At 61.1% G+C, this 375,831-nt stretch carries 323 protein-coding genes, 5 tRNA genes, 6 rRNA genes and 3 pseudogenes (1 of these 337 running past the window's edge); 217 read left to right on the top strand and 120 right to left on the bottom strand.

Features of this window, described 5'->3' with window-relative positions; all coding sequences use genetic code 11:
• The first annotated feature begins 513 nt into the window (after positions 1-513).
• The 6 genes from rpmH to U0004_RS28495 all read left to right on the top strand — a co-directional run bounded on the left by rpmH (position 514) and on the right by U0004_RS28495 (position 4,982).
• Positions 514-648, top strand: a complete 135-nt coding sequence (gene rpmH / locus U0004_RS28520) for a 50S ribosomal protein L34 (RefSeq protein WP_010401996.1) — start codon at positions 514-516, stop codon at positions 646-648.
• A gap of 23 nt (positions 649-671) precedes the next feature.
• Positions 672-1,109, top strand: coding sequence for a ribonuclease P protein component (rnpA, locus tag U0004_RS28515; RefSeq protein ID WP_071653349.1), 438 nt, complete (start codon positions 672-674; stop codon positions 1,107-1,109).
• Positions 1,106-1,366, top strand: coding sequence for a membrane protein insertion efficiency factor YidD (yidD, locus tag U0004_RS28510; protein ID WP_034754335.1), 261 nt, complete (start codon positions 1,106-1,108; stop codon positions 1,364-1,366). The genes rnpA and yidD overlap by 4 nt, the downstream gene beginning before the upstream one ends.
• Before the next feature lie 11 nt (positions 1,367-1,377).
• Positions 1,378-3,108: a membrane protein insertase YidC gene (gene yidC / locus U0004_RS28505; RefSeq protein WP_070258727.1), complete on the top strand. Its 1,731-nt coding sequence runs from the start codon at positions 1,378-1,380 to the stop codon at positions 3,106-3,108.
• 185 nt (positions 3,109-3,293) lie between these two features.
• Entirely contained in the window at positions 3,294-4,673 is a 1,380-nt protein-coding gene (gene mnmE, locus U0004_RS28500) for a tRNA uridine-5-carboxymethylaminomethyl(34) synthesis GTPase MnmE (protein ID WP_070258729.1), read from the top strand.
• A 9-nt stretch (positions 4,674-4,682) separates the two neighbouring features.
• Positions 4,683-4,982, top strand: coding sequence for a hypothetical protein (locus U0004_RS28495; protein WP_070258731.1), 300 nt, complete (start codon positions 4,683-4,685; stop codon positions 4,980-4,982).
• A 23-nt stretch (positions 4,983-5,005) separates the two neighbouring features.
• On the opposite strand, the gene U0004_RS28490 is transcribed toward U0004_RS28495, so the two are convergent.
• Entirely contained in the window at positions 5,006-6,703 is a 1,698-nt protein-coding gene (locus U0004_RS28490; RefSeq protein WP_070258733.1) for a M1 family metallopeptidase, read from the bottom strand.
• A gap of 179 nt (positions 6,704-6,882) precedes the next feature.
• On the opposite strand from U0004_RS28490, the gene U0004_RS28485 reads away from it, so the two are divergent.
• Complete coding sequence (locus tag U0004_RS28485; protein ID WP_034781317.1) at positions 6,883-7,080, top strand: hypothetical protein; 198 nt, start codon at positions 6,883-6,885, stop codon at positions 7,078-7,080.
• Positions 7,081-7,089: 9 nt separating this feature from the next.
• On the opposite strand, the gene U0004_RS28480 is transcribed toward U0004_RS28485, so the two are convergent.
• Together U0004_RS28480 and U0004_RS28475 are read right to left on the bottom strand one after the other, a co-directional pair.
• Positions 7,090-7,725, bottom strand: a complete 636-nt coding sequence (locus tag U0004_RS28480; RefSeq protein ID WP_034781319.1) for an Hpt domain-containing protein — start codon at positions 7,723-7,725, stop codon at positions 7,090-7,092.
• Positions 7,726-7,830: 105 nt separating this feature from the next.
• Positions 7,831-8,781: a CAP domain-containing protein gene (locus U0004_RS28475; protein WP_269462324.1), complete on the bottom strand. Its 951-nt coding sequence runs from the start codon at positions 8,779-8,781 to the stop codon at positions 7,831-7,833.
• A 214-nt stretch (positions 8,782-8,995) separates the two neighbouring features.
• Here U0004_RS28475 and pssA point away from each other — a divergent pair, with 214 nt between their 5' ends.
• The gene (gene pssA / locus U0004_RS28470) at positions 8,996-9,790 is read left to right on the top strand and encodes a CDP-diacylglycerol--serine O-phosphatidyltransferase (RefSeq protein ID WP_230523234.1); all 795 of its coding nucleotides are present in this window, start codon (positions 8,996-8,998) and stop codon (positions 9,788-9,790) included.
• Between the two features lie 137 nt (positions 9,791-9,927).
• Here the strand turns inward: pssA and U0004_RS28465 are convergent, their stop codons facing one another.
• Both U0004_RS28465 and U0004_RS28460 read right to left on the bottom strand, forming a co-directional pair.
• The gene (locus U0004_RS28465; RefSeq protein WP_070258735.1) at positions 9,928-10,854 is read right to left on the bottom strand and encodes an aldo/keto reductase; all 927 of its coding nucleotides are present in this window, start codon (positions 10,852-10,854) and stop codon (positions 9,928-9,930) included.
• A gap of 53 nt (positions 10,855-10,907) precedes the next feature.
• On the bottom strand, positions 10,908-11,471 hold the full coding sequence (locus U0004_RS28460; RefSeq protein ID WP_070258737.1) for a TetR/AcrR family transcriptional regulator: 564 nt from the start codon (positions 11,469-11,471) through the stop codon (positions 10,908-10,910).
• A gap of 230 nt (positions 11,472-11,701) precedes the next feature.
• Here U0004_RS28460 and U0004_RS28455 point away from each other — a divergent pair, with 230 nt between their 5' ends.
• The 3 genes from U0004_RS28455 to U0004_RS28445 are packed head-to-tail and all read left to right on the top strand — an operon-like array spanning position 11,702 to position 15,626.
• Positions 11,702-12,394, top strand: coding sequence for a gluconate 2-dehydrogenase subunit 3 family protein (locus tag U0004_RS28455; RefSeq protein WP_070258739.1), 693 nt, complete (start codon positions 11,702-11,704; stop codon positions 12,392-12,394).
• A gap of 38 nt (positions 12,395-12,432) precedes the next feature.
• The gene (locus U0004_RS28450) at positions 12,433-14,220 is read left to right on the top strand and encodes a GMC family oxidoreductase (RefSeq protein ID WP_052140055.1); all 1,788 of its coding nucleotides are present in this window, start codon (positions 12,433-12,435) and stop codon (positions 14,218-14,220) included.
• A 14-nt stretch (positions 14,221-14,234) separates the two neighbouring features.
• A complete protein-coding gene (locus U0004_RS28445; RefSeq protein WP_070258741.1) occupies positions 14,235-15,626 on the top strand; it encodes a cytochrome c in 1,392 nt (463 codons plus the stop codon).
• Positions 15,627-15,690: 64 nt separating this feature from the next.
• Here U0004_RS28445 and U0004_RS28440 read toward each other — a convergent pair whose 3' ends face one another.
• The 9 genes from U0004_RS28440 to U0004_RS28400 form a co-directional block, all read right to left on the bottom strand.
• Entirely contained in the window at positions 15,691-16,836 is a 1,146-nt protein-coding gene (locus tag U0004_RS28440) for a D-alanyl-D-alanine carboxypeptidase family protein (RefSeq protein WP_034754313.1), read from the bottom strand.
• A gap of 114 nt (positions 16,837-16,950) precedes the next feature.
• Complete coding sequence (locus U0004_RS28435) at positions 16,951-17,604, bottom strand: alpha/beta hydrolase (protein WP_070258761.1); 654 nt, start codon at positions 17,602-17,604, stop codon at positions 16,951-16,953.
• A gap of 35 nt (positions 17,605-17,639) precedes the next feature.
• Positions 17,640-17,957 (bottom strand): (2Fe-2S) ferredoxin domain-containing protein, encoded by a 318-nt coding sequence (locus U0004_RS28430; RefSeq protein WP_034781335.1) that lies wholly within the window; start codon positions 17,955-17,957, stop codon positions 17,640-17,642.
• A gap of 40 nt (positions 17,958-17,997) precedes the next feature.
• Complete coding sequence (locus U0004_RS28425) at positions 17,998-19,185, bottom strand: VanZ family protein (protein ID WP_034781338.1); 1,188 nt, start codon at positions 19,183-19,185, stop codon at positions 17,998-18,000.
• Entirely contained in the window at positions 19,182-19,796 is a 615-nt protein-coding gene (locus U0004_RS28420; protein ID WP_115057597.1) for an ABC-type transport auxiliary lipoprotein family protein, read from the bottom strand. Before U0004_RS28420 ends, U0004_RS28425 begins: the two co-directional genes overlap by 4 nt.
• A 12-nt stretch (positions 19,797-19,808) precedes the next feature.
• Positions 19,809-20,768: an MlaD family protein gene (locus tag U0004_RS28415; RefSeq protein ID WP_070253862.1), complete on the bottom strand. Its 960-nt coding sequence runs from the start codon at positions 20,766-20,768 to the stop codon at positions 19,809-19,811.
• Complete coding sequence (locus U0004_RS28410; RefSeq protein ID WP_070253863.1) at positions 20,768-21,667, bottom strand: ABC transporter ATP-binding protein; 900 nt, start codon at positions 21,665-21,667, stop codon at positions 20,768-20,770. The genes U0004_RS28415 and U0004_RS28410 overlap by 1 nt, the downstream gene beginning before the upstream one ends.
• Positions 21,667-22,800: an MlaE family ABC transporter permease gene (locus U0004_RS28405; protein WP_034781349.1), complete on the bottom strand. Its 1,134-nt coding sequence runs from the start codon at positions 22,798-22,800 to the stop codon at positions 21,667-21,669. Before U0004_RS28405 ends, U0004_RS28410 begins: the two co-directional genes overlap by 1 nt.
• Before the next feature lie 57 nt (positions 22,801-22,857).
• Positions 22,858-24,378 carry a B12-binding domain-containing radical SAM protein gene (locus U0004_RS28400; RefSeq protein ID WP_070253864.1) on the bottom strand — a complete coding sequence of 507 codons (1,521 nt, stop codon included), beginning with the start codon at positions 24,376-24,378 and terminating at the stop codon, positions 22,858-22,860.
• A gap of 164 nt (positions 24,379-24,542) precedes the next feature.
• Here U0004_RS28400 and U0004_RS28395 point away from each other — a divergent pair, with 164 nt between their 5' ends.
• From U0004_RS28395 to rrf (U0004_RS28350), 10 genes are all read left to right on the top strand, one after another.
• A complete protein-coding gene (locus tag U0004_RS28395) occupies positions 24,543-26,144 on the top strand; it encodes a DUF2138 family protein (RefSeq protein ID WP_167468703.1) in 1,602 nt (533 codons plus the stop codon).
• Complete coding sequence (locus U0004_RS28390) at positions 26,123-26,812, top strand: DUF1175 family protein (protein WP_370452833.1); 690 nt, start codon at positions 26,123-26,125, stop codon at positions 26,810-26,812. Before U0004_RS28395 ends, U0004_RS28390 begins: the two co-directional genes overlap by 22 nt.
• Complete coding sequence (locus tag U0004_RS28385; protein WP_081345434.1) at positions 26,809-31,365, top strand: alpha-2-macroglobulin family protein; 4,557 nt, start codon at positions 26,809-26,811, stop codon at positions 31,363-31,365. The genes U0004_RS28390 and U0004_RS28385 overlap by 4 nt, the downstream gene beginning before the upstream one ends.
• Complete coding sequence (locus tag U0004_RS28380; protein WP_081345435.1) at positions 31,365-33,047, top strand: DUF2300 domain-containing protein; 1,683 nt, start codon at positions 31,365-31,367, stop codon at positions 33,045-33,047. The genes U0004_RS28385 and U0004_RS28380 overlap by 1 nt, the downstream gene beginning before the upstream one ends.
• Positions 33,048-33,076: 29 nt before the next feature.
• Positions 33,077-33,805 carry a YfaP family protein gene (locus U0004_RS28375; RefSeq protein WP_070253868.1) on the top strand — a complete coding sequence of 243 codons (729 nt, stop codon included), beginning with the start codon at positions 33,077-33,079 and terminating at the stop codon, positions 33,803-33,805.
• Between the two features lie 421 nt (positions 33,806-34,226).
• A 16S ribosomal RNA gene (locus U0004_RS28370) occupies positions 34,227-35,757 on the top strand.
• 79 nt (positions 35,758-35,836) lie between these two features.
• Positions 35,837-35,913 (top strand) — tRNA-Ile (locus U0004_RS28365).
• 71 nt (positions 35,914-35,984) lie between these two features.
• Positions 35,985-36,060, top strand: a tRNA-Ala gene (locus tag U0004_RS28360).
• 241 nt (positions 36,061-36,301) lie between these two features.
• Positions 36,302-39,175: ribosomal RNA gene (locus U0004_RS28355) — 23S ribosomal RNA — on the top strand.
• A gap of 139 nt (positions 39,176-39,314) precedes the next feature.
• Positions 39,315-39,427 (top strand): 5S ribosomal RNA (gene rrf / locus U0004_RS28350).
• The 16S, 23S and 5S rRNA genes sit together here with 2 tRNA genes alongside, the layout of an rRNA operon.
• 175 nt (positions 39,428-39,602) lie before the next feature.
• Here the strand turns inward: rrf (U0004_RS28350) and rtcR are convergent.
• Positions 39,603-41,210 (bottom strand): RNA repair transcriptional activator RtcR, encoded by a 1,608-nt coding sequence (gene rtcR, locus U0004_RS28345; RefSeq protein WP_070253921.1) that lies wholly within the window; start codon positions 41,208-41,210, stop codon positions 39,603-39,605.
• Positions 41,211-41,416: 206 nt separating this feature from the next.
• Between rtcR and U0004_RS28340 the strand changes: the two genes are divergently transcribed.
• The 5 genes from U0004_RS28340 to U0004_RS28320 all read left to right on the top strand — a co-directional run bounded on the left by U0004_RS28340 (position 41,417) and on the right by U0004_RS28320 (position 46,936).
• A complete protein-coding gene (locus U0004_RS28340; RefSeq protein WP_070253920.1) occupies positions 41,417-42,988 on the top strand; it encodes a vWA domain-containing protein in 1,572 nt (523 codons plus the stop codon).
• Between the two features lie 200 nt (positions 42,989-43,188).
• Positions 43,189-44,424 (top strand): RtcB family protein, encoded by a 1,236-nt coding sequence (locus U0004_RS28335; RefSeq protein WP_034784658.1) that lies wholly within the window; start codon positions 43,189-43,191, stop codon positions 44,422-44,424.
• A gap of 16 nt (positions 44,425-44,440) precedes the next feature.
• Positions 44,441-45,460: an RNA 3'-terminal phosphate cyclase gene (gene rtcA, locus U0004_RS28330; protein WP_070253919.1), complete on the top strand. Its 1,020-nt coding sequence runs from the start codon at positions 44,441-44,443 to the stop codon at positions 45,458-45,460.
• 131 nt (positions 45,461-45,591) lie between these two features.
• Entirely contained in the window at positions 45,592-46,077 is a 486-nt protein-coding gene (gene pedF, locus U0004_RS28325) for a cytochrome c-550 PedF (protein ID WP_035824926.1), read from the top strand.
• 25 nt (positions 46,078-46,102) lie between these two features.
• A complete protein-coding gene (locus U0004_RS28320; RefSeq protein ID WP_070253918.1) occupies positions 46,103-46,936 on the top strand; it encodes a substrate-binding periplasmic protein in 834 nt (277 codons plus the stop codon).
• Between the two features lie 57 nt (positions 46,937-46,993).
• Here the strand turns inward: U0004_RS28320 and U0004_RS28315 are convergent, their stop codons facing one another.
• The gene (locus tag U0004_RS28315; protein ID WP_070253916.1) at positions 46,994-49,147 is read right to left on the bottom strand and encodes a TonB-dependent receptor family protein; all 2,154 of its coding nucleotides are present in this window, start codon (positions 49,145-49,147) and stop codon (positions 46,994-46,996) included.
• Positions 49,148-49,351: 204 nt separating this feature from the next.
• On the opposite strand from U0004_RS28315, the gene U0004_RS28310 reads away from it, so the two are divergent.
• The 7 genes from U0004_RS28310 to U0004_RS28280 all read left to right on the top strand — a co-directional run bounded on the left by U0004_RS28310 (position 49,352) and on the right by U0004_RS28280 (position 59,010).
• Positions 49,352-50,308 (top strand): beta-propeller fold lactonase family protein, encoded by a 957-nt coding sequence (locus tag U0004_RS28310; protein ID WP_081345438.1) that lies wholly within the window; start codon positions 49,352-49,354, stop codon positions 50,306-50,308.
• Positions 50,309-50,652: 344 nt separating this feature from the next.
• Positions 50,653-52,173: an aldehyde dehydrogenase gene (gene adh / locus U0004_RS28305; RefSeq protein ID WP_070253912.1), complete on the top strand. Its 1,521-nt coding sequence runs from the start codon at positions 50,653-50,655 to the stop codon at positions 52,171-52,173.
• Positions 52,174-52,227: 54 nt separating this feature from the next.
• A complete protein-coding gene (locus U0004_RS28300) occupies positions 52,228-52,617 on the top strand; it encodes a DUF779 domain-containing protein (protein WP_034756816.1) in 390 nt (129 codons plus the stop codon).
• 49 nt (positions 52,618-52,666) lie between these two features.
• Positions 52,667-54,403, top strand: coding sequence for a PQQ-dependent methanol/ethanol family dehydrogenase (locus U0004_RS28295; RefSeq protein WP_081345437.1), 1,737 nt, complete (start codon positions 52,667-52,669; stop codon positions 54,401-54,403).
• Positions 54,404-54,690: 287 nt separating this feature from the next.
• Positions 54,691-55,851: a porin gene (locus U0004_RS28290; RefSeq protein WP_231958653.1), complete on the top strand. Its 1,161-nt coding sequence runs from the start codon at positions 54,691-54,693 to the stop codon at positions 55,849-55,851.
• Positions 55,852-55,907: 56 nt separating this feature from the next.
• Positions 55,908-58,010, top strand: a complete 2,103-nt coding sequence (locus U0004_RS28285) for a 4Fe-4S binding protein (protein ID WP_231958651.1) — start codon at positions 55,908-55,910, stop codon at positions 58,008-58,010.
• On the top strand, positions 58,000-59,010 hold the full coding sequence (locus tag U0004_RS28280) for an FAD:protein FMN transferase (RefSeq protein WP_070253904.1): 1,011 nt from the start codon (positions 58,000-58,002) through the stop codon (positions 59,008-59,010). The genes U0004_RS28285 and U0004_RS28280 overlap by 11 nt, the downstream gene beginning before the upstream one ends.
• A 1-nt stretch (position 59,011) precedes the next feature.
• Here the strand turns inward: U0004_RS28280 and U0004_RS28275 are convergent, their stop codons facing one another.
• Entirely contained in the window at positions 59,012-61,000 is a 1,989-nt protein-coding gene (locus tag U0004_RS28275; RefSeq protein WP_231958649.1) for a sigma-54-dependent Fis family transcriptional regulator, read from the bottom strand.
• A 636-nt stretch (positions 61,001-61,636) separates the two neighbouring features.
• Here U0004_RS28275 and U0004_RS28270 point away from each other — a divergent pair.
• From U0004_RS28270 to rrf (U0004_RS28250), 5 genes are all read left to right on the top strand, one after another.
• Positions 61,637-63,167: ribosomal RNA gene (locus tag U0004_RS28270) — 16S ribosomal RNA — on the top strand.
• 79 nt (positions 63,168-63,246) lie between these two features.
• Positions 63,247-63,323 (top strand) — tRNA-Ile (locus U0004_RS28265).
• 71 nt (positions 63,324-63,394) lie between these two features.
• A tRNA-Ala gene (locus U0004_RS28260) sits at positions 63,395-63,470 on the top strand.
• 243 nt (positions 63,471-63,713) lie between these two features.
• Positions 63,714-66,603, top strand: a 23S ribosomal RNA gene (locus tag U0004_RS28255).
• Positions 66,604-66,741: 138 nt separating this feature from the next.
• A 5S ribosomal RNA gene (rrf, locus tag U0004_RS28250) occupies positions 66,742-66,854 on the top strand.
• A 223-nt stretch (positions 66,855-67,077) separates the two neighbouring features.
• Here the strand turns inward: rrf (U0004_RS28250) and U0004_RS28245 are convergent.
• Complete coding sequence (locus U0004_RS28245) at positions 67,078-67,650, bottom strand: acyloxyacyl hydrolase (protein WP_230520355.1); 573 nt, start codon at positions 67,648-67,650, stop codon at positions 67,078-67,080.
• 93 nt (positions 67,651-67,743) lie between these two features.
• On the opposite strand from U0004_RS28245, the gene U0004_RS28240 reads away from it, so the two are divergent.
• Entirely contained in the window at positions 67,744-68,646 is a 903-nt protein-coding gene (locus U0004_RS28240; protein ID WP_269462347.1) for an NAD(P)-dependent oxidoreductase, read from the top strand.
• Between the two features lies 1 nt (position 68,647).
• On the opposite strand, the gene U0004_RS28235 is transcribed toward U0004_RS28240, so the two are convergent.
• A complete protein-coding gene (locus U0004_RS28235; protein WP_070254820.1) occupies positions 68,648-69,841 on the bottom strand; it encodes a M20 aminoacylase family protein in 1,194 nt (397 codons plus the stop codon).
• A 206-nt stretch (positions 69,842-70,047) separates the two neighbouring features.
• Between U0004_RS28235 and U0004_RS28230 the strand changes: the two genes are divergently transcribed.
• The 4 genes from U0004_RS28230 (at position 70,048) to U0004_RS28215 (ending at position 76,872) form a co-directional block, all read left to right on the top strand.
• A complete protein-coding gene (locus U0004_RS28230) occupies positions 70,048-72,123 on the top strand; it encodes a molybdopterin-containing oxidoreductase family protein (RefSeq protein WP_070254818.1) in 2,076 nt (691 codons plus the stop codon).
• Positions 72,124-72,125: 2 nt separating this feature from the next.
• The gene (locus U0004_RS28225) at positions 72,126-73,175 is read left to right on the top strand and encodes an aminopeptidase (RefSeq protein WP_070254816.1); all 1,050 of its coding nucleotides are present in this window, start codon (positions 72,126-72,128) and stop codon (positions 73,173-73,175) included.
• A gap of 276 nt (positions 73,176-73,451) precedes the next feature.
• A complete protein-coding gene (locus tag U0004_RS28220; protein WP_070254814.1) occupies positions 73,452-75,134 on the top strand; it encodes a long-chain fatty acid--CoA ligase in 1,683 nt (560 codons plus the stop codon).
• A 55-nt stretch (positions 75,135-75,189) separates the two neighbouring features.
• The gene (locus U0004_RS28215) at positions 75,190-76,872 is read left to right on the top strand and encodes a long-chain-fatty-acid--CoA ligase (protein ID WP_070254812.1); all 1,683 of its coding nucleotides are present in this window, start codon (positions 75,190-75,192) and stop codon (positions 76,870-76,872) included.
• A gap of 3 nt (positions 76,873-76,875) precedes the next feature.
• On the opposite strand, the gene U0004_RS28210 is transcribed toward U0004_RS28215, so the two are convergent.
• A complete protein-coding gene (locus U0004_RS28210) occupies positions 76,876-78,465 on the bottom strand; it encodes an alkaline phosphatase D family protein (protein WP_070254810.1) in 1,590 nt (529 codons plus the stop codon).
• Between the two features lie 42 nt (positions 78,466-78,507).
• Positions 78,508-78,948, bottom strand: coding sequence for an acyl-CoA thioesterase (locus U0004_RS28205; RefSeq protein ID WP_052139932.1), 441 nt, complete (start codon positions 78,946-78,948; stop codon positions 78,508-78,510).
• A 61-nt stretch (positions 78,949-79,009) separates the two neighbouring features.
• Here U0004_RS28205 and U0004_RS28200 point away from each other — a divergent pair, with 61 nt between their 5' ends.
• From U0004_RS28200 to U0004_RS28145, 12 genes are all read left to right on the top strand, one after another.
• Positions 79,010-80,860 (top strand): ABCB family ABC transporter ATP-binding protein/permease, encoded by a 1,851-nt coding sequence (locus tag U0004_RS28200; RefSeq protein ID WP_070254899.1) that lies wholly within the window; start codon positions 79,010-79,012, stop codon positions 80,858-80,860.
• A gap of 195 nt (positions 80,861-81,055) precedes the next feature.
• Positions 81,056-82,012, top strand: coding sequence for an amino acid ABC transporter substrate-binding protein (locus U0004_RS28195; protein ID WP_070254808.1), 957 nt, complete (start codon positions 81,056-81,058; stop codon positions 82,010-82,012).
• 100 nt (positions 82,013-82,112) lie between these two features.
• Positions 82,113-82,862: an amino acid ABC transporter permease gene (locus U0004_RS28190; RefSeq protein WP_034779060.1), complete on the top strand. Its 750-nt coding sequence runs from the start codon at positions 82,113-82,115 to the stop codon at positions 82,860-82,862.
• 1 nt (position 82,863) lies between these two features.
• Positions 82,864-83,556 carry an amino acid ABC transporter permease gene (locus U0004_RS28185; protein WP_034778970.1) on the top strand — a complete coding sequence of 231 codons (693 nt, stop codon included), beginning with the start codon at positions 82,864-82,866 and terminating at the stop codon, positions 83,554-83,556.
• Between the two features lie 19 nt (positions 83,557-83,575).
• On the top strand, positions 83,576-84,301 hold the full coding sequence (locus tag U0004_RS28180) for an amino acid ABC transporter ATP-binding protein (RefSeq protein WP_070254805.1): 726 nt from the start codon (positions 83,576-83,578) through the stop codon (positions 84,299-84,301).
• A 37-nt stretch (positions 84,302-84,338) separates the two neighbouring features.
• Positions 84,339-85,787 carry an amidohydrolase family protein gene (locus tag U0004_RS28175; RefSeq protein ID WP_231958623.1) on the top strand — a complete coding sequence of 483 codons (1,449 nt, stop codon included), beginning with the start codon at positions 84,339-84,341 and terminating at the stop codon, positions 85,785-85,787.
• A gap of 149 nt (positions 85,788-85,936) precedes the next feature.
• Positions 85,937-87,001 carry a dihydroorotase gene (pyrC, locus tag U0004_RS28170; RefSeq protein WP_034778959.1) on the top strand — a complete coding sequence of 355 codons (1,065 nt, stop codon included), beginning with the start codon at positions 85,937-85,939 and terminating at the stop codon, positions 86,999-87,001.
• A 7-nt stretch (positions 87,002-87,008) separates the two neighbouring features.
• Entirely contained in the window at positions 87,009-87,827 is an 819-nt protein-coding gene (locus U0004_RS28165; protein ID WP_070254801.1) for a DUF3025 domain-containing protein, read from the top strand.
• A gap of 1 nt (position 87,828) precedes the next feature.
• Complete coding sequence (locus U0004_RS28160; protein ID WP_070254799.1) at positions 87,829-88,833, top strand: Gfo/Idh/MocA family protein; 1,005 nt, start codon at positions 87,829-87,831, stop codon at positions 88,831-88,833.
• Entirely contained in the window at positions 88,830-90,044 is a 1,215-nt protein-coding gene (locus U0004_RS28155; RefSeq protein ID WP_081345541.1) for an MFS transporter, read from the top strand. The genes U0004_RS28160 and U0004_RS28155 overlap by 4 nt, the downstream gene beginning before the upstream one ends.
• On the top strand, positions 90,044-90,169 hold the full coding sequence (locus tag U0004_RS28150; RefSeq protein ID WP_256608852.1) for a hypothetical protein: 126 nt from the start codon (positions 90,044-90,046) through the stop codon (positions 90,167-90,169). The genes U0004_RS28155 and U0004_RS28150 overlap by 1 nt, the downstream gene beginning before the upstream one ends.
• A 205-nt stretch (positions 90,170-90,374) precedes the next feature.
• On the top strand, positions 90,375-90,866 hold the full coding sequence (locus tag U0004_RS28145; RefSeq protein ID WP_070254797.1) for an REP-associated tyrosine transposase: 492 nt from the start codon (positions 90,375-90,377) through the stop codon (positions 90,864-90,866).
• 86 nt (positions 90,867-90,952) lie between these two features.
• Here the strand turns inward: U0004_RS28145 and recG are convergent, their stop codons facing one another.
• Positions 90,953-93,055 (bottom strand): ATP-dependent DNA helicase RecG, encoded by a 2,103-nt coding sequence (recG, locus tag U0004_RS28140; protein ID WP_115057596.1) that lies wholly within the window; start codon positions 93,053-93,055, stop codon positions 90,953-90,955.
• A 178-nt stretch (positions 93,056-93,233) separates the two neighbouring features.
• Here recG and queA point away from each other — a divergent pair, with 178 nt between their 5' ends.
• From queA to U0004_RS28095, 9 genes are all read left to right on the top strand, one after another.
• Complete coding sequence (queA, locus tag U0004_RS28135) at positions 93,234-94,289, top strand: tRNA preQ1(34) S-adenosylmethionine ribosyltransferase-isomerase QueA (protein WP_070254793.1); 1,056 nt, start codon at positions 93,234-93,236, stop codon at positions 94,287-94,289.
• Position 94,290: 1 nt separating this feature from the next.
• Positions 94,291-95,430, top strand: a complete 1,140-nt coding sequence (gene tgt / locus U0004_RS28130; RefSeq protein WP_034745502.1) for a tRNA guanosine(34) transglycosylase Tgt — start codon at positions 94,291-94,293, stop codon at positions 95,428-95,430.
• Between the two features lie 196 nt (positions 95,431-95,626).
• Positions 95,627-95,959: a preprotein translocase subunit YajC gene (yajC, locus tag U0004_RS28125; RefSeq protein ID WP_034778948.1), complete on the top strand. Its 333-nt coding sequence runs from the start codon at positions 95,627-95,629 to the stop codon at positions 95,957-95,959.
• A gap of 97 nt (positions 95,960-96,056) precedes the next feature.
• Positions 96,057-97,922, top strand: coding sequence for a protein translocase subunit SecD (gene secD / locus U0004_RS28120; protein WP_070254791.1), 1,866 nt, complete (start codon positions 96,057-96,059; stop codon positions 97,920-97,922).
• A gap of 90 nt (positions 97,923-98,012) precedes the next feature.
• Positions 98,013-99,035 (top strand): protein translocase subunit SecF, encoded by a 1,023-nt coding sequence (secF, locus tag U0004_RS28115; RefSeq protein ID WP_034778943.1) that lies wholly within the window; start codon positions 98,013-98,015, stop codon positions 99,033-99,035.
• A gap of 74 nt (positions 99,036-99,109) precedes the next feature.
• The gene (locus U0004_RS28110) at positions 99,110-99,859 is read left to right on the top strand and encodes a hypothetical protein (RefSeq protein WP_139144114.1); all 750 of its coding nucleotides are present in this window, start codon (positions 99,110-99,112) and stop codon (positions 99,857-99,859) included.
• Positions 99,856-100,557 (top strand): helix-turn-helix transcriptional regulator, encoded by a 702-nt coding sequence (locus U0004_RS28105; protein WP_070254786.1) that lies wholly within the window; start codon positions 99,856-99,858, stop codon positions 100,555-100,557. The genes U0004_RS28110 and U0004_RS28105 overlap by 4 nt, the downstream gene beginning before the upstream one ends.
• Before the next feature lie 74 nt (positions 100,558-100,631).
• Positions 100,632-101,258 carry a glutathione S-transferase family protein gene (locus U0004_RS28100; protein WP_070254784.1) on the top strand — a complete coding sequence of 209 codons (627 nt, stop codon included), beginning with the start codon at positions 100,632-100,634 and terminating at the stop codon, positions 101,256-101,258.
• A 196-nt stretch (positions 101,259-101,454) separates the two neighbouring features.
• A complete protein-coding gene (locus U0004_RS28095) occupies positions 101,455-101,622 on the top strand; it encodes a hypothetical protein (protein WP_162835749.1) in 168 nt (55 codons plus the stop codon).
• 4 nt (positions 101,623-101,626) lie between these two features.
• On the opposite strand, the gene U0004_RS28090 is transcribed toward U0004_RS28095, so the two are convergent.
• The 3 genes from U0004_RS28090 to U0004_RS28080 form a co-directional block, all read right to left on the bottom strand.
• Entirely contained in the window at positions 101,627-102,475 is an 849-nt protein-coding gene (locus tag U0004_RS28090) for an HDOD domain-containing protein (RefSeq protein ID WP_070254782.1), read from the bottom strand.
• Positions 102,476-102,765: 290 nt separating this feature from the next.
• Positions 102,766-103,050: a hypothetical protein gene (locus U0004_RS28085; protein ID WP_034778933.1), complete on the bottom strand. Its 285-nt coding sequence runs from the start codon at positions 103,048-103,050 to the stop codon at positions 102,766-102,768.
• A gap of 45 nt (positions 103,051-103,095) precedes the next feature.
• Positions 103,096-103,530 carry a MarR family transcriptional regulator gene (locus tag U0004_RS28080; RefSeq protein WP_070254780.1) on the bottom strand — a complete coding sequence of 145 codons (435 nt, stop codon included), beginning with the start codon at positions 103,528-103,530 and terminating at the stop codon, positions 103,096-103,098.
• 131 nt (positions 103,531-103,661) lie between these two features.
• On the opposite strand from U0004_RS28080, the gene U0004_RS28075 reads away from it, so the two are divergent.
• The 10 genes from U0004_RS28075 to U0004_RS28030 all read left to right on the top strand — a co-directional run bounded on the left by U0004_RS28075 (position 103,662) and on the right by U0004_RS28030 (position 118,640).
• Positions 103,662-104,606, top strand: a complete 945-nt coding sequence (locus tag U0004_RS28075; protein ID WP_070254778.1) for a GlxA family transcriptional regulator — start codon at positions 103,662-103,664, stop codon at positions 104,604-104,606.
• Positions 104,607-104,746: 140 nt separating this feature from the next.
• Entirely contained in the window at positions 104,747-105,988 is a 1,242-nt protein-coding gene (gene astC / locus U0004_RS28070; protein WP_034778927.1) for an acetylornithine/succinylornithine family transaminase, read from the top strand.
• A 94-nt stretch (positions 105,989-106,082) separates the two neighbouring features.
• Entirely contained in the window at positions 106,083-107,114 is a 1,032-nt protein-coding gene (locus U0004_RS28065; RefSeq protein ID WP_034778925.1) for an arginine N-succinyltransferase, read from the top strand.
• A 13-nt stretch (positions 107,115-107,127) separates the two neighbouring features.
• A complete protein-coding gene (gene astA, locus U0004_RS28060; RefSeq protein ID WP_070254776.1) occupies positions 107,128-108,180 on the top strand; it encodes an arginine N-succinyltransferase in 1,053 nt (350 codons plus the stop codon).
• Positions 108,173-109,669, top strand: a complete 1,497-nt coding sequence (gene astD, locus U0004_RS28055; protein WP_070254774.1) for a succinylglutamate-semialdehyde dehydrogenase — start codon at positions 108,173-108,175, stop codon at positions 109,667-109,669. Before astA ends, astD begins: the two co-directional genes overlap by 8 nt.
• A 20-nt stretch (positions 109,670-109,689) precedes the next feature.
• On the top strand, positions 109,690-111,030 hold the full coding sequence (astB, locus tag U0004_RS28050) for an N-succinylarginine dihydrolase (RefSeq protein WP_034778921.1): 1,341 nt from the start codon (positions 109,690-109,692) through the stop codon (positions 111,028-111,030).
• Positions 111,031-111,178: 148 nt separating this feature from the next.
• Positions 111,179-115,906, top strand: coding sequence for an NAD-glutamate dehydrogenase domain-containing protein (locus tag U0004_RS28045; protein ID WP_070254772.1), 4,728 nt, complete (start codon positions 111,179-111,181; stop codon positions 115,904-115,906).
• Entirely contained in the window at positions 115,906-116,919 is a 1,014-nt protein-coding gene (locus U0004_RS28040; RefSeq protein ID WP_070254770.1) for a succinylglutamate desuccinylase, read from the top strand. Before U0004_RS28045 ends, U0004_RS28040 begins: the two co-directional genes overlap by 1 nt.
• A 149-nt stretch (positions 116,920-117,068) precedes the next feature.
• Positions 117,069-118,031, top strand: a complete 963-nt coding sequence (locus tag U0004_RS28035) for a DUF2167 domain-containing protein (RefSeq protein ID WP_115057594.1) — start codon at positions 117,069-117,071, stop codon at positions 118,029-118,031.
• 99 nt (positions 118,032-118,130) lie between these two features.
• Positions 118,131-118,640 (top strand): DUF1993 domain-containing protein, encoded by a 510-nt coding sequence (locus U0004_RS28030; protein WP_070254768.1) that lies wholly within the window; start codon positions 118,131-118,133, stop codon positions 118,638-118,640.
• 109 nt (positions 118,641-118,749) lie between these two features.
• On the opposite strand, the gene U0004_RS28025 is transcribed toward U0004_RS28030, so the two are convergent.
• A complete protein-coding gene (locus U0004_RS28025; RefSeq protein WP_070254766.1) occupies positions 118,750-119,310 on the bottom strand; it encodes a glycine zipper 2TM domain-containing protein in 561 nt (186 codons plus the stop codon).
• 161 nt (positions 119,311-119,471) lie between these two features.
• Between U0004_RS28025 and U0004_RS28020 the strand changes: the two genes are divergently transcribed.
• The 6 genes from U0004_RS28020 (at position 119,472) to U0004_RS27995 (ending at position 128,512) form a co-directional block, all read left to right on the top strand.
• Positions 119,472-120,584 (top strand): NADH:flavin oxidoreductase/NADH oxidase, encoded by a 1,113-nt coding sequence (locus U0004_RS28020; RefSeq protein ID WP_070254764.1) that lies wholly within the window; start codon positions 119,472-119,474, stop codon positions 120,582-120,584.
• Positions 120,585-120,745: 161 nt separating this feature from the next.
• Positions 120,746-122,329 carry an ABC-F family ATP-binding cassette domain-containing protein gene (locus U0004_RS28015; RefSeq protein ID WP_070254762.1) on the top strand — a complete coding sequence of 528 codons (1,584 nt, stop codon included), beginning with the start codon at positions 120,746-120,748 and terminating at the stop codon, positions 122,327-122,329.
• Positions 122,330-122,583: 254 nt separating this feature from the next.
• On the top strand, positions 122,584-123,042 hold the full coding sequence (locus tag U0004_RS28010) for a RidA family protein (protein ID WP_070254760.1): 459 nt from the start codon (positions 122,584-122,586) through the stop codon (positions 123,040-123,042).
• A gap of 116 nt (positions 123,043-123,158) precedes the next feature.
• A complete protein-coding gene (locus U0004_RS28005; RefSeq protein ID WP_034778907.1) occupies positions 123,159-124,589 on the top strand; it encodes an amino acid permease in 1,431 nt (476 codons plus the stop codon).
• Between the two features lie 433 nt (positions 124,590-125,022).
• Positions 125,023-126,495, top strand: coding sequence for an amino acid permease (locus tag U0004_RS28000; RefSeq protein ID WP_080753216.1), 1,473 nt, complete (start codon positions 125,023-125,025; stop codon positions 126,493-126,495).
• 67 nt (positions 126,496-126,562) lie between these two features.
• A complete protein-coding gene (locus tag U0004_RS27995) occupies positions 126,563-128,512 on the top strand; it encodes a S9 family peptidase (protein WP_231958624.1) in 1,950 nt (649 codons plus the stop codon).
• Positions 128,513-128,523: 11 nt separating this feature from the next.
• Here the strand turns inward: U0004_RS27995 and U0004_RS27990 are convergent, their stop codons facing one another.
• Together U0004_RS27990 and U0004_RS27985 are read right to left on the bottom strand one after the other, a co-directional pair.
• Positions 128,524-130,674 (bottom strand): FUSC family protein, encoded by a 2,151-nt coding sequence (locus U0004_RS27990; protein ID WP_070254758.1) that lies wholly within the window; start codon positions 130,672-130,674, stop codon positions 128,524-128,526.
• Positions 130,675-130,764: 90 nt separating this feature from the next.
• Positions 130,765-132,453: a M14 family zinc carboxypeptidase gene (locus U0004_RS27985; RefSeq protein ID WP_070254756.1), complete on the bottom strand. Its 1,689-nt coding sequence runs from the start codon at positions 132,451-132,453 to the stop codon at positions 130,765-130,767.
• A gap of 150 nt (positions 132,454-132,603) precedes the next feature.
• Here U0004_RS27985 and U0004_RS27980 point away from each other — a divergent pair, with 150 nt between their 5' ends.
• Positions 132,604-133,176, top strand: coding sequence for a hypothetical protein (locus U0004_RS27980; protein WP_070254754.1), 573 nt, complete (start codon positions 132,604-132,606; stop codon positions 133,174-133,176).
• Positions 133,177-133,244: 68 nt separating this feature from the next.
• On the opposite strand, the gene U0004_RS27975 is transcribed toward U0004_RS27980, so the two are convergent.
• The 6 genes from U0004_RS27975 to purB form a co-directional block, all read right to left on the bottom strand.
• Positions 133,245-135,398: a S46 family peptidase gene (locus U0004_RS27975; protein ID WP_070254752.1), complete on the bottom strand. Its 2,154-nt coding sequence runs from the start codon at positions 135,396-135,398 to the stop codon at positions 133,245-133,247.
• A gap of 307 nt (positions 135,399-135,705) precedes the next feature.
• Positions 135,706-135,975, bottom strand: a complete 270-nt coding sequence (locus U0004_RS27970; RefSeq protein WP_034778894.1) for a GlsB/YeaQ/YmgE family stress response membrane protein — start codon at positions 135,973-135,975, stop codon at positions 135,706-135,708.
• Between the two features lie 166 nt (positions 135,976-136,141).
• Entirely contained in the window at positions 136,142-136,717 is a 576-nt protein-coding gene (locus U0004_RS27965; protein WP_070254750.1) for a YceI family protein, read from the bottom strand.
• Between the two features lie 150 nt (positions 136,718-136,867).
• On the bottom strand, positions 136,868-137,422 hold the full coding sequence (locus U0004_RS27960) for a YceI family protein (RefSeq protein WP_034778891.1): 555 nt from the start codon (positions 137,420-137,422) through the stop codon (positions 136,868-136,870).
• A gap of 43 nt (positions 137,423-137,465) precedes the next feature.
• Positions 137,466-137,990 carry a cytochrome b gene (locus U0004_RS27955; protein ID WP_070254748.1) on the bottom strand — a complete coding sequence of 175 codons (525 nt, stop codon included), beginning with the start codon at positions 137,988-137,990 and terminating at the stop codon, positions 137,466-137,468.
• 185 nt (positions 137,991-138,175) lie between these two features.
• Positions 138,176-139,555 (bottom strand): adenylosuccinate lyase, encoded by a 1,380-nt coding sequence (purB, locus tag U0004_RS27950; RefSeq protein ID WP_070254746.1) that lies wholly within the window; start codon positions 139,553-139,555, stop codon positions 138,176-138,178.
• Positions 139,556-139,832: 277 nt separating this feature from the next.
• Between purB and U0004_RS27945 the strand changes: the two genes are divergently transcribed.
• From U0004_RS27945 to U0004_RS27925, 5 genes are all read left to right on the top strand, one after another.
• Positions 139,833-140,447, top strand: a complete 615-nt coding sequence (locus U0004_RS27945; RefSeq protein ID WP_034778885.1) for a glutathione S-transferase N-terminal domain-containing protein — start codon at positions 139,833-139,835, stop codon at positions 140,445-140,447.
• 7 nt (positions 140,448-140,454) lie between these two features.
• The gene (locus tag U0004_RS27940) at positions 140,455-141,483 is read left to right on the top strand and encodes a LacI family DNA-binding transcriptional regulator (protein ID WP_070254744.1); all 1,029 of its coding nucleotides are present in this window, start codon (positions 140,455-140,457) and stop codon (positions 141,481-141,483) included.
• A 300-nt stretch (positions 141,484-141,783) separates the two neighbouring features.
• On the top strand, positions 141,784-144,078 hold the full coding sequence (locus U0004_RS27935; RefSeq protein WP_070254742.1) for a TonB-dependent receptor: 2,295 nt from the start codon (positions 141,784-141,786) through the stop codon (positions 144,076-144,078).
• Between the two features lie 15 nt (positions 144,079-144,093).
• Positions 144,094-145,956 (top strand): alpha-amylase family glycosyl hydrolase, encoded by a 1,863-nt coding sequence (locus U0004_RS27930; RefSeq protein WP_231958625.1) that lies wholly within the window; start codon positions 144,094-144,096, stop codon positions 145,954-145,956.
• Positions 145,953-147,281: an MFS transporter gene (locus tag U0004_RS27925; RefSeq protein ID WP_070254740.1), complete on the top strand. Its 1,329-nt coding sequence runs from the start codon at positions 145,953-145,955 to the stop codon at positions 147,279-147,281. The genes U0004_RS27930 and U0004_RS27925 overlap by 4 nt, the downstream gene beginning before the upstream one ends.
• Positions 147,282-147,462: 181 nt before the next feature.
• On the opposite strand, the gene bfr is transcribed toward U0004_RS27925, so the two are convergent.
• On the bottom strand, positions 147,463-147,939 hold the full coding sequence (bfr, locus tag U0004_RS27920; protein WP_034778875.1) for a bacterioferritin: 477 nt from the start codon (positions 147,937-147,939) through the stop codon (positions 147,463-147,465).
• Positions 147,940-148,360: 421 nt separating this feature from the next.
• Here bfr and U0004_RS27915 point away from each other — a divergent pair, with 421 nt between their 5' ends.
• Positions 148,361-149,041 (top strand): Fe2+-dependent dioxygenase, encoded by a 681-nt coding sequence (locus tag U0004_RS27915; RefSeq protein WP_070254737.1) that lies wholly within the window; start codon positions 148,361-148,363, stop codon positions 149,039-149,041.
• Positions 149,042-149,254: 213 nt separating this feature from the next.
• On the opposite strand, the gene U0004_RS27910 is transcribed toward U0004_RS27915, so the two are convergent.
• Both U0004_RS27910 and U0004_RS27905 read right to left on the bottom strand, forming a co-directional pair.
• Complete coding sequence (locus tag U0004_RS27910; protein ID WP_070254736.1) at positions 149,255-149,956, bottom strand: energy transducer TonB; 702 nt, start codon at positions 149,954-149,956, stop codon at positions 149,255-149,257.
• A gap of 17 nt (positions 149,957-149,973) precedes the next feature.
• Entirely contained in the window at positions 149,974-150,189 is a 216-nt protein-coding gene (locus U0004_RS27905) for a (2Fe-2S)-binding protein (RefSeq protein ID WP_034745611.1), read from the bottom strand.
• 412 nt (positions 150,190-150,601) lie between these two features.
• Between U0004_RS27905 and U0004_RS27900 the strand changes: the two genes are divergently transcribed.
• The 4 genes from U0004_RS27900 to U0004_RS27885 all read left to right on the top strand — a co-directional run bounded on the left by U0004_RS27900 (position 150,602) and on the right by U0004_RS27885 (position 153,309).
• Positions 150,602-150,886, top strand: a complete 285-nt coding sequence (locus U0004_RS27900) for a FeoA family protein (protein WP_034778868.1) — start codon at positions 150,602-150,604, stop codon at positions 150,884-150,886.
• Between the two features lie 2 nt (positions 150,887-150,888).
• Positions 150,889-152,790, top strand: a complete 1,902-nt coding sequence (feoB, locus tag U0004_RS27895; RefSeq protein ID WP_070254889.1) for a ferrous iron transporter B — start codon at positions 150,889-150,891, stop codon at positions 152,788-152,790.
• A 9-nt stretch (positions 152,791-152,799) separates the two neighbouring features.
• Positions 152,800-153,075, top strand: coding sequence for a hypothetical protein (locus U0004_RS27890; RefSeq protein WP_070254735.1), 276 nt, complete (start codon positions 152,800-152,802; stop codon positions 153,073-153,075).
• Positions 153,076-153,147: 72 nt separating this feature from the next.
• Positions 153,148-153,309, top strand: coding sequence for a hypothetical protein (locus U0004_RS27885; RefSeq protein WP_161784184.1), 162 nt, complete (start codon positions 153,148-153,150; stop codon positions 153,307-153,309).
• Between the two features lie 35 nt (positions 153,310-153,344).
• On the opposite strand, the gene U0004_RS27880 is transcribed toward U0004_RS27885, so the two are convergent.
• A complete protein-coding gene (locus tag U0004_RS27880) occupies positions 153,345-154,265 on the bottom strand; it encodes an AraC family transcriptional regulator (protein ID WP_070254734.1) in 921 nt (306 codons plus the stop codon).
• 128 nt (positions 154,266-154,393) lie between these two features.
• On the opposite strand from U0004_RS27880, the gene U0004_RS27875 reads away from it, so the two are divergent.
• Positions 154,394-155,383, top strand: a complete 990-nt coding sequence (locus U0004_RS27875; protein ID WP_070254733.1) for an oxidoreductase — start codon at positions 154,394-154,396, stop codon at positions 155,381-155,383.
• Between the two features lie 45 nt (positions 155,384-155,428).
• Here U0004_RS27875 and nagZ read toward each other — a convergent pair whose 3' ends face one another.
• From nagZ to U0004_RS27855, 4 genes are all read right to left on the bottom strand, one after another.
• Complete coding sequence (nagZ, locus tag U0004_RS27870; protein ID WP_070254732.1) at positions 155,429-156,970, bottom strand: beta-N-acetylhexosaminidase; 1,542 nt, start codon at positions 156,968-156,970, stop codon at positions 155,429-155,431.
• A gap of 181 nt (positions 156,971-157,151) precedes the next feature.
• The gene (locus U0004_RS27865) at positions 157,152-158,762 is read right to left on the bottom strand and encodes an FMN-binding glutamate synthase family protein (protein ID WP_070254731.1); all 1,611 of its coding nucleotides are present in this window, start codon (positions 158,760-158,762) and stop codon (positions 157,152-157,154) included.
• Between the two features lie 223 nt (positions 158,763-158,985).
• Positions 158,986-159,999, bottom strand: a complete 1,014-nt coding sequence (locus tag U0004_RS27860; protein WP_070254730.1) for a M48 family metallopeptidase — start codon at positions 159,997-159,999, stop codon at positions 158,986-158,988.
• Position 160,000: 1 nt separating this feature from the next.
• Positions 160,001-161,053 carry a YjgN family protein gene (locus U0004_RS27855; protein WP_034778854.1) on the bottom strand — a complete coding sequence of 351 codons (1,053 nt, stop codon included), beginning with the start codon at positions 161,051-161,053 and terminating at the stop codon, positions 160,001-160,003.
• A gap of 163 nt (positions 161,054-161,216) precedes the next feature.
• Here U0004_RS27855 and U0004_RS27850 point away from each other — a divergent pair, with 163 nt between their 5' ends.
• The 3 genes from U0004_RS27850 to U0004_RS27840 all read left to right on the top strand — a co-directional run bounded on the left by U0004_RS27850 (position 161,217) and on the right by U0004_RS27840 (position 163,194).
• On the top strand, positions 161,217-161,888 hold the full coding sequence (locus U0004_RS27850) for a glutathione S-transferase (RefSeq protein WP_070254729.1): 672 nt from the start codon (positions 161,217-161,219) through the stop codon (positions 161,886-161,888).
• 71 nt (positions 161,889-161,959) lie between these two features.
• Positions 161,960-162,733: a 5'-3' exonuclease gene (locus U0004_RS27845; protein WP_034778849.1), complete on the top strand. Its 774-nt coding sequence runs from the start codon at positions 161,960-161,962 to the stop codon at positions 162,731-162,733.
• 50 nt (positions 162,734-162,783) lie between these two features.
• Positions 162,784-163,194, top strand: coding sequence for a response regulator (locus tag U0004_RS27840; RefSeq protein ID WP_070254887.1), 411 nt, complete (start codon positions 162,784-162,786; stop codon positions 163,192-163,194).
• On the opposite strand, the gene mnmA is transcribed toward U0004_RS27840, so the two are convergent.
• Together mnmA and U0004_RS27830 are read right to left on the bottom strand one after the other, a co-directional pair.
• Positions 163,191-164,312: a tRNA 2-thiouridine(34) synthase MnmA gene (gene mnmA, locus U0004_RS27835; RefSeq protein ID WP_034778847.1), complete on the bottom strand. Its 1,122-nt coding sequence runs from the start codon at positions 164,310-164,312 to the stop codon at positions 163,191-163,193. The two genes, U0004_RS27840 and mnmA, sit on opposite strands and share 4 nt — an antisense overlap.
• Positions 164,313-164,341: 29 nt before the next feature.
• Positions 164,342-164,821: an NUDIX hydrolase gene (locus U0004_RS27830; protein ID WP_010401817.1), complete on the bottom strand. Its 480-nt coding sequence runs from the start codon at positions 164,819-164,821 to the stop codon at positions 164,342-164,344.
• A gap of 412 nt (positions 164,822-165,233) precedes the next feature.
• On the opposite strand from U0004_RS27830, the gene U0004_RS27825 reads away from it, so the two are divergent.
• The 3 genes from U0004_RS27825 to U0004_RS27815 are packed head-to-tail and all read left to right on the top strand — an operon-like array spanning position 165,234 to position 168,148.
• A complete protein-coding gene (locus U0004_RS27825; RefSeq protein WP_034778843.1) occupies positions 165,234-166,346 on the top strand; it encodes a Re/Si-specific NAD(P)(+) transhydrogenase subunit alpha in 1,113 nt (370 codons plus the stop codon).
• Between the two features lie 24 nt (positions 166,347-166,370).
• Complete coding sequence (locus U0004_RS27820) at positions 166,371-166,685, top strand: NAD(P) transhydrogenase subunit alpha part 2 (RefSeq protein WP_034778841.1); 315 nt, start codon at positions 166,371-166,373, stop codon at positions 166,683-166,685.
• An 8-nt stretch (positions 166,686-166,693) separates the two neighbouring features.
• Positions 166,694-168,148 (top strand): NAD(P)(+) transhydrogenase (Re/Si-specific) subunit beta, encoded by a 1,455-nt coding sequence (locus tag U0004_RS27815; protein WP_070254728.1) that lies wholly within the window; start codon positions 166,694-166,696, stop codon positions 168,146-168,148.
• Positions 168,149-168,193: 45 nt separating this feature from the next.
• Here U0004_RS27815 and U0004_RS27810 read toward each other — a convergent pair whose 3' ends face one another.
• The 7 genes from U0004_RS27810 to U0004_RS27780 form a co-directional block, all read right to left on the bottom strand.
• Positions 168,194-169,147: a GGDEF domain-containing protein gene (locus U0004_RS27810; protein ID WP_034778836.1), complete on the bottom strand. Its 954-nt coding sequence runs from the start codon at positions 169,145-169,147 to the stop codon at positions 168,194-168,196.
• A gap of 115 nt (positions 169,148-169,262) precedes the next feature.
• Positions 169,263-170,405 carry an FAD-dependent monooxygenase gene (locus U0004_RS27805; protein WP_070254727.1) on the bottom strand — a complete coding sequence of 381 codons (1,143 nt, stop codon included), beginning with the start codon at positions 170,403-170,405 and terminating at the stop codon, positions 169,263-169,265.
• Positions 170,406-170,414: 9 nt separating this feature from the next.
• Positions 170,415-171,737, bottom strand: a complete 1,323-nt coding sequence (locus U0004_RS27800; protein WP_070254885.1) for an aminopeptidase P N-terminal domain-containing protein — start codon at positions 171,735-171,737, stop codon at positions 170,415-170,417.
• On the bottom strand, positions 171,737-172,456 hold the full coding sequence (gene murU / locus U0004_RS27795; RefSeq protein WP_070254726.1) for an N-acetylmuramate alpha-1-phosphate uridylyltransferase MurU: 720 nt from the start codon (positions 172,454-172,456) through the stop codon (positions 171,737-171,739). The genes U0004_RS27800 and murU overlap by 1 nt, the downstream gene beginning before the upstream one ends.
• A 62-nt stretch (positions 172,457-172,518) precedes the next feature.
• Positions 172,519-173,586: an aminoglycoside phosphotransferase family protein gene (locus tag U0004_RS27790; protein ID WP_034778830.1), complete on the bottom strand. Its 1,068-nt coding sequence runs from the start codon at positions 173,584-173,586 to the stop codon at positions 172,519-172,521.
• 124 nt (positions 173,587-173,710) lie between these two features.
• The gene (gene ltrA, locus U0004_RS27785) at positions 173,711-175,414 is read right to left on the bottom strand and encodes a group II intron reverse transcriptase/maturase (RefSeq protein ID WP_070254882.1); all 1,704 of its coding nucleotides are present in this window, start codon (positions 175,412-175,414) and stop codon (positions 173,711-173,713) included.
• 1,099 nt (positions 175,415-176,513) lie between these two features.
• Positions 176,514-176,846 (bottom strand): hypothetical protein, encoded by a 333-nt coding sequence (locus tag U0004_RS27780; protein WP_231958483.1) that lies wholly within the window; start codon positions 176,844-176,846, stop codon positions 176,514-176,516.
• Between the two features lie 6 nt (positions 176,847-176,852).
• On the opposite strand from U0004_RS27780, the gene U0004_RS27775 reads away from it, so the two are divergent.
• The 4 genes from U0004_RS27775 (at position 176,853) to rsmA (ending at position 182,207) form a co-directional block, all read left to right on the top strand.
• A complete protein-coding gene (locus tag U0004_RS27775) occupies positions 176,853-178,814 on the top strand; it encodes an LPS-assembly protein LptD (protein ID WP_231958484.1) in 1,962 nt (653 codons plus the stop codon).
• 103 nt (positions 178,815-178,917) lie between these two features.
• Entirely contained in the window at positions 178,918-180,306 is a 1,389-nt protein-coding gene (locus tag U0004_RS27770; RefSeq protein WP_231958485.1) for a peptidylprolyl isomerase, read from the top strand.
• Positions 180,307-180,325: 19 nt separating this feature from the next.
• A complete protein-coding gene (pdxA, locus tag U0004_RS27765; protein ID WP_034778825.1) occupies positions 180,326-181,375 on the top strand; it encodes a 4-hydroxythreonine-4-phosphate dehydrogenase PdxA in 1,050 nt (349 codons plus the stop codon).
• A 52-nt stretch (positions 181,376-181,427) separates the two neighbouring features.
• The gene (gene rsmA / locus U0004_RS27760; protein WP_034778823.1) at positions 181,428-182,207 is read left to right on the top strand and encodes a 16S rRNA (adenine(1518)-N(6)/adenine(1519)-N(6))-dimethyltransferase RsmA; all 780 of its coding nucleotides are present in this window, start codon (positions 181,428-181,430) and stop codon (positions 182,205-182,207) included.
• Between the two features lie 8 nt (positions 182,208-182,215).
• On the opposite strand, the gene U0004_RS27755 is transcribed toward rsmA, so the two are convergent.
• Positions 182,216-183,133: a LysR family transcriptional regulator gene (locus U0004_RS27755; protein WP_070254723.1), complete on the bottom strand. Its 918-nt coding sequence runs from the start codon at positions 183,131-183,133 to the stop codon at positions 182,216-182,218.
• Positions 183,134-183,357: 224 nt separating this feature from the next.
• Here U0004_RS27755 and U0004_RS27750 point away from each other — a divergent pair, with 224 nt between their 5' ends.
• The 7 genes from U0004_RS27750 to U0004_RS27720 are packed head-to-tail and all read left to right on the top strand — an operon-like array spanning position 183,358 to position 190,285.
• On the top strand, positions 183,358-184,473 hold the full coding sequence (locus U0004_RS27750) for a porin (protein WP_231958486.1): 1,116 nt from the start codon (positions 183,358-183,360) through the stop codon (positions 184,471-184,473).
• Between the two features lie 57 nt (positions 184,474-184,530).
• Positions 184,531-185,553, top strand: a complete 1,023-nt coding sequence (locus U0004_RS27745; RefSeq protein WP_034778817.1) for an ABC transporter substrate-binding protein — start codon at positions 184,531-184,533, stop codon at positions 185,551-185,553.
• A 21-nt stretch (positions 185,554-185,574) separates the two neighbouring features.
• The gene (locus tag U0004_RS27740) at positions 185,575-186,414 is read left to right on the top strand and encodes an ABC transporter permease (RefSeq protein WP_070254722.1); all 840 of its coding nucleotides are present in this window, start codon (positions 185,575-185,577) and stop codon (positions 186,412-186,414) included.
• Positions 186,411-187,190, top strand: a complete 780-nt coding sequence (locus tag U0004_RS27735; RefSeq protein ID WP_034778814.1) for an ABC transporter permease — start codon at positions 186,411-186,413, stop codon at positions 187,188-187,190. Before U0004_RS27740 ends, U0004_RS27735 begins: the two co-directional genes overlap by 4 nt.
• A gap of 13 nt (positions 187,191-187,203) precedes the next feature.
• A complete protein-coding gene (locus tag U0004_RS27730; protein ID WP_034778812.1) occupies positions 187,204-188,235 on the top strand; it encodes an ABC transporter ATP-binding protein in 1,032 nt (343 codons plus the stop codon).
• A 19-nt stretch (positions 188,236-188,254) separates the two neighbouring features.
• Positions 188,255-189,199, top strand: a complete 945-nt coding sequence (locus tag U0004_RS27725; RefSeq protein ID WP_231958487.1) for a nucleoside hydrolase — start codon at positions 188,255-188,257, stop codon at positions 189,197-189,199.
• A 24-nt stretch (positions 189,200-189,223) separates the two neighbouring features.
• The gene (locus U0004_RS27720) at positions 189,224-190,285 is read left to right on the top strand and encodes an adenosine deaminase family protein (protein ID WP_070254721.1); all 1,062 of its coding nucleotides are present in this window, start codon (positions 189,224-189,226) and stop codon (positions 190,283-190,285) included.
• On the opposite strand, the gene U0004_RS27715 is transcribed toward U0004_RS27720, so the two are convergent.
• A complete protein-coding gene (locus U0004_RS27715) occupies positions 190,282-191,667 on the bottom strand; it encodes a short-chain fatty acyl-CoA regulator family protein (protein ID WP_070254720.1) in 1,386 nt (461 codons plus the stop codon). The genes U0004_RS27720 and U0004_RS27715 overlap by 4 nt on opposite strands.
• 163 nt (positions 191,668-191,830) lie before the next feature.
• Between U0004_RS27715 and U0004_RS27710 the strand changes: the two genes are divergently transcribed.
• From U0004_RS27710 to mmsB, 5 genes are read left to right on the top strand one after another with little or no spacing between them, the layout of a single operon-like run.
• Positions 191,831-193,333 carry a CoA-acylating methylmalonate-semialdehyde dehydrogenase gene (locus U0004_RS27710; protein WP_070254719.1) on the top strand — a complete coding sequence of 501 codons (1,503 nt, stop codon included), beginning with the start codon at positions 191,831-191,833 and terminating at the stop codon, positions 193,331-193,333.
• Positions 193,334-193,342: 9 nt separating this feature from the next.
• On the top strand, positions 193,343-194,503 hold the full coding sequence (locus tag U0004_RS27705; RefSeq protein WP_070254718.1) for an acyl-CoA dehydrogenase family protein: 1,161 nt from the start codon (positions 193,343-193,345) through the stop codon (positions 194,501-194,503).
• Positions 194,500-195,285, top strand: a complete 786-nt coding sequence (locus U0004_RS27700; RefSeq protein WP_070254717.1) for an enoyl-CoA hydratase — start codon at positions 194,500-194,502, stop codon at positions 195,283-195,285. Before U0004_RS27705 ends, U0004_RS27700 begins: the two co-directional genes overlap by 4 nt.
• The gene (locus tag U0004_RS27695; RefSeq protein ID WP_081345538.1) at positions 195,278-196,420 is read left to right on the top strand and encodes an enoyl-CoA hydratase/isomerase family protein; all 1,143 of its coding nucleotides are present in this window, start codon (positions 195,278-195,280) and stop codon (positions 196,418-196,420) included. The genes U0004_RS27700 and U0004_RS27695 overlap by 8 nt, the downstream gene beginning before the upstream one ends.
• Before the next feature lie 27 nt (positions 196,421-196,447).
• Positions 196,448-197,350: a 3-hydroxyisobutyrate dehydrogenase gene (gene mmsB / locus U0004_RS27690; protein ID WP_034778800.1), complete on the top strand. Its 903-nt coding sequence runs from the start codon at positions 196,448-196,450 to the stop codon at positions 197,348-197,350.
• Positions 197,351-197,536: 186 nt separating this feature from the next.
• Here the strand turns inward: mmsB and U0004_RS27685 are convergent, their stop codons facing one another.
• Positions 197,537-198,118: a DUF4369 domain-containing protein gene (locus U0004_RS27685; RefSeq protein ID WP_070281775.1), complete on the bottom strand. Its 582-nt coding sequence runs from the start codon at positions 198,116-198,118 to the stop codon at positions 197,537-197,539.
• 36 nt (positions 198,119-198,154) lie between these two features.
• Complete coding sequence (locus U0004_RS27680; protein WP_070254715.1) at positions 198,155-198,754, bottom strand: hypothetical protein; 600 nt, start codon at positions 198,752-198,754, stop codon at positions 198,155-198,157.
• Positions 198,755-198,998: 244 nt separating this feature from the next.
• Here U0004_RS27680 and U0004_RS27675 point away from each other — a divergent pair, with 244 nt between their 5' ends.
• Positions 198,999-199,724 (top strand): HAD family hydrolase, encoded by a 726-nt coding sequence (locus tag U0004_RS27675; RefSeq protein ID WP_070254876.1) that lies wholly within the window; start codon positions 198,999-199,001, stop codon positions 199,722-199,724.
• A gap of 102 nt (positions 199,725-199,826) precedes the next feature.
• Positions 199,827-200,843: a heat-inducible transcriptional repressor HrcA gene (gene hrcA / locus U0004_RS27670; protein ID WP_034778783.1), complete on the top strand. Its 1,017-nt coding sequence runs from the start codon at positions 199,827-199,829 to the stop codon at positions 200,841-200,843.
• A 48-nt stretch (positions 200,844-200,891) separates the two neighbouring features.
• On the opposite strand, the gene fur is transcribed toward hrcA, so the two are convergent.
• Positions 200,892-201,323: a ferric iron uptake transcriptional regulator gene (gene fur, locus U0004_RS27665; RefSeq protein ID WP_034778781.1), complete on the bottom strand. Its 432-nt coding sequence runs from the start codon at positions 201,321-201,323 to the stop codon at positions 200,892-200,894.
• Positions 201,324-201,518: 195 nt separating this feature from the next.
• Here fur and U0004_RS27660 point away from each other — a divergent pair, with 195 nt between their 5' ends.
• From U0004_RS27660 to U0004_RS27650, 3 genes are read left to right on the top strand one after another with little or no spacing between them, the layout of a single operon-like run.
• Positions 201,519-202,154, top strand: a complete 636-nt coding sequence (locus U0004_RS27660; protein WP_070254714.1) for an outer membrane protein assembly factor BamE — start codon at positions 201,519-201,521, stop codon at positions 202,152-202,154.
• A gap of 19 nt (positions 202,155-202,173) precedes the next feature.
• On the top strand, positions 202,174-202,983 hold the full coding sequence (dapB, locus tag U0004_RS27655) for a 4-hydroxy-tetrahydrodipicolinate reductase (RefSeq protein ID WP_070254713.1): 810 nt from the start codon (positions 202,174-202,176) through the stop codon (positions 202,981-202,983).
• Positions 202,984-202,991: 8 nt separating this feature from the next.
• The gene (locus U0004_RS27650; RefSeq protein ID WP_034778777.1) at positions 202,992-203,318 is read left to right on the top strand and encodes a barstar family protein; all 327 of its coding nucleotides are present in this window, start codon (positions 202,992-202,994) and stop codon (positions 203,316-203,318) included.
• 42 nt (positions 203,319-203,360) lie between these two features.
• Here the strand turns inward: U0004_RS27650 and U0004_RS27645 are convergent, their stop codons facing one another.
• Both U0004_RS27645 and U0004_RS27640 read right to left on the bottom strand, forming a co-directional pair.
• Positions 203,361-204,608 (bottom strand): CaiB/BaiF CoA transferase family protein, encoded by a 1,248-nt coding sequence (locus tag U0004_RS27645; protein WP_070254712.1) that lies wholly within the window; start codon positions 204,606-204,608, stop codon positions 203,361-203,363.
• On the bottom strand, positions 204,608-205,786 hold the full coding sequence (locus U0004_RS27640) for an acyl-CoA dehydrogenase (protein ID WP_034778773.1): 1,179 nt from the start codon (positions 205,784-205,786) through the stop codon (positions 204,608-204,610). The genes U0004_RS27645 and U0004_RS27640 overlap by 1 nt, the downstream gene beginning before the upstream one ends.
• Before the next feature lie 160 nt (positions 205,787-205,946).
• On the opposite strand from U0004_RS27640, the gene U0004_RS27635 reads away from it, so the two are divergent.
• Complete coding sequence (locus U0004_RS27635) at positions 205,947-206,852, top strand: LysR substrate-binding domain-containing protein (RefSeq protein ID WP_070254711.1); 906 nt, start codon at positions 205,947-205,949, stop codon at positions 206,850-206,852.
• Here the strand turns inward: U0004_RS27635 and U0004_RS27630 are convergent.
• On the bottom strand, positions 206,849-207,250 hold the full coding sequence (locus U0004_RS27630; RefSeq protein ID WP_231958488.1) for a VOC family protein: 402 nt from the start codon (positions 207,248-207,250) through the stop codon (positions 206,849-206,851). The genes U0004_RS27635 and U0004_RS27630 overlap by 4 nt on opposite strands.
• A 40-nt stretch (positions 207,251-207,290) precedes the next feature.
• A complete protein-coding gene (locus U0004_RS27625; RefSeq protein ID WP_231958489.1) occupies positions 207,291-208,055 on the bottom strand; it encodes an AraC family transcriptional regulator in 765 nt (254 codons plus the stop codon).
• Between the two features lie 169 nt (positions 208,056-208,224).
• Here U0004_RS27625 and leuS point away from each other — a divergent pair, with 169 nt between their 5' ends.
• The 25 genes from leuS (at position 208,225) to hldE (ending at position 242,317) form a co-directional block, all read left to right on the top strand.
• A complete protein-coding gene (gene leuS, locus U0004_RS27620) occupies positions 208,225-210,864 on the top strand; it encodes a leucine--tRNA ligase (protein WP_070254710.1) in 2,640 nt (879 codons plus the stop codon).
• A 2-nt stretch (positions 210,865-210,866) separates the two neighbouring features.
• Positions 210,867-211,457 carry an LPS-assembly lipoprotein LptE gene (locus U0004_RS27615; protein WP_070254709.1) on the top strand — a complete coding sequence of 197 codons (591 nt, stop codon included), beginning with the start codon at positions 210,867-210,869 and terminating at the stop codon, positions 211,455-211,457.
• Between the two features lie 10 nt (positions 211,458-211,467).
• The gene (gene holA, locus U0004_RS27610) at positions 211,468-212,484 is read left to right on the top strand and encodes a DNA polymerase III subunit delta (protein ID WP_034778765.1); all 1,017 of its coding nucleotides are present in this window, start codon (positions 211,468-211,470) and stop codon (positions 212,482-212,484) included.
• Between the two features lie 23 nt (positions 212,485-212,507).
• Positions 212,508-213,779 (top strand): glutamate-5-semialdehyde dehydrogenase, encoded by a 1,272-nt coding sequence (locus tag U0004_RS27605; RefSeq protein ID WP_070254869.1) that lies wholly within the window; start codon positions 212,508-212,510, stop codon positions 213,777-213,779.
• 70 nt (positions 213,780-213,849) lie between these two features.
• Positions 213,850-214,287: a CopD family protein gene (locus U0004_RS27600; protein WP_034745744.1), complete on the top strand. Its 438-nt coding sequence runs from the start codon at positions 213,850-213,852 to the stop codon at positions 214,285-214,287.
• A gap of 10 nt (positions 214,288-214,297) precedes the next feature.
• On the top strand, positions 214,298-214,915 hold the full coding sequence (locus U0004_RS27595; RefSeq protein WP_034778761.1) for a 2-hydroxychromene-2-carboxylate isomerase: 618 nt from the start codon (positions 214,298-214,300) through the stop codon (positions 214,913-214,915).
• 83 nt (positions 214,916-214,998) lie between these two features.
• Positions 214,999-216,204: a THUMP domain-containing class I SAM-dependent RNA methyltransferase gene (locus U0004_RS27590; RefSeq protein WP_371933489.1), complete on the top strand. Its 1,206-nt coding sequence runs from the start codon at positions 214,999-215,001 to the stop codon at positions 216,202-216,204.
• Positions 216,205-216,278: 74 nt separating this feature from the next.
• Positions 216,279-217,559 (top strand): multidrug effflux MFS transporter, encoded by a 1,281-nt coding sequence (locus U0004_RS27585; RefSeq protein WP_205412502.1) that lies wholly within the window; start codon positions 216,279-216,281, stop codon positions 217,557-217,559.
• A gap of 203 nt (positions 217,560-217,762) precedes the next feature.
• On the top strand, positions 217,763-219,925 hold the full coding sequence (locus tag U0004_RS27580; RefSeq protein WP_070254708.1) for an HDOD domain-containing protein: 2,163 nt from the start codon (positions 217,763-217,765) through the stop codon (positions 219,923-219,925).
• Between the two features lie 5 nt (positions 219,926-219,930).
• Positions 219,931-222,135, top strand: a complete 2,205-nt coding sequence (locus tag U0004_RS27575; protein ID WP_034778753.1) for an EAL domain-containing response regulator — start codon at positions 219,931-219,933, stop codon at positions 222,133-222,135.
• 2 nt (positions 222,136-222,137) lie between these two features.
• Positions 222,138-223,712 carry an SEL1-like repeat protein gene (locus tag U0004_RS27570; RefSeq protein ID WP_070254867.1) on the top strand — a complete coding sequence of 525 codons (1,575 nt, stop codon included), beginning with the start codon at positions 222,138-222,140 and terminating at the stop codon, positions 223,710-223,712.
• Positions 223,713-223,887: 175 nt separating this feature from the next.
• Positions 223,888-224,592 carry a DUF4197 domain-containing protein gene (locus U0004_RS27565; protein ID WP_034778751.1) on the top strand — a complete coding sequence of 235 codons (705 nt, stop codon included), beginning with the start codon at positions 223,888-223,890 and terminating at the stop codon, positions 224,590-224,592.
• Between the two features lie 380 nt (positions 224,593-224,972).
• Positions 224,973-227,918 (top strand): YjbH domain-containing protein, encoded by a 2,946-nt coding sequence (locus tag U0004_RS27560; protein ID WP_071653654.1) that lies wholly within the window; start codon positions 224,973-224,975, stop codon positions 227,916-227,918.
• A gap of 56 nt (positions 227,919-227,974) precedes the next feature.
• Positions 227,975-229,885 (top strand): SLBB domain-containing protein, encoded by a 1,911-nt coding sequence (locus U0004_RS27555; RefSeq protein ID WP_081345534.1) that lies wholly within the window; start codon positions 227,975-227,977, stop codon positions 229,883-229,885.
• Between the two features lie 52 nt (positions 229,886-229,937).
• On the top strand, positions 229,938-231,152 hold the full coding sequence (locus U0004_RS27550) for a GumC family protein (protein ID WP_070254705.1): 1,215 nt from the start codon (positions 229,938-229,940) through the stop codon (positions 231,150-231,152).
• A gap of 79 nt (positions 231,153-231,231) precedes the next feature.
• On the top strand, positions 231,232-232,614 hold the full coding sequence (locus tag U0004_RS27545; protein WP_115057593.1) for an MATE family efflux transporter: 1,383 nt from the start codon (positions 231,232-231,234) through the stop codon (positions 232,612-232,614).
• A gap of 11 nt (positions 232,615-232,625) precedes the next feature.
• Positions 232,626-233,195 carry an acyltransferase gene (locus tag U0004_RS27540; protein WP_081345533.1) on the top strand — a complete coding sequence of 190 codons (570 nt, stop codon included), beginning with the start codon at positions 232,626-232,628 and terminating at the stop codon, positions 233,193-233,195.
• 223 nt (positions 233,196-233,418) lie between these two features.
• On the top strand, positions 233,419-234,552 hold the full coding sequence (locus tag U0004_RS27535) for an NAD-dependent epimerase/dehydratase family protein (RefSeq protein WP_070254703.1): 1,134 nt from the start codon (positions 233,419-233,421) through the stop codon (positions 234,550-234,552).
• A complete protein-coding gene (locus tag U0004_RS27530) occupies positions 234,549-235,430 on the top strand; it encodes a glycosyltransferase family 2 protein (protein ID WP_070254702.1) in 882 nt (293 codons plus the stop codon). The genes U0004_RS27535 and U0004_RS27530 overlap by 4 nt, the downstream gene beginning before the upstream one ends.
• A gap of 54 nt (positions 235,431-235,484) precedes the next feature.
• Complete coding sequence (locus U0004_RS27525; RefSeq protein WP_139144113.1) at positions 235,485-236,810, top strand: hypothetical protein; 1,326 nt, start codon at positions 235,485-235,487, stop codon at positions 236,808-236,810.
• A 73-nt stretch (positions 236,811-236,883) separates the two neighbouring features.
• Complete coding sequence (locus U0004_RS27520; protein WP_071653650.1) at positions 236,884-237,945, top strand: acyltransferase family protein; 1,062 nt, start codon at positions 236,884-236,886, stop codon at positions 237,943-237,945.
• Positions 237,926-238,939: a hypothetical protein gene (locus U0004_RS27515; RefSeq protein ID WP_139144112.1), complete on the top strand. Its 1,014-nt coding sequence runs from the start codon at positions 237,926-237,928 to the stop codon at positions 238,937-238,939. Before U0004_RS27520 ends, U0004_RS27515 begins: the two co-directional genes overlap by 20 nt.
• A 56-nt stretch (positions 238,940-238,995) precedes the next feature.
• A complete protein-coding gene (locus U0004_RS27510) occupies positions 238,996-240,015 on the top strand; it encodes a glycosyltransferase family 9 protein (protein WP_139144111.1) in 1,020 nt (339 codons plus the stop codon).
• Between the two features lie 262 nt (positions 240,016-240,277).
• Positions 240,278-240,859, top strand: coding sequence for an SIS domain-containing protein (locus tag U0004_RS27505; RefSeq protein WP_070254701.1), 582 nt, complete (start codon positions 240,278-240,280; stop codon positions 240,857-240,859).
• 15 nt (positions 240,860-240,874) lie between these two features.
• Positions 240,875-242,317, top strand: coding sequence for a bifunctional D-glycero-beta-D-manno-heptose-7-phosphate kinase/D-glycero-beta-D-manno-heptose 1-phosphate adenylyltransferase HldE (gene hldE, locus U0004_RS27500; RefSeq protein WP_070254700.1), 1,443 nt, complete (start codon positions 240,875-240,877; stop codon positions 242,315-242,317).
• Between the two features lie 100 nt (positions 242,318-242,417).
• Here the strand turns inward: hldE and rfbD are convergent, their stop codons facing one another.
• From rfbD to U0004_RS27455, 9 genes and pseudogenes are all read right to left on the bottom strand, one after another.
• Complete coding sequence (gene rfbD / locus U0004_RS27495) at positions 242,418-243,290, bottom strand: dTDP-4-dehydrorhamnose reductase (protein WP_070254699.1); 873 nt, start codon at positions 243,288-243,290, stop codon at positions 242,418-242,420.
• A gap of 41 nt (positions 243,291-243,331) precedes the next feature.
• A complete protein-coding gene (rfbC, locus tag U0004_RS27490; protein ID WP_034745785.1) occupies positions 243,332-243,877 on the bottom strand; it encodes a dTDP-4-dehydrorhamnose 3,5-epimerase in 546 nt (181 codons plus the stop codon).
• Positions 243,878-243,901: 24 nt separating this feature from the next.
• Entirely contained in the window at positions 243,902-244,795 is an 894-nt protein-coding gene (gene rfbA, locus U0004_RS27485; protein ID WP_070254698.1) for a glucose-1-phosphate thymidylyltransferase RfbA, read from the bottom strand.
• Positions 244,795-245,874, bottom strand: coding sequence for a dTDP-glucose 4,6-dehydratase (rfbB, locus tag U0004_RS27480; RefSeq protein WP_070254865.1), 1,080 nt, complete (start codon positions 245,872-245,874; stop codon positions 244,795-244,797). Before rfbB ends, rfbA begins: the two co-directional genes overlap by 1 nt.
• A 108-nt stretch (positions 245,875-245,982) precedes the next feature.
• The gene (gene wbaP, locus U0004_RS27475) at positions 245,983-247,446 is read right to left on the bottom strand and encodes an undecaprenyl-phosphate galactose phosphotransferase WbaP (protein WP_081345531.1); all 1,464 of its coding nucleotides are present in this window, start codon (positions 247,444-247,446) and stop codon (positions 245,983-245,985) included.
• A 77-nt stretch (positions 247,447-247,523) separates the two neighbouring features.
• Positions 247,524-247,732: pseudogene (locus tag U0004_RS27470) on the bottom strand (cupin domain-containing protein); the annotation flags it as partial.
• 55 nt (positions 247,733-247,787) lie between these two features.
• Positions 247,788-247,871: pseudogene (locus tag U0004_RS27465) on the bottom strand (sugar phosphate nucleotidyltransferase); the annotation flags it as partial.
• Positions 247,872-248,116: 245 nt separating this feature from the next.
• Positions 248,117-248,473 (bottom strand): diacylglycerol kinase, encoded by a 357-nt coding sequence (locus U0004_RS27460; RefSeq protein ID WP_070254697.1) that lies wholly within the window; start codon positions 248,471-248,473, stop codon positions 248,117-248,119.
• 301 nt (positions 248,474-248,774) lie between these two features.
• Positions 248,775-249,074: a hypothetical protein gene (locus U0004_RS27455; RefSeq protein ID WP_167468701.1), complete on the bottom strand. Its 300-nt coding sequence runs from the start codon at positions 249,072-249,074 to the stop codon at positions 248,775-248,777.
• An 879-nt stretch (positions 249,075-249,953) separates the two neighbouring features.
• Between U0004_RS27455 and U0004_RS27450 the strand changes: the two genes are divergently transcribed.
• From U0004_RS27450 to galE, 6 genes are all read left to right on the top strand, one after another.
• Entirely contained in the window at positions 249,954-250,730 is a 777-nt protein-coding gene (locus U0004_RS27450) for a sialate O-acetylesterase (RefSeq protein ID WP_167468700.1), read from the top strand.
• A 15-nt stretch (positions 250,731-250,745) separates the two neighbouring features.
• Entirely contained in the window at positions 250,746-251,759 is a 1,014-nt protein-coding gene (locus tag U0004_RS27445; protein ID WP_081345529.1) for an acyltransferase family protein, read from the top strand.
• Positions 251,743-252,495 carry a hypothetical protein gene (locus tag U0004_RS27440; protein ID WP_139144109.1) on the top strand — a complete coding sequence of 251 codons (753 nt, stop codon included), beginning with the start codon at positions 251,743-251,745 and terminating at the stop codon, positions 252,493-252,495. The genes U0004_RS27445 and U0004_RS27440 overlap by 17 nt, the downstream gene beginning before the upstream one ends.
• Positions 252,496-252,687: 192 nt before the next feature.
• Positions 252,688-252,761, top strand: a tRNA-Gly gene (locus tag U0004_RS27435).
• 92 nt (positions 252,762-252,853) lie between these two features.
• Positions 252,854-253,534 (top strand): tRNA (guanosine(46)-N7)-methyltransferase TrmB, encoded by a 681-nt coding sequence (gene trmB / locus U0004_RS27430; protein ID WP_070254694.1) that lies wholly within the window; start codon positions 252,854-252,856, stop codon positions 253,532-253,534.
• Between the two features lie 149 nt (positions 253,535-253,683).
• On the top strand, positions 253,684-254,703 hold the full coding sequence (gene galE, locus U0004_RS27425; RefSeq protein WP_070254693.1) for a UDP-glucose 4-epimerase GalE: 1,020 nt from the start codon (positions 253,684-253,686) through the stop codon (positions 254,701-254,703).
• Between the two features lie 141 nt (positions 254,704-254,844).
• Here galE and U0004_RS27420 read toward each other — a convergent pair whose 3' ends face one another.
• The 7 genes from U0004_RS27420 to U0004_RS27390 form a co-directional block, all read right to left on the bottom strand.
• Positions 254,845-256,131 carry a Glu/Leu/Phe/Val family dehydrogenase gene (locus U0004_RS27420; RefSeq protein WP_034785857.1) on the bottom strand — a complete coding sequence of 429 codons (1,287 nt, stop codon included), beginning with the start codon at positions 256,129-256,131 and terminating at the stop codon, positions 254,845-254,847.
• 162 nt (positions 256,132-256,293) lie between these two features.
• Positions 256,294-257,271 carry a LysR family transcriptional regulator gene (locus U0004_RS27415; protein ID WP_070254692.1) on the bottom strand — a complete coding sequence of 326 codons (978 nt, stop codon included), beginning with the start codon at positions 257,269-257,271 and terminating at the stop codon, positions 256,294-256,296.
• A gap of 44 nt (positions 257,272-257,315) precedes the next feature.
• Positions 257,316-257,810: a hypothetical protein gene (locus U0004_RS27410; protein ID WP_070254691.1), complete on the bottom strand. Its 495-nt coding sequence runs from the start codon at positions 257,808-257,810 to the stop codon at positions 257,316-257,318.
• Positions 257,810-259,633, bottom strand: a complete 1,824-nt coding sequence (gene recQ / locus U0004_RS27405; protein WP_070254690.1) for a DNA helicase RecQ — start codon at positions 259,631-259,633, stop codon at positions 257,810-257,812. Before recQ ends, U0004_RS27410 begins: the two co-directional genes overlap by 1 nt.
• Before the next feature lie 6 nt (positions 259,634-259,639).
• Positions 259,640-260,485: an undecaprenyl-diphosphate phosphatase gene (locus tag U0004_RS27400; RefSeq protein ID WP_070254689.1), complete on the bottom strand. Its 846-nt coding sequence runs from the start codon at positions 260,483-260,485 to the stop codon at positions 259,640-259,642.
• A gap of 156 nt (positions 260,486-260,641) precedes the next feature.
• Positions 260,642-261,790, bottom strand: a complete 1,149-nt coding sequence (locus U0004_RS27395; protein ID WP_070254688.1) for an MFS transporter — start codon at positions 261,788-261,790, stop codon at positions 260,642-260,644.
• Positions 261,791-261,823: 33 nt separating this feature from the next.
• Positions 261,824-262,594, bottom strand: coding sequence for a DeoR/GlpR family DNA-binding transcription regulator (locus U0004_RS27390; protein WP_070254687.1), 771 nt, complete (start codon positions 262,592-262,594; stop codon positions 261,824-261,826).
• A 229-nt stretch (positions 262,595-262,823) separates the two neighbouring features.
• Here U0004_RS27390 and U0004_RS27385 point away from each other — a divergent pair, with 229 nt between their 5' ends.
• Positions 262,824-263,807: a DUF5655 domain-containing protein gene (locus U0004_RS27385; RefSeq protein ID WP_070254861.1), complete on the top strand. Its 984-nt coding sequence runs from the start codon at positions 262,824-262,826 to the stop codon at positions 263,805-263,807.
• Positions 263,808-263,826: 19 nt separating this feature from the next.
• Here U0004_RS27385 and U0004_RS27380 read toward each other — a convergent pair whose 3' ends face one another.
• Positions 263,827-264,108, bottom strand: a complete 282-nt coding sequence (locus U0004_RS27380) for a YkgJ family cysteine cluster protein (RefSeq protein ID WP_070254686.1) — start codon at positions 264,106-264,108, stop codon at positions 263,827-263,829.
• A gap of 71 nt (positions 264,109-264,179) precedes the next feature.
• A complete protein-coding gene (locus U0004_RS27375; protein ID WP_070254685.1) occupies positions 264,180-265,049 on the bottom strand; it encodes a head GIN domain-containing protein in 870 nt (289 codons plus the stop codon).
• Between the two features lie 338 nt (positions 265,050-265,387).
• On the opposite strand from U0004_RS27375, the gene U0004_RS27370 reads away from it, so the two are divergent.
• The 4 genes from U0004_RS27370 (at position 265,388) to U0004_RS27355 (ending at position 268,677) form a co-directional block, all read left to right on the top strand.
• A complete protein-coding gene (locus tag U0004_RS27370; RefSeq protein WP_034788763.1) occupies positions 265,388-266,038 on the top strand; it encodes a TetR/AcrR family transcriptional regulator in 651 nt (216 codons plus the stop codon).
• A 169-nt stretch (positions 266,039-266,207) separates the two neighbouring features.
• Positions 266,208-266,858, top strand: a complete 651-nt coding sequence (locus U0004_RS27365) for a protein-L-isoaspartate O-methyltransferase family protein (protein WP_034788761.1) — start codon at positions 266,208-266,210, stop codon at positions 266,856-266,858.
• A 13-nt stretch (positions 266,859-266,871) separates the two neighbouring features.
• On the top strand, positions 266,872-267,195 hold the full coding sequence (locus tag U0004_RS27360) for a rhodanese-like domain-containing protein (protein ID WP_034788759.1): 324 nt from the start codon (positions 266,872-266,874) through the stop codon (positions 267,193-267,195).
• A 141-nt stretch (positions 267,196-267,336) separates the two neighbouring features.
• Entirely contained in the window at positions 267,337-268,677 is a 1,341-nt protein-coding gene (locus U0004_RS27355; RefSeq protein WP_070254684.1) for a TolC family outer membrane protein, read from the top strand.
• A gap of 75 nt (positions 268,678-268,752) precedes the next feature.
• Here the strand turns inward: U0004_RS27355 and U0004_RS27350 are convergent, their stop codons facing one another.
• On the bottom strand, positions 268,753-269,253 hold the full coding sequence (locus U0004_RS27350; protein ID WP_231958490.1) for a DMT family transporter: 501 nt from the start codon (positions 269,251-269,253) through the stop codon (positions 268,753-268,755).
• Positions 269,254-269,311: 58 nt separating this feature from the next.
• On the opposite strand from U0004_RS27350, the gene U0004_RS27345 reads away from it, so the two are divergent.
• A complete protein-coding gene (locus U0004_RS27345; protein ID WP_070254682.1) occupies positions 269,312-270,217 on the top strand; it encodes a LysR substrate-binding domain-containing protein in 906 nt (301 codons plus the stop codon).
• 4 nt (positions 270,218-270,221) lie between these two features.
• Here the strand turns inward: U0004_RS27345 and gloA are convergent, their stop codons facing one another.
• From gloA to U0004_RS27330, 3 genes are all read right to left on the bottom strand, one after another.
• On the bottom strand, positions 270,222-270,629 hold the full coding sequence (gene gloA, locus U0004_RS27340) for a lactoylglutathione lyase (protein ID WP_071653647.1): 408 nt from the start codon (positions 270,627-270,629) through the stop codon (positions 270,222-270,224).
• Between the two features lie 112 nt (positions 270,630-270,741).
• The gene (locus tag U0004_RS27335; RefSeq protein ID WP_070254681.1) at positions 270,742-271,164 is read right to left on the bottom strand and encodes an OsmC family protein; all 423 of its coding nucleotides are present in this window, start codon (positions 271,162-271,164) and stop codon (positions 270,742-270,744) included.
• Positions 271,165-271,270: 106 nt separating this feature from the next.
• A complete protein-coding gene (locus U0004_RS27330; protein ID WP_034788743.1) occupies positions 271,271-271,537 on the bottom strand; it encodes a hypothetical protein in 267 nt (88 codons plus the stop codon).
• A 256-nt stretch (positions 271,538-271,793) separates the two neighbouring features.
• On the opposite strand from U0004_RS27330, the gene U0004_RS27325 reads away from it, so the two are divergent.
• The 7 genes from U0004_RS27325 (at position 271,794) to can (ending at position 280,871) form a co-directional block, all read left to right on the top strand.
• Positions 271,794-272,753, top strand: a complete 960-nt coding sequence (locus U0004_RS27325; protein ID WP_231958491.1) for an NAD kinase — start codon at positions 271,794-271,796, stop codon at positions 272,751-272,753.
• A gap of 49 nt (positions 272,754-272,802) precedes the next feature.
• Positions 272,803-274,470 (top strand): DNA repair protein RecN, encoded by a 1,668-nt coding sequence (gene recN, locus U0004_RS27320; RefSeq protein WP_070254680.1) that lies wholly within the window; start codon positions 272,803-272,805, stop codon positions 274,468-274,470.
• Positions 274,471-274,742: 272 nt separating this feature from the next.
• Positions 274,743-275,852 carry a ferrochelatase gene (gene hemH, locus U0004_RS27315; protein WP_070254679.1) on the top strand — a complete coding sequence of 370 codons (1,110 nt, stop codon included), beginning with the start codon at positions 274,743-274,745 and terminating at the stop codon, positions 275,850-275,852.
• 344 nt (positions 275,853-276,196) lie between these two features.
• The gene (grpE, locus tag U0004_RS27310) at positions 276,197-276,733 is read left to right on the top strand and encodes a nucleotide exchange factor GrpE (protein ID WP_034788734.1); all 537 of its coding nucleotides are present in this window, start codon (positions 276,197-276,199) and stop codon (positions 276,731-276,733) included.
• Positions 276,734-276,824: 91 nt separating this feature from the next.
• Positions 276,825-278,768: a molecular chaperone DnaK gene (gene dnaK / locus U0004_RS27305; RefSeq protein ID WP_034745982.1), complete on the top strand. Its 1,944-nt coding sequence runs from the start codon at positions 276,825-276,827 to the stop codon at positions 278,766-278,768.
• Positions 278,769-278,929: 161 nt separating this feature from the next.
• Positions 278,930-280,063, top strand: a complete 1,134-nt coding sequence (gene dnaJ, locus U0004_RS27300) for a molecular chaperone DnaJ (protein ID WP_034745985.1) — start codon at positions 278,930-278,932, stop codon at positions 280,061-280,063.
• 136 nt (positions 280,064-280,199) lie between these two features.
• Entirely contained in the window at positions 280,200-280,871 is a 672-nt protein-coding gene (gene can / locus U0004_RS27295; RefSeq protein WP_034788731.1) for a carbonate dehydratase, read from the top strand.
• A 15-nt stretch (positions 280,872-280,886) separates the two neighbouring features.
• Here can and U0004_RS27290 read toward each other — a convergent pair whose 3' ends face one another.
• Complete coding sequence (locus U0004_RS27290) at positions 280,887-281,372, bottom strand: tetratricopeptide repeat protein (RefSeq protein ID WP_081345528.1); 486 nt, start codon at positions 281,370-281,372, stop codon at positions 280,887-280,889.
• A 211-nt stretch (positions 281,373-281,583) separates the two neighbouring features.
• Here U0004_RS27290 and U0004_RS27285 point away from each other — a divergent pair, with 211 nt between their 5' ends.
• Genes U0004_RS27285 through U0004_RS27270 form a run of 4 tightly spaced genes read left to right on the top strand, consistent with a single transcriptional unit; the run spans position 281,584 to position 285,228 of the window.
• Positions 281,584-282,468, top strand: a complete 885-nt coding sequence (locus U0004_RS27285; RefSeq protein WP_070254678.1) for a TauD/TfdA dioxygenase family protein — start codon at positions 281,584-281,586, stop codon at positions 282,466-282,468.
• 30 nt (positions 282,469-282,498) lie between these two features.
• Complete coding sequence (locus U0004_RS27280; protein WP_034788721.1) at positions 282,499-283,512, top strand: ABC transporter substrate-binding protein; 1,014 nt, start codon at positions 282,499-282,501, stop codon at positions 283,510-283,512.
• A 1-nt stretch (position 283,513) separates the two neighbouring features.
• Positions 283,514-284,359: an ABC transporter ATP-binding protein gene (locus U0004_RS27275; RefSeq protein ID WP_070254677.1), complete on the top strand. Its 846-nt coding sequence runs from the start codon at positions 283,514-283,516 to the stop codon at positions 284,357-284,359.
• Positions 284,356-285,228, top strand: coding sequence for an ABC transporter permease (locus U0004_RS27270; RefSeq protein WP_070254676.1), 873 nt, complete (start codon positions 284,356-284,358; stop codon positions 285,226-285,228). The genes U0004_RS27275 and U0004_RS27270 overlap by 4 nt, the downstream gene beginning before the upstream one ends.
• On the opposite strand, the gene U0004_RS27265 is transcribed toward U0004_RS27270, so the two are convergent.
• Complete coding sequence (locus U0004_RS27265) at positions 285,229-286,122, bottom strand: HTH-type transcriptional regulator ArgP (protein ID WP_208672440.1); 894 nt, start codon at positions 286,120-286,122, stop codon at positions 285,229-285,231.
• Between the two features lie 138 nt (positions 286,123-286,260).
• Here U0004_RS27265 and U0004_RS27260 point away from each other — a divergent pair, with 138 nt between their 5' ends.
• The 5 genes from U0004_RS27260 (at position 286,261) to U0004_RS27240 (ending at position 292,730) form a co-directional block, all read left to right on the top strand.
• Positions 286,261-288,690, top strand: a complete 2,430-nt coding sequence (locus tag U0004_RS27260; RefSeq protein ID WP_070254675.1) for a penicillin-binding protein 1A — start codon at positions 286,261-286,263, stop codon at positions 288,688-288,690.
• 4 nt (positions 288,691-288,694) lie between these two features.
• On the top strand, positions 288,695-289,318 hold the full coding sequence (locus U0004_RS27255; RefSeq protein WP_070254674.1) for a trimeric intracellular cation channel family protein: 624 nt from the start codon (positions 288,695-288,697) through the stop codon (positions 289,316-289,318).
• Between the two features lie 94 nt (positions 289,319-289,412).
• Complete coding sequence (locus U0004_RS27250) at positions 289,413-291,302, top strand: beta-propeller domain-containing protein (protein ID WP_070254673.1); 1,890 nt, start codon at positions 289,413-289,415, stop codon at positions 291,300-291,302.
• 49 nt (positions 291,303-291,351) lie between these two features.
• Complete coding sequence (locus U0004_RS27245; RefSeq protein WP_070254672.1) at positions 291,352-291,918, top strand: sigma-70 family RNA polymerase sigma factor; 567 nt, start codon at positions 291,352-291,354, stop codon at positions 291,916-291,918.
• A complete protein-coding gene (locus tag U0004_RS27240; RefSeq protein WP_070254671.1) occupies positions 291,915-292,730 on the top strand; it encodes a hypothetical protein in 816 nt (271 codons plus the stop codon). The genes U0004_RS27245 and U0004_RS27240 overlap by 4 nt, the downstream gene beginning before the upstream one ends.
• Before the next feature lie 6 nt (positions 292,731-292,736).
• Here the strand turns inward: U0004_RS27240 and U0004_RS27235 are convergent, their stop codons facing one another.
• Positions 292,737-294,125 (bottom strand): MFS transporter, encoded by a 1,389-nt coding sequence (locus tag U0004_RS27235; protein ID WP_412101865.1) that lies wholly within the window; start codon positions 294,123-294,125, stop codon positions 292,737-292,739.
• 39 nt (positions 294,126-294,164) lie between these two features.
• Here U0004_RS27235 and U0004_RS27230 point away from each other — a divergent pair, with 39 nt between their 5' ends.
• The 7 genes from U0004_RS27230 (at position 294,165) to U0004_RS27200 (ending at position 302,431) form a co-directional block, all read left to right on the top strand.
• The gene (locus tag U0004_RS27230) at positions 294,165-294,932 is read left to right on the top strand and encodes a gamma-glutamyl-gamma-aminobutyrate hydrolase family protein (RefSeq protein ID WP_070254669.1); all 768 of its coding nucleotides are present in this window, start codon (positions 294,165-294,167) and stop codon (positions 294,930-294,932) included.
• Positions 294,933-294,986: 54 nt separating this feature from the next.
• Positions 294,987-296,357, top strand: a complete 1,371-nt coding sequence (locus U0004_RS27225) for a glutamine synthetase family protein (RefSeq protein WP_034788700.1) — start codon at positions 294,987-294,989, stop codon at positions 296,355-296,357.
• A gap of 12 nt (positions 296,358-296,369) precedes the next feature.
• A complete protein-coding gene (locus tag U0004_RS27220) occupies positions 296,370-297,830 on the top strand; it encodes an aspartate aminotransferase family protein (protein WP_070254668.1) in 1,461 nt (486 codons plus the stop codon).
• A gap of 137 nt (positions 297,831-297,967) precedes the next feature.
• The gene (locus tag U0004_RS27215; protein WP_070254667.1) at positions 297,968-299,116 is read left to right on the top strand and encodes an ABC transporter ATP-binding protein; all 1,149 of its coding nucleotides are present in this window, start codon (positions 297,968-297,970) and stop codon (positions 299,114-299,116) included.
• 7 nt (positions 299,117-299,123) lie between these two features.
• Positions 299,124-300,065 (top strand): ABC transporter permease subunit, encoded by a 942-nt coding sequence (locus U0004_RS27210; protein WP_327076248.1) that lies wholly within the window; start codon positions 299,124-299,126, stop codon positions 300,063-300,065.
• Positions 300,062-300,907: an ABC transporter permease gene (locus U0004_RS27205; RefSeq protein WP_034788693.1), complete on the top strand. Its 846-nt coding sequence runs from the start codon at positions 300,062-300,064 to the stop codon at positions 300,905-300,907. The genes U0004_RS27210 and U0004_RS27205 overlap by 4 nt, the downstream gene beginning before the upstream one ends.
• A gap of 36 nt (positions 300,908-300,943) precedes the next feature.
• Entirely contained in the window at positions 300,944-302,431 is a 1,488-nt protein-coding gene (locus U0004_RS27200) for an aldehyde dehydrogenase (RefSeq protein WP_070254665.1), read from the top strand.
• A gap of 141 nt (positions 302,432-302,572) precedes the next feature.
• Here U0004_RS27200 and panB read toward each other — a convergent pair whose 3' ends face one another.
• From panB to U0004_RS27170, 6 genes are all read right to left on the bottom strand, one after another.
• Positions 302,573-303,448, bottom strand: a complete 876-nt coding sequence (gene panB / locus U0004_RS27195; protein ID WP_170846355.1) for a 3-methyl-2-oxobutanoate hydroxymethyltransferase — start codon at positions 303,446-303,448, stop codon at positions 302,573-302,575.
• Between the two features lie 110 nt (positions 303,449-303,558).
• Positions 303,559-304,047, bottom strand: a complete 489-nt coding sequence (folK, locus tag U0004_RS27190; protein ID WP_070254853.1) for a 2-amino-4-hydroxy-6-hydroxymethyldihydropteridine diphosphokinase — start codon at positions 304,045-304,047, stop codon at positions 303,559-303,561.
• Positions 304,047-305,417, bottom strand: a complete 1,371-nt coding sequence (pcnB, locus tag U0004_RS27185; protein WP_070254664.1) for a polynucleotide adenylyltransferase PcnB — start codon at positions 305,415-305,417, stop codon at positions 304,047-304,049. The genes folK and pcnB overlap by 1 nt, the downstream gene beginning before the upstream one ends.
• On the bottom strand, positions 305,410-306,081 hold the full coding sequence (locus U0004_RS27180) for a histidinol-phosphatase (RefSeq protein WP_070254851.1): 672 nt from the start codon (positions 306,079-306,081) through the stop codon (positions 305,410-305,412). The genes pcnB and U0004_RS27180 overlap by 8 nt, the downstream gene beginning before the upstream one ends.
• The gene (gene hda, locus U0004_RS27175) at positions 306,081-306,749 is read right to left on the bottom strand and encodes a DnaA regulatory inactivator Hda (protein WP_058048421.1); all 669 of its coding nucleotides are present in this window, start codon (positions 306,747-306,749) and stop codon (positions 306,081-306,083) included. Before hda ends, U0004_RS27180 begins: the two co-directional genes overlap by 1 nt.
• A 216-nt stretch (positions 306,750-306,965) precedes the next feature.
• Complete coding sequence (locus U0004_RS27170) at positions 306,966-308,048, bottom strand: AI-2E family transporter (RefSeq protein WP_034788685.1); 1,083 nt, start codon at positions 308,046-308,048, stop codon at positions 306,966-306,968.
• Between the two features lie 188 nt (positions 308,049-308,236).
• Between U0004_RS27170 and purM the strand changes: the two genes are divergently transcribed.
• Positions 308,237-309,280 carry a phosphoribosylformylglycinamidine cyclo-ligase gene (gene purM, locus U0004_RS27165; RefSeq protein ID WP_034788683.1) on the top strand — a complete coding sequence of 348 codons (1,044 nt, stop codon included), beginning with the start codon at positions 308,237-308,239 and terminating at the stop codon, positions 309,278-309,280.
• A gap of 64 nt (positions 309,281-309,344) precedes the next feature.
• Here the strand turns inward: purM and U0004_RS27160 are convergent, their stop codons facing one another.
• A complete protein-coding gene (locus U0004_RS27160) occupies positions 309,345-310,676 on the bottom strand; it encodes an MFS transporter (RefSeq protein ID WP_070254663.1) in 1,332 nt (443 codons plus the stop codon).
• Positions 310,677-310,806: 130 nt separating this feature from the next.
• Positions 310,807-312,423: a GMC family oxidoreductase gene (locus U0004_RS27155; RefSeq protein WP_070254662.1), complete on the bottom strand. Its 1,617-nt coding sequence runs from the start codon at positions 312,421-312,423 to the stop codon at positions 310,807-310,809.
• A gap of 163 nt (positions 312,424-312,586) precedes the next feature.
• Between U0004_RS27155 and U0004_RS27150 the strand changes: the two genes are divergently transcribed.
• Positions 312,587-313,435, top strand: a complete 849-nt coding sequence (locus tag U0004_RS27150; RefSeq protein ID WP_081345527.1) for an IclR family transcriptional regulator — start codon at positions 312,587-312,589, stop codon at positions 313,433-313,435.
• Here the strand turns inward: U0004_RS27150 and U0004_RS27145 are convergent.
• The 5 genes from U0004_RS27145 to U0004_RS27125 all read right to left on the bottom strand — a co-directional run bounded on the left by U0004_RS27145 (position 313,432) and on the right by U0004_RS27125 (position 319,388).
• Complete coding sequence (locus U0004_RS27145) at positions 313,432-314,658, bottom strand: 6-phosphofructokinase (protein ID WP_070254661.1); 1,227 nt, start codon at positions 314,656-314,658, stop codon at positions 313,432-313,434. The two genes, U0004_RS27150 and U0004_RS27145, sit on opposite strands and share 4 nt — an antisense overlap.
• A gap of 117 nt (positions 314,659-314,775) precedes the next feature.
• Complete coding sequence (locus U0004_RS27140; protein WP_070254660.1) at positions 314,776-316,824, bottom strand: sodium:solute symporter family protein; 2,049 nt, start codon at positions 316,822-316,824, stop codon at positions 314,776-314,778.
• Positions 316,821-317,126 carry a DUF4212 domain-containing protein gene (locus tag U0004_RS27135; protein ID WP_070254659.1) on the bottom strand — a complete coding sequence of 102 codons (306 nt, stop codon included), beginning with the start codon at positions 317,124-317,126 and terminating at the stop codon, positions 316,821-316,823. Before U0004_RS27135 ends, U0004_RS27140 begins: the two co-directional genes overlap by 4 nt.
• Positions 317,119-318,651: a sensor histidine kinase gene (locus tag U0004_RS27130; protein ID WP_070254847.1), complete on the bottom strand. Its 1,533-nt coding sequence runs from the start codon at positions 318,649-318,651 to the stop codon at positions 317,119-317,121. The genes U0004_RS27135 and U0004_RS27130 overlap by 8 nt, the downstream gene beginning before the upstream one ends.
• A 2-nt stretch (positions 318,652-318,653) precedes the next feature.
• Positions 318,654-319,388, bottom strand: coding sequence for a response regulator (locus U0004_RS27125; protein ID WP_034746066.1), 735 nt, complete (start codon positions 319,386-319,388; stop codon positions 318,654-318,656).
• A 241-nt stretch (positions 319,389-319,629) separates the two neighbouring features.
• On the opposite strand from U0004_RS27125, the gene recA reads away from it, so the two are divergent.
• The gene (gene recA / locus U0004_RS27120; RefSeq protein WP_034788660.1) at positions 319,630-320,733 is read left to right on the top strand and encodes a recombinase RecA; all 1,104 of its coding nucleotides are present in this window, start codon (positions 319,630-319,632) and stop codon (positions 320,731-320,733) included.
• A 227-nt stretch (positions 320,734-320,960) separates the two neighbouring features.
• Positions 320,961-321,416: a recombination regulator RecX gene (gene recX, locus U0004_RS27115; protein ID WP_070254658.1), complete on the top strand. Its 456-nt coding sequence runs from the start codon at positions 320,961-320,963 to the stop codon at positions 321,414-321,416.
• An 83-nt stretch (positions 321,417-321,499) separates the two neighbouring features.
• On the opposite strand, the gene U0004_RS27110 is transcribed toward recX, so the two are convergent.
• A complete protein-coding gene (locus U0004_RS27110; protein ID WP_115057591.1) occupies positions 321,500-321,709 on the bottom strand; it encodes a hypothetical protein in 210 nt (69 codons plus the stop codon).
• Between the two features lie 198 nt (positions 321,710-321,907).
• Here U0004_RS27110 and U0004_RS27105 point away from each other — a divergent pair, with 198 nt between their 5' ends.
• The 4 genes from U0004_RS27105 to U0004_RS27090 all read left to right on the top strand — a co-directional run bounded on the left by U0004_RS27105 (position 321,908) and on the right by U0004_RS27090 (position 325,283).
• Complete coding sequence (locus U0004_RS27105; protein WP_070254657.1) at positions 321,908-322,468, top strand: DUF2889 domain-containing protein; 561 nt, start codon at positions 321,908-321,910, stop codon at positions 322,466-322,468.
• 72 nt (positions 322,469-322,540) lie between these two features.
• Positions 322,541-323,710, top strand: a complete 1,170-nt coding sequence (gene sucC / locus U0004_RS27100; RefSeq protein WP_034788653.1) for an ADP-forming succinate--CoA ligase subunit beta — start codon at positions 322,541-322,543, stop codon at positions 323,708-323,710.
• 13 nt (positions 323,711-323,723) lie between these two features.
• Positions 323,724-324,605: a succinate--CoA ligase subunit alpha gene (gene sucD / locus U0004_RS27095; protein WP_034746085.1), complete on the top strand. Its 882-nt coding sequence runs from the start codon at positions 323,724-323,726 to the stop codon at positions 324,603-324,605.
• A gap of 213 nt (positions 324,606-324,818) precedes the next feature.
• Positions 324,819-325,283, top strand: coding sequence for a pilin (locus U0004_RS27090; protein WP_081345545.1), 465 nt, complete (start codon positions 324,819-324,821; stop codon positions 325,281-325,283).
• A gap of 21 nt (positions 325,284-325,304) precedes the next feature.
• On the opposite strand, the gene U0004_RS27085 is transcribed toward U0004_RS27090, so the two are convergent.
• Positions 325,305-326,027, bottom strand: coding sequence for a flagellar brake protein (locus U0004_RS27085; RefSeq protein WP_070254655.1), 723 nt, complete (start codon positions 326,025-326,027; stop codon positions 325,305-325,307).
• A gap of 163 nt (positions 326,028-326,190) precedes the next feature.
• On the opposite strand from U0004_RS27085, the gene U0004_RS27080 reads away from it, so the two are divergent.
• Positions 326,191-326,571, top strand: coding sequence for a DUF6713 family protein (locus tag U0004_RS27080; protein WP_070254654.1), 381 nt, complete (start codon positions 326,191-326,193; stop codon positions 326,569-326,571).
• On the opposite strand, the pseudogene U0004_RS27075 reads toward U0004_RS27080, so the two are convergent.
• A pseudogene (locus U0004_RS27075) lies at positions 326,572-326,769 on the bottom strand (cyclic pyranopterin monophosphate synthase MoaC); the annotation flags it as partial.
• A 501-nt stretch (positions 326,770-327,270) separates the two neighbouring features.
• Between U0004_RS27075 and U0004_RS27070 the strand changes: the two are divergent.
• Positions 327,271-328,191 carry a sialate O-acetylesterase gene (locus U0004_RS27070; protein WP_167468699.1) on the top strand — a complete coding sequence of 307 codons (921 nt, stop codon included), beginning with the start codon at positions 327,271-327,273 and terminating at the stop codon, positions 328,189-328,191.
• A gap of 171 nt (positions 328,192-328,362) precedes the next feature.
• Here the strand turns inward: U0004_RS27070 and moaC are convergent, their stop codons facing one another.
• Positions 328,363-328,869: a cyclic pyranopterin monophosphate synthase MoaC gene (moaC, locus tag U0004_RS27065; protein WP_034780632.1), complete on the bottom strand. Its 507-nt coding sequence runs from the start codon at positions 328,867-328,869 to the stop codon at positions 328,363-328,365.
• 196 nt (positions 328,870-329,065) lie between these two features.
• Here moaC and U0004_RS27060 point away from each other — a divergent pair, with 196 nt between their 5' ends.
• Positions 329,066-330,655, top strand: coding sequence for a beta-barrel assembly-enhancing protease (locus U0004_RS27060; RefSeq protein ID WP_070254652.1), 1,590 nt, complete (start codon positions 329,066-329,068; stop codon positions 330,653-330,655).
• Positions 330,656-330,658: 3 nt separating this feature from the next.
• Here U0004_RS27060 and U0004_RS27055 read toward each other — a convergent pair whose 3' ends face one another.
• The 4 genes from U0004_RS27055 to U0004_RS27040 all read right to left on the bottom strand — a co-directional run bounded on the left by U0004_RS27055 (position 330,659) and on the right by U0004_RS27040 (position 332,973).
• Positions 330,659-331,249, bottom strand: a complete 591-nt coding sequence (locus U0004_RS27055) for a DUF2946 family protein (protein WP_070254651.1) — start codon at positions 331,247-331,249, stop codon at positions 330,659-330,661.
• Entirely contained in the window at positions 331,242-332,279 is a 1,038-nt protein-coding gene (locus U0004_RS27050; protein ID WP_070254650.1) for a YheT family hydrolase, read from the bottom strand. The genes U0004_RS27055 and U0004_RS27050 overlap by 8 nt, the downstream gene beginning before the upstream one ends.
• The gene (locus U0004_RS27045) at positions 332,279-332,704 is read right to left on the bottom strand and encodes a YybH family protein (RefSeq protein ID WP_034746103.1); all 426 of its coding nucleotides are present in this window, start codon (positions 332,702-332,704) and stop codon (positions 332,279-332,281) included. The genes U0004_RS27050 and U0004_RS27045 overlap by 1 nt, the downstream gene beginning before the upstream one ends.
• A 74-nt stretch (positions 332,705-332,778) precedes the next feature.
• Positions 332,779-332,973, bottom strand: coding sequence for a zinc-finger domain-containing protein (locus U0004_RS27040; protein ID WP_034780619.1), 195 nt, complete (start codon positions 332,971-332,973; stop codon positions 332,779-332,781).
• A 258-nt stretch (positions 332,974-333,231) separates the two neighbouring features.
• Between U0004_RS27040 and U0004_RS27035 the strand changes: the two genes are divergently transcribed.
• The 11 genes from U0004_RS27035 to U0004_RS26985 all read left to right on the top strand — a co-directional run bounded on the left by U0004_RS27035 (position 333,232) and on the right by U0004_RS26985 (position 344,451).
• Positions 333,232-333,966, top strand: a complete 735-nt coding sequence (locus U0004_RS27035) for an AzlC family ABC transporter permease (protein WP_070254649.1) — start codon at positions 333,232-333,234, stop codon at positions 333,964-333,966.
• Positions 333,959-334,309 (top strand): AzlD domain-containing protein, encoded by a 351-nt coding sequence (locus U0004_RS27030; RefSeq protein WP_034780613.1) that lies wholly within the window; start codon positions 333,959-333,961, stop codon positions 334,307-334,309. Before U0004_RS27035 ends, U0004_RS27030 begins: the two co-directional genes overlap by 8 nt.
• A 77-nt stretch (positions 334,310-334,386) precedes the next feature.
• Positions 334,387-335,598, top strand: coding sequence for a phosphoglycerate kinase (locus U0004_RS27025; RefSeq protein ID WP_070254648.1), 1,212 nt, complete (start codon positions 334,387-334,389; stop codon positions 335,596-335,598).
• 112 nt (positions 335,599-335,710) lie between these two features.
• A complete protein-coding gene (gene pyk, locus U0004_RS27020; protein ID WP_046684386.1) occupies positions 335,711-337,159 on the top strand; it encodes a pyruvate kinase in 1,449 nt (482 codons plus the stop codon).
• Between the two features lie 82 nt (positions 337,160-337,241).
• Positions 337,242-338,306, top strand: a complete 1,065-nt coding sequence (fba, locus tag U0004_RS27015) for a class II fructose-bisphosphate aldolase (RefSeq protein ID WP_010401625.1) — start codon at positions 337,242-337,244, stop codon at positions 338,304-338,306.
• A gap of 104 nt (positions 338,307-338,410) precedes the next feature.
• Entirely contained in the window at positions 338,411-339,304 is an 894-nt protein-coding gene (locus U0004_RS27010; RefSeq protein WP_070254647.1) for a phosphoribosylaminoimidazolesuccinocarboxamide synthase, read from the top strand.
• A gap of 1 nt (position 339,305) precedes the next feature.
• Positions 339,306-339,803, top strand: a complete 498-nt coding sequence (gene purE / locus U0004_RS27005) for a 5-(carboxyamino)imidazole ribonucleotide mutase (protein ID WP_070254646.1) — start codon at positions 339,306-339,308, stop codon at positions 339,801-339,803.
• Positions 339,804-339,818: 15 nt separating this feature from the next.
• Complete coding sequence (locus tag U0004_RS27000) at positions 339,819-341,015, top strand: 5-(carboxyamino)imidazole ribonucleotide synthase (protein ID WP_070254645.1); 1,197 nt, start codon at positions 339,819-339,821, stop codon at positions 341,013-341,015.
• Entirely contained in the window at positions 341,012-342,034 is a 1,023-nt protein-coding gene (locus U0004_RS26995; RefSeq protein ID WP_070254644.1) for an L-threonylcarbamoyladenylate synthase, read from the top strand. The genes U0004_RS27000 and U0004_RS26995 overlap by 4 nt, the downstream gene beginning before the upstream one ends.
• A 239-nt stretch (positions 342,035-342,273) precedes the next feature.
• Complete coding sequence (locus U0004_RS26990; RefSeq protein WP_070254643.1) at positions 342,274-343,665, top strand: SGNH/GDSL hydrolase family protein; 1,392 nt, start codon at positions 342,274-342,276, stop codon at positions 343,663-343,665.
• Positions 343,666-343,764: 99 nt separating this feature from the next.
• The gene (locus U0004_RS26985) at positions 343,765-344,451 is read left to right on the top strand and encodes an OmpW/AlkL family protein (protein ID WP_070254642.1); all 687 of its coding nucleotides are present in this window, start codon (positions 343,765-343,767) and stop codon (positions 344,449-344,451) included.
• 39 nt (positions 344,452-344,490) lie between these two features.
• On the opposite strand, the gene U0004_RS26980 is transcribed toward U0004_RS26985, so the two are convergent.
• A complete protein-coding gene (locus U0004_RS26980) occupies positions 344,491-344,997 on the bottom strand; it encodes a flavin reductase family protein (protein WP_034780584.1) in 507 nt (168 codons plus the stop codon).
• Between the two features lie 176 nt (positions 344,998-345,173).
• Between U0004_RS26980 and msrA the strand changes: the two genes are divergently transcribed.
• A complete protein-coding gene (gene msrA, locus U0004_RS26975) occupies positions 345,174-345,707 on the top strand; it encodes a peptide-methionine (S)-S-oxide reductase MsrA (protein WP_070254846.1) in 534 nt (177 codons plus the stop codon).
• Positions 345,708-345,722: 15 nt separating this feature from the next.
• Here msrA and U0004_RS26970 read toward each other — a convergent pair whose 3' ends face one another.
• Both U0004_RS26970 and pdxH read right to left on the bottom strand, forming a co-directional pair.
• Complete coding sequence (locus tag U0004_RS26970) at positions 345,723-346,958, bottom strand: SAM-dependent methyltransferase (RefSeq protein ID WP_070254844.1); 1,236 nt, start codon at positions 346,956-346,958, stop codon at positions 345,723-345,725.
• Between the two features lie 127 nt (positions 346,959-347,085).
• Positions 347,086-348,291 carry a pyridoxamine 5'-phosphate oxidase gene (gene pdxH / locus U0004_RS26965; protein ID WP_071653644.1) on the bottom strand — a complete coding sequence of 402 codons (1,206 nt, stop codon included), beginning with the start codon at positions 348,289-348,291 and terminating at the stop codon, positions 347,086-347,088.
• Positions 348,292-348,403: 112 nt separating this feature from the next.
• On the opposite strand from pdxH, the gene U0004_RS26960 reads away from it, so the two are divergent.
• The gene (locus U0004_RS26960; RefSeq protein ID WP_070254641.1) at positions 348,404-349,264 is read left to right on the top strand and encodes a tRNA threonylcarbamoyladenosine dehydratase; all 861 of its coding nucleotides are present in this window, start codon (positions 348,404-348,406) and stop codon (positions 349,262-349,264) included.
• Here the strand turns inward: U0004_RS26960 and thpR are convergent.
• Complete coding sequence (gene thpR / locus U0004_RS26955) at positions 349,261-349,779, bottom strand: RNA 2',3'-cyclic phosphodiesterase (protein WP_070254640.1); 519 nt, start codon at positions 349,777-349,779, stop codon at positions 349,261-349,263. The genes U0004_RS26960 and thpR overlap by 4 nt on opposite strands.
• Before the next feature lie 96 nt (positions 349,780-349,875).
• Here thpR and U0004_RS26950 point away from each other — a divergent pair, with 96 nt between their 5' ends.
• Positions 349,876-350,340 (top strand): FKBP-type peptidyl-prolyl cis-trans isomerase, encoded by a 465-nt coding sequence (locus tag U0004_RS26950; protein ID WP_034780576.1) that lies wholly within the window; start codon positions 349,876-349,878, stop codon positions 350,338-350,340.
• Positions 350,341-350,424: 84 nt separating this feature from the next.
• A complete protein-coding gene (cysK, locus tag U0004_RS26945; RefSeq protein WP_034780574.1) occupies positions 350,425-351,357 on the top strand; it encodes a cysteine synthase A in 933 nt (310 codons plus the stop codon).
• On the opposite strand, the gene U0004_RS26940 is transcribed toward cysK, so the two are convergent.
• A complete protein-coding gene (locus U0004_RS26940; protein WP_231958493.1) occupies positions 351,318-352,610 on the bottom strand; it encodes an SGNH/GDSL hydrolase family protein in 1,293 nt (430 codons plus the stop codon). The two genes, cysK and U0004_RS26940, sit on opposite strands and share 40 nt — an antisense overlap.
• Positions 352,611-352,709: 99 nt before the next feature.
• On the opposite strand from U0004_RS26940, the gene U0004_RS26935 reads away from it, so the two are divergent.
• Complete coding sequence (locus U0004_RS26935; protein WP_070254638.1) at positions 352,710-353,615, top strand: LysR family transcriptional regulator; 906 nt, start codon at positions 352,710-352,712, stop codon at positions 353,613-353,615.
• 100 nt (positions 353,616-353,715) lie between these two features.
• A complete protein-coding gene (locus U0004_RS26930; protein ID WP_052140015.1) occupies positions 353,716-354,117 on the top strand; it encodes a ribosomal maturation YjgA family protein in 402 nt (133 codons plus the stop codon).
• A gap of 2 nt (positions 354,118-354,119) precedes the next feature.
• On the opposite strand, the gene U0004_RS26925 is transcribed toward U0004_RS26930, so the two are convergent.
• From U0004_RS26925 to U0004_RS26915, 3 genes are all read right to left on the bottom strand, one after another.
• Positions 354,120-356,945: a M16 family metallopeptidase gene (locus tag U0004_RS26925; RefSeq protein WP_070254637.1), complete on the bottom strand. Its 2,826-nt coding sequence runs from the start codon at positions 356,943-356,945 to the stop codon at positions 354,120-354,122.
• Between the two features lie 90 nt (positions 356,946-357,035).
• On the bottom strand, positions 357,036-357,389 hold the full coding sequence (locus U0004_RS26920) for a hypothetical protein (protein ID WP_070254636.1): 354 nt from the start codon (positions 357,387-357,389) through the stop codon (positions 357,036-357,038).
• Positions 357,390-358,118, bottom strand: coding sequence for a P-loop NTPase family protein (locus tag U0004_RS26915; RefSeq protein WP_034780566.1), 729 nt, complete (start codon positions 358,116-358,118; stop codon positions 357,390-357,392).
• Positions 358,119-358,330: 212 nt separating this feature from the next.
• Between U0004_RS26915 and U0004_RS26910 the strand changes: the two genes are divergently transcribed.
• Complete coding sequence (locus U0004_RS26910) at positions 358,331-360,103, top strand: GGDEF domain-containing protein (RefSeq protein WP_034780832.1); 1,773 nt, start codon at positions 358,331-358,333, stop codon at positions 360,101-360,103.
• Here the strand turns inward: U0004_RS26910 and U0004_RS26905 are convergent.
• On the bottom strand, positions 360,093-360,575 hold the full coding sequence (locus U0004_RS26905) for a CinA family protein (RefSeq protein ID WP_070254635.1): 483 nt from the start codon (positions 360,573-360,575) through the stop codon (positions 360,093-360,095). The two genes, U0004_RS26910 and U0004_RS26905, sit on opposite strands and share 11 nt — an antisense overlap.
• Positions 360,576-360,895: 320 nt before the next feature.
• Here U0004_RS26905 and U0004_RS26900 point away from each other — a divergent pair, with 320 nt between their 5' ends.
• Genes U0004_RS26900 through U0004_RS26890 form a run of 3 tightly spaced genes read left to right on the top strand, consistent with a single transcriptional unit; the run spans position 360,896 to position 366,021 of the window.
• A complete protein-coding gene (locus tag U0004_RS26900; RefSeq protein ID WP_034780562.1) occupies positions 360,896-361,417 on the top strand; it encodes a YfiR family protein in 522 nt (173 codons plus the stop codon).
• Entirely contained in the window at positions 361,418-363,448 is a 2,031-nt protein-coding gene (locus U0004_RS26895; protein ID WP_034780560.1) for an ATP-binding protein, read from the top strand.
• Positions 363,445-366,021 carry an EAL domain-containing protein gene (locus U0004_RS26890; protein ID WP_034780557.1) on the top strand — a complete coding sequence of 859 codons (2,577 nt, stop codon included), beginning with the start codon at positions 363,445-363,447 and terminating at the stop codon, positions 366,019-366,021. The genes U0004_RS26895 and U0004_RS26890 overlap by 4 nt, the downstream gene beginning before the upstream one ends.
• Positions 366,022-366,040: 19 nt before the next feature.
• Here the strand turns inward: U0004_RS26890 and thiL are convergent, their stop codons facing one another.
• A complete protein-coding gene (gene thiL, locus U0004_RS26885; RefSeq protein ID WP_070254634.1) occupies positions 366,041-367,021 on the bottom strand; it encodes a thiamine-phosphate kinase in 981 nt (326 codons plus the stop codon).
• Positions 367,022-367,110: 89 nt separating this feature from the next.
• Between thiL and U0004_RS26880 the strand changes: the two genes are divergently transcribed.
• Positions 367,111-367,704 carry a hypothetical protein gene (locus tag U0004_RS26880; protein WP_070254633.1) on the top strand — a complete coding sequence of 198 codons (594 nt, stop codon included), beginning with the start codon at positions 367,111-367,113 and terminating at the stop codon, positions 367,702-367,704.
• Positions 367,705-367,706: 2 nt separating this feature from the next.
• On the opposite strand, the gene U0004_RS26875 is transcribed toward U0004_RS26880, so the two are convergent.
• Positions 367,707-368,228, bottom strand: a complete 522-nt coding sequence (locus U0004_RS26875; RefSeq protein ID WP_070254632.1) for a MarR family winged helix-turn-helix transcriptional regulator — start codon at positions 368,226-368,228, stop codon at positions 367,707-367,709.
• Between the two features lie 136 nt (positions 368,229-368,364).
• On the opposite strand from U0004_RS26875, the gene U0004_RS26870 reads away from it, so the two are divergent.
• The 4 genes from U0004_RS26870 (at position 368,365) to U0004_RS26855 (ending at position 373,074) form a co-directional block, all read left to right on the top strand.
• On the top strand, positions 368,365-369,573 hold the full coding sequence (locus U0004_RS26870) for an MFS transporter (RefSeq protein WP_115057589.1): 1,209 nt from the start codon (positions 368,365-368,367) through the stop codon (positions 369,571-369,573).
• A 44-nt stretch (positions 369,574-369,617) separates the two neighbouring features.
• Positions 369,618-370,211 carry an SMI1/KNR4 family protein gene (locus U0004_RS26865; RefSeq protein ID WP_070254630.1) on the top strand — a complete coding sequence of 198 codons (594 nt, stop codon included), beginning with the start codon at positions 369,618-369,620 and terminating at the stop codon, positions 370,209-370,211.
• Positions 370,204-370,581 (top strand): hypothetical protein, encoded by a 378-nt coding sequence (locus U0004_RS26860; RefSeq protein WP_217495229.1) that lies wholly within the window; start codon positions 370,204-370,206, stop codon positions 370,579-370,581. The genes U0004_RS26865 and U0004_RS26860 overlap by 8 nt, the downstream gene beginning before the upstream one ends.
• A 174-nt stretch (positions 370,582-370,755) precedes the next feature.
• Positions 370,756-373,074 carry an NADP-dependent malic enzyme gene (locus tag U0004_RS26855; protein ID WP_034780543.1) on the top strand — a complete coding sequence of 773 codons (2,319 nt, stop codon included), beginning with the start codon at positions 370,756-370,758 and terminating at the stop codon, positions 373,072-373,074.
• A gap of 53 nt (positions 373,075-373,127) precedes the next feature.
• Here U0004_RS26855 and U0004_RS26850 read toward each other — a convergent pair whose 3' ends face one another.
• The 3 genes from U0004_RS26850 to U0004_RS26840 all read right to left on the bottom strand — a co-directional run.
• On the bottom strand, positions 373,128-373,997 hold the full coding sequence (locus U0004_RS26850) for a hypothetical protein (protein WP_139144108.1): 870 nt from the start codon (positions 373,995-373,997) through the stop codon (positions 373,128-373,130).
• A 69-nt stretch (positions 373,998-374,066) separates the two neighbouring features.
• Entirely contained in the window at positions 374,067-374,903 is an 837-nt protein-coding gene (locus U0004_RS26845; RefSeq protein WP_070254628.1) for a universal stress protein, read from the bottom strand.
• Positions 374,904-375,216: 313 nt separating this feature from the next.
• Positions 375,217-375,831, bottom strand: partial view of a response regulator gene (locus U0004_RS26840; protein WP_070254626.1) — the 3' portion only. 399 nt of this gene lie beyond the right edge of the window; 615 of the gene's 1,014 nt are visible here — the last part of the coding sequence; the start codon falls outside the window, past its right edge; the stop codon is at positions 375,217-375,219.

The following is a 375,831-nucleotide window of genomic DNA, read 5'->3' as shown; positions in this document are numbered from 1 at the left end:
GTATGTCTATGTGAAAAGGTGTGGGAGTGCGTATCGATTCTGCCCTGCGTTCACCGTGTTGCAAGGCCGGCGTCGCGCGAGGGCTCGCCACACGTAACGCGCTATTCTACTCCCGACTGCGAAAGTTATCCACAGGCACGGCTGTTATTTTTGTGTGGCGGGGTGGGGCGCCGTGTGCATAAGAGGCGACTTATCCCCCGGTTATCCCGTGACAGGCAGTGCTGGCGCGGCCTGTGGCGGGGCCTTGCCGGCAGATGGGGGGCGGCGCGCAAATTTCCAGGCGATCACGGCAATCCTTGACAAGAGGGGGGCATATGCTGAATAATTCAGGGTTCCCCGCCCGTATTCCGTGTTTATTCATTTGGAACGACAATATGGACTAAGCGTGGATTAAGCGGGCGATGAGATTGGCCAGCTTGTGCCTTGGCATAAGTGCGCGATTGTCATTGGCACCAAAAACTGACGGGACGTCAGACCCGATTTTGCATTTTTTTTGTTTTTAGCGAGACCAACATGAAACGTACTTACCAACCTTCCGTCGTTCGCCGCAAGCGTACGCACGGCTTCCGCGCTCGTATGGCTACCCGTGGTGGCCGTGATGTGCTCAACGCACGTCGCGCAAAGGGCCGCAAACGTCTGGCCGTCTAGGCTTGTCGTTGACAGCTGATCGCGTGGCTAGCTGTACTCCAGTCGGCAATCAACGCGAAGGTTCACACGACTTCGCGCGCGTTCGGCGTATCGTTAAAACGGATGAATTTTCATCCGTTTTTCGTTTGCGCCCTTCGCAAAAAACAGCGCATTTTGTGCTGTACACCCGACACAATCAATTGCCGCATGCGCGGCTGGGCGTCGTTGTGGCCAAGCGTTTCGCGCCGCGCGCGGCGACCCGCAACACGATCAAGCGCGTCACGCGCGAGCTGTTTCGCAACAGCGCGATGCCGCCGGTCGACTGCGTGGTGCGTTTGTCGCGCGCCGTCAACAGCAAGGATGGCCCGGCCACCACGACCCGGCTCAAAGCCGAGCTGCGTGAGGAATTGAGCCGCCTGTTCGCGGCGCAAATCGCCGCCCAGGCCCGTTCTGTTGCTGCGCCACCACCATCCGCGCCATGAAAACCCTGCTGCTGTTCCTGCTGCGCGCTTATCAGTTGCTGATCAGCCCCATGCTGGGACAGAATTGCCGTTTCTATCCGAGCTGTTCGCATTACGCGATGGAAGCGCTGCGCGTGCACGGTACGGCCAAGGGCAGCCTGCTGGCTGCCAAGCGCCTGTGCCGTTGCCACCCCTGGAATGAAGGGGGCGTCGACCCGGTGCCGCCGGCCGATGGCAAACAATCTTCAACGACCGCTTGCGGTTGCAACCACTCCTGACAAATACCCTAATGGATATCAATAAACGTACCATCCTGTGGATCGTGTTTTCCGTCTCGCTGGTAATTCTCTGGAACGAATGGATGATCTCGAACGGCAAGCCGTCGATGTTCTCCGCGAACACGGAACAAACCGCCAAGGCGCCTGCGACCCCTGCCAAGACGGCTGCCCTGCCAGCTGCGGCAGGCGTGCCTGCCCTGCCGGGCGAGGCTGTCGATCCCGCCGCGTTCAAGCGCGAAGTGATTACCATCACCACCGACGTCATCAAGGTCGATATCGACACCCTGGGCGGCCAGGTCAAGCGTCTGGAATTGCTGAAATTCAAGGGCGCGGGCAATCCGGGCTGGTTCGGCGGTTGCTTCGGCCTGTTCAAATGGTGCCAGCCGGACGATGGCAAGCAAAACGAAGTGCTGTTCGACGAAGGCGCGAACCACACTTACCTGGCGCAATCGGGCCTGGTCGGCGGTCCATTCCCTACCCACGCGAGCGGCTTCACCGTGCAGCCTGGCGTACGTACCCTGGCCGATGGCAAGCAGATCCAACTGGTGATGGAAGCGGTTGAAGGCGGCGTCAAGCTGACCAAGACGTTTACCTTCAAGCGCGGCGACTACGTCATCGACGTGCGCCACGACGTGTCCAACGTGGGCGCGGCGCCTGTCACGCCGCAGCTGTATCTGCAACTGACGCATGACGGCAACAAGCCGGTCGGCGACTCGTTCTTCAACAGCAGCTTTACCGGTCCTACCCTGTACACGCCACAGGACAAGTACCAGAAGCTGACGTTCGAGAAAATCGAAAAAGCGGCCGCAGAAGACGAGAAGAAGGGCAACGACAATGCCATGAAGGGCTTGCACCCGGCGACGGCGAATGGCGGCTGGTTTGCGATTTCGCAACACTTCTTCGTGTCCGCTTTCGTTCCGCCTGAGAACGCCAAGCGCGACATCTTCACGAAGAAGGTCGGCCCCAACCTGTACGCCATCGGCAACGTGCTGCCCCTGCCTACCCTGGCACCAGGCGCCTCGGCCAGCATGGACAGCAAGCTGTACTCGGGTCCGCAAATCGCACACCTGCTGGAAAACGTCTCGCCTGGTCTGGAACTGGTCAAGGATTATGGCTGGCTGACCATCATCGCCAAGCCGATGTTCTGGGTCATGGAACAGATCCACAGCGTGCTGGGCAACTGGGGCTGGACCATCATCGCCTTCACGATCCTGATCAAGCTGCTGTTCTTCCCGCTGTCGGCCGCCGGCTACCGCAGCATGGCCAAGATGAAACTGGTCACGCCGAAGATGCAAGCCATCCGCGAACGCTTCAAGGGCGATCCGCAAAAGATGAACCAGGCCACGATGGAGCTGTACAAGACGGAAAAGATCAATCCGCTGGGCGGCTGCCTGCCGATTTTGATCCAGATGCCCGTCTTTATCGCCCTGTACTGGGTCTTGAACGCGTCCGTGGAAATCCGCGGCGCGCCATGGATCGGCTGGATCACCGACCTGGCCCAGCATGACCCATGGTGCATCCTGCCCGTGCTGTACGCGATCTCGATGTTCATCACGACCAAGCTGAACCCGGCCCCGGCCGATCCGATGCAAGCGAAGATGATGCTGTTCATGCCACTGGCATTCTCGGTGATGTTCTTCTTCTTCCCGTCGGGCTTGGTACTCTACTGGGTCGTCAATAACGTCCTGTCGATCGGCCAGCAATGGGTGATCACCAAGAAATACGCGCCTGCCGTCAAGTAAGTCCGGCCAGCGACCAGAAAGCCCGCCTAGTGCGGGCTTTTTAATTCTTGTAGGTCGGATTAGCGTGGCAAGGCCACGCGTAATCCGACACTATCGCCAGCGTGTGCTGCGTCGGCTTACGCGCTGCGCGCTAAGCCGACCTACGTTGCTGCACCTTCCCTTGCCGTACCTATTACAATATCCCCATGAAACTCGACTCTTCCCCTATCGCCGCCATCGCCACCGCTCCCGGACGCGGCGGCATCGGCGTGGTACGCGCCTCCGGCAAAAATCTCGCCCCTTTGATGGCCGCCCTGTTCGGCGCGCAGCAACTGAAACCGCGCCACGCCACCTATCTGCCATTCACGGAAAGCGACGGCGCCATCATCGACCAGGGCATCGCCATCCACTTCAAGGGTCCGCATTCGTACACGGGCGAAGACGTGCTGGAATTGCAGGGCCATGGCGGTCCCGTGGTGCTGCAGCTGCTGCTGGCGCGCGTGCTGGAAGCGGGCCGTGACAGCGGCTTGCGCCTGGCCGAACCGGGCGAATTCACGCGCCGCGCGTTTTTGAATGACAAGCTTGATCTGGCGCAAGCCGAAGCCGTGGCCGACCTGATCGATGCCTCCACGGAGGCGGCGGCCAAGTCCGCTTCGCAATCGCTGTCGGGCGCGTTTTCCAACACCATCCACGCGCTGGTGGAGCAGGTGACGGGACTGCGCATGCTGGTTGAAGCGACCCTGGACTTCCCGGAAGAAGAAATCGATTTCCTGGAAAAATCGAATGCGCGCGGTCAATTGAAGGCCGTCATCGAAGCATTGCATAAAGTGTTTGCGCAGGCGGCGCAGGGCGCGCTGCTGCGCGAAGGCCTCAATGTCGTGCTGGCGGGCCAGCCCAATGTCGGCAAATCGTCGCTGCTGAACGCGCTGGCGGGCGCCGACGTGGCGATCGTTACGCCGATCGCCGGCACCACGCGCGACAAGGTCAGCGAAACCATCCAGATCGAGGGCATTCCGCTCAACATCATCGACACGGCCGGCATCCGCAGCGCGGGCGACACCATCGACGCCGTCGAGCGCATCGGCATCGAACGCACGTGGGGAGAGATCGGCAAGGCCGACGTGATCCTGCACCTGTTGGATGCCGACCATGGCCCCACCCTGGCCGATGAAACCATTGTCGCCGCCTTCCCCGAAGGCGTGCCCGTGGTGCGCGTGTGGAACAAGATCGACCTGTCGGGCCACAAGCCCAGCGTCGACAGCCTGCCCGATGCCACGCACGTGTATCTGTCGGCGCACGAGCACATCGGCATTGACCTCTTGCGCGCCGAGCTCTTGCGCATCGCCGGCTGGCAGCAGACGGGCGAATCGCTGTACCTGGCGCGCGAACGCCATCTGATCGCCTTGAAATCGGCCGGCAAGCACCTGGACATCGCCGCCGAGCACGCGGCGCAGGACGACCAGTCGCTGGACCTCTTCGCCGAAGAACTGCGCCTGGCGCAGGTGCAGCTGTCGAGCATCACGGGAGAATTTTCGCCTGACGATCTGCTGGGCGTGATCTTCAGCCGTTTCTGCATCGGCAAGTAAGGGGAAGCGATGAAAATGTTGATCGCTGCCGCACTGTGCTGTCTGCCCTTGCTGGCTCAAGCAGAGGAAAAGCTGCCGCGCGACGTGGCGCAGTTCATTGAGCATGCGCAAATGTGCGAGCATTTTGCCGGCGAATGGGATGACAACGACAAGGCGCGCCAGCGTGAGATCACGCAAGCCGTCGCCAGCTCATGCGGCCAGGCGCAGCGGCAGTGGAAACGGCTGTCCGCCAAGTATGCAGGGCAGCCGACGCTGCAAAAAATCATTGCCGATAATGCCAATGACGCGGTGCGCAGTTTCCGGAAATAGCGGCTGCCCTGACTTGCGGCAGCTCAGCTCTTCTTGTGCTTGGCCTGCTCTTCCCTGAATTTCTGGAACGTTTCGATATGCTCTGCGCGGCGCAGCACGCGCGAGTGCGGGTCGAGCGTGTACGTGGAGCCAGCCGGCAGGGGCAGTTCGCCAAAGCCCAGCGACATGGAAACGGTATGGATTTCCTTGCCGATACGTACTTCCACCGGCATCGGGAAGGCGATGTCGGCAGGCGTCTTCCATAGCAGGCGCAGGGTGTCGCCGTCACGCACGGCGGACAGTTCCGGCAGCGCGGCCTGGTACAGATAGGCCTGGAAGAACCAGTCGTAATTGCTGCCCGTGACTTTGTTGACGATGGCCATGAACTCCGTCGTGCTGCCATAGCGCGGCTGGAACTGGCCCGGCTGCGGCTGTTCCGTGCCGTAGACGAGCAGGCGCACGGCGCGGAAGAACGCGTCGTCGCCGATCAGGCCGCGCAAGGTGTGCAGCACCAGCGCCCCTTTCACATAAATGTCGCCGCCCGGCCCGCCCTTTTTCAGGTCGTAGACTTCTTCCTCGCTTTTCGGCTTGCCGGAGACCATGGGGGCCTTGTTAACGATGCCGGCGCGCATTTGCTGCAACGAAGCAAAATACTCCTGTTCTCCCCGCAGATACTGCATGTACAGCGGTTGCATATACGTGCCGAAGCCTTCGTGCAGCCACATGTCGTCCCAGTTGCTGTTGGTGAGCTGGTTGCCGAACCATTCATGGGCGAATTCATGTTGCAGCAGCTCATCGTAGCCATAGCTGGTCTTGGCGAATTTGTTGCCATAGGCATTGATGGTCTGGTGTTCCATACCCTTGTGCGGCGTTTCGGCGATACCGACTTTTTCATCGCCAAATGGGTAGGGGCCGATGACGCTTTCAAAAAAATCTAGCATGGGCGGCAATTCCGCGAACAGGGCGCCTGCCTTGGCTTCGCTTTCCGGCAAGTACCAGAACTGCAGGGGGATGCGGTTGCCGTAGCGGCTAGCATATTCGCCCTGCAGGCTGCGGTAGGGCGCCACATTGAGGGCGATGCCATACGTGCTCGGGTGTTTGGCGCGCCAGTGCCAGGTGCGCCAGCCGTTGGCCTCATCCATGCCGAGCGCGATGCCGTTGCCGGCCGCCACCAGCGGCGCCGGTACCTGGATATGCTGGTCGATCAGCTGGGCCTTGCCCATCGGATGGTCGATGCAGGGCCAGAACAGGTCGCAGCCCTCGCCCTGCACGGCGCTGGCGATCCACGGCGCGCCATCGGCCGTGCTCGACCACACCATGCCGCCATCCCACGGCGCTTTCACGGCGACGTGCGGCACGCCGTGGTAGACGATGCGGATGGTGGTGCGCGCGCCTGCCGCGAGGGTGGCCGGCAAGGTCATGCTCAGGCGCCCGTCCGGGTTGGCATAGTCTTGCGGCCGCAGCGCCTTGCCGTCGATTTCGATGGCATCGACCGGCAGGTTGCGGTCCAGGTCCAGCGCGAAACGCGAGATCGGCTGCGTGGCCAGGAAGGTCAGGCGCGCGTCGCCGGCGATGCTGCGGCTGGCCGGATCGATGCGCAAGGTCAGGTCGGCGTGTTCGAACACCACCGCCAATTGCTCCGGCGTGCGTTCGGCGCCCGAATTGAGGGTGTAGGCAGTGGGCGCGCGCGTGGCGCAGGCGCTGAGCAGCAAGCAGGAGAGCAGCAGAGGGATGTGTTTCATGGCGAGCGCGCAAGTGAACGGAACACTGATTGTAGTGTGAAGTGACAACGTTGTCGTTTGGAAATTTCAAAGTGCCGATGGGGCAAGCGTGGCCGCCGTTGAGAAATGTCATGGGCTTCAAACTGTGCTGACGTAATCTTGCTGAGCGGCCTTGAAGTGCCGCTAGGAAAGGAAGCGCCATGGACAGCAAACAGCCGGACGTCGTGGAACGCGAGGGAGAGGTGCTGGCGGCATTGCCCGCCATGCCGGAATTGATCGCTACCTTGCCGCCAAAAGGCGCGTGCTGGTACTGCGACAAGCCGCTCGACGCCGTGCGCCGCTTTTGCGGCAAGAGTTGCGGCATGGCTTACGCGGAAGAGGCGCAATACCACCGTTGAGCGTGGAGACTAGCGGCGCCGCAGCAGTGCCGCCAGCGCGCCGTCGAAATCGAACTCGTGCGCGGCGGCTGCCACTTCCTGGTAGACGTTGACGCCCAGGCTGGCCGCCAGCAGGCTGGCCGAGTTTTCCAGGATGTCGATGGCCGCCCCGTCGCCTTCGCGCAGATGGCTGGCCAGGCGCGCCAGCAGCAGCTGGATGGCGGGCGCGGCCGGATCGGGCGCCACGTCCTGCGCCGCCGTGTGGGTTGCCTCCGGCGTGCCCAGCATGCTGCTGACCGCGCCCAGCAATTGATCCTGCGCCAGTTCCAGCTGCAGCATTTGCCGGGCCAGGTCGGGCGCTTGCGCACGCAGTGCCGACTCCAGCGTTTCGGCCAGGCCATGCACGTGGCGCGCACCGATCATGCCGGCGGCGCCCTTCAAGGTATGCGCCTTCAGGCGCGCGGAGGCATAGTTGCCCGTGTCGAATTCGGCGCGGATCTGGCACGGCGTGGTGCCGTGGTCATGCAGGAAGCGGCGCAGGATTTTCAGGTACAGGATGCGGTCGCCCATGATGCGGCCCAGTCCGTTCTCGACATCGAGAATGCGGACCATGTCGGATGCCGCAACGGCGGCATCATCATCGCAAGTGGCGTGTGGTTTCAGCATGCTGTGCAGAGCGCCCGAAAACTTGTCAATTGCCGTAAAGCAGGAACAGCTATTCTACATCCAGTCGTCCCCGACGCTGCGCCCGCTTGGCAGTCGGCAAAATCGCTAGCGTGTCGTGAATGACCAGCTCTGCGTGACGTCCGTACCATTGACTTTGCCGATGAAACTCACGTCATAGGCCGTGTTCGCCAGCAGCGGCGCCAGCGGGATGATGGACGCGGCCGAGACTGGCGTATGTGCATCATTGCCGCTGGTGAGCAGGCGCACCGTCAAGTCCGCGGCGGCACCGCGCTGGCGCACGCTGAACGCCGTCACGCTGACGGTCGTGCCGTAGTTGGCATGCACGCTGATCGGGTAGCCGACCACGTCCTGGTTCGGCACGGGATCGGGGGCTTCGTTATCGCTGGAAAAACTGACGGCTACCTTTTGCTGGCCGCCGAATGGGTAGGTGACGATTTTCCCTGCCGCCAGCCCGGAGCCATAGCTGCGGTTACCGGCCAGGTCGGTGGTGAAATACGCATAGCCGGCGCCACTGACGGCCGCGCCCGCGCCCCCTTCCTTGAAGAGGGGCTCGAAAATGACGAAGCGGTGATAAATGGCCGTGACCAGTTCCTCGGCCAGGTAAAAGCCGGACGTGTTGCTGGCGCCGGCGATGACTTCCCCCTGCAGCGACGTGACGACGTAGCCGGCCTTGGCCAGGCGGTCGCCCAGTTTGACGCCGGTAAAGCCGGGCTTGCCCTGCACTTGCTCGTGCGCCACTGTATTGTTGAGATTCAAGTAGTTGGAATGGCCCAGGGCCGCGCTGTCGATCAAGCCATTGCGCACCATTGGCGACAGGCCGATCTGGCTGCGCCGGTAGTTGAACCAGTTGAAACCATCGGTGGCAATATTGTTGCTGAGGACGGGAGCACCGGGCTCCTGTGTCAGCTGCCCTGCCGGGGTCGAGGTGCTCAGCGACGTCTTGTCGCCGCTATCGCCGCCGCCACAGGCGCTCAGCAGGGCTGCGCTCAGCAGGGCGGGTATCCAGTATTTCCAACGCAGTGACGAGACAATCAAGTTGACTCCTGTATAGGTAGGCGGACAGCGGTAAGCCAACGTGCTGCCCTGTAAAACGATTCTAAGGCATTTTTATATGCCGTAGAGCATCCATGACAAGATATGTCGCGCGCTCGTGCGCGGACGGTGCCGCAGCTGCGCAGGGTAGAATGAGCATAGTGCAGCGTTTGCCGCTGCGTAGCCTCATTACCGATTTCTTTGATTGCCCACAAATTTGAACACATCGCCCAAGTCGCGCCTGCAGCGCGCCAAGTACGCCTTGCCCAGCATGGTGACTTTGCTTTCGATAGCCTGCGGTTTTGCCAGCATCGTCATTTCCGTCGATAACGCGACTGTCGGCGACGCGGATGCCTACCGCCTGGCCGCCGCCTTGCTGGTGCTGGCCGGCGTGTTCGATGCGCTCGACGGCTATGTCGCGCGCCTGACGAACACCAGTTCGCAGTTTGGCGTGCAGCTCGATTCCATCGCCGACGTGATGAATTTCGGCTGCGCCCCGGCCGTCCTGTTGTACTGCTACGGTTTTGTGCAGATGGGCGTGCACGATCCGCTGCTGCTGCGCTTTGGCGGCATGGCCAGCTTCTTCTTTGTCGCGTGCGGCGCCATGCGCCTGGCGCGTTTCAATGTGAACGTGGGGCGTACCGATCCCCTGTATTTCGTCGGCATGCCGATCACGGCCGGGGCCGCTTGCGTGGCGGCCGTGGTGGTGGCGTGGCCGGCGCCCATCGATTCCATGCTGCACAGCTATCTGCTGATGCTGCTGCTGGTGGGCGTGGGCAGCCTGATGGTGTCGACCTTGCGCTTCCCCAGCTCCAAGCAAAAGAAAAGCCTGGCCGCGCTGCTGGTGCTGATCGTCGCCATCGCCCTGCTGGTGTGGCTGAAGACCAGCTTCTTCGCGCTGTTCTTCGCCGTCTACATCGCCGCCACCCTGCTGCTCAACCTGGCGTGGTACCTGGGCTGGCGCGGTATTGCGTTGCCGCAGGTATTCAACGACCCTGACGAGATCGACTAGAACGCCTAACAACCTACTGCGCGTCGCGATTTGCGGCCTGCGATGCTCACTGACTCGGCGTCCCCGTGTATTCGCACAGCTGCGCTTCTCTGCCACAACTCACTGCCGCTCGCTACGGTTGTTAGACCTTCTAAGTATTAAGCCACCTCGTGCCCGCGCGCGGCACGCAGGATGGCGAACCAGTCGCTGCGGCTGAGCGTGAACTGCGTGCCTTCCACGGCCACGCCCACGGCTTCGATGCGGCCCGTGCCCGTCAGCGGCAGGGGACGGCATGGCAATTGCATGATCCAGGCAAACACCACGCTGGCAAACGGACGCTGCAGCTGGTCGGCGATCTGCTTGATGACATTGCGCAAATTCTCCACATTCGCGTCGCCGCCCTGGAACAGGCGGCCGCCCGCCAGCGGCGACCAGATCATCGGCGCCACTCCCACATCCTGCAAGCCGTCGAAGGTTTCATCGAACAGCGGCGCCACGTGCAGCGGCGAAAATTCCACCTGGTTCGTCACCAGCGGGAAGCGCCGGTGCAGGCACTCGAACTGGTGGCGGCTGAAATTCGACACGCCAAAGTGCAAGACCTTGCCCGCCTGCTGCAGCTGGGTGAAGGCGCCTGCGATCTCGTCAAAATCCATCAGGGGGTCGGGACGGTGGATCAGCAGCAAGTCCAGGCGGTCCGTGTGCAACTGGCGCAAGGTGTGTTCCACGGAACTGGTGATGTGTGCCGCGCTCGTGTCGTAATGCTGGATGGCGTGGCCGGGCCGGTGCGGCGACAGCAGCTTGATGCCGCATTTGCTGACCAGTTCCATCTTGTCGCGCAAGCCCGGCTGCAGGGCCAGCGCTTCGCCGAACAGGCCTTCGGCGCTGTAATCGCCATAGATATCGGCATGGTCGAAACTGGTCACGCCCAGCGCCAGGCATTGCTCGATGAAGGCCAGGCGCTGCTGCGCCGACATATTCCACTCGCCGATGCGCCACATGCCGGCGACGATGCGCGACAGTTCGGGACCGTTGCTGCTTAAACGGCTGCGCGGCGCTTGCAGGCTGGCGGGAAATACATGGCTCATGGGCTGGCTTTCTGATGGTGGCGAAGAAGGTGATGCCCCGATTATATCCAGTGCTACAGCATGCTGCGGATAAAGCGGCAGCAACGTTCCTGCAGGGCAGCGTCGAGCTGGCCGCCCAGTTGCATCTGGTACACCAGCGCCGATTGCAGCATGAAGGCAAACAGGCGCAGGTCGAGGTCGGCGCGCACGCCGATGTTGACCAGGCGCTGCACCACCAGGGTGATCCACGGTGCGACGATCTGCTCGCGAAAGCGCAGCTGCGCCGCCGCATCATTGTGGATCAGCACCAGGAGATCGCAGGTGAAGCGGCCGTCGGCGTTCAGGTTGTCGAAGATGCGTGCGCAGATCGCCTCGATTTCCTGGCCGTCCGGCATGTCGAGCGCGCGCTGCAGCTTTTCCGCCGTGCGCTTGACGAGCGCGTCAAGCAGCATGTCTTCGCGGCGCGGCCAGCGCCGGTAGATCGTCTGACGCCCCACGCCGGCCACGTCGGCCACCATCTGTATCGTCACGGCGTCGAGCCCATGCTGGCGCACCAGCATGACGATCGCTTCCAGTACCGCATCTTCCACGCCCGCCTTGCGCGGGCGGCCACGCACCGCTGCCTCTTTTTTAATCACGTCGAACCTGTCTCTGAATGTTTCTTTTAATTATGGTACGATGCGCACCGTAAATGCAAAGCAACTGCTTGTCAATCATGTTGGTCAATTAACCGGCAGGTTGATGCAGCGCGCCGCGATACTCCAGTCATCTCTACGTGAAATCTGCAATCTCAGCGGCGCGTGCCCGCATTTTCTTTCTGATTCCCACATCCATCACTGTGGCGGCTCGTGCCGCCTGAGGAAAACCTATGAAAATCATCGGGATTTCGCCCCACCGGCGTAACTTCCTGCGCAAGGCCGTCGGCGCCGCGCCTGCCGTGGCCTTGCTGGCCGGCGCCGGCGGCGGCCTGGCCATGGCCGTCTCCAAGGACCAGCCTGCCTACAAACCGCGCTTTTTCGACGCCACCGAATGGGCCACATTGTGCGCACTGGTCGACCGGCTGATCCCGGCCGATGGCGAAGGGCCGGGCGCGCTGGAATCGGGTGCGCATGAATTCATCGACTTGCAGATGAACACGCCGTACGCGTATGGCGCGCTGTGGTACATGCAGGGGCCGTTCGTGCCCTCGATCGAACAGTTCGGCTACCAGTTCCACATGGCGCCGCGCGAGCTGTACAAGAGCGCCCTAGCCGGCGTCAATGCAGCCGTCAATAAACAGTCCGGCAAGCCTTTCGTGCAGCTGAACGCGGCCGAGCGCGATGCCGTCATCACGCAATTGCAAAAGGGAAGCCTGGACATCGGCGCAGTGCCGGCCAAGGTCTTCTTCAACCAGTTGCTGCAGAACACGCGCGAAGGCTACTTTTGCGACCCCGTCCACGGTGGCAACAAGGACATGCTGGCCTGGAAGATGGTGGGATTCCCCGGCGCGCGCGCCGATTACATGGATTGGGTGGAGCAATACGGCAAGAAATACCCGCTGCCGCCTGTTTCTATCGCATAAGACTTTTTGTAGCAGATCAAAGAAAAAGAAAAACCATCATGAGTGATATCAAACCAGATGTAAAAATGAAGCCTGTCGATGCCGTGATTGTCGGCTTTGGCTGGACCGGCGCCATCATGGCCAAGGAAATGACGGAAGCGGGCCTGAACGTGGTCGCGCTGGAACGCGGCGAGTACCGCGACACCTATCCCGACGGCGCCTATCCGAAGACCCTCGACGAGCTGACCTACATCCAGCGCAGCAAGCTGTTCCAGGATATGTCGAAGAGCACGTTCACCTTCCGCCACAGTATCACGGGCGTGGCCGTGCCGTACCGCCAGATCGGCGCCTTCAAGCCCGGCACGGGCGTGGGCGGCGCAGGTCTGCACTGGTCGGGCATGCACTGGCGCGTCTTGCCGGAAGAGCTGCAAATCCGCAGCCACTACGAACGCCGCTACGGCAAGAAATTCATCCCCGAAGGCATGACGATCCAGGACTTCGGCGTGACCTACGCCGAGCTGGAGCCGCACTTCGATTTCGTGGAAAAAGTCTTCGGCACCTCGGGCCAGGCGTATAAGGTCAACGGCATCGTCGTCGGCGACGGCAATGTGTTCGAGGGCGACCGCTCCGACAATTACGCGCTGGCGCCGCAAAAAGTGCCGTACACGGCCGAACTGTTCCGCCGCGCGGCCAAGGCCGTCGGTTATCACCCGTTCGTCAACGCGTCGTCGAACGCGTCCGGCCCGTACACGAACCCGTATGGTTGCCAGATGGGACCGTGCAATTTCTGCGGTTTCTGCTCCGGTTACGCCTGCTACAACTATTCCAAGGCGTCGCCCAACGTCAACATCATGCCGGCCCTGCGCATGGTCTCCAATTTTGAATTGCGCGCCAATTGCAACGTCGTGCGCATCAATCTCGACGGCAGCAAGAAACGCGCTACCGGCGTGACCTACATCAATGCGGACGGCAAGGCCGTCGAGCAGCCGGCCGACCTGGTCATCGCCAGCGCCTTTGCCTACAACAACGCACATCTGTTTTTGCTCTCGGGCATCGGCAAGCCGTACGACCCCGTCAGCAATGAAGGCGTGGTGGGGCGCAATATCGCCTACCAGATGATGTCCACCATCCAGACCTTCTTCAAGGAAGACACGAACACCAACCCCTTCATCGGCGCCGGCGGCACGGGCGTCGCCCTCGATGACTGGAATGGCGACAATTTCGACCATGGCCCGCTGGGCTTTGTCGGCGGCTCGCCCGCCTGGTGCAACCCGGCCGGCTCCAAGCCCATCTCGGGCATCGCCACGCCGGACGGCACGCCCGCTTGGGGTTCGGCCTGGAAAAAGGCCGTCAAGAAGAGCTATCTGAACACGGTCTCCTTCGACTGCCACGGCGCCAACATGACGTATCGGGACTGCTATGTCGACCTCGACCCCACCTACACGGACAAGTATGGCCAGCAATTGTTGCGCTTTACCTTCGACTGGAAGGAAAACGATATCAAGATGAGCCGTTTCGTCACCGACAAGATGATGAAGGTGGCCGAGGCCATGAATCCGGAAGCGATCAAGGTGTCCGTCAAGAGCGTGGGCGACCACCTCGACTTGCGCAACTACCAGACTACCCACTGGGCGGGCGGCACGGCCATGGGCGCGGACCGCAAGACCAGCGTCGTCAACCGCTACCTGCAGAGCTGGGACGTGCACAACGTGTTTGCCGTCGGTTCCAGCGTGTTCCCGGTCGGTATCGGCTACAACCCGACGGGCCTCGCTTGCGCGCTGACCTACTGGTCGGCCAAGGCCATCCGCGAGCAATACCTGAAAGATCCCCGTCCCCTGGTCGCCTGATAAAGAACAAGAAGATGAACAACACATTCACCCATACCGTGGGCGCGCTGCTGCTGGCGCTTGCCTCCAGTACCCCCAGCATCGCCTGGTCTGCCACCACCCCGAACGCCCAGCTGATACGCCAGGGCGAATACCTGGCTCGCGCCGGCGACTGCATCGCCTGCCATACGGCCGGCACGAAAGGCCAGCCGTTCGCGGGCGGCCTGGGCATGGAAACGCCGATCGGCAAGGTGTATTCCACGAATATCACGCCGGATAAAAAGGCCGGCATCGGCGACTGGAGCTTTGCCGATTTCGACAAACTGATGCGCACTGGCGTGACGAAACATGGCTATACCGTGTATCCGGCCATGCCCTACCCCTCATATTCGCGCCTGAGCGAGGCGGACATGCAGGCCCTGTACGCCTACTTCATGCATGGCGTGAAGGCGGACCCGACGCCGAACAAGGCGGCCGATATTCCATGGCCGCTGTCGATGCGTTTCCCCTTGACCATCTGGCGCTGGGCCTTCGCGCCCACGCCGCAGCCCTACAAGGCGCCAGCCACGGGCGACGCGCAATTGCTGCGCGGCGCCTACCTGGTGCAGGGCCTGGGCCACTGCGGCGCCTGCCACACGGCGCGCGGCGTGGGCATGCAGGAAAAATCGCTGACGGACGAAGGCAACACGACGTTCCTGGCCGGCGGCGGCGTCATCGACGGCTGGTCCGTGCCCTCGCTGCGCAATGAGCATGGCGGCGGCCTGGCGCGCTGGAGCGCGGCGGAGATCGCCGAATTCCTCAAAACGGGCCGCAACAGCCATACGGCATCGTTCGGCGCCATGAACGATGTGGTGGCCCATTCCATGCAGCACATGACGGATGGCGACCTGGCGGCGATGGCGAAATACCTGAAGTCGCTGCCGCCGTCGAATCCGGCCACGCCGGCCTTCGTGGCCGATGACAAGCTGGGCAAGCAATTGTTCAGCGGTATCGTCAATTCCAAGGGCGCGCAGCTGTACCTGGACCGCTGCGCCGGCTGCCACCGCTCCGACGGCAAGGGCTACGACAAGGCCTTCCCTGCGCTGGCCGGCAATGCCGTGCTGCAGACGAACGATCCCACGTCGGCCATCAACATCGTGCTGTCGGGTGGCGCCGTGCCGGCCACGCGCACGGCGCCGTCGGCGCTGACGATGGCGCCGTATGCCGACATTTTTAATGATGAGCAGACTGCCCAGGTGGTGACCTTCATCCAGACCAGCTGGGGCAACCGCGGCACACCGGTGACGGCGGCGCAGGTGGCCAAGGTGCGCAAGGTATCTGTGCCGGTGGCAGCGTCGCAGACGGAGGCGACGTTTGCGGCAGGCCGCCACGGCACCTTTCCGCCTGTGGCGCGCAAGCCGCATCTGAAGGATGCGCCGGCGAAGTAAAGTCTACGGACGAAAAAAATGCCCGCAGCATCTGCGGGCATTTTTTATTTGGGGGGCTAACTGCTTATTTCATCCACAGGCGCATCGAATCCCAGGCGCGGCCGAAGATCGTGGCCTGGTTGATGGTTTCCAGCGCCACGACAGGCAGTTCCAGCAGGACCTTGTCGTCGACCATCATTTTCAGTTTGCCGACAGGGGCGTTTTCAGCCAATGGCGCGACCAGCGGGTCCTTGCGTTCCAGCACCGGTTTCATCTTGGCAGCCGTGCCTTTTGGTACGGTGACGAGCACATCGCGGGCGAAACCGATTTTCACGGTGCCTTTCGAGCCCTTCCACACTTCCGGCGTGGCCACGGCCTGGCCCTTCGAGTACAGCTTGACCGTATCGAAGTTCTGGAAGCCCCAGTTCAGCAGCTTCTGGCTTTCCTGCGTGCGGGCCTGGTCCGACGAGGTGCCCAGCACCACGGAGATCAGGCGGCGCTCGCCCGTGCCGCCTGGACGGCGGGCCGACGCGATCATGCAATAGCCGGCCGCTTCCGTGTGGCCCGTCTTCATGCCATCGACGGTTGGGTCCAGCCACAGCAGGCGGTTGCGGTTAGGCTGGGTAATCTTGTTGTACGTAAAACTTTTGATGGAATCGATTTTGTAGAATTCCGGGTAGTCGGCGATCACGCGCTTGGCCAGCACGGACAGGTCTTGCGCCGTGGAATAGTTATCGGGGCTAGGCAAGCCATGCGGATTGGCAAAACGCGTGTTTTTCAAGCCCATGCGTTGTGCTTCGCGGTTCATCAGCACGACGAACGTGCCTTCATCGCCAGCAACGGCTTCAGCCAGCGCCACGGCGGCGTCGTTACCCGATTGAATCATCAGGCCGTGCAGCAAGTCGTCGATCGAGACGGGGGTAGCCGGGTCGATGAACATCTTCGAGCTGCTCGAATCGACTTTCCAGGCGCGCACGGACACGTTCACTTTTTGGTCCAGTGCCAGTTTCTTTTCGCGGATGGCGGCAAACGTCAGGTAAGCCGTCATGATCTTGGTCAACGATGCCGGCTCGATGCGCGCGTCCGGATCTTGCGAAGCAATGATCTGGCCACTGGTGGCGTCAAGCAACAGCCAGGACTTGGCGGCGATGGTCGGGGCTGGAACGCTCTGGGCGTAGGCGGCGGAAAAGAAAAATACACTGGAGGCCAGTGCCGCTAAAAGTTTTTTCATGGGGCTGGTCTGCGAGAAAAAGATGAAGGCTGAGGGCCATGCTGTTGCTACCTGCATGGCCGCGTGGAAAAAACGGATCAATTATAGCCGTGGAGGCGCTAGTAAGCCCACACTTCAATGATCATCTGCTGCGATTGCGGGTTTGTCACCATGCCACAGGGCAATCACGAGGTTCTTGATGTGGTTGAGCTTGCGGTGGAAAAAGTGGTCGGCGCCGGGGATCACGATCACGGGAATGTCTTGTGGACGGGCCCAGTCGAAGACGGCGGACAGGGGAATCGTGTCGTCCAGTTCGCCGTGGATCAAGATGGTGTCGGCGGGAATATCAGCCATGGCCCACTTGCCGGCCGCGCTGCCGATCAGCGCCAGGCGCTCGGCGGGTGTGCCGGCGGCAGCCAGGCGCTCCTGCAGTTTCGATTGCACGAAGGTGCCGAACGAGAAACCGGACAAGGCCACGGGCAAGCCCGGGTACAGGCCGCGCATGTGTTCATACAGCAATTGCATGTCGTCCGTCTCGCCCGCGCCATGGTCATGCACGCCTTCGGAAGCGCCCACGCCGCGGAAGTTGATGCGCGCCACCACATAACCGAGCGTGACAAACGCGCGCGCCAGGGTTTGCGTGACCTTGTTATCCATCGTGCCGCCGTACAAAGGGTGCGGATGGGCAACGAGAGCGATGCCGCGCGGAGTGTCTGCCGGGAAATCGAGCAAGCCTTCCATGCTGCCTGCATGGCCGGCGAGGGTAAATTTTTCCGAGTTTCTGTTCATGATGCTCATACTGGTGGGTATCTCTTAAATTGGCATTAAATCTTGAGGCGTTCGACAATTTTGCCGCCCACCAGGTGCGTATCGATGATTTCATCGATATCGCTGGTGTCGACATAGGTGTACCAGGTCGCTTCCGGGTAGATCACCAGCAGCGGGCCTTCTTCGCAGCGGTCCATGCAGCCGGCCTGGTTGATGCGGATCTTGCCCGCGCCATTCATGTCGAGTTCCTTGATGCGGCGCTTGCAATGCTTTTGCGCCGCTTCCGCGCCATGGTCGCCGCAGCTGTTGCGGCCGTCTTCACGTTTATTCATGCAGAAAAAAACGTGGCGTTCAAAATACGGTGCGTCGCTCATACTATTCTCCTGCTGATTCATCAATGCGCCATGATAACGCTTATGGGTGGTCTTCGCGACGCTGGCGCTGCACGTCCTCCTGCCGGTTCAGGCGGTGCGAGGGCAGGCACAGGAACCACAGGGCCATGAAGGGCCACAGCAAGGCGAGGAATTGCGCCGCGCCATTGAAGTTCAGGAACTTACCTTGCACCCAGCCTTGCAAGGTTGACATGAAGTACGGGTTGATCGGCGTCGTATTCACCATCACCAGGCTCAGCAGCAAGGTGGCGGCCGCGATGCGGCGCTGCGCCACGTGCGGGGCGAACGCCAGGCCGCCCAGCATGATCAGGCCGATCAGGAAACCGCCCTGGGCGCCTGGCGTGATCCAGACGAAGGCGTTTTCGGGCGAAAACAGCAGCGCGCTGGCCATCGAGCGCACGGTCAGGGCGGCGGCGATGAGGATCAGCATCAGCACGGTGCGGGGCGCGGCGCGGCGCAGCAGGCACAGCAAGGTAAGCACGGCGCCCGTCATGCCGCACGCCGTGATGATGGTTTCCGAAAGCCAATATTGCTCGACGGTTAAGATCACGTCGGGACGCAGGTAGGTGGCCAGGTCGATCTCCATGCCCGCCAGGCGCGACAGCCAGTCCGACAGGATGGGCAGCAGCTGGCCCAGGCCGAACAGATAGCCTTGCGGATAGATCTGCGCCAGCGGCCACAGGGCCACCAGCACCAGGCCCTGGCTGGCATGTTGGGCAAACCAGCGCTGGCGCAAGCGGTACAAATGGCTATGGTCGAGCAGCTTGCGCGCCGTCAGGGCGCCGATGATGGAACCGATGCAGCAGCCGGCCGAATTCGTATAAAAGTCCAGATTCGACGATACGCGGCTGGGCAAATAGGTTTGCACGGCTTCCATGCTGCCGGAAATCAACATGCCGCACAGGCTGGCGACGATGACGGCAAAGAAACCCGTGATGCGTGGAAACAGTGAATACACGATCAAGGCGCCCAGCGGGATGTAGCCGACGACATTGATGCCCACGTCAAAGCCCGTCCAGTAGCGGGGCATGCGCGTGTTTTCCAGGAACGTCAGCGGCGACAGGCCATTGCTGTGCCAACCCGTGAACGGAAACCAGCTGGCGTACACGATCAGGAAGACGTAGGCGAGCAGGGTCGCGCGCGACACGGGCGAGGAGCGGACGGGCGGCAGTGGCGCCGCCGGACTGGCGGGGGAAGCTGGCGCCGTCATTCTTTCGGGATGGTCAGCGTGCCCAGCCAGGTCAGCAGGTCGGCGGCGATGGCGTCCGAGGCCGCCGCCAGCGCCTGCGCGCCCCCTTGCGCGTCGGCGCTGCTTGCCGGGCCGCTGCGGCTGAAGGTTTTCTGGTCGATCAGGCGGTGGCCGCGGAACAGCGAGGCGCGCAGCGAGACATGGCCGCTGCTCTGCGTTTGCGTATCGAAAGCTTGCGAAAAATCATCGACGTCGATGCGCAGCAGGGGCATGCCGGCGGCCGCGTCCGTGGTCGACAGCACTTTCACGCCGCTTTGCGCCACGCGGGTTTTCAGGCGCTGGCTCAGCAGTTGCAGCGGCGGCGTGTTCCAGCGGTTGTAGGCGTACGGGCGCGATTGCTGCGCATCGGCGTACAGCAAGCGGTAATACATGCGCTGGCTGTCCAGCCAGGATGGACCGTTGGCGTCGGCGATCACCAGCACGGGCACGGCTGGCGCCGCCGGCTGCGCGGCGGCCAGCGGCGCGGCCGGGCCGAAATCATAAAACGTGGGGACGGGGCCGCGGCTGGCGCAACCGCCCAGCAGGAATGCGGTGGCCAGGACGAGTGCGCTGAGATTGCGTGGGATAGGCATGCGGTGTTCTCCTTATTTGCCCGGCGCCGAAAAACCGGGCTCGCCCGGGCCGGGTGGGATGTCTGGGGCGCCGAACAAGATGCTCTGCGGCTGTTCATTGAGCGTGCTCATGGTGGTTTTCAGGGCGCGCATCGAGGAGCGCGCCTCGCCGCTCAGCTCTATTACCTGTGGCAAGACTTCCAGCGATACGCCATTGGCCACCGTTTCCACCGAGTTGCCGACCCGGTCGACCGTGCCATTGACCTTGTCGAGCACGCCGCCGGGCGCCTGGATATCGTTGCCCAGCTTTTTCCACGTGGCCGTCAAGTCCGACACGTTCTTGCCGGCCGTGCTGACGGCCGTCAAGGTTTGCCGCGTCTGTTCCGTCAGTTGCGGCAATTGCGTCAGGGTCGGCTCGAGCTGCTGCGGAATGGCGCCAAAGGCCTTGGCCGCCTTGCCCACTTCATTGAAGGCGCCCAGCATGGCCGCCTGGTTCTCGGGGCTGAGCAGGTTGTTGACCTTGTTGGTGATCTGTTCGGCCTGGTCGAGGATGCGTTTGCCGCGCTTTTCCAGCTGGTCGAGCAAGCCCGCGCGCAGGGGAATCAGCGACGGCTTGTCCTTGCTGGTGCCCAGCAGTTTCGAGCCCACCTGTTCATCGTCGAGCTGGATGTAGGCGATACCCGTCACGCCCTGGTAGCCGAGGGTGGCAAAGGTGGTGCTGGTGACGGGGGTATCGGGCGCCACGCTGATGTGCACGAGGATTTGCCCCGCCTTTTGCGTGTCGAAGTCGATGGCGTCGACCTTGCCCACTTCCAGGCCCCGGTAGCGCACGGTCGCCTGCGGGTTCAGGCCCGGCACGGACAGGGTGGTGGCGAGCAGGTACGGCACCCGTTCCACGCGGTCGCGGTTGAACCAGACGCCGAACAGAATGGCGGCCACCAGCAGGGTGAGCGTAAAAAATCCCGTCATCAGGGCATGTGATCTGTTTTCCATTACTTCTCCGCTTTCTTGTCTGTGCCGGCGTCGTCGCCTGGCTGCGCCGCATTGCCCGCCGCCGCCTGTTTCTCATCGAGGACGGCCAGCGCGCGCTTGCCGCGGTCGCCGAGGAAAAATTGCTTGATGAACGGGTGGTCGACTTCGATCACCTCGCGCGTGGGGCCGATGGCGATCACGTGTTTTTCCGCCAGCACGGCGATGCGCGTGGACAGGGCGAACAAAGTGTCTAGGTCATGCGTGACCATCACCACTGTCAAGCCCAATTCGCGGTGCAGCGACTGGATCAGGGCGACAAAACTTTCCGACAGGTCCGGGTCCAGGCCCGCCGTGGGTTCGTCGAGGAATAATAATTTCGGTTCCAGCGCCAGGGCGCGGGCCAGCGCCACGCGCTTGATCATGCCGCCCGACAAGTCCGAGGGCATTTTCAGCGCATGTTCCGGGCCCAGGCCCACCATGTTCATCTTTAATAGTACCGCGTCGTGCACCAGGGCTTCGGGCAGCACGCGCAATTCGCGCATCGGCTGGGCCACATTGTCGAACACGGTCAGGGCCGAATACAGGGCGCCTTGCTGGAACAGCATGCCCCAGTGGTTGCGTAACTGTTGCAGCTGGTCGGAACTTGCCTGGTTGATATCTTCGCCAAAAACTTTGACGCATCCCCGCGCCGGATGTTCCAGGCCCAGCATCTGGCGCAGCAGCACCGTCTTGCCCGTGCCGGAGCCGCCCACGATGGACAGGATTTCACCCCGTTCGATTTCCAGGTTCAAGTCCTGGTGCACGACGGTGCGGCCGAATTTGGTCCACAGATTGGTGATGTCCACCACGGGCGCGTCGCCGTGCAGGTTGAACTGGCCTTCCTTGCCGGTGCCGCAAGCGATATTGGTGTCGTCCGCCATCAGTAGCCCACTCCATTGAAGACGATGGCGAACACGGCGTCGGCCAGGATCACGACCGTGATGGCCGTGACGACGGCGGTGGTGGTGCCGCGCCCCAGGCTTTCCGTGTTGGCCTTGATGCGCAGGCCGAAGTGGCACGAGACCAGCGCGATCAGCATGCCGAAGATGACGCCTTTGCCCAGGCCGATCATGTAGTTGGCCAGCGGCACGGCGTCGGGCAGCTTCTGGATGAAGTAGCGCGCTGACAGGTTCAGTTCCACCTTGGCCGCCACCATGCCGCCGATCAGCGCGGCCGTATCCGTCCAGATGACGAGCAGGGGCATGGAAATGGCCAGGGCCAGCACTTTCGGCATGATCAGGCGGAATCCGTGCGAAATGCCCATCACCAGCATGGCGTCGAGCTCTTCCGTGACGCGCATGACGCCCAGCTGGGCCGTGATGGACGAGCCCGAGCGCCCGGCGACGAGGATGGCGGCGAGCAGCGGTCCCAGTTCGCGGATGACGCTCATGCCCAGCAGGTTGACCAGGTAGATGTCGCCGCCAAAGGCGCGCAGCTGCTGCGCTGACAGATAGGACAGCACCACGCCGATCAGAAAGCCGACGAGGGCCGTGATGCCCAGCGCCTGGAAGCCCGCATGGAAGATATTGGCGGAAATTTCACGCCATGGCCCGCGCATCGGATGGCGCGCGAAGCGGCCGATATCCTGCGTCACCTGGCCCACGAGGGCAATAAAACCCTTCAAATGTTCGAAAAACAGCAGGATGGCCATGCCCAGTTTCATCACGGGCGTGAGGCGGTTGGCGCGCGAGGGCGGCGTTTCCAACGGCCCCGTTTCTTCGATGCGCCTGAAAAACTCTTCCTGCGACGGCGCCAGGGTCAGCTGCGCCGGACGCTGCTTGCCCCAGGCATTCCAGAACAGCTGGGCGCCGATATGGTCCATGCTGTCGATGGCCGACAGGTCCCATTGCGCCTTGGTATCGCCCTGCAAGGGCTTGAGCTGGGCATCGATGGCCTTGATGGCATTGTCATGCGCCAGCGCGTGCACCTGCCAGGTGCCGCTGGCAGTGACAAGGGCTCCCTGTTGGGAGCTGGTCTGGGAGAGGGTCAGTTTCGGCGATTGTACAGTCGGCATCGTGCCAGTTTAAGGGAGAATGGCGCAGACCGCCACCGCTGTTCAATCGCCAGCCTGTCAGGAAGCCAGATGGCGTGCCTGCCGCTGCGGCAGGGCCACGTCCGGGCGCACCTTGGCGCCGCTAGTACTCACTTCGCTTGGCTTGCCATGCGCGGCCGCCTGCGCGCCGCCCGCATAGTCGCTGGCCAGCAGGGCATTGGCCTCGACCGCGCTCATGCCGCGCGTCTGCAGCCATTGCGCCACCAGCTTGGCCAGGCGTTCCATGGCGATGCGGTGGGTGGCATCCGTGTGGGCGTACAGCCAGTTCGAAAAATCCATGAAGTTTTCAAAAGGCGCATCACCGAGCATCCATTGCACCGTATTGGCGAAGCGGCCCGAGTTGGCCACCAGGTCCCAATAGCGGGCGAAGCGCACGAGGCGCTGCATGCTCATGAAATCGAGCTGTTTATTCGCCAGGATGGTATAGGGCGGGTGCGGATCGAACACCATGCCATAGTTTTCCGTATGGCGGATGATGGGCGTGCCGCGCAGCCGCTTTAATATGCCGAACTGGATTTCATGCGGTTTCAAGGCCACCAGCTTGTTGAAGCCGGCCGCGAAACTCGCTTCATCCTCACCCGGCAAGCCGGCGATCAAGTCCACGTGCAGGTGGGCGTTCGATTCTTCGCACAGCCAGCGGATGTTGTCGGCCGCCTTTTGATTGTCCTGCTTGCGGCTGACCAGCGATTGCACGTCCGGATTGAAGCTCTGGATGCCGATCTCGAACTGCAGCGCGCCGGGCGGGAACTTGCTGATGCCTGCTTTCAAGGCATCGGGCAAGTGGTCGGGCACCAGTTCGAAGTGGGCATAGATGGGATCGTCCGGGTTCGCCTCGATCTTGTCCAGAAAGAACTGCATGATCTTCAAGCTGGTCTTGATGTTCAGGTTGAAGGTGCGGTCGACGAACTTGAACAGGCGGGCGCCGCGCGCATGCAGGGATTCCATCTCGGCCAGGAAATTTTCCAGGGCGAAGGGCCAGGCCGTCTTGTCCAGTGCGGACAGGCAGAATTCGCACTTGAACGGGCAGCCGCGCGATGCTTCCACGTAAATCGTGCGGTGGCGGATATCGTCGTCTGTATACAAGGAGTAGGGCAGTTGCAGTTCCGCCAGCGGGGCTTGCACGCCGGCATGGATCTTCATCAGCGGCTTCGGCCCGTTGAGGATCTCGCCGCACAGCTTGGGGAAGGTGACGTCGCCCCAGCCCGTGATCAGGTAGTCGGCCAGTTTGACGATCTCTTGCTCGCCCGCCTCATGCGACACTTCCGGCCCGCCCAGCACGATGATGACCTCGGGCGCCACGCGCTTGAGCATGGCCACCAGCTTCGTTGTTTCCTCGACGTTCCATATATACACGCCAAAACCGATGATGCGCGGCTTGTTGACGAGGATGCGCTCGACCAGTTCCGTGGTTTTCGTGCCGATGACGAATTCCTGCAGCCGCGTCTGCGCCTGCAACGGCCCCATATTGGCCAGCAAATAGCGCAATCCCAGCGAGGCGTGGGTGTAGCGGGCATTCAGGGTGGAGAGCAGGATGGTCATGGGAGGCGATGGAAACGGCGAAACCGCTATTTTACGCTGTCGCGTCACCGGTGCGCTGCGGCCAGAAATGCCATGTTACCATTTGTCAATAATTACTAACTTGTCAATGCTACGGCAGGGTAAAGGAATACACGGTGCTGGCGAAAAAAGTACAAGATAAAAAAGTGCTTAATAAAAAAGTCCTGGTCGGGGCACTTGCCGGGGTGGCGCTGGTGGCGGCCGCGCTGGTCGGCTACCGCGTCTTCGGCTGGGGCGCGATGGAGCCGGTCAACAGCCTGAAGCTGGATTTATCCCGGCCCGACGCGCTGGTCCGGACGAAAAGCCTGTCGACCTTGCCGCGCGACCTGCTGACGGTGCCGCTGGCGCGCGACGTGCTGCGCGAGGATTTCCTCTTCTATTACGAGCAGAGCGAAGACCGGCTGGGCCTGAAGGGCAGCTTGCGCCGCATCGCCTACGAACATGAGCTGGGATGGGGCGACCAGCTGCTGCGCATGGTGCTGGACCAGCCTGCGGAAGTGGCCCTGTGGCGCGACGCCGACGGCTCGCTCAAGCACTTCGCCATCGCCGTGTCGCGTGGCCAGTTGACGCGCCTGCTCGAGGAAGCGGGCAAGATCGCCTTGAAGGATACGCAAATGCGCGTGGCCGGCAGCTTGCGCGTCGATGGCGGCCAAGTGCCAGTGTACGCGCTCAATTACGCCTACCAGCGCACCTTGCTGTTTGCCGCGCACGGCCAGCGCCTCGTCATCCTGTCCCATCCCGGCATGCTGTATGGCGGCATCGATGGCAAGAATGGCGATGGCACGGCCGAGAAAACCGTGGCCAGCCTGCTGGCGCCGGAGCCGGCCAAACAGAATGTCTTTCATCCGCAGTTCCATCTCGACAGCGCCGCGCCCGAGGGCCACAGCATCGCCGTCAAGGCGGACTTCCTGTCATTCGGTTACCAGCCCTTCTTTGGCGCGCTTGAAGCGCTGCGCTTCGATTTCAGCAAGGGCGCCTGGCAGTCCAAGGTGCTGCTCAATGCCGATAAATTGAACAAGAGCGGCAAGGGCGGCTACGACAGCAGCGCCTTGTGGCCCGTGCTGCCGCACAACCCGAGCGCCTGTTTCAGCGTGCCGGTCGACTGGACCGCGCTGCAGCCAGTGCTCAAGCGCCTGGGCGACAAGACATCGGCGCCGGTGGTGCCGCTGGCCGGACACTTGCAAGGCCCTGCCGCCGCGTGCTGGTACGGTACTTCGCGCCTGCATACGCCCGTGTTCGTGGCCACCCGCAGTGCGCAAGCCGGTGATGACGCTGTATATGGCAGCCTGTTCGAGGCGGCCATTGGCGGCAAGGACCCCGTGCGCAAGACCACTGGCAAGGATGGCGCCGTTCGTTGGGAGCGCAGCGTCGCCACGGCCCTGGGCCAGGCCACGCCGGCGCTGGCCGTGGCCGGTAATACGGTGGTCTTCTCGGCCGACGGCAAGCTGGTGGACCAGGTGCTGGCCGTGCGCCGCAAGCAGGCGCCGGCCGCCAGCGACCTGCTGCCCGATGCTTCCCGCACGATCGGCCTGATCGCGCCGGCATCGCTGGCCCGGCTGATCCAGCTGGAAGCCTTCGATACCCTGCCGGCGAACAACGAACCGGTACTGCGCGCGGCCGCCAATGAACACCTGGTGCCGCGCCTGAACGCCTTGAAAAAATACCCGCCGCTGCGCATGGTGCTCAAGCGGCAGCCAGCCAGCGGCACGTCATGGGAAACGCTGGAATGGCAGGAGACCGCGCGATGACGGTGCGGCATGCGCGCCGTGCCGCCTTGCGATTGCTGGCGGCCTGCGCCGCCACCGTGGCAATGCCCGCGTGGGCCCTGCGCGCGGCCGCCGAACCGCAAGTGCAGCTGTCGCAGGCCCAGAGCCGCGCCTTCCAGGCCTGGATGCTGCGTATCGTCAATGCGCAGATCGAACGCGGGCCGTCACCGCGCTGGACGCACCGCGATTGCGCCGGCCTGGTGCGCTTTGCCGTCAACGAAGCCTTGACTGTGCATGACGCGAAGTGGCTGCATGCGAACGGCATCGCCAGCGACCGGCGCCTGCCGCCCGAGCTGGAACTGGACGCGAAGCAGGCAGCTTTGCGCAACCGCTGGGTGCAGACGGGCGGTAGTGTCGGCCACTTCGTCACGGCGCTGGCGCTGGTGCAGCACAACAGCCGTTTCATCGCCCGCGAAATCAGCCAGGCGCTGCCCGGCGACCTGCTGTTTTTCGACCAGGGCGACGAACAGCACCTGATGGTCTGGATGGGGGCGCGCATCGCCTACCACACCGGCACCGTCACCCCCGACGACAATGGTCTGCGGACCGTCGATATCAAAGAACTTACGAGCTGGAAGGACACGCGGTGGCAACCTGTGGTCAACAATCCGAATTTCGCCGGCGTGTTCCGGCTGGCGTTCTTATCATGAAGCCGATTTTTTTCATGAAGCTGCTATTTGCCGGCCTGCTGGCGCTGGTGCTCATAGGCGGTGCCTCCGCGCAGCAGCGCGAACCGAGCAACTACAGCACCCTCAAGGGCGAGCCCTTCTTCCTGCTGTCGGACGCCAGCTACGGCAGTCTTGATGAAGCACGCGTGCGGCTGGAAGTGCCGGGCCGCGATATGGGACGCATGAACCTGGAAGCGTATTCGGGCGCCGACATCGTCGTCTACCGCGTGCCCGAGCCGATGGAATTCCTGAAAAAGCAGCGCAATCTGCACCGCATCCAGGTTGAAGGCAATTACCAGGGCGAGGGACTGGCCAATACGCTGAGCTTTCTGTGGGATAGCTGGTGGAAGCAGTCGCGCCTGGCCTGGCGCAAGCTGTTTTCCGGCGACGCGCGCCGCGCGGTCACGAAAGAGCAGCCGCAACTGGCGACGAATGACGCGATCCGCAAACCGACCGTGTTTGCCAACCATCCGCAATACAAGCCGATCAAGGGTATGGAGCTGGTCGACAGCTTCCGCTATCCGATCTGGCAAGCCAAGGCCATCGCGCCGCCGAAAGGCGTCAAGCTCGATGGCTCCAGCAGCGACTTCATCGTCGCCGGCGCCGGCAACGTGATGATACCGCTGGGTAAACGCAAGCCGGGCTTGTACCTGATCGAAGCGATCATCGGCGAGCACCGCGCCACCACCCTGGTGTTCGTGTCGGACACGGTGGCCGTCACCAAGGTATCGTCCGGCCAGATGCTGGTGTGGACGGCACGGCGCGACAACAGCGCCGCCGTGGCTGGCGCCAGCGTGGCGTGGACCGACGGCACCGGCGTGCTGCAGTCGGCCACCACGGGCGCCGATGGCGTCGCCTCGCTCGAGCGCGGCAGCCCGGAACATACGTATGTACTGGGCCAGGACCGCGACGGCGGCGTGTTCGTGTCCGAGAATTTTTACTATGACAGCGAAATCTATAACACCAAGATTTATGCGGTAACCGACCGGCCCCTGTACCGGCCCGGCGACGAAATCAACGTCAAGTTTTTGGGACGAGAATTCACTTCGGCGCGCGCATCGCAGGCGGCCGCTGCTGCGCCGCTGAGCCTGACCGTGCTCAATCCGAACGGCACGCCGCTGCTGACGCAAACGCTGCAGCTGTCCGGCGACACGGGCGCCGACACGCGCTTCCGCCTGCCCGCGGAAGCCACCGCCGGCGGCTATGAGCTGCGCTTCAATTACAAGGATGGCGCATATGGCGCGGCCTTCCGCGTGGCCGAATACGTCAAGCCGCACTTTGAAATCAACGTCCAGCCATCGAAACCGGAATTCAAGACGGGCGAGGCGGTCAAGGGCAGCATCGCGCTGCGTTACCCCGATGGCAAGCCGGTGAAAAACGCGAAGATGACCTTGTCGCTGCGCAGCCAGCAAAACACCATGGTCGAGGGCGAACTGCGTTACAGCGGCCTGTTCCCCGTGGCCTTGAAAACCGAGGAAGTGACGAGCGATGGCAGCGGCAATGTGGACTTCACCTTGCCGCCCGCCGCCGATCCGTCGCGCTACATCCTGACCGTGCTGGCCACCGATGGCGCAGCCTACCGCGTCAAGACGACGCGCGAGCTGATGATAGAGCGTTCGAGCAGCAGCTACCAGCTGAAGGCCGTGCGCCAGTTTTCCGATCCGGGACAAAACGTGCATTTCGACCTGGTGGCCGATGGCCAAAGCGCGGCCAAGCCCGTGCGCTGGGAGATGGTGCAGCTGGAAAAACAGGGCAAGACCGAGGGCGAATTTGATCCGGCCGCCAAGGGCTGGGATGTGACATTCCCCGCATCGGGCTCGTATCAGCTGGCGCTGCGCGACGAACGGGGCAACTTGCTGGCCGCCGCCAGCCACTGGGTGTCGGGTGACGGCGTGCAGGCGACGCCGGGCAGCATCGAGATCGTGCTGGACCGCGCCCGCTATCGTCCGGGCGACACCGCCGAAGCCTTGATCACTTTCTCCGACAAGGTCGACCAGGCGCTGTTCACGCTCGAGCGCGACAAGGTGGAGCACCATGGCTTGATGGCCGGCGCCGCTGATTGGTACCAGGCGAAGCGCGTGGCGCCGCGGCAGTGGCGCGTGCGCATTCCCGTCAAGGAGGAGCATGGGCCGAACATGACGTTCTCGGTAGCCTATACCCGCAATGGCGATTTCGTCTTCGAGAATGCCGGCCTGCAAGTGATCGAGCCGCGCATCGCGCTGCAGTTCAAGAGCGACAAGGAGGTTTACCAGCCGGGCGAGAAGGTCACCCTGGACGTCAAGGCGACCCTGGACGGCAAGCCCCTGAGCACCCTGGTGGCGCTGGGCGTGGTCGATGAAATGATCTATGTGCTGCAGCCGGAAATCGCGCCGGACATCGGCGACTTCTTCTATCATCCGCGCCGCAACAATGTGCGCACCACGGCCAGCCTGTCTTTCATCAGCTACGACATGGCGCAGGGGCGCACAGCGGGCGCACCGGCGCGCCACAACTACAACGAGCGGGGCGTCAAGGTACTCGAACGTCCGCGCCGCGACAATATCGATACCGCGTACTGGGCGCCATCGCTGAAGACCGATGCCAATGGCAATGCGCGCGTGAGCTTCATCATGCCCGATGCGCTGACCCGCTGGAGGATCACGGGCCGCGCTATGGATGAGCAGGGACGGGTCGGCCAGCGTACCGCCTATCTGCGTTCGGACAAGAATTACTATGCCAAGTGGACCGCGCCTGACTGGATGCGCGCCGGCGATGCGCCGCGCGCTTCGGTGGCCGTGTTCAACCAGACGGGCAAGGAGCAGGCGCTTGACGTGGTGCTTTCCGGCGGTGCAGGCGGCACGCAAGCGAAGACGGAAAAACTGACCGCCAAGCCGGGCGTCAATTACGTCGAATTTCCGCTCGCTGCTGGCGCTGCGGGGCCGCTGCGGCTGGAACTGAAACAGAACGGCAAGCTGGTCGATGCGCTCGACACCACCATGCAGACGCTGCCCGCCGCCTGGAGCAGCCCGCGCACGCTGGTGCTGCCGCTCGATGGCGCCGCTGGTGAGATTCCCCTCAAGCTGCCGGCGGATGCGCGCAATATCCGCCTCTCGTTCGCGCAAGGAGCCGCCAGCCACTTCGCGCGCATTGCCGACGATCTGATCGACTATCCATATGGCTGCGTGGAGCAGACGGCGAGCCGCCTGATTCCGCTGGCGCTGGCCACGCAAAGCCTGGGAGCGGATGCCGGCGCCCTGCAAACGCTGCTGACTGCGCAGCGCCTGCGCCTGGTCTCCATGGCCGGTCCGAATGCCGTCTTCGGCTGGTGGGGCAATGCCACGGCCGGCAATGCCTTGATGACGGCTTACGCCTATTACGCCGACTGGTACGCGGCGCGCGCGCTGCGCATCGAGCTGCCGCCCGAACACTGGAACAAGCTGCTGGCCGTCTACAGCGAACATGGCTTGAAAGATGCGATGGGCGACCGCGCGCTGGTGCTGTGGATGGCGCGCGAGATGGGCCTGCCCACGCAGACGTTGGCGGCGGGCCTGGTGGACGACAGCGCTATCGCCGTCCTGGGCGGCAAGCCGCGCCAGACGGGCGACAGCGGCAGCCTGCTGCTGGGCGGTGCTTCTGACCGCGAAGCGCAAGCGATGTCGCTGGGCCTGGTGGCGCTGGTCGCCGCCCAGAACGGCATCGCCCTGCCGCATTCGCTGCAGCTGCAAGTGGCCAGCGCGTGGCAGGTGCTGCACGAATCGAAAGCGCCGGTGGCGCAGGCCCTGCTGATGCTGGCTGGCGAAGTGCCGGCTACCCAGGCCGAGGCGGTGCTGGCCAGCGTGCGCGCCGAGATGCCGACCCTGGACCGTGCGATGACCTTGTTGTGGGTGCAAAAAAAGCTGGGCGGCGCATTGTTTGGCAAGGGGCCGGCCGTCGCGCCGGACGGCGCATGGCAAAAGCGCGACAGCCGCGGCGGGCAGCCGCTCTGGCGTTGGAGCGATGCCAAGGGCCTGCCTGACAAACTGCGTCTCGCTGCATCGACCCCGGCGCCGGTCGGCACGGTGGCCGTGCTGCAGTACGACAGCCACGCTGCCGAAACGCAGACCTTGCCGGTCACCGTCGAACGGCGCATCCTGCGCATGAAGGCGGGCAAGGGCGGCTACACGACGGAGCTGGTCAAGCCGGGCGAGGCGCTCAGCACGGACGCGCTGTACCTCGATGAAATCACCTTGAAAGCGGCGCCGGGTGCGAAGCACCGTTTTGGTCTGCTGGAAGTGGCGCTGCCGCCGGGCGCCATGGTCGAATCGACCACCTGGGGCATGGTCATGGCGGGTGACAAGCCGGCCGCGCTGGAACGCGCGCGTCATGCCGAGCGCCGCGACGGCTATGCGGTGCCGATCGAGCCTTTGGCCGGCGACGTGACCGTACGCCATTTGATCCGCTTTGCACAGAAGGGCAGTTATGTGCTGCCGCCAGCGCGCTTTTATCGCATGTACCAGCCGGAGCAGAAAGCCATCGAGGGTGGCGGCAAGGCCACGCGCGCGTTGAAGGTCGAGTGATGCGTGTGGTACTTCCTGCGTTGATGGCGACCCTGCTGCTGGCCGCTCCTGCCCGGTCTGCATCGCTGGATGTCGCCTGGTGGCGCGACGGCAAGACGGAAGTGCGGCAGTTGCGCCAGGGCGGCACGGCGCCGCCGCCGTTTGACGGCGCGCGGCAGGTGCCGCTGGCCAGCCTGTGGAAGCTGTTCGTATATGTGTACGCGAGCGATAGCAAGGTGGCGATGCCGGACTACCGCTGCGGCGGCCGCGATCCGGAAGAAGTGTATTGCTGCGATGCGGGCCAGAGCATCGGCCACGACGCGGCGCTGGCGCAGTCCTGCGGCCTGTTTTTCTCGCCCAGGCGTCTGATGATCGCGCCGGCTTCATGGCGCCAGTACTGGACGGGCCGCCTGGGTAGCGCACCGACAGGCGATTTTGCCTGGCTGTCCGACCCCGCGCAGCTGGCGCCGGCGCGCATGGTGCGCCTGGACAGCCTGCTGCGCGCGCTGGGCAGCATCCCGGCTGCCAGCCGCGCGGATGCCGAAGCGGCGCTGCTGCGCGTGGTGCTCGATGGGCGCGGCTTTGGTGCGGCGCGCTGGTTCGGCAGCCAGCTGCGCGTGAAGACGTATTCCTGGCACGAGCAGCGCTGGGCAGAAGAGCGTATCGGCGGCGCGGCCGGCTGGCTGGCCGACGGCACGCCGATCTGGTTTGGCGGCGCGGGTGGCAGCAGCAATGTCTTTGCGCAGTGGGCGCCCAGACTGGCCGCCAGTTTGCCGCCAGTGGGCGCGGCCGACGATGGCGGCTGCGTGGTGGTCGATTACTTCAAGCGCTATCCGATCCGTGCCGTGCGCGGCGAGCGTGGCGTGGCTGCACCTGGCCCGCTCAATGGCCGCTACCATGTGCAATTCGAAAATGGCCAGAACCTGGCCCTGCGCAGCACCGGCGAGTTGATGCTGCTGCAGGAGAAGGGCGGCCGCCCGCAATTGCGAGGCCGCTTCGGCGTCAATGAATATGTGGCGCGCGTGCTCGACCGCGAAGCGAATGCCGGCGAGCCGGAAGCGGCCAAGGCGCTGGCGATTGCCGCGCGCACGTATCTGCAGCAGAACGCCGTGACCGTGGCAGGCTGCCAGCAGATCGCCGACAGCAGTGCGACCCAGCGCGTCAGTCCCAGCCCCGCCACGCCGGCGGCGCTGGCGATTGCGCGCTGGACCGACCAGTTGATCGTCGATGGTGTCACCGTGCGCTATCACACGAACTTGCCGTCCGAGGGCACCATGGCATGGAGCGAGGCGGTGCGCCAGGCCAAACAGGGCAAGCACTATGATGAATTGCTGGCGGCAGCTTATCCCGGCGGCGCGTTGAGTACCTTCGGCAATACCGGCGCGCGTTGCCAGCGCCTAGCGCAGAACGAGGATTGGCTGGCGCGGTCCGTGCCGCGCTGGCAGCGCGTGCTGCTGCGCGAGGCCGGCTACGAGGCGCCACCACAAGCGCCGCTGGTCTGTGCCTTGCAGAGTGGTGCGCCGTATTCGGAGCAGTCGCGCAACCGTATCTTCATGCGGCCGCTGGCCACGCGCGAAGACCGCATCACCCTGGCCCATGAATACCTGCATCTTGGCCTGCGCCGTCATCCGCGCGGCCAGGACGAAGAATATGTCGAGCGGCTGGCCCGCCGGCTCGTCGACCTTAACCTGGAGGCCCTGTGAGTTTTTATATCCGTTGCTCGATTCCCCTGATGCTATTGCCACTCTGGGCGCAGGCCCAGGTCACCATCGATGCACCGAAGGGCGGCTGGCGCAATTCGGCCGGCGCGCGCGAGGACTATACGCAAGCGGTGAATTACCCCGCCGCGTCCGTCAACCTGCAGCCAGGCCAGGCCGAGACGGCGCAGATAAGGGGACGCATCGCAGGCGCCGTCAAGGGCAAGCCCGCTACTTTGGTGGTCAATGGCGTGGCGATGCCGATGGAAGTGGGCGAGGATGGCAGCTACGGACGCCCGTATGGATTCGGCAGCGGCTCGAACAGCGTGGAAGTGCGCTCGCCGGATGGCAGGAGCCGCGCGCGCACCCAGTTTGTCGACAGCTACCAGGGCAAGACGCAGGCGCGCCTGCGTATCGTGCTGTCGTGGGACAGCGCCGGCACGGACCTCGATATGCACGTGGTCACGCCGGACGGTGGCCACGCCTGGTACGGCAATCGCGTCTTGAAAGATGGCGGCGCGCTGGATGTGGACGTGACCACCGGCTATGGCCCGGAGATTTTTTCCAGCGCGGCACCCCTGAAGGGCAATTATCACGTCTATGTCAATTACTACGGCAGCGGCGAGAACACCGCCATGCTGACTGTCGCCCGCATATCGGTCATCACCAACGAAGGCACGCCGCGTGAAAAGCTGCAGAGCTTCCAGGTACCGATGCGGGCTGCTGGCGAGCTGACCTTGGTGAAATCGTTTGTCTTGCCATAAATGGCTCTTGCGGACACGCTGTTGCTTGGCTATAATTCGCCCCCTCGCTGAACGACGCATGCAAATGCAGCGTAAAGTGAGAAAAAAGAAGGAGTTGACGGACGTAGCAAAATGCTTCATACTCTTCCTTCTTCGCAGCTGACAAACACAACGCTTTGTCGATAGCGCGAAAGCAGTAACCGAATACAGTTCTTTAACAATTAACAGTCGATAAGTGTGGGCATTTGATGTAAGTGCAGCAGTGATCTTCAGATCGCTGTAAAACTTAAAATATCAAATGTTCACAAGAAATAATGAAATAGGATACTTCTTCGGAAGTAGCCTGTCAGTTTTTTGAGTGAGCAAACACCTCGCAATGCGAGGGGTTTGAACTAGTTAAATAGTTCGACCATGCCTGTAAAAGGGCAAAGTAACAGAGATTAAACTGAAGAGTTTGATCCTGGCTCAGATTGAACGCTGGCGGCATGCCTTACACATGCAAGTCGAACGGCAGCACGGAGCTTGCTCTGGTGGCGAGTGGCGAACGGGTGAGTAATATATCGGAACGTACCCTAGAGTGGGGGATAACGTAGCGAAAGTTACGCTAATACCGCATACGATCTAAGGATGAAAGTGGGGGATCGCAAGACCTCATGCTCGTGGAGCGGCCGATATCTGATTAGCTAGTTGGTAGGGTAAAAGCCTACCAAGGCATCGATCAGTAGCTGGTCTGAGAGGACGACCAGCCACACTGGAACTGAGACACGGTCCAGACTCCTACGGGAGGCAGCAGTGGGGAATTTTGGACAATGGGCGAAAGCCTGATCCAGCAATGCCGCGTGAGTGAAGAAGGCCTTCGGGTTGTAAAGCTCTTTTGTCAGGGAAGAAACGGTGAGAGCTAATATCTTTTGCTAATGACGGTACCTGAAGAATAAGCACCGGCTAACTACGTGCCAGCAGCCGCGGTAATACGTAGGGTGCAAGCGTTAATCGGAATTACTGGGCGTAAAGCGTGCGCAGGCGGTTTTGTAAGTCTGATGTGAAATCCCCGGGCTCAACCTGGGAATTGCATTGGAGACTGCAAGGCTAGAATCTGGCAGAGGGGGGTAGAATTCCACGTGTAGCAGTGAAATGCGTAGATATGTGGAGGAACACCGATGGCGAAGGCAGCCCCCTGGGTCAAGATTGACGCTCATGCACGAAAGCGTGGGGAGCAAACAGGATTAGATACCCTGGTAGTCCACGCCCTAAACGATGTCTACTAGTTGTCGGGTCTTAATTGACTTGGTAACGCAGCTAACGCGTGAAGTAGACCGCCTGGGGAGTACGGTCGCAAGATTAAAACTCAAAGGAATTGACGGGGACCCGCACAAGCGGTGGATGATGTGGATTAATTCGATGCAACGCGAAAAACCTTACCTACCCTTGACATGGCTGGAATCCTCGAGAGATTGAGGAGTGCTCGAAAGAGAACCAGTACACAGGTGCTGCATGGCTGTCGTCAGCTCGTGTCGTGAGATGTTGGGTTAAGTCCCGCAACGAGCGCAACCCTTGTCATTAGTTGCTACGAAAGGGCACTCTAATGAGACTGCCGGTGACAAACCGGAGGAAGGTGGGGATGACGTCAAGTCCTCATGGCCCTTATGGGTAGGGCTTCACACGTCATACAATGGTACATACAGAGCGCCGCCAACCCGCGAGGGGGAGCTAATCGCAGAAAGTGTATCGTAGTCCGGATTGTAGTCTGCAACTCGACTGCATGAAGTTGGAATCGCTAGTAATCGCGGATCAGCATGTCGCGGTGAATACGTTCCCGGGTCTTGTACACACCGCCCGTCACACCATGGGAGCGGGTTTTACCAGAAGTAGGTAGCTTAACCGTAAGGAGGGCGCTTACCACGGTAGGATTCGTGACTGGGGTGAAGTCGTAACAAGGTAGCCGTATCGGAAGGTGCGGCTGGATCACCTCCTTTCTAGAGTTTGCACGAATCAGTAATGATTCACGCATCAAATGTTCACACTTATCGGCTGTTAATATAAAGAACAGCATTTGGGGCTGTAGCTCAGCTGGTTAGAGCACCGTGTTGATAACGCGGGGGTCGTTGGTTCGAGTCCAACCAGCCCTACCAGAAAAAACTGGGGGTAAGGTGGACGCTAGTCCAAGCAGCCCTACCAGTTTCTGTAGTCTGGAAATACCCTAGGGGGATTAGCTCAGCTGGGAGAGCACCTGCTTTGCAAGCAGGGGGTCGTCGGTTCGATCCCGTCATCCTCCACCAAAAGTTCAAACGTAAATCAGTGCTGATAATGCACCGGGATTTAGGTTTGGTCTTTTCGAGATCAAGTGCTGTATGTTCTTTAACAATCTGGAAGAAGTAAAGATTATTTATTGATCGGTTTGCCGTAAAAGGTAGATCGATGGGTAATGATTGTATGTATCAACAAACAAGCAACAACGTTGTACTTTCTTATCCCTGTAGCGCTCTTTGATTACCTAGTAATCAGAGGCTAACGTTATAGGGACAAGCGAATAAGTGCACATGGTGGATGCCTTGGCGATTACAGGCGATGAAGGACGTAGTAGCTTGCGATAAGCTGCGGGGAGTGAGCAAACACACTTTGATCCGCAGATTTCCGAATGGGGCAACCCACCCTTTTAGGGTATTGCATACTGAATACATAGGTATGCAAGGCGAACGCGGCGAACTGAAACATCTAAGTAGCTGCAGGAAAAGAAATCAACCGAGATTCCCAAAGTAGCGGCGAGCGAAATGGGAAGAGCCTGTACGTGATAGTCGGACCGATAACAGAATCCTCTGGAAATAGGAGCCATAGTGGGTGATAGCCCCGTATGTGAAATCGGACCGGTGGTACTAAGCGTACGACAAGTAGGGCGGGACACGTGACATCCTGTCTGAATATGGGGGGACCATCCTCCAAGGCTAAATACTCGTAATCGACCGATAGTGAACCAGTACCGTGAGGGAAAGGCGAAAAGAACCCCGGAAGGGGAGTGAAATAGATCCTGAAACCGTGTGCATACAAACAGTAGGAGCGGACTTGTTCCGTGACTGCGTACCTTTTGTATAATGGGTCAGCGACTTACATTCAGTGGCAAGGTTAACCATATAGGGAAGCCGTAGAGAAATCGAGTCCGAATAGGGCGATCAGTCGCTGGGTGTAGACCCGAAACCAAGTGATCTACTCATGGCCAGGATGAAGGTGCGGTAACACGCCCTGGAGGTCCGAACCCACTAATGTTGAAAAATTAGGGGATGAGCTGTGGGTAGGGGTGAAAGGCTAAACAAACTTGGAAATAGCTGGTTCTCTCCGAAAACTATTTAGGTAGTGCCTCAAGTATCACCATCGGGGGTAGAGCACTGTTATGGCTAGGGGGTCATTGCGACTTACCAAACCATTGCAAACTCCGAATACCGATGAGTGCGAGCTTGGGAGACAGACGTCGGGTGCTAACGTCCGGCGTCAAGAGGGAAACAACCCAGACCGCCAGCTAAGGTCCCAAAGATTGGCTAAGTGGAAAACGAAGTGGGAAGGCTAAAACAGTCAGGATGTTGGCTTAGAAGCAGCCATCATTTAAAGAAAGCGTAATAGCTCACTGATCGAGTCGTCCTGCGCGGAAGATGTAACGGGGCTAAGCCAGTCACCGAAGCTGCGGATATGCGTAAGCATATGGTAGGAGAGCGTTCTGTAAGCCTGCGAAGGTGTCTTGTAAAGGATGCTGGAGGTATCAGAAGTGCGAATGCTGACATGAGTAGCGATAATGGGGGTGAAAAGCCTCCACGCCGTAAGCCCAAGGTTTCCTGTTCAACGTTCATCGGAGCAGGGTGAGTCGGCCCCTAAGGCGAGGCAGAGATGCGTAGCTGATGGGAAGCAGGTTAATATTCCTGCACCGTCGTATGATGCGATGGGGGGACGGATCGCGGAAGGTTGTCCAACTGTTGGAATAGTTGGTTTTTGGCTCATAGAAGGCACTTAGGCAAATCCGGGTGCGCAATTCAAGGGGTTGAGACGAGTGAACTTGTTCACGAAGCAATCGGAAGTGGTTCCAAGAAAAGCCTCTAAGCTTCAGTCATACGAGACCGTACCGCAAACCGACACAGGTGGGCGAGATGAGTATTCTAAGGCGCTTGAGAGAACTCGGGAGAAGGAACTCGGCAAATTGGTACCGTAACTTCGGGAAAAGGTACGCCCCGGTAGCTTGATTGGTTTACTCCATGAGGGTGAAAGGGTTGCAATAAACTGGTGGCTGCGACTGTTTAATAAAAACACAGCACTCTGCAAACACGAAAGTGGACGTATAGGGTGTGACGCCTGCCCGGTGCTGGAAGATTAAATGATGGGGTGCAAGCTCTTGATTGAAGTCCCAGTAAACGGCGGCCGTAACTATAACGGTCCTAAGGTAGCGAAATTCCTTGTCGGGTAAGTTCCGACCTGCACGAATGGCGTAACGATGGCCACACTGTCTCCTCCCGAGACTCAGCGAAGTTGAAATGTTTGTGATGATGCAATCTACCCGCGGCTAGACGGAAAGACCCCATGAACCTTTACTGTAGCTTTGCATTGGACTTTGAACCAATCTGTGTAGGATAGGTGGGAGGCTTTGAAGCGGGGACGCTAGTTCTCGTGGAGCCAACCTTGAAATACCACCCTGGTTTGTTTGAGGTTCTAACCTTGGTCCGTTATCCGGATCGGGGACAGTGCATGGTAGGCAGTTTGACTGGGGCGGTCTCCTCCTAAAGTGTAACGGAGGAGTTCGAAGGTACGCTAGATACGGTCGGACATCGTGTTGATAGTGCAATGGCATAAGCGTGCTTAACTGCGAGACTGACAAGTCGAGCAGGTACGAAAGTAGGACATAGTGATCCGGTGGTTCTGTATGGAAGGGCCATCGCTCAACGGATAAAAGGTACTCTGGGGATAACAGGCTGATTCCTCCCAAGAGTTCATATCGACGGGGGAGTTTGGCACCTCGATGTCGGCTCATCACATCCTGGGGCTGTAGCCGGTCCCAAGGGTATGGCTGTTCGCCATTTAAAGTGGTACGTGAGCTGGGTTTAAAACGTCGTGAGACAGTTTGGTCCCTATCTGCCGTGGGCGTTGGAAATTTGAAGGGGGCTGCTCCTAGTACGAGAGGACCGGAGTGGACGAACCTCTGGTGTACCGGTTGTCACGCCAGTGGCATTGCCGGGTAGCTAAGTTCGGAAGAGATAACCGCTGAAAGCATCTAAGCGGGAAACTTGCCTTGAGATGAGATTTCCCAGAGCCTTGAGCTCTTTGAAGGGTCGTTCGAGACCAGGACGTTGATAGGCTGGGTGTGGAAGTGCAGTAATGCATTAAGCTAACCAGTACTAATTGCCCGTACGGCTTGTCCCTATAACCTTAGCAGGTACAGAGGATAAGACGGTACAACGTTGCGTGTGTGTTGATACAACTATTCATTACCCTAATCTTTGCTTCTTCCAGATTCATGGCCTTGTCGTCCCACAGGAGACAAACGCCAGTACAAGTTATGCCTGATGACCATAGCAAGTTGGTCCCACCCCTTCCCATCCCGAACAGGACCGTGAAACAACTTTGCGCCGATGATAGTGCTGCAACCAGTGTGAAAGTAGGTTATCGTCAGGCTTGTTATTCGCAGTAAGAGAAAAACCCGATCAGAAATGGTCGGGTTTTTTTTCGTCTGGCGGTTTGTGATGGCGAACCCCAAACGAAGGCTGGGGTCAGACCCCCTCGCGCGTTGGCGTCGAATCTGGCGTTGGCGGTGTGGAGGGTCTGACCCCGGGTGTTCGGGTGCGGCGTTTTATCGACTCACTTCTTCCCAGCTCAAGCCGAACTTCGTCAGATACTTTTTCAACCTGTCAGCGTCATTTGGTTTGGCCTTCGCATCACGCGATACGGCATACAGCTTGCGACCCGCATCGGACAAGCTGTTCGATTGCTGGCATACCTGAATTACCGACCTCAGCTGCAGGACATCAAACAGGTCGAGCTGCGCGGCTGCCTCGCTTCCCATGATATCGGCCAGGTCGATTTCCGTGCTGGCGGCGGGCTTGTCATGCTGCTGCCACATGCGCTTCAAGCGCCGGATTTCCTCGTCGACGACGCCATCCGTGATGCGTCCCGCTTCCGACAGGGTGGCCAGGCGCGTGATAGCGGCGGACAGATCGCGGAAATTACCCTTCCATGCCGAGGTGGGAAGGGTGGCGAAACGCATGAAACGCTCGTGTGCCTCCTTGTTGAAGCGCACGCGTTCGCCCGTCTCCGCGCTGTATTGCGTCAGCAGGTATTCCAGGTTCGGCTCGATATCTTCCGGGCGCTGCGCCAGGCCCGGCAATTCGTATGTCCACAGATTGATGCGCGCATACAAGTCTTCGCGGAAGCGGCCGGCCGCCACCTCCTTGCCCAGATCGCGGTTGGTGCCAGCGATCAGCTGGAAGTCGCTCTGCACCTCCGTATCGGCACCGACGGGGAAAAAACGCTTTTCTTCGATGGCTTTCAGCAGCATCGCCTGTTCGTCGAGCCCCAGTTCACCGATTTCATCGAGAAACAGCAAGCCCTTGTGCGCGCTGCGCAGCAAGCCGGGTCGATCCGAGCCCGCCCCCGTGAAGGAACCCTTGATATGGCCGAACAAGGTAGAGGCTGCGCCATCGCCATGCAGGGTGGCGCAATTGAGGTCGATGAACTTGCCATCGATCTGGTGGCGCGATTTTTTCAGTTCATACACGCGGCGCGCGAGGAAGGATTTGCCGGCACCGGTCGGCCCCATCAGCAGCATGGGGGCTTTTGACTTGATGGCGACGCGCTCGATTTCATCGATCATGCCGTTGAACTTGGCATTGCGCGTGGCGATGCCGGACTTCAGGAAGGCCACGCCTTCGGCCTGTTCGCGCGTAAAACGCTGGGCGATCTGGTCGTAGCGCGACAGATCGAGGTCGATCAGCGCGTAGCTGCCGGGGTTGCCGGCGCCCTGGCGCTTTGGCGGCGACGTTTGCACGAGGCGGCCGGGGAAATAGCGCGCTTCCGTCATCAGGAACATGCAGATCTGCACCACGTGGCTGCCGGTGGTGATGTGGATCCAATAGTCTTCCTTGTCCGGATCGAAGGGGTAGCTGTTGGCAAAATCATAGAGCGCGCCATACACATTCTCGAAGTCCCAGGCATCGCTGATGGGCAGTTCGTGGGCGATCAGCCTGGTTTCAGGCGAGACGCTGGCGATATCCTGCGACACCTGGCGTACCAGATTGTCAAATTGGCTGCCCGCGTACAGCAGCTCGAAGCGGTCGATGATCTTGTCCTCGTGCTGAGTCAGGGCTATGCTGGGACGCCATTTTTCCCAGCGTGCCGCTCCCCTGCCGTTGTCGAGTTGCGTGCCGAGAAAACCGATAACGACGGTGCGTTTTGCTTGCATATGTGAGATAAAAATTTATCTTAAAAGATAATTGTATTCCAAATCGCCATGACAGGGATATTTTCAGTGCACAGCTTGCGTGGAAATATTACTTAATGAAATCAATTGGTTATGAAAATTTTTGAGGAATTATTGAAAGCTGGCACAGCGCTTGCAATAGGGGAGATACCAACAAGATAAACGTAGAGAGCAGAGAGGGACGAAAAATGGCCAACGCCCAGTTATTCCAGAGCGCGCAACAGACAGGAACCTTGCCAGCGGCCTTGGCGCGCAATGCGGAAGGCGCGCCAGCCTATGCGCTGACGCCCCGGCATCAGCTGGCGCAATACGCGGCCACCGGCTGCCTGAACACGACGTTTTATGCCAGCGCCGAAGCGCAGCTGGCAACAGTACTCGAGCTGTGCCAGGCGGTCGACCCCGCCTTCATTGCGCAGACGGCCGTGTACTGCCGCGAACGGGGCTACATGAAAGACATGCCGGCCTTGCTGGTGGCCGTGCTGGCGGGGCAGGGCGCTGCGCAATTCGCACCGGTATTCCGGCGTGCCATCAACAACGGCAAGATGCTGCGCAACTTTGTGCAGATCATGCGCTCCGGCGCCGTGGGACGCAAGTCGCTGGGATCGCGTCCGAAAAAGCTCGTGCAGGCATGGCTGAACACCGCTTCGGAACAGGCCTTGCTGGCCGCCGCCGTGGGCAATGCGCCTTCGCTGGCCGACGTGGTGAAGATGGTGCATCCGAAACCGCAGGAAGCGTGGCGGGAGGCATTCTTTGCCTGGCTGATCGGCAAGCCCTACGATGCCAAGGCGCTGCCGCCGGCGCTGGCCGCGTTCGAGGCCTACAAGGCAGATCCTTCGCAAGCGATACCGGACGTACCGTTCCAGATGCTGACGGCGCTGTCCTTGAGCGCGCAGGATTGGGCGCAGATCGCCCGCCAGGGCAGCTGGCAAATGGTGCGCATGAATCTGAACACCTTTGGGCGTCACGGCGTGTATGCGATAGCCGGCATGCCGGAACTGATCGCTGCCAAGCTGCGCGATCCCGAGGCGATTAGCCAGGTACGGGTGTTTCCGTACCAGCTGCTGTCCGCGTACCTGGCGGCCGGTGAGAGCGTGCCGGCCATCGTGCGCGATGCGCTGGAAGCGGCGCTGGAAATAGCGCTGGCGAACGTGCCGCGGATCGCTGGCAGGGTGGTGGTGTGCCCCGACGTCTCCGGCTCGATGTCGTCGCCCGTCAGCGGTTTTCGCGGCAGCGCCACGTCGAGCGTGCGCTGCATCGATGTGGTGGCGCTGGTGGCGGCGGCCATGCTGCGCAAGAACCCGGATGCGATGTTGCTGCCGTTCGAGCACAGCGTCGTGACGTGCGGGCTGGCTGCGGATGACAGCGTGATGAGCAACGCGGCCAGGCTGGCGGCCATCGGTGGCGGCGGCACCAATTGCAGCGCACCGCTGATGCGCATGAACAGCAAGAAGGAGCTGGCCGACCTGGTGATTTATGTGTCCGATAACGAATCGTGGATCGACGCCAGACGCAGCGGCGCCACGGCGACGATGGGACAATGGAAGGTGTTCAAGCAGCGCAATCCGCAGGCGAAACTGGTGTGCATCGATATTGCGCCGCATGCCACGACGCAGGCGATGGAATGCGAGGATATCCTGAATATCGGCGGTTTTTCCGATGACGTCTTCAAGATCATCGCCGCCTTTGCCGCCGGCCAGCTGGACCCCGCCCACTGGGTGGGAGAAATCGCCGCCATCGATATCGCGGCAACCGGTTGTTGAAGTAAAGCGCATGAATGCGGACAAGACTACATAAGAGACGTCCTGTCCAGACTTGTCATGCGCCGCAGTGCCCCGAATGCAGACAGGATTACATCGATCAGCCGCGTCAAACCGGCCTGGCGCGCGCAGTACGCCGCCAGAAAATCCTGCCCCTCCTTGTCGGGTTGTCGTACTGATTACAATAGAAAATGAGAGAAGCGATGAAAAAAGAAGAATACGAAGTCCTGCATACCGAAGGCAGCCGTCCCGTCAAAATGTGGACACGTGGCGTGCCCGTCGAAGAAGCGGCCAAAAAGCAATTGCGCAACACGGCGACCCTGCCGTTTATTTACAAGCACATCGCCGTCATGCCGGACGTCCACCTGGGTAAAGGGTCGACCATCGGCAGCGTGATTCCCACCTTGGGCGCCGTGATTCCTGCGGCGGTGGGCGTGGATATCGGTTGCGGCATGATGGCGGCGAAAACCACGCTGACGGCGAATGATTTGCCCGATAATCTGGGGCCGCTGCGCAGCGCCATCGAACGCGCCATTCCACACGGGATGTCGCCAAAGACGCGCGGACACCGCGGCCGCGACGAGGGTTCCTGGCATACGCCGCCCTCGGTGGTCGATGCCGCGTGGCTGCAACTGAAAGACGAATTCGATGCGATCTGCCTGAAAACGCCGAAGCTGAAAAATACGAACAATTATCGCCACCTGGGGACTTTGGGCAGCGGTAACCACTTCGTCGAGGTCTGTCTCGATGAACAGGGTTCCGTATGGTTCATGCTGCATTCCGGTTCGCGCGGCGTGGGTAATGCCATCGGCAGCCATTTCATCGAACTGGCCAAGCAGGATATGCGCACCCACTTCATCAACCTGCCCGACCAGGATCTGGCTTACCTGGCCGAAGGAACGCAGCATTACGACGATTACGTGGAGGCGGTGGGCTGGGCGCAGCGTTTCGCCCGCAACAACCGCGAAGTGATGATGCAGAACCTGATCGCCGCCGTGCGCACGGTCATCCATAAACCGTTCCAGACGCACGTGGAAGCCGTCAACTGCCACCATAACTATGTGCAGAAGGAGCACCACTTCGGCAAGGATGTATTGATCACGCGCAAAGGTGCCGTGTCGGCCCGCGCGGGCGAACTGGGGATCATTCCCGGCTCCATGGGCGCGAAGAGCTTTATCGTGCGCGGCAAGGGCAATGCGGAGAGTTTCCATAGCTGCAGCCACGGCGCGGGACGCACGATGAGCCGCACGGAAGCGAAGCGGCGCTTCAACCTGGATGACCAGATCCGCGCCACGCAAGGCGTGGAATGCCGCAAGGATGAAAACGTGATCGATGAAATTCCGATGGCTTACAAGGATATCGATGCGGTGATGCTGGCGCAGCGCGAGCTGGTCGATGTCGTGCATATCTTGAAGCAGGTCGTCTGCGTCAAAGGATAATAGAGAGAAAACAGAGATGATAGAAATAGATGGAGCGCAAGGCGAAGGCGGCGGACAGATTTTACGTTCGGCGCTGAGCTTGTCGATGATCACGGGGCAACCGTTTCGGCTGATTAACATTCGCGCGGGGCGGGAAAAGCCCGGCTTGCTGCGCCAGCATCTGCTGGCTGTGCAGGCGGCAACCGCCATTTGCGGGGCGCGCACGACGCCGGTGGCGCTGCGCGCGTCGAGCCTGGAATTCGTGCCTGGTCCCCTGCGTGGCGGCGATTACCGCTTTGCCATCGGCAGCGCGGGCAGTTGCACTCTGGTATTGCAAACCCTGTTGCCGGCCCTGCTGCATGCGGATGGGCCGTCCACCGTGCGCATCAGTGGCGGCACGCACAATGCCATGGCACCGCCCGTGCATTTCCTGCAGCGCGCATATGGCCGTGTCCTGGAACAGATGGGGGCCGAGGTGGATATTACGCTGCAACGCTATGGCTTTCATCCCGCAGGCGGCGGCGAGGTGATGGCCACCGTGCAACCGTGCCAGCGCTTGCGGCCCATCGCATTGCTGCAGCGCGGCGAACGGAAGGCGGGGTATGCGGAAAGCGTGGTGGCGGGCGTGCATGTGCAGGTGGCCGCGCGCGAGCTCGAGCGTGTCGCCGGGGGCATGGGCTGGAGCGGCAAGCAGTTGCGCCTCGTCGGCTTGCCGGCGGAGCAGGGACCGGGCAATGTCCTGTTGCTGACGCTCGAGCATGAGCATGTCACGGAGGTGTTTACTTCGTTCGGTGAAAAGTCCTTGCTGGCCGAATCGGTGGCCAAGCGCCTGTTGAACGAGGTGCGCGCCTATCTCAAGACGGACGCGGCCGTCGGCGAGCACCTGGCCGACCAGCTCTTGCTGCCCATGGCGCTGGCGGGCGGCGGTACCTTCAGCTGCAACAAGGTATCGCAACATGCGCTGACGAATGCCGAGGTGATTGCCCGGTTTTTACCCGTGCGTATCACTTTCGCGCAGCAGGAGCGGAGCAGCATCTGCACGGTGGCCGCCGCCTGACGGGCGCGCTGACACAACTGGCTGTTGCAGCTGTTCCAAATTGATACATGGTCGGCCGGATGTGGGGCATAGACGCATGGCATGGCATTTGCTCTTCTTTGGTATTGACTAAAAAAACCAAGGAGACCAGCATGACCTATTCTATTCGTACCCTGCTCGGCGTGGCGGCGGCCGGCGCCGTTGCCCTCACTTCCCTGCTGACCTTGCCGCATGCCTATGCGCACGGCAATGTCACGCCGCAAGGCGTCGATACCACGGGCTTGCCCAAGGTGGGCGACAAGTGGCTCGAACAAAATCCGTATCGGGGCAACAAGCTGGCCTTGACGGTGGGCACCTCGGCCTACAACCAGAATTGCGCCCGCTGCCACGGCATCGAAGCCATCTCGGGCGGCATCGCGCCGGACTTGCGCCAGCTGGACCGCGATTGCTTCGGTATCAAGAATGAGACAAAGAAACAGGCGTGCTACAAGGAGACGGACAATTACTACCTGACCACCATACGCCACGGTAAGGTGCGCAATGGCGCTGTGTACATGCCGCCGTTCGAAGGCGTGTTCAACCAGGAAGCCATGTGGGCCATCAAGACCTATCTGGAAACTCGCCGCGAGTCGAATTAAGTCGAACTGATCACAAAGGAGTCCCATGCGTTCATTTCAATTCCGGGGCGCGCGCGCGATGATCTCGCTCGCCTGCCTGGCGCTGTGCGCAGCCGCGCCGGCGCGCGCCGACTGGCAAAAAGTGCAGCAGTCGGGCAGCCTGAAAGTGGCTGTGTATAACGAGTTCGCGCCGTTTTCCGACAAGGGGGCGGGCATCGATATCGACATCGCCGAAGCGCTGGCGAAAAAGCTGGGTTTGAAACTGAGCTTGCTGCCATTTCCCGCTGGCGAAAATCTCAACGACGATTTGCGCAATATGGTGTGGAAGGGGCATTACCTTGGTTATGGTCCCGCCGATGTGATGCTGCATGTGCCGGTCGACAAGAAGTTGATGGCGGATAACGACAAGGTCCAGATCTTCGCGCCGTATTACGTGGAAACCGTGCGTCTGGCGCGCAGCGCGCAAGCCGTGCCGCAATTCGATGGCGTCGCTTCGCTGGCCGGCAAGCGCATCGGCGTGGAAAAAGTATCGATCGCGGCCATGCTGATGCTGGGCGAAGACAATGGCAAGTACCGCGACGATGTGCGCATCTTCGACACAGCGGCCGAAGCCTTGCAGCAATTGCAAGCGGGCAAGCTCGATGCCGTGCTGGCCAACCGTTCGGAAATCGAGTCGGTGCTGAAAAGCGATCCGGCTTTCCCCTTGAGCGAAGTGGCGTTCGCCCGCTTGCCGCGTGCCGGCTGGGCCGTGGGCCTGGCCGTCAGCCGCCAGCAGCTCGACGTGGCAAAGTTGCTGCAGGCGGCCATGAACGAGATGGCGGCCAGCGGTGAATTGAAAGCCATCTTTGAAAAATATGGCGTGAAGGAAGCACGGCCCTGAAGTAGCGTGCTTGAGTTTAAAAGCCCGCGCATCGATCGATGCGCGGGCTTTTTAGTTTTAGAAACTATATTGGGCGCTGACGCCCAGCAACCAGTTGCGTCCCGGTGCCGCTTCATAGTAGCGCTTGTTGCTGTCGCCGACGATGACGGAGCCCACGTAGGTCTTGTCGAAAAGATTGTTCAGGCGGGCAAATTCCTTGAAGCGCCAATTGCCCACGTTTTGTTTGGCGTTGACGCGCGCATTGAACACCGTATAGCCGGGCGCCGGCTTTTCGCTGTTGCTGTCTTCCGCGTAGACCTGGTTGCTGGCCACGCTTTCCAGCGCCGCGCCAAAACGGTCCAGCGTGTCTTTCCAGGCCAGTTCCGCAAACAGGTTGACGCTGGGCACGCCCGGCAAGCGGCTGCCTTCGCGCACGCTGCCAAACGCCTGGTCATACACGGCGTGCAGGCTGGTCAGTGCCACTTTTGTCGTGAAGCCATACGGCAGGTTCGAGTCCAGCGACACTTCCATACCCTGGCGCAAGGTCTTGCCCGCATTGCGGTAGCTGGTGCGTCCGCCGCTGGACTTGTCGACCACCAGTTCGTCGCTGGTCTTGATCTGGAACACGGCCGCGTTGACGTGCGTATTGTTATTGATCCTGGCTTTGATACCGGCTTCCAGGTTGGTGCTGGTCGCTGGTTTCAAGTTGAAATTGAAGCCGCCGCCCGTGCCCGAGTAAAACAGTTCGTTCAAGGTAGGCGCTTCGAAACCGCGCGCGGCGCTGGCATACACGTTGACGTTCGGCGTCAGCTTGTACAGCAGGCCTAGCACCGGTGTCGTGTGGCTGAACTCCAGGCTGCCGCTATCGTTGCCGTTGCCGAGGAAATGGTCGTCGACCGCCACTTTCATCTTGCTGTAGCGCACACCTGCGCTGAGCAGCCACGGACCGCTTTGCCATTCCGCCTGGATATACGGATCGAGGCTGGAGACGACATTCTGTTCGTCGCGGCGCAGCTTGCCCTTCAATCCGTACACTTCGCCGATATAGTTCTCATAGCCGGTGCGGTCATCGCTGGAGCGGCCATAGTCGATGCCGATGGTGGTGCTCAGCTTGCCGCCGGCCAACTGGTTCACGTGCAGCCAGTTGGTGTCGATGCCATAGAACTGGCGCTGGAAGTCGACCACGCCGCCCGAATGCTTAAGTAGACCGTCCACTTTGGTATTTTGGAATGCTTTATTAAACGCCTGGTACTGGATCACGTCGCGGTTGCCGCCATACACCATCACGTGCAGGCGGTCATCGCCGAACGACTGTTCATAGGTGGCGCCGATTTGCTGGTGGTCGATGCTCTTGCGGGTGTTGTAGCGTTCGGCCAGTGTGCGTTTCGGGTTTTGCGTATCCGTCGCGTCGACCTCACCGGCGCGCGGGTTGGCGGCAAACGTGGCCCAGGTGGCGCCCAGCGGATCTTGCGTATTGCCTTGATGCAGGCTGTTGGCGACGATGGTCAGCTTGCTGTCCGCCGTGGGCTTGACGGTGATCTTGCCGAACGCCTGTTCGCGCGTGGCGGCGCTATGGTCGCGGAAGCCGTCCGTGCGGAAGCGCGAACCGTCGAGCACGTAGCCGATGTCGCCTGCCTGGCCTTGCGCCGAGAGATCGACCTTGCTGGTGCCGTAGCTGCCGCCCGTCACATTCAGTTCGACGGACGGGGGATTTTGTCCATCCCTGGAAAACAGCTGGATCACGCCGCCCGAATGGTTGCCGTAGATGGCAGAAAACGGTCCGCGCAGCACTTCGATGCGCTCGGCTGTATCGAGGTTGAAGGTGGCGGCCTGGCCCTGGCCGTCGGGCATGCTGGCGGGAATGCCATCGCTGATCAGTTTGACGCCGCGCACACCGAAGGCCGAGCGTGCGCCGAAGCCGCGCGACGAGATCTGCAAGTCTTGCGCATAGTTCTGGCGGTTTTGCACGACCAGGCCCGGCACGGCGGCCAGCGCTTCCGACGCGTTGACGCGGATTTGGCCATCCTGGATGCGCGCGCTGTCGACCACGTCGATCGAGGCCGGCACTTCCTGGCTGGGATGGGCGATGCGGCTGCCGCTGATGACCACCGTATCCATCAGTTGTCCGGCGGCCAGGCTAGCTGCCTCGGCGGCAAAGACGTGGGGGGCGAGGGTGGCGCTGCCGGCGACAAACAGGCTGGCGATGGTGTTCAGGCGGAAACGATGCTGCATGCGGATTCTCCAATGTGAATAAAAGCCTGCTTGATCGCGTGCGCGGTACAGGTCTGCATAGTCTTATCAAGCAATATGCCTGCCATGTCTCCATTGGTGGGCTGAAATTATACGCGTGTCAGTGGCACGGCGTTTGCATACAGCAATGGGCAGATGCGCCGCTACCGCGCGCTTTTCCTGTGTTTTGCCATTGAAAAGGTGATTATGCCCAACTTCTTCTCGTGCTTGCGCCAGGTTTGCTGGCTATTGCCGGCGCTCGCCAGCACCGCCCTCCAGGCAGCTCCCTTTGCCTATGTCCCCAATGAAAAATCGGGCACCTTGAGCGTGATCGACACGGCTACCGACCAGGTAGTGCGCCAGATCGCCGCAGGCAAGCGGCCGCGCGGCATTGCCGCCGACCCCACCGGACGGCAATTGTTTGTCACGGATGCCGCCAGCAGTGCCTTGCTGCTGATCGATAACGCGGGCGGCGCGCCCGTGCGCCCGGTGGCGCTGGGCAAGTCGCCCGAAGGCGTCAGCGCTTCCCGGGACGGTCATTACGTGGCCGTCGCCGTCGAGGAAAACAATAGCGTGGCCTTGCTCGACGGCCAGACAGGTACCTTGCTCGCCGATATCAAGGTGCAGGGACGTAATCCGGAACATGCCGTCTTCAGCCCGGATGGACGCTGGCTGCTGGTCAGCGCGGAAGAGGCGGAGCAAGTCGACGTCATTGATGTGGCGCAACGCCGCCAGGTGGCCTCCATCGCCGTGGGACTGCGTCCGCGCGGCATCGGTTTCAGCCCGGACTCGGGCCGCGCCTATGTGGCGTGCGAACTGGTCAATGCCGTGTATGTGATCGACATGGCCGCGCGCAAGGCGATTGCCACCATTCCAGCGGGCAAGAATGCGAATGGCATCGTGGTCCATCCCAACGGCAAGCAGGTGTATGTCTCGAATGGCACGGACGGCACGGTGATGGTGATCGACACGGCCAGCAATCAAGTGACGGCCACGATTGCCGTCGGCAAGCGCCCGTGGAACATGGCCATCACGCCCGACGGCGCCAAGCTGTACGTGGCCAATGGCCGTTCGAACAGTGTATCCGTCATCGACACGGCCAGCGCGCGCAAGGTGGCCGACATTGCTGTAGGCGAATTGCCCTGGGGCGTGGTGATTCGTTGATTCCTTGGTGGCACAGGCGCAGGTGTTCCAGTCTGGTACACCTGTTCCATTGTGCAGCGGCGCAGGGGAGATGCCGCAGGGCTGGCCCGGATTGGAACAGGACGTCTTCACCTTGTTCAAAATGCAAACAGGCCCACGTCCCCACCCAAGCAGGTGGCCTGCGCTGAAAAACGTGCCGGGTTTGATGCCGTGCCCTTGTAACAGGGATAAAACCGGCTAAGTTTGTAGTGGGATGGCGAGCTGGCACGGCATTTGCGGAAGACTCCGTGTACTCACCCCATCTGTACCAGGACGTTTGATTTTAATTAAGTAATTCCATTCTAATTAACCCGATAGAGGACGACATGAATCTCGCAGACATCAGCAAACTGGGCGTAGCCAATCCCTTCAAACAACGCTATGACAATTACATCGGCGGCAAATTCGTTGCACCAGTAAAAGGTGAATACTTTCCTAACATCACGCCCATCACAGGATTGCCGTTTTGCGAAATCGCCCGTTCCACGACGGAAGACGTCGAGCTGGCGCTGGATGCCGCGCACGCCGCCAAGGAGGCCTGGGGCAAGACTTCGCCAGCCGAGCGCGCCAATATCCTGAACCGCATCGCCGACCGCATCGAACAGAACCTGAGCCTGATCGCCACGGCGGAAACCATCGACAACGGCAAGCCGATCCGCGAAACGATGAATGCCGACATTCCACTGGCCATCGACCATTTCCGTTACTTCGCCGGTTGCATCCGCGCGCAGGAAGGTTCCGTCGCGCAAATCGATGCGGAAACCTATGCCTACCACTACCACGAGCCGTTGGGTGTCGTGGGGCAGATCATTCCGTGGAATTTTCCGATTCTGATGGCCGTGTGGAAACTGGCGCCAGCTCTGGCCGCCGGCAATTGCGTCGTCTTGAAACCGGCCGAGCAGACCCCGGCATCCATCATGGTGTTGATCGAGCTGATCGGCGACTTGCTGCCGCCGGGCGTGCTGAACATCATCAATGGTTTCGGCCTGGAAGCGGGTAAACCGCTGGCCTCGAGCAAGCGCATCGCCAAGATCGCCTTTACGGGCGAAACGGGCACGGGCCGTCTGATCATGGGTTATGCGGCGCAAAACCTGATTCCCGTCACCCTGGAGCTGGGCGGCAAGTCGCCGAACATCTTCTTTGAAGACGTGATGGATGCCGATGATGAGTATTTCGACAAGTGCCTGGAAGGTTTTGCGATGTTTGCGCTGAATCAAGGTGAGGTATGCACTTGCCCATCGCGCGTGCTGATCCAGGAATCGATCTACGAGAAATTCATCGAACGGGCTCTCAAACGCGTGGCCGCCATCAAGCAGGGCAATCCGCTCGACTCATCCACCATGATCGGCGCCCAGGCGTCGCAGGAACAGCTGGAAAAAATCCTGTCCTACCTCGACATCGGCCGCCAGGAAGGCGCGGAAGTGCTGGCTGGCGGCGAACGCAATACGCAGGCGGGCGACCTGGAAGGCGGCTACTACGTGCGTCCGACCGTGTTCAAGGGCCATAACAAGATGCGCATCTTCCAGGAAGAGATTTTCGGGCCCGTGGTGTCCGTGACCACTTTCAAGGATGAGGCCGACGCGCTGGCGATTGCCAACGATACCTTGTATGGCCTGGGCGCCGGCCTGTGGACGCGTGATGGTTCGCGCGCCTTCCGCATGGGACGCGCCATCCAGGCGGGCCGCGTGTGGACCAATTGCTACCACCTGTATCCGGCCCACGCCGCGTTCGGCGGCTACAAGCAATCGGGTATCGGCCGCGAAAACCACAAGATGATGCTCGATCACTACCAGCAAACGAAGAACTTGCTGGTGAGCTATAGCCCGAAAGCGCTGGGCTTCTTCTAAACCGGCAACAGGCGCCGCGCCCTTAGCCAGGCGTGGCGCGCAGAAAGGGATGCCATGAGTGCAGCAATTGCCCGGGTGGTCGCCACCGATGCGGCGCTGGAAATGATGGACAAATTGCGCCAGCGTCACGGCCCGCTGATGTTTTTCCAGTCGGGTGGATGCTGCGACGGCAGCGCGCCCATGTGCTACGCGCTGGGCGAGTTCGATGTCAGCGACACCGATATCTATCTCGGCAATTTGAATGGCACACCGTTCTACATGGGACTCGAGCAATTCGAGTACTGGGAGCATACCCAGTTGATTATCGATGTGGTCGACGGCAATGGCGGCATGTTTTCACTCGACAACGGCACCGGCAAGCGCTTCCTGACGCGCTCGCGCCTGTTCACCGATGAAGAGTGCGCGCTGTTGCATGCCCAGCCGCATGAGCACCGCAAGACTTGATACACACATACTAATAAAACAGAGGGAGATGATTGTGCAGAAAAAAATCATGGGGATACTCATCGGTTTGAGTTTGGCATCGCTGGCCCAGGCGGCCGACGTGGGCAATGTCACCAATGCCATGCTCGACAGCACGGCGAAGAATCCGGCCAGCGTCCTGTCGTTTGGCATGGGTACGCAGGGGCAGCGCTATTCGCCGCTGACGCAGATCAATGACAAGACCGTGGCCAAGCTGGTGCCGGCCTGGTCGTTCTCGTTTGGCGGCGAAAAACAGCGGGGCCAGGAATCGCAGCCGTTGATTCACAATGGCAAGATGTTCGTCACTGCATCGTATTCGCGCATCTTTGCCGTCGACTTGAAAACGGGCGCCAAGCTGTGGAAGTATGAGCATCGCTTGCCTGACGGCATCATGCCCTGTTGCGACGTGGTCAACCGCGGTGCCGCCCTGTACGGCAACCTGGTGATTTTCGGCACGCTCGACGCCTACCTGGTGGCGCTGGACCAGAATACGGGCAAGATCGTCTGGAAGGAGAAAGTGGATGACTACGCGGCCGGCTACTCGATGACGGCCGCGCCGCTAATCGCCGAAGGCTTGCTGCTGACGGGCGTGTCGGGCGGGGAATTCGGCATCGTGGGCCGGGTGGAAGCGCGCAATCCGATGACGGGTGACCTCGTGTGGAGCCGTCCGACGGTAGAGGGCCATATGGGCCACCGCTACGACAAGGATGGCAAGGCCATCGACAACGGCGTGTCCGGCACGGCGAACAAGACGTGGCCGGGCGACCTGTGGAAAACGGGCGGCGCCTCGACGTGGATGGGCGGCACCTACGATCCGCAAACCAAGCTCGCCTACTTTGGCACGGGTAATCCGGCGCCGTGGAACAGCCACTTGCGTCCCGGCGACAATCTGTACTCATCATCCACCGTGGCGCTGGACGTGAAAACGGGGCAGATCAAGTGGGCGTATCAAAACACGCCGAATGACGCCTGGGATTTCGATGGCGCCAACGAGTTCGTTACCTTTGACATGGACGGCAAGCGCTACGGCGGCAAGGCCGACCGCAACGGCTTCTTCTATGTCATCGATGCGGCCAATGGCAAGCTGCAGAACGCTTTTCCATTTGTGAAGAAAATCACCTGGGCCAGCAGCATCGACCTGAAGACGGGCCGGCCAAATTTCATTGCCGCCGGCCGCCCTGGCGACCCCACCAAGGGAGAGGAAGGCAAGAAGGGCACGACCGTGTTTGCCGCGCCCGCTTTCCTCGGTGCCAAAAACCAGATGCCGATGGCGTACTCGCCGCAAACCAGGCTGTTCTACGTGCCGGCGAACGAATGGGGCATGGATATCTGGAACGAGCCGATCAGCTACAAGAAGGGCGGCGCCTTCCTCGGTGCCGGTTTTACCATCAAGCCCCTGTTTGACGACTACATCGGCGCCATGCGCGCCATCGATCCGAAGACGGGCAAGATCGTGTGGGAAATCAAGAACAACGCGCCGCTGTGGGGCGGCGTGATGAGTACGGCGGGCAACCTGGTGTTCTACGGCACGCCGGAAGGCTTCCTGAAAGCCGTCGATGCGAAGACGGGCAAGGAGCTGTGGAAATTCCAGACGGGCTCCGGCGTCGTGGCGCCGCCCGTCACCTGGCAGGATGGCGACACGCAATATGTCGCCGTCGTCTCCGGCTGGGGGGGCGCGGTGCCGCTGTGGGGCGGCGAAGTGGCGAAGAAGGTCAACTTCCTGGAGCAGGGCGGTTCCGTGTGGGTCTTCAAGCTGGCGTCGAAGTAACGGGGTGAAACATCCGGGCCACACGGATGGGTGTCTCCCTGTCCGCCGGATGTTTTCTTTTTGCTGACGGCCCAGGCCGTCAGTTTTTTGTTTACCTGGATGCCCGATACGCCTGCTTGCGGTCAAAAAATGAACACTGTCAGTGGCGATTGATCCGCTGCTGCACATGTTAACTACGCCTTTTCTCTTTCTCCCTCTGAGCCGCGCTGGGCACGCTTATTGCCAAAGCTTGAGGTACATCAATCATTGGTGTGCACACTAAAAACAGAGAAGAAAGAGGAGAACAAATGAACACATTGAGCAAGCTGGGGAGCCTGGGTGTCATGACAATCGCAGCGGTGGGACAGGCACACGCCGTCGATATCAAGGCTGGCGACTGGACCGTGTCGGTGGGCGGCATCGTCAACGCCTATTACACGCAAGTGTCGTGTTCGGGTGATGCGGTGGGCGGGCTGGCGCTGGGCGGGCAGGCGCTCGGTTGCGGCGGAGAAAAGGACCGCACCACCATCGGCAACGGCTTGCTGCCGAATGGCTTGATCACCTCGGCAAGCTCGCGGCTGGGCGAGTACGACGTGAAAGCCTTGATCGGCATCTACAACTCGACGGCCACGGACAGCGCCATCAGCCAGAACAGCGTGGTCGATGTGCGCCAGGCCTTCTTCACGTTTGGCAATGAACACATGGGTACCTTCAAGCTGGGCCGCGACTACGGCATCTTCGGCGCGAATGCGATCCTCTCCGACATGACCTTGTTGGGCTCGGGCGCGCCCGTGCAGGCGACGCAGCGGGGCAGGGTGACCTTGGGTCATATCGGCGCTGGCTACACCTATCTGGGCAACTATGGCCAGATCATGTACAGCACGCCGAAGTCGGGCGGCTTTGGCGTCGACGTGGCGCTGGTCAGCCCCGTCTCCGATACGCCCATAGTGGCAGGCTCGACGTATTCTTCGAAGTCGAGTCCGCAGGTGCAGGCGCAGCTGACGTATGCGCAGGAAGGCGTGAAAGCCTGGCTGGGCGTGAAGTCGCAAAAATTCACCTCGAAAACGCCGGGTATCGATGACCTGACCATGCGCGGCGTGGAAGTGGGCGGCTCGTACCAGATGGGGCCGGCTGGCGTGCTGCTCAACTTCCAGGGCGGCAAGGGATTGGGCATTCTCTCCGATGCGGATCAGGGCGATACCAAGTCGAAGAACTTGTTGCTGCAAGGCACGTACAAGACAACGGACAAACTGAAACTGGGCTTGTCCTACGGCATCAGCAGGAACAACGACCACACGGCCGGCACGGGCGGCTTGAAGTCGAACGCCAACCTGACCCTGGGTGCGTATTACTCGCTCAACAGTGCGATCACCCTGGTGGGCGAGCTGGGCCAGACGCGCTCGAAAGGCTTTACGGGTGGCGAAGCGAAGATGAATGGCGTGTCCCTGGGCGGCATTATTTTCTTCTAATTAATGAACACGGCCCTTGCGACAAGGCGCCGCACGGAGCGTAGTGCATGAGGACAATGCGGTTGTTCATAGCATGCTGGCTATTCCTGTTTATCCTGGGACAGGCGTGGGCGGGTGTGCTCACCAGGGTCGAGCTGGCAAGGCGCTTTCCTGTTCCCATCGTCGTGGGCGACAAGGAGACCGACTTGCCCGTCTGGCCATTGTTCCGGCAAAACGCCACGGCCACCGAGCTGATCGGCTACGTGTTTGAATCCGTGGACCTGGCGCCGATTCCCGGCTTTTCCGGCGTGCCCGTCAATCTGTTGATCGCCATCAATCCTCTAGGCGGTTTCCTGGACGTCGCCGTGCTGTCGCAGCATGAACCCGTGTTTCTCGATGGCCTCGGCGAAGCGCCGCTGTTTCAGTTCGTCAAGCAATACCAGGGCTTGTCGCTGAAGCAGAATATCGCTATTGATGCCAAGAAGAAACGCGCCACGGATGCCACGCATGCCGATATCGATGGCGTGTCGAAGGCCACGGCTTCCGTGCGCATCATCAACCAAAGCGTGCTGGCGTCGGCCTTGAAAGTGTCGCGCAAAAAACTGGGATTTGGGCAAGGCCGTGACCCGGACCAGATCGCCCGCATCCGCATGGAGGTATTCGAGAAACTCAGCGTGGAGCAGATGCTCGAGCGGGGCTTGATCCAGCACGTACGCTTGAGCAATAAGGATGTGGAAACCTTGTTTGCAGGCAGTCCCGGCGCGGGACTCGATGCGGAAGCGACGCGTGCGCCCGATGGCTTGTTCATCGACCTGTACCTGGCGTACGTGTCCGTGCCCACGGCGGGGCGCAATCTGTTGACGGAACGCAGCTGGAACAAGCTGCGCAACCGGCTGGACGAAGGCGACCACGCCATCCTCGTCATGTCGCGCGGGCGCTACAGCGTGCTGGGCGACGATTTCGTGCGCGGCACGGTCCCGGACCGGCTATTGCTGAAACAGGATGGCTTGCCCATCGACATGCGCGACCTGGACCTGGAATTGCAATTGGCGGATACGACGCTGTTGCCGACGGAAAATGTCACCGTCTTGCGCGTCATCAGCCAGGCGGGGCTTGATGCGGCCAGCCCGCTGGCTTTTACCATGCCGATCACGCGCAGCAAGGGCATTGTGTATCCGGAACGCATCGCGCGCAACGTGGATGTCAATTACCGCCTGCCGGCTGATTTTTATACGGCGCCGCAAGGCGACGATGCCACGTGGCGCGGCACGTGGAAAGGGCGCAAGACTGAGTTGCTGCTGTTGCTCGCCGGGCTGGCGCTGCTGGCCGGTGCATTGGCCTGGCAGAAACGCCTGGTGCGCGATGGCAGGCAATTTGTGTGGTTTCGCCGCCTGTTCCTGTTGTTTACGATTGGCTTCATCGGCTATTACGCGCAGGGGCAGTTATCGATCGTCAATATCACGGGCGTCATCCAGGCGCTGCTGGCGGGGCGCAGCCTGGGCTTTTTCCTGTTCGATCCGATGACGGTGATCCTGTGGGCGTTCGTGCTGCTCAGCCTGCTGGTCTGGGGGCGGGGCACGTTTTGCGGCTGGCTGTGTCCGTTTGGCGCCCTGCAGGAATTCACGGGCAAGCTGGGCCAGTGGCTGCGCTTGCCGCAATGGAAAATCAAGCCGCGCCTGGATGGGCGCTTGAAATGGATCAAGTATGGCCTGCTGGTGGCCATTCTCGGCAGCAGCATGTTTTCCAGCCAGATCACGGACAAACTGGTCGAGCTGGAACCATTTAAAACGGCCATCACCCTGAACTTCGTGCGGGCCTGGCCCTTCGTCGCGTATGCCGTAGGCTTGCTGTTGCTTGGTAGTGTTTCTTATAAATTCTTTTGCCGCTACCTGTGTCCGTTTGGGGCGGCACTGGCGCTGCTGGGGCGGTTTCGCCTGTTCAACTGGATTCCCCGTCGCAAGGAGTGCGGCACACCGTGCCAGACTTGCCGCCACCGTTGCGAGCATCACGCCATCGCGGCTAGCGGGAAAGTTGATTACGGCGAATGTTTCCAGTGCATGGATTGCGTCGTGATTTATGCCAGCGATGAAAAATGCGCGCCCTTGATGCTGGAAATCAAGCGTGCCCGCACCATCCCCATAGTCCGGGTCACGGCAGAGGAGAGCAGCAATGCAGCGTAGAACGTTTATTTCCGCAGCGATAGGCAGCGTGTCCGGCATGGCGGGCTTGTCTTTTCCTGGCAGCATGGCGCGCGGCACGGCCACGGCGTCCGGCGTGCGGCCTTATCAAGGCGCCGCACTGGCGTTTGGCACGACGATTACCGTCACCGTGTTGCACCACGATCAGCGCCAGGCCGAGCTGGCCATCGAGGACGCCTTGCATGCAGCGAGGAATATCGACCGCCTGATGAGCATTTACAGTCCCGCCAGCCAAGTCTTTCAGCTGAACCGTGACGGCCGTCTGGCCCGGCCGGACGCCCATCTGCTGGCCGTGCTGGCGCAGGCGCAAGCCTTGTCGCAATGGAGCGATGGGGCCTTTGATATCACCGTGCAACCCTTATGGCAGCTGTTTCGCGCGGCAGCAGACCAGGCCGGCTTACCTGCGGAAGCATTGCGGCGCGCAGCGCAGGCGCGGATAGGCTGGCGGCAACTGGCATGGAATAGCCGGGAAGTGCGTTTTCTCCAGCCAGGCATGGCGCTGACCTTGAATGGCCTGGCGCAAGGCTACGCGGCGGACATGGCGCTGGCGGTCGTGCAGGCGCGCGGCATACGGCACGCGCTGCTCGATACGGGCGAATTCGTTGCGCGGGGACAGCGGTCCCTGCGCCGCCCGTGGACCTTGGGCATCCAGGATCCGCGCGATGCAGAAATCCTCGCGGCCACCTTGAAAGTGGAGGGGCGCAGCGTGGCCACGTCGGGCGATTACGAATGCACGTTCACGCCCGACTTCGTGCATCACCACATCTTCGATCCTGCGAACGGCGATTCGCCGGGCGAACTGGCCAGCGTGACGGTGCTGGCGCCCACGGGCTTGCTGGCCGATGGTTTGTCGACAACGTTCATGGTGACGGGCGCGGCGCGCGCGCATGCAATGGCCGCGCAAATGGAAGGCGTCGACCTGATGACCATCGACAAGCGGGGCCGGCGCGCGATGTCGCCCGGCTTTTCCCGTCTACTCTAGCTTATTTCAGATGCGGCACCTTGCGATAGATCGTGTTGCGCGATATGCCCAGGGCCCGCGCCGTGGCCGAGACGTTGCCGCCGTGGGCATCGAGCGATTTGAGAATGACGCTTTGCTCCATTTCTTCCAGGTTGGCGCCGGCCGCGATCATGCGGTCCGTGCTGGCGCTGGCGGCAGTCGCTTGCGTCATCTCAATATCGTCGAGGAAATCATCGGGCATGTGGCGCAAACAGATTTCATGTTCGTCGCCCGCCATGACGATGGCCGTGCGCAACAGATTGGTCAGCTGGCGGAAGTTGCCTGGCCATTTATGCTGGTGAAACATGCGCAGGATGTCCGGCGCCACCGTGTAGCGCATGTCGGGCGCTTCCGTTGCCAGGATTTTTTTCACGACCGTGTCCAGGTCCGTGCGCTCGCGCAGCGGCGGCAGTTTGACCACCAGGCCATTCAGGCGGTAATACAAGTCTTCGCGAAACAGGCCCTTGGCCATGCGTTCGCGCAAGTTATGATTCGTGGCGCAAATCAGTTCCACGTTGACGGTGATCGACTTGCTGCTGCCCAAGGGCGTGACCATGCGTTCCTGCAACACGCGCAACAGCCGCGCCTGCAAGCCAAACGGCATGTCGCCGATTTCATCGAGGAACAGGGTGCCGCCATTGGCTTGCAAGATCTTGCCAATGGCACCCTTCTTGCGCGCGCCCGTAAATGCCCCGTCTTCATAGCCGAACAGTTCGGACTCGATCAGGGTTTCCGGAATCGATGCGCAATTGACGGCGATAAACGGTCCCATGGCCCGTGGCGAATCGTTGTGGATGGCTTGCGCCAGCAATTCCTTGCCGGTGCCCGTTTCGCCCATGACGAGGATGGGGATGTCGCGCCCCAGCACCTTGTTGACCTTTTCGATAACCAGTTCCAGTTGCGGATCGCCCGTGCGCAGGTAGCGCAAGCCGGACAGGCGCCGTGCCGCGTTGGCCGCATGGCTGGCGGACGCGGGAACCTGGGCCGGCACGGCGTTGATATCGCTATGGTCGGTGCTGGCAGTAAAGCCGTGCTGGAAGACGCTATTGGACAGGCGCAACTGCGCGCGACCATACACGCGCACGCCGCTATGCATGCACAGGTTCAGCAAACCGGGGGCAGCCGTGCGGTAATGGTCGTACAGGGCGGAAACGGGCAAGCCGAACAGGGAGCTGAACGTGTGCGATTGCAGCGCGGCAAATGAGAGGCCCAGCTGGAACAAGCCATTCTTGTTAGCCGATAAAAATCGTCCACCGGGCGTGAACGAGGCGATGCCTTCCATCAAGGTGCCGATGAATTCGGGGCGCGCGTGGAAATGCACGGTGATGGCATCTTCGAAGGTGGCGGAAAACAGTTGATTTTCGATCATCAGCGCCGACATGCGCACGAGGGCCATCGTATGCTTGTGAAAACTGCGCTGGTCGCTCGAGACGTCCAGCACGCCGATGACATTGCCCCGGTGGTCGGTGATCGGTGCCGCGGAGCAAGTGAGAAAATGATTGGCCGCCAGGTAATGCTGGTCCGCATGGACCAAGGTCGGTACTTTTTCCGTGATGGCCGTGCCGATGGCATTCGTACCGCGGCTTTGTTCCGACCATGCCACGCCCGGCTGCAGGGCGACGCGGTTGGCTTTCTCCAGGAAATCATCGTCGCCCAGCGAATGCACGATGACGCCGTTGGCATCCGTCAAGATCACCATATTGTGGGTATTGACGATTTGCTGGTACAGGGTTTCCATGGCGGGCAGCGCGTGCGTGTGCAGCAGGCGGTTTTGCTCGATCAGCAAGGACAGCTCGGATTTGCCCGCCGGCGTAAAGTCGGGCGTGGCTGTGGGCGACAGGCCAAAGGCGACTGAACGCTGATGGGAAGTTTCGATGATGACGGGGACGTTGTCCTGTCCTGCCGGCAAAATGTTCGCGTCCGCGATGGACGAAAACGGTGCGCTACGGTAAGTAGCTGACGGTTGATACATGATCTCGTTGCCTCCGTTGGGCCCTGTACTGCGGCGCTCTTTTGAATATCGAGAGTGTTCCATAATGTAGCACCTGTCACAGATGGGAGCAAAGCAAAGCGAACCGGGCTATCCCCAGTGTTGCTGCCGGGCCCAGAGTTGCTCCCCTCGGTGGTCGATGCATGTGTTCATATAAGCAATTGCGGTGCCAGGCTTATTGCCTTTGAGCTGACGCAAAAATAGCGCTTGCGGGGTGCGCAGGGCACGGCTATAATTCGCCCCCTCGCTGAACGACGCATGCAAATGCTGAGTGCGGTGAGAAAAAAGAAGGAGTTGACGGACGTAGCGAAATGCTTCATACTCTTCCTTCTTCGCAGCTGACAAACACAACGCTTTGTCGATAGCGCGAAAGTAGTACCGAATACAGTTCTTTAACAATTAACAGTCGATAAGTGTGGACATTTGATGTAAGTGCAGCGTCAATCTTCGGATTGGCGTCAAACTTAAAATATCAAATGTTCACAAGAAATAATGAAATAGGATACTTCTTCGGAAGTAGCCTGTCAGTTTTTTGAGTGAGCAAATCTTTTGCAATGCAAAAGATTTGGATGGTAGTGATACTGTCCGACCTGTCAGAAATGACATTAAACAGAGATTAAACTGAAGAGTTTGATCCTGGCTCAGATTGAACGCTGGCGGCATGCCTTACACATGCAAGTCGAACGGCAGCACGGAGCTTGCTCTGGTGGCGAGTGGCGAACGGGTGAGTAATATATCGGAACGTACCCTGGAGTGGGGGATAACGTAGCGAAAGTTACGCTAATACCGCATACGATCTAAGGATGAAAGTGGGGGATCGCAAGACCTCATGCTCGTGGAGCGGCCGATATCTGATTAGCTAGTTGGTAGGGTAAAAGCCTACCAAGGCATCGATCAGTAGCTGGTCTGAGAGGACGACCAGCCACACTGGAACTGAGACACGGTCCAGACTCCTACGGGAGGCAGCAGTGGGGAATTTTGGACAATGGGCGAAAGCCTGATCCAGCAATGCCGCGTGAGTGAAGAAGGCCTTCGGGTTGTAAAGCTCTTTTGTCAGGGAAGAAACGGTGAGAGCTAATATCTCTTGCTAATGACGGTACCTGAAGAATAAGCACCGGCTAACTACGTGCCAGCAGCCGCGGTAATACGTAGGGTGCAAGCGTTAATCGGAATTACTGGGCGTAAAGCGTGCGCAGGCGGTTTTGTAAGTCTGATGTGAAATCCCCGGGCTCAACCTGGGAATTGCATTGGAGACTGCAAGGCTAGAATCTGGCAGAGGGGGGTAGAATTCCACGTGTAGCAGTGAAATGCGTAGATATGTGGAGGAACACCGATGGCGAAGGCAGCCCCCTGGGTCAAGATTGACGCTCATGCACGAAAGCGTGGGGAGCAAACAGGATTAGATACCCTGGTAGTCCACGCCCTAAACGATGTCTACTAGTTGTCGGGTCTTAATTGACTTGGTAACGCAGCTAACGCGTGAAGTAGACCGCCTGGGGAGTACGGTCGCAAGATTAAAACTCAAAGGAATTGACGGGGACCCGCACAAGCGGTGGATGATGTGGATTAATTCGATGCAACGCGAAAAACCTTACCTACCCTTGACATGGCTGGAATCCCCGAGAGATTGGGGAGTGCTCGAAAGAGAACCAGTACACAGGTGCTGCATGGCTGTCGTCAGCTCGTGTCGTGAGATGTTGGGTTAAGTCCCGCAACGAGCGCAACCCTTGTCATTAGTTGCTACGAAAGGGCACTCTAATGAGACTGCCGGTGACAAACCGGAGGAAGGTGGGGATGACGTCAAGTCCTCATGGCCCTTATGGGTAGGGCTTCACACGTCATACAATGGTACATACAGAGCGCCGCCAACCCGCGAGGGGGAGCTAATCGCAGAAAGTGTATCGTAGTCCGGATTGTAGTCTGCAACTCGACTGCATGAAGTTGGAATCGCTAGTAATCGCGGATCAGCATGTCGCGGTGAATACGTTCCCGGGTCTTGTACACACCGCCCGTCACACCATGGGAGCGGGTTTTACCAGAAGTAGGTAGCTTAACCGTAAGGAGGGCGCTTACCACGGTAGGATTCGTGACTGGGGTGAAGTCGTAACAAGGTAGCCGTATCGGAAGGTGCGGCTGGATCACCTCCTTTCTAGAGTTTGCACGAATCAGTAATGATTCACGCATCAAATGTTCACACTTATCGGCTGTTAATATAAAGAACAGCATTTGGGGCTGTAGCTCAGCTGGTTAGAGCACCGTGTTGATAACGCGGGGGTCGTTGGTTCGAGTCCAACCAGCCCTACCAGAAAAAACTGGGGGTAAGGTGGACGCTAGTCCAAGCAGCCCTACCAGTTTGTGTAGTCTGGAAATACCCTAGGGGGATTAGCTCAGCTGGGAGAGCACCTGCTTTGCAAGCAGGGGGTCGTCGGTTCGATCCCGTCATCCTCCACCAAAAGTTCAAACGTAAATCAGTGTTGAATTCAACGCCGGGATTTAGGTTTGGTCTTTTCGAGATCAAGTGCTGTATGTTCTTTAACAATCTGGAAGAAGTAAAGATTATTTATTGATCGGTTTGCCGTAAAAGGTAAATCGATGGGTAATGATTGTATGTATCAACAAACAAGCAACAACGTTGTACTTTCTTATCCCTGTAGCGCTCTTTAGTCATGCAAATGATTAGAGGCTAACGTTATAGGGACAAGCGAATAAGTGCACATGGTGGATGCCTTGGCGATTACAGGCGATGAAGGACGTAGTAGCTTGCGATAAGCTGCGGGGAGTGAGCAAACACACTTTGATCCGCAGATTTCCGAATGGGGCAACCCACCCTTTTAGGGTATTGCATACTGAATACATAGGTATGCAAGGCGAACGCGGCGAACTGAAACATCTAAGTAGCTGCAGGAAAAGAAATCAACCGAGATTCCCAAAGTAGCGGCGAGCGAAATGGGAAGAGCCTGTACGTGATAGTCGGACCGATAACAGAATCCTCTGGAAATAGGAGCCATAGCGGGTGATAGCCCCGTATGTGAAATCGGACCGGTGGTACTAAGCGTACGACAAGTAGGGCGGGACACGTGACATCCTGTCTGAATATGGGGGGACCATCCTCCAAGGCTAAATACTCGTAATCGACCGATAGTGAACCAGTACCGTGAGGGAAAGGCGAAAAGAACCCCGGAAGGGGAGTGAAATAGATCCTGAAACCGTGTGCATACAAACAGTAGGAGCGGACTTGTTCCGTGACTGCGTACCTTTTGTATAATGGGTCAGCGACTTACATTCAGTGGCAAGGTTAACCGAATAGGGAAGCCGTAGAGAAATCGAGTCCGAATAGGGCGATCAGTCGCTGGGTGTAGACCCGAAACCAAGTGATCTACTCATGGCCAGGATGAAGGTGCGGTAACACGCCCTGGAGGTCCGAACCCACTAATGTTGAAAAATTAGGGGATGAGCTGTGGGTAGGGGTGAAAGGCTAAACAAACTTGGAAATAGCTGGTTCTCTCCGAAAACTATTTAGGTAGTGCCTCAAGTATCACCATCGGGGGTAGAGCACTGTTATGGCTAGGGGGTCATTGCGACTTACCAAACCATTGCAAACTCCGAATACCGATGAGTGCGAGCTTGGGAGACAGACGTCGGGTGCTAACGTCCGGCGTCAAGAGGGAAACAACCCAGACCGCCAGCTAAGGTCCCAAAGATTGGCTAAGTGGAAAACGAAGTGGGAAGGCTAAAACAGTCAGGATGTTGGCTTAGAAGCAGCCATCATTTAAAGAAAGCGTAATAGCTCACTGATCGAGTCGTCCTGCGCGGAAGATGTAACGGGGCTAAGCCAGTCACCGAAGCTGCGGATATTGTTCTGTGATTTATCACAGATATATATGGTAGGAGAGCGTTCTGTAAGCCTGCGAAGGTGTCTTGTAAAGGATGCTGGAGGTATCAGAAGTGCGAATGCTGACATGAGTAGCGATAATGGGGGTGAAAAGCCTCCACGCCGTAAGCCCAAGGTTTCCTGTTCAACGTTCATCGGAGCAGGGTGAGTCGGCCCCTAAGGCGAGGCAGAGATGCGTAGCTGATGGGAAGCAGGTTAATATTCCTGCACCGTCGTATGATGCGATGGGGGGACGGATCGCGGAAGGTTGTCCAACTGTTGGAATAGTTGGTTTTTGGCTCATAGAAGGCACTTAGGCAAATCCGGGTGCGCAATTCAAGGGGTTGAGACGAGTGAACTTGTTCACGAAGCAATCGGAAGTGGTTCCAAGAAAAGCCTCTAAGCTTCAGTCATACGAGACCGTACCGCAAACCGACACAGGTGGGCGAGATGAGTATTCTAAGGCGCTTGAGAGAACTCGGGAGAAGGAACTCGGCAAATTGGTACCGTAACTTCGGGAAAAGGTACGCCCCGGTAGCTTGATTGGTTTACTCCATGAGGGTGAAAGGGTTGCAATAAACTGGTGGCTGCGACTGTTTAATAAAAACACAGCACTCTGCAAACACGAAAGTGGACGTATAGGGTGTGACGCCTGCCCGGTGCTGGAAGATTAAATGATGGGGTGCAAGCTCTTGATTGAAGTCCCAGTAAACGGCGGCCGTAACTATAACGGTCCTAAGGTAGCGAAATTCCTTGTCGGGTAAGTTCCGACCTGCACGAATGGCGTAACGATGGCCACACTGTCTCCTCCCGAGACTCAGCGAAGTTGAAATGTTTGTGATGATGCAATCTACCCGCGGCTAGACGGAAAGACCCCATGAACCTTTACTGTAGCTTTGCATTGGACTTTGAACCAATCTGTGTAGGATAGGTGGGAGGCTTTGAAGCGGGGACGCTAGTTCTCGTGGAGCCAACCTTGAAATACCACCCTGGTTTGTTTGAGGTTCTAACCTTGGTCCGTTATCCGGATCGGGGACAGTGCATGGTAGGCAGTTTGACTGGGGCGGTCTCCTCCTAAAGTGTAACGGAGGAGTTCGAAGGTACGCTAGATACGGTCGGACATCGTGTTGATAGTGCAATGGCATAAGCGTGCTTAACTGCGAGACTGACAAGTCGAGCAGGTACGAAAGTAGGACATAGTGATCCGGTGGTTCTGTATGGAAGGGCCATCGCTCAACGGATAAAAGGTACTCTGGGGATAACAGGCTGATTCCTCCCAAGAGTTCATATCGACGGGGGAGTTTGGCACCTCGATGTCGGCTCATCACATCCTGGGGCTGTAGCCGGTCCCAAGGGTATGGCTGTTCGCCATTTAAAGTGGTACGTGAGCTGGGTTTAAAACGTCGTGAGACAGTTTGGTCCCTATCTGCCGTGGGCGTTGGAAATTTGAAGGGGGCTGCTCCTAGTACGAGAGGACCGGAGTGGACGAACCTCTGGTGTACCGGTTGTCACGCCAGTGGCATTGCCGGGTAGCTAAGTTCGGAAGAGATAACCGCTGAAAGCATCTAAGCGGGAAACTTGCCTTGAGATGAGATTTCCCAGAGCCTTGAGCTCTTTGAAGGGTCGTTCGAGACCAGGACGTTGATAGGCTGGGTGTGGAAGTGCAGTAATGCATTAAGCTAACCAGTACTAATTGCCCGTACGGCTTGTCCCTATAACCTTAGCAGGTACAGAGGATAAGACGGTACAACGTTGCGTGTGTGTTGATACTACCAGTCATTACCCCAATCTTTGCTTCTTCCAGATTCATGGCTTTGTCGTCCTACAGGAGACAAACGCCAGACAAGTTATGCCTGATGACCATAGCAAGTTGGTCCCACCCCTTCCCATCCCGAACAGGACCGTGAAACAACTTTGCGCCGATGATAGTGCTGCAACCAGTGTGAAAGTAGGTTATCGTCAGGCTTGTTATTCGCAGTAAGAGAAAAACCCCGCCAGCAATGGTGGGGTTTTTTTTCGTCTGGCGGTTTGTGATGGCGAACCCCAAACGAAGGCTGGGGTCAGCCCCCCTCCCGCGTTGGCGTCGAATCTGGCGTTGGCGGTGTGGAGGGTCTGACCCCGGTGGTTCGGTTCAGCAGGCGTAAAAAAAGGCAGCGCTACGCGCTGCCTTTGTCATGTATCACAACCATTAAAAATGGTAAGCGACTTTGACGTTCATGTAATTGACGCCGCTATTCGGTTTCTTGTAGCCGCCGTTCGAGAAATGCTGGATCTTCGCAGCGACTTCCCATTTGTTATTGAAGACATAGCCGACGCCAATATGGTCGCCGAACTGGAAGTGGGTCGACAGGCGGTCATCATCGTTGTTGTACAGTTTCGACAGCATGTGCACGCCGATGCCGGCTTCCGCATAAAAACCCAGCTTATTCGTATTTTCAAAACGGAAAACGGGGGTAAAGCCCAGGTCCCACAGTTTTTGATGCTGGCCAGGGACATTCTGATAGCTCTTGGCATCCCAGCCGCCAATGCTGGCATCCCAGTAACCGCTCAGCTGCGTGCCATTCGATACGAACCAGGCCTTATCCCAGTTCGAGGTCACGCCGGCGCGTACCATTTGTACCTTCACGCCCTTGGCATATTCGCCGTAGACGGAGTCGATCAGTTTGCCGTCGGCGGCAAAGCCGGCATTGGCCGCCATCAGCGCGGTCACGGCGGCGATGGATTTGAGGAGATTCTTCTTGAAGAACATAGAGGCTTTCATCGTAAAATTGGCCGATAGGCTGTTGTCTTGTTTGCGCAGGCGCAAGCTTGCTTTGCCTGCCGCTTTCGCCACTTGTTGATCTCAGGGGTTCAATTGACATTCTCTACAAAAATCGCATTTCTCGGTATCGGTCTGATGGGGGATCCGATGGTCCGGCGCCTGCTGCACACTGGATATTTTGTCACAATTTGGAATCGCACGCACAGCAAGGCCCAAGTCCTGCGTGCGGCAGGCGCGCAGCCCGCCGTTTCCGTGGCTGAAGCGGTCAAGGGCGCGGACGTGGTCATCTCGATGCTGGAAGCCGGTCCCATCGTGGCGCAGGTACTGCAGGACGCGTTGCCGGCCCTGGCAACTGGGGCGCTATGGATAGACATGAGTTCCACCAAGCAATCAGAAGCCCAGCAATTTCATGCCATCTTGCACGCGGCAGGCCATGCCTTCATCGATGCGCCCGTGTCGGGCGGCGTCGGTGGGGCCCAGGCAGGCAACCTGGCCATCATGGCTGGCGCCAGCACCGGCGATTATGCGCGCGTGGAGCATATCTTGACGGCCATGGGGCGCCCGACCCTGGTGGGACCGGCCGGCAGTGGCCAGGTCGCCAAGTTGTGCAATCAGCTGATCGTCGGCGCCACCCTGAATATCGTGGCCGAGGCGCTGTTGCTGGCACAGGCGGCCGGCGCCGATGCGAGCGCTGTACGGGCAGCGATCCGTGGCGGTTTTGCCGAAAGCAAGATTTTAGAGGTGCATGGCCAGCGCATGCTGGAGCGCAATTTTGTTGCTGGCGGCCAAGTGAAGAGCCAGGTCAAGGATATGCACAATATCCTCGCGGCGGCCGAGGCTGCACACGTCACCTTGCCGGTGACGCAACTGGTGACGCAGCGCTATGAAAGCATCGCCGCCACCTACCCGACGGCGGACCATGCGGCAGCCTTGCTGGCCCTGGAAGCGTTGAATCCGGGGCAGCGCCTGGGCACCGGTCCGGATAAGCTGGGATAAATCAAGCGACGGGCAGGCTCGCTTCGGCCAGCTTGACCCAGAAACTGGCACCGATGGGCAGCAGCTTGTCGTTGAAGTCGTAGCTGCCATTGTGCAAGACGCACGGACCCAGGCCATGGCCACCATCGCGGTGCTCGCCATCGCCATTGCCGATGAAGATGTAGCAGCCGGCCTTTTCTTGCAGGAAGAAAGCAAAATCTTCCGCGCCCATGGTCGGCTCGACATTCGCGTTGACCTTGTCCGCGCCCACCACGCTTTGCATGACTTCGACGGCAAACGCCGTTTCTTTCGCGTGGTTGACCAGCGGCGGATAGTTGCGCTTGAAGTGAAAGTCGACCTCCGCGCCAAAGGCGGCGGCCGTGTGCACGGCGATGTCGCGCATGCGCTCTTCGATCAAGTCCAGCACGGGCGTGGTGAAGGTACGCACGGTGCCGACCAGGCTGGCGTCATCGGGAATCACATTGGTGGCGCTGCCCGCATGGATTTGCGTGATCGACAGCACGGCCGTGTCGAGCGGGCTCTTGTTGCGCGTGATGACGGTTTGCCAGCTTTGCGCGATTTGCACGGCCACCATGACGGGGTCGATGCCCTTGTGGGGCTGGGCCGCGTGCGCGCCCTTGCCTTTGACGGTGACGTGGAATTCATTGCTGGACGCCATCATTGGCCCTTCCACCACGCTCAGGGTGCCCGTTTCGGCGCCCGGCCAGTTGTGCATGCCGTAGATGGCATCCATGGGAAAGCGGGTAAACAAGCCGTCTTCGATCATTTCGCGCGCGCCGGCGCCGCCTTCTTCCGCCGGCTGGAAGACCAGATACACGGTGCCGTCGAAATGGCGGTGTTGCGCCAGGTAATGGGCGGCGCCCAGCAGCATGGCCGTGTGGCCGTCATGGCCGCAGGCGTGCATCTTGCCCGGATGGCGTGAAGCATGCTCGAAGGTATTCATTTCCTGCATCGGCAAGGCATCCATATCGGCGCGCAAGCCGATGGCGCGTGTCGAAGTACCATTTTTGATGATACCGACCACGCCAGTGCGGCCCAGGCCGCGTACCACGGGAATGCCCCATTCCGTCAGTTTGGCGGCGACCACGTCCGAGGTGCGCTGTTCTTCGTAGCACAGCTCGGGATGCGCGTGCAGGTCGCGGCGGATACCTTGCAGCTCGGATTGAAACGCCAAGATCGGATCAACTAGTTTCATGGGACTCTCCTGTGGATGCTGGCACGCAGCAATGTATGGCGCGCCGGACCGCGCTTGTTTGATCAAAAACAGGCGCGGCTAATAGTGCATTGTAGCCCTTGTTTGCCGGGTAAATCCAGCGCACGGACGTGCTTGCCACGGCACCAACAGCAAGCGCGCGGAATGGTTTACAGTATCGCCTTCCCCCAACGTTTTCGGATTGCCCCATGACCACCACCCAAGTGCGCGCCGCCTGCCCGCTCGATTGCCCCGATACCTGCGCCTTGCTGGTCACCGTGACCGATGGGGTGGCCACCGCCGTCAAGGGCGATCCCGACCATCCGACCACGGCTGGCGTGCTGTGCACGAAGGTGTCGCGCTTCACGGAGCGCACCTACCATGCGGACCGGCTGCTGCATCCGCTGCGCCGCGTGGGCAAGAAGGGGGAAGGCAAGTTCGAGCGCATTAGCTGGGAAGAGGCATTGCAGATCATCGCGGCGCGCTTGAAACCGATCGCCGCGCGCGATCCGCAGGCGATCTTGCCGTACAGCTACTGTGGCACCATGGGCCTGGTGCAGGGCGAATCGATGTCGTCGCGCTTCTTCAATCAGCTCGGCGCTTCCCTGCTGGACCGCACCATCTGTGCCTCGGCCGGTGCCACCGGTTACCGCTACACGGTGGGCGCCAGCATCGGCACGGACATGGAGCAGTTCCAGAACGCGAAATTGATCATTATCTGGGGCGGCAACCCGATCGCCTCGAATTTGCACTTCTGGATGCGCGCGCAAGAGGCCAAGCGCAATGGCGCCACCTTGATCGCCATCGACCCCTACCGTTCGCTGACGGCCGAAAAGTGCCACCAGCATATCGCCTTGCTGCCGGGGACCGATGCGGCCCTGGCGCTGGGCTTGATGCATGTGCTGATCACCGAAGACCTGATCGACCATGACTATATCGCGCAGTACACGATCGGCTATGCTGAACTGAAACAGCGGGCCCTGGAATGGCCGCCCGAGCGCGTAGCCGAGGTGTGCGGCATCACGGCCACTGAAGTGGTGGAACTGGCGCGCCTGTACGGCCAGGCATGCCGCTCTGGCGAGGGCGCCGCCATCCGTGCCAACTACGGCGTGCAGCGCGTGCATGGCGGCGGCATGGCCGTGCGCAATATCGCCTGCCTGCCCGCGCTGACGGGGGCCTGGCGCCATCCGGCCGGCGGCATGCAGCTGTCGAGCTCGGGTTCCTTCCCCGTCAACCGCAAGGCCCTGCAGCGCCCGGATTTATTGAAAGGCACGCCGCGCACCATCAACATGAGCACCATCGGCGATGATTTGCTGAAAGCCAGTTCGCCCGCGTTCGGCCCGCAAGTGGAAGCCGTGATCGTCTACAACTCGAACCCGCTGGCGGTGGCGCCCGATTCCTCGAAAGTGGCGCAGGGATTTGCCCGCGAGGATTTGTTTACGGTCGTGCTCGAACACTTCCAGACCGATACCGTCGATTACGCCGACATTGTGCTGCCTGCCACCACGCAGCTGGAACACGTCGATGCGCATTCCACCTACGGCCACCTGTACATGATGGCGAACAATGCGGCCGTCGCGCCGCTGGGCGAAGCGAAAGCGAATACGGAAATCTTCCGCTTGCTGGCACAGCACATGGGCTTTGATGACCCGTGCTTCCAGGAAAGCGACGATGCGCTGGCGGCCAAGGCGTTCGATGCGACGGATGCGCGCGCCGTGCATTTCGACTGGGAATCGCTGAAACGCACGGGCTGGCAAAAGCTGGCCATGGCCGAGGCGCCATTTGCCGAGGGCGGTTTCCCCACGCCATCGGGCAAGTGCGAGTTCTATTCCAGCGCCATGGCGCAGGCGGGACTCGATCCCTTGCCGGCGTATATCGCACCGCACGAATCGCAAGCCAGCAATCCTGCACTGGCGGCCCGTTATCCGCTGGCCATGATTTCCCCGCCGGCACGCAATTTCCTCAATTCCACGTTCGTCAACGTCAAAAGCCTGCGCGCGGCCGAAGGCGAGCCGCACCTCGATATCCACCCTGACGATTGCGCCGCACGCGGCATCGCGGCCGGCGACATGGTGCGCATCTTCAATGACCGCGGCAGTTTTATGGCCAAGGCCAGGGTGACGGACAAGGCGAGACGGGGCCTGGTCGTGGGCTTGTCCGTGTGGTGGAAGAAACTCGCCAGCGACGGCAAGAATGCCAATGAAGTGACCAGCCAGCGCCTGACGGACATGGGCCGCGCGCCGACCTTCTACGATACGCTGGTCGAAGTGGAAAAGGCTGCCTGAGCATGGCGCGCTGGCCGGCCCGCTTGCTTGTCGGCACGGTGTGCCTGCTGCTGGGCGGCTGCACGCAGCTGCGCTACTACACGCAAGCGGCGCAGGGGCAATATGCCTTGTGGTCGGGCGCTCGGCCCATCGGCGACTGGCTCGACGACCCGGCCACCGAGCCGCGCCTGAAAGTGCGCCTGGCCAAGGCGCAGCAAATTCGCCGCTTTGCCGTCAGCGAGCTGGACTTGCCCGACAATGGCAGCTACAAGAATTACGCCTCCCTGCGGCGCCCGTTCGTGCTGTGGAACGTGGTGGCCACGCCGGAACTGTCGCTGCAGCCGCTGCAATGGTGTTTTCCCATTGCCGGCTGCGTCAATTACCGCGGCTATTACAGCAAGGAGGAGGCGCTCGCGTATGCCGACGAACTGCGGGCCCAGCATTACGACGTGCAGGTGGGCGGCGTGCCCGCGTATTCCACCCTGGGCTGGTTCGACGATCCCCTGCTGTCGACCTTTATCAATTACAACGATGCGGAGCTGGCACGCCTGATCTTCCATGAACTGGCGCACCAGGTGGTGTACGTGCCCGGTGATTCGGCCTTCAACGAGTCGTTTGCCAGTGCCGTGGAAGAGGCGGGCGTGCAGCGCTGGTTGGCGCGCGAGGGCAACGACGCCATGCGCGCGGCGTACGCCCAGTACACGGCGCGGCGCCAGGATTTCCTCGCCCTGCTGCTGAAATACCGGGGTGAACTGGAGTCGGTCTATGCGAGCGACGCCAGCGATGCGGACAAGCGGGCGCGCAAGGCGCAGGTGTTTGCGGCATTGCAAGACGCGTATCAGGTCGTGAAGACAAACTGGGGTGGTTTTGCCGGTTACGACCGCTGGTTCGAGCAGCCATTGAGCAATGCGCACCTGGCATCCGTGTCTACCTACAATGAATTTTTGCCTGCCTTCAAAAAATTGCTGGAAGAAAAAAAGAACTTTCGTGCTTTTTATGCTGCAGTGCACACAATGGCCCAGATCAAGAAGCCTGAGCGCAGGCAGGCGCTGGAACAATTGTCCAGCCCCTGACCCGTAAAGATTGTCTCGCACGTCAGGGCAAACGATCCTGCAACAGTGTATTTGGCATGTTGCATTGCAGCATAAAATACCCCTAGAGTTGCCGCTCGAATACTGTTGAAAGCGCTTGCATGGAAGCCCGGCGCCCGATAGCATCGCATTAGTAGCATAGAGCAATTGCTCGTCAGAATGCTCAAACTGACTGCAGGACGACAGAATCCGCAGCAATGATCCGCGCCGGCAGGGTGCGCCGGCTCCCCCACGATTATTCGAGACAAGAGGCACAGGATGGACAAAATTTGGCTGAAGTCGTACCCGCCCGGCGTACCTGCCGACATCAATCCTGATCAATATCGTTCGCTGGTACATTTGCTGGAAGAAGCGTTTCAAAAATATGCGGATCGCAATGCCTATGTCTGCATGGACAAATTTCTCACCTATGCCGAACTCGACACCTATTCGCGCCAGCTGGGTGCCTGGCTGCAAAGCCGTGGCCTGAAGAAGGGCGCGCGTGTCGCTCTGATGATGCCAAACGTACTGCAGTATCCGGTGGCCATTGCCGCCGTCCTGCGCGCCGGCTACACGGTGGTCAACGTCAATCCGCTATATACGCCGCGCGAACTCGAGCATCAGCTCAACGATTCGGGCAGCGAAGCCATCATCGTGCTGGAAAACTTTGCCCATACGCTAGAGCAAGTGCTGGGCAAGACGGCCGTCAAGCACATCGTCGTCGCCAGCATGGGCGAAATGCTGGGCGGCTTGAAGGGCATGATCGTCAATTTTGTCGTGCGCAACGTCAAGAAGATGGTGCCCGCGTACTCCTTGCCGAACGCCATGCGTTTCAAGCAGGCGCTGGCGCTGGGCAGCCGCATGAAACTCACGCCTGTCGAGCTGAGCATCAATGACGCTGCCTTCCTGCAATACACAGGCGGCACGACGGGCGTGTCGAAAGGCGCGACCTTGAGCCACCGCAATGTGATCGCCAACGTCCTGCAGAGCGAAGCGTGGTCGGGCGCGGCGCTCGACCAGAACAGCAAGGAGCAGCTGATCATCGTCTGCGCCTTGCCGCTGTACCATATCTTTGCCCTGACGGCGTGCGCGATGTGGGGCACGCGCGTGGGCGCGCTGAATATCCTGATCCCGAACCCGCGCGATATCCCGGGCCTGATCAAGGAGCTGGGCAAGTACAAATTCAACCTGCTGCCAGCGGTCAATACGCTGTATAACGCGCTGGTGAACCACCCTGATTTCGCCAAGCTTGATTTCTCGGGCTTGAAGATCGCCAATGGCGGCGGCATGGCAGTGCAGCAAGCCGTCAACGACAAGTGGCTGCAAGTGACGGGCGTGTCCATTATCGAAGGCTATGGCCTGTCGGAAACGTCGCCTGTCGCTACCTGCAACCGCGCCGACAGCACGGCGTTTTCCGGCACCATCGGCTTGCCGATTCCGTCGACCGATATCGCCATCCTCGACGATGACGGCAAGGAAGTGCCGCTGGGGCAGACGGGCGAAATCGCCATCCGCGGCCCGCAAGTGATGAGCGGCTACTGGAACCGTCCCGATGAAACGGCCAAGGTCATGACGCCCGATGGATACTTTAAATCCGGTGACGTGGGCATCATGGATGAGCGCGGCTACGTGAAGATCGTCGACCGCAAGAAAGACATGATCCTCGTCTCCGGCTTCAATGTGTATCCGAATGAAGTCGAAGCCGTCATCGCAGCCCATCCGGGCGTACTCGAGTGCGCCTGCGTGGGCGTGCCGGACGAACACTCGGGCGAGGCCGTGAAAGTATTTGTCGTGCGTAAGGATCCGAACCTGACCCAGGCAGTGCTGGCCGCGTATTGCAAGGAACAATTCACAGGCTACAAGCGGCCGAAATACATCGAGTTCCGCGATGAGCTGCCGAAGACCAACGTCGGCAAGATTTTGCGTCGCGCCCTGCGTGACGAAACGAAGATAGCAACATAAACAGTGTGGGATGCGCCAGGAGGCGCATCCCTTTTACAGATAAAGATGAGGCGAGATGGACAAGATTTGGTTGAAGTCGTACCCGGACAGCGTTCCCGCAGAGATTGATTGCACGCAATACCGTTCCGTCACGCATTTGCTGGAAGAGTCGTTCCAGAAATATGCGGACCGCAACGCCTTCGTGTGCATGGATAAATTCCTTACCTATCGCGAGCTCGACAAGCTGTCGCTGCAGATGGGAGCATGGCTGCAAAGCAAGGGCCTGAAGACGGGCGCGCGTGTGGCGATCATGCTGCCGAACGTGCTGCAGTATCCGGTGGCGATGGCGGCGATCCTGCGCGCCGGCTACACGGTGGTCAACGTCAATCCGCTGTACACGCCGCGTGAATTGCAGCACCAGCTGGTCGATTCGGGCAGCGAAGCGATCATTGTGCTGGAAAACTTCGCCACCACGGTCGAGCAGGTGCTGCCGCATACCCAGGTCAAGCATGTGATCGTCGCCACCATGGGCGACATGCTGGGTGGCTTGAAAGGCACCATCGTTAACTTCGTCGTGCGCAAGATCAAGAAAATGGTGCCCGCGTTTTCCTTGCCGGGCGCCATCAGCTTCAACAAGATGCTGGCCGAAGGCGCACGTCTGAGCCTGACCCCGGTGCAGCAGGGGCATGACGATATCGTCTTCCTGCAATACACGGGCGGCACGACGGGCGTGTCGAAAGGCGCGATGTTGTTGCACCGTAACGTGATCGCCAACGTGCTGCAAAACGAGGCGTGGATTTCACCCGTGATGACCAAGGAAATGCGTGCTACCTCGATGGGATTCATGTGCGCCTTGCCCCTGTATCACATCTATTCGCTGACGGTCAGCGCCCTGATGGGCATGCGCGTGGGCGGCTTGAACGTGTTGATTCCCAACCCGCGCGACATCCCCGGTTTCGTCAAGGAATTGTCCAAGCACAAGATCGTCGTTTTCCCGGCCGTCAATACCCTGTACAACGCGCTGCTGAACAATGCCGACTTCGCCAAGCTCGATTTCTCCAGCTATAAAGTGTGCAATGGCGGCGGCATGGCCTTGCAGCGCAACGTGGCCGAGCGCTGGCTGAAGCTGACGGGCTGCCCGCTGATCGAAGGTTATGGCATGTCGGAAACTTCACCCGTGGTGACGGGCAACCGCGTCGATATCACGGAATTTACGGGCACCATCGGCTTGCCTTTCCCTTCGACGGAAGTGGCGATCCTGAACGACGATGGCGTGGAAGTGCCGCTGGGCGAGCCGGGCGAGATCGCCGTGCGCGGCCCGCAAGTGATGGCGGGCTACTGGCAGCGTCCGGACGAGACGGCCAAGTCGATGACGGCCGACGGTTTCTTCAAGACGGGCGACGTGGGTGTCATGGATGAGCGTGGCTATGTGAAGATCGTGGACCGCAAGAAAGACATGATCATCGTGTCCGGCTTCAATGTGTATCCGAACGAAGTGGAAGACGTGGTCGCTTCGTGCCCGGGCGTGCTCGAGTGCGCATGCATCGGCGTGCCGGATGCCAACGCGGGCGAAGCCGTGAAAGTGTTTGTCGTGCGCAAGGATCCAAACCTGACGGTGGAACAGATCCGCGAGCATTGCAAGCATGAATTGACGGCCTACAAGAAACCGAAATACATCGAGTTCCGCGATGAGTTGCCGAAGACCAATGTCGGCAAGATCTTGCGCCGTCAATTGCGCGATGAAAAGAAGGTTGCCTAGGTTTCAGCTTTGCAAGCCAGCCTTGCCGTCGCGCACGACAAAGCTGGCCAGTGTCGCGATGGCAGAGGTGCTGTCGCGCACGTTATCCAGACCCTGGAACAGGGTCGTGGTTTTCTCCGGCGTGATTTCCATCAACATATAGCCGCGCTTGTCGCTGCGTCCGTAACGGATGTGCGGGTTCATCGCCACGTACTGCTCCGTTCGCGCCTGCGGGCGGGAACTCGAAGTGATGGAGGTGCCGCAAAACTCCGTGGCCAGCACGGGATTGTCCCTGCCGGTGGGCCGCATGGCATTGCGGCTCAGTTCCGTGGCATAAAAAGTGTGCACGTCGCCCGACAGCACCAGCGGGTTGCTGGCCTTGCTGCTGCGCAAGGCGTCGAGCAGGTGCTGGCGCGCCAGCGGATAGCCATCCCAGCCATCGGTCCAGATGCGTTCGTCGCCGGGCCGCAGGATGGGCACCTGGCTCGATTGCGCCATCAGGGTTTGCTGGGCCAAAATGTTCCAGCGCGCGGGAGAATCATCGAGGCCGGCTTGCAGCCAGCGTTGCTGTTCCTCGCCCAGCATGGTGCGCTGCGGTTTCAGCAGGTCGGGGCAGTTGCGCGTGGTGACGGAATTGGAGCCGCCGCGACCCGGCCTGGCGCACGCGTGATAGGCGCGGTATTGCCGGTCATCCAGCACATGAAAGCGCGCCAGCCTGCCCCAGTCATAGCGCTGGTAGATGCGCATGTCGACGAAGCCCCGCCGTCCCAGCGGCAGCAGCCGTAGCGGCATGTGTTCATAAAACGCCTGGTAGGCGGCCGCGCGGCGCTGCAAAAAGGTGGGCGTGAGCAACTCGTCGCGGTCATTGCCGTAATCGTTGGCCACTTCATGGTCGTCCCAGGTGACGATCCATGGCGCGGCCAGGTGCGCGCCCTGCAAATCGCGGTCGCTCTTGTATTGTGCGTAGCGGGCGCGGTAGTCGTCCAGGCTGAAACTTTCATGCGTGCGCACGGCCCGGCTCGGATGCTGCAACTGGTACGGACCCCATTCATAGATGTAATCGCCGAGGAAGGCCACCAGGTCGGGCGCGGCCGCGGCGATGTGCCGGTGCGCCGCATACGCGCCGAATTCCCAGTGCTGGCACGAGGCGACGGCCAGTTTCAGCGAGGCGGGCAGGGTATCGGCGGCGGGCGCCGTGCGCGTGCGGCCCACGGGGCTGACGGCGTCGCCCAGCATGAAGCGGTACCAGTACCAGCGCCCGGGTGTCAAACCGCCCACGTCGACGTGCACACTATGCGCGAGGGCGGGTGTGGCCGTGGCCTGGCCCTTGGCGGCGATGCGGCGAAAACCTTCATCGTCAGCCACTTCCCAGCGCACGTTCAGGGCGAAGGCGGGCGTGGCGGTCGCGTGCAGCGGGTCGTAGCAGATGCGTGTCCACAGCACGACGGCGTCCGGCAAGGGCGAACCGGAAGCGACACCGAGCGCAAACGGGTAGCCGGCGCCATTCAGGCGCGTGGCGGCGCCCGCGCTGGAACCGGACAGCACGCTGCCAGCGGCGGCCAGCGCACCGATGCGCGCGGCGCTCTGCAGAAAGATGCGGCGCTGGCTATCCATGCCGTCTGAAAATAAAACGTGGGATTAATGTAACAGCGACAATCAAGGCGACAGCAAGGTCTCGATGGGCGGCACCTTGCGCGGCTTGCGGTCGGAGTCCGTCGCCACGTAGATCAGGGTTGCTTCCGTGACTTTCACGATGCATGCCTGCAGGCGGTTGCGCTCGGCATACACCTCGACATTGACGGTGATCGAGGTATTGCCAACCTTGACGATGTCGGCGTAGAAGGAGAGCAGATCGCCGACGAAGACGGGGTTTTTGAAGACGAAGGAATTGACGGCAATGGTGGCGACGCGGCCGTTGGCGCGCCGCGTGGCCGGCAGGGAACCGGCGATATCGACCTGCGCCATGATCCAGCCGCCGAACACGTCGCCGTACACATTGGCGTCGGACGGCGCGGGCATCATGCGCAATTCCGGCATTTTTCCGGCGGGCAGGCCGGAGGCGAGGCAGTTGTCGGGGCGGTCGGGGGAGGTGCTCATCTTTTATTCTCATGAAAGGCTACAATTGCCCCGATTGAACCATAAAAAGCCGACCTTCGCCATGCGCCGTTCCCAGACTCCCCCTCCTCCCCGCTCGCCAGCTTCCGCCAGCCACAGCGATTTCGCCACCATCAAGACCTTGCTGCCGTATCTGTGGGTCTACAAATGGCGGGTGCTGCTGGCGCTGCTATGTCTGGTGGGCGCCAAGCTGGCCAACGTGGGCGTGCCCCTGATCCTGAAAAAACTCGTCGACGCCATGACGATCACGGCGGCCCATCCGCAGGCGCTGCTGGTGCTGCCCGTCGGCTTGCTGGTGGCGTATGGCTTGCTGCGCCTGTCGACCACCCTGTTTACGGAATTGCGCGAATTCCTGTTCGCGCGGGTCACGCAGCGGGCCGTGCGCACCATCGCGCTGCAAGTATTCCGCCACCTGCATGCGCTGTCCCTGCGCTTTCACTTGAACCGCCAGACGGGCGGCATGACGCGCGACATCGAACGGGGCACGCGCAGCGTGGGCTCGCTCATTTCCTATACCTTGTTCAACATCTTGCCGACCCTGGTGGAAATCACCCTCGTGCTCGGCTACCTGGTCTTGCATTACGACATCTGGTTTACCGTCATCACGGCCGTGGCACTGGTGTCCTATATCGCGTTTACCGTGCTGGTGACGAACTGGCGCACGCATTTCCGCCGCACCATGAACGACCTCGATTCAAAAGCCAATACCAAGGCCATCGATTCGCTGATCAACTATGAAACCGTGAAATACTTCGGCAACGAGGATTACGAAGCGAAGCGCTACGACGAAGGCTTGCAGCGCTATGAATCGGCGGCCGTGAAATCGCAGACTTCCCTGTCCCTGCTCAATACGGGCCAGTCCTTGATCATCGCCACGGCTGTCACCTTGATTTTATGGCGCGCCACGGTGGGCGTGATCGCCGGCACGATGACCCTGGGCGACCTGGTGCTGGTGAATGCCTTCATGATCCAGCTGTATATTCCCCTCAATTTTTTAGGGGTCATCTACCGCGAAATCAAGCAAAGCCTGGCCGACATGGAACGCCTGTTTTCCTTGCTGAATGAAAACCGCGAAATTGCCGACACGCCGGAAGCCAAGCCGCTCGTCACGCGGGGCGCAGCCGTGCGTTTTGACCATGTGGATTTCAGCTACGAAGCCAAGCGGCAAATCCTGTTCGACGTGGATTTCCAGATCCCCGCCGGTACCACCACGGCTGTGGTGGGGCATAGCGGCTCGGGCAAGTCGACCCTGTCGCGCTTGCTGTTCCGCTTCTATGAAGTCGATGGCGGGGGCATCACCATCGATGGCCAGGACTTGCGCGGCATCACGCAGGATTCCCTGCGCGCGGCCATCGGCATCGTGCCGCAGGACACGGTACTGTTCAACGACACCATCGAATACAACATCGCCTACGGCAAGCCGGGCGCCAGCAAGGATGCCATCGTGGCGGCCGCCAAAGCGGCATCGATCCATGATTTTATTGAAAGCTTGCCAGATGGCTACAACTCCATGGTGGGCGAGCGGGGCTTGAAACTGTCGGGCGGCGAAAAGCAGCGCGTGGCGATTGCCCGCACCTTGCTGAAAGACCCGGCTATTTTGATCTTCGATGAAGCCACCTCGGCGCTTGATTCGAAGGCCGAGCAGGCCATCCAGGCGCAGCTGAAGGATATCGCCAGGAACCGTACCACCCTGGTCATTGCGCACCGTTTGTCGACGGTGGCCGACGCCCAGCAAATCCTGGTGCTCGACCATGGCCGCATCGTCGAGCGGGGCACGCATCCGCAATTGCTGGCCGCGAATGGCTTGTATGCGCAGATGTGGCAACGCCAGCAGGCGAATATGGACGATGAGGCGCAAGAAGAGGAGTTGGCGGGGCTGGCGCCGGCAAAATAAATCGGGAAGGGGAAATCAGTAGGAAAAATGCTACAGCCGCGCTGATTCAGGCGCGCGTATAGCGCCTATTTGAGGGCAATCGCAGAAAACGGCTAGTCCAGCGCTGAAAATGAAATAAAATTAATTCCATTGGTGGCGTCTGCACCACAGTTGTTTCGTTCGGAGTCCATCCGGTTTGTCCGCCCAGGAGAATTTATGAAATTGACCAAAATCATCGCCACGCTGCTCAGCGTCGGTGTCATCAGCAGCATGTCGCCAGTCCAGGCTCAGGAATTGACCGGCACCTTGGCCAAGATCAAGAAAGCCGGTTCCGTCACCCTCGGTGTGCGCGACGGCTCCGTTCCCTTCTCCTATCTCGATGACAAACAGCAATACCAGGGTTATTCGATCGACCTGTGCATGAAAGTCGTCACGGCCCTGCAAAAGCACCTGGGCCTGAGCGAATTGAAAGTGGTGATGAGCCCCGTGACGTCGGCCAATCGCATCCCGCTGATGGCCAACGGCACCATCGACCTCGAATGCGGTTCGACGACGAACAACCTGGAGCGCCAGCAGCAGGTGGCATTCGCCCCTACCATGTTCGTCATCGGCAACCGCGTGCTGTCGAAAAAATCCTCGAACATCAAGACGCTGGAAGACTTGCGCGGCAAGACGCTGGTCGCCACGGCCGGCACGTCGACCATCAAGCAGATGACCATCCTGAACAAGGAAAAAAACCTGGGCATGACGATTGCCGTCGGCAAGGACCATCCTGAATCGTTCCTGATGCTGGAAACGGGCCGCGCGGTGGCCGAAGCCAACGACGATATCCTGCTGGCGTCGCAAGTGGCCAACTCGAAAAACCCGAACGACTACGAAATCACCAAGGAAGCGCTGTCGGTCGAGCCGTACGGCATCATGCTGCGCAAGGGCGATCCGGTCTTCAAGAAAGTAGTCGACGATGCGCTGATCCGCCTGTACAAGAGCGACGACATCAACCGCATTTACGCGAAATGGTTTACCTCGCCCATCCCGCCGAAAAACATCAACCTGAAATTCCCCATGCCGCCGCAATTGAAGGCCGTGTTTACCAATCCGACCGACTCCGGTGACCCGGCCGCCTATGCGGCCGTGCCCGAAGCGCAGAAGACTTCGGACAAACGGAAAAAGTAACAAGGGTGCGTAACAAATCGGGGGGCGCAAGCCTCCCGATTTATTTGCGGGACGGACGGCCGGCTGGCCGCTGTCCTCGGGCTGCATGGGAAGGATGATCATGAATTACAACTGGAATTGGCGCATTTTCTGGGAGATTTCTCCCGATGGCGTGGGCACGTATATGGACACCCTGTGGTCCGGCCTGATCTGGACCTTGGCCACGGCCGGTACGGCCTGGATCATGGCCCTGATCCTGGGCCTGGTGATCGGCACCGTCCGCACCCTGCCGAACAAATGGCTGGTGGGCGTGGCCAATGCCTACGTCGAATTGTTCCGCAACGTGCCGCTGCTGGTGCAGATGTTCCTCTGGTACTTCGTCATGCCGGAACTGCTGCCGCCCGACCTGGGCGCCTGGGTCAAGTCGCTGCCAAATGCGCCGTTCGTCACGGCCGTGCTGTGCCTGGGATTCTTTACTTCCTCGCGCGTGGCCGTGCAGGTAACAACGGGCATCGAGGCGCTGCCGCGCGGGCAGAAACTGGCCGGCACGGCGCTGGGCCTGACCCTGCCTCAGACCTACCGCTTCATTTTGCTGCCGATGGCCGCGCGCGTCATCATGCCACCGCTGACCAGCGAATTTTTGAACATCATCAAGAACAGTTCCGTGGCACTGACCATCGGCCTGATCGAACTGACGGCCAGCGCGCGCGCCATCCAGGAATTCTCGTTCCAGGTATTCGAAGCGTTTTCGGCCGCCACCATCATCTACGTCGTCGTCAACCTGCTGGTGGTGGTGCTGATGCACCTGATCGAAAAAAAGGTCGCCATCCCGGGCTTCATCGTCGCCGGCGCCAAGACGGGAGGACATTGATATGTTCGGTAACTTCGACTTCGATGTCATCTCCCGCTCGTGGGTCTACCTGTTCCAGACCGGCATGGTGTTTACCCTGAAACTGACGGCGCTGTCCATGGTGGGCGGCATCGTGCTGGGCACCCTGCTGGCGCTGATGCGCCTGTCCGGCAGTCGCCTCATTTCGGGCGTGGCGTCGACCTACGTCAACCTGATACGCTCGATCCCGCTGGTGCTGGTGATTTTCTGGTTCTATTTCCTGGTGCCGTACATCGCCGCCTGGGTCATCGGCGCGAATGAGCCCGTGAAAGTGGGCGCGTTTTCCTCCGCGCTGATCACCTTCATCATGTTCGAGGCGGCCTATTATTGCGAGATCATGCGCAGTGGCATACAGTCGATCCCGCGCGGCCAGGTGTGGGCCGGCCAGGCACTGGGCATGAACTACTCGCAGACCATGGCTTTCATCGTGCTGCCGCAAGCCTTCCGCAACATGATTCCCGTGCTGCTGACGCAAACCATCGTGCTGTTCCAGGACGTGTCGCTCGTGTACGTGCTGTCGATCCCCGATTTCGTCGGCGCCGCCTCGAAGATCGCCCAGCGCGACGGCCGCCTGGTGGAGATGTACGTGTTTGTCGCCGTCGTGTACTTCGTGCTGTGCTATGCCTTGTCGTTCCTGGTAAAACGCCTGCAGAAACGCGTCGCCATCATTCGCTAACCGAAAAAGAAAGAACAAGATGATTGAACTCAATAACGTCAGCAAATGGTATGGCCAGTTCCAGGTACTGACCGACTGCACCACCAACGTCACCAAGGGCGACGTGATGGTCATTTGCGGCCCGTCCGGCTCCGGCAAGTCGACCCTGATCAAAACGGTCAATGGCCTCGAACCGATCCAGCAGGGGCAGATCATCGTCGATGGCATCACCGTCAACAATCCGAAAACGAATTTGTCGAAACTGCGCGCGCGCATCGGCATGGTGTTCCAGAATTTCGAGCTGTTCCCGCATTTGTCGATCCGCGAAAACCTCACCATCGGCCAGATCAAGGTGCTGGGTCGCAGCGCCGACGAAGCCAATGCCAAGGGCTTGCAATACCTGGACCGCGTGGGCCTGCTGTCGCAGCAGGACAAGTTCCCCGGCCAGCTGTCCGGTGGCCAGCAGCAGCGCGTGGCGATCGCCCGCGCGCTGTCGATGGACCCCATCGCCATGCTGTTCGACGAGCCGACTTCGGCGCTCGACCCGGAGATGATCAACGAAGTGCTCGACGTGATGGTGGGGCTGGCGCAGGAAGGCATGACGATGATGGTCGTCACCCATGAAATGGGCTTTGCAAAAAGAGTCGCCAACCGCATCGTCTTCATGGACCAGGGCAAGATCATCGAGGATTGCAGCAAGGATGACTTCTTCAACACGACGCGCTCGGACCGCGCGCGCGATTTCCTCGCCAAGATCATCCACTAATTTTCCATCACTTTGAAGTTGAGTACGAATGCCTGACATGAAACAAATAGCCGGCGCCATGCTGGCGCTGGGCCTGCTTGCCCATGCCCACGCGGCAGACAGGATCGCCGTCGACATCGCCCTGCGCGACGCCACCCTGATCGACGTTGCCGCCGGTAGCACCATCAGCGGCAAGACCGTGCTGCTCAAGGGCGACAGCATCGTCGCCGTCGTCGATGACGCGCAGCTGCGCAGCTACGCGCCGAAGCAGACCATCCGCCTGCCCGGCAAATACCTGATGCCGGGCCTGTGGGACACGCACGTGCATTTTGGCGGCGGCCCCGAGCTGATCGACGAGAACAAGCAGCTGCTGCCTTTGTACCTGGCGCATGGCATCACCACGGTGCGCGATTGCTCGGGCGACTTGCCCGACACGGTGCTGGCGTGGCGCCGGCAGATCAATGCGGGCCAGCTGCAAGGCCCGACGATTTTTACCTCTGGCGCGAAACTGGAAGGCATCAAGCCGCTGTGGAAGGGCACCATCGAAGTGGGCACGCCGCAGGAAGTCACGCGCGCGCTGGACGGCCTGCAGGCGCAGCAGGTGGACTTCGTGAAGATCACGGAAAATACCCTGAAACCGGAGCTGTACCTGGAAGCGCTGCGCCAGGCGCGCGAACGGGGCATGCGCACTTCGGGCCATATCCCCGTGCAGCTGACATTGGGGCAGATGGCCGATGCGGGCCTGGGCACGATCGAACATCAATCGTATTTGCTGCGCGCCACCACGCCGCGCGAGCAGGAGCTGACGGCCAAGGTGGCCGCCGGCGCGATGACGGGCAAGGAAGCCATGCGCGAGAGCTTGCAAAGCTACGACGAGCCGACGGCGCGCAAGGCCTTCAGCTACCTGGCTGCGCGCGGCACGGCCATCGTGCCGACCCTGTGGGGTTCGCGCGTGACGGCCTACCTGGACCGCGAAGACCACACGCACGATCCGGCCCTGCAATACATCGGCAAGGGCTTGCGCGCCACCTACGACTGGCGCGTGCAGCGCGCCGCCAAGGATGGCCCGGAAGCCATCGCCCAGCGCCATGCGCAGTTCGAGCAATCGGCCAAGCTGCTGCCGATTTTGCAGCAGCAGGGCATGAGCATCATCGCCGGCACCGATGCGGGATTCTTGAATTCCTTCGACTATCCTGGCCAGGCCCTGCACGATGAAATCGGCCTGTACGTGCAGTATGGACTGACGCCGCAGCAAGCCTTGCAGTCGGCGGTCATCAACGGACCCCGCTTCCTGGGCAAGCTGAATCGCTACGGCAGCGTGGCGGCCGGCAAGGCGGCCGACCTGCTGGTGCTCGACGCGAACCCGCTGCAGGACATCGGCGCCACGCGCCAGATCCGCCTGGTGGTCAGCCGCGGCCACGTGTACGACCGCGCCGCGCTGGACCGGATGCTGGCCGATATTCGCGCCTGGGTGGCCAAACAGGAGACGGCGCCGGCCAAGTCCTGATGTTCTTCGTTCTGATGCCGCAAGCGGCCGGGTGATACCGGCCGTTTTGTTGTCAGGCAGGCAGCAGGCGCAGGCGTCCATTGACTGCGAAGCCGCCCCGCGGCTGGTAAAATGGCGCTATCCGCAATGACCGCCTGAGAGCAGCCGCCATGTCCACACTCGATCACACCCCAGCCGCCGTTCCATCTTCCATCACCATCACCCGTCCTGACGACTGGCATTTGCACCTGCGCGACGGCGCCGTCATGGCCAGCGTGCTGCCGCACAGCGCGCGCCAGTTCGGCCGCGCCATCGTCATGCCGAACCTGAAACCGCCCGTCACCACCACGGCCGATGCTAGCGCCTACCGCGAGCGCATCCTGGCCGCCGTGCCGGAGGGCGTGAACTTCGATCCGCTGATGGTGCTGTACCTGACGAACAACACCTCGCCCGACGAAATCCGCCGCGCGCAAGATAGCGGCATCGTGCAGGCCGTCAAATTGTATCCGGCTGGCGCCACGACGAATTCAGACCTGGGCGTGACGGATTTGAAGAATTGCTACAAGGTGCTCGAAGTGATGCAGGAAGTGGGCATGCCCTTCCTCGTGCACGGTGAAGTGACGGACCCGGAAATCGACATTTTCGACCGCGAAGCCGTCTTCATCGAGCGCGTGATGCGTCCGCTGCGCAGCGCCTTCCCGGCCCTGTCCGTCGTGTTCGAGCACATCACCACCAAGGATGCGGCGCAGTACGTGGCCGAAGCGGAAGGCCCGATCGCCGCCACCATCACGGCGCATCATCTGCTGTACAACCGCAACGAGATTTTCAAGGGCGGCATCCGTCCCCATTACTACTGTCTGCCCATCCTCAAGCGCGAAGAGCACCGCCTGGCCCTGATGACGGCCGCCGCCAGCGGCGACGAGCGCTTCTTCCTCGGCACCGATTCGGCGCCGCACGCGCAAGGCGCCAAGGAAATGGCCTGCGGCTGCGCCGGCTGCTACACGGCCCTGCACGCGATGGAAATGTATGCGGAAGCGTTCGAGCGGGCCGGCGCGCTCGACAAGCTGGAAGCGTTTGCCAGCTTCCACGGCCCGGCATTCTACGGCGTGCCGCGCAACACGGACACCATCACCCTGAAGCGCGAAAGCTGGACCTTGCCGGCGTCGCTGCCGCTGGGCGACAGCCACGTGATTCCGCTCAACGCGGGCGAGCAGATCAACTGGAAAATGGTCTAAGCGCTCCATGCTGCCATCGATAGACTGGAGCCGCCCCTGGTTTGCCACGGTGCTGCCGGCGCGACGGCAGCTGGACCTGCAGCGCGACACGGTGATCGCCGCGCTGAACGGACGGGCGAGGGCGCTGGACTTGCGCAATCCCTCCGGCTTGCCGCTGGCCTTCGTGCCACAAGCGGACCTGCCCGAAGGCGTGGCCTACGAGGAGTTCATCGGCGCGACGGGCGGCGTGCCCACGCGCGACAATCTGCACGACTTTTTCAACGCGCTCGTGTGGCTCACCTTCCCCCGCATCAAGCGGCAATTGAATGCGCTGCAGGCGGCGCAGATCGCCCTGTCCGGCGTCGGCAAATCGCGCGGTCCCGCGCGCGATGGCGCGACAATTTTTGACGAAAATTCCGCCTTGCTGGTGCTGCGCGACAGCGATGCGGGGCGCATGCTGGAAGCGGCGTTGCGCGGGCACGACTGGCGCAGCGCGTTTATCGCGCAGCGCGACAGGTTTGGCGCTGGCGGCGACGCCGATATCTGGCTGTTCGGCCACGCGCTGATGGAAAAACTGGTGGCGCCGCGCAAGGCCATCACGGCGCACACGCGCGTGATCTTCGCCGGCGACGCCTACTTTGCGCTCGACGATGCGGCACGCCGCGCCTGGCTCGACGAGCGGGTGGCGCAAGACCTGGCGCAACAAGGCCTCACCACGGCGGACTTCACGCCGCTGCCCGTGCTCGGTTTGCCCGGCTGGTGCGAAGGCCAGGACGACGACTTTTACAATGACGCGGCGGTGTTCCGCCCGAAGCGCAAGGTGGCTGGCGCAGAAAGAGATCAATAGCATGGAAAATACCGTCCGCTGGGGCATCCTCGGTACCGGAAAGATCGCCCGCGCGATGGCCAATGGCTTGCGCGATGCGCCCGGTGCGCAACTGGTGGCGGTCGCCTCGCGCAGCGAGGCTGGCGCACAGGCGTTTGGCGCCGAATTCGGCATCGCACACTGCCACGGCTCCTACCAGGCGCTGGCCGATGACGCGGGTGTGGACGTGATCTACATCGCCACGCCGCACACCCTGCATGCGGAAAATGCCCTGATGTGCCTGGCCGCCGGCAAGCACGTCGTGTGCGAAAAACCATTCACCATGAACGCGCGCGAAGCGCAGGCCGTGGTCGATATGGCGCGCGACAAAAAACTGTTCTTGATGGAAGCCATGTGGAGCCGTTTTCTGCCCGCCGTGCAGGAAGCGCAGCGCATCATCGCCAGCGGCGAAATCGGCGTGCTGCAGCAGGTGCAGGCCGATATCGGCTTTGTCGCCAATTTCCCGCCCGAGCACCGCATGTTTAATCCCGCACTCGGAGGCGGTGCACTGCTCGACGTGGGTATCTACCCGCTGTCGATGGCAGCCTTCTTCCTCGGCCCCGTATCGCAGGTGCAGGCGCTGGCCGAGCTGGGCGCCACCGGCGTCGATGAGCAGGTGGTGTTTTCGCTGCGCCACGCGGGCGGCGGCACCTCGTCCTGCGCCTGCAGCCTGCGCGCGCAAACGCCCACGGAAATGACCATTTCCGGCAGCCTGGGACGGATTCGTCTGCCCAACCGTTTTTACAAGCCCGATCACCTGATCGTCGAAACGATGGATGGCGAACGCCGCGTCGTCGCCGCGCCGCACCTGGGCAACGGCTACGCGCACGAGGCGATCGAAGCGATGCGCTGCATCCGCGCCGGCCTGCTGGAAAGCCCCGTCATGCCGCACGCCGACAGCGTGGCGCTGATGCACAACCTTGACACCATGCGCGGCCAGATCGGTCTCGTCTACAGCGCCGACCAGGCGTCATCAGGAACTCCATGACATTGCACTCATCCCGTCCCAGCCTGAAAACTGTCCTCATCGCCAGCGGCGTCGTCCTGACCCTGGCGATGGGCGTGCGCCACGGCCTGGGCTTCTGGATGCAGCCGATCTCGCAAGCCAATGGCTGGACGCGCGAAACGTATTCGCTGGCGCTGGCCATGCAAAACCTGATGTGGGGCGTCTTCGGCCCGTTCGCCGGCATGGCGGCCGACCGTTTCGGCACCATGCGCGTCGTCATCATCGGTGCCATCAGCTACATGGCGGGCCTCGTGTGGATGGCGCTGGTGACGCAACCGACCCTGTTCATCGTCGGCTCGGGCATCTTCATCGGCCTGGCGCTGGCCTGCACGGCCTTTGGCGCCATCAGCGGCATCATCGGCCGCAGCGCGCCGCCCGAGCAGCGCTCATGGGCCTTCGGCATTTCGTCGGCGGCCGGCTCGTTCGGCCAGTTCCTCATGATGCCGGTCGAGCAGCAACTGATTTCCGCCGTGGGCTGGCAAAACGCCTTTTATGTGCTGGCCGCGCTGGTGCTGCTGGCGATGATCCCGATGGCCTTCTATCTGCGCGAGCCGCCCGTCTCGCACGCCAGCGGCCCGCAGCAAAGCGTTGGCGCCGCCTTCAGCGAAGCCATCGCCAACCGCTCGTTCTGGCTGCTGCTGGCAGGGTATTTTGTCTGCGGTTTCCAGCTGGTCTTCATCGGCGTGCACTTGCCGGCCTACCTGAAGGATCAGGGCCTGATGAATCCGAACATCGCCGTCACGGCGCTGGCGCTGATCGGCCTGTTCAACATCGTCGGCTCCTACTACGCGGGTAAATTCGGCGGGAAAATCGCCAAGCGCTATCTGCTGTCAGCCATCTACGTGACGCGCGCCGTGGTCATCACCGTCTTCCTGCTGGCCCCATTGTCGGCGTGGTCCGTGTACCTGTTCGCCGCTGGCATGGGCGTGCTGTGGCTGTCGACCGTGCCGCTGACGAACGGCATCATCGCCGGGATCTTCGGCGTGAAGCACTTGTCGATGCTGGCCGGGATGGTGTTCTTCTCGCACCAGGTGGGCAGTTTCCTCGGTGCGTGGCTGGGCGGCTATCTGTACGAGCACCAGGGCAGTTACCACGTCGTATGGATGATCACCATCGGCCTGGGCTTGCTGGCCGCGCTGATCAACCTGCCGATCGACGAGCGCGCCGTCAAGCGCGCGGCGGTGGCCGCGTAATGGGCAGCTGGCGCACATGGCTGTGGCGCCTGGCTGGCGCCGCGCTGCTTGCCATCGTCTTCCTGGCCTATCTGCGGCCCGACTTCATGCTCGACCTGGCGAACCGCTTCTGGATGTGCATGTAGGATGCGCGGGCGCAAGGTAGATTGTGAAAAGCCGGATTATGCTGGAAGTCGGATTACGCTACGTTAATCCGACCTACCCGACCTGCCGCCGCATATGTGCGTAGGTCGGATTAGGCCGCAAGGCCGTAATCCGACAACACCGGGAACCAGGAAAAGCCATAGCGATTAGGCCGCAAGGCCGTAATCCGACAACACCCATGAAACTATGCAATACCGACGCGCATTCCAGCCAGGCGGCAGCTTTTTCTTCACGGTGGTGACGGCACACCGCCGGCCCGTTTTTGCTACTGCCACTGCCGTGGATTTGCTGCGGAATGCTGTCCGCGCCGTACGCCATAAGCGGCCATTCGATATCGACGCCATCGTCATCCTGCCCGTTCATCTGCACTGCATCTGGACCTTGCCAGATAGTGATGCTGATTTCATGACGCGCTGGAGGCTGATCAAGACATGGTTCAGCAAGCACAGCGATATTGAAAATGTCTGGCAGCAGCGGTATTGGGAACACGTCTTGCGCGATGCGCGAGACTTTGCCAAGCATGTCGATTACATCCATTACAACCCTGTCAAGCATGGGCTTGTGAGCAAGGTCATGGATTGGCCGCATTCCAGTTTTCACCTGTACGTGGCGTTGGGATGGTGTGCCGCGGATTGGGGCGGGGATGGTGTGGACGTGGCCGGTGTTGGGCGGGAGTGAACGAAGCCAACAATGTTGTCGGATTACGGCCTGCGGCCTAATCCGACCTACCGTTTGCGTATGTGCGTAATCCGACAATACCCGATTTACACCTTCAGGAACTCCTCTTTTCCACCTAGCCAGCGCGCCAGGTGCGCTTCCACGGTGGTCGCGGCAGCCGCCGTGGTGGCATGCAGCAGGTCGTGCGCCACGTCGCGCGCCTGATCTACTAACCATTGATCCGTTTCCAGGTCGGCGAAGCGCAGCATGGCCTGGCCGGACTGGCGCGCGCCAAGAAATTCGCCGGGGCCGCGGATTTCCAGGTCGCGGCGGGCGATTTCAAAACCGTCCGTCGTTTCGCGCATGGTCATCAAACGCTGGCGCGCCACGCCGCCCAAGGGGCCCTGATACAGCAGCAGGCAGACGCTGGCCGCCGAGCCGCGTCCCACGCGGCCGCGCAGCTGGTGCAGCTGCGACAATCCAAAACGCTCGGCGTGCTCGATCACCATCAGCGAGGCGTTCGGCACGTCGACGCCCACTTCGATGACGGTGGTGGCCACCAGCACGTGGATATGGCCGGCAATGAAGGCGTCCATCACCTCCTGCTTTTCCGCCGGTTTCAAACGTCCGTGCACGAGGCCCACCTGCAGCGCGGGCAAGGCTTCGGCCAGCATCATGTAGGTGTCGGTGGCTGTCTGCAGCTGCAGTGCTTCCGATTCTTCGATCAGGGGGCAGACCCAGTACACCTGCCGGCCCTCCAGCGCGGCCGCATACACGCGGGCGATGACTTCGTCGCGTCGGTTCTGGTCGATGGCGCGCGTGACGATGGGACTGCGTCCCGGCGGCAGCTCGTCGATCACCGACACTTCCAGGTCGGCGTAATAGGTCATGGCCAGGGTGCGCGGGATGGGCGTGGCCGACATCATTAGCTGGTGCGGCACGGCCGCGCTGTCGCCCTTGTTGCGCAGGGTCAGGCGCTGGCCCACGCCGAAGCGGTGCTGCTCGTCGACGATGACCAGGCCCAGTTTGGCAAACAGCACGTTATCCTGGATCAGCGCATGCGTGCCGATCACCAGCTGCGCTTCGCCCGATTCGATCAGGGCCAGTGCCGCCGTCTTTTCCTTTTTCTTCAGGCTGCCCGTCAGCCAGGCCACCTTCACGCCCAGCGGCTCCATCCAGGCGGCGATCTTGCGGAAGTGCTGTTCGGCCAGAATCTCCGTGGGCGCCATCAGCGCTGCCTGGTAGCCGCTGTCGATGGCTTGCGTGGCGGACAACGCCGCCACCACCGTCTTGCCGCTGCCGACGTCCCCTTGCAGCAGGCGCTGCATCGGATACGGCTGGCGCAGGTCGGCGCGGATTTCATCGAGCACGCGGGCCTGAGCGCCCGTCAGCTTGAAGGGCAGGGCGGCGCCAAAGGCATCCGACAGCGTGCCGACGATGGGCAGGGAAGCGGCGCCTTTCGAGCGGCGCGCGCGCTGGGCGCGTTTCAGCGACAGCTGCTGCGCCAGCAGCTCATCGAACTTCATGCGCACCCAGGCCGGATGCGAGCGGTCCATCAGCGCGCTTTCATCGATGTCCTGCGGCGGATAGTGCAGCAGGTGCACGGCGGCGCGGAAAGGCGACAGCTGCATCTCGCGCAGCAGGTGATCGGGCAAGGTATCCTGCCAGTCGATGCGGCGCATGGCGTCGGCGATTTCGCGCCGCAAGACGTGCTGCGACAGCCCTTCGCCGGACGGATACACGGGCGTCAGGGCCGTGGGCAGCGGCGCGCCCTCGTTGACCACCTTATACGTCGGGTGCACCATCTCTGCGCCGAAAAAGCCGTGTTTGAGTTCGGCGCGCGCGCGTACCCGCGTGCCTTCGGCCAGCTGCTTGACCTGGCTGCCGTAGAAATTCATGAAGCGCAGCAGCAAATTGCCCGTTTCGTCGGCGATCGTCACCAGCAATTGCTTGCGCGGCTTGAAATTGACTTCGCACTTGGTGACGACGCCTTCCACTTGCCACGACTCGCCGCCGCGCAGGCAGGCGTCGCGTATCGTGTAGACCTTGGTTTCATCCTCGTAGCGCATCGGCAGGTGCAGCACCAGGTCCATATCCGTGCGCAAGCCCAGTTTGGCCAGCCGGCTTTCCGTGCTGACCACTTTTTTGACGGCTTTCGGCTTCGCGGCCGGCTTGGCTGCGGGAGGAAGATCGGGCTTGGGTTCGGACATATCGGAGATTTTTGTGCCGCTAGCGTAAAATAGAGGGTTGTCCGGCACACCCTGTGCGTACCGCAGTTGTAAATTGTTGCGGCGGATTATTGTAATGCCTGTATAGGCGCACAGTATAGTGCCAGATGTTCCATTGCGCACTCCTAATCATTTTTGATGTACTTTTGAAGCAAAACGCATGTATTCGCTTTCCGATTTCGATTTTAATTTGCCGCAAGAAAACATTGCGCAAACTCCGTTGGCCGAGCGCAGCGCCTCGCGCCTGTTGCATCTGGACGGCGATACCCTGGCTGACCGCCAGTTCGCCGACATCGTCGGGCTGTTGCAAGCGGGCGACCTGCTGGTGATGAACGATACGCGCGTGCTCAAAGCGCGCTTCTTTGGCGTCAAGGAAAGCGGCGGCAAGATCGAGGCGCTCGTCGAGCGCGTGCTCGATGACCGCACCGTGCTGGCCCAGGTGCGCGCGTCGAAGTCGCCGCCGCCCGGCTGCCGTATCCGCCTGGCCGATGCCTTCGATGTGACGGTGGGCCAGCGCGCCGGCGAGTTCTTCACCCTGCATTTCGAGGCCGACGTGTTCGAGCTGATCGAGGCGCATGGCCGGCTGCCGCTGCCGCCGTATATCGAGCACGATGCGGACGAATTCGACGAGACGCGCTACCAGACCGTGTTCAACAAGGTCCCCGGCGCTGTCGCCGCGCCGACGGCCGGCCTGCATTTCGACCAGGCCCTGCTCGATCAATTGAAGGCCAAGGGCGTCAATTTTGCCTATGTGACCTTGCACGTGGGCGCGGGCACCTTCCAGCCCGTGCGCACGGAAGTGCTGGCCGAGCACAAGATGCATACCGAGTGGTACACCATGCCGCAGGAAACCGTCGACGCCGTGCGCGCCGCCCAACTTGCCGGGCGCGACGTGGTCGCCGTCGGCACGACCAGCCTGCGCGCGCTGGAGTCGGCCTCGCAAAGCGGCCAGTTGGTGGCGGGCAGCGCCGATACGGCCCTGTTCATCACGCCCGGCTATGCGTTCAAGACGGTGACGCGTTTGATCACCAACTTCCATTTGCCGAAATCGACCCTGCTGATGCTGGTGTCGGCCTTTGCCGGCTATGAGCCGATCCGCAGCGCCTATGCGCATGCGATCGCGCAGAACTACCGTTTCTTCAGCTATGGCGATGCGATGCTGCTCACCACGCAATCGCGCGCTGCGCTGAACCTTGATACTCCCGTGAAAGACTGACATGCTGGAATTTACATTACTCAAGACCGACACGAGCGGCCTGACCAAGGCACGCCGCGGCACCTTGAAACTCAACCATGGCGTAGTGCAGACGCCGATCTTCATGCCAGTGGGCACTTACGGCTCCGTGAAAGCCATGTCGCCGCTGGAACTCAACGAGATCGACGCGCAGATCATCCTGGGCAACACGTTTCACCTGTGGTTGCGTCCTGGCAACACTGTCATGGAGAAATTTGGCGGCTTGCATGGTTTCATGGGCTGGAACAAGCCGATCCTGACGGATTCGGGCGGCTTCCAGGTGTTTTCGCTGGGCGCCATGCGCAAGATCACGGAAGAGGGCGTGCACTTCAATTCGCCCATCAACGGCGATAAACTGTTCCTCTCGCCGGAAGTGTCGATGCAGGTGCAGCGCGTCCTGAACTCCGACATCGTCATGCAGTTCGACGAATGCACGCCGTACGAAATCCAGGGCCGCCCGGCCACCATCGAGGAAGCGGCCAAGTCCATGCGCATGTCGCTGCGCTGGGCGCAGCGCTCGAAAGATGAATTCCACCGCGGTGAAAACCCGAATGCGCTGTTTGGCATCGTGCAGGGCGGCATGTTCGAGATGCTGCGCGACGAGTCGCTGGCCAAGCTGGAAGAGATCGATTTCCCCGGCATCGCCATCGGCGGCCTGTCCGTCGGCGAGCCGAAGGAAGACATGATGCGCATGCTGGCCCACGTGGGTCCGCGCCTGCCGGCCAACAAGCCGCATTACCTGATGGGCGTGGGCACGCCGGAAGACCTGGTGGCGGGCGTGTCGAACGGCATCGACATGTTCGATTGCGTCATGCCGACGCGTAACGCCCGCAATGGCTGGCTGTTCACCCGTTTTGGCGACATCAAGATCAAGAACGCCAAGTACAAGGAAGACCAGGCGCCGCTCGACGAGACCTGCAGCTGCTACGCCTGCCGCAATTTCTCGCGCGCCTATCTGCACCATTTGCACCGCTCCAAGGAAATCCTCGGCGCGCGCCTCAATACCATCCACAACCTGCATTATTATCTGGACTTGATGCGCCAGATGCGCGAGGCGCTGGACGAAGACCGTTTCCATGCGTTTACCCTGCAATTCCATGCGGAACGCGCACGCGGAACTTAAGAAAAGCTTAGCTTGAGCTCTGGCGGCAGCATGGCCGGAAGTTTTGTGTATTGGTGCTTGGACTGGGGCGATAAAGCATTGCATAATGCTTTTTTAGCCCCATTTAAAGTTGCCATGGCTGCAATTCGGGTTATGACGTATAGCCAATGCTAGAATACAGCGCTATTTTTTCAAACTGATTAGAACTGGAGTCACCGTGTTTTTCATTTCCAACGCTTATGCGCAAGCCCCAACCGAAGCCCTGGGCCTCGGCGGCAACCTGACCAGCTTCCTGCCGCTGGTATTGATGTTCGTGGTCATGTATTTCCTGATGATCCGCCCACAGCAAAAACGCGCCAAAGAACAACGGGCGATGATGGACGCGCTGGCCAAGGGTGACGAAGTCGTCACCGCCGGCGGTATGCTGGGCCGTGTTGTCAAGGTAGTGGACGCTTACGTCACCATCGAAGTGGCGACCGGCACCGAAGTCACGGTGCAAAAGAGCTCCATTACCACCTTGCTGCCTAAAGGCACCCTGAAGGCACTGTAATTCCTCGCTGTCATTGCTTCGGCAATGATAGACCCGGGGCGGCTATCGGTCGCCCCTCGGGACGCCTCCGACGCTCAACACTGAACGCTGAATCACTATGAATCGCTATCCTGCCTGGAAATACATCATCATCGTCGTCGCCTTATTGCTGGGCGCACTCTATACGGCGCCCAATTATTTCGGTGAGTCACCGGCGCTGCAAGTAACCAGCGGCAAGTCGACCGTCAAAGTGACGGGCGATCTGATGACGCAAGTCGAGCAAATATTGACGAAAGAGAACGTCAAGTCGGAAGGTGTCACCATGGATGGCGCCGGCAACCTGGCCTCCGTGCGCGTGCGTTTCGCCGATCCCGATACCCAGTTCAAGGCAAAGCTGGTGCTGGAAAAGGATCTCAATCCTGATTCCACCGATCCCGCGTTCATCGTGACGGTCAATCTGCAAGCCAATACGCCGATGTGGATGCAGAAATTGCATGCCTTGCCCATGTTCCTGGGCCTGGACTTGCGCGGTGGCGTGCACTTCCTCATGCAGGTCGATGCGAAAGCCGTACTGAACAAGAAAGTCCAGGGCGTCCAGTCCGCCGCGCGTAGCGTGTTGCGCGACAAGAATATCCGCCACGCCGGCATCGAGCGCGTGGGCGACAGTGTGCAGATCAACTTCCGCGACGCGGAAACGCGCCTGAAGGCAAAGAATGTATTGTCCGACCAGATGACGGAGCTGGCGTTCGCCGATGCGGGCGAAGGCAGCGACCTGAAACTGAACATCACCCTGAAGCCGGCGGCCCTGAAGGCAACCATCGACGAAGGTGTGAAGCAAAATATTTCCACCCTGTCCAAGCGCGTCAACGAGCTGGGCGTAGCCGAGCCGCTGATCCAGCAGCAAGGTCCTGACCGCATCGTGGTGCAATTGCCTGGCGTGCAGGACGTGGCCCGCGCAAAAGCCATCATCGGCCGCACGGCGACCCTGGAAGTGCGCCTGGTCGATGAAACCATCGTGCCTGGCACCGAACTGTCGAGCGCTATTCCATTCAACTCGGAACTGTTTACGGTTGGCAAGGGTGTTCCTGTCGTGCTGGCGAAAGACGTGATCCTGACGGGCGACTACATCTCCAGCGCCACGGCCAGCTTCGACCAGAACCAGCAGGCGGCCGTGTCGATCGACCTGAACGGCGACGGCGGCCGCAAGATGCGCGAAGCGACGCGTGAACGCGTGGGCAAGCGCATGGCCATCGTGCTGTTTGAAAAGGGCAAGCCGGAAGTGCTGTCGGTTGCCACCATCCAGCAGGAACTCGGTTCGCGCTTCCAGATCACCGGCATGGGCGGCGCGGAAAACGCGAATGAACTGGCGCTGCTGCTGCGCTCGGGTGCCCTGTCCGCACCGATGACCGTCATCGAAGAACGCACGATCGGGCCGCAGCTGGGTGCGGAAAACATCGCCAAGGGCTTCCACTCGACCTTGTACGGCTTCATCGCCATCGCCATCTTCATGATCGCCTACTACATGCTGTTCGGCGCCTTCAGCGTGCTGGCCCTGGCCGCCAACCTGCTGTTGCTGATCGCTTTGCTGTCGATGATCCAGGTGACCCTGACCTTGCCAGGTATCGCCGCGATCGCGCTGGCGCTGGGTATGGCGATTGACGCCAACGTGCTGATCAATGAACGTATCCGCGAAGAGCTGCGCGCCGGCAATACGCCGCAAGCGGCGATCGCTGCCGGCTTCGACCGCGCCTGGGCCACGATTCTCGATTCGAACGTGACCACCCTGATCGTCGGCCTGGCACTGCTGGCCTTCGGCAGCGGTCCCGTGCGTGGCTTCGCTGTTGTGCATTGCCTGGGTATTCTGACCTCGATGTTCTCCTCCGTGTTCGTGTCGCGCGGCGTGGTCAACCTCTGGTATGGCCGCAAGAAAAAGCTGACGACCTTGTCGATCGGCACGGTGTGGGTGCCGGGCACCAGCAAATAAGCGACGGCCCAGCCTTACCCAATAGCGTCAACAGCGATAGCGTCCGGTGGCACAGCCGCCGGACGCACAGAATAGAACTCAGAGGATTTCATGGAATTTTTCCGGATCAAAAAAGATATTCCCTTCATGCGCCATGCGTTGATTTTCAACGTGATTTCGGCGGTGACCTTCCTTGCCGCCGTCTTCTTCCTGGTGCACAAGGGCTTGCACCTGTCCGTGGAATTCAAGGGCGGTACCCTGATGGAGGTGAAGTACCCGAAGGCGGCCAATCTTGAAGGCATACGCGGCACCCTGATCGGCATGGGCTACGAAGAGCCGGGCGTGACCAGCTTCGATACGGCGCGCGACGTGATGATCCGCCTGCCGGTGGAAAATGGCGTCAGCGCCGCGAACACCTCGCAGCGCGTGTTTGAAGCCTTGTGCAAGGCCGAGCAAGGCACGACCAAGGGTATCGATACCGTCACCGAAAAGGGCGAGCACGTCATCAAGAGCGCCTGCATGGACGCGGCCGGCAGCGAAGCGGTCGTCTTGCAGAAAGTCGAATTCGTCGGCCCGCAAGTGGGCGAGGAACTGGCACAGAATGGCTTGAACGCGCTGGTGATGGTGATTCTGGGCGTGATGATCTACCTGGCCATCCGCTTCGAGTGGAAATACGCTGTCTCGGCCATTATCGCCAACTTGCATGACGTGGTGATCATCCTGGGCTTCTTCGCCTTCTTCCAGTGGGAATTCTCGCTGACGGTACTGGCGGCGATCCTGGCGGTGCTCGGCTACTCGGTCAACGAATCGGTGGTGATCTTTGACCGTATCCGCGAAAACTTCCGCAAGCAGCGCAAGGCAACCGTGCATGAAGTGATCGACAGTGCGATCACCAGCACCATTTCGCGTACCATCATCACCCACGGTTCCACCCAGATGATGGTGTTGTCGATGCTGGTCTTCGGCGGCCAGACCCTGCACCATTTCGCACTGGCGCTGACCATCGGTATCTGCTTCGGTATTTACTCGTCCGTGTTCGTCGCGGCCTCGATCGCCATGTGGCTGGGCGTCAAGCGCGAAGACTTGATCAAGCCGGTCAAGGAAAAAGACGAAACCGACGGCGCCGTGGTGTAAGCGCAGGTTTTTTTGCAGGTCGAATGAAGAACGATCACCGTTTGCGGTGGTCGTTTTTTTTATGGCGGATGATGATGAAGCGTTTTTTATGGGCAGGTGTGATGGCGGGCGTGACGGCGTTGGCCGGCGCCGCCGATTTCAGCCGCGGTGGCAGTGACAGCATCGCCATGCGCGGCCCGATTGCCGAGGGCGACGTGGACAAGCTGCGGCTGCTGGCCGCGCCGGGTATGACGCTGTTGCGCGTGAATAGCGACGCCGGTGATCCGCTGGCGGCGATGCAGCTGGGTCGCCTGGTGAGCCAGCTGCGGCTCGATATCGCCATCGACACCGTGTGCGCCGGCAGCTGCGCGCTGTATGTCTTCCCGGCCGCGCGCCGCAAGCACATTCCGGCCGATGCTGTGCTGGCGCTGCAGGAATCGGCCTTCCTGCGCGCGCAGGCGAACCGGGCGAACATGCGGCGCAGCCTGGTTGAAGCGGGCGTGGCGGCCGAGGACCTGGACAGCGAAACAGCGGCACTGGCGGCCCAATTGGCGCAGACGGCGGCGCTGGAGGCGGCATTTGCCGCGGAGCTGGGCATTGTCCCCGCCTTTTACCGCGACTTCCGGCAAGTGGCAACGCAGGCCGATAGCGTGCGCCTGCGCTTTCCCGACCAGGAGGCGGCCGTCTACTGGTGGCCGGCCGCCGCCCGGCTGCAGCGCTGCTACGGCATCGCCGATGTGGACGAGGGGACGCGCGCGGCGCGCCTGGCGCCCGACGGCTATCTGTACGTGCCGGCCCTGTCGGCCCTCGTCATGGGCGACCAGGGCTTGCAGGCCTGTCCATGAGCCGCAGCGGCCGTCTGTTCCTGTTGATGGACGCGATGCGTGCCAGGCGCGTGCCAGTCACGGCGGCCCAGCTGGCGCAGCAGCTGGGTGTTTCCGAGCGCACGATCTACCGCGATATCCAGACCCTGGCCGAACTGGGCGCGCCCTTGCAGGGCGAAGCCGGCATCGGCTATGTGCTGCGCCGCGGCGCCTTCCTGCCGCCGCTGATGTTCGGCGCCGATGAACTGGAAGCACTGGTGCTGGGCGCGCGCTGGGTGCGCCGGCAGGGCGATGCGGGCCTGGCGCAGGCGGCCAGCAATGCCCTGGCCAAGATCGCGGCCGCCTCGCCGCGCGACCTGCGCGACAGCATGGCCGAGACCAGCTTGTGGGTGCCGCTGGGGCGTCCCGCCGACGGCACGCAGCCGGCCGACCGCTACGTGCAGCCCGTGCGCGAGGCGATCCGCTACGAACAGAAGCTCACGCTTGCCTATCAGGATGAGCATGGCAGCGCCACCTCGCGCACGGTGTGGCCGTTTGCCCTGGCCTTTTTCGAAGGCAAGCGCCTGCTGGCCGCCTGGTGCGAGTTGCGCGGCGACTACCGGCATTTCCGCATCGACCGCATCGCCAGCGTGCAGCAGCATGAGGAGCGCTATCCCACGCGGCGCCATGTGCTGCTGGAGGCCTGGCGCAAGGCGCATGATATCGATCCTGAATCCTGATTTGCGCTCCTGACAAAAACTGTCAGTGCCTGGGCCTACGATGGAGGCTTCTTCACTCACCGGAGCCATCCATCATGCGTCTGTACCACCACCCCATGTCCTCGAATGCCCGCCGTGTCCTGATGACGGCGATCCACCTCGGCTTGCCTCTGGAACTGGCGGAAGTCGACCTGATGAATGCGGACGACCGCCGCCGCCTGGTCGAGCTGAACCCGAACGGCAAGGTGCCCGTGCTGGCCGATGGCGCTTTCCTGCTGTGGGAATCGTGCGCCATCATGCAATACCTGGCCGAGCAGGTGCCGGGCCAGACGATTTATCCGCAGGCGCCGCAAGCCCGTGCCGACGTCAACCGCTGGCTGTTCTGGGCCGCGCAGCATTTCGCGCCTGCCATCAGCGTGCTGGCCTGGGAGCGCGCGTGGAAAGGCATGACGGGCAATGGTCCGGCGGACCCGCTGGAAGAGGCGCGCGGCGAGCGCGACCTGCATGAATGCGCCGTGGTGCTGGATGCGCATCTGGCGGGGCGCAGCTGGGTCAGCGGAGACGATGTGACCCTGGCCGATTTTGCCGTGGCCGCGCCGCTGATGTACAGCGAGGCCGTGCGGCTGCCGCTGGCGCAGTATCAGCACATCCAGGCGTGGTTTGCCCGCGTGCGGCAGTTGCGCGCCTGGCAGGAAACGGAGGTGGAGCTCTTGCCGGGCTAATGTGCGCGCTAAGTGTGCCAGCGCACGGAGCTGGTGCGGCACAGCGCATAAGATAGGGCTGTCTCTTTCAGGACATCCCTAGCTTTGGACTTTACCCGCTTTCGAGCGGGTTTTTTTTGTCCGGCGTTTGAAGGTGGCTTGATAATTTGATACTTGCTGCACATATGGGGCCTATCCCACTGCCAGCAGGTAAGTCATGTTCATGCCACGCCATCCGCAACCCCTGTTGAGTACCAAGGCGGTTGCCACGCAAGTCGCCCAGCAAAAGCAGGGAACGCCGGCCATGGACAAGCATGTGCTGATCGTCGATACGCCCAAGCCGGCGGCACCTCCGCCAGCGAGCAAGAAGAAGCCTGCAGGCTAGTTACTTAGTGCACCAGCACCTTCAGCAGCGACTGCACTTCATCGTCCGATTCTTCCATGATGCTCGACAAGGTCGCATCGTCGCCGATCACGCAATCGATGCTGCCGGCAGCCCGGGCGGCGCGCACGGCGATGGCGGCCGGGCTTTCGTTGAGGGGCGAAGAGACGGGCGCCAGGTCATTCGCCAGCAGCAGGGTGTCGCCCAGCGATTCGGGCGGGATGGCGCGCAAGCCTTCCCACAGCGCATCGATGGCCCCCATCACCGCTTCCGGCACCTTCAGTTTGGTCAAGACGCCATGGCCGATGGCCTGTTCGCCATGTTCGACCCAGTCTTCCGGTTCGCCGTCGAGGATGCCGGGGAATTCGGCCGCGCGCGACAACAGATAAAACCCGCCCACTTCATGCATGATGCCGGCAAACAGGGCCGTATCAGGGTCCACCCTGGTGACGCGGCGGGCCAGCACTTGCGACAGGGCCGCCACGTGGGCCGTATGTTCCCACAGCTGGTTGGCCTTCGCTTGCAGCACGGGATCGGTGATGGTGCTGCCCAGCTGGCGCACGATCAGCGATGCCACCACCGACTGCAGGGTGCGTACGCCGAGCCGCTGCACGGCGTTGCGCACGCTGGTGATTTCATTGCCGGAACGGTTGAACGCCACGGAATTGGCGATGGCCACTGTGCGCGCGGCCAGCAGCGGGTCGGCCTGCACCAGCTTGGCGGCGGCCTCGATATGGCAGTCGGGATCGGCCAGCGCCTCTTGCAGCTTGAGCGAAGCGTCCACATTGGCAGGAAAGGTCAGCTCGCCACGAGCGGCTTGTGCGGCGATGCTTTTAAAGGCGTCGAGTCTGTTCATTGAAAAAATTATACTCGCAATATTTCCGTGCGGAACTTTTTAACCGTGATCTTTTCGCAAACAGCCGAGCAAAAGGCAAGCAAAGCCCCGTAAACGGAAAAAGGCATGCTCCTATATGGGTGGCATGCCTTTTTTCTAACGACAGCGTTCGTCACGGCGCTGGACAGGACCATCGCGAGCGGATGGGATTTGTGGCCGAGAAGCGCAACCGTACTTTAGTACGGGGGCGCCGAGCCGGTGAGCATCGCCGGCCGCAAAGCGCACCGCGCAGCAGGTACTGTCAAGTGCTACTACAGAGATTCGCTGAAGATGGCATCGCAGCCTTCAACGAGTTCATCGCTGTCTTCCAGCTCATCCGTCAAGCCCAGGTCGAACAATTCCTCGACGGCGTTCATGAAGCTGTTGTGCTTGGTGGCGCCGATCAGGCGGTAGATTTCGCCGTCTTCGTTGCGCACGCCGATGATCAGTTTTTCCTGGCGCACCAGTTCCGGCGTGCTGGCGTTGAGCAGCAGGTTGCCGATGATGTGTTTATCGAAATGAGCGGGTTTTTTGCCTTCGAGCAGTGAGGTTTTCAACTTGGTTTCCTTTGTCTTGTTTGAATGTCTGTGCTTGGTGAATGGTCAGCCGTGGCCGTTGGCGATGGCGTGTTTCAAGCCCGCCAGGGTGGTTTCCAGCCGCATGAAATCGTCTTCGGTATAGCCGTCGAACAGGCGCTGGCCCTGCCTTGTCAGTTTGGGGAACACGTCATGGAACACCTGTTCACCCTCGGAGCTCAGGCGCACGTAATAGGAACGCTTGTCGCGTGGACAACGTTCGCGTATCACCAGCCCCTTCTGTTCCAGCCGGTCCACCACGCCCGTCAAGGTGCCCTTGGTAATCAGGGTTTTCTGGCCCAGTTCCTTGTAGGACATGCCGCAGGTGTTGCCGAGCGTGGCAATGATGTCGAATTGCGCATGCGTCAAGCCGTACTGGCGCACGAAGTCGCTAGAAAACCGCTCGAAGCCTTGCATGCATTCGGCCAGCAGCCGGATACTTTTTAAATATCGTTCACCCATGGCAGTGATTATATCCTTCCGCCCCGCTTTTTTCCGCCGCGTCAGGATGCGTCCTTGCATGAGGGGCTGGAGGGGGCGGAAGTCCGGTATCATGTGGGCAACTCAGCCCTTGCCCCTGGCCCGCCTCGCCGATGTCCTTCGCTAATCTTTCCCGTATCGGCCTCGACAAACCGCTGCGTTTGCTGCTGGTCCATGCCGGCGATGCCGAGTCGATCACCTGGGCCGGCCTGGTGCAGCCGCTGCGCCTGTGCGCGCGGGCGCTGGGGCCGGACGCCCTGCAACTGGAGGTGCGCACGCCAGAGCAGGTGGCTGCGCAGGGCGGCAACTGGCATATCGCGCTGCTGGTGGCAGATGAAATGGAAGCGCCGCTGCGCGCCGAGCTGTGCCGGGCCGTGATCGAACGCTGCCGCTCGGCGCCATTCTGGGGCGGCGTGGGCGCGGCCGTGCTGTGGCTGGCCGACGCGGGCGTCATGGATGGCGTGCGCATCGCCTTGCCGTGGGCCTTGTACGCGGATGCGGAAGCCAAGGCGGAACGGGCCATCCTGACGCCGCACCTGTTCGATATCGACGGCCCGCACATCACGTGTTGCGGCGGCGCTGCCAGCATCGACTTTTCGCTGACCCTGATTGAAACCATCTTTGGCGCCGACGTGCAGGCGCTCGTCAAGGAAGCGTTGTGCGTGGACAAGGTGCGCGGCAAGGAAGAGCGCCAGCGCGTGGCCCTGCAGGCGCGTTTCGGCGTGCTGCAGCCGAAATTGTCCGAAGCGGTGACCTTGATGGAGGCCAATATCGAGGAACCGCTGTCGACCGACGACATTGCCAGCCTGGTGGGCCTGTCACGGCGCCAGCTCGAGCGGCTGTTCAAGCAATACCTGGGCAGCCTGCCGTCGCGTTACTACCTGGAATTGCGCCTGCAGCGCTCACGGCAACTATTGCTCGATACACATTATTCCATCGTGCAAGTAGGCCTGATGTGCGGCTTTTCTTCCGGCTCGCACTTTTCCACGGCCTTTGGCACACTGTTTGGCAATACCCCGCGCGAAGAGCGGCAAAGAAAGCTCATGCCTCCGGCTTGATTCAGGCAAGCCCGTCGGTGATGAATTGTGAAAATCCTTGTCGCAGATTCAAAAGAGTTTTAGCATCCCGCTTTTTATAATGCAGTACACACGTAGCTGTCGTAGCTGCGGAGTACCTAACATATTGATGGGGAAATGCTATGAATGCCAAGCTTGATTCGACCGTAACGGCTCGTCCAGTCACCCGGGAGACCTTTGACCAGGTCCTCGTTCCTACCTACGCTCCCGCTGCCATGGTACCCGTGCGCGGTTCCGGACTGGACCTGTGGGACCAGTCAGGCAAGCATTACCTCGATTTCACCTCCGGCATCGCCGTCAACAGCCTGGGCCACTGCCATCCGGCCCTGGTCGACGTGCTGACCAAGCAAATCAATAATTTGTGGCATTTGGGCAACGGCTATACCAACGAGCCTGTCCTGCGCCTGGCGCTGGCCCTGACGGAAGCGACCTTCGCCGACCGCGCCTTCTTCTGCAACTCGGGCGCGGAAGCCAACGAAGCGGCCCTGAAACTGGCGCGCAAGTACGCCCACACCAAGTTTGGCGCGCACAAGTCGCGCATCATCTCGTGCTTCAGCTCCTTCCACGGCCGTACCCTGTTTACGGTCTCCGTCGGCGGCCAGGCCAAGTACACGGAAGGCTTCGAGCCGCTGCCGCCATCGATCGACCATATCGCCTACAACGACATCGAAGCGGCGCGCGCCGCCATCGGCGATGACGTGTGCGCCGTGATCGTCGAGCCGGTACAAGGCGAAGGCGGCGTCGTGCCGGGCAATCCTGAATTCCTCAAGGAATTGCGCGCCCTGTGCGACAAGACGGGCGCCCTGTTGATTTTCGACGAAGTCCAGTGCGGCATGGGTCGCACTGGCGCGTTGTTCGCCTACATGGGCTACGGCGTCACGCCGGACATCCTGACGGCCGCCAAGGCGCTGGGCAACGGCTATCCGATCGGCGCGATGCTGACCACGAATGAACTGGCGCAGACCCTGGCCGTCGGCACCCACGGCACCACCTACGGCGGCAACCCGCTGGCCGCCACCGTGGCCCTGACCGTGCTGGAAACGATCAACACGCCGGCGTTCCTGGCGCGTGTGAAAGAAGCGAGCGTCAACACCATCGCCATGCTGCAAGGCTTGATCACGGATTATCCGCAAGTGTTCTCCGCCGTGCGCGGCAGCGGTTTGCTGCTGGGCCTGGTAGTCACCGATGCCTACAAAGGCCGCGCGAAAGACATCCAGAAAGCGGCCGAAGCGCAAGGCTTGATGGTGCTGATCGCCGGCATGGATGTGGTGCGCCTGGCGCCGGCCCTGATCGTCTCGGACGAGCAGATTGCCGAAGCGGGCCGTCTGCTGCGCGTGGCCATCGACGGCATGCTGAAAGCCTGAGGCTAGCCTCGCTCCCTGTTTGATCACCGGCCCGCCGCTTTGCTGCGGGCCGGCTTGGTTCTACCCCAGCATCGTCAGCATTGAAGGAGTACCCATGTATGTTGTCCGTCCGGTAGAAATTGCGGATATTGCAGCCCTCGAAGCGCTGGCCGCGGTAACCATGCCGGGTGTCCATACCCTGCCGAAGACGCGCGAAAAAATCGCCGCCTCCGTCGAGCGCTCCATCGCCTCGTTTGCCGCCCATGTCGACATCCCCAGCGAAGAGTCGTATCTCTTCGTGCTTGAATCCCTGCTCGACAAGAGCATCGCCGGCACGGCCGCCATCTTTGCCTCGGCCGGCTCGAACGGCACCTATTTTTCCTTCCGCAACGACGTCATCCAGCAAGTCTCGCGCGACCTGAACATCAGCCACAGCGTGCATGCGCTGACCCTGTGTTCCGAGTTGACGGCGTACTCGCAGCTGTCCGGCTTCTATGTGCGCAACATGGAGCAGGCGGGCCTGGAAGCGGCCCTGCTGTCGCGCGCGCGGCTGCTGTTCGCCGTGCTGGCGCCGCACCGCTTCGGCGACCGCTTCTTCGTGCCGCTGGCCGGCATCACGGACGCCAACGGCCAGTCGCCGTTCTGGGATGCGCTGGGCCGCAAGTTCTTCCAGATGGATTTCCTCGATGCCGAAAAAGTCATCGGCGGCGCGCGCAACCGCACCCTGATCGTCGAACTGATGCCGCACTACCCTGTCTACGTGCCGTTGCTGCCCGGCGATGCGCAGGCGGCCATGGGCCAGATCCACCCGAGCGGCGAACTGGCTTTCAATTTGCTGACGGAAGAAGGTTTTGAAGCCGACGATTACATCGACATCTTCGATGGCGGCCCGATCCTGCAGGCGCACAAGCATGCGCTGCGTTCGTTTACGGGCTCGCTGACGCGCCGCGTCGTCGCTGGCGTCACGCCCAGCCGCACGGGCCTGAAAGTCAATTATGCGGTCGCTTCCGGCGCCGAGCGCAATTTCCGCGCCGTCACCTTTGCCTGCGATGCGCTCGAAGCGCAGGACAGCGTCGGCTTGCCGGCCGATCTGCTCGAGGCGCTGGCCGTGGCCGAAGGCGACAGCGTCATTTGCGTGCGTATCTAAGGGAGTTAATTTTATGCTAGTAGTACGCGCCATCAACGCCAATGACCTCGATGCCCTGTATGGCCTGGCCAGCCAGGTCGGCACCGGCATGACCACCCTCAAGCCGGATATGAAAATGCTGGGCGACCGCCTGGCCATCGCCTGCGCCTCGTTCGCCGAAACCATTCCGCCCGAAAAACGCGACTACATGTTCGTCATGGAGGATACGGATACGGGCCGCCTGGCCGGCGTCTGCGCCATCAAGGGCGCCGTGGGCCTGGAAGAACCGTTCTATAACTACCGCATCGGCACCCTGGTCCATTCCAGCCGCGAGCTCGATGTGTTTACGCGCATGGAGACGCTGTACCTGTCGAACGACCTGACGGGCAGCACGGAACTGTGCTCGCTGTTTTTGCACCCCGATTACCGCAGCGGCAACAATGGCAAGCTGCTGTCGAAAAGCCGTTTCCTGTTCATCGCCCAGTTCCCGCAGCTGTTCACGGAAAAGCTGATCGCGGAAATGCGCGGCTACCAGGCGCCGGACGGCAGTTCGCCGTTCTACGAAGGCCTGGGGCGCCACTTCTTCAAGATGGATTTCCACCACGTCGACGACTTGACGAGCCTCGGTAAAAAATCGTTCATCGCCGAACTGATGCCGCGCCAGCCCATGTACGTGGCCTACCTGCCAGACGAGGCGCAGGAAGTCATCGGCAAGGTGCATCTGAGCACGGCGCCCGCGCGCCGCCTGCTGGAACAGGAAGGCTTGCACTTCGAAGGCTATGTCGACATTTTCGACGCTGGTCCCGTGCTGCAGGCGCGCGTGTCCGAACTGCGCGCCATGCGCGACAGCATGCCGGCCGTGCTCGACGCCGAGGCTGCGCCTGAAGTGTGCGGCGACGTTGCCCAGGCCGAGCCTTACCTGGTGTCGAACACCGACCTGAAAGATTTCCGCATGATCGTCACCAGCGCCAATCCGCACAGCGGCAAGATCGCGCTCGACGACGATGAACTGCATCTGCTGCGCTGCCATCACGGCGACACCGTGCGCACCTTGTCACTCAACCCGAGGAAGCATCCCCATGTCTAAATCGTCCAACGTTAATTCATCTACCGCAGCATCGAACTTCATCAACGGCGCCTGGCTGCCAGGCACGGGCCGCGAATTGCTCACCATCGATCCGTCGAACGGCAAGCAGACCTGGGCCAGCCTGGAAGCGACGGAGCGGGAAGTCGAACAGGCTTGCCAGGCCGCCCGCGCCGCCTTTGAAGCGTGGGCCGACACCCCCGTCGACGAACGCATTGCCATCTGCGTGCGCTTTCGCGAACTGCTGAAGGAACATGCGGAAGCGCTGGCGCTGCTGATCTCGGAAGAAGTGGGCAAGCCGTTGTGGGAGTCGCGCACGGAAGTGGCCACCATGGCCAACAAGATCGATATCTCGGTGCAGTCGTACAACGCGCGCACGGGCATCACGCAAAGCAAGATCGCCGATGGCGACGCCGTGCTGCGCCACCGTCCACATGGCGTGTTCGGCGTCTTCGGCCCGTACAATTTCCCTGGCCACCTGCCGAATGGCCATATCGTGCCGGCCCTGATCGCCGGTAACACCATCGTCTTCAAGCCCAGCGAGTATGCGCCGCGCACGGCCGTCAAAACCGTGCAGCTGTGGCAGCAGGCAGGCTTGCCAAATGGCGTGCTCAACCTCGTCAACGGCGGGCGCGACACGGGCGTGGCGCTGGGCGCCAATCCACACCTCGACGGCGTGCTGTTTACGGGTTCCTGCCAGACGGGCATCAGCCTGCACCGCCAATTCGGCGGCCAGCCGGGCAAGATGCTGGCGCTGGAAATGGGCGGCAACAATGCCCTGGTCGTATGGGACGTCAAGGATGTCGACGCGGCCGTGCACCACGCGATCTTCTCCGCCTTTGTCTCGGCCGGCCAGCGCTGCACGTGCGCGCGCCGCCTGGTGGTGCAGGACAATGCTGCGGGGTCTGCCTTCGTCGCGCGCCTGGTGGAAGTAGCCGCGAAACTGGGCATCGGCGCTTCCGACGCCCAGCCGCAGCCGTTCATGGGTCCCGTGGTATCGAGTGCCGTGGCCGCGCGCCTGGTGCAGGCGCAGGCGGACATGGTCGCCAAGGGCGGCGCCACCTTGCTGCAGATGCGCCAGCTCAACCCGCAGGCGGGTTTTGTGACGGCAGGTATCGTCGACGTTACCGCGGCTACCGGCATCCCCGACGAAGAATGGTTCGGCCCCCTGCTGCAGGTGATCCGCGTGGCCGATTTCGATGCGGCCCTAAAGGTTGCCAACGCCACCGAATTCGGCCTGGCCGCGGCGCTCCTGTCGGACGATCCGGCCCTGTGGCAAACGTTCCAGACGCGCGCGCGCGCCGGCATCATCAACTGGAATCGTCCGACCACGGGCGCGGCCAGCACGGCGCCGTTCGGCGGCATCGGCAAGTCGGGCAACCACCGTCCGAGCGCCTATTACGCGGCCGATTACTGCGCCTACCCGGTCGCTTCGATCGAGAACAGCGCGCTGGAAATGCCGGCCAAGCTGTCGCCCGGCCTGAGTTTTTAAATTTTAAGGACATGCCCTCCATGCACAGCACGCGCGAATACAATTTTGACGGCCTGGTCGGGCCATCGCATAACTATGCCGGACTTTCGTTCGGCAACGTGGCCTCGTTCAGCAATGTGAAAAGCGCTTCGAATCCGAAGCAGGCCGCCTTGCAGGGCCTGGCCAAGATGCGCGCCCTGGCCGCGCGCGGCTTTGCGCAAGCCTTGCTGCCGCCGCAGGACCGGCCGAATTTCCGCCTGCTGCGCGCTATCGGTTTCACGGGCACGGACGCCGAAGTGCTGGCGCGCGCCTACAAGGAGTCGCCCGTGATCCTGGCCTGCGCGTATTCCGCCTCGCCCATGTGGACGGCGAACGCCGCCACGGTCAGCCCGTCGGCGGACACGCAGGATGGCCGCGTGCATTTCACGGCGGCCAACCTGAATAACAAGCTGCACCGCGCCTTCGAGCACGCGCAGTCGGCGCGCAGCCTGCGTGCCATTTTCAGCGACGACAAGCACTTCGCCGTGCACGATGCGCTGCCGTCGACGCCGGCCTTTGGCGACGAGGGCGCGGCCAACCACACGCGTTTGGGCGCAAGCCACGGCGCGCCATCCGTTGAATTGTTCGTGTATGGTCGGGTGGAGTTCGATCCTTCCGCGCCATCGCCGAAGCGCTACCCGGCGCGCCAGACCCTGGAAGCGTCGCAAGCCGTGGCGCGCCTGCATGGCCTCGATGCGAAACGCGCCGTGTACGTGCAGCAGAACCCGGACGTGATCGACCAGGGCGTGTTCCATAACGACGTCATCGCCGTCGGCAATGGCAATGTGCTGTTCTATCACGAGCAGGCGTTTGCCGATGAAGAGGCAAGCCTGTCGCAGCTGCGCCGCGCCGTCGCCGCCACGGGCGCGCAACTCGATGCGCTGCGCGTGGACACGGGCCAGGTGCCGATCCAGGATGCGGTGACCAGCTATCTGTTCAACAGCCAACTGCTGACGAAAGAGGGCGGCAAGATGGCGCTGGTGATACCGCAGGAATGCCAGGAAAACCGCGCCGTGTCGCGCTACCTGGAAGGCCTGGTGGCCAGCGGTGGACCCATCGATGAACTGATACATTTCGACCTGCGCCAGAGCATGCGCAACGGCGGCGGGCCCGCCTGCCTGCGTTTGCGCGTGGCCCTGACGGAAACCGAGGCGCGCGCCATGCACCAGGGCGTGATCATGACGGAAACGCTGTACCATCGGCTGGTGCAGTGGGTGGAAAAACACTACCGCGACCATCTGGAACCGGGCGACCTGGCCGATCCGCAACTGGCGCTGGAAGTGCATGCGGCGCTTGAAGAATTGACGATCATCCTCAACTTACCTGGATTGTACGACTTGTAGGCGATAGAAAAACACACAGAAAATCCGAGACAGACTATCCGCAACACAGAATTGGACGGGCGACCCCCGTCTCTTGACACCGCTGCCGCCCAGCCACAAGCCCGAACGACAGCGTTGGACATTCACATTACCGTAATGGAGATGCAAGATGAATCACACGCCACAAGATTTGCGTACACAAACGCTGGAGTTGATTAACGCGGCTGGCAATGCAGGCAAGGCGGCAGCGCCTGTCGTGCAGCTGGTGCAGGCATGGCTCGACTCGCTCGACGCCGAAGACCTGGCCGATATCGCGCCCGACAGCCTGGCACCGGTGCTGGTTGACGGCTTCACGCAAGCGGCCAAGCGCACCGGCAGCGGCTGCCAGATCGCCACCCTGCGTTATGCGGATGGCCGTGGCGGCATGGCGAGCGCCTTGCTGATCCTGAACGAAGACATGCCTTACCTGGTCGATTCCATCGTCATGGCCATGCGCCGCCAGCACCTGGCAGTGCGCGGCGTGATGAACACCGTGCTGCCCGTGCGCCGCGCCGCTGACGGCAGCGTCGAAGCGGTGCGCCAGCCGGGCGACCCGCTCGAATCGTATGTGCTGGTGCTGCTCGACGAAGAGCTGGCGCCGGAAGCCCTGGCTGCGCTGGTCGCCGCCCTGGAGACGGTCGCGCGTGACGCCGCGGTGGTGCGCCGCGATAGCGCCGCCATGAGCGAGCGCCTGGCCGCTGTCGCCACAACTGCCGCCCAGCATGGCGAAGAAGGCGCGGAAGTGGCCGCTTTCCTGGAATGGGCGCGCAGCGGCGGCTTTGAAGTGTTCGGCTACGCCTACTACCGCGTCAAGCCGGGCGTGCGCGAACTCGAACGCGACATCCCGAGCCGCGTCGGCGTGCTGCAGGATACGGCGCACCCCGTCTACGGCACCTGCCTGGCGAATATCCCGGGCGACTTCGATACGCTGGCCAAGCGCGACTCGGCGCTGTCCATCGTCAAGGCTGACGTGGCAGGCACTTTGCACCGCGACCAGCAGCTGGACTTCATCGGCGTGCGCGACATGGATGCGCAAGGAGCGATCCTGGGCGAGCATTGCTTCGTCGGCCTGTTCACCCGCGCCGGCAATTCCACTCCGCTGGCGGCACTGCCGTTTGCGCGCGGCCGCGTGGCCAAGGTATTGAGCCTGGCCGGCGTGCGCCAGCAAGGTTTCCGTGCCGAGAAATTCCGCGAAATCCTCGAATCCCTGCCGCGCACGGAAGCGCTGGAAGCGGACCTCGACTGGCTGGCGCAAGTGTGCGGCGCCGTCGTCTCGCTGTACAAGCAGCCGCGCACCAAGGTCTTCGCGCGCCGCGACGTGTACGCGCGCCACCTGAACGTGCTGGTCTACCTGCCGCGCGAGCGCTACAGCGCCAGCGTGGCATCGAGCCTGGCAAAGGCCCTGCAAGCCAGTTCCGGCGCCACGCATGTGAGCACGCAGACCCTGGTGGCCGACGGCCCGCTGGCGCGCGTCTACCTGATTGCGCACGCCGCGCGCTACCCGCTGGACCTGGAAACGGACATCGAACAGCCGCTCCTGAGCGTGCTCGATGGCTGGCATAACGGCTTTGCCGCCGTGGCCGACGCCGTGCCCGACGTGGCACTGCGCACCAGCCTGCGTAAACTCTGCGCTACCTTGCCGCTCGATTACGTGGCCGCCACCGCGCCGGCCGTCGCCTTCCGCGACCTCGACACCATCCTGCGCAACACCGATCCGGCGCACGTGGCCGTGCGCATCGAGACGGGCGCCGTTACGACGATCCGTTTGTACTCGGCCAACAAGGTGCCGCCGCTGTCGACCATCCTGCCGGCCCTGCACAATGCCGGCGTGGCGATCGACCGCGAACAGGCGTATTCGGTTTCGCTGTCCGATGGCACGCGCTATTTCGTCACCAGCCTGACGGTCGATGCCGCCAGCGCGGCGAAACTGGCGCAGCCATCCGTCGTCGCCGTGGCGCAGGAACTGTTTGCCGCCCTGTTCAACGACACGGCCGAAGATGGCCGCCTGAATGGCCTCGTCATCGAAGGCGGCTTGTCGACGCGCGAAGTGCAACTGGTGCGCGCCTACACCAGCTACTGGCGCCAGACGGGCAGCCGCTTCTCGGTGCGCTACATTGCCGAAAGCCTGCGCAAGCAGCCGGCCCAGGTCAAAGCCCTGGTAGAAGCCTTCCTGCAGCGCTTCGATCCAGCGCTGTCCGACGCGCAGCACGCGGCCGCCCTGGAAAGCATCGCCGCCATCAAGGCCGGCCTGCCCTCCGTGAACCATGCCGATACCGAGGAAATCCTCGGCGCGCTGGCCGACCTGATGGCCGCCACCCTGCGCACCAGCTACTTCCAGAACAATCAAGCCGGCGACAAGATCATCTTCAAGTTCGACACCAGCAGCCTGGCGCTGGTGCCGGAACCGCGTCCTTACCGCGAGATTTTCGTCTTCTCGCGCCGCTTCGAAGGCGTGCACCTGCGCGGCGGCCCTGTCGCCCGTGGCGGCTTGCGCTGGTCCGACCGCATGGAAGACTACCGCACCGAAGTACTGGGCCTCGTCAAGGCCCAGATGGTCAAAAACGCCGTCATCGTGCCGGCCGGCGCGAAGGGTGGTTTTGTCTGCAAGATGATGCCGAAGGACGCCGTGCGCGAAACCATCGCGGCTGAAGGCGAAGCCGTCTACCGCCTGTTCATTTCCAGCTTGCTGGAAGTGACGGACAACCGCTCGCTGGGCAATATCGTCCCGCCAGTCGATACCGTGTGCTTCGATGAAGCCGATCCATACCTGGTGGTCGCTGCCGACAAGGGCACGGCCACGTTCTCGGACATCGCCAACGGCATCGCCGTGCAGCGCGGCTTCTGGCTCGGCGACGCGTTCGCCTCGGGTGGCTCGAACGGCTACGACCACAAGAAGCTGGGCATCACCGCCAAGGGTGCATTCGAAGCCGTGAAGCGCCACTTCTATGAAATGGACCACGACCTCAATACCACTCCGATCACCATGGTCGGCGTGGGCGACATGTCGGGCGACGTGTTCGGCAACGGCGTACTGCTGTCGCGCCAGCTGAAACTGGTGGCCGCATTCGACCACCGCCACATCTTCCTCGACCCGACACCGGACGTCGCCGTCTCGTTCGAAGAACGCGCGCGCCTGTTCGCCTTGCCGCGCTCCTCGTGGGACGACTACAACAAGGACTTGATCTCGGCAGGCGGCGGCGTGTATCCGCGTTCAAGCCGCACCATCGAGCTGTCGCCGCAGATCCGCGCCGCGCTCGATATTCAGGAGACCTCGCTGGCGCCGGAAGAACTGATGCACCGCATCCTGAAGTCGCCCGTGGACCTGTTCTACAACGGCGGCATCGGCACCTACATCAAGGCTTCCACGGAGACGCACGCGCAAGTGAAGGACCGCGCGAATGACCATATCCGCGTCAGCGGCAATGAGCTGCGCGTGAAGGTCGTGGCGGAAGGGGGGAATTTGGGTGCGACGCAGGCCGGCCGCATCGAATTCGCGCTGGCGGGCGGACGCATCTTTACCGATGCGATCGACAACTCGGCCGGCGTGGATTGCTCGGACCATGAAGTGAACGTGAAAATCTGGCTGGACGTGGAAGTCAATGCGGGCAAGCTTACGGAAGAGGAACGCAATCGCGAGCTGTATGCGATGACGGACGACGTCGAACGCCTGGTCTTGCGCGACAACACGCAGCAGACGCATTTGCTGGTACGCGAGTTGCAGGCGCAAAGCGAAGGCGCCGTGCAGGATGGCTATGCCGCACTGATCGCCAGCCTGGAAGAAGAGGGCGCCCTGTCGCGCGAGCTGGAGCAGCTGCCATCGGTGGCCGAACTGGCACGCCGCAAGCTCGATAACCGTGGCTTGACCACGCCGGAACTGGCGGTGGTGATCGCCAACGTGAAGAACCGCTTCAAGCGCATCCTGTCCGCGCTGCCGTTGACGGATGAAACGTGGGCCGAGCCGGTGCTCAAGCCTTACTTCCCATCCTTGCTGGTGGAAACCCGTTCGGCGCTCGACCACCCGCTGGCCAACGCCATCCTGGCAACCGTGCTGGCCAATGAAGTGATCAACCGCTGCGGCCCGCTGATGATCCGCAACCTGGCGGCGGAGCATGGCGTGGACGAATCGGCCGTGATCCTGGCCTGGGGCCAGGCCTGGGTGGCGCTGAACCTGGCGCCCGTGTTCGACGCGCTCGACGCCGATGCGCTGACGGTGCCGCGCGACGTGTCGATCAAGGTCGACGCGCAAACGCGCGTGCTGCAGCAAACGATGATCGCCGGTGTCCTGTCCGTGCCGGCCGAGCAATTGCGCGGCGCCGGCCTGGCCGAACTCACGCGCCTGTTTGGTGCGGAATCGAAGCGCGAGCTGCTGAAAGCCGTCGGCATCAAGTCGGAAGCAGCGCTGGTGCCGGGCCTGACGCCGGCCTTCGTCCAGGCGTGGGATGCGGTCGATGCGCTGGAAGTCGTCGCCGGCTTCCTGTTCCCGGCCCTGTCCGTGCCGCGTCCTGCGGCGATGGGCCTGGCCGCCTTCCTGCAAGTGGGCCTGGCCCTGCGCAGCCAGGCGGGCATCGACACCCTGGAACGTGGCCTGAAGCTGGCCGCGCAAGGCAAGTCGCAGGAGCAGTTGCGCAACTACGCGCAGCAAGCCCTGCGCCGCACGCAACAGCGTCTGCTGACGCAAGTGCTGGCGCGCGCTGAGCAAGGCAATGCCGGCCAGGCCGTCGATGCCGTGACGGGCGCGCTGGGCCTGTCGGCCTATGTGGCGGCGACGGAACTGGAGCAAGCCATGCTGGACGTGTGGACCTTGTCGGAAGCCGTGAATAAAATCACGACGAAATCCACAGCGGAAGCGGCGGTGTAATGACGCAAGAAGTACGACAAGCTGGACAGGGCGCTGGCGGCTTGCCGCCGGCCGTGCAGGCGCTGGCGCAGGCCGATTTCAGCGGCGTGGCGCAGTTGTTCGCCAACGCCGGTTTTACGGTGGCCTTGCCGGCGCCCGGCATGCTGCAGGTCGTCAAGCCGGGAGAAGGGCGCGCCAGCGTGGCCGTCTCGGTGGGCGTGCATGGCGACGAAACGGGGCCGATCGAAGTGCTGGCGCATCTGCTCGACGCGCTGTCGCGCGATGCGTCGACGCTGGCCGTCGACCTGCTTGTCTGCGTGGGCAATGTCGATGCGATCCGGGCCGGCAAGCGTTTCATCGACGCCGACCTGAATCGCATGTTCCGCCCCGTGCGGGGGAGCCTGGCGCAAGCGGCGGAAAGCGCGCGCGCCGATGAAATGATCGCCGCCACGGCAGCGTTCTTTGAAACGGCCGGTCCCGTGCGCTGGCACCTGGATTTGCACACGGCCATCCGGCCTTCCGTGTACCCCACGTTTGCCATCGTGCCCGACCTGGTGGCCGACGACGCCAAGGCGCAGCTGATAGCCTGGCTGGGCCAGGCGTCCATCGGCGCCATCATCATGAACCCGCAATCGGCCGGCACCTACAGTTATTATTCGGCCGAGCATTTCGGCGCGGCCGCCAGCACGGTGGAACTGGGCCGCGTGGGCACCTTGGGGCAGAACGATCTGTCCCTGTTCGACGACGTGTCGCGGGCGCTGGACGGCTTGCTGCGCGGCTTGCCTGCGCAACCGGTCAAGGCAGCGCCGCACGTGTTCAAGGTGGCGCAGGAAATCATCAAGCACAGCGATGAGTTCCGCATGGCGTTTGACCGCAGCACGCAAAATTTCACGTCCCTGCCGCAGCATGCCGTGATCGCCAGCGATGGCGAGCAGGTGTACACGGTGCAGCATGCGGAAGAACTGGTGGTGTTTCCGAACCCGGACGTGCGTGTGGGCTTGCGCGCGGGGCTGATGGTGGTGCGCGTCTCTTGATTGTCCAGTAATCGTCTAGCCTCACAGGCGCCAGCCGGGAAAACCCGCCTGGCGCTTTTTCATGGGAAAAATGCCGCACGGAAATAATTATCCATTAGGCAATCAGTTGATTTAAAATATTTACCCTTTGCAATTTTTTTGGACCGATCATGTTGAAACGCCTGCTGACAGCCCTGCTGTGCCTGACCCTTTCCGGCCTGACGGCTGCCGCCCCCGCCGAAGAGAAGGCAGCCGCACCGGAAATGACGGCCGAGCAATTCCTTGCCCAGTTGCACCTGCAGCGCGGCAAGATCACCTTGCCAGGCGGCATCGCCACCCTGGATTTGCCCGCCAGCTTCCGTTATTTGTCGCCGGCGGACGCCGAGCGCGTGCTGGTCGATGCCTGGGGTAATCCGCCAGGTATGGAATCGCTGGGCATGATCGTGCCGGCCAAGACCAGCGTGCTCGAGCGCGACAGCTGGGGCGTGGTGGTGACGTATGAAAAGGAAGGGCATATCAAGGATGACGATGCGGACAGCATCAAGTACGACGAATTGCTCAAGGATATGCAGGCGTCCGTGCTGGAAAACAATGCGGAGCGCAAGAAGCAGGGTTATCCCGGCATCCATCTGATGGGCTGGGCGGAAAAACCCAGCTACGCCAAGGATACGCACAAGCTGTACTGGGCCAAGGATTTGATGGTCGATGGCGGCGAGCATTCGCTGAACTACAACGTGCGCGTGCTGGGCCGCGAAGGCGTGCTGAACCTGAACGCGATTGCCAGCATGCAGCAGATCGAGGCGATCAAGAAAGAGATGCAGCAAGTGACGGCGTTCACGGAATTTACAGACGGTAACCGCTATACGGATTTCGACAGCAAGACGGACAAGGTGGCTGAATATGGCCTGGCGGCGCTGGTGGCCGGCGGCGTGGCCAGCAAGCTGGGCTTGTTTGGCAAGCTGCTGGCGCTGCTGCTGGCCTTCAAGAAAGTGCTGTTGCTGGCGCTGGTGGGCGGCGGCGCGGCCATCGTCAAGTTTTTGGGCGGCAAGCGCAAGGAAAAGCAGGCGCCGCAGGCCGAACCTGCGGAACAGCCCGGCCATGCGCCGGATGGCAAGGTGAATCTGGAAAAGTAGAACGAACTGAGCTGATCCGTGCGTCGGCGCACATGCGCGCCCTGCCGGATAACAGCGCCTCGGGTACACTGGCTCATCGTTCACTATCAGGAGTTCGCCATGTCCGTGTCCATGTATCAGGCAACCATTCCCGTCTTCATCCGCGGCTTGCGGGTCGTTTCGGCCCTGCTGGAAAAAGCGCAAGCCCATGTGGAGGAAGATGGCATCGTGCCCGAGATTTTGCTGGGCGCGCAGCTGGCGCCCGACATGCTGGACCTGACGGCGCAGGTGCAGCGCGCCAGCGATACGTCGAAGATGTCGGTCGAACGCTTGAGCGGCGTGCCGGCGCCGAAGTTCGAGGATAACGAGGCATCGTTCGAGCAGCTGCAAGAGCGCATCGCCAACACCATCGCCTATATCGACAGCGTGAATGCGGGCCAGATGGCGGGCAGCGCGCAGAAGGAAGTCGTGCTGAACTGGACGGACGAGGGAACGACATTCTCGGGCGACAATTACCTGCTCAGCTTTGCCTTGCCGAACTTCTATTTCCACGTTTCCATGGTCCATGCCATTCTGAGGAACAATGGCGTGGCCGTGGGCAAGCTTGACTATCTTGGCCCTTACGATTGACAGGCCTGAAAAACCGTCGCGAGCGGCGATGATTTGTGGCCGAGAAGCGCAACTGTGCTGAAGCACAGTGAGCATCGCAGGCCGCAAAGCGCGACGCGCAGCAGGTTTTTTATCGCTGTGGCTGCTGTTGGACCTGGTTCTGCACAGCATTGCCCAGCATGCCGCCGCCGATTACGCCGGCCACCGTCGCCAGCGCCTTGCCGCGGCCGCCACCGACCTGATTGCCGATCAAGCCGCCGATGACGGCGCCCGTGCCGATGCCCACGTAGTTGGGTTGTGCCGGTGCTGGCGCAGGCACTGGCTGTGGCTGGCGTACGGGTTCGCGGTAGGCTGTCTCGCGGTAGCCATCGTCATTGTAGGCAGGACGCGATTGCGCCACTTGCGTATGGTGCACGACGCGCTTGCGCACGACAGGCGCCGGAGCTGGTGCCGGAGCCGCTTGCGCGACGACAGGCGCGGCTACCGGTGCAGTCACGGGAGCAGTCGCGGGCGCTGCCAGGGCAGCGGCGCTGGCCGGCGTCATGGCGGCCACGTCGGCAGGCACGTTCGCCCGCGAATTGGGCAGGATGCCGGCGATGGACGCTGCGCCCACCAGGCACAGGACCGTCACGGAAATGGCGGCGCCGGCCATCAAGGGGTGGATGCGGCTGGCGGTAGTCGTCGTGTTCATGTGTTCTCCTGGGGTGGCACTGCGGGTGTTATTGATGTGTCCAGATTAACGGTCTCCTCGCCGCAAGGCTAGACGGTGCGCTGTATCAAACGTAAGCAGGTGTAAGGCCCCGATCGCCAAAGCGCAGTAGAATCGGTGCTTCCCCTTTTCCGGAGTCCGCCATGAGCCAGCTATTCACGCCATATGCACTGGGGCCGCTGCAGGTGGCCAACCGTATCGCCATCGCGCCCATGTGCCAGTACTCGGCCGACAACGGCAACGCCACCGACTGGCACATGATCCACCTGGGCCACCTGGCCCTGTCCGGCGCGGGCTTGCTGATGACGGAAGCGACGGCCGTCTCGCCCGAGGGGCGCATCTCGGCCGAAGACCTGGGCCTGTGGTCGGACGCGAACCAGGCGGCGCTGGCCAAGGTGGTGCAGGCGATCCGCCGCCACTCTCCGATTCCGCTGGTGGTGCAACTGGGCCATGCGGGACGCAAGGCGTCGAGCCGCGCGCCCTGGCAGGGCGGCGCCTGCGTGCACCTGGCCGAGGGCGGCTGGCAAACGGTGGCGCCGTCGGCCATCGCCCACGCACCCGGCGAAACCGTGCCGATCGCCCTGGACGAAATGGGTTTGTTGCAAATCAAGGGCGCGTTTGTCGCGGCCGCCCAGCGCGTGCATGCGCTTGGCATCGAGGGCATCGAACTGCATGCGGCGCACGGTTATCTGCTGCACCAGTTCCTCTCGCCGCTGTCCAATCACCGTACCGACGCGTATGGCGGCAGCCTGGAAAACCGCATGCGTTTTCCGCTGGAAGTGTATGAAGCCGTGCGCGCCGCCGTGCCCGACAGCGTGGCCGTGGGCGTGCGCCTTTCCGCCACCGACTGGGTCGATGGCGGCTGGGAAATCGAACAAAGCGTGCGCTTCGCGCAGGAACTCAAGCAGCTGGGCGCCGACTTCATCCACGTCTCCAGCGGTGGCATTTCGCCCCAGCAGCAAATTCCCGTGAGTCCCGGCTACCAGGTGGCGTTTGCCGAGCGCATCAAGCGCGACAGCGGCTTGCCCACCATCAGCGTGGGCTTGATCACGGAAGCGCAACAGGCGGAAGACATCATTGCCAAAGGCCAGTCCGACATGGTGGCGCTGGCGCGCGCCATCCTGTTCGATCCGCGCTGGCCCTGGCACGCGGCGGCCCAGCTGGGCGCGCAAGTGTCGGCGCCACCGCAGTACTGGCGCTCGCAGCCGCGTGAATTCAAGCACCTGTTCGGCGACACGACCCTGGGCCAGCGCTGACCCTGCTGTCTCTGCTACACTGACGCTTCTTCCCCATTTCTCCAGGACGCTTCGACATGCGCCATTGATACTGCCGTGCTGTGCACGGCCTCGCCCATCCCGCCACAGCGCCTTGCGCCGCGCGGGTTTGCCAGCCCTGTCTGCACGTACAAGGAGTATCCATGCCCGCATTACTACAACTCGACCGTCTTTCCCTTGTGCTGCCCGATGGCCGCACCCTGTTTTCCGATTTGCAATTTTCCTTTGCCCCGCAACGTATCGGCCTCGTCGGCGATAACGGCGTGGGCAAGAGCGTGCTGGCGCGCCTGCTGGCGGGCCAGGCGCAGCCGTCTTCCGGCGCCGCGCGCTGTGACGGCAGCGTGCATTACGTGGCGCAGGAACTTGATCCGCAGCACTATCCCACCGTGGCGGCCCTCGCTGGCGTGACCAGCCTGCTGGCGGCGCTGGCGCGCATCGCCGAAGGCAGCATCGACGAAGCCGATTATGCCCTCGTGGGCGAACGCTGGGATGCGCACGCCCGCCTGCGCCAGGCGCTCGATGCGCTCGATTTGCGCCATGTGGATGCCGATACGCCAACGGCCAGCCTGAGCGGCGGCGAGCGCCAGCGCATCGCCCTGCAAGGCGCCTGGCTGTCGCAGGCGGACTGGCTGGTGCTCGATGAACCGAGCAACCATCTCGATGCGCAGCAGCGCGCCCGCCTGGTGGCGCAGATGGCGCGCTGGCCTGGCGGCTTGCTGCTGGTCAGCCATGACCGCGGCTTGCTCGAGCACGTCGATGAAATCGCCGAACTGTCGCCGCAGGGCTTGCGCAGCTATGGCGGCAATTACGCGATGTATGCGCAGCAGCGCGCGCTGGAGCAGGCCGGTTTTGCGGCCGCCCTGCAGGCGGAAAAGGCCGGCGCCAGACGCGAACAGCGCGAAGCGCAGCAGCAGGCAGAACGGCAACAGAAACGGGTGGTGCGCGGCGAACGCGAGGGTCGCGAAGGCAATCAAAGCAAGCTCCTGCTCGACGCGCGCAAGGAGAAAAGCCAGGATAGCCAGGGCAGGCTGCGCGTGCGCGCGCAAGAGGCGCAGCAGGCGCGCCAGCAAAGGGTGATGGACGCCAGCGCCCGCTGCGCGCCCGAGGCCGAACGGTTGCTGCTGGCACCCCAGAGTGCCGTGCCGAACGGCAAGCTGCTGCTGGAGCTGCGCGAATTGCTCTTGCCGCATGGCCAGGCGCACGCCATCAACCTGGTACTGAACGGGCCGCGCCGCCTGGCCGTGACGGGCGACAATGGCAGCGGCAAGTCGACCCTGCTGCGCGTGATCGCCGGACAGCTGGCGCCCGCCAGCGGCGAACTGCGCTGCCATGCCAGGGTAGCCTGGCTGGACCAGCATGCGGGACTGCAGGACGGCGAGTGGAGCGCCGTGCAGCGCTTGCAGGAACGCCATAGCAGCATGCCGGAAGGCGAGCTGCGCACGCGGCTGGCGCTGCTGGGCATTGCCGGCGCGCGCGCCACCATGCCCAGCCGTTTGCTCAGCGGCGGCGAGCGCATGAAGGTGGCGCTGGCGGCCGAGCTGTATGCGCAGGCGCCGCCGCAACTGTTGCTGCTTGACGAGCCTGACAACCATCTGGACCTGGCCAGCCTGCAGGCGCTGGAGCAGATGCTGCTGCAATATCAGGGCGCGTTACTTGTGGTTTCGCACGACCAGGCATTTCTGGATGCGATAAACCTTGACCCGGAGGGCTTGACATTGCACAAGTGACAATTTAATGAAAAAAGTCACGCTCGATGCCTGTAGAGCATGCTTCATGAACCGATGCTGAATTTTGTTTGATTGTCGGTATAATCCACTGAATAACCGGGCCTATTTGTGAACTAAAACTGCTGGTTCACCAATATGATGACGTTTAATCTGGCACTGTTGTCGGTCACTGCCGCGCTGCCAGGGCGTCATCCTCCGTGCCCTGCCGTGCATGAATTTTGGTTTCGCTTATATTGTTTTCTTGGAGAAATAGCATGTCGTTTTACGAAAAACTCAAAGCCCTCAACATCGAACTGCCAGTCGTCGCCGCACCCGCTGCCGCCTACGTGATGCATGCCCGCACGGGCAACACCGTCTTCCTGTCCGGCCACCTGGCCAAGAAGGATGGCAAGGTCTGGGTGGGGCAGTTGGGCAAGGATGTCACGACGGAAGAAGGCAAGATCGCAGCGCGCGGCATCGCCATCGAACTGATCGCCACCTTGCAAGACGCATGCGGCGGCGACTTGAACAAGGTCAAGCGCATCGTCAAGGTCATGAGCCTGGTCAATTCCACTTCCACATTCACGGAACAGCACCTGGTGACGAATGGCGCCTCGGAACTGTTCGTCGAAGTCTTCGGCGACAGCGGCAAGCACGCCCGCTCCGCCTTCGGCGTGGCGCAAATCCCGCTGGGCGCTTGCGTCGAGATCGAGCTGATCGCCGAACTGGCCTGATCATCTGAACATGCCGGCGCTTGCCGCCGGCGCGCCTTTTCCTTCTTTCCAGCAAGAGCGGAACCGCCATTGGGGTGGAGGGATCGGTGTATTCAAGAAAAAAACGGAGACACGTAATGAAAACGAGTGAACAAGGCTTGCACCGCGGCCTGGGCGAGCGGCAGATCCGCCTGATGGCGCTGGGCGCCGCGATTGGCGTGGGCCTGTTTTTGGGTTCCGGCAACGCCATCAAGATGGCCGGCCCCGGCATCATGCTGTCGTATATCATCGGTGGCGCGGTCATCTTCATGATCATGCGCGCGCTGGGCGAAATGGCCGTGCACAATCCCGTGGCCGGCTCCTTCAGCCGCTATGCCCAGGATTACCTGGGTCCCCTGCAAGGCTATCTGACGGGCTGGAACTACTGGTTCCTGTGGCTGGTCACCTGCGTGGCGGAAATTACCGCCGTCGCCATCTACATGGGCATCTGGTTCCCCGACGTGCCGCGCTGGATCTGGGCCCTGGCGGCCTTGGGCTCCATGGGCGCCATCAACCTGCTGGCCGTGAAAGCCTACGGCGAGTTCGAGTTCTGGTTCGCCCTGATCAAGGTGGTCACCATCATCCTGATGATCATCGGCGGCACGGGCATGATCATCTTCGGCCTCGGCAACGACGGCGTGGCCATCGGTATCTCGAACCTGTGGACGCATGGCGGCTTCTTCCCGAATGGCGCGCAGGGTGTGCTGATGTCGCTGCAGATGGTGATGTTTGCCTACCTGGGCGTGGAAATGATCGGCCTGACGGCTGGCGAAGCGGCAAATCCGAAGAAATCGATTCCCGACGCCATCAATTCCGTGTTCTGGCGCATCCTGATTTTCTATGTCGGCGCGCTGTTCGTCATCCTGTCGATCTATCCATGGAATGAAATCGGCACCACCGGCAGCCCCTTCGTGATGACGTTCGAACGCCTGGGCATCAAGACGGCCGCCGGCATCATCAACTTCGTCGTGCTGACGGCGGCCTTGTCGTCGTGCAATGGCGGCATCTTCAGCACGGGCCGCATGCTGTACAACCTGGCGCTGCAAGGCCAGGCGCCCAAGGCGTTTGCGGAAACCACGGCCAGCGGCGTGCCGCGCCGCGCCATCCTGGTGTCCGTCGTGGCGCTGCTGATCGGTGTGCTGCTGAACTACATGGTGCCGGAAAAAGTGTTTATCTGGGTCACCTCGATTTCCACCTTCGGCGCCGTCTGGACCTGGGGCGTGATCCTCGTCACGCAGATTCAGTTCCGCAAGACCTTGACGCCGCTGGAAATCAAGAACCTGGCCTTCCGCATGCCGTTTGCGCCTTACGGTTCCTGGATTTCGCTGGCTTTCCTGGCGCTCGTGATCGGCCTGATGGCGTATTTCCCCGATACGCGCATCGCCTTGATGGTGGGACCAGCCTGGCTGATCCTGCTGACGGTGCTGTACTACGTACTGGGCCTGGCGCCGAAAGAGCGGCGCGATGACGTGCCGCAAGGCTACGAAGCTGGCTGGCCGCCGGCCGATGCGCCGCAGGGCAAGAAGTAATCCGGCTCGGCTGAGCTGAACCGAAAGCGCGCCCCTGCTCCAGCAGCGGCGCGCTTTTTCTTTCATATTGGCAATTCCATGTTCCCCTAGCGCCAGTGCGCGTTTTGCGGCGCACGCCTGGCGTTGTTTCCTTGCATCAAACTTCTGTTTAGCTGAGCCGATGAAAGCCCTATAATCGCTTAGTTTTGAAAATGGACGCGATCTTTCCGGTTTTTTGCCAGGTAGGGCCGGAGCGCCGTTTTTATTTGTGTTTACCCGTCATGTATCTAAGGACACTTAACAAAACCGTAGCGAGCGAATGTGCGTTGTGGCTGAGAAGCGCAGCTGTGTGAATGCACGGGGACGCCGAGTCAGCGAGCATCGCAGGCCGCAAATCACGACGCGCAGTAGGTTTTGGCAGGTGTTCAAGTGCATGCCTCATAAAGGAATGCTAGTGAGCCAAACCCTGGTCCAGAAACTTTGCCGCACCAAGCCGATCGATACCACGGTCGAATATGGTGAAGGCCTCAGCAGCAGTGGCTTGAGCCGGTCCATCGGCCTGTTTTCCCTCACCATGATCGGCGTCGGCGCCACCATCGGCACGGGCATTTTCTTTACCATGGTCGAAGCCGTCCCCAAGGCGGGCCCATCGGTCGTCCTGTCTTTCCTGATCGCCGCCATCACGGCCGGCTTGACGGCCTTGTGCTATGCGGAATTGTCGTTCCGCATACCCGCCTCCGGCTCCTCGTATTCGTTTGCCTATGCCACCGTGGGCGAGTTTCTTGCCTTCATCATGGCCGCCTGTCTGCTGCTCGAATACGGATTGGCGGGCAGTGCCGTGGCCATCGGCTGGTCGTCCTACCTGAACAACTTCCTGGAAAACGCTTTCGGCTGGCACATCCCCGAGATGCTGCGCACGCCGATGATCGTTTCCGGCCCGCATGGCATGGAGTTTCATGCCGGCCACATCAACCTGCCGCCGATCTTTTTGATCTGCATGTGCGGCTTCCTGCTGCTGCGCGGCGCCAAGGAATCGGCCCTGATGAATGCCATCATGGTCATCATCAAGCTGGCGATCCTCGTATTTTTCATCGTCATCGCGTTTTCCGGCTTTAACGCCGACAATTTCTTCCCCTTCTTCAATGCCGACAACAGCAAGGGCTTTGCCGGCATGACGGGCGTCACAGCTGCGGCCGGTACTGTCTTCTTCTCCTTCATCGGCCTCGATACCGTGGCGACGGCGGGTGATGAAGTGAAAAATCCCACGCGCAACGTGCCGCGCGGCATTCTCGGCGCCTTGCTCATCGTTACCGTGTTTTATTTGCTGGTGGCCGTGGCCGCCCTCGGCGCACAGCAGGCGAAATTGTTCGAAGGCCAGGAAGCGGGCCTGGCGGTGATCCTGCAAAACGTCACGGGCAAGACCTGGCCCGCGCTGGTGCTGTCAGCCGGCGCCGTCATTTCCGTCTTCAGCGTGACCCTGGTGACGATCTACGGCCAGACGCGGATCCTGTTTGCCGTCAGCCGCGACGGCCTGATCCCGAAATCGTTCCAGAAAATCCACCCGCGCACCCTGGTGCCGGTCAGCAATACCATCATCGTTTGCCTGGTGGTGGCCGTGGTAGCCGGTTCCGTCGATGCCACTTACTTGTGGGACATGGTCAGCATCGGTACCCTGACAGCCTTCATGGTGGTCTCGATCGCCGTGCCCGTGCTGCGCCACAAGCAGGGCGCCAACCGCATCGAAGGCTTCAGCGTGCCGTTCGGCCCGTACGTGATTCCTGGCCTGAGCATCCTGGCTTGCCTCTACATCATGCGCGATTTGCCGCATACGACGTTTGTCGTGTTCAGCGTGTGGATGGCGGTGACGGTGGCCATTTATTTCCTGTACAGCATGCGGCATTCGCATCTGGGCAAGAAAGCCCGCTAATGCAGTCTGTTCCATCCAAAACCGCCGCGCTTGCCGGCGGTTTTTTTTATTTCTAACCGGAATTTACATGATGAAAATAACTGATTTGGCCGCTTGCGGCTTGCTGGCAAGCAGTCTTCTGGGCAACACGGCACAGGCCGCCCCTGCAACGGAACCGGCATTGCGCGATTACCGCGCCGTGGCCCTGTCCGCGAATGGCCAGCGCATCGCCGCCATCGAATCGAGCAAGGCGGGCGAGCAGCCGCAGCGCCCGCATGCGGCCATCGTCGTGCGCGATGCCGCCAACGGCGCCATCGTGCAGCAATTCGATCCGTGTGCCGTGTGTTCCTACGACAAGCCCAGCTGGTCGCCCGATGGCCGGCAACTGGCTTTCGTTGGCTACGACGCCAAGGCGGGCACGGCGCAGCTGTACCTGGCCACCCTGTCGCAGGCGCAGGCCCGTGTGTTGACCACTATCAAGGGCGTGGCCAGCACGGTGCGCTGGTCGCCGGATGGCAAGCAGCTGGCCCTGCTGGCCACGGTGGGCGCGCGCAAGCTGGCCGGCGCCGTGGAGGCTGGCGTGCGCCAGGTGGGCGAAGTGGGCAGCGAAGACGATGCCCAGCGCATCGCCGTCGTGCCGGCCAGCGGTGGCGAGCCGCGTCTGCTGTCGCCAAGCGACACCTATGTGTATGAATACAGCTGGACGCCCGATGGCCGCGGCTTTGTTGCCACCAGCGCGCAAGGCAATGGCGACAGCAACTGGTGGGTTGCCAAGCTCAGCCATGTTGATGCGGCCACGGGCGCCCTGCGCGTGATCGCGTCGCCAGCCATGCAGCTGAACCTGCCATCGGTCTCGCCGGACGGCAAGACGGTGGTCTTCATCGGCGGCCTGATGAGCGATTTCGGCTCCATCGGCGGCGACCTGTACACCGTGCCGCTGGCCGGCGGCACGCCGCGCAATCTCACGCCTGATTACCGCGGCACCTTCAATGGCGTCGTCTGGCGCGGCGCCGGTTTGCTGGCAACGGCCCTGATCGATTCGCAGCTGGCGCTGGTGCCCGTCGATGCGCAAAGCGGACCGGCCCGGCCGGTGATGCTTGGAGAACTGAGCAGCAGCGGCAGCGATGGCCGTTTGTCGTTCAGCGCCGACGGCCGTCACGCCGCTGCCGCACAGGAAGACTTTACGCACGCTTCTTACCTGGTGGCGGGACCGGTGGGCCAGCTGAAAAAGATCACGCGCGACAATGACGGCTTTGCGCCGCAGGTGACGGTGCAGAACGTGGGCTGGAACAACGAACAATACAAGGTGCAAGGCTGGCTGCTGGGGCCGTTGAAGACGGAAGCAGGCAAGCAGTATCCGATGATCGTCAACGTGCATGGCGGGCCCGGTGCAGCCGCCTCGCCCCGTTATGTGGAAGCGCGTACCGTGATCGAGGAATTGACGCAAAAAGGCTATTTTGTCTTCCTGCCCAATCCGCGCGGCAGCTTTGGCCAGGGCCAGGCCTTTACGCGCGCCAATATGGCCGACTTCGGCGGCGGCGACTGGCGCGACATCCTGGCCGGCATCGATACGGTGGAAAAAGTGGCGCCCGTCGATGGCCAGCGCCTGGGCCTGATCGGCCATTCGTATGGCGGCTTCATGACCATGTGGGGCGTCACGCACAGCGACCGCTTCAAGGCGGCCGTGGCCGGTGCGGGCGTATCGAACTGGATCAGCTATTACGGCCAGAACGGCATCAATCAGTGGATGATCCCGTTCTTTGGCGCTTCCGCCTATGACAAGCCGGACGTCTACCGCCGTGCCTCGCCCATCGAATCGATCAAGGCGGCGAAGACGCCGACCCTGATCTACGTGGGCGAGCGCGACGTGGAAACGCCGGCGGCCCAGTCGCTGGAATTCTGGCACGGCTTGCGCGCCATGGGCGTACCGTCCAGCCTGTTCATCTACGATGGCGAAGGGCACTCCTTCCGCAAGCCCGAGCACCAGCGCGACTTGCAGAAGCGTACTATCGGCTGGTTTGAGCGCTATCTGAAATAGATCCCGGGGATTTAGCGCGGTGTCACAATGTGTACGATCGCCGCGCTATGTATCACGATCTTGTCGGCATCTGCCTGCAACAGGCGGATACGCCGCTGCACCAGCGGCCAGCCGGACCAGGCCACGTCGCTGACGGGCGGCGCGGCAGGGGGAGCCAGCGGCGCGCTGATCGTCGCCTGGTTGTCGAGCTGCTCCAGCGCGCGCGACAGGGTCAAACACACTTGCGTATGGCTGTGGCTGAGCAAGGCGTTGACGGGCGCGACAGGCAGCTGGCTGGCGTGGCGTCCCAGGATGGAGCGCAGGGCCGCCACGTGGGCCACCAGCAAGTAATTTTGCACGATGAACAGGTTGATGTCTTCCACGGCCCGCTGCTTGCTGGCTGGTTCGTCGAGCATGCGCACCAGGGCCGAGCTGAGTGCGGCCAGGCTGTCCATCAAGCGCTTGCGCTCGATGCGGTAGGCGAAATCATCGAAACACTTTCCCTGCAGCAGCGCGAAGCTGGCCTGCATATAGCTGAGGTTTACATTGAGCACCTGGCGCACCAGGCGCGGCAGGCTCTGGTATTCCCAATTGGCCAGCACAAAGCTGAACACGGTGGCGACAGCCGCACCGATCAGGGTATCGATCAGGCGCTCGCTGACGAGGTTCGGGTTGCTGGGCGCCACCAGGTGCATTTGCAGCAGGATCATCAGGCTCACGGCAATGGCCGTGTAGCGGTAGCGCAAATAGATGAAGGTGGGCGTGGCCACGATGGAGAGGAACAAAATGGCCATCAGCACGATATTGCTGTGCACGAAGCGGATCACGATGGCCGTGATCACGCAGCCGATGATGGTGCCGATGATGCGGTCGGCGCGGCGCTGGCGCGTCATGCTGAACGTGGGGCGCAGGATGATGACGATGGTGAGCACAATCCAGTAGCTGTGGGCCGCATACGGCAGCCAGTGTCCGATCAGCAAGCCTACCGAGATCGCCATCGATACGCGCAGGGCGAAGCGGAACACGGGGGACTCCAGGCGCAGATTCGACAGCAGGGTTTTCAGTTCATATTTCTGCTGCGACAAGAATGGCGCCATGTCTGCGCCGCTCCAGAACGGTACGTTGTCGTAGACTTTCTGGCTGGCCAGGTGCAATTCCGCGATCATTTTCAGAATGGCGCGGATCTTGTTGCGCTGCGCGCGCAGGGTGGCCAGCGCTTCCTGCGCATTTTCTCCCTTTGCCTGCAGGCGGGCAATTTCTCCTTCGATGTCGGCCCATTCCTTGTCGTAACTGATCTGCGCATACGAGGCGCGCTTGCGCGTGACGGCGTAGGCTACGGCTTCGATGTCGCGCGCCGCCTTGTACGCCAGGTCGTGCAAGGATTTCAGCACGTCGGAGTCGGCCAGGTGCTGGCGCAGCAGCGCGTAATCCGTGTGCGTGGAAAGGATCAGTTCATATAGATCGAGCATGCACACGTGCACTTGCACGACGATGGCATCCTTGCTGTTCTTGTGGCTGCGCAAAATCAGGTCGCGCGACGCTTGCTGGCGGTCGGCCAGGATGCTTTGATGGCGCACCAGCTTGTTGAACTGCTCCGTCAGATTGAAACGCGTATCGTAGAAATCGGCCTTGATATCGATGTAGGCGGCCAGTTCGAACAGGGCTTCGGCCAGTACCTGCTGCTTGATGCGGTGGCGCAAGACCCAGGCGATGGCCATGGCGTAGGCCAGATAGATGAGGCCGCCCAGCATGAACAGGCCCGCATGGTGGAACGATTGCTGCCACGTCATCTGGTGCTCCATCGACATGGTCATGATGAACAGGGCGGCCAGTTGCAAGGGCATGGATTTCTTGCCATACACCACCATCATGCTGGCAAGGAAACTGACGAGCACGAGCACCGTCATCAACAGCCACTGCACGGGCCCGCATAGGCTGATCAATAAGGTGACGGCGCTGCACAGCAGTACCGAGGCCAGCATTTCGTTGAACTTGTGGCGCAGCGGGCTGGGCATGTCCATCAGGGTCGTGCACAGGGCGCCGATGCATACCGTCATGGCGGTGGCGCTATCGCTGATTTCCTGGGTCAGCAAGGCCAGGCCGACGAGACCGATGGCCACGCGCAAGCCCAGATAAAAATAATGGCTGTAAATAAAGGTGCGCAGGTTCAGTGCGTAGTGCATGGGATTACCTTGTGGGTAGGGCACAGAAAGAGGCGCCGCACCGGGGTCTCCGATGCGGCGCCAGGATGTTGCAGTCGCTACAGCCCGGATTTACATCAGGGCGATCACTGGGTAGCGCCGCCATTCCGGCTCGGCAAAGCGCTGGCAGTGTGCAAAGATGAAGTTCAGCACGGCTTCCTGATTGCTCAGCAAGGCGGGATTGGCAGCTTTCCAGTCAGCAAACTTGGCCGCCAGCGCCGGTTCATCGCGCAGCAGTTCGGATGCCATGTCTTCGAACACGTAATCGGAAAACGCTTCTTTCTTCTCCAGCACGCTATTGAAGAAACCCCAGCGGAAGAAGCTGTCGTGCGCCTGCGGCTCCAGTGTTTCCACGGCGTAGCGGGCGTTGTCCTGGTCCAGGCTGACGACATAATCGCCCGCTTGCACGGTGAACTGGCCCGTGCGCGCTTCGAGTTCTACATGGTCGTGGAACATGTGGCCTTCGTAGGCCGTGGCGCGCGTGCCGACAGAGGCGATGTGGTAGTAGCGGGCCGTTAGCGTCTGTTCGGTGGTGATGCGGCTCGTTTCGACGCCGTTCCAGCGCAGCCGTTCGATCACTTCGCGCCACGCTTGCGGCACGATATAGGCTTTCGGCGCGGCCACGGTGACGTCCGCATCGAAGCGGTTGTAGTAGGCGATATCGCGTTCCCACGGCTGTGAGCGGTCGTAGGACAGGCGCTGGTAGTCACCCAGCAGACTCGGCGTGTATTGCGCCGCATAGCCCTTGAAGGGGAAGGTCGACGGCTGCTCTTCATTCATGGCCCAGTGGATGGGCCACTCGGCTTGCGTGCGGCCAGCTGCTTTTGCCTGCGCGCGCAATTGCTTGATCTGTTCGCCATGTTCGATGGTAAACGCCATGGTGATGTCGAGCAGGGCGCGCATGGAAGCGTAGCGGTCGGCAAACGGTTTCAGCATGTGCGTTTCCGGCATGAAACCGATGACGTGGTGCAAGGCCGCAAAGCCGGTCGAGAAACGGGGCACTTCGAGGAATTCGGCAATGCCGTGGTCGGGGCTGTCCTTGACGGGGTTCACGTACGGGCAGGTGGGCCAGCCAGCGTTTTCCATCTGCGCAAAGATGTGCGGCAGCATGGTGTCTTGCAGGAAGGGGCCCAGGCCGTTGCCCAGCTTATCCGTCTGCGTGTGGATCAGGGTCATCGTGTACGGGTAGTCGGCGCCGTTCGACGTGTGCGTGTCGACCATCACGTCCGGGTCCCAGCTGGCCAGCAGGCGGTTGAACACTTGCGCGTTCAGGCTGTCGCACTTGATGAAATCGCGGTTCAGGTCCAGGTGGCGGCTATTGCCGCGGAAACCGAATTGCTCCGGGCCATCCTGATTCACGCGCGATGTATTGGCGCGGTTCAGGCTGCCATCGACGTTGTAGATCGGAATGAACAGCAAGACGGTGCTGCCCAGCGCCGCCAGGCGTTCCGGCTGCGTGCAGAGGTCGCGCACGATGGCCATGCAGGCGTCGATGCCTTCCGGTTCGCCCGGGTGGATGCCGTTGTTGTTGAAGAACACCGTGCGGCCTGCACGCTTGATCTGCTCGCGGTCAAACACGCCGTCCCCGCTGACGACGCCAGCGTGGATGGGCACGCCCGAGTCGGACAGGCCGATCTGTTCGAAGTGCAGCACTTGCGGATAGCGTGCGGCAAGATCTTGATAGAAGGTGATGCATTCCAGCCAGGTCGTGGTCTGGTTGTGGTTACCGAGTTCGTAGGTCGTGCGCAAGTCTGGTGGCATAGCGGTCTGAGTCTGGGAGGGGGAAGGCGCGCTGGGTAAGTACGCCCGCTAGGGGCCAATTGTAGCACCGGCGCTCTTGCCTTGAGGCGCCGCAGGGGCTTGTTGCTGTACTTGTGTTATGAATACGTTTCACGCACGAGGGGAGGCGGCATGGGCAAGGTGGCGATGGCGGCGCTGGTGTGGGGGATATGCCTGGCGGCGCAGGCGGCGCCGTTGCGCTTGCCTGCGGGCAAGGAGCCTGTGGCGCAGGGGGGGGCTGTCACGGCTGCCGCGCAGGGCGCGCTGATACGCTACCGGGGCTGGCTGCTGGCCGTCGATGGCGCCGTGCCGGAAGAACGGCCTGACATCGTGCTGACGTCGGCGCAGGCGCGCCACGCGCCGCTGCTGCGGATCGGCGCCATGCAGCGCAGCCTGCCCCTGTGGTCCGCCTTCGAGCTCGTCAAGGGAAGCGCGCGCCTGCGCATCACGGCGCTGCCGGGGCCGGATGAGCTTTCCGCGCTGCTGCTGGACTTTGGCGATGGCGACTACCGCATCGTGGTTCCCGCCGCCGGCATTGCGCGGCCAGCTTATCCGCTGCTGGCGCAGCGCTTTCCCGGCGCCGACCTGGCCTTGCTGTTGCTGCAGGATGGCCGGCGGGTCATGCTGCCGCTGGGCAGTGGCAGGGTGCAAGTGTTTGGCGAGGAGCAAGCCGTACCTTACCGTTTTACCAAAGTAAAACGTTAGGCGAAAAAAAGCCACTCCCGCAGGAGTGGCTCAGGCTAAAGCGCCCGTTGCCGGGTTATTGCTTCTTGTTATTCAGCGCCCATTTCTTTCAGCAGGTTGTCTGCGTGGTCGATGTGTTTCATGTTCCACAGCATGTAGCGCAGGTCGACCTGGATCGAACGGGTGTTGGCCTTGTTGTAGTCCCAATCGGAAATGATCGAGTCCAAGGTGCCATCGAAGGCCAGGCCGATGAATTCGCCTTTGGCGTTCAGGGCAGCCGAACCGGAGTTACCGCCGGTGATGTCCAGGGTGGCCAGGTAGTCGACCGGCACGGTTTTCAGCTTCGGATCGACGAATTTACCGAAGTCCTTGGCTTTGATCGCGGCCAGTTGATTCGCCGGTGCATTGAACTCGCCCTGGCCCGTGGCTTTGGCAACGACGCCATTGACGGTGGTGAAGGCAGACCAGGTGGTGCCGTCGGCGCCGTGGTCACGGCCGGCTACTTTGCCGAACGTGACGCGCAGGGTGCTGTTGGCGTCAGGATAGACGGCTTGGCCTTTGCTCTTCATGAAGGCAATCTTTGCTTTCATGTAGTTGGCGTAGGCTTGCTGGATCTTGCCGGCCAGTTCTTCATCTTCCGCTTCGTTTTTCAGCGAATCCGGATACATGGCGACGGCTGCCTGGATGAAGCTGTCCTTGCTGGCCTGGAATTCGGCTGGCGTGCGTTTCAGCCACGCTGCGCGTTCTTCCTTGTCGGCCAGCTTGCTGCCGGCATACAGTTTGTCCAGGGCGGCGGACAGGTCGGCTTGCGACATGCCGTCCTTGATGCCGATGGCGGCGTCAAAGCTGGCGCGGCGCTGTGCTGCCGGTTGCGCGGCGTACTTGGTCAGGCTGTTCAGTACCAGCGCCTTGTCGACTTTTTCATCGTAGGTGCGCTCGACCGACGTGATGCTCGACGACAGACGTGGCAAATCGCGCGTCTGGTAGCCGGACTTGCGTTCCGTATCGGCCTTGGTGCCTTCGTTCGACAGGCGGTACAGGCTGCGTGCCGTGTTCAGCAGGCGTGGTTGTGCGTAGCTGAGGAAGAAATCGCGCTTGGTGTCGGCATCGCGCTCGGCGATCAGCTTTTCCACTTGCTCGATGTCGCCGGCAAATTCCGCCTTGCGGGCAGCATTCGCGTTGACCCAGGTTTTCAGGGCTTCGTGTTCCGTCGTCTTGCGCGCCAGGAAGTCGCTGCCGGCGTAGGAATCGAGCATGCCTTGGCGGTTCTTGTAGTAATTGTTCACGCCAGCAACCTGGCCCGCGTATTTCAGGGCAACATCCTTGTTGTCCTTGGTTTCGCGCGCGATGATGGCCAGGGTTTCGCCCGACGCTTTCACGAAGGCCGGGTAGTTCCAGTCAAACGTGTACGCCACTTCCGATGGCAGGCGGTGACGGTTGGTGCGGCCAGGGTAGCCCAGGACCATCACGAAATCGCCTTCTTTCAAGCCATCCTTGGCCAGTTTCAGCACGTGTTTTGGCTGGTAAGGCACGTTGTCCTTGCTGAAGTCGGCAGCTTTGCCGTCCTTGCTGACATAGGCGCGGTAGAAACCGTAGTCGCCCGTGTGGCGTGGCCACATCCAGTTGTCGGTGTCGCCGCCGAACTTGCCGACGCCTGCTGGAGGCGCGTGCACCAGGCGCACGTCGCGGATTTCCAGTTGCTTGATCAGGTAGAACTCCAGGCCGCCGTAGTAGGCGGACACGGTGCAGCGGAAGCCGGCTTCTTTTTCGCATTCGGCGACCAGTTTCTTCTGGTTTTTCTCGATAGCGTCGATGCGTGCCTTGCCTTGCAGCTTGGCCACGTCGGCGGTGATGATCTTGTCGCTGACATTGGTCACGGCCGAGGTCACGAAGATGCGGCTGCCTGGGGCGGCCGGCAATTCTTCAGCGAAAGTCTTGGCCAGGAAACCGTTGGCCAGCAAATCGCGCTCTTTGGTCGAATTGACCGCCACGCTGTTGTAGACGCAATGGTGGTTGGTGGCAACCAGGCCTTGCGGCGAGACGAACGAAGCCGAGCAACCGCCCAGGCTGACGATGGCGCCCATGGGGAACTCTGTCAGTTTGGTCAGGTTGGTCGGATCGAGTTTCAGTCCGGCCGCTTTCAGTTCCTTGGCCACTTGTGGCAGCTGTTGGGGCATCCACATGCCTTCGTCGGCGTGTGCGAAGTTGCTCAGGATGGCGAGCGCGATTAAAGATTTTTTCATTCGAGTTCTAGTCTTTTACATGAAGGGAAGTCGGAACCAACGTGTACCCAGTGTTTTTTCTCAGCGGGCGACCTAGAGTATCCGTATCGAACTCGCACTAGTCAATCACATTTTCCCGAGGGCATGTTTGTAGTTGCTTGCAAAAATTGCACTATTTTCAGCGTTGCAGGGGCAGGAGTGGGCTGCGAACGGGCATTTTCTCGTGCCGCGGCTGTGGTATTGTCCATACAATTGTCTTGCCGGCAATAAAAAATGGCCGGGCGCTTGCGCGGCCCGGCCACTTGCTGATGCGCTGCCATGTGTCTGCTTAGCGTATTTTGCCGCGGCGCAAAAGATTCACGATGCCCAGCAGGATCACGGCGCCCAGGAACGAGACCAGCAGAGAAGCCAGGCTGAAATTGTCGCTATTGATGGTGCCCGTGCCGAACAGGGGGGCCAGCAGCCAGCCGCCGAGGAAGGCGCCGACGATGCCGACGACGATATTGAGGAAGATGCCCTGTTGCGCATTCGTTTTCATGACCATGCTGGCCAGCCAGCCGATGACGCCGCCAATAACGATCCAGATAATGAAATTCATGTAGTCCTCCGCGCGGTGGATAAGTGGGTGTGCCATGTCAGAACAACATCATGCCAATGGATAGTGATGCCGCACGATAGAAAAGTCCAGCGGATTCGCGCAGTGCATGCAAAAGCCCGCCTGGCTGCGGGCAGCGAGGCGGGCTTGTCATGCGGCAAGGCCGTGTTTAGTCAGCCTTGATGGCTTCCACCTGGATGGCCAGCTTGACTTCCGGCGAGAACGCCGGCATGCCGTAGTTCAGGCCAAAGTCGCTGCGCTTGAATTCCGCCGTGGCGTCGGCGCCGCACACTTCGCGCTTGTAGCGCGGATGCATGATGCACTTGAACTTGCTCACGTTCAGCTTGACGGGCTTGGTTACGCCCAGCAGCGTCAGTTCGCCATCGACTTCCACCAGTTGGTCGCCGTCGAACTTGAGCGATTTGCTCTTGTAGGTGATTTGTGGGAATTTTTCGACGTTGAACATGTCCGCTTTTTTCGCGTGCGTGTTCATGGCGTCGAGGCCGAAATCGATCGAATCGGCGTCGATGACGAGGTCCAGGCTACCCGTCTTGGCGGCGCGGTTCAGGGTGACCGTACCCTTGGTCTTGTTGAACTTGCCGCGCCACACGGACATGCCCATGTGATCGGCTTCAAAGCTGGGGAAAGTGTGCGTCGGGTCGAGGTTGTAGGTGTCGGTAGCGGCCATGGCCGAACCGGCGCCGGCGGCTGCCAGCACGGCGATCATCAAGTGCTTCAATTTCATTGAATTCCTAACTAAGTTAAACAACAGATTTTTGGGCGGTGATCTGATATGTAACGCCTGAAAAACGTTCAGGGCCAGGCGCCTTGCCGAAGGCAGTACGAATAGTACGACGAGGCAAGAGCAACGCAGCCATGGACGTTTTCTCAGGTGTTACTGCGCAGCGACGTGGAACTTGATGGTGACCTCGTCGGCAACCATGCTCGTGTCTTTCCACTCGCCTTCGCCGATGTTGTAGGTCAGGCGCTTGATCGGCAGGGCGCCGTCGAACGCATATTTGCCGCCATCGGCTTTGACCGTCAATGGGAACGTCACGTCGGTGGTCTTGCCTTTGATGCTCAGCTTGCCGCTGACCGTCAGCTTGCCCGCGCCGGCGGCCTTGATGCTGCTCGAAACGAAGGTGGCTTTCGGGAACTGGGCCGCGTTAAACCATTCTTTCTTCGCCACTTCCTTGTTGTATTCGGGGTCGCCGATATCGATGCTGGCCGTTTCGATTTCCACCGAGGCTTTCGAGGCGTCCGGCGTGGCCGGATTGTAATCGATGGCGATATTGAATTTCTTGAACTTCGCTTCCACGGGCACGTTCATTTGCTTGAACACGGCCGACACGCTGGTCTTGGCGGGATCGACTTTCAGCAGGGTGGCGGCGGTGGCGGCCACGGACAGGCCCAGCAGGGAAGCGAGGACGATGCGTTGGGTGGTTTTCATCTTATTTTTCCTGGAGTTTCAGTGAGCAAGGGTGAAGTCGGTGTTATGGCAGCATGCGTTTAAGTACGCCGTCTTTGTCGATAAATTGATGCTTCAGCGCCGCCAGCACATGGGCAGCCACGGCGGCGGCCATCGTCATGTTCAGAACATAATGAATCTCTTTTAAAAGTGGCTTAAGTTCCGGGTTCGGCGCCATGATGACGGGCAGCTGGAACAGGCCCAGATAGACTACCGGAACGCCGGCAGCCAGCGTGTACAGGTAGCCGGAAACGGGCACGGCGAAGATCAGGATGTACAACAGCACATGCATGGCGTCGGCCGCCTTCTTTTGCCAGGCCACCATGCTGGCAGGGTGCGGCGGCGGTACATTGGCCTTGCGCCACAGCAGGCGGATGGCGGCGATGGCCAGCACGGTCACGCCCAGCCATTTATGCCACGAGAAATATTTGAGCTTGGTGGGCGTCAGGCCGGGAATATCGACCATGACCAGGCCCATGATGAAGGCGCTGATGATCAGCAGGGCGGTCAGCCAGTGCAGGATGATGGCGGTGGTGGTGTAGCGTTGCATCGACGGCTTTCTTGAAAGTAGTACGTATTAGGACTAATTCGGCCTAATATACCAAAGAAAAGCAATTTACGCTGCGTGCTGGAGATTCTACAAGAAAGATTGCCGGAAAAACCGCGGGGCGGGCAGCATTTGTGTGCTGGCCGCCCCGCGGGAATGGGATCGCATGATCCCCATGTGGAAACTGCTTAGATAGCTTTGGCCAATTGCGCTGCGATGCCGATGTAATTACCCGGCGTCATGGTCAAGAGCACGTCCTTGGCATCCTGCGGAATGGCCAGGCCATTGACGAAGGTCTGCAGCGCTTCTTTCGAGATGCCCTTGCCGCGCGTCAGCTCTTTCAGCTGCTCGTACGGGTTTTCGATGCCATAGCGGCGCATCACGGTTTGTACGGGCTCGGCCAGCACTTCCCACGTCGCGTCGAGGTCTTGCGCCAGGCGCGCGTGGTTCACTTCCAGCTTGTTCAAGCCGCGCAGGCAGCTGTCATAGGCCAGCAGGGTGTAGCCCAGGCCCACGCCGATGTTGCGCAGCACGGTCGAATCGGTCAGGTCGCGCTGCATGCGCGAGACGGGCAGTTTTTCCGACAGGTGTTTCAGCACGGCGTTGGCCAGGCCCAGGTTGCCTTCCGAGTTTTCGAAGTCGATCGGGTTGACCTTGTGCGGCATGGTCGACGAACCGATTTCGCCCGCTTTCAGTTTTTGCTTGAAGTAGCCGAGCGACACATACGTCCAGATGTCGCGGTTCAGGTCCAGCAGGATCGTGTTGGCGCGCGCGAAGGCGTCGAACAGTTCGGCCATGTAGTCGTGCGGCTCGATCTGGATGGTGTACGGATTGAAGACCAGGCCCAGGCGCTGTTCGATGACGGCCTGCGAGAATGCCGGCCAGTCGAAGCCAGGGTAGGCCGACAGGTGGGCATTGTAGTTGCCGACGGCACCATTCATCTTGCCGAGGATTTCCACTTGCTCGATGCGTTTCACGGCGCGCTGCAAGCGGGCCACGACGTTGGCAAATTCCTTGCCCAGGGTGGTCGGGCTGGCCGTCTGGCCGTGCGTGCGCGACAGCATCGGCACGTCGGCGTTGTCGTGCGCGATCTGCGTCAGCTTGGCCACCAGGCCGTTCAATGCCGGCAGCATCACGCCATCGCGGGCGGCTTTCAGCATCATGCCGTGCGAGGTGTTGTTGATGTCTTCCGAGGTGCAGGCGAAATGGATGAATTCCGACGCCGCCACCAGTTCCGGCACGTCCGCCACTTGTTCCTTCAGCCAGTATTCGACAGCCTTCACGTCATGGTTGGTGACCGCTTCGATGGCCTTGATGCGGGCCGCGTCGGCTTCCGAGAAATCGCTCGCCATCTTGTCGAGCAGGGCGTTCGCTTCTGCCGAAAACGGCTTGATTTCAGCGAAACCGGCTTGCGACAGCGCTTGCAGCCAGGAGATTTCCACTTTCACGCGGTGGTGCATGAAACCGGCTTCGGACAGGATCGGGCGCAGCAGATCGGTCTTGCTGGCGTAGCGGCCATCGAGCGGAGACAGGGCCGACAGCGTGGAATACGGAGTAGTAGAAGTCATGAGAGCGGACGCAAGTTAAAGAAACGGTTGGCGTGTGGCGCGCGGGGAGGGCAGGGCTATTGCAATACAGCAACACTGACGGCGCCACAGTAAAGGGCGATTTTACCACCGCTGGCCGCTGGCCAGCCGTCCGTCGGCCGTCGGCGCACCGCAATTTGGCCGAATCCGGCCCCGATGCGGCGTGGCTGCCACACACTGGGGGGCGCCGGGCGCGTGCTGCCAAACACCGCTGCCGCCGATGCTATACTGCTTGCTGCTCCTTTACCTTAAAGTACCTATGAAACTGATCGGTTCCCTCGCCAGCCCGTATGTCCGCAAAGCCCGTATCGTGCTGGCGGAAAAAAAGCTCGACTATGTCTTCGAGCTGGAAAACGTGTGGGTGCCGGAAACACGCATCGCCCAGGCCAATCCCCTGGGCAAAGTGCCTTGCCTGGTGATGGAAGATGGCAGCACGCTGATCGATTCGAAAGTCATCGTCGAATACCTCGATACGCTCACGCCCGTGTGCAAGCTGCTGCCGGCCGGCGGCAATGGCCGCGAGCGGGCCGATATCAAGAATTGGGAAGCACTGGCCGACGGCATCCTCGACGCTGGCGTGCTGGTGCGCCTGGAGCGCACGCAGCGCCCGCCCGAGCAGCAAAGCGCGGCCTGGATCGCGCGCCAGCTGGAAAAAGTCACCCTGGGTCTGGCGGCGCTGGAAGCACGCCTGGGCGAGAGCGCGTATTGCGCCGGCAAGAACTACACCTTGGCCGACGTGGCCGTGGGGTGTACCTTGGGCTGGCTCAGCTTCCGCTTCCCGGAAATCGACTGGCGCGCCGAGCATCCTGCGCTGGCCCGCCTGTTCGACAAACTGTCCGAGCGGCAGTCGTTCAAGGACACCGTGCCGCAGTGAGCGTCCGATGACCGGTACCGATTCGAAGGCGCAGCAGCGCCTGCAGATGGCCGATATCGCGCGCCTGGCCGGCGTGTCCACGTCCACCGTGTCGCGCGCCCTGAGCGGCAGTTCGCTGGTCAATGAAGAAACGCGCGCGCGCGTCATCGCGCTGGCCCGTTCGCTCAAGTACTCCATCAATATCGGCGCGCAAAACCTGCGCCTGAAACAGAACCGCACGGTGGGCGTGGTGGTGCCGTATGACGCGGCCACGCGCCAGCACCTGTCCGATCCTTTCTTTCTGAGCATGCTGGGCAGCCTGGCCGATGCGCTGACGGAGCAGGGCTTCGACATGCTCATTTCGCGCGTGGATGCGGAAACGCTCGATGCGGCCGCCCAGTCCTTCGATAGCGGCCGCGTGATCGGCATCATCCTGATCGGCCAGTGGCGCCACCATGAACAACTGAACCAGCTGGCCGCGCGCCAGGTGCCCATCGTCGTGTGGGGCGCGCAATTGCCGCAGCAGCTGTATTGCACCGTTGGCGGCGACAACGTCGCCGGTGGCAGGCTGGCCACGGAGCACTTGCTGGCGGCGGGACGTCGTCGCATCGCCTTCTTTGGCGACGCCAAGCTGCCCGAAGTGGCGCAGCGCCACCAGGGCTATGCGCAGGCGCTGGCCGCGCACGGACTGGCACCCGATCCGCAACTGTACGTGGCCGGCTCCTTCCTGCCGCAGGGCGGCGCGACGGACGTGCAGGAACTGCTGGATCGCCAGCTCCCGTTCGACGCCATCTTCGCCTGCAGCGACTTGCTGGCCATGAGCGCCATCAGCGCCTTGCGCGCGCGTGGCGTGGCCGTGCCGGAACAGGTGGCCGTGGTCGGCTACGACGATATCGAACTGGCCGCGTATTTCCACCCGCCGCTGACCACCGTGCGCCAGCCGATCCGCGCCGCCGGGCGCGCGCTGGTGGCCTCGCTGCTGGCGCTGGTCGATGGCGCGCCTGCGCCATCCCGGCAATTGCCAACCGAGCTGATCGTACGCGCCTCGGGCCGGTAAAGCGCGGTTGCAACCGATTGCAATAATTTCAAAATTCCCCACTATTTTTCATGCTGCACGGCAGCATGAAAAACCCTGATCTCGTATCGATTCTCTCCTGTTTCCCTCTTTTCTGCCCGTAGCGCTCCCTTAAAAGCAACATAAATTCCATGTTGCAGCGCTCGATTGCAATCGATTGCAATAAATTCTTATTCGTTGAATAATGACGTACCGGCTCAGCCAGCGCGCCATGGCATGCGGCGGCCAGGACCCATAACAAGCGGATACCTCGATGTATCGGCATACAACACTGGAGACAAGATGAAGACACGTACTGCTCAACGCGGCTGCATGGCCGCAGCCGTCGCCCTGGCCCTGCTGCAATGGGGCGCCGCCCAGGCCCAATCGGCCGGCGACACCGCCAGCGCCGCCCCCGCCGATGGCCTGAACCTGGAACGCATCGTGGTCACCGGCACCACCGGCGGCACGTCCAAAATGAAATCGAGCAATTCCGTCAGCAGCATGGAACTCGACACCATCCTGCACAACGCGCCGACCAGCGCCGCCGAAGTCCTGCGCTCGGTGCCGGGCTTGCGGGCCGAGTCCTCGGGCGGCGAAGGCAATGCCAACATCACCGTGCGCGGCCTGCCCATTTCCGCCGGCGGCGCGCGCTATGTGCAGATCCAGGAAGACGGCTTGCCGGTGCTGCAGTTCGGCGACTTCAACTTCACCACGCCCGACAGCTTCGTCAAGATCGATTCCACCCTCGACCACCTGGAAGTGGTGCGCGGCGGTTCGGCCTCCACCCTGGCCACCAACTCGCCGGGCGGCATCATCAATTTCATCAGCAAGAATGGCAAGGAGAAGGGCGGCAGCGTGGCGCTCAGCCGGGGCCTGGGCTACGACCAGACGCGCGTGGATTTCGATTACGGCGCGCCGGTTTCCGAGCGCACGCGCTTCTTCATCGGCGGCTCCTGGCGCACGGGCGAAGGCATCCGCCACAGTGGCGTCAACAGCGAAAAGGGCGGCCAGATCCGCGGCAATGTCACGCATGAATTCGACAGCGGCTTCGTGCGCCTGTCGTTCAAGCACCTCGACGACCAGTCGCCCACGGCCTTGCCGGTGCCGGTCAGCGTGCGCAATGGCCGCATCGGGGAAATCGCCGGCATCGACCCGCGCAAGGCCAGTTTCTATTCGCCGTACTGGGTGCCCGACATGGTGCTGAACAAGGATAACCAGCGCGTGGCCACCCGCGTCAACGACGGTCTGCACGTCAAGAGCGACACCGTGGGACTGGAAGCATCGTTCAAGCTGGGACAGGGCTGGAGCGTGAGCGAAAACTTCCGCTACGCCGACAATTCGGGCCGCTTCATCGGCGTCTTCCCGTCGAATAACGGCAGCGACGGCAGCTACGTGTTTGCCAGCGGCCCGAACCGGGGCCAGCCCTACACGGGGCGCGCGTTTTCCGCCGTGGTGTTCAATACCTCGATCGACGACGCCAGCAATACCCTGAGCGACACCAAGCTGGCCAGGACGTTTGTGCTCGACAGCGGCAAGCTGACCACCACGGCCGGCCTGTACCTGTCGCAGCAAAAGCTGGGCCTGACCTGGAATTTCAATGAATACCTGCTGCAGGCCACGGGCGACCAGCCGGCGCTGCTGCAAACGGCGAGCAGCACGCCCGGCTACATCGGCCCGGCCTTCGGCGCCTGCTGTTCGCGCGCCGTCGACATGGAATACCGCACGACGTCGCCCTACGTAAACCTGGCCTGGGAAAGCGGCGCGCTGAACCTCGACGGCGGCTTGCGGCGCGACCGCCAGCACGCCAGTGGCACGGCCAACCAGGCCACCGGCGCGCAAGCCTATCTGCCGTCGACGGTGCAGCAGGTCGACTACACCCTGGGCCATACCTCGTACTCGCTGGGCGCGAACTACAAGCTGCAAGCCAACCTGGCCGTGTTTGCCCGCGTCAGCGAAGGCGTGGCCTTCAATGCCGACCGCATCCTGTTCGGCACGCCCCTGGATGGCAGCGTGCCGGTGGCGATCAACACCGTGCGCCAGCTCGAAGGCGGCGTGAAATGGCGGCGGGGGCCCCTGAGCACCTTCGTCACCGTGTTCCAGGCCAAGACGAAGGAAAGCAATTACGAGGCGACGACGCAGCTGCGCACGGCCAACAGCTATGAAGCGAAGGGCGTGGAACTGGAAGCGGCCTACAGCGCCGGCGACTTCCGCATCAATGGCGGATTGACGTTCACGGATGCCGAGATCACGGGCACGGCCGCGGCCGACGTGGCGCTGATCGGCAATACGCCGCGGCGCCAGGCGCGTGTCGTGTACCAGCTCGCGCCCACCTATGAATGGGGGCCTGCCACCCTGGGCGCCAGTCTGGTCGGCACGGGCAAGTCGTGGGGCGATGATGCGCACACGATCACCTTGCCCGCCTACCAGGTGCTCAACGCTTTCGTCAATTACCAGCTTACGCCGCAGATGCAGGTGGCGCTGACGGCGAACAATCTGCTCAACAAGATCGGCTATACGGAAGTCGAGGGCGATGGCCACGCGGCCCGCTCGATCACGGGGCGCGCCGTCAAGGTCAGCCTGAAATACGCATTTTAAGCAAGGATAGGATTCATGATGTCGATACGTAGCCCCCTGGCGCGCCTGCTGGCGCCGCTCCCCTCGCACTTGCGCGACGATGCGGCGCGCCGCTATGCGCGCCAGGAGGCGGTCCTGCTCGACCGCCTGGGCAGCCTGTATGGCCAGCGGCCGGATTTCCTGCCCTGGCTGGGCGACCTGATGGAAAGCGTGGGACGGCTGTACGCGGCGCGCGCGCCGGCGCTGCTGCGGCAGGATGCGCAGCGCGAAGCGCAGCCGGACTGGTTTTCCAGCCAGTCCATGCTGGGCTACAGCGCCTACGTGCAGCGCTTCGGCGGCAGCCTGCAGGGCGTGGCCGCGCGCATTGCCCATCTGCGCGAGCTGGGCGTGACGTATCTGCATTTGCTGCCGTTTTTGCGGCCGCGTGCCGGCGAAAGCGATGGCGGCTTTGCCGTCGCCAGCTTCGAGGAAGTCGACCCTGCGCTGGGCAGCAATGCCGACTTGCTGGCGTTGACGGCGCAGCTGCGCGCGGCCGGCATCAGCCTGTGCTCGGACCTCATCCTCAACCATGTGGCGGACGACCATGCGTGGGCACTGGGCGCCAAGGCGGGCGATCCGCTGCTGCGCGATTTTTTCCACACTTATCCCGACCGCGTGCAGCCGGACCGTTACGAGCGCACCGTTGGCCAGGTCTTCCCGCAGGCGGCACCGGGCAATTTCACCTTCGTGCCGGAGCTCCAGCGCTGGGTCTGGACCACGTTTTATCCCTATCAGTGGGACTTGAACTACGCCAATCCGGCCGTCTTCGCGGCCATGGCCGGCGCCATGCTGGGCCTGGCCAACAAGGGCATCGAGGTGTTCCGCCTCGACTCGACGGCCTTCCTGTGGAAGCGCGAAGGCACGGATTGCATGAACCAGCCCGAAGCCCACAGCCTGCTGCAAGCCTTGCGCGCCATCGCCGCCATCGTCGCGCCTGGCGTGCTGCTCAAGGCCGAAGCCATCGTGCCCACCCCCAAGCTGCCCGCCTACTTTGGCAGCGATAGCGCGCCCGAATGCCATATCGCTTATCACAGCAGCCTGATGGCCGCCGGCTGGGGCGCGCTGGCGGAGGAAAGCACAGACTTGCTGCAGCAGGTGATCGCCGCCACGCCGCCGCTGCCGCCGGCCGCAAGCTGGCTCAGTTATGTGCGCTGCCATGACGACATCGGCTGGAACGTGCTGCTCAATGAAGCGGGCGCGGACGGGCCGGCGCGCCTGGCGCGCATTGCGCAGTTCTTTGCCGGTGCTGCCGGCAGCTACGCGCGCGGCGCCGCCTTCCAGAGCAGCAGCGCCGACAAGGCGCATGGCAGCAACGGCATGGCCGCCTCGCTGGCCGGCCTGCAAAGCGCCACCACGGTGCAGGAGCAGGAATACGCGTTGCGGCGCCTGCTGCTGCTGCATGGCCTGGCATTGAGCTTTGGCGCCTTGCCGGTGCTGTACATGGGCGATGAACTGGGCATGACCAACGACGACAGCTACACGCAGCGCGCCGACCGGGCGATGGACAGCCGCTGGCTGCAGCGTCCCGCGTTCGACGACAGCTTGCTGGCATGGCGCCACGATGGCGTGAGCGCCAGCGGCCGGCTGTACCTGGCGCTGCGTCAGCTGATCGACGCGCGCGGGCGCTTGCCGGCATTGGCCGCCGCTGCGCCGCGCAGCGTGCTGCCCGCCGACACGCCGGCCGTGCTGGCGCTGCTGCGCGGCGACGCGTTTCTCAACCTGAGCAATTTCAGCGGCGCCAGCCAGCGCTTCACCTTGCCCGCGGGCGAGTGGCGCAACAGCCTTGATGGCAGCGTGCTGGCCGGCACCGTGGGCCTGCAGCCATGGCATATGCTGTGGCTGGAAAGGGAACCAGCATGAGCGACACCACCGCGCACCGTCCGCATTTGTCGTTCTGGCAGATCGTCAACATGAATGTCGGTTTTTTCGGCATCCAGTTCAGCTTTGGTCTGCAGCAAAGCAGCATGAGCCCCATCTACAAATACCTGGGCGCCGATGAAGCGAGCCTGCCGTACCTGTGGCTGGCCGGTCCCATGACGGGGCTGCTCGTGCAACCGCTGATCGGCGCCATGAGCGACCGCACGGTGACGCGCTGGGGCCGCCGCACGCCGTACTTCCTGATCGGCGCCATCCTGTGCAGCCTGGGCCTGCTGGCCATGCCGTTCAGTCCTACCCTGTGGATGGCCGCCAGCCTGCTGTGGATACTCGACGCGGCCAACAATGTGACGATGGAGCCGTACCGCGCCTTTGTCAGCGACAAGCTCGACAAGAAGCAGCACTCGCTGGGTTTTCTCACGCAAAGCGCGTTTACGGGACTGGGGCAAACGCTGGCCTACCTGACGCCGTCGCTGCTGGTCATGCTGGGCATGAACAAGGATGCCGTCAATGGCAGCCATATCCCGCACATCGTCATCGCCGCCTTCCTGATCGGCGCCGTCTTTTCCCTCGCCTCGGTGCTGTGGACCCTGAAGACGACGCCGGAAAACCCCCTCACGGCGGCCGAGCTGGCGGCCATCCGCAGCCGCCCGCCGGGCTGGCGCCACACGCTGGCCGATATCGGTGCGGCCCTGCGCGACATGCCGCCGACGATGAAGCAGCTGGCCATCGTCAACCTGTTCCAGTGGTACGCCATGTTCTGCTACTGGCAGTACATTGCGCTGTCGCTGGCGGCGACCCTGTTTCACACGACGGATCCGGCATCGCAAGGCTTTCGCGACGCGGGCCTGCTGAACGGGCAGGTGGGCGCCTTCTATAATTTCATCGCCTTTGTCGCTGCCTTTGCGCTGGTGCCGTTCACGCGCCGCTTTGGCCCCAAGCGCATGCACAGCCTGTGCCTGTGCGCGGCCGGCGTGGGCATGCTGAGCATCCCGCTGATCCACAGCCCGGCGCTGCTGTTGCTGCCCATGCTGGGCGTGGGCCTGGCCTGGGCCAGCATCATGGGCAATCCCTACATCATGCTGGCCGGCTGCATTCCGCCCGAGCGCACGGGCGTCTACATGGGCATCTTCAACATGTTCATCGTCATCCCGATGATCATCCAGATCTTCACCCTGCCGCTGTACTACCGCAGCTGGCTGGGCGGCAATCCGGAGAACGTCATCCGGCTGGCCGGCGCCCTGTTGCTGTGCGCGGCGGTGGCGGTGCTGTTCGTCAAGCTGCGCCCGCCGCAGGCCACAAAGACTTGAGAGCACACGTAAAAAAACCGGCTCTGCCGGTTTTTCTTGTTCCACCAATGATGTTACGACACCTGACAAAACCGTAGCGAGCGGAAGGAAGAGGTGGCCGAGAAGCGCAACCGTACTCTAGTACGGTGAGCATCGCAGGCCGCCTATGCCGACGCGCAGTAGGTTTTGGCAGGTGTCCTCATTACTCTTCAACAGCCATCTGACTTTGCAGGTAATTCTGGATGCCGATCTTGGCGATCAGGTCGATCTGCGTTTCCAGCCAGTCGATATGCTCTTCCGTGTCTTCCAGGATCATCAGGAACAGGTCGCGCGAGACGTAGTCGCCCGCTTTTTCGCTGATGGCGATGCCTTCCTTGACGGTGGCGTGCGCGGCGCGCTCCAGCTTCAAGTCGCATTCCAGCATTTCCGGCGTGTTCTCGCCGATCAGCAGCTTGTGCAGCGCTTGCAGGTTCGGCAGGCCGTCGAGCATCAGGATGCGGTCGATCAGCTTGTCGGCGTGTTTCATTTCGCCGATCGATTCTTCGTATTCTTTCTTGCCCAGCTTTTCCAGGCCCCAGTGCTTGTACATGCGCGCATGCAGGAAGTACTGGTTGATGGCCGACAGTTCGTTGGTGAGCTGTGCGTTGAGCATGCGGATGACTTCTTTATCGCCCTTCATGGGATTTCCTTTGTTCTGTAGTGCGTTCGATGATGAAACCGGAGGCTGCTGGCGTTCACTGCCGGGTGGCTCGGGCTGCCTGGTGGCGTGCAGGTTGCCGGTTTCGCTATGCCCGCATGATAGCGCAAAATATGGGCAATTTCGGGCGGTAAACGGCATTTTTCCGTCTTTTTAACGTAAATATCGTGCGAATAAAACCCATTCTCAAATGGATTGCCACATTTTTCCGTTTTTTATTTGTTAAGGAAAATGAAGGCCATTCTCATTCGCGTTCCCGGTGCTGTTTTGCTGCCGCTGGCGCGCGCGCATGGCCGCGCTGAAAAGGCGGGAAATCTTGGGCCGTTCTTGCTTTTGTGTCTTCTTGGCCGCTGCCGGCGATGCGATAATCAGGCAGCGATGTTTACTGAAAAAGGATAGCAAGATGATGCTGCATATACCCGGCGTGCTGACGCCGGAACAGGTCACGCATTTTCGCCAGCGCCTGGCGCAGACGGACTGGGTCGATGGGCGCGCCAGCGTCGGGGCGCAAGGCGCGCAAGTCAAGCGCAACCGCCAGCTGGCCGAGGGTTCGCCGCTGGCGCTGGAGCTGGGCGAGATCGTCAGCCGCGCGCTGATGGCCAATCCGCTGTTCTTTGCCGCCGTGCTGCCGCTGCGCATCCTGCCGCCATTCTTCAACGGCTATGCGGGTGGCGAGCACTATGGCCTGCATATCGACGGCGCCATCCGCACGCCGAAGAACGGCATGCAGTCGATGCGCGCCGACGTCTCGTCGACCGTCTTCCTGAGCGAACCGGACGAGTACGAAGGCGGCGAGCTGGTGGTGGTCGATGCGTATGGCACGCACGAAGTGAAACTGCCGGCCGGCGACGTGATCGTGTATCCGTCGAGCAGCGTGCATCAGGTGCTGCCCGTCACCAGCGGCGAGCGCATCTGCTCCTTCCTGTGGACGCAAAGCATGGTGCGCGAGGACTGGAAGCGCAGCATGCTGTTCGAGCTCGATCAGAACATCCAGAGCGTGCGCGCAGAGCACGGCGATTCACCGGCGACGGTGGGCTTGACGGGGCATTATCATAATTTGCTCAGGATGTGGGCGGAGATGTAAAAAGGGTCAGTCGCTGCGCGAGCGGAATGGGCCCCATTGGGGCCCATTCCCCCCTCGGGTCTGATCCCAAAAAAAAAGTCTGCCTGGCCCGGGGATGTAGGCTGGCAGACTGAAACAAGCAAATCGCTTGACTAAAAACAAGGCGCAAAAAAGCAAGCAGGGCACGTGGTGCGGTGCTTGCGGGCTGGCAGCGGCGCAAGGGCCGCCGGAAGGCTAGCTCAGTTGGAAGGTCAGCGGTACTAGAACGTAGACAGGTACGGGCTTGCCGTTTTCGATCATCGGCTTGAACAGCGCGCGCTGGGCGGCCTGACGGCCCGCTTCATCGAGGTTGTTGTAGCCGGTCGATTTCTGGATCAGGATTTGCTCGGGCAAGCCCTTTTCATTGATCAGGATGCGCAGCACCACGGTGCCGCTTTCACCCAGGCGGCGCGACAGATTCGGGTAGATCAGTTGCGGTGCCTTGATGTATTCGACGCTGCTGACGGTGCGCGGCGTTGACGGCGCTGGTGGCGTCGGCGACGGTGTCGATGGCGCTGTCGGCGCGGCGGTGGCAACGGGTGCCGCTTCGGCGCGCGTCGGCTGTGGCGGCGTGATCGTCGGCTCGCTCGGCGCCACGGCGATCAGTGGCAGCGGCGGGATCACGGCGCGCGGCACGGGAGCGCTCAATTCCACGGTTTTCGGTACGGATGGCGCTGGCGGTTTGGGCGGCGCCGGCGGGGCGATGATGCTGATGGTGGTGATGGTCGGCATGGCCGCCGTCACCACGCGGCTCAGCAGGCCGCTCTGGATGGCATAAAAACCGGCGATATGCAGGACGACGATGGCCATCAGCGGCGCGAATTTGTTGCGCTTCTTGTCGAAGTCGGCAAATTGCTGCACGGCCTGCACCGTTACGGGCGGGGGCATCATCGTCATGGCGTTTATCGCTTTCTTTAGTTTGTCAGTACAGCTCGCATCAATACGGTTTCTTGCAGCGCCACCGTGGCGTTCAGGTGATCGTTCAGCACTTCCCGCGCGCAGGTGTGGCATTTGCCGCAGCAGGTGGCAACGCCCAGGTCGCGGCGCAGTTCGGCCATGCTGGACAGGCCAAGATCGACGGCTTGACGGATTTCACGATCAGATATGTTGTTGCAGACACATACAATCATTGATACACCTTCTGGCTGGAGGATGAACAGACACTAGTGCCGGGAAGCATTGTTGCTAGTGTTTTAATGAGAATCATTATCATTACGTTTCATTGTCGCGCAAAGTGGGGGACAATGCAAGCGATTTTGATCAAGTGTGCGGCACTTGGCAGCCTGGCGCCGCAGCTTGATATGCCTTCCGTGCGCATGACGCAGCCCTTGATGGGGGCGGCTCTCCGGGCTAAATAAAAACTATTCGCATTCATGTTTATAATGCTGGTATTGTCTCGGACGGTTGCCGTCTGGACAGATGGAATGGCCGCTTGTCGGTAATGCGCAACAGTTGCGTTTTACCTCACAAACCTGGAACCAGCGCAAGGCGCCCCGCGCCGCAGCCGGTATCAGGTGTTCTTAATTTGAACGGAATTTGCTCATGACTCTAGTTCCACCCATGATGACGCTCGATGCGCTGGCAGTCGGCCAGAGCGGCACGGTGTTGCATATCACGCCCCACACGGCAGGACAGACGGAGGACGGCGTCGACCTGCCCCGTCGCCTGATGGAGCTGGGATTCGTTCCCGGCGAACGCATCCGCATGCTCAAGCGCGGCATTCCCGGTGGCGATCCGCTGGCCATCAAGGTGGGCAATGCCACGTTCGCACTGCGCCGCTTCGAAGCGGCGCTGATTACGATTCAACCGCTGCTTCAACCGGAATGACCATGGGTGCTGTCGAAACTATCGTGGATGCGGGCGTGCACAAGCCGCCGCATCAGCCACAAATTGCCTTGCTGGGCAATCCGAACTGCGGCAAGACGGCCCTGTTCAACCGTTTGACGGGCGCGCGCCAGAAAGTGGCGAACTACGCCGGCGTGACCATCGAGCGCAAGGAAGGCCATTTCACCTCGCCAGCCGGCAAACCCGTGCGCGTGCTCGATCTGCCGGGCGCCTACAGCCTGTCCGCCACTACGCCCGATGAAGCCATCACGCGCGACGTGGTGGGCGGCTTGCGCCGCGGCGACCCGCGTCCGGACGCCATCATCTGCGTCGTCGACGCCACCAATCTGCGCCTGAACCTGCGCCTGGTGCTGGAAGTCAAGCGCCTGGGCCTGCCCATGCTGCTGGCGCTGAACATGACGGACGTGGCGCGCAAGCGCGGCATGCTGATCGACACGGTGAAACTGTCGCAGGAACTGGGCATGCCCGTGGTGGAAACCGTGGCGGTGCAGCACGATGGCGAAAAAGCCTTGCTGAACGCCATCGATGCCATGTTGCCGCTGCCGGTCGTGGAAGCGAAACCGCTGGCGGCCATCGATGCCGTCAGCGTCGAAGAAACCCAGCGCGAAGTGCGCCGCATCCTGGCCGCCGTCAGCAATGACACGAGCGACAAGGGCAACCTGACGGAAAAGATCGACGACGTGGTGCTGCATCCCATCGTCGGCCCCATCATCCTGGCCGTGCTGATGTTCCTGATCTTCCAGGCCGTGTTCGCCTGGGCCGCCACGCCGATGGAAATGATCACCGATGGCGTAGGCCACCTGGGCGCCGTGCTGACGGCGAACATGCCCGATGGCCACCTGAAAAGCTTGCTGGTGGAAGGCATCATCGGCGGCGTCGGCAGCGTGCTGGTGTTCCTGCCGCAGATCCTGATCCTGTTCTTCTTCATCCTGGCGCTGGAAGACTGCGGCTATCTGCCGCGCGCGGCGTTCCTGCTGGACCGCCTGATGGGCGGCGTGGGCCTGTCCGGCCGCGCCTTCATTCCTCTGCTGTCGAGCTTTGCCTGCGCCATCCCCGGCGTGATGGCGGCGCGCACCATCCAGAACCCGCGCGACCGTCTGGTCACCATCATGATCGCGCCGCTGATGACGTGTTCGGCGCGCCTGCCCGTGTATGCGCTGATCATCGCCGCCTTCATCCCGGAGCGCCAGGTGTGGGGCTATCTGAGCCTGCAAGGCCTGGTGCTGTTTGTCCTGTACTTCGCCGGCATCATCTCGGCCATGGCCGTGGCCTGGGTCATGAAGCGCGGCATGGGCGTGCGCGGCAACCAGCCGCTGATGCTGGAACTGCCTGCCTATCACTGGCCGCATTTGCGCAACCTGGCCGTCAGCCTGTGGGAGCGCGCGAAGATCTTCCTGACCCGCGTCGGTACCATCATCCTGAGTCTGATGATCATCCTGTGGTTCCTCAGTACCTTCCCCGGCCCGCCGGACAATGCGATCCACCCGCCGATCTACTACAGCCTGGCCGGCATCCTGGGCCGCGGCCTGGAAGTGATCTTCGCGCCCATCGGTTTCAACTGGCAGATATGCATCGCGCTGGTGCCGGGCATGGCGGCGCGCGAAGTGGCCGTCGGCGCCCTGGGCACCGTGTACGCGCTGTCGCAAACGGGCGATGCACTGGCGACCACCCTGGAACCGCTGATCGCGCATTCGTGGTCGATGGCCACCGCGCTTTCCTTGCTGGCCTGGTATGTGTTTGCGCCGCAGTGCCTGTCGACCCTCTCCGTGGTGAAACGCGAGACGGGCGGCTGGCGCTATCCGCTGCTGATGGCCGGCTACATGTTCGCCCTGGCGTATGCCGCCTCGTTCATCACGTACCGCGTCGCCCTGATGCTGGGCGCTTAGGAGAAAACCATGTGGCAAACCCTCATCGTCGCCCTGATCGTCGCAGCCGCGCTGCTGCATTTTTCGACCAAGTACCTGCCGGCGGGCGTGCGCCGCGCCATCGTGCGCGGCCTGGTGCGCTGCGGCCTCGATGAGGCGAAGCTGTCGACCTTCTTCAAGGTGGCGCCGGGCTGCGGCAGCGGCTGCGGTTCCTGCGGTTCCTGCGACAGCCCGCCGCCGCCGTCCGCCACGCCGCCGGCCGACGGCAGCAGCAAGCGCGTGATCCTGATGCAGGTGCAGCGCTAGGGCTTGTATTTCAGTGTAGCCATGGGCCCGCCCGTGGGCTACACTGGGCTTTCCGCATGGCAAGGAGTGGCAATGGCGATACTGTTGATCTTCATGTTTTTGTTTGCGGTCGCCACCTGGCTGCTGGCCAGCCGGCGCGGCCGCCACGGGGGACTCTGGTTCGGCATCGGCCTGTTCCTCGGACCGTTTGCCTTGCTGGCGGTGGCAGCCTTGCCGCCCGTGCCGGCGCGCTGACCTTGTACTATTAAAACCCGCAAGCGCGGGTTTTTTTACGCCTGCCCGCCCGCGTGGCGCAGCCGGTACTGGCGCGGCGAGCAGGCCATGACGCGCTTGAAGGCGTGGCTGAAGGCGCTGTCGGAATCGTAGCCCAGTGCCTGTGCGATCAAGGTGATGGGTGCGCTGCCGCCCTTCAGGCGCCGCGTGGCCAGGCGCATGCGCCAGCGCAGCAGGTAGTCGAGCGGCGTCACGCCCACCCGCTTCTTGAAGTGCAAGGCAAAGGCGGAGCGCGACTGCCCCGCGACGGCGGCCAGCTGCGACAAGGTCCAGCGCCGCGCCGGTTGCGCGTGCATGGCCTCGATGGCGGCGCGCAGCCGTGGATCGGCCAGCGCGAACAGCCAGCCCACCGGGTGCGAGGCCTGCGCTTCAAGATACTGGCGCAGCATTTGCAACAGCATCATGTGACCAAGGTGGCGCGTCATCAGTGCCGCGCCGGGCGCCGTCGCCTGCAGTTCCTGTGCCAGCCGTTGCAATGCCCAGTGCAGCACGCTGGCCTGGTCCGTATCGCCGCGCACGTGCAGCAGCGGCGGCAGGCAGTCGAGCAGGATGGCCGCTTCGTCGCCAAAGTGGAAGCGTCCGCCGATGAGGAAGAAATCGTGCTGCGGCGCGCCGTGGCGGGCCACGCCCTGTTGCGTGTGCCGGTACACTTCCAGCGCTGGCGCGGCCGGCAAGCCGGGCGTGCTGGCCAGGGTGAACGCGCGTCCCGGCGCCAGCAGGAAGCAGTCGCCCGTCTGCAGCGGCATGGGAGCGTCGATGCCCGCGACCGTCAGCCAGCAAGCGCCTTCGATCACGGCGTTGAACTTGATGCCGTCCGGCGGCGGAAAGTCGATGGCCCACTCGCCGCCCGCCTTCAGGCCGGCAAAGTAGGAGCTGCGCGTATCAAACAGCGAGAGTACATCGGAGAGCAAATCCATGGTGGCGGCAATTCTGGACGATGGCGATAGTATTGAAGATTTTACGCCATTCACCGTCCAGAACAGCTCGCGCAAAATAAGCATGTCGCCAGCCATCCCGCGCTGGCCACCCACATGCAGAGGCAGACATGACATACGGCGATCACAGGCAAATTCCCCTTCATTCCGGCTTCGGCGCGGCCACGACCGCCAGCGAGGTGCTGGCCGGCCGCGACCTGTCCGGCGTGCAGGCCATCGTCACGGGCGGCGCGTCGGGCCTGGGGCTGGAAACGGTGCGCGTACTGGCTGGCGCCGGCGCCAGGGTGCTGGTGCCGGCGCGCGACCAGCATCAGGCGCAAGCGGCCCTGGCCGGCATGGCTGGCGTGGAGGTCGCGGCGCTCGACCTGCTCGATCCGCAATCGATCGACGCATTCGCGGCCGCCTTCCTTGCCACGGGCCGCACCCTGCATCTGCTGGTGAACGGCGCCGGCATCATGGCCACGCCCTTGCTGCGCGATGCGCGCGGCTACGAGGCGCAGTTCGCGACGAATCACCTGGGGCATTTCCAGCTGACGGCGCGCCTGTGGCCCGCCTTGCGGCAGGCGCAGGGCGCGCGCGTGGTGTGCGTGTCGTCGCTGGGGCACCGGCAGGCGGGCGTCGACCTGGACGACCCGCATTTTCTGCGCCAGCCGTACGACAAATGGCGCGCGTATGCGCAGTCGAAAAGCGCCAACGCCTTGTTTGCCGTGGAGCTGGACCGGCGTGCCGCGGCGCACGGCGTGCGCGCCTTCTCGCTGCATCCGGGCGCCATCCTGACGCCGCTGGTGCGCCACCTGGATATTGACGATTTTCGCCGCGTGGGCGCGCTGGACGACGCAGGCAAGGTGAATCCGCCGCCGCAATCGGGTTTCAAGAGTGTGGCGCAGGGCGCTGCCACGGCCGTCTGGTGTGCCACCAGCGCGCAGCTCGAGGGTATTGGCGGCGTGTATTGCGAGGATTGCGACATCGCCGCCCTGATGCCGGACGACAGCACGGGGCCGGGCGTGCGGCGCTGGGCCATCGATCCAGGGCAGGCGCGCCGGCTATGGACGCTGAGCGAACAGATGACGGGCGTGCGCTTCGATTGCGACGCGGCATAAAAAATGCCGGGCAAGGCCCGGCATGTGCAGGATGGCGGCGTGGCTTTACGCCTTGCCCGCCAGTTTTTCCACCACGGGCACCAGCGCGGCCGGGCGGCAGCCGAAGGCGGCCAGGCGGCCTTGCGCCTTGGGCGCCAGGTCCAAGTCGTAGGGCAAACGGCCCGCCACCAGCCACAGTTTATCGTGCGGCAGGGCCTCGACCAGGCGGCGCTGGCCGTCGACGAACATGGCGTTATACGTTTGCAGCACGATCTGTTGCGCGCCTTGCGCAAAGGCGATGGCATCGTTGACTTCGTCGTCCAGCGCTTCGGCCGACAAGGCGTACTCGCGCACGTCCAGGCCCGCTTCCAGCAGCGCCGGCAGCATCGAGCTGCGCGCTTCCTTGTTGCGGCCCAGCGCCACTTCGTCGATTTCGCTGCGCGAGCGCACTTCCACCGTCAGCAGGGTCACGGGCAGGCTGGCGTCGAGCGGGCGGTAGTCGCCCTGCACGCGCAAGGCGGCCTTTTGCAGCAGCTGCGACAGGGCCATGGCGGCTGGCTGCATCAGCGCCGGAGGCGTGACGGGGCGGGTGCGCCAGTCGCGCACGGCGCGGTTGCGTTTGAGTTCAGCCACGCGGGCACAAGCGGCATCGATGCGGGAGAGCGCAATGTCGCCGCGCTCCACGGCGGCGATGACGGCGTCGATGGCGGCCGTCTGCTGCGCTTCGCGGTGCGAGATGAGGACGATGTCGGCGCCTGCCTGCAGGGTAGCGATGGCGCCCTGGGCGATGCCGATGCCGTCGGCGATGGCCGCCATTTCCAGGCAGTCGGTGATGACGACGCCCTTGTAGCCCATTTCACCGCGCAGCAGGTCCGTCAGCACGCCTTTCGACAGGGTGGCTGGTACGCTGGTGTCGGCCTCGAAGGCGGGGAAGACCACGTGCGCCGTCATGATGGCGTCGACGCCGCCAGCAATCGCCGCGCGGAAGGGCGCCAGCTCCACGGCGCGCAGGCGTTCCTTGTCGTGCGGGACGAGGGCCATGGCGTAGTGCGTGTCGATGGCCGTGTCGCCGTGGCCGGGGAAGTGCTTGGCGGTGACGGCCACGCCGCTGGCGCGCTGGCCGCGCATGGCCGCCATGCCGTAGTCGATGACGGTGGATGCATCCTCGCCATACGCGCGCACGCCGATGACGGGGTTGTTGCGGTTGTTGTTGACGTCCAGCACGGGGGCGAGCAGCATGTTGATGCCCACCTGGCGCATTTCATCGCCGCTGATCTGGTTCATGCGTTCGCAGTCGTCGATGGAGCCGGCCGCCTGGAAGGCCATCGCGGCGGGAATCGGCGTGACGCCCTGCTCGATGCGCATGACCATGCCGCCTTCCTGGTCGATGGAGATCAGCAGCGGAATGTCGGACACTTCCGCATTGATCTCCTGCAGCTCGCGGCACAGGGCGGACACTTGCGCGGGCGTGTGCACGTTGCGGCGGAACAGGATCACGCCGCCCACCTTCTTGTCGCGTATCAAGGTCTTGATATGCTCGTCCGCCTGCAGGGCGTCGAAACCCACCATGAACAACTGTCCTACTTTCTCGCGCAAACCCTGCTCCATGCTGCAACTCCTCCGGTATGTATTGTGACGACGGCATACGTATTCTGGCACCGTGGTGGCGCATCGTGGCGGTCACCGGACAAGCTGCCTTGGTTTTGTACTTATTTTGGTATTGTATTGGATTTGGGTTTTTGCGCAAGTGGTTATTAAGTGGTATTGCTCCACTTGCGCAATGCCGGCTTTAATCCAGGCGCTGGAACGATGCCGATTGCGCCATGGGCCAGTACAGGCCGAATACGGGCGGCAGTTGCGGCAGCTGGCTCGGGTCGAGCAGCTGGCCCGCTTCCAGGAAGGGCAGCAGGGCCGACGCCAGTTTCACCTGGTTCGGCGAGATGCGGCGCACCAGGTGGTGCGGGCGCAGTTCCTGCGGATGCGCGAGGCCGGCGGCGGCGATCAGCTCGGCCAGCGCCTTCATGGTGTTCTGGTGGAAGTGCGCCACGCGGGCGATCTTGTCGGATACCACCAGCGCGCGCTGGCGCTGCGGGTCTTGCGTGGCCACGCCCGTGGGGCAGCGGTCCGTGTGGCAGCTTTGCGACTGGATGCAGCCCAGTGCGAACATGAAGCCGCGCGCCGAATTGCACCAGTCGGCGCCCAGCGCCAGCAGGCGGGCGATGTCGAAGGCCGTGATGATCTTGCCCGAGCAGCCGATCTTGATCCGCTCGCGCAGATTGGCGCCCACCAGGGTGTTATGCACGAGCACCAGCGCTTCCTGCAGCGGCGTGCCCACGTGGTCAGTGAATTCCAGGGGCGCCGCGCCCGTGCCGCCTTCGCTGCCGTCGACGACGATGAAGTCGGGCGTGATGCCCGTTTCCAGCATGGCTTTGACGATGGCGAAAAATTCCCACGGGTGGCCGATGGCCAGCTTGAAGCCCGTCGGCTTGCCGCCGGAGAGCGTGCGCAGGCGGTCGATAAAGTGCAGCATTTCCAACGGTGTGGAAAAGGCGCTGTGCGCGGCCGGCGAGACGCAGTCTTCGCCCACCATCACGCCGCGCGTGGTGGCGATCTCGATGGTCACTTTCGGCCCGGGCAGCACGCCGCCGTGGCCCGGCTTGGCGCCCTGCGACATTTTCAGCTCGATCATTTTCACCTGCTCCGAGCTGGCGTTGGCGATGAAGCGCTCTTCCGAAAACGTGCCGTCCTGGTTGCGGCAGCCGAAGTAGCCGGAGCCGATTTCCCATACCAGGTCGCCGCCGTTTTCGCGGTGATAAGGACTGATGCTGCCTTCGCCCGTGTCGTGCATGAAGCCGCCGCTGCGCGCGCCGCCGTTCAGGGCCAGGATGGCATTGGCCGACAGGGCGCCAAAGCTCATCGCCGAGATATTGAAGACGCTGGCCGAATACGGTTTCGCACGCGGGCAGTCCGGATGGTTGCCGATCTCGATGCGGAAGTCGTGGCCCGTCACCTTGGCGGGGGCGATGGAATGGTTGATCCATTCATAGCCTGCTTCGTACACGTCGAGCTGGGTGCCGAACGGGCGCTTGTCCGTCTGCTCCTTGGCGCGCTGGTAGACGATGCTGCGCTGGCTGCGCGAGAACGGCGTCGCTTCGCTGTCGCTTTCCAGGAAATACTGGCGGATTTCGGGGCGGATGCTCTCAAAAAAGAAGCGGAAGTGGGCGAGGATGGGGTAGTTGCGGCGCAGGGCGCGCTTGGTTTGCAGCAGGTCGCTGATGCCGACCAGGGTCAGCGCACCGGCCAGCACGGGCAGCCAGTAATGATCGTAGTAAAACAGGGACAGGACAAAGATGGCTGCCGTCGCAATGAAGGTCAGGTAGCGAAATGGTACTAGGTGCATGGGCACTCCGGGGAAGTCAGACTGATATTGCTGAGTGTACCGGTGATTTGTAGATCTTGCTGACTGGCAAAGTGTACTGTCAGAGTGACGCTATCCATACGTGCGACACCTGACAAAACCGTAGCGAGCGGCAGCGATTTGTGGCCGAGAAGCGCAACCGTACTTTAGTACGGTGAGCATCGCCGGCCGCAAAGCGCGACGCGCAGTAGGTTTGGTCAGGTGTTCACCGCTGTGCGGCGCGGATGCGCTCGACCCGTTCAGTGCTGGCCGGATGGCTCGACAGGTACGGCGTGCCGTGGTCCAGCTTGCCCAGGGCGACAAATACTTGCGCCAGGTGTTCCAGGGGTATGCCGTTCTGGCGCAGCATGGCGATCGCGTAGTCGTCTGCATCGCGTTCGACATCGCGCGAATACTTCAAGTCCAGCAGCAGCGGCGGCAGGGTGGCCACCACCGTCGAGACGTCGCCGAACAGCAGCGCCGCGCCGGCGCCCACGGCCGAGGTCTGGATGATGCGCCGCGTCAGGTGGCGCTGCTGCAGGTGCCCCAGCTCGTGCGCCAGCACGCCCATGATGGCCTGGTCGTCCGGCAGCAGTTCGATCATTTCGTCCGTCAGCACGATGTCGCCGGACGGCAGGGCAAACGCGTTCGGGCCGATCTTGCTCTTGCGAAACACGATGCGGTGCGCGGGCGTGCTGTTGCCGGGCGTGGCCAGGCGCGCGAACTGGGCCCGCAAGGCTTGCTGGCGCGCGCCATCGAGCTGGCTGGGCGCGAATACATGGCGGTCCAGCATATCGAGCACGCCCTGGCCCAGCTGCCGTTCGACCGACTGCGGCAGGGCATACGCGATGCCCTTGGCCGCCAGCGGCAGCAGGTATTGATAGCTGAGCCACAGGGCCACGATGGTGGCCACGGTGGCCAGCAGGGCGCCGCGCCAGCTTTGCTGCAGCCGCACCACCCAGCCGTCGCGGTGGCCCGTATCGTGCAGCAGGCTGTTGAAGGCCGCCTGGTCGGCGATTTCCAGGTAGGCGCCATCGGCAAAACTGACCTTGCGCACGGCATGGCTGCTGCGTTCGGATACATGCAGCTCGTCCAGCGGGCAGCTGCGCTCGATGTCGCCGGCCAGCACGGCCATGCCATCGCGCACGCTGAGCGTGACGTGGTACAGGCGCGAGGTCTGGCCGTCGAAATAGCGCGCGGGCACGGGGGCCGCGCCCGGCGCGTCGTGATCGAGCGTCATGCTACAGCGACAGGTCGAAGTCCAGCAGGTCGACCATGCCTTCGCCCGTGGCCGACACTTGCTGGCCCGTGGCGGCGACAAACTCGTCCAGGCTGCCGTGCACCAGCATGGAGGTCGCTTCCAGGCGGTATTTCAGCCAGCGCACATGGGCGAATGGCGTAAACAGGCCCAGGGTGACGACGATACCCAGCAGGTTGCTCAGCATGACGAAGGTGGTGCGGCCCCATGTCAGCTGCGACTGGAACTGGTGCTGCTGCAAGCGCGTATGGTTCCAGATCAGGTTCTGGATCATGGTCAGGAACAGCGGCAGCACGGTGAATGCCCACAGGTACAGGGCGCCGATGGCAAACAGCAGGCTGCCAACCTTGGTCTTGTCATTCGCATTGGCCGCAAACGAGGCGAACACGCTGCCGAAGACGACGAAAATCAGCACCAGCAAGCCGCCCAGCAGCAGCGCGAAGAACAGCAAATAGGTTTTGTAGAAGCTGCCGACCGTGGCGTCAAAGCTGAAATGGGTGGCGCCGAAACGGCTTTGCGTGTGCTGGAAGCGCTTCAGGCGCTGGTGCAGGAAAGGCGTCATCAGGCCGCCCGTGAAGGTATTCAGGATGGGCAGCCACAGGAAGTACTTGTAGGCTTCCCTGGCGCTGCCGCCAAAGCCGAAGCGGATGCCGCGGTAGCTGGTGTTGTACAGCTTGAATTGCAGGCTTTTCCAGACCAGCCAGGGCAGGATGGCGGCCAGCAGCACGAACATCAGCAAGCCGACGACGGGCGAGACCTGGAAGGCGATGTTGTAGCCGGCGATCAGCACCACGGCGGCGATGCGGCCTTTCAGGATGGCCACGGCGTTGCCGTGGTATTCGAAGCTGCTGCCCGCCAGGTGGGTGCTGGAATAGAAATAGCGGTTGCGGCGCACCTTGGCCCAGGCGGAATAAATGCCCAGGGTGACGATGCTCAGCAGCAGGTTGACGATCCAGATACGGAAGTATTCGCTGCCGGTGGCGCTGAAGGTGATGGCTTCTTGTCGGGGAGGAGTGTTGTTTGCGTCGAAATCCACAGGGGTTTCCTTACTTATTGGAAACAAAACAAGATAAGGGAATATTGAAAAGTTATCAATTGAAAATACTGTTTTTCGCAATTTTTTCGCCGATCCGCTTGTGCCGACCCGATCCGGCCGTCCCGGCTATACTGGAACTCAACCATCGCCTAACGGGAAAACCATGATCGTCGTCCACCATCTGAACAACTCGCGCTCGCAGCGCGTGCTCTGGCTGCTCGAGGAACTGGGCCTCGACTATGAGGTCAAGCGCTACCAGCGCGACCCGAAGACCATGCTGGCGCCCGCCTCGCTGAAGGCCGTGCATCCGCTGGGCAAGTCGCCCGTGATCACGGACGGCGCCAACACCATCGCCGAATCGGGCGCCATCATCGACTACCTGGTCGAGCGCTATGGCAATGGCCGCTTGATCCCGGCGGCCGGCACGCCGGACAAGCTGCGCTGGACCTACTGGCTGCATTTCGCGGAAGGCTCGGCCATGCCGCCGCTGCTGATGAAGCTGGTGTTCGACAAGGTCGAATCGTCGCCGATGCCGTTTTTCGTCAAACCCATCGCGCGCGGCATCGCCGGCAAGGTCAAGAGCAGCTTCATCCTGCCCAATATCAACAGCCAGCTGGCCTACATGGAAGCGGAGCTGGAGAAAACCAAATGGTTTGCCGGCAATGAATTCACGGCAGCCGACATCCAGATGAGCTTTCCGCTGGAAGCGGCGGCCATGCGCGGCGGACTCGACGAGCGCCTGCCGAAGCTGACGGCCTTCCTGCAGCGCATCCATGCGCGGCCCGCCTACCAGCGCGCGCTGGAGCGTGGCGGACCCTACGATTTCGCCAAATAAGCGGCATTCAAGCCCGATGTGCGGCGAACCATACGGTAAAATGCCCGATTCAACCAGTATCCACTTACCGCATGGCCAGACTCCTCGCTATCGACGGCTTGAATATCGTACGCCGCGTCTACGAAGCCAGTCCTGAACCCGACTCCGACCTGAAGGCGGAGATCGCGCTGCGCCATGCGCTGTCGTCGTTCCGCACCCTCATCAACGACCACGAGCCGACGCACATCCTGCCCGCCTTCGACTTCGGCGGCCCGACCTGGCGTCACGCCCTGTATGCCGGCTACCGCGAAGGGCGCCAGCCCATGCCGCAGGTGCTGCGCGACGCCTTGCCCGGCTTTTACGCCACGCTGGCCAGCTTCGGCATGCACGTGGTCAGCATTCCCGAGGTCGAAGCCGACGACGTGATCGGCACGGCCGTCATGCGCTGGCTGCACGAGGGGCGCGGCGCGGCCGTCATCGCCACCACCGACAAGGATTTGCACGGCTTGATCGCCCACGGCGCGCTGGTATGGGATCACTTCAAGGGTGTCTGGCACGACCACGCCTGGGTCGAGAAAAAGTTCGGCGTGCCGCCGGAACTGCTGCCCGACCTACTGGCGCTGATGGGCGACGTCACCGACAGCATCCCCGGCGTGTCGAAGATCGGCCTGAAGACGGGCGCGAAACTGTTGCGCGCCTACGGCAATATCGACGCCGTGATGGCCGGCGCGGGCATTTTGCCCGGCGCGCTGGGCGAAAGCCTGCGAAAAGAGCGGGAAATACTGTATCTTTCAAGAAAGTTAGTGGCGCTGAAAACGGATGTCACGTTAGGCGTGACCTGGAACAAGCTCGTGTGGGAAAAATAGAGCGCTTTTGGCCAGAACACGGAATAAATCAAGCAAGGGAAGTAATCATGATGTTAAAGACAGTCCTGATCGATAGCAGCGCCGTGGCGCGCGGCCTGCTGAACACGGTCCTGACCGATGGCGGCTACGATGTCTGCGGGCAGACGCATACCAGCGCGCTGGGGCTGGCGCTGCTGGTCAAGCACCACCCGCATTTCGTGTGCATCGCGCGCGAGCAGGTGGAAGATGGGACCAACGTGGTGCAAACCATCCGCTCACAGTATCCGAAGACGCTCATTTTCATGGTCTCGGGCGGCATCGATGCCGCTTCGCTGCAGGCCGCCCACGCCATGGGCGTGTCGGGCTTCATCGTGAAACCCTTCATGGCCGACACGGTCCTGAAAACCGTGCGCAACACTGTGATTGCCATGGTGCGCAAGCAGCAGCAGGCGCTTGCCGCTGCCGCGCAAGGCAACTCCTAACTACCGGCCAAACCGGTGGCGCTGGCGATGATGCCGCCACCGAGGCACACGTCGCCGTCATACAGCACGGCCGACTGGCCGGGCGTGACGGCCCATTGCGCCTGGTCAAACGCCAGGCTGAAGTGTTCATTCCCATCCGGCAGCAGCTGGCAAGCCACGTCGGCCTGGCGGTAGCGCGTCTTGGCGCTCAAGGCGCCCGCTTGCGGCGCCACACCGGCAACCCAGCTGGCCTGGTCGGCCGTCAGGGATGGCGACAGCAGCCACGGGTGGTCATGGCCTTGCACCACCCACAGGGTGTTGTTGGCGATATCCTTGCGCGCCACATACCAGGCGTCGCTGCTGCCGTCCGCATTCTGGTACGACTTCACGCCGCCGATGCCGATGCCCTTGCGCTGGCCCAGGGTATAAAAACTCAGTCCCACGTGTTCGCCCACGGTCTTGCCATCGGCCGTCTTCATCGGGCCCGGCTTGTACGACAGGTAGCGGTTCAAAAATTCGCGGAATGGGCGTTCGCCAATAAAACAGATGCCCGTTGAATCCTTCTTCTGCGCGTTCGGCAGGGCCAGTTTCTCGGCGATCTGGCGCACTTGCGTCTTCGGGATTTCACCGAGCGGGAACAAGGTCTTCGACAACTGCGCCTGGTTCAGGCGGTGCAGGAAGTAGCTTTGGTCCTTGCTGGCGTCGACGGCTTTCAGCAGCTCGTAGCGGCCCGCATCGGTGGGCGCCTGGCGCACGCGCGCGTAGTGGCCGGTGGCGATCAGGTCGGCGCCCAGGGTCATGGCATGGTCGAGGAATGCCTTGAACTTGATTTCGGCGTTGCACAGCACGTCCGGGTTCGGCGTGCGGCCGGCCTGGTATTCGCGCAGGAAATCGGCGAACACGCGGTCCTTGTATTCGGAGGCGAAATTGACGGCTTCGATATCGACGCCGATGACGTCGGCCACGCTGGCCGCGTCGATCCAGTCCTGGCGCGTGGAGCAGTATTCCGAATCGTCGTCATCTTCCCAGTTTTTCATGAACAGGCCGATGACTTCATAGCCTTGTTCCTTCAGCATCCATGCCGCGACCGAGGAATCGACCCCGCCCGACATGCCGATAACGACTTTCTTCTTGCTCATCTTGCTTTCCAGTTACTTTAATAATATTGCTATGCGCTATTGAAAACGGACGCATGCGTGTGCAGCAGGGCCAGCGGCGCGCGCCGGCCGGCCAGGTATTCGTCCACGCACTGCAGCACCAGCGGGCTGCGGTGGCGTTCCTGGCACGCCGCCAGCTCGTCGCGCGTCATCCACAGGGTGCGGATGATGCCTTCGTCCAGCGGGCGGTCATGCTCGGCGCCGGCCGTGCCGCAGAAGGTGAAGCGCAAATAGGTCACGTCCTCGCCCGTGCGCAGTGACTGATAGCGCGACATATACATGCCGACCAGTGCCGTGGGGATGAAATCGTAGGCCGCTTCTTCCAGCGTTTCGCGGATCACCGCCTGCTCCAGCGACTCGAACGGATCGAGATGACCGGCCGGCTGGTTGAGCTTGATGCCTTCGCTGGTCTCTTCTTCAATCAGTAAAAACAGGCCGTCGCGCTCGACGATGGCGGCAACGGTGACAGAGGGTTTCCAGATTCTCGGCATGATTCCATCCTTGAAAGAGCCGACATTTTATCTTGTTCTGCGCGCGCGGTTTGAAGCCGGCCTTCTGTTGCGCGGACATATTGATAAATGACAACGTTTTAGCAAATAGCGGTGGGAGGTACTTACGTCTTTCCCGGGGAGCGCACTAGCATGGGGGCATTGGCGGCAAGATGGCAGGAAACGCCCGCTAATATAGGCTTTCCCTGTGGTCAAAACAAGCGCGCACACGTGCTCGACTGTGGTGAGATTGACACACCTTTCCCACAATATGGTCGCCGCGCCGCATGGTGAAACGAATCGTGGGATGCTGGTCAAATTAGTGTCGTACGACTAAAAGTTGCTGGTTCACAAACGTTTAACGCGCTGCTTTCCGTGTTAGATTCTAGTCAGTTTATCAATTAGCGGAGGCATCATGAGGATAGGCATACCGGCCGAAACACGGCCTGGTGAAACACGGGTGGCAGCAACGCCCGAGACAGTCAAGAAGCTGGCAGCCAAACATCAGATCGTCGTGCAGTCGGGAGCGGGCTTGCAAGCCTCGATTCCCGACGACGCGTATGCCGCCGCCGGCGCGCAGATCGGCACCGCCCAGGAAGCCTATGGCTGCGCCATCGTGCTCAAGGTACGCGCGCCCGATGCCGCGGAACGGGCCCTGATGGCCAGCGGCACGGTGCTGATCGGCATGTTGAACCCGTTTGACGCGGACAATATCGCCGCCATGGCCACGGCCGGCCTGTCCGCCTTCGCGCTGGAAGCCGTGCCGCGCATCACGCGCGCGCAGTCGATGGACGTGCTGTCGTCGCAGGCGAATATCGCCGGCTACAAGGCCGTGCTGGTGGCCGCGAATACCTATCAGCGCTTCATGCCGATGCTGATGACGGCAGCCGGCACCGTCAAGGCGGCCCGCGTGCTGATCATGGGCGTGGGCGTGGCAGGGCTGCAGGCGATCGCCACGGCCAAGCGCCTGGGCGCCGTCATCGAGGCGTCCGACGTGCGCCCGCCCGTCAAGGAACAAGTGGAGTCGCTGGGCGCCAAGTTCCTCGACGTGCCTTTCCTCACCGATGAAGAAAAAGAGATCGCCAAGGGTTCGGGCGGCTATGCGCGCGCCATGCCGGCCGACTGGATGCGGCGCCAGGCCGAACTGGTGCACGAACGGGCGAAACTGGCCGACATCATCATCACCACGGCGCTGATCCCCGGCCGCGCCGCGCCCGTGCTCATTTCCGAAGAAACGGTAAAGGCCATGAAACCGGGCTCCGTCATCGTCGACCTGGCCGTGGAGCAGGGCGGCAACTGCCCCCTGTCCGAACTGGGCAAGACCGTGCTGAAACACGGCGTCTACATCGTGGGCGAACCGAACCTGGCGACCCTGGTGGCGGCCGATGCCTCGGCCCTGTATGCGCGCAACGTGCTGGACTTCTTAAAGCTCATCATCGACAAGGACGACCAATTGCTGATCGACCGCGAGGATGAAATCATCAAGGCCAGCCTGGTGTGTGCAGGCAGTGAAATCTTACGTAAATAACGCGGCGCCGGAGAGAACAACATCATGGAAATCAGTCACACCATCATTAACCTGATCATCTTCGTGCTGGCCATTTATGTCGGCTACCACGTCGTCTGGACCGTCACGCCGGCATTGCATACGCCGCTGATGGCCGTCACCAATGCCATTTCCGCCATCATCATCGTCGGCGCCATGCTGGCGGCCGGCCTGACGCAAGGCCCGCTGGCGCAGGCGGCCGGCACCCTGGCCGTGGCGCTGGCCGCCGTCAACGTGTTTGGCGGCTTCCTCGTCACGCAGCGCATGCTCGAGATGTTCCGTAAAAAAGAACCGAAAGCCAAGCAAGGAGCAAAAGAATGAGTCATGCCATGAGCTTCGTCACCATGAACCTGGTGACGATGATGTACCTGATCGCCTCGGTGTGCTTCATCCAGGCCTTGAAAGGGCTGTCGTCGCCCTCGACGGCGCGCCGCGGCAATGCCTTCGGCATGAGCGGCATGGCCATTGCCGCCGTCACCACCGTGGCGCTGATCCTGAAACTGAAGGAACAGCAAGCGGGCGGCATGGGCCTGACCCTCGTCATCATCGGCATCGTCACGGGCGGCGCCATCGGCGCCTACCTGGCGAAAACCGTGGAAATGACGAAGATGCCGGAACTGGTGGCGGCCATGCATTCGCTGATCGGCCTGGCCGCCGTGTGCATCGCCGTGGCGGCCGTATCCGAGCCATGGGCCTTCAATATCGCCGAGCATGGACAGGCGCTGCCCATCGGTAACCGCTTCGAGCTGTTCATCGGCACCTTTGTCGGCGCCATCACGTTCTCCGGTTCGGTGATCGCCTTCGGCAAGCTGTCGGGCAAATACAAGTTCCGCCTGTTCCAGGGCGCGCCCGTGAGCTTCAAGGGCCAGCACATGCTCAACCTGGCGCTGGCGCTGGTGATGATCGCGCTGGGCCTGGTGTTCTGCTTTGCCGATGGGGTCGAGCCGGCCTGGACGCCGTTCATCGTCATGGCCGTCATCGCCTTTGCGCTGGGCGTGCTGATCATCATTCCCATCGGCGGCGCCGACATGCCGGTGGTGGTGTCGATGCTCAACAGCTACTCGGGCTGGGCCGCGGCCGGCATCGGGTTTTCGCTGAATAACTCGATGCTGATCATCGCCGGTTCGCTCGTGGGATCCTCGGGCGCGATCCTGTCGTACATCATGTGCAAGGCCATGAACCGCTCGTTCTTCAACGTCATCCTGGGCGGCTTCGGCGGCGCTGCGCCGGCCGCAGGCGCGGCGGGCGCGCAGGAGCAGCGGCCCGTGAAATCGGGTTCGGCCGACGACGCCGCCTTCATCATGGGCAATGCGGAAACCGTCATCATCGTGCCCGGCTACGGGCTGGCCGTGGCGCGCGCGCAGCATTCGCTCAAGGAACTGGTGGAAAGACTCACCGAGAAGGGGGTCACCGTCAAGTATGCGATCCACCCGGTGGCGGGGCGCATGCCGGGCCACATGAACGTGCTGCTGGCCGAAGCGGAAGTGCCGTACGACCAGGTCTTCGAGATGGAAGACATCAATGGCGAATTCGGCCAGACGGACGTGGTGCTGGTGCTGGGCGCGAATGACGTGGTCAACCCGGCGGCGAAAGATCCGAAATCGCCGATCGCCGGCATGCCGATCCTGGAAGCGTATAAAGCCAAGAGCATCATCGTCAACAAGCGCTCGATGGCGTCCGGCTATGCGGGCCTGGACAACGACCTGTTCTACCAGCCGAACACGATGATGGTGTTTGGCGACGCGAAAAAGGTGATCGAGGATATGTTGAAAGCCATCGAATAAACGCCGCTTGCAGCGACCGTACGGCCCGCCTTGCGCGGGCCGTTTTTATTGGCTGGCCGCTGCCGCGACGACCTGGTTGCGTCCCTGGTGCTTGGCGACATACAGGGCCTTGTCGGCATCCGATATGGCCGCGTCCAGGCTGGCGCCCTGCACCAGCGGCGCCACGCCGATGCTGATGGTGACGTGCAGCGCGCCGCCGTCGGGCAGCACGGTGACCGCCGCCGCCACGGCGGCGCGGATGCGCTCGGCCACCTGGTGTGCCTGCTGCAGGCTGGCGTCGGGGAAGAGCAGGCCGAACTCCTCGCCACCGAGGCGCGCCGCCACGTCGGTGATGCGTCCCGTGTCGCGCAGCGCCTGCGCCACCGTGCGCAGCACTGCGTCGCCCACGGCATGGCCATAGCGGTCGTTGATCTTCTTGAAGTGGTCGAGGTCGGCCACGCCCACGCTCAGGGCGGCGCCGCTGCGCGCCGCGCGCGCCATCGCCTGCTCGGCCTGCGCTTCATAGGCGCGCCGGTTGGGCAGCGACGTCAGCGCATCGTGCAGCGCCTGCTGTTCCAGCTGCGCCAGCAGGCTGGCGTTTTTCGCCGCCAGTTCGCGCCGTTCGCGCACGTCGAGCAAAAAGGCGCCGAAATAGCGCATGCCGTCGACCACGCCCAGGTCCAGCGCCTTCATTTCGATGGGGATCATTTGCGTGTCGCGGTGGCGGATGGCGAATTCGCGTATCTTGCCCAGCACGCTGGAAGTGCGCGAGCTGCGGATGTAGTTGATCACGTGGTTGTCGTGCTGCGCGCCGACGGCGTCGGGCAGCAGGCCGTTCAGGGTCTGGCCCAGCAATTCACCGCTGGCATAGCCCGACAGTGCCTGCATGGCGCCATTGATATAGCGGATGCGGCACTGCTCGTCGATGATGATGACGGCGTCGAGGGCGTCTTCCAGCAGGCGGGAAAAGAGGACTTCGGGAAGAGCGGCAGGCGGTGCTGCGGGGAGTGCATCTGTCATGGAACGGTCGCCAAAAGCCAGGTGACAGCCATTGTCGCATCCGCGGGCCGTTTACTCCATGCCGGATCGCCCGCCTGTTTCTTTTTCGCCCGTGCCCTTTCCTTATTGCTAAGACTTAGCGGCGGCCGTACATCATCAGCTCGGCCAGGCTCTTGCGCGCCGGGCTGAAGGCGTCCAGCAGGCCCAGCGACAGGCCCAGCAAGCCTTGCGTGGGCGCGCTGCCCGTGAAGATACGCGCCATGGTGTCGGTGACGCGCACGGTCAGCCCCCGGTCGGCCTGGCGCAGGCTGGCGTAGCGTTCCAGTCCGGCCGGGCTGCTGTCCTGCCCCAGCACGCGGGCCAGCACGGCGGCGTCGCGCAAGCCCAGGTTCAGGCCTTGTCCGGCCACCGGGTGCAGGGTTTGCGCCGCATTGCCGATGGCGACCGTGCGCGGCGTGCCGCCTCCCTGCGCGTTCAGGCCCAGCGGATAGGCCAGGCGCGACGTTGTGTGGGTAAAGCGTCCCAGGCGGCTGCCGAAGGCGGCGCCCAGGCGGGCCAGGAAGGTAGCGTCGTCCAGGGCCAGCAATTGTTCGGCGCGCGTGGGCGGCACGCACCATACCAGCGCGTAGCCGTCGTCCTGCGGCAACAGGGCCAGCGGGCCTTCGTCTGTGAAGCGCTCATACGCGCGGTGCGCGATGGGGGCATTTGTGCGCACATGGGCGATGATGGCGCTTTGGCCATAATCGCGGCTGACGGCGCGTTCCTGCTGCTGGCCGAACAGGCCGCCTTCGGCTTGCACCAGCAGGCCGGCGCGCAAGCTCGACGCCGCGCCGTCCTGTTCCAGCTGCACACTGACGCTGTCGGCGTCTTCCACGCTGCCCGTGACCAGCGCCGGGCGCAGGCTGGCCACGCCCAGGCGCTCGCATACGTCGGCCAGCGCGCTGACGACGGCGCCGTAACGGGCCACATAGCCGAGCGCCTCGACGCCATGCTCGCTGCGGTCCATCAGGCTGCGCCCGAACTGGCCGCGGCGCGAGACGTGAATCTGGTGGATCGGTGTCGCCTCCACGGGCCAGGCGCCCGCTTCCTCGAGAATCTGGCGGCTGCCGTGCGACAGGGCGATGGTGCGCGGGTCGCGCCTGGCTTGCTCGATGGATTTGGCGTCGAGCAGGGCGATGCCGGCGGCGCGGCTGCCGCGCTGCACCAGCAGGGCGGCCAGCGCCATGCCGACGGGGCCGGCGCCGCAGATGGCGAGATCGAAAGTGGACGGTGTATGCATGCGGCGGAGTTAATCCTGTGACATCAGTTGTTCGATTTCAGCGACGCTCTTGGGCGCCGTGCTGAAGACTTCATGGCCTTGCGGCGTGACCAGCACATCGTCTTCGATGCGGATGCCGGTGTGCCAGAACTGTTCCGGCACGCCCGCGCCGGGGCGCACATAGATGCCCGGTTCCACCGTCAGCACCATGCCCGCTTCCAGCGGACGCCACGGCTTGCCCGGAGCACCCGTGTCGCGGTAGGCACCCACGTCGTGCACGTCCATGCCCAGCCAGTGGCTGGTGCCGTGCATGTAGAAGGGCATATACGCCTTGTCGGCGATGACGTCCTGCGCGCTGCCGTTTTTCTGCCGGTCCAGCAAACCCAGGTCCAGCATGCCCTGCGCCAGCACCTGCACGGCCGCCTCGTGGATGGCGCTGTGCGGCAAGCCGGGGCGCACCATGTCCAGCGACGCCTGTTGCGCCGCCAGCACCAGTTCATACAGCGCCCGCTGCGGGCCGCTGAAACGGCCGTTGACGGGCCAGGTGCGCGTGATGTCGGAGGCATAGCCATCGAGTTCGCAGCCGGCGTCGATCAGTACCAACTGGCCGTCCTGCAGCACGGCGTTGTTGGCGCTGTAATGCAGGATGCAGGCGTTGCCGCCGCCCGCCACGATGGAGGAATACGCGGGGAACTGCGCGCCGCTGCGGCGGAATTCGTACAGCAGCTCCGCTTCCAGCGCGTATTCGTTCATGCCGGGCCGCGTGGCGCGCATGGCGCGCACGTGGGCGGCGCTGGAAATGGCGGCCGCGCGGCGCATCAGGCCTTGTTCTTCCGGGTCTTTCAGCAAGCGCATGGCGTCGAGCATGCCATTGATGTCATGCGCGATGGCGGGCGCCGTGACGCCGCTGCGGGCCTTTTGCCGCACGTTGTGCCGCCAGACCTTGACTTGCGCATCGAGGCTGCCGCCCAGCGCGTAGTAAATGGCGGGGACGTCGGCCAGCAGGCGCGTCATTTCCACGTCGAGTTCCTCGATGGGGAAGGCGCTGTCAAAACCGAAGCTGGCGCGCGCCGCCTCGGGGCCGTGGCGGAAACCGTCCCAGATTTCGCGTTCGGTGTTTTTTGCGCGGCAAAACAGGATGGCGCGCGCCGGCGCCGTGGCGCTGGCGGCCACCAGGGCCACGGCGCTATCGGGTTCCGTAAAGCCGCTCAGGTAATAGAAATAGCTGTCGTGGCGATACGGATAGTCGCAATCGCTGTTGCGCGGCACTTCGGGCGCCGTGGCGAGGATGGCCACGCTGCCCGGCAGCATCTGCGCCAGCAACGCCGCGCGCCGTGCCGCGTAGTTGGCCATCATGCCGCCGGCGCCTTCGCTGCCACGCCATTGAGCACATCGAGCTGCGCCGGCGTGCCCACATTCGTCCACTCGCCCGGATAGACTTCGCCGCCCACGCGGCCCTGGTCCGCGTACCGGCGCAGCAAATCGCCCAGTTTGGCGTGGCTGCCGGGCGCGATGCCGTCGAACATCTCAGGGCGGTACACGCCGATATTGGCGAAGGTCCACTTGGTGTCGTCCGTATTGTTGATCGCGAACAAGGTCAAGCCGAAGTCGCCCTGTGGGTGGAAGTCGGGATTGGGCACCAGGTAAGTCCAGGCGATGTCGCGCTGGTCGGCCGGATACGGCGTGCCCAGCACATCCTTGTCGGCCAGCACGTCGAGTACTTGCTTGAAATCAAAGTAGGGGCAATAGATGTCGCCTGAAATGGCGAGAAATGGCTCCTCGCCCAGCAAGTCGCGCGCCTGGGCGATGCCGCCCGCCGTTTCCAGCGGCGTGGTCTCGGGCGAGTACGCGATGCGCGCGCCATACGCGCTGCCGTCGCCCAGGGTTTCCTCGATCAGGTGGCCCAGGTGAGAATGGTTGATGACGATGTCCGTGATGCCGGCGCGCACCAGGTTCAGCACATGCCAGACGATCAGCGGACGGCCGCGTACTTTCAGCAGCGGTTTGGGACAGGTATCGGTAAGCGGACGCATCCGTTCACCGCGGCCTGCGGCAAAGATCATGGCTTTCATGGGGATTCGTTTTCAGTATCGGTAAGTCGGCTGCGCGGGTATGCCGCGCAGCGGGAAAGTGCCTAAAACGTATAGCCGACCTGCGGCGTCTTGTTTTCGAGGGCGTCCAACAAACGCACCAGCGGCTTGAGTTCCGTATAGCGGTTGGCCGTCTTGCGCACGTAGTCGAGCACGGTTGGCAGGTCGCCCATGTACAGATCCTTGCCGTCGCGGTAATTCAGGCGCGCGAACAGGCCGAGGATTTTCAGGTGGCGCTGCAGGGCCGTGAATTCGAAATCGCGGTAGAAGGCGTCGATATCGGGATTGACTGGCAAGCCCAGCTGCTTGGCGCGCTGCCAGTAGCGGATCACCCAGTCGAGCACCAGTTCTTCATCCCACTGGATATACGCGTCGCGCAGCAGCGAGGCGATGTCGTAGGTGACAGGGCCGAAGACGGCATCCTGGAAGTCGAGGATGCCGGGATTGGGGATGGAACCATCGTTGATGTGCATCAAATTGCGCGAATGGTAGTCGCGGTGCATGAACACTTGCTGCTGCGACAAGATATTCGCCGTAATCGCTTCGAAAACCTTGTCCAGCTGGGTCTGTTGCACATCCGTCAAGGTGGCGCCCAGGTGTTTGCCGATAAACCATTCCGGGAACAGATTCATTTCGCGCAGGATGAAGGCGCGGTCGAATTCCGGCAAGACATCGGGCTGGCTGGCCAGCTGGATTTTCATCAGCGACTCGAGCGCTTCGGCGTACAGCACGCTGGCGTTATCGTGGTTCAGGGCGTCGAGATAGGTGGTCGTGCCCAGGTCGGAGAGCAGCAGGAAGCCATTCTCCAGGTCTTGCGCGATGATCTCGGGAACGGACACGCCGGCGCCTTTCAGCAAGCCAGCCACCTTGACAAAGGCCGGCACGTTTTCACGCTCGGGCGGCGCATCCATGGCAATCAGTGTGCTTCCTGGCAATGTTGCATTGCCTGGCAGCACATCGAGACGGTAGTAGCGGCGGAAGCTGGCATCGCTGGAAGCGGGACGGGCGGATTCGGGCGCGACGAGGTTAAGCGAGGTCAACCAGGCTTTCAACAGGGTCAGGCGAGCGTCGGCGGAGGCCGGCGCGGTGGAGGAATTGGGGGAGAATGACATTAAGCGGCCTGTGGAATCGGGTTGATGGTGCGGAGGGTAGGAGAACCCCATTGCTGGAAGCTCTCCCCCCTAAGAACCGTGCGTGCGACTTTCACCGCACACGGCTCAAGCATAATAAAAGTCCCTATGCAGGGACCGGCTTCGCAACGTGTAAATCGTTTGCGTGCACATTTATATGGCAATTTGGGTGCAATAATACGCGATTTCCAAGGGCGTCGGAACCAGCTGCCACACGGTGTTCTATGTGGTGATCATGCCATCCGGTTTCCATGTTCATCTCGTATCCACACAAAGCGCACAAGCCACGTTGGTCGAGGTAGAGCTTGGCCCACTCGCGCCGGTAAGACATGTTTTTCAACATGCGTTCCTGCCGAAGGGTTTCGCCGTACAGTTCCCATTGCGGATCGTAGGGGTGATAGCCGCCCTTGATCTTCGTGTGACGCAGAATCGCTGTACCTGGTAACGAGTACAGTTCCTTCATGGCCTTATTGCCATTCTTTGTGACAACGTCCGCTGCAAACATCCGATTTCCACTCTCGGTTGGGCGCCAGTATCGGTCGCGTATCCAACTGTCGGTTTTCTTCGGATGCCTGCGCATGGCCCAGCGACGAAGCCGCCAGTACAGCAGCGACTCCATCGTCGAAAACGCCTCTTTGGCGACTACAGGGCTGTGATATTGCGCCCAGCCCCGCAGCATGGGGTTCAGCAATCGAATGAGATTCTCCTGCTTCGCCCCGATGTTTTCGCTGATCGTCTTCCTCAGCTTTTCATAGAACGCTTTCATGTTCTTCTTACTTGGCTTGATGAGCAGTGTCCCGGAATATTTTCGGAAGTTCCACCCCAGGAAGTCGAAGCCCTCATCGATGTGCACGATCTTGGTTTTGGCACTGGACAGTCGCAATCCTCTGACTGCAAGAAATGCTTCGATCCAAGGTTTGATTTCCGTCTCCAGCAATTCCTTCGATCCACTGGTAACGACAAAATCGTCCGCATATCGCACGACACCGACTTTGAGCTTGCCTGCCTTTGACTTGCCGAATTTCTCACCGAGGTGCGCAATCAGTTCAGTCTCCAGCCCGTTCAACGTCCAATTCGCAAGGGCAGGGCTGATGATGCCGCCCTGTGGCGTTCCAGCTGTGGTTGCCATTAATTGCTTCCGGTCAACTACCCCGGATTTCAGCCATTTAGACAGGATCAACTTATCCATGAAGACATTGTCGACCAGCCATTGATGGTTGATATTGTCGAAAAAACCTTCGATATCCGCATCTAACACCCAGGTTGCCGATACTTTCCGGCAGGTCTGGAGAAAAATTTGCGACATCGCATCGGCCGTTGAGCGATTTTTGCGAAACCCGTATGAGTTGGGATCACTCAGCGTTTCCAAGACCGGATCCAAGGCCAACAGGTGAAGTGCCTGCATCGCCCGGTCCCGCATGGTAGGGATGCCCAGTGGGCGCATCTTTCCATTTGACTTGGGAATAAAGACCCTCCGTAATGGCAGGGGCCGATAGCCTTGTTTCTTCAACTGCGCAATGGCAGCGAACTTCTGCGTTGCTGAGTCCCACAACTGCTGGTCCACGCCTGCGGTTCGTTTGCCTTGATTCTCTGTCACTCGTTTGACTGCCAGCGCTTTCGCGCTGAACGAGTGGGTTAGCCACCTTTGCAGCGCTTTCGCCCTGCGCCAGTCGCCTTCCTGCGTAGCCTTCGTTAATCGATGCTGCATGGCTCTCACGTTGCGTTGTACGAGCCGCCAGTTGATGGCGACCCATTCAGTTGGCACGTGCGAGGACGCAGAACCTGCAAGACTGCTGGCGGTTACTTTCATGCTGAACCTCGTGTAGTTGTTCCGACGAGACACAGCGCATCCCCGAAGGGTGAGCTGCATCCCTTCGGGGTGGTTGAAAATGATGCCTGCCTGGAGCCAGTACAGTCGTATAACGACTATTACACCAGATGGAAGTGGGCACCCTTTCAGGCCGGGACAAATCTTGAATCCCTATCCGGACCATTACAGCCCGGCATTCGCTTTCTCCATCCTCCTCTACCCGCTCCCCCAAGGGCGTGCCTTGCGGTTTGCTTGCCGCTATCTCGGTTCTTTGATCGAGCGGCAGGGAATCGGGCTTACCACGTTCCCAACGATATCGACGCGACAACTACATCGCGACTGGCTGTTTAGGGCCCATCTTTCCCCCGGTGGCTGAATGACGACGTATCCCCAGAATCCACGGAGATAACCAGCCACGTACCGTTTGGTTTAGGCCTGCCAGCAGCTTTGGCCTACTAATATTTACGAGGGTTCAAACGATGGTTCACATAACATTGCCCTTGCAGCACTCACCTAGCCCCTAGACCGCATCGCTGCTCGCAGTCTCCAGCCAGGCGTTCGCACGCCGGGCTGCCGGAAAAGAATGGGGGTACGTTGTCCCTGAGGCTTTGCACCCCGCCGTTACCGGCGACGCACACTCAAGTAGGTGACAGATGGTCGTACATCTGGTCATGGCAGCAGTTGCAACACTGAAGCATGACAAGATATCGAAGAGTTTCACTCGGGTATGACTCAGCTGAGAGAAAACCGAGTCTTGCAGAGAACTGTTGAAATATAGAAAATTGTAAGCAAATGTAAAATATCCACAAGCTTTGCAAATAAACTACAGTTTCAATGTTTTATGTAAACAAAACAGGCAAAGGAATAGCGACTCGCCGGTGATTCGGCGGGCGTATAAGACTGACAAGGCACCTTCTCGTAGCGTGTCTTGTCTTGCTAAGAATGGGTACTCCGGGGAGCCCCTCACTGTTTTATCACTGGTAAACCAGGGATTTGCCTGCGCAGTTCCTGCGCTGCTAGCCGTTACTGCTACGTTGCGACCGGGGCCAGCTACCCGAGCTTTAAGGCGTGTCGCACAGATTCCCATATAATAAGGGATTCAAATCAAAAAATCGCCTGTCATGGTGCTTGCCCCTTCCAATTCATGAGCTGGTTTTCGGCCTCCCCCCCTTCGCAGCGCTGGGCTTTCGCCATCAGCGCGCTCGTCGCCGCCACGACGGTGCCTGTTCACGCCCAGAAAGCGCCGCGCCCGGTTCATGTGGAAGATCCCGACGCGCCCACCGTCATGACGGCGAACAGCATGAACGGACGCCCCGAAAGGGAGATCAATCTCGATAAAAATGTCGTGATTGAACGCGGAAAAACCACAAAAATGACGGCAGATACAGCTTGTTACAAACAAGTTGAAGATCAGTTCGACGCCGAGGGCCATATCAAGATGTGGCGTTTCGGCGATTACTACACGGGCGACGTCTTGAAGCTGAACATGGAGACCGGCAAGGGTTTCCTGCTCAACCCGACGTACCGCTTCGAAGTGGGAGGCGGCCAGGGCAAGGCCGAGCGCGTCGACTTCATCAATCCCGACGAAGCCACTGTTATCGACGGTACTTACAGTACCTGCGAAGGGCCGAATCCGGACTGGTACCTGAAATCGAGCACCTTGAACCTCGATACGGGCCGCGACGTGGGCACCGGCAGCAAGACCATCATCTATTTCAAGGACGTGCCGATCCTGGGCACGCCTGGCATTTCGTTTTCGCTGTCGGGTGCGCGCCGCTCGGGCTGGCTGGCGCCCACGCCGGGCTTTGCCTCGAAGAACGGTTTCGAGCTGCTGATGCCGTATTACGTGAACATCGCGCCGAACCGCGACCTGACCCTGTTCCCGCGCTACATACAGCGGCGCGGCATCCAGCTCGGTGCGGCAGGCCGCTACATGGGCGAGACGGATGCAGGCCTGTACCAGGGCGAAACGTCGTTTGAGTTCTTGCCTAACGACAAGCAGACCAAGACCAACCGCTACATGATCAAGTCCAAGCATGAGCAGGCGCTGGCCAAGGGCTGGAGTTACAGCTGGGATCTGCGCGAGGCATCCGACAATAATTACCCGAATGATTTTTCGAAAACCGTCGCCACCGCCACCGAGCGCCAGTTGCTGCGCGAATTGCGCACCGATTACCGCACCGAGGACTGGAGCCTGACGGCGCGCGTGCAGAATTACCAGGTGCTGCAGGATCCCGATGCGGTCAACAATCCCGGCCTGACCGTTACGCGCCCGTATGACCGCTTGCCGGCGGTGAACTTCCACGCTGGCAAATACGACGTCTGGGGCGGCTTCGACTGGACCTTCGACGCGGAAGCGACGCGCTTCGCCCACCCGACCCTGGTGCAGGGGTCGCGTCTCGTGGCCGTGCCGCAGGTGAGTTTCCCCATCGTGCGCCCTGGCTACTTCGTCACGCCCAAGCTGATGCTCAATGCCAGCGCGTATCAGCTCGATAACGACGCCAGGACCAAGGCGAAGTTTGCGGATACGTCGTTTACGCGCGCCGTGCCAACCTTCTCGGTCGACAGCGGCCTGGTGTTTGAACGCGACACGAATCTGTTTGGCGCCAAGGGCGGCACGCAAACCCTGGAACCGCGCCTGTTCTACGTCTACACGCCGTACCGCGACCAGTCGAAGTTTCCGACGTTCGATACGGCCGCTGGCACGTTCAACCTGACGCAGATCTTCACGGAAAACCGTTTTGTCGGCAGCGACCGCATCGGCGATGCCAACCAGGTCACGGCCGCCCTGGTATCGCGTTTCCTGCAGTCCGATGGAACGGAACGCATGCGCCTGACTTTCGGCCAGCGTTTCTATTTTGCCGACCAGCGCGTGCAACTCGATTCGAGCACACCCGTCAACCAGTCGCGTTCGGATATCCTGCTGGCAGCAACGGGCCGCGTGTCCGAGACTTGGACCGCCGACAGCCTGGTGCAGTACAATCCCAGCGACCGCCAGCTGGTCAGCTACAACTACGCCTTGCAATATCAGCCCGGTGCCAAGAAGGTATTGAATTTTGGCAATCGTTTCCAGCGTGGAGATGCTGGTTGGCGCAATGTTGAAGTGTCGACCCAATGGCCGTTGACGGACCGCCTGTATGGCGTGGGCCGCATCAGTTACTCCGTGAAGGATCGCAGCATGCTGGAAAGCCTGGTCGGCCTGGAATACAAGGGCGACTGCTGGGTGTTCCGCATGGGTGCGCAGCGTTTCGTGACGACGAACAAGACTGTCTCGACGCCGATCTTCTTCCAGCTGGAATTGACGGGCTTGTCGAATGGCCTGGGTCTGGGCGCGAATGGCCTGGAAACTTTTACAAAAACCATCCCCGGTTACCAGACACTGAGCCAGCCACTCCGTTAAGATAGGCACCGTTGCCGCCGCCGGTGTTCCCGGCGCCGGCACAAACCGGTTTTTTTATTCACCTGAACTCATGAGCGCTCTACACATTATGCGTAATGCCAGTATGCACCAACTCAAAATTGCAACGGTCTTGTTGTGCGCCATTTCCGGCGCCACGACCAGTAGTGTCTGGGCGCAACAGGCTGCGCCAGCGCCTGTCGCCAAGCCCGCTGCCGCGGCGCCGGTCAAGGGGTTCACGCCACCGGCCTCGAGCAGTGGCCAGACCATCGATTCCATCGCCGTCGTCGTCAATGACGAGGTGATTACGCGCAATGAAGTGGCGGCCCGTATCAAGAGCGTGGAGCAGCGCATGAAGGCGCAGAACGTGCCCTTGCCCGATCCTGCCGACCTGCGTCGTCAATTGCTCGAGCGCATGATTGTTGAACGCGCACAAATGCAGCTGGCCAAGGAAATGGGCGTGCGCGTGGATGACCTGACCCTGGACCGCGCGATTGGCCGTATTGCTGAACAGCAAAAAATGACGGTGCAAGAGCTGCGCAACCAGATGGAAAAAGAAGGCACGCCGTTTGCGACCTTCCGCGAAGAAATCCGCGATGAAATCATCATGCAGCGCCTGCGCGAGCATGAAGTCGACGCCAAGATCCAGATTTCCGATTCCGAAGTGGATAACTTCCTGGAAGCGGAAAAAGCGGCCGCCAGCGAACAGGTGGAACTGAACCTGGCGCAGATTCTCGTGCGCATTCCGGAAAATTCCAGCCCCGAACAGATCGCCGCACGCCGCGCGCGCGCCGAAGAAGTCAGCCGCCAGCTGCGCACGGGCGCCGATTTCGCCAAGATGGCCGCCACCTATTCCGACGCCAGCGATGCGCTGAGCGGTGGCGATATCGGCTGGCGCCATAGCGACCGCGTGCCGCCCCTGTTCACGGAACAGTTGCTGAAATTGAAGCCGGGCCAGATCACGCCTATCATCAAGAGCAATACGGGCTTCCACATCCTCAAGCTGGTGGACCGCCGCAGTGCTGCCGAGGCGCAAGCCGTCGCCGCCGTGCAGCAGACGCATGCCCGCCATATCTTGCTGAAAATAACGCCGACCTTGTCGGCGGCCGAAGCCAAGCGCAAATTGTCGGAATTGAAAGAGCGTCTCGATAACAAGGCCGCCAAGTTCGAAGACCTGGCCCGCTTGTTCTCGAACGACGGTTCGGCCGCCAAGGGCGGCGACCTGGGCTGGCTGTATCCAGGCGATACCGTACCGGAATTCGAAACGGCGATGAATGCGCTGAAACCGGGCGAAGTGAGCGAGCCGATCGAATCGAGCTTTGGCTTCCACCTGATCGAAGTGCTGGAACGCAAGAGTGATGACGTCTCGAAAGAGAAGCAGCGCGCCGCTGCGCGCAATGCCTTGCGCGAACGCAAGCTGGAAGAAGCGACGGAAAACTGGGCGCGCGAAGTGCGCGACCGTGCCTACGTCGAATTCCGCGCGGACGATCAGTAATGCGGCTGATTCATTGCGCATGAGTAACTTGCCCCTTGCACGCCGGCCTGCCATCGCCATTACCTGTGGCGAACCGGCTGGTGTCGGCCCGGAAATCTCCATACGCGCGGCCTGGGCCATGCGCAATGAAGTCAACTGCATCCTGCTGGGCGACGCCGCCTTCCTGGCGCTGACGGCCAGCCTGATCGATCCGGACATCCGCCTGGCGGCGCTGTCGCTGCAAGCCGTGCGCAACAGCGGCCTGCCCCAGTTCGGGTCTGGCCGCCTGGCCGTGATCGATATTCCCACTGTTAACAATGTCATTCCTGGCGTACTCGACAAGGAAAACGGGCGTTCCGTGCTCGCGACCCTGGACGCGGCCGTGGAAGGTGTCCAGGCCGGCTGGTTTGGCGCCATGGTCACGGCGCCCTTGCAAAAAAGCACGATCAACGATGCCGGCGTGGCCTTTTCCGGCCATACGGAATACCTGGCGGAAAAAACCGGCACGCCGCAAGTGGTGATGATGCTGGCCGGCGAACCCGGCCATGGCGAACCGACCCTGCGCGTGGCGCTGGCCACCACGCATCTGCCATTGAAGGACGTGTCCGCTGCCATCACCATGGACAGCCTGGCCGTCACCCTGGATATCATCCAGGCCGACCTGCAACAGAAATTCGGCATCGCCGCGCCGCGCATCCTGGTCACCGGCCTGAACCCGCACGCGGGCGAGGGCGGGTATCTGGGACGCGAGGAAATCGATGTCATCGCCCCGGCGATTGCCGCGGCGCAAGCGCGCGGCATCGATGCGCGCGGGCCGTATCCGGCCGACACCTTGTTCCAGCACAAATACCTGGCCGATGCTGATTGCGTGCTGGCCATGTACCACGACCAGGGCCTGCCCGTGCTGAAATACGCGACCTTCGGGCGCGGCATCAATATCACCCTGGGCTTGCCGTTGATCCGCACCTCGGTCGACCACGGCACGGCGCTGGACCTGGCCGCGCAAGGGCTGGGGCTGGCCGATTGCCACAGCATGGAGCAAGCCCTGCAAACGGCGCTCGACATGCTGCGCGCCAGCAGCCGCGCCTGATCGCCCACCGGTTTTACCCCGCTACACCGCCCCTAGAATAGAAAAACAGAATATGAAACACGTTGCCCGCAAACGCTTTGGCCAGAACTTCCTGCATGACCGCTTCGTCCTCGACGACATCACGGCCGCCATCGGGCCGCAGCCGGACGATGCCATGGTCGAAATCGGCCCCGGCCTGGGCGCCATGACGGAGCAGCTGCTGCGCCATTTGAAGCAGATGCACGTGGTGGAACTGGACCGCGACCTGATCGTGCGCCTGGAAAAGACGTTCAATCCGGCCAAGCTGACGATCCACTCGGGCGACGCGCTGAAATTCGATTTCGCGCAAATCCCCGTACCGGCCGGCCAGAAGCTGCGCATCGTGGGTAACTTGCCGTACAACATTTCCAGCCCGCTGCTGTTCCACCTGGCGGACTTCGCACCGCTGGTACAGGACCAGCATTTCATGCTGCAAAAGGAAGTCGTCGAGCGCATGGTGGCCGAACCGGGCAGCAAGGCGTATGGCCGCCTGTCCGTGATGCTGCAATGGCGCTATGACATGTCGCTGCTGTTCATCGTGCCACCGACGGCCTTCGATCCGCCGCCAAAAGTGGAATCGGCCATCGTGCGCATGATTCCCGTGGCCGAGCGCCTGGCGTGCGACCAGGCCACCCTGGAAGCGGTGGTCATGAAGGCCTTCTCGCAGCGCCGCAAGGTGATCCGCAACTGCCTGGCCGGGATGTTTACGGAAGAGCAGATCAAGGCGGCCGGCATCGATCCGACCCTGCGCCCGGAAACCGTGGGGCTGGAGCAGTATGTTGCTTTGGCTAACTTGCTGAAGGCGCCTGCTTAAGTTTTAACTTAAAACCACTGGTCGACCTGCTGCAGATCCTTTCTCAGGGCGGAAAAGCAGTCATCGACATGGTGGTTGCGGCTGATCTCATTGCGCCGCATCAAGGCGATCTTGCGCTTGCAGGTGGGCTGGCGCAGCGGTGCCACGTGCAGGTCCTCGTCGTTGAGGAAGGTCGTGTACAGGCTGGGCATGATACCGACGGCGATGCCGGCGCGCACCACGCCATACAGCGACTCGCTGTGGATCATCTGGTACAGGCTCGACGGGCTCAAGCCATGCTGGCGCAGGGCGCTCGAGGCGAACTCCCAGATGCTGCCCTTGGTAAACACGACGATTTCCTGCCCCGCCAATTGCTCCCAGCGCACTTCCTTGAGCACCGCCAGCGCATGGCGTCCCGCCGTCACCAGCACCAGTTCGTCTTCGAACAGGCCCACGCTTTCCAACGACACGGAACCGGGCACCTCGATACCCACGCAAAAGTCCAGCTGGCCCGAATGCAGGGCGTGCAGCAAGCCGTCGTTGGGCATGTCCGACAGGACGATTTCCACTTCGTCGCCATGCTGCTCGCAGTAGCGCGCCACCACGACGGCCGTCATCGCCATGGCCGACGGGATCGCGCCGATGCGGATGCGGTGCCGGCCGCTGCCGATGGCGCGCTGGATATCGGCAAAAGTGTTGCTTGCCGTATTTAATAAATGCGTGGCGTAGTCGAGCGCCAGCTTGCCTTCGCGCGTCAGTTCCAGCTGGTGGGTTGTGCGGTTAAACAACTTTTTCCCAAGTTGATTTTCCAGCAGCTTGATCGAGGCGCTGAGGGCTGGCTGGGTCACGCACAATTCCTGTGCAGCCTTGCTGAAGCTGTTTACCCGGGCTAAGGTGGAAAACGCTTGTAAATGTCGTAAGGAAATCTTCTTGCTCAACTCATGCATGGGTTTGCTTATTAGAAAAAGTAATGGATTTATAAAAATAAACAAATTTTCTTATCCCGCAATTTACCATATTCTGGACTGGTCTTTACTTGTCTTGAAGGCAACAATCTTCAGAGAAGCGCTTGCCAGGCGGCGCCGGTACTCGCGCTAGCACGCCATGCAAGGGACGCATCAATAAAATAATTCCAAAAAACTCAGGGTTTATTCTTTTTAGGGTGGCGGCGATGAACAAATGGATGACGGGAACGATGGTAGTGGGTGGCTTGCTGGCGGCGCAGGGCGCGGCGCAGGCGCAAAGCAGCGTGCAAGTGTATGGCTTGCTGTCGGCCGGTATCGGCTATGTGTCGGATGAGGGCAAGGGCAGCCGCACGCATGCGTTGAGCGGCACGAATCAGAATCCCCGTATCGGTTTTCGCGGCCAGGAAGACCTGGGCAACGGCACCAAGGCCATCTTCGTGCTGGAAAACGGTTTTAACGTCATGACGGGCACGGCGTCGCAAAGCGGCCGCTTGTTTGGCCGCCAGTCGTATGTGGGTTTGTCCAGCAATGACAAGGGGACGCTCACCCTGGGCCGCCAGTACGAAGCCGTCAAGGACCTGCTGGGCCCGGTCGTCATTGCCAGCAATGGCGTGCATATCGGCGACAACGATAATGGCTACAACAACCTGCGCGTGCAAAATGCCGTCAAGTATGTCAGCCCGAACATCAGCAACCTGTCGTTCACGGGTTTGTACGGCTTCAGCGAAAACCCGGAAGATTCCAACCGCAACCGCGTCTACAGCATGGGTGCCGGCTACAAGGTCGATGCCTTCAGCTGGGCCGTCGCCTACACCAAGATGGATCGTCCGAACAGCCCCGATGCGCCGAATGGCGCCATCGGCAATGACTATGGCAGCTCCTTGTTGATCTTCAACAAGAGCGCCGTCAAGGGCGCGGGCGTGGACAGCCAGGCCATCGCCGGCACGGGAGGCTTTTATAATGTGGGCAAGACCAAGTTTGGCGCGCTGTACACCAACGTGCGCTACCACTACCTGGATCAAAGCAATCTGACCTTGCAAAACGTGGACTTGAACGTGAACCACAAGCTGACGGAAGCGCTGAACCTGGGCGCGTCGTATTTCTTTACCACCGGTAAATATGACGTGATCAACAAGACGCCGAAATGGCATCAGGTCAACTTCCAGGCCGATTACTTCCTGTCCAAGCGCACCGATGTCGCCATCACCTGGAGCTACCAGAAAGCGGCCGGCGACGCGACGTTCGCCCGCGTGTTCGGCTTCGGCGCCTCGGGCGGCAAGACGCAAAGCGTGCTGATCGTTGGCATGCGACATTATTTCTGAGTCTGATTCATCTTTACAGGCGCTGTCCCCCAGCGCCGTCCCCTGAAAGGAAGCATCTTGAAAAAGCACCTCATGTTGGCGTTGAGCCTAGGCTTGCTGGCTAACGCCGCCCACGCGGAAAAACGCGAGCTGGTCATTTCGGCCTATCCGATTGCCCAGCCCTTGTTCATGAAGTATGTGTACGAGCCGTTCAAGGCCAAATGCGGTTGCGATATCAAGGTGGAAACGGGGAATAACGCGGACCGTATCGCCAAGCTGGTAGTGCACAGCAAGAACCCGGTGATCGACCTGGTGCTGCTGTCCGATTCCGGCATGCTGGAAGCGGCGCAAAAGGGCGTCATCCAGCCCATGGATTACTCCAAGCTGAGCAATTACAAAGCCCTGTACGACGTGGCGAAGAACCCGATCGGCGGCAACTTCGCCGTCGGCTATACGCTGTACTCGGTCGGCCTGGTGTACCGCAGCGACAAGATCGCCCCGCTGACGTCCTGGAAGGACCTGTGGCGCCCTGAACTGAAGGGCCGCGTGGCCTTCCCCGACGTGAGCACCACGCAGGGTCCCCTGATGCTGCGCATGGCCGATGCGGCCTGGGGCGGCAAGACGGACGACTACGCCACCGGCTTTGCCAAGATCGTCGGCATGAAGGGCAACGTCGTCACGTTCTCGAAAAACAGCGCGCAGCTGGCGGCCCTGTTCGCCCAGGATGAAATCTGGGCCGCGCCCGTGGCGCGCTTTACCTGGTCGCAAATGCTCAAGACGGGCCTGCCCCTGAAATGGAGCATCCCGGCCGAAGGCCAGGCGGCCGGCATGAACGTGATGGGCATCGTCGCCGGTTCGAAGAATGCGGACCTGGCCTACCAGCTGATGGATTTCTGGCTGTCCAAGGAAGTGCAGACGCAGCTGGCCACCAATCTGGTCGACTCGCCCGTCAACAAGGACGTGCGCCTGTCGGTGGCGGCCGCGCAATTCAATACCTATGGCGCCGACCAGATCAATTCGCTGAAATTCGTCAAGCCGGAAACCATCCTCAAGCAGCGCACGAACTGGATGACGCAGTGGAACAAGGCCATGAGCAAATAGTGGTGACGAGGAGAAAACACCATGTTTGCTGATCCAAAAAAGCGCCTGGGACTGCTGCTGGTCCTGCCGGCGCTGATCTTTATCGTCGTCTGCTTCCTGCTGCCCGTGCTGGCCTTGCTGGTCGACGCCTTCCGCGTCGGCGACGGCATGCAGTGGGGCGTCGACCGCTTCATCGAATTCTTCTCGCAGGAATTCAACCGCACCATCTTCTGGCGCACCCTGCGCATTGCCGCGCTGGTGACGTTGGCGGCTATCATCCTCGGCTACCCGGCCGCGCAAGCCGTGGCACGCGTGTCGCCGAAGTGGCGCGGGCTGGTGGTGGGCATGATGATTCTGCCGCTGATGGTCTCGCCGATCGCGCGTACCTATGCCTGGATCGTATTGCTGGGCCGTAACGGCGCCGTCAACGCGGCACTCGTCAACATGGGCTTGACGGAAGAGCCGCTGCGTTTGCTGTTCAGCGAATTCGCCGTGTTTGTCGGCCTGCTGCAACTGCTGCTGCCATTGATGCTGATGTCCCTGGCGGGCGCGCTGGAAAACCTGCCGCGCGACGTGGAGCCGGCTGCCGCCACCCTGGGCGCCAATCCATGGCAAGTGTTTTGCAAGGTCACCCTGCCGCTGACGCAGGAAGGCCTGGTCGTCGGCGGCACCCTGGTGTTTACGGGCTGCGTGACGGCCTATGTGACGCCAGCACTGCTGGGCGGCACCAAGGTGCTGATGCTGGAAACCCTGCTGTACCAGAAGGTCAGCGTGGAGAGCGATTTTGGCGCGGCGAATGTCATCGCCGTCATCCTCGTCTGCATGACTTTGCTGGTGAATGCCGGCCTTAAACGTATTTCCTCGAGCCGGAGTTCCGTATGAAAGAAAGCCTGTTTTCACGTGCCGTTTTATGGCTGGTATTCCTGTTCCTGCTGGGGCCATTCGCCATCGTCGTGCTGGCCGGCTTTAGCGGCGGCGAGACGCTGGCGTTCCCGCCCGAGTCGTACTCGCTGCGCTGGATCATCGAAGTGTGGTCGGCGCCCGAGTTCCGCCGCGCCTTCCAGACCAGCCTGGAAATCGGCCTGATCGCCACCGTGATCGCGCTGCTGCTGGGCATACCCGTCGCGTATGCGTTTTCGCGCATGCCGCCGCCGGGCATCGGCGCCATCCGTCAGATACTGACGTCGCCGCTGATCATTCCCGCCATCCTCGTCGGGCTGGGCTTGCTGCACCACCTGGTGCTGACCATCAACGCGCCCGTGTATGTGGGCCTGCTGATCGGCCACATCGCGCTGCTGATTCCCTATTCGGTGCGCGTGGTGTATGCCAGCCTGGTGAATTTGCGCGTGGATATCGAGGATGCCGCCATTACGCTGGGTGCGTCGCGCCTGCGCGCCTTCTTCATGATCGTGCTGCCGAATATCCGCAACGCCGTGATCGCCGCCTTCTTCCTCGCCTTCGTCACTTCGTTCAATCAGGTGCCCGTCTCGCTGTTCCTGACGGGTCCTGGCATCAGCACCTTGCCCATCGAGATGCTGGGCCATATGGAAAACAGTTTCGATCCGTCGATCGCTGCCCTGTCGACCTTGCTGGTCTTGTTCACCATGGCCTTCGTGATGGTGACCGAGAAGGTGCTGGGCATTTCTAAATACATGTAAGAGGCAACACACCATGAGTTATCTGGAACTGCACAAGCTGAACCTCGGCTACGCCAAGAACACGACATCCGTGAAAGACCTGGACCTGCACGTCGAGCAGGGCGAACTGATTTCCCTGCTGGGCCCCAGCGGTTGCGGCAAGACCACCACCATGCGCGCCATCGCCGGCCTGATGCCGCTGCAGTCGGGCCGCATCGTGCTCGACGGCCGCGAAATCGGCAAGCTGGCGCCGAACAAGCGCAATATCGGCATGGTCTTCCAGTCGTATGCGCTGTTTCCGCATCTGAATGTATACGACAACATCGCTTTTGGTTTGCGCCTGCGCAAGGTGGCGCCGGCCCTGCTGAAAACGAAGGTGGAAGCCGTGATCGCCGCCGTCGGGCTGACGGGCTTTGAAACGCGCTTGCCGGCGCAGATGTCCGGTGGTCAGCAGCAGCGCGTGGCGCTGGCGCGCGCCATCGTCGTCGAACCGGCCTTGCTGCTGCTGGACGAACCGCTGTCGAACCTGGACGCCAAGCTGCGCGTGCAGATGCGCGCCGAGTTGCGCCGCATCCAGCGCGAACTGGGCATCACCATGCTGTACGTGACGCATGACCAGGAAGAAGCGCTGGCCCTGTCCGACCGCATCGTCGTCATGAACGGCGGACGCATCGAGCAGCTGGCCGCGCCGGAAGCCGTCTTCAATACGCCGTCAACACGCTTCGTTGCCAACTTCATGGGCTTTGAAAACCTGTTCGACTACCGCGACGGCGCGCTGCACCACGCGGGCGCCAGCCTGCCGTACACGTCTCCCGTTGCCGCCGGTACCACGGTGCTGGGCTGGCGTCCGGACAAGGTGCGCGTGTGCGCGGCCGACGACGCTGCGGGGCAATACCCGGGTACCGTGCTGGCGCGGGGCTTCCTCGGCGACACCGTCGAATACCTGCTGCAAACGCCGCTGGGCCAGGTCAAGGGCATTTGCGCGGCCGGCGGCGCCGCCTGGCGCGAGGGCACGGCCGTGTCCTTCGTGCTGCCGTCCGACAGCGCCCTGTGGCTGGGCGCCTGATTTCTGAATGGAAACCATCATGACCCAAGCCTTGAAAAAGATCTGGCTCGATACCGATCCCGGTTTCGACGACTGGCTGACGATGCTGCTCCTGGGCAGCAATCCCGGTATCGAGTGGCTGGGCGTAAGCGTGGTGGCGGGCAATGCGCCCGTCGACATCACCTACGACAACGCCTTGCGCATCAAGGCCCATGATGGCTTGACGGTGCCTATCTACCGCGGCTGCGAAGAGCCGCTGGCCGGCGTCATCGAAACGGCGCAGCGCATCCTCGGCGACAGCGGCATGCCCACCACTGGCGAGATCCTGCCGCCCGGCGAGGCCGGTGACGCTGCCGGCCACGCCGTCGACGCCCTGATCGCCGCCGTGCGCAAGCATCCCGGCCAGATCACCATCATGGCGATCGCGCCGATGACCAACCTGGCCACGGCTTTGAGCCGCGCGCCCGACATCGCGGAAAAAATCGTTGAAATCATCCTGATGGGCGGCTCGACCGACCAGGGCAACCACACGGCGGCGGCGGAATTCAATATCTATGCGGACCCGGAAGCGGCCGCCCAGGTCTTCCAGGCCGGCATCCCGCTGCGCATGTTCGGCTTGAACCTGTGCCGCCAGCTGCTGGTCACTAAACTGGAGGTGGAGCAGCTGCGCGCCATCGGCACGCCGCGCGCGCAGCGGCTGGCCGGCTACCTGGAAGCGTATGTGCGCATCCGCAGCGCCGACGGTTCCGTGCCCATGCCGATGTACGACCCGGTGGTGGCCCTGTACCTGGAAGCGCCGCAGCTGTTCCAGTTCCAGAGCGCCCACGTGGCCATCGAATTGACGGGCGAGCTGACGCGCGGCATGACGGTGTGCGAGTTCCGCGTGCCGCGCCGCGCCCCCATCAACACGCAGGTGGCGATGCTGGCCGATGGCCCGGCCGCCATTGAACTGCTGATGCAGCGCCTGGCCGGCATTCTCGCCTGATTCCCTCTTAACGAAACGAGCTTCATGTCTAATTCCCCCCTGAGCATTGAACAGTTTTTACGCGCCATGCCGAAAGTGGAGCTGCATTGCCACCTGTTTGGCACGGTGCGCCAGGCTACTTTCCGCGCGCTGGCCGCCAAGACGGGCAATGTCGTCACCCCCGAGGACATCGACGCGTTCTATACGCGCGGCGACAAGCCCGTCGGCGTGCTGCGCGTGCTGCGCGCGCTCGACGCGCACCTGATCGTCTCGCCGACGGACCTGTATTGCCTCGCCTACGAATACCTGGAAGACGTGCATGGCCATGGCGTGCGCTATGCGGAGTTCTTCTGGAACCCCACCGGCACCGTGCGCGTGTCGGGCATCCGCTATGACGCGGCGCAAGACGCCATCGTGGCCGCCATCCGCGATGCGCAGCGCGATTTCGGCGTGATCGGCCGTTTGATTCCCAGCATCGACCGCGAAGCCGCTCCCGCGGAAGCCGTGCAGATGGTGGAATGGATGAAGGCGCACCGCGCGCCGGAAGTCATCGGCATCGGCATCGACTACCGCGAAAACGACCGCCCGCCCGAGCTCTTCATCGAAGCCTACCGCGCCGCACGCGAGGCCGGCTTCAAATGCACCGCGCACGCGGGCGAATTCGGTATGCCGTGGATGAACGTGGCGACGGCCATCGACGAATTACAGGTGGACCGGGTCGACCATGGCTACACGATTGTCGATAATCCTCAACTGGCGCAGCGCTGCGTGGAGCAGGGCCTCGTGTTTACGGTGGTGCCGACCAATTCCTACTATCTGCGCACCCTGGCGCCCGAGCGCTGGGCGCTGGATCACCCGATCCGCGCCATGGCCAAGCTGGGCTTGAAACTGCACCCGAACACGGACGACCCGACCCTGCACCACGTGACGCCGACGGGCGCGTGGATGATGATGCGCGAATTCGGCTTCGGCCTGGACGACATGCGCGGCTTCATGCTGAATGGCCTCGATGCGGCCTGGATAGCCGAGAGCACGCGGCGCGACTGGCGCGCGGAATTCACGCGCGAATTCGACGCGCTGCGCGCCCGCGTGATCGACGAGTCCTAAGCCGATACGGGCGGCGGCGCCAGCAGCAAGGATGGAAACGCCCGCTGCGGACACGCCTGCCGCTCGCACACCTTGCAGCCCGTGCCGATCGGCGTGGCGCTGCTCGGGTCGTGCAAATCGAGCCCCTTCGAATAGATCAGCCGGTGCGCCTGCGAGATGTCGCAGCCCAGCGCCACGGCAAAGGTCTTGCCGGGAGCGCGGAAACCCGGCGATGCCGTGCTGACCTGGCGCGCGATCCATAAGTATGTGCAGCCGTCCGGCATGCTGGCCACTTGCGTCAGCACCTGGCCCGGGTGGCTGAAGGCGTCGTACACGATCCACAGGGGGCAGGTGCCGCCCACCCTGGAAAAGTGAAAGTCCGTGGCCGACTGGCGCTTCGAGACATTGCCGGCGCGGTCGACGCGCACGAAGAAAAACGGCAAACCCGCCGCATCGGGGCGCTGCATGGTGCTCAGGCGGTGGCACACGGCCTCGAAGCCCACGCCGAACTGGTGCGCCAGGCGCTCGATATCGTAGGCGCGCGTTTCCGCCGCCTGCAGGAAGCGTTGATACGGCATCAACAGGGCACCCGCAAAATAATTGGAAAACGCCAGGCGCGCGCTCGTTTGCGCAGCCGCACCGGAGAATCCCGCCGCCAGTACCAGGGCGTCGATCAGGTCGCTGTGCTCGAGCAAGCTGATTTGCGCCGCCATCTGGAAGGCGCGCTGGCCGCCCGTCAGGGTGTCGGGTAGCCACAATATCTGTTGCTGGGCGTCGTAGCGGTGCTTGCGCACCATGCCCGCGTCGCCATCGGACAGTTGCACCTTGACGCCGTGGCGCTCCAGCAAGCGGCCTTGCAGCGCATCGAGCGTGCGCAGGGCGGGATCGAATTCCCCGGCCACCAGCTCCGCCGCCCGGTCCAGTTCATCGATGTAGTTCTGCCGCCGGTTCAGGTATTCGCGCACTTCCTCGTCCGTGGACGGGGCCGCCGAACTGGCGCCGCGGCTGCCGTCGTCGAGACGCGCAGCCAGGGTATCGGCCCGTTCCGCCATGACCCGGTAGCGCCGCTGCAAGAGCAAAATCGAGCGCGCCAGCTCCGGCATGTTTTCCACCAGCATCTTGAGTTCCGCCATCGACGTGGGCGGCGCATCGGGCAATTCGCCGAACACGTCGCGCACGTCGGCTACCAGGCTGGCGCTGTCGTGTTCGGAAAAGATTTGCGGATCGACGCCCAGCACGGTGCCGATGCGCAATAAAATCGGCACCGTCAGCGGGCGCTGGTTGCGTTCCATCTGGTTCAGGTAGCTGGGTGAAATGCCCAGGGACTTGGCCAGCGCCACCTGCGTCATGCGCCGTTCCTCGCGCAGCCGCTGCAGGCGCACACCCATGAAAACCTTTGCCATCGCGTTTCCTCTTCCCCGGTTTGTGGAATCTGCAAATTTACAATCTTTGCAGATTAACAGATTCAGCTTTGCATTATCTCGCATTTTCACGCCTTGTTTGTGGCGGCTATTGTGCGAATAATGCAAACAGACCTATACCCACACCAGGAGACTTCGAGTGACCATGCAAAACGCTATTCCAACTGTTCCCCTCTTGATCAACGGCGAGTGGGTTGAATCCCAAACCACCGTCTGGCGCGACGTCGTCAACCCGGCCACGCAGGAAGTACTGGCCAAGGTGCCGTTCGCCACGCCGGAGGAAGTGAACGCCGCCATCGCCTCGGCCCAGCGGGCCTTCAAAACCTGGCGCAAGACGCCGATCGGCGCGCGTGCGCGCATCTTCCTCAAGCTTCAGCAACTGATCCGCGAAAACATGGCCGACCTGGCCGCCACCTTGACGATGGAGCAGGGCAAGACCCTGCTCGACGCGGAAGGCGACGTGTTCCGCGGCCTGGAAGTGGTCGAGCATGCCGCCAATATCGGCACCCTGCAAATGGGCGAATACGCGCAAAACGTGGCTGGCGGCGTCGACACCTACAGCGTGATGCAGCCGCTGGGCGTGTGCGCCGGCATTACCCCGTTCAATTTCCCCGCCATGATCCCGCTGTGGATGTTCCCGATGGCGATTGCCTGCGGCAATACCTTCGTGCTGAAACCATCGGAGCAAGATCCGCTGGTGACGGAAAAGCTCGTGCGCCTGGCCTTGCAGGCGGGTATCCCGGCCGGCGTGTTGAACGTCATCCACGGCGGCGAAGACGTGGTCAACGCCCTGTGCGACCACCCGGACATCAAGGCGATTTCCTTCGTCGGTTCCAGCAAGGTGGGCACGCATGTGTACCAGCGCGCCAGCCTGAACGGCAAGCGCGCGCAATGCATGATGGGCGCCAAGAACCACGCCGTCGTCTTGCCGGATGCAAATAAAGAACAGACCCTGAACCAGCTGCTGGGCGCGGGTTTCGGCGCCGCCGGCCAGCGCTGCATGGCGGCATCGGTGGCCGTGCTGGTGGGCGAAGCGCGCGAGTGGCTGCCGGAATTGTCGGCCAAGGCGCAAACCCTGACGGTGGGCGCGGGCAAGGACAATCCGGACCTGGGCCCCGTCATCTCGTGCGCGGCGAAAGAGCGCGTGTTCAGCCTCGTAGCCAAGGGCATCGAACAGGGCGCCGTGCTGACCCTCGATGGCCGCGACGTCAAGGTCGATGGCTATCCGAACGGTAACTTCGTCGGCCCGACGATTCTGTCCGGCGTGAAACCGGGCATGGTCGTGTATGACCAGGAAATCTTTGGCCCCGTATTGATCGTCGTCGAAGTCGACACGCTCGATGAAGCGATTGCCCTGGTAAACGCAAATCCGAACGGCAATGGCACGGCGCTGTTTACGCAAAGCGGCGCGGCCGCGCGCTACTTCCAGGAAGAAATCGACGTGGGCCAGGTCGGCATCAACGTGCCCATCCCCGTGCCCGTTCCCCTGTTCAGCTTTACGGGTTCGCGCGGCTCGAAACTGGGCGATTTGGGCCCGTTCGGCAAGCAAGTCGTGCTGTTCTACACGCAGACGCAAACGATCACCCAGCGCTGGTTCACGGACGCGGCCTCGGTGGGCAAGGTCAACACCACCATCAGCCTCAAATAAGGAGCTGGCATGGACTTTGAACTGAGCGACGAGCAGCGCGAGTTCCAGCAGGCGGCGCGCGCGTTTGCCGAAGGCGAACTGGCGCCGCATGCGGCCCATTGGGACGCGGAATCGATTTTTCCCGTGGAAACCATCGCCAAGGCGGGCGAGATGGGCTTTTGCGGCCTCTACACGCCGCAACGCTGGGGCGGCCTGGGCTTGAGCCGCCAGGATGCGGCCATCGTCTTCGAGGAGCTGGCCGGTGGCTGCACCTCGACCACGGCCTATATCACCATCCACAACATGGCTACCTGGATGCTGTCGCGCTGGGGGCAGGAAGCCCTGTGCGACGAATGGGTGCCGTCCCTGGCCGCCGGTCAGAAACTGGCCAGCTATTGCCTGACGGAACCGCAGTCGGGTTCCGACGCGGCCTCCTTGCGCACCAAGGCAGTGAAGGAGGGCGATTTCTACGTACTCGACGGCACGAAAGCGTTTATCTCGGGCGCGGGCCAGACGGACATGCTGATCGTCATGGCGAGAACCGGCGGCGAAGGCGCGGCCGGTATTTCCGCCTTTGCCGTGCCGGCCAATCTGCCCGGCATCGTGTATGGCAAGAAAGAAGAAAAGATGGGCTGGAACAGCCAGCCCACGCGCATCATCAGCTTTGACCAGGTGAAAGTGCCGGCAGCGAACTTGCTGGGAGCGGAAGGCGAAGGCTTTGCCATTGCCATGAAGGGCATCGATGGCGGGCGCATCAATATCGCCGTGTGCTCGGTGGGCACGGCGCAGGCGGCTCTCACGCGGGCGCAAGCGTACATGAAGGAGCGCACGCAGTTCGGCCGCGAGCTGGCGCAATTCCAGGCGCTGCAATTCAAGCTGGCCGACATGTTGACGGAACTGGTGGCGGCGCGCCAGATGGTGCGCCTGGCGGCGTGGAAACTGGACCAGGAAAGTCCCGACGCCACGGCATATTGCGCCATGGCAAAACGTTTCGCCACGGATGTAGGTTTTAATGTTGCCAACGATGCGCTGCAATTGCATGGCGGCTATGGCTACATCCGCGAGTATCCGCTCGAGCGCCACGTGCGCGATACGCGGGTGCATCAGATCCTGGAAGGGACGAATGAAATCATGCGCCTGATCGTCGCGCGAGCGATCTTGAAAGACGGCGCCACGGAGAATCTGCGATGACCAAAGTGTATACAAATTTGCTGCTGGAACGCCATGGCCATACGGCCCTGGTGACGCTCGACAACCCGCCCGCCCATACGTGGACCCAGGCCAGCCTGAACGCGATGACGCAACTGGTGGTCGACCTGAATGCCGACCCGGACGTGTACGCTCTCGTGATCACGGGCGGCGGCGCCAAGTTCTTCTCTGCCGGTGCCGATCTGAAGGTGTTTGCCGATGGCAACAAGGACACGGCGTTCGCCATGGCCGCCGCGTTTGGCGAGGCGTTCGAGGCGTTGTCCGCGTTTCGCGGCGTCAGCATCGCCGCCATCAATGGCTATGCCATGGGCGGCGGGCTTGAATGTGCGCTGGCCTGCGACATCCGTATTGCTGAAGAACATGCGCAGATGGCTTTGCCGGAAGCATCCGTCGGCTTGCTGCCGTGCGCGGGCGGCACGCAGCACTTGCCGTGGCTGGTGGGCGAAGGCTGGGCCAAGCGCATGATTTTATGTGGCGAACGGGTCGATGCGGCCAAGGCGCTGGCTATCGGCCTGGTCGAGGAAGTCGTGCCAACCGGCAAGGCTGCCGCCACGGCGCTGGCCCTGGCCGCCAAGGTGGCCCGTCAAAGCCCCAGCAGCGTGACGGCGTGCAAGACCCTGATCCAGGGCGCGCGCAGCCATCCGCTGGTCAATTCCCTGCCCGATGAACGCACCCTGTTCCTGGGCCTGTTCGATACGCAAGACCAGAAAGAAGGCGTGCAAGCGTTCCTGGAAAAACGTCCGGCGGAGTGGCGCAATGGCTGAAACCTTGGCTGAAAGTACCCTGATTGAAACTGTGAAAATCGAGGAACGCGACTGTCCCGGCGGCATGAAGCTGGGCGTCATCACCCTCGATGCGCCAAAGTCCTTGCATGCATTGACCCTGGACATGATCCGCGCCATCGATGGCGCTCTCGTGCGCTGGGCCAGTGACGCTGCCATCGCCTGCGTGGTGCTGCAATCGTCGACCGACAAGGCTTTCTGCGCGGGCGGCGACGTGCGCAGCCTGCGCACGGCCGTGGTCGAGCAGCCGGGCGTCGTGCCTAACCCGCAGGCGCTGGCCTTCTTTGCCGAGGAATACCGGCTCGACCACCGCATCCATACCTATGCAAAGCCGCTGCTGGTGTGGGGCGGTGGCATCGTCATGGGCGGCGGCCTGGGCCTGATGGCCGGCGCCAGCCACCGCGTGGTGACGGAAAGCACGCGCATCGCCATGCCGGAAATTACGATTGGCCTGTTTCCCGACGTGGGCGGCAGCTGGTTCCTGGGCCGCATGCCGGGACGCAGCGGCTTGTTCCTGGGTTTGACGGGCGCGCCATTGAACGCGGCCGATGCGCTGTTTGCGGGTCTCGGCGACTATTTCCTGCGCCAGGAAGAGCGCGCCATGGTGCTCGACGCGCTGGCACTGGCACAATGGCAAGCGAGTCCGCAGGCGAACAGCGAACAGCTGGACCGATTGCTGCGCGGCTTTTCGGCGCCAACGACGGTGCTGCCCGTCTCGGAAGTGCGCGCCAACTTCGACGCCATCGCCGCGCTGACGCAAGCGCCCACCTTGCCCGAAGTGGTGGCCGCCATTGCCGCGTATGACGGCGATTCGGCCTGGCTGCAAAAGGCGGCCCACTCGCTGGACAAGGGCGCGCCCACTTCGGCCGCTTTGGTGTGGGCCATGCGCGAACGCACGCGGCATCTGAGCCTGGCGCAAGTGTTCCAGCTGGAATTGATCGTTGCCGTGCAATGCTGCGCCCATGCGGACTTCAGCGAAGGCGTGCGCGCCTTGCTGATCGACAAGGACAACGCGCCGCAGTGGCAGCCGGCCAGCCTGGCCGACGTCAGCGCAGCGTATCTGGACGAGTATTTTGCCGCGCCGTGGACACAGCATCCATTGGCGGATCTACATTAAATAAAAGAATAACTGGAGACTTTCACCATGCAACATATCGCTTTTATCGGCCTGGGCAACATGGGCGCGCCGATGGCCCGCAACCTGGTGGCCGCCGGCTTCCACGTGTCCGTGTTCGACCTGGCGCCGGCGGCAGTGGCTTCGCTGGTCGAGGCGGGCGCCACGGCGGCTGCGTCCGCCAGCGCGGCCGTGCAGACGGCCGACGCCGTCATCACCATGCTGCCAGCCAACAAGCACGTGCAGGAACTGTACCTGGCGGCCGGTGGCGTGCTGGACTCGGCCAAGCCGGGCGCCTTGTTCATCGATTGCAGCACCATCGCCGCCGACGTGGCGCGCCAGGTGGCGCAGGCGGCCAGCGAGCGGGGCTTTGCCATGATCGATGCCCCCGTCTCGGGCGGCACGGCGGGCGCGGCGGCCGGTACCCTGACTTTTATCGTCGGTGGCAGCGAAGCGGCCTTGCAGCAGGCGCGGCCTTTGCTGGAGAAGATGGGCAAGAATATCTTCCATGCGGGCGAGGCAGGTGCGGGCCAGGTGGCGAAGATTTGCAACAACATGCTGCTGGGTATTTTGATGGCCGGTACGGCCGAGGCACTGAACCTGGGCGTGGCGCATGGCCTGGATCCGAAAGTGTTGTCCGACATCATGGCCAAGAGTTCGGGCCGTAACTGGACCCTGGAAGTGTACAACCCGTGGCCCGGTGTCATGGACGGCACGCCCGCGTCGCGCAATTACACGGGCGGCTTCGGAACGGCGCTGATGCTGAAAGACCTGGGCCTGGCGCAGCAGTCGGCCCTGTCGGCGAATGCGCCCACGCCCTTGGGCGGTCTGGTGCGCCAGCTGTACCAGATGCATGCGCAAGCCGGCTATGCGCAGCAGGATTTCTCCAGCATCGTGCAGATGCTGCAGCCGGGCTTGAACAAGCCTGCCTGAGGAATTTTGGACAAAAAAAAGCCCGCTGGTAAAAGCGGGCTAAATCCAATTCTTGGAAGAGTTGGAGGAGACAGATGCATTATGCTGCATCGCCACATATAACTCCAATTTATATTTTGAATATCAAATATAGATTTTCATGATATCTCTTCCCGGTAGCCGCCTGGCGGCTACCGTTGCCGCAACTTAGGCCGGATTGCAGGCGACCTTTACCGATGTCACATTCGCTTCGCCCATGGTGCCGCCGCCTGTGCCCGGCTGTACGACGCACAGCAGACCCTTCGGCTGCACGGAGACGCTGACGCCATAGGTATCGCCATAGGCGACGGAGCCGGCCATGGTAAAGGTCGTGGAGTCCTTGACCACTGTTGTTGTTGTACTACCGTTAATCAGCACCAGACCATCCACCGTCAGGCCGGAAATCGTGCCACCCACGGTATATCTGTTTTGCGCGCAAGCAACAGCGGCGCTGATAGTGAGGTAATGACCAGCCGAACCGGAACCACCGCTGATGCTGCAAGTCATGTGCGCCGGTTGCTGCTGGATGGTGATGTTGTAGTCGGTACCATAGTCGATGCGCTTGGCAAAGGTAAACGCTGTTTTCCCCGCAGGAACCGGCAGGGAGTCGCCGCTATTGACCAGGATCAGTCCTTCATTGTTCAAGCCTGAGATCGTGCCGCTGACATCATACGAGGCCTTGCCGCCGCAAGCGGCCAGTCCCAAGGTCAGCAGCAGTGCGGCGATAGGGCGCAAGCAGGATAACTTCATGTATTTCTCCAAAAAATAGGTGACGGATCGCAAGGATTACTGCGGCTTGCAGTCAAGTGTGGCTGCGGTCGTGGCGGCAGATCCCATCTTGCCGACCGTATCGCTGCCATCGGCACTGCTGGAACCCTGGAAGCGGCACGTCAGGCCCGTTGGCTGAGCCAGTATGGAAATGCCGTACGAGGCGCCGTCATCAACGCTTTTGAATTCGTAGGTGGTGGCGCCAGCCAGCAGGGTGGTGCCGTTGGGGCCCATCACCAGGCGCAAACCATCCGTGGTCAGGCCCGTGACCGTGCCGCTCAGCGGGTAGGCGTTGGTCTGGCAGTTCACCTGGGCTGTAGTCACGGAGTAGCTCGATGCCTTGCCGACGCCATTGATAATGGTGCAAACGGCACCCTTGGGCTGTTGTGCGATAGTGATATTGTAGCGGTCATCGTTCTTGACCAGCTTGGTGAAAACAAAGCTGGCCTGGCCCGCAGGAATTGGCAAGCTTTCCCCGTCATTCAAGAGAATCAGGCCATCTTTGGCCAGGCCGACGACTTGGCCTTGCAGATACAGGTTGCCGCCGCTGCCACCGCAGGCTGCCAGTGTGACGGCGCAAGCCGCCGCCAGCATCGAGCGCAGGTACAAATTTTTCATACATTCTCCAAAACGAATTAGGTTGGGTAGCGCAACGCGGACGCTGGCGCCGCATTGGAATGGCGCCTATTTTAGTCTATCTGGCAAGCTGAATGATCTTGCCTTGTATCACCCTGTAACAATTTTTCGCCGGGAAGCGCTGGCCCGGCCCCATTTCATGGAGGCGCAGCCATGCCGGCGGCGGCGATCAATGCGACAATAGAGGCAGGCTGCGCACTGTGGCGTGGCATCCACCGTGAATCCCATGTCCCTTGCCCCTGTAAAACCTGCCGTGCCGCCCAAGGCCATCCTGTTCGACCTCGACGATACCTTGTGGCCCATCGCGCCCGTGATTGCCGCTGCGGAAACCCTGCTGCACGACTGGCTGGCCACGCATGCGCCCAAGGTGGCGCAGCAGTTTTCCATCGAGGTGCTGCGCCAGCACCGCCTGGCCATGCTCCATGAACAACCGCATTTCCATGGCAACCTGATCGAGTTGCGCCGCGCGGGCTTGCTGGCCGCCTTCGAGGCGGCCGGCGAGGATCCTGTCCTGGTCGATGGCGCCATCGCGCAGTTCCTGGCTGCGCGCCATCGCGTCCAGCCGTATGACGACGTCTTGCCTGGCCTTGCCTGGATGGGCCAGCGCATGCTGGTCGGCTCGATTTCGAATGGCAATGCGGACCTTGACATTATCGGCCTGGCACAGCATTTTAAAGTCTCCATCGCCGCCAGCGATTTCGGCGTGGCCAAGCCTGACGCGAGCATCTTCCTGGCCGCTTGCGCCGCGCTGGGCGTGGCGCCGCATGAGGCCGTGTATGTCGGCGACGACTTGTATTTCGACGTCACGGGAGCGCAAGGGGCGGGCATGCGCGCCGTGTGGATGAACCGCAAGGGCAGCGACGCGCATCTGGCCGCCGGCGTGCAGCCCGACGCCATCTGCGCCAACTTCGATGAATTGCTGCTGTGGCTGCAGGGGCAACTGGAAGATTGATCGCCGCCGGGCGGGCGAACGTGCATAATAGGCGCTGTTGATGCACGTTCGGCCGCTTTCGTTGCCGCTTGCTTAACAACATACTTGCTTAAATAAAACACCATGCAACTCGATACACGTGCCCAAACACTGCTGAAAGCCCTGGTCGAGCGATATATCGCCGACGGCCTGCCGGTCGGTTCGCGCGCCTTGTCGAAAATTTCCGGCCTGGACCTGTCGCCGGCCACGATCCGCAACATCATGGCCGACCTGGAAGAGCTCGGTTATGTGTCCAGCCCTCACACCTCGGCCGGACGCATCCCCACGCCGCGCGGCTACCGCATCTTTGTCGATACCTTGCTGACCGTCCGGCACCTGGACGAGCATCTGGTGGAGTCGCGCATGCGCCTGCAGACGCCGCAACCGCAAAAAACCATCGCCAACGCGGCGCAGATGCTGTCGTCGCTGTCGCAGTTTGCCGGCGTCGTGCTCACTCCGCGCCGCGAATCCGTATTCCAGCAAATCGAATTCCTGCGCCTGTCCGAAAAACGCATCCTGCTCGTCATCGTCGCTCCCGGCGGCGACGTGCAGAACCGTTTATTGCTGACGGAGGCCGACTATACGCCGGCGCAACTGGTGCAATCGGCCAATTACATCAACCAGAATTATGGCGGCCTGTCATTCGATGCCGTGCGCGTGCGCCTGCAGGGTGAATTGCGCCAGTTGCGCGACGATATGGGCAGCCTGATGCAGGCGGCCGTGGAAGCGGGCAGCGAAGCGATGGCCGACCATAGCGATGACATGGTGATTTCCGGCGAGCGCAACTTGCTCAGCGTGAGTGATCTGTCATCGAATATGCATTCGCTGCGTCAGATGTTCGACATGTTCGAGCAAAAAACAGGTTTGATGCAGCTGCTCGATGTATCGAGCAAGGCGACGGGCGTGCAGATATTCATCGGCGGCGAATCGAACCTGGTGCCGATGGATGAGATGAGCGTGGTGACGGCGCCGTATGAAGTCAACGGCAAGATCGTGGGCACGCTGGGAGTGATCGGACCGACGCGCATGGCCTACGAGCGCGTCATCCCGATTGTCGATATCACGGCCAAGTTGCTGTCAAGCGCGCTCAGCCATCATTGATCGTACTGCCTGGCGCGCCAGCCGCCCCGTGGGAGCGGCCAGCTGTGGTCAGGCGGTTTTGTGCGGGCAAGCCGTCTTGATGCAGTTGCCATAGATGGCCAAGGCGTGTTCGGCGATCTTGAAGCCGCGCTCTTCGGCTACCTTTTGCTGGCGCACTTCGATGTCTTCGTCGAAGAATTCTTCGACCCGGCCACAGTCGAGGCACACCAGGTGGTCGTGGTGGGAACCTTCGTTGAGTTCGAAAATCGCCTTGCCGGTTTCAAAATGGTTGCGGTTGAGCAAGCCTGCCTGTTCGAATTGCGTCAGGACGCGGTAGACAGTTGCCAAGCCGACATCCATATTGTCGGCCAGCAGAATCTTGTAGACGTCTTCCGCGGTCAGGTGGCGTACCGGGCTACTCTGGAAGATATCGAGTATCTTCAGCCGTGGCAGGGTGGCTTTCAGGCCGCTTGCCTTGAGATCACTAGGATTGTTACTCATGTTTGTTGCTCGTATGTGGGTCAGGTGCTTTATCATATAGCGTTTTGTCGGGGAGTGCCAAAATATGCATTTTTTGGCGGGCCGGTCACTCCTGGCGTTTTGTTCATCCAATTGAGGTCATTTATGCGCGTAACACCGGCTGTATTGCCATCTCTCTGGCACCGTATTTCATTTCGAGCACCAGTCGTGGCAGGCATGGTCTGTGTCGCGCTGGCCATGTCCGGCTGCGCCAGCCGTGGCATCCTTGGCGAAAAGCCGGCGGCTGCTCAAAAAGAAGGCAAGGAACTGGTCCCCGAACAGGGCGCACAAACGACCACCATTACGCCGCTGCAAAAATTCATGTGGTTTTTCTCGCCCTACCGTCCTGACATTCAACAAGGCAACTTTGTCTCCGAAGAGATGCTGGCCCAGTTGAAAGTGGGCATGACGCGCGACCAGGTGCGTTTCGTCCTCGGCACCTCGCTGCTGACCGATATCTTCCATGCCGACCGCTGGGATTATCCATTCCGCCTGGCCCGGGGCAGTGGCGAAACCACCAGCAGCCGCGTGGTCGTGTACTTCGGCAAGGATGGCAAGGTTGAACGTTTCGAAGGCGGCAACTTGCCGACGGAGAAAGAATACATCGACCGTATCGCCGGCCCGTCGCCGTTCGCCAAGGTTGCCAAGGCTGACGTGCCTGCCGCCGCCGTGCCATCGCCCGTGGCGCCAAGCGCCGTGCCGGTGCCGGCCGATGCCGCGCCCGCCATTCCCGTGAGTAAGCCGGAAGTGACGCCTGCACCTGCCGCCGAGCCTGCACCTGCACCTGCACCTGCCGCCGAACCCACCAAATAAGTTGCTGTAAGAGAATAAAATGACTGAACTGAAAATCGCCATCGCTGGCGCCAGCGGCCGCATGGGCCATATCCTGATTGAAGCGGTCAGCAATGCGCCCGACGCCGTGCTGGCTGGCGCCCTCGACCGCGCCGGATCGCCTTCCGTCGGCCAGGATGCTGCCGCCTTTCTCGGCAAGCCTGCCGGCGTGCTGATCGCATCCGACCTGGCCATCGGCCTGGCCGGCGCCGATTACCTGATCGACTTCACGCGCCCCGAAGGCACTTTGCAGCACCTGGCCTACTGCGCCGAGCACGGCATCAAGATGATCATCGGCACCACCGGTTTCGATGACGCGGGCAAGGCCGCCATTGCCGCTGCCGCCGAAAAGACGGCCATCATGTTCGCGCCGAACATGAGCGTGGGCGTGAATGTCACCATGAAACTGCTGGAACTGGCCGCAAAAAGCCTGTCCGAAGGCTACGATATCGAAATCATCGAAGCGCATCACCGCTTCAAGGTCGACGCGCCGTCGGGCACGGCCCTGCAAATGGGTGAAGTGGTGGCCGGCGCCCTGGGCCGCGACCTGAAGGAATGCGCCGTGTACGGCCGCGAAGGCGTGACGGGCGAACGCGACCCGTCGACCATCGGCTTTGCCACCATCCGCGGCGGCGATATCGTCGGCGATCATACGGTGCTGTTTGCCGGCATCGGCGAGCGCATCGAGATCAGCCACAAGTCGAGCAGCCGCGTCACCTACGCCCACGGCGCCTTGCGCGCCGCGCGTTTCCTGGCCGACAAGCCGACCGGCCTGTTCGACATGCAGGATGTGCTGTCGCTGAAGAACTGAGGAAGACCATGGCCACTGCAATACTGAACGGCAAAGAGATTACCGACGCAGCGAGCTTTCACGCGCAATGCGTGCAAGCCTTCGGTTTCCCCGAGTTCTACGGCAACAGCATGGACGCCTGGGTTGATTGCCTCAGCTATCTGCGCGATGACGAAAACATGACGCAGTTCCGTTTGAAACCGAACGAAGTGCTCGACATTGTTGTGCAGGATGCGGAAGCAATGAAGGCGCAAGTGCCGGACTTGCTGGAAGAAATCACGTTCTGTATCGCCGGCATCAATGAGCGCTATGACGATTATGGCGAGAAGCCGGCGTTGAAGCTGGTATTGAAGTAGGTCGGATTAGCGCGCAAGCGCGTAATCCGACATACCCAACATTTACACGACCTTGCGTTCGCGCAAGCGGTCAATCTCCGCACTGTCCAACCCCAGCCACTGCTGCAGCACTTCGTCCGTATGCTGCCCCAGCAATGGCGGCGGCAAGCGGTATTGCACCGGCGAAGCCGACAGGCGCACGGGATTGGCCACCAGCGCCACCGTGCCCGCCGTGGGATGCGGCATTTCCACTTTCAAGCCACGCGCCACCACTTGTGGGTCGGCAAAGACCTGGTCGATGCGGTTGACGGGGCCGCACGGCACGGCTTGCGCCTCGAAAGCGCTGATCCATTCGGCCGTCGTGCGCATGACCGTGGTCTGGCGCATCAGGGGGATCAAGATCGCCCGGTGTGCCACGCGCTGCGGATTGGTGGCGAAGCGTTCGTCCTGCGCCCATTCCGGGTGGCCGGCGACGGCGCAAAAGCGCGAAAATTGGCCATCGTTGCCGATCGCCAAAATCATGTCGCCGTCGGCCGTGGGGAAGTCCTGGTAGGGCACGATGTTCGGATGGGCATTGCCCATGCGCTGCGGCACCTTGCCGCCGCACAGGTAATTGGCCGCCTGGTTGCCCAGCGCGGCTACTTGCACGTCGAGCAAGGCCAGGTCGATATGCTGGCCCAGGCCCGAGCGTTCCCGTTCGGCCAGCGCCGCCTGCACGGCGATCGTAGCGTACAGGCCCGTCAGGATGTCCGTCTGTGCCACGCCCACTTTTTGCGGACCCGCGCCCGGCTGGCCGTCGGGTACGCCCGTGATGCTCATCAAGCCGCCCATGCCCTGGATCAGGAAGTCATAGCCGGCGCGCGCCGCGTACGGCCCATCCTGGCCAAAGCCCGTGATGGAGCAGTAGACGAGGCGCGGGTTGAGTGCCAGCAAGCTGGCCGCATCGAGGCCGTATTGCTTCAAACCATCGAGCTTGAAATTTTCCAGCAGCACGTCCGCTTCGGCCGCCAGCTGGCGCACCAGGGCTTGCCCTTCCGGCGCGGCCAGGTCGATGCACAAGGAACGTTTGTTGCGGTTGGCGCACTGGAAATAGGCAGCCTCGGCGGTGTCGCGGCCATCTGCATCTTTCAGGTACGGCGGGCCCCAGGAGCGCGTGTCGTCGCCACGGCCCGGCTGTTCAACCTTGACGACGTCGGCGCCCAGGTCGGCCAGCATTTGCCCGGCCCACGGGCCGGCCAGCACGCGCGACAGGTCCAGCACGCGCAAGCCGGTCAGCGGCGCGGGCCGCAGGGTGGAAGCCAAGGCGTCCATTAGTTGAACGCGGCGATGCCGGTGATGGCGCGGCCGATGATCAGCGCGTGCACATCGTGCGTGCCCTCATAGGTGTTGACCACTTCCAGGTTGACCAGGTGGCGGATGACGCCGAACTCGTCGGAAATGCCGTTGCCACCCATCATGTCGCGCGCCATGCGGGCAATATCGAGCGCCTTGCCGCAGCTGTTGCGCTTCATGATCGAGGTGATTTCCACGGCGGGCGAGCCTTCATCCTTCATGCGGCCCAGGCGCAGGCAGCCTTGCAAGCCCATGGTGATTTCCGTCAACATGTCGGCCAGTTTCTTTTGCACTAGCTGGTTCGCTGCCAACGGGCGGCCGAATTGCTGGCGGTCCATCGTGTACTGGCGCGCCTTCAGGTAGCAGTCTTCGGCCGCGCCCAGCGCGCCCCAGGCGATGCCGTAGCGGGCGCTGTTCAGGCAAGTGAACGGGCCTTTCAAGCCGCGCACGTCGGGAAATGCATTTTCTTCCGGGCAAAACACTTCATCCATGACGATTTCACCGGTGATGCTGGTGCGCAAGCCGACCTTGCCGTGGATTTCCGGCGCCGACAAACCTTTCCAGCCTTTTTCCAGCACGAAGCCGCGGATCGCGCCTTCATCGTCCTTGGCCCAGACGACGAACACATCGGCAATGGGGCTGTTGGTGATCCACATCTTGGCGCCGGAGAGACTATAGCCGCCCGGTACCTTGCGCGCGCGCGTGACCATGCTGCCGGGATCGGAACCATGGTTCGGCTCCGTCAGGCCAAAGCAGCCGATGAATTCGCCCGTCGCCAGTTTCGGCAGGTACTTCTGCTTGGTTTCCTCGTTGCCAAAGGCATTGATCGGCACCATGACCAGCGACGATTGCACGCTCATCATCGAGCGGTAGCCCGAATCGACGCGCTCGACTTCGCGCGCGGCCAGGCCGTAGCAAACATAGTTCAGGCCGGCCCCGCCGTATTCTTCGGGAATGGTCGTGCCCAGCAAGCCCAGCTCTCCCATTTCGCGGAAAATGGCGGCATCCGTGCGGCCATGGCGGAACGATTCGAGGACCCTGGGCACCAGGCTGCCCTGGCAATAGTCGCGGGCCGCTTCCAGCACGGCGCGTTCGTCGCCCGTCAGTTGTTCTTCCAGCAGCAGGGGGGAATTCCAGTCGAATACGGTTTTGCTCATCACAGGCCTCGCAGGTGAGCGCCGGTGATCGGCGCAAGATTGAATATGGCTCATGGTAGGTTTTTGCCTAGCCTTGCGCAAACGATTTTTTCGCACCCAGACATGCGTGTTACGCATATCTTGCGGCATACTAGGGGCCTTTCACCGGCCGGATACTCCCATGTCACGCAAAATTCCCATGCTGCAAGCCCTGAACTGCTTCGAGGCGGCTGCGCGGCACCAGAGCTACACGCATGCGGCGCGCGAACTGTCGCTGACGCAAAGCGCCGTGTCGCGGCAGATTTCATCCTTGGAAACTTTTCTTAGCGTGCAATTGTTTCAGCGCACGCGCCATGGCGTGTTGCTGACCAGCGCGGGCGCCGCGTATGCGCGACAGATCGCGGCCCGTCTCGACGGCCTGGAGCGCGACACGCTCGACACCATGGCGCGCCAGGGCGGCGGCGGCGCCTTGCAGCTGGCCTCGGTACCCACGTTTGCCACGCGCTGGTTGATGCCGCGGCTGTCTTCGCTGGCGCAGCTGCACCCGGATATCGTCGTGCATATCGACGCGTACACAAAACCGTTCATGTTTGCCGATACGGAATACGACGGCGCCCTGTACGCGGGCACGCCCGAGCAATTGGCGCGCTGGCCCGGGACGCGCGCCACCTTGCTGATGCATGAAGAAATCGTGCCCGTTGCCAGTCCGCGCCTGCTGGCGGCGCGTAGCGCCTGGCAGCCGCAAGATTTGCTGGAACTGACCTTGCTGCAACAAAGTACGCGCCCGGGCGCCTGGCGCCAGTGGTTTGACGCCATGCAGGTCGAGGGAGAGGGGCGCGATGGAGCGCACTATGGCGCCCGTTATGAACTGTTTTCCATGCTGGCCATGGCGGCCGTGCAGGGGCAGGGCGTGGTCTTGCTGCCCCGCATGCTGGTTGAAGCGGAGCTGGCGCGTGGCGAATTGCGCATCGCATGCGAGCGCCCACTGCGCGGCCAGCGGGCGTATTACCTGATCACGCCTGAAACGGCGCATGAAAAGACGGCCTTGCAGCAATTGCGCGCATGGCTGCAGGGTGAAGCCGCCTAAACGACCTTGCCGGTATCGAAATGGGGATTGTCGATGAGGCCGATCTGGTTGCCGAACGGATCGAGCAATTCCACCGTGCGGATGCCGTCGCCCACGTCCGTGATCGGATGGTGCAGACTGCCGCCCAGTGCCACGATGCGCTCGACTTCCTGCTCGATGCCGTCCACTCCCCAGTACGTCACACTGCCTTGCGTGCCAGGCTGGCCGTCAGGCAGCAAGCCCAGTTCGAAGCCGCCGATGGCGAAACCGACATAGAACGGCTGGTCGAAGTAGGGCGTGGTATTGAATACCTGGCTGTACCAGGCCTTGGCCTTGTCCAGGTCGGGGACGGGATAGGTGACGGTGCGCAAGCCCTTGATCATGTTCTGCTCCTGGTAAATAAAGAATAACGCCATCATGCCACCGGCGCGCGCGTGGCGATTGTAAAAATGGAAGGTTTCAATGGTGGCGGTGCATAAGCCACGCCTCGGGCGAGCTGCGGGCGAAATCCTGGAAGTCGTGAATCAGGTGCGACTGGTCGAAATAGCCAAATTGCAAGGCGACTTGCGCCCAGTCCGGCTGTCCCGCCAGGCTTGTCAGCCCTTGGCTGGCTGCGCGAAAGCGGCAGATACGGGCAAACAGCTTGGGGCTGATGCCCACTTGCTGGCGAAATTGCAGCGCCAGGTGCTGGCGCGACACGCCCAGTTGCCGCGCCAGGCCATCCACGCGCACCTGGCCGCATGCGCGCTCGATGGCCGCGATGGCATGTTCGGCTGCGCCGGGTTGGCGCCGTGGCGGCACGGTGCGCAGGCGCAGCAGCAGATAGTCTTGCAGAATAGAAATTCTTTGCGCATTGGACAAGGGCTCGCTCCACAGGGCGTCAGCCAGACGCGCCGCCAGTTCGCGGCCCCACAGCTGCTGCAATCCCGTGCGGCCATCGCTGAGTTCACACAAGGGAAGCTGGAAGAAGCGGGCCGCCGCGCCCGGCTTGAAGCGGGCCGCCACCGTTTGCACGAGGCTCTGGCTGACGACGGCGATCGGCGCCGTCATCATGCCGACGGCAAAGCTGGCATCCTGCTGGTCCTGGCACAGGATGTCGATGCAATTGTCGGGCAAGACCTGGTGCGTCAGGGGCGTGGCGCCCGTTTGCACACGGCACGTCCAGACGCAGTCCAGCCAGGGCCGCAGGGCGGGGATGGGCGGATATTCCTGGTAGACGATCATGGCCGGACTTGAGGTAAAGAAGAATATTGTTGCATATGTATTGTTGCATACGACATAGCATAATTGTGCGCCCGTCAAAATATGCGAGACCGGGCCGCCAGCGCGCCGCGCTATCGGGCGGCGACAACCAGTATAATGCTCGGTTCATATCCACTATTGGCCGCACATCATGCAAGATAAATATAGTCCCGCCGACGTCGAACAAGCCGCCCAATCGCACTGGAAGGCGATCGACGCCTATAAAGCCGTCGAACACGACCCGCGTTTCCCAAAAGGCAAGTATTTTGCCTGCTCGATGCTGCCTTACCCTTCGGGCAAGCTGCACATGGGTCACGTGCGCAACTATACGATCAATGACGTGATGTACCGCTACCTGCGCATGAATGGCTACAACGTGCTCATGCCGATGGGCTGGGATGCCTTCGGCATGCCAGCGGAAAACGCGGCCATGGCCAACAACGTGCCGCCCGCGCAATGGACGTATTCGAACATCGCCCACATGAAGCAGCAGATGGAATCGATGGGCCTGGCCATCGACTGGTCGCGCGAAATGACTGCCTGCAAGCCCGAATACTACAAATGGAACCAGTGGATGTTCCTCAAGATGCTGGAAAAAGGCATCATCTACAAGAAGACCGGTACCGTGAACTGGGATCCGATCGATCAGACCGTGCTGGCCAACGAGCAAGTTGTCGACGGCCGCGGCTGGCGTTCGGGCGCGCTGATCGAAAAGCGCGAAATCCCCATGTACTACGCGCGCATCACCGATTATGCGGAAGAATTGCTGGCCTATGTGGATGACAAGCTGCCGGGCTGGCCCGAGCGCGTGCGCACCATGCAGACCAACTGGATCGGCAAGTCGACGGGCGTGCGCTTCGCCTTCCCGCATGAGATCAAGGACGCGAATGGCGCCCTGATCGGCGACGGCAAGCTGTATGTGTTTACCACGCGTCCGGACACCGTCATGGGCGTGACCTTCTGCGCCGTGGCCGCCGAGCACCCGCTGGCCATCCACGCCGCGCAAAGCAATCCTGCGCTGGCCGCCTTCAACGCCGAATGCAAGCTCGGTTCCGTGATTGAAGCGGATATGGCAACGATGGAGAAGAAGGGCATGCCGACCGGCCTGTTCGTCACCCATCCGCTGACGGGCGCGCAGGTGGAAGTGTGGGTCGGCAACTACGTGCTGATCACCTACGGCGATGGCGCCGTGATGGGCGTGCCGGCGCACGACGAGCGCGATTTCGGCTTTGCCAAGAAATACGACCTGCCGATCAAGCAAGTCATCGAAGTCAAGGGCCAGGAATTTTCGACGGACGCGTGGCAGGAATCGTATGGCAGCAAGGATGGCGTCTGCGTCGCTTCCGGCAAATACGACGGCCTGCATTTCGCGTCCGCCGTCGATGCGGTGGCCGCCGACCTGGCCGAACTGGGCCTGGGCGAAAAGAAAACCACGTTCCGCCTGCGCGACTGGGGCATCTCGCGCCAGCGCTACTGGGGCACGCCGATCCCGATGATCCATTGCGCCGATTGCGGCGTGGTGCCGGTGCCGGAAAAAGACCTGCCGGTGGTGCTGCCGGAAGACTGCGTGCCGGACGGCACGGGCAACCCGCTGAACAAATACGAAGCTTTCCTCAAGTGCGACTGCCCGCAGTGCGGCAAGCCGGCGCGCCGCGAGACGGACACCATGGATACCTTCGTCGATTCGTCGTGGTACTACATGCGCTATACCTCGCCAGGCAGCAATGATGCCATGGTCGACGCGCGCAACGATTACTGGATGCCGATGGACCAGTACATCGGTGGCATCGAACACGCCGTGATGCACTTGCTGTACGCGCGCTTCTGGACCAAGATCATGCGCGACTTCGGCCTGGTCAAGTTCGACGAGCCGTTCGTCAACCTGCTGACGCAGGGCATGGTGCTCAACGAAACCTACTTCCGCAAGGACGCGGTGGGCAAGACTACCTGGTTCAACCCGGACGACGTGCGCCTGTCGCTGGACGACAAGGGCCGTCCGCAAAGCGCCGTCCTGGTGGCCGACGGCCAGCCGGTGGAAATCGGCGGCACGGAAAAAATGTCGAAGTCGAAGAACAACGGCATCGACCCGCAAGCGCAGATCGAGCAGTACGGCGCCGACACGGCCCGCCTGTTCACCATGTTCGCCTCGCCGCCGGAACAGACGCTGGAATGGTCGGGCAGCGGTGTCGAAGGCGCGAACCGCTTCCTGCGCCGCGTGTGGAACTTCGGCTACGCCCAGTCGGCCACGATCCAGGCCGCACTGGCTGGCGGCGCCGCACCTGCCACGGGCGACGCGCAGAAAAACCTGCGCCGCGAATTGCACAAGCTGCTGCAGCAAGCCGATTACGACTTGAAGCGCATCCAGTACAACACCGTGGTGTCGGCCTGCATGAAGATGCTCAACACCCTGGAATCGGCCAAGCTCGATGACAGCGCGCAGTCGAAAGCGCTGATCGCCGAAGGTTTCTCCATCTTCCTGCGCCTGCTGAACCCCGTCGCGCCGCACATCACCCACGTGCTGTGGCAGGAACTGGGCTACGCTGGCGTGCACGGCGACCTGTTGAACGTCGCCTGGCCGCAGGTCGACCCGCAAGCATTGGAACAGTCCGAGATCGAGATGATGATCCAGGTGAACGGCAAGCTGCGCGGCTCGATCACGGTGTCCAAGGATGCGGACAAGGCCAGCATCGAAGCGGCTGCGCTGGCCTGCGAAAGTGTGCAGAAGTACGTCGAGACCACGCCGAAGAAGATCATCGTCGTGCCAGGCAAGTTAATCAGCATCGTGGTGTAATCATGACGACTTCCTCTCAAGTATCGCTGTTGGGCCGCCGTGCCGTGCTGGCTTTGGGCCTGACTGTTTTGCTGTCGGCCTGCGGCTTTCACTTGCGCGGCTCGAACGGCAGTTTCATGCTGCCGTTCGCGACGATGTACATCGGCTTGCCCGACACGTCGCCGCTGGCGATCAGCCTGAAACGCTATATCCGCGCCATTGGCAGCACGGAGGTGGTGAACACCAAGGATGGCGCCGATGCCGTCCTTGAAGTGCTCAACGACCCGGAGAGGAATCGTACCAAGACCATTTTGTCGCTGAACCCTAACGGCCGCGTGCAAGAGTACCAACTCGGCTACTCGATCAATTTCCGCGTGGTGGACAAGGCCGGCAACCAGTTGCTGGTACCGACGACCATCAGCCTGGTGCGCCCGATTACCTTCGACGAATCGCAGGTACTGGCCAAGGAAACGGAAGAAGCGGCGCTGTACCGCGACATGCGCAACGACCTGGTGCAGCAGATCATGCGCCGCCTGGCAGCCATCAAGCCGGTGCTGCCGGCCATGTCGGTGGCGCCAGTGACGCCCGTGACGCCGGTCGCGCCGCAGCAGTAACGGGGACGCCATGCAATTGCGGATAGACGCGCTCGATGGGCATGTGGCCAAGCCGCTGGCGCAGCTGTATGTGATCACCAGCGACGAACACTTGCTGGCGCTGGAAGCGGCCGACAAGATCCGCCGCGCGGCGCGTGCGCAGGGGTACTCCGAGCGCGACGTGCTGACGGTGGAGCGCAGCTTCAAGTGGGGAGAATTGCTGGCCGCGAATCAGGAGCTGTCGCTGTTCGGCGACAAGAAAATGATCGAGCTGCGCATCCCCACCGGCAAGCCGGGCAAGGATGGCGGAGCGGCGCTGCAAAGCTATGCGAAAAATCTCAGTCCGGACAACCTGACCCTGATCACCTTGCCCAAGCTGGATTGGGCGACGCAAAAGGCGGCCTGGGTCGCCAGCCTGCAGCAGGCGGCCGTGTATATCGACATTCCGAATGTGGAACGGGCGCAGTTGCCTGCCTGGATATCCCAGCGCCTGGCGGCGCAGGGGCAAAGCGCCGAACGGGCCAGCATCGACTTCATCGCCGAACGGGTGGAAGGCAATTTGCTGGCGGCGCACCAGGAAATCCAGAAACTGGGCTTGCTGCATGCCGCGGGCAAGCTGACGTACGAGCAAGTGCAGGACGCGGTGCTGAACGTGGCCCGCTACGATGTCTTCAAGCTGTCCGAAGCCATGCTGGCCGGCGACCCGGCCCGCCTGGTGCGCATGCTCGAAGGCTTGAAAGGCGAGGGCGAGGCGCTGCCGCTGGTCTTGTGGGCCGTCTCCGAAGAAATCCGCACGCTGTTAAAATTGAAGGCCGGCATGGCGCAAGGGCGTCCATTGGGCGCGCTGCTGAAGGAATACCGTATCTGGGGGCCGCGCGAGCGGATGATGGAACCGGCCCTGCGGCGCATTTCGCTACCCGTGCTGGAAGCGGCGCTGCAGCAGGCGGCGCAGGTGGACAAGATGATCAAGGGCTTGCGCGCCAAGGGCTACGCGGGCGATGCCTGGGATGCCATGCTGCAGCTGGGCCTGAAGATCGCCCGAGGCTAGTTTTTTACTATATGGATACGAGCATGGACATCACAGAATATATGCAGGACGTGGGCACGCGCGCGCGCGCCGCCTCGCGCGCCATGGCGCGTGCCGACAGCGCCACGCGCAACCGTGCCTTGAGCCTGATCGCCGCCGCCATCGTGCGCGATGCCGATCTGCTGCGCGCGGCCAACCAGCGCGACCTCGATGCGGCGGCCGCCGCCGGCTTGGCGCCGGCCATGCTCGACCGCCTGACCCTGTCCGACTCTGCCATTGCCACCATGGTCGAAGGCTTGACGCAGATCGTGTCGCTGGCCGACCCGATCGGCGAAATCTCGAACATGAAATTCCGCCCGACGGGCATCCAGGTGGGGCAGATGCGCGTGCCGCTGGGCGTCATCGGCATCATCTATGAAGCCCGTCCGAACGTGACGGTGGACGCGGCCGGCCTGTGCATCAAGAGCGGCAACGCGACGATCTTGCGCGGCGGCTCGGAAGCGATACACTGCAACCGCGCGCTGGCCAAACTGGTGGCCGAGGGCTTGCAGGGAGCAGGCCTGCCGGCCGATGCCGTGCAAGTCATCGACACCACCGACCGCGCCGCCGTCGGCGCTCTCATCACCATGCCGCAGTACGTGGACGTCATCGTGCCGCGCGGCGGCAAGGGCCTGATCGCGCGCCTGATGAACGAGGCTACCGTGCCGATGATCAAGCACCTCGATGGCATCTGCCACGTCTACATCGACGCCAAGGCCGATATCAGGAAGGCGATCGATATCGGCTTCAACGCGAAGTGCCACCGTTACGGTACCTGCAACACCATGGAAACCCTGCTGGTGTCGCGCGCCATCGCCGCTACCGTGCTGCCGCAGCTGGCCGAACTGTACCTGACCAAGCAGGTGGAACTGCGCGCCGATCCGGAAAGCCATGCGATCCTGGCCGCCGCCGCTTATCCGCACCTGGTGCCCGCCACCGAGGAAGACTGGTCCACCGAATACCTGGCGGCGATCCTGTCGGTGAAAGTGGTCGACGGCATCGACGAAGCGATGGACCACATCAACCAGTATTCGTCCAAGCATACGGAATCGATCATCACGGAAGACTACAGCGATGCGCTGCGCTTCCTGCGCGAAGTCGATTCCGCCTCAGTGATGGTGAACGCGTCGACGCGTTTCGCCGACGGCTTCGAATATGGCCTGGGCGCTGAGATCGGCATCTCGAACGACAAGCTGCATGCGCGCGGCCCGGTGGGACTGGAAGGTTTGACCTCGCTCAAGTACGTGGTCTTTGGCCACGGCGAAGTACGTAAATAGTCTCTTTCGCGGGCTGCCCAAAAGGCGGCCCGTGCTCTCGTTTCTCTCCACCTCCGACACTGGAAACCCCATGCTCTTTCTCTGGACCAAAGCCTTCCACATCATCTTCGTCATGTCCTGGTTTGCCGGCCTGTTTTACTTGCCGCGCATCTTCGTGAACCTGGCGATGGAGACGGAAACGGTGGCCACCGAGCGCCTGCTGCTGATGGCACGCAAGCTGTACCGTTTCATGTCGCTGCTGGCGCTGCCGGCCATGGTGCTGGGGTTGGCCTTGATGTGGATGCTGTACGGCGGGGGCGAGGGCCGCATGAAGATGCCGGGCTGGATGCACGCCAAGCTGACGTTCGTGGTGCTGCTGCTCGGCTATCACCATGCCTGCGGTTCCATCCTGCGCAAGTTTGAAAAAGGTCTCAACAAGCGCAGCCACACCTGGTTCCGCTGGTTTAATGAAGTGCCGGTGGTGATGCTGCTGGCCGTCGTCGTGCTGGTCGTGGTCAAGCCTTTCTAAGGGAGTCGAGATGAGTGCAAGTCAGAGCAAAGTCGTGCAGTATTTCTTCGCCCCCCACTCGCCATGGACCTATCTGGGTCATGCGCGCCTGATGGCCATTGCCGCGAAGACTGGTGCCCAGATCGACGTGCGCCCTTTTGACCTGGGCAAGGTCTTCAGCGTCTCGGGCGGCCTGCCGCTGGCCAAGCGCGCACCGCAGCGCCAGGCGTACCGCCTGGCAGAATTGGCGCGCTGGTCGGCCTTTTTGCAGGTGCCATTGACCTTGCAGCCCAAGTTCTTCCCCGTGTCGCCGGAAGCTTCTGCCAAGCTGATCATCGCCACGCGCCTGGCGCACGGCGTGGAAGCATCGCTGAACCTGGCGCACGCCATCATGCGCGGCTTGTGGGCTGAAGAGCGCAACATCGGCGACGAGGAAACCCTGGTGCAGATCGCGCTGGATGCCGGTTTCGATGGCCGCCAGTTGCTGAAAACGTCTGAAACGGCCAGCGTGCAGGCCGAATACGATGCCAATACGGAAGCGGCCACCGCCGCCAGCGTCTTCGGTTCGCCGTGGTACATCGTCGATGGCGAAGGGTACTGGGGCCAGGACCGCCTCGATTTTGTCGAACGGGCGCTGGAGAAGTTGTAGGTCGGATTAGCGCTGCGCGCGTAATCCGACAGGTTTTGAAATTTTTAGTTAATTGTTTTTAACGGATAAAAGGTATCCTAATTATGGCTTCATATTTTTGCCCATGCCCGCGCGGCATGGAAGCGGCGCTGGCCGAGGAACTGGGCGAGATCGCCCAGGATAGTTCGACCATGAAGGTCCACAACCAGGTACCGGGCGGCGTACACTGCTCGGGCGACCTGCTGGACTCCTATCGCATCAACCTGCATTCGCGCATCGCCTCGCGCGTGCTGATGCGCATGGCCCATTCCGGCTACAAGACGGAAAACGATATCTATGACCTGACCCTGGCGCAATCCTGGGAAGACTGGTTCGGCGTGCACCACACGATCCGCGTCGACGTCACGGCCGTCAAATCGCCGCTGCGCAGCCTGGAATTCACGACCTTGAAAATCAAGGATGCGATCTGCGACCGCTTCCGCGACCAGTTCAACGAGCGCCCATCGGTCAATACCAAGACGCCGGACATGCGCATCGTCGGCTTCCTCGACGCACACACGTTTACCGTCTACCTCGACACCTCGGGCGAAGCCTTGTTCAAGCGCGGCTGGCGCGAAGAGACGGGCGACGCGCCGCTGCGCGAAAACCTGGCCGCCGGCCTGCTGCGCGTGTCGGGCTGGAAGCCTGGCATGGTGCTGTTCGACCCGATGTGCGGTTCCGGCACCATCCTGGCCGAAGCGGCGCAGATGCTGCAGGGCATTCCGCCGGGCGCTTCGCGCCAGTTCGCGTTTGAAAACTTCCACGACTTCGATCCGGCGCCGTGGAATGCCATGAAAAACGCCATCAAGGTCAATCCGCTGCCAGCCGAACCGACCATTTTCGGCAGCGACATCTCGGGCGACATGGTCGCCATGACCCGCCACAACCTGCGCTGCGCCGGCGTGCGCTTCGACGTCCCTTTGAAACAGATCGAGGCGCAGGAAGTCAAGCCGCCAAGCGAAGTGCCGGGCATCATGCTGACCAACCCGCCGTACGGCGAGCGTATCGGCGTGCGTGGCGACAGCACCATCCCGGAAGATGAACTGTCGACTTCCTTCTATTCGGCCATGGGCACGACCCTGAAGCAGCGTTTCGCCGGCTGGACCGTGTTCCTGTTCACGGCCGACCTGGGCCTGCCCAAGCTGCTGCGTTTGAAGGAAGCGCGCAAGACGCCTTTCTTCAATGGCGCGCTGGAATGCCGTCTGTTCCGCTTTGACATGGTTGCAGGCTACAACCGCCGTGAAGAAGCCAAGCCCAAACCACAGCAGTAAGCGTTCACCGTAAGACACCCGCAGTAACCCCGCGCGCGGACTGAAATTGGTCCGCGCGCCACTTTGGACCCGCCATGTTTCCCACCCCTCCGGCCGATGTGCCGCCCGACCCGGTTACCCCTGTTCCGCCTCCCACGCCGAGCCACATGGCGCCGCTGAGCCGCGGTGCGCTGGCGATGATGCTGGCCGGGCTGTCGATGCTGGGGCCCCTGTCGATCGACACGTATCTGCCCGCGTTTGGGGCGATCCAGGGTTCGCTGCAGGCGTCGCCGCTGGAAGTGCAGCAGTCGCTGACGTTCTACATGCTGGCCTTTGCCGGCATGGTGCTGTGGCATGGCGCGATCTCGGATACCTTCGGCCGGCGCAACGTCATTCTCGTGTCCCTGCTGATGTTTGCCATCGGCTCGCTCGGCTGCGCCTCGGCGCACACGGTGCACTATCTGTGGTTCTTCCGCATCATGCAGGGCGTCTCTGCCGGCGCCGGCGTGGTGATCAGCCGCGCCATCATCCGCGACCTGTATGCCGATGCGGCGGCGGCGCGCCTGCTGTCGCTGGTGACGATGATCTTTTCCATCGCCCCGGCCGTGGCGCCGATTCTCGGCGGCTGGATCGTCATCTGGTTCGACTGGCGCTCGATCTTCCTGTTCCTCGCCTTTTACACGGTGGTGCTGCTGGCGTTCTGCTACTGGCGCCTGCCCGAAACCCTGCCTTTGGCCAAGCGCCAGCCGTTCAATCCCCGTTTCCTTGCATCGAGCTATGGCCAGATCCTGCGCTCGCCCCTGTTCCACATCAAGGCCGGCATCGTCGCCCTCAATTTCGCGGGCCTGTTCCTGTTCATCACGGCCGCGCCGGAAATGCTGCCCAGGCAGCTGGGCCTGGGGCCATCGCAATTCGGCTGGCTGTTCATTCCCTGCGTGAGCGGCATCTTCATGGGCGCCGCGGCGGCCAACCGCATCGCTGGCAAGGTCACGTTCGCGCGCCAGATCGGCATCGGCTTTGCCTTCCTGCTGTGCGCCGCCAGCGTCAATGTCGTGTATCACCTGTTCCTGCCGCCATCCTTGCCCTGGTCGGTGCTGCCCCTGTTCTTCTACACTTTCGGCATGTCGCTGGTGGGACCCGGCGCGACCCTGCTGGCGCTCGATCTGTTCCCGCATATCCGCGGCACGGTGGCCTCGTGCCAGTCGTTTGCCAGCACCATGCTCGGCGCCGTGGTGGCCGGCGTGATCTCGCCGCTGCTGTCCGGTTCCGTGCTGTGGCTGGCCTCGGGCCAACTGGCGTTTACGGGCCTGGCGCTGGCGCTGTGGCTGATATCGCGGCGCTTCCGCCACCGTTTGCTAGGTTCCTTCAAGGCATAAGTTTCCACTGTAGAACGCTAGATTTATTTCAACTTAATTTTCTATATTGCAAGTAATATCCGGCGCTTATGATAAGATGAGTTCTTTCCCGGCATCCTCTCAGGCAATAGATTTTTTGGTTACAGGAGTGGAGGATTCCTCTGAACGTGGCCGCGCTTCGCTGCTGAGCGCTCATCCTTTTCGAACCGGCAATGCCTGATACGATGCATCAATCTGATCAAGATATTCGCAATCGCCTGCTGATTGCCCGCCTGCCGGCCATGCCGCAGATCCTCCTCAAGCTGATCGCCCACCTGCAGGCCGACGATGCCGGCATGCCGGAGCTGGCCGCCCTGATCGCCAAGGATGCGGGCATGACCAGCAAGATCCTCGGCGTGGCCAACAGCTCGGCCTATCATCGCCAGAGCAAGGTCGTCAGCCTGGAGCAATCGCTCGTCTCGCTGGGCACGGACATGATCAAGACGCTGGTCATCAGCGAATCCGTCTTCCAGACCTTCAACAGCTTCCCCCATTCCGGCAGCACGGATTTGCGCGCCTTCTGGAAAAGTTCGCTGTCGGCCGCCGTCATGGCGCGCGCGCTGGCCAAGGCCATGACCTATCCGCATGTCGAGGAAGCGTATCTGGCAGGATTGCTGCACAACGTGGGCCGCCTGGCCTTGCTGGCCACGGCGCCGAAGGAATACGCCTTCAATTTCACGGCGCGCGACGATGCCGCCCTGTGCGCGGTGGAGCAGCGCACCTTGCAGATCACGCATGCCGAAGCGGGCGCCTGGCTGATCGAGCGCTGGCATCTCGATTCCTTCCTGGCCGACAGCGTGCTGTATCACCATGAACCGCTGGCGCGCCTGGAAGCGAGCCATCCCCTGATCCGCATCGTGCGCCTGGCACACCTGCTGTGCAGCCATGCCGACGATGCGGACGAGGCCGAGTCCATCACGCAGGCGGCAAGCCTGTGCGCGCTGGATGTCGAAGTACTGGAAGACCTGGCCGGCAGCGTCGCGCGCCAGGTGGAGCAGGCCGCGCAGCACCTGGGCATCGACCTGGCCGGCGCGGATGATATCGCCACGCCGCCCGCGTATGCGCCGCCGTCCGTCGATCCGGTGCAGCAGCGCCTGTCCGACGAAGTGCGCAACATGGTGCTGGTGTCCGAAGTGGGGCAGACTTTCGCCCGCCAACAGGGCGAGAGCAGCCTGCTGGAAGCCATCACGCGCTCGGCGCGCATCCTGTTCGATTTCGACACCACCATCATCCTGCTGCAAAACCCTACCGGCCATGCGCTGGTGGGCGTGGCGGCGGGCGAGCATCAGCAGCGCCTGGCGGGGTTCTCGATCCCGCTGGCCAAGGGCGGTCCGCTGGCCGCTTCGGCGCTGGAGTGCCAGTTGGCGTTCCTGAAACGCGACATGCCGGCGCTGGGGATCGTCGAGGAGCAGCTGTTCCGCATTCTCGGTACCGACAGCCTGGTCTGCGTGCCTTTGGTGGCGGGCCAGCGCAGCCTGGGCGTGCTGATTGGCGGCGTGGCGGCGTGGCAGATTCCCGCTTGCCAGAAGCGCGAGGGTTTCCTGCGCGCGTATGCCAACCAGGCCGCCACGGCGCTGGAAACGGCCATCAGCGCGCGCGGTCTGGCGCGGCGCCAGCTCGATCACGTGGCCGAGGAATACCGCGCCGCGTCGCGCCGCGTCGTGCATGAAGTGAATAACCCGCTGTCCATCATCAAGAATTACCTGAGCGTGCTCGATCACAAGCTGGAGAAGCAGGAGCCAGTCACGGGCGAGATGTCGATCCTGAACGAGGAAATCGACCGGGTCGGCCAGTTGATCAGCGGCCTGGCCGATCTGCAGCCGGTGGCGGCCAGTGGCGTCACCGATTGCGCGCGCGTGGTCGACGACGTGCTGCGCCTGTTCCGCGCCACCGATTTCCTGCCGTCGAAGATCGAAGTGGTCACGCGCATGCAGGACGCGCCATGCGAGGTGGAGGCCGATGCCGACACGCTCAAGCAAATCCTGCTCAACCTGCTGAAAAACGCCGTCGAAGCCCTGCCCGATGGCGGGCGCATCGAAGTGTCTAACCGTGGCCATGTCAACCGCGACCGCCGCCTGTACCTGGAGCTGTGCGTCAGCGACAATGGCGCCGGCCTGTCTCCCGACGTGCTGGCCAATCTGTTTTCCCCTGTGCGCAGCAGCAAGGAAGGGGCGCATCACGGTCTGGGTTTGTCCATCGTGCATGACCTGGTCACGCGCCTGCATGGCATGATCGGCTGCCGCAGCAGCAAGTCCGGCACCTCGTTTGAAATCTTACTGCCCATTCCCTTGCCGACGAGCGCTGCAGCCGCGCTGCCCGCGCCGGGCAATACCGCCTTGTCTTCGTAACGTCCATGAACTCCTCCGCCATTCCGTTTGACCTGGAAAACAGCCCGCGCATCCTGCTGGTCGACGACGAGCCCCGTTTGCTCGCTTCCCTCCACGAACTGCTGAAGGACCGCGGCTACCAGCTGCACACGGCCACTTGCGGCAGCGAAGCGCTTGCGCAGTTGTCGAAACTGCGCTTCGACCTGATCCTGCTCGATCTGCGCCTGCCCGACATGAGCGGCCATGAAATCATGGACCATATCAACCGGCGCGGCATCGAGGGCGACGTGATCGTCATGAGCGGCGACGTCGGCATCGAGGCGGCCATCGGCGCCCTGAAGCGTGGCGCCTACGATTATCTGCGCAAGCCGTACAGCCGCGAGGAGCTGCTCAAGACGGTGGAGAATGCGCTGCAAAAGCGCAAGCTGGCGCTGGAGAACGAGCGCATCGCGCTGCAGCTGGAAAACTCGGAAAAGATGTACCGCTATCTGGTCGACAGCTCGCCCGACATCATCTATACCCTGAACCACGAAGGCCGCATCACCTTCATCAACGACAGGGTGCACCAGTTGCTGGGCTTTAGCCGCGAAGAGCTGATCGGCAGCCATTATTCCATCCTCGTGCACGATGAAGACCAGGAGCGGGCGCGCTATGCCTTCAATGAGCGCCGCCTCGACGAGCGGGCCTCGCGCAATGTGGAACTGCGCCTGAAGTGCCATAGCGGCAGCGGCAGCGACCGTACCTTCAACAACACGCTGATGACGATTCCGCTCAATTCGATCGGCATGCACAGCCACGATCAGGAAGCGAAAAAGCAGGAGTACTTCGGCACCTACGGCGTGGCGCGCGACATCACCGACCGCAAGCGTGCCGAGGAAGTCATCTCCTACCAGGCCTACCACGACATCCTGACGGACCTGCCGAACCGCATGCTGTTCAAGGACCGCCTGGGCCTGGCCGTGATCCAGGCGCGGCGCAAGCTGACGGAACTGGCCGTGATGTTCATCGATCTCGATCGTTTTAAACTGGTCAACGATACCCTGGGCCATGTGAAGGGCGACGAACTGCTGCAGCAGGTGGCGCTGCGTCTGAAGGATTGTTTGCGCCGCGGCGATACCCTGGCGCGCCAGGGCGGCGATGAATTCACCATCGTGCTGCCGGAACTGCGCGACCGCCAGGATGCGCGCCTGATCGCCGACAAATTCCTCGAATGCCTGCACCAGCCGTTCGACCTCGATGGCAACCAGGTGCATATCTCGGCTTCGATCGGCATCGCCATCTATCCGGGCGATGGCGAGACCATCGACGAGCTGCTGCGCCACGCCGACATCGCCATGTACCAGGTCAAGGCGCTGGGCAAGAATGGCCACAGTTTTTATCACGAGTCCATGCTCGACGTGTCGCACCAGAAGATCGCCCTCGAGCAGAGCCTGCGCAAGGCGCTGGAGCTGAACCAGCTGGAGATGTATTACCAGCCGCAGGTGGACGTGATGACGGGCCGCATCGTTGGCGCCGAAGGCCTGATGCGCTGGAACCACCCGCAGCGGGGCTTGCTGACGGCTGGCGAATTTTTGCCGTTCGCCGAGGAAAACGGCTTGATGCTGCCGATCTCGGACTGGATGCTGGGCGCCCTGTGCCGCGACCTGGTGCAGTGGAACGCGGCCGGCGGCGAGGCTGTGCGCCTGTCGCTCAATTTGTCGCCGCAATACCTGGACCGGGGCGACTTTTTCGAGAAGATGCGCGGCGCCCTGACGCGCTATGGCATCGCGCCGGAAAAGATCGAAGTGGAAATCACGGAAAACATCTGCATCCGCAACCCGCAGTATGCGATCGAGCAGTTGAACAAGCTGTGCCAGCTGGGCGTGTCGGTCGCCATCGACGATTTCGGCACCGGCTATTCCTCGCTGTCGTACCTGCACCGCTTCCCCATCCACACGATCAAGATCGACCAGTCGTTTGTGAAGGAAATCCACGACGAGCACGGACACTACCCCGTCATCCTGGCCATCATCTCGATCGCGCGCGGCCTGGGCCTGCACCTGATCGCCGAGGGCGTGGAAACGGAAGGACAGGCGCGCTACCTGCAGGACAAGGGCTGCACCACGATGCAGGGCTATCTGTACCACCGGCCCATTTCGCTGGGCAGTTTCATCGGCGTGCTGCAGGAGCAGAACCGCCTGATCGCTGATGCCGCCCCCGCGCTGTCCCAGACGCTGGCCATCGAGGCTTGACCGTGCCGCTTGCCGACCCCCGCTACACGGCTGCTCATTACACGGCTGACTACCTGCGCCTGAAAGGACTGGCCGAGAAGGGCAATGCGAACGCCCAGCACAGCCTGGGTTTCATGCATTTCAATGGCCAGGGGATCGAACAAAGCTATGCGCTTGCCTTGCACTGGTATGGCCTGGCCGCCGCGCAGGGGCTCGAACACGCGCAATACAATCTGGGCGTGATGTGCCAGAAGGGGCAGGGCGTGCCACAGGATTTTGCGCAGGCGGCGCACTGGTACCAGCAGGCGGCCGAGCAGGGCTACGCGGCCGCGCAATACAACCTGGGATGGCTGTATGCCAAGGGCCAGGGGCTTGCGCAAGATAGCGCACAAGCCATGCTGTGGTTCAGCCGCGCGGCGGAACAGGGCGACGCGGGCGCGCAGAATAATCTGGGCATGATGTATGACAATGGCAAGGGCGTGCCGCAGGACTTCGTGCAAGCCATCGCCTGGTACCGCAAGGCGGCCGACCAGGGTTATGCGCGCGCGCAGTTCAACTTGGGCCTGCGCTACGACAATGGCCAGGGCGTGCGCCAGGACCGCCAGCAAGCGACGGCCTGGATGCGCAAGGCGGCCGAGCAAGGCTATGCGCCGGCCCAGTTCAACCTGGCGCTGCGCTATGAAAATGGCGACGTGCTGCCGCAGGACAGCAGGCAGGCGATCACCTGGTACCGGCGCGCGGCCGAGCAGGGCCACGCCAGTTCGCAGTTCAATCTGGGACTGATCTACGACAATGGCCAGGGCGTGCCCTGCGATAAGCAGGCGGCACTCGAGTGGTACGTGAAGGCGGCCGGCCAGGGGCACGCGGCGGCCCAGCACAACCTGGGCCTGCACCATGAGCATGGCGCGCAGGACTATACCCGGGCGCAGGTGTTCTACCGCCAGGCGGCAGGGCAGGGCTTTCCTGCCGCGCAGTACCAGCTGGGACTGTTGCATGAGCATGGACAGGGCATGCCTGCCGATGCGCAGGAAGCCATCTTCTGGTATCGCAAGGCGGCCGACCAGGGGCATGTGCGGGCGCAGTTCGACCTGGGTTTACGTTATGAACATGGCCAGGGCGTGCCGCAGGATCTGTCGCTGGCGCTGGAGTGGTACCGCCGCGCCGCCGAGCAGGATTACGCGCCGGCGCAATACATGCAGGGCGTGTTGCACGACCGCGACGATGGTCCTGCGCCCGACAGCCAGCTGGCCTGCGCCTGTTATTGCCGTGCCGCCGCGCAGGGCCACAGCCTGGCCCAGTTTGCGCTGGGGCTGCGGCATGACAATGGCCAGGACGTGCCGCAGGACTATGCCGCCGCGTGGGACTGGTATGCACTGGCCGCGCGCCAGGGCCATGCGCGGGCGCAAATGAATCTGGGCCTGATGGCGGCCAGCGGCCAGGGCGGCCCGCTCGATTTGCAGCAGGCCTACATCTGGCTGTCGATGGCGGCGGCGGCCGGCGTGTCGGGCGCGGAAAAATCCTTGCGCCAGACGGCGGCGCGCATGCGCGAGACGGATCTGGCGCGGGTGCGCGAACAGCTGGCGGCGATAGCAGGCTGAACGCCGGCGTTAGCGTGCGCGGATACAACAGCCGGTGCTGTATAGTCCTTTCCCTTCGCCATCTGTGGCACCCCTTGTTTCCCCTTGGACGCTAAAATTGCTGCGGCATTTGCAGTTTTGATGTGCTAAGGTTCCAGAAGAAGGTGGTCTGTATATTCTTTAGAAAAGGAAAATCATGCGCCTGAACCCTTTCCCTGGCCGTCCGGCCGCCATCCTGTGTGCGCTGGCGTTGCTGTCGTCCGGCGCAGGCGCCGCCGGTCCCCTGGATGCCCTTAGCAACCAGGATGCCAGCAATGGCTTGAAAGCGGCACTGGAAGCCGGTTCGGCCGCTGCCGTTGCCAAGCTGGGCATCGAAAATGGCTTCCTGAACAATGACAAGGTCAAGATCAAGTTGCCCGGCATCCTGGAACAAGCCAAGCCTTTGCTGAAAATGACGGGCCGCGGCCAGCAGCTGGACGACCTGGTGGTGGCGATGAACCGTGCCGCCGAGTCGGCCGTGCCCATGGCCAAGCCCTTGCTGCTCGACGCGGTCAAATCGATGAGCGTGAGCGATGCGAAAAACATCCTGTCCGGTGGCGATACTTCCGTGACGGATTTCTTCCGCCAGAAGACTTCGGCACCGCTGGCCGTCAAATTCCTGCCCATCGTGAAATCCGTTACCGACCGTTCCGGCCTGGCCAGCAAGTACAACAGCACCATGAGCCAGATCGGCAAGACGGGACTGGTGCCGCAGCAGCAATCGACGGTGGAAGGCTATGTCACGGACCGCGCGCTTGACGGCCTATACCTGATGATCGGCGAGGAAGAAAAAGCCATCCGCAGCAATCCGCTTGCGTATGGCAGCAAGATTATCGGCAAAGTGTTTGGCAGTTTGAAGTGATGGTTCCAGCGTGCCGTACGGCTCCAGGTGGCGTTTGCGCTGAATAGACAGGTGTGGCGCAAGGGAAACAAGTTAAGCATTTGCTACAAGAAAACAATGTTAAAATTCTGCGACATACATTCCTGAGGCATGCTTAAGCAACGATCTGCTGCCCGGGAGTGCCCAGCTTTAGTGGCGAACTGATGCGTGGCATTGCAACCTGCCCGTCGGTTGGCCTTTTTTCGTTTCATTCACGTTTCCCCAAGCTCATTGATTTTCTGAATACATTCTCAGGAATTCCAGGTGCAGGATATTTTAGGTAGCCGGATTTGTTAAGCGTACTCAGAAAATCAATCAAATATACCTGGTGTGGCTGTCTGGTGCTTGGCGCGCCTTCGGTGATGGCCGCGACCCCGAATCATGGTGGTCAATCCGGGTATATCAATATGCCCAGCGCCGTGGTGGAAACGGACGGTACTTTCAGCGTCGGCTATAGCTACGACAGCCCGTATGGCCAGTTATGGGCCACGGCAAATATCCTGCCTTTCCTGCAAGTGACGGGGCGTTATGTGTCGATCACGGGCATCCCTGGTTTTACCAACGTGCCCGGTGAATATGGCAGTGGCTATGGCCGCTACAAGGATAAAGTCGTCGACGGTAAATTGCGCCTGTGGACGGAAACGGAGTGGATGCCATCTGTCGCCGTCGGCATGACGGATCTGTTCGGCACCGAGCTGTTCAAGGGGCAATATGTCGTTGCCACCAAGACATTTGGCGCCAGCAAGAATATCGAAGCGAGCCTGGGCTATGCGCACAAGCGCCCGGACGGCGTGTTTGCTGGCGCGCGCTGGACCCCGACTGCGCTGCCGCGCTGGTCGGTGGTGGCGGAATACGATACAACCAATTATCTGCGCGACTTCCGCGCCAGCGAAACGAGTGCGGGCAAGCGCCGCAAGGGCGCTTCCGTGGGCCTGGAGTACCGCTGGGGCTGGCTTGCCCTGCAAGCAGCACGCAGCCGCGACCAGTTCAGCGTGAACGCCTTTATCAGCATTCCGTTTGGCGAACGCGAGTTCATTCCCAAGGTGTATGAGCCACCGTATTTCGTAGACGACAAGAATCCGCCACCGCTGCCGAGCAAGGAAGCATGGCACCGCGACCCCGTCTATGGCGCCGACCTGGTCAATGCCCTGGTAAAGCAGGACTACAAGAACATCCGTGTCGAGCAAGAAGGCAATGTCCTCAGCCTGAGCCTGACCAACAGCCGTATTTCAAACATGGGCCGCGCCGTTGGCCGTGCCGCGCGCACGGCTGTCGCCTTCACGCCGAAGGGCGTGACGACCTTGCGCATCACGTATACCAAGCTGGACCAGCCAATCGCTACCTACGAATTCTTTGACTTGCCAAAACTGAACGACTATTTGGCAGGCAAGATCGACCGCAAGGCCTTCCTCGACGTCGTGCTGCTGCGCTATCCGGAGAAAAGCGATGTCATCCGGGACGATCAGCAAGGCTGGCTGCAGGAATTCCTCGACAAGCCGGCGCCCGTCGCTGCCGCTGCGCCGGCACCTGCTCTCGCACCCGCGCCCGCGCCGGTACTTGCCGCGGCTCCCGCAACTGCAGTTGCGCCAGCGGCACCTTCCCCTGCCATTCCCGCGCCGGCTTCCACCAAGGCTGCCAACGTCATCAAGGACGACGGCAAGCTGGCCGTCGGCGTTGGCGTCGATGGCGACGTGGTGCAAATCAAATCGCTGGACCGGGAGGCGAACCGTTTCAAGATCGCTCCCAAGGTAGGCTTCTTCTTCAATGACCCGAGCGGCGCCTTCCGCTATTCGATTTCGGCCGTGGCCAACTATGACCGCCGCCTGGGTGACGGCCTGTACCTGAATAGCGCCGCCAGCCTGCAGTTGCTGGAAACGGTATCGGGCGTCAAGCAGCCATCGAACAGCAACTTGCCGCACGTGCGTACGGATGTGGCGGAATACTTGCGCGGCGGGCGTTTTTCGTTGAGCCGCGTCTTGCTGAACAAATACAACAATCCCGCCGAGCGCGTGTATACCCGCATGTCGGCCGGCCTGTATGAAGACATGTTCCGTGGCGTTGGCGGCCAGGTGTTATATCTGCCGAAGGATAGCCGCTGGGCGGCCGACGTGGCTGTCGATGCCTTGCAGCAGCGTGGTTACAAGGGCTTGCTCGATTCACGCGACTACAAGACGGTGACGGCGATCGGCTCCCTGCATTACCGCTTGCCGCATGACATTACCGTGACGGCGCGCGCCGGCCGCTTCCTGGCCAAAGACACAGGCGTGCGCATGGAATTCAAGCGCCGCTTCCAGTCCGGCATTGAAGTCGGCGCCTGGTATACGCATACGAATGGCAACGATATCACCAGCCCTGGCACGCCGTCGAAGCCGTACCAGGACCGTGGCATCTTCCTGTCCGTGCCGCTGAACAGCATGTTGCCGATGGACACGCAATCGACGGCCGGCTTTGCCATTGCGCCATGGACGCGCGACGTGGGGCAGATGGTGGCTTCGCCAGGCGACCTGTACGACATGTTCGAGCGCCCGCGCGCCGACATGCACAGCTACGATGGCCTGGGCAACTTTGCCGAGCGCCCGGACGAACAGCATCTGCCTGCCGTCAATCCGCCGGACCGGCCGTTTGTCAGCCCATGGCCCGCCATGCGCGCGCGCCTGGAGCAATCCGCATCCGCTACGCCTAGCGTCCCTGAATGGCTCAAGGCGACGGCGGTGGTCGGCGGTGTGGTGGTGGCTTCCGCGCTGGCCGACAAACCCGTCGACCGTTTCGTCAAGAAACATGAAGATTCCAAGGTCTACCGCAACTGGGACAAGCTGGGCAAGGCCATGCCCTACGCGGTCGTGGGTGGCGCTGCCGCTGCTTTCGCCTTGGGCGATGAGCGCATGCAAAATACGGGACTCATTTCCCTGCAATCGGTTGCCGCGGCAACGGGTTTGGCGGTGGCCGGCAAATATGCGTTTGGCCGCGCCCGTCCAGAGGAAGACCTCGGCGCGTGGAGCCGCGTCGGCAGCAGCAATTCCCGCTCGAATTCCTCGTTTCCATCCGCGCATGCCGCCATCGGATTTGCTGCCGTGACGCCGTTTGCCAAGGAATACGATGCGCCATGGCTGTACAGCGTGGCCGCCGTGGGTTCCGCCGGCCGCGTCTTTGGCCGCAAGCATTGGGTGTCCGACACGGTCGCCGGCGGCATCCTGGGTTACGCGATGGGCAGCTGGCTGTGGCACGCGCAGCGCGACCAGAGCAAATCGGGCCTGTCGATCAATCCGGGACCGAAAGAAATCAGCGTGACCTGGCAGGGCAAGTATTAAGCGCGCATGGTGCTCCCTTTACTCATACAACATCATTCATCCAGACAAAGACCAGCATGAAAAAGCAACTTCGTACTCCCCCGCCTTTCGTGAAACAAGTGATTTTCTCGGCTTTCCTGCTGGGCGCAACTTCTGCCTACGCCGCAGGGCAGGACCTGGACATGGCTGACCTGCCGCGCCAGAACCCGTCTCGCGCACAGGCAAGCGAGTTGGGCGCAGGTACCTTGCCTAGTATCCGTAGCGGCCGCAGCGATCCGCGCCAGGAGAAAACGCTGGCTGCCAATAATCTCAGCAAGCAGGCTGCTACCGAAGTCAAGGCGGGCGCTTTCGAAGAGTATGTCGATGGCGTGACAGGCAAAAAACTGAGCATCTTCGGCAAGGATCTATTCAGCGATGTGCCGTCCACCTTTGCACCGCTCGATGGTGTCCAGGTCAACCAGGAATACGTGATCGGCACGGGCGACGAGCTGCAGGTACGCGGCTGGGGCATGGTCGACATCGACGTCAGCGCCACGGTTGACCGCAGCGGCGCGATTTTCATCCCGCGCGTCGGCTCCATCAAGGTCAGTGGCGTGCAGTACAAGGACTTGCAGGGCTACCTGAAGAAAGCCATTGGCAAGATCTATACCAATTTCGACCTGACAGCGAGCATCGCGCAAACGCGCGCCGTGCAAGTGTACGTGGTCGGCCATGCCGTCCGTCCCGGTACCTATACCTTGAATTCCATGAGCACCCTGCTCAATGCCCTGTTTACGTCGGGCGGCCCGGACGCTACGGGCAGCATGCGCAATATCCAGCTCAAGCGCGGCAAGGATACCGTCAGCACCTTCGACCTGTATGACATGCTGGTTAGCGGTGACAAGAGCCGCGACGTCACCTTGCGCGACGGCGACGTGATCTATATTCCTGAGGTAGGCCCGCTGGTGGCCTTGACCGGCAACGTGAAGCAACCGGCTATTTTCGAGTTGAAAGGCACCGCGACACTGGCCGATGTACTGAACTGGGCCGGTGGTTTTGACTCGGCGGCTGAAACCAAGCAGATCGTGGTCGAAAAGAACATCGATAATCAATATAAAACCGTGCTGGAACTGGTAGCCGACAAAGGTGTGTCCGGCAGTCAGTTGACCGGCATTGCCGTCAAGCCTACCGATATTCTGCGCGTGTTCGCACCAGGCGCCGTACCGGTCCAGGCGCAAATCCAGAATGAATACGTGCGTGTGGCTGGCGAAGCAAAGCAGAGTGGTATTTTCCTGCTGAAAAAAGGTGAAACCCTGCGCGAGCTGATCGCCCGTGTCGGTGGTGCCAACGAAAATGGTTACCTGTACGCCACTCAGTTGAACCGTGAATCCGTGCGCCGCGCCCAGCAGATCAAACTGAACCAGGTGGCTGACCGCTTTGAACGTGAGCTGGAGTCGAACGCGACACAGCGCATGGCAGCCAGCAATGACAAAGATAACGCAGCGAAGGCTGCGGCTGAAGTCGAGCAGCAACGCCGCATCGCACAAAAACTGCGCAGCATCAAGGCTGAAGGCCGCATTGTTCTCGATCTGCCAGGTGTTGACACGCAAGTCAAAAATCTGCCCGATCTGCCGCTGCAGGACGGCGATTCCATTCTGATTCCGCGCCGTCCCGGCACTGTGGATGTGCTGGGTTCGGTTTTCCAGCAAAACGCCTTCGTTTATCGCCCACAACGTACGGTCAACGACTATGTTCAGCAGGCCGGAGGTATCACTGCGAATGCGGACAAATCCGAAATGTATGTGATCCGGGCCGATGGCACGGCGCAGAGTGGCCAGGGAACCGGCTGGTTCAGTGGTATTGGCGGCACGGCGCTTAATCCGGGTGACACGGTAGTGGTGCCCGAGAAAATCGAACGCAGCACGTTTATGCAGAGCCTGAAGGAATGGACTGCGATTTTCTATCAGTTTGGTTTGGGAGCAGCTGGTTTGAAAGTGTTGAAGGATTAACACGGCATCTCATCAGATACGCATAAAACCACACTTTATTTGAAAGCGAACGATGTCCGAGCATGTAGAAATTCAAAATAAGCAATATCCAGTAGCCCAGGCAGAAGACGAGGGCATTCATTTGCTCGACGTGTGTGCTGCCTTGGTACGTCAGCGAAAGCTCATCATCATTTTCCCACTGGTGACTGGTGCATTGGCGCTGACAGCCAGCTTGCTGATGACACCGAAGTATGTCAGCACGGCTGTTATCATGCCACCGCAGCAGCAGAGCTCCTCTGTTTCGGCAATGTTGGGGCAACTGGGCGGTTTGGCGAGCGCCGCAGGCAGTATCGCCGGCCTGAAAAATCCCAACGATTTATATGTGGGCATGCTGCAGAGCCGGACAATTGCAGATAACTTGATCGAACGATATAAGTTGAAAGAACGCTTCAACAAAGAATTTCTGGATGATACGCGCGATAAGTTGGCGAATGTGCGCAGCATATCTAACGGTAAAGATGGCTTGATTGGTATTTCTGTCGAAGACAGGGACCCAAAGTTTGCTGCTGATTTGGCGAATGCCTATGTGACAGAGCTGGCTGCGCTGACCAAGAACTTGGCAATCACGGAAGCTGCCAGACGCCGGGTTTTTTTTGAGAAGCAATTGAAGGCTGCCAAAGAGGAGTTAGCGAACGCCGAAGTTGCTATGCGGAAAATGCAAGAAACGACAGGCATGCTTCAATTGGAAGGGCAGGTGAAGGGACTTATTGCCAATGAGGCTCAGCTCCAAGGCACCATCGCAGCCAAAACAGTCCAATTGCAGGCCATGCGCAGTTTTGCGACTGCCAGCAACCCAGAATATATGCGCTTGCAGGAAGAGATGCGCGGGCTGCAAGGTCAGTTGGAAAAGTTGCAAAGTGGACAGGGCCGGAGTGGTGATGTCATGATCCCTAGCGGGAAGCTTCCTGAGGTTGGCGTCGAGTATGTTCGCACATTAAGGGATGTTAAATATTACGAGACCATTTTTGAACTGCTGGCAAAACAGTATGAGCTGGCAAAAATTGATGAGGCCAAGGATTCTTCCATGATCCAGCAACTGGATTTGGCAGTGCCTGCTCAGAAAAAAATCAAACCGAAACCTCTGGTCTTCACTTTGGCCGGCCTGATTGGCGGAGGGGTACTGGCAATCTTCATCGCGATTTTACGGGATGGCTATGTGTCATCTAAGCGCAATGCCAAGAATAATTCTCGCTGGGCCGCGGTATCAAACGCTTGGAAAAATAATTAAACAAATGCCATGGCATGATGCCATTTAAACTGAAATAGCCTGGCATTTTAAGAAATTACAAATAAAATATTGATTACTTATGGCAGCTGCATCATTACGTAAATTGTTTTTAAAGAATGCCGTTGCAAATGTAATTGGTGGAATAGGTACGACATTATTCAATTTATTGCTGCCGGCACTTGTCGTTCGCCATTTGGGGAAATTGGAGTTTTCACTTTGGAGCTTATCGCTGCAAATATTGATATATATGCAGCTTTTTGGTTTTGGATTGCAAACCGCAATGACAAAATTCATTGCACATGGAAATGAAATATCGGATTTGAATGATCAGCGAAAAACCATAAAAGCTGGCTTGGTGTTGGTGTCATTTTTCAGTTTTTTTGCGGTTTTTGCAGTCGTGCTGCTTGCAATATTTTATCCATTATTTTTCAAGAATATTCCTGAGGACTTGGTTGGTGAGTTTAGAACCTGTATAGCCATACTGGGTATGTCGGCGGCATTTCAGTTATTTGCGTTGGTGCCATCAGGCATGTTTATTGGATTGCATCGAAATATAGTGCCGGTCAGCGGACTGCTGCTGACTAGAATGTCAAGTTTATTCTTTATTTGGCTGGTATTGAGTAATGGTGGAACGCTTCTCGAAATTTCTGTCGTATTGGCATTGTGCGGAGTAATGATATTGCCAATAAGCTATTTCTATGCAAAGAAATTGGGCGGAGAGATTGTAAAAAATTTAGGAGCCATTGATTGGGCCAGGTGCAAGGAATTATTTTATTATTGTTCTAGTTTGGCGGTGTGGAGTGTTGCAATGCTGTTTGTCAATGGCATTGACTTGGTGATAGTCGGACATTATGACTTTGAAAAAGTTGCATCTTATTCACTTGCAATAACCGCAATATCCATTCTGGTGGGTGTAATGCAGGCCGTCCTGGGCCCTTTGGTTGCTATTGGATCGGCCTCGTTTGCCAAAGCAGACAAGCAAGTACGCTTGCCAAAATTGTTGGCAATATCGAGTGCTGGCTGCGCCATATTTCTTGTTTTTGTAATCGTAATTTTTTTCCTATTTGGAAAAGCTCTTCTGTCGTTATGGATAGATAGAAGCTATGTTGATGATGTCTATGCATTGCTTTCTATAATGTTATTTGCTCATGCGATAAGGAATTTGTTGAGCCCATATTCGCTTTTGCTGCTTTCTATTGCCGAACATAAAAAAGCATTCATGCCAGCTATTATAGAGGGCGTTGTTAATTTGTCCTTCAGTTTGATGCTTGCTCCCTCATATGGCGTCATCGGAGTAGTATATGGGACATTAATTGGTGCAATTGCAGGAGTAGTTAGTGCGCTGATTTTTGTTGTGGATAAAACAAAGATATTGTCTATTTCAAGATTGTATTTCTTTAATAGGATAATATTTTTCCCGGCGGTAACGTTGGGCGTGTTATTTTGGCTTTGCCAAAGTTGAGGGCATTAGTCATGAATTTTATAAAATTAATTATTAAGGCTGTATTGTTTAGGCCGAAAGTTGCAAGTTTGGGTACGGGGAGTTATGTTTATCTTCCCCGTAGATTAATAAATAAAGAATTGATTGAAATTGGTCGGAATTGCCGGATCGGTAAAGGTGTAGTGCTGGAGCCCATAACGATGAATGGCCAACAAAGATTTTCCCCTAAAATATTTTTTGGTAACGATGTTTATGTAGGTCGATACTGTCAAATGTATAGTATTGACTCCATACGCATTGAAGATGGATGTGTACTAAGTGAGTATGTCTATCTATCAGATTCTGCGCATGGGTTTAATCCGGATGCCGGCTTGATCATGCAGCAAGATTTGGAATCGAAAGGCCCTATTCATATTGGAAAAAATACATTCATCGGATATGGCGTCTCGATCATGCCTGGTGTATCGCTTGGCAGAAATTGTATTGTAGGAACGAGATCGGTTGTCACTCGGTCTTTTCCAGATTTTTCGATGATTGCCGGTAGCCCGGCCAAAATAATTAAAAAATACTGCCAAGAAAAAAAAGAATGGATTTCTACTTGATCTTTGCTTTTCCGGCAAGGTGATATGATTTTTAGGTAAAAATTCATTGTTTGTGCTGCTCATCTATACTCGGCGCAGATGAATGTATTGCGTCTATAAATGATTGATATAAGATTCTTCAGTGCATGATGAAAGATTAAGTAATGCCTCACCGTATTTTTAATTATTTAAAAATGCAAGGGGTGATTAGAAATATATTTAAAAAATAGTATACGGAAATATTATGAAAATTTTGATTACTGGTGGTGCTGGTTTTATCGGGTCCAACTTGGCATTGCACTTGAAAAGCATAGGGCATGAGGTAACAATTCTGGATATATTATCTCCCCAGATTCATGGCGATAATCCATCTGAAACCTCGCCTTTGTATCGGAGCATCAAGGACACCACTAATTTTGTTTTGGGTTCGGTCACTGATGTCGCTGCCTGGGAGGCTGTTCTTCCCGGTCAGGATGCCATCGTGCACTTGGCAGCTGAGACCGGTACAGGCCAGTCCATGTATGAGATCAAGCGCTATGTCGACGTTAATATCGGCGGCACCGGCATCATGCTGGACTTGCTGGCTAACGGTCAATATCAGGTTAAAAAGGTTGTTGTGGCTTCTTCCCGCTCGATTTATGGCGAAGGAAAATACTATTCGGAAGCCTTGGGAATTATCTATCCCGGTGCCCGTAAAGATATTGATATGCAGGCCGGTCGTTTTGAACCGTTATGTCCAAAAACAGGCAACGTGCTGACCTTGCTTGCCACGGATGAGGATTCGAAAATTCATCCTTCGTCAGTCTATGGTATTACCAAGCAAAACCAGGAACAAATGGTAATGACAGTGTGCGACTCGCTGGGTATTGGCGCCAGTGCATTGCGTTACCAGAACGTATATGGCCCTGGTCAATCGCTGAGCAATCCTTATACAGGCATTCTGTCTATCTTTTCCACGCGCATCAAGAACAATAACGGTATCAATATTTTTGAGGATGGCAAGGAAAGTCGGGATTTTGTTTTTATTGACGATATTGTTGCAGCAACGACAGCAGCACTGACACGAGATGCTGCAAATGGCGAGGTATTTGGCATCGGCGCCGGCGTTGCCACAGATGTCTTGACGGTAGCAAACACACTGGTAAAACATTATGGAAATGAGGTACCTATTAAGGTTACCGGCGCATATCGTTTAGGCGATATTCGCCATAATTATGCTGATCTAAGTAAGGCTGAGCGCCTGCTGGGATTCCGGCCCAAGGTTAGTTTTGATCAAGGCATCAAGAAGTTTACTGATTGGGTCAATATGCAAGAGGTGCAGATTGATACTTATGAGACAAGCATTGAAGAAATGAAGAAACGGGGTTTGTATAAATGAAAGCCCGGGTTGGATTGGTCACAGTTCTATTTAATAGCGAGGATGTTCTTCCTGGCTTTTTCGAAAGTTTGTCGACCCAAAAATTTTCAGATTATTGGCTATTCATACTTGATAACAGTCTCAATGATTTTTCCTATAATAAATCTCAGGAGCTAATTGAACAGTACGGTTTGAAAAATGTTACGCTGATAAAAAATCAAAAAAATGTTGGCGTTGCAGCTGCGAACAATCAAGGAATTAATCTTTCTTTAAAAATGGAATGTGATTATGTCCTTCTTTTAAATAACGATATCGAATTTCATGATGTGGATTTATTTGGTAATCTGGTGCAATTTGCCGATAATTCCAATGAGAAATTAATTGTTCCAAAGATATACTTCTACGATTCACGCAAGATTTGGTGTGCGGGCGGTTCATTTAGTAACTTGAAAGGTACTGTAGTACATCGAGGCGAAGGTGAGGTTGATAACGGTCAATATGATAAAGATGGATATATTGGCTATGCGCCGACGTGTTTTATGCTGATTCATAAGCGGGTTTTCGATGCTATTGGTATCATGGACGAGAAGTACTTTGTATATAGCGACGATGCAGATTTTATTTGGCGGGCCAATAAATTCGGTTTCCGTACCTACTATTGGGCCAAGGGCCTAGTGCTGCACAAGGTAAGCAGTAGTACTGGAGGAGGACTTTCTCCTTTCTCTACTTATTATTGTGAACGGAACAGGATTTATTTTATCAGGAAAAATTTTTCTCCTTTTATGAAAATCTTCGCATTGGCTTTTTATATTATTACGCGTCCTTTGAAATGGCGATTTTTTTCAAAGAGATTACGCCCCTCATTTATTTCAGGCGTAGTTGACGGATTTAAGCTGTAAAATCAGGAACTACACTATTTAGGCGGCGAGGGAAATTTGAACTGTATAATTTATTTGATCACCATACTATCAGTATTTCAAGGTATGGTAATTCCCGGTATTGAGTCGCTTGGCATATCACCATTTTTCATCGCTCAAATAGCGGTAGTTCTGTATGCGTTGGTTTATTGGCGCATGCGTGGTTTGATAATACCAAAAGAATGGTATTGGTTCACTTTTTGGTTTACCGCGTTTGTAATATTTTCCGCGATGTCGGCATTTGTTTTTCCATTCGTTTTTCAGGGAATACATGTGTATGTGCCGAAAGGTGGTATCGACGAACAGTATTTATCACCAGGTAAACTGCAAATTTCGTCTTCAAATATAGCGCAGGCAGTTTTTATATTGCTGTACTGGCTGAGCATAATTCTTTTAGTGACGAATAAATCTGAAAATAGAATTAAAATAATTGGACGCGCATATGTTATTTCCGCCATTATTGTTCTATTTTTTTCGTTTTATCAATTGATCAGCATATTGACCGGTATTCCATATCCAGGGGATTATCTGCTGAATAATACCAGTTATGGTATTGCTCAGGATGCTACTTTCGGATTTTTACCACGCATAAATTCGACATTTACCGAGCCTTCTTTTTATGCAATGTTTGTCGGTAGTTTTGCCTCGTGGTTATATATTCGTTTGCTTAACGAAGACAACTCGAAGCGCTTGTGGGCTTGGGGATCTGCACTATGTATTGCGCTTTTAGGTCTATTATTGTCAGCATCTTCAACGGGTTATCTGAGCATGCTTATATTTTTTGCATGCCACAGTGTGGTATCTATATTCTCGAAAAATAAAAGTACACACAACAAACGAATATTTATAATTATTTCTGGTTGTGCATTATTTTTTGCCATATTTTATATGTTTGTGCCAGGCACGGATGTTATTCTAAGCATGATTTTATTTGATAAAGGCGAATCAGAATCATCTTTGCACAGATTCGCAGCGGATGCTTATGCATTTACGGTATTGGAAAATACAGCATACTTTGGCGCCGGACTGGGTAGTAATCGGCCATCAAGCTTTATTACGTTTTTGATCTCAAATGTCGGCATTATAGGCATGTTTTTAATCTTGTTGACCACTTATGTACTGTGGAAAATGGGTGTGCAGGCGAACAATGCTGCCAGACTAAAATCTACGTCCGCGGCTGTGCAGGCATCCGGTTGGGCTCTCTTTACCATGCTCGTTTCCAAGGCTGTCGCAGGGGCGGATCTGAGTTTTCCGCCAATGTGGATACTTATAATTTATTTCATTAGCTGCATAAGCCATGCTCAAGCGGAGAGAAAAAAATATAGGGAAATTAACAATACTTCTAGGGGAATTGTCGCTTGAAAAGAGCGGTCTAATTTTTCGATTATTGAATAATTATATTTTTACGTGAAAAAATAGATAATTAACAAACCTTATGTATAAAAATAATTTTGATCTTCTAAGGTTGATTTTCGCCAGTATGGTAGTGTTTTTTCATATGGGTATTCTTTCGCAGAACCCTAATCTCTACTGGATGACTCAATATATATCTTCATTATTTGCGGTACAGGCGTTCTTTGTTGTTAGTGGTTATCTCGTAACAATGAGTTATGAAAAATCCAGATCAATGAAAGAATATTGGAGGAAGCGAATTTCTCGGCTTGCTCCAGCATACATCTTCGTCGTAGTGTTTGCTGCCGTTATTTTGTCGATTATTTCCGAATATTCTTTTTCTGAATACTTTTCACATAAGGATTTTTGGCGGTATATATTTTATAACCTTATTTTTGCCAATTTTAGCGCTCCATCCTTACCTGGTGTTTTTTTACACCAATTCGAAAGTGCGATCAATGTATCGCTTTGGACAATTAAGATTGAAGTGCTCTTTTACGCTTGTGTTCCATTAATTGTTTTTGGTTGTCGCCGATGGGGATACCAGAGAACTTTAGTGACGATTTTTTTGCTATCGTTGGCTTGGCGAGAATTTTTCTATCTACGTGGTATGGCAACTGATGCTGAGTTTTACTTTAAGATGGCCAAACAGTTGCCAGGCCAGATGGTATTTTTTTGTGGCGGTGCCTGGTGTTATTATAAAACACGCGATGGCTTTCAGCTTTCTTGGAAATGGGCAGCCGCTGGAATAATTTCTTATATTTTTGCCACTGGTTGGTTTTTTGAATTAATTGCTCCGATCGGGGTAACCTTGTTTGTTACATGGGCTGCTCTGAGTTTGCCGCATGTGCTTAACGTTGGCAAACATGGAGATTTTTCATTTGGCATCTATCTTTATCATGCGCCAATTGTCCAGTCACTAATATTTTTTGGATTATTTGCATTTCATCCGTTTATTGCGATAGTGATAGGCGTGTTCCTTGTATTGATGATGGCAATAATTTCGTGGAATTTTATCGAAAAGCCTTTCTTGAGTCATCGGAAAGTGAAACCTATTAATAACAACAGCCTAAGTAAGAAGAAAAATGTCTCAGTTGCCAATTAATTTTTTACTGATAGCTCCTGAATTTTTTGGATATGCTAAAGAAATTCAGCATGGCCTTGCCAAACGTGGGGTAGGCGCCTTGCGTTTTGATGACCGTCCTGCCAGCGACACCATGACAAAAATCCTTAACCGGATTTCACCACTGCTGCAACGTGATAAAGCAGATCGTTATTTCGATTCGATTTTTCAGCAGGCAAAGCAACATCCAATCACTCATGTCCTGGTTATTAAAGGGCAATCTCTTTCCCTCTCGGCAATCCGACGCATGCGTGAAGCGTTGCCGCATGCACATTTCACCCTATATTTTTGGGATAGTTACAAAAATATGTCAAGTGATAGTTATGATAAGGTTGCCTTATTTGACAGGGCATTGTCATTTGATCCTGTTGATGTTGAAAATGATGGGCGGCTTGAATATCGTGCGCTTTTCTACCTGGATGAGTATGCTAAGTTGCCGAAGGTGGATGAGGATATTGATTTTTTCTTTTTCGGAACAATCCACTCAGATCGTTATCAAGTTTTGAAAAAACTGAGTAATCATTTTCCTCGTAACGCGTCTTTTAAGAAAATACTTTATTTTCCGTCGAAATTAATTTATTGGGGACGTCGTTTATTTCAACCATCTTTTTGGATGGCAAAAAAAAGAGAGTTTACATTCGAACCGGTTGGGAAGGCCGATTTGAAATCGCTTCTTGCTCGTAGTAAGGTAATTATAGATATTGAGCGTCCAATTCAGGCTGGATTAACTATGCGTACACTGGAAGCGGTGGGCGCAAAAAAGAAAATTATTACAACAAATTCATTTTCTGCAAAAACGGACATTTATAGGCCAGAAAACATACTGGTAATTGATCGGGATAATATTTTTATCCCGGAAAGTTTTATTATGTCTGAATTCTGTGAGTTGCCTGGATCCATTAATCAAAAATATAGCTTGGATGGTTGGCTGGATGAAATTTTTCCATTTGAAAAATTAGGAACTGCTGTTGCGTGATTTTTAAGTAATTGATCGGTATTGCTGCTACTGCTGCGTGCATACACTTTATTTTGATGAAAATGGAAAAACTTGCTTGTTTAATTGTTGCACGTAATTTGGGTGATGCTGTCATCCAGAGCGCTTTTTTGAGAAAATTGGTGGATAGTCACTACGCAGAAAATTACATTGCCTGGGTACGTCCCCAAGTCGCATTTTTATTTAATGATATTCCTAATTGCAAAATTATTTGTTCTCAATTTCCAGTTGGGACGACTAAAGATTTTGGCTGGAAAAATGCACTCGGATTTTTAAAGGCTGCATGGAAAATTCGCGTATTGAACCCAAGTGTCACCATGGATCTGATTGGCGATTTTCGGGAGCGGGCTTTTGCATGGTTGATCAGTGGATCTAAGCATAAACATATAGGCTGGGCTGGGAATCATCCATTTAATTTGATCATTCGTAATCCTTTTGGGAGAGGTAAGCCTGTCTTTGTAGTGCCGGAGAATTGTGACAATATATATTCTTCTTATGGGCTAATGCTGGATTTCCTATCTTCTGGAAAAGAAAAAAGCATTCTGTCAAAGATAAGGCCCTCTCTGAATGAAAAGTTGAAGATCGGGATGCATCCCTTTGCGTCACAACGCTGTCGCCTATGGCCTGAACAGGATTGGCTTGCATTGGCGCAAGATTTGATACGTGATGGCCATTGCTTGACTGTTTTTGGTGCGGGTGTTGAACGGCAAGCGCTGGAGCGGATATTTGCTCCTGTCCTGTCACAGGTTGAAGTGTACACGCGCTCGCTCTCTGAATTTACCAGCAAGGTGAAGGAGTTGGACTTATTAATAGGCTTGGACAGTTTTGGTATACATATGGGGCAGCGGCAAGGGATACGCACGATATTAATTAATGCCGGTAGTAATCCTGCTGTCTGGACACCTCCCAGCACGCAGTTGATTGCTCGCTCTGGTGGCTGTGTACATTATCCCTGTAACAATGTACCAAAATGTGAGGGAACGTTGGGGGAATTCATCTGTATTCGCTCTGTCAGACCTGACGAGGTCGCGGAAATTGTTAAGGTACCAACTGACTAAATTATCTTTTTCCAATGATGATGTACTTTGGTGATCTTGCTGAAGGCCGCGCAGAGTGTGCGGCGCTATGGCACACAAGAAATGTTGGCCGAGAAAAGTCCGCGTCGCCCGCCTTGCAGTGCGAGGTTATATTTACCGGAAGACTGCAGGATTTTATCTAAGCTGTCCTGGTATGTCTGAATATTTTCTAGTCAGTTTTTTGGAAATTACTGAGATTTTTAAATTTTAGGTATCGCATATTTTGCGTTCATGAAAGAAATATATGAGTATTGATGTTATTAGAAATTCGCTGCTCGAAGCAAAGGCTGGTCTGGATAATTTGATAAAAAATGAAGGCGTTTTATTAAATATTGATCGCTCAGCGGAAATTATAGCGGACTCATTGCGCAAGAACGGCAAAGCTATTTCTTGTGGTAATGGTGGCTCAATGTGTGATGCCATTCATTTTGCGGAGGAGTTATCCGGCCGCTTTCGGAAGGATCGTAAGGCATTGTCTGCACTATCAATCAGTGATCCAGCTCATATTACTTGTGTGGCGAATGATTTTGGCTATGATTTTGTTTTTTCGCGTTTTGTGGAAGCCCATGGAAGGCCAGGCGATTGCCTTATTGCGATTAGCACTAGCGGAACTAGTCGATCGGTCTTGAACGCTGTGAAAAGCGCACAGGAAAATGGCGTTACCGTGATCGGTCTGACGGGGCGCCCTGGCAGCCCTTTGGATGAATTGGCTGATGTCAGTTTATGTACTCCAGCAGGACAATTTGCTGATCGCGTACAGGAATTACATATCAAAATGCTTCATATAATCATTGAATTAGTAGAGAAAAAGCTAGGATTGTCTTGATTAGGCGGAAAGTATATGTTTTCTAAAGATTCAAACCTTGGTCTTGAGTTAGCGCGTGCACGGGTACTTGTGATCGGCGATGTCATGCTAGATCGTTATTGGTCTGGTGCTACCGCTCGTATTTCTCCGGAGGCGCCGGTACCAGTAGTTAATATTGGCAAAGATGACCAGCGTCCGGGGGGGGCCGCCAACGTAGCAGTAAACGTTGCTTCTTTGGGAGCGCAGGTTACTTTGTTAGGTGTTGTTGGGAAAGACGAAGCCGCTGCATTACTAAAGACATCAATGGAGCGCTACGGTGTGCGCGTGGACTTTGTCGAGGCTCCCGCCAGTCCTACAATCACGAAATTACGTGTAGTTTCGCGTAATCAGCAGTTGATCAGGCTGGATTTCGAATCATCCATGCATGCCGAGCATGCCTTTGACCGCGAGGTTTTATATCAGAAGTTCTGTGCAGTACTGAAGTCTGTAGATACGGTCATATTATCGGATTATGGCAAGGGGACACTGGCTGTCATTGCACCGATGATCAAGGAAGCGCGGCGAATGGGGAAACCAGTCATCGTTGATCCGAAAGGAACGGACTATACCCAGTATGCCGGTGCAACTTTGATTACGCCTAACATGGCGGAGTTTGAGGCCGTTGTTGGCGTTTGTTCCGACGAGGCTGAGATGGTCCGGAAAGGAAACAGACTGCGCGAAGAATTGGAACTGGACGCTCTGCTGGTGACCCGTAGTGAACATGGCATGACTTTGTTGCAGCCCCAGACCGAACCTGTACACTTGCCAACGGAGGCACGTGAGGTTTTTGATGTAACCGGCGCGGGTGATACCGTGATCGCTACACTGGGAGCGGCGTTGGCAAGTGGTAAGGATCTCGAAACGTCGTGCCGGTTAGGTAATATGGCGGCAGGCGTGGTCGTTGGAAAATTTGGTACCGTACCTGTCACATTAATGGAATTGGAACGCGTCCTATATGGGGTGGGAGGGATGGAAACGCCCATTTTATCCGAGGATGCCATGCTGGTACGTATCAACGAAGCCAAGGCTGGTGGAAAACGCATCGTATTTACCAATGGTTGCTTCGATATTCTTCATGTCGGACATACGCGTTATCTTGAAGCTGCAAGGCGCCTTGGAGATTTACTGATTGTGGCAGTAAATTCAGATGAATCTGTTAAAAGATTGAAGGGGAGTACGCGCCCTATCAATGCAGGTACGGACCGGATGCACGTGCTGGGCGCTTTGAAAAGCGTTGATTGGGTTGTCGAGTTTTCTGAAGATACGCCTGAGAGATTGATCAAGAAGTTGTTGCCGGATGTCCTAGTGAAGGGGGGCGACTATGAGGTTGAGGAAATTGTCGGTTATGATGCCGTGACAAAAGCGGGGGGGCAGGTAATTGCACTTGACTTTCACGATGGGTATTCAACCTCCAAGATTATCGAGCGCTCAAAAAAGTAGTATGTGTTGACTGTCTTCCGGTCTGATATGAATAAAAAAAGCTGCCGTACACTATTCGTGTATGGCAGCTTTTTTAAATATTAACGGGGCTTGAATAAATTCATTCCTGGCAGAGTTTTAATGCGGTTTGCCATTGTGGCAAATTGCAGAAAGTATCGATCAAGTGCTGTGACGACAGGACGGAGTTTGATGGACGTTTGGCGGGTACCGGGTAGTTTTGCGCCAGTATTGGTTTGAGCTTCGGTTTTTTAACGACGGACGGATGTGCCATGATTGCCTCGGTAAAGCCAAACCAGCTAGTTTTTCCCTGTGCCGTCAAATGATACAAACCTGAACGTTCATTCCACCATGTCTGCTGGTCCGCTGCGGCCAGACTTTGCGCCACGATATGCGCGGTAGTGTCGGCAATGGTGCGGCTCCATGTCGGCGCGCCGAACTGGTCGGAAACGATGCCCAGCTCTTCGCGCTCCTGCGCCAGGCGGAGCATGGTCAGCAGAAAGTTTTTGCCATGCGTGCTGTAGACCCAGCTGGTGCGCAGGATCAGGTGCGGGATGCCGGCGGCGGCGATCGCCTGTTCACCGGCCAGCTTGCTGCTGCCATACACATTCACCGGGCAAGTCGGATCGGTTTCAACATACGCGCCATCCTTGCTACCGTCAAAAACGTAGTCGGTGCTGTAATGGATCATCGCAGCGCCCAGCTTCTTTGCTTCTTCTGCCATCACGCCTGGCGCTTCGCCATTGATGCGCATGGCCAGCTCGGGCTCGCTCTCAGCCTTGTCGACTGCGGTGTAGGCGGCCGGGTTGACGATCAGCGTCGGTTTGATGCGGCGGATCACGTCGCGTACCTGGTCCAGGTCAGCCAGGTCCATCTGGCTGCGGTCCACGGCGATGATCTCGCCCAGGCCCTGTAGGCTGCGTTCCAGTTCGTAACCGACCTGGCCGGTTTTTCCTGTGATTAAGATACGGCTCATGAAATAGTTTTGTTCCAGTGTGACGGATTGTTCGGTAAGGGTCAGGCAAAAACGTCGGCATTGGCCAGCAAGGTACCGACTTTATCTTTGCCAGACAGCAGCGGTTCGCCATCCAGAGGCCAGTCGATGCCGATCGCCGGATCATTCCACAGGATGCTGCGCTCAAACTCCGGTGCCCAGTAGTCTGTTGTCTTGTAGAGAAACTCGGCATGGTCGCTAGTCACCACGAAGCCATGCGCAAACCCTTCGGGAACCCACAGTTGGCGCTTATTCGCAGCCGACAGGGTAACGCCGACCCAATGGCCGAAAGTTGCGGAGCTTTTGCGCAAATCGACGGCAACGTCGAACACTTCGCCAGCGGTGACGCGCACGAGTTTTCCTTGCGCTTGCTGGATCTGGTAGTGCAGGCCGCGCAACACACCCTTTGCCGACTTGGAATGGTTGTCCTGCACGAAATCGCGCGTGACGCCAGTCAGCTCGGCGAAGCGCTTTTGATTAAAGCTTTCATAGAAAAAACCGCGATCATCGCCAAATACGGTTGGTTCGATGATCAGAACATCAGGTATTGCTGTCGTTTGAATTTGCATGGTATGAAATGAGCCGTTCAGGCTTTAGTATATTTTTTCTTCGAGGAGACGCAGCAGATACTGGCCATAGGCGTTTTTTTTCAATGGCTGCGCCAGTTGCTCCAGCTTGGCTGCATCAATATACCCCTTGCGGTAGGCGATTTCTTCTGGGCAGGCGACCTTCAAGCCTTGTCGGTTTTCAATAGTCGCGATAAATTGTCCTGCCTCCAGCAACGATTCATGTGTACCGGTATCAAGCCAGGCCATGCCACGTCCCATCAATTCCACATTGAGTTCACCGCGCTCCAGATAAACCCGATTCACATCGGTGATTTCCAGTTCGCCGCGTGCTGAGGGCGCGATACCTGCGGCAATTCCACACACTTGACTATCGTAGAAGTACAGGCCCGTGACGGCGTAGTTCGATTTTGGCTTGAGTGGTTTTTCCTCGATGCTGACAGCACGGCGCTGGTCATCGAAATCGACCACGCCATAGCGTTCCGGATCGTGCACGTGATAGGCGAACACGGTCGAGCCGCTGGTGCGTGCCGAGGCTTCGCGTAACTGCGATTCAAAGTCGTGACCGTAATAGATGTTGTCGCCCAGAATCAGCGCCGATGGTGCATCGCCGACAAACTCTTTGCCGATGATGAACGCCTGTGCCAGGCCATCCGGGCTCGGCTGCACGGCATAGGTCAGGCTGATACCCCACTGGCTGCCGTCGCCCAGCAACTCCTGGAAGCGCGGCGTATCTTGTGGTGTGGAAATGATCAGGATATCGCGTATGCCGGCTAGCATCAGGGTAGTCAGCGGATAGTAGATCATCGGCTTGTCATATACCGGGAGCAGTTGCTTCGATACGGCCATGGTGACGGGATACAGGCGCGTGCCGGAACCGCCGGCCAGGATGATGCCCTTGCGTTCGATGGTTGTCGCCATTATTGCTGCTCCTGGGTCGTGTCGCGTGCAGCGTAGTTTTTCTCTACCCACTTCAGGTAGTCGCCCGACTGGACATCGCGTACCCAGGCCTGGTTGTCCAGGTACCACTGGACGGTCTTGCGGATGCCGGTAGCGAAGGTTTCGGCCGGCTTCCAGCCCAGTTCGCGCTCGATCTTGCGCGCATCAATGGCGTAGCGGCGGTCATGCCCTGGGCGATCCTGTACGTAGGTGATTTGTTCGCGATAGCTGCCGGATGCCTTGGGATCGAGCGTATCGAGGATGTCGCACAGGGTGTGCACGACTTCCAGGTTGGCCATTTCATTCCAGCCGCCAACGTTATAAACCTCGCCCAGGCGACCCGCTTCCAGCACGCGGCGGATTGCCGAGCAATGGTCGCCCACGTACAGCCAGTCGCGCACTTGCATGCCATCGCCATAGATAGGCAAGGCTTTGCCGGCACGGGCATTGCTGATGATGAGCGGAATCAGTTTTTCCGGGAAATGGAAGGAGCCATAGTTGTTCGAGCAGTTGGTGGTGAGCACCGGCATGCCGTAGGTATGGAAATAGGCACGCACCAGATGGTCGGATGCCGCTTTCGATGCCGAATACGGGCTGTTTGGCGCATACGGCGTCGTTTCCGTGAATGGCGGGTCATTCGGTCCCAGGGTGCCATATACCTCGTCGGTCGAGACGTGCAGGAAGCGGAAGCCATCCTTGGCTTCGCCTGTCAGGCCTGACCAGTAGGCGCGCGCGGCTTCGAGCAGGCTGAAGGTGCCGTTGACGTTGGTCGAAATGAATTCGCCGGGGCTATGGATCGAACGATCGACATGGCTCTCTGCGGCAAAATGCACGATGGCGCGTGGCTGGTGTTCGGCCAGCAAGCGGGAGATGTGGGCGGTGTCGCAAATATCGCCGCGTACAAAGATATGCCGCGGGTCTTGCTCCAGGCTGGCCAGATTGCTGAGATTGCCAGCATAGGTCAGTTTGTCAAAATTGATCACGGGCTCATCGTTGAGCGCCAGCCAGTCGCGTACAAAATTGGAACCGATGAAGCCGGCGCCGCCAGTCACTAAAATCATGCTGTTATCCTTTTTCTGGAACATTGCCACAATGCCCCCTCGACAAATTGTCTTGAGCGCGAGGGCAATTAAATATTCTTAAATGCAATTATTATTTTAATACCGTTACTAATATGCGCCATCTTTCTTGAAAATGACTTTAACCGTTTTCAGTAGTATGACAATGTCATTGAACAAAGACCAGTTCTTGACATACCAGGCGTCCAGATAAACGCGCGTATCATAGCTGACGTCGTTCCTGCCGCTGACTTGCCATAGGCCCGTGACCCCGGGTTTCGCTTCCAGGTAATAGTCTACCTGGGGGCCATAACGTTCCAGTTCCGCATCGACAACCGGGCGCGGCCCGACCAGGCTCATTTCGCCTTTCAGCACATTCCATAGCTGCGGCAATTCATCAAGGCTGGTCCGGCGCAGAAAGTGGCCGATCGAGGTGATGCGCGGGTCATTCTTCAGTTTGAAATCACGGTCCCATTCGGCACGGGCTTCAGGATCGCGCTCCAGTAGCTCCTTGAGCAAGACATCGGCGTTCACGGCCATGGTGCGGAACTTGTAGCAGAGAAAATGCTTGCCATTTTGACCCACGCGTTTGTGGCCGTAGAAGATGGGACGGCCCGATGCCATGACCTTGGCCGCGATCCACAGCAAGATGGGGGCGCCGACGATCAGCACGCAGATCGAGGCCGCCAGATCAAAGCAGCGCTTAATCAGTTGCAAGCCTGGCCGCGCCAGGTTGTTGCGCATGGTCAGCAGCAGCACTTCATGTGCAAAGAAATGGTTCACCTCCATACCGTACAGGGGCAAGCCGCGTACGGCAGGTACCACTTGCATATTGGCAACGCAACGGCTGACTTGCTGGATCATGCCCTGATAGGCATCGATGCCGCCTTGCTCCAGGGCGACAACCGTATGCGGGTTGCCCAGCAGCTTGAGCGTTTGCTCCGGGTTCTCGCCCAGCGAAATGAAGGGCACCGCTTGCTTGCTGCGGTTTACATAATGATGTTCCATGCGGTCTTGGCCTTCGGGGATCAGGAACGCAATCAGGCGATAGCCCATCAACGCTTCCTCGTCGAAGGCGCGCGCGGTTTGCAAGGCATTGTCACCCCATCCGATAATGACCATGGGGCGTATCCATCCGCCCGCCTTCATCAGCAGGTATTTGACCATGCCGCGCAGCAGCAAGACACAGCACGGCACCAACAGCCAGGTGGCCAATAGTGCCTCGCGAGAGGAGTCGCGCTTGTCGAGGAAGACCAAGGCCGCATCAATCAAGCCCATGACCATGGAAACCTTCAGGAGTTCCTTGATTTCATTCGAGTACGGACGGCGTTTGGCATGATGGCCCTTCAGCTTGAAGATCGCCAGGGTTACCACGGATAGCAGGCTGTAACTGAGCAGGCGCGAGCTATCCAGTCCGAAGCTGTTCAAGTCGCTGGCATCGAGCGTCCACTTGCCAGCAAACCAGAATGCCATGAACATGGCAACGGCATCGGCAAAGGTGAGAAAATATTTTTCTGCCCTACTGCTGCAATACCATTTTACTTCTTGTATAAAGATGCCTTCGATTGGTTTCATGATGACTTGCTAAACCTTATAAACTTCAGTGTGAATTCTTGCGGTGCCGCATGTGTGGGGATGACGTATCTGCTCGGTCAAGCGCGCCCGTAGCGGTCTTCAACGCGGACAATATCGTCTTCCCAAGGTAGCTACCCGATTGAATTTCAATCAATTCCAGTGGTAGCTTGCCCGGGTTGGCCAGAGAATGGACGACGCCGAGCGGGATATAGGTGGACTGGTTTTCGGTCAGCAAATATTCCTTGTCGCCATTGGTGATCTGGACCGTGCCCGCGACCACGATCCAGGCGCTGCAGAGTTTGTTGCAGTATGCTGCCTTGAGTGGACAAGCGCAGAAACTGCTTTGGGAACACCTCGCGTGAAAGCGGCCATAAGCGTGTGCCGGAACCTCCGCAAAGAATCACTGGTACGAGGGGAGTAGTCATTTATGCATCAATGTAAATATAATATTGGACGGTGTCGAATAATTGGTCAGTTGGCATATCTTGAGGCTCATCCGGCTTGTCGTACTCTTATGTAGGGAGGTGGACATACGTGCTGGAAAAAAGTCAATATTGTAAGCAGGGGCAGTATTTTAATAAATTACAAGAATCTTTGTATTTTCTCTCGACTCTATTGGGCACGCACTTTCGTTCGTCTTGTATTGTAGTTTGCCGCCCCTGTATTCTTACTAGCGCACAACGTTTTCAAGCAAAAAAGCAACAAACACGCATATGGCCGTCATGCTGAGGAGCAACACTGCACCTGCAGCGCAGTCCTTGGCAATCTTGATGCTGGGATGTAGGGATGGGTGGAGGTGATCAATCAGATGCTCCAGTGCGGTGTTGAACAATTCCGCAGCCAGGACCAGGCCGCAATTCAGCAATAGCAGGGCCCACCACATCAAGGGCGGTTGGTACCAACAGAGTACGGCGAGCACCATCAGGGCAGCCAGACACTGCAGGCGGAAGCTCGATTCCATGCGGAAGGCCGCGCCTATGCCTTGTAGGGCAAATCCCATGCGCTTGAAGAAGGGCTGGTTCTTCATGGCAACTGAAGCAACGGCGCGGGATATTTGACTGACATAAAGGCGGATCTCTCAATGAATAGATGAGGATCGCAGGCATGACCATACGATATGACATCATTCGTCCACAACAGAAAGACTGGTGCCAATCTTTTTGATGTTTGATAAAAAGTAAAAAAGCCCGTTTTCAAATGAAAAGGGCTTTTATTGCAATAGTTGACATATTTTAGTATGTCAACTATTGCGGTACCAGGCCTTCACCTTTCGGCTCTACATCAAGCTGCAGGATGGGCCTACCTGTCGCTGCCTGGGCAGCCAGGTATTAATGGTGGGTTGGGGTGGTGTGCGCGGTGGTCGAATCCGAGCTTGCTGCACCGGCTACAACGGCAACTGCTGCGCCGATTGCGATCATGGTGCTGACGCTCAGGCCAGCAACGGTGGTGCCTGCAGCTGCGCCAGCTGCTGGTGCAGCTGCTGCTGGTGCAGGAGCCGGTGTCGATTGAGCCATTGCTTGCGCGGAAGCGAAGCACAGGATTGCAGAAGCGATCAGAATTTTCTTCATGAGATACCCTTTTAGGTTGAACAGCGGAAATGCTAGACTGTCACATGATTGTAACAACATTTTTCATGGCAGTCTGCGCAGTACAGTCTACGGTGCCGAGAATTCACTGTATTTTAGACCAATATTAAAGCTTTTTTTCCTCTTAGTTCTCATGGCGTTGTTCTGCGTAAACAGAATCGATGCTTTTTGTGCATGGATGTCCTGGCTAACTGGGGTATTGACTTGTTGCTTCAAAAGTTGCCAAGTCCTTGCCATGCGGCGTAAAATTGTTGAGTTGTACACAATTCTACCGCCTTCCTCACGTACTACCTCTAGGTCCTGGTTGTGGTTATAACGCGATCCACAATTCGCACCAAGTTGCCTTGACGCCACACTCCCCATCATTTTTCGAACAAAGAAGCTGCTCGGTTGAGCAATCCAGAGGATGATTTCGTTCGGACGTGGCGGGGGCCGGCAAGAGCAAGCAGCTGCTGCAGATTTCATCAGCGAATAAGAGCAAGCAGAGCGTAGCCCGGAAGAGTCGCTGACGAGGCGTGTCTAGTAACAATGTTTACAAAACTGTAGTGGACGGAAGGATGTTTGATCAAGAAGTGTGCCTGTCTCTCACTTACATGCGAAGAGGCCGCTTGCTTGCCGTCTGGAATCTCGGCCGTGTGGCCGCATCCCCATATATGTGATGGCAATCTGACCCATAGCCACGCCGTTCGTGTGAAATGCTGCATTTTTCTATGTACGTCGGCAGAAGTGATTGTTTTGATGTGTACCTGCCAGTCTGGCAGCTATGCCGAACTTATGATGCTGCAACGGGAACGGGGCGCGCAGGAGGCTAGGCAAGTAGTGGCCATATCTCTACTAGTTCTGCAGGAAAAGCAGATATGTTGTTCAACCTATATAATATTGCGCGCTATCGCAATAAATTCTTGTGAGATAACTAAATTTATGAAGATTTTTATTGTTTTCTTCTCCGCTTTAATATTGACGGCATGTGGTGGTGGCGGAGCAGGCAACCCTGCCCCCATCGCTCCTATTACGCCGATAGTAAATGTGCCATTGGAAGAGATGAAAATTTTGATCATTGGACAATCGATATCGTCGAATTGCAACGAATATGTTTATGGTGCTGTCGATAACGTATTTCAAATAGGTAAAGATGGATCACAGAAGGCTGCACGCGATCCGTTTGAATGGGCAGATTGCAGCAAGGGGGCGATGTGGATGCCTCTTGGAAAAAAATTGATTGAAGCAGGTATTGCTCGAAAGGTGGTATTTATGCCAATCGGGGTGGCTGGAAGTAGGGTGGAAGACTGGCAGGTAGGTGGTGCCGCGTTTGGCAAGTTAACAAATGCCATTACTTTAATACAAGCACAAGGGTTAAGTTTTGACTTTGCATTTTGGCATCAAGGCTCATCAAACGCCGGTACGGACAAGACCGTATATGCCGAGCGTCTGCGCTCGGTATTGGACTACGTAAACAGTAAAGTAAAAATCAAGCGCTGGCTGATTGCTGTTCATTCTCGTTGCTCTGGCACATATGATAGCGGTATTGAGTCTGCCCAAATTTTAGTTGGTAATGCCCCACAACTGAATCGCTATCCAGGACCTAATACTAATTTATTAGGTAATGAATATAGATATGATACTTGCCATTTGAACCAGAAGGGGCAGGAGAAAATGGCATCGATGTGGCTTGAATCAGTAAGTGCTGTTCCTAGATAGAAGATTGGATTTAAAATGAATTCGAAGTTCAGATATTCCTTGGAGAATTTTCGGGGTGTCGCAATTATTTTTGTAATGTTTTCTCATATCGCTTCGATTCAGCAGATGGGGAGGTTTGGGGATTTCTATTATTATATTTTCGCTGATGCGACAAATTGGTTTGTTTTCATTTCTGGATATTTATTTTATTATCTTGAGGTAAATAAATTCAATTATATGAATTATTTGTCAAAGAAGGCTATGTATGTTGTATTGCCATATTTGATTCTATCGATTCTTCCAATAGCATTCTGGATATACTCTTCGCAACACATACTCTACGGTTTGACACCGATAAAATTTGTGCTTTGGTCATTGCTCTCGGGAGGTATTGCCGTCGCTCCTATGTGGTTTATACCCATGATTGTACTTTTCTTCCTGATGACACCAATTTTTAGAATTTTATCAAAGACGAAACTTATCTACGTTCTTACTGCCTGCGCTTTGATTTTTTCCATGTTTTCCTCGCGAACAACACACAATACCAATCCGTTACTGTCTTTTTTGCATTTTCTTGGGGTTTATTTATTGGGTATCATTGCTGCAAAAGATGCTTTTGTTATTGATGGATGGAAAAACTCAACCAAGGGAAAAATTATTGCAATTTCTTTGGTTGTTTTTGTGGTGTTGGGTCTTTTGTTTCCTGGATTTAAAAGTTTGCCACCAAGTTTCTTTAGCGGTCTTGGAACCTTTAACTATATTATGGCGGGTAAGCTGGCGTTGCTGATCGCAATTTTCCTTCTCTTTGAGCGTTTCATGGAGCATAAAAATAATACTCTTGGATATTTTGCTAAGATAAGCTTCGGGTTGTTCTTCATCCACGGAATCATGGAAGCCATATTTCGCAGAGGAGCAAGAGATATTGATTTTGGTAACCAGGTTTTGAGATTTTTCGCTGAAGTTGGTGTTGTTGTTGTTGTTTCTATAGCCGTCGTTTTTGTGCTCAAGAAGATATTAAAAAAATGGAGTCGCTATGTTATCGGTTGCTAAGTCATTTACTGCGGCACTCTTGATGCTTTGCTCAACATTCACGCATGCTCGCGATATGTATATACTCGCAGTCCAGGAAAATGCTTCTGCAGTGTGTGAGGGGAAATATTTTAACGAGGTTGAGGGGGTATATGAAATCGATGAAGGCGGGAACGAGATTCCCGCCGGAATGAAATTTGCCAAAGCTACTTGTGAAAATATGGGAAATATTCTTCCATTGGGAGAAGAAATACTTAAAACGGGTATGGCAAATCGGGTTGTTTTTATGCTGGTCAATGCGACAGGGTCAGATGAGAATTTAATGGATGACGAGGCGTCTAAAAAATTAAAGTCTGCGATTGATTTGGCAAATTCTAAAAAAATAAAATTCGATTTTGCTTTATGGCAAGGAGCGTTGATGGAAAATAATCCGAACGCCAATTACAGCCGTGAAGTTCAGGGCACAGTTAAATCGATAAGCCTGAGTGCAAAAGTGGAGAAATGGGTTATTGGGCTGAGTGCCCATTGTCATCGAGCCGCTGGTGATCCTACAATCTCCATACGGCAAGAACCTTTAATTAATCGTTTCCCTGGTCCTGACATTGGTACGCTTGCCGGAGAGTATCGTACGGATCAATGCAGCGTCAATGATCTTGGGCAAAAAGAAATGGCAAAACTTTGGTACGCAGCGATGAAAAAAGCTGACATTGATAGCGAAAAATATCAGAGGGAATCCTTACTCTATTATTTCAAGTGATACCTTGTTGATTTAACTCTGTACCGGTATTTTTTTGCATCTCATTATATGCAGAGTACTGTCAATGGGAAAAAGTGTAAGGGAACTGCGATCTGGATCGCAGTTCGGCGAAAATGCCCATTTCATTTCCCCTCATCGCCACGGACCGCAACGTTGCCAACCGGGGTGAAAGCCGCGTAAAATGCAGGCTTCGCGGGTGTAGCTCAATGGTAGAGCAGAAGCTTCCCAAGCTTACGACGAGGGTTCGATTCCCTTCACCCGCTCCATTTTTCGCTGGCGCCTGGCTTGATGCGGCGCGGCCACTTATTTCTCCATTCCCATGTCTTCTGATACCCCAGCAAACGGCCCGGCGCGGCCGATGATGTACGATCCGACCGAACACCGCATCCGCAGTTTCGTGACCCGCGCGGGACGGCTGTCTGTCGCGCAGGCGCGCGCGCTCGAGACTCTGGGGCCGCAATTCCTCGTGCCTTTCGCCAAAGAACCGATGGACTTCGAGCAGGTGTTTGGCCGCAAGGCGCCCGTGATCCTGGAAATCGGTTTTGGCATGGGCGCGACGACTGCGCATATCGCCAAAGCCATGCCGGAGAAGGATTTCATCGGTGTTGAAGTGCATACGCCCGGTGTCGGAAGCCTGTTGAAGCTGATCGGCGAAGAATCGCTGACGAATCTGCGCCTGCTGCAGCACGATGCGGTGGAAGTGCTGACGCACATGATACCGGCCAATTCGCTGGCCGGCATCCACGTTTTCTTCCCCGATCCATGGCACAAGGCGCGCCACAACAAGCGCCGCCTGATCCAGTCTCCATTCGTCAAGCAATTGACCGATCGCCTGGCGCCGGGCGGCTATCTGCATTGCGCCACCGATTGGGAAGATTACGCAGTGCAAATGCTGGAAGTGCTGGGCGCCGAGCCGCAGTTGCACAATAGCGCCGACGGCTATGCGCCGCAACCGGCGTATCGTCCCCTGACCAAGTTTGAAAACCGTGGCTTGAAGCTGGGCCATGGCGTGTGGGATCTGGTGTTCATCAAGAAATAACCTGGCGGTTTGCCCACCTGTGCCGTTTGCACAAGAACAAGCCTGCCGCGGTGACGCCGCAGGCTTTTTTAATGCGCGCGCTAGCGTGCGCTGGCTAGGCAAGGTGGGCGAATTACGGTAATCTTATCTTTTTTGCATTGATTGATATTATGTCCAAGAAAATACTCGTGACCGGCGCATCCGGTTTCATCGGTTCGCATACCTGTGTCGAATTGCTGGCTGCCGGTTTTGATGTCGTTGCAGTGGATAATTTGTGCAATAGCGCGCGCGAAGCGATGGCGCGCGTAGAGCGCATCTCCGGCAAAAGCGTCCCCTTCTATGAGGCAGACGTGCGCGACCGCGCGGCCATGGCCGCCGTCCTGCGCGAGCACGCCATCGATGCCGTGATCCATTTCGCGGGCTTGAAGGCCGTGGGCGAATCCGTGGCGCAGCCCCTGATGTATATGGACAACAATGTAACGGGCACCGTGGCCCTGCTGGAAGTGCTGGCGGCGGCGAATGTGAAGCGTTTTGTATTCAGCTCGTCGGCCACCGTGTATGGCGACCCGGAAGCCTTGCCGATCCTGGAAGCGTCGCGCCTGTCCGTGACCAACCCCTATGGCCGTTCGAAACTGATGGTCGAGCAGATCCTGGCCGATCTCGTGCATGCCGATGCACAATGGCAAGTCGGCGTGCTGCGTTACTTTAATCCGGTCGGCGCGCATGCCAGCGGCTTGATCGGCGAAGATCCGGCCGGCATTCCGAACAACCTGATGCCCTTCATCGCCCAGGTGGCCGTGGGCCGCCGGGAGCGCCTGGCCGTGTTCGGCAACGACTACGATACGCCGGATGGCACGGGTGTGCGCGACTATATCCACGTGGTCGACCTGGCGCTGGGCCATGTGGCCGCATTGAACCGCCTGTTTTCCACCGACGGTGGTTTTACCGTCAATCTGGGCACGGGCCACGGCTACAGCGTGCTCGATACCGTGCGCGCCTTCGAAGCGGCCAGCGGTCGCCAAGTCCCCTACGACATCGTGCCGCGCCGCCCCGGCGACATCGCCAGCTGCTACGCCTCAGCTGACAAGGCGAAGCAATTACTGGGCTGGCAAGCGCAGAAAAACATCGACGACATGTGCCGCGACCACTGGCGCTGGCAGCACCAGAACCCGCAAGGCTACGCGGCGTAAACAAGCCCGGCAGATACAAAAAATCCCGCTCACACGCAAGTGTGGCGGGATTTTTTTAGAGCGCCATCAACCGAATGGCGCCTGAAAAATGCCCGGGGCTAGGCGAAGCAACAACGCCCCAGGCATTTTCTCAGGCAGCCATTAAGGATACAGGCCGCGCACTTCGCGAGCTTGCAGGACGCGTGTGCATGCCAGGATGAAGGTGGCGGTACGCATCGACACTTTCTTCTCTTGCGACACTTGCCATACCGCGTCGAACGCTTCGCGCATGATGCGGGTCAGGCGACTGTTGATTTCTTCTTCCGTCCAGAAGAAGCTCGAGAAGTTCTGTGCCCACTCGAAGTAGCTGACGGTTACGCCGCCGGCGTTGGCCAGTACGTCCGGCACGATCAGCACGCCGCGGTCGGTCAGGATGTCGTCCGCTGCCGGCAGGGTCGGGCCGTTGGCGCCTTCCAGGATGATCTTGGCGCGGATGACTTGTGCGCGTTCAGCCGTGATCTGCTGTTCCAGCGCGGCCGGGATCAGGATGTCGCAATCGATGCCCCAGAAATCTTCGCGCGGCACGAATGCCTCGGCGCCCGGGAAGCCTTCGACGCTGCCCACTTCGGCCACGTGTGCCAGCAATTGTGGGATGTTCAAGCCGCCGGCATGCACCACGGTGGTCTTGTGGTCTTGTACCGCGACCACTTTCGAGCCGGCTTCAGCGAACATGCGTGCAGCGACGCCGCCCACGTTGCCGAAACCTTGCACGATGACTTTCGCGCCTTCGAGCGACATGCCGACCTTGGCGGCCGCATCGCAACCGACGACGAAGACGCCGCGGCCCGTCGCATCGCGGCGGCCCAGGCTGCCGCCCAGCGAAATTGGCTTGCCCGTCACCACGCCGGTCGACATATTGCCGCCGATCATGGCGTAGCTGTCCATCATCCACGCCATGACTTGTTCATTCGTGTTGACGTCCGGCGCCGGGATATCCTTGTTTGGTCCGATGATCATGCTGATCTCGCTCGTGTAGCGGCGGGTCAGGCGTTGCAGTTCGTTGCGCGACAGGGTCTTCGGATCGACACGGATACCGCCCTTGGCGCCGCCGTATGGCACGTTGACCGCTGCATTCTTGACCGTCATCCAGGCCGACAGGGCCATCACTTCCGACAGGGTCACATCCTGGTGGAAGCGCACGCCGCCCTTGCCTGGACCGCGCGACAGATTGTGCTGCACGCGGTAGCCTTCGTAGTGGGCAATGGTGCCGTCATCGCGCTCGATAGGCACGTCGACCGTCAGGATGCGCTTTGGACGTTTCAGCGTTTCCACCCAGCGCGACAGGTTGCCCAGGTACGGCGTAACGCGGTCGATCTGCTCGAGGTAGACGCCCCATGGGCCAAGGTCTTCAGGATTCAGGTAGGAAGGAAGTGCGTGCTTGCTGGTCATGCTTGATAAGCTCCTGGACAATACGAATACGTTAGAGGCACAGCCGATATGCAGCTGCGCGCAGCGGAACCGCATCGTAGGCGATAGCCTCATGCCCCGGCCAATGCTTTGTGCGCATCCGGTTATGCATTTATTGCATAGTTGTGTTGCCAGGATTGCCAGTCAGGACTGGGTGGCCTCGGTGGCGCGTTTGCGGCGCTTGCTGCCGCGCGCCTTGCCGTCCTGCGCCTGCACCAAGTATTGCCACAGGCTTTCGACGATCTGCTTGCCGGGACGCAGGCTCGATGGGCGTTCGCGGTACAAGCGGATTTCCAGCTCGATTTCCCAGCCTGGCGCGCCGCCGTCGGCGCGCGCCAGGTGTTTGTATTTGACGTCGCGCATGACGGCCGATTCGGGCAGGAAGGCGATGCCGCGGCCTTCCAGCGCCATCATTTTCAAGCCTTCGGCCATGTCCGTTTCATAGCAGGTTTCCAGGAACAGGGGCGCCTTGGCGTCTGCCACCAGCAATTCCACCATGCGTCCCAGATAGGCGTTGCTGGTGTAGGAGAGGAAGGGCAGCGGCTCCTTGGCGCTGCCGGGCAGGACGAAGTCAGGCACCTTGTCCTGGCCGCAGCGCGCATACGCGCGCAGGGTTTCGCGGCCCATCACCAGCATGTCGTAGCGGCCCGGATCCAGTTGCACCGGCTGGCGCGGATGGTGATAGCACAGCAGCAGGTCGCAGCCGCCATCGACCAGCTGCAGCACGGCGTCGTGCACGTTCAGCGCCATCAGGCGGCTGTTGATTGGCGCAAAACCTTCTTCCAGCGCCGTCAGCCATTTCGGCATGAAGGTCAGCGACAGGGTATGCGGCACGGCGAAATCGACGCTCGTCTGCGTGGCCGCGCGCTTGCCGCGCAACAGGGCGCGCACGCCGTTGATTTGCCCCAGCATTTCCAGCGCCTGCTCGTAGAATACGGCGCCGGCCGGCGTCAGTCGCGTGGGATACGAGGTGCGGTCGACCAGGTCGATGCCGAGCCAGTTTTCCAGCGACTGGATGCGCCGCGAAAAGGCCGGTTGGGTGACGTGGCGCAGGGCCGCGGAACGGCTGAAATTATGCGTTTCAGCGAGCGAGATGAAGTCTTCCAGCCATTTGGTTTCCATCGCGGCAGCGTTCTCTTATCAAGGACAAGGGCAAAGTGTGGTGGTCAGGGCGTATCGGGCGATGCCGCCGGCTGGTAGAGGGCGGCGGGCAGGCCGAAGAAGGACGGCGGGCCCAGGGTCGTGCCATCGAGCGAGCCGCCCGCGTTCAAGCCCTTGTTGATGGCCGACAGCAAGGAGCTGCGGCTGGCCAGGTTTTGTATCAGCGCGCGCGGGCCGTTGTGGAAGGTGTGCTGGGCGATATTCGCGGCGACGACAAAGATAGGCTCGCGGCGCAAGGGAAACTCCACCCACTCGCCATCCTCGTCCTGGGCGCAGAAGGTATCGGGCAGGGTCATGTTTTCGGCGCCGGGCAGGTGCGACGCCAGCACCAGGCCAAAGGCTTCCGGCACCACGTCGGCCAGGCGGCGCACGGTGAGATCGTCCTGCACCAGTAACCGTACTTGCGCTTCCACCGCGTCTTCGGCGTCGGGCTGGGCGCCGAGAATTTTCACGGCCTGATAGATCAGGTCGGACGAGAGTGCTTCCATCAAATCTTGCATCAAATCATCTCCAGGATCATGGCGACGATTTCGTCGCCATACGAGGCCAGTTTTTTCTCGCCCACGCCGCTCACGCCGCGCATCTGTTCCAGCGAGGTGGGCTTGGCCTTGGCGATTTCGCGCAGGGTGGCATCGACAAAAATGACGTAGGCTGGCACGTTGTGCGTGCGCGCCGTCTCCACGCGCCACCAGCGCAGCTTGTCGAAAATCGCCTGTTCGCTGGTGGACAGGTCCGTCTCGACATAACCCTTCGCCACGCTGGTGCTGCGCTTGCTGGTCTTCACCGGTTTCTGGTACTGGCGCAGCTGCACCTTCTGGCCGCCCTTGAGCACGGGGCGCGAGGCGTCCGTCAGTTTCAGCGAGCTGTATTGTTCATGGTCGACCGAGACGAGGCCCAGCGCAATGGCCTGGCGCAGGATAGCTTTCCACTCCGCCTCGCCCAGGTCCGAGCCGATGCCGAAGACGGACAGCGAATCGTGGTGCCAGGTCTTGATGCGTTCCGATTCCACGCCGCGCAGCACGTCGATCACGTGCCCGCCGGCGAAGCGCTGGTCGACGCGGTAGATGGCCGACAGCAGTTTTTGCACAGGCACCGTGCCGTCGAAGGACACGGGCGGCACCAGACACGTGTCGCAATTGCCGCACGGCGAAGCCGGTTCGCCGAAGTATTCGAGCAGGCGCATGCGGCGGCAGCTCAGCGTTTCGCACAGGCCCAGCATGGCGTCGAGTTTCACGCCCAGCACGCGCTTGAAGGTGTCGTCCGCTTCCGATTCGTCGATCATGCGCCGCTGCAGCACGACGTCCTGCAAGCCGTACGCCATCCAGGCGTTGGCGGCCATGCCGTCGCGGCCCGCGCGCCCCGTTTCCTGGTAATAGCCCTCGATGCTTTTCGGCAGATCCAGATGCGCCACGAAGCGCACGTCGGGCTTGTCGATGCCCATGCCGAAGGCGATGGTGGCGACCATGACGATATTTTCTTCGCGCAGGAAGCGCGCCTGGTTGGCGCTGCGCTTGGCGTACTCCATGCCCGCATGATAGGGCAGGGCGCGGATGCCGCTCTGGTTCAGAAATTCCGCCGTTTCCTCGACTTTCTTGCGCGACAGGCAGTAGACGATGCCGCAGTCGCCCGCGTGTTCCGTGTTGATGAAGTCGAGCAGCTGCTTGCGGCCATTCGCCTTTTCCACGATCTGGTAGCGGATGTTCGGGCGGTCGAAGGACGAGACGAACTGGCGCGCGTCTTCCAGCTGCAAACGCAGGGCGATTTCGGCGCGCGTCTGCGGGTCGGCGGTGGCCGTGAGCGCAATGCGCGGCACGTCCGGGAACTGCTCGTGCAGCACCGACAGCTTGATGTATTCGGGGCGGAAGTCGTGGCCCCACTGGGCCACGCAATGCGCCTCGTCGATGGCGAACAGGGAGATCTTCGAGGCCTGGAACAGGTCCAGGCAGCGCTGCGTCATCAGGCGCTCGGGCGCCACGTAGACGACGTCGATGCCGCCCGTGCGCACCAGGCGCTCGATGCGGCTCGCTTCTTCGTAGGTTTGCGTGGAATTGAGGAAGGCGGCGCGCACGCCGACTTCGGCCAAAGCATCCACCTGGTCCTGCATCAGCGCGATCAGCGGCGAGACGACGACGCCGACGCCGTCGCGCAGCAGGGCGGGAATCTGGTAGCACAGCGACTTGCCGCCGCCGGTGGGCATCAGTACCAGCGCGTCGCCGCCGTGGCTGACGTGGTCGACGATGTCGGCTTGCTGGCCGCGGAAGGCCGGGTAGCCGAAAACGGTTTGCAGCAGGTGCAGCGCGCGCTGATTAAGATCTTGATTCATAGTGCCTTATTCTGCCCAAACAACCCAGCCGTAGTGGGCGCTGGCCAACACCAGCAAGCCGAACACAATGCGGTACCAGGCAAAAAACGTGAAGTCGTGCGAGCTGATATAGCGCAGCAGCCAGCGCACGCATAGGAAGGCGGAGATGAAGGCGGACACGGTGCCCAGGCCGAACAGGGGCACGTCGGTGGCCGACAGGATGTCGCGCGCTTTATACAGCGAGTAGAAGGTGGCCGCCAGCAGGGTCGGGATGGCCAGGAAGAACGAGAATTCGGTGGCCGTCTTGCGCGACAAGCCCAGCAGCATGCCGCCGATGATGGTCGAGCCGGAACGGCTGGTGCCGGGGATCAGCGCGAACGCCTGCGCGCAGCCCACTTTCAAGGCGTCGAACGGCGTCATTTCATCGACCGAGTTGACGCGCACGGTGACGGGATTGGTGCGCGCGCGGCGCTCCACCAGCAAAATCACGATGCCGCCGATGATGAAGGCCATGGCGACCGGTACTGGCTTGAACAGCGCGTGCTTGATCATCTTGCCGATGGCCAGGCCGATGATGGCCAGGGGCAGGAAGGCGATGGCCACGTTCAGCACGAACTTGCGCGACCTCGCTTCGCTGCCGAAGGTGGTCAGCACGTTGCCGATGCGCTGGCGGTATTCCCAGCACACGGCCAGGATGGCGCCGGCCTGGATGGCGATCTCGAAGACATCCATGACTTCTTTCGATACATCCTTGGTAAAGTCGAGCAGGCTGCCGGCCAGGATCAGATGTCCCGTGGACGAAATCGGCAAGAATTCGGTAAAACCTTCGACCAGCCCCATGATGATGGCTTTTAACGCAAGAATGAGATCCATAGATGTATAAACGGGTATAAGTGGCAGGATGGGGTGACCGCGTGGCGCCAGCAATGTGCGCGGGGTCGAAGCTTACCATGCCGGAGGCCCGTCGAGCCGATTTGGGCGCTGGCGGGCAGCGGTTTTTTGCCGCCGCCCGCCAGGCAAGGGGAGGGTTCAGGCAGCCTGTTTTGCCGGCGCCACCAGGCGCGCGCTGGCCGCCACCAGCAGCAGGGCGGCGCCCAGCATGGCGAAGGCGATATTCAGGCTGGTGGCGTGCGCCACGAAACCGATGACGGCCGGGCCGGCCAGGATGCCCGCGTAGCCGATGGTGGTGATGGCCGCCACCGCCAGGCTGGCCGGCATGGCGTGCTGCTGGCCGGCTGCCGTGAACAGGATGGGCACGATGTTCGCCGCGCCCAGGCCGATCAGCACGAAGCCGAGCATGGCCAGGCCGGCGTGCGGCGCCAGCACGGCCAGGAAGAAGCCTGCCGCTGCGCACAAGCCGCCGAAAGTAAGCACCTGCTTGCCGCCAAAGCGGCTGACCACCTTGTCGCCCGTAAACCGGCCCACCGTCATGGCGATGGCGAAGGCGGCGTAGCCGAGGCCGCCCTTGGCTTCTTCCACGCCGCGCGTGGTGGTGAGGAACAGGGCGCTCCAGTCGAGGATGGCGCCTTCGGCCAGGAAGACGATAAAGCACAGCAAGCCGATGAAAATGACGGCGCCATGCGGCATGACGAACAGCGGCGTCTTTTCGCCGGAGGCGGACGCCGTCGGCAGCAGATGGCCTTGCGCCGCGCCCAGCACGCCGCACAGCAGCAGCATCACCACCACGCAGGACCAGGCCGGTGTCAGGCCCAGCCACAGCAGCAGGGCCATGCAGGCCGCGCCGGCGAAGCCGCCCACGCTGAACAGGGCATGAAAGCCCGACATCATGGCGCCCCCGTTGGCTTTTTCGATGATCACGGCCTGGATGTTGATGGCCACGTCAAACGTGCCCATGGCCGCGCCGAATACCAGCAGCACCAGGCCCAGCTGCAGCGGCGTGGCCGCCAGCGCCAGGCCGGGCAGCACGGCGGTCAGCAGCAGGCCGGCGCCGACGATGACCTTGCGGCAGCCAAAGCGGCTGGTGAGCATGCCTGTAAACGGCATCGCGCACAGCGAACCGGCGCCCAGGCACAGCAGCAAAATGCCGAGGGTGGCTTCATCGAGGCCCAGGCGCGACTTGGCGTAGGGAACCAGCGGGGCCCAGGCGGCCATGCCGAGGCCGGCGGCGAAGAAGACCAGGCGCGTGGCGCGTTGTTGCAGGGTGCCGGTGAGATGCATGATGGAACTTTTCAAAGGTCGGGGTGGATAAAATCAGGCGCGGGCGCGCAGCACTTGCACGCCCAGCCGTTCAAAGGCGGCCACGTGGGAAGCGTCGGCATCGGCTTCCAGCACCAGGTGCTGCAGCAAGCCCGTGGCCAGCACGCCGAAGGGCGCGGCGGTGCCCAGCTTGTCGCTGGTGACGGCCACCACCACCGCCTTGCTGGCGCCGGCAATGCTGCGCTTGAACTCGGCCTCGTCGTAGTTGAACGCCGTCACGCCCGCGTCCGCGTCCGCGCCGCAAGCGCCGAGGAAACACAGGTCGGGATGCATGCGCTCGACGGTGCGCAAGGCCTGTGGCCCCAGGCTGGCGCCGGCGCGGCGGTCGACCCTGCCGCCAGCCATGATGAGTTCGATTTCCGGGCGTTCCATCAGGGCCATGGCAATGGCTGGCGCATTGGTGACGACAGTGAGCGCCAACTCTGGCAACGCGCTGGCGATGGCCAGGTTGGTCGAGCCCGCATCGAGAAACAGCACCTGGCCCGCGCGCACGAGGGACACGGCGGCCTGCGCCAGGCGCGCCTTGCGCTCGGGCGCTTCCTGCTTGCGCTGGCTCAAGGTGCCGCCATCGGGCGCCAGCGGCAGGGCGCCGCCATACACGCGCTGGCACAGGCCGGCCGCCGCCATCTCGCGCAAGTCGCGCCGTATCGTATCTTCGGAAACATCGAGCTGGCGGGCCAGATCCAGCGCCAGCACGCGGCCATCGGCGTGCAATTGTTGCTGGATCAGTGCGTGGCGTTGTTTGAGGAGCAGGGTGGCGGACATGGGGTATATTGAAACGTGCAGGAATGTGCATGAATATACGCAAACGTGCAAAGTGCGTCAACGTTTACTTGCTGCAGGCATCGTGCTCAGGATAGGAGCAGGCAGGGACTGCCCACGGCAGTCCTGTCACAAATGAATTTGCAAGAAAGATAAATTTACGTTTATGCTCATCGCCGATATCGTGATGCACCTTGGTGTTTGCTTGCCGAGGAATAAGGGAAACAGGCGGATGAGCGACATTAAACTTTTCAAGTTGGCCCATGGCCAAGCCCAGGAACTGCAAGGTAGCGCATCGGACCTGGAAAAACCATTGCAAACCTTGATTGAGGCAAACCTCGATACTTTGCTAAGCATCCGTTTTCTGGCGAGCGAGTATTCGACCGGAAAGACGCATGCTGGTCGCATCGATTCCCTTGGATTGGATGAGAACAATTGCCCGGTCATTCTTGAATATAAACGGTCGGTTGGCGAAAATGTGATCAATCAAGGTTTGTACTACCTGGATTGGCTGATGGACCATCAGGCAGACTTTAAACTGCTGGTCCTCGACAAGCTAGGCAAGCTGGCATCGGAGGTCATCGATTGGAGCGCGCCGCGGGTGATTTGCATTGCGGCCGACTTTACCAAGTTTGATAGCCATGCCGTCCAGCAAATAGGCCGGACGATCGAACTTATTCGCTATCGCCGATTTGCAGAGGATCTGCTTCTTCTTGAATCCGCAAGCGCCGGCATGGATCCGGCAACAAAGAAAGGCCCCGCCAAGCGCCAGACATCGGTGCCAGCCAGCTTGGAAACAATGGCGGCTGGGCCCGCAGATGGGGGCACGCCCAAGCCGACGGGACCAGACAGGGCATTTGTAGAAATCCTGGCAGGTCTGTCGGAGTCCATGCGTCAGTTGCTGGCCTCGCTAGAGGATTACACGATGTCGTTGGGGGATGACGTTGAGCGTAAGGAGCTGCGCCTGTACTTGGCTTTCAAACGGCTGAAAAACTTTGCGACGGTGGTGATACACAAGAAGAATTGCCTCGTGCTCTATTTGCACATCGACCCGGCGCCCGTCTTGCACGTCCTGCCAAAAGCGCGCGACGTGAGCGCCATCGGGCATTGGGGGACGGGTAATCTGGAGATCAACATCAGCACGCTCGCGGAACTGGATGCTGCAAAGCCGTACATTTTTGCCGCGTATGCAGGTCGGAGTAGCGTGAAAACGTAGTTACTGGGGGCCTATGCCTCTATCGGTTGTGCGGCGCTGTTGCCTGTTCCAGCTCGGCCAGCCAGCGGATGGCATGTTCGCGGCTGCTGCCGCACATGTCTGCCGATGGCTGCAAGCCGCCGCAAAAGGCGGGCCGCTCCGGCTTGCCAAAAATATTGCAACGGTTGTCGTCAGCCAGCTGGATGCAGCGCACGCCCGCCGGTTTTCCATCCGGCATGCCGGGAATCGGGCTGGTGATGGACGGTGCGGTGCAGCAGGCGCCACACGAGGGGCGGCATGCCAGGGTGGCAGATGGTGACATGGGATTTCAGACGGGCGGGTGAGGAGCCGACAGTATAGCAAGCCGGCTCCCATGCGTTGCCGGGGACTCTTTTAACGCACGATGCTGACGCGCTTGCCCGACAGGGTGCGGCGGGCAGGATCGCCATGCACGGTGATGCGGCCGGAACCGCTGGCGCGGGCATTGACTTCATGCTGGACGGTGACGTCGATGTCGCCGGAACCGTTGCTCGCCAGATAGGCAACGTCGCTGCGCAGCGACGCCAGGTTGATATCGCCCGAGCCATTCACGTTGGCATCGAGACGCTGCACGGTGCCGCTGGCGCTGATGCTGCCCGAGCCATTGACGGCCACGTTGATGCGTTCGCCGCGCACGTTGCCCAGCTGGATGCTGCCCGAGCCGTTCTGCACCGCGTCCGTGTTGCCGCTGGCGAGGGCCGCCGCGTTGATGTTGCCGGAACCATTGTTGGCCACGTCGAAGCGTCCCACGCTACCCGACAGTTCGCTTTTCATCGAACCGCGCTGCTCCAGGCTGAAATCGTCGCCATTCAGGCCACTGACCACCAGGCGGCCCGAGCCGGAGATGTTGATCTTCTTTAATTGTGGCGTCGTATAGATGACGTGGATACCATTGCTGCTGCGAATGTTCGTATCGCTCCAGATGCGCAGGGTGTTGCCGTTCACGTCGCTGTGGATCAACGGTTGCAGATTGTTGTCCGCTTCGATCACCAGCGATGCCGCCGGGCCGACGCGCACGTCGATCTTGATATCGATGCGCTTCATGTTGTCGATGTCGAGCGCGGTGATGTTGCCGACCTGGCGCACGTCGCGGCTTGCTTGCCCGTTGCCCTGGATGGCATTGCCGCCCGATTCGGCATAGCGCACTTCGCCGTCGTTGGGGTTGATGACGATGGCGCAACCGCCGAGGACAACGGCACAGCACAGGGCCAGCAAGGTACGCATGGTGTTTCCTTTATGATTGTTTTAGTTCAGGACAAGAAAAAAGCCGGCTGCCGCGCCGCGGCTGCCGTGCTGTCGATGAGAAGATAGCAAGGCGGCACGGTGGCTTGAAGGGAAATGCGATGAACTGCGCAAAATGGGGGCTGAAACGCATTCTGGCTCACCCGTTACCGAAGGTCAGGGTGGCAAAGGGCGGTGCCGCCGACCCTGGCGCGGAGGGTACAATACGGGGAGTTGGCAGCCTGGCCAAGTGTCTTGCGTGGTGGTACGGCCAGCGCTTGACCTTGACGGTAGACCGGTCTACCATTAATGACTCAAAAGTAAGTTACTTGGAAAGACACATGCAAGCCCCGATTGATACCAAGCCCCGCTGGGAGCGGCGCAAGGATGCCCGCCCGCAGGAACTGCTCGCCGCCGCCCTCGACCTGTTTGTCGAACGGGGCTTCGCATCGACGCGCCTGGAGGATGTGGCCAAGCGGGCCGGCGTGTCGAAAGGCACGCTGTACCTGTACTTTGAGAATAAGCAAGAGCTGTTCAAGGCCGTGGTGCGCGACAATATTGTGCAGTCGATCGGCGAGGCGGAAGACAGCATGGCCGCCTCGGACAGCAGCAGTGCCGAGTTGTTGCGCAAGGTGATGATGCAGTGGTGGGAAGAGTTCGGCGCCACCAAGCTGGCCGGTTTGACCAAGCTGATGCTGGCCGAAGCGAACAATTTCCCGGAACTGGCGCAGTTTTACAACGAAGAAGTCGTTACGCGCGGCAATGGGCTGATCGTCAGCCTGCTGGAACGGGGCATGCAGCGGGGCGAATTCCGCCAGGTCGATCCCGTGCTGGTCAGTACCATCCTCAGCGCGCCCGTCACCATGCTGATGATGTGGACGCATTCCTTCCTGCCGTGCGAGGTCAAGAACATCGATCCGATCGCCTATATGGATGCCTTTATCGACATGAGCTTGCGCAGTCTGCAGGTGGAGGCGCCCGGGAAAAGTTGACATGCTGAGCTTGCCTCTACCGTTCAGTTGCCCCTTTTCCAAGGTTCGCCCCCTCAAATCTGCAGATCGTCGCAAATTTCCTCCATTCCCCGTCTTTATGGTTAACATGTGCTTTCAGCCAGTTCAACGATAAAATGGCGGATTATTACTTCACTTACCGAGTCCAAAGATGAATATCGAACAAGCCCGCTTCAATATGATCGAACAGCAGATCCGTCCATGGGACGTACTGGATATCGACGTATTGGAGCTGTTGAATGTGGTCAAGCGTGAAGATTTCGTGCCGGCCGCCTATAAAAACCTGGCCTTCGTCGATACCGAAATCCCACTGGGCGGCGGCGAATGCATGTTGACGCCGAAGCTGGAAGCGCGCATTTTGCAAGACGTAGCCGTCAAAAAGCATGAAAATGTACTGGAAATCGGCACCGGCAGCGGCTACATGGCGGCTTTGCTGGCGCACAAGGCGCGTCATGTGACGAGCGTGGAAATCGTTCCCCAATTGAAAACCCTGGCCGAACAGACCCTGGCCGCCAACGGCGTGACGAACGTCACCGTGGAACTGGGCGACGGCGCGCAAGGCTGGAGCAAGGGCGCACCGTATGACGTGATCGTCGTGTCCGGCGCCCTGGCCGTGTTGCCGGAAGCACTGTTGCAACAAGTAAAAGTCGGCGGCCGCATCCTGGCCATCATCGGCGAAGCGCCGATCATGTCGGCGCACCTGATCACGCGCAGCTCGGACAAGGCCTACGACACGCGCAAGCTGTTTGAAACCAATGTCACGCCGCTGCAAGCCGTGGCACCGTCGCATTTCCAGTTCTGAGGCGACCGATTCGATGGAGCATTTGAGTGCACCGCAGCTGGCCGCCTGGCTGGCTGACCCTTCCCGCCCGCGTCCGTTTTTGCTGGATGTGCGGGAACAGTGGGAGTTCGACCTGTGCCACCTCGACGGTGCCACCCTGATGCAGATGAACTCCATTCCTGCGCGCATCGATGACCTCGATGAAGACGCCGAGATCGTCTGCATCTGCCATCACGGCATGCGCAGCATGCAAGTGGCGGCCTTCCTGGAGCGCAATGGTTTTGGCAAGATCAGTAATTTGACGGGCGGCGTGCATGCCTGGGCGCTGCAAGTCGATAGCGCGATGCCTAAATACTAAGTTATTTTGCAGTAGATGCACCCAGGCATGTTTTCCTGCATGCCTGCGGAGGCCTGTACCCCGCTCACCCGGCGGGCGCAAGGCAAGCGGTAGCAGATTTTTGATTCCATCAACTTTTGACGACTCCAACGGAGAAATGCAATGCGGAAACCCCTTATCGCCGTGCTGATGACCAGCGCCTTTGTCTCGATGACATACTCGCTGCAAGCGCAGGCGGCCGATCTCATCCAGGTGTACCAGCAGGCGCTGGCCAATGACGCGCAGTATGCGAGCGCGCGGGCGGCCCTGTCGGCCGGGATGGAGCGGGTTCCGCAGGGGCTGGCAGGCTTGCTGCCGCAAATCTCCGCCTCGGGCAGCAATACACGCGGCAATCAGGAACAGATCGTCCAGAACAATGGCGGCAACAAGATCACTTCGCCATCCGTGAACGTGCGCACGAACAGCTACAACCTGACCCTGGCGCAGCCGCTGTTCCGCTGGGACCGCTGGGAAACCTATCAGCAAAGCAAGCTGGCGCAAGCGATTGCTGAAGCGCAATTTGCGCAAGTCCAGCAAGACCTGATCACCCGCGTGGCGCAGGCGTATTTCGACGTGCTGAGCGCGCAGGACAACCTGGGCGCCACGCAGGCGCAAAAGGTCGCCACGACGGAGCAGCTGGCATCGGCCAAGCGCAACTTCGAAGTCGGCACGCAAACGATTACCGACACGCACGAAGCGCAGGCGGCCTACGATCTGGTGGTGGCGCAGGAGTTTGCCGCCATCAATGACCTGGCCAACAAGCGCAGCGCCTTGCAAACCATCATCGGCGAGGCGCCAACGAATCTGGCGCCGATGCGTACGGGCGTGGTCATCAGCGCGCCGGAACCGGCTGCCGTCGAGCCGTGGGTATCATCCGCCGAAGAGCAGAACTATGGCGTCGTCACGGCCCAGTTCAACGTGGAATCGGCCAAGCGCGACATCGGCCGCAACCGCGCCGGCCACTACCCGACCCTGGACCTGATCGCCAACACGGGCCATAGCTACACTTCCGGTGGCGGCAATGGCAGCGGCAATAACAACAATGCCATCGGCGTGCAGTGGAGCATCCCGATCTTCAGCGGCTTTGCCGTCACCAGCAAGGTGCGGGAATCGATCGCGCTGGAAAACAAGGCCCGCAACGACCTGGAAACGGCACGCCGCACGGCATCGCAAGGCGCGCGCCAGGCTTTCCTCGGCGTTAATAGCGGCCTGGCGCAAGTCAAGGCGCTGGAAGCGGCGGAAGTGTCGAGCAAGTCGGCGCTGGAGTCGAACCAGCTCGGCTATCAAGTGGGCGTGCGCATCAATATCGACGTCTTGAATGCGCAGAAACAATTGTTCTCGACACAAAAAGACCTGTCGAAAGCCCGCTACGACACCATCATGAACGGCTTGCGCCTGAAGGCAGCAGCCGGCACCCTGAAGGAAACGGACTTGATGCCGGTGAATGCCTTGCTCGACAAGTAAGCGCGGTCTTGCTGTCAACTTCAAATAAAACCAGCACCGGCAGCGGCGCTGGTTTTTTTTCGTCTTGACGTGCTTTCACACGGTGCGGGTATTGGCGACTTGCGTCACGATCACGCCGGCCACCACCAGCCCCGCACCGGCCCAGTGCAGCGGCGAAATATGCATGACGGCAAAGCCCAGCAAGCCGTAGCGGTCGATGGCCAGCGCGGCCAGCATTTGCCCGCCGATGACGGCCGCCATGAAGGGGCCGGATCCCATGCGTGGCGCCAGCATCAGCGCGGCCGTAATATAGAACACGCCGGCCGCGCCGCCCAGCCAGGACCAGCCCGGCCCGCGCATGGCGAGGCTGACATCGGGCGCCGGCACCCGCCAGACCAGCATCACGAGCGAAGCGAGCACTGCGCTGACGGCCAGCGAGGCGAGGGTGGCCCACAGCGGGTGGCCCAGGTTGCGGCCCAGCGCGGCATTCGCGCCCGCCTGGAAGGGGACGACGGCGCCGGCCAGCATGGCCAGCGGGGCAAATACGGTAATCCATCCATGCATGTGCGACTCCCACAGTTGAGTTGATGGGGACATCGTATTATGCTGTGATGATTAAATCCAATTCGTAGTTTGTCACCAAACTATGCACCAAATGAATAATCTGCGCGCCGTCGATTTGAACTTGCTGGTGATCCTGGACGCGCTGCTGAGCGAGCGCCATTTGTCGCGCGCGGCCGAGCGCTTGCACATGAGCCAGCCTGCCGTCAGCCATGCGCTGGCCCGCTTGCGCCACTTGCTCGACGACCCGCTGCTGCTGCGCGGCAAGGGCGGCTTCCAGCCGACGGCGCGCGCGCTAGAGTTGGCGCGGCCGCTGGCCGAAGCGCTGCAAAGCGTGCGTTCCGTGCTGGGCGGCGCCGTCTTCGAGGCGGCCACGGCGCAGCGCATGTTTCGCCTGGCCATGTCGGATTACGGCGCGGCAATGATCTTGCCCCGCCTGTTGCGCCGTTTGCGCGTGGAAGCGCCCGGCATCGACCTGGCCATCAGCTATGCCAGCCGCCCGGCCGTGGTGGCCGGCGTGCAGGATGGCGAGATCGACCTGGCGCTCGGTGTGTTCCCGCAACTGCCCGAGCAGCTCCATAGAGAAACCTTATTCGAGGAAACGTTCGTGTGCGCGCTCGATCCGGCCAGCCTGGCGGCCGGTGAAATGCTGAGCCTGGAAACCTATCTGGCGCGCCCGCACGTGCTGGTGGCGTCCAGCGAAGGCGGCATGGCGGCCGAAGTCGACGCGGCCCTGGCCCAGCTGGGACAGACGCGCCGCATCGCCGTGCGTGTGCCGTACTGGACGGTCGCACCGGACGTCGTGATGGGGACGGACTTGATCCTGACGGTGGCGCGCCGCGCCTTGCAGGGCAGCGCGGCGCAAGGGCTGGCGCTGTACGCTGCGCCATTTGCCATCGCGCCGTTTGCGTTTGAAGTGATACGGCACCGCCGCACGGACGGCGATGCGGGCATCGCCTGGCTGCGCGCGGCCATTGCACAGGCCGCTGAGCCAGGCTGAGGTATTACAGGCCGCCGCCCTGGCCGTCGAACTTGCGCTCGATCAATTCGATCTTGTAGCCGTCCGGGTCGGTGATGAAGGCGATGACCGTGTTGCCACCTTTCACGTGGCCCGGTTCGCGCGTGACGTTGCCGCCATTTGCGCGTGCCGCGTCGCACGCGGCGACGATGTCGTCGGCCGAGATGGCGATGTGGCCGTAGGCCGTGCCCAGCTCATAGCTGGTGGTGCCATAGTTATACGTCAGTTCCAGTTCCGCGTGATCGGGATTCGAGCCATAGCCGACGAAGGCCAGCGTGTACTGGTATTCCGGATTGTCGCTGGTGCGCAGTAATGTCATGCCCAGGACCTTGGTGTAAAAATCGATGGAGCGCTGCAGGTCGCCGACCCGTAACATGGTGTGCAAAATACGCATCGTAAATCCTTGATGATGATAGGGGAATGGCAGGATTTTATGCGTTTTACGGCTTTCTTGCCGAGACCGCCCCTGCCGCCCGCCAGTACCGGGGCGGCGGACGGCAACATGCTTACTCCAGATGGGCGTCCAGCGTGATTTCCGTGGCCAGCAACTTGGACACGGGGCAGCCGAGCTTGGCGCGCAGGGCCGCATCCTGGAACGCTTCTTCCGTGGCGCCGGGAACGGTGGCCACCAGGGTCAGGTGCACGGCCGTGATGGCATAGCTGCCATCGATTTTTTCCAGGCTGACATCGGCCGTGGTTTTCAGGGCTGTGGCACGCAAGCCCGCTTCGCCCAGTTGGCCGGACAGGGCCATGGTGAAGCAGGCCGCATGGGCAGCGCCGATCAGTTCTTCCGGATTGCTGCCGGGACCGTCTTCAAAGCGCGTGTTGAAGCCATATGCCACATTGTCGAGCGCGCCGCTTTGGGTGGAAATAAACCCTTTGCCATCTTTAAGGCCGCCACTCCAGACGGCTGATCCTGTTTTTTTCATGATGTACTCCTTGCGTGGTTCGAGCGTCCATCATGCGCGCCAGGGCTTGGCGCTTCCGTTCGTTGCGTCACACAGGGGGCGCATGCGCGGCCCACGACAGTTCGACTCAGCGCGCCTTCTTTGGTTCCAGCTGCGCGTCGGGACGGGCCTGTTTCGGTTCGGCCGGCTTGACCTTTTCCACGCCGGGCTGGGCGCGCCGATCCGTATCGACCAGGCCCTGTTCCAGGTCGCTGGCCGCCTGTTGCATGATTTTGCGCGGGCGTGCGTTTTGCGCATCGGGGGACTCGTCGCGCTCGTGCGGCAGGCGGTCGACGCCGTCATTCTTGACCTTTTCATCGGTATTGATCTTGCGTTCGCTTGGTGGGGTATGCATATGGCCTCCTGGCAGTAAAGTGAAACCAGTGTCCCGCCGCGCCAGGCCGCCTGCAAGCGGATTTGTCCATGCTGGGAGCGCTGGCGCACGCATGGACGAATCTTTTTCTGCGCTACACTGCGTGCAACACCAAGAACGCCCCTTGCGGGCACACGGCAGCCGCACTATACTGTTCATATGTACAGTATCATGCGATGCCGGCGTGCGACGCGACAGCCTGGGGCGGTTTGCCACCGAATTTACTACCGAGACTCTTATGCCCGTCGATACACCCGCCGAACAGCCAGCCGCGCCCTCGCCAGCCCCGGGCGAACGCTTCAACCTGGGCGCCAAGACCATCGCCCTGGTCGTGCGCCAGAATACGGATGGCATTGCCGAGCCCGTGAAAAGCATCGTCGATTTCCTGCAAGTGCTGGGCCACACGGTGGTCTTTGAGGCGGAGACGGCCGCGCATCTGAATCTGGCGTTTCCCGGCGTGCGCGCCATGTCACCTGCCGAGATCGGCGCCGCCGCCGATTGCGCCATCGTCATGGGTGGCGACGGCACCATGCTGGGCATTGCGCGCCAGCTGGCGCCATTCGACGTACCCTTGATCGGCATCAATCAAGGACGTTTGGGTTTCATGACCGATATTCCGCTTGAGCGCATGCTGCCCGTGCTGGCGCAAATTCTCGGTGGCCGCTTCAAGGCCGAACGCCGTACCTTGCTTGAAGGCAGCGTGCTGCGCGACGGCGAGTCGATTCACGTGGGCATGGCCGTCAACGATGTCGTCGTCTCGCGCGGCGCCGGTGCCGGCATGGCCGAATTGCGCGTCGAGGTCGATGGCCACTTCATGTACAACCAGCGTTCGGATGGCTTGATCATTTCCACGCCCACGGGCTCGACCGCGTATTCGCTGTCGGCCGGCGGCCCATTGCTGCACCCGACCCTGGGCGGCATCGTGCTCGTGCCGATCGCCCCGCATGCGTTGTCGAACCGTCCCATCGTCCTGCCCGACTCCAGCCAGATCGTCGTGGAAATCGTGCGCGGGCGCGATATCAGCGTCAATTTCGACATGCAGACCTTTGCCAGCCTGGTGCAGCAAGACCGCATCCTCATCCGCCGTTCGCCGCATACGATTACCTTCCTGCATCCGGAAGGGTGGAGTTACTACAACACCCTGCGTGAAAAGTTGCACTGGAATGAGTACCCGTCGGGCGAGGGCAAGCTCAGCTAACTAGTTTTCTCTACGTCAACCCGCGGTGCGCCGCCTAACCACAGAAGCCATGCTCCATACACTGTCCATCCGCGATTTTGTCATTGTCGATACCATTGAACTGGAATTTTCCGCCGGCTTCAGCGTGCTGACGGGCGAGACGGGCGCCGGCAAGTCCATCCTCATCGATGCGCTGACCCTGGCGCTGGGCGGGCGCGGCGACGCCAGCGTGGTGCGCGAAGGTGCGGCCAAGGCCGACATCACGGCCGATTTCTCCGTCAGCGAAGTGGCGCAGGCCTGGCTGGTGGCGCATGAATTCGCCAACGACGATGGCGGCGCCCTGTTGCGCCGCGTGATCGACAATGCGGGCCGCTCGAAGGCGTATATCAACGGCATTCCCGCCACGGCCGCGCAGCTGCGCGAACTGGGCGACATGCTGGTCGATATCCACGGCCAGCACGCGCACCAGTCCCTGCTGAAAAGCGAAGCGCAGCGCGCCTTGCTTGATGGCCAGGCGACGGCGCGCGAAGCGGGCGCGGAACAGGATGCGCGGCAAGTGGCGGCCCTGCACAAGCGCTGGCGCGCCCTCGTGCGCCAGCGCGAAGAATTCGAAACCAACGCCGCCAACGTGCTGTACGAGCGCGAACGCCTCGAATGGCAAGTGGGAGAACTGGAAAAGCTGGCCGCCAAGCCCGGTGAATGGACGGACATCACGAACGAGCACAGCCGCCTGTCGCATGCGGCCAGCCTGCTGGAAGGGGCGCAGGAAGCCCTGTCGACTATTTCCGAGTCGGAAGACCACCCGATCGTGTCGCAACTGTCGGCCCTGAACCAGAAGCTGGGCAAGCTCGTCTCCGTCGACGCGGAATTGCAGCCGATCGTCGACCTGATCGAATCGTCGCGCATCCAGTTGCAGGAATCCGTGTACGCGCTGAACAATTACCTGGACCGGGTCGAACTGGACCCGGAGCGCCTGCACCAGCTCGACGCGCGCATGGAAGCCATGCACAGCACGGCCCGCAAATTCCGCGTCACGCCCGAAGAATTACCCGAGGAACACGCGAAGCTGTCGGAAAAGCTGCAGCACCTGGCCGACGCTTCCGACATCGAAGGCTTGCTGCGCCAGGAAGCGAAGATCGAAGCCGAGTACCGCGGCGTTGCCGAGCGCTTGTCCGACACGCGCCGCGCCGCCGCCCTGGAACTGGGGCACGCCGTCACGCGTGCCATGCAGGAACTGAGCATGACGGGCGGCAGCTTTGAAATCGCCCTGCACCCGTGCGAGCCGGCCGCCCACGGGCTCGAGCAGGTCGAGTTTCTCGTCGCCGGTCATGCGGGCACGGCGCCCCGCTCGCTGGCGAAAGTCGCGTCCGGCGGCGAACTGGCGCGCATCGCGCTGGCCATCTCCGTCATCACCTCGCACGCCACCACCACGCCGACCCTGATCTTCGACGAGGTCGACAGCGGCATCGGCGGCGCCGTCGCCGAAGTCGTGGGACGGCTGTTGAAACGCCTGGGGCAGGGACGGCAAGTGCTGTGCGTGACCCACTTGCCGCAAGTGGCCAGCCAGGCGAATCAGCATTTCCAGGTGGCAAAAAGCACCCTGGACAATGGCAAGACGGCATCGCGCATCGACATGCTCGACGCCAAGGCCAGGGTGGAGGAAGTGGCGCGCATGCTGGGTGGCCTGGAAATCACGGCCACCACGCGCAAGCATGCACGCGAGTTGCTGGCTATCTAGTACACCTAACCAAACCTACTGCGCGTCGTGGGGCGCGGCCTGCGATGCTCGCTGCCTCGGCGGCCCCATGCTTCGCACAGCTCCGCTTCTCGGGCCAACGGGGGCGCCGAGCCTCGCTGCCGTTCGCTACGGTTTTGTTAGGCGTTGTGAGCGTAAACCGGTCTGGCGAGAATGGCAGTTAGCCTTATGCCGTTCCTTTCCATCTTTCCCGATGTTGACGCAATGTAACTATAATGGTCAGCTAATCCATCCAACGCCTTCGAAGAGCCTTCATGTCATTTCAAACAGAACCTCCGTACACGCATGGCAGTATCGACCGCAGCGCCGTGGTGCTGGTCAACCTGGGCACGCCCGATGCGCCGACGTCGTCGGCCGTGCGGCGCTACCTGAAGCAATTTTTGTCGGATCCGCGCGTGGTGGAGATTCCCCGCATCGTCTGGTGGTTCATCTTGAACCTGATCATTTTGCCCTTCCGTTCCGGCCAGTCGGCCAAGAAATACGCGTCGATCTGGACGCGCGAAGGTTCGCCCCTGAAAGTGCACACGCAAAAGCAAGCCAAGTTGCTGGCCGGCGCCCTGGCCGAGCGGGGTCACGATGGCGTGACGGTGGCCATGGCCATGCGCTACGGTTCGCCTTCCTTGCCCGAGGTGCTGGCCAGGCTGAAAAGCGAAGGCTGCGAGCGCATCGCCATCCTGCCTGCCTATCCGCAATACTCGGGTACGACGACGGGTTCCATCTACGACGCCGTGTTTGCCCATTACGCCAACGTGCGCAATGTGCCAGAATTGCGCTTTATCAAGCAGTATCACGAGCACGACACGTATATCGACGCCTTGCGCGACTCCGTGCTGAACCACTGGGAAGCGCATGGTCGTCCGGAAAAACTGGTGATGAGTTTTCATGGCGTGCCCAAGCGCACCCTGCTGCTGGGCGATCCCTACCACTGCCAATGCCTGAAAACGGCGCGCCTGCTGGCGGAAAAGTTAAAATTAAGTAAAGAGCAATACGTGGTGACTTTCCAGTCGCGCTTTGGCAAAGCCGAATGGCTGCAGCCGTACACGGCGCCCACCCTCGTGGCGCTGGCGCAACAGGGCGTCAAGCGCGTCGACCTGCTGTGTCCCGGCTTTACCAGCGATTGCCTGGAAACGCTGGAAGAGATCGCCATGGAAGCCAAGCATGATTTTGAAACGGCCGGCGGCCAGCAGTTTCATTACATCGCTTGCTTGAACGAAACACCCGCCTGGATCGCAGGCATGGCGGAAATTGCGGAACAGCACATGATTGGCTGGCCGACGATGAAGACGGTACCGCAGCGTGAAGCGGACAAGAAAGCGGGCGAGCAGGCGCGCACGGCGGCACTGGCGCTGGGCGCGACCAACTGACAACTGCATTTTTCGTCATCTAAAAGCCGCGCTTGCGCGGCTTTGTCATGTCTGGCGCAGCCAAGGGGTTTTCCAAATAGCAACACCGCCAGTGGCGATGGCCGCGGCGGGGCTGGTAGAATGCCCGCTTTGCCATGGGAAGCCTGGAAAATCAAGGGGGCGCGCGCACGGATCGCTGGCCGAAATGGGTAGCGTTTTGTAATAAGCTGTAACATGGATCGCTGTAATCCTGGTTTTGCCACGGATACCCCTTGAAACAATAGGATATAGCCCCATCTGCCCGTTAGTGTTGTAAAGATAGTTAGACTAACTCATTTAAGTCATTGATTGTAGGAGCTTTTCAGATGCAAGATCAGGAAAACCAAGCTGTACCTAATCCGCAAGCGGACGCCGCGGCGACTGCCCCATCGACTCCCGCAGAGCCTACTTTGGAAGAGCAGCTGGCGAGTACCGAAGCGCGTCTTGCAGAGATGCACGATGCCTTCATGCGCGCCAAGGCCGATGGTGAAAATATCCGCCGCCGCGCGCAGGAAGATGTTGCTAAAGCGCATAAATTCGCAGTGGAAAGCTTTGCCGAAGCCATGGTGCCGGTGAAAGACAGCCTGGAAACGGCGCTGACGGTGGAAGCACCGACCATCGAATCGCTGAAAGAAGGCGTCGAGATGACCCTGAAGCAACTGAACGCCGCGTTCGAGCGCAACCGCCTGGTGGAAGTGTTGCCAGTGCAGGGCGAGAAGCTCGATCCGATGAAACACCAGGCTGTTGCCGTGGTGCCAGCAGAGCAGGAAGCCAATACCATCGTGTCAGTCCTGCAAAAGGGCTATATGATTGCGGACCGCCTGCTGCGTCCAGCCATTGTCACGACCGCGCAAGCAAAATAATCAGAGGGCGGCATCAAGCAAGCCTTGAAACCATGCCGCTTTGCCACATATAAGAACCATCTGAAATCTAGCAAATAAAAGGAAATAAATCATGGGTAGAATTATCGGTATCGATCTGGGAACCACGAATTCCTGCGTTTCCATCATGGAAAACGGTCAACCAAAGGTAATCGAAAACGCTGAAGGCGCACGCACGACGCCGTCGATTATTGCTTATCAAGAAGATGGCGAAATTCTCGTCGGCGCGCCAGCGAAACGCCAGGCCGTGACCAATCCGAAAAACACGCTGTACGCAGTCAAGCGTCTGATCGGTCGCAAGTTCGACGAAAAAGAAGTTCAAAAAGACATCGCGCTGATGCCGTACCAGATCATGAAAGCCGACAACGGCGATGCATGGATCGGCGTACGCGACAAAAAACTGGCGCCGCCGCAAATTTCGGCTGAAGTGCTGCGCAAGATGAAGAAAACGGCAGAAGACTACCTCGGTGAAGAAGTCACCGAAGCCGTCATCACCGTGCCTGCGTACTTCAACGATTCGCAGCGTCAAGCCACCAAGGATGCCGGCCGTATCGCTGGCCTGGACGTCAAGCGCATCATCAACGAGCCAACCGCGGCAGCGCTGGCGTTCGGCCTGGACAAGACTGAAAAAGGCGACCGTAAAATCGCCGTGTATGACTTGGGTGGCGGTACGTTCGACGTGTCGATCATCGAAATCGCAGATGTTGATGGCGAGAAACAATTTGAAGTGCTGTCGACCAACGGCGACACCTTCCTGGGCGGCGAAGACTTCGACCAGCGCGTCATCGATTACATCATCGACGAGTTCAAGAAGATCAACGGCATCGACCTGAAAAAAGATCCGATCGCCCTGCAGCGCATCAAGGCTTCGGCCGAGCGCGCGAAGATCGAATTGTCGTCGTCGCAGCAAACCGAGATCAACGAGCCGTACATCGCCATGGCGAACGGCGCACCGGTCCACTTGAACCTGAAGATGACCCGCGCCAAGCTGGAATCGCTGGTGGAAGAGCTGATCACGGCCACGATGGAACCATGCCGCATCGCTATCAAAGATGCTGGTGTGAAAGTGTCGGACATCGATGACATCATCCTGGTCGGCGGTATGACGCGTATGCCGAAGGTGCAGGAAAAAGTGAAGGAATTCTTCGGCAAGGATCCACGCAAGGACGTGAACCCGGACGAAGCCGTCGCCGTGGGCGCAGCGATTCAAGGTTCGGTCCTGTCGGGCGAACGCAAGGACTTGCTGTTGCTGGACGTTACTCCTCTGTCCCTGGGTATCGAAACCCTGGGCGGCGTGATGACCAAGATGATCCACAAAAACACGACGATTCCGACCAAGTTCAGCCAGGTCTTCTCGACGGCCGACGACAACCAGCCTGCGGTGACCATCAAGGTCTTCCAAGGTGAGCGTGAAATCGCCGCCGGCAACAAGGGCCTGGGCGAATTCAATCTGGAAGGCATCCCGCCAGCATCGCGCGGCACGCCACAGATCGAAGTGACCTTCGACATCGACGCCAACGGCATCTTGCATGTCGGCGCGAAAGACAAGGCCACCGGCAAGGAAAACAAGATCACGATCAAGGCCAATTCCGGCTTGACCGAGGCTGAAATCCAGAAGATGGTGAAAGACGCCGAGTTGAACGCGGAAGAAGACAAGAAGGTCAAAGAATTGGCCGAGTCGCGCAACCAGGCCGATGCTCTGGTACACTCGACCCGGAAATCCTTGACCGAATACGGCGACAAGCTGGATGCGGGCGAGAAAGAGAAGATCGAAGCGGCGATCACCGACCTGGAAGCAAGCATCAAGGCGGGCGACAAGGCTGAGATCGACGCCAAGGTGGAAGCACTGTCGAGCGCATCGCAGAAACTGGGCGAAAAAATGTATGCCGACATGCAAGCGCAGCAAGCTGCCGGCGGCGCGGAAGGTGCACAGCAAGCTGCTGGCGCATCGGACGCAGGCGCCAAGCAAGACGACGTTGTTGACGCTGACTTCAAAGAAGTCAAAGACAGCAAGTAATTGTCTTGCGCTCCCATGAACTGGGGGCAGCCGGGCTGAACGCTACATCGCGGGATTAGCCGCGAAGACCGGCCGAGCCGAGTCGTTGCCCAGTGCAGCACTCGACTCGGCTTTTTCGTGTAATTTTTACATCAGTAGATAGACTGCAAGGTGCCGACAACATGGCAAAGCGTGATTTTTACGAGACACTCGGTGTCGCAAAAAATGCTTCGGAAGAAGAGATCAAAAAGTCTTACCGTAAACTGGCGATGAAATACCATCCGGACCGCAATCCGGATAGCAAGGAATCGGAAGAAAAGTTTAAGGAAGTCAAAGAAGCCTACGAGATGCTGACCAATCCGGAAAAGCGCGATGCGTATGACCGCTATGGTCACGCTGGCGTGGACCCGAACATGGGCGGCGGTGGCGGCTTCGGCGGCGGTGCTGGCGGCTTTGCCGACAGCTTCGGCGATATCTTCGGCGACATCTTTGGCGGTGGCGGTGGACGCAGCCGCAATGCGGGGCCACAGGTGTACCGTGGCGCCGACTTGCGCTACAACCTGGAAATTACACTGGAGCAAGCTGCTCACGGCTTCGACACGACCATCCGCGTGCCGAGCTGGGACAAGTGCGACACTTGCCACGGCAGCGGCGCCAAGCCGGGCACCTCGCCAACCACCTGCGGTACCTGCGGTGGCCACGGCCAGGTGCGCATGCAGCAAGGTTTCTTCAGCATCCAGCAAACCTGCCCGAAATGCCATGGCAGCGGCAAGGTCATCACTGACCCGTGCACGCCATGCGGCGGCGCCGGTCGCATCAAGCGCAACAAAACCCTGGAAGTGAAAATTCCAGTCGGTATCGACAACGGCATGCGTATCCGTTCGTCCGGCAACGGCGAACCGGGCACGAATGGCGGCCCGTCGGGCGACCTGTATGTGGAAATCCACATCAAGCCGCATGCCGTGTTCCAGCGCGAAGGCGACGACCTGCATTGCGAGATGCCGATCTCGTTCACCAAGGCGGCACTGGGCGGCGAAATCGAAGTGCCTACCCTGAACGGCAAAGTGTCGTTCACGATCCCGGAAGGCACCCAGTCGGGCAAGACCTTCCGCCTGAAAGGCAAGGGTATCAAGGGCGTGCGCTCCGGTTACGCGGGCGACCTGTTCTGCCACGTGGCCATCGAAACGCCGGTGAAACTGACGGAAAAACAGAAAGACCTGCTGCGCGACTTTGAAAAGTCGACGACCGAGGGCGGTGCCAAGCACAGTCCGCAAAGCAAGACCTGGAAAGACAAGGTCAAGGATTTTTTTGAGTAAGCACACGTAATACCATGCGCCGGGATGCTCACACATCCCGGCGTTTTTTTCACCACGACTGAGAAATGTGCGCGCATCGCCGGCCTATGGGCGCGATCTGCCGCCAATTCAGTCGTATGCACACAATGGGAGCGATATGACCGAACAGAAAAATGGCCCGGCCCTGGCGGAACTGCTGCAGCGTAACCGCCGCTGGGCCGACTCGATGGTGGCGAAAGACCCGAACTTCTTCAAGAACCTGGAAGCGCAAACGTCGCCTGAATACCTGTGGATCGGCTGTTCCGACAGCCGCGTGCCCGCCAACGAACTGCTGGGCATGGCGCCTGGCGACGTGTTTGTGCACCGTAATATCGCCAATGTGGTCGTGCATTCCGACCTCAATTGCCTGTCCGTCCTGCAATTTGCCGTGGACGTGCTGAAAGTCAAACATATCATCATCGTCGGCCATTACGGCTGCAAGGGCGTGCATGCGGCCATGACGGGCACGCGCATCGGCCTGGTCGACAACTGGCTGCGCCACGTCCAGGACGTGGGCCAGAAACACGAGCGCTACCTGGGCGACGTGCTGACGAGCCGCCAGCGTGGCGACCGCCTGTGCGAGCTGAACGTGGTCGAACAAGTCTTGAACGTGTGCCAGACCACCGTCGTGCAAGATGCGTGGGAACGGGGCCAGGAACTCAGCGTCCATGGCTGGGTCTATGGCTTGAAGGATGGCTTGCTGAACGACCTGGAAGTGACCGTCACGGCCGGCCACGAGCTGGCGCCGCGCATGGCGACCCGCCTGGCCCGCTACGAAGCAATAGCGTAAGCAAGCAGCGTGGCGCTAAGGTGCCGCGCCTTCCAGGCGGCCCAGGTAGTCGGCCGCCTCCCGCACGCCCTCCTGCGCCGCCTGGCGCAGCCAGGTTCTGGCCTGGGGAATGTCCTGCGGCGTGCCCCGGCCTTCGGCCAGCGCCACGCCATAGTGGTAGCGCGCCAGCCGCGCATAGGCGGCGTCATCATTCGTATGCGCGCCGCGCCGCATCAGCGCCGTCGCCTGCGCCAGGTCCTTAGTCACGCCGATGCCCGTTTCATACAACTGGGCCAGCCAAATCATCGAGTACACATCGTTCCAGCGCCGGATGCAATCTTCGAAGATGGCGACGGCGGCCGCATGGTCGCCCGTCTTGTCGGCCGCATAGCCGTACAAACACTTGATGCGCTTGTTGCTGTGGACATAGGCTTTGTAGCTGAGATCACTTTCACCCTGGCTATCCTGGGCGTGGATGGAAGCAGGGAACAGCAAGGCGAGCAGCAGGGCGACGATGGGCATGGCTTTCCTGGACGATGGTTAAAGCTTGGTAGATAAGCAAGTTGCGTGCTAGCGCCATTTCCGGGCAAAGCCGGTGCTGCTGTGCCATTGCGTGACAGCCTGTGTTGCAAGCTGGTGCAACGCGCCGCGCATATCCATATAGTAAATGCTTCGTTTGCAAGCAAGGCTGGCCGGCATACAGTGGACTTCCCCTGACTCTAGTCGAGTTCCCATGTCGGCCGTCCTGAAACCCGTGCAGTCCACCAGCCACTTCCGTATCGAGACTTTCGATGCGCCCTTGGGCGCGCAAGTGCTGGGGCTGGACCTGGCGCAGCCGCTGTCGCTGGGCGATTTTCAGCGCCTGCACCATGCCCATCTCGACCATCACGTGCTGGTGTTCCGCGACCAGCGCATCACGCCGCAGCAGCAAGTCGATTTCAGCCGCCGCTTCGGCCCCTTGCAAATCCACGTGCTGCGCCAGTTCCAGCTGCCCACGCAAGCGGAAGTGCTGATCATCTCGAACATCGTCGAAAACGGCCAGCCCATCGGCCTGGGCGACGCGGGCCATTTCTGGCATTCCGACTTGTCGTACAAGGAAGTGCCCAGCCTCGGCTCCATGCTGCATGCGCAAGAGTTGCCGGACGAGGGCGGCGATACCGTGTTTGCGAACATGCACCTGGCCTGGGAAAGCTTGCCGGCCGCGCTGCGTCACGCCGTGCGCGGCGCCCGTGCCGAGCACAGCTACCTGAGCCAGTATGAAGAATTGCGCCGCCGCAACCCATGGCGCCCCGCCCTGACGCAGGCGCAGATCGATGAAGTCAAACCCGTGACGCACCCCGTCGTGCGCGTGCATCCGGAAACGGGACGGCGCGCCCTGTTCGTCAGCGAACACTTCACCACGCGCATCGTCGGCTTGCCCGACGACGAAAGCCGCGCCCTGCTCGACGAACTGTTTGCCCACAGCGTGCGCCCGGAGCACCTGTATGTGCACCGCTGGCAGCCGCACGACCTGGTGTTCTGGGACAACCGTTCGCTGATGCACCTGGCGACGGGCTGTCCGCCCGACCAGCGCCGCAAGCTCTACCGCACTACCATCGAAGGCGATGCGCCGTACTGATTTTTGACCGTAGTTGACCAAGGAGTGTCCATGTTGCCGATCTTTACCTTTTCCCGCCGCCTGCTCGCCACCATCGCCCTGCTGTGCATGGCCATGCCCATGGCCCGGGCCGAAGGTCAGATCCGCATCGCGGGCCAGCACGGCATCACCTTCTTGCTGCTCAATATTGCGCAGGAACAAAAGCTGATCGAAAAGCATGGCAAGCAGCAGGGCGTCGATGTGAAAGTCGAGTGGATCACCCTGTCTGGCGGCCCGGCCATCAATGATGCTTTGTTGTCGGGCAATATCGATATCGCGGGGGCTGGGCTGGGTCCGCTGTTGACCATCTGGGACCGGACGAAAGGCCGGCAGAACGTGCGCGGCGTGGCTTCGCTCGGCAATTTCCCCTACTACTTGGTCAGCAATAATCCCAAGGTGAAAACGCTGGCGGACTTGACGGACAAGGACCGCATCGCCTTGCCGGCCGTGTCAGTCTCCGTGCAGGCGCGTATCTTGCAGATGGCGGTGGCAAAGCAGTGGGGCGACAAGGAATTCGCCCGCCTCGATAAAATCACGCAAACCCTGCCGCACCCGGATGCGGCCGCCGCCATCATCGCCGGCGGCACGGAGCTGACCGGCCACTTCGGCAATTCACCGTTCCAGGAGCAGGAACTGGCGCAGAACCCGAACGCCCACATCATCCTGAACTCGTATGACGTGCAGGGCGGACCCAGCTCGTCGACCCTGCTGTATGCGACGGAAAAGTACCGCAAGGACAATCCCAAGACTTACCGCGCCTTCATCGCCGCGCTGGCGGAAGCGGCGCAGTATGCGAGCAGCAACCCGCAAGGCGCGGCCGACATCTACATCAAGGTGAATAAAAGCAAAGTGGACCGCAATCTGCTGCTGAAAATCTTTGCCAACCCGCAAGTGCAATTCAAGATCGCGCCGCAAAACACCTATGGCCTGGCGCAATTCCTGCACCGCGTGAGCGCCATCCGCAACCTGCCCGACAGCTGGCGCGATTACTTTTTTGACGACCCCGCCATCACGCAGGGAGGCTGATGTGAACGCGCCCGCTTTTCATCTGGTACGTCCTCCGGTCACCTTGCAGCCCTTGCTCAGTGTCAAGCATGTCAGCCTGGAATACCGCACCGAGCAGCGCACCGTGCGCGCCACGCATGACGTCAGTTTTGACGTGTTCCGCGGCGACCGTTTCGTGCTGCTGGGGCCATCCGGCTGCGGCAAGTCGTCACTGCTGAAAGCCGTGGCCGGCTTCATCGCGCCGCGCGCGGGCAGCATCGCCATGCAGGGCCAGCCCATCCATAAGCCGGGGCCGGACCGCGTCGTCGTGTTCCAGGAATTTGACCAATTGCCGCCATGGAAAACGGTGCTGGAAAACGTCATGTTCCCCTTGCTGGCCAGCAAGCGCCTGGATAAGGTGGCGGCCCGCGAGCGCGCCCATCACTGGATCGCCAAGGTGGGCCTGGCCGGCTTTGAAGATGCCCATCCGCACACCTTGTCGGGCGGCATGAAGCAGCGCGTGGCCATCGCCCGTGCCCTGGCCATGCAGCCGGAAGTACTGCTGATGGACGAGCCGTTTGCCGCCCTCGATGCCTTGACCCGGCGCAAGATGCAGGAAGAGTTGAGCCGCCTCTGGGAAGAGCTGCGCTTTACCCTCGTGTTCGTTACGCATTCGATCGAGGAAGCCTTGGTCGTGGGCAACCGCATCCTGCTGCTGTCGCCGCATCCGGGCAGGGTGCGCGCCGAACTCAACAGTCATCAATTCGGTCTCCACAGCGCCGGCAGCGCGGAATTCCAGGCCGCCAGCACCCGCATCCACGGTTTGCTGTTCGATGAGGAAGTGGTTCCTGTCCCGCAAGCAGTTACTGCGCAGCGGGAGGCCGTATGAGCGCGCTGCTGGAGCCGCCCATCCGCCAGGAGTTCGTGTATGCGGCGCCGCCGCCGGCCGGCGTCACGGTCGAGCAACCGCTGTCGCGCTGGCAGCGTGTGAGCCAGCACGCGCTGTGGCGCAAGGCCTTGATTTTGCTCAGCCTGGCCCTGTTGTGGGAAGGCGCGGCGCGCTGGACGCAGAACGATTTATTGCTGCCCAGCTTTCTGCAGACGGCGCAGGCGTTTATCGGCGGCATCGCTAGCGGTGAATTGCTCACGCGCACAGCCGCATCCCTCGTCGTCTTGCTGCAAGGCTATGCCGTGGGCGTGCTGGCCGCTTTCGTGCTGACCTTGCTGGCCGTGTCCAGCCGCATCGGGCGCGACGTGCTGGAAACCCTGACGGCCATGTTGAATCCCTTGCCGGCCATCGCCCTGCTGCCGCTGGCCCTGCTGTGGTTCGGCCTGGGCCGCGCCAGCCTGATCTTTGTCATCGTCCATTCCGTGATGTGGCCGCTGGCCCTGAACACGTATGCGGGCTTCCAGGGCGTGCCTGAGACCCTGCGCATGGCGGGCCGCAATTATGGCTTGAACGGCTTGCGCCTGGTGCTGCACATCCTCGTGCCGGGCGCCTTGCCGTCCATCGTCTCGGGGCTGAAGATAGGCTGGGCGTTTGCCTGGCGCACCCTGATCGCGGCCGAGTTGGTGTTCGGCACCACCTCGGGACAAGGTGGCCTGGGCTGGTACATCTTCCAGAACCGCAACGAGCTGTACACGGACAAGGTGTTCGCCGGCCTGGCAGCTGTCATCGTCATCGGCTTGCTGGTGGAAAACATCGGCTTTCGCACTTTGGAGCGCGTCACCTTGAAACGCTGGGGCATGCAACGATAGCTATTTCAGCATGCTGCGCGCCGCCGCGATGATTTGCCGCGACAGTTGCTCCATGCGCGGCGACTGCACTTTCCACGTGTGCCAGTACAGGGCCACGTCGGCCGGGGTCTTGGGCGTGAGCATTTCCACCAGCTCGCCATCCGTGTTCGCCTTCAATAACAGCTCGGGGACCATGCCGTAGCCGAGGCCATAGCGGATGGCGTTGAAGTGCGAGGTGGCGCCCGGCACGTAATGGCAGGGGTAAGCCCCTTCGGGCAACCCCAGCGCTTCTTGCAGGAACGACGATTGCAAGGTGTCCTTGCGCGTGTAGGCGACGACGGGCGCCGTGCGCGCCGCCTTGCGCGTCAGGCCGTGCGCGAACCACTGCTGGCGAAACGCGGGCGTGGCCACCAGCCAGTAGCGCATCACGCCCAGCGGCTCGGCCGTGCAGCCGCGCATGGGTTTGGCTTCCGTGCTGATGCAGCCGATCGCCATGCCCGTCTCCAGCAAGGTGTACGTGTGGTCCTGGTCTTCCACGGTCAGGTCCAGCAGCACGCGCTCGCGTATCAGCACCTCGGACAGGGCGGGGAAGAACCAGGTGCCCATCGAATCCGCATTCAGCGCCAGCACCAGGGTCAGCGGGGCATCCTGCTGCACCGCCAGTTCCGCCTGCAAGTCGGCTTCCAGCAGCTTGGCGCGCTTCAGATACTGCATCAGGCGTTGGCCCATGCGCGTGGCGCGCGCGGGACGGCTGCGCACGATCAAGGCATTGCCCAGCTGGCTTTCCAGCGCCCGCACCCTTTGCGAAATGGCGGGCGACGTCAGATGCAGCCGCAGCGCCGCCTGCTCGAAGCTGCCCGTTTCGACGACGGCGCGAAACGCTTCCGTGTGCTTGGGATTGAGATCCATGGTCACTGCCTTGCATAAGAAAAATTTATCAATACTAAATAATACTTACTTTTGATAAGGATGGGTGTGTTGCAGTGCACAATACCTCTTTGATGGAGTGCCACGCGCCAGCGTGCGGCCTCCTGGCAGCAAGGGAATACCACCATGGAAGCACAAGCGAACGGCAGCACCCCCCGCAAGCCCCAGTCGAAGCTGACGCGCAATCTGAAATTCGGCCTGGGATTGGCCCTGGGCCTGGGCATGGCCGCCACCCTGGCGGGCGGCTGGTGGCTGCGCCAGGCGTGGCAGGATTTGCCCGCCGTCGAGCACCTGGCGCAGTACAAGCCCGCCCTGCCGCTGCGCATTTTCTCCAGCGAAGGCGAGCTGCTGGCCGAGTACGGTGAAGAGCGCCGTGAATTCCTGCCGTTGAAAGACATCCCGCTGCGCATGCGCCAGGCCTTGCTGGCCATCGAGGATGCGCGTTTCTACGAGCATGGCGCCGTCGATTTCTATGGTCTGACGCGCGCCACGCTCGCCAACGTCGTCACGGGCCACCACGCGCAGGGCGCCAGCACCATCACCATGCAGGTGGCGCGCGACTTCTTCCTGTCGCGTGAAAAAACCGTGCAGCGCAAGCTGACGGAGATGCTGCTGGCCTACAAGCTGGAACAGCACTACGGCAAGGACAAGCTGCTGGAACTGTATATGAACCAGATTTACCTGGGCGAGCGCTCCTATGGCTTTTCCGCCGCTTCGAATATCTATTTCGACAAGCCTCTGGCCGACGTGAGCATCGCGGAAGCGGCCATGCTGGCCGGCTTGCCGAAGGCGCCATCGGCCTACAACCCCGTCGCCAATCCGCAGCGCGCCACCGTGCGCCAGCACTACATCCTGCAGCGCATGCGCGAACTCGGTTACATCACGCCGGCCGAATACGATGCGGCGGTGGCGGAAAAACTGGCCCTGAACAAGGACCGCAACAGCTCCGTGCACGCGGCCGCGTATGCGGTCGAGGAAGCGCGTCAGCTGATCCTGCAAAGTTATCCCGAAGGCGCCTACAGCATGGGCCTGGACGTAACGACCACCATCCGCATGGTGCCGCAGCGGACGGCCGACAAGTCGCTGCGCGACGGGCTATTGAATGCGCAGGCGCGGCGCGGCTACCGTGGCCCGGAAGCGCGCCTGGCCGCTTCCGAAGACAGCGTGGCGCGCCAGCTGGCACCTTATCCGGACAGCGGAGAATTGCGCGCCGCCCTCGTGCGCAAGGTCGAGACCACCGGCAAGCGCCAGGTGACGGCGCAGCTGCGCAATGGCGACGAGATCGTGCTGGCGGCATCGGATGCGCGCCTGGGCGGCAAGCTGCAATGGGATGGCAAGCGCGCCATCGTCGAGGGCAGCGTGATCCGCGTGATGCACGACGCGGCAAAGAAGCGCTGGCTGGTGAGCCAGTTGCCCGAGATGGAAGGCGCGCTCATTTCCGTCGAGGCGCACAGCGGCGAAATCGTCGCCATGGCGGGCGGCTTCGATTTTTACCGCAACCACTACAACCACGCCATGCAAGCCTACCGCCAGCCCGGTTCCAGCTTCAAGCCTTTCGTGTATTCGGCGGCGCTGGAAAAGGGATATTTCCCCGGCACGGCCGTGGACGATACGCAGCGCTTGCTGCTGCCGCAGGAAACGGGCGCGCGGCCCTGGCGTCCGCGCAATTACGGCAACAACTATGAAGGCTTCATCAGCGTGCGGCGCGGCCTCGTGCGCTCGAAAAACCTCGTCGCCGTCAGCCTGATGCAGGCGGCCGGCCCCGGCTACGTGCAGCACTACGCCACGCGCTTCGGTTTCGAGGGCGCGCGCAATCCCGTCTCCCTGCCGCTGGCGCTGGGCGCGGGCGCCGTCACGCCGCTGCAGCTGGCGCAGTCGTATGCCGTCTTCGCCAATGGCGGCGTGCAGATGCCGCCGAAATTGATCAAGGAAGTGCGCAGCCGCAGCGGCGAAGTGCTGTTCAGCGATGCGGCGCCACGCGCCAAGGGCGAGCCGGCGCCGGGCACGCAAGTGATCTCCACGCGCAACGCCTACGTCATGGACAGCATGCTGCGCGACGTCGTCAAGAGCGGCACGGGACGCGGCGCGCTGGCGCTGGGACGCGGCGACGCGGCCGGCAAGACGGGCACGTCGAACAACGCGTATGACGCCTGGTTCGCCGGCTATTCCTCGGGCCTGGTTTCCGTCGTCTGGCTCGGCTACGACCAGCCGAAAAGCCTGGGCAACGCCACCGGGGGGACTTTGGCGCTGCCCGTCTGGCGCGACTACATGCAGGTGGCCGTGCAGGGCCGCCGCGAGCAGGTGCTGGCGGAACCGCCTGGCCTGTCCCTGCTCGATGGCGATTACGTGTATGCGGAATACCTGGCCGGCGACTGCCTGAAGGATAGCCATGCCTTTATCCACAGCAGCGTCAGCTGCGGCAGTGGCAGCCTGGGCGCCGATACGCGCCTGGCCAACGGCGAAGAGCGCGGCACCAGCGGCACGGGCCACGAAGCGCGCACCCTGAGCGAAGCGCGCGAACGCGAACAAATTCTCAAATCATTTTCGGAAGAGTAAGAGCATGTTGTTATATACGATTTACCTGGTGGCGATTGTTGCCGAAGCGATGTCCGGCGCCATCATGGGCATGCGGCGCGGCATGGATCTGTTCGGCATCTGCATGATCGGCACCGTCACGGCGCTCGGTGGCGGCACCGTGCGCGACGTGCTGCTGGGGCACTATCCGCTGGGCTGGATCGCGCATCCCGAATACCTGTTGTTTACCATCGGCGCGGCTGTCGTCACGGCCTTTGTCGCGCGCTACCTGCACCACCTGCGTGCCATCTTCCTGCTGGTCGACGGACTGGGCCTGGTGGCGTTTTGCGTGATCGGCTGCGACATCGCCATGTCGGCCAAGATGCACCCGGCCATCGTCGTGCTGGCAGGGATGATCACTGGCGTCTTCGGCGGCCTGCTGCGCGATATCCTGTGCAACCAGATCCCCCTCGTGCTGCAGCGCGAAGTGTATGCCACCGTGGCCCTGTTCACGGGCAGCCTGTACGTGGGCCTGCTGTACTTCAAGGTCGACAGCTCCGTGGCGCAGCTGGCGTCCATCGGCGCCGGTTTCCTGTTCCGCTTCCTGGCCTTGCACTTCGAATGGCGCTTGCCGAATTTCAACGGCGACCGCATACGCGGTTTCGAGTAACGGCAGCGGCGTGAATATTTTCACGCGCGTTTAACCCCTTTTTCTCCGTCGCTGCGTTTCATGTTGGACACCCCAGCCAACCGGAGAAGAAGCGATGTCCAGCGCCCTCAAGATCACATTGATACTGTCCCTGCTGCTGTCGGCAGGCAGCCACGCCGCCGGCACGGCGCCGCGCAAGACCCTGGCGCCGTTTGCCAGCGAGCAGGCATTGAGCAGCTACCTGCAGCAGTTGCAGTCGCGCCAGGCGGCACTGCAAAGGGAGCAGCAAAAACTGCAGCGCGCCACGGCGCAGTCCATGGCGGTATCAGCGCCGGCCCCTCCCGCGCCGATGGCGGCGAAAGCCGCGCCGGCAGCATCGGCAGAAGCGGCGGAATCGGTCACCAATGTGCAGACGGCAGGCGTAGACGAAGGCGGCATCGTCAAGCTGCATGGCAAGCACCTGGTGATGCTCAGGCGCGGCAAGCTGTTCACCGTGCAGGTGGGCGGCAAGGCCTTGCAGCCTGTGTCTTCGCTCGACGCGTTCGCGCCGGGCAGCGACCCGTCGGGCAGCTGGTATGACGAGATGCTGATCGACGGCGATACGGTGGTGGTGATCGGCTACAGCTACAGCCGTGGCGGTACGGAGATCGGCCTGTTCGACGTCAACGCGGACGGCAAGCTGGCCTACCGCTCTACCTATCACTTGCGCTCCAACGATTATTATTCCTCGCGCAATTACGCGAGCCGCCTGGTCGGCAGCAAACTGGTGTTCTATTCGCCCCTGTCGCTGAACTTGCGCCGTGGCGACCCGTTCAGCGGTTTTCCCGCGCTGCGCCGCTGGCGCCCCGACGCCGTGCCGTCCGACTTCAAGCGCATCGCTCCGGCCACGCGCATCTATCGCACCGATGAAGAGCCCGAGATGGGCGCCGGCCTGACCCTGCATACGGTCACCGTGTGCGACCTGGCACAGCGCGACATGCGTTGCGAGGCGACCGCCGTGATGGGACCGCAGGGTCGCGTGTTTTATGTGTCGGGCGAATCCGTGTTCGTGTGGACCACGCGCCGCGGCAGCGACTCCGGCGTGTTCCGCATTCCCCTCGATGGCAGCGCGCCCAGCGCCCTGAAAGTGGCCGGTGCCCCCGTCGACCAGTTCTCGTTCCTGGAAAGCGTTGACGGCCATCTGAATGTCCTGCTGCGTGCCGAAGGCCAGGGCGATGGCATGTGGGATGGCGCAAAAGGGCGGGGCGACATGGCTTTGCTGCGCGTGCCATTGGCGTCGTTTTCCGATGGCCGCGACAGCGCGCCCGCCAGCAGCTACAAGGCGCTGCCCGGTGGCGGTGGCTACGGTTTGCAGAACCGTTATGTCGGATCCTATCTGTTGTACGGCAATCCGGGAAATTCCGGGCGCCGGCAGGCGGATCAGGCCTGGCCGCGTCAGCCCCTGTATGCCGTGCGCTGGGCCGATGCGGGCAGTGTGCAAGCCTTGTCGCTGCCGCACGGCGTGGAGCGCATCGAGGCGCTGGGCGATGACGCCGTGGTGATCGGCGCGCAGGGACGGGATCTGCACTTCAGCAGCATCCGCCTGGGTGCGCAGGCGGCGGTTGCCGCACGCTATATCCGCGTCGATGCGGCGCAGGGCGAGTCGCGCAGCCACGGCTTTTTCTACAAGCCGCAAGCGGCCGGCGAGGGCATGATCGGCTTGCCCATCCTGGGCGCGGACGAGCGGCCTGGCCTCAACAAGTCAGCCGCATCCGTTCTCTATCTGCGCAACAGCGGCTTGCAATTGACGGAACTGGGCGCGCTGGCGGCGCGCTCCGGCCAAACGCCGGACGATGGCTGCCGCGCGTCCTGCGTGGACTGGTACGGCAATGCGCGCCCCTTGTTCCTGCAGGGTAGAGTCTTCGCTTTGCTCGGCTATGAATTGGTGGAAGGGGCGTTCAAGGATGGACAGATCCGCGAATTGCGCCGCATCAGCTATGCACCCATTGCGCCTGCTGCACGCTGACGGCGTAGCGAAATTGTCGCCGCCGCGTAGTTCGGCTACACTGGTTCTTATGCCCGATACCCTGATTACCGTGACGGATGAAGACCTGATGCTGCGCTACAGCGCTGGCGACCTGCCGTCGTTTCGCGAACTGTACCGGCGCCATAGCCAGGGCCTGTACCGCTTCGTGGCCTGGCGTTCGCCGCGCCGCGCGTGGGTGGACGAGATCGCGCAGGACGCGTGGGCCAGCCTGCATGCGGCGCGCGCCGGCTACCAGCCGCAGGCGGCGTTCCGCACCTATCTGTACCAGATCGCGCGCAACCGCCTGATCGACATCCTGCGCCAGCGGGAAGGACAGGAACACGACGACGTGGGCGAACTGGCGGACGAGGGCACATCACCGCCGCAATCGCTGGAGCAGAAACAGCAGCACACGCTGCTGCATGCCGCCATCGCCGCGCTGCCGGTGGAGCAAAAGGAAGCGCTGGTGCTGCAGCAGTTCAGCGGCATGAGCATCCTCGAGATCGCCGTGGTGACGGGGGCGGAGGCGGAAACCGTCAAGAGCCGGCTGCGCTACGCCATGCAGAAATTGCGCGCGGGCTTGGACAGCGCCGCTGGCGCGGGAGGACAGGCATGAATACGCACGATACCGATCATGACGATCATCACGACGAAGAATTGAACGCGCTGCTGGCCAGCCTGCCGCAGCCCGCGCCTTCCAGCGCGCTCGATGCGGCCATTCTGGCGGACGCGGAAAAAGCCCTGCACAAGCCGGCAGCGGCGAACGACAGCGCCGATGGCGTGCAGCGCACCTTGCCTGCAAAGAAATCACCGGACTATCTGCAGCGCTGGCGCGTCCCGCTGGGGCTGGCCGCCGCTGTGCTGTTGACGGTGAACCTGATCGGCGTGGACTGGTTCGGCTCGAAGCCTGCGCAATTTCCCGTGGTCGGGGAGCCGGTCACGCAGGAGGTGATGTCCGAACCGGCCGCTGCGCCCGCGACGGTGTCTGCACCACCGCCGCCGGCACCGCGCACCATGGCCAAGGCGGCAGCCAGGATGCCAGCGCAGGCCGAGCCAGTGCCGGCACCCGTGTCAGTACCAATACCCGTGCCAGCGCCAGCGCCCCCGGCCCCGCCGCCCCCGGCCACGGCCACGGCCACGGCAATGCCTCAGGCGATGGAGCAGCAAGCGGCCATGCAGGCCGAGGCCAGCATGCAGCGCCAGGCACCGGTGCAGCGGGCGCTGGCCAAGCCCGCGCCCGTTGCGGCCCGCTCCGCGCCGATGCCGCCGCCCGCAAAGCTCGACGCTTCCGTATGGCTGGTGAAGATTGACGCCCTCTTGAAGGCGGGCGAAGGTGCGCTGGCGCAGGAGGAATGGGCGGCGTTCCGGCAAGCCTATCCCGACTACCCTGTGGCCGAGGAATTGCGGCAGCGGCTGGAGAATAAGTAAAAAACGCTAGACGATTCCCTTCCTGCGCTCCCACACGGCGCTGCCCACGAAAATGGCGGCGCATACCCACATCACTGCCGGCAGGGCGTTCACGCCCACCGATTGCATCAGGACGCCCGTCAACAGGGGACCGCCGCCGCTGGTGACACCCCAGGTGGCGTTGACGATGGCGCTAGCGCTGGTCAGCGACAGTCCCGTGAAACGCTCGCCGCAGGCCACCAGCGCCAGCATGTAGATGCCGCCCGCCGCCGCGCCCAGCAACAGCAGCAGGGTCCACCACAGCCACGGCGTGCCGACGGCAAACGGCAGCAGCGGCAGCAGCAGGCAGACGGCCACGCCGCAGCCCGCATGGACTTTGGCGCGGCCGAAGCGGTCGGCCATCCATCCCAAGGCGAATTGCAGGCCCGTGTCGCCCACCAGCACCACGGTGGCCGACAGCAGCGCCAGGTCCGTGCCGATGCCGTGCTCCATCGCGTACAGCGGCAGCAAGCTCAATGCCAGGGTATCGAACAGGGCGAAGAAGGCGGCGCCCAGCACGATCATCGGCATGCGCGGCAGGATCAGGGTCCACTTCACGCCGTGTTCTTCCGGTTCGCGTTCCGGGCCGCTGTTCGAGATCAGCATCAAGCCCGGCACGGCCAGCAAAAACAGCAGGCCGCAGGCGGCGAAGCTCCAGCTGATCTTGTCGTTGAACAGCGCCACGAGGGCGGGGCCGATCAGCTGGAAAAAGGTAAAGCTGGTGGTGTACATGGCGACCACGCGGCCGCGCGAATTATCGGGCGCCAGGCGATTCACCCACGCTTCGCCGATGGTAAACAGCACGCCCATGGCGCCGCCGAAGAGGAAGCGCAGCACGCTCCACGCCAGCAGGTGGTCGGTAAACTGCATGGCGATCGTCGCCAGCGACGCCACCCACACGGCGCCCAGCATGGTGGCGCGCGCGCCGAAACGCCCCACCCAGCGCGAGACGAACGGCGAGGCGGCGAGGATGCCGAGGGCGCTGACGGCCGTGATCATGCCGATGATGTCCGTGCCCACGCCGCGCTGGTGCAGGGTCAGGGCGGTGAGCGGCATGGTGGCGCCCAGGCCCAGGCCCACGACGCCGATGCTGACGACGAGGGCGAAGAAATCGCGCCACGGCATGTGCTTCATGGCTGCCCCCGCAGGGTGGAAAAGGTGGTCGGTATGGCTGGAAAACGGTGTGGATGCATGGGAAAGTAAGGGACTTTGCCTGCGGCGCTGGTGTTTGGCGCCGGACGGGCATATGATGATTTTAATAAGGACAATACTGCAAAGCCGTAGTGTAGGCGATGTGTGCCGCCGCTGGCCACGTCCATCCGTGTGGCCGCCCCTACCGGCTCTGCTGTACAGTGAAGCGAGCGGCAGCGCCGTCACGGTGCTGTCATTGGATCGTCACGCCAGCGAGGAAGCCCCATGCGCCGTCCCATCGTTCTCGTTCCCGCCTGCCAGCGCCAGCTTGGCAGCCACGTCTGGCACATGGCACAGGATAAATACCTGCACGCCGTGCTGCGCGGTGCCGGCTGCATGCCGCTGCTGCTGCCCGCCCTGGGCGCGGATGCGGACCTGGAAGCGGCGCTGCAGATCGCCGATGGCGTGATGCTGACCGGCTCGGCCTCGAACGTCGACGCGCGCCTGTATGGCGAAGATATCCTCCATCCCGACCTGCCGCAAGACCCCGCGCGCGACGCCACCACCTTGCCCCTGATCCGCGCCGCGCTGGCATGCCAGCTGCCCCTGCTCGCCATCTGCCGCGGCTTCCAGGAAGTCAACGTGGCCCTGGGCGGTGGCCTGCACCAGGCCGTGCACGCGGTGCCGGGCATGCAGGACCATCGCGAGAACTTGCTCGATCCCCTGGCGCGCCAGTACGCGCCAGCGCACCGCATCAAGTTGATGCCCGACGGCCTGCTGTCACGCCTGCTGGGCGGCGAGAGCGAAATGATGGTCAACTCCTTGCATGGCCAGGGAATCGCCCGGCTGGCCGATGGCTTGCTGGTGGAAGCCCTGGCCGACGATGGCCTGGTGGAAGCCTATACGGTGGCCAGCGCCGCCGGTTTTACCCTGGCCGTGCAATGGCACCCGGAATGGCAGGTGGAAGACAATCCGCATTCCATGCGCCTGTTCGGCGCCTTCGGCCAGGCTTGCCGCGATTACCAGGAACAGCAGCATAGAAAGACAGGATGACAGGCGCGCCGCACGCAGTACGCGGTGTTCGATCAAGACCAGCGAGAGGGAAACATGGCAATACGTGAAAATTTCACCTATACGGATATGGATTTGTGGCTCAATGAAAAGCGCGTCACGGAAATCGAATGCCTGGTACCCGACCTGACGGGCGTGGCGCGCGGGAAGATCCTGCCGCGCGGGAAATTCACCCAGGAGCGCGGCATGCGCATCCCGGAAGCGGTACTCGGCATGACGGTGACGGGCAATTATCCGGTCGACGATGGGGGCTACGACCGCGCCATTTCCAGCACCGACCGCGACATGATCTTGAAGGCCGATCCCACCACCATCACCATGGTGCCGTGGGCAACCGATCCCACCGCGCAAGTCATCCACGACTGCTATTTCGCCGACGGCATGCTGGTCGATTTCGCGCCCCGCTCCGTGCTGCGGCGCGTGCTGAAACTGTATGCGGACAAGGGCTGGAAACCGGTGGTGGCGCCGGAACTGGAGTTCTACCTGACGGCGAAAAACACGGACCCGGACTTGCCCTTGAAGCCGCCCATCGGCCGCAGCGGCAGGGCCGAGACGAGCCGCCAGGTGTACAGCATCGACGCCGTCAACGAGTTCGATCCCCTGTTTGAGGATATCTACGATTACTGCGAATTGATGAACCTTGACGTCGACACGCTGATCCACGAGATCGGCGCGGGACAGATGGAAATCAACTTCCTGCACGGCGATCCGCTGGGCCTGGCCGACAAGGTGTTTTTCTTCAAGCGCACCCTGCGTGAAGCGGCCCTGAAACACGATATGTACGCCACCTTCATGGCCAAGCCGATGGCGGGTGAACCGGGTTCCGCCATGCACGTGCACCAGAGCGTCGTCGATGCGAAGACAGGCCTGAACATCTTCAGCAACGAGGACGGTTCGGCCGCGCCCATCTTCAAGCATTACATCGCGGGCCTGCAGCGCTACATGCCGTCGGCCATGGCCATCGTCGCGCCCTACGTGAATTCCTACCGCCGCATCGTGCGCCATACGGCCGCGCCGATCAACATCCAGTGGGGCCTGGACAACCGCACGGTGGGCTTCCGCGTGCCCGAGTCGGGCGTGCAGGACCGGCGCGTGGAAAACCGCATCATCGGCGCCGACGCCAATCCCTACCTGGCCCTGGCCGTCACGCTGGCCTGCGGCTATCTCGGCATGACGGAGCAGCTGGAAGCGACGCCGATGATGGTGGGCAGCGCCTATGACATGAAGTTCGAACTGCCGCAAGGCTTGCCCGAAGCCCTGCAGCTGCTGCGCGCGGAAGACAAGCTGCGCACGGTGCTGGGCGAGCGCTTCATCGACGTGTATGCGGCCATCAAGGACCTGGAGCACCAGGAGTTCATGACCGTCATCAGTCCCTGGGAGCGCGAGCATCTTCTGCTCCACGTTTAAGAAAGGATCGCAATGAGTACAACAAACAATCCGCTGGCGCCGAGCGCCGCCCTGGTCGCCTCCGTGGCGCAGAAAAACGCGGCGCCGCAGGTGTATGACACGGCCGCCATCCAGCAGATGGACTCGGCCCACTACCTGCATCCATTCACTGATTTCCAGGACCTGGCAAGCAAGGGCGCCAGGGTGATGGTGCGCGGCGACGGCGTCTATCTGTGGGATAGCCAGGGCAAGAAGATCGTCGACGGCATGTCGGGCCTGTGGTGCGTCAACGTGGGCTACGGCCGCACGTCGATCTCGCAAGCCGTGTACCGGCAGATGGAGACGCTGCCGTTCTATAACAGCTTCTTTGGCACGACCAACGTGCCGGCCGCGCAGCTGGCCGCCAAGCTGGCGCAAATCTCGCCGCCGCAGTTCCAGCACGTGTTCTTCACCAGTTCCGGCTCCGACGGCAACGACACGAATTTGCGCATGGTGCGCCGCTACTGGGATATCCTCGGCTACAAGGAGAGACATACCATCATCAGCCGCCACAATGCCTATCACGGTAGCACGGTGGCGGGAGCGTCGCTGGGCGGCATGGATGGCATGCATGCGCAGGGCGGCATGCCCATCCCCGGCATCGCGCATATCGGCCAGCCCAATTACCTGGAGTCGGGCCACGGCTTGAGCCCCGAGGAATTCGGTGTAAAGGCGGCTGGCTGGCTGGAAGACAAGATCCTGGAAATCGGCGCCGACAAGGTGGCCGCCTTCATCGGCGAGCCGGTGCAGGGCGCCGGCGGCGTCATCATCCCTCCATCGACCTACTGGCCGGAGATCCAGCGTATCTGCGACAAGTACGGCATTTTGCTCATCGCCGATGAAGTCATCTGCGGCTTCGGCCGCCTGGGGCGCTGGTTCGGCTCCGAACTGTTCGGCATCCAGCCCGACCTGATCACCTTTGCCAAGGGTGTCACGTCCGGCTATGTGCCGCTGGGCGGCGTGCTGGTGGGCGACAGGGTAGCCAAGGTGCTGATCGAGCAGGGCGGCGAATTCACGCACGGTTTCACGTATTCCGGCCACCCCGTTGCCTGCGCGGCGGCGCTGGAAAACATCCGCATCATCGAGGAAGAGCAGCTGGTGGCGAAGGTGGCCGACGATACGGGACCGTACCTGAAGCAGTGCTTCGCCAGCCTGGGCGAACATCCGCTGGTCGGCTATGCGGACAGCTGCGGCCTGGTCGCGGGCCTGAACCTCGTGCGCAAGAAGGGCGCCACCGTGCATGACAACGAGCTGTTCGACGAGGGCCAGGGCGTGGGCATGATCTGCCGCGGCCACATGTTCGACAACGGCGTCATCATGCGCGCCGTGGGCGAACGCATGATCGTCGCCCCGCCGCTGGTGATGACGCGCGCGCAGATCGATGAAATGGTGGGCTTGATACGCGTGTGCCTGGACAAGACGCATGCGGACGTGAAGGCGAAGGGCTGGGTGTAGGTTTTTGCCCCATTTTGCCGCCATCTGCGCATTTTTTGGACCAGAATCGCGGCAGTTCCGCTAAACTTCCATCCTGGCCGCTCTTTGTAGTGGCCAGTTTTTCATTTTGACACCCTCTTACCCAGAAGCCACCCACAATGACGATAGCAACACCCGCCGCGTCGGCCAGCGACGCCCCAGCGCCTTTCTTGCTGATTGATCAACTGGTCAAGGAATTCGATGGCGTGCGCGCCGTCAATGATATTTCCGTGACGATCAACAAGGGCGAGATATTCGCCCTGCTCGGCAGTTCAGGCTGCGGCAAGTCGACCCTGCTGCGCATGCTGGCCGGTTTCGAGACGCCGACGTCGGGGCGCATCGCTTTGGCGGGCAACAGCATCGTCGATGTGCCGCCGCACCAGCGCCCCATCAACATGATGTTCCAGTCGTATGCGCTGTTCCCCCATTTGTCCGTGTGGGACAACATCGCCTTCGGCCTGCGCCGCGATGGCTTGCCGAAAGCGGAAGTGGCGTCAAGGGTCGAGCAGATGCTGGCGCTGGTGCAACTGGGGCAGTATGCGAAGCGCAAGCCGCACCAGTTGTCGGGCGGGCAGCAGCAGCGCGTGGCGCTGGCGCGCAGCCTGGCCAAGCGTCCGCAATTGCTGCTGCTCGACGAGCCGCTGGGCGCGCTGGATAAAAAACTGCGCGAACGCACGCAGATGGAACTGGTCAATATCATCGAGCAGGTGGGCGTCACCTGCGTGATGGTCACGCACGACCAGGACGAGGCCATGAGCATGGCCACGCGCATCGCCGTCATGAGCGAAGGGCGCATCCTGCAGGTGGGGGCTCCCGGCGAAATCTACGAGACGCCGAACTGCCGTTTCGTGGCCGACTTCATCGGCAGCGTCAACCTGTTCGATGGCCGCATCACGGAAGATGAACCCGACCACGTGGTCATCGCCACCGCCGATGGCGAGCACTATGTTTCGCACGGCATCACGGGCAACCTGGGCATGGATGTTTCGGTGGCCGTGCGCCCCGAAAAAATCGGCATCCAGATCGAGCCACCTGCCTTGCAAGAGCGCGCGTCGCCGGCGGAACACGGCTACAACTGCGCCCAGGGCGTGATCGTCGCCATGGCATATTTTGGCAATGAAACCAGCTACCACGTGTGCCTCGACAGCGGCACGGTGGTGAAAGTCTCGCGCACCAACGCGGCCCGCCACGACGCCGCGCGCCTCGAGCGCGAACAGCGCGTGTGGGTGTGGTGGGATGGCGCCGACATCGTCGTGCTGACCAACTGAGGCCATCATGACGTCCATTTTGCAAATGCTGCGCGGTCTGGTCACCTTGCGCTGGATAACGGGAAGAAATGCTGGCCGCGGCGCCGTCATCGCCGTTCCCTCGCTGTTCCTGGCGGCAGCCTTCCTCGTGCCTTTCCTGATCGTGCTGCGTATCAGCCTGTCCGACATGGACACGGCGGGCAGTCCGTTCGGCGGCCTGCTGTCGTATGTCGATGGCATCGTCGTGCTGAAGGTCAAAATCGCCAACTACCTGTTCATCGCCGCCGATGAACTGTATCTGCTCACCTATCTCAGTTCATTGAAATACGCGGCCATCACCACCGCCATCTGCCTCTTCATCGGCTACCCGTTCGCCTACTTCATGGTGCGCGCCAAGCCATCGATCCGGCCCGTGCTGATGATGCTGGTGATGCTGCCGTTCTGGACTTCCTTTCTGCTGCGCGTGTATGCGTGGAAGGGCATCCTGGCCAACCACGGCTTGCTCAACGACTTGCTGATCGCGCTGGGCGTGGTGAGCGAACCGCTGCACATGATGAACACCTCGTTTTCGCTGGTGGTGGGCATGGTGTACGCCTATCGGCCCTTCATGATCCTGCCCCTGTACGCGAACCTGGTGAAAATGGATATGCGCTTCCTGGAGGCGGCGGCCGACCTGGGCGCCACGCCCTTGCAGGCGTTCTGGCGCATCACCGTACCTCTGTCGAAATCGGGCATCATCGCCGGCGCCATGCTGGTGTTCATCCCGTCCGTGGGCGAATACGTCATTCCCGAGCTGCTGGGCGGCCCGGAAACCCTGATGATCGGCCGCGTGCTGTGGGATGAATATTTCACGAACAACGACTGGGCCATGGCGTCGTCGGTGACGGTGCTGGTGGTCTTGCTGATCCTCGTGCCGATGGCCATTTTTAACAAATACAAGACGGACCAGAACGCGGAGGAACGCACATGAACGGACGTAATTTCCTGCAGCGCTGGTTCGGCCGCGGCTGGCTCTCGCTCGGCTATCTGTTCCTCTACCTGCCCATCATCGTGCTGATCGTCTTTTCGTTCAACAGCTCGCGCCAGGACATGGTGTGGAGCGGCTTTTCGCTGCGCTGGTACAGCGAGTTGATGAGCGACACGGAAATCATCTCGGGCTTCGGTTTGTCCCTGAAGATCGCCTTCATGTCGGCCACATCGTCCGTCATCCTCGGCACGTTTGCCGCCTTCGCCTTGACCAGCTACCAGCGCTTCCGTGGCCGCACGGTGTTTTCCGCCATGGTCAGCGCGCCTTTGGTGATGCCAGAAGTGATCATCGGCCTGTCCCTGCTGCTAATGCTGGTGTCCATGCAAAAGGTCTTCGGTTTCCCCGAACGTGGCGTGCTGACCATCTGGCTCGGCCACACCCTGCTGGGCATGGCGTATGCGGCCGTAGTGGTGCAGTCGCGCCTGCAGGAGATGAGTAAATCCCTGGCCGAAGCGGCCATGGACCTGGGCTGCCGCGCGCACCAGGTATTCTTCCTCGTGACCCTGCCGAACATCACGCAGGCGCTGGCGTCGGCCTGGCTGCTGACATTTACCCTGTCGCTGGACGACGTGGTGCTGTCGGCCTTTTTGTCCGGTCCCGGTTCGACGACGATGCCGCTGGTGATCTTCTCGCGCGCGCGCCTGGGGCTCGATCCGCGCGTCAATGCCATCGCCGCGCTGACCATCCTGGTGGTGACGCTTGCCGTGATCGCGTATGCCGTGATGCTGGCGCGCGCCGACCGGAGACGGCGCAAGCAGATGTCTGCGGCTTATTTGGCAGACTAGGAGTAAGCTGGCGTTTTCACCTTGCAGGAGACGACCATGACGGAAAACACCAGCTGGCACGCACGTGCCGCAGAGATCAAGATCGATGGGCGTGCCTTCATCAATGGCGAGCGCGCCGGGGCCAGGTCAGGCCAGACTTTCGACAATCTGTCGCCCATCGATGGGCGTCTCCTGGGGCAAGTGGCCCGTTGCGATGGGGCGGACGTGGATGCGGCCGTGCAGGCCGCGCGCGCCGCCTTCGAGGACCGCCGCTGGGCAGGGAAATCGCCTGCGCAGCGCAAGCGCGTGCTGATCAAGTTCGCCGACCTGGTGCAGAAGTACGGCCCCGAGCTGGCCTTGCTGGAAACCCTGGACATGGGCAAACCGATCAAGTACAGCCAGAGCGTGGACGTGGGCGCCACGGCCAACTGCCTGCGCTGGTATGGCGAGGCGATCGACAAGGTCTACGATGAAATCGCGCCGACTCCGGCCAACAGCCTGGCCCTGATCACGCGCGAACCGGTGGGCGTCGTCGCCGCCATCGTGCCGTGGAACTACCCGATGATCATGGCTGCCTGGAAGATCGCGCCGGCCCTCGCGGCAGGCAATAGCGTGATCCTCAAACCCTCCGAAAAATCCCCATTGACGGCCTTGCGCCTGGCCGACATCGCGCTGGAAGCGGGCGTGCCGGCCGGCGTTTTCAATGTGCTGCCCGGCTACGGCAACGAGGCGGGCGCCGCGCTGGCGCTGCACATGGATGTCGATTGCATCGGTTTTACGGGTTCCACGCGCACGGGAAAATTGATCGTGCAGATGGCGGGCCAGTCAAACCTGAAACGGGCGTGGACGGAATTGGGCGGCAAGTCCGCCAACATCGTTTGCGCCGATTGCCCTGACCTGGACAAGGCCGTGGCGGCCGCCGTCGGCTCCATCTTCTTCAACCAGGGCGAAAGCTGCAACGCGCCATCGCGTCTGTTCGTGGAAGAATCGATCAAGGAAGAATTCCTGGCCAAGGCATTGGCCATGCTGCCGCGCTTCCAGCCCGGCGACCCGCTCGACGAAGCCACCGTCATGGGCGCCATCGTCGACGCGACGCAGATGCAAACCGTGATGGGCTATATCGCGGCCGGCAAGAGCGAAGGCGCGCAGCTGCTGGGCGGTGGCGAGGCCGTGCGCGCGGAAACGGGCGGCTACTATGTGCAGCCCACCATCTTCGGCGTGGACGCGGGCATGACGATCGCGCGCGAAGAGATCTTCGGCCCCGTGCTGTCCGTGCTGGGTTTTACGGATATTGGCGAGGCGGTGAAACAGGCCAATGCCACGCCGTACGGCTTGCAGGCGGCCGTATGGACATCGGACATCACCAAGGCCATCCAGACGGCGCGGGCCCTGCGCGCGGGCACCGTGCACGTCAACCAGTATGACGGCGACGACATCACCGTGCCGTTCGGCGGCTACAAGCAGTCGGGCAACGGGCGTGACAAGTCACTGCACGCGCTGGACAAGTACACGGAGCTGAAGACGACGTGGATACAGGTGGGGTAGGGGTTTGCGCCTGTGGTGTTGTCGGATTACGGCCTGCGGCCTCGGCGGCCCCGCCTAATCCGACCTACCCGGCCTACGGCGTTGATTGTCTCGTAGGTCGGCTTGGCGCGCAGCGCGCAAGCCGACTTAAAACAAACTACGTCAGAAGCAGTGTTCCAGCGCCGGGAAGCTGCCATCCTTGACGGCTTTCACATAGCCGGTGACGGCGTCGTCGATGCTGGCCGCGCCTTCCATGAAGTTGCGCACGAAGCGCGCCTTGCGGCCCGGGAAGACGCCCAGCATGTCGTGCATGACGAGCACCTGGCCCGAGCAATCGGGACCGGCGCCGATACCGATGGTGGGGATGGTCAGCATGTCCGTCACTTCCTTGCCCAGCTGCGACGGCATCGCTTCCATCAGCACGATGGCGGCGCCCGCGTTTTGCAGCGTCAGCGCGTCGTTCTTCAGTTCCGCCGCGCTTTCCGTGCTCTTGCCCTGCACTTTATAGCCGCCCAGCTGGTGCACGGATTGCGGCGTCAGGCCGATGTGGGCGCAGATGGGGATGCCGCGTTCGGTGAGGAAACGGACGATCTCGGCCAGCCAGGCGCCGCCTTCGATCTTGATCATGTGCGCGCCAGCCTGCATCAGGATGACGGCGTTGGCATAGGCTGTTTCAGGTGTGCCGTAGGCGCCGAACGGCAGGTCGGCCATGATCATGGCCGACTTGCTGCCGCGCGCCACGGAAGCCGTGTGGTAGGCCAGTTCGGCCACGGTGACGGGCAGGGTGGAGTTGTGGCCATTGCAGACCATGCCGAGCGAATCGCCGATCAGCAGGATCTCCACGCCGCAGCGGTCCATCAGGGACGCAAAGCTGGCGTCATAGCAGGTCAGCATGGTGATCTTTTCGCCGGCGGCGCGCAGCGTGGCCAGGGTGTGGATGGTCACGGCCTTGTTGGCGACAGGCTTGGATGGCGCCGGCGCCGGTGTGGCGGCCTTGTCTTTTGCGGCCAGATCTGTTCCTTGCAAATAAGCGGACATAGGTATTCTCTAGAGTGAAAGGGGTGCAACGCCGCTAGTGTAGTACTTTATGCGGCCTGCTGCAGGAGCGGCATTGTAGAGGATGGGAGCGAAACGGGTCAGGGCTGGGGTCAGAGCTGACTGATGGCCTGATCGGCCACGGCCGCCAGGTAGTCCTGCGCCGGACCGAGTCCGGGCACGATGACGGCGGGCGCCAGTTGGAGCAGCGGCACCAGCACGAAGGCGCGCTCGGTGATGCGCGGATGGGGCACTGTCAGCGTGGCGCTGGCGATCCGTTCATCGCCGTACAGCAGCAAGTCCAGGTCCAGGGTGCGCGGGGCGTTGCGGTAAGGCCGCTCGCGTCCATGCGCTGCCTCGATGGCGTGCAGGGCCAGCAGCAGTTCCTCTGCCGGCAGGGTGGTCGTGATGCGCGCCACGGCGTTGACGTAGTCGTCACCGCTCGAATCGATGGGCGCCGTGCGGTAGCTGGCCGAGGCGTCCAGCAAGCTGGCGCCTGGCAGGCGCGCCAGGCGCGCGATCGCGTCCTGCACATTCGCGCGCGCGTCGCCCAGGTTGGCGCCGATGCCGATGTAAGCGGTGACCAGCGCAAGTGCGTCCATCATTCGTCGCTGCTGCTGCCGGTGGCCGAGCCGCCGCCGGTCTTGCTGCGCGTGCTGCGGCGTGGCGGGCGCTTTTTCTTGACGGCGCCCGGTGCGGCATTGGCGCTGACGAGCAGCGCTTCGCGCGTTTCCTCGTCGCCTTCATAAAAGGCCGTCCACCATTCGCCGATGTCCATGTCGATCTCGCCAGAGGCGCAGCGCAGCAGCAGGAAGTCGTAGCCGGCGCGGAAGCGCAGGTGCTCCAGCAACTTGTACGGCGCCTTGCCGACCCGGCGCTCGAAGCGCGGCTGCATCGACCAGATGTCGCGCATGTCGGAACCGATCTTGCGCTGCAAGGCCAGTTTTTCCGTTTGCGAATCGAGCACGTCGTCGGCCGCCAGGTGCAGCGCGGGAATCGTCGATTCGCCGGCGGCGCGGTAGGCCGTCCATTTTTCCAGTACCTGGTGCCACAGCAGCGAAGCGAACAGGAAGCCCGGCGAGACGGTCTTGCCGGCGGCGATGCGGGCGTCCGTGGCGTCCAGCGCCAGGGTGACGAATTTTGCGCCCAGCGGCTGTTCCAGCACCACGTCGAGCAGCGGCAGCAGGCCGTGATGCAAGCCTTCCTTGCGCAGCTGCTGCAGGCAGGCCAACGCGTGGCCGCTCATCAGCAGTTTCAGCATTTCATCGAATACGCGCGGCGCGGGCACGTTGTTGATCAGCGGCGCCATGATGGGGATCGGCGCGGCCGTGTGCGGCTCGATGGTGAATTTCAGCTTGGCGGCAAAGCGCACCACGCGCAGCATGCGCACGGGATCTTCGCGGTAGCGCTCTTCCGGCTTGCCGATCATGCGCAAGGTCTTGGCGCGGATGTCTTCCACGCCGCCGTGGTAGTCCAGCACTTCCTGCGTGGCCGGGTTGTAGTACATGGCGTTGATGGTGAAGTCGCGGCGCAGCGCATCTTCGTGCTGCAAGCCGAAGGTATTGTCGCGCAGGACGCGGCCATGTTCATCCTTGGGCGCGGAGTCGGCGCCGGCGCCGCGGAAGGTCGTCACTTCCAGCAAATCCTGGCCGAACATCACGTGCACGATCTGGAAGCGCTTGCCGATGATGAAGGCGCGGCGGAACAAGCGCTTGACCTGTTCCGGCGTGGCGTTGGTGGCGATGTCGAAGTCTTTCGGTTTCACGCCCAGCAGCAGGTCGCGCACGGCGCCGCCGACGACAAAGGCCTCGAAGCCCGCTTCCTGCAGGCTGCTGGTGACGCGGATGGCATTCGACGACACCAGTTTCGGGTCGATTCCGTGTTGCGCAGGACCGAGCACGATGGGTGCCGTGGTGTCGCGCGCTGCCTCTTTTTTAACGCCGAGGATCTTGCGGATGAATTTTTTAATCATTGAATAAGTGAAGTGATGGCCAGCCGTGGAGGGATGCGTGTGCGCTCAAAGCGGTATTGGGGTTGGTCGCGACAGGGTGGGTCACGACCGACAGCAGGGGAATGTCGTTGTGCGAATCGCTGTAAAAATAGCTGCGCTCGAACTGCCCCAGTTCCTTGCCCATCTTTTCCAGCCAGGCATAGGTGTGGGTCAGCTTGCCCGCGCCCAGGGTCGGCGTGCCGACCAGCTTGCCCGTGACATTGCCTTGCGTGTCATATTCTGGCATGGCGGCCAGCAGGTGCTCGACGCCCAGCGCATCGGCGATGGGTTTGGTGATGAAATGGTTGGTGGCCGTGACGATGGCCAGCAGGTCGCCCGCGTCCTGGTGCTGTTTCAGCAGGGCCACGACTTCCGGGCGGATGGCCGGCATGACCACTTCAGCCATGAATTGCTTGTGCAGCGCTTCCAGGCGTTCGCGCGGGAATTGCGCCAGGGTGCCGAGCGAAAATTCCAGGTATTCCACCGGATCGAGCGTGCCGGCCTGGTATTGCGCGAAAAATTCGTCGTTACGGCGGGTGAATTCGGCGGCGTCCACGGCACCGATGCGTACCAGGAATTCGCCCCACTCGTGATCCGAGTCGATGGGCAGCAGGGTGTGGTCGAGGTCAAACAGGGCCAGATTCATCATTCTTTCGCTTCCGCCTGCAGCAACTCGCGCAACAATGGCAAGGTGATCGGGCGTTGGGTTTCAAGGGAGTAGAGGTCGAGAGAGTCCAGCATCGTCGACAGCGAACGCATGTCGCGCCGGAAATGGGACAGCAGATAGGGTAACACGCCGGGCGACAAGGTCAAGCCGCGGGTGGTGGCCGCCTGGGTCAGGGCGGCGATTTTTTCATCGTCCGTCAAGCCGTGGATTTGATAGATCAGGCCCCAGCCCATGCGCGTGCGCAAGTCTTCGCGCACGGGCAGCACGGCCGGCGGCACGGCGCCGCTGCACACCATGAAGGCCTTGTTGGCGCGGATTTCATTGAACAGGGCAAAGGCATCGATCTGCGCCAGCGGCGACAGTTTTTCGCAGTCGTCGAGCAGGTACAAATCCACATCAGGCGAATACACGAATTCGGACTCGATCGAGAATGGCGAAATGTAGCGCGCGCGCTCGGTGCTGGCCAGGGCCTTGAGCAGGTGGCTCTTGCCGGCGGCCAGTTCGCCCCACAGGTAGGCAAAGTGTTCGCGCGAAGTGCGCGCGGCGAACTGGCGCATCAGCTGCGCCACTTCGGCATTCTGTCCCACCTCGAAGGTATCGAGGCTGTGCGCCTGGTCTGTGCCTAAATCGAGCACCAGTTGTTTCATGGCGTACGCCTTGTCCTGTTTTTCATTACTGCTTGTGCGTCGTCATCGCGTTTGTTGTTGGATTTTTATTAATTTAACATTGTAGTCGTATCGAGTGCCTGACAGAAGCGTCGCGAGCGGCAGCGATTTGTGGCCGAGAAGCGCAACCGTACTGTAGTACGGTGAGCATCGCCGGCCGCAAAGTGCGACGCGCAGTAGCTTATGTCAGTCACCTTGTCACGCATTATAGAAGGTGCTGGACAGGTAGTGGCGTCTTAGATGCTTAAAAGCGACCATCAGGACGGCAGAAGCGGGTAAAGCGAGCAAAACGCCGACGAAACCGAACAATTGTCCGAAAGCCAATAAGGCAAAGATCACGGCCAGCGGGTTCAGGCCGATGCGCTCGCCCACCAGGCGCGGCGTGAGGAAAAAGCCTTCGATGACCTGGCCGCAGCCATAGATGACGGCCACGGCGATGACGCCGCTCCAGTCGGCAAACTGCAGCAGGGCGGCGATCAGCGCCAGCATCAGTCCCAGGCCGAAGCCCAGATAGGGAATGAACACCAGCAAGCCCGTGATGATGCCCACAGGCAATGCGACTTCAAAACCGGCGATGGCCAGCGCCACCGAGTAATACGTGGCCAGCACCAGCATGACGAGCAGCTGGCCGCGCAGATATTGCGCCAGCAGGGTATCGACTTCCTGCGCCATGCCCACCGTGCGGCCGACCCAGCGGCGCGGCACGGCGCCGGCGATGCGCGCCAGCATCGGATGCCAATCCAGCAACAGATAGAACAGCACCACGGGAATCAGCACCACGGTGGCCAGCCAGCCCAGCACGGCCGTGCCGCCGATACGGGCCGAGGCGAGTACCGTGCTCCAGATTTCATCGCCGCTGGTGGCCATCTGCTGGCTCAGCATGCGTTTGATGCCGGTGCCATCGAGGCGCACGCGGATCCCCAGGTCGCGCAGCTTCGGCGCCAGGAAATCGTTGGCCTTGTTCAGGAATTGCGGGATTTGCGCCTGCAGCAGCGGGATTTCCTTTTGCAGCACGGGTACGACGATCAGTACCAGCGCCGTAATGGCGAGGAAAAACAACACTACGACGACCAGCACGGCTAGCGGACGGGGCACGTAAAAATGCTTGTAATGCAGGCGCTGCAACCGGTCGACGCCGGGATTGAGCACGTAGGCGAGGATGGCGGCGGCCAGGAAGGGCGTCAGGATGGGACCGAGGCTGACGAGCAGCAGCAAAAATGCCAGCCAGACCGCGATCCAAAATGCTGTTTGCTTCTGTTCGGCGGTGATGGCGAATGGCATGTAGTTTGTGCTGTTGCGTTAAAAAAAGGCAGTTAATTACGAAATGGCGGGGCAGTTTGATAAAATAGCGACTTGATCGACCGAATTCACCCGCTGGCGTCCTGCCGCACGATGTTGAAAAACATGCTTGCGCGCGCGTGCCGGCGGGTATCCGCCTTCTATTTTACCGCCTCCGCTGCCACCACACCATGAACCAGACTTCTAATGTTTCCCTTTCCTACCGTGACGCTGGCGTCGATATCGACGCAGGCGACGCTTTAGTCGAAGCAATCAAGCCGTTTGCCAAGCGCACCCTGCGCGAAGGCGTGATGGGCGGCCTGGGCGGTTTTGGCGCCATGTTTGAAATCAGCAAGAAGTACAAGGAACCGGTGCTCGTCTCGGGCACCGACGGCGTGGGCACCAAATTGCGCCTGGCGTTCGAACTGAACCGCCATGACACGGTCGGCATCGACCTGGTCGCCATGAGCGTCAACGACATCCTGGTGCAAGGCGCCGAACCGCTGTTCTTCCTCGACTACTTCGCATGCGGCAAGCTGGACGTGGCGATCGCCACCGACGTCATCAAGGGCATCGCCCAGGGTTGCGAACAAGCGGGTTGCGCGCTGATCGGTGGCGAAACGGCGGAAATGCCGAGCATGTACCCGGCCGGCGAATACGACTTGGCAGGCTTTGCCGTTGGCGCCGTGGAAAAATCGAAAATCATCGACGGTACCAAGATCGCCCCGGGCGACGTGGTGCTGGGCCTGGCCTCGTCCGGCGTGCACTCGAACGGTTACTCGCTGGTGCGCAAGATCATCGAAGTGGCGAAACCTGACCTGGAAGGCGACTTCCACGGCCGCAAACTGGCCGACGTGCTGATGCAGCCGACGCGCATCTACGTCAAGCCGCTGCTGGCGCTGATGGATGCCATGGAAGTCAAGGGCATGGTGCACATCACCGGCGGCGGCCTGGTGGAAAACATCCCGCGCGTGCTGCAGCCTGGCTTGGTGGCCGAGCTGGACTCGAAGGCATGGACCATGCCGCCGCTGTTCACGTGGCTGCAGCAGCACGGCGGCGTGGCTGACGCCGAAATGCACCGCGTCTTCAACTGCGGCATCGGCATGACGGTCATCGTCTCGCAGGAAAACGCGGACGCCGCCATCGCGCAATTGCAAGCGGCCGGCGAAACCGTCTCGCGCATCGGCACCATCCGCGCCCGCGTGGGTGACGAGCATCAGACAATTGTCATCTAAGTCTTAATCGACATAAAAAAGGCAGGCACTCGCAAGAGGCCTGCCTTTTTTTACGTGCCTGCGCTTACCGCGCGTGCGCCGGCTTCATGCGGCCATCCGGTTGCGAGCCGCCCCTGCCGATCATGGCCACGCTGACGGCCGAGACGAGGGAGGCGAACAGGATGTAGCCGACGATGTGCCACGGCTCGCCATTGCCCGTCTTCAGCAAATAGGTGGCGATGATGGGCGTCAGGCCGCTGGCGAAGATGCCGGAGAACTGGTACACGAAGGAGATGCCCGTGTAGCGCACCTTGGCGTCGAACAGGTCGCAGAACAGGGCCGCTTCCGGGCCGTACACGGCCGAATACAGCACGCCCAGCGGGATGATCACGGAACACCACAGCAGCAGCGGATTGTCGGCGTGATGGAGCATGATCCAGAAGGCGGGAATCGACGACACGCCCGTGATCAATGAACCCCAGAAAAATACCTTGGTGCGGCCGATGCGGTCCGACAGGCGGCCGAAGAATGGGATGCAGAAGCACATCACGACGGCCGACGCCATCACGCCCATCAGCGCTTCCGTGCGGTCTATCTTGATGGTGTTGGTCAGATAGGTGATGGAAAACACGCCGAAGATATTGAAGAACACGCCATCGATATAGCGCGCGCCCATGCCCTTCAAGACGTTGCCGGGATAGCGTTTCAACAGGTCGAAAAACGGAATCTGCGTCTCCGCGTTCTTTTCCTTGACGGCCTGGAATTCCGGCGTTTCCATCACGTTCAGGCGTATCCACATGCCGATGAAGACGAGAGCCGCCGACAGGATGAAGGCCACGCGCCAGCCCCAGGACAGGAACTGCGCGTCCGTCAGGCTGTAGGACAGGATCGCCACCACGCCGGAAGCGAGGCACAGGCCGATGGCCAGGCCGATCTGCGGCAGGCTGGCGTAGAAGCCGCGCTCCTTGGGCGGCGCATATTCATACGCCATCAGCACGGCGCCGCCCCATTCGCCACCGAGGCCGATACCCTGCAGCACGCGCAGGAACAGCAGCAGGCCGGGCGCCCAGTAGCCGATGTGGTCATATGTGGGCAGCACGCCGATCAGGAAAGTGGAGATCCCCATGATCATCAGGGTCATCACCAGCATGCTCTTGCGGCCGATCTTGTCGCCGAAGTGGCCGAAGATCACGCCGCCGATGGGGCGCGACAGAAAGCCCACGGCAAAGGTACCGTAGGCCAGCATGGTCGAGACGAGCGGATCGCCGCCCGGGAAATACAGCTTGCTGAACACGATGCCGGCGACGACGCCGTATAAAAAGAAGTCGTACCACTCGATGGTGGCGCCGATCACGCTGGCCATCACGACTTTCCGTAGCTCTTTGGCCTTTTTCGGATTGTTCGGATTGTTATCCATAATATCTAGTCTCCAATCGATATCGATTATGTGTGTTTTTTTGATGCCTGGCTGATTGCCAAGTCATTGAGGGGCGGGGCCGTCTGCCCGCCGCTGGCATCCTCCCGGGTGAGGTGGCGTGGGGCGCGGACTAGGCAGCCTTGGGCAGCCGCACGGCGTCCGCCAGGATCATGTCGGCTGCTTTTTCGGCGATCATGATGGTGGGCGCGTTCGTATTGCCCGAGACGATTTCCGGCATGATCGACGCGTCGACCACGCGCAGGTTCTGCATGCCGTGCACGCGCAGGCGGTCATCGACGACGGCCATGGCGTCATGTCCCATCTTGCAGGTGCCGCTGGGGTGGTAGATCGACTGGCTGAAGCGCCGCGCCGCGTCCAGCAATTCCGCATCCGTCTCGAACTGCGGGCCGGGCACGAACTCGGAAATGATGTGCGGCGCCAGCGATGGGGCGGCGGCGATTTTTCGCGCCACGCGCAGGGCGGCAATTGCCGTCTGCTGGTCGCGCGGGTCGGACAGATAATTCGGATAGATGCCCGGATAGGCGAGGGGATCGGCGGACTTGATCGACACGTGGCCACGGCTGTGCGGGCGCAGCTGGCACACGGACGACGTGAAGGCGGAAAACGGATGCGCGCCTTCGCCCGGCTTGTCGGCGCTCAATGGCTGCATGTGGAACTGGATGTCGGGCCGCTCCACCTCGGGCGACGACCTGGTAAACACCGTCACCTGGCTGGCCGCCAAGGTCAAGGGCCCCGAGCGGGAAAACACGTATTGCATGCCCACCCACAGCTTGCCCCACAAGCTGTTGACTTCATCGTTCAGGGTTTTCAGGCGCGTCTTGAAGACGAGGCGGATTTGCAGGTGGTCTTGCAGGTTCTGTCCCACGCCGGGCAAGTCGTGCACCAGCGGCACGCCCACTGCTTCCAGCAGGGCGCGCGGACCCACGCCCGAGCATTGCAGGATCTGCGGCGAGCCGATGGCGCCCGCGCAGAGTATCACTTCGCCGCTGGCGCGCGCCTGGCGCAGCTGGCCATCCTGGCGGAATTCGATACCGACGGCGCGCTTGCCCTCGAACAGCACGCGCGTGATTTGCGCCCGTACTTCCACGCGCAGGTTGGCGCGCTTGCGGGCAGGCCGCAAAAAGGCCTTGGCTGTGCTCCAGCGCAAGCCCTTGCTGGCCGTCTGCTGGAAATAGCCGACGCCTTCCTGCGTGGCGCCGTTGTAGTCGGCATTGAAGGGAATGCCGCTTTCCGTGGCGCCGGCAATAAAATGCTCGGCGATGGGACGGCGCAGGCGCAAGTCCGACACTTTCAAGGGGCCACCCACGCCGTGGTAATCGCTGGCGCCGCGTTCCTGGTCTTCCGATTTCTTGAAATAAGGCAAGATGTCGGCATAGCTCCAGCCTGCATTGCCCAGTTCGGCCCAACGGTCGTAATCTTCCTTCTGCCCCCGCACGTACAGCAAGCCGTTGAGCGAACTGGAGCCGCCCAAGACCTTGCCGCGCGGCCATTGCAGCTGGCGCCCGGCGATGCCGGCGTCCGCTTCCGTGCGGTAGCACCAGTCCAGCCTGGGGTCGTGCATGGTCTTGAAATAGCCGACCGGCACGTGTATCCACGGATTGTTGTCCTTGCCGCCTGCTTCCAGCAGCAATACCTGATTGTTGCTGTCGTGCGACAGGCGGTTGGCCAGCACGCAGCCGGCGGAACCGGCGCCGACCACGATGTAATCGTAGTGTGTTTGCAACATTACTCTTGTCTCCTGCGTTGCGGTATCTAGCCGCCTCGATGGGCGTTTTTTGCGATACACTGGTCTTTATTGATTATTTTTGGAACGTCTGGTTCCATTTATAAAAGACGTGCAGCACCGGGACAAGCGGAAACAGCCGCATACGCGAGAGGTGAAACAGAACATGCATGATGCGTTTCAAAAACGGCAGGCCGAGGCCGAAGAAGACAGCTCGGCGGGTGGCGCGGTAGCTGCCAGCACGGCGGCCAGCCATGGCGACGAGGCGCGGGGATTGCGCGTGCTGCGCCTGATCGAGCACCTGGCCAGCGCCAGCCAGCCATTGACCTTGTCACAGCTGGCCGCGCGCATGCAAGTGCCCAAGGCCAGCATGATGCGGCTGCTCGATACCCTGGAACAACATGGCTATGTGCTGCGCACGCCCGTGGGACGCGGCTACGTGCCCGGTGCCGCTTCCACCAACCTGGCGCTGGCCACCCTGCGCAACAATGCCCTGATCCGCGTGAGCCGCAGCATCCTGGGCAGTCTGGTGGCGGTCACGGGCGAGACGTGCAACCTGGCCATTCCCGAGGGTAATGCGATCGTCTATGTGGACCGCGTGGAAACGCAGGAACCGTTGCGGCTGCACCTGGTGCTGGGCAGCCGGGCGCCCATGCATTGTACGGCGAGTGGGAAACTATTCCTGGCGTATATGAATTTGCTGGAAAGGCGCGAGTTGCTGGCCATGCTGACCCTGCAGGCGCGCACGCCGAAAAGCATCACGGATCCCGTGCTGCTGGAACGCGAGATCGTGCGCATCGCCCGCCTGGGCATCGGCATCGACGACGAGGAATTCGTGCACGGCATGGTAGCCGTGGCCGTGCCCATCTGCGCGGCCGACGGGCGCATCGTGGCGGCCGTCGCCTGCCACGCGCCCGTGGCGAGAAAGTCCGTGGAGCAGCTGATGCAGCATGTGCCCCAGCTCAGGGAGGCGGCCGTCAAGCTGCGGCCGCTATTGCTGGCGGAAAACAGCTAGGGTTTCAAGACCTTGGCCACTTTCGCCGCGCGCAGGCGGAACGCATCGGGCATGCCCGAGCCCAGCAGCGGGCGCAGATACAGGCGGAACGCATCCGTCACGTCCGTGCCGCTGGCGCTGATGAATTCGTCTTCCATGGTGCGCGTCTTGCCTGCTACCTCGGTGAGCGGCAGCAACTCGTAATCGACGGAATAAAAGCCCGTGCGCTTGATGGCGACGGAACCATCGCGGTCGCCCCACATGGCGAACTGCACCGCCTTCTCGCCCACTTCGCGGGCTTCGCGCTGGTCGACGTCGGACACGCAGCCGATGAAGGAGCGCTGCAGATAGCCGAAGGTATCGCCGCGCACGCGCTTGATGCCCAGTTTCGCCTTGATCTCGTCGCACAGCAGGTCGGCCAGCGCGCCTGTGCCCGACAATTGCACGTTGCCATGCGCATCGCGCTCCACTTCATTGCCCACCTGTTTTGCCAGCAAGCTGGCGATCGGTTCGCCCGAGGCGTCGTGGATGCCTTCCGAGACGGCGATCACGCAGCGGCCATGTTTTTCATGGGTCGCCTTCACGTCGGCAAGAAATTGTTCCAGCACGAAGACGCGCTCGGGCAGATAGATCAGGTGCGGGCCATCGTCGGGAAACTTCTTGCCCAATGCCGAGGCGGCCGTCAGAAATCCCGCGTGGCGGCCCATCACGACGCCCACGTACACGCCGGGCAGGGCCGCGTTATCGAGGTTGGCGCCGGCGAACGCCTGCGCGACGAAACGCGCGGCAGAGGGAAAGCCGGGCGTGTGGTCGCTGCCCACCAGGTCGTTGTCGATGGTTTTCGGAATGTGGATGCAGCGCAGCGGATAGCCGGCCTTGTGCGCTTCCTCGCTGACGATGCGCACCGTGTCGGACGAGTCGTTGCCGCCGATGTAAAAGAAATGTTCGATCTCGTGCGCGCGCAGCACTTCGAAGATTTGCTGGCAGTAGGCAATGTCCGGCTTGTCGCGCGTGGAGCCGAGGGCCGACGAGGGCGTGGCGGCCACCAGTTCCAGGTTATGGCTGGTTTCCTGCGTCAGATCGACGAACTCTTCATTGACGATGCCGCGCACGCCGTGCAGCGCGCCATACACGCGCGTGACATGTTGAAAGCGCCGCGATTCGAGCACCACGCCCACCAGCGACTGGTTGATGACGGCGGTGGGGCCGCCTCCCTGGGCAACAAGAATTTTTCCAGACGGCATGGGATTTCCTCGTAAGTGGAACGGCCCTCCAGCCTACTCCTTTTTTGCCGGGGTGCTGTCTTTTCCGATATTTCTGTCGAGGAATTGTTCCACGCCACCCCAAGCCTTGATCGGCTTTTACTCCGGCGCCCGGATATGCTCGACCAGCCCCGTGCTGCGGCGTCCCGGCACCGGTGTCAGCCAGCTGACCAGCACGGCGGCGGCCAGGCCTGCCGGCACGCCGAAGATGCCGGCGGAGATGGGGGCGATATGAAACCATTGACCGCTGGCATTACCGCCCAGCATGGTGCTGGTGTGCAGCATGTAATACAGGCATACGCCAAAGCCCGTCAGCATGCCGGCCAGCGCGCCCTGGTAGTTGGCGCGTTTCCAGAACACGCCCAGTACCAGCGGCGGGAACAGGGTCGAGGCGGCCAGGGAAAACGCCACGCCCACCAGCGACAAAATGTCCGCCGGCTTTTGCGAGGCCGCATAGGCGGCGATGAAGGCCACGGCCAGCAGCAGCAATTTTGAAATCGTCACGCGCTTTTGCGTCGAGGCGCTGGGATCGACCACCTTGTAATAGATGTCGTGCGACAGGGCATTCGAAATGGCCAGCAGCAAGCCATCGGCCGTTGACAGGGCGGCGGCCAGGCCGCCGGCCGCCACCAGGCCGGAAATAACGTAAGGCAGGCCGGCGATCTCGGGCGTGGCCAGCACCAGCACGTCGGCATCGATGGATATTTCCGCCAGTTGCACCATGCCGTCGCGGTTGACGTCGACGATGCTGATCAGGGGACTGAGCTTGTCCACGTTGGCCCAGTACGACACCCAGGTGGGCAGGTTCGCGTATTGTGTGCCCACGAGAGCCGAGTAAATATCGTATTTGACCAGCACGGCCAGCGCAGGAATCGTGAGGTAGATCAACAAGATGAAGAACAGGGTCCAGAAGACGGAGACGCGCGTCTCGTGCACGGAGGGCGTGGTGTAGGATCGCATGAGGATATGCGGCAGGGCGGCCGTGCCCAGCATCATGCAAAACACGAGGGCCAGGAAATTGTTGCGCTTGATGTCGGACTGCTCCCTGTCGGCGGCGGGAAATGGCTGCGCGTGCGGAATGATCGGCTCGGCGCGCTTCTGGTTGTGCGCCTGCGCGGCTTGCCACAGCGCGCGCGCTTCATCGGGACTTTTCGGATAGGCGATCAGGTAGCGCTCCGCATTGCGGATGTCGAACAATGAGGCATTGCGCTGGCGCAAACTGTCGAGCTGGCGCTGGGCCGTCAGACGGCCTTGTTCCCAGGAGGCGGGCAAGCCGTCTATGCGCGCCTGGTAGCTGATGGCGCGCTGGCGGAAGATGGCGCGCACCTCGTTTTCTTTCGGGTCCGTTTCCAGCACGTGTTCGCGCGCGCTCAGTTGCGGCAACACCTTGCCGTAGGCGATCTGCGGCACGGGATTGTCCGCATGCTTGACCGACAGCCACATGGCGGGAATCAGAAAGGCGACGAGGATGATGATGTATTGCGCCACCTGCGTCCAGGTGATGGCGCGCATGCCGCCAAGAAAAGAGCAGACGAGGATGCTGGCCAGGCCCAGGAAGATGCCGACGGAAAAATCCACCCCCGTGAAGCGCGAGGCGATCAGGCCGACGGCGTAGATCTGCGCCACCACATACGTAAATGAGACGATGATGGTGGCGGCCACGGCTACCACGCGCACGCTGGCACCCCGTTTGTCGGTACCGCTGCCATAGCGGGCGGCGAGGAAATCGGGAATCGTGTACTGGCTGAACTTGCGCAGATAGGGGGCGATCAATAGCGCCACCAGGCAATAGCCGCCCGTCCAGCCCATGATGAAGGCCAGGCCGTCAAAGCCGTTCAGGTACAGGCCGCCAGCCAGGCTGATGAAGCTGGCCGCAGAAATCCAGTCGGCGGCCGTAGCCATGCCGTTGAACATGGCCGGTACCCTGCGTCCCGCCACATAGTATTCGGTGACGTTCGAGGTGCGGCTGATGACGCCGATGGTGGCGTACAGGGTGATGGTGACGAGCATGAACAGGTAGCCGATCCATGCGCGCGGCATGCCTTCCTGTTCCAGCACCGACAGGGCCAGCAGGAAGGCGGCAAAACCGGCCGTAAACAGCAAATAGTAGCGGCACAGGCGCGCAAAGAAGCTGCGCTGGTCGCTCATGCGTGCTCCTCTGCATGAAAAGCCCGGTCGAGGCGCTGCATGCGCCAGGCATAGAAGGCGATGATGGCCAGGTACACCAGCGAGGCGCCCTGGGCCGCCATATAGAAGGGCAGCGGCCAGCCGAACAGATTTAAATGCAACAGTTCGCGCGCATAAAACACGGTCAGGAAGCCCGTCAGCAGCCAGACCAGCAGCAGGATGGCCGTCAGGCGCCGCGTCTTGCGCCAGTGGATATCGCGGCGCGACTGCAGCTCGGAGTTGGGCGTGCGCAACGGCACTGCGGGAAGGCTGGGCTTATCCATACGTGACCTCATCCTCTTCTGGCGCGTCCGGCAACAGCAAGGCGATGCTCAGGCGCAGCAGGGTGCCCGGCAGCTTCGGCGAGTGCGCGCGCGGATTGTTAAAAATATCGACTTCGGCGCCATGCTGCTGGGCAATTTCGCGCACGATGGCCAGGCCCAGGCCGCTACCGTCGACATTGCTGCCGAGAATGCGGTAAAAGCGTTCAAAGACGTGGGCCCGCTCGGCCTGCGGTATGCCGGGGCCCGTATCTTCCACTTCCAGGATGGCCAGTTCCAGGGTGCTGCGCACGCGCACCGTGACGCTGCCGCCCGACGGCGTGTAGCGCAGGGCATTGTCGATCAGGTTGCTCAGCAGCTCGCGCAGCATCATGGCATTGCCGGAAATCATGATCGCATAGGCGGGCTGCTCGAAGCCCAGGTCGATATGCTGGGCAAACGAGGCTTGCACCCAGTCCTGCACCACGCCGCGCGCCAGTTCGCTCAGCTCGATCGGTTCGAACGCCGTGCCTGCCTGAGGCTGGTTTTCCGCGCGCGCCAGGGCCAGCAGCTGGTTGACCAGGCGCGTGGCCGCTTCCGAACTTTTCGCCAGTTGCAGCAGCGAGCGGTGGATCTCGTCGTGGTCGGTCTGGCGCAGCGCCAGCTCGGATTGCATGCGCATGCCGGCCAGCGGCGTTTTCATCTGGTGCGCGGCATCGGCGATGAAGCGTTTCTGCATGTCGATCGACAACGACAGGCGCGCCAGCATCTCGTTGAGCGAACCGACCAGCGGCGTGATTTCCTCGGGCACCTGGCCCGATTCGATGGGCGATAAATCGTCGGGCGGCCGGGCGCGTATGCGTTCCTGCAATTGCGCCAGCGGCGACAGGCCGCGCGCCAGGGCAAACCAGACCAGGGCCAGGATCACGGGCAGGATGATGAACTGCGGCAAGATCACGCCCTTGATGATTTCATTGGCCAGCTGGGCGCGTTTTTCCAGGGTTTCCGCCACCTGCACCAGCGCGCGGTGCGGCTCGTCGTTGTTGCTGGACGGAATGTCGAGATAGCTGAACGCCACGCGCACGGGCGTGCCATGGATGGTGTCGTTGCGAAACAGCACCATGCCGCTGCGGTATTTGTCGGGGTCCTGCGGCGGCGGCAAATCGCGGTCGCCGTCGAGGTATTCGCCGCGCGGACCCACCACCAGGTAATACAGGGTGTCGATATCGTCGCCGCGCAGGAAGTCGCGGCCCTTGTTGTTACTGTTCTTTTCCGGCACGCGGCGCAGCATGGCGCCGTCGGCCTGCTTGACCTGCTGCGTGAGCACGGTCACGCTGTCTTCCAGCGCATGGTCGAACGGCTGATTGGCGATGCCCTTGGCCACCAGATAGGTGATGGCGATGCTCATCGGCCACAGCAGCAGCAAGGGCGCCAGCATCCAGTCGAGGATTTCGCCAAACAGCGAATGCTCGATGGTGTCGTCCTGCTCCGTGGTGGGTGGCTCGAACCAGTCGTCGTCATCCGCCTCGTCCGCTGGCGCCTCGCGCACCTTCACTTGCTGGCGGGTCCGCTGGCCGGGCTTGCCGATTCGCCCGCTTCGGCGTTCAGGCGCGCCGCTTCCGAGTATTTTTCCAGGCAATAGCCGAGGCCGCGCACGGTGGCGATGCGCACGCCGCCCACCTCGATCTTCTTGCGCAGGCGGTGCACATACACTTCGATGGCGTTGTTCGACACTTCTTCGCCCCATTCGCACAGGTGGTCGACCAGCTGTTCTTTCGAGACGAGGCGGCCCGTGCGGCCCAGCAGGATTTCCAGCAAGCCCAGTTCGCGCGCCGACAGGTCGAGCATCTGGTCGTTGATGTAGGCGCTGCGCCCCACCTGGTCATAGCTGAGGGGGCCGTGCTTGATGATGGTGGCGCCGCCGCCGGCGCCGCGGCGCGTCAGGGCGCGCACTCTTGCCTCCAGTTCCGACAAGGCGAACGGCTTGGCCATATAATCATCGGCACCGAGGTCGAGGCCATTCACGCGCTGCTCGATGGAATCGGCGGCCGTCAGGATCAGCACCGGCAGCAGCGAGGCGCGCGCGCGCAGGCGGCGCAGCACTTCCAGGCCGGACATCTTGGGCAGGCCCAGGTCGAGGATCAGCAAGTCGAATTCCTGGGTGGAGAGGGCCGTATCGGCCTCCTGGCCCGTCTTGACGTAGTCGATCGCATAACCGGACTGGCGCAGCGAGCGGGTCAGGCCATCGGCCAGCACGCTGTCATCTTCGGCAAGTAAAATACGCATGGTGCACTTCCTATGCTTGCGGCGGTAGAAGTTTGTATTGTGTTTCATTTTCCGCAAGGTGGCGAGTTTTTGTGAGAAACCAGGCTTGTATTGATCTGTTTCAAAACAAATCCACGTTCCGCTTGCATTGATCACTGTTTTTTTATACAGTACTGTCTGTGTAAAGAATTTAACCCACTGGCGCTATCGCAGGCTGCCGGATTCACGTGAATCCGCAACTGTAGAACGGCTGAAAGAACATATGGACGATAAAAAAGCTGTAGTACCCGCATCGGAAAAAGCCAAGGCGCTCGCCGCCGCACTGGCGCAGATCGAGAAGCAGTTTGGCAAAGGTTCGGTCATGCGCATGGATGCCAGCGCAGCGATCGAAGAAGTGCAAGTCGTGTCGACCGGTTCGCTCGGCCTCGATATCGCGCTGGGCGTGGGCGGCTTGCCGCGCGGCCGCGTGGTGGAAATCTACGGTCCGGAATCGTCGGGTAAAACCACCCTGACCCTGCAAACCATCGCTGAGATGCAAAAACTGGGCGGCACCTGCGCCTTTATCGATGCCGAGCACGCGCTCGATGTCGGTTACGCGCAAAAGCTGGGCGTGAACCTGCATGAATTGCTGATCTCGCAACCGGATACGGGCGAGCAGGCACTGGAAATCTGCGACGCCCTCGTGCGTTCGGGCAGCGTCGACCTCGTCGTCATCGACTCCGTGGCCGCACTGACGCCACGCGCCGAGATCGAAGGCGACATGGGCGATTCCCTGCCAGGCTTGCAAGCGCGCCTGATGTCGCAAGCCCTGCGCAAGCTGACCGGCTCCATCAACCGCACGAATACCCTGGTCATCTTCATCAACCAGATTCGCATGAAGATCGGCGTGATGTTCGGCAGCCCGGAAACGACCACCGGCGGCAATGCGCTGAAATTCTACGCCTCCGTGCGCCTGGATATCCGCCGCACCGGCTCGATCAAGTCCGGCGATGAAGTGATCGGCAACGAAACCAAGGTCAAGGTCGTCAAGAACAAGATCGCGCCACCGTTCAAGGAAGCGCACTTCGACATCCTGTACGGCGCCGGCACCTCGCGCGAAGGCGAAATCCTGGATTTGGGCTCGGATGCCAAGATCGTGGAAAAATCCGGTTCGTGGTACAGCTACAACGGCGAACGCATCGGCCAGGGCAAGGACAACGCACGTGCCTTCCTGCAAGAGCGTCCGGCGCTGGCCCGCGAAATCGAAAACAAGGTCCGCGCTTCGCTGGGCGTGCGCGAACTGCCGCCGCTGGCCGCTGAAAAGCCGGAAAAAGCGGATAAAGCCGCCGACAAGGCTGCCAAGGCTGCGGAAGCCAAGGCAGAGTAGGTCGGATTAGCGCGGCAAAGCCGCGCGTAATCCGACAACACCACAGACGTCAACAATGTTGTCGGATCAGACGCCAACAATGTTGTCGGATTACGGCCCAAGGGGCCTAATCCGACCTACGCGCGGCTCGCCGCATAGTATGACCACGATCGCCGTCCCGCGCTGTTGCGCCGGGCGGCGATTGTGTTTGGATGGCTTGATCGTGGAATGAAAGACAAGGTGGGTGTATGGCCGCAGTACAACTAAGCCTGAAGGGCAGGGCGCTACGTTTTTTGTCGATGCGCGAACACAGCCGCATGGAATTGCGGCGCAAGCTGCAGCGCCATGCGCAGGAGGGCGACGATGTGGAAGCCTTGCTCGACAGCCTGGAGCAGGCGAACTGGCTATCGCAGGAGCGTTTTTCCGAGTCGCTGATCCACCGCCGCTCGGCCCGTTTCGGCAATAGCCGCATCATGGCGGAATTGCAAAGCCATGGCATCGGTGGCGAGGCGCTGCAGGAACTCAAGGCGGGCCTGGCCGAAGGGGAGGTTGCGCGTGCCTGCGAAGTGTGGCGCCGCAAATTTGGCGAGGTGGCGCAGGATGCCGAGCAGCGCAACAAGCAGATGCGCTTCCTGATGCAGCGCGGTTTTTCCCAGCGCGCCGTGCAGGTGGCCTTGAAGGGGCTGGAGCCCGAGGACGACTAGGTGCGCGCCGCTGACCGTCCAGCTGGCCCTGGTCTCGCTGTGTTCGATCTGCAACAGTTCATGGCTGCCCTGTACCTTGCTTGTCAGGCAAGCTCGCCCCAGATCATTGTTTTACTGGTAAGTTCACTTTCCTTGCCATCCGCCTGGCAATCGGATGGCATATTGTTGCGCTGCATGGGGCCGGGCTTGCCCGCGCTGCCGTCGGCTGGGCCGGCGCGGCAATCTGAGGTATATCGCGGCATCCATCGGCCATATCTGTCATCACCATCCGTGATAACGGTGTCAATTTCCATGTGTATTCTTTATGCTTTGAAATGTTTTTATCGAAGCAATGAAAAATTATGTTGCGGCGCAACCAGCGCCCAGTGTGCTACACTTTTAGGGTTTTTGCGGCGCCGCAGGTGCGGTTGCTGTTCGTAGAAGCTGCGAACAGAGTGCTTTAGGCACATGGCTGCTTACTAAATTATGGCCGCGCAAGCGGCATCGGTCTTATGCCCCTGTCAACTCCCGTATCCCGGCGCGCCCTACGGCACTCCCGTGTTATCGACGTCCAAGCGTATGTGCGCGACGACGGCCTGTGGGATATTGACGCCCATATCACCGATATCAAAAGCTATGACGCGACCCTGGCCTCCGGCCCCCGTCCCGCCGGCGCCCCTCTGCATGACCTCCATTTACGTATTACCGTCGATCGCGAACTGACCATTGTCGAGGCCGAGGCCGCCTCCGATGCCGTACCCTATCCCGGTTTTTGCGATACCATCGGCCCCGCTTACAGGGCGCTGATCGGTCTGAATTTATTGAAGAATTTCCGCCGCGACTTGAAACAGCGCCTGGCGGGAATCGCCGGCTGTACCCATTTGACCGAACTGGCGCAAGTCTTGCCGACTGCGACGGTTCAGGCATTTGCCGGCGATGTCTGGTCGACCCGTGACGGTGCGAATGCTGACTTATCGCATGAAAAGCCGTTTCAACTCGACAAATGCCACGCCCTGCGCACGGATGGCGGGGCAGTTGCACAGTATTACCCGCGCTGGGTAGCCAAGCCGTGACCCCGGCGCTTTCCTGTTTTTTTTGCACCACTAACCGTATTTTTACACATCAGTATCAGAAGGGAAGCCAGCATGAAAATCCATGAGTATCAAGCCAAAGAAATCCTCCGGCAATTCGGAGTGACGGTACCACGCGGTATTCCGTGCATGTCCGTCGAAGAAGCCGTCAAGGCTGCGGAAACCCTGGGCGGCCCGGTGTGGGTTGTCAAGGCGCAGATCCACGCAGGTGGCCGCGGCAAGGGCGGCGGCGTGAAAGTGGCAAAATCGATGGAACAGGTCAAGGAATACGCTGACCAGATCATGGGCATGCAGCTGATCACGCATCAGACCAGCGCCGAAGGCCAGAAAGTCAACCGCCTGCTGGTGGAAGAAGGCGCCGACATCAAACAGGAACTGTACGTTTCGCTGGTCACCGACCGCGTCACCCAGAAAATCGTCCTGATGGCATCGTCCGAAGGCGGCATGGACATCGAAGAAGTGGCCGAGAGCCACCCAGAGAAGATCCACCACGTCACCATCGAGCCGAGCGTTGGCCTGACCGATGCCCAGGCAGACGACATCGCGACCAAAATCGGCGTGCCTGCCGGTTCCATCGTCGACGCCCGCGTCAACCTGCAAGGCCTGTACAAAGCATACTGGGAAACCGATTGCTCGCTGGCCGAAATCAATCCGCTGATCGTCACCGGCAGCGGCAAGGTCATCGCTCTGGACGCCAAGTTCAACTTTGACCCGAACGCCCTGTTCCGTCATCCGGAAATCATCGCCCTGCGCGACCTGGACGAAGAAGATCCAGCTGAAATCGAAGCGTCGAAATTCGACCTGGCCTACATCTCGCTCGACGGCAACATCGGTTGCCTGGTGAACGGCGCCGGCCTGGCCATGGCCACCATGGACACGATCAAACTGTTCGGCGGCGAGCCAGCCAACTTCCTGGACGTCGGCGGCGGCGCCACGGCAGAAAAAGTGACCGAAGCGTTCAAGATCATGCTGAAAAACCCAGGCCTGAAAGCCATCCTGGTGAACATTTTCGGCGGCATCATGCGTTGCGACGTGATCGCTGAAGGCGTTATCGCCGCAGTGAAAGCCGTCTCGCTGAACGTGCCGCTGGTCGTGCGCATGAAGGGCACCAACGAAGACCTGGGCAAAAAGATGCTGGCCGATTCCGGTCTGCCTATCATCGCAGCCGACACCATGGAAGATGCAGCCAAGAGCGTCGTTGCCGCTGCTGCCGGTCAAGCTTAATTAAGGAATCAACATGTCCATTCTGATCAATAAAGATACCAAAGTCGTTACCCAAGGGATCACCGGCAAGACCGGCCAGTTCCACACCCGCGGTTGCCGCGACTACGCGAACGGCAAAGCTGCCTTCGTGGCAGGCGTGAACCCGAAGAAAGCCGGCGAAGATTTCGAAGGCATTCCTATTTTCGCTAACGTTACCGAAGCGAAAAAAGAAACCGGCGCCAATGTTTCCGTGATCTACGTACCGCCAGCAGGCGCGGCAGCGGCGATCTGGGAAGCTGTCGAAGCTGAAATGGATCTGGCCATTTGCATCACCGAAGGCATTCCTGTGCGTGACATGATGGCCCTGAAAGACCGCATGGCTAAAGCCAACAGCAAAACCTTGCTGCTGGGCCCTAACTGCCCAGGCTTGATCACGCCAGACGAAATCAAGATCGGCATCATGCCAGGCCACATCCATAAAAAAGGCCGTATCGGCGTGGTGTCGCGTTCGGGCACCCTGACCTATGAAGCAGTGGGTCAGCTGACCGCGCTGGGCCTGGGCCAATCGTCGGCAGTCGGCATCGGCGGCGACCCGATCAACGGTCTGAAGCACATCGACATCATGAAGATGTTCAATGATGATCCAGATACCGACGCGGTCATCATGATCGGCGAAATCGGCGGTCCGGACGAAGCCAACGCGGCTTATTGGATCAAAGACAACATGAAAAAACCGGTCGTCGGCTTCATCGCTGGCGTAACCGCTCCTCCAGGCAAGCGCATGGGCCACGCCGGCGCGCTGATCTCGGGCGGTGCCGATACGGCACAAGCCAAGCTGGAAATCATGGAAGCTTGCGGCATCACCGTGACCAAAAACCCGTCGGAAATGGCGCGTCTGCTGAAAGCCATGCTGTAATTCCAGCCTGGTCATAGCAGTACAAAAAAGGAGCTTCGGCTCCTTTTTTTTGTCCGCAAGACAGGCCGATTCCCGGCCCGGGGGGACGGCGCTGGTCGGATACGGCCCAAATGCGTCGCTTTTCTTTCCACGTGCGCCGCCGCTGCCCGGGCGCGCCGCTGGCATGGCGCTTGCACCATGCACGGCGTGAGCAACGCACAATGGGAGGATACGATGCGCGCGCAAAGCGGATTTACCCTGATAGAGCTGATGATCGTGGTGGCCATCGCCGGCATCCTGGCGGCCGTGGCCATTCCCCAATATGGCGACTACACGATGCGGGCCAAGGTCAGCAATGTGCTGGCGGCCGCTGCCCCCTTGAAAACGGCCGTGGCCCTGTGCGTGCAGGAAAACGGCGGGCTGGCTACCGCCTGCAGCACCCCCACCCAGGCCGTGCCCAGCGCCATCCCCGTGTTCAGTGCCACGCGCGAAGTGGCCAGCGCCACAGTGGACAAGGGCGATATCGTGCTGACCCTGGCGTCCGACCTGGGCACGGGTATCGGTGGACAAACCGTGACGATGACCATGAAGTCGGGGACGAGCAGCCTGACCTGGTTCAATAGCACCACCGTGACGAATCCGGCGGCGAAGGAAGCGATTACCAAAAACAACATTCCCGAGGTGACGCCGACGCTGTAAGTGGCGCCTGCCGCGCCAGCGTCAGACGATTTTTTGCCGGTCCGCGATCAGCGCTTCATAGGTGAGGTTTTGCAGCAGGGTGTAGTGGGTCGGTTCCAGATCGATGAATTGCACGCCATACGTATAGATTTCCGCCACGCCGGCGGCATGGCCATTCGACGGTTTGCCCACGCTGACGTTCTGGATGCGGGCGCGCGTGTTGACGCGCATCTGGTGCTTGTTCGGCTGCACCAGCAGGGTAAAGCTCAGTGCCACGCCTTCGTCATCGGGCGTGAGCATGCTGGGCGCCTCGATCAGCGCGCCCGAGACGCTGAGGTTGACGATGAACACGGGCACGGCCGCCACGTCGCGATAGCTGAGCTGCGCCGGAATTTCCACTTTCACGCGCATGGCTGTGCGCAGGCTGGTGCCCTGGATGGCGTCGGGAAAGCTCAGGTGGACATAATTGAGGGGGCGGCCAAAGATGCGCAGCACGCTGCAGGAAAACGAACAGACGGTGACGCCGGAAAATACGCGGATGGTCAGCTTGTCACCTTCGTTGAGGACGATGGACGCGCCGTTTTCCATGGGAATCTTGACGATCAGGTACTCGTCTTTCACATAGCCGATCACGGTCGAGAAATGCTGGATGGGTTTGATGGTGCGGTGCGTGATGAACTGGATGCGTCCCCCCACCTGCAGATTCATGGCCTCGAATTCGAAGTCCTGGAGCTTGCTTTCCGCGGCGGGCTTGTTGCTTGTCATGCGATGCTCATCTGGATATGGACGACTCGCAGTATGCATGATTTCTTGATGAAAAAGCATTTATATCAATGAAATTCATATTGGCATCGAAAAATGCCATGCGCAGGTGCAGGTACGCGGTTCAGGCTTTACAATTGCGTCAATATTGACGAACGTAAACCTTATGCAACGCAGCTACTTCTGGACCATGTTGTTCCTGATCCTGCATCAAATCGACGCTGCCTACTGGAAAGAGTGGGAGATGTTTCATGTGCCGGGCGGCGTGCAGGGTTTTCTCGTGTTTAACCTGGCGGCGATTGCCGTGGTGCTGGCCGGTTACCGGCATGTGTTGCTGAACACCAGACACGCGTCCCGCTATGCGGCAGTATGCGCCGTGCTGGGGGTGGGAACGTGTCTGATCCACGCGGGCTTTGCGCTGGCGGGGCTGGAACAGTTCCACTTACCCCTGTCCGTGGCCGTCATCGCGCTATGCCTGCTGTGTGGCGCCTGGCTGCTGCGCGACTTGCGCCGCGTCAAGCTCCATCCTGCGCGCCAGGCAAAATAATCACACCTCGGCGTGCCAATCGCCCGACTTGCCGCCATGCTTTTCCAGCACGCGCACATTCGTCATGACCATGCCCCGGTCGACGGCCTTGCACATGTCGTAGATCGTCAACAAGCCGATCTGCACGGAAGTGAGCGCTTCCATTTCCACGCCCGTCTTGCCTGTGATATTCACCTTGACGCTTAAAGGTACTGAGTGCCAGGTACGCTTGGCAGACTATGTATATAGCATCTTTTTGTTTTCCTGCCATAGATTTCCGATTCATGAAGTGTACTGATTCATGTATTGATGACGGCTTTTGGTCAATGCCTTGTTGGTGATTTGAAGTTGTTGCTGATGCAGTGGATTATCAGCTATTCGCAGCCGCTGCCTTGCTTATCAAGTGCGTAACAAGTCTGCAAGTCTGCAAGTCCCACCCTTCCTGCTTATTACTTGCCACCTTCTATTCTATTGCTGTTTTAGTATTTTTCATGGATTCATGTGAAGACAGCAATGCCATTTTTTCCTATAAGACATATCTTTCGATTTTTCTCAATAACGAGCGTTTTTTTATTCGATATATTTCATTGAGTGTTGTTAGTGCTTTCTGAGATGTATGAGCAATATCCCCTTCATCCATGCTGCATGGAAGATGACCTGAATGTGGACGCCTGCGAACACCGTATGCGCCAGACGTGATGTTTTTCTATGGATGTCAACATGACTTCAATGATGAAAAATCTTCGTTTGTTTAAGTATCTTCTCGGGCTATCTTGTATTTTGGTAATTGCCGCATGCGGCGGCGGTACTGGCAGTGCGCCTGACGCACCTGTAATTATTCCCGTTACCCCCGTCACCCCCGTTCCGCCTGTCACGCCGGTCACGCCGGTGATCCCGGTTACCCCGGTCATCCCAGTCACCCCGGTCCCACCAATCATCCCAGTCATTCCCGTCACCCCCGTTATTCCTGATCCCTTGCCCGAACTACGAATTTTGGTCATCGGTCAATCGATATCGTCGAATTGCAATGAACATGTTTATCCTGCTGTGGATAATGTATTGCAGGTTGGTAAAGATGGCGTGATAAAAATCGCAAGCGATCCCTTTGAGTGGGCCGATTGTAAGAATGGATCAATGTGGATGCCGCTGGGGAAAAAGCTGATTGGAGCCGGTATCGCGCGTAAAGTGATTTTCATGCCGATCGGCGTGGGGGGAACCAAAGTGTCGGATTGGCAGGCAGGTGGCGTGGCATTTGGAAAACTCAACAGTGCAATCGGATTAATCCAGGCGCAAGAAATTAAATTTGATTTTGCGTTTTGGCACCAGGGTTCCTCGGATTTTGGTACAGATAAGGATTTATATGTGCGACGATTGGGTGAGGTAATTGACTACGTCAATAGTAAAGTCAAGGTAAACCGCTGGATGATTGCCGTTCATTCGCGTTGCGGGATGGCATATGACCGTAATATCGAGTCTGCTCAATTAGTATTTGGCAATGCTCCTCATTTGAAGCGTTATCCTGGACCAAACACTAATTTGCTGGGTGATGAGTACAGGTTTGATGCTTGTCATTTCACCGAAAAAGGACAAGAAAGAATGGCGTCGATGTGGCTCGATTCGGTGAAAGCTGCTCTTGAATGACATCTGCATGAAGGCAGCGCCCCTGTGCCCTTAGCCAGGCGATACACGCCATGGCGTTAGTGGTCCTGGCTCTTTTCATGGGAAGTGCCATGCATCTGCCTGCGTGCATCTGGCCGCCAAGCTAACGCCTTGACGGTGCTGCGTACTCAACTCGTGGCTTGCCGCTGGGACTCACACGGCCGCAGTCCAATCGCCCGACTTGCCGCCATGCTTTTCCAGCACGCGCACATTCGTCATGACCATGCCCCGGTCGACGGCCTTGCACATGTCGTAGATCGTCAATAAACCGATCTGCACGGAAGTGAGCGCTTCCATTTCCACGCCCGTCTTGCCCGTCGTGTCGACTTGGGCGCGGCAGTGCACGCTGTTGGCCGCTTCGTCCACTTCAAAATCGACGGTGACGCGCGTCAGGGCCAGCGGGTGGCACAGGGGAATCAGGTCGCTGGTGCGTTTGGCGCCCATGATGGCGGCGATGCGGGCGATGCCCAGCACGTCGCCTTTCTTGGCGGTGCCGGAAATAATCAATGCCAGGGTGGCGGGCTGCATGCGGATGGTGCCGGCGGCCACGGCGCTACGGCGCGTGTCTTCCTTGCTGCCCACGTCCACCATATGGGCCTGGCCCGTGGCGTCGAAATGGGTCAGTTCCCCGGCGGGGGCTTGCTTGTCTGCTGTTGTCATGGCGTCAAAATAGGTGAGGGGTGGGGGCGCGGCACGCCGGACCACGACGTCATGCCACTGGCATGGCGCATGCTTGGTGCGTGGGAATGGGGGCCGCGAACAAGGTATGATAGCACCCGTGAATTCAAAAACTTCCCTTCCGATCGTCCTTGAAAACGCCGCTGCGGCATGGCTGCGCGGCTCACGGCGCGCGTCGGTGCTGGCCGCCCTCTGTTTCGCTGCGCCCTGTGCGCTGGCGCAAACCTATACCTCCGCGCCAGCGGCGCCGGCTGCCAGCGTGTCCGCCAAGCCGGCCAGCAGCTGGACGCCGCTGGCCGTGCCGCCGGCGCCGAACCTGCCGAACCTGGGCGACACGTCGCGCGAAGACCTGTCGCCGGCGATGGAGCGCAAGATCGGCGAGGAAATCATGCGCGGCATCCGCGGCGACCGCGACTACCTCGACGATGCGCCCTTGCTGGAATACCTGAATACCTTCGGCAACGCCCTCGTGGCGGCGCGCCCCAGCGTGCGCGGCGAAACGAATTACGACTATTTCTTCTTTGCCGTGCGCGACCCTCAGCTGAACGCGTTTGCCTTGCCGGGCGGCTTCATCGGCGTGCACTCGGCCCTGGTGCTGGCGGCGCAAACGGAGGCGGAACTGGCTTCCGTGCTGTCGCACGAGATCGGCCATGTGGCGCAGCGCCATATCGCGCGCATGCTGGGCCAGCAGCGCCAGGATGCCCTGATGCCGCTGGCGGCCATGCTGCTGGCGGCGCTCGCTTCACGGGCAGGCGGCGACGTGGCGATGGGCGTGTTTGCCGCCGGCCAGGGCCTGGCCATCCAGCGCCAGCTCAATTTTGGCCGCGACGCCGAACGCGAGGCGGACCGCATCGGCTTCCAGATCATGGGCGAGGCCGGTTTCGATACCACCGGCATGGTGGCCTTCTTCGGCCGCATGCAGGCGGCCAGCCGCTCTTACAGCGACCTGATGCCCGCCTACCTGCAGACCCACCCGCTGACGACGGAACGCATCGCCGACATCCAGGCGCGCATCCGCGAACAGCCCTACAAGCAGCGTGCGGACAGCCTGAGTTTTCACCTGGCCCGGGCCCGCGCCCGCGTGCTGCAGGATGAAAGCGTGCAAGGCCTGTTGAACGCCAAGGCCGTCTTCAAGACGCAGCTGGAACAGCAAAGCCGCTTCCAGGTGACGGCCGCCCACTATGGCTTGTCTTTCGTTGCCGTCAAGCAGGGCAAGCCGGCGGAGGCGCAAAAGGAACTCGATGCGGCCAATGCGGCCCTGCACCAGCCGGCCGGGCCGAACGTGTTTACCTCGGGCGGCACGCAGGACCCCAATTCCCTGCTGGCGGCGATGGCGCTGGAAGTGCTGTTGATGCCGGCGCAAAAGAAGGAAGTGGCGCAACAGGCCCTGAAGGCGGCGGACGCTGCGCGCCAGCAGTTTCCTCTCTCGCGCGGCATTGCCCACCAGTATGCGGAAGCGCTGATGGCTGCCGGCAAGCTGGAGCAATCCACCCTGTATCTGCGCGAGCAGGTGCAGCTCTACAAGGAAGAGCCGGAACTCTACGATTTATTGGCGAAAGCCTATGCGGACCAGGGCAAGATGACCTTGCAGCACATGGCGCTGGCCGAATCCTACGTGCTGCAGGGCGCCACCATGGCCGCGCTGGACCAGCTGACGATCGCCCGCAAGTCGACGGACGCGACTTTTTATGACCAGGCCGTGATCGATGCGCGCGAGCGCGAGCTGCAGGAAAAGCGCCGCGAACAGATCAAGGACCAGAAGGGCTGACTCTTATTCGGCTTGCGGCGCCTGCTGGAAGCCGAAGGTCTGCGGTACGCTGGCATAGGCCAGCGGCTGCACGGCAATCTCCTTGCCGTTATGCAATAACATCAAATTGCCTTGCGCATCTTCCAGCCAGGCCAGCAGCGCTTCGTCGCCCACCGCTTGCCCGTCGAGGCGCAGCGCGGGCAGCACCTGGGCCATGTCGCGGTCATCGACCTGCGCGACGATGTCGCCGTGGCGCAGGATCAGCGCGCCGTTATCGCACCAATACGCTTGCTCGATCTGTTCCAGAGGCGCACCCGTCTGCAAGACAAAACCGTGCTGCGGGTCGCTGCGGGCGATATACGGCGTCGCTTCCAGATTCAGATACACGCGCTGTGGGCCGTTCTGGAAAAACCAGCAACCGCGTTCGTCATGATCGTAATTGCGGTTGATAAATCCCAACAGGGCCACGTGGGCGATCTTGTCGCCTGGCAGTTGTTGCTGTTGCGCATGCTGGTCGCGCATGCGCCAGTGGCCGCGCGCGTCCAGGCCCAGCCAGCCGTAGCAGTGGGGCACGTTCGGCCATTTGGCCAGGGCCTGCTTGACGAGTTCATCCATGTGTAGCGTTTTCCGTGTGAGTGCGCGTGCCGTCAGCGTGACAGGTTTGCGGTGCCGATGGCGCCGTGTTGCCGCCTTCAAAAAAATGGATCAGGCGTTGCGGCAGCCAGCGTGTGCTTCCCGGCAACTTGCCAGCGGCAAAGCCGACGTGGCCGCCGTGGCGCGGATATTCGAGCGTGACCTGCGGCGCGGCGCTGCGCGGCAAGAAGCGCCCGGGCAGGAAGGGGTCATTTTGCGCATTCAGCACCAGGGTCGGCACGGTGATGTCGTGCAAGACGTGCTTGGCGCTGGCGCGGTGCCAGTAATCGTCGGCGTCGCGGTAGCCGTGCAGGGGCGCCGTGACGACATTGTCGAAGGCGTGCAAGTCGCGCGCGGCCAGCATGGCGTCGCGCGCGAACAGGCCGGGATACTGTTCCAGCTTGGCCAGGCATTTCGGTTTGAGCGTGTTCAGGAACATGCGCGTGTAGAGCCGGTTGGCGCCGGAGGACAGGGCCTTGCCCCCTTGCGCCAGGTCCAGCGGGGCGGACACGGCCGCCGCCGCATCGATGAAATCGGCCTGGTGCTGCGACTGGCCCAGCCAGCACAGCAGGGCATTGCCGCCCAGCGACGCGCCGGCCGCGTAAAATTTTCCCGTGGCGCGCGGGCGCAGCGTGCGCACGACCCAGTCCACTTCCTGTGCGTCGCCCGAATGGTAGAAGCGTGGCGCCAGGTTCGCTTCGCCCGAGCAGCCGCGAAAATGCGGCACGGCGCCCGACCAGCCGCGCGCCGCCACCTCGGCCATCAGGGCGCGCGCGTAATGGCTGTTCGACGAGCCTTCCAGGCCGTGGAACAGCACCACGAAGGGCTGGCCCGGCTGGCCATCGACCAGGTCGACGTCGACGAAGTCGCCATCGGGCGCTTGCCAGCGTTCACGGCGGAAGGCCACGGCCGGCTTGGCGAGGCACACGGCCGGATAAATCGTCTGCGCGTGGCCGCCAGGCAGCCAGAGCGGGGCGGTGTAGGGGGCGTTGTAGATAAGAGGCAAAGACATCAGTGCAGGATCTGCGTCCCTGCGGCGTCGGCCGGTGCGCCGCCGGGGGCGATGGAGGCGTGGTGCAGCACGATGCGCCAGCCGCGCGGCGTTTTTACATACACATTCGTGGCCAGCAGATGCGCCGGACCGCCTTCTTCCTGGGTGACGCCTTCGATCACCGTGTGCACTGAACTCATCAGATTGTGCGTTTCATGCAGCTGCGCCGGCACGATGTGCAGGCCGCCGCCGGCCAAAATGGTTTCCCACGAGGCGCGGATGGCGGCGTGGCCGATCAGGCGCGCGCCGCCCGGGTGGATGCAGACGATCTCTTCATCGTCGGCCCATAGCGCCATCAGCGCTTCGAGGTCGGCGCGGTGCAAGGCATCGTAGAACGCCGCTTCGACTTCGGCGGCGCTGCCATTGAGTTCTTTCAGACGTTTCATGACGACTCCGGCTTGATCGGTACAGCTAGCTGTGTAAATGAAAACGGCGCGCTGGGGGCGCGCCGCTGGGCAGTTTAATGATGGCCGGCGCTGGCGCCTTCCTTCAGGGTGTAGGCCGTGCCGCAGTAAGGGCACTTGGCGATACCGTCCTTGTTGAATTCCAGGAACACACGCGGATGCGACGACCACAGCGGCATGGCCGGGTTAGGGCAGTGGGCTGGCAGGTCTTTACTGTCGAGTTCGACCGCTGGCTGGGTGGTTTTTGTCATCTTGTCATGCTCCGTGAGGCTGTATGGAAGGAAGTCGGCTGCTGCCAAAACCACGATTTTAACGGATTCAGGCAGACAGCAAAAATCATGGCTAAAATGGCGGCTCGATCATCTTCGGCTGCGGCGCGGGTTTTTGCGGAAATATGGCAGCTGCAGCGCCACACTGACTGGATTTGCCTTGCCGGTATCGCCGTTGCGGAGTCTTTCTCCGCGCACCATTGTTGTGCAGTTACCACAATACGCCTGCAGGAGCATCGTGTGAACGCCGTCCCGGCCGCCAGCGACGATGCCCTGCTGAAAGACGCCTGGCGCGCCGGGCTGAACCTGGGTGCGCCCACCCTGCTGGGCATCGCCGCCTGGGGCATGGTGGTGGGCGTGGCCATGGTGAAAAGCGGCCTGACTGTCGCGCAGGCGGGGGCCATGACCCTGTTTGTCTTTGCCGGTTCGGCCCAGCTCGCGTCCTTGCCGCTGCTGGCCGCGCAGGCGCCCGTGTGGGTGATCTTTGCCACGGCCCTCGTCGTTAATTTGCGTTTTGTCATCTTTTCCGTGCTGCTGGCCCCCCATTTTTCCCATCTGCCGTGGCGCCAGCGCTTTGCGCTCGGCTATGTGGCGGGCGACATCACCGTGGGCCTGTTCCTGCAGCGCTACCCCCATGAAACGCCGGACCCGGCCAAGCTGCCTTTCCTGAAAGGCTTGATCTATCCCAACTGGCTGGCCTGGCAAATCGGTTCCTTCATCGGCATCGTGCTGGGCGCCGTCGTGCCGGCCGAATGGGGGCTGGGCTTTGCCGGCACCCTGGCGATCCTGTGCGTGACGGTGCCGCTGATCCTCAGCCGCGCCGCCCTGTGCGGCGTGCTGGTGGCGGGCACGGTGGCCGTGCTGGCCTACGGCCTGCCCTATAAGCTGGGCTTGCTGGTGGCCGTGGTGGTGGGCATGGTCAGCGCCATGGCCGTGGAAGAGTTGACAGAAAAATGGACAAAACGCCATGTTTGACGGCATAGACTGGGGCAGGGCCGACGTGTGGATCGCCATCGCCGTGCTGGTAGTGGCGACAGCCGCCACGCGCAGCACCTTCTGGCTGATCGGTCATCACATCACCATTCCGCGCCGCGTGGGCGAGATGCTGCGCTATGCGCCGGCCTGCGCGCTGGCGGCCATCATCGCGCCCGACATGCTGATGGAGGGGCAGCAAGTGCACCTTGAATTGTCCAATTTGAAACTGTTATCCGGTATTGCCGCCACGCTCTTTTTTGTGATCCGCCGCAATATGCTGCAAACCATCGTGTTTGGCATGCTGGTTTTCACGGGCTTGCGACTGTTGCACGTTTTTCAGTAAAGCAGGACAAATCGGGGATTTGCGCTGGGCATTGCGGTAAAATAGCGCACTTCCTTCCACTCGTCATCTGGATCGCCATGTCAGCTGTTCTCAACTTCATTCGTCTGCAAGATTTGATCGCCCAAAATGCACTGCAAGGCAAGCGCGTGTTTATCCGCGCCGACCTGAACGTCCCGCAAGATGACAGTGGCAAGATCACCGAAGATACGCGCATCCGCGCCTCGGTGCCGGCCATCCGCGCCGCGCTGGACGCTGGCGCCGCCGTCATGGTGACGTCGCACCTGGGCCGTCCGACGGAAGGCGAGTTCAAGCCGGCCGACAGCCTGGCGCCCGTGGCCGCCCGCTTGTCCGAGCTGCTGGGCCAGGAAGTTGCATTGAAACAAAACTGGGTCGATGGCACCGGCCTGGAATCCCTGGCTGCCGGCCAGGTCGTCCTGCTGGAAAACGTGCGCGTCAACAAGGGCGAAAAGAAAAACAGCGATGAGCTGGCGCAAAAAATGGCGAAATTGTGCGATATCTACGTCAACGACGCGTTCGGCACGGCCCACCGCGCGGAAGCGTCCACGCACGGCATCGCCAAGTTTGCCCCCGTCGCATGCGCCGGCCCGCTGCTGGCCGCCGAGCTGGATGCACTGGGGAAAGCTTTGCACGCGCCCGCCCGCCCATTGCTGGCTATCGTTGCTGGTTCGAAAGTATCGAGCAAGCTGACCATTTTGAAAGCCCTGTCCGACAAGGTCGATAACCTGATCGTCGGCGGCGGCATCGCCAACACCTTCATGAAGGCCGTCGGCTTGAATGTCGGCAAGTCGCTGGTGGAAGCGGAACTCGTCGAGGAAGCCAAGGCCATCATCGAGATCATGGCCAAGCGCGGCGCGCAAGTGCCGATTCCTGTCGATGTCGTGTGCGCCAAGGAATTCTCGCCTGCGGCCGTTGCCACCGTCAAGGACGTGGCCGACGTGGCGGACGACGACATGATCCTCGATATCGGCCCGAAAACGGCGGCCCTGCTGGCACAGCAGATCGCCGCCGCCGGCACCATCGTCTGGAACGGCCCGGTCGGCGTGTTCGAATTCGACCAGTTCGGCAACGGCACCAAGACCCTGGCCCTGGCCATCGCCGATTCGAAAGCATTCTCCATCGCTGGCGGTGGCGACACCCTGGCGGCGATTGCCAAATATGACATTACCGATAAAATCAGCTATATCTCGACGGGCGGCGGCGCTTTCCTGGAGTTCCTGGAAGGCAAGACTTTGCCCGCAGTAGAAATTCTCATGCAACGTGCTGGCTGATAAAGCCTGACTGTAGTGCAATACCAAGCGCAGCCTGACCGCTGCGCTTTTACCTTGCCGGATGCAGCATCGAGCCGGCCTTGCTCACCTTCGCTCGCGCACAAGGACTCCTATGCCACGCGGTACAAAAATCGTAGCAACAATCGGCCCTGCCTCCACCGACTTCGATATCCTGGTGAAGATGATACGTGCGGGTGTCGACGTGGTGCGTTTGAATTTTTCCCATGGCAAGGCGCAAGACCATATCGACCGCGCGGCGCTGGTGCGTCTGGCGGCGGCCGAGTGCGGGCGCGAAGTGGCCATCATGGCCGACATGCAAGGGCCGAAGATTCGCGTCGGCAAGTTTGAAAACACGCGCATTCAGCTGGAAGCGGGAGAGCGCTTCATCCTCGACGCCAAGTGGGGCGAAAACGGCGAACTGGGCAACCAGGAGCGCGTCGGCCTCGACTACAAGGCCCTGCCGCGCGATTTGCACAAGGGCGACGTGCTGCTGCTGAACGACGGCCTCATCGTGCTGATCGTCGAGCGCATCCACGGCAGCGAAATCCACACCACCGTCAAGATCGGCGGCGAGTTGTCGAACAACAAGGGCATCAATCGCCAGGGCGGCGGCCTGTCCGCGCCCGCGCTGACGGCCAAGGATATGGAAGATATCAAGACGGCCATGAGTTTCCAGGCCGACTATCTGGCCATTTCCTTCCCAAAATGCGCGACCGACATGGAAATGGCGCGCCAGCTGGCCAATATCGCCGGCGAACCGTACCACCACAAGCCGATGATGATCGCCAAGATCGAGCGCGCGGAAGCCATTCCCGCGCTGCAGGAAATTCTCGACGCCTCCGATGGCATCATGGTGGCGCGGGGCGACCTGGCCGTGGAAGTGGGCAATGCGGCCGTGCCGGCCTTGCAGAAGCGCATGATCAAGATGGCGCGCGCGTCGAACAAGCTGGCCATCACGGCCACGCAGATGATGGAATCGATGATCGTCAACGCCGTGCCGACGCGCGCGGAAGTGTCCGACGTGGCCAATGCCGTGCTCGATGGCACGGACGCCGTCATGACGTCGGCCGAAACGGCCTCGGGCAAGTACCCGATCGAGACGGTGGAAATGATGGCCGCCATCTGCGTGGAAGCGGAACAGTCCGAATACAACAAGCTCGATGCCGATTTCCTCAACGTCACATTTACCCGCATCGACCAGTCGATCGCCTACGGTGCGCTGTTTACGGCCCACCACTTGCGCGTCAAAGCCATCGTGGCGCTGACGGAATCCGGTTCCACCGCCTTGTGGATGAGCCGCCACAGTATCGATACGCCGATCTATGCGCTCACGCCCAGCGTGACGACTTTGCGCAAAGCCGCGCTGTACCGCAATGTTCGGGCGTATCATCTGATGCAGAACGCCCCCAGCGCGCAAGTGCTGAAGCAGGCGGAAGAGCTGCTGGTGGCGCAGGGCATCGTCCGCAAGGGCGACATGATCGTCGTCACCTGGGGCGAGCCGATGGGCCAGGTGGGCGGCACGAATGCCTTGAAGATTGTGAAGGTAGGCGAATTCGACTAAGGTCCAAGAATTCAGGCGCCGGCGCGGTTATTGACCACCGCGAAGCGCCGCAACGGTTTCTATTGTTATCTGGAGTATTACCATGTCTCTCGTATCCATGCGTCAACTGCTGGACCATGCCGCCGAAAACGGTTATGGCATTCCTGCTTTCAACGTCAACAACCTGGAGCAAGTGCAAGCCATCATGGCTGCCGCCGATGCGCTCAACAGCCCGGTGATCATGCAAGCGTCCGCTGGCGCGCGCAAGTACGCCGGTGAAGCGTTCCTGCGCCACCTGATCGACGCCGCCGTCGAAGCGTATCCGCACATCCCTGTCGTCATGCACCAGGATCACGGCCAGTCGCCGGCCGTCTGCATGGCTGCCATCCGTTCGGGTTTCACGTCCGTCATGATGGACGGTTCGCTGGAAGCGGACGGCAAGTCGGTCGCATCGTACGAATACAACGTGGAAGTGTCGCGTGAAGTGGTGAAATTCTCGCACGCCATCGGCGTGACGGTGGAAGCGGAACTGGGCGTGCTCGGTTCGCTGGAAACCATGAAGGGCGACAAGGAAGACGGCCACGGCGCCGACGGCACCATGACCCGCGAGCAACTGCTGACGGACGTGGCACAAGCGGCCGACTTCGTGCAGCGCACCCAGTGCGACGCCCTGGCGATCGCCATCGGCACCTCGCATGGCGCCTACAAATTCACGCGCAAGCCAACGGGCGACATCCTGGCCATCGACCGCATCAAGGAAATCCACGCGCGCATCCCGAACACCCACCTGGTGATGCACGGTTCCTCGTCGGTACCGCAGGAATTGCTGGCCATCATCCGCGAATTCGGCGGCGACATGAAGGAAACCTACGGCGTGCCCGTCGAGGAAATCCAGGAAGGCATCCGTCACGGCGTGCGCAAGATCAACATCGACACCGACATCCGCCTGGCGATGACGGCCGCGATCCGCAAGTACCTGTTCGAGAATCCGTCGAAATTCGACCCGCGCGACTTCCTGAAGCCAGCCCGCACCGCCGCCGAGCAAATCGTGCGCGCGCGCATGCAGGCTTTCGGCTGCGAAGGCCAGGCGTCGAAAATCAAGGTCATCACGATGGAAAAAATGGCCGAGCGCTACAAGGCCGGCGAGCTGTCGCAAATTGTGAAGTAAAATTCTGTCTGGAACGGGCCGGATGCAATGCTCCGTGCCCGATTTTCTCGACCGGCGGGCATCCCCTGCCTGCCGGTTTCGTTTCATCCAACTATTCCCCCGCTATGAACAGCCTCTATCAGACTTCCATCCACTCCCTGCCATTGCTGGGCCACGGCAAGGTCCGCGACAACTACGCCGTTGGCGACGACAAGATCTTGATCGTCACCACGGACCGCCTGTCGGCCTTCGATGTCGTCATGAACGAGCCTATCCCCGGCAAGGGCAAGGTTCTCAACCAGATGAGCGACTTCTGGTTCGAGAAACTGGGCCATATCGTGCCGAACCACCTGACCGGCGTGGCGCCGGAATCCGTGGTGGCGCCCGAGGAAGTGGAGCAAGTCAAGGGCCGCGCCGTGGTGGCCAAGCGCTTGAAACCGATCATGGTCGAGGCAGTCGTGCGCGGCTACATCATCGGTTCGGGCTGGAAAGATTACCAGGACACGGGCAGCATCTGCGGCATCGCCTTGCCAGCCGGTCTGCAGCAAGCGGAAAAACTGCCGGAACCGATCTTCACCCCGGCCGCGAAGGCCGAACTGGGCGAGCATGATGAAAACATCAGCTTTGCTGAAATGGAAGAGCGCATCGGCGCCGACCTGGCCGCCAAGATGCGCGACATCGCCATTGCCCTGTACAAGACCGCCGCTGAATACGCTGCCACGCGCGGCATCATCATCGCCGACACCAAGTTTGAATTCGGCCTGGACGACAATGGCGTCATGCATCTGATGGATGAAGTGCTGACGGCCGATTCGTCGCGCTTCTGGCCTGCCGATTCGTATCAGCCTGGCATTTCGCCACCGTCGTTCGACAAGCAATTCGTGCGAGACTACCTGGAAACCCTGACCTGGGGCAAGACCGCACCGGCGCCAGCCCTGCCGGCCGACGTCATCGAAAAAACCCAGGCCAAGTATTTCGAAGCCATCGAACGCCTGACGGGCGAGAAGCTGAAGGCCTGAGATGAGCGAGCAAAATAAGCCGCTGGTCGGCGTCATCATGGGTTCGTCCTCGGACTGGGAAGTGATGCAGAACGCGGTTGCCATCCTGAAACAGTTCGGCGTGCCGTACGAAGCGCAAGTCATTTCCGCGCACCGCATGCCCGACGAAATGTATGCGTACGCGAAAAGCGCGCGCGCGCGCGGCTTGCGCGCCATCATCGCCGGCGCCGGCGGCGCGGCACACCTGCCTGGCATGGTGGCCGCGATGACCATCGTCCCGGTACTGGGCGTGCCTGTGCCATCGAAATACTTGCGTGGCGAAGATTCCATGCTGTCGATCCTGCAAATGCCCAAGGGCGTGCCGGTAGCCACCTTCGCCATCGGCGAAGCGGGCGCGGCAAATGCGGCGCTGACGGCGGTGGCGATGCTCGCGGCCAATGACGACGCCCTGGCCGAAAAGCTGGAAGTCTTCCGTACCACGCAAACGGCCGCCGCCAAGGCCATGGTCTTGCCTGAATAATGTGTTTGAAAAATAATGAATAGTAAATCGACTTCCCCATTGCTGCCCGCCGCTCATCCACCGGCGTGGCTGGGCGTGATGGGCGGCGGCCAGCTCGGCCGCATGTTTGCCCAGGCCGCCCAGAGCATGGGCTACCAGGTAGCTGTACTGGAACCGTCCGATGCCTGCCCTGCGGGGCAGGTGGCGCAGCGCCTCGTCAATGCCGGTTATGACGATGTGGCGGGTCTCGACGCCCTGGCGGCACAATGCCTGGCCGTCACCACGGAATTCGAAAACGTGCCGGCCGACAGCCTGTCGCGCCTGGCCAACCACGTCTTCGTGGCGCCGGATGCCCACGGCGTGTCGGTGGCGCAGGACCGCATCGCGGAAAAGCGTTTCTTTGTCGACTGTGCGGGCAAGTCGGGCGTGCTGCCGGCGCCGCACATGGTCATCGCCACGCAGGACGACATCGATGCCATCGGCGACGACTTGCTGCCGGGCATACTGAAAACCGTGCGCATGGGCTATGACGGCAAGGGCCAGTTCCGTGTGCGCACGCGCGACGATGTGCGCGCCGCCTTCGCGGAAATGGGACAAGTAACTTGCCTGCTGGAAAAGATGCTGCCGCTGGCGTATGAAGTGTCCGTGTTGACGGCGCGCGGCGTGGACGGCGAATCGGTCGTGTATCCGATCGCCGAAAACGTGCACCGTGACGGCGTGCTGTTTACCACCACCGTGCCGGGCCCGAACGTGTCGGACGACTGTGCCGCCAAGGCGCAGCGGGCGGCGCAAGCCATGGTTGCCGAACTCGGCTACGTTGGCGTGTTGTGCATCGAATTTTTCGTGCTGGAAGATGGCAGCCTGGTGGTCAATGAAATGGCACCGCGTCCCCACAACAGCGGACACTACACGATGGACGCTTGCGTCACCAGCCAGTTCGCGCAGCAGGTGCGGGCCATGGCGCGTCTGCCGCTGGGCGACGTGCGCCAGCATTCGCCGGCCGTGATGCTCAACATCCTCGGCGACGCCTGGTTTGCCGACGGCAGCGATGTTGCCTGCGAACCGGCGTGGGACCAGGTGCTGGCGCTGCCGGGTGCCTGTTTGCACCTGTATGGCAAGGATGACCCGCGCCGTGGCCGCAAGATGGGCCATCTGACCCTGATCGCCGCCACCTTGTCGCAAGCGCAGCAGCGCCTGCATGACGCTTGCCTGATCCTGGGAATCGCGCCGTGAGCGTGCCCGCACAAGACCTGGCAGCGGCCGCTGCCGTGCTGGAGGCGGGCGGCCTAGTCGCTTTCCCGACGGAAACGGTGTATGGCCTGGGCGCCGATGCGGAAAACCCGGCCGCCGTGGCACGCATCTATGAAGCCAAGGGCCGTCCATCGGACCATCCCGTGATCGTACACGTGGCGCCTGGCGCCGACCTGGCGCACTGGTCCGACGACATTCCCGTGGAAGCGCAGCAACTGGTGGCTTCCTTCTGGCCTGGTCCGCTGACCCTGATCGTCAAGCGCGCCGCGCATATCCCCGACGCCGTTTCCGGCGGCCAGGACACGGTGGGTTTGCGCTGCCCATCGCATCCGGTGGCTATCGCATTGCTACGCACCTTCAAGGGCGGCAACGGCGGCCTGGCGGCGCCGTCGGCGAACAAGTTCGGCAATGTCAGCCCGACCACGGCGCAACATGTGCGCGATGAATTCGCGGCGGAACTCGATAGCGGCTTGCTGGGCCTGGTACTCGATGGCGGGCAGAGCGACGTGGGCATCGAGTCGACCATCGTCGACCTGTCGCGCCTGGCCACACACGGTCCCGTGCTGTTGCGTCCCGGCCATATCAGCAGCGAGCAGATCGCTGCCGTCATTGGCCGCGCACCGGCCGTGGCGGACGCAGCTGCGCCGCGCGCCTCGGGCACCCTGGAATCGCACTACGCGCCGCACACGCCTGTTGCGATGCAACACAGCGACGACGTGGGCGCTACCTTGAACCGCCTGCTCAATGACGGGCGCCGCGTGGCCCTGATCCACTACTCGGATCTGCCGCCGGCCAGCGCCAGCGTGCGCCTGGCGGCGATCCCGGAAAATTACGCACATGCGCTGTATGCCTCGCTGCGCACGATGGACCAGGTCGGTGCCGAGCTGATACTCGTCGAAGCACCGCCCACCGGCCCCGCGTGGCTGGGCGTGAATGACCGCTTGCGGCGTGCCGCGTTCGGCTCAAGTGGTATCTTGCAGCAATTCCTGTCCCCATCATAAAAAGCCCCGCAAGGGGCTTTTTCTTGATGCAGCGCAATAGAGATGCTTGCCACGAAACATAGTAAATCCTCCATAATTCAGCGGATCGCCCGGTTGTGACAGGGCACCGGCGGTGTTGTTATTCCGTTGATTTTTAAAACATATTTTCTATACAAGCCTGAGGAACGATGGCATATTAGTTGGGTAGCGAATAGCACGCCCGTTCGTTTAGAAACCAGAAAAAAGACCGAGGAGACAAAATGCATCAAACAAAATTCGCGCTGGCCGTGCTGGCTGCGGCTGTCCTGGCAGGTTGCGGCGGTGCCAGTGGCGGTGATCAAACCTTGAAAGTCAAATACACGGCGCAGGTGTCGTTCGGCGACAGCCTGTCCGACGTCGGCTCGTATGCCGTGGGTACGGTGGCGGCGAAAGGTGGCGGCAAGTTCACCATCAATGGCGACAATACCAAGATCAATCCTGAACTGACGGGCAAGAACTGGACCGAGCACCTGGCCGCGCAATTCGGCCTGGCCGCGCCATGTGCTGCCGAGACTGGGTTGGAAGGCAATGCGGCGCAGGGCTTGGCCGTTGCCCGCGTCAAGCATGCAGGCTGTTTCGGCTACGCCATGGGTGGTTCGCGCGTGACCAATCCGGTTGGCCCGAATAACAAGGCGACGGGCAGTCCGCTGGGCGCCCTGACCGTGCCCGTGGTGACGCAGATCGCGAACCACCTGGCTGTTTCCGGCGGCAAGTTCAGCGGCACGGAAGCCGTTTTCGTGATGGCAGGCGGCAATGACGTGCTGTATCAGCTGGGCGCATTGCAAACGGGCGCGACTGCCGCTGGCCAGGCTGCTGGCGCGGCCGCTGGCGCCCAGGCCTTCGCCACCAACCTGACCATGGCCCTGGCGGCCGGCGCCACCAACCCTGCCACGGCAGCGGCTGCCATCGGCGCCGCCGTCAAGACGGCCAGCATGGCGACTGGCTCCACACCCACAACCGTCGTGGCCGCCGCCGTGCAAGCTGCTGTCATTGCCGGTAATACGGCCGTCGCTTCGCCTGCCGTATATGGTCCGCTGGTCGCCAAGGCGCAAGCCGATGCGACGGTGACGGGCAATGCTGCCGGCGCCAAGGCTGGCGCCGATTACGCTGCGGCTCAGGGGCCTTTGCTGGTTGCCGCCATGAAACAGGCTGGTAGCGAACTGGTGGCGCTGGTCAAGGACCAGGTCATTGCCAAGGGCGCCAACTATGTGGTGGTCAACAACCTGCCGGACGTGGCCGGTACGCCATCGGGCTTGAGCAAGGATGCCAACACCAAGGCGCTCATCAATGCCATGGTCAGCGCCTTCAATGGCGAACTGAGCGCCGGCTTGAACGGCAATGCGAAAGTCTTGCTGGTCGACGTGTTTGCCGTCAGCCATGACCAGGGCACCAATCCTGGCCCGTATGGATTGACCAACGTCAGCGAGACGGCATGCGACCTGAGCGCGCCGGGCAATATCCTGGGCAGCTCGCTGGTCTGCAATGGCTCGAACCTGAAAGCGGGCGACGTCAGCCACTACTCGTATGCCGACGATGTGCACCCTACGCCGTTCAACAACCTGTTGCTGGCCCGTTATGTGGCCAAGGACATGGTCGTGCGGGGCTGGCTGTAAGGGATGGCCGCACCGGCTGTGCCTGGGAGGCGCGGCCGGTGCCGGCAGCGACAAGACTCGAAAGCGGAACACTTCGCACATATTGAATCAGGAGACAAGATGAAGAATCGTTTGAATACCGCTGTACGCGTGCTGGCCGCGGCAGCCGCGATGGCCATGGCGACGGGCGCTTCGGCGCAAAGCGCAGGCACCTGGATGGCCAAGGCTGGCCTCAACAAGATCACGCCGCACGTGGACAGTGGCGACATTTCCGCGCCGGCACTGCCGGGCACCAAGGCTGACGTCAAGGCGGATACCAAGCCCATCCTGACCTTTGCCTACATGATCACGGACAATGTTTCCGCTGAAATGATCCTGGGCGTGCCGTACAAGCATGACTTGATCGGTGACGGTTCCATCAAGGGCACGGGCAAGCTGGGGACGGCGGAAGCCTTGCCGCCGACGGCCTTCATCCAGTACCGTTTCTTCCAGCCGAATGCGATGATCCGCCCTTACGTGGGCGCGGGCTTGACGTATGCATATTTCCAAAAGGAAAAAGGCTCGGGCCAGATGACGGCCTTGCTGGATCCGGGTGGGAAACCAGTGACCTACCGCATGGACAACAAGCTGGCAGGCAGCCTGGTGGTCGGCAGCACCTTGTCCATCAATGAGCGCTGGTTTGCCGACGTGGCCGTGGTCAAGACCTACCTGAAAACCAGGGCGAAATTCTCGACGGGGCAGACGCAGGATATCAAGCTCGACCCGGTTGCGGTGAGTGTCAGCATCGGGTACAAATTTACCCTGTAAAACAAAAAATCCGCCTCGGCGGATTTTTTTTTGTCCCGCTCAGGCTGGCGGTGTATTGAACTTTCCATTGTGGAAGATCAAGGGCGGCTGCGCGGCAAACGCGCATTGTTCCACTTCACCCACGAAAATGACGTGGTCGCCTTCCGGATAGCGGCTGCGGTTATGGCATTCGAACCAGGCCGATGCGCCTTTCAGGATGGGCTGGCCCGTGCGCGACAGTTCGTATTCCACGTCGTCGAAGGGATTGGGCGTGCGGCGTGAAAAGCGCTGCGCCAGTTCCGCCTGGTCGGCGCCCAGCACATTGATGACGTAGTGCGAGTTGCCGCTGAAAATGGGCATGCTGTTCGCCACGGAACCGAGGCTCCATAGCACCAGGGGCGGCGACAGCGAGACGGAATTGAAGGAACTGGCCGTCAAGCCCCGGAAACTGCCATCGGCCAGGCGCGTCGTAATGACCGTCACGCCGGTGGCAAACTGCGACAGTGCCTGACGGAAATGTGTCGTATCGAATTCTTGCGCTGGCGCGCGGGGAGAGCGTGTGTTCATGGGTGACCTGTCTATTTGCTGACATTATGCCAAAAATCGGCCGCGCCAGTGCAATCGTGGCCAGCATGCCCCTATGTGCGGTGCTTCACGCGCCGTTTCAAGCGGCGCTGCAGGCCATGGCGCTTTACGTTACAGTGGTGAAATGATACGTCGCAGAGGCGTTGCAGGAGGGCATCATGAATGAGCATACGGAAGTGGCGGTATTCGGCGGTGGCTGTTTTTGGTGCCTCGCTGCCGTGTACGCGGAAGTGCGCGGCGTGACGCGCGTCGAGTCCGGTTACACGGGCGGCAGCGTGCCCAACCCCACGTATGAACAGATTTGCACGGGCGATACGGGCCACGCGGAAGTGGTGCGGCTGGAATTCGATCCTGCCGTCATCCCTTACCACGACTTGCTGGAAATCTTTTTTACGCTGCACGATCCCACCACCCTGAATCGGCAGGGCAACGATGTCGGCACGCAATACCGTTCCGTCATCCATTACCAATCGGCCGGGCAGGCAAGCGTGGCGCGCAAGGTACTGGCCGAAATGGCCGGCGTGTGGGATGCGCCCATCGTCACGCAGCTGGCGCCGGCAGCCACCTTTTATACGGCCGAGGATTACCACCAGAATTATGTCGAGCAGCATCCCTTGCAGGGCTATTGCGCCCTGGTCGTCGTGCCCAAGGTGGAGAAATTCCGCGCCATGTACGCGGGGCGCCTGAAGTGATGCCCTGCGTGCCTGTCAGCCAGCGAGCACGGGCGCCGGCTTGGCGTCCTGCGCATACATATAGTTGCGCGACCAGGGCAGGGTGGAAGAGCGCCGGCCCGCCTTGACGCAGACGATCTGGTACAGGCTGATCAAATCTTGCTCGAAGGCATAGGCACAGCCGGCCAGGTAGACATGCCAGATGCGGAAGCGCCGTTCGCCCGCCAGCGGGCGGATCTGCTCGGCATGGGCTTCAAAATTCTCCGTCCACAGGGCGCAGGTGCGCGCATAGTGGCGCCGCAGGTTTTCCACGTCCAGCACTTCCAGTCCCCCTTGCTGCATGGTCTTGAGCACATTGCCAATGTGCGCCAGCTCGCCGTGCGGAAACACATATTTTTCGATGAATTCCCCGCCGCCATACGGCGTTTCGCCATTGTCAGGATCGGTCGATGTGATGCCGTGGTTCATCGCCATGCCATCGGGCGCCAGCAGCTTGTTGATGATGGAAAAGTAGTCGGGCAAGTGTTTCAAACCCACGTGCTCGAACATGCCCACGCTGGTGATGCGGTCGAACTGGCCCGTCACGTCGCGGTAATCCTGCAGGCGGATGTCGATCAGGTGGGCCAGGCCGGCCGCCGCCACGCGCTCGCGCGCCAGCGCGTACTGGTTTTCCGACAGGGTCACGCCCACGCAGCGGGCGCCATATTGTTGTGCGGCACGAATGACGAGGGCCCCCCAGCCGCAGCCGATGTCGAGCAGGGTCTGGCCCGGCTGCAACTGGATTTTTTTCAGGATATGGTCGATCTTCTTGACTTGCGCCTGCGCCAGGGTTTCATCGCCGTGTTCGAAATAGGCGCAGGAATACACGAGGGCGGGGTCGAGAAACTGTTCGTAGAACGCGTTCGACACGTCGTAGTGGTAGCGGATGGCTTCGGCATCCTTGCTCTTGTCATGTGTAAAGCTGCGCACGATGCGCGCCAGCTTGCCTTCTGGCTTCAAGGTATTGCGGGCCAGGGCATTGCAGATGGAAATCATGTCCATCGCCGTGCCCTTGACCTCGATATTGCCTTCCACGTACGCCGAGCCCAGGTTGGCCAGCGACGGGTTCAGCAGATAGCGGGCCGAGGCGACGGTCGGCAGGCGGATGGTGACTCTGGGCGCTTCGCTGGACAGGTCGACATGCTGGCCATTCCACAATTCTATGCGTAGCGGCAAGGCGGTCTTGCTGCGGATGCTGGCGATCCAGGACTTGAGTTGGTTTTGTACAAACAAAATGGCCTCCAATGCAGCAACCCCAGCTGGGGCCGCAAATTGAGAAACAATGTCATTTAGTAACTTCTACCCTCATAGCCTACACCTATATTGACCAGCTTGCTTTGCGCCGCCTTGCTTATCCTGCTCAGGGTTGCAAACGCTGCATGCTCCATTGCCCATCAGCACCGCGCGTAAACACGATGCGGTCGTGGAAGCGCGAACGGCGTCCCTGCCAGAACTCGATGCGTTCCGGCTGCAAGCGGTAGCCGCCCCAATGGGCCGGACGCGGCGGCTGCGCGTCGCCGATGGCGGCGGCCACGGCCGCGTAATGGCTTTCCAGCTCGGCGCGGCTGGCGATCGGTGTACTTTGCTGTGAGGCAATCGCCGACAGCCGGCTTTGCACGGGACGTACATTGAAATACTCGTCGCTCTCGGCCGCCGTGGTTTTCACCACCGTGCCCTCGATGCGCACTTGCCGCTCCAGCTCGCGCCAGAAGAACAGCAGGGCGGCGTTTGGATTGTGCTCGAGCTGCTGGCCCTTGTCGCTGTGGTAATTCGTATACCAGGTAAAGCCCCGTTCATCGAACTGCTTGATCAGTACGATGCGCGAGCTGGGCTTGCCATCAGGAGTGACGGTGGACAAGTCCATGGCGTTCGGCTCCATCACCTGCGCGTTGACAGCCTCGGCAAACCATTTCTGGAACTGGGCGATGGGATCGGCCAGTACATCCGTCTCGTTCAGGCTGGACTGGACGTAATCGGTACGCATGGCCGCCAGCACGGCGGCCGCGTCCGGCACTGCGGCTTCTGGCGCATCGGGTGCGATGCCGCGGCGGCGCTGCATGGCCGTGCCCAGCTGTTCCATCTGTTGCGCGCTGAACAGGCGCTTGGCCATGGGTGCCAGTTGCCCCTCTTCCTTGGCCATATGGGCCTGGTAGGCGGCGGCATAGTCGCGCACGCCATCATGCGACAACTGCGAGTCCGTGCCGGCCGCGATGGCGTCCAGTTCCGGGCGCAGGGTCAGCCAGGCCTGGTCCATGCGCTGGTGGTCGGCCAGGATTTCCGGCACCAGGGTGGCCAGCAAGGCGGCGTCCTCGCCCGTGGCCGTCGCCTGCAGCATGGGCATCAAGTCCTGCTCTTCATCGTCATGGTGCAGATGGGCGGCTTTATTAAAGTATTGCAACACGGCCTTGGCCGCCTGCTGCGCTTCCGGCGTGTTGCCATTCTGTCCCAGGTGGCCCAGCAGGTTTTGCAAGGTCGTCAACTGCTTGCGGATCTTGTCGTGGCAATGCTTGAGCACGGCGATGGGCTGGTCAAAGCCGGGAACGGAGTCGAACAGGGGAGAGGTCATGGCGTGTTCTCGTGGTGGGCGGTGTGGGGGCGCGGCGACAATGCAGCTTGTCGCTGTGTCAATTCGGCTATTTTAGAATATCCGCCAGCGCAGTGTCCGTTAAAATGGCGCCATGCATACCTCCACCAATGAACTAATTTCCATGGACTTGACCGAGATCGATTTTGAGCGGCGCTTCGGCGGCATTGCCCGCCTGTACGGCGCCCCCGCGTTGGCACGCTTCCGCGCCGCGCATGTGTGTGTGATCGGCGTGGGCGGCGTCGGTTCCTGGATCGTCGAAGCGCTGGCGCGCAGCGCCGTCGGCCGCCTGACCCTGATCGACCTGGACAATGTTGCCGAATCGAATATCAACCGCCAGATCCAGGCCATGAGCGATACCATCGGCAAGGCCAAGATCACGGCCCTGGCCGAACGCATCGAACTGATCAACCCGTTTTGCCAGGTCACGCAGGTCGAGGATTTTATTACCCCTGATAATCTGGACCAGTTGCTGGGTGGGTGCGATTTCGACTATCTCGTCGATGCTATCGACAATGCCAAGGCGAAAGCGGCCGTGATCGCGTATTGCCGCGCACGCAACATTTCCATGCTGACCATCGGCAGCGCGGGCGGGCAGACGGACCCGACCTTGATTGCCGTGCGCGACCTGTCGAAAACGGAACAGGAACCGCTGCTCAAGCGTGTGCGAAAACTGTTGCGCACCGAATATGGTTTCCCCCGTGGCGTGAAAAACAAATTCAATGTCGACGCCGTGTTTTCCATGGAACCGTTGAGCACACCCGAGAGCGCGGAAGCGTGCGCCATCGATGGCGCGCCCGCCGGCGTCACGGGCCTGAACTGTGCCGGCTTCGGTTCCAGCGTGGTGGTGACGGCCAGCTTCGGCATGGTGGCGGCCGCCCATGCGCTGAAAAGCTTGCGCCAGGACAAAGTTGCTGAAGTGCCAGCGCCAATGCCAGTGCCGGACGCCGCCTAGGTTAATTTCCTGCTGGCCAGGATGCGGTAGTCGCCGCTGCTTTTGAACGATTCCACCAGCACCAGCTCGTCCGCCTGCCAGGCGATGGGCGCGAAGTCCTGGCTGGCCGGTGGCGGCGCCTGGCGCGCCAGTGTCACGTGCGGCGTAAAGCGGTCGTGCTCGAAGCGCGGCGCCAGCCCCTGCTCCATCAGGCCGTGCATGCAGGCCGCGCGCACGTCCAGCAGGGCGGGAGAGGGCTGCGCCAGGGCGGCCCAGGCCAGCGCCAGCTTGGGGAAGTGGCTGGCGTGATCGAACAGCAAGGGCATGGGACGCGCCGGCAAGTGCGCCAGGATGTCCAGCAGGGCCGGCAGCTCGCTTGCCGGGCGCTGGCCCAGGAAAGCCAGGGTCAGGTGCAGCTTGTCCGGGCGCACGGGCTTGCCGTCCAGGCGCGCCTGCCAGGCGGCCAGCGCCGCGCGCGTGGCAGCATCGGGCCACAGGGCGTAAAACAGGCGGGGGCAATGGGTATCGGGCGACAAGTTTTTCCTATCGTTGCGGCGGTTTGCTATTATTGGCGTTCCCTGCCAGGTTCGTAGGTGCAGGGATCTCACCGAAACTCACTGAAAGAATACATCATGACGCGTAGCTCCGTTTTGTTTGCCCTGATCTGCTCCGTCGCCGCGTCGCTGGCGCAGGCACAGGCGCCAGCGCCTGTTCCCGCCTCCGCCGTCTCGCTGAGCCCCGGCCCTGTCGCCGATAAATTGATTCTGATCGACAACAAGGTCGGCACGGGCAAGGAAGCGTCCGCTGGCAGTAATGTCACCGTGCATTACACGGGCTGGCTGTACCGTCCCCTGGCGAAAGATTCGCGCGGCAAGAAGTTCGACAGCTCCGTGGGCCGTGGCCCGTTTGACTTCCCGCTCGGCAAGGGCATGGTCATCAAGGGCTGGGACCAGGGCGTGGCCGGCATGAAAGTGGGCGGCAAGCGCACCCTGATCATTCCAGGCGAACTGGCCTATGGTCCGCGCGGCGCGGGCAACGGCGACATTCCGCCGAACTCGGCACTGATCTTCGACGTGGAATTGCTGGACGTTAAGTAATTGTTCAGTTTGGCGGCGGCGCATGCTCGCGCCGTCGCTAAAAGCGGTAGACTGGGGTTTCTTGAAATAGCGGAGCCTCCTTCCATGAACATCGCCAACGACGTCACTGAACTGATCGGCAACACCCCCCTGGTGCGCATCAACCGCATCGCCGCCGGCAGTGTGGCCACCATCCTGGCCAAACTCGAATTCTATAATCCCGCGCACAGCGTCAAGGACCGCATCGGCCTGTCCATGATCGTCGCCGCGGAAGCCGCAGGCAAGATTCATCCCGATACCGTCATCGTCGAGCCCACCAGCGGCAACACGGGCATCGCGCTGGCCATGGTCTGCGCCGCGCGCGGCTACCGCTGCACCCTCGTCATGCCCGACACCATGAGCCGCGAGCGGCGCATCCTGTTGCGCGCCTATGGCGCCGAGCTGGTGCTCACACCCGGCAGCGAAGGCATGCTGGGCGCCATCCGCAAGGCCGAGGAACTGGTGGCGGCCGACCCGCGCTACCTGATGCTGCAGCAATTCAACAATCCCGCCAACCCCGCCATCCACCGCGCCACGACGGCGGAGGAAATCTGGCGCGATACGGATGGACAAGTGGACATCGTCATCGCCGGCGTGGGCACGGGCGGTACGATTACCGGCATCGGCGAAGTGTTGAAGGAACGCAAGCCTGGCCTGCAAATGATCGCCGTGGAACCGGAAGCGTCGCCGATGCTGTCGAAAGGCACGAAAGGGCCGCACCCGATCCAGGGCATCGGCGCCGGTTTCGTGCCGCAGATTTTGAACACGGCCATCTACGACGAAATCATTTGCGTCAAGAATGACGACGCGTTTGCCACGGCGCGCCTGGCCGCCAGCGACGAAGGCTTGTTGGTCGGGATCTCGTCGGGCGCCGCCCTGTGGGCCGCCCTGCAAGTGGCGCGCCGCCCGGAAAACGCGGGCAAGACCATTGTCACCATCATCCCGTCGTTCGGCGAGCGTTACTTGAGCACGGCTTTGTACGCGGGCCTGGGCGACTGATTCAATAGCAGCGGCAGGGCTATCCTTTCCGCCAGCGCCCGGTTGCCCGCATCGCCCGGGTGCAGGTGGTCGCCCGAGTCGTAGGCGGGCAGCAGGCGCAGCGGATGCGCGGGATCGCGCGCCCAGGCATCGAAGTCGAGTATGGCGTCGAACGTGCCGCTGTTGCGTATCCACGCATTCAGTTGCTGGCGCAGCGCATCTTTTTCTGGCTGGTAATAGTCGCTCAGGGGCGTGCCGGGCAGGGCGCCTGCGAACGGCGTCAGGGTGGCGCCGACCACGCGCACGCCGCGGCTGCGGGCCTGGGCCACCAGCTGGACGTAGCCGCTGCTCAGTTCCTCCAATGTCGGCCGTTTTTCCCGTGGCGCAAACGCCGTGCCGGGCCAGCTGATGTCATTGATCCCCAACAAGACGACCACCGAGCGCACGCCCGGTTGCGCCAGCACGTCGCGCTCGAAGCGCGCCAGGGCATTGACTCCCATTCCATCGGACAACAGCCGCGCACCGGAAATGCCCGCATTGATCACGGCCACGCCCTGCGGCGCCAGGCGTTCGGCCAGGAAATCGGGCCAGCGCGCATCCATCCCCAGGCTGGCGCTGGCGCCATCGGTAATCGAATCGCCAAGGATGGCCACGGCTTGCGTCCCCGGCGCCGCTTGCACCTCGATGGCGCTGAGTAAGAGGCGGGCCGTGGTGGTCTGCACGCCGGCTTGTGCATCATCGATGCGCGCGGCCCGCGTCTGGTCATGCGGGGCGATCCACGCCGTCTCGCGTCCATCCCAGTGAAACGTGGAGACGGGACTGGCTTGCGGCAAATGGATGCTTACCGTCAGCCGGGCCAGGTCCGGCACGGACAGGTCGACGGGGTCGCTGATGACCGGTGCGCCCGGCGCCACGCTGGCCGAGGGTTGGCCGGAAAACGTGAGCGTGCGCAGGCTGCCGGGTTTGATGGCTGAGCCGGATGCGGCCAGGGCCACGGTGGCCGTGCCGATGCGCAGCGGCACCTTGCCATACGCATTCGACAGCACGATGCGCACGCGCGGGCCGCCCACGCTGAGGCGCGCCACCTGGCGCACGGTGTGTCCGTGCAGCACGGCGGGCACATTGCTGGGGAACAGGAAGTCGCTGTTCCACACGGCTTGCGGGCTGGCCGTCCAGCTGGCCAGCCAGGTGGTATCGGCGTTGGCGGCCTGGACAGGGCTCGTGCCGAGTGCCAGGCTCAGCAGAGCGGCGGGGAGGAGGGAGAATCGTTGCATGGCGGTTCGCTTCATCAAGGGGAATGTGCGCATGATGAAAGCAAAGCCATTTATGCACTAGACTATCTCATCGAAGAACATTTATGAGTTGAATTCACAATGGCCAGACTGGAAGTGAACCGTTCCGGCGAGCTGGAAGTGTTTGTGCGCGTGGTGGAACTGGGCGGCTTTTCCGCCGCCGCGCGCGCCTGCGGCATGACGCCCTCGGCCGTCAGCAAGCTCGTCTCGCGGCTGGAAGAGCGCCTGGGCGCGCGCCTGTTGAACCGCTCCACGCGCCAGCTGCAACTGACGGCCGAGGGCTGCGGCCTGTATGAACGGGGCCGGCACGTGCTGGCGGCCCTGGACGAGGCCGAGCGCTGCGCCGGTGTGCAGGATGTGCCGCGCGGAAAGATCAGGGTCAATGCGAACGTGCCGTTCGGCCAGCATTTTTTGTTGCCGCTGGCGCCGCTGTTTCTGGAACGCTTTCCGGAGGTGACGCTCGACATCGAGCTCACGGATGCAGTGGTCGATATCCTCGAGCAGCGCACGGATGTGGCCGTGCGGGCCGGGCCCCTGAAAAGTTCCAGCTTACTGGCGCGCAAGCTGGGCCAGACGCGCATGGTGATCGTGGCGTCGCCAGCCTACCTGGCGCGGCGCGGCTCGCCGTTGACGCCCGCCGAGCTGGCATCGCACAATCTGCTCGATGCCAATTACGCGCGCGCCCGCTCGGGCTGGCCGCTGCGCTTGCCCGAAGGCGACATCGTCGTGCCGGTCACGGGCAATGCGCAGGCGAGCGATGGCGAAGCCTTGCGGCAACTGGCGCTGGCGGGCTTGGGACTGGCGCGCCTGGCTGCCTTCCAGGTGCGGGCCGATATCGCGGCCGGCCGTCTGCTGGCGCTGCTGGAAGACTGCAACCCCGGCGACAGCGAAGAAGTGCATGCCGTGTTCGTGGGGCAAGGTGGGCATGTGCCGCTGCGCGTGCGCGTCTTGCTTGATTTCCTGGCGCAGAATGTCGACCTGGGCTGAGCGTGTCCAGGCGCATTAGGCTGCAGGCGGACACGGCCGCGCAGTACAATATCGGACGGGCCGCAATGGTTCGGCCCGTATTGTGCCTTTGAATGGAAATATGTTCCTGGTAAAACCTGAACGCCGCCGCCTGCTGCAGGTGGGCGCAACCGTGGCTGTTATCGCGCTGGGCCTGGCCTCGCGCGCCTATCCCCAATTCGTCCCCGCCGCGCTCGGCAAGTATCCGGGCGACGCCCTGTGGGCCATGATGATCGTCTTTGCGCTGGGCATCATCGCCACGCGCATGCGTACCTGGCAACTGGCATCGTGGTCCTTGCTGATCTGCTTTGCCGTGGAATTCGGCCAGCTGGTCCAGGCGCCGTGGCTCGTCGCGCTGCGCGCGCATCCGCTGGGGCACCTGGTACTGGGTTCCGCCTTCGGCTGGGGTGATTTGATCGCCTACACGGCCGGCGTGGCCGTGGCGGCGATCATCGACAAGCTGGCGCTGTTCAAGCGCCGCTAGCCTTATTTGACGTTACCCTCCGCGTCGCGCAGTTCCACCGGCGCCAGTTTCAGCTTGGACAATTGCGGAGCGATCTTCGCCTTGTCGCCCACGCCGATGACGATCAGCTTTTCCGGCTGCAGGTATTTTTTCGCCACCTGCTGCACCTGCTTGTCCGTCACGCTGGCAAAGCGCTGCGGCAGGGTCGTGTAATAGTCGAGGCCCAGGCCGTAGATGTACGCGTTCGCCATGCTGGCGCTGATGCTGGCATTCGTGTCGAACTGGCCCGGCAAGGACAGCACCTGCGAGTTGCGCGCATTCGCCAGTTCCTTGCTGCTCAAGGACTTGGCGATCATGGCGCGGATCTCCTTGACGGTTTCCGATACGGCCGGGCCCGTCACATCGGTGCGCACGCTGGCGGCAATCGAGAATGGTCCAGGCTGATTGCGGTACTGGAATTGCGAACGCACGCCATACGTGTAGCCCTTCTCTTCGCGCAAATTGGTGTTCAGGCGGCTGGTAAACAAGCCGCCCAGGGCCGCGTTCATCACTTGCAGCGGCGCGTAATCGGGCGTGGCGCGCGGCACGGCGATGGCGGACAGGCGCACGGCCGTTTGCGGCGCGCCCGGCTTGTCGACCATAATCAATTTTGCCTGCGTCGTCTGCGGCGCGGCGGCCACGGACTGCGCCACCGTGCCTGCCTTCCAGCTGCCGAACTTCGCTTCGGCCAGTGCCTTCAATTCCGCCTCGCCGATATCGCCCGAGACGATCAGGGCCGCATTGTTCGGCAGGTAATGCTGCTGCCAGAAACCTTGCAGGTCGGCGCGGCTGGCCGCCTTCAGCGCCGCTTCCGTGCCCAGCTGGATGTAGCCGTAGGGATGCTGCGGGCCATACAGGGCCGTCGCTTCCACGCGGGCGGCCACGGCTCCCGCGTTTTCGCGCTGCTGCGCCAGTTGTCCGATGCGGCTGGCGCGCTGGCGCTCGACTTCCGCTTGCGGGAATTGCGGGTGCAGCACCACGTCGGCCAGCACGTCGAGCGCTTGCGGGAAGGTGGCTTTGAGCGACGTCAGCTGGGCAAACGAGGCATCCGTGTTGGAACCGGTGCTCAGCAGGGCGCCCAGCTGCGCCACATCGTCGGCGATCTGCGGTGCGCTGCGCGTGGCCGTGCCTTCCTGCAGCAACTGCGCCGTAAAGCTCGACAAACCAGGCTGCGCCAGCGGATTGGCGCCCGAGCCGCTTTTGATGACCAGCTGGCTGGAAACGAGCGGCACGGCCCCGTTGTAATGGTGGATCACGGTCAAACCGTTCGCCAGGGTGAACGATTTTCCTTGCGGTAAAACAATCTTCGGTGCGGGACCGGCCTTCGGCACGGCATTGCGCCATGGTTCGTCCGCATTGATGGCCGTGCCTGGCGCAGGCTTGACCTTGCCCGGCGCCGGCGTCGGCACTTCCGCGCCCAGGTCCGGCTTGCCCGGCACGCCGTAGACGACGACGCGCGACTGGTTTTTCAGGTACTGGTCGACGGCGCGCTGCACGCCGGCGGCCGTCACCTGGCGGTAGCGCTCGATATCCTTGGCCAGGTAGCCGGGGTCGCCCAGGTACTGGTTGTATTCGTTGAGCAAGTTAGCCACGCCGCGTCCGCCCATTTTTTCCACCTGGCTCAGCATGGTGGTCTCAATGCTGTTGCGCGCCCGCTCCAGTTCCTTCTCGGTGGGGCCCTTGGCGCGCAATTGCTCCAGCTCCGCCTGCAAGGCTTGTTCGATTTCCTCGGGCTTGTGGCCCGGGCGCGCCGTCGCGTCGATGGTGAAGATGGAGGTGAGGGCATTCGAGCCCTGGCTGGCGCCGACATCCTGGGCGATCTGCTTGTCGTACACGAGGGACTTGTACAGGCGGCTGGACTTGCCGCCGGCCAGGATGTGCGCCGCCATTGACAGTTCCGCGTCATCCCTGGTGTAGGCGGACGGCGTCAGCCAGGCCATGAAGACGCGCGGCAATTCCACCCGGTCCTGCACCACGATGCGGCGTTCCTGCGTGATGGGCGGCGTCACCACATTCGGTTTCGGCACGGCCGGGCCGCTCTTAAAGCTGCCAAAATACTTGTTGACCAGTTCCTTGGTCTTCGTCTTGTCGATATCGCCGGCGATCACCAGGCTGGCGTTGTTGGGGCCATAGTATTTGGTGAAGAATTCCTTGATGTCGGCCAGTTTCGCGTTCTGGATATCCGCGTGCGAACCGATGACGCTGGCGTAATACGGGTGGGTCTTGGGAAACAGCTGGTGGTACAGGGCTTCCTGCACGATGCCGTAGGGCGCATTCTCCACGCTCTGGCGGCGCTCGTTGCGCACCACGTCCTGCTGGTTCGTCAGCGCCGTCTGATCGAGCACGTCAAGCAGGTAGCCCATGCGGTCGGAGTGCGTCCACAGGGCCAGTTCCAGCTGGTTCGACGGTACCGTGTCGAAATAATTGGTGCGGTCGAAATCCGTGCTGCCGTTCGAGTCGGTGGCGCCCGCGCCTTCGAGCAACTGGTCGGCCATGCCGCGCGGCACGTGCTTGGTGGCGGCAAACATCATGTGCTCGAACAGGTGGGCAAAGCCCGTCAGCCCCGGCGCTTCATTCGCGGGACCCACGTGGTACCAGATATTGACGGCCGTGACGGGCAATTTATGGTCTTCCACGAGAATGACGTCCAGGCCGTTGGGCAAGGTGTATTTTTCATAGGCGATGTGCGGCACGGCCGTCGCGCCCAGGGGCGCCGTCGCGGCCGCATCGGCGGCGTGGGCGAGAGTGAGTGGGGCGCCGTACAGCGACAGCAGCAGAGCGGGGAGGGCCAGCAGTTTGATCGGTTTCATGCATGCTTCCAGGGATAGGTGGAGAAGACGCTGCTGCTCGCTCGTGGCTGGCGCAGCGCGACGGTGCTACGTTCAGTGCTACGGTCGGTGCTACAGTCTATACAGCAGGGCCGCGCCGCCCAGCACCAGCAGCGCGCTGGCAATGGAGACGATGGCCGCGGCGCCCAGCAGGCGCCATTCGCGCGGCGTGAAGCCGACGGTTGGCGCCGTCGCATTATCGGCAGGGCCGGCCAGGGCGGCTGGCGGCAGTGCAGGCAAGCCGCCCGCCGCGCGCGCCTGCGCCGCCAGCGCTTGCGTGGCGGCGTCCAGCAAGGCCAGCTGGCGCTCGACGGTTTCCGCCAGCACGGCTTCGTTCAGCGCCACGAGGGCGAATATCGGGTCATCGACGTCGATCTTGATGCCCGTCTTGTCGAATACGTGGCTGCGCAGTTTGTGCTGGTCCATCTACCACTGCACCTTGTCGAGCTGTTCGAAGATGTCGCGGTAGACGACCTTGATGCGCTGCTTTTCCATGATGTTGAACTTGTCGTTCTGCAGCACTTCCTGCATCGTCAGGCGCGCCGTGTTCATCTTCTTGACGTCCGCGCCGAAGGTGTCGGGATTGCGCTGGCTCAAGGTAATGCTGCCTTTCACGCGCACGCGGTTGTCGGCGTACGACTGCGATTCGATAAACTGCTTGCCGGACGCCGATTGCAGCAGGCCGAAATGTTCGTTTTGCCACAGCACCAGCGGCACCTTCGTCGATTGGGCTGTCGCCACAAAACCCGTGGCCGTGTCGTGCAGGGTGTCGCCGCCGCCGACGATGGTGTGGATATAGACCTTGCGGCCCGATTCTTCCAGCAGCGAAAAACAATCGTTTTCCAGCAGGTAGCCCATCAGCGGCGAAAACGTGTTCGCGCCATTGTCGATCACGCAGTTGCCGTCCGTTTCGAGAATGTCGATCATCAGCGCGTCGAAGCGTTTCGGGTCGATGTTGCGCGCATCCGTCATCACGGGCACATGCTTGACGTTCATCGCCTTGTAGCGCGAGAACGTGGCGTTTTCCTGATCGGTGTCATAACAGCGCAAAGGCGTGTCGTCCTTGCCGCCTATCCACTGGGCCAGCAGGGTAGAGACGAGGGTCTTGCCGATGCCGCCCTTGCCCTGCAGGATGAAATGTACCGTGTTTTGCATTGCGACTACTCCAAGTTGTTGCGTCAGTGACAATCAAAGATCCGTGACAGCGGCGCACGCGCCCGGCCAGGCCACGACTGGCATTTTTACCACAATCCTTTGCAAATATGCCATGCGGAACAGCGAATCTGGTTATGATGTTAATCAGGATACCATTGATACAGAGCAAGTTTTGTGTGAAAAATGCACCCCAGAGTGTGAACGAGGACGCAGTGCCGATCTCCAGTCTCGATAAAGCCGACATTGACCGTCTGAATCAGCAAGCCCTGGCTTGCCTGGTCGGCAACCGCCGCCAGGCGCGCCGGCTGGCGCAGATGGCGCTGGCGGCGGCGCAACGACAACAGTATGCGCGCGGCGGCGCGTATGCGGAACTCAATCATTGCTGGCTGGCGTATTACGCGGGCGAGGCCGAACCGTCGTGCGAGCGTCTGGGCGCGTATTTCCAGCAAAGCGGCGACCTGGAAGGGGGCATGGAAGTGGCCGCCCTGCAGGGCGCGTATGCGAGCCGGCGCGGCGATTTTGCCGATGCCGAGCAGCATTTCCTGCAGGCGCGCAGCCAGGCCGCGCAGATACCCGACTCCCTGCACAAGTTCATGCTGTACGCGCGCCTGGGCGTCGATGCCCTGAACCGTGGCGATACGCAGGACGGCCCGCGCAATTTCCTGCTGGCGCTCGACATCGCCGAGCGTTTCGGCAGCCCCGCGCACCGGGTCAACAGCCTGTCGAACCTGGCGTCGTCGCAGCATGACCTGGGCAACGATGAAGACGCCATCCCCCTGCTGGTCGAGGCGCTCGAGATCATCGGCACGCAAAAGCTCAAATACCAGCAAACCATCGTTTCGGCCAACCTGGCCATGTGCCTGCTGGCCACGGGCAAGCCGGCCGAGGCGCTGGCGCTGGTGGAACCGTTTTACGAGTGGCCGGAAGAAGACCTGGCCGTGCGCGCCTTTTTGTTCTGTATCGCCGCCCACGCCGCGATCCTGCTGCGCCAGCCCGACAGCGCCCTGCAATTGCTGCTGCGGGCCGAAGAATATGCGCGCCGGGGCCAGGACCTGGAAGAGCAGATGCATGCGTGGCTGGTGCGCGGCAAGCTGGACCTGCACGCGGGCCAGACGGCGCAGGCGCTGGCGTCCCTGACGCAGGCGCACAGCCTGCTGAGCTGGACGCGCAATCCGTTTCACCAGCAGCAGATCCTGCGCGGCTTGTCCGACATCAATGCCCAGCTGGGCGAATGGCAGGCGGCGTATGGTTTCCTGCAGCAATACCAGGCCGCCTACGAGGCCAGCAGCAAGTCGGCGCGCGCCTCGCGCAGCCTGATGCGCAACCTGGAAAAGGAAATGCACAGCCTGAAAGCCGAGCGCGACAAGGCGCTGGAGCTGCAGGCGGCGCGCGAATCGGAAAACGTCAAGCTCGAGCACCTGAACCGGGAACTGGCGCACCAGATCCTGCATGTCAATTCCCTGCAGGACAGCCTGAAGGAACAGGCCATGCGCGACCACCTGACGGGCCTGTACAACCGCCGCCATTTTGAAACCTGCCTCAACGCCATCCTGCACGAGGCCGATGCGGATGCGCCCGTGGCCATCGCCATCATCGACCTGGATTTTTTCAAGCGCGTCAACGATACCTACGGGCACAACTTTGGCGATGAAGTGCTGATCCAGTTTGCGCGCCTGGTGGAAAGCCAGCTGCGCGGCAGCGACATGGTGTGCCGTTATGGCGGCGAGGAATTCTGCCTGCTGTTGCGCGAAGCAGACAGCCTCATCGCGGCGCACAAGATCGACGATATCGCCGCGCGCTACCGCCAGTTGCTGATCCGGCAGGCGCCGCACAGCCTGTCCGGCTGCACCTTTTCGGCCGGCATCGCCGAATATCCGCGCCACGGCGCCGGCCGTCACGAATTGCTGATGCGCGCCGACAGCGCCCTGTACGCGGCCAAGCAGGCGGGCCGCGACCGCGCCTGCATCGCCGCCGCTACTGGATAAAGCGCAACAGTTCGCGCAAGGCGTGCGCCACGGCCTGCTCGCGCACGGCCTGGCGGTCGCCCGCGAATACCAGCCGCTGTGTTTGCACGCGCCCGTCCATGGCCCAGCCGAAGCAGACGGTGCCGACGGGCTTGTCCGGCACGCCGCCCGTGGGGCCGGCGATGCCCGTGGTCGAGACGGCCACCTGGGCCTCGCTGTGGGCCAGGGTGCCCCGCGCCATGGCGGCGGCCACTTCCTCGCTGACGGCGCCGTGCGCGGCGATCAGCTCGGCGGGCACGCCCAGCATGCCGGTCTTGGCCCCGTTGGAATAGGTGACGAAGCCCCGCTCGAACCAGGCGCTTGAGCCTGAAATATCGGTGACGGCCTGCGCCACGCCGCCGCCCGTGCACGATTCGGCCGTGGCCAGCAGCAGGCCCTTCGCCTGCAAGGCCAGGCCGACCGCGGTGGAGAGGGGGACGAGTTCGTTGCTCATGGATGACTCCTGCATGCGGTGAAAATGGTGGCAAGACTGTAGCATGGCCAACGGTAAAAGAAACTTTCCCCGGTACCAGCGAAAATGCGTACACTCTTTTATACATTTGCTACCACTTCGGGCTGGCAGGCGCTCTGTCGCTGCGCCACCCTGGTGCGCATCGCTCGAACAGGCAAGCGGCATGGTGCCGCGCCTTCGTATAGCATTATCTTTACTCGGTTGTCATGGTAATTCTGAACTGGACCTGGTGGCGTCATCCTGGCCCCCTGCGCTGCTCCGCGCGCGGTGCTGGCCGCCGCCCTCTCCGCTGGGAGTGGCTATTGCTGCTCCTGGGCGTGCTGTGTATCGAGGCGCGGGCGCAGGTGCCGGGGGAGCTGGAACGCCAGGTCAAGGCCGGGTATCTGTACAAGTTTGCCGGCTATGTCGAATGGCCCGACGGCAGCTTTGCCCGGCCCGACTCTCCGCTGGTGATCGGCGTGGCGGGCGCCGATGCGCTGGCCGAGCAGCTCGAACAGAGCGTGGCCGGGCATAGTGTCAACGGCCGCGCCGTGCAGGTGAAAAAAGTGCGGCGTGGCGAAGCGCTGGCCGGGCTGCACGTGCTGTACCTGGGGGCGCTGGATAAAACGGCGCTGCAGGAGATGCTGGCCGCCAGCCGTGGCCTGGCGTTGCTGACGGTATCCGATTCGGATGAGGTCTACGCGATGGGCAGCATGATCAATTTTGTGATGGCCGAAGACAAGGTGCGCTTCGACGTGGCCCTGAAACCCGTGGCGCAGGCGCATATCCGCATCAGCGCGCGCATGCTGCTGGCCGCCTACCGCGTGCAGACGGGAGGCGCCTAGATGATACGACTGCGTTCCATCCGCCACAAGCTGATGTCGGTGGTCTTGCTGACCACCCTGGTGGCGCTCGTCATTTCGCTGGGCACCATCGTCGTCTACGACTTGCGCGCCTACCACCGCAACCTGGTGGCCGACATCAGTACCCAGGCCGAGCTGCTGGGGCACATGAGTTCGGCCGCGCTGGCCTTTGACGACGAACGCCTGGCGCTGGAAAACCTCAACCTGATGCGCATCCGCCCGCGCGTGACAGCCGGCGCCCTGTACAAGGCGGACGGCAGCCTGTTTGCCAGCTACCGCGCGAACCAGCATGTGGGCGAACTGCCGGCGAAGGCGGGCAAGGAAGGCGAAAGCATCCAGGGCAGTTCGGTGGAATTGTTCAAGCCTATCGTCGACAATGGGGAACTGCTGGGCACCGTGTATTTGCGCGCCGATTACGAGCTGGCCGGCCGCACGGCCGATTATCTGGCCATCGCCCTGAGCGTGACGGTGCTGGCGCTGCTGGTGGCCTTGCTGCTGCTGCGCCGCCTCGATTTCGTCATCACGCAACCCATCCTCGATATCGCCGACGTGGCGCGCGAAGTGATCGAGACGGGCGACTATTCGCGCCGCGCGCGCAAGCTCAGCGTCGACGAAGTGGCGCAGCTGGTCGATTCCTTCAACAAGATGCTGGCCGAGATCGAATTGCGCACGCAGGCGCTGGAGCGCTCGAACGGCGAGCTGGCCAGCGAAGGCGAACAGCGCACCGAGGCGCAGCAGGAAGTCATGCGCCTGAACCAGGAACTGGAAGTGCGCGTGCACGAGCGCACGATGCAGCTGGAAATGACGAATGGCGAACTGGCCATGGCGATGGAAGAGGCGCGCAGCGCCAACTATGCCAAGTCGGCGTTCCTGTCATCGATGAGCCATGAATTGCGCACGCCGCTCAACGCCATCCTGGGCTTTGCGCAAATCCTCAGTTCCGACCGCCTGCCGTCGACCCTGGAGCAAAAGAAGGAATTTGCCGGGCATATCCTGAAATCGGGGCGCCACCTGCTGACCTTGATCAATGAAATCCTCGACCTGGCCAAGGTGGAATCGGGCACGGTCAGCCTGTCGCTCGAACCCGTGGGCCTGGACGCCATCTTGCAGGAATGCCGCGACATGATCGCGCCGCTGGCCAGCCAGCGCGGCATCGGCATGGCCTTTCCCGACACCTGCCCCCTGAACGTGCTGGCCGACCGCACGCGCCTCAAGCAGATTCTGTTGAACCTGCTGTCGAATGCGCTCAAGTACAACCGCGAGCAGGGGCAGGTGGCCATCGATTGCGCGCCGCAGGCGGGCGGCCGGGTGCGCATCAGCGTGCGCGACACGGGCGTGGGCCTCGATGGCGAACAGGTGGCGCTGCTGTTCCAGCCCTTCAACCGGCTGGGGCAGGAAGGCGGCACGGAAGAAGGCAGCGGCATCGGCCTGGTGGTCACCAAGCGCCTGGTGGAGCTGATGGATGGCAGCATCGGCGTGACCAGCGCGCCCGGCGAGGGCAGCACGTTCTGGATCGAACTGCGCGTGGTCGATGCCTTGCCCGCGCCCGCGCCCCCGGCCTTGCCGCGGCCGGACCTGGCCGGGGCGCTGCTCGAACACAGCGCCCCCGTGACCTTGCTGTACGTGGAAGACAACCCCGCCAACCTGACCCTGGTCGAGGAAATCGTGCGCTACTGCCCGCAATTGCAGCTGCTGACGGCAACGGATGGCCGCCTGGGCGTGGATATGGCGCGCACGCATTTGCCGCAGCTGATCCTGATGGACATCAACCTGCCGAACGTGAATGGCACGGATGCGCTGAAACTGCTGCGCGCCGATCCGCGCACGGCGCACATCCCGGTCATCGCCCTGACGGCCAACGCCATGCCGGGCGACGTGGAGCGCAGCATGGCGCTGGGCTTTTACCGCTATCTGACCAAGCCGATCAACCTCGATGAATTTACCGAGGCGATCAACAGCACCCTGGCCTACGTGGCGCAGCAGCGCCGGCAGAAGGGAACGGGCGCGCCATGATCAGCCAGGCCGATATCTATGCGGCGAAAATTCTCATCGTCGACGACCAGGAAGTCAATCTGCGCCTGCTTGAGCATCTGCTGCAAAGCGGCGGCTACACGGCCATCACCAGCACCCTCGACGCGCGCGCCGTGGCCGGCCTGCACCAGCGCCACCAGTTCGACCTGATCATCCTCGACCTGGTGATGCCCGGCATGAGCGGCTACGACGTGATGGATGCCTTGCGCCCGCTGGAACTGGAAGGCTATTTGCCCGTGCTGGTGATCGCCGCCGACCCGGACGCCAAGCTGGCGGCGCTGGAAGCGGGGGCGCGCGATTTCATCAGCAAGCCGTTTGACGCGCTCGAAGTGCTCACGCGCATCCGCAACATGCTCGAAGTGCGGCTGCTGCACCGCGCCGCGCGCCACTACAATACCCTGCTCGAACGCACGGTGGGCCAGCGCACGGCGGAACTGCAGCGCTTTCGCGGCGCCATGGACGCCACCACCGACGCCATCTTCCTCGTCGACGTGCTGGGCATGACCCTGGTCGACGTCAACGATGGCGCATGCCGCCTGCTCGGCTATGCGCGCAGCGAACTGCTGGCGCTGGCGCCCGGCACCTTGCTGCCGTCGCCGCCGGCCCCGCCGCTGGCCGCGCTGCCGGGCGGCCCGGCCCACCTGGCCACGGAAGTGACGGAATGCGAACTGGTGCGGCGCGACCTGAGCCTGGTGCCGGTGGAGCTGGGCTGGCACTGGTATGCGCAGGCGCCCGTGGCGGGCGGGCAGGGTGCGGGCGGCCTGCTGCTGATCGCCGTGGCGCGCGACATCAGCGAACGGCGCCAGGCGCAGGAGCGTCTGAAGCACCTGGCCCATTACGATGGCTTGACGGGGCTGCCGAACCGCAGCCTGTTTTACCAGACCCTGGCCCAGGCCGTCGAACTGGCGCAGGAAAAAAGCTGGCGCATCGTGGTGCTGTTCATCGCGCTCGACCGCTTCAAAAGCATCAACGACACCCTGGGCGCGGCGCTGGGCGACGAACTGCTGCGCCAGTTCAGCAACCGCCTGGTCGAATGCGTGCGCCTGCGCGACACCGTGGGGCGCCTGGGCAACGACGAATTCGCGCTGATACTCACCATGAGCCGCAACCAGCAGGAAGCCGTGGCCGTGGCGAACCAGGTGCGCGAAGCCTTGCGCGCGCCGTTCGACTTGCGCGGCCACGCGGCCACCCTGACGGCCAGCATCGGCATCGCCATGTACCCGGACGACGCCACCGACCCGGAAACCCTCATCAAATACGCGAATACGGCCATGGGCGGCGCCAAGCAGGCGGGCCGCGACGGCTACCGCTTTTTCACGGCCGGCATGAACGTGCAGGTGCTGGCGCGCCTGGACCTGGAACTGGCGCTGCGCCATGCGCTTGAACACGAGCAGTTCATCCTGTACTACCAGCCCAAGGTGGATTTGCGCACGGGCCGCATCAGCGGCGTGGAAGCGCTGCTGCGCTGGCGCCGTCCCGGCTACGGCCTGGTGGCGCCGGCCGAATTCGTGCCGGTGCTGGAAGACACGGGCCTGATCGTGCGCGTCGGCGCCTGGGTGATCCAGGCGGCCTGCCGCCAGATCGCCGAGTGGCGCGACAGCGAAGTGGGGCCCGTGCACGTGGCCGTGAATGTGTCGAGCCGCCAGTTTGCCGAAGGCGACCTGGAAGGCGAAGTGACGCGCGCGCTGGCGCAGCATGGCGTGGCGCCGGAATTGCTGGAACTGGAACTGACGGAAACGGCGCTGATGTCGAACGCCGAGCGCACCATCGTCGTGCTGGGCAAGCTGAAGAAAATCGGCGTGAAGGTGGCCATCGACGATTTCGGCACCGGTTACTCGAGCCTCGCGTATCTGCAGCGCTTCCCCATCGACAAGCTGAAAATCGACATCGCCTTCGTGCGCAACATCACCAGCAATCCGAACGACGCGGCCATCGCGCTGGCCATCGTCAGCATGGCGCACAGCCTGAAACTGAGCGTGGTGGCCGAGGGCGTGGAATCGCGCCCGCAGCTGGAATACCTGCGGCGCAACCGCTGCGATGAAATCCAGGGTTTTTATTTCAGCCGCGCCCTGCCGGCGCTGGAACTGGGGCAGATGATCGTTGCCGGCGCCGGCCTGCCGCCCGGCCACGACCCGGCCGCGCAGCCTGCGCAAACCCTGCTCATCGTCGACGACGACGTCAACGTGCTGTCGTCCCTGCACCGTTTGTTCCGTCCCGAAGGCTACCAGATTCTCACGGCCAGCACGCCGGCCGAAGGGTTTGAAATGCTGGCCCTGCACAGGGTGCACGTGATCGTCTGCGACCAGCGCATGCCCAGCATGAGCGGCACGGAATTCCTCAGTAAAGTAAAAGAGCTGTACCCGGAAACCATCCGCATCATCCTGTCCGGCTACACGGGCCTCGAAGCCGTGCTCGACTCGATCAACCGGGGCGCCATCTACCGTTTCTATACGAAACCGTGGGACGACACCCAGCTGCGCGACAACATCCGCCTGGCCTTCCAGCACTACTGGATGGTGAACCAGCCGGGGCTGGCGCGGATGGCGGTGCGCTGATTCGGCGGATTCCTTATTTTTATTCGCTGAAGTGGTCGAAAGAATTCAGCGCCAAATCGAGCGGCTGCCCAGCCGCATCCACCAGCCGCAAGCCCGCCTGCGCCTCTATGCTGCCCACGCGCGTGACGGGCGTGCCGCAGCTTGCCGCCAGGGCGGCGATGGCGTCGCGCGAGGAAGCCGGCGCCGTGAAGCACAGTTCATAGTCGTCGCCGCCGGCGGCCGTGTAGCGGCGGCGCACGATGGTTGCCTGTTGCGCCAGCACGGGGCCGGCCGGCAGGGCGTCGACGTCGAGGGTGGCGCCCACCTGCGACGCTTTCAAGATGTGGCCGAGGTCGCCCACCAGGCCGTCCGAGATGTCGATGGCCGCATGCGCGAGGCCCGCTTCGGCCAGCGCGCAACCGAGCGCCACGCGCGGCGTCGGCGTGTGCATGCGCGCGCTTGCTGTCAGCAGGTCGGATGGCGCCAGTTCCTGCTCCATGCGGTAGCCGGCCAGCGCCAGGCGCGCATCGCCCAGGGTGCCGCTGACCCAGATATCGTCGCCCGCCACGGCCGCGCCGCGACGCAGGGCCTGGCCCGGCGCCAGTTCGCCAAACACGGTGATGCAGATATTCAAAGGGCCCTTGGTGGTGTCGCCGCCGATCAATTCGCAGCCGAATGCGTCTGCCAGCGCAAACAAGCCTTCGGCAAAGCCGGCCAGCCAGGCGCGCTCGGCTTGCGGCAGGGCCAGGGCCAAAGTGAATGCCACGGGGCGCGCGCCCATGGCGGCCAGGTCGGACAGGTTCACGGCCAGGCTTTTGTGACCGAGCATGCGTGCGTCGGCGCCGGCAAAGAAGTGCCGGTCCTCGACCAGCATGTCCGACGAGATGGCGATCTGCTTGCCGGCGCCGGGCGTAATCAGCGCGCAATCGTCGCCGATGCCCAGGGTGGCGCGGCCGGGGCGCTGGCGCACGAAATATTGTTTGATCAGGTCGAATTCGGAAAGCGCGTCGTGTGGGGCCATGGCGTGGTCTGTTCGTTGAATGGTGGTGAGGCCCGGCTATTATAGGCTGGCATACAATACAGGCCTTTGCCACCGCCGAGCATGCCCCTATGCCCTTCCACGATATCCACGCCCTGATGCAATCCTATCTTGACGATGGCTGGCTGCGCGAGCCGCAGGCCGTCGGCCTGGCCACGTTCACGGCGCCGGAACTGCTGGCGCGCGGATTTTACGAGCTGTGCGACGGCGGCCAGCTGTGCCTGTATGAGGATGAGCGCTGGTTCCGCCGCGCCAGCCGGGCCGTGCAAACATCGTTCAAGGTGTATCTGCAAGGCGGCCGCTTGCATGCGAATGGATTGGAACTCGGTTATCAAGTACGCCTGGCCAGCGTGCTGCGCGCGGTGCGGCGGCCCTTGCCGCCGTATCGCCTGCTGCTGGAGGCAGGGGCGTGCAGCGGTGCGCTGCTGTTCGACAGCGGCCTGGTGCTGCAGTTCGCGACCAACCTGCATGGCGCGCCCCGCCATTATTTCCTGACCCTTGTCGAGGGGCAGTTGCCCGATCCCGGTGCGGGCGAACTCGACCTGCGCGCCGCCAGCGAGGGCCACGTCCAGGCCCTGTATGGACACTGTGCGCCGGAAGAATTGCAGCGCAAAGCCCAGCGCGGCCATGCGGCGCTGCGCGAACTGGCGCGTCTGCTTTCCTAAACTTAAACTTTCTTCGCCTGCGCCATGCCGTGCAGCAGCTTGGCCAGCAACTGGTCGAGCTGGTGCTGCTCGTCCGAATTCAAAGCCGAGAGCATCGCGCGCTCGTTCTCCACGTGCAGCAGCACCAGCTTTTCAATCAGTTCCAATCCCCTTTGTGTCAGGGCCACCAGCACGCCGCGCCGGTCCGTCGGATGCTTCTGGCGTTCGATCAGGCCGGCCGCTTCCAGCCGGTCGATGCGGTTGGTCATGCCGCCCGAGGACAGCATGGCCGCTTCGTACAGGGCCGTCGGCATCAGGCTGTAGGGCGCGCCCGAGCGGCGCAAGGTCGCCAGCACGTCGAATTCGCCCGGTTGCAAGCCGTGTTCGGCGAACAGCGGATTGAGCCAGTCGCGCGCCATCAGCTGCGCCACCGTGCCCAGCTGGCCCACCAGTTGCATGGCGCGCGTATCCATCTGCGGCAGTTCGCGCTGCCATTGTGCTGCGGCAAATTGTGCGCGCGTGTGTTCTTGCGGGGCATCTGTCATGGGTATCCTTGTATCTTGGGACCATCTATCTCGACCTCAAGATAGATTTCTATCTTTATGTTAAGATACTTTTCATCGAGTCATATTCTGATGACGCATTAAACCATGTGCCTCCCAGCGAGGCAAGGACTATCCCATGCCCTCCGCACGACCTGCCGCTCCCCTTTCTTCTTCAATGTCTTCGGCCCTGCTGGTGGCCGCCATCATCCTGCTGGGCCTGAATCTGCGGCCCATCCTGGCGGCCATCGGCCCCTTGCTTGACAGTATCCAGGCCAGCACGGGCATCAGCAATGCCGACGCGGGCTTGCTGACCACCGTGCCCGTGTTCGCCATGGGCGTGTGCGCGCTGGCGGGCGCGCAGCTGCAGCGCCGGCTGGGCGTGGCGCGCGGCATCAGTCTCGGCATCGCCATCATCGCTGCCGCCTGCGCGCTGCGCTGGCCCTTGCATGGCAGCGGCGGCCTGATCGCCACGGCGGCCCTGGGCGGCCTGGGCATCGCGCTGGTGCAGGCGCTGCTGCCGGCCTTCATCAAGCGCCATTTCCCCGAGCGGGCAGGCCAGCTGATGGGCTTTTATACGACGGGCATCATGGGCGGGGCGGCCATTGCCGCCGCGTCCGCTTCACCGTTGGCGCAAAGCTGGGGCTGGAATGCGCTGCTGGCCCTGTGGGCGCTGCCTGCCGTGGCCGCCGCGCTGCTGTGGCGCCGCGCATCGGCCGCGCGCGTGGAGGTGTCCGGCGGCGCGGGCGCCAGCCTGCCCGTGGGCAGTGGCCGTGCCTGGCTGCTGATGGTGTTCTTTGGCATCGGCACGGGTGCGTACACCCTGGTGCTGGCCTGGCTGCCACCGTTCTATACGGAACTGGGCTGGAGCGCGGCCGACAGCGGCTTGCTGCTCGGCGGCCTGACCCTGGTGGAAGTGCTGGCGGGGCTGGTGATTTCCAGCATCATCCACCGCTTCCCGGACCGCCGCATCCTGTTGCTGGCCGTATTGTTGTCCGTGCTGGCCGGCCTGGCTTGCCTGATCGTGGCGCCCGCGCAACTGGCGCTGCCCGCCGTGATATTACTGGGCTGCGGCATCGGCTCCCTGTTTCCCCTGTCGCTGATCGTCAGCATGGACCACGTGCGTGACCCGGCCGGCGCCGGCGCGTTGCTGGGCTTTGTGCAGGGCGGCGGCTACATCATCGCCAGCAGCATGCCGTTCATCGCCGGCCTGATCCGCCAGCACTCGTCCAGCCTGGTCCAGGCGTGGATGGTGATGGCCGGCGGCGTCGTGCTCCTGCTGCTGATCGCGGTGCGTTTCGCGCCGGGCGGGACACTGGTCCAGCCGTGCGCCAGCCGCGTATCCTGAGCTGCTATATTGCGCCAACCCGTCAAATCAGGAACCAGCCACGTATGGATATCGTCGACCGCTACCTCGAAGGCGTGCTCAATGCCTTGCCACCGGAACCGTTCGTGGACCTGGCGATGGCCAGCGGCGCCAGCGCGACACAACTGGCCAGCTTGCGCCAGACGTATCCGCTGTGCCCGGACAGCCTGCTGCGTTTGCTGGGCACGTACAACGGCACCTATTATCAGGAGTATGCCGGCGGCACGGTGCTGGTGTACATGCTGGGCTCGGACGTGTTCGAGTATCCGTATTACCTGAGTTCCGTCGAACAGATCCTGCAGGACGGGCAAGCGAACCAGCGCAGCATCGCCGATATCTATGGCCATTACCTGGAACAGGATCCCGGCATCGTCGACGTCCGCATCGACGCCGGCATCAAGCAGGGCCAGCGTCTGTGTTTTTCGCATTGCATGAACAATGGCGGCTCTTCGCGGCTGTATGTCGACTTCACGCCCACGGCGTCCGGCAAGGTTGGACAGATCGTGCGCTTCCTGCACGACCCCGACAACTACAAGGTCATCGCGGACAGCTTCGACGCTTATCTGCAAATGCTGATCGATGACGACTATGCCTTCCTGATCGAAGAAAACTTTGAATAGTCCAACCACGCCGCCCTCCCTGCTGCCCGCCAACCGCCGCATCGTGCTGTCCGGCGAGGATGCGCTGCGCATCCTGCGCGAGATCGAATTCCTGCTGCAGTCGCTGCATCACATCGGCCGCCATTATTATCCCGACGGCGACGATGATGGCGCCGATGCCCTGCGCCGCGCGCAGTATTGCGCGGAGACGACGCGTTTCATCGACGCGCAGCAGGCGACGACGCGCCTGGCGCTGATGCGCAGCATTTTGTCCGCGCCGTTCGACAGCAGCCTGGGCGCGGATGACATGGACGATATCGAGCGCGCCGTCGCCGCGCTGCCGCTGTGGCGCGCCTCCGATGTTCCATCGCAAAAACTAATTGAAATATAAAATTTGATAGTTTTTCCTGTTCAGGACGTTTGTGCCGCCGGACGGCCTTACAATGCTAGGTTATGCGTTTTCGTGATATCAGACTGTGGCTAGCGGAAAATACCTAGCTAATTGAAAGAATCGGTCTGATAAAATCCGGAACACCCGATCGACCAAACAGGAAGGCAGCACAGCATGGATTCGTCATCTGATAAAAAAGAAGAATTGCGTCAACAATTGCGCTTGGCCGCACTCGAGTATCACGAGTGCCCGCGCCCCGGCAAAATCAGCGTGACGCCGACCAAACAACTGACCAATCAGCGCGACCTGGCACTGGCCTACTCGCCAGGCGTGGCGGCACCGTGCGAAGAAATCGTCATCGATCCGGCGAATGCCTATAAATATACGGCGCGCGGCAACTTGGTGGCCGTCATCACCAACGGCACGGCCGTGCTGGGACTGGGCAATATCGGCCCGCTGGCCGCCAAGCCGGTGATGGAAGGCAAGGGCGTGCTGTTCAAGAAATTCGCCGGCATCGACGTCTTCGACATCGAAATCAACGAGATGGACCCGGACAAGCTGGTCGACATCATCGCTTCGCTGGAACCGACCTTCGGCGGCGTGAACCTGGAAGACATCAAGGCCCCCGAGTGCTTCTACATCGAGCGCCAGCTGCGCGACCGCATGAAGATTCCCGTCTTCCATGACGATCAGCACGGCACCGCCATCATCGTCGGCGCGGCCATCCTGAACGGCCTGAAAGCCGTCGGCAAGAAAATCGAAGACTGCAAGCTGGTCGTGTCGGGCGCGGGCGCCGCGGCGCTGGCTTGCCTGGACCTGATCGTCGATCTGGGCTTCCCGCTGAAAAATATCTACGTCACCGACCTGGCCGGCGTCGTCTACAAGGGCCGCACGGAACTGATGGACCCGGACAAGGAACGCTTCGCGCAAGATACGCCGCTGCGCACCCTGGGCGAGATCATCCCGGATGCCGACATTTTCCTCGGCGTCTCCGCCGGCGGCGTGCTGAAACAGGACATGGTGCGCAAGATGGCGCCGAATCCATTGATCCTGGCGCTGGCCAACCCGAACCCGGAAATCCTGCCGGAAGAAGTCAAGGCCGTGCGCAGCGACGCCATCATCGCCACGGGCCGTTCGGACTATCCGAACCAGGTCAACAACGTGCTGTGCTTCCCGTACATCTTCCGCGGCGCCCTCGATTGCGGCGCGACGACGATCACGCGCGAAATGGAAATCGCCGTCGTGCACGCGATCGCCGACCTGGCGCATGCCGAGCAGTCGGACATCGTCGCGACCACCTACGGCATCAGCAACCTGTCGTTCGGTCCTGAATACCTGATCCCGATGCCGTTCGATCCGCGTTTGCTGATCAAGATCGCGCCAGCGGTGGCCAAGGCGGCCGAGGATTCCGGCGTCGCCACGCGTCCGATCAAGGACTTGCAAGCGTACGCGGACAGCCTGCAGCAATTCGTCTACCGCAGCGGCACCTTCATGAAGCCGCTGTTCCTGATGGCCAAATCCACGCCGGCCGAACTCAAACGCATCGTCTACGCCGAAGGCGAAGAAGAGCGCGTGCTGCGCGCCGTGCAAGTGGTGGTCGATGAAAAACTGGCGCGTCCTATCCTGGTCGGCCGTCCGCCCGTGCTCGAAGCGCGCATCCAGAAGTTCGGCTTGCGCCTGAAGCAGGGCGTCGACTTCGACGTCATCAACCCGGACTTCGACGAGCGCTATCGCGATTACTGGAACACGTATTACGCGATGACGAGCCGCAAGGGCGTCACCGAGGAATACGCGAAGCTGGAAATGCGCCGCCGCCACACCCTGATCGGTTCGATGATGATCCACAAGGGCGACGCCGACGGCATGATCTGCGGCACCTTCGGCACCACCCAGCTGCACCTGAAATACATCGACCAGGTGCTGGGCAAGCGCGCCGGCAGCAACGTGTATGCCGCCATGAACGTTCTGATCATGCCGGAACGCCAACTGGTGATGGTCGACACGCACGTCAATGAAAACCCGGACGCCGAGCAGTTGGCCGAGATCACCATCATGGCCGCCGAAGAGATGACCCGTTTCGGCCTGTCGCCGCGCGCGGCCCTGCTGTCGCACTCGAATTTCGGTTCCAGCGACAGCGCTTCGGCGCAAAAGATGCGCGCCGCCCTGGCCATCATCAAGGAGCGCGCGCCGGACCTGGAAATCGACGGCGAAATGCACGGCGATACGGCCTTGGACAGCAAGCTGCGTCAGAAAATCATGCCCAATTCGGCACTGAAGAACGACGCCAACCTGCTCGTCATGCCGAACATCGAATCGGCCAACATCGCCTACAACCTGGTGAAGACGGCGGCCGGCAACGGCATCGCCGTGGGTCCGATCCTGCTCGGTTGCGCCAAGCCCGTGCACATCCTGACGCCATCGGCCACCGTGCGCCGCATCGTCAATATGACGGCCTTGTGCGTCGTTGACGCGGTAGCGCAACGCAAAGCCTAAGCTTTTAGCTGCCGCCTGAAAGCCGCGCCATCCGCAAGGAGGCGCGGCTTTTTTTACATGGGCGGCACGGGCAGGGCTGCGGCGGGCGGATGGCGGCGCAGGTAGTAATGGCGGTACAGCATGATCTCGCCCCATACCAGCAGCAGCGCCGCCAGCGCGAACAGGCCCAGCGTGATCTTGAGCGAATTGAAATAGGCGCCGGCTTGCCGTTTGATGGCGTCGATGAAAATCATCGGCACTGACTTGTCGAGTTTGCTGAAGTCGGCATGGCGCGCCACGTCGGTGGTCAGGCGCACGGCCAGATCGGTGCCCAGCGCGGCCAGTTCGCCCGTCGCCTGGCCACGGAAGTTGGCGCCCTTGAGCGCTTCGCCGAGCAGGCCGACCCTGGCGATCAGCTGTTCCTGCAGCACCTGCGTCAGCAGCACGCTGCCGCGGCGCAGAATGAATTCATTGATCCAGCGCGCCTTGCTGCGTTCCCAGTAGCTGCTGGATGTGGGCTGGTAATACATGCCTTGCACGAATGGTTCCAGCAGGCTGCGCACGCTGATGGGCTGGCCCGGGGCGATCAGCTTGACCTGCTGTTCCAGGTAGACGCGCAGCGCCGGCATCTGTGCTTCGACCACGGGCTGCAAGTCGCGCTCGAGGGCCTGGTTGACCACGCGGTGCACGCTGTGCACGGCGCCAAAGCCGGCACCGAGGAGCGGCAGCGCGAGCAGGATCAGCACATAGCTGAGCTTGGCGGCCACATGCCAGGCGCGGGGACGGCGCACCAGCAGGCATTTTCTGGCCAGCTGGTAGCAGATGCCGAGCGCCAGCACGAAGCCGGCCGCGCTGCACAGCAGCATCCACGGCAGGGCGGTCCACAGCAGTTCGCCGCCGAATGGCGCCAGGCTATTGCCCCAATTGACGAGTTGTTGGTTCATGTACATTGCTTTGATATGGATAAACAGGCAAGTATACCCATCGTGCAACGACATGGAGCGCGCTTGGTTTCAGTGCGCCATCAGCACCGGCAAGGTCATCTGGCGCAAGATCGTTTCCGTCACGCCGCCGAGTAAAATTTCGCGGAAGCGCGCGTGGCCGTAGCCGCCCATCACCAGCAGGTCCGCATGCACTTCGGCGGCCATGGCCAGCAGCGCCGCGCCGATGTCGCCCGTGGCGATGGCCGGACGCACTTCGACGGGCACGCCATGGCGGCTCAGGTAGGCGGCGATGTCGGCGCCCGGATGGCGGGCCGGCTGTGCATGGCCGGCCGGCGGGTGCAGCAGGGCCAGCACCACCAGGCGCGCCGCGCGCAAGAGGGGCAGGGCGTGGCCGATGGCGCGCGTCGCTTCCATGCTGCCATCCCAAGCCACCACGACGGTGTTGTCGATCTGCGTGAACTTGCCGCTGCGCGGCACGATCAGCACGGGACGGGCCGCGTTCAGCATCACGTAGGGCACCAGGTCGCTCATGGCGCCGGGCAGCGCTTCGCTGTCGTCGTGCTGGCTCAGCACCGTCAAGTCGCTGTAGCGCGCGCTGACGGCCATGCCGCCATCCTCATCGTCTTCGATCAGGCGCCGTTCCAGCGAGACGGTGCCGGCCTGGCGCGCCAGCGTTTCAAACTGGTCGAGGGCCTGTTCCGCCTGCCCATGCAGGGCGTTGATCTGCGCCGCCACGGCGTTGCCGCGCATGCCGCGGTTGTTTTCCACGTAAAAGCGCGACAGGCCCGTCATGGCGGCGCCGATCAGGTGCGCCTGGTGCGCGTGCGCCAGCCGTGCCGCGATGGCGATGCGCTGCGGCGCATGGCGCGACAGGTCGGCGTGGACGAGGATGGATTTATAGGCCATGTTGTCATTCGCTAGTCAGGATGGCAACAAGGCTAGAACGGCAACACGGGCAAGTCCAGCATTGCCTTGCTGGCGGGCGGTTTTCTTATGCTGGGCTTGATGTGGGTCAAAAAAAACACGGGCCGTGGCCATCCGCAAGTCCACAGCCAGGAAATGTTGATCCATTTGATGTGCATCAAAATGTCTGGCCCGTCGCCAGCCATAATGGCATTGAACTCCTTGCCTTTCCAGTGGTCTGCATCGGCGCCGGCGCCATCTGTCCGGCACGTCCCTGTGTGACGCAACAACGCTGGCCGTGGCGGGAGTTCATTCTTCAAGCGGGCGCGTGGTGTTCCTCTTTCTCTGCCCAGCGCAGCCGGATGGCGTCGATGGCGGGCAGTTCCTGCGCAAACAGCCCGACCAGCCGCGCATCGAAATGGCTGCCTTGTTGCGCTTGCAGATAGCCCACGGCGTCCAGTACCGACCACGCGCGCTTGTACGGGCGCACCGAGGTCAGTGCGTCGAAGACGTCGGCCACGGCGACGATGCGCCCCGCCAGGGGAATCGCTTCGCCCGCCAAGCCGTTCGGGTAGCCGCTGCCATCCCATTTTTCATGGTGCGACAGGGCGATCTCGCGCGCCAGCGCCAGCATGCCGCCTTCGGCATGTTCGCCGATGATGTCGCCGCCGATGCGCGCGTGCGTCTGCATGATGGCCCATTCATCCGCGTCGAGCTTGCCCGGCTTTTGCAGGATGCGATCGGGGATGCCGATCTTGCCCACGTCGTGCATGGGCGCCGCGTGCAGCAGGTCGTCAGCGGTGGTCTCGTCCATGCCGGCGGCCACGCCCAGCAGGCGCGCGTAATGGCTCATGCGGATCACGTGCAGGCCCGTTTCATTGTCCTTGTATTCGGCTGCCAGGCCCAGGCGCTGGACGATCTGCAGCCGCGT

It is taken from the genome of Janthinobacterium lividum, assembly GCF_034424625.1.
GTDB classification, from domain to species: Bacteria; Pseudomonadota; Gammaproteobacteria; order Burkholderiales; family Burkholderiaceae_D; genus Janthinobacterium; species Janthinobacterium lividum.
This window is presented reverse-complemented; position numbering and strand designations above follow the sequence as displayed.

Excerpts from the sequence above, each read along its gene's own strand:
- U0004_RS27360 (WP_034788759.1), top strand. The coding sequence starts at position 266,872 with ATGGAGCATTTGAGTGCACCGCAGCTGGCCGCCTGGCTGGCTGACCCT.
- U0004_RS27705 (WP_070254718.1), top strand. The coding sequence starts at position 193,343 with ATGGACTTTGAACTGAGCGACGAGCAGCGCGAGTTCCAGCAGGCGGCG.
- U0004_RS27565 (WP_034778751.1), top strand. The coding sequence starts at position 223,888 with ATGCGCCTGAACCCTTTCCCTGGCCGTCCGGCCGCCATCCTGTGTGCG.
- U0004_RS28380 (WP_081345435.1), top strand. The coding sequence starts at position 31,365 with ATGCGTGTGGTACTTCCTGCGTTGATGGCGACCCTGCTGCTGGCCGCT.
- U0004_RS26990 (WP_070254643.1), top strand. The coding sequence starts at position 342,274 with ATGCATCAAACAAAATTCGCGCTGGCCGTGCTGGCTGCGGCTGTCCTG.
- U0004_RS28405 (WP_034781349.1), bottom strand. The coding sequence starts at position 22,800 with ATGCCGACTGTACAATCGCCGAAACTGACCCTCTCCCAGACCAGCTCC.
- U0004_RS28335 (WP_034784658.1), top strand. The coding sequence starts at position 43,189 with ATGAAAAAAGAAGAATACGAAGTCCTGCATACCGAAGGCAGCCGTCCC.
- U0004_RS26920 (WP_070254636.1), bottom strand. The coding sequence starts at position 357,389 with ATGGACCAGCACAAACTGCGCAGCCACGTATTCGACAAGACGGGCATC.
- U0004_RS27255 (WP_070254674.1), top strand. The coding sequence starts at position 288,695 with ATGTTGTTATATACGATTTACCTGGTGGCGATTGTTGCCGAAGCGATG.
- U0004_RS27370 (WP_034788763.1), top strand. The coding sequence starts at position 265,388 with ATGCAAGCCCCGATTGATACCAAGCCCCGCTGGGAGCGGCGCAAGGAT.
- U0004_RS28290 (WP_231958653.1), top strand. The coding sequence starts at position 54,691 with ATGAACACATTGAGCAAGCTGGGGAGCCTGGGTGTCATGACAATCGCA.
- U0004_RS27625 (WP_231958489.1), bottom strand. The coding sequence starts at position 208,055 with ATGATCGTCTACCAGGAATATCCGCCCATCCCCGCCCTGCGGCCCTGG.
- queA (WP_070254793.1), top strand. The coding sequence starts at position 93,234 with ATGTATTCGCTTTCCGATTTCGATTTTAATTTGCCGCAAGAAAACATT.
- pdxA (WP_034778825.1), top strand. The coding sequence starts at position 180,326 with ATGAGTAACTTGCCCCTTGCACGCCGGCCTGCCATCGCCATTACCTGT.
- U0004_RS28485 (WP_034781317.1), top strand. The coding sequence starts at position 6,883 with ATGGACAGCAAACAGCCGGACGTCGTGGAACGCGAGGGAGAGGTGCTG.
- U0004_RS27540 (WP_081345533.1), top strand. The coding sequence starts at position 232,626 with ATGAATTTTATAAAATTAATTATTAAGGCTGTATTGTTTAGGCCGAAA.
- U0004_RS28225 (WP_070254816.1), top strand. The coding sequence starts at position 72,126 with ATGGCGCGCTGGCCGGCCCGCTTGCTTGTCGGCACGGTGTGCCTGCTG.
- U0004_RS28245 (WP_230520355.1), bottom strand. The coding sequence starts at position 67,650 with ATGAAAGCCTCTATGTTCTTCAAGAAGAATCTCCTCAAATCCATCGCC.
- U0004_RS27220 (WP_070254668.1), top strand. The coding sequence starts at position 296,370 with ATGAGTACAACAAACAATCCGCTGGCGCCGAGCGCCGCCCTGGTCGCC.
- U0004_RS27605 (WP_070254869.1), top strand. The coding sequence starts at position 212,508 with ATGGACATCACAGAATATATGCAGGACGTGGGCACGCGCGCGCGCGCC.
- U0004_RS26850 (WP_139144108.1), bottom strand. The coding sequence starts at position 373,997 with ATGAACCAACAACTCGTCAATTGGGGCAATAGCCTGGCGCCATTCGGC.
- U0004_RS27385 (WP_070254861.1), top strand. The coding sequence starts at position 262,824 with ATGAGCGACATTAAACTTTTCAAGTTGGCCCATGGCCAAGCCCAGGAA.
- recQ (WP_070254690.1), bottom strand. The coding sequence starts at position 259,633 with ATGAATCAAGATCTTAATCAGCGCGCGCTGCACCTGCTGCAAACCGTT.
- U0004_RS28110 (WP_139144114.1), top strand. The coding sequence starts at position 99,110 with ATGAAGCGTTTTTTATGGGCAGGTGTGATGGCGGGCGTGACGGCGTTG.
- astC (WP_034778927.1), top strand. The coding sequence starts at position 104,747 with ATGAATGCCAAGCTTGATTCGACCGTAACGGCTCGTCCAGTCACCCGG.
- U0004_RS28220 (WP_070254814.1), top strand. The coding sequence starts at position 73,452 with ATGGACAAAATTTGGCTGAAGTCGTACCCGCCCGGCGTACCTGCCGAC.
- rpmH (WP_010401996.1), top strand. The coding sequence starts at position 514 with ATGAAACGTACTTACCAACCTTCCGTCGTTCGCCGCAAGCGTACGCAC.
- U0004_RS27400 (WP_070254689.1), bottom strand. The coding sequence starts at position 260,485 with ATGGATCTCATTCTTGCGTTAAAAGCCATCATCATGGGGCTGGTCGAA.
- U0004_RS26915 (WP_034780566.1), bottom strand. The coding sequence starts at position 358,118 with ATGCAAAACACGGTACATTTCATCCTGCAGGGCAAGGGCGGCATCGGC.
- U0004_RS28040 (WP_070254770.1), top strand. The coding sequence starts at position 115,906 with ATGACGCAAGAAGTACGACAAGCTGGACAGGGCGCTGGCGGCTTGCCG.
- nagZ (WP_070254732.1), bottom strand. The coding sequence starts at position 156,970 with ATGGAGCAGGGTTTGCGCGAGAAAGTAGGACAGTTGTTCATGGTGGGT.
- rfbD (WP_070254699.1), bottom strand. The coding sequence starts at position 243,290 with ATGAGCCGTATCTTAATCACAGGAAAAACCGGCCAGGTCGGTTACGAA.
- U0004_RS27905 (WP_034745611.1), bottom strand. The coding sequence starts at position 150,189 with ATGATTGTATGTGTCTGCAACAACATATCTGATCGTGAAATCCGTCAA.
- mnmA (WP_034778847.1), bottom strand. The coding sequence starts at position 164,312 with ATGAGCAAGAAGAAAGTCGTTATCGGCATGTCGGGCGGGGTCGATTCC.
- U0004_RS27715 (WP_070254720.1), bottom strand. The coding sequence starts at position 191,667 with ATGGCAAAGGTTTTCATGGGTGTGCGCCTGCAGCGGCTGCGCGAGGAA.
- U0004_RS28465 (WP_070258735.1), bottom strand. The coding sequence starts at position 10,854 with ATGAGCCATGTATTTCCCGCCAGCCTGCAAGCGCCGCGCAGCCGTTTA.
- U0004_RS27440 (WP_139144109.1), top strand. The coding sequence starts at position 251,743 with ATGTTATCGGTTGCTAAGTCATTTACTGCGGCACTCTTGATGCTTTGC.
- U0004_RS27535 (WP_070254703.1), top strand. The coding sequence starts at position 233,419 with ATGAAAATTTTGATTACTGGTGGTGCTGGTTTTATCGGGTCCAACTTG.
- hda (WP_058048421.1), bottom strand. The coding sequence starts at position 306,749 with ATGAAACAACTGGTGCTCGATTTAGGCACAGACCAGGCGCACAGCCTC.
- U0004_RS27135 (WP_070254659.1), bottom strand. The coding sequence starts at position 317,126 with ATGGATAAGCCCAGCCTTCCCGCAGTGCCGTTGCGCACGCCCAACTCC.
- U0004_RS27615 (WP_070254709.1), top strand. The coding sequence starts at position 210,867 with ATGACGACTTCCTCTCAAGTATCGCTGTTGGGCCGCCGTGCCGTGCTG.
- U0004_RS27270 (WP_070254676.1), top strand. The coding sequence starts at position 284,356 with ATGAGCGCGCTGCTGGAGCCGCCCATCCGCCAGGAGTTCGTGTATGCG.
- U0004_RS27080 (WP_070254654.1), top strand. The coding sequence starts at position 326,191 with ATGCAACGCAGCTACTTCTGGACCATGTTGTTCCTGATCCTGCATCAA.
- secF (WP_034778943.1), top strand. The coding sequence starts at position 98,013 with ATGGAATTTTTCCGGATCAAAAAAGATATTCCCTTCATGCGCCATGCG.
- U0004_RS27205 (WP_034788693.1), top strand. The coding sequence starts at position 300,062 with ATGAACGGACGTAATTTCCTGCAGCGCTGGTTCGGCCGCGGCTGGCTC.
- feoB (WP_070254889.1), top strand. The coding sequence starts at position 150,889 with ATGGGTGCTGTCGAAACTATCGTGGATGCGGGCGTGCACAAGCCGCCG.
- U0004_RS26875 (WP_070254632.1), bottom strand. The coding sequence starts at position 368,228 with ATGACAGATGCCCCGCAAGAACACACGCGCGCACAATTTGCCGCAGCA.
- U0004_RS28420 (WP_115057597.1), bottom strand. The coding sequence starts at position 19,796 with ATGCCTATCCCACGCAATCTCAGCGCACTCGTCCTGGCCACCGCATTC.
- U0004_RS28435 (WP_070258761.1), bottom strand. The coding sequence starts at position 17,604 with ATGAACAGAAACTCGGAAAAATTTACCCTCGCCGGCCATGCAGGCAGC.
- U0004_RS28215 (WP_070254812.1), top strand. The coding sequence starts at position 75,190 with ATGGACAAGATTTGGTTGAAGTCGTACCCGGACAGCGTTCCCGCAGAG.
- recG (WP_115057596.1), bottom strand. The coding sequence starts at position 93,055 with ATGTCCGAACCCAAGCCCGATCTTCCTCCCGCAGCCAAGCCGGCCGCG.
- U0004_RS27170 (WP_034788685.1), bottom strand. The coding sequence starts at position 308,048 with ATGCCATTCGCCATCACCGCCGAACAGAAGCAAACAGCATTTTGGATC.
- ltrA (WP_070254882.1), bottom strand. The coding sequence starts at position 175,414 with ATGAAAGTAACCGCCAGCAGTCTTGCAGGTTCTGCGTCCTCGCACGTG.
- U0004_RS27645 (WP_070254712.1), bottom strand. The coding sequence starts at position 204,608 with ATGGACGCCTTGGCTTCCACCCTGCGGCCCGCGCCGCTGACCGGCTTG.
- U0004_RS27730 (WP_034778812.1), top strand. The coding sequence starts at position 187,204 with ATGAGTTATCTGGAACTGCACAAGCTGAACCTCGGCTACGCCAAGAAC.
- rsmA (WP_034778823.1), top strand. The coding sequence starts at position 181,428 with ATGAAACACGTTGCCCGCAAACGCTTTGGCCAGAACTTCCTGCATGAC.
- leuS (WP_070254710.1), top strand. The coding sequence starts at position 208,225 with ATGCAAGATAAATATAGTCCCGCCGACGTCGAACAAGCCGCCCAATCG.
- U0004_RS27025 (WP_070254648.1), top strand. The coding sequence starts at position 334,387 with ATGTCAGCTGTTCTCAACTTCATTCGTCTGCAAGATTTGATCGCCCAA.
- U0004_RS27330 (WP_034788743.1), bottom strand. The coding sequence starts at position 271,537 with ATGCATACCCCACCAAGCGAACGCAAGATCAATACCGATGAAAAGGTC.
- rtcA (WP_070253919.1), top strand. The coding sequence starts at position 44,441 with ATGATAGAAATAGATGGAGCGCAAGGCGAAGGCGGCGGACAGATTTTA.
- panB (WP_170846355.1), bottom strand. The coding sequence starts at position 303,448 with ATGTCCGCTTATTTGCAAGGAACAGATCTGGCCGCAAAAGACAAGGCC.
- U0004_RS27685 (WP_070281775.1), bottom strand. The coding sequence starts at position 198,118 with ATGAAGTTATCCTGCTTGCGCCCTATCGCCGCACTGCTGCTGACCTTG.
- U0004_RS27580 (WP_070254708.1), top strand. The coding sequence starts at position 217,763 with ATGCATCAATCTGATCAAGATATTCGCAATCGCCTGCTGATTGCCCGC.
- U0004_RS27450 (WP_167468700.1), top strand. The coding sequence starts at position 249,954 with ATGAAGATTTTTATTGTTTTCTTCTCCGCTTTAATATTGACGGCATGT.
- U0004_RS26855 (WP_034780543.1), top strand. The coding sequence starts at position 370,756 with ATGGATTCGTCATCTGATAAAAAAGAAGAATTGCGTCAACAATTGCGC.
- U0004_RS28165 (WP_070254801.1), top strand. The coding sequence starts at position 87,009 with ATGCTGCCATCGATAGACTGGAGCCGCCCCTGGTTTGCCACGGTGCTG.
- U0004_RS27845 (WP_034778849.1), top strand. The coding sequence starts at position 161,960 with ATGGCCAGACTCCTCGCTATCGACGGCTTGAATATCGTACGCCGCGTC.
- pcnB (WP_070254664.1), bottom strand. The coding sequence starts at position 305,417 with ATGATTAAAAAATTCATCCGCAAGATCCTCGGCGTTAAAAAAGAGGCA.
- U0004_RS26940 (WP_231958493.1), bottom strand. The coding sequence starts at position 352,610 with ATGCAACGATTCTCCCTCCTCCCCGCCGCTCTGCTGAGCCTGGCACTC.
- U0004_RS27925 (WP_070254740.1), top strand. The coding sequence starts at position 145,953 with ATGAGCGACACCACCGCGCACCGTCCGCATTTGTCGTTCTGGCAGATC.
- U0004_RS27515 (WP_139144112.1), top strand. The coding sequence starts at position 237,926 with ATGTCTCAGTTGCCAATTAATTTTTTACTGATAGCTCCTGAATTTTTT.
- U0004_RS27000 (WP_070254645.1), top strand. The coding sequence starts at position 339,819 with ATGAATAGTAAATCGACTTCCCCATTGCTGCCCGCCGCTCATCCACCG.
- U0004_RS27550 (WP_070254705.1), top strand. The coding sequence starts at position 229,938 with ATGTCCGAGCATGTAGAAATTCAAAATAAGCAATATCCAGTAGCCCAG.
- U0004_RS27355 (WP_070254684.1), top strand. The coding sequence starts at position 267,337 with ATGCGGAAACCCCTTATCGCCGTGCTGATGACCAGCGCCTTTGTCTCG.
- purB (WP_070254746.1), bottom strand. The coding sequence starts at position 139,555 with ATGACTTCTACTACTCCGTATTCCACGCTGTCGGCCCTGTCTCCGCTC.
- gloA (WP_071653647.1), bottom strand. The coding sequence starts at position 270,629 with ATGCGTATTTTGCACACCATGTTACGGGTCGGCGACCTGCAGCGCTCC.
- U0004_RS26980 (WP_034780584.1), bottom strand. The coding sequence starts at position 344,997 with ATGAACACACGCTCTCCCCGCGCGCCAGCGCAAGAATTCGATACGACA.
- U0004_RS28190 (WP_034779060.1), top strand. The coding sequence starts at position 82,113 with ATGAATTACAACTGGAATTGGCGCATTTTCTGGGAGATTTCTCCCGAT.
- U0004_RS28410 (WP_070253863.1), bottom strand. The coding sequence starts at position 21,667 with ATGGCGGACGACACCAATATCGCTTGCGGCACCGGCAAGGAAGGCCAG.
- can (WP_034788731.1), top strand. The coding sequence starts at position 280,200 with ATGACCGAACAGAAAAATGGCCCGGCCCTGGCGGAACTGCTGCAGCGT.
- rfbA (WP_070254698.1), bottom strand. The coding sequence starts at position 244,795 with ATGGCGACAACCATCGAACGCAAGGGCATCATCCTGGCCGGCGGTTCC.
- U0004_RS27860 (WP_070254730.1), bottom strand. The coding sequence starts at position 159,999 with ATGACGCTCGATCACGACGCGCCGGGCGCGGCCCCCGTGCCCGCGCGC.
- U0004_RS27030 (WP_034780613.1), top strand. The coding sequence starts at position 333,959 with ATGTTTGACGGCATAGACTGGGGCAGGGCCGACGTGTGGATCGCCATC.
- U0004_RS27160 (WP_070254663.1), bottom strand. The coding sequence starts at position 310,676 with ATGGATAACAATCCGAACAATCCGAAAAAGGCCAAAGAGCTACGGAAA.
- U0004_RS26925 (WP_070254637.1), bottom strand. The coding sequence starts at position 356,945 with ATGAAACCGATCAAACTGCTGGCCCTCCCCGCTCTGCTGCTGTCGCTG.
- U0004_RS27885 (WP_161784184.1), top strand. The coding sequence starts at position 153,148 with ATGGCGATACTGTTGATCTTCATGTTTTTGTTTGCGGTCGCCACCTGG.
- U0004_RS27955 (WP_070254748.1), bottom strand. The coding sequence starts at position 137,990 with ATGCAACGCTACACCACCACCGCCATCATCCTGCACTGGCTGACCGCC.
- U0004_RS27230 (WP_070254669.1), top strand. The coding sequence starts at position 294,165 with ATGCGCCGTCCCATCGTTCTCGTTCCCGCCTGCCAGCGCCAGCTTGGC.
- U0004_RS27815 (WP_070254728.1), top strand. The coding sequence starts at position 166,694 with ATGAGCTTCGTCACCATGAACCTGGTGACGATGATGTACCTGATCGCC.
- U0004_RS27640 (WP_034778773.1), bottom strand. The coding sequence starts at position 205,786 with ATGAGCAAAACCGTATTCGACTGGAATTCCCCCCTGCTGCTGGAAGAA.
- U0004_RS27790 (WP_034778830.1), bottom strand. The coding sequence starts at position 173,586 with ATGTCATTCTCCCCCAATTCCTCCACCGCGCCGGCCTCCGCCGACGCT.
- U0004_RS28195 (WP_070254808.1), top strand. The coding sequence starts at position 81,056 with ATGAAATTGACCAAAATCATCGCCACGCTGCTCAGCGTCGGTGTCATC.
- dapB (WP_070254713.1), top strand. The coding sequence starts at position 202,174 with ATGACTGAACTGAAAATCGCCATCGCTGGCGCCAGCGGCCGCATGGGC.
- U0004_RS28320 (WP_070253918.1), top strand. The coding sequence starts at position 46,103 with ATGCGTTCATTTCAATTCCGGGGCGCGCGCGCGATGATCTCGCTCGCC.
- fba (WP_010401625.1), top strand. The coding sequence starts at position 337,242 with ATGTCTCTCGTATCCATGCGTCAACTGCTGGACCATGCCGCCGAAAAC.
- trmB (WP_070254694.1), top strand. The coding sequence starts at position 252,854 with ATGATGTACGATCCGACCGAACACCGCATCCGCAGTTTCGTGACCCGC.
- U0004_RS27975 (WP_070254752.1), bottom strand. The coding sequence starts at position 135,398 with ATGAAAAAATCTTTAATCGCGCTCGCCATCCTGAGCAACTTCGCACAC.
- U0004_RS27395 (WP_070254688.1), bottom strand. The coding sequence starts at position 261,790 with ATGCATCTCACCGGCACCCTGCAACAACGCGCCACGCGCCTGGTCTTC.
- hemH (WP_070254679.1), top strand. The coding sequence starts at position 274,743 with ATGTCATTTCAAACAGAACCTCCGTACACGCATGGCAGTATCGACCGC.
- U0004_RS27635 (WP_070254711.1), top strand. The coding sequence starts at position 205,947 with ATGTCACGCAAAATTCCCATGCTGCAAGCCCTGAACTGCTTCGAGGCG.
- pdxH (WP_071653644.1), bottom strand. The coding sequence starts at position 348,291 with ATGACCTCTCCCCTGTTCGACTCCGTTCCCGGCTTTGACCAGCCCATC.
- U0004_RS27510 (WP_139144111.1), top strand. The coding sequence starts at position 238,996 with ATGAAAATGGAAAAACTTGCTTGTTTAATTGTTGCACGTAATTTGGGT.
- mmsB (WP_034778800.1), top strand. The coding sequence starts at position 196,448 with ATGCAACATATCGCTTTTATCGGCCTGGGCAACATGGGCGCGCCGATG.
- U0004_RS27735 (WP_034778814.1), top strand. The coding sequence starts at position 186,411 with ATGAAAGAAAGCCTGTTTTCACGTGCCGTTTTATGGCTGGTATTCCTG.
- U0004_RS27935 (WP_070254742.1), top strand. The coding sequence starts at position 141,784 with ATGAAGACACGTACTGCTCAACGCGGCTGCATGGCCGCAGCCGTCGCC.
- secD (WP_070254791.1), top strand. The coding sequence starts at position 96,057 with ATGAATCGCTATCCTGCCTGGAAATACATCATCATCGTCGTCGCCTTA.
- dnaJ (WP_034745985.1), top strand. The coding sequence starts at position 278,930 with ATGGCAAAGCGTGATTTTTACGAGACACTCGGTGTCGCAAAAAATGCT.
- U0004_RS27090 (WP_081345545.1), top strand. The coding sequence starts at position 324,819 with ATGCGCGCGCAAAGCGGATTTACCCTGATAGAGCTGATGATCGTGGTG.
- U0004_RS27850 (WP_070254729.1), top strand. The coding sequence starts at position 161,217 with ATGATCGTCGTCCACCATCTGAACAACTCGCGCTCGCAGCGCGTGCTC.
- U0004_RS28065 (WP_034778925.1), top strand. The coding sequence starts at position 106,083 with ATGTATGTTGTCCGTCCGGTAGAAATTGCGGATATTGCAGCCCTCGAA.
- U0004_RS27010 (WP_070254647.1), top strand. The coding sequence starts at position 338,411 with ATGAACAGCCTCTATCAGACTTCCATCCACTCCCTGCCATTGCTGGGC.
- U0004_RS26890 (WP_034780557.1), top strand. The coding sequence starts at position 363,445 with ATGATCAGCCAGGCCGATATCTATGCGGCGAAAATTCTCATCGTCGAC.
- U0004_RS27335 (WP_070254681.1), bottom strand. The coding sequence starts at position 271,164 with ATGAAAAAAACAGGATCAGCCGTCTGGAGTGGCGGCCTTAAAGATGGC.
- U0004_RS27810 (WP_034778836.1), bottom strand. The coding sequence starts at position 169,147 with ATGACAGATGCACTCCCCGCAGCACCGCCTGCCGCTCTTCCCGAAGTC.
- U0004_RS27970 (WP_034778894.1), bottom strand. The coding sequence starts at position 135,975 with ATGAATTTCATTATCTGGATCGTTATTGGCGGCGTCATCGGCTGGCTG.
- U0004_RS28150 (WP_256608852.1), top strand. The coding sequence starts at position 90,044 with ATGGGCAGCTGGCGCACATGGCTGTGGCGCCTGGCTGGCGCCGCGCTG.
- U0004_RS28080 (WP_070254780.1), bottom strand. The coding sequence starts at position 103,530 with ATGGGTGAACGATATTTAAAAAGTATCCGGCTGCTGGCCGAATGCATG.
- purE (WP_070254646.1), top strand. The coding sequence starts at position 339,306 with ATGAGCGAGCAAAATAAGCCGCTGGTCGGCGTCATCATGGGTTCGTCC.
- U0004_RS27125 (WP_034746066.1), bottom strand. The coding sequence starts at position 319,388 with ATGCGTATTTTACTTGCCGAAGATGACAGCGTGCTGGCCGATGGCCTG.
- msrA (WP_070254846.1), top strand. The coding sequence starts at position 345,174 with ATGAATGAGCATACGGAAGTGGCGGTATTCGGCGGTGGCTGTTTTTGG.
- U0004_RS27145 (WP_070254661.1), bottom strand. The coding sequence starts at position 314,658 with ATGCCGTCTGGAAAAATTCTTGTTGCCCAGGGAGGCGGCCCCACCGCC.
- U0004_RS27105 (WP_070254657.1), top strand. The coding sequence starts at position 321,908 with ATGCCCCTGTCAACTCCCGTATCCCGGCGCGCCCTACGGCACTCCCGT.
- U0004_RS27575 (WP_034778753.1), top strand. The coding sequence starts at position 219,931 with ATGAACTCCTCCGCCATTCCGTTTGACCTGGAAAACAGCCCGCGCATC.
- U0004_RS27630 (WP_231958488.1), bottom strand. The coding sequence starts at position 207,250 with ATGATGGCGTTATTCTTTATTTACCAGGAGCAGAACATGATCAAGGGC.
- U0004_RS28280 (WP_070253904.1), top strand. The coding sequence starts at position 58,000 with ATGCAGCGTAGAACGTTTATTTCCGCAGCGATAGGCAGCGTGTCCGGC.
- U0004_RS27985 (WP_070254756.1), bottom strand. The coding sequence starts at position 132,453 with ATGCCACCAGACTTGCGCACGACCTACGAACTCGGTAACCACAACCAG.
- U0004_RS27980 (WP_070254754.1), top strand. The coding sequence starts at position 132,604 with ATGGGCAAGGTGGCGATGGCGGCGCTGGTGTGGGGGATATGCCTGGCG.
- adh (WP_070253912.1), top strand. The coding sequence starts at position 50,653 with ATGAATCTCGCAGACATCAGCAAACTGGGCGTAGCCAATCCCTTCAAA.
- U0004_RS28185 (WP_034778970.1), top strand. The coding sequence starts at position 82,864 with ATGTTCGGTAACTTCGACTTCGATGTCATCTCCCGCTCGTGGGTCTAC.
- U0004_RS28340 (WP_070253920.1), top strand. The coding sequence starts at position 41,417 with ATGGCCAACGCCCAGTTATTCCAGAGCGCGCAACAGACAGGAACCTTG.
- U0004_RS27460 (WP_070254697.1), bottom strand. The coding sequence starts at position 248,473 with ATGAAGAACCAGCCCTTCTTCAAGCGCATGGGATTTGCCCTACAAGGC.
- U0004_RS28235 (WP_070254820.1), bottom strand. The coding sequence starts at position 69,841 with ATGAAACTAGTTGATCCGATCTTGGCGTTTCAATCCGAGCTGCAAGGT.
- U0004_RS28175 (WP_231958623.1), top strand. The coding sequence starts at position 84,339 with ATGAAACAAATAGCCGGCGCCATGCTGGCGCTGGGCCTGCTTGCCCAT.
- U0004_RS28180 (WP_070254805.1), top strand. The coding sequence starts at position 83,576 with ATGATTGAACTCAATAACGTCAGCAAATGGTATGGCCAGTTCCAGGTA.
- yidD (WP_034754335.1), top strand. The coding sequence starts at position 1,106 with ATGAAAACCCTGCTGCTGTTCCTGCTGCGCGCTTATCAGTTGCTGATC.
- U0004_RS27040 (WP_034780619.1), bottom strand. The coding sequence starts at position 332,973 with ATGACAAAAACCACCCAGCCAGCGGTCGAACTCGACAGTAAAGACCTG.
- U0004_RS27840 (WP_070254887.1), top strand. The coding sequence starts at position 162,784 with ATGTTAAAGACAGTCCTGATCGATAGCAGCGCCGTGGCGCGCGGCCTG.
- U0004_RS28400 (WP_070253864.1), bottom strand. The coding sequence starts at position 24,378 with ATGACCATCCTGCTCTCCACCCTGAATGCCCGCTACACCCACGCCTCG.
- U0004_RS27045 (WP_034746103.1), bottom strand. The coding sequence starts at position 332,704 with ATGAAACGTCTGAAAGAACTCAATGGCAGCGCCGCCGAAGTCGAAGCG.
- U0004_RS28285 (WP_231958651.1), top strand. The coding sequence starts at position 55,908 with ATGCGGTTGTTCATAGCATGCTGGCTATTCCTGTTTATCCTGGGACAG.
- U0004_RS27990 (WP_070254758.1), bottom strand. The coding sequence starts at position 130,674 with ATGCACTACGCACTGAACCTGCGCACCTTTATTTACAGCCATTATTTT.
- U0004_RS27695 (WP_081345538.1), top strand. The coding sequence starts at position 195,278 with ATGGCTGAAACCTTGGCTGAAAGTACCCTGATTGAAACTGTGAAAATC.
- hrcA (WP_034778783.1), top strand. The coding sequence starts at position 199,827 with ATGCAACTCGATACACGTGCCCAAACACTGCTGAAAGCCCTGGTCGAG.
- U0004_RS27600 (WP_034745744.1), top strand. The coding sequence starts at position 213,850 with ATGCTCTTTCTCTGGACCAAAGCCTTCCACATCATCTTCGTCATGTCC.
- U0004_RS27350 (WP_231958490.1), bottom strand. The coding sequence starts at position 269,253 with ATGTCCCCATCAACTCAACTGTGGGAGTCGCACATGCATGGATGGATT.
- U0004_RS27560 (WP_071653654.1), top strand. The coding sequence starts at position 224,973 with ATGGCCGCGACCCCGAATCATGGTGGTCAATCCGGGTATATCAATATG.
- U0004_RS28105 (WP_070254786.1), top strand. The coding sequence starts at position 99,856 with ATGAGCCGCAGCGGCCGTCTGTTCCTGTTGATGGACGCGATGCGTGCC.
- U0004_RS28075 (WP_070254778.1), top strand. The coding sequence starts at position 103,662 with ATGTCCTTCGCTAATCTTTCCCGTATCGGCCTCGACAAACCGCTGCGT.
- U0004_RS28490 (WP_070258733.1), bottom strand. The coding sequence starts at position 6,703 with ATGAAACACATCCCTCTGCTGCTCTCCTGCTTGCTGCTCAGCGCCTGC.
- U0004_RS28300 (WP_034756816.1), top strand. The coding sequence starts at position 52,228 with ATGAGTGCAGCAATTGCCCGGGTGGTCGCCACCGATGCGGCGCTGGAA.
- purM (WP_034788683.1), top strand. The coding sequence starts at position 308,237 with ATGAACCAGACTTCTAATGTTTCCCTTTCCTACCGTGACGCTGGCGTC.
- astA (WP_070254776.1), top strand. The coding sequence starts at position 107,128 with ATGCTAGTAGTACGCGCCATCAACGCCAATGACCTCGATGCCCTGTAT.
- U0004_RS26930 (WP_052140015.1), top strand. The coding sequence starts at position 353,716 with ATGTTCCTGGTAAAACCTGAACGCCGCCGCCTGCTGCAGGTGGGCGCA.
- U0004_RS27740 (WP_070254722.1), top strand. The coding sequence starts at position 185,575 with ATGTTTGCTGATCCAAAAAAGCGCCTGGGACTGCTGCTGGTCCTGCCG.
- U0004_RS27960 (WP_034778891.1), bottom strand. The coding sequence starts at position 137,422 with ATGAAAACCACCCAACGCATCGTCCTCGCTTCCCTGCTGGGCCTGTCC.
- U0004_RS28310 (WP_081345438.1), top strand. The coding sequence starts at position 49,352 with ATGCCCAACTTCTTCTCGTGCTTGCGCCAGGTTTGCTGGCTATTGCCG.
- U0004_RS27995 (WP_231958624.1), top strand. The coding sequence starts at position 126,563 with ATGATGAAAATAACTGATTTGGCCGCTTGCGGCTTGCTGGCAAGCAGT.
- U0004_RS27590 (WP_371933489.1), top strand. The coding sequence starts at position 214,999 with ATGGCTTCATATTTTTGCCCATGCCCGCGCGGCATGGAAGCGGCGCTG.
- U0004_RS28045 (WP_070254772.1), top strand. The coding sequence starts at position 111,179 with ATGAATCACACGCCACAAGATTTGCGTACACAAACGCTGGAGTTGATT.
- U0004_RS27050 (WP_070254650.1), bottom strand. The coding sequence starts at position 332,279 with ATGTCTTTGCCTCTTATCTACAACGCCCCCTACACCGCCCCGCTCTGG.
- U0004_RS27140 (WP_070254660.1), bottom strand. The coding sequence starts at position 316,824 with ATGAGCGACCAGCGCAGCTTCTTTGCGCGCCTGTGCCGCTACTATTTG.
- galE (WP_070254693.1), top strand. The coding sequence starts at position 253,684 with ATGTCCAAGAAAATACTCGTGACCGGCGCATCCGGTTTCATCGGTTCG.
- U0004_RS27545 (WP_115057593.1), top strand. The coding sequence starts at position 231,232 with ATGGCAGCTGCATCATTACGTAAATTGTTTTTAAAGAATGCCGTTGCA.
- U0004_RS28415 (WP_070253862.1), bottom strand. The coding sequence starts at position 20,768 with ATGGAAAACAGATCACATGCCCTGATGACGGGATTTTTTACGCTCACC.
- bfr (WP_034778875.1), bottom strand. The coding sequence starts at position 147,939 with ATGAAGGGCGATAAAGAAGTCATCCGCATGCTCAACGCACAGCTCACC.
- U0004_RS26935 (WP_070254638.1), top strand. The coding sequence starts at position 352,710 with ATGGCCAGACTGGAAGTGAACCGTTCCGGCGAGCTGGAAGTGTTTGTG.
- recA (WP_034788660.1), top strand. The coding sequence starts at position 319,630 with ATGGACGATAAAAAAGCTGTAGTACCCGCATCGGAAAAAGCCAAGGCG.
- U0004_RS26960 (WP_070254641.1), top strand. The coding sequence starts at position 348,404 with ATGCATACCTCCACCAATGAACTAATTTCCATGGACTTGACCGAGATC.
- U0004_RS27650 (WP_034778777.1), top strand. The coding sequence starts at position 202,992 with ATGGCCACTGCAATACTGAACGGCAAAGAGATTACCGACGCAGCGAGC.
- fur (WP_034778781.1), bottom strand. The coding sequence starts at position 201,323 with ATGAGTAACAATCCTAGTGATCTCAAGGCAAGCGGCCTGAAAGCCACC.
- U0004_RS27390 (WP_070254687.1), bottom strand. The coding sequence starts at position 262,594 with ATGTCCGCCACCCTGCTCCTCAAACAACGCCACGCACTGATCCAGCAA.
- U0004_RS28025 (WP_070254766.1), bottom strand. The coding sequence starts at position 119,310 with ATGAACACGACGACTACCGCCAGCCGCATCCACCCCTTGATGGCCGGC.
- U0004_RS28015 (WP_070254762.1), top strand. The coding sequence starts at position 120,746 with ATGCCCGCATTACTACAACTCGACCGTCTTTCCCTTGTGCTGCCCGAT.
- U0004_RS28205 (WP_052139932.1), bottom strand. The coding sequence starts at position 78,948 with ATGAGCACCTCCCCCGACCGCCCCGACAACTGCCTCGCCTCCGGCCTG.
- U0004_RS28375 (WP_070253868.1), top strand. The coding sequence starts at position 33,077 with ATGCTATTGCCACTCTGGGCGCAGGCCCAGGTCACCATCGATGCACCG.
- sucC (WP_034788653.1), top strand. The coding sequence starts at position 322,541 with ATGAAAATCCATGAGTATCAAGCCAAAGAAATCCTCCGGCAATTCGGA.
- U0004_RS27700 (WP_070254717.1), top strand. The coding sequence starts at position 194,500 with ATGACCAAAGTGTATACAAATTTGCTGCTGGAACGCCATGGCCATACG.
- U0004_RS27675 (WP_070254876.1), top strand. The coding sequence starts at position 198,999 with ATGTCCCTTGCCCCTGTAAAACCTGCCGTGCCGCCCAAGGCCATCCTG.
- U0004_RS28200 (WP_070254899.1), top strand. The coding sequence starts at position 79,010 with ATGCGCCGTTCCCAGACTCCCCCTCCTCCCCGCTCGCCAGCTTCCGCC.
- U0004_RS28230 (WP_070254818.1), top strand. The coding sequence starts at position 70,048 with ATGACCACCACCCAAGTGCGCGCCGCCTGCCCGCTCGATTGCCCCGAT.
- U0004_RS28450 (WP_052140055.1), top strand. The coding sequence starts at position 12,433 with ATGAGTGATATCAAACCAGATGTAAAAATGAAGCCTGTCGATGCCGTG.
- moaC (WP_034780632.1), bottom strand. The coding sequence starts at position 328,869 with ATGACAACAGCAGACAAGCAAGCCCCCGCCGGGGAACTGACCCATTTC.
- U0004_RS27285 (WP_070254678.1), top strand. The coding sequence starts at position 281,584 with ATGTCGGCCGTCCTGAAACCCGTGCAGTCCACCAGCCACTTCCGTATC.
- U0004_RS27780 (WP_231958483.1), bottom strand. The coding sequence starts at position 176,846 with ATGGCCCTCGGCGTCGAACTGATCTTCAACTTGTTTGTAACAAGCTGT.
- U0004_RS27865 (WP_070254731.1), bottom strand. The coding sequence starts at position 158,762 with ATGCACCTAGTACCATTTCGCTACCTGACCTTCATTGCGACGGCAGCC.
- U0004_RS28020 (WP_070254764.1), top strand. The coding sequence starts at position 119,472 with ATGAGCCAGCTATTCACGCCATATGCACTGGGGCCGCTGCAGGTGGCC.
- grpE (WP_034788734.1), top strand. The coding sequence starts at position 276,197 with ATGCAAGATCAGGAAAACCAAGCTGTACCTAATCCGCAAGCGGACGCC.
- U0004_RS27875 (WP_070254733.1), top strand. The coding sequence starts at position 154,394 with ATGACATACGGCGATCACAGGCAAATTCCCCTTCATTCCGGCTTCGGC.
- U0004_RS27680 (WP_070254715.1), bottom strand. The coding sequence starts at position 198,754 with ATGAAAAATTTGTACCTGCGCTCGATGCTGGCGGCGGCTTGCGCCGTC.
- U0004_RS27595 (WP_034778761.1), top strand. The coding sequence starts at position 214,298 with ATGAGTGCAAGTCAGAGCAAAGTCGTGCAGTATTTCTTCGCCCCCCAC.
- astD (WP_070254774.1), top strand. The coding sequence starts at position 108,173 with ATGTCTAAATCGTCCAACGTTAATTCATCTACCGCAGCATCGAACTTC.
- U0004_RS27890 (WP_070254735.1), top strand. The coding sequence starts at position 152,800 with ATGTGGCAAACCCTCATCGTCGCCCTGATCGTCGCAGCCGCGCTGCTG.
- U0004_RS27770 (WP_231958485.1), top strand. The coding sequence starts at position 178,918 with ATGCACCAACTCAAAATTGCAACGGTCTTGTTGTGCGCCATTTCCGGC.
- U0004_RS28445 (WP_070258741.1), top strand. The coding sequence starts at position 14,235 with ATGAACAACACATTCACCCATACCGTGGGCGCGCTGCTGCTGGCGCTT.
- U0004_RS28210 (WP_070254810.1), bottom strand. The coding sequence starts at position 78,465 with ATGGATAGCCAGCGCCGCATCTTTCTGCAGAGCGCCGCGCGCATCGGT.
- U0004_RS27420 (WP_034785857.1), bottom strand. The coding sequence starts at position 256,131 with ATGACCAGCAAGCACGCACTTCCTTCCTACCTGAATCCTGAAGACCTT.
- U0004_RS28145 (WP_070254797.1), top strand. The coding sequence starts at position 90,375 with ATGCAATACCGACGCGCATTCCAGCCAGGCGGCAGCTTTTTCTTCACG.
- U0004_RS27900 (WP_034778868.1), top strand. The coding sequence starts at position 150,602 with ATGACTCTAGTTCCACCCATGATGACGCTCGATGCGCTGGCAGTCGGC.
- U0004_RS27365 (WP_034788761.1), top strand. The coding sequence starts at position 266,208 with ATGAATATCGAACAAGCCCGCTTCAATATGATCGAACAGCAGATCCGT.
- rfbB (WP_070254865.1), bottom strand. The coding sequence starts at position 245,874 with ATGATTTTAGTGACTGGCGGCGCCGGCTTCATCGGTTCCAATTTTGTA.
- U0004_RS27375 (WP_070254685.1), bottom strand. The coding sequence starts at position 265,049 with ATGCGTACCTTGCTGGCCCTGTGCTGTGCCGTTGTCCTCGGCGGTTGC.
- U0004_RS28480 (WP_034781319.1), bottom strand. The coding sequence starts at position 7,725 with ATGCTGAAACCACACGCCACTTGCGATGATGATGCCGCCGTTGCGGCA.
- U0004_RS27530 (WP_070254702.1), top strand. The coding sequence starts at position 234,549 with ATGAAAGCCCGGGTTGGATTGGTCACAGTTCTATTTAATAGCGAGGAT.
- U0004_RS27250 (WP_070254673.1), top strand. The coding sequence starts at position 289,413 with ATGTCCAGCGCCCTCAAGATCACATTGATACTGTCCCTGCTGCTGTCG.
- U0004_RS27910 (WP_070254736.1), bottom strand. The coding sequence starts at position 149,956 with ATGACGATGATGCCCCCGCCCGTAACGGTGCAGGCCGTGCAGCAATTT.
- wbaP (WP_081345531.1), bottom strand. The coding sequence starts at position 247,446 with ATGAAACCAATCGAAGGCATCTTTATACAAGAAGTAAAATGGTATTGC.
- U0004_RS27240 (WP_070254671.1), top strand. The coding sequence starts at position 291,915 with ATGAATACGCACGATACCGATCATGACGATCATCACGACGAAGAATTG.
- U0004_RS26895 (WP_034780560.1), top strand. The coding sequence starts at position 361,418 with ATGATACGACTGCGTTCCATCCGCCACAAGCTGATGTCGGTGGTCTTG.
- U0004_RS26845 (WP_070254628.1), bottom strand. The coding sequence starts at position 374,903 with ATGGCCTATAAATCCATCCTCGTCCACGCCGACCTGTCGCGCCATGCG.
- U0004_RS27290 (WP_081345528.1), bottom strand. The coding sequence starts at position 281,372 with ATGCCCATCGTCGCCCTGCTGCTCGCCTTGCTGTTCCCTGCTTCCATC.
- U0004_RS27660 (WP_070254714.1), top strand. The coding sequence starts at position 201,519 with ATGGTCTGTGTCGCGCTGGCCATGTCCGGCTGCGCCAGCCGTGGCATC.
- U0004_RS27830 (WP_010401817.1), bottom strand. The coding sequence starts at position 164,821 with ATGCCGAGAATCTGGAAACCCTCTGTCACCGTTGCCGCCATCGTCGAG.
- U0004_RS27215 (WP_070254667.1), top strand. The coding sequence starts at position 297,968 with ATGACGATAGCAACACCCGCCGCGTCGGCCAGCGACGCCCCAGCGCCT.
- U0004_RS27445 (WP_081345529.1), top strand. The coding sequence starts at position 250,746 with ATGAATTCGAAGTTCAGATATTCCTTGGAGAATTTTCGGGGTGTCGCA.
- U0004_RS27775 (WP_231958484.1), top strand. The coding sequence starts at position 176,853 with ATGTGGCGTTTCGGCGATTACTACACGGGCGACGTCTTGAAGCTGAAC.
- U0004_RS27520 (WP_071653650.1), top strand. The coding sequence starts at position 236,884 with ATGTATAAAAATAATTTTGATCTTCTAAGGTTGATTTTCGCCAGTATG.
- U0004_RS26905 (WP_070254635.1), bottom strand. The coding sequence starts at position 360,575 with ATGAGCAACGAACTCGTCCCCCTCTCCACCGCGGTCGGCCTGGCCTTG.
- U0004_RS27345 (WP_070254682.1), top strand. The coding sequence starts at position 269,312 with ATGAATAATCTGCGCGCCGTCGATTTGAACTTGCTGGTGATCCTGGAC.
- holA (WP_034778765.1), top strand. The coding sequence starts at position 211,468 with ATGCAATTGCGGATAGACGCGCTCGATGGGCATGTGGCCAAGCCGCTG.
- U0004_RS28385 (WP_081345434.1), top strand. The coding sequence starts at position 26,809 with ATGAAGCCGATTTTTTTCATGAAGCTGCTATTTGCCGGCCTGCTGGCG.
- tgt (WP_034745502.1), top strand. The coding sequence starts at position 94,291 with ATGCTGGAATTTACATTACTCAAGACCGACACGAGCGGCCTGACCAAG.
- U0004_RS27085 (WP_070254655.1), bottom strand. The coding sequence starts at position 326,027 with ATGACAAGCAACAAGCCCGCCGCGGAAAGCAAGCTCCAGGACTTCGAA.
- cysK (WP_034780574.1), top strand. The coding sequence starts at position 350,425 with ATGAACATCGCCAACGACGTCACTGAACTGATCGGCAACACCCCCCTG.
- U0004_RS27380 (WP_070254686.1), bottom strand. The coding sequence starts at position 264,108 with ATGTCACCATCTGCCACCCTGGCATGCCGCCCCTCGTGTGGCGCCTGC.
- U0004_RS26870 (WP_115057589.1), top strand. The coding sequence starts at position 368,365 with ATGCCCTCCGCACGACCTGCCGCTCCCCTTTCTTCTTCAATGTCTTCG.
- U0004_RS27180 (WP_070254851.1), bottom strand. The coding sequence starts at position 306,081 with ATGAATCTGGCCCTGTTTGACCTCGACCACACCCTGCTGCCCATCGAC.
- yidC (WP_070258727.1), top strand. The coding sequence starts at position 1,378 with ATGGATATCAATAAACGTACCATCCTGTGGATCGTGTTTTCCGTCTCG.
- recN (WP_070254680.1), top strand. The coding sequence starts at position 272,803 with ATGCTCCATACACTGTCCATCCGCGATTTTGTCATTGTCGATACCATT.
- pedF (WP_035824926.1), top strand. The coding sequence starts at position 45,592 with ATGACCTATTCTATTCGTACCCTGCTCGGCGTGGCGGCGGCCGGCGCC.
- U0004_RS28155 (WP_081345541.1), top strand. The coding sequence starts at position 88,830 with ATGACATTGCACTCATCCCGTCCCAGCCTGAAAACTGTCCTCATCGCC.
- U0004_RS27260 (WP_070254675.1), top strand. The coding sequence starts at position 286,261 with ATGGAAGCACAAGCGAACGGCAGCACCCCCCGCAAGCCCCAGTCGAAG.
- rtcR (WP_070253921.1), bottom strand. The coding sequence starts at position 41,210 with ATGCAAGCAAAACGCACCGTCGTTATCGGTTTTCTCGGCACGCAACTC.
- U0004_RS26985 (WP_070254642.1), top strand. The coding sequence starts at position 343,765 with ATGAAGAATCGTTTGAATACCGCTGTACGCGTGCTGGCCGCGGCAGCC.
- mnmE (WP_070258729.1), top strand. The coding sequence starts at position 3,294 with ATGAAACTCGACTCTTCCCCTATCGCCGCCATCGCCACCGCTCCCGGA.
- U0004_RS27800 (WP_070254885.1), bottom strand. The coding sequence starts at position 171,737 with ATGGCCAACTACGCGGCACGGCGCGCGGCGTTGCTGGCGCAGATGCTG.
- U0004_RS28315 (WP_070253916.1), bottom strand. The coding sequence starts at position 49,147 with ATGCAGCATCGTTTCCGCCTGAACACCATCGCCAGCCTGTTTGTCGCC.
- U0004_RS27820 (WP_034778841.1), top strand. The coding sequence starts at position 166,371 with ATGGAAATCAGTCACACCATCATTAACCTGATCATCTTCGTGCTGGCC.
- pyk (WP_046684386.1), top strand. The coding sequence starts at position 335,711 with ATGCCACGCGGTACAAAAATCGTAGCAACAATCGGCCCTGCCTCCACC.
- recX (WP_070254658.1), top strand. The coding sequence starts at position 320,961 with ATGGCCGCAGTACAACTAAGCCTGAAGGGCAGGGCGCTACGTTTTTTG.
- U0004_RS28455 (WP_070258739.1), top strand. The coding sequence starts at position 11,702 with ATGAAAATCATCGGGATTTCGCCCCACCGGCGTAACTTCCTGCGCAAG.
- U0004_RS28430 (WP_034781335.1), bottom strand. The coding sequence starts at position 17,957 with ATGAGCGACGCACCGTATTTTGAACGCCACGTTTTTTTCTGCATGAAT.
- U0004_RS28440 (WP_034754313.1), bottom strand. The coding sequence starts at position 16,836 with ATGAAAAAACTTTTAGCGGCACTGGCCTCCAGTGTATTTTTCTTTTCC.
- U0004_RS26950 (WP_034780576.1), top strand. The coding sequence starts at position 349,876 with ATGACGCGTAGCTCCGTTTTGTTTGCCCTGATCTGCTCCGTCGCCGCG.
- pyrC (WP_034778959.1), top strand. The coding sequence starts at position 85,937 with ATGTCCACACTCGATCACACCCCAGCCGCCGTTCCATCTTCCATCACC.
- U0004_RS27585 (WP_205412502.1), top strand. The coding sequence starts at position 216,279 with ATGTTTCCCACCCCTCCGGCCGATGTGCCGCCCGACCCGGTTACCCCT.
- U0004_RS27325 (WP_231958491.1), top strand. The coding sequence starts at position 271,794 with ATGCCCGTCGATACACCCGCCGAACAGCCAGCCGCGCCCTCGCCAGCC.
- U0004_RS28425 (WP_034781338.1), bottom strand. The coding sequence starts at position 19,185 with ATGACGGCGCCAGCTTCCCCCGCCAGTCCGGCGGCGCCACTGCCGCCC.
- U0004_RS27805 (WP_070254727.1), bottom strand. The coding sequence starts at position 170,405 with ATGCATACACCGTCCACTTTCGATCTCGCCATCTGCGGCGCCGGCCCC.
- U0004_RS28390 (WP_370452833.1), top strand. The coding sequence starts at position 26,123 with ATGGCAGGAGACCGCGCGATGACGGTGCGGCATGCGCGCCGTGCCGCC.
- U0004_RS28005 (WP_034778907.1), top strand. The coding sequence starts at position 123,159 with ATGAAAACGAGTGAACAAGGCTTGCACCGCGGCCTGGGCGAGCGGCAG.
- thiL (WP_070254634.1), bottom strand. The coding sequence starts at position 367,021 with ATGGCCCCACACGACGCGCTTTCCGAATTCGACCTGATCAAACAATAT.
- U0004_RS28095 (WP_162835749.1), top strand. The coding sequence starts at position 101,455 with ATGTTCATGCCACGCCATCCGCAACCCCTGTTGAGTACCAAGGCGGTT.
- U0004_RS27455 (WP_167468701.1), bottom strand. The coding sequence starts at position 249,074 with ATGTTGTTACAATCATGTGACAGTCTAGCATTTCCGCTGTTCAACCTA.
- U0004_RS27245 (WP_070254672.1), top strand. The coding sequence starts at position 291,352 with ATGCCCGATACCCTGATTACCGTGACGGATGAAGACCTGATGCTGCGC.
- U0004_RS28275 (WP_231958649.1), bottom strand. The coding sequence starts at position 61,000 with ATGTATCAACCGTCAGCTACTTACCGTAGCGCACCGTTTTCGTCCATC.
- U0004_RS27755 (WP_070254723.1), bottom strand. The coding sequence starts at position 183,133 with ATGCATGAGTTGAGCAAGAAGATTTCCTTACGACATTTACAAGCGTTT.
- U0004_RS28090 (WP_070254782.1), bottom strand. The coding sequence starts at position 102,475 with ATGAACAGACTCGACGCCTTTAAAAGCATCGCCGCACAAGCCGCTCGT.
- U0004_RS27915 (WP_070254737.1), top strand. The coding sequence starts at position 148,361 with ATGATGCTGCATATACCCGGCGTGCTGACGCCGGAACAGGTCACGCAT.
- U0004_RS28495 (WP_070258731.1), top strand. The coding sequence starts at position 4,683 with ATGAAAATGTTGATCGCTGCCGCACTGTGCTGTCTGCCCTTGCTGGCT.
- U0004_RS27880 (WP_070254734.1), bottom strand. The coding sequence starts at position 154,265 with ATGGATTTGCTCTCCGATGTACTCTCGCTGTTTGATACGCGCAGCTCC.
- U0004_RS27150 (WP_081345527.1), top strand. The coding sequence starts at position 312,587 with ATGCATGATGCGTTTCAAAAACGGCAGGCCGAGGCCGAAGAAGACAGC.
- U0004_RS27410 (WP_070254691.1), bottom strand. The coding sequence starts at position 257,810 with ATGCAAGATTTGATGGAAGCACTCTCGTCCGACCTGATCTATCAGGCC.
- U0004_RS27710 (WP_070254719.1), top strand. The coding sequence starts at position 191,831 with ATGCAAAACGCTATTCCAACTGTTCCCCTCTTGATCAACGGCGAGTGG.
- U0004_RS28295 (WP_081345437.1), top strand. The coding sequence starts at position 52,667 with ATGGGGATACTCATCGGTTTGAGTTTGGCATCGCTGGCCCAGGCGGCC.
- U0004_RS27965 (WP_070254750.1), bottom strand. The coding sequence starts at position 136,717 with ATGAAATTGAAGCACTTGATGATCGCCGTGCTGGCAGCCGCCGGCGCC.
- U0004_RS27940 (WP_070254744.1), top strand. The coding sequence starts at position 140,455 with ATGACCGGTACCGATTCGAAGGCGCAGCAGCGCCTGCAGATGGCCGAT.
- U0004_RS27200 (WP_070254665.1), top strand. The coding sequence starts at position 300,944 with ATGACGGAAAACACCAGCTGGCACGCACGTGCCGCAGAGATCAAGATC.
- U0004_RS27280 (WP_034788721.1), top strand. The coding sequence starts at position 282,499 with ATGTTGCCGATCTTTACCTTTTCCCGCCGCCTGCTCGCCACCATCGCC.
- U0004_RS27070 (WP_167468699.1), top strand. The coding sequence starts at position 327,271 with ATGACTTCAATGATGAAAAATCTTCGTTTGTTTAAGTATCTTCTCGGG.
- U0004_RS27725 (WP_231958487.1), top strand. The coding sequence starts at position 188,255 with ATGACCCAAGCCTTGAAAAAGATCTGGCTCGATACCGATCCCGGTTTC.
- U0004_RS27155 (WP_070254662.1), bottom strand. The coding sequence starts at position 312,423 with ATGTTGCAAACACACTACGATTACATCGTGGTCGGCGCCGGTTCCGCC.
- U0004_RS27055 (WP_070254651.1), bottom strand. The coding sequence starts at position 331,249 with ATGGATGAACTCGTCAAGCAGGCCCTGGCCAAATGGCCGAACGTGCCC.
- U0004_RS27720 (WP_070254721.1), top strand. The coding sequence starts at position 189,224 with ATGTCTAATTCCCCCCTGAGCATTGAACAGTTTTTACGCGCCATGCCG.
- U0004_RS27225 (WP_034788700.1), top strand. The coding sequence starts at position 294,987 with ATGGCAATACGTGAAAATTTCACCTATACGGATATGGATTTGTGGCTC.
- U0004_RS27945 (WP_034778885.1), top strand. The coding sequence starts at position 139,833 with ATGAAACTGATCGGTTCCCTCGCCAGCCCGTATGTCCGCAAAGCCCGT.
- U0004_RS27555 (WP_081345534.1), top strand. The coding sequence starts at position 227,975 with ATGAAAAAGCAACTTCGTACTCCCCCGCCTTTCGTGAAACAAGTGATT.
- U0004_RS26865 (WP_070254630.1), top strand. The coding sequence starts at position 369,618 with ATGGATATCGTCGACCGCTACCTCGAAGGCGTGCTCAATGCCTTGCCA.
- rfbC (WP_034745785.1), bottom strand. The coding sequence starts at position 243,877 with ATGCAAATTCAAACGACAGCAATACCTGATGTTCTGATCATCGAACCA.
- astB (WP_034778921.1), top strand. The coding sequence starts at position 109,690 with ATGCACAGCACGCGCGAATACAATTTTGACGGCCTGGTCGGGCCATCG.
- U0004_RS27930 (WP_231958625.1), top strand. The coding sequence starts at position 144,094 with ATGATGTCGATACGTAGCCCCCTGGCGCGCCTGCTGGCGCCGCTCCCC.
- U0004_RS28100 (WP_070254784.1), top strand. The coding sequence starts at position 100,632 with ATGCGTCTGTACCACCACCCCATGTCCTCGAATGCCCGCCGTGTCCTG.
- hldE (WP_070254700.1), top strand. The coding sequence starts at position 240,875 with ATGTTTTCTAAAGATTCAAACCTTGGTCTTGAGTTAGCGCGTGCACGG.
- dnaK (WP_034745982.1), top strand. The coding sequence starts at position 276,825 with ATGGGTAGAATTATCGGTATCGATCTGGGAACCACGAATTCCTGCGTT.
- U0004_RS27110 (WP_115057591.1), bottom strand. The coding sequence starts at position 321,709 with ATGGAAATTGACACCGTTATCACGGATGGTGATGACAGATATGGCCGA.
- U0004_RS27825 (WP_034778843.1), top strand. The coding sequence starts at position 165,234 with ATGAGGATAGGCATACCGGCCGAAACACGGCCTGGTGAAACACGGGTG.
- folK (WP_070254853.1), bottom strand. The coding sequence starts at position 304,047 with ATGGACGCACTTGCGCTGGTCACCGCTTACATCGGCATCGGCGCCAAC.
- U0004_RS28010 (WP_070254760.1), top strand. The coding sequence starts at position 122,584 with ATGTCGTTTTACGAAAAACTCAAAGCCCTCAACATCGAACTGCCAGTC.
- U0004_RS28160 (WP_070254799.1), top strand. The coding sequence starts at position 87,829 with ATGGAAAATACCGTCCGCTGGGGCATCCTCGGTACCGGAAAGATCGCC.
- U0004_RS26880 (WP_070254633.1), top strand. The coding sequence starts at position 367,111 with ATGCCCTTCCACGATATCCACGCCCTGATGCAATCCTATCTTGACGAT.
- U0004_RS28035 (WP_115057594.1), top strand. The coding sequence starts at position 117,069 with ATGTTGAAACGCCTGCTGACAGCCCTGCTGTGCCTGACCCTTTCCGGC.
- U0004_RS27750 (WP_231958486.1), top strand. The coding sequence starts at position 183,358 with ATGAACAAATGGATGACGGGAACGATGGTAGTGGGTGGCTTGCTGGCG.
- U0004_RS27505 (WP_070254701.1), top strand. The coding sequence starts at position 240,278 with ATGAGTATTGATGTTATTAGAAATTCGCTGCTCGAAGCAAAGGCTGGT.
- U0004_RS27210 (WP_327076248.1), top strand. The coding sequence starts at position 299,124 with ATGACGTCCATTTTGCAAATGCTGCGCGGTCTGGTCACCTTGCGCTGG.
- sucD (WP_034746085.1), top strand. The coding sequence starts at position 323,724 with ATGTCCATTCTGATCAATAAAGATACCAAAGTCGTTACCCAAGGGATC.
- U0004_RS27415 (WP_070254692.1), bottom strand. The coding sequence starts at position 257,271 with ATGGAAACCAAATGGCTGGAAGACTTCATCTCGCTCGCTGAAACGCAT.
- U0004_RS28030 (WP_070254768.1), top strand. The coding sequence starts at position 118,131 with ATGTCCGTGTCCATGTATCAGGCAACCATTCCCGTCTTCATCCGCGGC.
- murU (WP_070254726.1), bottom strand. The coding sequence starts at position 172,456 with ATGAAAGCCATGATCTTTGCCGCAGGCCGCGGTGAACGGATGCGTCCG.